The sequence below is a fragment of the Nonomuraea sp. CA-218870 genome, assembly GCF_050936535.1.
Classification (GTDB): domain Bacteria; phylum Actinomycetota; class Actinomycetes; order Streptosporangiales; family Streptosporangiaceae; genus Nonomuraea; species Nonomuraea corallina.
On sequence record NZ_JBNJMN010000001.1, the window covers coordinates 2,399,609 to 2,845,712 of the forward strand.

At 72.4% G+C, this 446,104-nt stretch carries 421 protein-coding genes, 1 tRNA gene and 3 pseudogenes (2 of these 425 cut by a window edge); 215 read left to right on the forward strand and 210 right to left on the reverse strand.

Annotated elements, in window-relative coordinates:
* Positions 1–1,737, forward strand: partial view of an MMPL family transporter gene (locus ACQEUU_RS11820; protein ID WP_433064193.1) — the 3' portion only. It extends 471 nt beyond the left edge of the window; the window shows 1,737 of its 2,208 coding nt (coding positions 472–2,208); its start codon lies off the left edge, out of view; the stop codon is at positions 1,735–1,737.
* A 116-nt stretch (positions 1,738–1,853) separates the two neighbouring features.
* The gene (gdhA, locus tag ACQEUU_RS11825; RefSeq protein WP_433064196.1) at positions 1,854–3,197 is read left to right on the forward strand and encodes an NADP-specific glutamate dehydrogenase; all 1,344 of its coding nucleotides are present in this window, start codon (positions 1,854–1,856) and stop codon (positions 3,195–3,197) included.
* Between the two features lie 34 nt (positions 3,198–3,231).
* On the opposite strand, the gene ACQEUU_RS11830 is transcribed toward gdhA, so the two are convergent.
* From ACQEUU_RS11830 to ACQEUU_RS11840, 3 genes are all read right to left on the reverse strand, one after another.
* Complete coding sequence (locus tag ACQEUU_RS11830) at positions 3,232–3,876, reverse strand: ArsR/SmtB family transcription factor (protein WP_433064199.1); 645 nt, start codon at positions 3,874–3,876, stop codon at positions 3,232–3,234.
* On the reverse strand, positions 3,876–4,373 hold the full coding sequence (locus ACQEUU_RS11835) for a cupin domain-containing protein (RefSeq protein ID WP_433064201.1): 498 nt from the start codon (positions 4,371–4,373) through the stop codon (positions 3,876–3,878). Before ACQEUU_RS11835 ends, ACQEUU_RS11830 begins: the two co-directional genes overlap by 1 nt.
* 200 nt (positions 4,374–4,573) lie before the next feature.
* Positions 4,574–6,445 carry a CHAP domain-containing protein gene (locus ACQEUU_RS11840; RefSeq protein ID WP_433064204.1) on the reverse strand — a complete coding sequence of 624 codons (1,872 nt, stop codon included), beginning with the start codon at positions 6,443–6,445 and terminating at the stop codon, positions 4,574–4,576.
* Between the two features lie 372 nt (positions 6,446–6,817).
* On the opposite strand from ACQEUU_RS11840, the gene ACQEUU_RS11845 reads away from it, so the two are divergent.
* Positions 6,818–7,417, forward strand: coding sequence for a PaaI family thioesterase (locus ACQEUU_RS11845; protein WP_433064207.1), 600 nt, complete (start codon positions 6,818–6,820; stop codon positions 7,415–7,417).
* 1,007 nt (positions 7,418–8,424) lie between these two features.
* Here ACQEUU_RS11845 and ACQEUU_RS11850 read toward each other — a convergent pair.
* A pseudogene (locus ACQEUU_RS11850) lies at positions 8,425–9,192 on the reverse strand (serine/threonine-protein kinase); the annotation flags it as partial.
* Between the two features lie 4 nt (positions 9,193–9,196).
* On the opposite strand from ACQEUU_RS11850, the gene ACQEUU_RS11855 reads away from it, so the two are divergent.
* Genes ACQEUU_RS11855 through ACQEUU_RS11865 form a run of 3 tightly spaced genes read left to right on the forward strand, consistent with a single transcriptional unit; the run spans position 9,197 to position 12,393 of the window.
* Positions 9,197–10,090, forward strand: coding sequence for a hypothetical protein (locus ACQEUU_RS11855; protein WP_433064209.1), 894 nt, complete (start codon positions 9,197–9,199; stop codon positions 10,088–10,090).
* Positions 10,087–11,166, forward strand: a complete 1,080-nt coding sequence (locus ACQEUU_RS11860; protein ID WP_433064211.1) for an NAD(P)/FAD-dependent oxidoreductase — start codon at positions 10,087–10,089, stop codon at positions 11,164–11,166. Before ACQEUU_RS11855 ends, ACQEUU_RS11860 begins: the two co-directional genes overlap by 4 nt.
* Positions 11,167–11,169: 3 nt before the next feature.
* Positions 11,170–12,393, forward strand: a complete 1,224-nt coding sequence (locus ACQEUU_RS11865; RefSeq protein WP_433064214.1) for a cytochrome P450 family protein — start codon at positions 11,170–11,172, stop codon at positions 12,391–12,393.
* A 14-nt stretch (positions 12,394–12,407) separates the two neighbouring features.
* Here the strand turns inward: ACQEUU_RS11865 and ACQEUU_RS11870 are convergent, their stop codons facing one another.
* A complete protein-coding gene (locus ACQEUU_RS11870; RefSeq protein ID WP_433064217.1) occupies positions 12,408–13,541 on the reverse strand; it encodes a M20 family metallopeptidase in 1,134 nt (377 codons plus the stop codon).
* Positions 13,542–13,597: 56 nt separating this feature from the next.
* On the opposite strand from ACQEUU_RS11870, the gene ACQEUU_RS11875 reads away from it, so the two are divergent.
* A complete protein-coding gene (locus ACQEUU_RS11875; protein WP_433064220.1) occupies positions 13,598–14,830 on the forward strand; it encodes an alpha/beta fold hydrolase in 1,233 nt (410 codons plus the stop codon).
* Here the strand turns inward: ACQEUU_RS11875 and ACQEUU_RS11880 are convergent.
* Genes ACQEUU_RS11880 through ACQEUU_RS11895 form a run of 4 tightly spaced genes read right to left on the reverse strand, consistent with a single transcriptional unit; the run spans position 14,802 to position 19,727 of the window.
* The gene (locus ACQEUU_RS11880; protein ID WP_433064222.1) at positions 14,802–16,244 is read right to left on the reverse strand and encodes an ATP-binding protein; all 1,443 of its coding nucleotides are present in this window, start codon (positions 16,242–16,244) and stop codon (positions 14,802–14,804) included. The genes ACQEUU_RS11875 and ACQEUU_RS11880 overlap by 29 nt on opposite strands.
* Positions 16,241–17,908, reverse strand: a complete 1,668-nt coding sequence (locus ACQEUU_RS11885; RefSeq protein WP_433064225.1) for an FAD-dependent oxidoreductase — start codon at positions 17,906–17,908, stop codon at positions 16,241–16,243. Before ACQEUU_RS11885 ends, ACQEUU_RS11880 begins: the two co-directional genes overlap by 4 nt.
* A gap of 40 nt (positions 17,909–17,948) precedes the next feature.
* Complete coding sequence (locus tag ACQEUU_RS11890) at positions 17,949–18,710, reverse strand: SDR family NAD(P)-dependent oxidoreductase (protein WP_433064228.1); 762 nt, start codon at positions 18,708–18,710, stop codon at positions 17,949–17,951.
* A 27-nt stretch (positions 18,711–18,737) separates the two neighbouring features.
* Positions 18,738–19,727, reverse strand: a complete 990-nt coding sequence (locus tag ACQEUU_RS11895; protein ID WP_433064231.1) for an RNA polymerase sigma-70 factor — start codon at positions 19,725–19,727, stop codon at positions 18,738–18,740.
* On the opposite strand from ACQEUU_RS11895, the gene ACQEUU_RS11900 reads away from it, so the two are divergent.
* Entirely contained in the window at positions 19,721–20,395 is a 675-nt protein-coding gene (locus tag ACQEUU_RS11900) for a ThuA domain-containing protein (RefSeq protein WP_433064233.1), read from the forward strand. The two genes, ACQEUU_RS11895 and ACQEUU_RS11900, sit on opposite strands and share 7 nt — an antisense overlap.
* 34 nt (positions 20,396–20,429) lie before the next feature.
* Complete coding sequence (locus ACQEUU_RS11905) at positions 20,430–20,924, forward strand: NUDIX hydrolase (protein WP_433064236.1); 495 nt, start codon at positions 20,430–20,432, stop codon at positions 20,922–20,924.
* Here ACQEUU_RS11905 and ACQEUU_RS11910 read toward each other — a convergent pair.
* The 3 genes from ACQEUU_RS11910 to ACQEUU_RS11920 form a co-directional block, all read right to left on the reverse strand.
* Entirely contained in the window at positions 20,910–21,782 is an 873-nt protein-coding gene (locus ACQEUU_RS11910) for an alpha/beta fold hydrolase (RefSeq protein ID WP_433064239.1), read from the reverse strand. The two genes, ACQEUU_RS11905 and ACQEUU_RS11910, sit on opposite strands and share 15 nt — an antisense overlap.
* A 129-nt stretch (positions 21,783–21,911) precedes the next feature.
* On the reverse strand, positions 21,912–22,565 hold the full coding sequence (locus tag ACQEUU_RS11915) for a MerR family transcriptional regulator (protein WP_433064242.1): 654 nt from the start codon (positions 22,563–22,565) through the stop codon (positions 21,912–21,914).
* 22 nt (positions 22,566–22,587) lie between these two features.
* The gene (locus ACQEUU_RS11920) at positions 22,588–23,436 is read right to left on the reverse strand and encodes a LysR family transcriptional regulator (RefSeq protein ID WP_433064245.1); all 849 of its coding nucleotides are present in this window, start codon (positions 23,434–23,436) and stop codon (positions 22,588–22,590) included.
* A gap of 822 nt (positions 23,437–24,258) precedes the next feature.
* On the opposite strand from ACQEUU_RS11920, the gene ACQEUU_RS11925 reads away from it, so the two are divergent.
* The 3 genes from ACQEUU_RS11925 to ACQEUU_RS11935 all read left to right on the forward strand — a co-directional run bounded on the left by ACQEUU_RS11925 (position 24,259) and on the right by ACQEUU_RS11935 (position 27,586).
* Positions 24,259–25,746: an ATP-binding protein gene (locus tag ACQEUU_RS11925; protein WP_433064248.1), complete on the forward strand. Its 1,488-nt coding sequence runs from the start codon at positions 24,259–24,261 to the stop codon at positions 25,744–25,746.
* Between the two features lie 402 nt (positions 25,747–26,148).
* The gene (locus ACQEUU_RS11930; protein ID WP_433064251.1) at positions 26,149–26,292 is read left to right on the forward strand and encodes a hypothetical protein; all 144 of its coding nucleotides are present in this window, start codon (positions 26,149–26,151) and stop codon (positions 26,290–26,292) included.
* A 436-nt stretch (positions 26,293–26,728) separates the two neighbouring features.
* Positions 26,729–27,586: a hypothetical protein gene (locus tag ACQEUU_RS11935; protein WP_433064254.1), complete on the forward strand. Its 858-nt coding sequence runs from the start codon at positions 26,729–26,731 to the stop codon at positions 27,584–27,586.
* 104 nt (positions 27,587–27,690) lie between these two features.
* On the opposite strand, the gene ACQEUU_RS11940 is transcribed toward ACQEUU_RS11935, so the two are convergent.
* From ACQEUU_RS11940 to ACQEUU_RS11955, 4 genes are all read right to left on the reverse strand, one after another.
* Positions 27,691–28,035, reverse strand: a complete 345-nt coding sequence (locus ACQEUU_RS11940) for a hypothetical protein (protein WP_433064257.1) — start codon at positions 28,033–28,035, stop codon at positions 27,691–27,693.
* 72 nt (positions 28,036–28,107) lie between these two features.
* Complete coding sequence (locus ACQEUU_RS11945; RefSeq protein ID WP_433064260.1) at positions 28,108–28,251, reverse strand: hypothetical protein; 144 nt, start codon at positions 28,249–28,251, stop codon at positions 28,108–28,110.
* Positions 28,252–28,296: 45 nt separating this feature from the next.
* The gene (locus ACQEUU_RS11950; RefSeq protein WP_433064263.1) at positions 28,297–28,650 is read right to left on the reverse strand and encodes a hypothetical protein; all 354 of its coding nucleotides are present in this window, start codon (positions 28,648–28,650) and stop codon (positions 28,297–28,299) included.
* Positions 28,647–29,594: an N-acetylglucosamine kinase gene (locus tag ACQEUU_RS11955; RefSeq protein WP_433064266.1), complete on the reverse strand. Its 948-nt coding sequence runs from the start codon at positions 29,592–29,594 to the stop codon at positions 28,647–28,649. Before ACQEUU_RS11955 ends, ACQEUU_RS11950 begins: the two co-directional genes overlap by 4 nt.
* A 72-nt stretch (positions 29,595–29,666) precedes the next feature.
* Between ACQEUU_RS11955 and ACQEUU_RS11960 the strand changes: the two genes are divergently transcribed.
* From ACQEUU_RS11960 to ACQEUU_RS11985, 6 genes are read left to right on the forward strand one after another with little or no spacing between them, the layout of a single operon-like run.
* Positions 29,667–30,542: a MurR/RpiR family transcriptional regulator gene (locus tag ACQEUU_RS11960; RefSeq protein WP_433064268.1), complete on the forward strand. Its 876-nt coding sequence runs from the start codon at positions 29,667–29,669 to the stop codon at positions 30,540–30,542.
* Positions 30,543–31,271, forward strand: a complete 729-nt coding sequence (locus ACQEUU_RS11965; RefSeq protein ID WP_433064271.1) for a sugar isomerase domain-containing protein — start codon at positions 30,543–30,545, stop codon at positions 31,269–31,271.
* A gap of 26 nt (positions 31,272–31,297) precedes the next feature.
* Entirely contained in the window at positions 31,298–32,707 is a 1,410-nt protein-coding gene (gene ngcE, locus ACQEUU_RS11970; protein ID WP_433064274.1) for an N-acetylglucosamine/diacetylchitobiose ABC transporter substrate-binding protein, read from the forward strand.
* Positions 32,707–33,618 carry a carbohydrate ABC transporter permease gene (locus ACQEUU_RS11975; protein ID WP_433064276.1) on the forward strand — a complete coding sequence of 304 codons (912 nt, stop codon included), beginning with the start codon at positions 32,707–32,709 and terminating at the stop codon, positions 33,616–33,618. The genes ngcE and ACQEUU_RS11975 overlap by 1 nt, the downstream gene beginning before the upstream one ends.
* Positions 33,619–33,623: 5 nt before the next feature.
* Entirely contained in the window at positions 33,624–34,538 is a 915-nt protein-coding gene (locus tag ACQEUU_RS11980; protein ID WP_433064279.1) for a carbohydrate ABC transporter permease, read from the forward strand.
* A 53-nt stretch (positions 34,539–34,591) separates the two neighbouring features.
* A complete protein-coding gene (locus ACQEUU_RS11985) occupies positions 34,592–35,437 on the forward strand; it encodes a phosphotransferase family protein (protein WP_433064281.1) in 846 nt (281 codons plus the stop codon).
* On the opposite strand, the gene metE is transcribed toward ACQEUU_RS11985, so the two are convergent.
* Positions 35,427–37,628: a 5-methyltetrahydropteroyltriglutamate--homocysteine S-methyltransferase gene (metE, locus tag ACQEUU_RS11990; RefSeq protein ID WP_433064283.1), complete on the reverse strand. Its 2,202-nt coding sequence runs from the start codon at positions 37,626–37,628 to the stop codon at positions 35,427–35,429. The two genes, ACQEUU_RS11985 and metE, sit on opposite strands and share 11 nt — an antisense overlap.
* Positions 37,629–37,711: 83 nt before the next feature.
* Between metE and ACQEUU_RS11995 the strand changes: the two genes are divergently transcribed.
* Positions 37,712–38,551, forward strand: a complete 840-nt coding sequence (locus ACQEUU_RS11995) for a LysR family transcriptional regulator (protein ID WP_433071822.1) — start codon at positions 37,712–37,714, stop codon at positions 38,549–38,551.
* Here ACQEUU_RS11995 and ACQEUU_RS12000 read toward each other — a convergent pair whose 3' ends face one another.
* Both ACQEUU_RS12000 and ACQEUU_RS12005 read right to left on the reverse strand, forming a co-directional pair.
* Positions 38,552–39,226: a DNA alkylation repair protein gene (locus ACQEUU_RS12000; RefSeq protein WP_433064285.1), complete on the reverse strand. Its 675-nt coding sequence runs from the start codon at positions 39,224–39,226 to the stop codon at positions 38,552–38,554.
* Positions 39,223–39,900, reverse strand: a complete 678-nt coding sequence (locus tag ACQEUU_RS12005; RefSeq protein WP_433064287.1) for a TetR/AcrR family transcriptional regulator — start codon at positions 39,898–39,900, stop codon at positions 39,223–39,225. The genes ACQEUU_RS12000 and ACQEUU_RS12005 overlap by 4 nt, the downstream gene beginning before the upstream one ends.
* A gap of 236 nt (positions 39,901–40,136) precedes the next feature.
* Here ACQEUU_RS12005 and ACQEUU_RS12010 point away from each other — a divergent pair, with 236 nt between their 5' ends.
* Positions 40,137–41,621: a glycoside hydrolase family 3 protein gene (locus ACQEUU_RS12010; protein ID WP_433064290.1), complete on the forward strand. Its 1,485-nt coding sequence runs from the start codon at positions 40,137–40,139 to the stop codon at positions 41,619–41,621.
* Positions 41,622–41,623: 2 nt separating this feature from the next.
* Here the strand turns inward: ACQEUU_RS12010 and ACQEUU_RS12015 are convergent, their stop codons facing one another.
* The gene (locus ACQEUU_RS12015; protein WP_433064292.1) at positions 41,624–42,304 is read right to left on the reverse strand and encodes an NIPSNAP family protein; all 681 of its coding nucleotides are present in this window, start codon (positions 42,302–42,304) and stop codon (positions 41,624–41,626) included.
* 185 nt (positions 42,305–42,489) lie between these two features.
* Here ACQEUU_RS12015 and ACQEUU_RS12020 point away from each other — a divergent pair, with 185 nt between their 5' ends.
* From ACQEUU_RS12020 to ACQEUU_RS12030, 3 genes are read left to right on the forward strand one after another with little or no spacing between them, the layout of a single operon-like run.
* On the forward strand, positions 42,490–42,744 hold the full coding sequence (locus ACQEUU_RS12020) for a hypothetical protein (protein WP_433064295.1): 255 nt from the start codon (positions 42,490–42,492) through the stop codon (positions 42,742–42,744).
* 21 nt (positions 42,745–42,765) lie between these two features.
* Entirely contained in the window at positions 42,766–43,017 is a 252-nt protein-coding gene (locus ACQEUU_RS12025) for a hypothetical protein (protein ID WP_433064297.1), read from the forward strand.
* A 50-nt stretch (positions 43,018–43,067) separates the two neighbouring features.
* Positions 43,068–43,883, forward strand: a complete 816-nt coding sequence (locus ACQEUU_RS12030) for an ATP-grasp domain-containing protein (RefSeq protein ID WP_433064300.1) — start codon at positions 43,068–43,070, stop codon at positions 43,881–43,883.
* Here ACQEUU_RS12030 and ACQEUU_RS12035 read toward each other — a convergent pair.
* Genes ACQEUU_RS12035 through ACQEUU_RS12050 form a run of 4 tightly spaced genes read right to left on the reverse strand, consistent with a single transcriptional unit; the run spans position 43,880 to position 46,697 of the window.
* Positions 43,880–44,626 (reverse strand): SDR family oxidoreductase, encoded by a 747-nt coding sequence (locus ACQEUU_RS12035; protein ID WP_433064303.1) that lies wholly within the window; start codon positions 44,624–44,626, stop codon positions 43,880–43,882. The two genes, ACQEUU_RS12030 and ACQEUU_RS12035, sit on opposite strands and share 4 nt — an antisense overlap.
* A 55-nt stretch (positions 44,627–44,681) precedes the next feature.
* On the reverse strand, positions 44,682–45,662 hold the full coding sequence (locus ACQEUU_RS12040; RefSeq protein ID WP_433064305.1) for a hypothetical protein: 981 nt from the start codon (positions 45,660–45,662) through the stop codon (positions 44,682–44,684).
* Entirely contained in the window at positions 45,659–46,111 is a 453-nt protein-coding gene (locus ACQEUU_RS12045) for a PadR family transcriptional regulator (RefSeq protein ID WP_433064308.1), read from the reverse strand. The genes ACQEUU_RS12040 and ACQEUU_RS12045 overlap by 4 nt, the downstream gene beginning before the upstream one ends.
* A gap of 22 nt (positions 46,112–46,133) precedes the next feature.
* A complete protein-coding gene (locus ACQEUU_RS12050; RefSeq protein WP_433064311.1) occupies positions 46,134–46,697 on the reverse strand; it encodes a flavin reductase family protein in 564 nt (187 codons plus the stop codon).
* Between the two features lie 822 nt (positions 46,698–47,519).
* Between ACQEUU_RS12050 and ACQEUU_RS12055 the strand changes: the two genes are divergently transcribed.
* The 3 genes from ACQEUU_RS12055 to ACQEUU_RS12065 all read left to right on the forward strand — a co-directional run bounded on the left by ACQEUU_RS12055 (position 47,520) and on the right by ACQEUU_RS12065 (position 49,882).
* On the forward strand, positions 47,520–48,269 hold the full coding sequence (locus ACQEUU_RS12055) for a GntR family transcriptional regulator (protein WP_433064314.1): 750 nt from the start codon (positions 47,520–47,522) through the stop codon (positions 48,267–48,269).
* A 215-nt stretch (positions 48,270–48,484) separates the two neighbouring features.
* Positions 48,485–49,087 (forward strand): GNAT family N-acetyltransferase, encoded by a 603-nt coding sequence (locus tag ACQEUU_RS12060; protein ID WP_433064317.1) that lies wholly within the window; start codon positions 48,485–48,487, stop codon positions 49,085–49,087.
* A gap of 114 nt (positions 49,088–49,201) precedes the next feature.
* Positions 49,202–49,882 (forward strand): copper homeostasis protein CutC, encoded by a 681-nt coding sequence (locus tag ACQEUU_RS12065; RefSeq protein ID WP_433064319.1) that lies wholly within the window; start codon positions 49,202–49,204, stop codon positions 49,880–49,882.
* Between the two features lie 80 nt (positions 49,883–49,962).
* Here ACQEUU_RS12065 and ACQEUU_RS12070 read toward each other — a convergent pair whose 3' ends face one another.
* Both ACQEUU_RS12070 and ACQEUU_RS12075 read right to left on the reverse strand, forming a co-directional pair.
* Entirely contained in the window at positions 49,963–51,117 is a 1,155-nt protein-coding gene (locus tag ACQEUU_RS12070) for a DUF6986 family protein (RefSeq protein ID WP_433064322.1), read from the reverse strand.
* A gap of 61 nt (positions 51,118–51,178) precedes the next feature.
* Positions 51,179–52,480, reverse strand: coding sequence for an FAD-dependent oxidoreductase (locus tag ACQEUU_RS12075; protein WP_433064324.1), 1,302 nt, complete (start codon positions 52,478–52,480; stop codon positions 51,179–51,181).
* Positions 52,481–52,747: 267 nt separating this feature from the next.
* On the opposite strand from ACQEUU_RS12075, the gene ACQEUU_RS12080 reads away from it, so the two are divergent.
* From ACQEUU_RS12080 to ACQEUU_RS12095, 4 genes are all read left to right on the forward strand, one after another.
* Positions 52,748–53,203: a hypothetical protein gene (locus tag ACQEUU_RS12080; protein WP_433064327.1), complete on the forward strand. Its 456-nt coding sequence runs from the start codon at positions 52,748–52,750 to the stop codon at positions 53,201–53,203.
* A gap of 94 nt (positions 53,204–53,297) precedes the next feature.
* Complete coding sequence (locus tag ACQEUU_RS12085; RefSeq protein ID WP_433064330.1) at positions 53,298–53,942, forward strand: hypothetical protein; 645 nt, start codon at positions 53,298–53,300, stop codon at positions 53,940–53,942.
* A 74-nt stretch (positions 53,943–54,016) separates the two neighbouring features.
* Positions 54,017–55,762, forward strand: a complete 1,746-nt coding sequence (locus ACQEUU_RS12090; protein ID WP_433064332.1) for a proline--tRNA ligase — start codon at positions 54,017–54,019, stop codon at positions 55,760–55,762.
* A gap of 62 nt (positions 55,763–55,824) precedes the next feature.
* Positions 55,825–56,616 carry a class I SAM-dependent DNA methyltransferase gene (locus ACQEUU_RS12095; RefSeq protein WP_433064334.1) on the forward strand — a complete coding sequence of 264 codons (792 nt, stop codon included), beginning with the start codon at positions 55,825–55,827 and terminating at the stop codon, positions 56,614–56,616.
* Here the strand turns inward: ACQEUU_RS12095 and ACQEUU_RS12100 are convergent.
* From ACQEUU_RS12100 to ACQEUU_RS12110, 3 genes are all read right to left on the reverse strand, one after another.
* Entirely contained in the window at positions 56,594–57,268 is a 675-nt protein-coding gene (locus ACQEUU_RS12100) for a DUF998 domain-containing protein (protein ID WP_433064337.1), read from the reverse strand. The two genes, ACQEUU_RS12095 and ACQEUU_RS12100, sit on opposite strands and share 23 nt — an antisense overlap.
* A 160-nt stretch (positions 57,269–57,428) precedes the next feature.
* A complete protein-coding gene (locus ACQEUU_RS12105) occupies positions 57,429–58,055 on the reverse strand; it encodes a PadR family transcriptional regulator (RefSeq protein WP_433064340.1) in 627 nt (208 codons plus the stop codon).
* Between the two features lie 98 nt (positions 58,056–58,153).
* Positions 58,154–59,158, reverse strand: coding sequence for a ferritin-like domain-containing protein (locus ACQEUU_RS12110; RefSeq protein WP_433064343.1), 1,005 nt, complete (start codon positions 59,156–59,158; stop codon positions 58,154–58,156).
* Positions 59,159–59,388: 230 nt separating this feature from the next.
* Here ACQEUU_RS12110 and rimP point away from each other — a divergent pair, with 230 nt between their 5' ends.
* The 8 genes from rimP to truB all read left to right on the forward strand — a co-directional run bounded on the left by rimP (position 59,389) and on the right by truB (position 67,198).
* Entirely contained in the window at positions 59,389–59,877 is a 489-nt protein-coding gene (gene rimP / locus ACQEUU_RS12115) for a ribosome maturation factor RimP (protein ID WP_433064346.1), read from the forward strand.
* 11 nt (positions 59,878–59,888) lie between these two features.
* On the forward strand, positions 59,889–60,893 hold the full coding sequence (gene nusA, locus ACQEUU_RS12120; protein ID WP_433064348.1) for a transcription termination factor NusA: 1,005 nt from the start codon (positions 59,889–59,891) through the stop codon (positions 60,891–60,893).
* Positions 60,877–61,176 (forward strand): YlxR family protein, encoded by a 300-nt coding sequence (locus tag ACQEUU_RS12125; protein ID WP_433064351.1) that lies wholly within the window; start codon positions 60,877–60,879, stop codon positions 61,174–61,176. The genes nusA and ACQEUU_RS12125 overlap by 17 nt, the downstream gene beginning before the upstream one ends.
* A gap of 126 nt (positions 61,177–61,302) precedes the next feature.
* Positions 61,303–64,401, forward strand: coding sequence for a translation initiation factor IF-2 (gene infB / locus ACQEUU_RS12130; protein WP_433064354.1), 3,099 nt, complete (start codon positions 61,303–61,305; stop codon positions 64,399–64,401).
* Between the two features lie 117 nt (positions 64,402–64,518).
* A complete protein-coding gene (locus ACQEUU_RS12135; RefSeq protein ID WP_270154672.1) occupies positions 64,519–64,815 on the forward strand; it encodes a DUF503 domain-containing protein in 297 nt (98 codons plus the stop codon).
* A gap of 42 nt (positions 64,816–64,857) precedes the next feature.
* Positions 64,858–65,307, forward strand: coding sequence for a 30S ribosome-binding factor RbfA (gene rbfA / locus ACQEUU_RS12140; RefSeq protein ID WP_270154671.1), 450 nt, complete (start codon positions 64,858–64,860; stop codon positions 65,305–65,307).
* Positions 65,304–66,326: a DHH family phosphoesterase gene (locus ACQEUU_RS12145; RefSeq protein WP_433064358.1), complete on the forward strand. Its 1,023-nt coding sequence runs from the start codon at positions 65,304–65,306 to the stop codon at positions 66,324–66,326. The genes rbfA and ACQEUU_RS12145 overlap by 4 nt, the downstream gene beginning before the upstream one ends.
* Complete coding sequence (gene truB, locus ACQEUU_RS12150) at positions 66,326–67,198, forward strand: tRNA pseudouridine(55) synthase TruB (protein ID WP_433064360.1); 873 nt, start codon at positions 66,326–66,328, stop codon at positions 67,196–67,198. Before ACQEUU_RS12145 ends, truB begins: the two co-directional genes overlap by 1 nt.
* On the opposite strand, the gene ACQEUU_RS12155 is transcribed toward truB, so the two are convergent.
* Positions 67,195–68,214 carry a TRM11 family SAM-dependent methyltransferase gene (locus ACQEUU_RS12155; RefSeq protein ID WP_433064362.1) on the reverse strand — a complete coding sequence of 340 codons (1,020 nt, stop codon included), beginning with the start codon at positions 68,212–68,214 and terminating at the stop codon, positions 67,195–67,197. The two genes, truB and ACQEUU_RS12155, sit on opposite strands and share 4 nt — an antisense overlap.
* A gap of 79 nt (positions 68,215–68,293) precedes the next feature.
* Between ACQEUU_RS12155 and ACQEUU_RS12160 the strand changes: the two genes are divergently transcribed.
* Positions 68,294–69,220, forward strand: coding sequence for a bifunctional riboflavin kinase/FAD synthetase (locus ACQEUU_RS12160; RefSeq protein ID WP_433064364.1), 927 nt, complete (start codon positions 68,294–68,296; stop codon positions 69,218–69,220).
* Here the strand turns inward: ACQEUU_RS12160 and ACQEUU_RS12165 are convergent.
* On the reverse strand, positions 69,210–69,803 hold the full coding sequence (locus ACQEUU_RS12165) for a TetR/AcrR family transcriptional regulator (protein ID WP_433064367.1): 594 nt from the start codon (positions 69,801–69,803) through the stop codon (positions 69,210–69,212). The two genes, ACQEUU_RS12160 and ACQEUU_RS12165, sit on opposite strands and share 11 nt — an antisense overlap.
* A gap of 80 nt (positions 69,804–69,883) precedes the next feature.
* On the opposite strand from ACQEUU_RS12165, the gene ACQEUU_RS12170 reads away from it, so the two are divergent.
* The 6 genes from ACQEUU_RS12170 (at position 69,884) to ACQEUU_RS12195 (ending at position 76,094) form a co-directional block, all read left to right on the forward strand.
* On the forward strand, positions 69,884–70,285 hold the full coding sequence (locus tag ACQEUU_RS12170; protein ID WP_433064370.1) for a VOC family protein: 402 nt from the start codon (positions 69,884–69,886) through the stop codon (positions 70,283–70,285).
* A 168-nt stretch (positions 70,286–70,453) separates the two neighbouring features.
* Positions 70,454–70,723, forward strand: coding sequence for a 30S ribosomal protein S15 (gene rpsO / locus ACQEUU_RS12175; protein ID WP_433064372.1), 270 nt, complete (start codon positions 70,454–70,456; stop codon positions 70,721–70,723).
* Positions 70,724–71,078: 355 nt separating this feature from the next.
* Positions 71,079–73,406, forward strand: a complete 2,328-nt coding sequence (locus tag ACQEUU_RS12180; protein WP_433064375.1) for a polyribonucleotide nucleotidyltransferase — start codon at positions 71,079–71,081, stop codon at positions 73,404–73,406.
* Positions 73,407–73,458: 52 nt separating this feature from the next.
* A complete protein-coding gene (locus ACQEUU_RS12185) occupies positions 73,459–74,769 on the forward strand; it encodes a M16 family metallopeptidase (protein WP_433064378.1) in 1,311 nt (436 codons plus the stop codon).
* A 24-nt stretch (positions 74,770–74,793) separates the two neighbouring features.
* A complete protein-coding gene (dapB, locus tag ACQEUU_RS12190; protein ID WP_433064381.1) occupies positions 74,794–75,531 on the forward strand; it encodes a 4-hydroxy-tetrahydrodipicolinate reductase in 738 nt (245 codons plus the stop codon).
* Positions 75,532–75,611: 80 nt separating this feature from the next.
* A complete protein-coding gene (locus ACQEUU_RS12195) occupies positions 75,612–76,094 on the forward strand; it encodes a GNAT family N-acetyltransferase (RefSeq protein WP_433064384.1) in 483 nt (160 codons plus the stop codon).
* A gap of 34 nt (positions 76,095–76,128) precedes the next feature.
* On the opposite strand, the gene ACQEUU_RS12200 is transcribed toward ACQEUU_RS12195, so the two are convergent.
* The 5 genes from ACQEUU_RS12200 to ACQEUU_RS12220 all read right to left on the reverse strand — a co-directional run bounded on the left by ACQEUU_RS12200 (position 76,129) and on the right by ACQEUU_RS12220 (position 80,509).
* A complete protein-coding gene (locus ACQEUU_RS12200) occupies positions 76,129–76,845 on the reverse strand; it encodes a GAF and ANTAR domain-containing protein (protein ID WP_433064387.1) in 717 nt (238 codons plus the stop codon).
* 150 nt (positions 76,846–76,995) lie between these two features.
* Positions 76,996–77,871, reverse strand: a complete 876-nt coding sequence (locus ACQEUU_RS12205; protein WP_433064390.1) for a 1,4-dihydroxy-2-naphthoate polyprenyltransferase — start codon at positions 77,869–77,871, stop codon at positions 76,996–76,998.
* Between the two features lie 13 nt (positions 77,872–77,884).
* Positions 77,885–78,493, reverse strand: coding sequence for a GNAT family N-acetyltransferase (locus ACQEUU_RS12210; RefSeq protein ID WP_148033600.1), 609 nt, complete (start codon positions 78,491–78,493; stop codon positions 77,885–77,887).
* A 44-nt stretch (positions 78,494–78,537) separates the two neighbouring features.
* Complete coding sequence (locus tag ACQEUU_RS12215) at positions 78,538–79,053, reverse strand: CGNR zinc finger domain-containing protein (protein ID WP_433064394.1); 516 nt, start codon at positions 79,051–79,053, stop codon at positions 78,538–78,540.
* Between the two features lie 67 nt (positions 79,054–79,120).
* The gene (locus tag ACQEUU_RS12220) at positions 79,121–80,509 is read right to left on the reverse strand and encodes a PLP-dependent aminotransferase family protein (protein ID WP_433064396.1); all 1,389 of its coding nucleotides are present in this window, start codon (positions 80,507–80,509) and stop codon (positions 79,121–79,123) included.
* 58 nt (positions 80,510–80,567) lie between these two features.
* On the opposite strand from ACQEUU_RS12220, the gene ACQEUU_RS12225 reads away from it, so the two are divergent.
* Positions 80,568–81,452: a DMT family transporter gene (locus ACQEUU_RS12225; RefSeq protein WP_433064399.1), complete on the forward strand. Its 885-nt coding sequence runs from the start codon at positions 80,568–80,570 to the stop codon at positions 81,450–81,452.
* A 44-nt stretch (positions 81,453–81,496) separates the two neighbouring features.
* Positions 81,497–82,519, forward strand: a complete 1,023-nt coding sequence (locus ACQEUU_RS12230; RefSeq protein WP_433064401.1) for a hypothetical protein — start codon at positions 81,497–81,499, stop codon at positions 82,517–82,519.
* Between the two features lie 182 nt (positions 82,520–82,701).
* On the opposite strand, the gene ACQEUU_RS12235 is transcribed toward ACQEUU_RS12230, so the two are convergent.
* Both ACQEUU_RS12235 and ACQEUU_RS12240 read right to left on the reverse strand, forming a co-directional pair.
* The gene (locus ACQEUU_RS12235) at positions 82,702–83,238 is read right to left on the reverse strand and encodes a GntR family transcriptional regulator (protein WP_433064404.1); all 537 of its coding nucleotides are present in this window, start codon (positions 83,236–83,238) and stop codon (positions 82,702–82,704) included.
* Positions 83,239–83,268: 30 nt separating this feature from the next.
* Positions 83,269–83,751, reverse strand: coding sequence for a GntR family transcriptional regulator (locus ACQEUU_RS12240; RefSeq protein ID WP_433064407.1), 483 nt, complete (start codon positions 83,749–83,751; stop codon positions 83,269–83,271).
* A 107-nt stretch (positions 83,752–83,858) separates the two neighbouring features.
* Between ACQEUU_RS12240 and ACQEUU_RS12245 the strand changes: the two genes are divergently transcribed.
* Positions 83,859–84,149 (forward strand): hypothetical protein, encoded by a 291-nt coding sequence (locus ACQEUU_RS12245; RefSeq protein WP_433064410.1) that lies wholly within the window; start codon positions 83,859–83,861, stop codon positions 84,147–84,149.
* A 784-nt stretch (positions 84,150–84,933) separates the two neighbouring features.
* Here the strand turns inward: ACQEUU_RS12245 and ACQEUU_RS12250 are convergent.
* Together ACQEUU_RS12250 and ACQEUU_RS12255 are read right to left on the reverse strand one after the other, a co-directional pair.
* Positions 84,934–85,590 carry a JAB domain-containing protein gene (locus tag ACQEUU_RS12250; RefSeq protein ID WP_433064413.1) on the reverse strand — a complete coding sequence of 219 codons (657 nt, stop codon included), beginning with the start codon at positions 85,588–85,590 and terminating at the stop codon, positions 84,934–84,936.
* 274 nt (positions 85,591–85,864) lie between these two features.
* The gene (locus ACQEUU_RS12255; protein WP_433064416.1) at positions 85,865–86,581 is read right to left on the reverse strand and encodes a GntR family transcriptional regulator; all 717 of its coding nucleotides are present in this window, start codon (positions 86,579–86,581) and stop codon (positions 85,865–85,867) included.
* A gap of 765 nt (positions 86,582–87,346) precedes the next feature.
* On the opposite strand from ACQEUU_RS12255, the gene dapA reads away from it, so the two are divergent.
* Complete coding sequence (dapA, locus tag ACQEUU_RS12260; protein ID WP_433071824.1) at positions 87,347–88,264, forward strand: 4-hydroxy-tetrahydrodipicolinate synthase; 918 nt, start codon at positions 87,347–87,349, stop codon at positions 88,262–88,264.
* A 54-nt stretch (positions 88,265–88,318) separates the two neighbouring features.
* On the forward strand, positions 88,319–90,004 hold the full coding sequence (locus ACQEUU_RS12265; protein WP_433064418.1) for a ribonuclease J: 1,686 nt from the start codon (positions 88,319–88,321) through the stop codon (positions 90,002–90,004).
* A gap of 130 nt (positions 90,005–90,134) precedes the next feature.
* On the opposite strand, the gene ACQEUU_RS12270 is transcribed toward ACQEUU_RS12265, so the two are convergent.
* Positions 90,135–90,911 carry an ABC transporter permease subunit gene (locus ACQEUU_RS12270; RefSeq protein ID WP_433064421.1) on the reverse strand — a complete coding sequence of 259 codons (777 nt, stop codon included), beginning with the start codon at positions 90,909–90,911 and terminating at the stop codon, positions 90,135–90,137.
* A 64-nt stretch (positions 90,912–90,975) separates the two neighbouring features.
* Positions 90,976–91,728 carry an ABC transporter ATP-binding protein gene (locus tag ACQEUU_RS12275; RefSeq protein ID WP_433064424.1) on the reverse strand — a complete coding sequence of 251 codons (753 nt, stop codon included), beginning with the start codon at positions 91,726–91,728 and terminating at the stop codon, positions 90,976–90,978.
* Between the two features lie 112 nt (positions 91,729–91,840).
* Between ACQEUU_RS12275 and ACQEUU_RS12280 the strand changes: the two genes are divergently transcribed.
* Together ACQEUU_RS12280 and ACQEUU_RS12285 are read left to right on the forward strand one after the other, a co-directional pair.
* Positions 91,841–93,193: a sensor histidine kinase gene (locus tag ACQEUU_RS12280; RefSeq protein ID WP_433064426.1), complete on the forward strand. Its 1,353-nt coding sequence runs from the start codon at positions 91,841–91,843 to the stop codon at positions 93,191–93,193.
* Positions 93,190–93,831: a response regulator gene (locus tag ACQEUU_RS12285; RefSeq protein ID WP_433064428.1), complete on the forward strand. Its 642-nt coding sequence runs from the start codon at positions 93,190–93,192 to the stop codon at positions 93,829–93,831. Before ACQEUU_RS12280 ends, ACQEUU_RS12285 begins: the two co-directional genes overlap by 4 nt.
* Positions 93,832–93,888: 57 nt before the next feature.
* Here ACQEUU_RS12285 and ACQEUU_RS12290 read toward each other — a convergent pair whose 3' ends face one another.
* From ACQEUU_RS12290 to ACQEUU_RS12300, 3 genes are all read right to left on the reverse strand, one after another.
* The gene (locus ACQEUU_RS12290; protein WP_433064431.1) at positions 93,889–94,434 is read right to left on the reverse strand and encodes a DUF402 domain-containing protein; all 546 of its coding nucleotides are present in this window, start codon (positions 94,432–94,434) and stop codon (positions 93,889–93,891) included.
* A 277-nt stretch (positions 94,435–94,711) separates the two neighbouring features.
* Entirely contained in the window at positions 94,712–95,935 is a 1,224-nt protein-coding gene (locus tag ACQEUU_RS12295; RefSeq protein WP_433064434.1) for a hypothetical protein, read from the reverse strand.
* Positions 95,929–97,200, reverse strand: coding sequence for a glucarate dehydratase family protein (locus ACQEUU_RS12300; protein ID WP_433064437.1), 1,272 nt, complete (start codon positions 97,198–97,200; stop codon positions 95,929–95,931). The genes ACQEUU_RS12295 and ACQEUU_RS12300 overlap by 7 nt, the downstream gene beginning before the upstream one ends.
* 89 nt (positions 97,201–97,289) lie before the next feature.
* Here ACQEUU_RS12300 and ACQEUU_RS12305 point away from each other — a divergent pair, with 89 nt between their 5' ends.
* Positions 97,290–98,747, forward strand: coding sequence for an aldehyde dehydrogenase family protein (locus ACQEUU_RS12305; RefSeq protein WP_433064440.1), 1,458 nt, complete (start codon positions 97,290–97,292; stop codon positions 98,745–98,747).
* Positions 98,748–99,172: 425 nt separating this feature from the next.
* Here the strand turns inward: ACQEUU_RS12305 and ACQEUU_RS12310 are convergent, their stop codons facing one another.
* From ACQEUU_RS12310 to ACQEUU_RS12330, 5 genes are all read right to left on the reverse strand, one after another.
* A complete protein-coding gene (locus ACQEUU_RS12310) occupies positions 99,173–100,078 on the reverse strand; it encodes a 5-dehydro-4-deoxyglucarate dehydratase (RefSeq protein ID WP_433064443.1) in 906 nt (301 codons plus the stop codon).
* Positions 100,079–100,090: 12 nt separating this feature from the next.
* Positions 100,091–100,852: an IclR family transcriptional regulator gene (locus ACQEUU_RS12315; protein WP_433064446.1), complete on the reverse strand. Its 762-nt coding sequence runs from the start codon at positions 100,850–100,852 to the stop codon at positions 100,091–100,093.
* Positions 100,853–100,921: 69 nt separating this feature from the next.
* Positions 100,922–101,785 carry a carbohydrate ABC transporter permease gene (locus ACQEUU_RS12320; protein ID WP_433064449.1) on the reverse strand — a complete coding sequence of 288 codons (864 nt, stop codon included), beginning with the start codon at positions 101,783–101,785 and terminating at the stop codon, positions 100,922–100,924.
* A complete protein-coding gene (locus ACQEUU_RS12325) occupies positions 101,782–102,708 on the reverse strand; it encodes a carbohydrate ABC transporter permease (protein WP_433064451.1) in 927 nt (308 codons plus the stop codon). The genes ACQEUU_RS12320 and ACQEUU_RS12325 overlap by 4 nt, the downstream gene beginning before the upstream one ends.
* Complete coding sequence (locus ACQEUU_RS12330) at positions 102,705–104,018, reverse strand: sugar ABC transporter substrate-binding protein (protein ID WP_433064454.1); 1,314 nt, start codon at positions 104,016–104,018, stop codon at positions 102,705–102,707. Before ACQEUU_RS12330 ends, ACQEUU_RS12325 begins: the two co-directional genes overlap by 4 nt.
* Positions 104,019–104,151: 133 nt before the next feature.
* Here ACQEUU_RS12330 and ACQEUU_RS12335 point away from each other — a divergent pair, with 133 nt between their 5' ends.
* From ACQEUU_RS12335 to ACQEUU_RS12360, 6 genes are all read left to right on the forward strand, one after another.
* On the forward strand, positions 104,152–104,946 hold the full coding sequence (locus tag ACQEUU_RS12335; RefSeq protein ID WP_433064457.1) for an NAD-dependent epimerase/dehydratase family protein: 795 nt from the start codon (positions 104,152–104,154) through the stop codon (positions 104,944–104,946).
* Positions 104,947–105,232: 286 nt separating this feature from the next.
* Positions 105,233–106,177: a carbohydrate ABC transporter permease gene (locus tag ACQEUU_RS12340; RefSeq protein ID WP_433064460.1), complete on the forward strand. Its 945-nt coding sequence runs from the start codon at positions 105,233–105,235 to the stop codon at positions 106,175–106,177.
* Positions 106,161–107,030: a carbohydrate ABC transporter permease gene (locus ACQEUU_RS12345; RefSeq protein ID WP_433064463.1), complete on the forward strand. Its 870-nt coding sequence runs from the start codon at positions 106,161–106,163 to the stop codon at positions 107,028–107,030. Before ACQEUU_RS12340 ends, ACQEUU_RS12345 begins: the two co-directional genes overlap by 17 nt.
* Positions 107,031–107,069: 39 nt before the next feature.
* A complete protein-coding gene (locus tag ACQEUU_RS12350) occupies positions 107,070–108,350 on the forward strand; it encodes an ABC transporter substrate-binding protein (protein WP_433064465.1) in 1,281 nt (426 codons plus the stop codon).
* A 64-nt stretch (positions 108,351–108,414) separates the two neighbouring features.
* Positions 108,415–109,695: a Gfo/Idh/MocA family protein gene (locus ACQEUU_RS12355; protein ID WP_433064468.1), complete on the forward strand. Its 1,281-nt coding sequence runs from the start codon at positions 108,415–108,417 to the stop codon at positions 109,693–109,695.
* 10 nt (positions 109,696–109,705) lie between these two features.
* A complete protein-coding gene (locus ACQEUU_RS12360; protein ID WP_433064471.1) occupies positions 109,706–110,788 on the forward strand; it encodes a dienelactone hydrolase family protein in 1,083 nt (360 codons plus the stop codon).
* Between the two features lie 66 nt (positions 110,789–110,854).
* Here the strand turns inward: ACQEUU_RS12360 and ACQEUU_RS12365 are convergent, their stop codons facing one another.
* Genes ACQEUU_RS12365 through ACQEUU_RS12380 form a run of 4 tightly spaced genes read right to left on the reverse strand, consistent with a single transcriptional unit; the run spans position 110,855 to position 115,548 of the window.
* Positions 110,855–112,738 carry a DUF6807 family protein gene (locus ACQEUU_RS12365; protein ID WP_433064474.1) on the reverse strand — a complete coding sequence of 628 codons (1,884 nt, stop codon included), beginning with the start codon at positions 112,736–112,738 and terminating at the stop codon, positions 110,855–110,857.
* Position 112,739: 1 nt separating this feature from the next.
* Positions 112,740–113,786, reverse strand: coding sequence for a mandelate racemase/muconate lactonizing enzyme family protein (locus tag ACQEUU_RS12370; protein WP_433071826.1), 1,047 nt, complete (start codon positions 113,784–113,786; stop codon positions 112,740–112,742).
* The gene (locus ACQEUU_RS12375; RefSeq protein WP_433064477.1) at positions 113,786–114,664 is read right to left on the reverse strand and encodes a 5-dehydro-4-deoxyglucarate dehydratase; all 879 of its coding nucleotides are present in this window, start codon (positions 114,662–114,664) and stop codon (positions 113,786–113,788) included. The genes ACQEUU_RS12370 and ACQEUU_RS12375 overlap by 1 nt, the downstream gene beginning before the upstream one ends.
* Positions 114,664–115,548 (reverse strand): NAD-dependent epimerase/dehydratase family protein, encoded by an 885-nt coding sequence (locus ACQEUU_RS12380; protein ID WP_433064479.1) that lies wholly within the window; start codon positions 115,546–115,548, stop codon positions 114,664–114,666. The genes ACQEUU_RS12375 and ACQEUU_RS12380 overlap by 1 nt, the downstream gene beginning before the upstream one ends.
* Positions 115,549–115,770: 222 nt before the next feature.
* Here ACQEUU_RS12380 and ACQEUU_RS12385 point away from each other — a divergent pair, with 222 nt between their 5' ends.
* On the forward strand, positions 115,771–116,742 hold the full coding sequence (locus ACQEUU_RS12385) for a LacI family DNA-binding transcriptional regulator (RefSeq protein ID WP_433064482.1): 972 nt from the start codon (positions 115,771–115,773) through the stop codon (positions 116,740–116,742).
* Positions 116,739–117,680, forward strand: coding sequence for an aldose epimerase family protein (locus ACQEUU_RS12390; protein ID WP_433064484.1), 942 nt, complete (start codon positions 116,739–116,741; stop codon positions 117,678–117,680). Before ACQEUU_RS12385 ends, ACQEUU_RS12390 begins: the two co-directional genes overlap by 4 nt.
* On the opposite strand, the gene ACQEUU_RS12395 is transcribed toward ACQEUU_RS12390, so the two are convergent.
* On the reverse strand, positions 117,681–120,107 hold the full coding sequence (locus ACQEUU_RS12395) for a SpoIIE family protein phosphatase (protein WP_433064487.1): 2,427 nt from the start codon (positions 120,105–120,107) through the stop codon (positions 117,681–117,683). It lies immediately after the preceding gene.
* A 223-nt stretch (positions 120,108–120,330) separates the two neighbouring features.
* On the opposite strand from ACQEUU_RS12395, the gene ACQEUU_RS12400 reads away from it, so the two are divergent.
* The 6 genes from ACQEUU_RS12400 (at position 120,331) to ACQEUU_RS12425 (ending at position 127,047) form a co-directional block, all read left to right on the forward strand.
* Complete coding sequence (locus tag ACQEUU_RS12400; RefSeq protein WP_433064490.1) at positions 120,331–122,847, forward strand: DNA translocase FtsK; 2,517 nt, start codon at positions 120,331–120,333, stop codon at positions 122,845–122,847.
* A 76-nt stretch (positions 122,848–122,923) separates the two neighbouring features.
* Positions 122,924–123,673, forward strand: coding sequence for a helix-turn-helix domain-containing protein (locus tag ACQEUU_RS12405; RefSeq protein WP_433064493.1), 750 nt, complete (start codon positions 122,924–122,926; stop codon positions 123,671–123,673).
* A 45-nt stretch (positions 123,674–123,718) separates the two neighbouring features.
* Positions 123,719–125,131 (forward strand): 30S ribosomal protein S12 methylthiotransferase RimO, encoded by a 1,413-nt coding sequence (rimO, locus tag ACQEUU_RS12410; RefSeq protein ID WP_433064496.1) that lies wholly within the window; start codon positions 123,719–123,721, stop codon positions 125,129–125,131.
* Complete coding sequence (gene pgsA, locus ACQEUU_RS12415; protein WP_433064498.1) at positions 125,128–125,700, forward strand: CDP-diacylglycerol--glycerol-3-phosphate 3-phosphatidyltransferase; 573 nt, start codon at positions 125,128–125,130, stop codon at positions 125,698–125,700. Before rimO ends, pgsA begins: the two co-directional genes overlap by 4 nt.
* Before the next feature lie 5 nt (positions 125,701–125,705).
* On the forward strand, positions 125,706–126,404 hold the full coding sequence (locus tag ACQEUU_RS12420) for a CinA family protein (protein WP_433064501.1): 699 nt from the start codon (positions 125,706–125,708) through the stop codon (positions 126,402–126,404).
* 286 nt (positions 126,405–126,690) lie between these two features.
* Positions 126,691–127,047, forward strand: a complete 357-nt coding sequence (locus ACQEUU_RS12425) for a helix-turn-helix domain-containing protein (protein WP_148034847.1) — start codon at positions 126,691–126,693, stop codon at positions 127,045–127,047.
* Here ACQEUU_RS12425 and ACQEUU_RS12430 read toward each other — a convergent pair.
* The 3 genes from ACQEUU_RS12430 to ACQEUU_RS12440 are packed head-to-tail and all read right to left on the reverse strand — an operon-like array spanning position 127,044 to position 130,359.
* A complete protein-coding gene (locus ACQEUU_RS12430) occupies positions 127,044–127,823 on the reverse strand; it encodes a DNA-formamidopyrimidine glycosylase family protein (RefSeq protein ID WP_433064504.1) in 780 nt (259 codons plus the stop codon). The genes ACQEUU_RS12425 and ACQEUU_RS12430 overlap by 4 nt on opposite strands.
* 59 nt (positions 127,824–127,882) lie before the next feature.
* Positions 127,883–128,332: an RrF2 family transcriptional regulator gene (locus ACQEUU_RS12435; protein WP_433064507.1), complete on the reverse strand. Its 450-nt coding sequence runs from the start codon at positions 128,330–128,332 to the stop codon at positions 127,883–127,885.
* A gap of 8 nt (positions 128,333–128,340) precedes the next feature.
* Complete coding sequence (locus ACQEUU_RS12440; protein ID WP_433064510.1) at positions 128,341–130,359, reverse strand: endonuclease/exonuclease/phosphatase family protein; 2,019 nt, start codon at positions 130,357–130,359, stop codon at positions 128,341–128,343.
* Between the two features lie 90 nt (positions 130,360–130,449).
* On the opposite strand from ACQEUU_RS12440, the gene ACQEUU_RS12445 reads away from it, so the two are divergent.
* The gene (locus ACQEUU_RS12445; RefSeq protein ID WP_433064513.1) at positions 130,450–131,631 is read left to right on the forward strand and encodes an ROK family transcriptional regulator; all 1,182 of its coding nucleotides are present in this window, start codon (positions 130,450–130,452) and stop codon (positions 131,629–131,631) included.
* A gap of 34 nt (positions 131,632–131,665) precedes the next feature.
* On the opposite strand, the gene ACQEUU_RS12450 is transcribed toward ACQEUU_RS12445, so the two are convergent.
* From ACQEUU_RS12450 to ACQEUU_RS12465, 4 genes are all read right to left on the reverse strand, one after another.
* Complete coding sequence (locus ACQEUU_RS12450; RefSeq protein WP_433064516.1) at positions 131,666–133,126, reverse strand: glycoside hydrolase family 3 protein; 1,461 nt, start codon at positions 133,124–133,126, stop codon at positions 131,666–131,668.
* Positions 133,127–133,189: 63 nt separating this feature from the next.
* Positions 133,190–134,041, reverse strand: coding sequence for a carbohydrate ABC transporter permease (locus ACQEUU_RS12455; protein WP_433064518.1), 852 nt, complete (start codon positions 134,039–134,041; stop codon positions 133,190–133,192).
* Positions 134,041–135,045, reverse strand: a complete 1,005-nt coding sequence (locus ACQEUU_RS12460; RefSeq protein ID WP_433064521.1) for a carbohydrate ABC transporter permease — start codon at positions 135,043–135,045, stop codon at positions 134,041–134,043. Before ACQEUU_RS12460 ends, ACQEUU_RS12455 begins: the two co-directional genes overlap by 1 nt.
* Positions 135,046–135,051: 6 nt before the next feature.
* Positions 135,052–136,377, reverse strand: a complete 1,326-nt coding sequence (locus ACQEUU_RS12465; RefSeq protein WP_433064524.1) for an extracellular solute-binding protein — start codon at positions 136,375–136,377, stop codon at positions 135,052–135,054.
* Positions 136,378–136,515: 138 nt separating this feature from the next.
* On the opposite strand from ACQEUU_RS12465, the gene ACQEUU_RS12470 reads away from it, so the two are divergent.
* From ACQEUU_RS12470 to ACQEUU_RS12480, 3 genes are all read left to right on the forward strand, one after another.
* Positions 136,516–137,661, forward strand: coding sequence for an ROK family protein (locus ACQEUU_RS12470; RefSeq protein WP_433071828.1), 1,146 nt, complete (start codon positions 136,516–136,518; stop codon positions 137,659–137,661).
* A gap of 23 nt (positions 137,662–137,684) precedes the next feature.
* The gene (locus tag ACQEUU_RS12475) at positions 137,685–138,341 is read left to right on the forward strand and encodes a M15 family metallopeptidase (RefSeq protein WP_433064527.1); all 657 of its coding nucleotides are present in this window, start codon (positions 137,685–137,687) and stop codon (positions 138,339–138,341) included.
* Positions 138,342–138,410: 69 nt separating this feature from the next.
* Entirely contained in the window at positions 138,411–139,496 is a 1,086-nt protein-coding gene (locus ACQEUU_RS12480) for a carboxylate-amine ligase (protein WP_433064529.1), read from the forward strand.
* A gap of 60 nt (positions 139,497–139,556) precedes the next feature.
* On the opposite strand, the gene ACQEUU_RS12485 is transcribed toward ACQEUU_RS12480, so the two are convergent.
* From ACQEUU_RS12485 to ACQEUU_RS12495, 3 genes are read right to left on the reverse strand one after another with little or no spacing between them, the layout of a single operon-like run.
* Positions 139,557–141,275, reverse strand: coding sequence for a hypothetical protein (locus ACQEUU_RS12485; protein WP_433064532.1), 1,719 nt, complete (start codon positions 141,273–141,275; stop codon positions 139,557–139,559).
* 17 nt (positions 141,276–141,292) lie between these two features.
* Positions 141,293–142,030 carry an ABC transporter ATP-binding protein gene (locus ACQEUU_RS12490; RefSeq protein ID WP_433064534.1) on the reverse strand — a complete coding sequence of 246 codons (738 nt, stop codon included), beginning with the start codon at positions 142,028–142,030 and terminating at the stop codon, positions 141,293–141,295.
* A 43-nt stretch (positions 142,031–142,073) separates the two neighbouring features.
* Positions 142,074–146,561, reverse strand: a complete 4,488-nt coding sequence (locus tag ACQEUU_RS12495; protein WP_433071829.1) for an ATP-dependent helicase — start codon at positions 146,559–146,561, stop codon at positions 142,074–142,076.
* Between the two features lie 86 nt (positions 146,562–146,647).
* On the opposite strand from ACQEUU_RS12495, the gene ACQEUU_RS12500 reads away from it, so the two are divergent.
* Together ACQEUU_RS12500 and ACQEUU_RS12505 are read left to right on the forward strand one after the other, a co-directional pair.
* Positions 146,648–147,136 carry a VOC family protein gene (locus tag ACQEUU_RS12500; protein WP_270156792.1) on the forward strand — a complete coding sequence of 163 codons (489 nt, stop codon included), beginning with the start codon at positions 146,648–146,650 and terminating at the stop codon, positions 147,134–147,136.
* A 295-nt stretch (positions 147,137–147,431) separates the two neighbouring features.
* Entirely contained in the window at positions 147,432–147,626 is a 195-nt protein-coding gene (locus ACQEUU_RS12505; protein ID WP_433064537.1) for a DUF3046 domain-containing protein, read from the forward strand.
* Here the strand turns inward: ACQEUU_RS12505 and ACQEUU_RS12510 are convergent.
* On the reverse strand, positions 147,618–147,881 hold the full coding sequence (locus ACQEUU_RS12510) for a hypothetical protein (protein ID WP_433064540.1): 264 nt from the start codon (positions 147,879–147,881) through the stop codon (positions 147,618–147,620). The genes ACQEUU_RS12505 and ACQEUU_RS12510 overlap by 9 nt on opposite strands.
* Before the next feature lie 352 nt (positions 147,882–148,233).
* Between ACQEUU_RS12510 and recA the strand changes: the two genes are divergently transcribed.
* The 3 genes from recA to rny all read left to right on the forward strand — a co-directional run bounded on the left by recA (position 148,234) and on the right by rny (position 153,024).
* Positions 148,234–149,358, forward strand: a complete 1,125-nt coding sequence (recA, locus tag ACQEUU_RS12515) for a recombinase RecA (RefSeq protein ID WP_433064542.1) — start codon at positions 148,234–148,236, stop codon at positions 149,356–149,358.
* Positions 149,359–150,341: 983 nt separating this feature from the next.
* The gene (recX, locus tag ACQEUU_RS12520) at positions 150,342–151,010 is read left to right on the forward strand and encodes a recombination regulator RecX (RefSeq protein ID WP_433064545.1); all 669 of its coding nucleotides are present in this window, start codon (positions 150,342–150,344) and stop codon (positions 151,008–151,010) included.
* 397 nt (positions 151,011–151,407) lie between these two features.
* The gene (gene rny / locus ACQEUU_RS12525; protein WP_433064548.1) at positions 151,408–153,024 is read left to right on the forward strand and encodes a ribonuclease Y; all 1,617 of its coding nucleotides are present in this window, start codon (positions 151,408–151,410) and stop codon (positions 153,022–153,024) included.
* Between the two features lie 135 nt (positions 153,025–153,159).
* Here rny and ACQEUU_RS12530 read toward each other — a convergent pair whose 3' ends face one another.
* From ACQEUU_RS12530 to ACQEUU_RS12555, 6 genes are all read right to left on the reverse strand, one after another.
* Complete coding sequence (locus ACQEUU_RS12530; protein WP_433064551.1) at positions 153,160–154,002, reverse strand: alpha/beta fold hydrolase; 843 nt, start codon at positions 154,000–154,002, stop codon at positions 153,160–153,162.
* A 242-nt stretch (positions 154,003–154,244) separates the two neighbouring features.
* Complete coding sequence (locus ACQEUU_RS12535) at positions 154,245–156,314, reverse strand: S9 family peptidase (protein ID WP_433064554.1); 2,070 nt, start codon at positions 156,312–156,314, stop codon at positions 154,245–154,247.
* A 36-nt stretch (positions 156,315–156,350) separates the two neighbouring features.
* Positions 156,351–157,214 (reverse strand): amino acid ABC transporter permease, encoded by an 864-nt coding sequence (locus ACQEUU_RS12540; RefSeq protein WP_433064557.1) that lies wholly within the window; start codon positions 157,212–157,214, stop codon positions 156,351–156,353.
* Positions 157,211–157,879 (reverse strand): amino acid ABC transporter permease, encoded by a 669-nt coding sequence (locus ACQEUU_RS12545; RefSeq protein ID WP_433064560.1) that lies wholly within the window; start codon positions 157,877–157,879, stop codon positions 157,211–157,213. Before ACQEUU_RS12545 ends, ACQEUU_RS12540 begins: the two co-directional genes overlap by 4 nt.
* 58 nt (positions 157,880–157,937) lie before the next feature.
* A complete protein-coding gene (locus ACQEUU_RS12550) occupies positions 157,938–158,822 on the reverse strand; it encodes a glutamate ABC transporter substrate-binding protein (protein ID WP_433064563.1) in 885 nt (294 codons plus the stop codon).
* Between the two features lie 19 nt (positions 158,823–158,841).
* On the reverse strand, positions 158,842–159,597 hold the full coding sequence (locus ACQEUU_RS12555) for an amino acid ABC transporter ATP-binding protein (protein ID WP_433064566.1): 756 nt from the start codon (positions 159,595–159,597) through the stop codon (positions 158,842–158,844).
* 137 nt (positions 159,598–159,734) lie between these two features.
* Here ACQEUU_RS12555 and miaB point away from each other — a divergent pair, with 137 nt between their 5' ends.
* The 3 genes from miaB to ACQEUU_RS12570 all read left to right on the forward strand — a co-directional run bounded on the left by miaB (position 159,735) and on the right by ACQEUU_RS12570 (position 163,806).
* Entirely contained in the window at positions 159,735–161,228 is a 1,494-nt protein-coding gene (miaB, locus tag ACQEUU_RS12560) for a tRNA (N6-isopentenyl adenosine(37)-C2)-methylthiotransferase MiaB (RefSeq protein WP_433064569.1), read from the forward strand.
* A 1,019-nt stretch (positions 161,229–162,247) separates the two neighbouring features.
* A complete protein-coding gene (locus tag ACQEUU_RS12565) occupies positions 162,248–162,856 on the forward strand; it encodes a hypothetical protein (protein ID WP_433064571.1) in 609 nt (202 codons plus the stop codon).
* 167 nt (positions 162,857–163,023) lie between these two features.
* Positions 163,024–163,806, forward strand: a complete 783-nt coding sequence (locus ACQEUU_RS12570; RefSeq protein WP_433064574.1) for an isocitrate lyase/PEP mutase family protein — start codon at positions 163,024–163,026, stop codon at positions 163,804–163,806.
* Between the two features lie 4 nt (positions 163,807–163,810).
* On the opposite strand, the gene ACQEUU_RS12575 is transcribed toward ACQEUU_RS12570, so the two are convergent.
* Complete coding sequence (locus ACQEUU_RS12575) at positions 163,811–164,710, reverse strand: ribonuclease Z (RefSeq protein ID WP_433064577.1); 900 nt, start codon at positions 164,708–164,710, stop codon at positions 163,811–163,813.
* Position 164,711: 1 nt separating this feature from the next.
* Here ACQEUU_RS12575 and ACQEUU_RS12580 point away from each other — a divergent pair, with 1 nt between their 5' ends.
* Genes ACQEUU_RS12580 through ACQEUU_RS12605 form a run of 6 tightly spaced genes read left to right on the forward strand, consistent with a single transcriptional unit; the run spans position 164,712 to position 170,818 of the window.
* Positions 164,712–165,221 (forward strand): methylated-DNA--[protein]-cysteine S-methyltransferase, encoded by a 510-nt coding sequence (locus ACQEUU_RS12580; RefSeq protein WP_433064580.1) that lies wholly within the window; start codon positions 164,712–164,714, stop codon positions 165,219–165,221.
* A 15-nt stretch (positions 165,222–165,236) separates the two neighbouring features.
* Positions 165,237–166,139, forward strand: a complete 903-nt coding sequence (gene miaA, locus ACQEUU_RS12585) for a tRNA (adenosine(37)-N6)-dimethylallyltransferase MiaA (protein ID WP_433064583.1) — start codon at positions 165,237–165,239, stop codon at positions 166,137–166,139.
* A gap of 9 nt (positions 166,140–166,148) precedes the next feature.
* Positions 166,149–166,955, forward strand: a complete 807-nt coding sequence (gene dapF / locus ACQEUU_RS12590; protein WP_433064586.1) for a diaminopimelate epimerase — start codon at positions 166,149–166,151, stop codon at positions 166,953–166,955.
* Positions 166,956–167,005: 50 nt separating this feature from the next.
* Positions 167,006–167,761: an SCO6745 family protein gene (locus ACQEUU_RS12595; protein ID WP_433064589.1), complete on the forward strand. Its 756-nt coding sequence runs from the start codon at positions 167,006–167,008 to the stop codon at positions 167,759–167,761.
* A gap of 19 nt (positions 167,762–167,780) precedes the next feature.
* Positions 167,781–170,057 (forward strand): tetratricopeptide repeat protein, encoded by a 2,277-nt coding sequence (locus tag ACQEUU_RS12600; protein ID WP_433064591.1) that lies wholly within the window; start codon positions 167,781–167,783, stop codon positions 170,055–170,057.
* Positions 170,058–170,059: 2 nt separating this feature from the next.
* The gene (locus ACQEUU_RS12605; protein WP_433064594.1) at positions 170,060–170,818 is read left to right on the forward strand and encodes an SDR family NAD(P)-dependent oxidoreductase; all 759 of its coding nucleotides are present in this window, start codon (positions 170,060–170,062) and stop codon (positions 170,816–170,818) included.
* A gap of 26 nt (positions 170,819–170,844) precedes the next feature.
* On the opposite strand, the gene ACQEUU_RS12610 is transcribed toward ACQEUU_RS12605, so the two are convergent.
* Complete coding sequence (locus tag ACQEUU_RS12610; RefSeq protein WP_433064597.1) at positions 170,845–171,462, reverse strand: TetR/AcrR family transcriptional regulator; 618 nt, start codon at positions 171,460–171,462, stop codon at positions 170,845–170,847.
* Positions 171,463–171,592: 130 nt separating this feature from the next.
* Between ACQEUU_RS12610 and ACQEUU_RS12615 the strand changes: the two genes are divergently transcribed.
* The 5 genes from ACQEUU_RS12615 to ACQEUU_RS12635 all read left to right on the forward strand — a co-directional run bounded on the left by ACQEUU_RS12615 (position 171,593) and on the right by ACQEUU_RS12635 (position 179,539).
* Positions 171,593–174,046 (forward strand): GcvT family protein, encoded by a 2,454-nt coding sequence (locus ACQEUU_RS12615; RefSeq protein WP_433064600.1) that lies wholly within the window; start codon positions 171,593–171,595, stop codon positions 174,044–174,046.
* Positions 174,043–175,245: a sarcosine oxidase subunit beta family protein gene (locus ACQEUU_RS12620; protein WP_433064602.1), complete on the forward strand. Its 1,203-nt coding sequence runs from the start codon at positions 174,043–174,045 to the stop codon at positions 175,243–175,245. Before ACQEUU_RS12615 ends, ACQEUU_RS12620 begins: the two co-directional genes overlap by 4 nt.
* Positions 175,245–175,493 (forward strand): sarcosine oxidase subunit delta, encoded by a 249-nt coding sequence (locus ACQEUU_RS12625; protein WP_433064604.1) that lies wholly within the window; start codon positions 175,245–175,247, stop codon positions 175,491–175,493. Before ACQEUU_RS12620 ends, ACQEUU_RS12625 begins: the two co-directional genes overlap by 1 nt.
* On the forward strand, positions 175,490–178,792 hold the full coding sequence (locus ACQEUU_RS12630; RefSeq protein ID WP_433064607.1) for a 2Fe-2S iron-sulfur cluster-binding protein: 3,303 nt from the start codon (positions 175,490–175,492) through the stop codon (positions 178,790–178,792). Before ACQEUU_RS12625 ends, ACQEUU_RS12630 begins: the two co-directional genes overlap by 4 nt.
* A gap of 78 nt (positions 178,793–178,870) precedes the next feature.
* A complete protein-coding gene (locus tag ACQEUU_RS12635; protein ID WP_433064610.1) occupies positions 178,871–179,539 on the forward strand; it encodes an HNH endonuclease family protein in 669 nt (222 codons plus the stop codon).
* 3 nt (positions 179,540–179,542) lie between these two features.
* Here ACQEUU_RS12635 and ACQEUU_RS12640 read toward each other — a convergent pair whose 3' ends face one another.
* Genes ACQEUU_RS12640 through ACQEUU_RS12650 form a run of 3 tightly spaced genes read right to left on the reverse strand, consistent with a single transcriptional unit; the run spans position 179,543 to position 181,893 of the window.
* Positions 179,543–179,950 carry a PepSY domain-containing protein gene (locus ACQEUU_RS12640; protein WP_433064613.1) on the reverse strand — a complete coding sequence of 136 codons (408 nt, stop codon included), beginning with the start codon at positions 179,948–179,950 and terminating at the stop codon, positions 179,543–179,545.
* 36 nt (positions 179,951–179,986) lie between these two features.
* Positions 179,987–181,219, reverse strand: a complete 1,233-nt coding sequence (locus ACQEUU_RS12645) for an ATP-binding protein (protein WP_433064616.1) — start codon at positions 181,217–181,219, stop codon at positions 179,987–179,989.
* Positions 181,216–181,893 (reverse strand): response regulator transcription factor, encoded by a 678-nt coding sequence (locus ACQEUU_RS12650; protein ID WP_433064619.1) that lies wholly within the window; start codon positions 181,891–181,893, stop codon positions 181,216–181,218. Before ACQEUU_RS12650 ends, ACQEUU_RS12645 begins: the two co-directional genes overlap by 4 nt.
* A gap of 94 nt (positions 181,894–181,987) precedes the next feature.
* Between ACQEUU_RS12650 and ACQEUU_RS12655 the strand changes: the two genes are divergently transcribed.
* Positions 181,988–182,494, forward strand: coding sequence for a hypothetical protein (locus ACQEUU_RS12655; RefSeq protein WP_433064622.1), 507 nt, complete (start codon positions 181,988–181,990; stop codon positions 182,492–182,494).
* On the opposite strand, the gene ACQEUU_RS12660 is transcribed toward ACQEUU_RS12655, so the two are convergent.
* The 8 genes from ACQEUU_RS12660 to aceB are packed head-to-tail and all read right to left on the reverse strand — an operon-like array spanning position 182,478 to position 191,710.
* A complete protein-coding gene (locus ACQEUU_RS12660) occupies positions 182,478–184,418 on the reverse strand; it encodes a hypothetical protein (RefSeq protein WP_433064624.1) in 1,941 nt (646 codons plus the stop codon). The two genes, ACQEUU_RS12655 and ACQEUU_RS12660, sit on opposite strands and share 17 nt — an antisense overlap.
* A gap of 30 nt (positions 184,419–184,448) precedes the next feature.
* Positions 184,449–184,661: a DUF2277 domain-containing protein gene (locus ACQEUU_RS12665; protein ID WP_433064626.1), complete on the reverse strand. Its 213-nt coding sequence runs from the start codon at positions 184,659–184,661 to the stop codon at positions 184,449–184,451.
* A 3-nt stretch (positions 184,662–184,664) separates the two neighbouring features.
* The gene (locus ACQEUU_RS12670) at positions 184,665–185,402 is read right to left on the reverse strand and encodes an IclR family transcriptional regulator (RefSeq protein ID WP_433064629.1); all 738 of its coding nucleotides are present in this window, start codon (positions 185,400–185,402) and stop codon (positions 184,665–184,667) included.
* 41 nt (positions 185,403–185,443) lie between these two features.
* Positions 185,444–186,187 (reverse strand): IclR family transcriptional regulator, encoded by a 744-nt coding sequence (locus tag ACQEUU_RS12675; RefSeq protein WP_433071831.1) that lies wholly within the window; start codon positions 186,185–186,187, stop codon positions 185,444–185,446.
* Between the two features lie 2 nt (positions 186,188–186,189).
* Positions 186,190–187,404 carry a (Fe-S)-binding protein gene (locus ACQEUU_RS12680; protein WP_433064632.1) on the reverse strand — a complete coding sequence of 405 codons (1,215 nt, stop codon included), beginning with the start codon at positions 187,402–187,404 and terminating at the stop codon, positions 186,190–186,192.
* A 1-nt stretch (position 187,405) separates the two neighbouring features.
* Positions 187,406–188,644, reverse strand: a complete 1,239-nt coding sequence (locus ACQEUU_RS12685; RefSeq protein ID WP_433064634.1) for an FAD-binding oxidoreductase — start codon at positions 188,642–188,644, stop codon at positions 187,406–187,408.
* Positions 188,644–190,110, reverse strand: a complete 1,467-nt coding sequence (locus ACQEUU_RS12690; protein ID WP_433064637.1) for an FAD-linked oxidase C-terminal domain-containing protein — start codon at positions 190,108–190,110, stop codon at positions 188,644–188,646. The genes ACQEUU_RS12685 and ACQEUU_RS12690 overlap by 1 nt, the downstream gene beginning before the upstream one ends.
* 22 nt (positions 190,111–190,132) lie before the next feature.
* The gene (gene aceB, locus ACQEUU_RS12695) at positions 190,133–191,710 is read right to left on the reverse strand and encodes a malate synthase A (RefSeq protein WP_433064640.1); all 1,578 of its coding nucleotides are present in this window, start codon (positions 191,708–191,710) and stop codon (positions 190,133–190,135) included.
* A 145-nt stretch (positions 191,711–191,855) separates the two neighbouring features.
* On the opposite strand from aceB, the gene ACQEUU_RS12700 reads away from it, so the two are divergent.
* The 7 genes from ACQEUU_RS12700 (at position 191,856) to holA (ending at position 201,660) form a co-directional block, all read left to right on the forward strand.
* Positions 191,856–192,545 (forward strand): DUF4097 family beta strand repeat-containing protein, encoded by a 690-nt coding sequence (locus tag ACQEUU_RS12700; protein WP_433064643.1) that lies wholly within the window; start codon positions 191,856–191,858, stop codon positions 192,543–192,545.
* Positions 192,546–192,620: 75 nt separating this feature from the next.
* Positions 192,621–194,051, forward strand: coding sequence for a GTPase HflX (gene hflX / locus ACQEUU_RS12705; protein ID WP_433064646.1), 1,431 nt, complete (start codon positions 192,621–192,623; stop codon positions 194,049–194,051).
* 439 nt (positions 194,052–194,490) lie between these two features.
* Positions 194,491–195,699, forward strand: coding sequence for an amidohydrolase family protein (locus ACQEUU_RS12710; RefSeq protein ID WP_433064649.1), 1,209 nt, complete (start codon positions 194,491–194,493; stop codon positions 195,697–195,699).
* Positions 195,700–195,712: 13 nt separating this feature from the next.
* Positions 195,713–196,747: a DegV family protein gene (locus ACQEUU_RS12715; protein ID WP_433064651.1), complete on the forward strand. Its 1,035-nt coding sequence runs from the start codon at positions 195,713–195,715 to the stop codon at positions 196,745–196,747.
* A gap of 373 nt (positions 196,748–197,120) precedes the next feature.
* Entirely contained in the window at positions 197,121–197,846 is a 726-nt protein-coding gene (locus ACQEUU_RS12720; protein WP_433064654.1) for a helix-hairpin-helix domain-containing protein, read from the forward strand.
* Positions 197,847–198,127: 281 nt separating this feature from the next.
* Complete coding sequence (locus ACQEUU_RS12725) at positions 198,128–200,587, forward strand: ComEC/Rec2 family competence protein (protein ID WP_433064657.1); 2,460 nt, start codon at positions 198,128–198,130, stop codon at positions 200,585–200,587.
* An 89-nt stretch (positions 200,588–200,676) separates the two neighbouring features.
* Positions 200,677–201,660, forward strand: coding sequence for a DNA polymerase III subunit delta (holA, locus tag ACQEUU_RS12730; RefSeq protein WP_433064659.1), 984 nt, complete (start codon positions 200,677–200,679; stop codon positions 201,658–201,660).
* Between the two features lie 106 nt (positions 201,661–201,766).
* On the opposite strand, the gene ACQEUU_RS12735 is transcribed toward holA, so the two are convergent.
* The 7 genes from ACQEUU_RS12735 to ACQEUU_RS12765 form a co-directional block, all read right to left on the reverse strand.
* Positions 201,767–202,465 (reverse strand): ABC transporter ATP-binding protein, encoded by a 699-nt coding sequence (locus tag ACQEUU_RS12735; RefSeq protein ID WP_433064662.1) that lies wholly within the window; start codon positions 202,463–202,465, stop codon positions 201,767–201,769.
* On the reverse strand, positions 202,455–203,381 hold the full coding sequence (locus ACQEUU_RS12740) for an ABC transporter ATP-binding protein (protein ID WP_433064664.1): 927 nt from the start codon (positions 203,379–203,381) through the stop codon (positions 202,455–202,457). The genes ACQEUU_RS12735 and ACQEUU_RS12740 overlap by 11 nt, the downstream gene beginning before the upstream one ends.
* Positions 203,378–205,966: an FtsX-like permease family protein gene (locus ACQEUU_RS12745; RefSeq protein WP_433064667.1), complete on the reverse strand. Its 2,589-nt coding sequence runs from the start codon at positions 205,964–205,966 to the stop codon at positions 203,378–203,380. Before ACQEUU_RS12745 ends, ACQEUU_RS12740 begins: the two co-directional genes overlap by 4 nt.
* Positions 205,963–209,049 (reverse strand): FtsX-like permease family protein, encoded by a 3,087-nt coding sequence (locus ACQEUU_RS12750; protein WP_433064670.1) that lies wholly within the window; start codon positions 209,047–209,049, stop codon positions 205,963–205,965. The genes ACQEUU_RS12745 and ACQEUU_RS12750 overlap by 4 nt, the downstream gene beginning before the upstream one ends.
* 206 nt (positions 209,050–209,255) lie before the next feature.
* Positions 209,256–209,528 (reverse strand): 30S ribosomal protein S20, encoded by a 273-nt coding sequence (gene rpsT / locus ACQEUU_RS12755; protein WP_433064673.1) that lies wholly within the window; start codon positions 209,526–209,528, stop codon positions 209,256–209,258.
* 123 nt (positions 209,529–209,651) lie between these two features.
* The gene (locus ACQEUU_RS12760) at positions 209,652–209,885 is read right to left on the reverse strand and encodes a hypothetical protein (protein WP_433064676.1); all 234 of its coding nucleotides are present in this window, start codon (positions 209,883–209,885) and stop codon (positions 209,652–209,654) included.
* Between the two features lie 320 nt (positions 209,886–210,205).
* On the reverse strand, positions 210,206–210,379 hold the full coding sequence (locus tag ACQEUU_RS12765; protein ID WP_433064679.1) for a hypothetical protein: 174 nt from the start codon (positions 210,377–210,379) through the stop codon (positions 210,206–210,208).
* Positions 210,380–210,434: 55 nt separating this feature from the next.
* On the opposite strand from ACQEUU_RS12765, the gene lepA reads away from it, so the two are divergent.
* Positions 210,435–212,264, forward strand: coding sequence for a translation elongation factor 4 (lepA, locus tag ACQEUU_RS12770; protein WP_433064681.1), 1,830 nt, complete (start codon positions 210,435–210,437; stop codon positions 212,262–212,264).
* Positions 212,265–212,267: 3 nt separating this feature from the next.
* On the opposite strand, the gene ACQEUU_RS12775 is transcribed toward lepA, so the two are convergent.
* The 6 genes from ACQEUU_RS12775 to ACQEUU_RS12800 all read right to left on the reverse strand — a co-directional run bounded on the left by ACQEUU_RS12775 (position 212,268) and on the right by ACQEUU_RS12800 (position 216,231).
* A complete protein-coding gene (locus ACQEUU_RS12775) occupies positions 212,268–213,833 on the reverse strand; it encodes a DUF6297 family protein (protein ID WP_433064684.1) in 1,566 nt (521 codons plus the stop codon).
* Positions 213,834–213,948: 115 nt separating this feature from the next.
* Positions 213,949–214,575, reverse strand: a complete 627-nt coding sequence (locus tag ACQEUU_RS12780) for an ABC transporter ATP-binding protein (RefSeq protein ID WP_433064687.1) — start codon at positions 214,573–214,575, stop codon at positions 213,949–213,951.
* A gap of 43 nt (positions 214,576–214,618) precedes the next feature.
* Positions 214,619–214,813 carry a hypothetical protein gene (locus ACQEUU_RS12785; protein WP_433064690.1) on the reverse strand — a complete coding sequence of 65 codons (195 nt, stop codon included), beginning with the start codon at positions 214,811–214,813 and terminating at the stop codon, positions 214,619–214,621.
* A gap of 24 nt (positions 214,814–214,837) precedes the next feature.
* The gene (locus tag ACQEUU_RS12790) at positions 214,838–215,035 is read right to left on the reverse strand and encodes an acyl-CoA thioesterase (RefSeq protein ID WP_433064692.1); all 198 of its coding nucleotides are present in this window, start codon (positions 215,033–215,035) and stop codon (positions 214,838–214,840) included.
* Complete coding sequence (locus tag ACQEUU_RS12795) at positions 215,032–215,325, reverse strand: hypothetical protein (RefSeq protein WP_433064694.1); 294 nt, start codon at positions 215,323–215,325, stop codon at positions 215,032–215,034. The genes ACQEUU_RS12790 and ACQEUU_RS12795 overlap by 4 nt, the downstream gene beginning before the upstream one ends.
* 78 nt (positions 215,326–215,403) lie before the next feature.
* Complete coding sequence (locus ACQEUU_RS12800) at positions 215,404–216,231, reverse strand: hypothetical protein (protein WP_433064697.1); 828 nt, start codon at positions 216,229–216,231, stop codon at positions 215,404–215,406.
* 144 nt (positions 216,232–216,375) lie between these two features.
* On the opposite strand from ACQEUU_RS12800, the gene ACQEUU_RS12805 reads away from it, so the two are divergent.
* Both ACQEUU_RS12805 and ACQEUU_RS12810 read left to right on the forward strand, forming a co-directional pair.
* Positions 216,376–216,675: a hypothetical protein gene (locus ACQEUU_RS12805; RefSeq protein ID WP_433064699.1), complete on the forward strand. Its 300-nt coding sequence runs from the start codon at positions 216,376–216,378 to the stop codon at positions 216,673–216,675.
* Between the two features lie 44 nt (positions 216,676–216,719).
* A complete protein-coding gene (locus tag ACQEUU_RS12810; RefSeq protein WP_433064702.1) occupies positions 216,720–217,352 on the forward strand; it encodes an MOSC domain-containing protein in 633 nt (210 codons plus the stop codon).
* Between the two features lie 156 nt (positions 217,353–217,508).
* Here the strand turns inward: ACQEUU_RS12810 and ACQEUU_RS12815 are convergent, their stop codons facing one another.
* Positions 217,509–218,759 carry a glycoside hydrolase family 18 protein gene (locus tag ACQEUU_RS12815; RefSeq protein WP_433064705.1) on the reverse strand — a complete coding sequence of 417 codons (1,251 nt, stop codon included), beginning with the start codon at positions 218,757–218,759 and terminating at the stop codon, positions 217,509–217,511.
* A 100-nt stretch (positions 218,760–218,859) separates the two neighbouring features.
* Here ACQEUU_RS12815 and hemW point away from each other — a divergent pair, with 100 nt between their 5' ends.
* Entirely contained in the window at positions 218,860–220,080 is a 1,221-nt protein-coding gene (hemW, locus tag ACQEUU_RS12820; protein WP_433064707.1) for a radical SAM family heme chaperone HemW, read from the forward strand.
* On the opposite strand, the gene ACQEUU_RS12825 is transcribed toward hemW, so the two are convergent.
* The 3 genes from ACQEUU_RS12825 to ACQEUU_RS12835 are packed head-to-tail and all read right to left on the reverse strand — an operon-like array spanning position 220,073 to position 222,263.
* Entirely contained in the window at positions 220,073–220,831 is a 759-nt protein-coding gene (locus tag ACQEUU_RS12825) for a DUF4870 domain-containing protein (RefSeq protein WP_433064710.1), read from the reverse strand. The genes hemW and ACQEUU_RS12825 overlap by 8 nt on opposite strands.
* Positions 220,832–220,844: 13 nt before the next feature.
* Positions 220,845–221,654 carry a DUF3097 domain-containing protein gene (locus ACQEUU_RS12830; protein WP_433064713.1) on the reverse strand — a complete coding sequence of 270 codons (810 nt, stop codon included), beginning with the start codon at positions 221,652–221,654 and terminating at the stop codon, positions 220,845–220,847.
* 18 nt (positions 221,655–221,672) lie between these two features.
* Positions 221,673–222,263 (reverse strand): hypothetical protein, encoded by a 591-nt coding sequence (locus ACQEUU_RS12835; RefSeq protein WP_433064716.1) that lies wholly within the window; start codon positions 222,261–222,263, stop codon positions 221,673–221,675.
* A 770-nt stretch (positions 222,264–223,033) separates the two neighbouring features.
* Here ACQEUU_RS12835 and hrcA point away from each other — a divergent pair.
* Positions 223,034–224,053 (forward strand): heat-inducible transcriptional repressor HrcA, encoded by a 1,020-nt coding sequence (hrcA, locus tag ACQEUU_RS12840; protein ID WP_433064719.1) that lies wholly within the window; start codon positions 223,034–223,036, stop codon positions 224,051–224,053.
* A gap of 11 nt (positions 224,054–224,064) precedes the next feature.
* On the forward strand, positions 224,065–225,207 hold the full coding sequence (dnaJ, locus tag ACQEUU_RS12845; RefSeq protein ID WP_433064722.1) for a molecular chaperone DnaJ: 1,143 nt from the start codon (positions 224,065–224,067) through the stop codon (positions 225,205–225,207).
* Between the two features lie 88 nt (positions 225,208–225,295).
* On the opposite strand, the gene ACQEUU_RS12850 is transcribed toward dnaJ, so the two are convergent.
* Entirely contained in the window at positions 225,296–228,013 is a 2,718-nt protein-coding gene (locus ACQEUU_RS12850; RefSeq protein WP_433064725.1) for a nitrate- and nitrite sensing domain-containing protein, read from the reverse strand.
* A 133-nt stretch (positions 228,014–228,146) separates the two neighbouring features.
* On the opposite strand from ACQEUU_RS12850, the gene ACQEUU_RS12855 reads away from it, so the two are divergent.
* Positions 228,147–228,872 carry a 16S rRNA (uracil(1498)-N(3))-methyltransferase gene (locus ACQEUU_RS12855; RefSeq protein WP_433064728.1) on the forward strand — a complete coding sequence of 242 codons (726 nt, stop codon included), beginning with the start codon at positions 228,147–228,149 and terminating at the stop codon, positions 228,870–228,872.
* 9 nt (positions 228,873–228,881) lie between these two features.
* Here the strand turns inward: ACQEUU_RS12855 and ACQEUU_RS12860 are convergent, their stop codons facing one another.
* On the reverse strand, positions 228,882–229,526 hold the full coding sequence (locus ACQEUU_RS12860; RefSeq protein ID WP_433064731.1) for a hypothetical protein: 645 nt from the start codon (positions 229,524–229,526) through the stop codon (positions 228,882–228,884).
* Positions 229,523–230,035: a SigE family RNA polymerase sigma factor gene (locus tag ACQEUU_RS12865; RefSeq protein ID WP_270155523.1), complete on the reverse strand. Its 513-nt coding sequence runs from the start codon at positions 230,033–230,035 to the stop codon at positions 229,523–229,525. Before ACQEUU_RS12865 ends, ACQEUU_RS12860 begins: the two co-directional genes overlap by 4 nt.
* Positions 230,036–230,333: 298 nt before the next feature.
* On the opposite strand from ACQEUU_RS12865, the gene ACQEUU_RS12870 reads away from it, so the two are divergent.
* The 8 genes from ACQEUU_RS12870 (at position 230,334) to era (ending at position 236,231) form a co-directional block, all read left to right on the forward strand.
* A complete protein-coding gene (locus ACQEUU_RS12870; protein ID WP_270155496.1) occupies positions 230,334–230,678 on the forward strand; it encodes a histidine triad nucleotide-binding protein in 345 nt (114 codons plus the stop codon).
* A gap of 92 nt (positions 230,679–230,770) precedes the next feature.
* Positions 230,771–231,802 (forward strand): PhoH family protein, encoded by a 1,032-nt coding sequence (locus tag ACQEUU_RS12875; RefSeq protein ID WP_433064734.1) that lies wholly within the window; start codon positions 230,771–230,773, stop codon positions 231,800–231,802.
* Positions 231,799–232,272, forward strand: a complete 474-nt coding sequence (ybeY, locus tag ACQEUU_RS12880; protein WP_270155499.1) for an rRNA maturation RNase YbeY — start codon at positions 231,799–231,801, stop codon at positions 232,270–232,272. The genes ACQEUU_RS12875 and ybeY overlap by 4 nt, the downstream gene beginning before the upstream one ends.
* Positions 232,245–233,564, forward strand: a complete 1,320-nt coding sequence (locus ACQEUU_RS12885) for a hemolysin family protein (protein ID WP_433064738.1) — start codon at positions 232,245–232,247, stop codon at positions 233,562–233,564. The genes ybeY and ACQEUU_RS12885 overlap by 28 nt, the downstream gene beginning before the upstream one ends.
* 310 nt (positions 233,565–233,874) lie before the next feature.
* Entirely contained in the window at positions 233,875–234,495 is a 621-nt protein-coding gene (locus tag ACQEUU_RS12890) for a hypothetical protein (RefSeq protein WP_433064741.1), read from the forward strand.
* 9 nt (positions 234,496–234,504) lie between these two features.
* On the forward strand, positions 234,505–234,825 hold the full coding sequence (locus tag ACQEUU_RS12895) for a cytidine deaminase (RefSeq protein ID WP_433064744.1): 321 nt from the start codon (positions 234,505–234,507) through the stop codon (positions 234,823–234,825).
* Between the two features lie 2 nt (positions 234,826–234,827).
* A complete protein-coding gene (locus tag ACQEUU_RS12900; protein ID WP_433064747.1) occupies positions 234,828–235,304 on the forward strand; it encodes an NUDIX domain-containing protein in 477 nt (158 codons plus the stop codon).
* An 18-nt stretch (positions 235,305–235,322) separates the two neighbouring features.
* Positions 235,323–236,231: a GTPase Era gene (gene era, locus ACQEUU_RS12905; RefSeq protein ID WP_433064750.1), complete on the forward strand. Its 909-nt coding sequence runs from the start codon at positions 235,323–235,325 to the stop codon at positions 236,229–236,231.
* Here era and ACQEUU_RS12910 read toward each other — a convergent pair.
* From ACQEUU_RS12910 to ACQEUU_RS12920, 3 genes and pseudogenes are all read right to left on the reverse strand, one after another.
* Positions 236,222–237,643: an FAD-dependent oxidoreductase gene (locus tag ACQEUU_RS12910; protein WP_433064753.1), complete on the reverse strand. Its 1,422-nt coding sequence runs from the start codon at positions 237,641–237,643 to the stop codon at positions 236,222–236,224. The genes era and ACQEUU_RS12910 overlap by 10 nt on opposite strands.
* A gap of 18 nt (positions 237,644–237,661) precedes the next feature.
* Positions 237,662–237,919: a hypothetical protein gene (locus tag ACQEUU_RS12915; RefSeq protein ID WP_433064756.1), complete on the reverse strand. Its 258-nt coding sequence runs from the start codon at positions 237,917–237,919 to the stop codon at positions 237,662–237,664.
* 101 nt (positions 237,920–238,020) lie between these two features.
* Positions 238,021–238,200 (reverse strand): annotated as a pseudogene (locus ACQEUU_RS12920) (NADP-dependent oxidoreductase); the annotation flags it as partial.
* A 159-nt stretch (positions 238,201–238,359) separates the two neighbouring features.
* Here ACQEUU_RS12920 and ACQEUU_RS12925 point away from each other — a divergent pair.
* The 14 genes from ACQEUU_RS12925 (at position 238,360) to ACQEUU_RS12990 (ending at position 249,705) form a co-directional block, all read left to right on the forward strand.
* On the forward strand, positions 238,360–239,076 hold the full coding sequence (locus ACQEUU_RS12925) for a FadR/GntR family transcriptional regulator (RefSeq protein ID WP_433064758.1): 717 nt from the start codon (positions 238,360–238,362) through the stop codon (positions 239,074–239,076).
* 99 nt (positions 239,077–239,175) lie between these two features.
* Positions 239,176–239,697 (forward strand): MaoC family dehydratase, encoded by a 522-nt coding sequence (locus tag ACQEUU_RS12930; protein WP_433064761.1) that lies wholly within the window; start codon positions 239,176–239,178, stop codon positions 239,695–239,697.
* Entirely contained in the window at positions 239,698–240,732 is a 1,035-nt protein-coding gene (locus ACQEUU_RS12935; RefSeq protein WP_433064763.1) for an LLM class flavin-dependent oxidoreductase, read from the forward strand.
* Positions 240,729–242,009: a CaiB/BaiF CoA transferase family protein gene (locus ACQEUU_RS12940; RefSeq protein ID WP_433064766.1), complete on the forward strand. Its 1,281-nt coding sequence runs from the start codon at positions 240,729–240,731 to the stop codon at positions 242,007–242,009. Before ACQEUU_RS12935 ends, ACQEUU_RS12940 begins: the two co-directional genes overlap by 4 nt.
* A complete protein-coding gene (locus ACQEUU_RS12945; protein WP_433064769.1) occupies positions 242,006–243,403 on the forward strand; it encodes an MmgE/PrpD family protein in 1,398 nt (465 codons plus the stop codon). Before ACQEUU_RS12940 ends, ACQEUU_RS12945 begins: the two co-directional genes overlap by 4 nt.
* Positions 243,400–244,566, forward strand: coding sequence for a RidA family protein (locus tag ACQEUU_RS12950; RefSeq protein ID WP_433064772.1), 1,167 nt, complete (start codon positions 243,400–243,402; stop codon positions 244,564–244,566). The genes ACQEUU_RS12945 and ACQEUU_RS12950 overlap by 4 nt, the downstream gene beginning before the upstream one ends.
* Entirely contained in the window at positions 244,563–245,063 is a 501-nt protein-coding gene (locus tag ACQEUU_RS12955; protein WP_433064775.1) for a MaoC family dehydratase, read from the forward strand. Before ACQEUU_RS12950 ends, ACQEUU_RS12955 begins: the two co-directional genes overlap by 4 nt.
* Positions 245,060–245,485: a MaoC/PaaZ C-terminal domain-containing protein gene (locus ACQEUU_RS12960; RefSeq protein ID WP_433064778.1), complete on the forward strand. Its 426-nt coding sequence runs from the start codon at positions 245,060–245,062 to the stop codon at positions 245,483–245,485. The genes ACQEUU_RS12955 and ACQEUU_RS12960 overlap by 4 nt, the downstream gene beginning before the upstream one ends.
* Positions 245,482–246,627, forward strand: a complete 1,146-nt coding sequence (locus ACQEUU_RS12965; protein ID WP_433064781.1) for an acetyl-CoA acetyltransferase — start codon at positions 245,482–245,484, stop codon at positions 246,625–246,627. Before ACQEUU_RS12960 ends, ACQEUU_RS12965 begins: the two co-directional genes overlap by 4 nt.
* A complete protein-coding gene (locus ACQEUU_RS12970) occupies positions 246,624–247,013 on the forward strand; it encodes a Zn-ribbon domain-containing OB-fold protein (protein WP_433064784.1) in 390 nt (129 codons plus the stop codon). The genes ACQEUU_RS12965 and ACQEUU_RS12970 overlap by 4 nt, the downstream gene beginning before the upstream one ends.
* A 2-nt stretch (positions 247,014–247,015) precedes the next feature.
* A complete protein-coding gene (locus ACQEUU_RS12975; RefSeq protein WP_433064787.1) occupies positions 247,016–248,176 on the forward strand; it encodes an acyl-CoA dehydrogenase family protein in 1,161 nt (386 codons plus the stop codon).
* Between the two features lie 5 nt (positions 248,177–248,181).
* Positions 248,182–249,006: an HpcH/HpaI aldolase/citrate lyase family protein gene (locus ACQEUU_RS12980; protein WP_433064790.1), complete on the forward strand. Its 825-nt coding sequence runs from the start codon at positions 248,182–248,184 to the stop codon at positions 249,004–249,006.
* A gap of 4 nt (positions 249,007–249,010) precedes the next feature.
* Positions 249,011–249,136 (forward strand): hypothetical protein, encoded by a 126-nt coding sequence (locus ACQEUU_RS12985; RefSeq protein ID WP_433064793.1) that lies wholly within the window; start codon positions 249,011–249,013, stop codon positions 249,134–249,136.
* Positions 249,136–249,705, forward strand: a complete 570-nt coding sequence (locus ACQEUU_RS12990; RefSeq protein ID WP_433064795.1) for a cupin domain-containing protein — start codon at positions 249,136–249,138, stop codon at positions 249,703–249,705. The genes ACQEUU_RS12985 and ACQEUU_RS12990 overlap by 1 nt, the downstream gene beginning before the upstream one ends.
* 274 nt (positions 249,706–249,979) lie before the next feature.
* On the opposite strand, the gene ACQEUU_RS12995 is transcribed toward ACQEUU_RS12990, so the two are convergent.
* The 3 genes from ACQEUU_RS12995 to ACQEUU_RS13005 are packed head-to-tail and all read right to left on the reverse strand — an operon-like array spanning position 249,980 to position 253,472.
* Complete coding sequence (locus ACQEUU_RS12995) at positions 249,980–251,395, reverse strand: MmgE/PrpD family protein (protein ID WP_433064798.1); 1,416 nt, start codon at positions 251,393–251,395, stop codon at positions 249,980–249,982.
* Positions 251,392–252,216 (reverse strand): cyclase family protein, encoded by an 825-nt coding sequence (locus tag ACQEUU_RS13000; protein WP_433064801.1) that lies wholly within the window; start codon positions 252,214–252,216, stop codon positions 251,392–251,394. The genes ACQEUU_RS12995 and ACQEUU_RS13000 overlap by 4 nt, the downstream gene beginning before the upstream one ends.
* Complete coding sequence (locus tag ACQEUU_RS13005; RefSeq protein WP_433064804.1) at positions 252,216–253,472, reverse strand: CaiB/BaiF CoA transferase family protein; 1,257 nt, start codon at positions 253,470–253,472, stop codon at positions 252,216–252,218. Before ACQEUU_RS13005 ends, ACQEUU_RS13000 begins: the two co-directional genes overlap by 1 nt.
* A 303-nt stretch (positions 253,473–253,775) precedes the next feature.
* On the opposite strand from ACQEUU_RS13005, the gene ACQEUU_RS13010 reads away from it, so the two are divergent.
* The 4 genes from ACQEUU_RS13010 to ACQEUU_RS13025 are packed head-to-tail and all read left to right on the forward strand — an operon-like array spanning position 253,776 to position 256,805.
* Complete coding sequence (locus ACQEUU_RS13010; protein WP_433064807.1) at positions 253,776–254,015, forward strand: hypothetical protein; 240 nt, start codon at positions 253,776–253,778, stop codon at positions 254,013–254,015.
* 29 nt (positions 254,016–254,044) lie between these two features.
* A complete protein-coding gene (locus tag ACQEUU_RS13015; RefSeq protein WP_433064810.1) occupies positions 254,045–254,863 on the forward strand; it encodes an IclR family transcriptional regulator in 819 nt (272 codons plus the stop codon).
* A gap of 30 nt (positions 254,864–254,893) precedes the next feature.
* Complete coding sequence (locus ACQEUU_RS13020; protein ID WP_433064813.1) at positions 254,894–256,327, forward strand: dihydroorotase; 1,434 nt, start codon at positions 254,894–254,896, stop codon at positions 256,325–256,327.
* Positions 256,328–256,385: 58 nt separating this feature from the next.
* Complete coding sequence (locus tag ACQEUU_RS13025) at positions 256,386–256,805, forward strand: hypothetical protein (protein WP_433064816.1); 420 nt, start codon at positions 256,386–256,388, stop codon at positions 256,803–256,805.
* 52 nt (positions 256,806–256,857) lie between these two features.
* On the opposite strand, the gene ACQEUU_RS13030 is transcribed toward ACQEUU_RS13025, so the two are convergent.
* From ACQEUU_RS13030 to ACQEUU_RS13050, 5 genes are all read right to left on the reverse strand, one after another.
* Positions 256,858–257,592 carry a hypothetical protein gene (locus ACQEUU_RS13030; protein ID WP_433064819.1) on the reverse strand — a complete coding sequence of 245 codons (735 nt, stop codon included), beginning with the start codon at positions 257,590–257,592 and terminating at the stop codon, positions 256,858–256,860.
* A 78-nt stretch (positions 257,593–257,670) separates the two neighbouring features.
* The gene (locus ACQEUU_RS13035; RefSeq protein WP_433064821.1) at positions 257,671–258,894 is read right to left on the reverse strand and encodes a DUF4437 domain-containing protein; all 1,224 of its coding nucleotides are present in this window, start codon (positions 258,892–258,894) and stop codon (positions 257,671–257,673) included.
* Positions 258,895–259,000: 106 nt separating this feature from the next.
* Complete coding sequence (locus ACQEUU_RS13040; protein WP_433064824.1) at positions 259,001–260,554, reverse strand: class I adenylate-forming enzyme family protein; 1,554 nt, start codon at positions 260,552–260,554, stop codon at positions 259,001–259,003.
* Between the two features lie 152 nt (positions 260,555–260,706).
* Entirely contained in the window at positions 260,707–260,967 is a 261-nt protein-coding gene (locus ACQEUU_RS13045) for a hypothetical protein (protein WP_433064827.1), read from the reverse strand.
* Positions 260,964–261,149 (reverse strand): hypothetical protein, encoded by a 186-nt coding sequence (locus ACQEUU_RS13050; RefSeq protein ID WP_433064830.1) that lies wholly within the window; start codon positions 261,147–261,149, stop codon positions 260,964–260,966. The genes ACQEUU_RS13045 and ACQEUU_RS13050 overlap by 4 nt, the downstream gene beginning before the upstream one ends.
* A 157-nt stretch (positions 261,150–261,306) precedes the next feature.
* Between ACQEUU_RS13050 and ACQEUU_RS13055 the strand changes: the two genes are divergently transcribed.
* Complete coding sequence (locus tag ACQEUU_RS13055; protein WP_433064833.1) at positions 261,307–261,663, forward strand: hypothetical protein; 357 nt, start codon at positions 261,307–261,309, stop codon at positions 261,661–261,663.
* 7 nt (positions 261,664–261,670) lie between these two features.
* On the opposite strand, the gene ACQEUU_RS13060 is transcribed toward ACQEUU_RS13055, so the two are convergent.
* From ACQEUU_RS13060 to ACQEUU_RS13090, 7 genes are read right to left on the reverse strand one after another with little or no spacing between them, the layout of a single operon-like run.
* Positions 261,671–262,138 carry a hypothetical protein gene (locus ACQEUU_RS13060; RefSeq protein ID WP_433064836.1) on the reverse strand — a complete coding sequence of 156 codons (468 nt, stop codon included), beginning with the start codon at positions 262,136–262,138 and terminating at the stop codon, positions 261,671–261,673.
* A gap of 4 nt (positions 262,139–262,142) precedes the next feature.
* The gene (locus ACQEUU_RS13065; RefSeq protein WP_433064839.1) at positions 262,143–262,913 is read right to left on the reverse strand and encodes an urease accessory protein UreD; all 771 of its coding nucleotides are present in this window, start codon (positions 262,911–262,913) and stop codon (positions 262,143–262,145) included.
* Position 262,914: 1 nt separating this feature from the next.
* Positions 262,915–263,577 (reverse strand): urease accessory protein UreG, encoded by a 663-nt coding sequence (gene ureG, locus ACQEUU_RS13070; RefSeq protein ID WP_433064842.1) that lies wholly within the window; start codon positions 263,575–263,577, stop codon positions 262,915–262,917.
* A 16-nt stretch (positions 263,578–263,593) separates the two neighbouring features.
* On the reverse strand, positions 263,594–264,415 hold the full coding sequence (locus tag ACQEUU_RS13075; RefSeq protein ID WP_433064845.1) for an urease accessory protein UreF: 822 nt from the start codon (positions 264,413–264,415) through the stop codon (positions 263,594–263,596).
* Positions 264,415–266,124, reverse strand: coding sequence for an urease subunit alpha (locus ACQEUU_RS13080; protein ID WP_433064848.1), 1,710 nt, complete (start codon positions 266,122–266,124; stop codon positions 264,415–264,417). Before ACQEUU_RS13080 ends, ACQEUU_RS13075 begins: the two co-directional genes overlap by 1 nt.
* Complete coding sequence (locus ACQEUU_RS13085; protein ID WP_433064851.1) at positions 266,117–266,428, reverse strand: urease subunit beta; 312 nt, start codon at positions 266,426–266,428, stop codon at positions 266,117–266,119. The genes ACQEUU_RS13080 and ACQEUU_RS13085 overlap by 8 nt, the downstream gene beginning before the upstream one ends.
* A complete protein-coding gene (locus ACQEUU_RS13090; RefSeq protein WP_433064854.1) occupies positions 266,425–266,727 on the reverse strand; it encodes an urease subunit gamma in 303 nt (100 codons plus the stop codon). The genes ACQEUU_RS13085 and ACQEUU_RS13090 overlap by 4 nt, the downstream gene beginning before the upstream one ends.
* Positions 266,728–266,927: 200 nt before the next feature.
* On the opposite strand from ACQEUU_RS13090, the gene urtA reads away from it, so the two are divergent.
* Genes urtA through urtE form a run of 5 tightly spaced genes read left to right on the forward strand, consistent with a single transcriptional unit; the run spans position 266,928 to position 271,409 of the window.
* Positions 266,928–268,145 carry an urea ABC transporter substrate-binding protein gene (gene urtA, locus ACQEUU_RS13095; RefSeq protein WP_433064856.1) on the forward strand — a complete coding sequence of 406 codons (1,218 nt, stop codon included), beginning with the start codon at positions 266,928–266,930 and terminating at the stop codon, positions 268,143–268,145.
* A complete protein-coding gene (gene urtB, locus ACQEUU_RS13100) occupies positions 268,145–268,993 on the forward strand; it encodes an urea ABC transporter permease subunit UrtB (protein WP_433064859.1) in 849 nt (282 codons plus the stop codon). Before urtA ends, urtB begins: the two co-directional genes overlap by 1 nt.
* The gene (urtC, locus tag ACQEUU_RS13105; protein WP_433064862.1) at positions 268,990–270,009 is read left to right on the forward strand and encodes an urea ABC transporter permease subunit UrtC; all 1,020 of its coding nucleotides are present in this window, start codon (positions 268,990–268,992) and stop codon (positions 270,007–270,009) included. Before urtB ends, urtC begins: the two co-directional genes overlap by 4 nt.
* Entirely contained in the window at positions 269,993–270,736 is a 744-nt protein-coding gene (gene urtD / locus ACQEUU_RS13110) for an urea ABC transporter ATP-binding protein UrtD (RefSeq protein ID WP_433064865.1), read from the forward strand. The genes urtC and urtD overlap by 17 nt, the downstream gene beginning before the upstream one ends.
* Positions 270,720–271,409, forward strand: coding sequence for an urea ABC transporter ATP-binding subunit UrtE (gene urtE / locus ACQEUU_RS13115; RefSeq protein ID WP_433064868.1), 690 nt, complete (start codon positions 270,720–270,722; stop codon positions 271,407–271,409). Before urtD ends, urtE begins: the two co-directional genes overlap by 17 nt.
* 3 nt (positions 271,410–271,412) lie before the next feature.
* Here urtE and ACQEUU_RS13120 read toward each other — a convergent pair whose 3' ends face one another.
* Genes ACQEUU_RS13120 through ACQEUU_RS13130 form a run of 3 tightly spaced genes read right to left on the reverse strand, consistent with a single transcriptional unit; the run spans position 271,413 to position 273,420 of the window.
* Positions 271,413–272,129: a Mut7-C RNAse domain-containing protein gene (locus tag ACQEUU_RS13120; protein WP_433064871.1), complete on the reverse strand. Its 717-nt coding sequence runs from the start codon at positions 272,127–272,129 to the stop codon at positions 271,413–271,415.
* Between the two features lie 35 nt (positions 272,130–272,164).
* Positions 272,165–273,133: a GNAT family N-acetyltransferase gene (locus ACQEUU_RS13125; RefSeq protein ID WP_433064873.1), complete on the reverse strand. Its 969-nt coding sequence runs from the start codon at positions 273,131–273,133 to the stop codon at positions 272,165–272,167.
* A gap of 41 nt (positions 273,134–273,174) precedes the next feature.
* Positions 273,175–273,420, reverse strand: a complete 246-nt coding sequence (locus ACQEUU_RS13130; RefSeq protein WP_433064876.1) for a DUF2630 family protein — start codon at positions 273,418–273,420, stop codon at positions 273,175–273,177.
* Positions 273,421–273,457: 37 nt separating this feature from the next.
* Here ACQEUU_RS13130 and ddaH (ACQEUU_RS13135) point away from each other — a divergent pair, with 37 nt between their 5' ends.
* Positions 273,458–274,225: a dimethylargininase gene (gene ddaH / locus ACQEUU_RS13135; protein ID WP_433064878.1), complete on the forward strand. Its 768-nt coding sequence runs from the start codon at positions 273,458–273,460 to the stop codon at positions 274,223–274,225.
* A gap of 154 nt (positions 274,226–274,379) precedes the next feature.
* Positions 274,380–276,086, forward strand: coding sequence for a 2-isopropylmalate synthase (gene leuA, locus ACQEUU_RS13140; RefSeq protein ID WP_433064880.1), 1,707 nt, complete (start codon positions 274,380–274,382; stop codon positions 276,084–276,086).
* Between the two features lie 124 nt (positions 276,087–276,210).
* On the opposite strand, the gene ACQEUU_RS13145 is transcribed toward leuA, so the two are convergent.
* The 3 genes from ACQEUU_RS13145 to ACQEUU_RS13155 all read right to left on the reverse strand — a co-directional run bounded on the left by ACQEUU_RS13145 (position 276,211) and on the right by ACQEUU_RS13155 (position 279,250).
* Positions 276,211–276,657, reverse strand: coding sequence for a hypothetical protein (locus tag ACQEUU_RS13145; RefSeq protein ID WP_433064883.1), 447 nt, complete (start codon positions 276,655–276,657; stop codon positions 276,211–276,213).
* A gap of 143 nt (positions 276,658–276,800) precedes the next feature.
* Positions 276,801–279,011 (reverse strand): hypothetical protein, encoded by a 2,211-nt coding sequence (locus tag ACQEUU_RS13150; RefSeq protein WP_433064885.1) that lies wholly within the window; start codon positions 279,009–279,011, stop codon positions 276,801–276,803.
* Positions 279,008–279,250 (reverse strand): hypothetical protein, encoded by a 243-nt coding sequence (locus ACQEUU_RS13155; protein ID WP_433064888.1) that lies wholly within the window; start codon positions 279,248–279,250, stop codon positions 279,008–279,010. The genes ACQEUU_RS13150 and ACQEUU_RS13155 overlap by 4 nt, the downstream gene beginning before the upstream one ends.
* Before the next feature lie 504 nt (positions 279,251–279,754).
* Here ACQEUU_RS13155 and ACQEUU_RS13160 point away from each other — a divergent pair.
* The 3 genes from ACQEUU_RS13160 to ACQEUU_RS13170 are packed head-to-tail and all read left to right on the forward strand — an operon-like array spanning position 279,755 to position 284,095.
* Complete coding sequence (locus ACQEUU_RS13160) at positions 279,755–281,134, forward strand: MFS transporter (protein ID WP_433064891.1); 1,380 nt, start codon at positions 279,755–279,757, stop codon at positions 281,132–281,134.
* Positions 281,131–283,497 carry a PEP/pyruvate-binding domain-containing protein gene (locus ACQEUU_RS13165; RefSeq protein WP_433064894.1) on the forward strand — a complete coding sequence of 789 codons (2,367 nt, stop codon included), beginning with the start codon at positions 281,131–281,133 and terminating at the stop codon, positions 283,495–283,497. Before ACQEUU_RS13160 ends, ACQEUU_RS13165 begins: the two co-directional genes overlap by 4 nt.
* Before the next feature lie 10 nt (positions 283,498–283,507).
* Positions 283,508–284,095 carry a TetR/AcrR family transcriptional regulator gene (locus tag ACQEUU_RS13170; protein WP_433064897.1) on the forward strand — a complete coding sequence of 196 codons (588 nt, stop codon included), beginning with the start codon at positions 283,508–283,510 and terminating at the stop codon, positions 284,093–284,095.
* On the opposite strand, the gene ACQEUU_RS13175 is transcribed toward ACQEUU_RS13170, so the two are convergent.
* The gene (locus tag ACQEUU_RS13175; protein ID WP_433064900.1) at positions 284,092–284,787 is read right to left on the reverse strand and encodes a TetR/AcrR family transcriptional regulator; all 696 of its coding nucleotides are present in this window, start codon (positions 284,785–284,787) and stop codon (positions 284,092–284,094) included. The genes ACQEUU_RS13170 and ACQEUU_RS13175 overlap by 4 nt on opposite strands.
* A gap of 139 nt (positions 284,788–284,926) precedes the next feature.
* Here ACQEUU_RS13175 and ACQEUU_RS13180 point away from each other — a divergent pair, with 139 nt between their 5' ends.
* Positions 284,927–285,838 carry an NAD-dependent epimerase/dehydratase family protein gene (locus ACQEUU_RS13180; RefSeq protein WP_433064903.1) on the forward strand — a complete coding sequence of 304 codons (912 nt, stop codon included), beginning with the start codon at positions 284,927–284,929 and terminating at the stop codon, positions 285,836–285,838.
* Positions 285,835–286,728 carry a Gfo/Idh/MocA family protein gene (locus ACQEUU_RS13185; RefSeq protein ID WP_433064906.1) on the forward strand — a complete coding sequence of 298 codons (894 nt, stop codon included), beginning with the start codon at positions 285,835–285,837 and terminating at the stop codon, positions 286,726–286,728. Before ACQEUU_RS13180 ends, ACQEUU_RS13185 begins: the two co-directional genes overlap by 4 nt.
* Here ACQEUU_RS13185 and ACQEUU_RS13190 read toward each other — a convergent pair.
* Both ACQEUU_RS13190 and ACQEUU_RS13195 read right to left on the reverse strand, forming a co-directional pair.
* Positions 286,709–287,530 (reverse strand): trypsin-like serine peptidase, encoded by an 822-nt coding sequence (locus ACQEUU_RS13190; protein ID WP_433064908.1) that lies wholly within the window; start codon positions 287,528–287,530, stop codon positions 286,709–286,711. The genes ACQEUU_RS13185 and ACQEUU_RS13190 overlap by 20 nt on opposite strands.
* Before the next feature lie 146 nt (positions 287,531–287,676).
* Complete coding sequence (locus ACQEUU_RS13195; protein ID WP_433064911.1) at positions 287,677–288,954, reverse strand: Glu/Leu/Phe/Val family dehydrogenase; 1,278 nt, start codon at positions 288,952–288,954, stop codon at positions 287,677–287,679.
* Between the two features lie 214 nt (positions 288,955–289,168).
* On the opposite strand from ACQEUU_RS13195, the gene ACQEUU_RS13200 reads away from it, so the two are divergent.
* Complete coding sequence (locus ACQEUU_RS13200) at positions 289,169–290,722, forward strand: alkaline phosphatase D family protein (RefSeq protein ID WP_433064914.1); 1,554 nt, start codon at positions 289,169–289,171, stop codon at positions 290,720–290,722.
* Between the two features lie 52 nt (positions 290,723–290,774).
* Here the strand turns inward: ACQEUU_RS13200 and rocD are convergent, their stop codons facing one another.
* The 3 genes from rocD to ACQEUU_RS13215 form a co-directional block, all read right to left on the reverse strand.
* Positions 290,775–291,983: an ornithine--oxo-acid transaminase gene (rocD, locus tag ACQEUU_RS13205; protein ID WP_433064917.1), complete on the reverse strand. Its 1,209-nt coding sequence runs from the start codon at positions 291,981–291,983 to the stop codon at positions 290,775–290,777.
* Position 291,984: 1 nt separating this feature from the next.
* Complete coding sequence (gene ddaH, locus ACQEUU_RS13210) at positions 291,985–292,782, reverse strand: dimethylargininase (RefSeq protein WP_433064919.1); 798 nt, start codon at positions 292,780–292,782, stop codon at positions 291,985–291,987.
* Positions 292,783–292,907: 125 nt separating this feature from the next.
* The gene (locus ACQEUU_RS13215; protein ID WP_433064922.1) at positions 292,908–293,393 is read right to left on the reverse strand and encodes an Lrp/AsnC family transcriptional regulator; all 486 of its coding nucleotides are present in this window, start codon (positions 293,391–293,393) and stop codon (positions 292,908–292,910) included.
* A gap of 91 nt (positions 293,394–293,484) precedes the next feature.
* Here ACQEUU_RS13215 and ACQEUU_RS13220 point away from each other — a divergent pair, with 91 nt between their 5' ends.
* On the forward strand, positions 293,485–295,827 hold the full coding sequence (locus tag ACQEUU_RS13220) for a GH1 family beta-glucosidase (RefSeq protein ID WP_433064925.1): 2,343 nt from the start codon (positions 293,485–293,487) through the stop codon (positions 295,825–295,827).
* A 93-nt stretch (positions 295,828–295,920) separates the two neighbouring features.
* On the opposite strand, the gene ACQEUU_RS13225 is transcribed toward ACQEUU_RS13220, so the two are convergent.
* The 3 genes from ACQEUU_RS13225 to ACQEUU_RS13235 all read right to left on the reverse strand — a co-directional run bounded on the left by ACQEUU_RS13225 (position 295,921) and on the right by ACQEUU_RS13235 (position 299,879).
* On the reverse strand, positions 295,921–297,327 hold the full coding sequence (locus ACQEUU_RS13225; protein ID WP_433064928.1) for a glycoside hydrolase family 16 protein: 1,407 nt from the start codon (positions 297,325–297,327) through the stop codon (positions 295,921–295,923).
* 288 nt (positions 297,328–297,615) lie between these two features.
* On the reverse strand, positions 297,616–298,335 hold the full coding sequence (locus ACQEUU_RS13230) for a DUF5941 domain-containing protein (protein ID WP_433064930.1): 720 nt from the start codon (positions 298,333–298,335) through the stop codon (positions 297,616–297,618).
* Positions 298,332–299,879: a CDP-alcohol phosphatidyltransferase family protein gene (locus ACQEUU_RS13235; protein ID WP_433064932.1), complete on the reverse strand. Its 1,548-nt coding sequence runs from the start codon at positions 299,877–299,879 to the stop codon at positions 298,332–298,334. The genes ACQEUU_RS13230 and ACQEUU_RS13235 overlap by 4 nt, the downstream gene beginning before the upstream one ends.
* A gap of 149 nt (positions 299,880–300,028) precedes the next feature.
* Between ACQEUU_RS13235 and recO the strand changes: the two genes are divergently transcribed.
* Genes recO through ACQEUU_RS13250 form a run of 3 tightly spaced genes read left to right on the forward strand, consistent with a single transcriptional unit; the run spans position 300,029 to position 302,049 of the window.
* A complete protein-coding gene (gene recO / locus ACQEUU_RS13240) occupies positions 300,029–300,763 on the forward strand; it encodes a DNA repair protein RecO (protein ID WP_433064935.1) in 735 nt (244 codons plus the stop codon).
* Positions 300,760–301,533 carry an isoprenyl transferase gene (locus ACQEUU_RS13245; RefSeq protein ID WP_433064938.1) on the forward strand — a complete coding sequence of 258 codons (774 nt, stop codon included), beginning with the start codon at positions 300,760–300,762 and terminating at the stop codon, positions 301,531–301,533. The genes recO and ACQEUU_RS13245 overlap by 4 nt, the downstream gene beginning before the upstream one ends.
* A 30-nt stretch (positions 301,534–301,563) precedes the next feature.
* Positions 301,564–302,049, forward strand: coding sequence for a potassium channel family protein (locus ACQEUU_RS13250; RefSeq protein ID WP_433064941.1), 486 nt, complete (start codon positions 301,564–301,566; stop codon positions 302,047–302,049).
* On the opposite strand, the gene ACQEUU_RS13255 is transcribed toward ACQEUU_RS13250, so the two are convergent.
* Positions 302,025–302,573: a CGNR zinc finger domain-containing protein gene (locus ACQEUU_RS13255; RefSeq protein ID WP_270155923.1), complete on the reverse strand. Its 549-nt coding sequence runs from the start codon at positions 302,571–302,573 to the stop codon at positions 302,025–302,027. The genes ACQEUU_RS13250 and ACQEUU_RS13255 overlap by 25 nt on opposite strands.
* Before the next feature lie 92 nt (positions 302,574–302,665).
* Between ACQEUU_RS13255 and ACQEUU_RS13260 the strand changes: the two genes are divergently transcribed.
* Complete coding sequence (locus ACQEUU_RS13260; RefSeq protein ID WP_433064944.1) at positions 302,666–303,562, forward strand: DMT family transporter; 897 nt, start codon at positions 302,666–302,668, stop codon at positions 303,560–303,562.
* Here the strand turns inward: ACQEUU_RS13260 and ACQEUU_RS13265 are convergent.
* The 5 genes from ACQEUU_RS13265 to ACQEUU_RS13285 all read right to left on the reverse strand — a co-directional run bounded on the left by ACQEUU_RS13265 (position 303,502) and on the right by ACQEUU_RS13285 (position 306,932).
* On the reverse strand, positions 303,502–303,891 hold the full coding sequence (locus ACQEUU_RS13265; protein ID WP_433064947.1) for a Fur family transcriptional regulator: 390 nt from the start codon (positions 303,889–303,891) through the stop codon (positions 303,502–303,504). The two genes, ACQEUU_RS13260 and ACQEUU_RS13265, sit on opposite strands and share 61 nt — an antisense overlap.
* Entirely contained in the window at positions 303,888–304,766 is an 879-nt protein-coding gene (locus tag ACQEUU_RS13270; protein WP_433064951.1) for a metal ABC transporter permease, read from the reverse strand. Before ACQEUU_RS13270 ends, ACQEUU_RS13265 begins: the two co-directional genes overlap by 4 nt.
* Positions 304,763–305,539: a metal ABC transporter ATP-binding protein gene (locus tag ACQEUU_RS13275; protein WP_433064954.1), complete on the reverse strand. Its 777-nt coding sequence runs from the start codon at positions 305,537–305,539 to the stop codon at positions 304,763–304,765. Before ACQEUU_RS13275 ends, ACQEUU_RS13270 begins: the two co-directional genes overlap by 4 nt.
* Complete coding sequence (locus tag ACQEUU_RS13280; protein ID WP_433064957.1) at positions 305,532–306,446, reverse strand: metal ABC transporter substrate-binding protein; 915 nt, start codon at positions 306,444–306,446, stop codon at positions 305,532–305,534. The genes ACQEUU_RS13275 and ACQEUU_RS13280 overlap by 8 nt, the downstream gene beginning before the upstream one ends.
* 87 nt (positions 306,447–306,533) lie before the next feature.
* Positions 306,534–306,932 (reverse strand): DUF6703 family protein, encoded by a 399-nt coding sequence (locus tag ACQEUU_RS13285; protein ID WP_433064961.1) that lies wholly within the window; start codon positions 306,930–306,932, stop codon positions 306,534–306,536.
* Between the two features lie 63 nt (positions 306,933–306,995).
* On the opposite strand from ACQEUU_RS13285, the gene ACQEUU_RS13290 reads away from it, so the two are divergent.
* The 3 genes from ACQEUU_RS13290 to ppdK all read left to right on the forward strand — a co-directional run bounded on the left by ACQEUU_RS13290 (position 306,996) and on the right by ppdK (position 311,735).
* Complete coding sequence (locus ACQEUU_RS13290; protein ID WP_270158855.1) at positions 306,996–307,283, forward strand: antibiotic biosynthesis monooxygenase family protein; 288 nt, start codon at positions 306,996–306,998, stop codon at positions 307,281–307,283.
* A 94-nt stretch (positions 307,284–307,377) separates the two neighbouring features.
* On the forward strand, positions 307,378–308,763 hold the full coding sequence (locus ACQEUU_RS13295) for a glycine--tRNA ligase (protein WP_433064964.1): 1,386 nt from the start codon (positions 307,378–307,380) through the stop codon (positions 308,761–308,763).
* A gap of 338 nt (positions 308,764–309,101) precedes the next feature.
* Positions 309,102–311,735: a pyruvate, phosphate dikinase gene (ppdK, locus tag ACQEUU_RS13300; RefSeq protein WP_433064967.1), complete on the forward strand. Its 2,634-nt coding sequence runs from the start codon at positions 309,102–309,104 to the stop codon at positions 311,733–311,735.
* 152 nt (positions 311,736–311,887) lie between these two features.
* Here ppdK and ACQEUU_RS13305 read toward each other — a convergent pair whose 3' ends face one another.
* A complete protein-coding gene (locus tag ACQEUU_RS13305) occupies positions 311,888–313,390 on the reverse strand; it encodes a M48 family metallopeptidase (RefSeq protein WP_433064970.1) in 1,503 nt (500 codons plus the stop codon).
* A gap of 80 nt (positions 313,391–313,470) precedes the next feature.
* Here ACQEUU_RS13305 and ACQEUU_RS13310 point away from each other — a divergent pair, with 80 nt between their 5' ends.
* On the forward strand, positions 313,471–314,691 hold the full coding sequence (locus ACQEUU_RS13310) for a deoxyguanosinetriphosphate triphosphohydrolase (protein ID WP_433064973.1): 1,221 nt from the start codon (positions 313,471–313,473) through the stop codon (positions 314,689–314,691).
* Positions 314,692–314,792: 101 nt separating this feature from the next.
* Here the strand turns inward: ACQEUU_RS13310 and ACQEUU_RS13315 are convergent, their stop codons facing one another.
* Entirely contained in the window at positions 314,793–315,677 is an 885-nt protein-coding gene (locus ACQEUU_RS13315) for a peptidoglycan DD-metalloendopeptidase family protein (RefSeq protein ID WP_433064976.1), read from the reverse strand.
* A 174-nt stretch (positions 315,678–315,851) separates the two neighbouring features.
* On the opposite strand from ACQEUU_RS13315, the gene dnaG reads away from it, so the two are divergent.
* A complete protein-coding gene (dnaG, locus tag ACQEUU_RS13320) occupies positions 315,852–317,693 on the forward strand; it encodes a DNA primase (protein ID WP_433064978.1) in 1,842 nt (613 codons plus the stop codon).
* A gap of 312 nt (positions 317,694–318,005) precedes the next feature.
* Positions 318,006–319,109, forward strand: coding sequence for an RNA polymerase sigma factor RpoD (gene rpoD / locus ACQEUU_RS13325; protein WP_372452512.1), 1,104 nt, complete (start codon positions 318,006–318,008; stop codon positions 319,107–319,109).
* A 48-nt stretch (positions 319,110–319,157) separates the two neighbouring features.
* On the opposite strand, the gene ACQEUU_RS13330 is transcribed toward rpoD, so the two are convergent.
* From ACQEUU_RS13330 to ACQEUU_RS13360, 7 genes are read right to left on the reverse strand one after another with little or no spacing between them, the layout of a single operon-like run.
* Positions 319,158–319,964 (reverse strand): transporter substrate-binding domain-containing protein, encoded by an 807-nt coding sequence (locus ACQEUU_RS13330; protein WP_433064982.1) that lies wholly within the window; start codon positions 319,962–319,964, stop codon positions 319,158–319,160.
* Complete coding sequence (locus ACQEUU_RS13335; protein WP_433064985.1) at positions 319,961–321,340, reverse strand: hypothetical protein; 1,380 nt, start codon at positions 321,338–321,340, stop codon at positions 319,961–319,963. Before ACQEUU_RS13335 ends, ACQEUU_RS13330 begins: the two co-directional genes overlap by 4 nt.
* Positions 321,337–322,095 carry an FHA domain-containing protein gene (locus tag ACQEUU_RS13340; protein ID WP_433064988.1) on the reverse strand — a complete coding sequence of 253 codons (759 nt, stop codon included), beginning with the start codon at positions 322,093–322,095 and terminating at the stop codon, positions 321,337–321,339. The genes ACQEUU_RS13335 and ACQEUU_RS13340 overlap by 4 nt, the downstream gene beginning before the upstream one ends.
* The gene (locus tag ACQEUU_RS13345; protein ID WP_433064990.1) at positions 322,095–323,381 is read right to left on the reverse strand and encodes a VWA domain-containing protein; all 1,287 of its coding nucleotides are present in this window, start codon (positions 323,379–323,381) and stop codon (positions 322,095–322,097) included. Before ACQEUU_RS13345 ends, ACQEUU_RS13340 begins: the two co-directional genes overlap by 1 nt.
* The gene (locus ACQEUU_RS13350; RefSeq protein WP_433064993.1) at positions 323,374–324,462 is read right to left on the reverse strand and encodes a PP2C family serine/threonine-protein phosphatase; all 1,089 of its coding nucleotides are present in this window, start codon (positions 324,460–324,462) and stop codon (positions 323,374–323,376) included. Before ACQEUU_RS13350 ends, ACQEUU_RS13345 begins: the two co-directional genes overlap by 8 nt.
* Positions 324,453–326,624 carry a tetratricopeptide repeat protein gene (locus ACQEUU_RS13355; RefSeq protein WP_433064996.1) on the reverse strand — a complete coding sequence of 724 codons (2,172 nt, stop codon included), beginning with the start codon at positions 326,622–326,624 and terminating at the stop codon, positions 324,453–324,455. The genes ACQEUU_RS13350 and ACQEUU_RS13355 overlap by 10 nt, the downstream gene beginning before the upstream one ends.
* Positions 326,621–327,790: a hypothetical protein gene (locus ACQEUU_RS13360; protein WP_433064998.1), complete on the reverse strand. Its 1,170-nt coding sequence runs from the start codon at positions 327,788–327,790 to the stop codon at positions 326,621–326,623. The genes ACQEUU_RS13355 and ACQEUU_RS13360 overlap by 4 nt, the downstream gene beginning before the upstream one ends.
* Positions 327,791–327,902: 112 nt before the next feature.
* Between ACQEUU_RS13360 and ACQEUU_RS13365 the strand changes: the two genes are divergently transcribed.
* From ACQEUU_RS13365 to ACQEUU_RS13375, 3 genes are read left to right on the forward strand one after another with little or no spacing between them, the layout of a single operon-like run.
* A complete protein-coding gene (locus ACQEUU_RS13365) occupies positions 327,903–328,061 on the forward strand; it encodes a hypothetical protein (protein ID WP_433065001.1) in 159 nt (52 codons plus the stop codon).
* 32 nt (positions 328,062–328,093) lie between these two features.
* Positions 328,094–329,377, forward strand: a complete 1,284-nt coding sequence (locus ACQEUU_RS13370; RefSeq protein ID WP_433065004.1) for an amylo-alpha-1,6-glucosidase — start codon at positions 328,094–328,096, stop codon at positions 329,375–329,377.
* A 34-nt stretch (positions 329,378–329,411) separates the two neighbouring features.
* The gene (locus tag ACQEUU_RS13375) at positions 329,412–329,885 is read left to right on the forward strand and encodes a hypothetical protein (RefSeq protein WP_433065006.1); all 474 of its coding nucleotides are present in this window, start codon (positions 329,412–329,414) and stop codon (positions 329,883–329,885) included.
* Between the two features lie 107 nt (positions 329,886–329,992).
* Here the strand turns inward: ACQEUU_RS13375 and ACQEUU_RS13380 are convergent, their stop codons facing one another.
* Positions 329,993–330,319, reverse strand: a complete 327-nt coding sequence (locus ACQEUU_RS13380; RefSeq protein WP_433065009.1) for a YtxH domain-containing protein — start codon at positions 330,317–330,319, stop codon at positions 329,993–329,995.
* A gap of 124 nt (positions 330,320–330,443) precedes the next feature.
* Here ACQEUU_RS13380 and ACQEUU_RS13385 point away from each other — a divergent pair.
* The 3 genes from ACQEUU_RS13385 to ACQEUU_RS13395 all read left to right on the forward strand — a co-directional run bounded on the left by ACQEUU_RS13385 (position 330,444) and on the right by ACQEUU_RS13395 (position 332,785).
* Positions 330,444–330,515: transfer RNA gene (locus ACQEUU_RS13385), tRNA-Asn, on the forward strand.
* A gap of 318 nt (positions 330,516–330,833) precedes the next feature.
* Positions 330,834–331,970 (forward strand): nitric oxide synthase oxygenase, encoded by a 1,137-nt coding sequence (locus ACQEUU_RS13390; protein ID WP_433065012.1) that lies wholly within the window; start codon positions 330,834–330,836, stop codon positions 331,968–331,970.
* A gap of 41 nt (positions 331,971–332,011) precedes the next feature.
* Positions 332,012–332,785 carry an enoyl-CoA hydratase-related protein gene (locus ACQEUU_RS13395; protein ID WP_433065015.1) on the forward strand — a complete coding sequence of 258 codons (774 nt, stop codon included), beginning with the start codon at positions 332,012–332,014 and terminating at the stop codon, positions 332,783–332,785.
* A gap of 48 nt (positions 332,786–332,833) precedes the next feature.
* On the opposite strand, the gene galK is transcribed toward ACQEUU_RS13395, so the two are convergent.
* Entirely contained in the window at positions 332,834–333,949 is a 1,116-nt protein-coding gene (gene galK / locus ACQEUU_RS13400) for a galactokinase (RefSeq protein ID WP_433065018.1), read from the reverse strand.
* A gap of 73 nt (positions 333,950–334,022) precedes the next feature.
* On the opposite strand from galK, the gene ACQEUU_RS13405 reads away from it, so the two are divergent.
* A complete protein-coding gene (locus ACQEUU_RS13405; protein ID WP_433065020.1) occupies positions 334,023–334,859 on the forward strand; it encodes a 1-aminocyclopropane-1-carboxylate deaminase/D-cysteine desulfhydrase in 837 nt (278 codons plus the stop codon).
* Here ACQEUU_RS13405 and ACQEUU_RS13410 read toward each other — a convergent pair.
* From ACQEUU_RS13410 to ACQEUU_RS13420, 3 genes are all read right to left on the reverse strand, one after another.
* The gene (locus ACQEUU_RS13410; protein ID WP_433065023.1) at positions 334,793–335,464 is read right to left on the reverse strand and encodes a DUF6766 family protein; all 672 of its coding nucleotides are present in this window, start codon (positions 335,462–335,464) and stop codon (positions 334,793–334,795) included. The two genes, ACQEUU_RS13405 and ACQEUU_RS13410, sit on opposite strands and share 67 nt — an antisense overlap.
* A gap of 79 nt (positions 335,465–335,543) precedes the next feature.
* Positions 335,544–335,921, reverse strand: coding sequence for a hypothetical protein (locus ACQEUU_RS13415; protein WP_433065025.1), 378 nt, complete (start codon positions 335,919–335,921; stop codon positions 335,544–335,546).
* Positions 335,922–335,955: 34 nt separating this feature from the next.
* Entirely contained in the window at positions 335,956–336,504 is a 549-nt protein-coding gene (locus tag ACQEUU_RS13420) for a hypothetical protein (RefSeq protein WP_433065028.1), read from the reverse strand.
* A gap of 114 nt (positions 336,505–336,618) precedes the next feature.
* Here ACQEUU_RS13420 and ACQEUU_RS13425 point away from each other — a divergent pair, with 114 nt between their 5' ends.
* On the forward strand, positions 336,619–337,335 hold the full coding sequence (locus tag ACQEUU_RS13425) for a TetR/AcrR family transcriptional regulator (protein WP_433065031.1): 717 nt from the start codon (positions 336,619–336,621) through the stop codon (positions 337,333–337,335).
* Between the two features lie 28 nt (positions 337,336–337,363).
* On the forward strand, positions 337,364–339,850 hold the full coding sequence (locus ACQEUU_RS13430) for a PEP/pyruvate-binding domain-containing protein (RefSeq protein ID WP_433065033.1): 2,487 nt from the start codon (positions 337,364–337,366) through the stop codon (positions 339,848–339,850).
* Positions 339,851–339,913: 63 nt separating this feature from the next.
* Here ACQEUU_RS13430 and ACQEUU_RS13435 read toward each other — a convergent pair whose 3' ends face one another.
* The 4 genes from ACQEUU_RS13435 to ACQEUU_RS13450 form a co-directional block, all read right to left on the reverse strand.
* Positions 339,914–341,326, reverse strand: a complete 1,413-nt coding sequence (locus ACQEUU_RS13435; protein WP_433065036.1) for a GH1 family beta-glucosidase — start codon at positions 341,324–341,326, stop codon at positions 339,914–339,916.
* Between the two features lie 31 nt (positions 341,327–341,357).
* Positions 341,358–342,407 carry a LacI family DNA-binding transcriptional regulator gene (locus tag ACQEUU_RS13440; RefSeq protein WP_433065038.1) on the reverse strand — a complete coding sequence of 350 codons (1,050 nt, stop codon included), beginning with the start codon at positions 342,405–342,407 and terminating at the stop codon, positions 341,358–341,360.
* Positions 342,408–342,505: 98 nt separating this feature from the next.
* Positions 342,506–343,153: a response regulator gene (locus ACQEUU_RS13445; RefSeq protein WP_433065041.1), complete on the reverse strand. Its 648-nt coding sequence runs from the start codon at positions 343,151–343,153 to the stop codon at positions 342,506–342,508.
* A gap of 5 nt (positions 343,154–343,158) precedes the next feature.
* On the reverse strand, positions 343,159–344,148 hold the full coding sequence (locus tag ACQEUU_RS13450) for a HAMP domain-containing sensor histidine kinase (protein ID WP_433065044.1): 990 nt from the start codon (positions 344,146–344,148) through the stop codon (positions 343,159–343,161).
* A 224-nt stretch (positions 344,149–344,372) separates the two neighbouring features.
* On the opposite strand from ACQEUU_RS13450, the gene ACQEUU_RS13455 reads away from it, so the two are divergent.
* The 8 genes from ACQEUU_RS13455 to ACQEUU_RS13490 all read left to right on the forward strand — a co-directional run bounded on the left by ACQEUU_RS13455 (position 344,373) and on the right by ACQEUU_RS13490 (position 352,361).
* Complete coding sequence (locus tag ACQEUU_RS13455) at positions 344,373–345,659, forward strand: SLC13 family permease (RefSeq protein WP_433065047.1); 1,287 nt, start codon at positions 344,373–344,375, stop codon at positions 345,657–345,659.
* Between the two features lie 15 nt (positions 345,660–345,674).
* On the forward strand, positions 345,675–347,324 hold the full coding sequence (locus ACQEUU_RS13460; protein WP_433065049.1) for a potassium/proton antiporter: 1,650 nt from the start codon (positions 345,675–345,677) through the stop codon (positions 347,322–347,324).
* A complete protein-coding gene (locus ACQEUU_RS13465) occupies positions 347,213–347,482 on the forward strand; it encodes a hypothetical protein (protein WP_433065052.1) in 270 nt (89 codons plus the stop codon). Before ACQEUU_RS13460 ends, ACQEUU_RS13465 begins: the two co-directional genes overlap by 112 nt.
* Before the next feature lie 151 nt (positions 347,483–347,633).
* Positions 347,634–348,746 (forward strand): Gfo/Idh/MocA family protein, encoded by a 1,113-nt coding sequence (locus ACQEUU_RS13470; protein WP_433065055.1) that lies wholly within the window; start codon positions 347,634–347,636, stop codon positions 348,744–348,746.
* Positions 348,743–349,744, forward strand: coding sequence for a PmoA family protein (locus ACQEUU_RS13475; RefSeq protein WP_433065058.1), 1,002 nt, complete (start codon positions 348,743–348,745; stop codon positions 349,742–349,744). The genes ACQEUU_RS13470 and ACQEUU_RS13475 overlap by 4 nt, the downstream gene beginning before the upstream one ends.
* The gene (locus ACQEUU_RS13480) at positions 349,741–350,463 is read left to right on the forward strand and encodes a cupin domain-containing protein (RefSeq protein ID WP_433065061.1); all 723 of its coding nucleotides are present in this window, start codon (positions 349,741–349,743) and stop codon (positions 350,461–350,463) included. Before ACQEUU_RS13475 ends, ACQEUU_RS13480 begins: the two co-directional genes overlap by 4 nt.
* Before the next feature lie 130 nt (positions 350,464–350,593).
* A complete protein-coding gene (locus tag ACQEUU_RS13485) occupies positions 350,594–351,670 on the forward strand; it encodes a GNAT family N-acetyltransferase (protein WP_433065064.1) in 1,077 nt (358 codons plus the stop codon).
* Between the two features lie 19 nt (positions 351,671–351,689).
* Entirely contained in the window at positions 351,690–352,361 is a 672-nt protein-coding gene (locus tag ACQEUU_RS13490; protein ID WP_433065067.1) for an adenylate kinase family protein, read from the forward strand.
* 160 nt (positions 352,362–352,521) lie between these two features.
* Here the strand turns inward: ACQEUU_RS13490 and ACQEUU_RS13495 are convergent, their stop codons facing one another.
* The 7 genes from ACQEUU_RS13495 to ACQEUU_RS13525 form a co-directional block, all read right to left on the reverse strand.
* Positions 352,522–352,977 carry a hypothetical protein gene (locus ACQEUU_RS13495; RefSeq protein WP_433065069.1) on the reverse strand — a complete coding sequence of 152 codons (456 nt, stop codon included), beginning with the start codon at positions 352,975–352,977 and terminating at the stop codon, positions 352,522–352,524.
* Positions 352,978–352,994: 17 nt separating this feature from the next.
* A complete protein-coding gene (locus ACQEUU_RS13500; RefSeq protein ID WP_433065072.1) occupies positions 352,995–353,849 on the reverse strand; it encodes a glycerophosphodiester phosphodiesterase in 855 nt (284 codons plus the stop codon).
* Between the two features lie 98 nt (positions 353,850–353,947).
* Positions 353,948–354,625, reverse strand: a complete 678-nt coding sequence (locus ACQEUU_RS13505; RefSeq protein WP_433065075.1) for a hypothetical protein — start codon at positions 354,623–354,625, stop codon at positions 353,948–353,950.
* A complete protein-coding gene (locus ACQEUU_RS13510; protein WP_433065078.1) occupies positions 354,622–355,515 on the reverse strand; it encodes a carbohydrate ABC transporter permease in 894 nt (297 codons plus the stop codon). Before ACQEUU_RS13510 ends, ACQEUU_RS13505 begins: the two co-directional genes overlap by 4 nt.
* A complete protein-coding gene (locus ACQEUU_RS13515) occupies positions 355,515–356,426 on the reverse strand; it encodes a carbohydrate ABC transporter permease (protein WP_270159433.1) in 912 nt (303 codons plus the stop codon). The genes ACQEUU_RS13510 and ACQEUU_RS13515 overlap by 1 nt, the downstream gene beginning before the upstream one ends.
* A gap of 78 nt (positions 356,427–356,504) precedes the next feature.
* Positions 356,505–357,812 (reverse strand): ABC transporter substrate-binding protein, encoded by a 1,308-nt coding sequence (locus tag ACQEUU_RS13520; protein WP_270154310.1) that lies wholly within the window; start codon positions 357,810–357,812, stop codon positions 356,505–356,507.
* Between the two features lie 28 nt (positions 357,813–357,840).
* Positions 357,841–358,857, reverse strand: a complete 1,017-nt coding sequence (locus tag ACQEUU_RS13525; protein ID WP_433065083.1) for a hydroxyacid dehydrogenase — start codon at positions 358,855–358,857, stop codon at positions 357,841–357,843.
* A gap of 243 nt (positions 358,858–359,100) precedes the next feature.
* On the opposite strand from ACQEUU_RS13525, the gene ACQEUU_RS13530 reads away from it, so the two are divergent.
* Positions 359,101–360,966, forward strand: coding sequence for a DUF2264 domain-containing protein (locus tag ACQEUU_RS13530; RefSeq protein WP_433065085.1), 1,866 nt, complete (start codon positions 359,101–359,103; stop codon positions 360,964–360,966).
* Between the two features lie 54 nt (positions 360,967–361,020).
* Here ACQEUU_RS13530 and ACQEUU_RS13535 read toward each other — a convergent pair whose 3' ends face one another.
* Both ACQEUU_RS13535 and ACQEUU_RS13540 read right to left on the reverse strand, forming a co-directional pair.
* A complete protein-coding gene (locus ACQEUU_RS13535) occupies positions 361,021–362,148 on the reverse strand; it encodes a substrate-binding domain-containing protein (RefSeq protein ID WP_433065088.1) in 1,128 nt (375 codons plus the stop codon).
* Positions 362,145–364,058, reverse strand: coding sequence for a hypothetical protein (locus ACQEUU_RS13540; RefSeq protein WP_433065090.1), 1,914 nt, complete (start codon positions 364,056–364,058; stop codon positions 362,145–362,147). The genes ACQEUU_RS13535 and ACQEUU_RS13540 overlap by 4 nt, the downstream gene beginning before the upstream one ends.
* Before the next feature lie 213 nt (positions 364,059–364,271).
* Between ACQEUU_RS13540 and ACQEUU_RS13545 the strand changes: the two genes are divergently transcribed.
* The 4 genes from ACQEUU_RS13545 (at position 364,272) to ACQEUU_RS13560 (ending at position 368,095) form a co-directional block, all read left to right on the forward strand.
* A complete protein-coding gene (locus tag ACQEUU_RS13545) occupies positions 364,272–365,891 on the forward strand; it encodes a RecQ family ATP-dependent DNA helicase (RefSeq protein ID WP_270154316.1) in 1,620 nt (539 codons plus the stop codon).
* 35 nt (positions 365,892–365,926) lie between these two features.
* Positions 365,927–366,760 carry an NAD-dependent protein deacetylase gene (locus tag ACQEUU_RS13550; RefSeq protein ID WP_433065094.1) on the forward strand — a complete coding sequence of 278 codons (834 nt, stop codon included), beginning with the start codon at positions 365,927–365,929 and terminating at the stop codon, positions 366,758–366,760.
* 59 nt (positions 366,761–366,819) lie between these two features.
* Positions 366,820–367,194, forward strand: coding sequence for a YchJ family protein (locus ACQEUU_RS13555; RefSeq protein WP_433065096.1), 375 nt, complete (start codon positions 366,820–366,822; stop codon positions 367,192–367,194).
* Positions 367,195–367,294: 100 nt separating this feature from the next.
* Positions 367,295–368,095, forward strand: a complete 801-nt coding sequence (locus ACQEUU_RS13560; protein ID WP_433065099.1) for an alpha/beta fold hydrolase — start codon at positions 367,295–367,297, stop codon at positions 368,093–368,095.
* Positions 368,096–368,114: 19 nt separating this feature from the next.
* On the opposite strand, the gene ACQEUU_RS13565 is transcribed toward ACQEUU_RS13560, so the two are convergent.
* From ACQEUU_RS13565 to ACQEUU_RS13585, 5 genes are read right to left on the reverse strand one after another with little or no spacing between them, the layout of a single operon-like run.
* Positions 368,115–369,095 carry a branched-chain amino acid ABC transporter permease gene (locus tag ACQEUU_RS13565; protein WP_433065101.1) on the reverse strand — a complete coding sequence of 327 codons (981 nt, stop codon included), beginning with the start codon at positions 369,093–369,095 and terminating at the stop codon, positions 368,115–368,117.
* Positions 369,095–369,955 (reverse strand): branched-chain amino acid ABC transporter permease, encoded by an 861-nt coding sequence (locus tag ACQEUU_RS13570; protein WP_433065104.1) that lies wholly within the window; start codon positions 369,953–369,955, stop codon positions 369,095–369,097. Before ACQEUU_RS13570 ends, ACQEUU_RS13565 begins: the two co-directional genes overlap by 1 nt.
* Positions 369,952–370,611, reverse strand: coding sequence for an ABC transporter ATP-binding protein (locus tag ACQEUU_RS13575; protein ID WP_433065107.1), 660 nt, complete (start codon positions 370,609–370,611; stop codon positions 369,952–369,954). Before ACQEUU_RS13575 ends, ACQEUU_RS13570 begins: the two co-directional genes overlap by 4 nt.
* Positions 370,608–371,363: an ABC transporter ATP-binding protein gene (locus tag ACQEUU_RS13580; RefSeq protein WP_433065110.1), complete on the reverse strand. Its 756-nt coding sequence runs from the start codon at positions 371,361–371,363 to the stop codon at positions 370,608–370,610. Before ACQEUU_RS13580 ends, ACQEUU_RS13575 begins: the two co-directional genes overlap by 4 nt.
* Before the next feature lie 4 nt (positions 371,364–371,367).
* A complete protein-coding gene (locus ACQEUU_RS13585; protein ID WP_433065113.1) occupies positions 371,368–372,582 on the reverse strand; it encodes an ABC transporter substrate-binding protein in 1,215 nt (404 codons plus the stop codon).
* An 86-nt stretch (positions 372,583–372,668) separates the two neighbouring features.
* On the opposite strand from ACQEUU_RS13585, the gene ACQEUU_RS13590 reads away from it, so the two are divergent.
* From ACQEUU_RS13590 to ACQEUU_RS13600, 3 genes are read left to right on the forward strand one after another with little or no spacing between them, the layout of a single operon-like run.
* Complete coding sequence (locus tag ACQEUU_RS13590) at positions 372,669–373,496, forward strand: PaaX family transcriptional regulator (protein WP_433065115.1); 828 nt, start codon at positions 372,669–372,671, stop codon at positions 373,494–373,496.
* A gap of 51 nt (positions 373,497–373,547) precedes the next feature.
* Positions 373,548–375,035: an acyl-CoA synthetase gene (locus tag ACQEUU_RS13595; RefSeq protein ID WP_433065117.1), complete on the forward strand. Its 1,488-nt coding sequence runs from the start codon at positions 373,548–373,550 to the stop codon at positions 375,033–375,035.
* 46 nt (positions 375,036–375,081) lie between these two features.
* Positions 375,082–376,182 carry a 5-methyltetrahydropteroyltriglutamate--homocysteine S-methyltransferase gene (locus ACQEUU_RS13600; protein WP_433065120.1) on the forward strand — a complete coding sequence of 367 codons (1,101 nt, stop codon included), beginning with the start codon at positions 375,082–375,084 and terminating at the stop codon, positions 376,180–376,182.
* Positions 376,183–376,216: 34 nt separating this feature from the next.
* Here the strand turns inward: ACQEUU_RS13600 and ACQEUU_RS13605 are convergent, their stop codons facing one another.
* The 6 genes from ACQEUU_RS13605 to ACQEUU_RS13630 all read right to left on the reverse strand — a co-directional run bounded on the left by ACQEUU_RS13605 (position 376,217) and on the right by ACQEUU_RS13630 (position 381,134).
* Positions 376,217–376,645: a hypothetical protein gene (locus tag ACQEUU_RS13605; protein WP_433065123.1), complete on the reverse strand. Its 429-nt coding sequence runs from the start codon at positions 376,643–376,645 to the stop codon at positions 376,217–376,219.
* Between the two features lie 700 nt (positions 376,646–377,345).
* Positions 377,346–377,804: a hypothetical protein gene (locus ACQEUU_RS13610; RefSeq protein WP_433065125.1), complete on the reverse strand. Its 459-nt coding sequence runs from the start codon at positions 377,802–377,804 to the stop codon at positions 377,346–377,348.
* 141 nt (positions 377,805–377,945) lie between these two features.
* Complete coding sequence (locus ACQEUU_RS13615) at positions 377,946–379,046, reverse strand: cellulose binding domain-containing protein (protein WP_433065128.1); 1,101 nt, start codon at positions 379,044–379,046, stop codon at positions 377,946–377,948.
* A gap of 269 nt (positions 379,047–379,315) precedes the next feature.
* Positions 379,316–379,972 (reverse strand): DUF3618 domain-containing protein, encoded by a 657-nt coding sequence (locus tag ACQEUU_RS13620; RefSeq protein ID WP_433065131.1) that lies wholly within the window; start codon positions 379,970–379,972, stop codon positions 379,316–379,318.
* Positions 379,948–380,343, reverse strand: coding sequence for a phage holin family protein (locus ACQEUU_RS13625; RefSeq protein ID WP_433065134.1), 396 nt, complete (start codon positions 380,341–380,343; stop codon positions 379,948–379,950). The genes ACQEUU_RS13620 and ACQEUU_RS13625 overlap by 25 nt, the downstream gene beginning before the upstream one ends.
* Positions 380,340–381,134: a hypothetical protein gene (locus ACQEUU_RS13630; protein ID WP_433065137.1), complete on the reverse strand. Its 795-nt coding sequence runs from the start codon at positions 381,132–381,134 to the stop codon at positions 380,340–380,342. The genes ACQEUU_RS13625 and ACQEUU_RS13630 overlap by 4 nt, the downstream gene beginning before the upstream one ends.
* A 237-nt stretch (positions 381,135–381,371) precedes the next feature.
* Between ACQEUU_RS13630 and ACQEUU_RS13635 the strand changes: the two genes are divergently transcribed.
* From ACQEUU_RS13635 to ACQEUU_RS13655, 5 genes are all read left to right on the forward strand, one after another.
* On the forward strand, positions 381,372–381,833 hold the full coding sequence (locus tag ACQEUU_RS13635) for a TspO/MBR family protein (protein WP_433065140.1): 462 nt from the start codon (positions 381,372–381,374) through the stop codon (positions 381,831–381,833).
* A gap of 106 nt (positions 381,834–381,939) precedes the next feature.
* The gene (locus ACQEUU_RS13640; protein WP_433065143.1) at positions 381,940–382,179 is read left to right on the forward strand and encodes a hypothetical protein; all 240 of its coding nucleotides are present in this window, start codon (positions 381,940–381,942) and stop codon (positions 382,177–382,179) included.
* 135 nt (positions 382,180–382,314) lie between these two features.
* Entirely contained in the window at positions 382,315–384,183 is a 1,869-nt protein-coding gene (locus ACQEUU_RS13645; protein WP_433065146.1) for a serine/threonine-protein kinase, read from the forward strand.
* 40 nt (positions 384,184–384,223) lie between these two features.
* A complete protein-coding gene (locus tag ACQEUU_RS13650; protein ID WP_433065148.1) occupies positions 384,224–385,114 on the forward strand; it encodes a diacylglycerol/lipid kinase family protein in 891 nt (296 codons plus the stop codon).
* A gap of 67 nt (positions 385,115–385,181) precedes the next feature.
* On the forward strand, positions 385,182–386,375 hold the full coding sequence (locus ACQEUU_RS13655; RefSeq protein ID WP_433065151.1) for a cytochrome P450: 1,194 nt from the start codon (positions 385,182–385,184) through the stop codon (positions 386,373–386,375).
* A 1-nt stretch (position 386,376) separates the two neighbouring features.
* On the opposite strand, the gene ACQEUU_RS13660 is transcribed toward ACQEUU_RS13655, so the two are convergent.
* Positions 386,377–388,617: an LLM class flavin-dependent oxidoreductase gene (locus ACQEUU_RS13660; protein ID WP_433065154.1), complete on the reverse strand. Its 2,241-nt coding sequence runs from the start codon at positions 388,615–388,617 to the stop codon at positions 386,377–386,379.
* Positions 388,618–388,695: 78 nt separating this feature from the next.
* Between ACQEUU_RS13660 and ACQEUU_RS13665 the strand changes: the two genes are divergently transcribed.
* The gene (locus ACQEUU_RS13665) at positions 388,696–389,238 is read left to right on the forward strand and encodes a MarR family winged helix-turn-helix transcriptional regulator (RefSeq protein WP_433065156.1); all 543 of its coding nucleotides are present in this window, start codon (positions 388,696–388,698) and stop codon (positions 389,236–389,238) included.
* Here ACQEUU_RS13665 and ACQEUU_RS13670 read toward each other — a convergent pair.
* Positions 389,227–391,353 (reverse strand): SpoIIE family protein phosphatase, encoded by a 2,127-nt coding sequence (locus tag ACQEUU_RS13670; protein ID WP_433065159.1) that lies wholly within the window; start codon positions 391,351–391,353, stop codon positions 389,227–389,229. The genes ACQEUU_RS13665 and ACQEUU_RS13670 overlap by 12 nt on opposite strands.
* 190 nt (positions 391,354–391,543) lie before the next feature.
* Here ACQEUU_RS13670 and ACQEUU_RS13675 point away from each other — a divergent pair, with 190 nt between their 5' ends.
* On the forward strand, positions 391,544–392,656 hold the full coding sequence (locus ACQEUU_RS13675; protein ID WP_433065161.1) for a PP2C family protein-serine/threonine phosphatase: 1,113 nt from the start codon (positions 391,544–391,546) through the stop codon (positions 392,654–392,656).
* On the opposite strand, the gene ACQEUU_RS13680 is transcribed toward ACQEUU_RS13675, so the two are convergent.
* The gene (locus tag ACQEUU_RS13680) at positions 392,657–392,986 is read right to left on the reverse strand and encodes a helix-turn-helix transcriptional regulator (protein ID WP_433065164.1); all 330 of its coding nucleotides are present in this window, start codon (positions 392,984–392,986) and stop codon (positions 392,657–392,659) included.
* A gap of 113 nt (positions 392,987–393,099) precedes the next feature.
* Here ACQEUU_RS13680 and ACQEUU_RS13685 point away from each other — a divergent pair, with 113 nt between their 5' ends.
* Positions 393,100–393,450 (forward strand): STAS domain-containing protein, encoded by a 351-nt coding sequence (locus ACQEUU_RS13685; protein ID WP_433065167.1) that lies wholly within the window; start codon positions 393,100–393,102, stop codon positions 393,448–393,450.
* A gap of 62 nt (positions 393,451–393,512) precedes the next feature.
* On the opposite strand, the gene ACQEUU_RS13690 is transcribed toward ACQEUU_RS13685, so the two are convergent.
* The gene (locus tag ACQEUU_RS13690; protein WP_433065170.1) at positions 393,513–395,048 is read right to left on the reverse strand and encodes a M28 family metallopeptidase; all 1,536 of its coding nucleotides are present in this window, start codon (positions 395,046–395,048) and stop codon (positions 393,513–393,515) included.
* 202 nt (positions 395,049–395,250) lie between these two features.
* Between ACQEUU_RS13690 and ACQEUU_RS13695 the strand changes: the two genes are divergently transcribed.
* Positions 395,251–395,715 (forward strand): PPOX class F420-dependent oxidoreductase, encoded by a 465-nt coding sequence (locus ACQEUU_RS13695; RefSeq protein ID WP_433065172.1) that lies wholly within the window; start codon positions 395,251–395,253, stop codon positions 395,713–395,715.
* 71 nt (positions 395,716–395,786) lie between these two features.
* On the forward strand, positions 395,787–396,149 hold the full coding sequence (locus ACQEUU_RS13700; protein WP_433065174.1) for a cupin domain-containing protein: 363 nt from the start codon (positions 395,787–395,789) through the stop codon (positions 396,147–396,149).
* A gap of 99 nt (positions 396,150–396,248) precedes the next feature.
* Here ACQEUU_RS13700 and rraA read toward each other — a convergent pair whose 3' ends face one another.
* Together rraA and ACQEUU_RS13710 are read right to left on the reverse strand one after the other, a co-directional pair.
* The gene (gene rraA, locus ACQEUU_RS13705) at positions 396,249–396,722 is read right to left on the reverse strand and encodes a ribonuclease E activity regulator RraA (protein WP_433065177.1); all 474 of its coding nucleotides are present in this window, start codon (positions 396,720–396,722) and stop codon (positions 396,249–396,251) included.
* A gap of 67 nt (positions 396,723–396,789) precedes the next feature.
* Positions 396,790–397,995, reverse strand: coding sequence for a site-2 protease family protein (locus tag ACQEUU_RS13710; RefSeq protein ID WP_433065180.1), 1,206 nt, complete (start codon positions 397,993–397,995; stop codon positions 396,790–396,792).
* A gap of 118 nt (positions 397,996–398,113) precedes the next feature.
* On the opposite strand from ACQEUU_RS13710, the gene ACQEUU_RS13715 reads away from it, so the two are divergent.
* Positions 398,114–399,415, forward strand: coding sequence for a cytochrome P450 (locus ACQEUU_RS13715; RefSeq protein WP_433065183.1), 1,302 nt, complete (start codon positions 398,114–398,116; stop codon positions 399,413–399,415).
* On the opposite strand, the gene ACQEUU_RS13720 is transcribed toward ACQEUU_RS13715, so the two are convergent.
* On the reverse strand, positions 399,385–400,182 hold the full coding sequence (locus tag ACQEUU_RS13720) for an exodeoxyribonuclease III (RefSeq protein WP_433065185.1): 798 nt from the start codon (positions 400,180–400,182) through the stop codon (positions 399,385–399,387). The two genes, ACQEUU_RS13715 and ACQEUU_RS13720, sit on opposite strands and share 31 nt — an antisense overlap.
* A 145-nt stretch (positions 400,183–400,327) precedes the next feature.
* Between ACQEUU_RS13720 and ACQEUU_RS13725 the strand changes: the two genes are divergently transcribed.
* The gene (locus ACQEUU_RS13725) at positions 400,328–401,116 is read left to right on the forward strand and encodes a glycerophosphodiester phosphodiesterase (protein ID WP_433065188.1); all 789 of its coding nucleotides are present in this window, start codon (positions 400,328–400,330) and stop codon (positions 401,114–401,116) included.
* 3 nt (positions 401,117–401,119) lie between these two features.
* Here ACQEUU_RS13725 and ACQEUU_RS13730 read toward each other — a convergent pair whose 3' ends face one another.
* On the reverse strand, positions 401,120–401,890 hold the full coding sequence (locus ACQEUU_RS13730) for a phosphotransferase (protein WP_433065191.1): 771 nt from the start codon (positions 401,888–401,890) through the stop codon (positions 401,120–401,122).
* A gap of 253 nt (positions 401,891–402,143) precedes the next feature.
* Here ACQEUU_RS13730 and ACQEUU_RS13735 point away from each other — a divergent pair, with 253 nt between their 5' ends.
* The 4 genes from ACQEUU_RS13735 to ACQEUU_RS13750 all read left to right on the forward strand — a co-directional run bounded on the left by ACQEUU_RS13735 (position 402,144) and on the right by ACQEUU_RS13750 (position 409,661).
* Positions 402,144–405,056 (forward strand): M36 family metallopeptidase, encoded by a 2,913-nt coding sequence (locus ACQEUU_RS13735; RefSeq protein WP_433065193.1) that lies wholly within the window; start codon positions 402,144–402,146, stop codon positions 405,054–405,056.
* 184 nt (positions 405,057–405,240) lie between these two features.
* A complete protein-coding gene (locus ACQEUU_RS13740; protein WP_433065196.1) occupies positions 405,241–407,847 on the forward strand; it encodes a M14 family zinc carboxypeptidase in 2,607 nt (868 codons plus the stop codon).
* Positions 407,848–408,015: 168 nt separating this feature from the next.
* A complete protein-coding gene (folP, locus tag ACQEUU_RS13745) occupies positions 408,016–408,876 on the forward strand; it encodes a dihydropteroate synthase (RefSeq protein ID WP_433065199.1) in 861 nt (286 codons plus the stop codon).
* Entirely contained in the window at positions 408,873–409,661 is a 789-nt protein-coding gene (locus ACQEUU_RS13750) for a hypothetical protein (RefSeq protein WP_433065202.1), read from the forward strand. The genes folP and ACQEUU_RS13750 overlap by 4 nt, the downstream gene beginning before the upstream one ends.
* Before the next feature lie 81 nt (positions 409,662–409,742).
* Here the strand turns inward: ACQEUU_RS13750 and ACQEUU_RS13755 are convergent, their stop codons facing one another.
* From ACQEUU_RS13755 to ACQEUU_RS13785, 7 genes are all read right to left on the reverse strand, one after another.
* Positions 409,743–411,398, reverse strand: coding sequence for a Coagulation factor 5/8 type domain-containing protein (locus ACQEUU_RS13755; RefSeq protein WP_433065204.1), 1,656 nt, complete (start codon positions 411,396–411,398; stop codon positions 409,743–409,745).
* A gap of 7 nt (positions 411,399–411,405) precedes the next feature.
* Positions 411,406–412,026, reverse strand: coding sequence for a serine hydrolase (locus ACQEUU_RS13760; protein ID WP_433071834.1), 621 nt, complete (start codon positions 412,024–412,026; stop codon positions 411,406–411,408).
* 56 nt (positions 412,027–412,082) lie between these two features.
* Positions 412,083–412,691, reverse strand: a complete 609-nt coding sequence (locus ACQEUU_RS13765; RefSeq protein WP_433065207.1) for a dihydrofolate reductase family protein — start codon at positions 412,689–412,691, stop codon at positions 412,083–412,085.
* 138 nt (positions 412,692–412,829) lie between these two features.
* A complete protein-coding gene (gene fusA / locus ACQEUU_RS13770; protein ID WP_433065209.1) occupies positions 412,830–414,866 on the reverse strand; it encodes an elongation factor G in 2,037 nt (678 codons plus the stop codon).
* Between the two features lie 318 nt (positions 414,867–415,184).
* The gene (locus ACQEUU_RS13775) at positions 415,185–416,357 is read right to left on the reverse strand and encodes a glycosyltransferase family 4 protein (protein WP_433065212.1); all 1,173 of its coding nucleotides are present in this window, start codon (positions 416,355–416,357) and stop codon (positions 415,185–415,187) included.
* A gap of 114 nt (positions 416,358–416,471) precedes the next feature.
* Positions 416,472–417,014, reverse strand: coding sequence for a TetR family transcriptional regulator (locus ACQEUU_RS13780; protein WP_433065215.1), 543 nt, complete (start codon positions 417,012–417,014; stop codon positions 416,472–416,474).
* 98 nt (positions 417,015–417,112) lie between these two features.
* Positions 417,113–417,904, reverse strand: coding sequence for an IclR family transcriptional regulator (locus ACQEUU_RS13785; protein ID WP_433065218.1), 792 nt, complete (start codon positions 417,902–417,904; stop codon positions 417,113–417,115).
* 92 nt (positions 417,905–417,996) lie between these two features.
* Here ACQEUU_RS13785 and ACQEUU_RS13790 point away from each other — a divergent pair, with 92 nt between their 5' ends.
* The 3 genes from ACQEUU_RS13790 to ACQEUU_RS13800 are packed head-to-tail and all read left to right on the forward strand — an operon-like array spanning position 417,997 to position 421,288.
* On the forward strand, positions 417,997–418,872 hold the full coding sequence (locus ACQEUU_RS13790; protein WP_433065220.1) for a dioxygenase: 876 nt from the start codon (positions 417,997–417,999) through the stop codon (positions 418,870–418,872).
* Positions 418,869–419,717 carry a fumarylacetoacetate hydrolase family protein gene (locus tag ACQEUU_RS13795; RefSeq protein WP_433065222.1) on the forward strand — a complete coding sequence of 283 codons (849 nt, stop codon included), beginning with the start codon at positions 418,869–418,871 and terminating at the stop codon, positions 419,715–419,717. The genes ACQEUU_RS13790 and ACQEUU_RS13795 overlap by 4 nt, the downstream gene beginning before the upstream one ends.
* The gene (locus ACQEUU_RS13800; RefSeq protein WP_433065225.1) at positions 419,714–421,288 is read left to right on the forward strand and encodes an FAD-dependent monooxygenase; all 1,575 of its coding nucleotides are present in this window, start codon (positions 419,714–419,716) and stop codon (positions 421,286–421,288) included. Before ACQEUU_RS13795 ends, ACQEUU_RS13800 begins: the two co-directional genes overlap by 4 nt.
* Before the next feature lie 64 nt (positions 421,289–421,352).
* Here ACQEUU_RS13800 and ACQEUU_RS13805 read toward each other — a convergent pair whose 3' ends face one another.
* The 3 genes from ACQEUU_RS13805 to ACQEUU_RS13815 form a co-directional block, all read right to left on the reverse strand.
* The gene (locus tag ACQEUU_RS13805) at positions 421,353–422,480 is read right to left on the reverse strand and encodes a serine hydrolase domain-containing protein (protein WP_433065228.1); all 1,128 of its coding nucleotides are present in this window, start codon (positions 422,478–422,480) and stop codon (positions 421,353–421,355) included.
* Positions 422,481–422,619: 139 nt separating this feature from the next.
* Positions 422,620–423,945 (reverse strand): amidase, encoded by a 1,326-nt coding sequence (locus tag ACQEUU_RS13810; protein WP_433065231.1) that lies wholly within the window; start codon positions 423,943–423,945, stop codon positions 422,620–422,622.
* A 64-nt stretch (positions 423,946–424,009) separates the two neighbouring features.
* On the reverse strand, positions 424,010–424,735 hold the full coding sequence (locus ACQEUU_RS13815; protein ID WP_433065234.1) for a SpoIIE family protein phosphatase: 726 nt from the start codon (positions 424,733–424,735) through the stop codon (positions 424,010–424,012).
* Positions 424,736–424,972: 237 nt separating this feature from the next.
* Here ACQEUU_RS13815 and ACQEUU_RS13820 point away from each other — a divergent pair, with 237 nt between their 5' ends.
* From ACQEUU_RS13820 to ACQEUU_RS13840, 5 genes are all read left to right on the forward strand, one after another.
* Positions 424,973–426,127: a sensor histidine kinase gene (locus tag ACQEUU_RS13820; RefSeq protein ID WP_433065236.1), complete on the forward strand. Its 1,155-nt coding sequence runs from the start codon at positions 424,973–424,975 to the stop codon at positions 426,125–426,127.
* Positions 426,124–427,245, forward strand: coding sequence for a hypothetical protein (locus ACQEUU_RS13825; RefSeq protein ID WP_433065239.1), 1,122 nt, complete (start codon positions 426,124–426,126; stop codon positions 427,243–427,245). The genes ACQEUU_RS13820 and ACQEUU_RS13825 overlap by 4 nt, the downstream gene beginning before the upstream one ends.
* Entirely contained in the window at positions 427,215–427,907 is a 693-nt protein-coding gene (locus ACQEUU_RS13830; protein WP_433065242.1) for a sigma factor-like helix-turn-helix DNA-binding protein, read from the forward strand. The genes ACQEUU_RS13825 and ACQEUU_RS13830 overlap by 31 nt, the downstream gene beginning before the upstream one ends.
* A gap of 129 nt (positions 427,908–428,036) precedes the next feature.
* Entirely contained in the window at positions 428,037–429,332 is a 1,296-nt protein-coding gene (locus ACQEUU_RS13835) for an extracellular catalytic domain type 1 short-chain-length polyhydroxyalkanoate depolymerase (RefSeq protein WP_433065245.1), read from the forward strand.
* Between the two features lie 291 nt (positions 429,333–429,623).
* Positions 429,624–430,580, forward strand: a complete 957-nt coding sequence (locus tag ACQEUU_RS13840) for a DUF72 domain-containing protein (RefSeq protein WP_433065247.1) — start codon at positions 429,624–429,626, stop codon at positions 430,578–430,580.
* Here ACQEUU_RS13840 and ACQEUU_RS13845 read toward each other — a convergent pair.
* The 6 genes from ACQEUU_RS13845 to ACQEUU_RS13870 form a co-directional block, all read right to left on the reverse strand.
* A complete protein-coding gene (locus ACQEUU_RS13845; protein WP_433065250.1) occupies positions 430,513–431,634 on the reverse strand; it encodes a cobalamin-independent methionine synthase II family protein in 1,122 nt (373 codons plus the stop codon). The genes ACQEUU_RS13840 and ACQEUU_RS13845 overlap by 68 nt on opposite strands.
* A gap of 77 nt (positions 431,635–431,711) precedes the next feature.
* Positions 431,712–432,983: a cytochrome P450 gene (locus ACQEUU_RS13850; RefSeq protein WP_433065253.1), complete on the reverse strand. Its 1,272-nt coding sequence runs from the start codon at positions 432,981–432,983 to the stop codon at positions 431,712–431,714.
* Position 432,984: 1 nt separating this feature from the next.
* Positions 432,985–433,185, reverse strand: a complete 201-nt coding sequence (locus ACQEUU_RS13855) for a ferredoxin (RefSeq protein ID WP_270156708.1) — start codon at positions 433,183–433,185, stop codon at positions 432,985–432,987.
* Positions 433,182–433,829 (reverse strand): TetR family transcriptional regulator, encoded by a 648-nt coding sequence (locus ACQEUU_RS13860; protein ID WP_433065256.1) that lies wholly within the window; start codon positions 433,827–433,829, stop codon positions 433,182–433,184. Before ACQEUU_RS13860 ends, ACQEUU_RS13855 begins: the two co-directional genes overlap by 4 nt.
* A gap of 260 nt (positions 433,830–434,089) precedes the next feature.
* Positions 434,090–434,359 (reverse strand): ArsR/SmtB family transcription factor, encoded by a 270-nt coding sequence (locus tag ACQEUU_RS13865; RefSeq protein WP_433065259.1) that lies wholly within the window; start codon positions 434,357–434,359, stop codon positions 434,090–434,092.
* 98 nt (positions 434,360–434,457) lie between these two features.
* Positions 434,458–435,726: a VCBS repeat-containing protein gene (locus ACQEUU_RS13870; RefSeq protein WP_433065261.1), complete on the reverse strand. Its 1,269-nt coding sequence runs from the start codon at positions 435,724–435,726 to the stop codon at positions 434,458–434,460.
* Positions 435,727–435,904: 178 nt separating this feature from the next.
* On the opposite strand from ACQEUU_RS13870, the gene ACQEUU_RS13875 reads away from it, so the two are divergent.
* The 3 genes from ACQEUU_RS13875 (at position 435,905) to ACQEUU_RS13885 (ending at position 438,334) form a co-directional block, all read left to right on the forward strand.
* Positions 435,905–436,978 carry an AAA family ATPase gene (locus tag ACQEUU_RS13875; RefSeq protein ID WP_433065264.1) on the forward strand — a complete coding sequence of 358 codons (1,074 nt, stop codon included), beginning with the start codon at positions 435,905–435,907 and terminating at the stop codon, positions 436,976–436,978.
* Positions 436,979–437,039: 61 nt separating this feature from the next.
* Entirely contained in the window at positions 437,040–437,186 is a 147-nt protein-coding gene (locus ACQEUU_RS13880) for a hypothetical protein (protein WP_433065267.1), read from the forward strand.
* 86 nt (positions 437,187–437,272) lie between these two features.
* Entirely contained in the window at positions 437,273–438,334 is a 1,062-nt protein-coding gene (locus tag ACQEUU_RS13885; RefSeq protein WP_433071836.1) for a tetratricopeptide repeat protein, read from the forward strand.
* On the opposite strand, the pseudogene ACQEUU_RS13890 reads toward ACQEUU_RS13885, so the two are convergent.
* Positions 438,324–438,533, reverse strand: a pseudogene (locus ACQEUU_RS13890) (winged helix-turn-helix transcriptional regulator); the annotation flags it as partial. The gene ACQEUU_RS13885 and the pseudogene ACQEUU_RS13890 overlap by 11 nt on opposite strands.
* A 44-nt stretch (positions 438,534–438,577) precedes the next feature.
* Between ACQEUU_RS13890 and ACQEUU_RS13895 the strand changes: the two are divergent.
* Positions 438,578–438,769, forward strand: a complete 192-nt coding sequence (locus tag ACQEUU_RS13895) for a DUF899 family protein (RefSeq protein ID WP_433065270.1) — start codon at positions 438,578–438,580, stop codon at positions 438,767–438,769.
* 179 nt (positions 438,770–438,948) lie between these two features.
* Here ACQEUU_RS13895 and ACQEUU_RS13900 read toward each other — a convergent pair whose 3' ends face one another.
* Positions 438,949–440,157 carry a sugar efflux transporter gene (locus ACQEUU_RS13900; RefSeq protein WP_433065273.1) on the reverse strand — a complete coding sequence of 403 codons (1,209 nt, stop codon included), beginning with the start codon at positions 440,155–440,157 and terminating at the stop codon, positions 438,949–438,951.
* Positions 440,158–440,415: 258 nt separating this feature from the next.
* Here ACQEUU_RS13900 and ACQEUU_RS13905 point away from each other — a divergent pair, with 258 nt between their 5' ends.
* The gene (locus tag ACQEUU_RS13905; protein WP_433065276.1) at positions 440,416–440,979 is read left to right on the forward strand and encodes a hypothetical protein; all 564 of its coding nucleotides are present in this window, start codon (positions 440,416–440,418) and stop codon (positions 440,977–440,979) included.
* 26 nt (positions 440,980–441,005) lie between these two features.
* Here ACQEUU_RS13905 and ACQEUU_RS13910 read toward each other — a convergent pair whose 3' ends face one another.
* Positions 441,006–441,809, reverse strand: a complete 804-nt coding sequence (locus tag ACQEUU_RS13910; protein ID WP_433065279.1) for a hypothetical protein — start codon at positions 441,807–441,809, stop codon at positions 441,006–441,008.
* A 210-nt stretch (positions 441,810–442,019) separates the two neighbouring features.
* Between ACQEUU_RS13910 and ACQEUU_RS13915 the strand changes: the two genes are divergently transcribed.
* The 5 genes from ACQEUU_RS13915 (at position 442,020) to ACQEUU_RS13935 (ending at position 445,840) form a co-directional block, all read left to right on the forward strand.
* The gene (locus ACQEUU_RS13915; RefSeq protein ID WP_433065281.1) at positions 442,020–443,240 is read left to right on the forward strand and encodes a sensor histidine kinase; all 1,221 of its coding nucleotides are present in this window, start codon (positions 442,020–442,022) and stop codon (positions 443,238–443,240) included.
* Positions 443,237–443,917, forward strand: coding sequence for a response regulator (locus ACQEUU_RS13920; protein ID WP_433065284.1), 681 nt, complete (start codon positions 443,237–443,239; stop codon positions 443,915–443,917). Before ACQEUU_RS13915 ends, ACQEUU_RS13920 begins: the two co-directional genes overlap by 4 nt.
* 174 nt (positions 443,918–444,091) lie before the next feature.
* Complete coding sequence (locus ACQEUU_RS13925) at positions 444,092–444,235, forward strand: hypothetical protein (RefSeq protein WP_433065286.1); 144 nt, start codon at positions 444,092–444,094, stop codon at positions 444,233–444,235.
* The gene (locus ACQEUU_RS13930) at positions 444,232–445,191 is read left to right on the forward strand and encodes a sensor histidine kinase (protein ID WP_433065289.1); all 960 of its coding nucleotides are present in this window, start codon (positions 444,232–444,234) and stop codon (positions 445,189–445,191) included. The genes ACQEUU_RS13925 and ACQEUU_RS13930 overlap by 4 nt, the downstream gene beginning before the upstream one ends.
* Before the next feature lie 4 nt (positions 445,192–445,195).
* Positions 445,196–445,840 carry a response regulator gene (locus ACQEUU_RS13935; protein ID WP_433065292.1) on the forward strand — a complete coding sequence of 215 codons (645 nt, stop codon included), beginning with the start codon at positions 445,196–445,198 and terminating at the stop codon, positions 445,838–445,840.
* Positions 445,841–445,843: 3 nt separating this feature from the next.
* Here the strand turns inward: ACQEUU_RS13935 and ACQEUU_RS13940 are convergent, their stop codons facing one another.
* Positions 445,844–446,104, reverse strand: the 3' portion of a protein-coding gene (locus tag ACQEUU_RS13940; protein WP_433065295.1) for a PPOX class F420-dependent oxidoreductase. 150 nt of this gene lie beyond the right edge of the window; the window shows 261 of its 411 coding nt (coding positions 151–411); its start codon lies beyond the right edge, outside the window; it ends in the stop codon at positions 445,844–445,846.

A 446,104-nucleotide genomic window follows, 5' to 3' on the forward strand; every position in this document is an offset into this window, starting at 1 on the left:
CTGGAGGTCGTGGCGAACGACAGCTCCACCCCGGCGGACAAGGAGATCAAGACCGGGCCGAGCGAGGTCATCGGCGTGATCTGCGCGCTGCTCGTGTTGATCTTCGCCTTCGGCACGCTCACCGCCGCGCTCATCCCGATCTTCACCGCGCTGGTCAGCGTGACGGCGGGGCTGGGTGTGATCGGGCTGCTCGGGCACGTCGTGGACGTGCCGAAACAGGCCGGGATCATGGCCACGATGATCGGCCTCGGCGTGGGCATCGACTACGCGCTGTTCCTGCTGTCGCGGTATCGCCGGCTGCTCGCCTCGGGCCTGCCCGTCCAGCAGGCGGTGCGCGGGGCGGTGTCCAGTTCGGGCGGGGCGGTGGTGTTCGCCGGCGGCACGGTCGTCATCGCGCTCACGGCGCTGATGTTCGCCGGGTTCCCGCTGCTGGCGACGCTGGGCTGGATCACCGGCATCTCCGTCGTGATGGCCGTGCTCACCTCGATCACGCTCGTGCCGGCGCTGCTCGGCCTGCTGGGCCACCGGGTGAACGCGCTCAAGGTGCCGTTCCTGGGCCGCCGGGCGGAGTCGTCCGGCTGGGCCGCGCTCGGCGCCTGGGTGGCACGGCGGCCATGGCGGGTGCTGATCAGCAGTGTGATCGTGCTGGCCGCGCTCGCCGCCCCCGCGCTGTCGCTCAAGCTCGGGCCGATCGACGACGGGTACGGGGCGCAGGGGTCGGAGCCCAGGCGGGCGTACGAGCTGATGACGGTCGGGTTCGGCCCCGGGAGCACCGGGCCGCTGACCGTGGTGGCGGCCTCGCCCCGCACGATCACTGAGGCCGCGGCCGACCGGCTGGCCGACCGGATCGGGGACCTCGACGGCGTCGCGCACGTCGCCGAGCCCAAGCTGAACGACTCCGAGCGGGCGGTCGTGATCCAGGTGATCTCCGACTACCCGCCAGGCGACGCGCGCGCCGCCGACCTCGTACGCGAGATCAGGACGTTCGACGGCGACGGGCTCCAGGTGCACGTGGGCGGGGAGGTCGCCGCCCTCACCGACGCCGCCGACCGGCTGATCGAGCGCACCCCGCTCGTCATCGGCATCGTGGTCCTGCTCAGCGCGCTGCTGTTGCTGCTGGCCTTCCGGGCTCCGGTGGTGGCGCTCAAGGCGGCGCTGATGAACCTCGTCTCGCTCGGCGCCGCGTTCGGCGCGCTGGCCGCGGTGTTCTCCTTCGGCGTCGGCAGCGGGCTGGTGGGCATGGATCCGCCGGTGAGCGCCTCGTTCGTGGACACCCTGTTCTTCTCGGTGCCGATCGAGAGCTACGTGCCGCTGATGCTGTTCGCGGTGCTGTTCGGGCTGTCGATGGACTACGAGGTCTTCCTGCTGACGGCGGTGCGGCAGTCGTACCTGAAGCACGGCGACAACGCGCGCGCCGTGGCCGAAGGGCTGGGGTCGACCGGGCGGGTCATCACCTCGGCCGCGTTGATCATGGTGGCGGTGTTCACCGCGTTCATCGCGTACCCGGACTCGATGGTGAAGACGTTCGGCGTGGGCCTGGCGGTGGCGATCGCCGTGGACGCCACGCTGATCAGGGGATTCCTGGTGCCGTCCACCATGGTGCTGCTGGGACGGGCCAACTGGTGGTGCCCGCGCTGGCTGGACCGGCTGCTGCCGAACCTGTCGGTGGAGGGGCACGACGAGGAGCCCGCGCCGGCCGTCACGGCGGAGCGTCCCAAGGCGCACGTGGGCGCCTGACCTGGGTTCTCCGGCCGCCCACCGGGTACTCGCAGGTCAGAAGCGGGGGTGGGTGGAGCTCACAGCCGGCTTCCTCGTAAGGTGAGGACGCGTATGGCGAACGAGTGGGAGAGTCCGTGTTGCACGAGAAGCTGTCGTCGATCTATGACAACGTCCTGCGCCGCAACCCTGGGGAGATCGAGTTCCACCAGGCGGTGCGGGAGGTGCTGGAGAGCATCGGCCCGGTTCTCGGCAAGCACCCCGAATACGCCGAGTCGAAGATCATCGAACGCATCTGCGAGCCGGAGCGCCAGATCATCTTCCGCGTGCCCTGGGAGGACGACCGCGGCGAGGTCCACATCAACCGCGGCTTCCGGGTCGAGTTCAACAGCGCGCTGGGCCCGTACAAAGGTGGGCTGCGCTTCCACCCGTCGGTCTACCTGGGCATCGTGAAGTTCCTCGGGTTCGAGCAGATCTTCAAGAACAGCCTCACCGGGCTGCCCATCGGCGGCGGCAAGGGCGGCTCCGACTTCGACCCCAAGGGCCGCTCGGACCGTGAGGTGATGCGGTTCTGCCAGAGCTTCATGACGGAGCTCTACCGGCACATCGGCGAGTACACCGACGTGCCGGCCGGCGACATCGGCGTCGGCGGGCGCGAGATCGGCTACCTGTTCGGCCAGTACAAGCGCATCACCAACCGCTACGAGTCCGGCGTGATCACCGGCAAGGGCCTGGTGTACGGCGGAGCGCAGGTGAGGACCGAGGCCACCGGCTACGGGTGCGCGTTCTTCGTGGACGAGATGCTGAAGGCGCGCGGCACCTCGTTCGACGGCAAGCGGGTCGTGGTGTCCGGATCGGGGAACGTCGCCGTCTACACGATCGAGAAGATCGAGCAGCTCGGCGGCACCGTGGTGGCCTGCTCCGACTCCTCCGGGTACGTCGTGGACGAGAAGGGGATCGACCTCGCCCTGCTCAAGCAGGTCAAGCAGGTGGAGCGCGGCCGGATGGACGCGTACGCGGCGCGGCGCGGCCCGCACGCGACGTTCGTGCGGGGCGGCAGCGTGTGGGACGTGCCCTGCGAGGTGGCGATGCCGTCCGCCACGCAGAACGAGATCACCGGCCGCGACGCCGCCACCATGGTCGCGAACGGCTGCGTCGCGGTGGGCGAGGGCGCGAACATGCCGACGACCCCCGAGGGCATCAAGGTGTTCCTGGAGGCGGGTGTCGCCTTCGGGCCCGGCAAGGCGGCCAACGCCGGCGGCGTGGCCACCAGCGCGCTGGAGATGCAGCAGAACGCCAGCCGCGACTCGTGGAGCTTCGAGACCACCGAGCACCGGCTGCAGGAGATCATGGGCGACATCCACGCCCGCTGCCTGCGGACCGCCGACGAGTACGGGATGCCCGGCAACTACGTGGCCGGGGCCAACATCGACGGGTTCCGCCGGGTGGCGGACGCGATGCTCGCGCTGGGCCTGATCTGAGCCGCTGATCCTGGGGGCTGGTCCCCGTCCGGGGCTAAAGTCCCCGGACGGTCCGCCCGGATCGCCGCCACGCGGTCAGCCCGCCCTCCAGCGGCCTGGCCTGGAAGCCGTGCCCGCGCAGCAGCTCGACGGCCCGGGGCGACACCACGCAGTAGGGTCCGCCGCAGTAGGCGATGATCTCCCGGCCGCCGGGCAGCTCGCCCAGGCGGTCCTCCAGCTCGCGCAGTGGCACCGACACCGCGCCCGGCACGTGCCCGGCCGCGAAGGCGTCGGGGGAGCGCACGTCGAGCACGAGCGTCTCCGGATCCGAGAGCCGGGTGGCCAGCTCGTCCGCCGACACGGCCTCGTACGAGCCGAGCAGCTCGGTCATCGCGTCGCGCAGGTCGGCCAGCCGCTCCTGGGCGAACCCCTGGAACGCGCCCAGGAACCGCGACACCCGCTCGTCCGCCAGCCGGTAGTGGACCCGGGTGCCCTCCTTCCTGGCGGTCACCAGCTGGGCCGCGCGCAACTGCTGGAGCTGGGCCGAGGTGTTCTTCAGCGGGACGCCCGCCTCCCGCGCCAGCTCCTCGACGGTGCGCTCGCCCTGGTCCAGCACGTCGAGCAGGCGCAGCCGCACCGGGCTGGCCAGCGCCTTGCCGACCCGGGCGAGCTGCTCGTAGACGGGCTCTTCTGGGAACATCACACCATGTACTGGTCGTGGCGGAGATACAACTCGGTCCACTCCTCCGGGGTGAGCTGCCGCTCGTCGGCGGCGATGGCGGCGAGCTCCTCGAAGTAGCCCTCGCGTGGCGCGCCCGGGGTGAACAGGATCAACAGGGACGCGGGCTCGCCCGACTCGTTCCTGAAGCCGTGGACACCGCCCTCGGGGACGAACAGGAAGTCCCCTGTGGTCCCCTCCACCCACTCCTTGCCGTTGTAGAGCTTCACGGCGCCGGACAGGACGTAGAACGACTCGGTGATCGTGCGGTGGAAGTGCGCGTGCGCGCCGCCCGGCCGGGGGCCCATCTCCCACCGGTACAGGCCGAAGGCGCCGTTCGTGGACGCGCCGGTGCCGAGATAGTGCACCCGCGTCCCGGGGTCCTTGCCGATCACCAGGTCCGGGCCCAGCGTGGCGGGCCTCAGGCGGCCGCTGGCCTCGCCGGACTCGCCCAGATAACGCGCTTCGGGGTACGACATGGGGGGCTCCTCTTCTCTTATTCCAACGTTCTTTAGATTATCGGACTGCAAGGTCGAGCGGAAGAGGCAAAGACCGTGAACCTGCTTGGGCGCAAGGTGGCGAGCCGCCACGGCTCGGCTCCGGCGGCCGGGGACGCGGCATGGCCGGACGGCGGCGGGTGCGGGGAGGCCGTACGGGCGGGGGAGGCCAGTGGTGGGGCTCAGGCGCGGTGGCGGCCTCGGCGGGATCCTCGGCGGCCCGCCGGAGCGGTGTGGGTGTCGCGGGCGGGGGGCGCGTGATCGGCCGTCCGTGACGCGCCGGTCAGGGCCGGTTCGTACGTGCGCGTGGCGGCGGCGTCCGGCCGGTGGGGGAGGTGGCGGCTGCCGTCGTGCGTACGGGCCGCCGGCTCGTACGGGGCGCCGCGGCTCGTGTCGAGGGCGCGGCCGGTCGGGTCGTACGGGGCGCGGGGGTCGTGGATGGTGCGGTGGCGGCGGCCCCGGAGCGGGGCGTCCGGGGTGAACGGCTCCAGGCGCTGCACGTCCACGGACTGACGGTGACGGCGACCGCGGAGGGGGGCGTCCGTCGCGGAGCGTTCCTCCGGGCGGCCGTGGGAGGGGGCGGTCACGAGGTCACGCCCGCGGCCCGGATGGGTGCCGGAGGAGGTCGCGTGCGGGCGGCGCGGCAGGACGGGTTCCTCGCGGATCGGGAACGGGCCGGACGCGCCGCCCAGGAGGTGGAAGCCGCTGTACGGGTCGGGCAGTTCGTACAGCCCCGGCTCGCGCGGGATCTCGATCGGCCCGGTGTCGGTGAGGAGCCGGCGGCTGGCGCCGTCGCCCTCCCAGATGAGGGTGACGGGCCGCACCGGTTCTGGCCGCACCGGTTCCGGCCGCGCCGGGGCCGGGCGGGAGAAGGCGTCGAACGCGCTGGTCGCCTCCGGGATGACGACGGGCTCGAGCGGGAACAGCGCCCGCAACGACCGGAGCGCCGTGACCGGCTCCAGGCCGTCGACCAGCGGCCGGGGCGCCTCCAGCTCCATCGGCTGCTGCAGCGCGCGCGCCGACGGGGTGCGGACTTCCCTGCGGGTCTCCCCGGGGGTCTCCTTGCGTGGCTTGCGGCGGCGGTGGGAGCGCGGCGCGGCATCCTGCGCGGCCGCCGCCCCGGCCAGGGCCGGCCGCAGCCGCAGCGTCCTCGCCTTGGCCACCGCCAGCACCGCGAGGGCGGCCACCAGGGCGGAGGTCAGCAGCGCGGGGGAGTCGACGGTGGTGGACGGGCCGGTGGCGGCGACGTCCGTGATGACCGGGATGGGGCCCGTCGTGACGGCGCTGGTGTCGGCGGTGGTGGGCTTGGCGTGCTTGCCGGACCTCGGCGCCGACGCCTCACCGGCACCGGGGGTGACCGCGGTCTGGGGGGCCGACTCGGACTTCTTCGGGGCGTCGGACCTGCCGGCCTTGGGCGTCTCGCCCTTCTTGTCCCGCTCCTTGCCGGCGCGGGCTCCGGACGAGGCCTTCGCCTGCCCGTCGAGTTCGACGTGCGGGACCAGGGTGGCGAGCCCGTCACCCAGAGGGCTCGTGCCGACGCCGGTCTTGGCCTTCATGGCCGCCGCCTCGTCGGCCGCCTTCTGGGCCGCCTCGGCGTCCAGCCGCTCCTTGATCTTCCACGGGTACCCGTAGCCGACGACCTTGCTGGTGTCACGTTCCTTACGCTTGGCCACGCCGCCGTCGATGTTGCCCTCGATGGTGTGGATGCGGCCGCCCTCGACCTTGGTGACCACGCCGATGTGGTCGATGCGGCTGATGCTGTCGGACCCGCTCCAGTCGAAGAAGACGAACGCGCCGGGCTCGGGCTTGGTGCCCCACGCGTCCTGCTTCTTGAACCACTTGGCGTGCGCCACCGTCCAGGCGAACTGGCCCATCCACTCCTCGTACCCGAGCTTGGTGGCAGCCCAGGCCAGGAACATGTCGCACCAGGGTGCGGAGGTGTAGTCGGCGTCGAACTCGATGGTCTCGCCGTACCAGTTGCCGAACTTGGTGTACGCACCGGCCTTCTCGGAGTAGCCGAGCTGGCTCTCCAGAAGCTCGATGAACTTCCGCATCTCAGGGGTCATGGAAGTCTGGGGGCCAACCCTTCCGAGCAAGACCGATCCCGTCCGCGCAGCCCGGGGTACGAGGGGGAGCCCCCGGGACACGTGTGACGAAACCGGAGACCAGTAGTCCTCCGTGATCCAGGAGGTTACCGTCACGAATCGCCAGGTCAAGCCAGTGCCAATAGCGGGTAGATCATCCTCGCCTTGAAACCGGCAGGTCAGCAGTATTTCGTAAAGAACGTGCCAAAGGGGATTCAATCGCAAAAAATCTTGGAATCGTGGCGTGACTCCTTCGTGACGTCAACGTGACCTCGCGGAATGTGACGAACGTCCCTGGGTCGGTCCCGTCTTCTAGAATGAAATTCGGTCTAAGATCGTCGCATGACGCTCGAGGCCACGTCCGCATCCACCTACACGGCGCTTCTCGCCCTGGTCGCGCAGACCCGTGAGCTGATGGACGCCGTGGTCGCGACCGGCGCCGATGACAAGGAGATCGCCGCCGTCACCGAGGAGCTGCGCGCGCTCACCGAGCGCCTCGACGCCGTCCGGCGGCCCCCGGCGGAGGTCGGCGAGCCCCGTTGGCTCATGGGCAACGCCGTCGTCGGCGCGGCCAACCCGTTCGCGCCCCCGATCGAGATCGAGTACCTGCCGGGCGGCGGCGTCCGCGCCGAGCAGGTCTTCCGCCCGCTGCACGAGGGCCCGCCGGGCCTGGTCCACGGCGGGGTCAGCGCCATGGTCCTGGACCACCTGCTGGGCACGGCCCTCGGCGCCGTCGGGCGCGGCGGCCTGACCGCCTCCCTGACGATGACCTACCGGGCTCCCGTCCCGTTCGGGACGCCCGTCGTGGCGACGGCCGAGTACACCCGTTCGGAGGGCCGCAAGTCCTGGGCCGACGGCCGCATGGCGCTCCCGGACGGCACCGTCCTGGTGGAGGCCACGGGCCTGTTCATCACGCCCAGCTGGTTCCCCGGCGAGCTCTGAGGCGGGCCGTCCGGGGACGGCGTCCCGGGCCGGGAGGGCGAGGCGCAGGCGGGGCCGTCCATCGCCACCTCGCTGATCTGCGGTCCGTTCGCCGCCGCGGGCTCCGTCATCGCCACCAGCGTCAGATGGGCGCGCCTGCCGCACGGCACCTGACCGAGGTCGCGGCCGGCCCGGCTGGTGTACTCGGTGCGGCCGGACAGGGTGCGGCTCTCTCCGGCCAGCTCGCGCGACACGCCGCCGTCCTCGCGCCGCAGGTAGGACAGCCGGAGCCGGACGGCGCCGGTGCCGTCGGCGGTGACCCGGACGGAGCCGGCCGAGCCGTTCCAGGACAGGATGGCGACCCCGGTCACGGCGGCGCGGCCGGGCGCGGGCGATCCGGAGGCGGTGGGGCCTGGTCCGGCGGTCGTCGGGCCGGGGCGCGGCCGGGCCGACGAGGCGGTCGGACCGGTGGGGCGGCTCTCTCCGGGGGATCCGGAAGCGCTGCGGTCCGGGCGTGACTCGGACGGGGACTCGGACGGGGCGGACTCGGACGGGGCCGGGAAGCTCGGGTCGGTGGCCGCCGGGGCGGGACTCCCGGTGTCCTCCGCGGTCCGCGGGGGGATCGGCGCGGTGGCCGGTCCCGTGGACAGCGTCCCTCCGGACGCGAGCAGCGAGATCGCCACCGCCACGACGGTCGCCACCGCCAGCCACAGGTACGGCGGTGGCGCGGGCAGCGGCCGGGCGGCGGAACGCCGGGCGGGCTCCGGCTCGGTCCTGGCCAGCGGGAAGCGGAGCGCGAGCGCGGTCGCCGGCTCGGCGAGATGGCGGCGGCCCCGCTGCTCCCACTCCTGCCCGTAGCCCGCGAGCGCGTCGCGTTCCAGCTCGGCCAGGAACTCCCTGGCCGACGCGTACCGCAGCGCCGGGGCCTTGGCCAGCCCGCGCCGCAGCAGATTGCGCAGCGGGTCCGGCACCACCTCCAGCGGCACCGGCTCCGCCAGGTGCTGCCCGCGCAGGGCCGGGAGGTCCTCGCCGCGGTACGGCACCCGGCCCCGCACGGCCTCGAACAGCAGGCACGCCGCCGCGTACACGTCGGCAGGCGGGCCCGCGGCGCCGCGCGTCCACAGCTCGGGCGCCATGTACGGCGGGCTGCCCGCGGGCACGTCCGGCTCCTCGACGTGCGTCACGATGCCGAAGCCGGTCAGCTTCGCCGTCCCGTCGGCCTGGACGAGCAGCTTCTCCGGCCGCACGTCGCGGTGGGCCACGCCGCGCTCGTGCGCGGCCGCCAGCGCTTCCAGCGCGCTCTTGGCCGCCACGAGCGCCGCCTCCGGGCTGACCCGGACGTGCTCGCGCAGGATCTCCCGCAGCGGCACCCCGTCGACGAGCTCCATCACGACCGCGGCCCGCCGGCGCGTCTCGACGTACTCGTGCACCTTGACCACGTGCGGGTGGTCGATCTCCACCAGCTCCGCCGCGTCCCGCCGGTAGCGGGTCATGAAGCCGTCGTCCCTGCGCAGGGTCGCGTTGAGGTACTTGATGGCGACGTACGCGCCGGTCTCCTGGTACGTGGCCAGGAAGACCCGGCCGGTGCGCCCGCTGCCCAGCTGGCGTACATCACGGTAACCAGGGACCACTCCGAACCCCCGAGACGACAGCCGATCCGGATTCGACCGTCTCACCGGAGGTCCCGGTTTGTCACGCCAGGAAAGGGAGGGCTTGTCACCAATATCACTATATGTAGTGTTAATGTCGCATACTGTGACTAGACGAGTAGAAATCGGCTGGCCTGCACTGGGCACCGCCGTGATCGCCGAACTGGACGAACGGAACGCCGCCCTGGCGCAGAGCGTCTGGGACGCGCTCCCGTACCGAAGTCTGCAGGGGCATGCCCTGGTGGCGGGCCATCACCTCTACCACGTCGCCCCGGTCCACGCGCTGCTGCACCAGAGGGGCACGCACACCGTGGACCGTCGCGAGGCACCCGACGGCACGCTGTTCGCCTCCCGGCTGCAGCACCTCGGCATCAAGTACGGCGAGCTGACCGAGCCCATGCCCGCCGTGCCCATCGGCCAGGTCCTCCCGGAGCATCTGGACACCCTGGTGGAGTCCGGGGCCGCGATCTGGGAGTCGCTCTACCGGAGCAAGAAGCCGATCGTCGCCGAGGTCAGGCGCGCCGGCGAGGCGGGCGGCCACAGCCTGCCCCGGCTCAGCGTGGCCGACCCGCAGATCGACGCCCTGATCGGCGAGGTGCACGCCGAGACCGAGCGGATCTGGCTGAGCCCGCCGGAAGACCTGGCGGACCTGCACGACGGCCGCATCCCGTCAGGCGCGGGCAGCTTCTCGACCGTGCTCACCACGCTGGTCTTCGTCAACGGCGAGACCCGGCCGCTCGGCTACGCCTGCTTCGGCGGGCTGGTCCGGGCCGCGTACGAGGACATGCCGCTGGAGTCGCTGCGCCACATGGCGCGCCTGCTCGCCGCCACACCCGCCGAGTTCCTCGGCTACTGCGGGCTCGGCAAGCTCCACGAGTTCACCCAGAGGGCGCTCGGCGGGCTGGACCGGATCAGCAGCCGCGACGACTTCGCCGCGCTCATGGCGCACCTGGCCCTGTACGTCAACTGCCTGGGCGGCTGGAACCTGCAGCTCTTCCCGTGGCATCTCGGCGACGGCCTGCGGCGCGAGGGAGCGCTCGGATGAGCGGCCGCGTCGTGGTCGTCGGCGGCGGGGTGATCGGCCTGTCCGTCGCCTACCACCTGGCCGAGGCCGGGGTGGACACCGTGCTGCTGGAGCGCGGCACGCTCGGCTGCGGCGCCTCGCGGGCCACGGCCGACGTGCTGCGCGCCTACTTCGCCGGCGACCCGGTCAGCTCCGCGCTGGCCGTGCGCAGCCTGGACGCCTACCGCGACTTCGCCGCCAGGCCCGGCGCCGCCCTGCCGATGCGCCAAGTCGGTTACCTGGTGCTGTTCACCGAGCCGGACCAGGTGGCGGCGTTCGAGGCGGAACTGCCCGCCCAGCGGGCCGCCGGGGTGGAGGCCGAGCTGATCGACGCCCGCCGGGCCAGGCGGCTCAACCCGCTCATCGGCGGCGACCTGCCGCTGCTCGCCGCCGCCTGGTCACCGCAGGCGTACGTGTCCGACACCGCGGCCATCGTCGAGGGCTACGCGGCCGGCGCCAGGCGGGCCGGGGCGCGGCTGCGCACCGGCTGCCCGGCGCTGGACGTCCAGGACGGCCGGGTGGAGACGCCGCACGGCGCGATCACGGCCGACGCCGTCGTGTGCGCCGCCGGCGCCTGGTCGGCTCCGCTGGCCAGGTCGGCGGGGGTGCGGCTGCCGCTGCCCGAGCCGGTCGTGCAGGAGCTGCTGGTCACCGACCCGCTGGAGGCGCTGCCGGAGCTGCCGGTCACCCTGGACGCCTCCAGCCGGCTGCTGGTGCGGCTGCGCGGCGACCGGCTGCTGATCGGCATGGGCTACCCGGACCGCGACAGGGCCGCCTGGCGGGCCGGAGTGGCCGCCCAGCTCGCGGTCACGTACCCGAGCCTGAGCGGGATCCGGCTGCACACGGCGGTCACCGGGGCGCGCGACGCCAGCCCGGACAGGACCGCGTTCATCGGCCACCTGCCGGGGCCGCCCGCGTTCCTGTACGCGGCCGGATTCTCCGGGCACGGCCTGTGCAACGCGCCCGCCGCCGGCGAGTTGGTCCGCGACCTCTACCTGGGGCGCGAGCCGTGGCTCGACGCGGCCACCCTGGCGGCGACGCCGGAACGGGTGGGCTGAGCCGTGGACACCGCCGAGACGGGTGCCGGGGTCAGGTTCGTCCTCGACCCCGCCAGCCCGGACGTGCACGCGGACTGCGCGAAGCTGCGCGAACTGGGGTCGCTGGTCCCGGTGGAGATGGAGGGCGTGCGGGCCTGGGCCGCCACCCGGCACGCGACCGTGGCCGCCGTGCTCGCCCACCCGGACCTGTCCAGGGACATCAGCCACTGGGACCCGGAGGGCCGGGCCGAGGTGCGCGACGGCACCGCGGTGCGCCGGATCACCTTCGACACGTCCATGCTGAACGCCGAGGGCGAGGCCCACCGGCGGCTGCGCGGCCCGCTGGCCCGCGTCTTCAACGCCCGCCGCGTCGAGGAGCTGCGGCCGTGGGTGGCGAGGCTGGCCGCCGAGCGGGTGGACCGGCTGGCCGCGCTCCCGCCAGGGCCGGTGGACCTGCGCGAGCACTTCGCCTACCCGATACCGCGGGACGTCATCACCGAGCTGATGGGCATCCCGCCCGGCATGCGGTCCGAGGTGAACGAGCTGACCGACGTGGCCGCCGGCGTCGGCGACACGCCGGTGGACGTCACCGAGGCGAGAAGGGTCCTGTACGGGCTCCTCACGGAGATCGTCGAGGACCTGCGCGGTGCTCCGGGGCCCGGCCTGATCAGCGCCCTGGTCCAGGAAGGCGAGCTGACCGGACGGGAGCTGCTGGACACCGTCGAGCTGGTGTTCATCGCCGGGCACGTCACGACCGTCAACCTGCTCACCAACGGCGCCCGCGCCCTGCTCCGCGAGCCCGCCCAGCTCGCCCTCGCGCTCGGGGGCGAGCTGCCGTGGAGCGCCGTCGTGGATGAGACCATGCGGTGGGACTCGCCGATCGCCCACTTCCCGATGCGGTACGCGGTCCGCGACCTGGAGATCGACGGGGTACGGGTGCGCAGGGGAGAGGCGGTCGTCGCCTGCTTCGCCTCGGCCGGCCGCGACCCGGAACGCTACGGGGAACGGGCCTGCCGGTTCGACGCGGTGGCGCCGCAGCCGGGCCACCTGTCGTTCGGGCACGGCCGGCACTTCTGCCTCGGAGCGCCGCTGGCCCGGCTGGAGGGCGAGGTGTCGCTGGCCATCCTGTTCGCGGCGTTCCCGGACATGCGGCTCGCCGGCCCGGACGCGGGCACCAGGCCGCTCGGGTCGGTCCTCGGCAACAGCACCCGGAGTCTGCCGGTCCTGCTCGGCGAGCGCCGCGGCTGATCGGCCCGGCCGCCTCAGGCCAGGGCGGAGATCAGCCCGATCGTCAGGGCGGTGCGCTCGGGGATGTGGCCGACCAGCACGTGCTCGTGCCGGGCGTGCGCGCCGTCGCCGACCGCGCCGAAGCCGTCCAGGACCGCCCGGCCCAGCGCGGAGACGAAGTTGCCGTCGCTGGCGCCGCCCACCGCGGCCTCCGCCAGCTCCCAGCCCTGCGCCGCGGCGACCGTGCGCGCCTCCTCGAACAGGTGCCGCGACGGCGCGTTCGGCGTCATCGGGGGCCGGTTCCACCCGCCCGCCACCGACACCGTGACGCGCGGGTCGGCGGCCCGCAGCCCGGCGAACAGCCCGTCGATCCTGGCCATCTCCGCAGGGTCGCCCACCCGCACGTCGACGCCGCACGTCGCCAGGCCGGCGGCCACGTTGCGGCCGGTGCCGCCGCTGATCAGGCCGACGTTCACGGTCGTGCCCCGCTCCGGGGCGCCGGCGGCGGCCAGGCGTGTCACGAGCTCCGCCAGCGCGTGGACGGCGCTCGCCCCGGCCGCCGGGTCCAGCCCGGCGTGCGCCTCCACGCCGGTCACCGTCACGTCGAACTGCCCCACCCCCTTGCGGGAGGTCTTCAGCGCGCCGCGCAGCGACGGCTCGAACACCAAGGTGGCCACGGCGTCCGCGCAGGCCGACTCGATGCGCGGCCGCGACGCCGGGCTGCCGATCTCCTCGTCGCCGCTGAACAGGAACCGCACGCCCGGATGCGGCAGCCCCAGCGCGCGCAGCCCGCGCACCGCCCAGATCGCCTGCACCAGCCCCGTCTTCATGTCGAACACGCCGGGCCCGGTCATCGTGCCGTCCTCGATCGCGAACGGCCACCCGGCCAGGGTGCCCGCCGGCCACACCGTGTCGTAGTGGCCGAGCAGCAGCACCTCGCCCGGCGCGGTGCCCGCGTACCGCAGCTCCAGCGCGTCCCCGTACCGCCCGCCGTCGTGCCGCGTCTCGCCGGCGGGCGGGCCGAGCCGCCCGGCGGCCAGCTCGCGGACGGCGGTCAGCCCGCGCGCGAGCGCCGGCCCGTCGTGGCTGGGGGTCTCCAGCTCGACCAGCGTCCTGATGTCGTCCAGCATCGCGGGCAGCGCCTGCCGGGACCATTCCTCGATCGCCATGGGGTTCCTTCCCGCAGAGGTTCGGACGCCAGTGTCCCGCCCATAGGGTGCTGAACGTGAAAGTCACCATGCCCGGCATCACGGTCGCCGACCACGTCTTCACCGTCCCCCTCGACCACGCCGACCCCGGCGGGCGGACGATCCGGGTGTTCGCCCGCGAGATCCGCGACCCGGCCGTCACCGGTGACCTGCCGTGGGCACTGTTCCTGCAGGGGGGCCCCGGCGGCCAGTCGCCCCGGCCCACCGGCCCCGGCCACTGGCGGCCCCTGCTGGCCACCCACCGGGTGCTCCTGCTCGACCAGCGCGGCACCGGCCGCAGCACCCCCGTCACCGCCGCCGACGCGGCATCGGACGCGGAGCTGGCCGGCTACCTGCGGCACTTCCGCGCCGACGCGATCGTGGCCGACTGCGAGCACATCAGGAAGGCGCTCGGCATCGGCGCGTGGGAGACCTGGGGGCAGAGCTACGGCGGCTTCATCACCCTCACCTACCTGTCCCAGGCGCCGGAAGGGCTCCGGGCATGCCACGTCACCGGCGGCCTGCCGGGCCTCGAAGCCACCGCCGACGACGTCTGCGCGCGCACGTACGAACGGGTCCGCGCCAAGGTGCGCCGCCACTACCTGCGCTACCCGGAGGACGAGGCGGCGGCCCGGCGCGTCGCCGAGCGCCTGGCCGGCGAGAAGGTGCTGCTGCCGGACGGCGACCGGCTCACCGTCGAGCGCTTCCGCACGCTCGGCATGAAGCTCGGCATGGGCGACGGCTCCGAGCGCCTCCACTGGCAGCTCGCCGAGGCCTGGCACGGCGACCGGCTCTCCGACGCGTTCCTGTACGACGTCATGGCGGAGACCGGGTTCGTCGGCAACCCGCTCTACATGGTGCTGCAGGAGCTCATCTACGCCCAGGGCGCCGCCACCCGCTGGGCGGCCGAACGGCTGCTGCCCCCCGACTTCGGCGCGTTCGGCATGTTCACCGGCGAGATGGCCTATCCCTGGATGTTCGACGAGATCCGTGCGCTGCGGCCGTTCAAGGGCGCGGCCGAGCTGCTCGCCGCCGCCGACGACTGGCCGCCGCTGTACGACCCCGACCGGCTGGCCGCCAACGAGGTGCCGGTCGCCGCCGTCGTCTACCACGACGACATGTACGTGGACGCCGGCCTGTCGCTGGAGACCGCCGCGCGGGTCGGCAACCTGCGGGTGTGGGTGACCAACGAGTTCGAGCACGACGGCTTCCGCATGGCCGCCGACCAGATCGTGCCCCGGCTCACGCGGATGGTGACCGATCCCCGTTAGCGGCCTCGCGCAGCGGCAGCCGCACCTCGAACCAGGTCTCGCCGGGCACCGAGCGCACCTTGATCTCGCCGCCGTGCCGCCCCGCCACGATCCGGTACGAGATGTCGAGCCCCAGCCCGGTGCCCTCGCCGACGCTCTTGGTGGTGAAGAACGGTTCGAAGATGCGGTCCTTGATCGCGTCCGGCACGCCGTGGCCGGTGTCGCCGATCTCCACGATCGCCTCGTCCTCGTCGTGCGCGGTGCGGATGGTCAGCGTGCCCTCCTCGCCCATGGCGTCGAGCGCGTTGTGCATCAGGTTGGTCCACACCTGGTTCAGCTCGCCGCCGTAGCAGGGCACCGGCGGGAGGGTGCGGTCGTAGTCGGTGACCACCGTGATGCCCGGCGGCAGCTTGCCGCGGAAGATCGCGACCGTGCTGTCGAGCAGGCGGTGCAGATCGAGCACCTGGAACGGGGCCCGGTCCATCTGGGAGTACTCCTTGGCCGAGCGGATCAGCGTGGTGATCCGCTCGGTGGCCTCGGTGACCTCGTTGAGCATCTGCGAGATCTCCACCGCCTCGGACAGCCAGCGCAGCGCGGCCGGGGTGTGCTCCTCGCCCACCTTGCGCCGCACCTTGTCCAGGTGCTCGGCGCCGAACCCGGCGTTGACCAGGGCGGGCGCCAGGTCCCACGCGTTCTCGACGCCGAGCTCGTCGAGGGCGTCGCCCAGCTCGTCCTCGGCGTCGGAGATCTCCAGCGGGCTGCGCGCGGGCAGCGTGCCGACCGCCTCCATGCACGCCTCCTGCATCTCGATGAGCGCGCGCAGCCGCTCGGGCGGGATGCCGTTCTCGGCGAGCTGGGCCAGCTCCACCCGCGACGACCTGACCAGCGAGCGCAGCTCGCTGACCGCGCGCACCGCCGCGGCCGCCGGGTTGTTCAGCTCGTGGGTGAGCCCGGCCGTGATGGTGCCGAGCGCGGTGAGACGCTGCCGCCGGTCGATCATCTCCCGCTGCATGCGCCCGCCCGACTGCAGCCCGTCGAGCAGGTGCATCGCCATCGGGAACCACTCGGTCACGATGTAGGCGAACTTCCTGGCCGGAAGCACGAACAGCCGCGACGGGGCGGTGGCGCGCAGCGTGTGCTGGTAGGTCTGCGGCGCCCGCTCGCCCAGGTAGGCGGAGGTGGCGCCGCCGTACACGCCGGGCTGCGAGGTGCGGGGCATGGCGACGGTGCCGGCGCTGACGGTCTCGGAGATCATCTGCACCTCGCCCTCCATCAGCACCACGAAGCAGTCGGCGGGCTCGCCCTGGCGCACGACGTCCTCGTCCTGCCCGTAGGTCGCCATCCGGCCGCTGTCGGCGAGCTTGGTGAGCTGCTCGTCGGTCAGCCGCTCGAACAGGAAGAGCTTGCGCAGTTCGTCGATGTCGACCGTACTCATTGCTTCTCCAGGTAGCGGTGTACGAGCGCGACCGCCATCGCGCCCTCCCCGACGGCGGAGGCCACCCGCTTGATCGACTCGGCGCGCACGTCGCCGGCCGCGAACACCCCCGGCACGTTCGTCTCCAGGTAGTAGGGCTGGCGGCGCAGCGTCCAGTTGCGCGGCCGCTGCCCGCCCTGCACCAGGTCGGGCCCGGTGACGACGAACCCCTTGGCGTCCCGCTCGATCGTGTCCTCCAGCCACGAGGTGTACGGCTCCGCGCCGATGAACACGAACAGCCACTGCGCGTCGACCACGCGCTCCCCGCCCCCGGCCGACAGCGTCAGCCGTTGCAGGTGGCCGTCGCCCTCGCCGCCGGCGACCCGCGTCTCCAGGTGGACCTCGATGTTGCCGATCGCCTGGATCTGCTCGATGAGGTAGTGGGACATGGACTTCTCCAGACCGTCACTCCTCACCAACACATGCACGGTCTTGGCGAATCCCGCCAGGTAGACGGCCGCCTGGCCGGCCGAGTTGGCGGCGCCCACGATGTAGACGTCCTGGTCGCGGCAGGAAGGCGCCTCCGTCAGCGCGGCCCCGTAGTAGACGCCCCGGCCCACGAAGTCGTCCAGGCCGGGGGCGTCGAGGCGGCGGTAGCTGACGCCGGTGGCCAGGATGACCGCGTGCGCGGCGATCTCGCCACCGTCCTTGAAGCCGACCACCCGCGCCTGGCCGCGCGGCTCCAGGTGGGTCACCTTGCGCGCGCTCAGCAGCTCGGCGCCGAACTTCAGCGCCTGCCTGCGGGCCCGGTCGGCGAGCTGCTGACCGGACACCCCGTCGGGGAAGCCGAGGTAGTTCTCGATGCGCGAGCTCTGCCCGGCCTGCCCGCCCGAGGCGTGCGCCTCCACCAGGACCGTGCGCAGGCCCTCCGAGGCGCCGTAGACGGCCGCCCCCAGACCGGCCGGGCCGCCGCCGACCACGATCAGGTCGTAGAAGTCGGTGGCCGGCGTGGTCGACAGCCCGACCGTGGAGGCCAGCGTCGACTGGTCGGGCGCCTGCAGCATCGACCCGTCGGCGGTGACCACCAGCGGCAGGTGGCAGTCGTCCCCGGCGGCGGCGACGAGCTGCGCGCCCTCCGGGTCCTCGGCCAGCATCCACTGGTAGGGCACGTGGTTGCGGGCCAGGAAGTCGCGCACCTTGTAGGACGGCCGCGACCAGCGGTCGCCCACCACCCGCAGCTCCGCCACCTCCACCCGGTCGGTGCGCTGCCAGGCGTCGAGCTGGCCGTCGATCACCGGGTAGAACTTCTCCTCCGGCGGGTCCCACGGCTTGAGCAGGTAGTGGTCCAGGTCCACCACGTTGATCGCCTGGATCGCGGCGTCAGTGTCGGCGTAGGCCGTCAGCAGCACCCGGCGGGCGTACGGGTACATGTCCATCGCCGCCTCCAGGAACTGCACCCCGTTCATCTGCGGCATGCGGTAGTCGGCGAGGATGGCGCACACCTCGTCACCGCGCAGCCGCATCTCCCGGACGGCCTCCAGCCCCTGCACGGCCGCCTCGGCGCGGACGATCCTGTAGTGCTGCCCGTAACGACGCCGGAGGTCGCGGGCGACCGCCCGCGACACCCCCGGGTCGTCGTCGACCGTCACGATGACCGGCTTGTCCATGCCCTGCCTTTCCGTCATTCCCCTACCCGCGCGATGCCCTCTTGTCCGCCGGCGGGGGTCACGCGATGACCCGGCTCTCGCCGCCGTCCACCAGGAGCGAGATGCCGTTCACGAACGAGGCCCGCTCGCTGGCCAGGAACGCGACCACGTCGCCGACCTCCGAGGCGTGGCCGACGCGCCCCACCGGCACGCCCGCCGCCCGCTCGGCCAGCCCATCCTCGCCGCCGGACAGATCGCGCAGCCGGTCGGTGTCGATCGGGCCGGGCATGACGTTGTTGACCAGCACGCCGTCGCCGCCCACCTCCCGGGCGAGGGTGCGCACCATGCCGGCCACGGCCGAGCGGGTGGCGTTGGACAGGGCCAGCCCGTCGATGGCCTCCCTGGCCGACCTGCTGGTCACGGTGACGATCCGGCCCCAGCCGCGCGAGCGCATCTCCGGCAGCACCGCGCGCATCAGCCGTACGGTGCCGAGCAGGTTGCGCTGCACCGCCACGTCCCATTCGGCCGCGGTCACGTCGACGAACCTGCCGGCCGGGGGCCCGCCCGCGTTGGCCACCAGGATGTCGATCGGCCCGAGGACGTCGCGCGTCTCGCGCGCGACCCGCTCGGCCGCCTGCGGATCCTCCACGTCGGCGAGGACGGCGTGCACCACCTTGCCGTACTCCTGGAGCTCCACCACCGCGTCGGCGAGCCGTTCGGGGTTGCGCGCGGCCACGCACACGTCGCACCCCTCCCGCGCCAGGCTCTTGGCGGCGGCGAGCCCGATGCCCGCGCTGCCTCCCGTGACGAGTGCGACCTTGCCTGAGATACCGAGATCCATGACTGGACTATAAAGCCGGTCGCGCCCTCACATCGGCGGGCGCACGCGGGTGAGCTTGTCCGGATTGAGCACTCCGTACACGGTCTGGATGCGGCCGTCGCGCACGTCCAGCGCGAGCAGCTGCGGGTGCCGGCCGAGGACGGACCAGAGCACGGGCTGGCCGTTGGCCGAGCCGAGCACCGCGCTCCCGCGCTCGTAGCGCTCCCACACCCCGGCGAAGAAGCGCAGCACCCTGTCGCGGCCGGCGATCGGGCGCAGCGCGGCGCGGACCTTGCCGCCGCCGTCGCTGTAGTACACGACGTCGTCGTGCAGCAGCTCGGTGAGCGCCTCCAGGTCGCCGCCGCCGGCCGCGGCGAGGAACCGGTTGAACAGCTCGGCGTGCTCCTCGGCCGACGGACTGAACCGGCCGTGCCGCCCCTCGGCCAGCCTCCGGGCGGCGCGGTGGTGCAGCTGGCGCGCGTTCGCGACGGACACGCCGATGATCCCGGCGATCCGGTCGTACGGCAGCTCGAACGCCTCCCGCAGCACGAACACCGCCCGCTCCGGCGGCGACAGGCGCTCCATCAGGTGCAGGGTCGCGAACGACACCGTGTCGCGCAGCTCGGCCGTGTCCAGCGGCCCGGCCTCGCCGTCCTGGACCGGCTCCGGCAGCCACGGCCCGACGTAGGCCTCCCGCTTCACCCGGGCCGAGCGCAGCTGGTCCAGCGCCAGCCGCGACACCACGGTGATCAGGAACGCGCGCGGCTCCCTGACGTCCTGCCGGTCCGCCGCCGACCAGCGCAGCCAGGCGTCCTGGACCACGTCCTCGGCGTCCCACATGCTCCCCAGCAGGCGATAGGCCAGCCCGAGCAGCAGCGGGCGCCAGGCCTCGAAGTCGTCGACCCCGGTCATGCCGCGCAGCGTACCCGGCGCGCCCGCCCGCCCCTCGGCCGGATGCGGCGCCCGCCCCTCGGCCGGATGCGGCGCCCGCACCGGTGGAAAAGCGGGGGCGGGCGTGATGAGCTTGGCGGGTGGCACGCAATCTGATCCTGTCAGGAGGCCCGTTCCACGACTTCGACGCCACGTCGGCGGCGCTCGCCGAGGTGCTGGCGGAGGTGGGGATCGAGTCGGAGGTCACCGACGACATCGCCGGCGCGCTGAGCGAGCCGCCGGAGGTCCAGCTCATCACCGTCAACGCGCTGCGCTGGCAGATGGGCCTCGACCGGTTCGCCGACCTGCGCGACCGGTGGCGCTTCGCGCTGCCCGCCCAGGCCCGCACCACCCTGCTCGACCATCTGGAGCGGGGCGGCGGCCTGCTGGGGATGCACGCCGCGGCCATCTGCTTCGACGACTGGCAGGGCTGGCCCCGCGTGCTCGGCGGCTGCTGGTCCTGGCCGAAGTCCCACCACCCGCAGCTCGGCTGGACCGGCGTGCGCGTCCACGGCGGCCACCCGGTCGTGGAAGGGCTGCGCGACTTCGACGTCGTCGACGAGGTCTACAGCGACCTCGACCTGCTCCCGGACGTCCAGCCGCTGGCCTCCTCCCGCGGCCAGCCGCTCATGTGGGCCCGGCCCGTCCGGCGCGGCCGGGTCTTCTACGACGCGCTCGGCCACGACACCCGCGCCTACGCCAACGAGGTCCACCGCGCGCTGCTGCAACGCGCCGCGCTGTGGCTGCTGAAACGCCCGGTCACGGTCAGCGACTGAGCAAAGTGTCACACCCGCCTGCGATGGTGTGCGGGTGGACCAACTCGTGGAAGGCGTCGACGACCAGGACGAGGTGCTCGGCGTGGCCGACCGCGCGGAGGCGGTCAGGCGCGGCTGGCTGCACCGCGTCGCCACCTCCGTCTGCCGTGACGCGGACGGCCGGATCCTCGTTCACCGCCGCTCCGACCGCGCCGCCCGCTTCCCCGGCTACTACGAGGTGACGGTCGGCGGCCCCGTCGCCCCGGGAGAGTCGTACGAGCGGGCGGCGGCCCGCCTGCTGGCCGAGAAGTTCGGGGCGCGGGCGCCGGTGCGGCCGGTGGTCAGGTTCCTGTGCCGGGGCGTGTCCGGCCCCTACTGGCTCGGGGTGCACGAGGCCGTCCTGGCGGGGGAGCCTCGGCCCGACCCCGAGCGGGTGCCGTGGCAGGGGTGGATGAGCGAGGACGAGCTGCGGCTGGCGGTGTGGCGCTGGCCGTTCACCCCGGACGGCCAGGACGCCTTCACCCGCTATCTCGCCTTAGCCCGCCGCTGACTCCTTCAGGAAGCGCCCGAGGGCCGCGGCCAGCTCGGCGGGCGCGTCCTCGGCCAGGTGGTGGCCGCTGTCGACGGGGTGCCCGCGCACGTCGTCCGCCCAGGCGCGCCACACCTCGACCGGGTCGCCGTACAACTCCTCCATGTCGTCGCGGGTCGCCCAGAGCACCAGCACCGGGCAGCCGATCCTGCGGCCCGCCGCCCGGTCGGCCTCGTCGGCGGCGCGGTCCGGGCCGAGCCCCGCCCGGTAGTCCTCGCACATCGCGTGCACGGTCGCGGGGTCGTGGACGGCGCGGCGATAGTCCTCGTACGCCTCCGCGCCCATCTGGTCCGGGTCGCCGCGATACCACGCGTCGGGGTCGGCGTTGATCACCCGTTCGGCGGGCTTGGCCGTCTGGCCGAGGAAGAACCAGTGCCACCAGCGCGCCGCGAACTCCGCGTCGCAGCGGGCCAGGGCCTCGCCGATGGGGACCGCGTCCATGACCACCAGCCGGGTCACCGCGTCCGGGTGGTCGGCGGCCAGCCGGTGCGCCACGTAGGCGCCCCGGTCGTGGCCGGCGACCGCGAACCGGTCGTGGCCCAGCGTGCGCATGAGGGCGACCAGGTCGCGGGCCATGGCGCGCTTGGAGTAGGGCTCGTGGTCGGGGGTGGTCTCCGGTTTGGAGGAGCGGCCGTACCCTCGCAGGTCAGGGCAGACCACGGTGTGGCCGGCGGCGAGCAGGGGAGCCGTCCGGTGCCAGGTGGCGTGCGTTCTGGGATGGCCGTGCAGGAGCAGCAGCGGCGGCCCTTCGCCGCCGTGCCTGACGTAGATCTCCGCCTCACCGGTGTCCACGCGGCTTTCCGCGAATCCGTCGAACATCCGGCCCGCCCTACCCGGCGGCGGGTCCTGGATGCCTCAGGGGCAGGCTTCCAGCCGGGTCGGCACCATCCGCTGCAGCGTGGCGAGTAACCGCTCCCGCTCAGGTCACGTGGTCTGACCGCGTCCTCTTCACCCCCCGGGCCCGGCGCCGGGGTCCCGCTCCTCCCGGGCGGAGGTGAAGCGGCGGGCGGACTCCGACTCCTGGGCGAGACGGCGCAGCGACTCCAGCGCCCGCCCGTACAGGACCGTGCCGAGCACCAGCGCCTGCACGGCGGCGTCGCGGTCGTCGCTCAGCGGGATGGCGTCCAGTTCGACCTCGCGGACCAGCCGTTCAGCCGTCTCCGCGTACGCGCGGATGTCCTTGCCCAGGCCGAGCCGGCGCATCCGCGCCATGGTCTGCGTCAGCTCGTCCCGGGACGGGGCCTCGGGGCTCACCTGCCAGCCGAGGTCGGAGATGAGCGCGTCCACCTCGGCCCTGGCCGCCTCCCATTCGGGCGTCGGCTCCGGCTCGACCTGAGGGGTCAGCGCGTGGTGGGCGGTGCCCAGCATGTTGTGGAAGGGCAGCGACTCGTCCTCGATCGCGGCCACGACCTTCTTCACGGTCGCGATCGGCAGCTTCCCGACCTCCACCAGAGCCCTGATCAGCGACAATCTGCGCAGGTGGGAGTCGTCGTACTCGGCGCGGGTGGCGGCCACCTGCTCGCCCTGGTGGAGCAGGCCCTCGCGCAGGTAGTACTTGATCGTGGGAATGGCGACGCCGGACCTGGCGCTCAACTCGGACATCCGCATCTCTTGGAGAGTAACACTATCCATGCCGTGCCAGGTGGCGGGCAGAGCTGAGCAGATCATGCACGTCGGCCTGCCGGTTCCACAGCAGCACCACCTCGATCGGCGGCACCTCCTCCACGATGGGCACGAACGCCAGCGGCTCCGGCACCGGCGTACCCTCCCGCACGCACAGGGTGTAGCCGGCGCCGTCGGCCACCATCGCGACCACCAGCTCGTGCGTCGCCGCCGACGCGCCCAGCCGGGGGTGCAGCCGGTGTCGCACGAACGCCTCCAGAAAACGCCGCGCCCCCGCCACCGCCTCCGACTCCGGCATGACCAGCGGCTCCGCCGCCAGCTCCGCCAGCAGCAGCCGCTCCCGCCCGGCGAGCCGATGATCACGGGGAAGCAGCGCGCGCACGGGCGAACGGTGCACCAGCATGCGGGCCACCCCACGCGGCAGCGAGCCCGGCGCGTACCCCAGCCCGGCCTGGAGCGTTCCGTCCATCAGCGAGACGATCTGCTCGGCCGTCCCCATCGGCGCCACCCGCAGCCGCGCGTCCGGCAACGGCGACAACAGCCGCGCCACCACATCGCTCAGCCCGTCCGCCACCCCCAGCCGGGTGCACTGCCCCGTGCGGCGGGCGGCGGCTACCGCCCGGTCGAACGCCTCCACCGCCACCGTCGCCTGCGCCAGGAACGCCTCCCCGGCCTCGGTGAGCTGGACCCCGCTGGAGGACCGGGTGAACAGCTCCGCACCGATCTCCTTCTCCAGCGCCCGCAGCTGCTCCGACAGCGTGGGCTGGGCGATGCGCAGCACGGCCGCGGCCCGGCGCAGGCTGCCGGCGCGGGCGATCGTGATCGCATACCTGATGTGCCGTAGGTCCATCGCTCACCTCGGGAAGGTTGATGGCACCTCTGTCTTACAGAATTGGACAAGCCGCGTGAAGTGGGAGAGTCGAATCCCGTGGGCCTGATGCCGTGAATCTTTCATTATCGTGCCGCAACTTTTCGACCCGATACCCTGCCTCTCTGCCCAGGGGGCCTGCCTATGGGCGCCCTGACAGTGCTTTTAGTGCCGGACCGGATAGGCCCTCCATGCGGGCCGTGCTGGACCGTTACTGACGCCACTTCTAATCTCCGAGCACTCGGCACTTCCGAAACGGAGAGGTGTGAATTGACCGTACGCTCGAAAGGACGTCGCCCGCTGGCGTCGATCGCCGCCGCCCTCGCAGCCCTGGCCGTCGCGCTCCGGCGGCTACGGGGCGCTGACCCTGCTGGAAGGCACGGTGGCGTTCGACGACGGGAACACGAGGTACCGCTACGCGCTGCGCCTGTGCTGGCAGCACGCCTACCCCGCGCCCTACTTCCAGATCTACGTCAACGGCGCGAACCAGACATGGCCCGTGGAGAACCGGCACCACGACCGCCCCTGGGTGCCAACGCGTCTTCCTGTACAACGCCGAGGTGGAGTTCGGCAGCACCGTGAGCAACGTCCGCTTCGACGTCCCCGTGCTGAGCGGGGACGCCGCACCAGAAGGAGCCGCAGTCTCTTCTCGGAACACACTCAGCACGGTCACGGCGATGACATTATGTGATTATGCTCGCACTCCAAGTGAGATCCTTCAATACCGCGGGCCCCTGTGATCCCCGGCTCCACTACGTTCTCCCACCCGCTCCTCGGCTTCCCGAGGCGCGAGCGCTGATCGACATGGATCGCCACTTCGTGCTGCACGCGCCCCGGCAGACCGGCAAGACGACCACGCTGGAAGCCCTGGCGTCCGAGCTGAACGCCGAGGGCGACATCGCCGCCCTGATGTTCTCCTGCGAGCGCGCCAAGTCGGCCGGCGACGACTACGCCGCGGCGGAAGAAATCCTGCTGAAGTCACTCCGCCAGGCCGCCGAGTGGGCCGGATGGCCGGAGGAACTGCTGCCGCCGGAGTCCTGGCCGCATACCCCGGCGGGCACCCTGTTCGGTACGGCGCTGACCGAGTGGTGCCGCCGCAGTCCGCGCCGGGTGGTGCTGTTTCTCGACGAGATCGACGCGATACAGGGCAACAGCATGGTCAGCATCCTCAGCCAGCTCCGTGAAGGCCACAACGCACGGCCGCAGGGCCGTCCTTTCCCCGCGTCCGTGGTGTTGTGCGGGTTGCGTGACGTGCGTGACTACAAGGTCGCCTCGGGCGGCGAGCCCGGCCGGTCGAACCCGGCCAGCCCGTTCAACATCATCACCAAGTCGCTGCGTCTGAGTGACTTCACCGCCGACCAGATCGGCGAGCTGTACGGCCAGCACACGGAGGCGACCGGCCAGGAGTTCACCAAGGACGCGGTGGAGCGGGCCTTCGAGCTGACCCAAGGGCAACCGTGGCTGGTCAACGCCCTGGCCCATGAGATCGTCTTCGAGATGGGCGTGACCGGCGCCGTCACCGCCGGGCAGGTGGAAGACGCCAAGGAACGGTTGATCCGGGCGCGCGCCACCCATCTGGACGCCCTCGTGGCGCGGCTGCACGAACCACGGGTGGAACGGGTGATCGAACCGATCGTGGCGGGCACATGGCCCAGCGCGGACACCTCTTTCGACGACGACGTCTCCTACGTGCACGATCTGGGCCTCATCCGGGGGACCAGGGATCTGGAGATCGCCAACCCGATCTACCGAGAGGTTCTGCTCCGGGTTCTGGGCGATCGTACGGAGCGGTTCGTCAAGGCCGATCCGCGCAGCTTCGTGCTGTCCGACGGCCGGTTCGACCTGGAGCGGCTGCTGCGGGAGTTCGTCGTGTTCTGGCGCGAGCACGGCGAGGTGCTCATCCGCCAAGAGGGCTATCACGAGGCGGCCTGTCAGATCATCCTCATGGCATTCCTGCACCGGCTGGTGAACGGCGGCGGCCAGCTCGACCGGGAGTACGCGGCCGGGACCAAGCGTCTGGACGTGCTGGTCCGTTGGCCCTACACCGGGCCGGACGGTGTGCGGCTGGTGCAACGGGAGGCGATGGAGCTGAAGGTCTGGCGGGCGGGTAAGGACGACCCGCTGTCCGAGGGGCTCGCCCAGCTGGATGAGTATCTGGACCGGCTCAGCCTCACCACCGGCGTGCTGGTCATCTTCGACCGGCGGCCCGAGGCTCCGCCGTGGAAGGAACGCGGCTGCTTCGAGCAGGCGGCCACGCCGTACGGCCGCCAGGTCACCGTTCTCCGTGGGTAGTCTCAGTCGATTCTCGCCACTGGTCGCGGCTGTATGACTACGCCTGCAGTTGATACCTGGATGAGGAAATCTGAATTACCGTCGACTCGAAAATCTTGCCCGTTGGGTTTCGCTCGTAACTTCGCAGAAGTTACAGCTTTTAGGTTCATTTTATTTGTGATCTATGTCATGTTGATCATGATGATCTTCCGGCTGATGATCAGGGCCGACAAGCCAATTCACTCCGATTGAGGTCGTCAGTGAACGAGTTAGGCAGAAGACCCCGTACCATCAGCAAACCCAAACGGAGGCTCGCGGCCGCAACGGTGCTCACGGTGGCGGCATCGTTGCTGGTCACCGGGCCCCGTCAGGGAAGCCGTCGCCGACCCTGATCCGCAGAACGCCAAAGCCACGGACCCTGCGGTGACCACGTTCCCGCGGCCCGAGGACCCGGACGCGGCCCTGCGTGCCGCGGTGGAGCAGGCGCGCAAGGACAACAAGCCCGTCGCCGTCGAGGACGCCTACACGAAACCTCCCGCACCTGGGCGTACCCCGACGGGCACCTGACCACCGAGTCCTACTCCGGCCCCACCCAGCTCAGGCAGGGCGACGGCTCGTGGGCGTGGATCGACACGTCCCTGATCGAGCAGAACGGCGTGCTCAGGCCCAATCACACAGAGTACTCCTTCGATTTCACTTACTGGCACGAGAATGCTCAGAGCCGCTATAAAGTGCGTTACCAGACAACCCCGGTCAAGCACGACCTGTGGTGCAAGATAGAAAGAGATTACGGGGGCATGTACCCGATCAACTGGAATGGTCGCAGTTACACACCGGTCGGGTGCTACCACAAGTCCACGCTCAAGAAGCCTCCACTTTCCTGATGAGGTCTCGCCCCGTTCACCATGAAACGGTGAACAACTCGGAGTGAATCGTGTGCTGGTGCCGGCATCTTGACAAGGGGCCGGCACCAGCACACTCAGTAGATTGTGAGGACGGTGTCTTGGCACTCGTCAGCCGACGTCGAATATTTATGATCATATCGACCCTTACCGCCCTGGCCCTGCTGTCTGTTTTCGTTTACCAAGCTTCTGGGCCATGGACTGACTTATCCACGGCGCGGGCGAAGCTCGTCCTGGCGAACGCCTTCGCTGTTTCTCGCCCGGACTACCGTATTCGCGCCGATCCGTCGAAGGAGGCGGACATCGGCCCCTGGGGCGGCACCGTTCCCTTGCTGGTTGATCCCCGTTCCGCCTATCCGCTGAACAAGGGGGACGAGGCAACTCGTCAAGCAGCCGTCGAACTCCTTCCCTCCGGTGACGTCTCGGCACCGCACCTGAGGCCCTGGTACCTGACTTCGGTCATCAGTAGTTCAGGGGAATCGGCGCCGATCGGGCTTACCCCGAAGGATCAGGGCCTTGTCGACCTGCCTGACAAGAACAAGTACCTACGCGCCTTGGTCATGGTCGAACTCTCTGCCTCCACCTCCGCGAAGATTGTCGACGCCTGGCTGCTGAACGGTATCGACGTAGCCATCTTTCGCCTGCAGAACGACTCCAAGGGGTCGGTTTCCTGGGATGACTCGTTCTGCGATGACAAGAGTCTGCCATGTGCGAGTGACCATCCCATGCCCGCGTCCGACGGTTTCAAGTTGTGGGTCTCGACTCTCCGGGACGAGGACGCGCCGCTCCTCGCTCAACTCAATCTGGACCTGGGTGAGCTGCGCAGACTGTCCCGAGCCGGAACGGTCGAGGGATTTATCGCAAGCGTCGAGCTCGAAGAGATCAAGTCGCTGTCGCAGAACAGGCAGGTCGAATCGGTCGAGATAATCTCGGTAAGCCTGGGAGACGGGCGAGACTAAGGTGCCGGCTGATCTAGCGCAGCCGTCGCGCTGATGCTCGTGTTCCTGACCGGCTGTGAGTCCGACGGTCGCGACGTCCATGCGGGCGATGGGCGCGAGCACTTCTATGTCGTCGCGACGTTGGCCGCGCCGACCAGGTGGCAGAGCAGGGCTGCGGTCCAGCCGGTGCCCGTCCCGATCTCCAGCACTTGGGTTCCGGGTTCAGGGTCGAGCAGTTCCAGGAACTGGGCGACGATGCCAGGTGCGGAGCATGACGACGTGGAGTCACCGGGGGCGGTTCCTATGTCGGTGGCGCCGTCATCGAGTTGCGTGATGATGGGGTTGTCGGAGTAAACCGCGTCCCACCAGCCGCGGGGGTCGGCCTCGCGGTCGATGAGCCGCGGGTTCTCGCCACCGAGGCCCGCCAGGGCGACGGGCGGGATGAACAGGTGACGGGGAACCTCGCGCATCGCGTCGGCGATCCGGTGGTCGAGGGGGGGCCAACTCCTGGATGAGCGCCTCCGTGCGGTTGAGTGCGCTGATCACTTCTCCTGCCCGCCCTGTTCGCCGTTCTTGGTGTGCTTGCCCTTCCCTCCGGGCCAGGTGCCATCCGTCGATTTCCCCGGCTGGCCTGTCTTGGTCAGCGGCTCGTCCTTCTTCGGCTTGCCTGCGTGCTTCCCGCTCACGGCGATCTCCCCTCGGGGTCTCGGTGACTCCACGTGAGCGCAAGGTTACGACAGGGCGTGGAAACGGGATTCGGTCGAGAATGATTTTTCCACCGGCACACGGAAGGCGGCGGTGAGCGTCACTATCACCGCGTGAACCTTCTCGGCCGGATCGGGACCGTGCGCCACGAGCTGCCCGGCGCGCTGACGGGCAGGGACGACCAGTGGGCCGACGTCGGCCGGGAGATCCTGCCCGGTGACAGCCTGGAGAAGGTGCTGGGCGTGGTGGCGGGCAACGACCTCCGGCTCCTCCGGGAGACCGCCGGCCAGCTCGACCTGGCCGCGGTGGAGAAGGCGGCGCAGGCCCCGTCGCGGCGGAGTGACGGGATCGCGGCGGCTCGCCTCGGAGGCGGAGTTCACGGCGTGGCGGCGCCGGTGAAGGCGGCGTGCACCGCGGCCGCGCGGTCTTCCGGCAGGTGGTCGCGGGCCGCCAGCCAGGCCGCCGCGCCCGCCGCGTCGCCCGCCGTGCGCACCTGCTCGCCGCCCAGCAGTTCCAGGACGCGGGAGCGTACGGGACCGTCGTTGGTGAGCACGCTGCCCGCGAGGACCACCGGCCCCGAGACGTGGACCCGGCGGACGGTGGCCACCAGGTGGTCGGCGGCCTGGCGGGTGATCGCCAGGGCGGCGGGGTCGCCGTCGGCGGCGGCCCGGCTCACCGGCGAGGCGAGTTCGGCCAGGCGCATGTGGCCGCCCTGGACGAGGCGGACGAACCGGTCGGCGGTGTCGCGTGCGGTGGCTCCGCGCGAGTCGCCGAGGAAGTGGCGCAGCACCAGTTCCGTCAGGTCGTCGGGGGAGGACGTGTCGAGGGCGGCGGCGGTGTGCCGGGCGGCGGCGCGGCCGATCCAGAAGCCGGAGCCCGCGTCGCCCAGCAGCCAGCCGAGCCCGTCGGCGATCCGGTCGAGCCGGTGTGACCTGATGGCAGCCGCCACCGCGCCGGTGCCGGACAGCAGGAGGGAGCCGTCCGGCTCCGGTGAGCCCGCGGCGTAGGCGATCTCGACGTCGCCGGAGAGCCGAGGGCCCGACGGGATGCCCAGGTCGGCCCAGGCCTTGTCCAGGCCGGGGAGCATCCGCTGGACGTGCCCGGCCACCCCCGCGAGCGACCTCACCACCTGGGAGCCGTCGTGGCCGGCGAGGGCCTGGCGCACCGCGCCGGCGATGGCGGCCACGGCCTTGTCGAGGCCGTGCGCGGTGGGGTTGCCTGCGCCGGCGAGCGCGTACCCGACCCGGGTGCCGTCGAGCGTGTGGACCGCCACGCGGGTGGCCGTGGCGCCGGCGTCGACCCCGACCACGAGCGGAATAGTCACGATCAGATTGTGGGTCTTGACGTGACCAGTAAGCAAGAATAATTTTCGCCGAAGGCCGAATGTTCGGAAGGAATGTTCGTGACTCCTGGTGCCCTGGGCCGTATCGAGACCGAGCTTCCCGTTCTGCCCGAAGCGCTGCGCAGGGTGGGCGAGGTGATCCTCGACGACCCGGCGGAGGCCGCGCGGTCGACGATCATCGCACTGGCCGAGCGTTCGGGCAGTTCGCCGGCGACCGTGACGAGGTTCTGCCGGGCGTTCGGCTTCTCCGGCTACGCCGAGCTGCGGGTGGCGCTGGCCACCGAGACCGGCCGGGCGGCGCAGGCCGGGTGGGGCGCGGGCGTGGGTCACGAGATCGGCCCGGACGACCCGATCGACGTGGCCATCGAGGTGATCGCCGCCGCCGACGCCCGGCTCATCCAGGACACGGCCGCCCAGCTCGATCCCGAGGTGGTCTCGAAGGTCGCCGACGCCGTGGTGGCCGCCCGCCGGGTGCTCCTGGTCGGCGTCTCCACCAGCGGCAACGTGGCGACCATGCTGGAGGGCCGGCTGCGCCGCATCGGCATCCCGTGCTGGAGCGCGTACGACGCGCACGTCGCCCTGTCGGAGGCGGCGCTGCTGCGCGACGGCGACGTGGCCATCGGGATCAGCCACCGGGGCCGCACCCGCGAGGTGATGGAGTCACTGGCCGAGGCAGGCGGCCACGGCGCGCTGACCGTGGCGGTCACCTCGTTCGCCCGGTCGCCGCTGGCGGAGCTGGCCGAGCTGGTGCTGACCACCGCGAGCAGGGAGACCACGTTCCGGCTCGGCGGGCTGGCCGCCGTCCACTCCCAGCTCTTCGTGCTGGACACCGTGTACGTGGCGGTCGCGCAGCGGACGTACGAGCGCACGAACGAGGCGTTCGAGCTGACGATCGCCGCCGTGGAGAGTCACCGGGTGGAAAGAGGCTGAATGACGTACGCAACCGTGGCGCTGGAGCTGGCCCGCGAGGTCGCCGAGAGCCAGGCGGAGCCGGTCGGGCGGGCCGCCGCGGCGCTGGTGACGGCGCTTCGCGCGGGCGGTGTGGTAAACGCTTTCGGTTCCGGTCACTCCGAGGCCATCGCCATGGAGATCGCCGGACGCGCGGGCGGGCTGGTGCCGAGCAACCGGCTCTCGCCCAGAGACCTCGTCCTGTACGGGGGAGAGCCGCCCGGCGTGCTCACCCCCGAGCTGGAGCGGGACGCCGAGATCGCGTACCGGATCTACGCGCTGGCGCCGGTGGACCCGCGTGACGCGTTCGTGCTGATCTCCAGCTCCGGCGTCAACGGCGCGGTCGTCGAGCTCGCCTCGCTCGTCAAGGAGCGCGGCCACCCGCTCATCGCGATCACCTCCGTCGAGCACAGCGGACGGATGACCTCACGTCATCCGTCCGGCGGCAAGCTGCTCGACCTCGCGGACGTGGTGCTGGACAACGGCGCCCCGTACGGGGACGCGGTGCTGGAACTGCCCGGCGGGGGGACCTACGGCGCCGTCTCCACCATCACCTCGGCGCTGCTCGCGCAGCTCATGGTCACCGAGACGGTCGAGCGCCTGGTCGCGCTCGGCGAGACGCCGCCGATCTACCTGTCGGCCAACGTGATCGGCGGTGACGAGCACAACAGAGCCCTGGAGAGCCGGTACGCAGGACGCATCCGACGTTGAGTCAGACAAGTCAGGAGTAGGGACCCATGGAGAACACCCCCCAGATCACCCGCCGCGGCCTGCTCCGCGCGGCGGCCCTCGCCCCGGTGGCCGGCGCGCTCGCCGCGTGCGCCACCCCCCAGACCCAGGCCCCCACCTCGTCCGCCGCGCCGGCCGCCACGAGCGCGGCCAACCCCTTCGGCGTGGACGCCAAGAAGCCGCTGGAAGTGTGGATCTTCGACGGCGGCTTCGGCGACGCCTACGCCACCGACATCCACCAGCCGCTGTTCAAGACCAAGTATCCCGACGTCGCGATCAAGCACAGCGCCACCAAGGAGATCACCAAGGTCCTGCAGCCGCGCTTCGCCGGCGGCAACCCGCCCGACGTGATCGACAACTCCGGCGCCAACGCCCTGGACATGGGCGCGCTCGCCCAGGACGGCCAGCTCCAGGACCTCGGCCCGCTGCTGGACGCGCCGAGCTGGGACGACCCGAACGTCAAGGTCAGGGACACCCTGGACCCGGCCGTCGTCGACTTCGGCACCCTCGACGGTAAGTTCCTCAGCGTCGGCTACGTCAACTACATCCACGGCATCTGGTTCTCGCAGAAGGCGTTCCGCGACAACGGCTGGGCGGTGCCCAAGACCTGGGACGAGTTCCTGGCCCTGTGCGAGACGATCAAGAAGTCGGGCAAGATGGCGCCGTTCACGTACGCGGGCAAGCATCCTCAGTACCTGTACGAGCCGCTGCTCACCATGGCCGCCAAGATCGGCGGCAGCGAGGTGCTGGTGAACATCGACAACCTGGAGGACGGCGCCTGGACCGCCGAGCCGGTGCTCCAGTCCGCCGAGGCGTGGGCCGAGGTGGGCGCCAAGTACCTGATGGAGGGCACCGCCGGCCTCGACCACGTGCAGACCCAGACGGCGCAGAACAAGTACCAGGTCGCCATGCTGCCGAGCGGCTCCTGGCTGGAGAACGAGCAGGCGACCACCACGCCGGACGACTTCGAGTACGGCATGTTCCCCATCCCGGACTTCACCGCCTCCGACAAGTTGCCGTACGGCACCCTGCACACCCGGCCCGGCGAGACCTTCATCGTGCCGTCGCGCGGCGCCAACCCGCAGGGCGGCGTGGAGTACCTGCGGGCCATGCTGTCGAAGAAGGCGGCAGGCGACTTCAGCGAGCTGGTCCGTACCGTGTCCGTGGTCAAGGGCGCCGGTGAGGGCCGCGACCTGACGCCGGGCGCCAAGAGCGCCACGGAGGCGCTCGCCGCGGCCGGCGCCAACACCGTCCACTTCCGCTGGCGTCAGTGGTACGCCCAGCTCCACGACGAGGCGGTCGCCGCGACCGGTCGGCTCATGAGCGGCGGCGCCACCGCCAAGGAGTTCGTGGAGCGGCTGCAGAAGAAGGCGGACGAGCTCAAGGCCGACTCCTCGATCAAGAAGTACCGGCGTTGATGTTCGCCAAGTACCGCCGGGGGCTGTTCATCCTGGCCTTCCTGGCGGCGCCCGTCACGCTCTACCTGGTGTACGTGATCTCCCCGTACCTGCAGGCGTTCTACATCGCGATGACCGACTGGCGGGGGGTGAACGCCACGCCCGCCTTCATCGGGTTCGACAACTTCATCCGGTTGTTCGCCGATGGGGTCTTCTGGAAGGCGGTCACCCACAACGCGGCGCTGCTCCTGCTGCTGCCGCTGCTGACGATCGTCATCGCCCTGTTCTTCGCGTTCCTTCTCAACGTGGGGCGCGAAGGGCAGGGCGTGGGAGGCGTGGCCGGGTCGGCGTTCTACCGGGTGGTGTTCTTCTTCCCGCAGGTGCTGGCCGTGACGGTGGTCGCGGTGCTGTTCCAGCAGGTGTTCCGGCCCGACGACAGCGGCATGCTGAACGCGCCGCTGATGGCGCTGGGGATGGGCCCCGTCGGCTTCCTGTCGGACCCGGACGTCGCGTTCTGGTCGGTCCTGGGCGTCATGGTGTGGCAGGCGGTCGGCTTCTACGTGGTGCTGTTCTCGGCCGGGCTGGCGTCGATCCCGCGCGACATGTTCGAGGCCGCGCGGATCGACGGGGCCGGCCGGTTCAGCCTCTTCTTCCGCGTCACGCTGCCGCTGCTCTGGGACACCGTGCAGGTCGCCTGGGTCTATCTCGGCATCCTGGCGCTGGACGTGTTCGCGATCGTGTGGGTGATGACCGACCAGCACGGCGGGCCGGACTTCTCCACCACGGTCATGGCCACCGAGATCTACCGCAACGCGTTCCAGTACTTCCGCTTCGGCTACGCCTCGGCGCTGGGCGTCGTGATGTTCTTCTTCACCATCGGCTTCGCGATCCTGTCGCTGCGCCTGTCCCGCCGCGAACGAATCGAGTACTGACGCTTATGACGACGACATCGTGGACGGCCGCGAACTCACGCAGGCTCGCCCGCCGGGAACGCCGCCGGCGGCTCGGGCCGCTGGACGTCCTCACCCATGTGGCCCTGGTGGTGTGGACGGTGCTGACGGTGGTGCCGATCCTGTGGACGTTCCTCGCCTCGGTGAAGAGCGAGGACGAGATCTTCGGCGACGCCTGGTCGCTCCCCGCCGCCCTGCGGTGGGACAACTTCGCCCGCGCCTGGGAGCAGGCGCACATCGGGCAGTACATGCTCAACAGCGTCATCGTGGTGTCGTTCAGCACGGCCGGCACCATGCTCGTCGGGTCGATGGCCGCCTACGTGCTGGCCCGCTACCCGTTCCGCGGCAACCGGGCCGTCTACCTGCTGTTCGTGTCCGGTCTGGCGTTCCCGGTCTACCTGGCGCTGACGCCGCTGTTCTTCGTGGTGCAGAACATGGGGCACGTCCCGCTGGTCGGCCCGTTCATCGGGCTGAACACGCACGCCGGGCTGGTGCTGGTGTACATCGCGTACTCGATGCCCTTCACCGTGTTCTTCCTGTCGGCGTTCTTCCGCACGCTGCCCACGGCGGTCGCGGAGGCGGCCACCGTCGACGGGGCCTCGCACACCCGGGTGTTCTTCCAGATCATGCTGCCGATGGCCAGGCCGGGGCTGGTGAGCATCACCATCTTCAACGTGCTCGGCCAGTGGAACCAGTACCAGCTTCCGCTGGTGCTGCTGCAGGAGCGGGACAAATGGGTGCTCACCCAGGGCATCGCCGACATCTCCACCGCGGCGGGCTACGACCAGGACTGGGCGGCCCTGTTCGCGGCGCTGACGTTGGCCATCCTGCCGATGCTGGTGGTGTACACGGTCTTCCAGCGGCAGATCCAGACGGGGCTCACGGCGGGGGCGCTCAAATAGGCAATAGTGAATAAGGCTCGCACGTGAGGGGCGGTGGGCCTACGCTTCAGGATGTGATCGGCGACATCCGCGCGTTGCTGGCCCGCCACCTCCCCGGCTACGAGGTGGACACCGTCGTCCCCGCGGGCCAGGGCCTGGACAACACCGTGCATCTCGTCAACGGGGAGCTCATCGTCCGGGCGCGGGTGGCCGACCCCGCCGCCGTCCGGCGCGAGGTCGCCCTCCTGGCCGCGATCAGGGACCTGGTCGAGGTACGGGTTCCCGAGGTGCTGTTCGGCGACGACAAGGAAGGCGTCATCGCCTACTACGCGCTGCCCGGCAAGCCGCTCGACCAGCATCCCGTACGCGACCCGAAGCGGCTGGCCGAGCCGCTCGGCAGGCTGCTGAGCGCGCTGCACGGCGTCCCGCAGGAGCGGGCGCGCGAGCTCACCCCGCTCGACGTCTACCCGGCGCCGACCCTGCTGCACGACGCCCAGTTGGAGTACCGCGACGTCGAGAGGCACGTGCCGCAGGAGCAGCGTCCCCTGGTGGAACGGTTCCTGGCCGCAGAGCCGCCGCCGGAGCCGCGCGAGCTCCGGCTGTGCCACAACGACCTCGGCGCCGAGCACCTCCTGGCCGACCCCGAGACCAGCGCGCTGACCGGCGTCATCGACTGGACCGACGCCGCCGTCACCGACCCGGCCCACGACTTCGCCAAGCTCTACCGCGACCTGGGGCCGGAGGTCTTCGACCTGATCCTGGCCTCCTACGACGGGCCCTTCGGCGCCGAGGACCGGCGGCGGGCGCTGTTCTACGCCCGCTGCGGCCTCATCGAGGACCTCGCCTACGGCCTCAGCACCGGCCCGTCCCGCTATGCCGAGGCGGCCCTGGCCCACCTGGAGTGGACCTTCACGGGCTGAGCTCGGCCCGTAGCGTCGCGGCCGCCGCCACCACGTTCGCCAGCGCCGCCTCCACCTGCTCGTAGGTGCGGGTCTTCAGCCCGCAGTCCGGGTTGACCCAGACCCGCTCGGCGGGCAGCACCGCCAGCGTCCGGCGCAGCAGGTCCTCGACCTCGGCCGCGTCCGGCACCCGCGGCGAGTGGATGTCGTACACGCCCGGCCCCAGGCCGCGCCCGAACGACCCGACGGCGTCCAGGATCCCGGCTCCCGACCGGGCCGACTCGATCGTGGTCACGTCCGCGTCCAGCCCGTCGATCGCGGCCAGGATCTGACCGGCGTCCGAATAGCACAGGTGGGTGTGGATCTGCGTGCCGTCACCGGCCCCGGAGGTCGCCCTGCGGTACGCGGCCACCGCCCACTCCAGGTAGCCGGCCTGCGCGGTGCGGCGCAGGGGCAGCAGCTCGCGCAGCGCCGGCTCGTCCACCTGGATGATCGGCACGCCGGCCGCCTCCAGGTCCCGCACCTCCTCCCGCACCGCGTCCGCCACCTGGCGCACCACCTCGCGCAGCGGCAGGTCGTCCCGGACGAACGACCAGGCCACGATCGTGACCGGACCGGTGAGCATGCCCTTGACCGGCCGGTCCGTGAGCGACCGCGCGTAGGCGGCCCACCCGACGGTGATCGGCTCCGGCCTCGCCACGTCCCCGTGCAGGATGGGCGGCCTCGTGCAGCGCGACCCGTACGACTGGACCCAGCCGTTCCTGGTCACCGCGAAGCCGTCCAGGTGCTCGGCGAAGTACTGCACCATGTCGTTGCGCTCCGGCTCGCCGTGCACCAGCACGTCCAGGCCGAGGCGCTCCTGCAGGCGGACGACCCGTTCGATCTCGGCCCGGACCCGGCTCTCGTACTCCTCGGGGCCGAGCGTCCCCGCCGCCACGGCCGCCCGCGCCGCCCGCAGCTCGCCGGTCTGCGGGAACGACCCGATGGTGGTGACGGGCAACGGCGGCAGCCCGAGGCGCGCCGCCTGCGCCGCCGCCCGCACCCTGTACGGACTCCGCGCCCCGACCGCGCCGTGATCCTCGTCCCCGGTCGCGCGGGCGTGGTGGCCGGCGTCCGGCTCATGCGGCGCGCCCCTGTCGTGCGCCGCCGTCGTGCCCGCGCGGGCGAGGGCCACCACCTCCGCCACCTTCTGCTCGGCGAACGCCAGGCGCTCCCGCAGCGCCGGGACCAGCTCGGGCTCGGCCGCCACGTCGTACGGGACGTGCAGCAGCGAGCACGACGTGCTCACCACGACCTGCCCCGCGAACGTGCGCACCGCCTCCAGCGCACGGGCCGCCCGCTCCGGGGGCGTCCGCCACACGTCCCGGCCCGACACCACGCCGGCCACCACCGTCCTGCCCGCGAGCGCCTCCAGCCCGTCGAGGCCGCCGCGCACCAGGTCCACCCCGACGGCCTCCACCGGCGTCGCCGCCAGCACCGGCAGCGCCTCCCCGAGATGTCCGAAGTACGAGGCCACGAAGAGCCCCGGCCGCGCCGCCGCGTTCCCCAGCCGGTCGTAGGCCACGCGCACCGCCGCCAGCTCCGCCGGCGTCCGGTCCGCCACCAGCGCGGGCTCGTCGAGCTGCACCCACGCCACGCCCTCGGCCGCCAGCGCCCCCAGCAGTTCCTCGTAGCAGGCGAGCACGTCGTCCAGCCGCGCGAGCGCCGCCGCCGGGTCCGCCGACAGCAGCAGGAACGTGACCGGCCCGACCACCACGGGCCGCGTCTCGTACCCCAGCGCCCGCGCCTCGCGCACCTCGCCCAGCGGCTTGGCGGCGTCCAGCTTGAAGGCCGTCTCCGGCCCGACCTCGGGCACGATGTAGTGGTAGTTCGTGTCGAACCACTTCGTCATCCGCAGCGGCGCGAGCCCGTCGGTGCCGCGCGCCATCGCGAAGTACGGGTCCGCGGCCTGGAGATAGCGCTCCGGCACCGCACCCAGCAGCACGGCCGTGTCGAGTACCTGGTCGTAGAGGGAGAACGTGTTCGACGGGAGCCCTTCCAGGCCCAGACCGGCCAGCCCGCGCCAGGTCCGTTCCCGGATCGCGGCGCCCGCCGACTCGAGGTCCGCGCGGGTGGACCGGCCGTCCCAGTACGACTCCAGGGCGCGCTTCAGCTCCCTGTGAGGGCCGATCCTCGGATATCCGAGCACGGTGGACTGCGGGAAGGCGGGCATCGCATCGCTCCTCAGGTGATCGTGAACGTCTGGGCATCGTGCACGGCCCTGCCTGCTTGGTGCATCATCTATTCGTGTCGCTTATGACAAGGGAGACGCAGTGCTTCGTCAGGGTGGCGGCGCGGCTCAGCTTCTCCGGCGCCGCGGCCGACCTGGGCCTGTCCCAGCCCGCCGTCAGCCAGGCCGTCGCCCGCCTCGAACGCGCCACCGGCGTCCGCCTCTTCGAGCGCACCGCCCGCGCGGTGCGGCTGACGGCGGCCGGGGTCGCGCTGCTGCCCTACGCCGAACAGGTGCTGGAGTCGGCCGCCGCCTTCGCGTCCGAGGCGTCGAGGCTGGCCCGTCCGGTCATTCACCTCGCTTATCCACCGCTCGCCGGTCCGCTGGCCGCCCGCATCGCGCGGCGCATGGCCGGACGCACCCCGCCGGTGGCGGTCGAGCTCCACCCGGCGGGCCGGGCCGCCGCCGCGGCCGCCCTCGACGAGGGCCAGGCGTCGGCCGCGATCCTGGCCACGCCGGCGCCGGCCCGCTTCGTCACCGCCGCCCGCTTCCACGTCACGGTCGACCACCTCGCGGTCCCGCCCACCCACGCCCTGGCGTCCCGGGGCGGGGTGTGGCCGGGGGAACTGGCCGGGCTCGTCGTGCTGACGCCCGGCGGGAGACGGTGGGAAGGGCTGCCAGGACATCCGCGTACGGTCCGCGACGACGACTTCGCGGCCGCGCTCGACCTGGTCGCCGCCGGGACGGGAGTGCTGCCGATCCCGCACCTGCTGGTGCGGAGCGTGCGGCGCGACGACGTGGTGTTCGTGCCGCTGGAGGGCGCCGGCCTCCAGCTCACGTACGCGCTGGCCTGGTCCAGGGAGCGGGTCACCAACGAGCTGCTGGCGCTCGTCCAGGCGACGCAGGACGCGCTGTGGACCAGGTGATCAGGTGAGGTTCTTCAGCGCCTCCCGGCGGCTGAGACCCGAGATGCCCTTCGCCCGTACGTAACGGACCACCTCGTCCGGGTTCGTCTTGGCGTACTCGCGCAGCGCCCACCCGATCGCCTTGCGCGCGAAGAAGTCGTTGTCCGACAGGCTCGGCTCGATGCACGCGTACAGCAGAGCGGTGTCCGTACGGGACTTGAACCGGTTCTGGCAGAGGATGGCCGTGCGCCGCTTCCACAGGTCGCCGGCGTGCGCCCACTCCAGCATGAGCGGGCGCATCGCGTCGGGGAAGGCCGCCAGCAGCCCGCCGACGCGGTGCGTGGCCAGCTCGTCCACCAGGTCCCACCAGGCGCCGCTGACGATCATCTCCTCGTACATCGGGACGGTGGAGAGGGTCTGATAGTCGCGGTAGAGGCGGAAACCGGTCAGCTCGATCGCGGCGTAGCGCTCCTCGCGGAACTCGGCCTCGCGCCACAGCCGCAGCACCGCCTGCCGCCACTCGGGCGCGGTGCCCAGAGGATGGTCGGCGAACACCTGCCTGAGCGCCGCCCGCCGCGGCCCGGCCTGGACGCCGAGGAACGGCATCGCCGACTTCATGTAGGCCCGCATGGCGGCCGCCTTGTCCGGCTCGGCCGCCTTCCGCAGGGCCAGCCGCACCTCTTCGGTCAGGCTCATGCCCGGTGCGACGTCCGGTGGCCGGTGGCCAGACCGTCGAACAGGACGGTGACGAAGTGCTCGGCCAGCTCGCCGGTGTCGAGCCGGCCGTCGGGACGGAACCAGCGCACCGCCACCCAGATCGTGTCGCGGATCATGCGGTAGGTCAGCTTGGGGTCGACGTCGTCGCGGAGCTGTCCGGCCGCCTGGCCGGCCCTGATCTGCGACACCCAGATCTGCTCGACCTCCTCCTCGGCCTTGACCAGGTAGTTGAACCGCTCGAACTGGCGCAGGTAGTTCCAGTCGTTCTGCATCACGGTGATCGCGGCGCGGTGCGGCTCCAGCGTGGCGAACCCGATGCGGACCATCTCCGTCAGCACCGTGCGCGGGTCGGAGCCGCCGTCGACGGCGGCGCGGTAGCGGGCCGTGAGATCGTCGAGGAAGGTGGACAGCACCTCGTCGACGATCGCCTCCTTGGAGTCGAAGTGGTGGTAGAGGCTGCCCGAGAGGATGCCCGCCTCCTGGGCGATCTGCCGGACGGTCGTGGCCTGGAACCCCTTGCGCGCGAAGAGCTCCGCGGCGAGTTTGACGAGGTGTTCGCGGCGCTCGGACGCCGCCCCCGAGGAGGCGGTGCCGGAACGTTTCGTCTGGGTGGTGGTGCCGCCGGAGTTCTTTCGCGTTGTCACGGTCACCATTATGCGCCCTCGACCAAGCGCTTGGTGATCGACCGGATCCGCCGACCCCGCCATTATCCTGCGCTCCCGGCGCACGCCGGACCCGGGGCGAACCGGTGCCGGCCCGCGCGTCGTGGCCGCGATCGTCAGCTGACGGGTTCGGGGTCTTGTGTGCGGAGGGTTCGTCCTGCGGAGGACGGGGTGACGTTCGGTAACGCCTCTAGCAAATAAGAAACTTTCCTATTAGATTGCGGTTCATGCCTCTGAGCCGCGATCTCCTCCGCCTGACCGACGCCGTTCTCCTGCCGGGTTTCGCGGGGCACGAGCCGCCCGCCTGGGTGCGCCGCAGGCTCGCCGACGGGCTGGCCGGAGTGGTGCTGTTCTCCCGCAACATCGCCGATCCGGAGCAGGTGGCCCGGCTCACGGCGGTCCTGCACGCCGAGAACCCGCACGCGCTGGTCGGCGTCGACGAGGAGACCGGCGAGGTGACCAGGCTGGAGGCGGCCACCGGGAGCAGCCGTCCCGGCGGGTACGCGCTCGGCGTCGTGGACGACCTCACCCTGACCGAGGAACTCGCCCGCGACCTGGGGCTGGACCTCGCCGCCGCCGGGATCGGCATCGACTTCGCGCCCTCCGCGGACGTGAACTCCAACCCCGACAACCCGGTCATCGGGCTGCGGGCCTTCGGCGCCGACCCCGAAGTGGTCGCCCGTCACACCCGGGCGTTCGTCCGGGGCCTGCAGTCGGCCGGCGTCGCCGCCTGCGCCAAGCACTTCCCCGGCCACGGGGACACCTCGGTCGACTCCCACCACGGCGTGCCCGTCGTCTCGGACGGCGACATCGAGCAGGCGCTGCTGCCCTTTCGCGCCGCCATCGCCGAGGGCGTGCGGGCCGTCATGACGGGGCATCTGCTGGTCCCGTCGTACGATCCGCACCTGCCCGCCACGCTCAGCCCCAAGGTCCTGACCGGCCTGCTGCGCGAGGAGCTCGGGTTCGACGGGGTGATCATCACCGACGGGATCGAGATGACCGCCGTCTCGGGCCCGTACGGGATCGGCGGGGCCGCCGCCCGCGCCATCGCGGCCGGGGCGGACGCCATCTGCGTCGGCGGCGAGAGCTTCGACGAGGCCACGGCGGCCGGGATGCGCGACGCCATCGCCGCCGCGGTGATGGACGGGCTGCTGCCCGAGGAACGACTGGCCGACGCCGCTCGCAGGGTCCGCGAGCTGGCGCTCTGGACCACCTCGGGCAGCACGGCGGACCCAGCGGCGGGGGACGGGGAGGTCGGGCTGGTGGCGGCGCGGCGGGCGCTCCGCGTCACCCGCCGGGCCGACCCGGCGTCGCTGCCGCTGTCCTCCGCCCCGCACGTGGTGGAACTGGCTCCGGAGACGCACCTGGCCATCGACAAGACCACCCCGTGGGGCGTGGCGGCGCCTCTCGCCGGGCTGCTGCCGGGCACCACCGCGACCCGGTTCACCGCCGGTGAGGCGACCGGGCCGGCGATCGAGGACCTGCTCGCCGAGGTCGACGGCCGCCCGCTGGTGATCGTGGTCCGCGACGCCCACCGGCACGCCTGGCAGGCCGAGGCGCTGTTCCACCTGCTCAGTGCCCGCCCGGACGCGGTGGTGGTGGAGATGGGCCTGCCTCACCGCGCGGACCTCGGCGCCGTCCACATCGCCACGTACGGCGCCGCCCGCGTCTGCGGCCAGGCCGCCGCCGAGGTGCTCGCCGGCGGCCTGTGAGGTCACCTCAGCGTGGAGCGCGCGGCGGGGGAGAGGCGCAGCCGGCGCGGAGGCGCCGTCAGGAAGGTGTCGAGGGCGGGCGGGGGGACCTCGTCCTCCGCCCGGGCGAAGCGGGTCAGCCAGACGAACACGTTCTCCCCCTCACGTACGGGCAGCGCCGGGAACGTGTTGGCGGCCGGCTCGGTCTCGAAGCAGGCGATCGGCGGCGCACCGGCCTCGACCAGGGCGGGCGCCACGTGTGAGGCGAAGTGCGCGGCGAACCCGTCCTCGACGTGACAGATCGTGGCGACGTACAGGGACGTGGGGAGCGCGGTGGCGCCGACGGGCGGGCGCGGGGCGTCGGCGGTGAGGGGGCGGGGCCAGGACCAGGCGGGGGCGGCGGGAGCCGAGACGGGCCGGAGCAGGAGGACGTCGTCGGAGTCGAGCATGGTGGCGTTGGCCGCGTCGCGGTTCGCCTTCCAGACGGGACCCGAGTAGAAGGCGGTGAGTGCGGCCTTGCGGGCCTCCATGTCGGCGAAGGCGCGGATCCAGGGGTACTGGTCGGGGTCGTCGGCGTTCCTGAAGTGGCCGACGATCCGCATGCCCGCCGCCTCCTGCGGCTCGACCAACTCCCGTTCGAACAGCTCGATGAGGGTGTCCCGCAGACCAGGGCGCAGCGTGTACTGGCGAAGCTCATAGATCACGCGGTGACGGTAGAGGGCTTCTGTTGACATCCTCTGTCAGCGATAGTCGTAGAACAATCTTCTGATAACTCAATGACACGTCTTGACTACACACAGTTATAGGATCGCTCTGGCTTTGGCCCCCCTCAGGTCAAGGCAGGTCGACGAGGGCGTTCGCCACGCCCTCACCCTACGAAGGAGCTGAAGTGATCAAGAAGTTGTGCGCCACGGGCTTCCTGGTGGCGGCTGTCGGCGTGACGGTGACGGCCGCGCCCGCGCACGCCGACCGCTGGAGCGACAACTGGAGCACCAACACGTCGTCGTGGCAGGCCGGCAACCTCTTCTCCCGCGTCGGCGCGGCCAACTACGGCTGGGGCCGGTCGGTCAACGTCAACAACCTCAACGGCTACGCCATCACGGCGGCCCACGGCAGCACCGCCGTGACCTTCATCTTCTTCTGAACCGGAAAGGACCCGACAGACATGATCAGGAAGCTCGCCCTCATCGGGCTCACGGCCGCCGGTGTCGCCCTCCTGGCCGCCGCCGCTCACGCCGACACCCGGATCGGCAACGGCAGCCGCAACTCCGAGTCGTCCCAGACCGGCAACAACTTCAGCAACATCGGCACCAGCAACCGCGGCGGCGCAGCCGCGGCCAACGTGACCACCATCAACGGCAACGCCGTCGTGCCGACCAACCGCGGCTGGGCCCGCGTCGGCGTCGAGGTCGACTAGCGGATGGAGGCGCCCGCGCCGCCCGGGGGTGCGGGCGCTACCATCGCCGGATGGTTCTGTGTGCGTACGTCACCTTTGACGATCCGGATGGCCACGACGACGAGCGCCAGACCGTCCTGGAGGCCTGGCGCCACACCGGCATCGACGGGCGCGCCGAGCGCTGGGACGACCCGGAGACCGACTGGAGCGCCTACGACGCCGTCGTCGTCCGATCCGTTTGGGACTATCTCGACCGCAGGGACGAGTTCCTGGCCTGGGCCCGCCGCGTGGAGCGGGTCTCCCGGCTGCTGAACCCGGCCGTCGTCCTGGAGTCCAACACCGACAAGACCTACCTGCGCGACCTCGGGGTGCCGATCGTGCCCACCCACTGGTCCTCCCGGGATCTGCCGGATCACGAGGAGTACGTCGTCAAGCCCTCGATCTCGGCGAGCGCCCGCGACACCACCAGGACCGCCGACCGCGCGGAGGCGGCGGCCCGCGCCGCCGCTCTGGAGGCCGCCGGTCGCACCCCCATGGTCCAGCCCTATCTCGACATGGTCGAGTCGGAGGGCGAGACCTCGCTGCTCTACTTCAACCGCCGATTCAGCCACGCCGTCCGGCGCTCGCCCATGCTGGCCCCCGGCATGACGGGCGCGGACAACGTCCGGGCGCAGCCGCGCACACCGGCCCCGGACCAGGTCGAACTCGCCGAGAAGGTGCTCGCCGACATCCCGCAGCCTCTTCTGTACGCCAGGGTCGACCTGGTCCGGCTCCCCGGCGGCGCCCCGGCCCTGATCGAGCTGGAGCTGACCGAGCCGTACCTCTACCTGAATCAGGCCGACGGATCGGCCGCCAGGTTCGCCGCCGCGCTCCGCGAGCTGCTCTAGGCCGTGATGCCGCCGTCCACCGGGATGACCGTCCCGGTGAGGTAGGCGCCGGCCCGCGAGGCCAGGAAGATCGCCGCGCCGGCCATGTCGTCGGCGCGTCCGATGCGGCCGAGCGGCACGGTCGAGGCGATCGAGGCCCGGGTCGAGGGGTCGTTCAGGGCGAAGGCCATCATCTTGGAGTCGAACGGTCCCGGGGCGATCGCGTTCACGGTGATGTGCTCCGGGGCCAGCTGCCTGGCCAGGTGCCGGGTCAGCATGTGCACGGCGGCCTTGGTGGAGGAGTAGGCGTACGTCTCCATCACCGGCACCCTGATCCCGTCGACCGAGCCGACGTTGATCACCCGTGCCGGGTCGTCCTCGCCCGCGGCCTCGCGCAGCCGGGGCAGCAGGCGCTGGACGAGCGTGAACGCCCCCTTGACGTTGATGTTCCAGAGCTTGTCGAAGGCGTGCTCGGGATACTCCTCCAGCGGCGCGCCCCAGGTGGCGCCCGCGTTGTTGACCAGCACGTGCAGCGGCCCGTCGACGGCGGACACCAGCGCGTCCACCCCCTCGGGCGTAGACAGGTCGGCGACCACGGCGGTGCAGCCCAGCTCGGCGGCGGTCTTCTCCACCTCGGCCGCCTTGCGCGCGGAGATGATCACCTTCGCGCCTGCCGTCACGAACCCGGCCGCGATCATGCGCCCGATACCCCGGGAGCCGCCCGTGACGACCGCCGTCTTGCCTTCCACCGAGAACAGATTCATGGTCCGGAGCATGCCATACCGACCGGTTGGTCGCCATCCGGGCAGGCCCGGCCGGCTAGACCGCCGCGGGCAGCGCGCGTCTCCCCGTGACGCCGAGCCCGACCGTCAGGACGGCCAGGAGGGTCACCTGGGTGAGACCCGTGATCAGGAACGGTCCGTACGCGTCGCTCAGGTCCATGAGCCGCACCGCCATGAGGAGCGCCGCCAGCATGGCCAGGGCGAGCCGCCACGGCGCGGACGACCTGCGGACCGCGCAGACCACCGCGCCCGCCGCCAGCGCCGACACGCCCAGCCCGACGGGGTCCGTCCACAGCTGCGGCCACGTCCCGAGGGCGGGGTCGGGCAGGAAGGCCCCCGCGACGCCGCCCGCCGCGAGCGGGGCCGCCGTCCGGTGCCACGGCAGCGTCACCGGCCGGGCGTCGCGATGGTGGCCCAGCAGCAGCGCGATCACCAGGACCGTCGTGAGGGTGAGCCACATGAACGTCTGCGGCCAGGGCGCGGGGACGACCGCGAGGCGGACGGCGGTGGATCCGGCGATGGGGACCAGGGCGAGGACCGCGATCCGGCCGGCCGTCCGGGAGTGGCCGCGCGCCAGCGTCGTGAACGCCACGACCCAGCAGCCCGACTCGACCGCGTCCAGCAGGAAGAGCAGCCGGTCGGCCGAGCGCGGCGCCCCGGTGAGCAGCTCGCCCGCCTGGTGGACCCCGGCGAGCATCGCGCCGCCTTGGTGGACCGCGGTGAGCACCGAGATCGCGGCGAGGAACGCCAGGCCGAGCAGGGCCATCAGACGCACCGCCGCACCCTGGGCGAACGCCCGTGGCGAGGCGTCCGGCCCGCCGAGCCGCAGCCGCACCGCCAGCGCGAGCACGCTGCCCACCTCGTCCCAGCGGGGGCGCGGGTTGTCCGCGTCGGGCGCGTGACCCGCCGCCTCCAGGAACGCCGCCGCCATCTCGTCCTCGCGCTCGCGCCGGTAGCTCTCCGGCAGCAGACGCAGCACGGCGCGGTAGCGCCGCTCCAGCAACTCGTCCTCGTTCATCCGATGCCTCCCGTACGGGCACACGGCGAGAAGGGAACCAGTGCCGCGACCAGCCGGGCGGCCGACCGGCCCTCGGACGCCGGGGCGCCGGCCCGGCGGGCGCGCGGCGGAAGGGAGAACACGGCCGGGGCGCCGGCCTGACGGGCGCGCAGACGGGCGGTCGCGGCCTCGGCGTTGGCGGCCAGCCGGGCGGCCTCGTCCTGGAGCGCGGCGGCGCCTTCGTCGGTCAGCCGGTAGTAGCGCCGCAGCCGCCCCTGCCGGATCTCCTCCCGGTCGAGCGCGACCAGGCCCTGCGCCGCCAGCCGGTCGAGCACCCCGTACAGGCTTCCGATCTTGAGCTGGACGCGGCCGCCGGAGATGCGCTCGACCTCCTGGACGATGCCGTAGCCGTGCTGCGGCTCGCCCGCCAGGGCGGTGAGCGCGAGGAACATGGGCTCGGTGATAGCCATGCCCCCGACTATATCTTGAGTGTCAAGATATAGGGTCGAAGCCGCCATAGGAGCGGTTGTAGAACACCAGCGGGCCGCCGTCGGCGTGGGTGTCGAGCTGCAGCACACGGGCCACCACGATGACGTGGTCACCTGCGGGATGTTCGGCCTCGACCCGGCAGTCGATCCAGGCCAGCGCGCCATCGAGCACCGGGTTTCCGGCGGGCGAATCCCTCCAGGTCAGGCCCGCGAACTTGTCTCCGCCGCGGGTGGCCATCTGGACACAGACGGCCCGCTGGTGTTCGGCCAGCATGTTCACGGTGATCACCTTGGCCGCCCGTAACAGGGGCCAGCTCGTGCTGCTGTACGCCACGCAGAACGCCACGAGCGGGGGGTCGAGCGAGACCGAGGTGAACGAGTTGGCCGCGAGTCCGCAGGGACCTCCGTCGCGGCCACGCGCGGTGAGGGCCACCACGCCGGTGGCGAAGCGGCCGAGGACCGAGCGGAACCTCTCGGGGTCCACGGGGTCGCTCGCGGGCGGGCGCGGCCTGCACAGCAGGGAGGCGAGCCGCCTCTCCTGGGTGAGTGCCTCACGCGTGTAGACCATGGCCGCCTCCTATTACCAAGCGCTTGCTTGGTAAGCTAGGCGGCTCACCCCGCCCCGTCAAGAGGTGATGCGCGGCCGGCCTCGTCCGGTCGTGCCGACGACACCGAACCCTGACCGCGGAGCAGGCGAGAACAACGTCACCCCGCACCGGTGAACCGTCACCGTGCCGCGAGGGCACAAGGCGCTGCCGTGGCGTGACAAGGCGGCTCCTGCCGGTAGAGGAAGCCCAGAAGCAGAGTAAGCCCAGAAAGCAGAGGAAGCCCGGAAAAGAGGACGCGCGCCCTGGCGGGCGTGGGGGACCCGCCAGGACGCGCTTCCTGCCCCGTGTGCGGCGGCCCAGGACTCCGGCGAGGGATGGAGTCCTAGACCGTGATGACGCGCACGGAGTTGGTGGGGGAGTGACCCTCTCGCGAGGACTCCGGGTGTCGGTCCACTGGTGGCGTTGCCGCCCGCCGTGCCGGCCGGGACGCTCCCGGTGCGCTGACGGGGGCGCTCCCCTCATGCCGGATGAGGGGCCCGTCTTGGCGCCGGACGCTCGGCTCGGTTAACACGGAAGGTGTGGAGCTGCCGTGTCGGACGCTCTGGCTGATGTGGTGGAACCCATGGCGAGGCAACCCGCAACGCAGTAAACGTGTTGCTTCGCAGGGGTCCCGCCAGGGCACGTACGGCATACTCGCGGCACCACCGGCCCTCACCCCCTCACCGGCCTTTCGATGGATTTGTACCAACGAATGGATGATGCGGCTGCGGATGCCGTCCGGTCAAGGGGAGATGGCCTGCTAGAACCAGATCGTCTAAATTGTTGGAACAAAAGGGGTGAAAGTGGCAAGGTCGGTGCTGTATCAGCAGGTGGCTTCGGAGCTGAGAAGGGCCATCTACTCCGGCATACTCGGCCCCGGAGCGCAGCTGCCGACCGAGGCGCAGCTCATGGAAGACCATGGGGTGAGCCGCAACACCGTCCGATTGGCCCTCGGTGAACTGGTGAATGAGGGGCTCGTCACGCGTACGCCACGGCGCGGCACGGTGGTCAGGGATCGCAGGCCGCTGCTCATGTACCCGCAGCGCGAGCTGGAGCCGCAGCCCTCCGGAGAGCTGCGTGAGGCCTTCGCCTACGCGGTCACGCAGGAAGGCCGCGCGCCCAGTCAGTACATAGAGGTTCTGACCGTATCTCCGGTGGAGGAGATCGCCAGCAGGCTGGAACTGTCCGACGGGGAACTCGCGGTGGTGCGGCGGCGCCTGCGGTTCGTGGACGGCCAGCCCTACAACACCAACGACTCCTACTTCCCCCGGGAACTGGTGGCCGACTCGGAGATCGCCCGGCCGGGCGACATCGAGCGCGGCGCCAACCGCGTCCTGGAGGAGCTGGGGCACGGGCAGGTCCGCGTGGTGGACGACATCTGGGCGCGGATGCCCAACCAGGAGGAGGCCGAGCGGCTCCAGCTGGAGCTCGGCACACCGGTGATGGTGTACGTCCGGGTCGGCTACGACCGTTCCGACACACCCGTGCGCGTCGCGGTGTCGGTGCTGCCCGCCGACAAACATCTGATCAGATACGAGCTCGATCGCCGCTGACAGAGCTCGGTTGGGGGTGATCCCGCCGGCCGCGGCACAGTGAGCCTGCCGTCTCGCTGGGCGCGGGGAGTGATAGCGCTCCCCATATTGCGATTTATCTGAACATTTCGGGCTATCGGATAAATCGGAACATAGGTCCCATCTCTGGACCGGCGTCCCATCCGTCGATCACGCTCAGTGTCCGCATGCCTGCACACTGCGATGAAAGGTGAATCATGCGCACGAACACCCTCCTGCATCCCCTCACCCTCCGCCGAGCCGAGCCCGGCGACCTGCGCGGAGTCCTCGACCTCCTGGCCGACACGGCGGGCTGGCTGCACTCCCGGGGCGTCCGTCAGTGGCCTCGCGAGGGCTTCGGCCCGGACCGCATCGTCCCGCTGATCGAGCAGCGCGTGCTGTTCCTGCTCCAGGACGAGCTGCGCGCGCTCGATCCCGACGGGCGGGGCGCCCCGGTCGCCACCATAGCCCTCGACCGGCACGCCGATCCGGAGTTCTGGACCGCGGCCGACGACCCCGGCGCCGCCCTGTACGTGCACAAGCTCGCGGTGGCGCGGTCCTGGTCGGGGAGTGGCCTGGGCGACGCGCTGCTCGACTGGGCGGGCGCGACCGCGTACGGGTCGGGGCTGCCGTGGCTGCGGCTCGACTGCGCCAAGCGCAACGAGGTGTTGCAGCGCTACTACCGGCGGCGCGGCTTCCGCCACGTGCGCACGGTCGATCTGCCGCACCGCGCCTCGGGCGCGCTGTTCCAGCGCCGGGCCGCCGACCCGGCGATCACGGCCTTCCGTGACCTCACGGCGGCCGAGTTGATCGTCGCCTGACGCCCGGGGGCGCGGGCTCCGGCCCGCGCCCCCGGCCGGGCGTGGAGGGCCTTGCGCGAACTGTCCACACTCTGTCGGTCAAAAGTGGTCACATTGGCCTATACCCTTCCGTCCATGACGGGATCCCTGCTCGAGGTCATCGCGCTCGGCGTGCGCGACGCCGTGGCCGCCGAACAGGGCGGCGCCGACCGCCTGGAGGTCGTCACCGGGATGGCGGCGGACGGGCTGACCCCGGCCCCCGAGACGGTCGCGGCCATCGCCGCCGAGTGCCCGCTGCCGCAGATGGTGATGCTCCGCTGCGACGACGGGTTCGCCGCGGGCGGCGACGTGCTGGACCGCCTGCGCCGCGACGCCCGCGAGCTGGCGCAGGCCGGCGCCGCCGGGTTCGTCTTCGGCTTCCTCGACGAGGCGGGCGCGGTCGACCTGGCCGCCACCGAGGCGCTCATCCACGCCGTCTCCCCGCTGCCGTGGACGTTCCACCGCGCCGTCGACCACGCGGCCGACGTGCAGGCGTCGTGGCGGGCCGTCCGGCTGCTGCCCAACCTGGCGACGGTGCTCACGTCCGGCTCCCCCCACGGTGTGGGAGACGGGCTGCCCACGCTCAAGGCCCGCGCCGACGCCGGCGACGGCTCCATCATCCTGGCGGGCGGCGGGCTCAGGCCCCGGCACGTGCCCGACCTGCTGGACTACGGCATCCGCGCCTTCCACGTGGGCTCGGCGGTCCGGCGCAGCTGGTCCGACCCGGTGGACGCGCAGCTCGTCCGCCGCTGGCGGTCCCTGATCGAACGCGACTGACCCGCCGCGACTGACCCGCCTCGCCTGACCCTCCATGACCGGCCCGCCGCGACCGGCCCGCCGCGGCCGGCCCGGGGCGTTCAGGGCAGCGCCGCGTCCGCCCGGCGCAGCGCCGCGACCAGCGTCCTGACGGTCGCCGGCTCGTCCATGACGCCGCCTTCCGCCGCACGCCGCTCCTCCCAGGCGCGCACCCGCTCCCGGTACGTGTCGTACCGCGCCAGATGGAAGGCGTAGACGGTGGCGAACCGGCTCACCAGGTGGGACGGATGCATGTCCCACCCCTGGTGGAACCCGTGCGCCAGGGAGTGGCGGACCAGCCCGGCGTGCCGCCGCCACAGCGCGCGCACGTCCGTGGCCGAGCCGGAGGCCGGGGAGGCGGCCAGCGACCCGTCCGACAGCTCCACGCCGGTGCCCGCGAACGCCGTCTGCATCACGTGACGCGCGTGGTCGCAGGCCGGATGGTCGAGCCGCTGCTCGTGCGGGGGCAGCCCGATCGCGGCGGTGTAGTCGAACACCCCGAAGTGCGCCGCCGCCAGCCGCCCGCCCAGCTCCTCGGCCAGCTCGGCGCGGAGGAACCGCACGGTCTGCGGCGCCTCCACCTGGATCTCGAACCGCAGTCCGGAGAGCCCGAGCGCCCCTTCCAACTGTTCCAGGAACGCGGCGAACTGCCCCAGATAGGGCTCCATCAGCACCTTGGGGAACGTCACCACGAATCCCTCGGGCAGTTCGCCGAGCCGTTCGACGAGCCCGGTGACGAACCCGTCGAGCGTCCGCACGGACCGCTCCGGGTCCCCGTCGGCGAACGACTTCACCCGCAGACCCCACCGGCGCGGCAGGGTGCCCGCAGCGCGCATCGCCGCCAGCGCCTCGACTGCCGCCTCGACGTGGCCGTCCTCCTCGCCGGGCCGCACCCCGTACCCGTCCTCGAAGTCGACCCGCAGGTCCTCGACCGGTTCGGTGGCGAGCTTGCGCAGCACCCGCTCGTGCGCGGCGGCCGACACGGGCTCCGGCACCCCGAACACCTCGGCCAGCTCCGCGGGCGTGGACAGGTGCGCCTTGGCCAGAGCGAGCGCCTCGTCGCCCCACGCGGTGACGGTGCCGGAGCCGAACCGGTCGGCGGGCACGTACACGGTGTGCACGGGCTGCCATCCGGGCTCGGCCGCCGGGTAACGGCTCCGCTGCATCCAGTGGACCTCGGGGAATCCGGGGACGGCGGACGGGACGGTGGTGCGCATGGGTTCCTCTCCGCGCCGTTCTCAGGGGCCGGTTCAGGGGCCGGTTCTCAGAGGCCGGTTCTCAGGGGCGGCAGGCCCGCAGCATCGCCTCCAGGCCGACCAGCTTGACCCGCTCGCCCCGGCCCAGCGACTTGGCCAGCTCGGCCTCGGCGGCCTCGATCGCCTGCCATTCGCCGTACGTCACCGGCCGGACCCCGCGCTCGGTCAGCAGCGCGTCGAGCCGCTTCAGGTCGCGCGGCGGCTGCCCGGACAGGTCGGACAGCAGCGTGCGGACGGTCTCGGCGGCGTCGGACTTGTTGGTGCCGATCACGCCGGTGGGGCCGCGCTTGAGCCAGCCGGCGACGTACTCGCGCTCGCGCACCCGCCCCGCCGCGTTAGGCACCGTCATCGTCTTCTCGGAGAACGGCACCCCCGGCAGCGGCACGCTCTGGTAGCCGACCGAGCGCAGCACCATGCCGACCGGCAGCGTCTCGTACTCGCCGGTGCCGACCACGCGGCCCTCCGGCGACAGACGGGTGCGCTCCAGCCTGAGGCCCTCCACCCGCTCGCTGCCCAGGATCTCCACCGGCCGCAGCCAGAAGCGCACGTCCAGGCGGCGCGGCCGGCCCGCAGGGTTCCGCTCCGACCATGAGCGCAGCACCTCGATGTTGCCCTTGATCTGGCGCGGGAAGTCGCCGCCGAGCACGACTGCCTCCTCCGGGCGCACGCACACGTCGGCGTTGGCCAGCTCGCCCAGCTCGCGCAGCTCCTTGAGGGTGAACTTGGCGTGCTCGGGCCCGCGGCGGCCGATCATGTGGATGGCCTTGACCTGGCTGCCGGCCAGCCGCTCCAGCACCTCGTGGGGCACGTCGGTGGCGCTCAGCTCCTCGGCGGTCTTGGCCAGGACGCGCACCACGTCGACGGCCACGTTGCCGACGCCGATCACCGCCACCTCGGAGCTGTCGAGAGTGAACCGCGACGGGTCCACGTCGGGATGCCCGCAGTACCAGTTGACGAAGTCGGTGGCGGCCACGCTGCCCGGCAGGTCCTCGCCGGGGATGCCGAGCCGCCGGTCGACCATCGCGCCGGTGCAGTAGACGACCGCGTCGTAGCAGGCCAGCAGGTCCTCGACGGTCAGGTGCTCGCCGAGGGTGACCCCGCCGAGGAAGCGCACCTCGGGCAGCTCCAGGACCCCGCGCAGGTAGTTGGCGATGGACTTGATCGACGTGTGGTCGGGCGCGACGCCGTATCTGACCAGCCCGTACGGGGTCGGCAGCCGTTCGAGTACGTCCACCTCCAAGGGCTCGCCGGACTGCTTGACCAGGGCCTCCGCCGTGTAGATCCCGGCGGGGCCGGATCCGATGACCGCCACGCGCAACGTCACGCCGCCTCCCTTGTTCCGGCGATTCTCCACCTCGGACGCACGTCCCACCAGAGGCGATCTGCCGGCGTGATCGATGTATCCCCGATCGGTCGTACGCATGAACCCGTCATCCCTGAATACCGCCCAACCATGACGTCTGTCGATATATCCGCTCAAATCGGGCCAAGAGAGCTCACTCCGGGGAGCGTCGCTACCCGGCGGCCCCGAGGGCTCTCGCCCGACGCCGCCCCTTGCGGAAACGCGCCCGTCCCGATCACAGTGTTGCCCGTGAGGCGAAAGCGCGCGCCGCGACGGGCGAAGGACGGCACACCGCTCGTCGCGGGGAACGACCTGCCGTCCGACGGCCCGATGCACTATGAGGCCTTCGGCAGGGTGATGGCCGCGCTGGCGACCGAGGCCGACTTCATCGAGTCCTGCCGCGACCTGACGTGGTGGCGCGGCGCCGACCTGAGCTGGCACGTCGAGTGGCGCGACGGCCCGTTCGCCGCCGAGGCCGCGGCGCTGCTCGCCGACCGCATGCCCGACCTGGTCGCCCCGGGAGCCAGCGGCGGGTCCACCGCCCTGCTCACCGTCATGGGCGTGCGGTTCGAGCTGCGCGCCGTCGACCCGATGGGCCGGGCCGGCGCACGCGCCCGCCCCGGCCTGTGGCGGCTGGCCGAGGCGCTCGACACCACCCGCCGCACCAACACCCGCCATCCGTGGGAGGAACTCCTCGGCGGCTGAGCGTCCCTTACTTCCGGTTAACCGAAATTTGCCTTTCTTGTACGGTCACATAATGTGGAGGTGGCTGTCAGTTGGCCTCTGCCAGGGGAAAGGGATGAAGACCAGCACGATCGACAACGACTACTTCGCCGAATTCGACCGGCGGCAGCGGGGCATCGAGATCCACCTGGTGGTGGCGTTCCTCGCCGGCCTGGCCGTGGGTCTTGCCGGCATGCTCGGCGCCGGCCGGATCCCGGGCTGGCTGAGCCAGATCCACGACCCGTACGCCTACCTCGCGCTGACCGTGGCCGTCGGGGCCACCGCCTCCGGGTTCGGCTGGGCGCTGCTGACCACCTTCCTGGCAGTGGTGGCGACCGTGGTGGCCGTCATGGGCGGCGGCGCGCTGCGCGGCAGCCTCGATCCGGCCCTGCTGGGCGGCACCACCGCCGGGCTCTACTGGACCGTCACGCTGCTGGTCGGGGTCGGGCTGCTCGCCTACGTGACCCGCAGGAGCGACCGGTGGGGCGACCTGGCGGCCGGGGCCATCGGCGCCGTCCTGGTGATCGACCTGGCGGGCCGGGCGACGCAGGGCTTCGCCGGGGCGCACCTCTGGCCGCTGCCCGCCTCGTTCGTGGTCGCGCTGGCGGCGGTCGGCGTGCTCCTGCTGCGGCGGACGGCGCCGGCGCGGGCGCGCACCCTGGCGATCTCCGCCGTGGCGGCCGGGACGTTCATCCTGGGGCTGACGGTCCTGCCGGCGTGATAAGCACGCGCGTACGCCTCGTCGGAATCGATAGCCTGTAACCCTTCACAGCCGGTTTCGAGCAAGGAGTAGTCGTGTTGCTGCGCATGTCGTCGTTGTTTCTTCGCACCCTGCGGGACGACCCGGCAGACGCGGAAGTGCCGAGCCACAAGCTCCTCGTTCGCGCCGGATACGTCCGCCGGGTAGCGCCCGGAATCTACTCCTGGCTGCCCCTGGGCAAGATCGTCCTGGAGAACATCACCCGCGTCGTCCGCGAGGAGATGAACCGGATGGGCGCCCAGGAGGTGCTCTTCCCCGCGCTGCTGCCCCGCGAGTACTACGAGGCCACCGGCCGCTGGACCGAGTACGGTGACACGCTCTTCCGCCTGCACGACCGCAAGGGCGCCGACTACCTGCTCGGCCCCACCCACGAGGAGCTCTTCACCGACATGGTCAAGGGCGAATACTCCTCCTACAAGGACTATCCGGTCACCCTCTATCAGATCCAGACCAAATACCGCGACGAGGCCAGGCCCCGGGCCGGCATCCTGCGTGGCCGCGAGTTCCTCATGAAGGACTCCTACTCCTTCGACCTCGACGACGACGGCCTCAAGCGCTCCTACGAGCAGCACCGCGAGGCCTACATCCGCACCTTCGACCGGCTCGGCATCCGCTACAAGATCGTGTTCGCCACGTCGGGTGCGATGGGCGGCTCGGCCTCGGAGGAGTTCCTGGCGCCGACGCCCACCGGCGAGGACACGTTCGTGGCCTGCCACGCGTGCGGCTACGCCGCCAACGCCGAGGCCGTCACCACCACCGCGCCCGCCGCCCGCCCCCTCGACGGGCTGCCCGCTCAGCGCGTCATGGACACCCCCGGCACCCCGACGATCGAGTCGCTGGTCTCGTACGTCAACGAGCACCACGGGCTGTCGATCACCGCCGCCGACACGCTCAAGAACGTCGTCGTCAAGGTCTCCACGCCCGGCTCCGACGTGGTCGAGACCGTGGTCATCGGCGTGCCCGGCGACCGCGAGGTCGACTTCAAGCGGCTGGAGGCCGCGCTGGCGCCCGGCGAGCCCGCCATCTTCGAGGCCGACGACTTCGCCGCCAACCCCGGCCTGGTCCGCGGCTACATCGGCCCGCAGGTGCTGCGCGAGCTCGGCATCCGCTACCTCGTCGACCCTCGCGTCGTCACCGGCACCGCCTGGGTGACCGGCGCCAACGAGCCCGGCAAGCACGCCGCCGACGTCGTCGCGGGCCGCGACTTCGAGCCCGACGGCACGATCGAGGCGGCCGAGGTGCGGGCCGGCGACCCCTGCCCCCGCTGCGGCTCGGCGCTGTCCATCGACCGCGGCATCGAGATCGGCCACATCTTCCAGCTCGGCCGCAAGTACGCCGACGCCGCCGGGCTCGACGCGCTCGGCCCCGACGGCAAGCCGGTCCGCGTCACCATGGGCTCCTACGGCATCGGCGTCTCCCGCGCGGTCGCGGTGATCGCCGAGCAGGCCCACGACGAGCTGGGCCTGGTCTGGCCCCGCGAGGTCGCGCCCGCCGACGTCCACATCGTCGGCACCGGCAAGGACCGCCAGGTCGAGGCCGCGCTGGAGCTGGCGGCGGAGCTGGAGTCCCGCGGCCTGCGGGTGCTCGTCGACGACCGGCCCCAGGTGTCGCCCGGGGTGAAGTTCAAGGACGCCGAGCTGCTGGGCCTGCCGACGATCGTGGTGATCGGCCGCGGCCTGGCCCAGGGCGTGATCGAGCTGCGCGACCGGGTGACCGGCGAGAAGCGGGAGATCCCGCTCTCGGAGGCCGCCGACCAGATCGTCGCCGCCTGCGAGTCCTGACAAAGGTGGTGAATCACCGCCCCGGTTTGACGGGGCGGTGAGGGGCTGTAACGCTCGGTCCGGTGAAGCCACATGTCGAACTGAAAGACTTCTGGGAGCGGCGCCTCCAGTCCGACTGGACCGAGAGCGGCGTCGGCTACAAGGCCCTCGGCAGGGCGTTCAACATCTGGATGTACCGCGTGCGTGCCGAGGGTTTCCGCCGCGAGGTCACCACCCTCGGTCTCAACCTGCCGAAGTGCCGGATCCTCGACGTCGGCTCCGGCACCGGCTTCTACGTCCGCCAGTGGCGGGCGCTGGGGGCCGGGTCCATCACCGGCAGCGACCTCACCGACGCGGCGGTCGAGCGCCTGCGCGGACGCTTCCCCGACGACACGTTCCTGCGGCTCGACATCGCCGACCCCGGCGACCGCCTGGAGGACGCCGCCTATGACGCGGCGTCGGCGATGGACATGCTCTTCCACATCACCGACGACACGCGCTACCGCGCCGCCCTGCACAACATCGGCAGGGCGGTCAAGCCCGGCGGCGTCCTCATCCTGTCGGAGAACTTCCTGCACCGGCCCGAGCAGCGCTCCGACTACCAGGTCAACCACACCCTCCCGTGGATCACCGCCGCCCTCGACGAGGCCGGGTTCGAGGTGCTGCGCCGCGTCCCCATGCTCGTCCTGATGAACGCGCAGGTGGACGCCCACCCGATCTGGCGCAAACTGTGGGGCGGGTTCCTGCGCGCGGTCACGCTGACCGAGATCACGGGCTGGCTGGCCGGAGCCCTGCTCTATCCGCTCGAACGCCGCCTGGTCCGGGTGCTGCGCGAGAGCCCGACCACCGAGGTCATGATCTGCCGCCGACGCTGACCCGCGCCCGGGCCCGATCCCTGAAGGCCAGCACGCCCATGGCCGCGAACCAGGCGTGCACCTCGACGATCCCCAGGCGCTGCACCAGCCCGGCGACTCCGTCCTCGGCCCCGCCTGGAGTGGGCTCGAACGTCACGAAGAACAGCACGAGCAGCACGAGCGTGAGCGGGCCGCCCGCCAGCAGCCACGTGCCGAACCGTCGCCATCCCGGCAGCCGGCGGAAGTGTCTCCCGGCCACCAGGAAGCCGATCACCGGGGTGCCGATGGCCAGCACGTAGCCGAGGGTGTGCGGCAGCATCCGCTCCAGGGTGAACACCCCGCAGAGCGCCTGGCCCACGCCGCTGAGCCCGAGCAGCGCCGCGCAGGTCCGGCTGCCTGGCCCCGCGGCGACCCTGAAGACGCCGGCCACCCCGATGGCCAGCATCAGGCCGGTGACGACGAACGCGGCGTTCATGTACGGCCCGGTGACGCCGAGGCCGAGCCCGCTGACGGGCTGGCTGACGGGCGAGTAGCCGGCGAACCGGTGGCCGAAGAGCGTGTAGCCGGGGCTGATCAGGCCGAGCGTGAGCCAGGACAGCGTGAACAGCGCGGGCCCGGCGACCGCCCCCAGGGCCAGCCGGCGGGCGGTTAACGAGTAAGCGGGACGGAACATGACAGAACTCCTCCAGTGAGTGACACGTCCCACGGGGAGGAGTCCGGCTACCCTTGCGGTTGCCGACCTCGTGCGCCGGGTTCCGTTCCCGCGGGATCTGATACGAGGCCAGACCCCGGTCGAGGTGTTCCCGCACCTCGACCGGGATCCTCCCGGCCGGTCAGCCCTGCTGACCACCTCCGTCCGGGTCCCACGCGGCGTGCGCCCGCGCCCATGCGCGGCCCCAGCCGGTCTCGGGGTCGGTGACCCGCCGTACGAACCGCTCGACGAAGGCCACCTCGGCCTCCAGCAGCGCGAGGCGGTACTCCTCCTCGACCACGAACAGCTCCGGCAGCCCGGCGGCCACCGTGTCCTCGATCAGGGCGGTGATCTCCGCGCGCTGCTCCGCGAGCCGGTCCAGCCGCCTGCGCAGCAGCTCCACGACCCGGTCGGGCCGCAGCGCCCCGATCAGCGACAGCGCGGCCACGAATCCGGGGTACTCGTGCCTGGGCTGCTCGACCAGCTCGCTCAGCCAGTCGGCCAGCTCCCGCCGCCCCTCGTCCGTGAGCTCGTAGACGGTGCGCTCCGGCAGCTGCCCCTGCCTGCTCGTGCCGACCTCGGCGATGAGCCCGGCGCGGGCCAGCTGCCCGACGACCATGTAGAGGGACCCGTGGGTGTACTTGATGCTGCGGGCGTCGCCGTGCTCGCGCAGGGTCCGGCCCAGCTCGTACGGGTGCATCGGACGCCGGCTCAGGTAGGACAGGACGGCCAGCGCCAGCAGGTTGCCCACTTTGCGCTTCTCCGCCACCCCGGCCTCCCTTGGTCGAAACCAACTATCCGGTGTCGAGTAGTCGATGTCAACTAGTCGCCAGGTGCTCGGGATCCCATCTGCTGCCGGGAGGTGGTTCAGCCGCCCGGGGACGGGGTGGGCGACGGAGAGGCGGGAGCGGGGGCGGGCAGGCCGGGGAAGGCCGTGGCCGGGCCCGGACGGAAGGAGTGGCCCCGGATGACCGCCTCCTGCACGGCCACCGCGGCGTACCGCCGCAGGGCGGTGTCGGTGGCCGCCACCAGCTCCAGATAGGACGCGGTCAGCCCGGTCTCCACGTGCGCCGCCAGCCGGGCGGCCGCGGCCCCGCCGGACGGGATGGACGGCAGCGCGTAGGAGGGCTGGGGCTCGGCGGGCTGCCCGCCGCGGGCGGTGATGAGACGGCGCAGCTCGTCCCTGCGGTCGCGGTGGGCGTCGAAGGCGCGGGTGAGCCGCGCGCGCAGGGAGCCGGAGGTGCGCGCCCCCAGCACCCCGTACGCGAAGACCGCGGCGTGCTCGGCCGCGAGCGCCTTGCGGAGCTTCTCCACGTCGCCCGGGTCGGCCGGGCCGCTCGCGGGCGGTGGTGCGGGCGGTGGTGCGGGCGGCCTGACGGCGGTCGCGGCGTGCAGGACCTCGCAGGCCCCGATGCTCGCCACGAGCTGGGCCAGGGCGGGCGCCACCCCGGCGAGCTGGCCGGGCCGCCGCGCCGCCGCCTGGCGCTCCAGGACCCGCAGCCGCGAGGGCGTCATCGCGGGGGTCGCCGTGGGAGTGGCGGCGGGTGTCGCCGTGGGGGTGCCGGACGAGGCGGCGGACGTCGCGGGGGCGGGGGAGCCGGACGCCCGCAGCCCCGGGTAGCGCCGCCGCAGCTCGGCCAGGTGCGCCTGGTGATGGGCGCGGCGGGCGGCGAGCTGGTCGTCGCCCCCGGCGTCGACCAGCGCGGAGTAGAGCGCGATCGTCCGCTCCTTGTCGGCGATGAGCGTGCGGGCCAGCGCCTGCTCGGGGGTGTCGCGTACCGGCTTGGGATCGGGCGGCGCGCTGCAGCCCGCGAGCGCCGCGGCGGCCCCGGCTGCCAGCAGGGCTCGCCTGGAGAGGTGAGGCTGGCGCACGAGCAGGGACCTTTCACTGTTACGGACCGCAGACAGCATCGTAAGGGCTCGTACCGCCACACGCGGTCAGGCGCGACCGTAGCCGGGCAGGCCGCTCGCCGGCGGGAAGATCCACTCGTGACGGTACGAATCCCCCCGCCTTCAGCCGGGGAGGGAGGCCGAACAGATAGGGTGTCAACAGCCAGTGGCGAGGTCCGCCCGGCTGTGACTCGACAATAGGGGAGGTCGGTATGGGCAGCGCGTCACCCCGCGACCACCTGATGAAGCTCCTGGAGCCCGTGGTCGCCGCGGAGGGCCTCGACCTGGAGGACGTGACGGTCACCCAGGCCGGCAGGCGCCGGCTGCTGCGGGTGGTCGTCGACCGTGACGGCGGCGTGAGCCTCGACCACGTGGCCGACGTGAGCCAGGCCGTCTCGGCGGCGCTCGACGAGGACGACGCGATGGGCGCCGCTCCCTATACGCTCGAGGTGTCATCGCCCGGCGTGGACCGTCCGCTGACCGAGCCGCGCCACTGGAGGCGCGCCGCGAGACGGCTGGTCAAGGCGGAGCTGCGAGACGGCGGCGTGATCGAGGGCAGGGTGCTGTCGGCCGACGACACCGGGGTGGACCTCGACGTCGCCGGAGCCGCCCGCAGGCTCGACTATCAGGACCTGGCCCGTGGGCGGGTGCAGGTGGAGTTCCGCCGCATCGACGACGACGTCGACGGCGACGAGGGCTAAGGGGGAGCCTCGTGGACATCGACATGAGCGTCCTGCGCAGCCTGGAGCGGGAGAAGGACATCTCCTTCGACCTGGTCGTCAAGGCGATCGAGGACGCGCTGCTGATCGCCTACTTCCGCACCGAGGGCGCCGCCGCCAAGGCGCGCGCCGAGCTGGACAAGGCGACCGGCCACGTCACGATCTGGGCGGCCGAGCTCGACGAGGACGGCGAGATCGTGCGCGAGTACGACGACACTCCGGGCAACTTCAGCCGGATCGCGGCCACCACGGCCAAACAGGTGATCCTGCAGCAGTTGCGCGACGCCGAGGACGAGATCAACTTCGGCGAGTACGCCAGCCGCGAGGGCGAGCTGGTCTCCGGCGTGATCCAGCAGGGCAAGGACCCTCGGGTGGTGCTGGTCGACCTGGGCAAGATCGAAGCCGTGCTGCCCGCCCACGAGCAGGTGCCGGGCGAGGAATACACCCACGGCGAGCGCATCCGTGCCTTCGTGGTGCAGGTGAAGAAGGGTCACAAGGGCCCGTCGGTCACCCTCTCGCGCACCCATCCGGGGCTGGTGAAGAAGCTGTTCGCGCTGGAGGTGCCGGAGATCGCCGACGGCACGGTCGAGATCGCCGCGGTGGCGCGCGAGGCCGGCCACCGCACCAAGATCGCCGTACGGTCCCGCAAGGCCGGCGTCAACCCCAAGGGCGCCTGCATCGGCCCGATGGGGTCACGGGTGCGCAACGTGATGGCCGAGCTCCACGGCGAGAAGATCGACATCATCGACTGGTCCGAGGATCCCGGAGAGTTCGTCGGGAATGCCCTGTCGCCCGCGCGTGTTTCCCATGTCGAGGTTCTCGATCTCGAAGGGCGGGCGGCGCGGGTGATCGTTCCTGACTACCAGCTTTCGCTGGCCATCGGTAAGGAAGGGCAGAATGCCCGGCTTGCCAATCGGCTGACAGGCTGGCGGATCGACATCCGTCCTGACACTCAGCCAGAGGATGCCGCCGGTTCCGTAGATGCGTCGACACGGTAATCTGGAATATGGTTGCCACGCGGCCCCACAGCGCACCTGTGTGGGCTGCAGGGTTCGCACGGATAAGTCCGAGCTGCTCCGACTGGTGCTGGTCGAGGACCAGGTGGTCCCCGACCTGCGCGGACGGCTTCCTGGCAGGGGTGCATCGCTGCACCCGTCCATGAGTTGTCTGGAGCTTGCCGAGCGTCGCCGGGCGTTCTCGCGCGCGTTTCGCGTGCCGGGGCCGCTCGACGTCTCGCGCGTGCGGGCGCACCTTGAAGGAGAACCACGAAATGTCATGTAGGACGCCGAGTTGATGGGGCGGAGTCAGATTGCTATGAGCGCCTGATGAGCACGCGGCGATGAAGACGTCAAGGTAGCGACGGTCCGGACGGCACAGCCAGCCTCCCGGGCCGAGTTAGGGAGTGCAGTGGCGAAGGTCCGGGTATACGAGCTCGCTAAGGAGTTCGGCGTAGAGAGCAAGGTCGTCATGGCCAAGCTCCAGGAGATGGGAGAGTTCGTCCGTTCGGCGTCCTCCACCATCGAGGCGCCGGTGGTCCGCAGGCTCACCGAAGCTCTGGGTGTGTCGAAGGGCGCACCCTCGAAGGGCGGCGGTTCGCCGTCCCACAAGCCGCAGCCGCCGAAGGCTGCTCCCCGGCCGGCTGACAGCCAGGCCGGAAACGGCGCCCAGCAGGCGCCGATCCCCTCACCTCCGCGTCCCGGGCCCAAGCCCGGTCCGCGTCCAGGCCCCGCGGGCGGCGGCACGCCGCGTCCGCCGGCGCCGCAGCAGCAACAGCCGCCGCAGCCCCCGCAGCAGCAGCCCGAGGCCGCCCGTGGCGAGACCTCCAGTGCTCCGCAGGCGCGGTTCGAGACCGGTCAGCGGCCGACACCCGGCCCGCGTCCCGGTCCGGCGGCCCGTCCGGGCCCGAAGCCCGGCCCGGCGGCCCCGCGTTCCGGCGGCCAGCCCGGCGGCGGTTCCGCCCAGGCCCCGCGCACCGGCGCGCCGGCCGGCGGCGGCCCGCGGCCCGGACCCAAGCCGGGCCCGCGTGGCCCGCGTCCGGGCAACAACCCGTTCTCGTCCAACGCGAGCGGCATGGGCCAGGCGCGCCCGCGTCCCGGTGGCAACCGCGAGGGCGGGGGCTCCGGCCCGCGCGAGCGCCGCGACGGTCCGCCGCGTGACGGCGCGATCCCGCGTCCGCCGCAGGGCCGCGGCGACCGGCCCACGCCCGGTCCGCGTCCCGGCCCGCCCGGTGCGGCGGGTCCGCGTCCGGGTCCCGGCGCCGGTGGCCCGCGTCCCGGTCCCGGTGCGGGCGGTCCGCGTCCCGGTGGGCCGCGTCCCAACCCGATGATGATGCCGCAGGGCCGTCCGGCCGGTCCCGGTGGCGGCGGTGGCCGTCCCGGTGGTCCCGGCGGCGGTGGCGGTCGTCCTGGCGGCGGCGGCGGTCGCCCCGGTGGCGGTGGCGGTCGTCCCGGCGGTGGCGGCGGCGGTTTCGCCGGTCGTCCCGGCGGCGGTGGCCAGCGCACGGGCACCGGTGGTCCCGGCGGCGGTGGCGGCGGTTTCGCCGGTCGTCCCGGCGGCGGTGGCCGTGGCCGCGGTGGCGGCACGGCGGGCGCCTTCGGTCGTCCCGGCGGCCGTCCGGCCCGTGGCCGCAAGTCCAAGCGTCAGAGGCGCCAGGAGTTCGACAACATGTCGGCGCCGGCGATCGGCGGTGTGCAGGTCGCGCGCGGCAACGGCGCGACGATCCGGCTCCCGCGCGGCGCGTCGCTGTCCGACTTCGCCGACCGCATCGGCGCGCACCCCGCGTCGCTGGTGCAGATCATGCTGCACCTCGGCGAGATGGTGACGGCCACGCAGTCGGTCAACGAGGAGACGCTGCAGCTGCTCGGCGCCGAGCTGGACTACAACATCCAGGTCGTCAGCCCCGAGGAGGAGGACCGCGAGCTTCTCGAGGCCTTCGACATCGAGTTCGGCGAGGACGAGGGCGACGAGGCCGACCTGGCCGCGCGGCCCCCGGTCGTCACCGTCATGGGCCACGTCGACCACGGTAAGACCAAGCTGCTCGACGCGATCCGCAAGACCAACATCGCGGCGCGCGAGGCGGGTGGCATCACCCAGCACATCGGCGCCTACCAGGTCACCACCGAGCACGAGGGCGAAGACCGCAAGGTCACCTTCATCGACACCCCGGGTCACGAGGCGTTCACCGCCATGCGTGCCCGAGGCGCGAAGTCCACGGACATCGCGGTGCTGGTGGTCGCGGCCGACGACGGCGTGAAGCCGCAGACGATCGAGGCGCTCAACCACGCGCAGGCGGCCGACGTGCCGATCGTGGTCGCGGTCAACAAGGTCGACAAGGAGGGCGCCGACCCCAGCAAGGTCAGGGCCCAGCTCACCGAGTACGGCCTGGTGGCCGAGGAGTACGGCGGCTCGACGCTGTTCGTCGACATCTCCGCGCTCAAGGGCCAGGGCATCGACAACCTGCTCGAGGCCATCCTGCTGACCGCGGACGCCGAGCTCGACCTGCGGGCCAACCCGACGATGGACGCGCAGGGCATCGCGATCGAGGCCAACCTCGACAAGGGGCGCGGCCCCGTCGCGACGGTCCTGGTCCAGCGGGGCACGCTCCGCGTCGGCGACTCGATCGTCTGTGGCGAGGCCTACGGCCGCGTCCGGGCGATGCTCGACGACACCGGCGAGCCGGTGGAGGAGGCCACCCCGTCGCGTCCCGTCCTGGTGATGGGTCTGACGGCGGTGCCGAGCGCCGGTGACAACTTCATCGTGGTCGCCGACGACCGGATGGCCCGGCAGATCGCCCAGCAGCGCGCGGCGCGCAAGCGCAGCGCCGACATGGCGAAGTCGAGCCGCAGGCGCACCCTCGAAGAGCTGTTCAGCGACCTGGAGAAGGGTCGCGTCGACGAGCTCAAGCTCATCATCAAGGGTGACGTGTCCGGTTCGGTGGAGGCGCTGGAGGACGCGCTGCTCAAGATCGATGTCGGCGACGAGGTCAGGCTCCGTGTCCTGCACCGCGCCGTCGGTGCGATCACCGAGTACGACGTCAACCTCGCCGTCGCCGACGACAACGCGGTCATCATCGGCTTCAACGTGCGTCCCGAGCCGCGGGCGCGCGACCTGGCCGAGCGCGAGGGCGTCGACATCCGCTACTACTCGGTCATCTACCAGGCGATCGAGGAGATCGAGGCGGCGCTCAAGGGCATGCTCAAGCCCGAGTTCGAAGAGGTCCAGATGGGCACGGCGGAGGTCCGCGAGGTCTTCAAGGTGCCGAAGATCGGCAACGTCGCCGGTTCTCTGGTCCGCTCGGGCGTGATCACCCGCAACAGCAAGGCCAGGCTGATCCGCGACGGCGTCGTCATCGCGGACAACCTGACCGTGTCGTCGCTGCGCCGGTTCAAGGAGGACGCGACCGAGGTCCGCGAGGGCTTCGAGTGCGGCATCGGCGTCGGCTACAACGACATCAGGATCGAGGACGTCATCGAGACGTTCGAGATGCGGGAGAAGCCGCGGGCCTGACCCGTGGCCGGGCGCCCGGCGGGTCATCCGCCGGGCGCCTTACGCGCGCCTGGGCCGGTCCTCCGCCGCACCGGCCCGGCGTGCGCTCGACACCAGTGCAAGCGGCGGCTGCCAACGATGTATGTGGGTGCCCTGACCCTGGACATCCTGCTCGGCGACGTGCGTTCGCTGAAGCAGAAACGATCTGTCGTGCGTCCCCTGGTCGCCGAATTGCGGCGGCGCTTTCCCGCCGTGGCCGTGGCCGAGGTCGGCCATCTCGACCTCCACAGGAGGGCGGAGGTCGGCATCGCGGTGATCTCCGCCTCTGCGGGTAACTGCAAAGAGGTGATGGACTCCTGCGAGCGGCTGGTGGCCTTTCGCCCCGAGATCGAGCTTCTGTCCGCCAGGCAGCGGCTCTACAACGACGAAGACTGAACGACTGCGCGACCGCCGGTCGTGCGTGAAGGGGGAGCGAACATGGTGGATGCAGCACGAGCCCGCAAGCTCGCCGACCGCATCCAGCAGATCGTCGCCGAGATGCTGGAGCGCCGGATCAAGGACCCGCGTCTGGGCTTCGTCACCGTGACGGACACGCGGATCACCGCCGACCTGCGCGAGGCGACGGTCTTCTACACGGTGTTCGGCTCCGAGGCCGAGCGTGCCGACAGCGCGGCCGCCCTGGAGAGCGCCAAAGGGATCATCAGGTCCGAGGTGGGCCGCCAGACCGGCGTGCGCTTCACCCCGACGCTGACGTTCAAGCACGACCCCCTGCCCGACAGCGCCCGCCAGCTCGACGACCTGATCATGGCCGCGCGGGCGCGGGACGCCGAGGTGGCCCGCCGGGCGGAGAGCGCCTCCTACGCCGGCGAGGCCGACCCGTACCGCAAGCCGGAGGACGACGAGCCGGACGGGCCCGCGGCGCCGTGACACCCGACGTACGCGACAGACGGGGCCGCCCGGCCAGGAGCGGTTCCGTCACCGTGTCGGAGGAGGCGTGGGAGCGCAGCGTCAGCCTCATCTCGGAGGCCGACGAGGTCGCGCTCGCCTGCCACATCTCGCCGGACGGCGACGCGCTCGGCTCGATGCTGGCCGTCGGGTTCGTGCTGCGCTCGATGGGCAAGCGGGTGTCCGCCTCGTTCGGCGACCGCGACTTCACCGTGCCGCGCCTGCTGCGGTTCCTGCCGGGGCAGGACATGCTGGTGCCGCCCGACCGCTTCCCCGCCGCCCCCGACCTGATGATCACGTTCGACTCGCCGTCCGTCGCCCGGCTGGGACTGCTGGAGGGCAGCGTCCGCCGGGCCCGCGCGCTCATCGTGGTCGACCACCACCCGTCCAACGACGGCTTCGGCACGGTCGACCTCATCGACGCCCGCGCGGCGGCCACCGCGATGCTGGCCGAGCAGCTCATCTACCGGCTCGGCGGCTCGCTCGACCGCGACATCGCCACCTGCCTGTACGCGGGGCTGGTTACCGACACCGGCTCCTTCCGTCACTCCTCCACCAGCCCGGCCGCGCACCAGATGGCGGCCCGGCTGGTGGCGACCGGGCTCCACACCGACGAGATCGCCAGGGAGCTGTGGGACCGCGCCCCGTTCGGCTATCTCAAGGTGCTGGCCTCCGCGCTGGACCGGGCCGTGCTGGACGACGGCCTGGTGTGGACGTACGTGACCCGGGTCGACCGGGCCGCGTACGGGCTGCCGTACTCGGAGCTCGAAGGCATCATCGACGTGGTGCGGCGCACCGACGACGCCGACGTGGCGGCGGTGCTGAAGGAGGACGACCAGGGCGCCTGGCAGGTGTCGACCCGTTCCAAGGGCCGCGTGGACGTGGCGCACGTGTGCGCCGCGCTGGGCGGCGGCGGCCACCACAACGCGGCCGGTTTCACCTCGTACGACAGCCCCGACGCCACGATGGCGAAGTTCCGGGCACTGCTGAGAGAGGCGTGATGGCCGAAAGCGGCTTGATCATCGTCGACAAACCCGCGGGGTGGACGTCCCACGACGTGGTGGCCAGGCTGCGCCGCCTGGCCGGCACCCGCAGGGTCGGGCACGCCGGCACGCTCGACCCGATGGCGACCGGCGTGCTGGTGGTCGGCGTGGAGAAGGCGACCAGGCTGCTCGGGCACCTGGCGCTGACCGAGAAGGTGTACGAAGCCACGATCCGGCTGGGCGTGACGACCAACACCGACGACGCCGAGGGCCAGGTCACCGCGACCTCCTCGGCCGCGGACGTGGCCGAGGAGCGGATCCGGGAGGGCGTGGCCGCGCTCACCGGCGAGATCATGCAGATCCCGCCCCAGGTGAGCGCGATCAAGGTCAACGGCGAGCGGGCCTACAAGCTGGCCCGCGCCGGTGAGGGGGTCGAGCTGGCCGCGCGGCCGGTGACCGTGTACGAGTTCGCGATCGGCGACCCCCGGCGGCAGGGGGACGCGATCGACGTGGACGCCACCGTGCGCTGCTCGTCCGGCACCTACATCCGCGCCCTGGCCCGCGACCTGGGCGGCGGGCTCGGCGTCGGCGGCCACCTGACGGCGCTGCGCCGCACCCACGTCGGCCCGTACGGGCTCGACCGGGCCAGGACCCTCGACCAGCTCGCGGAGAAGTGCGAGATCCTGCCGATCGGCGAGGCCGTGGCGGCGGCGTTCCCGCGCCGGGACGTGAGCGTGGAGGAGGCCAGGGTGGTCAGGCACGGCGGCCGGCTGCCCGCGGCCGGGCTGGGCAAGGGCCCGATCGGCATGTTCGGTCCCGACGGCGAGCTGCTGGCGCTGGTGGAGGAGCAGGGCCGGCTGTCGAAGCCGCTGGCCGTCTTCGTCTCTTAGCCGGGCTTGCGCGCCACCATGATGTCGCGCACGATCGCCTGGTCGACCCAGTGCTCGAAGTCGGGATAGTCGACCACGTCGAGGCCGGCTCCGGTGAGGATCCGGGCCAGCTCGTCGCGGCCGCCGCCGTAGGTGTTCCAGGAGACGCCCAGCGCGCCGCCGGGCTTCAGCAGCTCGGCCCAGCCCGGCACGGCCCGCTCCAGCAGCTCCAGCGGGCTGCGCGACAGCCCCGCGCCGCCCTTGCTGCCGTGCTGCACCCCGTAGGGGGCGTCGGTGACGACGGCGTGGAACGAGTGCGGCTTGAAGAACTCCCGCGCGCGCACGGTGTCGGCGTTGACCACGGTGACCTTCTGGGTCTCGCCCGCCTTGTAGGCCTCCTTGGTCACGCCGAACACCACGTCCAGCCGCCGCCCCACCAGCGCCCGCTGCCGGCGTACGGGCGCGGTCTCGGCGGTGTGCTTGAGCCGCTTGTTCTTCAGCCAGGTGCGCAGGAACCCGGAGTAGGCCTCGAAGTCCTTGCCGTCGTGGTCGAGCCCGTAGGCGTCGTAGCCGTACATGAGGGCCTGGTTGAGCGTGGTGCCGCGGCCGCACAGCGGGTCGAGGACGGCCAGCCCGCCGCCGAGCGGGAAGCCGGAGGCCAGCACGGTGACGTTGAGCAGCAGCTTGGTGAAGTGCTCGTTGGTCTTGCCGGCGTACTTCTGGATCGTGAGCAGGTCGCTGCTCAGCCGGTCGAGCGGGCTGAGCTCCACCGGCCGCAGCAGCTCGCCCTCCACCTCGAACAGCGCGTAGACCGACGACAGGTTGGACAGCAGCGCCACGTCCGCGCCGGAGAGCGGCGCGGAGGTGGTGAAGGTGACGTACGGCAGCCCGCCGATGCGGGTCTCCTCGATGGCCGGCACGTCGGCCGTCAGCCCGCGCTCGGCGAAGACGGCCAGCTCGGCGCGGGTCAGGCGGGGCGCGCTGTCGGCGTAGACCCGGTTGAAGGCAGGCAGGATCAGCAGCGCGTATCGAGGCATGCAGCGGATCGTACCGCCCTCGGTTGCGGGCCACGGGCCGGCGCATGGCAGTCTTGGAGGGTCGATCCGGGATGAGGGAATGGGGGCGGGCGTGCGGGAATCGGAGCGGTCAGTCGTCACGATCGGCGTGTTCGACGGCGTGCATCGCGGCCACCGGCGGGTGGTGGAGCGGGCCGTGGAGACCGCCGCCGAGCGTGGCCTGCGCACGGTCGCGCTGACCTTCGAGCCGCCTCCCGAGGAGGTCGTGCGGCCCGGTTACCGGCCGCTGCGCCTGGCCACGGCCAAGCGCAGGTCCGGCCTGCTGCGCGAGCTGGGCGTGGACGAGGTGGTCGTGCTGCCCTTCACCTTGGAGGTGGCCAGGCTCGGCCCGGCGGAGTTCGCGCGGACGGTGCTCGCCGAGCGGCTGCGCGCGGCGGCGGTCGTGGTGGGGGCGGACTTCTCGTTCGGCTACGACGCGGCGGGCGACGTCGAGACGCTGCGCGCGCTGGGGGAGAAGTACGATTTCGCGGCCGAGGGGGTGCCGCTGGTCGAGGACGTGTCCTCGACGCTGATCCGCGAGCGGCTGGTCGCGGGCGACGTGGCCGGCGCCGCCGACGGGCTGGGCAGGCCGCACCGGGTGGAGGGCGTGGTGGTGCGCGGCTACCAGCGCGGCCGGCAGCTCGGCTTCCCGACCGCCAACGTCGAGTCGCCGCCGCAGACCGCCATCCCGGCCGACGGGGTCTACGCGGGGTGGCTGGAGTGCGTGCCGGTGGCCAACCTGCCCGCCCTCTACGAGGACGAGCGCTGGCCGGCCGCGATCTCGGTGGGCACCAACCCGACGTTCGAGGGGGTGCCGCGCACGGTCGAGGCGTACGCGCTCGACCGCGACGACCTGGACCTGTACGGGGTGCACGTGGCGGTCGACTTCGCCGCCAGACTGCGGGGCAACACCCGGTTCGACTCGATCGAGGAGCTCGTCGACCAGATCCACGCCGACGTCGACCAGGTCCGCCGCCTCACGTCCTGACCTTCAGCCCGTCCAGCAGCCGTGACAGCGCGGCCAGCGTGTCGTCCAGGTCACCGGGCCGGGCCTGCGGCTGGGCCAGCCACAGCACCGCCTCGTTCATCGCCCCCGACAGCAGGCGGGTGAGCGGGGCGACCGGACGGGGCGGGATCGTGCCCGCCTCGGCGAGCGCCGTGAGCGCCTCGCCCAGGTGGCGGGCGGAGGTGGCCTCGTCGATCGCCCGCCACTCGTTCCAGCCGAGCACGGCCGGGCCGTCGATGAGCATGATCCGCTGTACGTCGGGGGCGGCGGCGGCCCGCACGAACGCGGCGCATCCGGCCTTGAGCTGATCCCACGGGTCGCCCTCCGCGTCGGCCTCGGCCGCCACCCGGGCCGCCACCTCCTGCTGCACCTCCTCCAGCACCGCGCGGAACAGCGCCGCCTTGCCGTCGAAGTGATGGTAGAGCGCGCCCTTGGTCACCCCCGCCTCCCGCACGATCTCCGCCAGGCCCACCGCGGCGTAGCCCCTGGCCGCGAAGAGCCGCCTGCCGACCGCGACCAGCGCGCGCCTGGTCGCCTCGCGCTGCTCGGCCCTGGTTCTCGTCATGGTCACGCCCCTGTTGACATACCGATGGTACGCGAACTAGCGTACCTCCACATACCGACGGTATGTTAACAGGAGGGATCATGGAGCTCACCAGCTTCTACCCAGTGATCTGCACCGACCAGGTGGCCGAGTCGCGCGACTTCTACGTGCGGCTGTTCGGGTTCGAGGTCACCTTCGAAGCCGACTGGTACGTCAGCCTCAGGCGCGACGCGTACGAACTGGCCCTGCTCGACCACACGCACCCGACGCTGCCCGAGGCGTACCGTAAGAAGGCGGCCGGGCTGCTGCTCAACTTCGAGGTCGGCGACGCGGACGCCGAGTGGGAGCGGCTGGTCACGGGCGCGGGGCTCACCCCCGCGCTGCCGCTGCGCAGTGAGGACTTCGGCCAGCGGCACTTCATCGTGGCCGACCCCAACGGGGTCCTCATCGACGTCATCCAGCCCATCGAGCCCACGGGGGAGTACGTGGCGCAGTACGTGTAGGCTGCGTGCCTTCGCGCGGGCATCGGTTCCGTGATGGTAGTCTTACATGTCGGCTCTGTGACGGCGGCGCCGTGCGCTGCCCTGAAGGCCTTCGCCGCGGCGACTGTAGGCACGCACGGTCGTTCGCACTCTCACATCCGCGCGTGCCCGTAGCTCATAAGGAGAGCCGTGTCGCTCGACACCGCTGCCAAGAAGACCATCATCTCCGAATACGCGACGACCGACGGTGACACCGGGTCCCCCGAGGTGCAGATCGCCCTGCTGAGCAAGCGCATCAGCGAGCTGACCGAGCACCTCAAGACCCACAAGCACGACCACCACAGCCGTCGTGGCCTGCTGCTCCTCGTGGGCCGCCGGCGTCGCCTGCTGAAGTACCTGCAGAACGTCGACATCGCGCGTTACCGTTCGCTCATCGAGCGGCTCGGCCTGCGCCGATAACATGGGAAGGGAGCGGCGCGGGACGCCGCTCCCTTCTCCTATAGTCCGGCGAGTCCCGTGGCCGAGGGCCGCGCGCCTGACGTACAACTGAATAACCGAGACACTGAGAGCCCCCGCGTCCGCTCAGCACCATGCGACCCGCGACGCCTGCGGGCCGGTCCTCGGTAGTGGCTTCCGGTATATGACCGGGCGCTTCGATCGAAGACCGGCGCTGCACCTACACATGGGAAGTCCGTACGACGGACTGCCGCCGAAAGTCTCCACCTGTCATGACGGTGGGGCGGCACCATTCCCGTGACGCACGAGGGTGCCGGTGAAAAGGGCGCGGGAGACCGACTGACCAAGGAGGTCCCCCGTGGAGGGTGTCCACACTGCTGAAGCCGTCATCGACAACGGCTCCTTCGGCACACGCACGATCCGGTTCGAGACCGGACGACTCGCGCGCCAGGCGGCCGGCAGCGCCGTCGCCTATCTCGACAACGACACGATGGTGCTGTCCGCCACCACCGCGTCCAAGCAGCCGAGGGAGAACCTCGACTTCTTCCCGCTCACCGTGGACGTCGAGGAGCGCATGTACGCCGCGGGCCGCATCCCCGGCTCGTTCTTCCGCCGTGAGGGCCGGCCGTCCGAGGACGCCGTCCTCACCTGCCGGCTGATCGACCGGCCGCTGCGCCCCTCGTTCGTCAAGGGCCTGCGCAACGAGATCCAGGTGGTCGCCACCATCCTGGCGCTCAACCCCGAGCACCTCTACGACGTGGTGGCGATCAACGCCGCGTCGCTGTCCACCCAGCTCGCCGGGCTGCCGTTCTCCGGCCCGATCGGCGGCGTCCGCGTCGCCCTGATCGAGGGCCAGTGGGTGGCCTTCCCGACCCACCACGAGCTGGAGCGGGCCACGTTCGACATGGTCGTGGCCGGGCGGGTGCTCGCCGACGGCGACGTCGCCATCATGATGGTGGAGGCCGAGTCCACCCGCGACACCCTCAAGCTGGTCGCCGAGGGCGCGGTCGCGCCCACCGAGGAGACGGTGGCCGAGGGACTCGAGGCCGCCAAGCCGTTCATCAAGGTGCTGTGCGAGGCGCAGTCCCGCATCGCGCGGGTCGCCGCCAAGGAGACCGCCGAGTATCCGCTGTTCCTCGACTACCAGGACGACGTCCTGGCCGCCGTGGAGTCCGCGGTGAAGAACGAGCTGGCCGCCGCGCTCACCATCGCCGGCAAGCAGGAGCGCGAGAACGAGCTCGACAGGGTCAAGGCCCTGGCCGGCGAGAAGCTGCTGCCCGAGTTCGAGGGCCGCGAGAAGGAGATCTCCGCCGCCTTCCGTTCGCTGATGAAGAAGCTCATGCGCGAGCGGGTCATCAAGGAGGGTGTGCGCATCGACGGCCGCGGCACCAAGGACATCCGCGCGCTGTCCGCCGAGGTCCACGTGGTGCCCCGGGTGCACGGCTCGGCCCTGTTCGAGCGCGGCGAGACCCAGATCATGGGCATCACCACGCTCAACATGCTGCGCATGGAGCAGGTCATCGACACGCTCAACCCCGAGCGGACCAAGCGCTACATGCACAACTACAACTTCCCGCCCTACTCCACCGGTGAGACCGGCCGGGTGGGCTCGCCCAAGCGGCGCGAGATCGGTCACGGCGCGCTCGCCGAGCGGGCGCTGATCCCGGTCCTGCCGTCGCGCGAGGAGTTCCCGTACGCGATCCGCCAGGTGTCCGAGGCGCTCAGCTCCAACGGCTCGACCTCGATGGGCTCGGTCTGCGCGTCCACGATGTCGCTGCTCGACGCCGGCGTGCCGCTCAAGGAGATGGTCGCGGGCATCGCGATGGGCCTGATCGGCGAGGGCGACACCTACGTCACCCTGACCGACATCCTCGGCGCCGAGGACGCGATGGGCGACATGGACTTCAAGGTCGCCGGCACCAAGGACGTCATCACCGCCCTGCAGCTCGACACCAAGCTCGACGGCATCCCCGCCTCGGTCCTGGCCGGCGCGCTCAAGCAGGCCAAGGGCGCCCGGCTGGCGATCCTGGAGGTGATGCAGGAGGCCATCGACTCCCCGGCGGAGATGAACCCGACGGCACCGCGCATCATCACCATCAAGGTCCCGGTCGACAAGATCGGCGAGGTCATCGGCCCGAAGGGCAAGATGATCAACCAGATCCAGGACGACTCCGGCGCCGAGATCACCATCGAGGACGACGGCACCATCTACATCGGCGCCACCGACGGCCCCTCGGCCGAGGCCGCGCGGTCGGCGATCAACGCGATCGCCAACCCGCACATGCCCGAGGTCGGCGAGCGCTACCTGGGCACGGTCGTGAAGATCGCCGCCTTCGGCGCGTTCGTCTCGCTCATGCCCGGCAAGGACGGCCTGCTGCACGTCTCCCAGATCCGCAAGCTGCACGGCGGCAAGCGCATCGAGAACGTCGAGGACGTCATGAGCGTCGGCGAGAAGGTCCAGGTGGAGATCGCCGAGATCGACCAGCGCGGCAAGCTCTCGCTGGTGCCGGTCGAGGTCATCGAGAAGGAGGCCGCCGAGAAGGAGGCCAGGGGCGAGTCCGGCGACGACGGCGAGCCCGAGGCCCCCGCGGCCGACGGCGGCGACAAGTCCGACCGCCCGCGTCGCACCCGTACCCGCGTCCGCACCCGCGGCGTCGGCTCCGAGGGCGACGACCGCAACTCGTGACGGCGACACACAGACACGGCGCCGTGGTCGCGGGGCCGGCGAAGGAGGCCCCGTGACCACGACCACGCTGCACCCCGGCCGCGACGGCGCGGGGGTGGTCAAGCGCACCACCCTCCCCGGCGGCCTGCGCGTGGTGACCGAGACCATGCCGACCGTGCGCAGCGTCGCGGTCGGCATGTGGGTCGGCATCGGCTCACGCGACGAGGACCCCGAGCACACGGGGGCCACCCACTTCCTGGAACACCTGCTGTTCAAGGGCACGCCCACGAGGGACGCCATGGAGATCTCGGCGTCCGTCGAGGGCATCGGGGGCGAGATCAACGCCTTCACCGCCAAGGAGTACACCTGCTACTACGCGCGGGTGCTCGACGAGGACCTGCCGATCGCGGTCGACGTCCTCGCCGACGTGGTGACCAGCTCGCTCATCGACCGCGACGACGTCGAGTCCGAGCGTGGCGTGATCCTGGAGGAGATCGCCATGCACGACGACGACCCGTCCGACGTGGTGCACGAGCAGTTCGCGGCGGCCCTCTACGGCGACTCGCCGATCGGCCGGCCGATCCTCGGCACCGCCGACTCGATCAACGCGCTCGGCCGCGACCGGATCGCCGAGTACTACGGCCGCTACTACCAGCCGCCGCTCACCGTCGTCTCCGTGGCCGGCAACATCCGCCACGAGGACGTCGTGGAGCTGGTCGCGCGGGCCTACGAGCGGGCGGGCGCCCTCAAGGGCCCCGCCACGTCCGCCCCGCCGCGCACCAGCGGCCCAGGCGCCGAGACCCGGTCCGGCGTGCGCGTCCTCGACCGGCCGACCGAGCAGGCCAACCTGGTGCTCGGCACGACCGGCATGGCCCGCACCGACGACCGGCGCTTCGCGCTCGGCGTGCTCAACGCCGCGCTCGGCGGTGGCATGTCGTCGCGGCTCTTCCAGGAGATCAGGGAGAAGCGCGGCCTGGCCTACTCCGCCTACAGCTACACCTCCGCCTACGCCGACACGGGCCAGTTCGGCATCTACGTCGGCTGCCTCCCCTCCAAGATCGACGATGTGCTCAAGATCTGCCGGGACGAGGTGGCCAGGGTGGTGGCCGAGGGCCTGACCGAGGAGGAGATCGTCCGCGGCAAGGGCCAGATGCGCGGCGGCCTCGTGCTCGGCCTCGAGGACACCGGCTCACGCATGTCCCGCATCGGCAAGAACGAGCTGGTGTACGACGAGCTGCTGTCGGTGGACGAGGTGCTGGCCCGCATCGAGGCGGTCACCGCCGAGGAGATCTCCGCGGTCGCCGGCGACGTGTTCAACCGGCCGCTCACGCTCGCCGTGATCGGCCCGTACGGTGACAAGGACTTCTCCCACGCCATCGCCTGAGACCTCTGGTATAGGGTTGAACCCGTGATCAAGGTAGGTGTGCTCGGCGCCCGCGGCCGCGTGGGCGTCGAGGTGTGCAAGGCGGTCGAGGCGGCCTCCGACCTGGAGCTGGTGGCCGCGATCGACAAGGACGACCCGATCGAGGGCCTCGAAGGCGCCGAAGTGGTGGTCGACTTCACCCACCCCGACGTGGTGATGGGCAACCTGGAGTGGGCGATCGCCCACGGCATCCACCCGGTGGTCGGCACCACCGGCTTCGACGCCGCGCGGCTCGACGCCGTGCGCGACTGGCTGGCGAGCTCGCCCGGCACCAACTGCCTGATCGCCCCCAACTTCGGCATCGCGGCCGTGTTCATGATGCACTTCGCCCAGCAGGCCGCCCGCCACTTCGACTCCGTCGAGATCATCGAGCTACACCACCCCAACAAGGCCGACGCCCCCTCGGGCACCGCCCGGCGCACCGCCGAGCTGGTGGCCGAGGCCCGCGCCAAGGCCGGGGTGGGCCCGATGCCCGACGCCACCAGCGCCGAGCTCGACGGGGCGCGCGGCGCCGACGTCGACGGCGTCCGCGTGCACGCCGTTCGCCTGGCCGGGCTCATCGCCCACCAGGAGGTGCTGCTCGGCGGCGGCGGCGAGACCCTCACCATCCGCCACGACACGATGGACCGCGCCGCGTTCACCCCCGGCGTGCTGCTCGGCGTGCGGCGGGTGGGAGAGCTGCCCGGGCTGACCGTGGGCCTGGAGCGCCTGCTCGACCTCTGACGCCGTCGCCTGTTCCGCAACGAGCGCCGGCCCCGATATCCGGAGGCGGCGAACCACGGACGGCGTGAGATCATGTCGCCATGGTGCGATGGGCTGACGCCGGGGACCTGCCCGGCCTGGCCGCCGTCGAGGTGGCCGCCGACGGACTGTTCGAGCGGGTGGGCATCACCTTCCCGCCCGGCACGACCATGATCGAAGAGGTCCGTGACCCGTCCTCGGTGCTCGTCGAGGGCGACCCGCCGGCCGGCTTCGCGCTCGTCGCCCGCGTCGACGGCAACCTCCACCTGGAGCAGCTCGCCGTCCACCCCGACCGGATGCGGCAGGGCATCGGCGGACGCCTGATCGAGGCGGTGCTGGACCACGCCCGCGCGGCGGGGACCCCCGCGGTGACGCTGACGACGTTCAGGGACGTGCCGTGGAACGCGCCCTGGTACGAGCGCCACGGCTTCGTGGTGTGGCCGGAGTCTTCGTGGGGGCCGGAGCTGCGCGCGCTGGTGACCCGCGAACGCGAGATGGGCATCGAGGTGGCGCCTCGCGTGGTCATGGCGGCGACCCTCGGCTGAACGCTCGCGCTACCGGAATCCTCCACGAGAGCTGTCAGCGGGAGACGGAACGGCGCCCCGGGGTGTCGTGGGCCGGTGGCGGGTCGTGGAAGCGGGACGGCTGCGGTGGCTGGCCGGTGACCGCTTCCACGAGGTCGGCGGCCACCTGGTGCACCTTCACGTTGCGCCGCTGCGATCCGCGTCGCAGCAGGTCGAAGGCCGCCGAGGCGGTGCACTGCCGCCGGGCCATGATGATGCCGAGCGCCTGGTCGATGATCGCCCGCTTGCTGAGCGCCTCGCGGAGCTGGACGATGACCTCGTCCAGCTGGGCGGCTCGCCGCATCGCGTCATACAGCACCGCCGCCTGGCCGGCGGTCACGGAGGACACGGTCAGCGTCTCGGCGGGAAAGCCGCCCGCCCGCTCCCCGTAGAGGTTCAGCGTGCCGTGGACGCGGCCGTCGAAGGTCAGCGGTCGCGCGTGGACGCTCCGGGCCCCCTGCGCGGCCAGCTCATCGGACAGGCCGCCCCAGCGGGTCTCGGCCGCCAGGTCGTCGGACCGGACGGCCTCGCCACTGGCGAGCGCCTCCAGGCACGGGCCCAGGCCGGCGCCTAACTGCAGGGCGTCCAGGACGGCCGCGCCGGGGACGGAGGATGCCACGGTGCGCGGGCCGTCCTCTCCGACCAGGACCAGGCTGGCCAGCGTGTCGCCGGGCATGGCACCGGCCGCGACGGTGAGGATCTCGCCGAGTGACCGCCCGAACGCTGCGTCCACCGTGCGGGGGTTGAGCGGGTTCAACGCCTTGACCTCGCGTGTGAAGCCTCTGGACCGGTCGGCCGGCGGACCAGTCAATCTCTGAACGACAGGACTTTACGTCTACGGTCATGGGCTGCCCAGGACACGGGAGACGTAACGTCCCGAAGGTCAGAGTGAGACGGCCAGGCCGATGGACAGGAGCGCCCCGTACGCCAGCTGCAGTCTGCCCGTCTGCTGCAGGGCCGTGATCAGTGCGGGCCCGGCCGCGCCGGCGAGGACCGTACGGACCGGTGAGATGGCCAGCGGCGCGGCGAGCAGCGCCAGCGCGGCAGCGGGCGCGAGCGGCACCATCGCCACCGCGACCACGAACGGCACCACCAGGCAGGCCGCGTAGAGCGTACGGGTGCGCGGCGGGCCCAGCACCACCGCCAGCGTCCGCTTGCCCGACTCCCCGTCGGTGGCGACATCGCGCAGGTTGTTGACCACCAGCATCGAACAGGACAGCAGCCCGACCGGCACCGACGCCACCAGCGCCGCCCACGACAACTGCTCGGTCTGCACGAACGCGGTCCCGACCACCGGCACCACGCCGAAGAACACGAACACCGACGCCTCGCCCAGCGCCCGGTAACCGTAGGGGCGGCTGCCGCCGGTGTAGAACCAGCCCGCGGCGATCGCCGCCGCGCCCACCAGCAGCACCCACCACGCCCGCGTCACCACCACGAGGACCAGCCCGAGCACCGCCGCGGCGGCGAAGCAGCCCAGCGCCGCCGTCAGCACCTGGCGCGGGGTGGCCGCCCGCGAGCCCACCAGCCGCATCGGGCCGACCCGCTGGTCGTCGGTGCCGCGGATGCCGTCGCTGTAGTCGTTGGCGTAGTTGACGCCGATCTGCAGCAGCAGCGCCACGAGCAGCGCCAGCACCGCCCGCCACCAGCTGAAGCCGCCCTCGCCGATGGCCACGCCCGTGCCCACCATGACCGGCACGATCGCGTTCGGCAGCGTGCGCGGGCGCGCTCCCGCGAGCCATTGAGCAGGGGTTGCCATTGCGCAGAGACCTCTAGCTGATGTCGGTGGTGAGCCTGACCATGCGGATCGGGCGTCCCATGTCGAGCACCCGCTCGGCCATGTCCTCGCCCCAGCCCGCCGACTCCAGGAAGCCGAGGACAGGGTAGTTGTCGGCGAACACCCAGGTGGCGATCTGCCGGTAGCCGTCCTCGCGAAGGTAGTCGACGGTGGCGTTGAGCAGCCGGCTGCCGTGGCCGCGGCGCACGAAGTCGGGGTCGACCAGCAGCGTCAGCATCTCCGCGACCTCGGTCGGGTCGAGGTCGGGGTCCTCGGCGGGGGAGTGGGAGGCCAGGCCCACCACGCGCTCGCCGCCGCGGGGCGTCATCGGCATGTTGGCGCCGCCCACGCCCAGCGCCGGGAAGCCCTCCGTGTCGAGGATGGTCTCCACCGCCACCAGCACGCGGTGCCGGGACGTGGGCGGGGCGGCGATCGCCTCGTCCCACTGGCGCAGCCACATCTTCTCGGCCGCCGGGCCTGTCATCTGCTCGAGGGGACCCTCGGGCAGGAATTCCCGATAGCCGTAGCGCCAGGCGCGCACCTGCACATTCGCCACCTGGAGCACATCCTCGCGCCGGGCCGCCCGGACGCCTACGTCTGCCATCTCGGCCCGCTCCTTCGCCTGCCGTTCGTGCCACAAGGCACGAGTTACACCGTATCGGTGTTTGACCCTGGGCGAGGACGCGAACCCTGCTTCCTCGCCCGGTATGCCCGCGTTTTAGTGCGGTTGCCGCAGACCCGCATCGAGCACCATGATCGAGAACGGTTCCTGGTGACGTCGACGAACGCCCACTGGCACCCGTCCTCGGCACACACCTTCAGCCGGTCCCAGGAGTCGCCGGACGCCGCTGCCGCGATCCTGGCCAGCCCGGCCGGCACTCCGGCCCCGATCGGAGCCAGTTCCGGCCGCCGTCCGACGGTCACCCGCAGCGGCAGCACCGGGAGCTCCGGCTGCCGGCCGTCGCGCCTCAGCGCCGCCCTGAGCCCTTCCCGCAGGGCCACGGCCAGCGCCAGGTCGTCGTCGGTGGCCCGATCGCCGGGGCCGGTGAGCGCCCGTTCGCGCAGCCAGAGGGCGAGCTCGGCGGGGGTTCCCAGGTCGTCGGCGTCGGCCTCGACGCTGTAGGTGTTCACGAAATCGCGCACCAGCTCGGCCGACGCCTCCATGGGGAACACTCTACTCGCTTCATGATCTTTCGGACCTCACGGACATCTCGCCCGCCCCTCGGAGGGGTCAGGGCAGGGACTCCGCGAGCCGGCGGACGCCCTCCGCCAGTTCCGCCACGCCCGCCGCCGCGATGTGGGTCACCCTGAGGTGCGGGCCGGGAGGCTCGGCGGGGTAGTACATGCGGCCCGCGCTCACCAGCACCCCGTTCCGCTTGGCGGCCTCCACCAGCGCCCGCTCGTCGGTCTCCGCCGGCAGCCGCAGCCACAGGTGCATCCCCCCGATCGGCAGCACGTACGGCTCCGCGCGCGGCATCCGCGCGGCCAGGGCCGCGGCGAGCGCGTCGCGGCGGGTGGCGATCTCGGCGTGCACCGTCGCCAGGTGCCGCCGCCACGCCGGCGACCCGACGAACTCCACCGCCGCCTCCTGCAACGGCCGCGCCACGAAGAACGACTCCACCAACTGGGCGGCTCGCAGCCGGTGCGCCGCCGGCCCGCGCGCGACCACCGCCGCCAGCCGCATGCTCGGCGACAGGATCTTGGTGAGCGAGTGGATGTGCACCACGGTCCCGTGACCGTCCATGGACACCAGGGACGGCGGCGCCTGCGGGGTCAGCCAGCGCGCGTAGTCGTCCTCGATCACGAACGCGCCGGCCGCCCTGGCCACCTCCAGCACCTGGCGGCGCCGTTCGAGGGTGAGGGTGACGCCGGTGGGGTTGTGCAGTGTCGGCTGGCACAGGAACACCCGCGCCCCCGTCACCGCGAACGCCTCGGCCAGCAGGTCGGGCCGCACCCCGTCCCGGTCCACCGGCACCGCCGTGGCCCGCAGCCCGGCCGCCTTGGCCGTGGCCAGCGCGCCGGGGTAGGTCGGGGTCTCCACGAGCACTGGGGTGCCCGGAGCGGCCAGCGCGCGGAAGGCGTGGCTCAGCGCCGCCTGGCCGCCGCTGACGATCAGCGCGTCGCCGGCCGTCACGTCACCGCCCGCCTGCAGCGCGAACCATCGGCGCAGCTCGTCCACCCCGCTCAGCGGCGGTGTCGCCCACACGCCCGGCCTGCGCATCGCCCGGACGGCCGCCGCCGCGAGCTGCCGGTCCGGCCGCAGCCCCAGCGGCAGGTAACCGCTGGTCAGCGGCACCACCCCCTCGGGCGGCGGGGCGAGCAGCGCCGCGATGGCCTCGTCGTCGACCACCCGGTCACCGAGCGCCACCGTCTGCCAGGAAAGATCGGCGGCGTCCCGCACCGGCTCCCGGCGCCGGGCGACGAACGCCCCGCTGCCCGGCCTGGTGATCACCCTGCCCTCGGCGGCGAGCTGCCCCAGCGCCCGGGAGACCGTCACGGGGCTCACTCCGTGCCGCCGCATGATCTCCCGGCTGGACGGCAGCCGATCGCCCGGCCGCAGCCGGGAGACCTCGTCCCTCAGCATCGCGGCGATCTGCGCGATACTGCTATCGTTTTCCATGAAAGACAAGAGTAGCGCTACTGCCTCGAAGGGCGTAGCGCTCCCCGCCAAGGAGCCTGTGGGTGAGCGCCGCCGGGCCGCCGAGAGCGGGGGCACCATGCTCGCCTTCCTCGGCGTGCTCGCCTTCTCCGGTTCCCTCCCCGGCACCGTCTACGCCATGGAGGGCTTCGACCCCTGGCTCGTCGCGATCGGCCGCGCCGCCGTCGCCGGGGCCGTCGCGCTCGTGTGCCTCAAGGCCGCCGGGCTCCCGGCGCTGCCGCCGCGTCCGCACTGGCGCGCGTACGGGCTCATCTCCTTCGGCGTGGTCTTCGGCTTCCCCGTCTTCAGCGGCCTGGCCCTGCACCTCGGCGCCAGCACCGCGCACGGCGCCGTCGTCATCGGCCTGCTCCCCGCCGCGACCGCCGTCTGCGCCGTCCTGACGGCCGGGGAGCGGCCCCGGCCGGTGTTCTGGGTGGCGTGCGCCGCGGGCGCGGTCGTCATCACCGCCTTCACCTTCACCCGGACCGAGACCACCGCTGCCTGGCCCGACCTCCTCCTGGCCGGCGCCCTGGTGTCGGCCGCCGTCGGTTACACCGAAGGAGGGAGGCTCGCCCGGCACACCCCCGGCTGGCAGGTGATCTCGTACGCGCTCGTCCTGTCCCTCCCGGTCACGGTCCCCGTCAGCGCCGTCCTGGCCGCCGTCACGCCCATCACGCCCACGCCGCCCGCCCTCGCGGGCTTCGCGTACGTGGCGCTGATCTCGATGTTCCTCGGCTTCTTCCCCTGGTACGCGGGCTTGGCCAGAGGCGGCATCGCCCGCGCGGGCCAGACGCAGCTGACCCAGCCGCTGCTCACGCTGGTGTGGGCGTGGTTCCTGATGGGTGAGAGGTACGGCCCCGCCACCGTGGCGGCGGCACTGGCGGTGCTCGTGTGCGTCGCCGTCACCCAGCGTGCCCGTACTTGAAAGCCGTGACGCCAGACCGCAGGATGGGGGAGGAGGTGTCACACATGGCGGACCTCACGATCCCCGAAGGCGGGTTCTGGCCGGCGCCGGAGATCCCGCAGCCGAACATCTACCCGATGGAATGGCGCGTCGAGACCGAGAAACTCGCCGCGATCTACGAGAAGTCCAAGCGCATGGTCTGGAACCCGGCCGACCTCCCCTGGGACGGCCTCGATCCGGACGACTTCACGCGCGAGCAGCGGCTGGGCATCATGTACTGGTTCGCCGTGCTGGCCAACTTCGACGCCTCCGGCCCGGCGGTGTTCGCCCGGGCCACCATCTCGGCGTTCGAGAAGCACGAGGAGGACCCGGTCAGGAAGTGCTTCTTCTCGATCACCCGTGACGAGATGAACCACGAGGAATGCTGCCAGCGCACCATCGCCCGCCTCTGGCCCGGCGGCCCGCTCGACTGGACCCCGGCCGACGACCTGGAGAAGGCCGCGCACAACAACATCGGCTGGCTCTACCACAACGGCGGCCGCTACTGGACCGGCTACAGCTCCGCGGTGGGCAAGTACTCGCTCCCGGTGCTCTTCACCAGCTTCATGATGGGCGAGATGGCTGCTTCCACGCTGTTCCGCGGCATGGCGTCGGGCACCCAGCACCCCGTTTTCCAGGAGATGTTCCAGCGCATCGGCCGCGACGAGTCCCGCCACCTTCAGATCTGCATGACGATCCTGGAGAACGAATGGCCCGGGCTCACCGACGAGACCCGCACCCTCATCACCCGCCAGCTGCGCGCGGGCTTCGTGTTCCTGTCGATGATCCTCTGGGAGCCGCCGGAAGGCTTCTGGGAACTGCCGCCCTACTTTCTGGCCAACCACCGCGTCCTCATGGACCACGCCCGCGACGCCGGGCTCGGCGTGCTCTCGTACGAGGAACAGGCGGACAACTGGCGGGTGGCCATGGCCAAGATCCGCGCCATCGTCGAACGCTGGGGCATCGCCTTCCCCGCCATCCCCGAACTCGACCTCGAAGGGGTGCCGGTGAACATCATCGACCCCGAGGAGATCATCCCGGTGTTCTGACGGGCTCATGTGGGCCCGCGCGAGCAGGCTGCGCGGGGCCCTCCCGGCGAGATGCGCGCCGCCCTGCCCGACCTGGTCCTGTACGGCGCCAAGCGCGCTACGGCAGGGCTGCCGGAGCTCGATCGCCGGCGCGAGGGCGAGGGCTTCCGGGACGTCGACCATCGGCGCGAGGCGCATCGTGCCTACTGGCGCGCGGGAGCGTGGGAGGTGGCCGACTCGACCACGGTGGTCTGGTTGTCGTTCCGCGTCGTGGGCCAGCGCTCCTCGGCCGCGACGTAGCTGCCCCGCTGCGGCACTGTATAGATCCAGCCTTCTTCGCGGAGCGTGGCCAGGGCGCGCCTTACGGTCTCGCGTGCAACGTCGTAGTGCTGGATCAGAGCGGTCTCGCTGGGCACGGGACGCGTCGGGCGATACCGGCCTTCCAGAATGTGCTGCACCAATTCATCGGCTATCTGGCGGTATTTCGAGCTATTGCCGGGCTTGGCGGGAATGCCGGTATAGGCGCCCACGAAAGTCCCTCTCCCCTGGATGGTGTGGACCAGTCCGGCATCACGGAGAATCCTGATCGCTCGGCGCGCCGTGGTGCGTGCGACGCCGAACTCGTGCTGGATCTGGGCCTCACTCGGCACCGGCGCGCCTGGGGAGGACTGGGCGAGGCGGAGCCGCAGAACCTCGCTGACCTGCTGATAAAGGGGGGAGTCGCCTTCAGGGTCGAACATGGGTACGAAGATAGCGCGAGCCAGAGCGCGCTATACATTCGTCGGCCATTTGTCCCTGTGATTCACATAAGTTCCTCTGTAGGGGACCGTGAACACCCAGCCCAGCTCTCTCAGATGAGCCACCGCCTGGCGGGCCGTGACCTTGGCGACCCCGAACTCCTGCATCATTTGCTTTTCGCCAGGTATCGTGCGGTTCGGCGATATTTCGCCTCTCTCGATGCGCTCGGCGATTTCCTGGGCGATCTGCTGATAGAGCGGAATTTTCCTGGCGGCGCGCGGGGCCGTGGGCGGCCCGACGAACGTGCCCTCGCCCTGGATCGTGTACGCCACGCCTTGGTCGCGCAGCTCTCGGGCGACGCGCCTGGCGGTTGTCCTGGCGATGTCGTAGTCCTGTTCCAGCTTGGCCTCGCTGGGCACGGGGTCGCCCGCCTTGAGATCGCCTCGCTCGATCTGCCGGCGGATGAGCTCGGCGACCTGCTTGTAGATGGGGACGGGTCCTTCGCGGTCAAGCACGCCCAGGATTCTAGACCAATATAGACATGCTTGCACAAAGTAGACACTCAACTGAACCTATGAGTACGAGCTAGACCTATGGATATGGTCAGAGCTAGAATGACGTCATGTTCTGCAAGGCGGAGGAGTTCCATGGTCAGCACATAGCGCCGATGGCCGGCGCGGCGGTGATGATCGAGTGGCGCCCCGCCGTGCCGCGCACGGAGCGGATGAAAGTCCGCGAATACACCTGTGACTGCCGACCGGTGGTCTACGAACTGTGTCAGGCGGGAGGAGTGAGGTTCATCCGCCGGATCAGCAGGCTGGACAGGCGGTCGCTGATCGAGGAGTCGCGGCGTGACGTGGCCGCGGTCATCGATGCCCTCTGGGCCGAGTTGCTGCGCGGTGAGGCCCGCTGACCCCGAACTCCCGGCAGGCGTCATCCCAGCCCTTTGCGCCTGCCGGGCCCAGCTCCCCTCGCAAGTCCTGGATTCGGGCCGGGGCTTGCGAGGGGGCGGCTCTGGCGAACCCGCCCAGTCGCACGGGTTTCGCCAGGGCTGACACTCTCCTTCGTCGGCGTCACCGAAACCCGCCTGCCGCGGCGACTCTGACCGGAGCGTGCGGGAAAGGAACCAAGGGCCCAGCCGTAGAGGCCGCTGGGAGGGCCGGCTCGCCTGGAGGCTGCCGCGATCGTCCGCCTTCATGGGCGACACGTCCGGCCGGGTCGGGACCGATCCGTCCGCCTCCTTCGGGATGAACAGTCCTCGGCGCCGGGCGGCTGCCCGGCGCCGAGAACCAGCGGAGGGGCCGGAGTCCCGCGCGGCCACCGGACAGAGAACCGCGCGGGTTGGTCCTGTCCGGCCGGTCACGCGGGTGACCGGCCGGACAGGGGTGCCTGCTGCCGGGTGACATGCCCGTCCAGCACTCTCGTCCACGATACGGATTGCCTTCGACCGCAGTGAGAATGCCCGGCAGCAGGCGACACGGCCCCACGCCCTCCGGGGGACACGGAACCATGTACGGGTAAAGGCCGATGACGTCCTTGACGGCCTGCCCGCGGGAAAGAGGATGCCATGCCTTTCCCCTGCCAGACTGCGCTTCCGCGCTTTCGTAGGGATCATGCGTTTTGGGGTCGTGGGCGATCGGAATCCGTTGTGTGCGAGTTTTCCGGCAGTAAAGAGACCGGTGATTGCCGGATTGGCGTTATATCTGAACCCGCCGCCATCCGGCATCCGTGACGATGAGATGATCCAGAAAGCGAAGGCCCACCGTCTCGGCGGCCTCCAGGAGACGGTGGGTCACCACCACGTCGTCCTCGCTGGGATCCAGCGACCCGCTCGGATGGTTGTGCGCGATCCCGAACAGCGCGCCCCCGGACGTGAGCACCGCCGCCACGATCTCCCGGACCGGGACCGTCGTGTGGTCCGTGCCGCCCTCGGTCATCACCGTCCGGCGCAGCACCGCTCCCCGGACATCGCACACGACCACCACCAGCCGCTCGTGCGCGTGCCCGCGCAGCATGGGCGCGGCAACCGCCGCCAGGTCCGCCGTGCAGGCGATCCTGGCCCGCTCCGGCTCCGCGTCGGCCCGCCTGATCAGATGGAACGCCGCCGTCACCCGCGCCGCCTTGGCCGGGCCCACCCCCGGCACGGCGAGCAACCGGTGCGGCTCCGATCGAACCAGCCCGTCCAGATCCCCGCAGTGCGCGATCACCCGCGCGGCCAGATCCATCGCGCTGGCTCCCCGGAACCCGGACCCGAGCAGCACCGCCAGCAACTCCCGATCGGCCAGCGCCGCCGCCCCGCTCTCCATGAGCCGCTCCCGAGGCCGCTCACGCCTCGGCAAGTCCTTGACCCGCATGCCCCACCTCCGCAACGGTTGTATCAACGCCCACCGACAACCTCTGACCTGCGCTTCCACGACCGAGCAAGATGTCCGGCACCCCCGCGAAAGCACCTTTCGCGGGTGGGCGAGATGACGATCACTCGCCGCACACGGCGGCTCGCGCTGCCGGACATGGCCGGCGCGGTGATGAAAAGTGACGCATCCCCCGCCTGCCGGGAAGGGTCGGCTCTCGCGCCTGCCGGACTGGGGATGGCGGGGTGATGTGAGGTGATGTACCTAGCGCCTGCTGTCAGAGGGGGATGCTGTAGACCATGCGGAAGCGGTCGCCCGGCACGATGATGTCACTTGTCTCCACCGGCCGGTCGCCGGCCCAGTGGGTGCGCTCGACGTGGAGGACGTGCACGCCGACCGGCAGTTCCAGGGCTTCGGTCTCGCTGGGCTCGGGCTCCCGGGTGTGAAGACTCTCCACGACTTCGGTGATCTTCACGCCGTATGCGCACATCCGTGTGACCAGACTGGTCCCCTCCGCCCCGGCGTGCGGCGCCAACCCCAGCGGTTCGTACGCCGTGGCAAGCTGCAACGGCCGGCCGTCGCCGCGGAACACGTAGCGAGTCCGCGTCACGGTCGCCGATGCGGCGACCCGCAGCCGCCTTGCGAGGTCGGGGCCCGCGGCGGCGGGTTCGCTGTGCCAGTCCCAGGTCACCCGCCTGCCCTGGGACTGCAGATCGGTCGCGAAGGGGATGGGGTGGTCGAGGAACCGCCACCGGTGCGAGGGGGTGAGCTTGGACGCCTCGCGTACGTAGTGGCCCGAACCGATACGGCCGATGATGAGGCCCTCGCTGACCAGCGCCCGGAGCGCGTGACGGGCGGCGGTCTCGCCGATCTGGTACTTGCGGGTCAGCTGTGCCCGCGACGGGATGAGCGCGCCGGGTGGAAGGGTGCCGTCAAGGATCTGCCGCCGGAGGTCTCCGACGACACGCAGGTAGACGGGATCTGAGGTGGCCACTGGTCCATCCCTGAGGGTTCGTGTGAGGCGTTCCCCCATGTTGCCGTATTCGGCAGGTGACCGTCCGTCATCGATGACCGTTGGAGCCTCAACTTCGCGGTAGCGGAAAATTATCGGAGAAACCCTGTAACGCCGGTGTAAGGGGTGCCGATTCTCCGGTAGAGGTCGTCGATGTGTGTACCCCCGAGCACATATCGGCGACCTCTACCTATGTGACCAAGGCTGTCCGTCTTCGATGCGTCGTCCTGAGGTCTTTCTCCTGGCTGGAGCGGTCGTAGACAAGGGCTGACTGTGACCTTTCCGGACGCGCAGCCCGTGTCGGGAGTGTTTCTGCGGAGGATGGGGCTGTTGATCGTCGACTGCTGTCCGGGCGCCCTTGCGCCGGCATCGACCGCTGACTCCGCGGGAACTGTTGATCGCGGGCGGGGGCAGTCGCTCAAGCGCGGGTGACGGGTTCGTCATCCATCGGTCATGACCGTGCCATGCGTGAGCCTCGGGTTCGATGCTCCTCGTTTGCCGGGCGAACCCGTTCCAGGTCCCGCTTTCCTGATCAGTCCACGCTTCCCGGATCATGCCGGGCAGGCGCGGTTTCGGCCGCCTGGCGGCTGGAGACGATGAGGCCTGGGTATGGATGCGGTGGCGCCGAGGCGTGAGATGCCTGATCTGCATGGGATGTCGGAGGACGTGTGACAAAAGGCGGCTGCAGGCAGGCAAAACCGGGTGGCGGCGTCCATGGGATTTCGGAATCCGGGTAGCGTTCGCACTATGGCATCGCCAACAGGAACCACCGACGCCCCCTTCGGCCGCATGCTGACCGCCATGGTCACGCCGTTCACCTCTGACGGCGAGGTCGACTATCAGGCGGCGCGGCGGCTCGCCACCTACCTGGTGGACGAGCAGCACAACGATGGACTGATCGTCAGCGGAACGACCGGCGAATCCCCCACCACCTCCGACGAGGAGAAGGCCCGCCTGCTCAGCACGGTCCTGGAGGCCGTCGGCGACCGGGCGACCGTGGTGGCCGGGGCCGGCACCAATGACACCCGCCACAGCGTCGAGCTCGCACGGCAGGCAGCGCGCGAAGGCGCTCACGGCCTCCTCGTGGTGACTCCGTACTACAGCAAGCCCCCTCAGGAGGGGCTTTACCGGCACTTCACCGCCGTGGCCGACGCCACGGAGCTTCCGGTCATGCTGTACGACATTCCGGGGCGCAGCGGTGTGCCGATCAAGACCGCGACGTTGATCCGGCTGGCACAGCACGATCGCATCGTGGCCGTCAAGGACGCCAAGGGCGACCTCTTCGGCGGCAGCCAGGTGATGACCGCCACCGATCTCGTGTTCTACTCCGGTGACGACCTGCTCAATCTCGCCTGGCTCTCGCTGGGCGCGGCCGGGTTCGTCAGCGTGATCGGCCACGTGGTGGGTGCCAGGCTCGCCCGCATGATCCAGCTCCATCGCAACGGCGACGTCGAGCAGGCCCGCGAGATCCACCGGCAGGTGGCCCCCGTGGTCGAGGGGATCATGATGAGCGCGGGCGGCGCGATCATGGCGAAGGCCGCACTGAGCATGGTGGGTGTGGAGGCCGGGCCCGTGCGGCTGCCTCTGGTGCCCGCGACGGAAAAGCAAATCGCCGAGCTGCGTACTTGCCTGGTGGCCGGCGGGGTGAAGTTGACGGATCACTAGATACGGGGAGGAACTGCGAGTTTTGAGAACGCGATTTGACCATGGGGGTCGGGCATGAGCCATCCGCATCCTGATCTTGGCCCCCCTCCGGCGCTGCCTGAGGGCGGCTTGCGCATCGTTGCGCTGGGCGGACTGGGTGAGATCGGCAGAAACATGGCGGTCTTCGAATACGACGGCCGCCTGCTGATCGTCGACTGCGGGGTGCTCTTCCCCGAGCCGGAACAGCCGGGTGTCGACCTCATCCTGCCCGACTTCGAATACATCAGGAACCGGCTCGACCAAGTCGAGGCGATCGTCCTGACGCACGCCCACGAGGACCACATCGGGGCCGTGCCCTACCTGCTGCGCGAGCGGCGGGACATCCCTCTCATCGGCTCCAGGCTGACGCTGGCGCTGATCGAGGCGAAGCTCACCGAACACCGGATCCAGCCGGTGAAGGACCAGGTGGTGGAGGGTGAGCGGCGCACCTTGGGGCCGTTCGACTGCGAGTTTCTTGCGGTCAACCACTCCATCCCCGACGCTCTGGCGGTCGCGATCAGGACGCCCGCCGGGATAGTGCTCCACACCGGCGACTTCCGTATGGACCAGTTGCCGAGCGACGGCCGGCTCACCGACCTGGGCGGGTTCGCCCGGCTCGGCAGCGAGGGCGTCGACCTGCTGATGTCGGACTCGACGAATGCCGAAGTGCCGGGATTCGTCACGAGTGAGCGGGAGATCGGCCCGGTCATCGACGAGGTCATCCGTACCTCTGAGCAGCGGGTGATCGTGGCGAGCTTCGCCTCGCACGTTCACCGCATCCAGCAGGTCATCGACGCGGCGGCCAGGCACGGCCGCAAGGTCGCGCTCGTCGGCCGCTCGATGGTGCGGAACATGGGGGTGGCCCGCGACCTGGGCTACCTCAAGGTGCCGCCGGACCTCGTCGTCGACTCTCGTGACATCGAGCAGTGGCCGCCGCAGGACGTGGTGCTGATCTGCACCGGCTCGCAGGGCGAGCCGATGGCCGCCCTGTCGAGGATGGCCAACCGCGATCACCCCATCCGCATCACGGAGGGCGACACGGTTCTGCTCGCCTCGTCGCTGGTGCCGGGGAACGAGACCGCGGTCAACAAGGTCATCAACGGACTCTCCCGGTGGGGTGCCCGGGTCGTGCACAAGGGCAACGCCAAGGTGCACGTTTCCGGCCACGCGGCCGCCGGTGAGCTGCTCTACGTGCTGAACCTGACCCGGCCTTCCAACTTCATGCCGGTGCACGGAGAGTGGCGTCACCTGCGGGCGCACGCCAAGCTGGCCGCGCTCACCGGCGTGCCGGAGGACCACATCGTGATCGCCGAGGACGGGGTCGTCGTCGACCTCGTCGACGGCCGTGCCAAAATCGTCGGCGCGGTGCACGCTGGTTACGTGTACGTGGACGGCTCCTCGGTCGGCGAGATCACGGACGTGTCGCTGAAGGACCGCAGGATCCTGGGCGACGAGGGATTCATCTCCGTGGTCATCGTGGTCGACTCGAGCACGGGCAAGCTCACGGCCGGACCGGAGATCCACGCGCGCGGCTCGGGTATCGATCCGGCGCAGTTCGAGCAGTTCATCCCGCAGATCGAGAAGGCGCTCGAGGAGAAGGCCGCCGACGGGGTGGTCGACATGCAGGAGATCCGCCGCGTGGTGCGCCGCACGGTGGGGCGCTGGGTGAGCGACACCTACCGTCGACGCCCGATGATCATCCCTGTGGTGGTCGAGGTCTGACCCCCACACCGGTACGGCAGGCACACCAACCTGCCGTACCGGAGGAACCGAGCGCGAACCGCTCATACGGGGCGAGGTAGTCGGGGATGGATACGCACGGGATGGGCTTGTGCGGGGCTGGAGAGTCATGTCAGGCATCCCTTCGCCGCAGCAGCCACATTCCCGCGAGGACGGGCAGCACCGCGTAACAGGCCAGCAGGCCGGCTGCCACCGGCGGCGGCAGCGAGGTGCCGTAGACACCCGGGGTGGTCAGATCGCCGCTGATCTGGCGGGGAAGGGCGCCGATCATGGCCGAGCCGAGCCACTCGCTCCATGGAGGGGGGAACTTGTCCACGATCATCGGGATCACGTAGAGGAGTCCTATGAGCAGCGCGATGGCGCCCGCCGCCGAGCGCAGGACCGCTCCCATGCCCAGCCCGAGCAGCGCGAACGCCGGCACGGTCAGGCTGAGCGCGACGAGCAGGGGAAGCTTGTCGGCGAACGCGGTCTGGTAGAGCCCTGAGAATCGATCGCCGATGACCCATCGGCACGTGACGTGGGTGCCGAACACGACTACCGGTCCCGTCACCAGCCCGATCATGCCGACCACGGCCGCTTTGCCCGCCAGCACCGGCCAACGTCGGGGGACCAGGGTCAGGCTGGTCCTGATCAGGCCGGTCGTGTACTCGGAGGTCATGGCCAGCACGCCCAGGATGCCGAGACTGAGCTGAGGAACCATCAGCACGACCTCCTCCAGCTCGGCCAGGCTCGCCTTGGCCTGCTGAGCAGGAGACGCGCTCTCATACATCTGGGCCGCCATCTGCGCGAGGCCCAGACCGAGCAGGATCCCGCCGAAGGCCACGGCGATGGCAAGTCGATAGGAACGTACGGAGTGGATCTTGAGCCACTCCGAGCGCAGGACAGTCATCGGTTACTCCAGTGAGGTCCGGGGCGTCGGCCACAGGCGAACAGCGGGGAAGCGCCTTCACCGCTCAGGGGAAACGGGACGTGGGAGATTCATCGGCAGGACCGCCTGCTCCGTATTGGACGCTGTTCGCGGTGAGCGCGAGGTAGGCGTCCTCCAACGAGGGGTAGCGAGCGGTGAGCTCCTCGATCGTGGCCTCCGCGACGAGCTCGCCCCTGCCCACGATGACGATGCTGTCGGCGGTCAGCGCCATCTCGCTCATCAGATGACTGGAGAGCAGGATCGTCCTGCCCTGCGCGGCCAGCGAACGCATCAGGTCGCGGATCCACCGGATGCCGTCGGGATCGAGCCCGTTGACCGGCTCATCGAAGATCAGCACTCCGGGGTCGCCGAGCAGAGCCGCGGCGATACCGAGCCGCTGTTTCATGCCGAGCGAGAAACCGCCCACGTTCTTCCGCGCGACGTCGGACAGGCCGACGTGGTGCAGGACCGCCGTCACGCGGCGAGGCCCGATGCCGTTGGTGCGCGCCAGGCACAGGAGATGGTTGTAGGCGCTGCGGCCGGCATGGACCGCGTTGGCGTCGAGCAGGGCGCCGACCTCGCGCATGGGCCGAGGGAAAGAGGCGTAGCGCCTGCCGTTGACCAGCACCTCACCCGAGGTGGGGGTGGCCAGGCCCAGGATCAGGCGCATGGTGGTCGATTTGCCCGCGCCGTTGGGGCCGAGGAAGCCGGTGACGCGCCCGGGGCGGACCGTGAAGGACAGATCGTCGACGGCGAGCGTGGTGCCGTAGCGTTTCGTGAGGTGCTTGAGCTCGATCACGCGGTCAAGGGTGCGGCACGGCGTGGCCTCGCCACATCGGACCACGGTCCGAACCTTAAAGTCAGACCTCGGGCTGACGTGCGCGCTGAGTTCGAGGGCTACCTTCGTTCACGTGCACGAGTCGCACCGCCTCTTCGTCGGGCCGCTGAGCCGCCCACAGCTGATCGCGCTGGATCTGGCAGCCGCGGTGAGCTTCGCGTTGGTCGCCTTCACGGCGACGGTCAACCTGGCCGCGATCCCACCGTGGGCCCGGCTCGCCATCTCTCTCGGCCTGGGGCTTCCTCTGGCTCTGAGAAGGGTGTGGCCGCTGCCGGTCTTCCTCTTCACGGTGGCACTGGCCGTCGTGGCCGTGCTCAGCGGGGCGCTCAGCATCGTGTACGTATCGCCGGCCTACGCGCTCTACCTGGTGGCGGTGAGGGAGGACCGTGGGAGCTGGCTTCCCACGTCGACGATCGGGGTTCTCGCCCTGCTGACGGTGGTCGGGCTGTTCACCGTGGGCAGCGTGCCCCAAGCGGCTGGGCCCGTGTGGCTGCTCGGCATGGACGAGGCGCTGTTCGGCATCGCCACGCTGGGCGGTGCCTGGACGGTCGGCCGCGCCGTGCGCGAGCGACGGATATACGCGGCGCGCCAGGCCGAGCGCCTGGCCGAGCAGGCGGTGGCAGAGGAGCGGTTACGCATCGCCCGGGAGCTGCACGACGTGGTGGCACACAACGTGGGGCTGATCGCGGTCAAGGCGGGAGTGGCCAATCACGTGCTGGCCACGAACCCGGAGGAGGCCCACGACGCTCTGCGGGTGATAGAGAACGCCAGCAGGGACGCGCTGGTCGAGATGCGCCACCTGCTCGGGGTGCTGCGCCCGTCGGAGACGCCCGCCCGTGGGCCCGCGCCGGGGCTGCGCGGCTTGTCCGGCCTGGCCGAGCAGGCCGGACAAGCGGGGGTGAACGTCGAGCTCGACGTGCGGGTTGGGAGCGAGCGTCCTGTCTCTGGGATGAGAGGTGCCGATCCTCCGTCGAGCGCGCGAGGTGCGGAAGGCCTTCCTGTTCCAGGCAACCGAGCCGCGGAAAGCCGTCTCGCCGGTGACTCAGGAACCGGCGGGCCGGGAGCCGTGCCCGGAGAAGGGCGGTGGGCGGGCGGAGACGGAAGGCAGGAGGTTGCCGGGGAAAGGCTGCCTGAAGGGGTGGAGCTGTCCGTCTATCGGATCGTTCAGGAGGCGCTCACCAATGTGGTCAAGCATGCGGCGCCGGCGCGGTGCCGGGTTTCGGTGATCGACGATGGGCGGGCGGTGCGGATCGAGGTCAGCGATGACGGGCCCGGTCATCGCGCGCTGCCCGACAGAGGGCCAGGTCACGGGCTGATCGGAATGCGGGAGCGGGTCATGATGTACGGCGGGACCTTCGAGGCGGGCCAGGCGGCCGGACCGGGCTTCCGGGTGTCGGCCACTCTTCCCTACAGGAGGGACTCATGATCCGGGTGGTGATCGCGGACGACCAGACCCTGCTCAGGGGCAGCTTCAGGGTTCTCGTGGACTCCGAGGCCGACCTGGAGGTGGTGGGGGAGGCGTCGACCGGGATCGAGGCCGTGGCGGTCGCGGAGCGGGAGCGGCCCGACGTCGTGCTCATGGACGTGCGGATGCCGGACATGGATGGCATCGAGGCGACCAGGCTCATCGGTAAGGACACACGAGTCCTGATCGTGACGATGTTCGACCTGGACGCGTACGTCTACGACGCCCTGCGGGCCGGAGCGAGCGGGTTCCTGCTGAAGGACACACCGCCGGCCGACCTGCTCGCCGCGATCAGGGTGGTGGCGCGAGGTGAGGCGCTGCTGGCTCCGACGGTCACGCGACGGCTGATCGAGGAGTTCGCGCGGATGCCCGCGGCACCGCAGACGCAGGGCCTGAAGGGAGTGACCGGGCGGGAGCGCGAGGTGCTGACCTTGATCGCCCGGGGGCTGTCCAACATGGAGATCGCCGGGCACCTGCAGCTCAGTCTTGCGACGGTCAAGACGCACATCACCCGCTTACTGGCCAAGTTGGATGCCCGGGACCGGGCGCAGCTGGTGATCGCGGCGTACGAGAGCGGGCTGGTCACGGCAGCTCGGTGACGAGGGCGTTCGGTTGAGGGTGAGGCTTGTCCGGGGGCTGCCCGGTGTATGACGGGATTACTGAACAGGACGGGCAGGGCCAGGTGAGGGGGTGTCGGGATGTGGTCGGGAGTCAGCGGTCAGCCACCGGGCGTGTGCGCCGCCGAACGGGTCCTGATGACGGCCTACGGCCTGGAGGAGCCAATGAGCCGTTTCTTCGGCCTGACGGATGATGGAGCTGGGATATCCGAGGGTCAGTTGATGTTCGGCGAACTCGTCCTCGTCATCGAGGAAGAGGCGGCCGTCGCGCATCCTGATGACGTCGAGGTCGAGATCGAGCATGGTGATCTGGGCATCGCGCCATTCCGGGACGGTGGTGACGTCGACGTACACCTCGACCCGGTCGGGTGGCGCGTGGAAGGTGGCGGTCCACCAGGCAGAGCGCGGGAAGAGGATCACGGAGTCGTTCGGCCACGTGATCGTCAGTTCATCGCCCTTCCGGGCGATGGTCCCGCGCGCCACCGCGACCCAGACGCCGTGCTCGTCCTCGCCCAGGAGCGTGCCGGGGTGGTGCCAGTGCAGCTTGCCGCCGTACTTCCTGTAGACGATCTCGATGTCACCCAACGCCTGTGCCTTTCCGCCGGGTCCGGAGGCCTGGGTTTTCCGCTGGGTCCGGAGCTGGTGAGGGGTGCTGGTGGTCGGCTGCCTGCCCTCGGCTGCCTGTCAAAGGGCGGGGGCCGCCGGTGGCTCGAGGGAATGGTCTTCGGATGCTTGCGCCATCCCATGGTGCCAGCTTGCGCTTCGGGCGGACGTGTGGCGGTGCCGTCATGAGGGTGGTGCAAGACGGTGGGGTGGTGCCGACCAGGCGGCGGGTGTGGAGGGGTGGGCGTGCGGGGGTGGGTTATGGCGAGGCCTGTTCGAGGGCTTGTCTCATGGCGGACAGCCGGCGAGGGCCGGCCAGACCGGCGTGGTACAGGTGGAACTCCGAGGCGCCGGCCTTGGCGTAGAGGGCGAGGAGCTCCGCCAGGGCCGCCGGGTCGGCTGGGCGTGGAGGCAGGGCCAGGACGTAGGCGCCGACGCGTTGGCCAGCGGTGCACAGGTCCGCCAGGCGGGTGAGGCGGGCGGCGTCCGTGGCAGGGTCTCCCCAGCAGTTGCCCACCAGGACGTCGGCGCTTGGTTCGCCGGTGGGGAGGGCGGCGAAGGGACCGGTGGCCCAGGGATCGGGGTTCGCGTGCAGGGTGATGGGGATTCCCGGGGCGATCTGGCGGGCTGTGGTGATCAGGCGGCGGCGGAGAGAGGCCGCGAGCTCCACGCGGATGGCCCGTACGTCGTCCGCCAGAGGGCCGAGGGCGACGTCCACCGGGTACGCCGCGGGTCCTGGCCCCGGACCGGAGGAAGGGGTGATGTTCGCGGATGGGTTGGTCTGGCTCGCTGAGGGCTTTGCCTGAGCTGGTTGGGTGTCGGAGGTGAGGGTGTCCGGAGTGGGAGTGTCGAGGGCGGTGCGGACGCGGGTTCGGGTGTCGGCGGGGTAGCGGGGAGCGCAGGAGGCGCAGAAGCAGAGGGACATAAGGTCGGGGTCGTACTCGGCGCCTGCGGTCTTCTCGTGGACGCTCTGGTGGGCGAAGCCCATGGGACCGCAGCCCTCCAGGATGAGGCCGTCCGGCTCACCCGCCACCAGCACCTCGCGCACCAGCCGCTCGCAGTACTCGGCGACGTCGGCGGCTGATGGGCAGAGGGCGTAGGGGTACGGGTCGCCGAACGCGTTGCGGACGACGAGGTCAGGGAAGGCGGCGCCGAGGTGCGCGTTGTGGGTGAGCACGGTCCAGGCGTGCACGCGCAGGCCGGTCGCGCGCAGGGCCGACTGTGCGAGGAGGTACGCGTCGGGGCTGGTCCAGGTGGGGGCGGCGGGGGTGAGCCGGCCCCAGGCTTCGGGTCGTACGGGCAGGTAGAAGGCGGAGTGCGGGACGTCGAGGACGCGATGCGCGGGGTGGAAGGGGGTGGCGGCGCGGGTGGAGTGGTAGGAGGCGGCCAGGGCGACGGTGGTGACGCCGAGCGCGGCGATGCGCTCGGCGGCGGCGGGGTCGCCGACGACGTCCCACGGGTAGACGTAGGCGACGTTCACCATCGCGGCCTCGCCGCGGAGAAGCCGGGCTGGAAGCGGCGCATGTACGTGGTGTCGTCGCGGGCCGTGAGGCCGCAGGTCCTGTACTGCTCGTGCATGACGGCCAGCGCGTCGCGGTCGAGTTCGATGCCCAGGCCGGGGCCGGTGGGCACCGGGACGGCGCCGGCTTCGAAGCGCAGCGTGCCGGGTGCGACCACGTCCTGTCCGTCCTGCCAGGGGGTGTGCGTGTCGCAGGCGTGGGTGAGGTTGGGGGTGGCCGCGGCCAGGTGGGTCATGGCGGCCGAACTGATGCCGAGATGGGAGTTCGAGTGCATGGAAAGCTCAAGTCCGAAGGTCCCGCAGAGCGCGGCGACCTGTGCCGAGCGCTGCAGGCCGCCCCAGTAGTGGTGGTCCAGCAGCAGCACGCCGATGGCGCGGGTGGCGATGGCCTCGGGCAGGTGCTCGGGGGTGACGACGCACATGTTGGTGGCCAGCGGCATGGGCACCTGGGCGGCGACCTGGGCCATGCCCGCGATATCGGGCGTGGGGTCCTCCAGATACTCCAGCACGCCCTCCAGTTCCCGGCCTACCTGGATGGAGGTGTCGACGGTCCAGGCGGCGTTCGGGTCGAGGCGCAACGGCACGCCCGGGAACGCCTCGTGCAGTGCCTTGACGGCCTCGATCTCCTCGGCGGGCGGGAACACGCCGCCCTTGAGCTTGATCGAGGTGAAGCCGTGCTCCTTGATGAACAGCGACGCCTGCTCGACCACCCCGGCCGGGTCGAGCGCCTCGCCGAACCTGTCCGGCTCACCGCCCGGGTGCCCCGCCCACTTGTAGAAGAGGTAGGCGCCGTACGGGACGGCGTCGCGGACCCTGCCGCCGAGCAGGTCGACGACGGGGACGCCGGCGGCCTTGCCGCGGATGTCCAGGCAGGCCACCTCGAACGGGGAGTAGACCCGGTCGACGCTCTTCTCCCTGGTGGCCACGCCGGTCAGGCCGTGCAGGTCGCTGACGGCGTCGCCGACGGTGGCCGCGACGCGCGCGTACATCTGGTTGGTGTGGTGCACGTCCAGGCCGACCAGTGCTTGCGCGCACTCGCGTACCTTGGACAGATGTCCCAGGTCGCCGTAGGTCTCGCCGAGACCGGTCAGGCCCTCGTCCGTGACCACCTCGACGATCGTGCGCAACGCCCAGGGCTCGTGCACTCCGGCGGCGTTCAGCAGAGGCGGATCCTTGAAGGCGACAGGGGTGACGTGGATCTGCCTGATGATCATGTGATCGCCGTCCATGTATGTGAACAAAGGCCAGGTTTGTGGACAGAATGCGGCAACTGTAAGAATCGAGCTGAGAAGGTGTCAAGACTCCGAAGGGCCATTCGATGATCTACGGATACGACCCCAGGACCGGCGAGCCCGTGGGCGCCGGCGTGCCCGAGACCGACCACGCCGGGGTCGACTTGGTCGTCTCCGCCGCCGCGGCCGCGGGCCAGGCATGGCGGGCCACCCCCGCCGACGACCGCGCGGCCGCGCTGGAGGCCGTCGCCGACGCGCTCGACGCGCACGCCGACGAGCTGTGGCGGCTCGCCGACCAGGAGACAGCGCTCGGCGAGGTACGGCTGCGCGGCGAGGTGGGCCGCACCACCGGCCAGTTCAGGTTCTTCGCCCAGGTGATCAGGGACGGAGGTCACCTGGACGCGATCATCGACCACGCCGACCCGCCGCGGCCCGACGTGCGGCGCATGAAGCACCCGCTGCCCGGTGTGGTGGCGGTCTTCGCAGCCAGCAACTTCCCGTTCGCGTTCTCGGTGGCGGGCGGCGACACGGCCTCCGCCCTGGCCGCCGGCTGCCCGGTCGTGGTCAAGGCGCATCCCGGGCATCCCGGCACCTCCGAGCAGGTGGCCAAGCTGGTACGCGGCGCGCTCCCTTACCCGGACCTGCTGGGGCTGGTGCACGGCGTGCAGGCCGGCGCGGACCTCGTGCGTCACCCGGCGGTGGTCGCGGCCGGGTTCACCGGGTCCGTCGCGGGCGGCAAGGCGATCCAGCGGCTCATCGACGAGCGTGAGACGCCGATCCCGTTCTTCGGCGAGCTGGGCAGCGTGAACCCGGTCGTGGTGCTGCCGTCGGCGCCGGCGCAGCAGGTGGCGGCCGGGTTCGCCGCCTCGCTGACCCAGGGCGTGGGACAGTTCTGCACCAACCCGGGGCTGCTGTTCGTGCCCGAGGGAGACGGACTGCGCAAGGCGCTGGCCGAGGCCGTCGAGGGCACCAGCGGCGGGCCGATGCTGGCCGAGCGGATCCGCGACGGTTACCTGGGCGGCCTGGGCCGGCTGGGGCAGCTGCAGCTGCTGGCCGAGGGCAAGCCTGGGGAGGGCGGCTGGTCGGTGACGCCCCAGGTGTTCACCACGGACCTCGACACGTTCGCCGAGAAGCTGCCCGGCATCGGCGAGGAGTGCTTCGGGCCGGCCTCGATCGTGGTCACCTACCGGGAGATCGGCGACCTGCCGCCGGTGCTGGAGCGGCTGGAGGGCTCGCTCACCGCCACCGTGCACGCCGCAGACCCGGGCGAGGCCGAGCCGCTGACCGACGTGCTCGGGCGCAAGGCCGGGCGGCTGATCTGGAACGGCTGGCCGACAGGTGTGGCCGTCACCTGGGCCATGCACCACGGCGGCCCCTGGCCGGCCACGACCACGGCGACCACCTCGGTCGGAGCCACGGCCATCGACCGCTGGCTGGAGCCCACGGCCTACCAGGACTGGCCTGAGGCGCTGCTGCCTGACGAGCTGAAGGACGACAACCCCCTGGGGATCCCGCGCCGCGTGGACGGCGCGCTCGAACGGTGAGTGACGGCCCCGGGCTTGGAGCCCTCCCGTGACCATCGGGAGGACTCCAGACCGGGGGCGACCAGCACGGCAGGTGTGGTCGGCCTCTGACGAGGACGACGGGGCACGGCCGCCGCCGGCCGCGTGCTGTTGTCAGCGCTGGACGGTGGCTGCCACGTACTGAACAGCGGTTCCGCGCCGCTGGTCGGCCTGGTGCGCTACCTGCTCGGCGGTGATGTGCAGCCGAGGTGGGCGGGGCGCCGTCTGGGTCGGATGGTGTGCTCTCTGGTCGGGGTGGCGCCGTCCGGGGTGGCGCCGTCCGGGGTGGCGCCGTCCGGGGTGGCGCCGTCCGGGGTGGCGCCTTCCGGCTGGGGTGGCACTGTCTGGTTGGGTGTGCTGTTCGGCGGATGGTGCGGTGGTTCCGGTGGCGGGTGAGGTGGTACGGGTCAGGGGCCGGCGATGTCGAGGCCGGTGGCGATGATCTTTTCCAGCTCGGCCACGTGCTCCGGCGACGGGTCGACCAGGGGTGGCCGGACGCCGCCCACGTCCAGCCCGCGCAGCCGTACCCCCGCCTTGACCAGTGACACCGCGTACCCCGGCACCTGGTCGCGCAGTTCCACCAGCGGCTTGTAGAAGCCCGTCAGCAGCCGCCGGGTCAGGTCCTCGTCGCCGGAGGTGATCGCCCGGTAGAAGGCCAGCGCGACCTCGGGGGCGAAGGCGAAGGCGGCGCTGGAGTACAGGTTCACTCCCAGCCCTCGGTAGGCGGGCACGGTCAGCTCGGCCGTCGGCAGGCCGTTGAAGAACGTGAAGTCCGGCCCGGCCGACTCGCGCACGGTCAGGATGATGCGCTGGAGCAGGTCCAGGTCGCCCAGCCCGTCCTTGAACCCGATCACCTCCGGCAGCCGGGCCAGTTCGGCGACGGCGGCGGGGGAGAAGCGGGCGTTGTTGCGCTGGTAGATGATGGCCGGCAGGCCGCCCGCCCCGGTGATCTCGCGCACGTAGCGGACCAGGCCGTCCGGTGGGGCGCTGACCAGGTACGGCGGCATGATGAGCAGCCCGTCGGCGCCGTGCGCGGCGGCCGCCTCGGCCTGGGCTCTGGCCTGGGGGAGGGTGCCGCCCGCGCCCGCGAAGACCGGCACCCGCCCGGCCGTGGCGGTCACGGACGCCCGTACGGCGGCGGTGTGGTCGTCGGGGCTCAGGGCGTTGAACTCACCTGTTCCGCACGCGGTGAACACCCCGCCCGCTCCCGCTGTGACCCCGGCGTCGACGTGCCGGCCGAGCACCTGCTCGGCCACGTCGCCGTCGGGACCGTACGGGGTCACCGGGAAGAACAGAACGCCTTGCAGCCGCATCAACGCCTCCTTCTAGCGGATGCCCTCCCGTCGGAGAGTGGCACCCAGCTTGTGGGTGTGGGTGATCACCGCTTCGATGACCCGCTCGATCTGGGCTTGGGGCAGGTCGGCGGGCATCGAGCAGCTGATCGCGTCCGTGGCCGGGATGCGGTAGTCGACCGTGACGGCCACGCAGGCCACGCCGGCGGTGCCCTGCTCGCGCTCGTAGGCCCAGCCCCGGGTGCGGACCCGGTCCAGTTCGCCGGTCAGCCTGCCCAGGTCGGTGATCGTGTGCTCGGTGATGCCGGGCAGCGGGTCCGGGAGCAGGGCCTTGACCTCGTCGTCGGTGAGCTGGGCGAGGAGCACCTGGCCGAGCGCGGTGACGTGGGCGGGCAGCCGCCTGCCGACCCGGGGGATGATGTGGTGCGCGGCGCGTGACTCGCGGGTGGCCAGGTAGAGGACGTGCGCCTCGTCCCTGCGAGCGAAGTGAGCGGTCTGTCCGGTCTCGTCCCGGAGGTCCTCCAGCGTCGCCTGGGCGAACGGCAGGGCAGGGTCCTTGTCCAGGTAGGCGGTCCCGGTCAGCAGCGCGTGCGGGCCGATGCCGAAGGCGGATCTCGCGGCGTCGGTCTCCACCCAGTTGAGCTCCACCAGGGTGCGCATCAGCGCGTGCAGGCTGCTGCGCGGGAATCCGGTGCGCTGCTGCAGCTCCGCCAGGGTCAGGGTGTGCGGGGATGCGGCCAGGGTCTCCAGGATGCGTACGGTCCGCTCGGCGGACTTGACCAACTGCGGCTCCATGCTCGTCCCATCTCGACTGCGGGTTCTGGGCGTCAGCATATGGGATGTCGTCCAGGTATATGGACACCGTCACCCCTTCACCGCCCCGCTCGTGAGGCCGCGCATGAACTGCCGCTGGAACGCGAGGAACGCGATGATCGACGGCAGCAGGGCCAGCAGCGTGGCAGCCAGCAGCACGCCGATGCCCACCTCCTCGTCGGACCGGAGCGAGCGCAGCGCGACGGGCAGCGTCCACATGCCGGCTTCGGGCGCCACGATGAGCGGCAGCAGGTACTGATCCCAGATCATGGTGAAGCCGAACACCCCGATCACGCCGAGCGCGGGCCGGCACAGCGGCAGGATGATGGTGAAGAACGTGCGCAGCTCGCCCGCCCCGTCGATGCGGGCCGCCTCCTCCAGCTCGACCGGCACCTCCTTCATGAACTCGGTCATGACGAGGATGGAGAAGCCCCAGGCGCCGACCGGCAGGATCATGCCCGCGTACGTGCCGATGAGGTTGAGATGGAGCACCGGCAGGTCGGCGAGCACCAGGGAGAGCGGGATCGCGATGATCTCCTCGGGGAGCATCATCGTGGTCAGCATGATGAGCATGACCACGCTCATGCCGCGGAACTTCTTGCGCGCCAGCGAGTAGGCCGCGAAGACGCTCACGATCATCTGCAGCAGCAGCCCGAACCCGACCACCACGAAAGAGTTGAACAGATAGCGGTAGACGTTGCGGTCGGCGGCGTGCACGAAGTTGTCGAAGGTGAACTCGTCCGGCCACCAGGTGAAGGAGGTCGGGTCGAGCGTCTTGTTGAAGGCGCTGATCAGCAGCCCGACCAGCGGCCCGGTGAAGACCACCACCATGCCCGAGTAGAGCAGGATCTTGCCCGCGGTGGCGAACGGCCCGCGCCGCGACTCCAGCCCCAGCGCGCTGTCGAACCTCATCATGCCGACTGCCTCCTGCGCATCAGCTGGACCAGCACGGTCAGCGCGAGCGTCGCCGCGAACAGCACGATCCCGCCGGCGGACGCGATGCCCAGCTCGCCGGTCTGGAAGCCGAGCTTGTAGATGAGCGTCATAAGCACCTCGGACGAGCCGTTCGGCCCGCCGTTGGTGAGCACGTACACCTCGACGAAGACCCGCAGGCCGCGGATGGCCGCGAGCGTGAACAGGATCCAGAACACCGGCCGCAGCGCGGGCAGCGTGATGTGCCGCAGCCGGTGCCAGGTGGACGCGCCGTCCACCGCCGCGGCCTCGTACAGGGTGCGGTCGATGCCGACCAGCCCGGCCAGGAAGATCATCATGTCGTACGGGGTGCCGCGCCAGATGCTCATGATCATGATCGACAGCAGGGAGGAGTCCTCGTCCGCCAGGAACGGCTGCGGGGTGATGCCGGCCCAGCCCAGGATCACGTTGAGCGTGCCGGTGTCGCCCGGGTGGTACATGATCCGCCACACCTCGGCGACCGCGGCCATGGTGACCACGACCGGGAGGAAGGCCGCGGTCCTGACGAACCAGAGATACCGGGCCGGCCCCTCGATGAGCAGCGCGAGACCCAGCCCGAACACCAGCGAGCCGGCCGTGGTGCCCAGCGCCAGCACCAGGCTGTGCCAGATCGCCGAGCGGAAGGCCTCGTCGGTGAGGATGGTCGCGTAGTTGTCCAGCCCGACCCAGGTGCTGTCGATGTAGCGGATCTCCTGGAAGCTCATCATCAGCCCGGTGAACATCGGGATGAACTTGAAGTACAGGAACAGCAGCAGGGCGGGCGCGAGGAAGGCCCAGGCGATCAGCGGCCCCCGCCGGCGCCCCCGGCCGGGCGCCCGGCCGGGGGCCGCCGTCCTCGGCCGCGCCGGGGTCAGCGTCGGGGTCATGATGCCTTTTGGTTCTGCAGTTCCCGGGTCAGCTTGGTGGTGAGCGCGTCCATCTCGGCCTTGACGTCCTGGTCGCAGTCGGCCCACACCGTGTTGATCGCGTCGGCGGAGGTCTGCCGGATCGGCGCCCAGTTCGGCACCGGGTGGGCGTAGACCGCGTCGGCGTAGGCGTCCTGGAACACCTTCCAGCGCGGGTCCTGACGCTCGGCGGCCAGGTCGACCTCGGAGTTGACCGGCAGGCGGACGATCGCGCCGTTGGCGTCCTTGTTCATGCCGATGCGCTGGCCTTCGGCGGAGACGGCGAACTCGGCGAACTTCTTCTGGCCGTCGGTGTTCGGCGAACCGGCCATCAGGTAGACGTTCTCGCCCTCACCCAGCGTGCCGGGGCCGCCCGTCGGGCCCTTGGGCACCGGGTACACCTCGATCTTGTCGGTGCCGACGCTCTCCACGAACCGGGCCAGCACGTACGGGCCGGTCAGGTAGATGCCGCCCTGGCCCTTCTCGAACACCTCGTGGGTGACCGTGGTGTCGTTGCTGACCGCGCCCGGGTTGACGGTCTTGGCGTCGCAGAACTGGTCCTGGAGGAACTGGACCGCCTCGACGGCCTTGGGGTCGTTCGTGACGGCGGTGAACGCTCCGGAGCCGGACGGGGAGACGAAGTCGCCGCCGTTGCCGTAGATGAAGGAGGAGGCGTACCACGAGGCGTAGCCGCGCTTGGTGCCGCCGGGGATGACGAAGCCGGAGGTGTCGTCCTGGCCGTTGCCGTCGGGGTCCTTCTCGGTGAAGGCCTTGGCCAGCGCGGCGAGGTCCTTCCAGGTCTGGGGCACCTCCATGCCGACCTTCTCCCGCCAGTCCTTGCGGGCGATGATGGCGAAGGCCTGGGCGGAGAAGGGCGCCGCCCAGGTCTTGCCGTCACTGGCGGTGGCGGCCTTCCAGGAGAGGTCGGAGAGCTTGTCGCCGCCCGCGAGCGAGGCCCGGTCCACCTCGGTCAGCCAGCCCTGGGTCTGCATGTTGCCGATCTGGGCGGTGTCGTTGATCACGACGTCGGGGAGATCGCGCTGCGCCGCCTGCTGCTGCAGCTTGGTCTCGAAGTCGTCGAAGAGCGCGACCACCTTGGTCGGGATCCCGCTGGCCTTGGTGAACGCCTCGGCCAGGCGCTGCGCCGTCTTGGCCGACTCGGAGTCGGGCGCCTGCCTGATCCAGATCTCCAGCGCGCCGTCCGTGGCCGAGCCCGTTCCCCCGGAGCCGCAGCCTGTCAGCGTAACGGCCAGGGACGCGGCCAGTGCGACCCCGAGCAGACGTCGTGACATGAGACCGCCTCCTGTTCACATATGTGACAAGTGTCGTGGATGTGGGCGAGTCCTGAAAAAAGTAACCAGTGACACACATCACGGTCAATATTCAAGAATGTGAATCTGGACCGGCGTCTTGTACAACGGGGGCATGCGCATACTGATGACCGGCGCCGCAGGGAAAGTCGGCACGCTGCTCCGTCCCCGCCTCGCCCGCGAGGGCCGGACGCTGCGCCTGTCGGACCTGACGCCGCTCGACCCCGGACCCGGCGAGGAACTGGCCGTGGCCGACCTCACCGACGAGCAGGCCATGGCCGCCGCGATGAAGGACGTCGACGCGGTGGTCCACCTCGGCGGCCAGAGCCGCGAGCACCCGTGGGCCGACGTGGTGCGGGCCAACATGGACGGCACCTACGTGCTGATGGAGGCCGCCCGCGCGGCCGAGGTCGGCCACGTGGTGCTGATGAGCAGCCACCACGCCGCCGGCTTCCACACCCGGCCGCCCTCCGGCGGGGAGCTCGCCGACTACGCCTTCCCGCGCCCCGACACGTACTACGGCGTGAGCAAGCTCGTCATGGAAGGTCTCGGCAGCCTCTATCACGACAGGTTCGGCATGCACGTGACCGCCATCAGGCTCGGCACCTGCAACGAGCGCTCCGCCGACACCCGCGGGCTGGCCACCTGGATCTCGCCGGACGACCTGGCCCGGCTGGTCGAGGCCGCGCTCACGGCCACCGGCTTCCACGTCGTGTGGGGGGTCTCCGACAACGCCCGCCGCTGGTGGTCGCTGGAGGAGGCGCGGGCGATCGGGTACGAGTCGCGCGACAGCTCCGAGTCGTACGCCGCCGGGATCATCGCCGAGCAGGGGGAGCCGGACCTGAGCGATCCGGTGCACGACCGGGTGGGCGGGGTCTTCACGCTGAAGGAGCTCGGCGGGGCCTGGTGACGGTTCCTGCTCGATAGCCGCCCCGACCGATCAGGTCAGGGCGGCTGTCGGCATGTCCGGACTCAGTTGACGACCGATGCAACCGGTTGTAGTGAGAATGGCTCAGCGTCAAAATGTTACGAACGCATATCCGCGTTCACCACACATCTGAGCTGCGGAAATGTCGGTAACGATATATCGATAACGGCTTTGTAACACCTGCAAAGGGTTGACGAAACTTTTGGCGTCCTTATAGGAATGCGCTATCCGATCCCGCCGTGCCGGGCTGGGCCTGGAAGAGGGATGTATGTCCGAATCAATCTCTGTCACCCCGGAGCGACGCCGGCGGGCCGGGAACGTGAACGTGCACCGCCGGCGGGAGGCCCGCACCGCCTACGTCTTCCTCGCGCCGTGGTTCATCGGCCTGTTCCTGGTCACCGTCGGGCCGATCCTGGCCTCGCTGTACCTGTCGTTCACCGACTACAGCCTGCTGGAGGAGGCCCGGTGGGTCGGCTGGGACAACTACCGGGAGATGTTCTTCGAGGACACCCGGTTCATCCAGTCGCTCAAGGTCACCACCATCTACGTGGTCGTGTCGGTGCCGCTGCAGCTCGCCTTCGCGCTGGCGCTGGCCCTCGCGCTGGACCGGGGCCTGCGCGGGCTGTCGTTCTACCGCTCGGTCTACTACCTGCCCTCGCTCCTGGGCGGCAGCGTGGCCATCGCCATCCTGTGGCGGAAGATCTTCGGCACCGACGGCCTGGTCAACGCCCTGCTGTCCTTCTTCGGCATCCAGGGGCCCGGCTGGGTCTCCGACCCGGACACCGCGCTCGGCACGCTGATCCTCCTGCACGTGTGGACGTTCGGCGCGCCCATGGTGATCTTCCTGGCGGGGTTGCGGCAGATCCCGCAGAGCTACTACGAGGCGGCCGCGGTCGACGGGGCCACCAAGTTGCGGCAGTTCCGCTCGATCACCCTGCCGCTGCTCACGCCGATCATCTTCTTCAACCTCGTCCTCGAAGTGATCAAGTCCTTCCAGTCGTTCACGCAGTCGTTCATCGTCAGCGGCGGCAGCGGAGGACCGGTCGACTCCACGCTCTTCTACACGCTCTACCTCTACCTGAAGGGCTTCAAGAGCTACGAGATGGGCTACGCGGCCGCCATGGCCTGGGTCCTTCTGCTCATCATCGCCGGGCTCACCGGCGTGAACTTCCTCGCGTCGAAGTATTGGGTCTTCTATGGCGACTCGAAGTAAGCAGGTGCCGCTCCTGTTCCGCCCGGTGCCACGGGGCGGCCGCCTGCTCAAGCACCTGCTGCTGATCGGCTTCGGCCTGGTCATGCTCTACCCGCTGCTGTGGATGATCTCCAGCTCGCTCAAGCCGGAGGACCTCATCTTCCGCGAGCCGGGCCTGTGGCCGAGCGCGGTCACGCTGGACAACTACAGCGAGGGCTGGACGTCGCTGAAGCACACGTTCGGCTACTACCTGTGGAACTCGGCCGTCATCACGGGCCTGTCCGTGCTGGCCAACCTGGTCGCCTGCTCGCTGGCCGCCTACGCGTTCGCCCGGCTGAACTTCCCGCTGAAGAAGCTGTGGTTCGCGATCATGCTGGGTTCGATCATGCTGCCGCACCACGTGACCGTCGTGCCGCAGTACATCGTGTTCGCCAACCTGGAGTGGATCAACACGATCTGGCCGCTGGTGGTGCCCAAGTTCCTGGCCACGGACGCGTTCTTCATCTTCCTGATGGTGCAGTTCATCAGGACGCTGCCGCGGGAGCTGGACGAGGCGGCGGCCATCGACGGCGCGGGCTACTGGCGGATCTTCCTCCAGGTCATCCTGCCGCTGTGCATGCCGGCGCTGGCCACGACCGGCATCTTCACCTTCATCTGGACGTGGAACGACTTCTTCAGCCAGAACCTGTACCTGACCAACTCCGACAACCTCACGGTCGCCGTCGCGCTCCGGCAGTTCCTGGACTCCAGCGGCGAGTCCTCGTGGGGTCCGATGTTCGCGATGTCGATCGTGTCACTGGGGCCGATCTTCGGGTTCTTCCTGGCGGGACAGAAGTACCTGATCCGCGGCGTGGCGACCACCGGCCTGAAGTAGTTCCTCTTCACCCCCTGTAACCCAAGAGGAGGTAGAGCTGTGAACCTCAGCTCTCGCAAGACGATGATGGCCGCCGCGCTTTCGGCGGCCATGCTGACCGCGGCCGCGTGCGGCGGCGGCGACAGCGGCGGCGACGGCGGCGACGGCGGCAAGGTGAAGATCACCTTCGCCTACTGGGGCAGCGACGCGCGGCAGAAGCTGACCGAGCAGGCCATCCAGAAGTTCGAGGAGAAGAACCCGACGATCGACGTCGAGGGCGACTTCTCCAACTGGGACAGCTACTACGAGAAGCTCGCCACCAAGGTCGCCGCCAACGACGCCCCCGACGTGCTGAGCATCGAGATCCGCGGCCTCAGCGAGTACGCCGGCCGCGGCGCGCTGATGGACCTGGGCGGCAAGCTGCCCACCGCCGACCTGGACCAGCAGGTCCTGGCGAGCGGTCAGATCGAGGGCAAGCAGTGGGCCGTCCCGACCGGCGTCAACGCCTTCTCCATGCTGGCCAACCCGGCCGCGCTGGAGAAGGCGAAGAAGGAGCTGCCGGACGACGCCACGTGGACCTGGGACCAGTGGGTCACACTGGCCCAGGAGATCTCGGCCACGGGCGCCGTCACCGGCGCCGAGTACAACTTCAACCCGGCCTGGCTGCAGATCTACGCGGCCCAGCGCGGCGAGAAGTTCTACGACGGCACCAAGATCGGCATGTCGACCGACACGATCAAGTCCTGGTGGGCCATCCACCAGAAGCTCATCGAGACCAAGGGCTCGCCCGACGCCGCCAAGAGCGAGGAGATCGGCGACACCGGTCCCGAGCAGTCGCTGCTCGGCACCAACGCGGGCGCCATGGGCATGTGGTGGAGCAACCAGCTCAACGCCCTGACGAAGTCGTCCGGCCAGGACATGACGCTGCTGCGGATGCCCAAGGCGGAGGGCGCCACCACCAGCGGCATGTTCCTGCAGCCCGCCATGTTCTACGCCGCCTCGGCCAAGACCGAGCGCGCGGCGGAGGCGGGCAAGTTCATCGACTTCCTGGTCAACGACCCCGACGCGGCCGGCATCCTGCTGAGCGACCGCGGCCTGCCCACCAACGCCAAGGTGCTCGCCGCCGTCAAGGACAAGCTCCCGGCCGCCGACCAGAAGACCCTGGACTTCATCGACGAGGTCAAGAGCGAGCTGAGCCCGATCGAGGCCCCGCCGAAGGGCGCCCTGGAGATGGAGGACATCCTGGAGCGCGCCAGCGAGGAGGTCGTGTTCGGCCGGGCGACCCCGGACGAGGCCGCGGCGAAGTTCCTCCAGGAGGCGAACGCCGCCATCGCCGGCTGACCAGCCGGCGACCGGCCGGGGGCGCCCCGCCCCCGGCCGCCACCGCGACCCGGGGAGAGAGCACGTGAGCACCAGGTACGCCTTCGTCGGTCTCGGCCACCGCGCGCAGCTGTACGTCGACGCGCTGCTGGGCGACTGGCGGGACACCGGGACCATCGTCGGCCTGTGCGACGTCAACACCACGCGCATGGCCTACTACGCCGAGCGGATCGGCGGCCCGGTGCCGTGCTTCGCGCCGGACGAGTACGGCAAGATGCTGGAACTGGCCGACGCCGTGGTCGTGTGCACGGTCGACGCCACCCACGCCCGCTACGTCGTCGCCGCCCTCGACGCCGGGCTCGACGTCATCGTGGAGAAGCCGCTCACCGTCGACGCCGAGGGCTGCGCCGCCATCGCCGAGGCGGCCGAGCGCAACCCCGGCAAGCTGGTGGTCACCTTCAACTACCGCTACTCGCCGCGCAACTCGGCCGTGAAGCGACTCCTCGGCGAGGGGGCGATCGGCGAGGTCACGTCCGTGCACTTCGAGTGGGCGCTCGACACCATCCACGGCGCCGACTACTTCCGCCGCTGGCACCGCGAGCGCGCCAACTCCGGCGGGCTGCTCGTGCACAAGTCCACCCACCACTTCGACCTGGTCAACTGGTGGCTCGGCGCGGCCCCGGAGCTCGTCTTCGCCCAGACCGACCTGCGCTTCTACGGCCAGGCGCGGCCGCGGGGCCCGCGACCGCCGCGCGGCCAGGGCGCTCCTGGGCTGGGCAGCGACCCGTACATCCTGGACATCTCCCAGGACGAGCGGCTCAAGCGGCTCTACCTGGACGCCGAGCACGAGGACGGCTACATCCGCGACCAGGACGTCTTCGCGCCCGGGGTGACCATCGACGACACCATGGCGGTGCTGGTCCGCTACGCCGACCGGGCGGTGCTCACCTACTCGCTGACCGCGCACGCGCCGTTCGAGGGGTACCGGGTGGCGTTCAACGGCACGGAGGGGCGGATCGAGCTGGAGGTGTGCGAACGCGCCTGGACCCCGCCGCACGCCGCCGTCGACCCGAGCGCGGCGAGCAAGGAGCGCGCGGCCGGCTCCTGGGAGCGGCTCGTCCTGCACCGCCACTGGCGGGAGCCGGAGGAGGTGCCGATCGACCGGGGCGCGGGCGGCCACGGCGGCGGTGACCGGCTGCTGCTGGACGACGTCTTCCGCGGCCCAGGCGACGACCCGCTCGGCCGCCCTGCGGGTTACCGGGACGGCATCCGCAGCGTGCTGGTCGGCGTCGCGGCCACCCGCTCCGCCGACACCGGCCAGCCCGTCCGCCTCACGGCCGGCGGCACCCGGATCGCCGACGTCTGATCCGTACGAGATGCGACATCTAGGGGAGTTCTCGGGGCTCGCCGACGTGGCCGGGAGGCAGTGGGAGCTGTTCCCGGACGCGTCCGCCGGGCCGGAGCTGCGGACCGTCGCGCGGGAGGCCGTCGGGACGCTCGACCTGACGGCCCGGGACGTACGGGTGGAGCGCACCTGGACGGCGGACGGCCTGGACGGCGAGGAGCTGTCCTGGGACGTCGGCTACGGTCCGCGCACCCGCGCCTACCTGCTCAGGCCGCGCGGCCACCGGGGAACGCTCCCCGGCGTGGTGGCCCTGCACTGCCACGCGGGCATGAAGTGGGCGGGCAAGGAGAAGATCGCCGACGGGCCCGAGCCGCCCACGCCGGAGGTGCGGCGGCTCCGCGGCGAGCTGTACGGCGGCCGGGCGTTCGCCTCCGAGCTGGCCGGGCGCGGCTTCGCGGTGCTGGCGCACGACGTGACCGGCTGGGGGAGCCGCCGGTTCCCGCTCATGGACATGCCGGAACGGGTGACGGCCCTGGCGGCGGACCCGGAGCTGTCGGAGGCCGACCGCTACGACGTGGCCGCCGGTCACCACGAGCACGTGCTGGAGAAGTACTGCAGGCTGCTGGGCACGTCGTTCGCGGGCGTGGTGGCGGGCGAGGACCTGGCCGCGGCGGCGTACCTGCGCGGGCGGCCCGACATCGGCCCGGTCGGCTGCGCCGGCCTGTCGGGCGGCGGGCTGCGGGCGGCGCTGCTGGGCGCGTTCGACCCCGGAATCCGGGCGGTCGTGGTCGCCGCGATGACGTCGTCCTACGCCGACCTGCTCGACGGGTACGTGGCCTCGCACACGTGGATGCTGTTCCCGCCCGGCCTGTCCCGGGTCTGCGACTGGCCCGCGCTGGTCGCGTCCGGAGCACCGCGGCCCCTGCTGGCGCTGTACGCGGGAGACGACCGGCTGTTCCCCGGGCGGGGGATGCGCCGCGCCCACGAGGCCATCGCCCGCCGCTACACCGGCGGCGGATACGAGGGCGTCTTCTTCGACGTCCCGCACCGCTTCGACGTGCCGATGCAGGAGCACGCCTTCACCTGGCTGGCCGCTCGGCTCAATCCGGCTTGAGAGGACGGTCACCGGTCGAGATCGGTGAACCCGGGCCCGGCGTGGCACCGCGCCGGGCCGGGGGCGTCAGCGGCCCGCGGCCAGCTCGGCCGCCTCCTGGCGGGACAGGCGTCCGTCGACCACCACGACGGACACCTTCCGGTCCAGCCGGTCACCGAACGTCAGCGGCGTGTCCCAGGCCAGCGCCGTGCCGACGCCCGGGTACTCGGCCACCCGGACGAACCAGGGGTCGCTGCCCTGGACGAACAGGAGCGTCCACGCCTCCGACGACAGCGCCAGCCACGGCGCCCGCGAGCCGTGCACCCGCTCCTCGCCCTCGGCCGCCGCGGTGAACACGCGTAACCCCGGCGAGCCCGCCGGCGCGCGCCAGAAGAACCCGCCGTAACCGGCGCCCGCCCGCCCCTTGGTGGCCGAGCTGCGCACCGTCAGCGGCGCCCCGGTCAGGTTGTGCAGGGTGAAGCCGAACTCCAGCACCCACCCGCGCGCCGCCGGGCGGGCCCGCACCGTCCGCTCCTCCCGCACCAGCGCCTCCTCCCCGGGCCGCTGCCACAGCAGCGTCTCGATGAAGCCGGCGGGGTGGCGCTCGGTGAAGGCCACGTGCCGCTGGACGCCGTGGTCGTCGAGCCAGGCCGGGCCCCGGTCGCGGACGTAGGTGCGCCCGCCCCAGAAGTTGCGCCCGCCCAGGTCCGTCACCGCCACCCCGGCCCCGAGATGGTGCGGGTGGTCGTCGGGCCGCAGCTCGGTCACCACGGCGCCGCCGAGGGTGCGCACCGGGTGCAGGTAGGGGCGGGGCGCGGCGGTCAGCGGCAGGTCGGGACTGGTCACGTACTCGGCGACGGGCAGGCCGCGCACCACCAGCGGCGTGGCCCAGCCGAGGCCCAGCTCGGAGAAGAGCGCGAGCTTCGCGGCGCACGCGTCGACGGCGGCGGCGATGCCCGGCAGCACCCGGCCCTCGCCGGACAGGTCCTGGTGGTCGTCGGCGATCGGCAGAGGGTCGGGCGCGAGCCTGATCGCCTCCATCACCTCCATGAACCCGCCCGTGCGCCGGATCGGCGCCAGCAGCGGGACGCCAGACCGCACGTGCTCGACCAGGTTGACCAGCAGGTCGGTGCGGCCGTAGCGGCGCGCGGGCCCGTCGTCCACCCGTACCTCGTCCATCGTGTAGACGAACCGGACGCGCCCCCTGTCGCCGTGCACGAGCACGTACGGCTCGTCGCGCTCGGCCGCGCAGAGCGTGACCGCGGCCACCAGCGGGGTGCCGTCGGCGAGGGTGACCCGGACGGCGGAGGTGTCGTCGGACTCGATCCGGTTGGCGTGGAACAGCTCGGTCTCCGCCGACGCGATCGCGCCGCGCTCGTCAGCCCCGGCCACGGCCAGCGCGGTGGCCAGCGCGTGCGCGAACGGGTTCGTCAGCGCGCCGTCGACCACGTCCACCCCGTCGAGCACCCGCCGGCCCGCCCACGGGCTGCGGGTGAAGTACGCGGCCGGGCGCGGCCACGAGCCGCCCACGCCGATGCCGGTGACGCGGCCGATCGCGCCGCTCGCGATCAGCTCGCGCACCGCGGGCACCGCCGCCGAGCCGAGGCTCTGGAAGCCGACCTGGCAGGCCAGCCCCGCCTTGGCGGCGGCCCGCTCCATCCGGTCGAAGTCCGCCAGCGTGGCCGCCGTCGGCTTCTCCACCAGCACGTGCGCGCCCGCCTCCAGCGCGGCCAGCGCCAGCTCGGCGTGGGTCGGGATGGGCGTGGCCAGGATCGCGATCTCGGCGCCGGTCCGTGCGATCAGGCCGGGCAGGTCGGCCGAGATCTCCGGGGAGCCGAGCCCTTCCAGGCTCTCCGGCGGGACCGGTCGCACGTCGCAGACCCCGGCCAGCTCGACCAGCCCGGTCAGCCGGCGCAGCCGGTCGAGATAGTGGGAGCCGAAGCCCTGGGCTCCGGCCAGCACGACACGCATGTCACCTCCAGCGCAGGCCGAGGCCCCGGTGTTCGCCGGCGCGCAGCTCCGCGCCGTCCATCCGGACAGGGTACGGCTCGGCGAGCAGCCCCAGCGCGGCGAACGAGGCGTCCTCGACGTCCTCGGCCATGGACGGCAGCGGCAGCGTCAGCGCCAGCTGCCCCGACAGGTCCGGCAGCAGGTGCGGGTGGACCGGCACGTCGAAGGCGCGCGCCAGCTCCGCGATCCGCAGGAACGGGGTGATGCCGCCGACCCTGACCACGTTCGGCTGCACGACGTCGCAGGCCCCGGCCACCAGCAGGTCGCGGAAGCCGTAGACGGTGTAGACGTTCTCGCCGACCGCGATCGGCACGTCCACCGACCGGCGCAGCTCCACGTGCGCCGCCACGTCGTCGGCCGGCAGCGGCTCCTCCAGCCAGTGCAGACCGTACGGGGCGAGCGCCTCGGCGGCGCGCCGGGCCCGGTGCAGGTCCCAGCGCTGGTTGGCGTCCACCATCAGCAGCGTCTCCGGGCCGATCACCTCACGGACGGCGGCCACCCGGGCCACGTCCTCGCGCAGGTCCGGCCGGCCCACCTTGATCTTGACCCCGGGCAGGCCGGCGGCCTTCCATCGGCCGGCCTGCGCCACCAGCTCGTCCAGCGGGTAGTGCAGGTTGACCCCGCTTCCGTACACCGGGACGGAGTCCCTGCGGCGGCCCAGCACGTCGACCAGGCCGCGCTCGCCGCAGCGCAGGTCCCACAGCGCCAGGTCGACGCCGGCCAGCGCGATCGTGGTGATCCCGCCCGGCCCGGCCTCGCGCAGGTGCCGCCAGAGCCGGTCCCACACGACCTCGGGATGCGGGTCCAGGCCGATCAGCGCGTCGCGGACGTCGTGCTCCAGCAGCGCCCGCACCGCGTGCGCGCCGATCTGCGGCGTCCAGGAGAACCCGGTGCCCACCCGGCCGTCGGCGAGCGCGACCTCGACGACCAGGACGTGGTTGGCGGGCACGTCCGGCCCCCAGGGACGGCGCAGCGCGACCGTGCGCGGCGTGACCGTCAGATCGCGGATCACGGCGTGCCGATCAGTGAACGCCCGTGCTTGATCAACGCTTCGAGCTCGGCCACGTCCTCGGGCGCGGCGTCGACCAGCGGCGGCCGGACCGGCCCCACGTCCAGGCCGCCCAGCCGCACCCCGGCCTTGACCAGCGCGACCGCGTACCCGGGCACCTTCGAGCGCAGCCGCACCAGCGGCTCGTAGAACTCGGTCAGCAGCCGGTGGTCGCCGTTGAGGTACGCGTTCGCGATCTCGGGTGCGAAGGCGAAGACCGCCGATGAGTACAGCTCGACGCCGATTCCCCGGTAGGCGCCCATGGTCAGCTCGGCCGTCGGCAGGCCGTTGAAGAACGTGAAACCGTCGCCCACCTCCCTGCGCACCGCCAGCACCGAGCGCTGGATGAGGTCGATGTCGCCCAGGCCGTCCTTCAGCCCGACCACGCCCGGCACCCGGGCCAGCTCGACGACCTGGTCCGGGTCGAGCACCACCGGGCCGCGCTGGTAGACGATCACCGGCAGGATCGCCGCGATCGCCCGCACGTACGCGACGAACCCCTCGGCCGTGCCCCTGGCCAGGTAGGGCGGCATCAGCAGCAGCCCGTCGGCGCCCGCCTCGCGCGCCGCCCTGGCCTGCGCCAGCGCGGCGCCGAACGGCCCGCCCGCGCCCGCGAACACCGGCGCCCGACCGCGGGCCGTCCGGACCGCGACCCGGACGGCGGCGGCGTGCTCGGCCTCCGACAGGGCGGGGAACTCGCCGGTGCCGCAGGCCGCGAACACCCCGCCGGGGCCGTGGGCGAGCCCGCGCGCGAGGTGCTCGGCCAGGACCCCCTCGGCCAGGTCTCCCGACGGGGTGAAGGGGGTGACGGGGAAGAAGAGGACTCCGGTGAGGTGCATCAGATCTCCAGTTCGGTACGCCAGCTGCGCTTGGCGGTCCAGCCGAGCAGCCGGGCGGCCTTGGCCGAGGTGAAGGCGGGCAGGCTGCCGGTGAGCGCGGCGGCCTGGTCGGTCGTGCCGGGCATCACGGCGGGGAGCAGGTCGGCGAGCGGGCGGCGGGCCAGCGCGTCGGCGGCGCCGGCGAAGAACACCTCGCCGTTGGGCAGGCCGGGCAGCCGTTCGACGAGGGTGGCGATCATGTCGGCGGCGTCCCTGGCGTCGATGTAGTTGAACAGGGAGACGCCGGCGACCTCCGGCCGGTCGAGACGTTCGAGGATGGTGTGGCCCGACTGGGTGGGAGCCCCCGCCCACTCCTCGGGCGCCACCACGAAGCACGGCCGCACGGCCGCGAACCGCGTCTCGCGGGAGCGTGCGAACGACGCCATCGTCTGCTCGGCCACGACCTTGGACAGGCTGTAGGCGTTCCACGGCGCGGTCGGGTGGTCCTCGTCGATCGGCAGATAGCGGGGCGACCAGCCGGACGGCGACCCGTACCCGATCACCGTCGGGCTGCTGGCGACCACGACCCGGCCCACGCCGGAGTTGCTCGCCGCCTCGCACACGTTGAAGGCCAGTTGCGTGTTGGTGCGGAAGATCACGCCCTCGGTGCGGCTGAACGGGGTCGCGATCGCCGCCAGGTGGATCACCACGTCGGGCCGGAAGCGCGCCATCACGTCGTACGTCTCGCCCAGGTCGGTGAGGTCGGCCGGGAGGGAGGCCGCAGCCTCGTCCGGGGTGCCGGCGGTGACGTCGACGCCGATCACTTCGTGACCTGCCTGCGCCAGCCAGGTGACCAGGCTGCGCCCCAGCCTTCCGGCGCTGCCCGTCACCAATGTTCGTGTCATCGCTCGTTCACCCTTCCGCAGGGATCGTGGACCGCAACCGGTTGCAAAAAGTATTGAGGCGTCGCTGGGAGAACGTCAAGCCGCCTCATCCCGGGCTGCGGTATCGACGCTGGCCCCGTGGGCGGTAAGGTGAGTTTCCGGCGCATGGCCCCCGCGACGGGGATCCGTTGACATGGATACAAGCGCTTGCATTAATGTACAGTGCATGCTCGGAGGCCCAGCGTGGCGGTGACGATTCGTGACGTGGCGGAGGCATCAGGCGTGCACGTCTCCACGGTGTCGCGCGCGTTCTCCGCGCCCCATCTGGTCAATCCGGTGACCCGCACCCGCGTGCTCGCCGTCGCCGAGGACCTCGGCTACCGGCCCAACCGGGCCGCCCGCGCGCTCACCACGGGGCGCACCCACAACCTCGGCCTGATCGTGGCCGACATCGCCAACCCCTTCTTCCCGCCCCTCATCAAGGCCGCCCAGGCGCAGGCCAGGCTCCGCGACTACCACGTGTTCGTGGCCGACACCGACGAGGACCCGCAGGTCGAGGAGGAGCTGATCCAGACCCTCACCAAGCAGGTCGACGGCGTGCTGCTGTGCAGCCCCCGGCTCACCAACAAGACGATCGAGCGCCTGCGCGAGGAGGTGCCGTTCGTGGTGGTCAACCGCAGGGTCAAGGGCATGCCCACGGTGCTCATGGACGTCGGGCGCGGGGTCAGGCTCGCCGTCGAGCACCTGGCCGCGCTCGGCCACCGCAGGCTCGCCCTGGTGACCGGGCCCAGCGGGTCGTGGACCAGCAAGGAGATGCAGGCGGCCGCCGCCGCCATGAGCGGGGCCGACGTCACCTTCCTGGGGCCCAACCCGCCCACCGAGCTCGGCGGCCTGGCCGCCGTCACCGACGTCATCGCCTCGGGCGCCACGGGGGTGCTCGCCTACAACGACCTGGTCGCGATCGGCCTGATCGAGGGCCTGGCCGAGCGGGGCGTCGACGTGCCGGGTGACCTCAGCGTGATCGGCGTCGACGACATCGTCCCCGGCCGCCTGAGCCGCCCCAAGCTGACCACCATCGCCATGCCGACCGCCGCCGCCGGCCGCATCGCCGTCGACCTGCTGCTCGGCTCGGTCGACTCCGAGGCCACCAGCGGCGTCACCGTGCTGGAGACCAGCCTGATCGTCCGCGAATCAACGGGAGAGGCACACTCATGATCTTCGGAACGCTGCCCTCGGGGGAAAGCGTCGAGCGCCACGAACTGTCCTCGGGGCGCCTGCGCGCGGCAGTGCTCTCGTACGGCGCGATCCTGCAAACGCTTGAAATCGACGGCGTCAATGTGGTGCTGAGCCTGCCGACCCTGGCCGACTACCTGACCCGCAGCCGCTACTTCGGCACCGTGGTCGGCCGCTACGGCAACCGCATCGCGGGCGGCCGCTTCACCCTCGACGGCGTCGAGTACCACCTGCCACTCAACAACGGCCCCAACAGCCTCCACGGCGGCACCGAGGGCTTCGACAGCAAGGTCTGGGAGGTCCGCGACGTCACAGGCTCGGCCGTCACGCTCGCGCTCACCAGCCCCGACGGCGACCAGGGCTATCCCGGCACGCTGACCGCCACGGTCACCTACACGCTCGACGGCGACGCGCTGCGCATCGACTACACCGTCGAGACCGACGCGCCCACCGTGGTCAACCTGACCAACCACTCCTACTTCAACCTGGCCGGCGGCGGCGACGTGCTCGGCCACGTGGTCCGCATCGACGCGGCCCGCTACCTGCCGGTCGACGACGACAAGATCCCCACCGGCGAGCTCGCCCCGGTGGAGGGCACCGTGTTCGACTTCACCACGCCGCACGCGGTCGGCGAACGGTTCGACGGCGCCTACGACCACTGCTTCGTGCTCGACGGCGACATGACCGTGACCGACCCGGCCGGCGGACGGACCATGGAGGTCACCACCACCGAGCCAGGCGTCCAGTTCTACGCCGGCGGCATGCTCGACGGCGACGCCACCCCGTACGGCCCGCACGCCGGGCTCTGCCTGGAGACGCAGCACTTCCCCGACTCGCCCAACCAGCCGGAGTTCCCCTCGACCGTGCTGCGCCCCGGCGAGCGCCGCACCTCGACGACCACCTACCGCTTCCCCGGCTGATCAGCGCCGGGCCGGCGTCGCCCGCAGAACCAGCAGCGCCACGTCGTCCCTCGACGGGGACGCGGAGAAGGAGGCGACCGCCTGCCTGACCCGTTCGGCGACGGCGGCGGCGTTCAGCCCGCCGCACCCCGACAGCAGCTTGGCCAGCCCGTCGTCGTCGTCGAGCAGCCGCCGGCCGTCGCGCCGCTCGGTCACCCCGTCGGTGACGCACAGCAGCACGTCCCCGGGCGCCAGCTCGAACGACTCCACGCGGAACCGCGCGTCCGCCTCGATGCCGAGCAGCAGCTGCGGCGTGGTGACCGCCTGCTCCACCCGGCCGTCGGCGCGCAGCAGCAGGGGCGGCACGTGCCCGGCCGAGGCGATCGCGCACCGCGCGCCGCCCCGCGGCAGCGGGGTCAGCTCACCGCAGAGCAGGCTCAGGAACCGGTCATCCTCGTCCTCCTCCAGCAGGGTCTGGTTGAGCCGGTCGAGGATGTCGGCCACGGTGTAGTGCTCCTTGGCAAGCAGGCGCACGGCGTGCCTGGCCAGCCCGGTGACGGCGGCCGCCGCGGGCCCGCTGCCGCAGACGTCGCCGAGCGCGAAGTATCCGTGGCCGGCCACGGTGAACAGGTCGTAGAAGTCGCCGCCGACGTCCGCGCCCTCCTCGGCCGGCTCGTACACGACCGCGGACTCCAGCCCCGGGACGGGCGCCATCGGCACCGGCAGCAGGCTGCGCTGCAGCACCTTCGAGGTGGTGGCCTGGCGGGCGTAGAGCATGGCCGTGTGCAGGTTGAGCGCGATCAGGCGGCACAGGTCGGCGAGCAGGGCCGCCAGCTCCAGCGGCAGCGCCGGCTCCCGGCGGCCGATCACCAGCGCGCCGTGCGACCTGCCCTGGGCCTGCAGCGGGAAGGACAGCACGCTCTCCCGGGTGACCGGCCAGACGACCTCGTCCAGCGGCGAGCGGGGGATGGCGGGCAGGCAGGCGCGCAGCTCGGCGTTGTGCCGCTGCTCGCTGTGCCACACGTGCGCCAGCCGGGTCATGCCCGCCAGGTCGGTCAGGTAGACCGCGGCCCAGGTGGCGAGCCTGGGCACCACGAGCTGGGCCGCCAGCGCCGCGATCAGCTCCTCGTCTCGCGCGCCCGCGAGCAGCTCGCCCGCCTCGGTGAGGAACGACAGCCGCCCCCGCTGCGTCCGGTCCCGCTCGGCCAGCCGCCGCCGGTGCAGGGCGCCGGCCACCTGGTCGGCGATGTGCCGCAGGCTCGCGGAAAGATCCTGGTCGAACCGGCCGGGCTCGGCGGCGGTCACCGCCAGGTGGCCGATCACCTCGTCCGCCACCACCAGCGGCGCGCAGGCCAGCGACCTGGCCCGCAGCAGCCCGGCCAGCTCGGCGTCGGCGGCCGGCAGGTCCTCGACGACCGCGGGCGCGCGCCGGTCGGCGGCGAACGCGCCCGCCGCGGCGACGCTCACCGCCCCGGCGGCGGCGCCCGCCCCCGCCGCCACCGTGAACCGGTCGGAGCCCGCGCGCAGCAGCACGTACCCGGCGTCGCCCGCGCCGGCCAGCTGGACGACGCGCGCGATCGTGTCGAGCAGCTCGGGGAGCGGGCCGTCCCGGTCGAGCAGGTCCTCGATGCGCCGGCCCGCCTCCCGCCGGGCGGGCGGCGATGGCGAGGCCAGCACGAACCCGTGGTCGCCGCCCACCACCATCCAGATCGCCCGCCGGTCCCCGGGCGAGCCTCCGGTGCGCAGATGGGAGACGTAGACCGGGACCAGCCGGCCGTCGCGGTGGCGCATCCGCGTCTCGCCGCGCCAGCGGCCGAGCGCGAGCGTGTCGGACAGGGCCGGTGCGTGCGGGCCGTGACCGCGCCAGTCGACCAGTTCCTCCAGCGGCCGGCCGACGGCCTGCCGTCCCGTCCAGCCGAGCAGGGACTCGGCGTCGGCGTTCCAGGAGATCACCCGGCCGCCCGCGTCGGCGACCAGCACCGCCACCCGCAGCGCGTCGACCGGCTCGCGCGGCGACGGCACCGCGGGGGAGGGCGGCTCCTGCGCGCCGTCGACCTCCATCCGCACCCAGACCCGCTTCACCGTCCTGGTGTACGTGACGCCCCAGGCGTCGGCCAGCATGCTCGCCAGCGCCAGGCCGCGCCCGGAGGTGGCCTCCGGCCCGGCGGGGGCGGGCTCGGCCAGGAGACCCCGGCCCGGACGCCGGTCGTCGACCTCGATCTCCAGCCTGGGCGGCACCGCCCCGGCGTCCAGCCGGCAGGTGAGCTCGACGCCGGTGCCGGCGTGCACCACCGCGTTGGTGACGAGTTCGCTGGTCAGCAGCACGGCGTCCTCCGCCAGGTGGCCCAGGCGCCATGCGCCGAGCACCTGGCGGACGAACCGCCGCGCTGCCGCCGGGGCTTGGGGCGTGCCGTCGAAGGCGGTGCTCGACACCTGGGTCGTCTCCACTGCGCGTCCTAGGGCATCACTCGATGTGGCGATCCGGTCACTCTCAGAGTGGCAGACGGGCCGCCCGGGATTCCGCCACTTCGACGAAGGGGGCGGGACTCGCGGCGCGTCCCGGGGGCGGGGGGCGTCTCCGGGTGTCCGCGACGCGGTCTTTCGACATGATCCGGCGATCCCCGGCGCGTCCCGGTGCTTTCGCGGCAGTATCCGACGTACCTTTGGCACCATGGCCACCCGTACGCCGAAAAGCGCATCGAAGGGGCCGGCGAAGCGGTCGCCCTCGTCTCGCTCGACTCCCCCGAAGCGGGGAGCCACGTCCGCGGGGCGGTCCAGGGCGAAGGGGGCGGGGCCGGCGCGCAAGGCTCCCCTGACGCACCAGGACCCGATCAGCTGGGTGTTCACCATGATCGGCAAGCTGGTCGTGGGGCTGTGGATGCTGCTCGCCAACGGCATCGGCAGCACCGCGAGGGCGCTGGGCAAGAACGCCAGAGACCTCGACCCGGTCCACCGGCGCGACGGCGTGGGCCTGGCCGTCCTCGCCGGGGCCGTCGTCCTGGCGGCCATGACCTGGCGCGACACCAGGAGCGGCGTCTCCGACGTGGTCCACACCGTCGTGCACGCCGTGTTCGGCTCGCTGGCGTGGGCGCTGCCGCTGCTGCTCGGCCTGCTGGCCTGGCGCTACCTGCGTCACCCCGACCAGAACGCCGACACCGGCCGGATGGTGATCGGGTGGAGCGCGCTGCTCGTCGGCGTCCTCGGCGTGATCCACGTCGCCAACGGCACCCCCTATCCCGCGGGCGACGCGAACAACACGATGGAGAAGGTGTCGCAGGCGGGCGGCCTGATCGGGTTCATCGTGTCCGCGCCGCCGATGAGCATCCTGCCGCCGTGGATCACGATCCCACTGCTGCTGCTCCTGTCCGGGTTCGGCGTGCTGGTGATCACGGCCACGCCGGTGCACCGCATCCCCGAGCGGCTGGCCGAGCTGCGCCACCTGCTCTTCGAGCGGCAGACGCCGGAGGGCGGGCCCGCGCCGCAGCCGAGGAAGCGCACCCGGCCGAAGAAGCCCGCCGCCGAGGGCGAGGACTCGGTCAAGCCGTACGACACGCCCGTCCTCTCGGAGAAGGAGAAGCGCGAACGGCACTCGCCGGAGATCGTCCCCGGGCTCACGGACGAGGAGGAGCCGCCGTCCCCTGAGCCCGTCGTCAGGCCGCCTGAGCCGCCGCAGCCGACCCCGGCGCCGCGCAAGGTGGAGCAGCTCGTACTCTCCCCGCAGGCCGGCCCGTACCAGCTGCCTGACCTGCAGCACCTCAAGCCGGGCACCGCGCCCAAGCCGCAGACCAAGGCCAACACGGTCGTGGTGAACGCGCTGACCAGCGTGCTGGAGCAGTTCGCCATCGACGCCCAGGTGATCGGCTTCACCCGCGGTCCGACCGTGACCCGCTACGAGATCGAGCTGGGACCCGCGGTGAAGGTGGAGAAGGTCACCGCGCTCACCAAGAACATCGCCTATGCCGTTAAATCGGCCGATGTCCGGATTTTGTCCCCGATCCCCGGCAAGTCAGCGATCGGGGTCGAGATCCCGAACGCCGACAAGGACCTGGTCGCGCTCGGCGACGTGCTCCGCGCCCAGGTCGCCCAGGCCGACCACCACCCGATGATCGTCGGACTGGGCAAGGACGTCGAGGGCCGCACGATCGTGGCCAACCTGGCCAAGATGCCCCACCTGCTCATCGCCGGCGCCACCGGCGCGGGAAAGTCCGTCTGCGTCAACGGCCTGATCACCTCCATCCTCATGCGCGCCACCCCCGACGAGGTGCGCATGGTCCTCGTCGACCCCAAGCGCGTCGAGCTCTCCGTGTACGAGGGCATCCCCCACCTGATCACCCCGATCATCACCAACCCGAAGAAGGCCGCCGAGGCCCTCGAATGGGTGGTGGGCGAGATGGACCGCCGCTACGACGACCTGGCAGCCAGCGGCTTCCGCCACATCGACGAGTTCAACAAGGCGGTACGGGCCGGCAAGCTCACCCCGCCGCCCGGCAGCGAACGCGTCTACCAGCCCTACCCGTACCTGCTGGTGATCGTGGACGAGCTGGCCGACCTCATGATGGTGGCCCCGCGCGACGTCGAGGACTCGATCGTGCGGATCACCCAGCTCGCCCGCGCGGCCGGCATCCACCTGGTCATCGCCACCCAGCGGCCGAGCGTGGACGTGGTCACCGGCCTGATCAAGGCCAACGTGCCGTCCCGGCTGGCGTTCGCGGTCTCCTCGCTGACCGACTCGCGGGTCATCCTCGACCAGCCGGGCGCCGACAAGCTGGTCGGCCAGGGTGACGCGCTGTTCCTGCCGATGGGGGCCAGCAAGCCGATCCGCATCCAGAACGCGTTCGTCTCCGAAAAAGAGATCGCCGAGATCGTCACCCACTGCAAGCAGCAGATGCAGGTGGAGTACCGCCATGACGTGACCGTCGCGGCCGGCGCCAAGAAGGAGATCGACGAGGACATCGGCGACGACCTCGACCTGCTCATCCAGGCCGCCGAGCTGATCGTCACCACCCAGTTCGGCTCGACCTCGATGCTCCAGCGCAAGCTGCGCGTCGGCTTCGCCAAGGCCGGGCGGCTGATGGACCTGCTGGAGAGCCGCGAGGTCGTCGGCCCCAGCGAGGGTTCCAAGGCCCGCGAGGTGCTGGTGAAACCGGATGATCTGCCCGGATTGCTGGCTGACCTGCGTGGCGAATGACCCCAATGCCCACTTCCCCATTGGTAACTGTTTGAATAGGAGCTAATACGCTCCGTCGTGGGGGAAGGCGGTTGCCGTGCAGGAGCAGAGCATCGGAGCAACGTTGGCGGCGGCTCGGCAGTCTTCAGGGCTGACGGTCGAGCAGCTGAGCCAGATCACGCGCATTCGTGAGGCGATCATCAAGGCGGTCGAACGCGACGAGTTCGCCGAGTCGGGGAACGACTTCTACATCAGGGGGCACGTCAAGACCATCGCCAGGGCCGTGGGCCTCGATCCCGAGGCCGTGGTGCACCGCTACGACCAGGAGCACGGCGGGGCGCCCAAGCCGGTCAGGGCCGCGGCGGTGTTCCAGACCGACCGCATGCTCAGGCTGGCCGAGCGGCGCGGGCCCGGCTGGACCACGGCGCTGGCGGTCGCGCTGGCGGTGGTGGTCGTGTTCGGCGTGGTCAAGGTGCTGGGCGGGGCGTCCGACCAGGTGCGCACCGCCCGCGGCGAGCGGCCGGCGGCCAGCGTGCCGCCCAACTCGCCGTTCACGGAGGCGCCGCCGGCCGTCGCCATGGCCAGGAAGAACATGGTCGTGGTCACGGTCGAGGCCACGCGGCGGGCGCGGGTGACCGTCCGCGACGCCAAGGGGCGCGAGCTGTTCGACGGCAGTCTCAAGGCCGGCCGGATCGCCACCTGGCGGGCGCAGAGCCGGATCGACTTCGAGGTGGCCGACGCCGGGACCGTGTTGGTGCAGGTCAACGGGAAGAAGATGAGAGCCGTGGGGGAGCCGGGGCAGAGGGTGCGCCGGTCGTTCGTGCCGAGGAAGCCGCCGGCCCGGTAACCCCTGCATCGGGTGGTGGCCAACTGCCGATACCGTAGTGTCACCATGTCATCCCGCCGAACCGCATCGCTGATCACGCTGGGCTGCGCCCGCAACGAGGTCGACTCCGAAGAGCTGGCCGCGCGACTCGAGGCTGCCGGCTGGCAGCTCGACGACGACGACCCCGAGGTCGTCGTGGTCAACACGTGCGGCTTCATCGAGTCGGCGAAGAAGGACTCGATCGACACCCTGCTGGCCGCCGCCGACTCCGGTGCCAAGGTGGTCGCCGCGGGCTGCATGGCCGAGCGCTACGGCAGAGAGCTGGCCGACGCCCTGCCGGAGGCCGGCGCGGTCATCTCCTTCGACGACTACACCGACATCGGCGGGCGGCTCGACGACGTGGTCGCCGGGCGCCCGCTCACGCCCCACACGCCGCGCGACCGCCGCACGCTGCTGCCGATCTCGCCTGTGGAGCGGACCACCTCCTCCCGCGGCCACATCCCCGGCCACGGCGACCTGCCCGAAGGGGTCGCGCCCGCGAGCGGCCCCCGGGTGCTGCGCAAGCGGCTCGACGAGAGCCCGGTGGCCTCGCTCAAGCTCGCCTCGGGCTGCGACCGGCGCTGCACGTTCTGCGCCATCCCGGCCTTCCGCGGCGCCTACGTGTCCCGCCACCCCGACGAGCTGGTGGCCGAGGCCGACTGGCTGTCCCACCGGGGCGTGCGCGAGCTCGTCCTGGTGAGCGAGAACTCCACGTCCTACGGCAAGGACCTGGGCGACCTGCGGGCGCTGGAGAAGCTGCTGCCGCGGCTGGCGGCGGTCGAGGGCGTCTCGCGGGTGCGGGTCAGCTATCTCCAGCCCGCCGAGCTGCGCCCCGGCCTGATCGACGTGATCGCCGGCACCGACGGCGTGGCACCGTACTTCGACCTGTCCTTCCAGCACGCCAGCGGCGGGGTGCTGCGGCGGATGCGCCGTTTCGGCGACCCCGAGCGCTTCCTCGGCCTGCTGGAGAGCGTGCGGAAGCAGGCTCCTGAGGCGGGGGTGCGCTCCAACTTCATCGTCGGCTTCCCCGGGGAGACCGAGGAGGAGTTCGGCGAGCTCGTCTCCTTCCTGGAGGCGGCCAGGCTCGACGTGATCGGCGTGTTCGGCTACTCCGACGAGGACGGCACCGAAGCCGCCGGGTTCGAGGGCAAGCTCCCTCAGGACGTCGTCGACGAGCGGGTGCGGGTGCTCACCGAGTTGGCCGAGGAGCTGACGGCGCAGCGCGCCGAGGAGCGGATCGGCACGGAGGTCGACGTGCTCATCGACGAGGACCTCGGCGACGGCGGCTACGAGGGCCGGGCCGCCCACCAGGGGCCCGAGGTCGACGGGTCGGTCACCGTGCAGGGCATCGGCCTGGTGCCGGGCCAGCTCGTGCGTGCCATGGTCGTCGACGCCGAGGGGGTCGATCTCATCGCCCGGATCAAGGCCGCCGGTCCATGACGGCAGACGAGCGCCGCGCGGTAAGCCCGTGGAACATCGCCAACGTCCTCACGGTCCTCCGGTTGGCGCTCGTCCCGTTCTTCGTCGTCTGCCTGTTCCTGCCGGGTATGGGCTGGCGGCTGGCCGCGCTGGCGGTGTTCGCGGTGGCGTCGATCACCGATCACCTCGACGGCGAGCTGGCCAGGCGCTACGGCCTGATCACCGACTTCGGCAAGATCGCTGATCCGATCGCCGACAAGGCGCTGACGGGCGCCGCGCTGGTGTGCCTGTCGATGCTGGGCGAGCTGCCGTGGTGGGTGACGATCGTCATCCTCGGCAGGGAGCTGGCCATCACGGTGCTCCGGCTGGTGCTGATCAGGCTGGCGGTCATCCCGGCCAGTTACGGCGGCAAGGTCAAGACCGTCCTGCAGCTCGCCGCGATCGCGCTCTACCTGGTGCCGTGGGTGCCGGACGCGCTGCGCTGGACGGTGATGGCGGCGGCGCTCGTGACCACGCTGGTGACGGGAGTCGACTACGTGATCCGCGCGATCAGGCTGCGCGGGATGGCGAGGCGAGCGCGCGGGGAGTGAGGGGCATGGGGGGCGTGAAGAGCTCGGGACGTACGGAGACGGCGGCGAGCCCGGGTGGCATCCGGACCGGGGCCGGCGCTGTGACGGCGGCGAGCGCGGGCAGTGTGGAGACGGCGGAAGGCGCCGTGATGGCGGGGAGCGCGGGGAGCGACGAGCGCGCGGAGAGCCTGGAGAGCATGGAGGGCGCCGGGGGCACGGCCGGGGCGGGCAGGCCGTCCGGGGCCGTGCAGGTGCTGGAGACGCTGGCGCGCCGGGAGGCCACGCTGGCCGTGGCCGAGTCGCTCACCGGCGGGCTCATCGGGGCGACGATCACGGCGGTGCCCGGCTCGTCCCGGGTGTTCCGGGGCGGGGTGATCTCCTACGCGACCGATCTGAAGCACGGGCTGCTGGGCGTGCCGGACGACCTGCTGCGCCGCGAGGGGGCGGTGCACCCCGAGGTGGCCGCGGCGATGGCGGCCGGGGCGGCGCGGCTGTGCGAGGCCACGTACGGGCTGGCCGTCACGGGCGTGGCGGGGCCGGAGCCGCAGGACGGACAGCCGGTCGGCACCGTCTTCGCCGCGGTGAGCGGGCCCGGCGGGCGGTCCTGGGGGCGCCGATTGAGCCTGCAGGGGTCGCGCGAACGTATCAGGGTAGAGACGGTTGACGAGGCTATTGATCTCCTGGCAAGTGTGCTTATGTCCAGCAAGGGGGAACATTTCGGATGATTACCGTGTTACGTCCCCAGCGAACATGCGAAGCACGGTCTGACGCGCTGTCGGTCGATGCGGGTACGGTGGAGCTGTGAGTGAGGTCCGTGAGCCAACTGCAAGCAGCGAGCGCCCGGCAGGCGGGCCTGATGAGTCACGCGATGCGCCACGAGCGGCGGGCCAGGGGCGGAGACGCCCGGCAATGACGGCGAGGAGTATGTACGAAGCGAAGAAGAACAACGGGCGGCACGACTCGATCGCGCGGGGCGTGGTGAAGCCATCCGCGCCGGGGAGGGAGCGACAGATGATTCTCCTGCGTCAGCTGCTCGGAGACGTGCTGAGGCGGTTGCGCGTGCGGCAGGGACGCACACTCCGAGAGGTGTCCACGCTCGCACGGGTCTCGCTCGGCTATCTGTCCGAGGTCGAACGCGGTCAGAAGGAGGCGTCCTCCGAGCTGCTCGCGTCGATCTGCGGCGCGCTCGGGGTGCCGCTCTCGCAGGTTCTGCGTGAGGTTTCCGACCAGTTCGCGCTGGCGGAGCTCCAGGCCGCGCCGGTGCTCGCCGACGCGCCGGAGCACGAGCGCATCGCGGTTCCCGACTCGGTCCCCGGGTCGATCTCCGACACCGTGTTCCCCGAAGTCAAGGACATGGTGGCTGCCTAGCCCGGCTGACAGCCACCGCACCACATGATCAGTCGCTCCTGTGGGCCCGCGCCCACCTCGCCGCGGCTGATGCGAGTGCCGCAGCGGCGGCACGGCCTGCCCGCCCTGCCGTAGACCCAGGTCTGGTGCGCCGGGCGGCGGTCCCCGGTGGTCACCGTGCCCGCGTGACGCCTGTTGGCCGCCAGCAGCCGCTGAGCCAGCGCGACCAGCCCTTCGAGGTCGGGCACGTCCTCGACCTTCCGCCACGGCCAGACGCCGCGCAGAAACAGCGTCTCGGCGCGATAGATCGTGCCGATCCCGGCCAGGTTGCGCTGGTCGAGCAGCGCCTCGCCGATCGTCGCCCCCGGCGCCCTGAGCAGCCGCCGCACCGCCTCGGCCGGGTCCCAGTCCTCGCCCAGCAGATCGGGGCCCAGGTGCCCCACGACCCGGTCCTCGTCGGCCGTCCTCAGCAGGTCCACCATCCCCAGCTTCACGCCGACCGCCTGCCAGCGCCGGTTGGCCAGGATCAGCCGTACCTGGTCGCCCCGGGCGGCGGGCCGGCCGGCCGGGACGACCCGCCAGCTGCCGTCCATCCGCAGGTGGGTGTGGACGGTCAGCCCGCCCTCGACCCGGGTGAGCAGATGCTTGCCCCGGGACACGGTCTCCAGCACCGCCCGGCCGGTGAGGTCGGCGGTGGCGTGACGGGGGACCCGGAAGTCGGACCGGGTCAGCACCTCCCCGTCGAGCGCTCCCCGCAGCCGCGCGGCGGTGCGGTAGACGGCATCTCCCTCGGGCATGCCTCCAGTCTAGGAACTCCCTGCACGGACGTACCGGGCCTGAGACGGGGTCAGTCCCGTCAGTCCCAGGCGGCGGGGTCGGCGGCGAGCCGGCGGATGTGGTCGGGCAGGTTGCCGGAGGCGACGTGCGCCAGCGTGACCTCTTCGAGGATGCCGCGCTCGGTCGCCCGCAGCGCGATCCAGACCTGCTGGAGCGACTCGGCCGGCCCCCGGTAGCCGACGTGCTCGGGCCGCTCGCCGCGGACGTTGGCCAGCGGGCCGTCGACGGCCCTGATCACGTCGGCGAGGGAGATCTCGGCCGGGGGCCGGGCCAGGACGTAGCCGCCCTCGGGGCCGCGCTGCCCGCGGACCAGCCCGGCGCGGCGCATCTGCAGCAGGATGTTCTCCAGGTATTTGGGCGGCATGTCCTGCTCCTTGGCGAGTTCGCCGACGGTAGTCGGGCCCGCACCGGCCGCGGCTAGTTCGGCGGCGGCCCGGAGTGCGTAGTCGACACGAGCAGAAAGGCGCATGTTGTCGATTATCCCTGTTGGTCAACACTGGTTAGGCGCAAGGTGGCCACCACGGGCAGATGATCCGAGAAGGGCACCCGCGGAGCCTCGGCGGACAAGGCGGTCAGCCCTTCGGTGATCAGGACGTGGTCGATCCTCTCGGCCGGGGCGTCGGCGGGCGAGGTGGGCGGGTCGCCGAGGTCGAGCAGCGGGTCGGACAGCCCGGCCTGCTCCAGCACCCGCATCTCGGGATCGCCCGGCCGGATGTTGAGGTCCCCGGCCAGGACCACCGGCCTGACGACGCCGGTGCGGGGGTGCCGCCCGGCCGGAGTCGCCTCGGCCGCGTCCTTCCCGGCCGCCAGCGCCCCGACCATGGCGGCGACCTCGGCCGCCTGCCCGCCCGGGGCCTGCAGGTGGGTGTTGACGATGCCCAGCTCACCGCCGCCTTCGACATCGAGCACGATGGCCTGGGCCTGCGCCCCTGTCGGGTAGTCGTGCCGGCCCAGCGGATGGGAGTGAACGGCGCGCACGCTCAGGTTGGTCAGCAGGGCGTCGCCCCACACGTTGTCGGCTGCCGGGGCGAAGTGGTAGCGCATGCCCAGGCCGAGGGCGATCCTGGCCAGGTCGTCGTGGCCGCCGTTGAGCAGCCAGCCCCGGTCCACCTCGCTCAGCAGCACCACGTCCGGCTCCTGGGCGGCGATCCAGGCGGCGATGTCGTCCAGCGACAGCCGCCCGTCCAGCCCGAACCCCATCCGGATGTTGTAGACCACCAGCTTGACCGTGGTCCCGGCCGCGGCCCGCTCCACCGGCGGCGGCTGCCAGCTCGTGACCGCCACCAGCGCCGCGAGCGCCGCCGTCGCCGCCACGGACGGCCACGCCCGCCGCCGCACCCGGGGCCCCGGCGGCCGGGCCCGCCCCGGCCGGAGCGCCACGACCGCCGCCAGCACCGCGATCGTGATCGGCCAGACCTGGTTGGGGACGCCCAGGTCCAGGTCGTACGAGGCGTAGTAGGCGAAGGTCGCCACCAGGAACACCACCCCGCCGCCGAGCACCGCGACCCCCTGGCGTCCGCCCGCCCGCCGCCGCGCGGAGGCGGCGAGCACCGGCCCGGCCCACAGCAGCACCATGGCGCCACTCAGCCCCAGCCCCGCCGGCCCGGACGCGGGCAGCAGCAGCAAGCCGGTGAAGCACACCAGCAGCACGCCCGCGATCGTGTCGAAGGCGGAGGAACGCGACGGCCGCGATGCCAGCACCGTCGCCGCGACCAGCGCCGCCACCTGGAGGAAGGCGTCCCAGGCGAGCAGGCCGGGCCCGGCGGCCGCCTTCGCGTAGCCGGTGGCCGCCATCCCGGTCAGCAGCAGCACCGGCCCGAACAGGAACCACGTCCCGGCCGGCGCGAGCTCATCGCGGTCCCGGGAACCGCCGGGCGCGTCGCCACCCGCCCGAGCCGAGGCGTCGTCGTCCGTACGGGGCCGGTCGTCGTGGTTCGCGGGGGCCGAGGCGTCGTCGTCCGTGCGGGCCGGGCTGTCATGGCTCGCGGGTGCCGGGCGGTGGCGGCGCGGGTGGACGGCCAGGGTCAGGAACGCCGCGCACAGGGTCAGCACCGCGGCCCAGACGAGCGGCCCGGACCGCCACACCAGGTCCACCCCGTCGAGCAGCAGGTGTCCGAGGATCGAGCAGGCCAGGCCGCCCATGATCCCCGCGGGCGCCGCCGTCCGGGTGGTGCTCCTGGCGCACCCGTACAGGAAGACCAGGCCGGCGCTCACTCCCGCCGAGGCCACGTACAGCTGTGAGACCTCCCCCTGCAGGAGGACGCGCGCCAGCACGAGCGCGGCGGCCCCGCCCAGCACGGCCCAGCGGGGTCGCAGCAGCAGGGCCAGGAACGGCAGCACGAACCAGGCGGCCGCGTAGAGGCCCATCAGCTCGGGGGCGGTCGAGCCGGCCTGGCCGAACAGGGTGATCAGCGAGGGCAGGAACACCCGCAGCACGTCCAGGAAGAGGACGATGCCGAGCGCCAGGAGGGCGACCTGGTGGCGGACGGGAAGCATGAGCCATCCTCGCGTTCACCTGCATCGATAAGCAAGGGTGGGAGCGCTAAACTTCCAACAACCTTTTCGATTGTGACGGTGGGATTCAGCGTGGAGCGACGCCCTGGTGTGCCCAGACTGCTCAGGGAGATCAACGACCGGGCCGCTCTGGAGCTGCTGCTGGCCTCGGGGCCGATGACCCGCGGCCAGATCGGCGAGCTGACCGGGCTGTCCAAGGTCACCGCGTCGCAGACGCTGGCCCGGCTGGAGGAGCGCGGGCTGGTCGAGGTGGTCGGCGCCCAGGCCGGCGGGCGCGGCCCCAACGCCGCCCTCTACTCCGTCATCGCCTCCAGCGCCTACGTGGCCGGGCTGGAGGTCGGTCCCGGGCTGATCTCCACCGCGGTCGCCGACATCCACGGCCGCACGATCGCCCAGGTCACCGTCGACCCCGACGGCCACGCCGACCCGGTCGCCGCCGTGCACGACGCGATCACCAAGGCGTGCCGCACCGCCAAGGTCGGCCTGAGCCGCCTGCGCGGCGTGGTCATCGGCACGCCCGGCGTGGTCGACCCGCGCAGCGGCGACGTACGCTTCTCCTTCGACCTGCCGGGCTGGCACGAAGGCATCCACGAGGCCCTGGCGGGCGACCTCAAGCGTGAGGTGACGATCGAGAACGACGTCAACCTCGCCGCCATCGCCGAGCGCGCCGACGGGGCCGCGCGGGGGATCGACGACTTCGTGCTGCTCTGGTCCAGCCGCGGCCTGGGCATGGCGGTGATGCTCGGCGGCCGGCTGCACCGAGGCCGGTCCGGCAGCGCGGGTGAGATCGGCTACCTGCCGGTGCCGGGCGTGCCGCTGCCGGAGGACATCCGCACCGCTCCCGGCCGGCTGCCGTCGCTGGCGGGCGGCCTGCAGTCGCTGGTCAGCGCCGAGGCGGTGGCGGAGCTGGCGCGGGGGTACGGGTTCGCGGCCGACAGCGCCGGCCACGGCGTCGAGGTGGCGGTCGCGGCCGGCGCCGAGGGCGAGGCGCTGCTCGACGAGATCGCCCGCAGGCTCGCCCTGGGCGTGGCCGCCGTCTGTGTGATCCTCGACCCCGGCCTGGTGGTGCTGGCGGGCGAGGTCGGCCATGCCGGGGGAGAGGCGCTCACCTCGCGGGTGGAGGAGGCGGTGGCCCGCATCTGCCCGGTCCGCCCGCAGGTGGTCACCACGGCCGTCACCGACCCCGATCCGGTGCTGCGCGGCGCGGTGCTCGCCGCGCTCGACCAGGCCCGCCAGGAGCTCCTCACGTCCTGACCGGGGCCCGGCCGGTCAGGACGCCAGGAGCTCCTCACGTCCTGACCGGGGCCCGGCCGGTCAGGAGCTCGGCCGCGGCCTGCGCGTTCGCCCTGGCCGCGCCGTACGTGGCGAGGTAGACGGCGGCGTCGGGGCGCCAGACCGGCAGTCCCATCTCGACCACCGTCGCGTCCGGCCGGGCCGTCACCAGCGCCGAGACCAGCGCCCGGCTGTCCGGATGGCGGTGCGCGTCCTTGACCACCACCACGAGCGACCGGTCCGCGGCCTTGGCGAGCAGCCCCGGCACGTCGGCGGCGGCGGGGGTGACCCGCAGGATCTCCGCCTCCGGCAGCCACGGCCCCAGCCCCCACGGCACGTCGCCGACGGCGATGGTCGGCGGCGTGTCCACCTCGACCACCAGCGGCTCGGCCAGCGGCGCCGGCTCGCCGGCCAGCCGCACCGCGCGGCGGGCGGCCCGCAGCCCGACCCCGTTGCGCTCGGGCGGGGTCCGTCCGGGGGAGCCGAACCAGGCGCGCAGCGCCGCCACCCGGGCCGCCGCCTCCTCCAGCCGGGCGGACGGCAGCGCGCCCTCCTCCACGGCGGCCACGATCGCGTCGATCACGCCCCGCACGTCGTCGCGGCCGGGCAGCGGACCCAGGCAGAGCAGGTCGGCGCCGGCGGCCAGCGAGCGCACCGCGCCGCCGCCGAGCCCCACGCTCTCGGTGATCGCGTGCATGTCGAGCGCGTCGGAGACCACCACGCCGTCGTAACCGAGCTCGTCGCGCAGGAGCCCGGTGAGCGCGGCCGGCGAGAGGGTGGCGGGCGCCCGGCCGGTGAGCGCCGGCACGGCCACGTGCGCCGTCATGATCGACTTGGTGCCGGCGGCGATGGCCGCCCGGAACGGCACCAGCTCCCGGTCGCGCAGCACCTCCGGCGTGACGTCCACGACCGGGACGGCCAGGTGCGAGTCCACCCGGGTGGCGCCGTGGCCGGGGAAGTGCTTGACGCAGGCCGCGACGCCCGCCGCCTGCAGCCCTTCGACGGCGGCCACCGCGTGCCGGGCGACCAGGTCCGGTTCGTCGCCGAACGCCCGGGTGCCGATCACCGGGTTGTCCGCCTCGGAGTTCACGTCGGCATCCGGGGCCATGTCCAGGTTGACCCCGCACCCGGCCAGCTCGGCGCCGATCGCCAGGTACACCTGCCGGGTCAGGTCAGGGTCGTCCACCGCGCCGAGAGCCGCGTTCCCCGGGTACGGGCTGCCCACGTGGTAGTCCAGGCGGGTGACGTCGCCGCCCTCCTCGTCCAGCGAGATGACCGGCTCGCCGCCCGCCTCCCGCAGCGCCGCGGTGAGCGCGGACAGACGCTCGTGGCCGTCGACGTTGAAGCCGAAGAGCGTGACGCCGCCCAGTCCGGCCTCCAGCTCGCGCAGCACCCAGCCCGGCGGCGTGGTGCCCTGGAAGGCGGCCAGCAACGTACCGGCCGCGAGGCGGCGCAGCCCCCGATCACTTCGACTCATGGCTCCTCATCAGGTGAGAACGGGCAGCCTCGGGTAGAGAGAGGTACCGGAGGCGCGGGTGGGTCAGCCCTTGACGGCGCCGGCCATCAGGCCGGTCACCATGCGGCGCTGCACGATCATGAAGAAGACGACGACCGGGATGGTCATCATCGTGGAGCTGGCCATGATGGCGCCCCAGTCCGTGCCCTTCTGGCCGAAGAAGTACTGCAGGGCCACGGGCATGGTGTAGCCGGACGACTCGCTCATCAGCACCAGCGCGAAGATCAGCTCGTTCCACGCGGTGATGAACGAGAAGATGCTGGTGGCCACGAGGCCGGGCGCCACCAGCGGGAACAGCACCCGCCAGAACGTGACGAACCGGGATGCCCCGTCGATCCAGGCGGCCTCCTCCAGCGATTTGGGCACCGCGGCCACGAACGTGCGCAGCATCCAGATGCCGAAGGGCAGCGTCAGCCCCACGTTGACCAGGATGAGACCGCCGAGGTGGTCGTACAGGCCGAGATCCTTGACCCGCAGGAACAGCGGGATGAGCAGCGCCTCGGCCGGGATCATCTGCGCGAGCAGCAGCAGGAACAGGAAGCCGGTGCGGCCCTTGAACCGGAACCGGGCCACCGCCGTCGCCGCCAGCAGCGAGAAGACCGCCCCGACGAGCACGGTGCCGAGGGCCACGATCGCGCTGTTGCGCATGTAGACCCAGATCGAGTTGCCGGCCACGCCCTCGGTCAGCACCCGGTCCAGGTGCTCGAAGGTGAAGTGGGTGGGGAACGGGATGAACTCGGTGGTGAAGATCTGGTCGTTGGTCTTGAAGGCGGTCGTCACCATCCAGTAGACGGGGAAGACCGCGAACAGGAACACCAGGAGGGCGGTGCCGTTGAGCGCCACCTTGCCCAGACGCCTCCTGGCCAGCGGGCTCATCACAACTCCTCCTGCTTGACCAGTTGCCGGATGTACACGGCGGTGACCACCAGCAGGATCACCGTCAGCACCAGCGCGATCGCCGAGCCCGTGCCCATCTTCTGCGGCGCCTTGAACGCCTCGGTGTAGGAGTACATGGACAGGTTGAACGCCTCACGGTTCGTCGGCCCGCCCATGAGGACGTACAGCTGGCTGAAGACCTTGAAGTCCCAGATGATCGACAGCACGGTGAGCACCGCGAACACCGGCTTGAGCAGCGGGAACGTGATCCGCCAGAACGTGCGCCAGCCGGACGCCCCGTCGACCCGCGCGGCCTCGTACAGGTCGGAGGGGATGCCCTTGAGCCCGGCCAGCACCGACACCGCGATGAACGGGAAGGACGCCCACACCACCGTGATGACCAGCACCAGGTAGACCGACCAGGCGTCGTTGAGCCACGGCTCCCCGGTCCAGTCGGCGCGGCCGAACACCGCGACGGACAGCCAGTCGGGCAGCAGGTTCAGCGCCCAGTTGATCATCCCGGCCTCGGCGTCGAACAGCCACCGCCAGATGATGCCCTGCGCCACCGGCGGCACGGCCCACGCGCACATGATGCCGATCACCAGGAACGTGGACATCTTCCTGCCGAGCTTGCTCAGCAGCACCCCGACCGCGGTGCCCAGCACCAGGGTCAGCGTGACGGCGATGACCGCGAACACGACCGTGTTGCGCAGCGAGTCCCAGAAGATCTCGCTGTCGAAGATCCGGGTGAAGTTGTCGGTGCCGACCCATTCGGCCGGCCTTCTGCCGCTGATCTGCGGCAGGCCCACCTTCTGGAAGGCGATGACCGCGACCTGGATCATCGGGTAGAGCAGCAGCGCCCCGATGACGAGCAGGCCGGGGATCAGCAGGACGTAGGGGATGGACCAGACGGGCAGGCCCTTGCCTCTGGGGCGTCGGGACGGGCCCCGGCCCGGGGCGGAGGCGTGCCTGCCGCCCCGGGCCAGCGTCGACGTGTTGGTCATGGGTCCTCAGGACTGGTTGAGGATGTCTTCGAGTTCGGTGTTGGCCGCCGCGAGCGCCTCGTCGGCGGAGGCCTTGCCCTCGATCACCTGGCGCGCGGCGTTCTGCAGCACGGCCTTGGTCTCGTTGGCCTCGGTCCAGTTCGGGTCCGCGGGGAAGGCCTTGGCCTTGGCGAACGCGGCCGCGAACGGCGCCTGCGCGGGGTCCTCGGCCAGCTTGGCGAGCGCGTCCGGGTAGACCGGCAGCAGGCCGCCGTCGGTGGCGTACCTGACGCCCCACTCCTTGCCGGTGGCCAGCTTCACGAACTCCTTGGCCGCCTCCGGCTCCTTGGCGGTGCCCCACACGGCGATGTCGTTGCCGCCGAGGAACGCCTGCGCCTCGCCGCCGTCCTTGCCCGGCAGCGGGAAGAAGGCGAGCTTGTCGCCCTTGAGCTTGCCCTTGCTCTCCTCCTCGATCGCCGCCAGGTCCCAGGACGCGGTCAGGTACATGCCGACCTTGCCGTTGGAGAAGCGGGTACGGATGTCCGAGCTGTTCTGGGTCAGCCGCGACTTGCTCGACAGGCCGTCCGTCACCAGGGACGTGTACTGCTCGAAACCGGCCTTGAATCCGGGCTCGGCCAGCTTGCCGGCCCACTTGTCGCCTTCCTTGACCGCGTACTCGCCGCCCGCGGTCCAGGCCAGCGAGCCGAGCAGGTGGTTGGCGTCCGAGCCGCCGTTGAAGGCGAAGCCGTCGACGTCCGAGCCCTTCTCCGCCTGCACCTTCTTGGCCGCGGCCACGAGCTCGTCCCAGGTCTTCGGGACCTCGATCTTCAGCTCGTCGAACCAGTCCTTGCGGTAGAGGACCGCGCGGGTGCCGCCGCCCCACGGCACGGCGTACGTCTCGCCGTCGATCGTCTCCAGGCCCATGAGGTTCTTGGGGATCTGGGCCTGGTCGCCGGAGCTGACGATGTCGGTGACCGGGGCGAGCGCCTCCTGGCTCACCCAGAGCGGGACCTGGTCGTTGCCGATCTCGGTGACGTCGGGCCCGGCGCCGCCGGCCGCGGCGGCGGTGAACTTGTCGTTCACCTGCGGCCATGGGATCCACTCGACCTTCACACTGGCGCCGGTCTGCTGCTGGAAGGCGGCGACCAGCTCGTCGGTGTACTTCTGCGCGTCGGGGTTGCTGTCGCCCAGGCGCCAGAGCGTGAGCTCCTTGCCCGCGTGCGCGGGACCGCTCGCCGCGGCGGTGCTCGCCGCGCTCGGCTCCGCGGGCGCCTCGGCGCCGCCACAGGCGGCCACGCCCAGGGCCAGCGCGGCCGTGGTGACCGTAGTGGCTGTGATCTTCGCGATCCTCACAGGGTTCTCCCTTCCCGGGTGCTGGCCTACGGTCCGCACCAGGCTGATCGTCAATGCCGAACGACAGGTGTTAAACTAACAAGAAACTTTCTTAAAAGAAACCGTCCGTTAGCCGATCGTGACGAGAGGGGCATGAAGATGAGCCGGAGCCCGGGGACCCCTCGGCTGCTGCGCAGGCTGAACGACCGCTCCGCGCTCGAACTCCTCCTCGCCGAAGGCCCGCTCACCCGGGCCGAGCTGGGCGAGCGGACCGGACTGTCCAAGGTCACCGCAGGTCAGCTGCTCGCCAGGCTGGAGGACAGGGGCCTGGTGGAGGTGGCGGGGGAACGCGCCGGCGGCAGGGGACCCAATGCCGCACTTTACGGCGTACGACCCTCCAGCGCCTACGTCGCCGGGCTGGAGGTGCTGCCGGAGAGCGTCACCGCCGGGGTGGCCGACATCACCGGGCACACCGTGGCCGAGGTCACGGTCAACCCCTCCGACGGCGACCCGGTCCGTACCGTGCAGGCCGGGGTGGAGCGGGCCTGCGCCGCGGCCGACGTCAGCCTGTCGCGGCTGCGCGCCTTCGTCATCGGCACCAGGGGCATGGTCGACCCGCGCACCGGCGACGTCCGCTTCTCCCTGGACCTGCCCGCCTGGCACGTCGGCGTGCTGGCGGGGCTGCGCCGCACCCTCGGCGCCTCCGTTACCATCGAGAACGACGTCAACCTGGTCGCCCTCGCCGAGCACCGCTACGGCGCCGCCGTCGGCGTCGACGACTTCGTGGTCATGTGGGCCGGCGTCGGCCAGGGCCTCGGCGTCATGCTCGGCGGCCGGCTGCACCGCGGCATCACCGGCGGCGCCGGCGAGATCGGCTGGCTGCCCGTGCCCGGCGAGCCGCTGCCCTCCGAGGTCAGGCAGCCCAACTCCGGCTCCTTCCAGCGCCTGGTCGGCACCACCGCGCTGAGGGGACTGGCGGGCGCGTACGGGGTGCCCGGCGCCGAGGTCTCCGACCAGGTGCGCAGCGGCGGGGACGACTACCTCGACGAACTGGCGGCCCGGCTCGCCGTGGGCGTGGCCGCCGTCGCCGTCGTCCTCGACCCCGGCCTGATCGTGCTCAGCGGCGACATCGGCCGCGCGGGCGGCGACCGGCTGGCCGCCAGGGTTCAGGACGCCGTCGCCCGCATCTGCCCCGCGCCGCCCCGCGTCGTCACCGGCGGCGTCCCCGGCAACCCGGTGCTCCGCGGCGCTCTCGTGGCCGCGCTGGAACAAGCTCGCGAACAGGTGTTCTCCGACACTGTCTGACAGCTATGTGAGAATCACTGCACATGTGGCACCCTCCGAGCGACATCGTGCTCATCTCCGATCCCCGCGTGGCGGCGATCCCGGTGCGTGACAACGGCGAGGCCCTGGCCGACACGCGCGGCCGCCTCCGCGTGGACGACCGGCTCGCCGACGCCGAAGGCGCCTACGCCCACCTGCGCGCCGGACTGCTGGCCAGGCTCGAACGGGCCGAGCGGCATCTGCCCGACGGCTACCACTTACTGATCGTCGAGGGCTACCGGCCCGTCGCTACCCAGCGCCGCTACTTCGAGTCGTACCGCGACCAGCTGCGCGCCGCCTCGCCCGCCCTCACCGAGCAGGAGGCGCACGTCGCCGCCAGCCGCTACGTCTCCCCGGTCGAGGTCGCCCCGCACACCGCCGGCGCCGCCGTCGACCTCACCCTCTGCGACCCCGAGGGCACCGAGTACGACATGGGCACGCAGGTCAACGACAACCCGGAGGACAGCGACGGCGCCTGCTACACCGCCGCCCCGCACGTCTCCGCCGACGCCCGCGCCCACCGCAAGCTCCTGGCCGCCGCGCTGGAGCCGGCCGGACTGGTCAACTACCCCACCGAGTGGTGGCACTGGTCCTACGGCGACCGCTACTGGGCCCTGGCCACCGGCGCCCCGGCCGCATGCTACGGGCCGGTAACGATGTAGCGATTCCGGAAGGCGGCAGGCGGGCACAAACCGTGCGGAGGCTCCCCCGACTTCCTGCGAGGTGTGGGCATGGTTCCGCTGATCGGGATCGAAGAGGAGTACCTCGTCGTCGACCCGTACACCCGCCACGTCACCCCCAGGGCGGCCGACGTCCTGGCCGCCGCCACGGACATGCTCGACGTGGCCCACGAGATCACCCGGTTCCAGGTGGAGGCCCGCACCACGCCCTCCGCCGACCTGGCCGAACTCGGCTCCCAGCTGCGCGCCGCGCGCAAGGAGGTCGCCGGGGCAGCCCGCTCCTGCGGGCTCGCCGTCGTCGCCAGCGGCATCCCGGTGCTCGGCAACGTCATGCCGCCGCCGCTCAGCGACGACGCCCGCTACGAACAGGGCCGCACCCTCTACCGGGCGCTGCAGGACGAGATCAGCATCTGCGCCCTGCACGTCCACGTGGACGTGCCGGACGAGGAGCACGCCGTCTACGTCGGCAACCATCTGCGGCCCTGGCTGCCGACGCTCATCGCGCTCGCCGCGAACTCGCCGTTCTTCGTCGGCCGCGACACCGGCTACGCCTCCTGGCGGGTGATCAGCTGGGGGAGATGGCCCGTGTCCGGCGCGCCGCCGTACTTCCCCACCTTCGGCGACTACGAGCTGGCCCTGCGCGCGCTCGCCGAGTCGGGCGCCCTCATGGACCCCAAGACCGTCTTCTGGGACACCCGGCCCTCGCCGCAGCTCCCCACCGTCGAGATCCGGGTCGCCGACGTGCCGCTCGACGTGAACGACAGCCTCACCATCATCGGGCTGGTCCGCGGCCTCGTCGTCAGGGCGCTGGCCGACGTGGCGCGCGGCGACCGCGGCCTGCCCATCCCGTCGGAGGTCGTGCGGGCCGCCTACTGGCGGGCCGCCCGCGACGGCCTCACCGGCGACAGCCTCGACGTGCGCCACGGCACGCTCGTGCCCGCCCCGGTGATGGCCCGCCGGCTCCTGGCCCACGTCGGCGACGCGCTGGCCGAGGCCGGTGACCTCCCCTACGTCCGGGACGGGCTGGAACGCCTGCTGGACAAGGGCTCCGGCGCCGAACGCCAGCGCCGCGTGCACGCCCGCGAGCAGGACCTCACCGAGGTGGTCGACGACCTGATCGAAGCCACCGTCGCGTAGCGCGGAGCCGCCCGCCGCCGCCGCTGTCCCGCGTACGGGCCCGGCGGACCAGGGGGCGGCTCAGGCGGTGACCTCCTCCTTCTGCCGGTACCGGCGCATCAGCACCCAGCCGGTGCCCAGCAACGCCAGCCCGATCACGATCATGCCGATGGCCGTGGGCCAGCGCAGCCCCGGCGACATGTAGGTGGCCAGGAACCAGCTGTGCTCGTACATGCCGTTGATCAGGAACACGGTCGCCACGATCCCCTGCGGGAACAGCGGGATCATGGCCAGCCCCCAGCACAGGTAGGTGACGGCCTGCGCCCCTCTCGGCATGTCGGGCACCTGGAAGGTGCTCTTGGTCTCCGGGCGCCGCCCGGTGCGCATCATGTGGAGCAGCTCCGGCCCCTGCGCCTCCAGCCGCCGTTCGGCCAGCAGCCCCAGCCCCCAGTAGCACAGCGCGCCGGTCGCCGCCCCGACCGGCACGCCCAGCCAGCCGAACATCCACGCCACCACAACCGCGGGCACCGCCGTGGCCGCCACCAGCATCAGCATGAGGTAGGCCAGCCCGGTGAGGGAGCTGTCGTCCTCGCTGGTGCGCAGCGGGTTGCCGCCGCGCCGCGCGGGGTCGATGCCCGGCACCAGGCCGTACACCGACATCAGCGGCACCAGCCCGGCTCCGCCGCCCAGCAGCGCGAGGGTCACCGCGCAGATCACCGGCCACGGCCCGCCGTTCACGGCGGTCAGCGCGACGGTCACCACCAGCGCCACCGGCGCGACCGCGACCAGCCAGGCGAGCTGCCTGCCGCGCACGTCGGACGCGCCGGGCGTCATGACCGTCAGCCAGAGCGCGGTGCCCTCGTCGCCGTACTGGTTGGCCGTCATGGCCGCGGCCATCACGATGAAGATCGGCCCCGCCCACGGCAGCATCCCCGGCCACCCCAGCACGAGCGGCGCGCTCGCGAAGAACAGCCCGTACGCCAGCGCGAACGTGATCTGATGGGTGCGCACCAGATCGCGGGTCCAGGTGCGCAGCTCCTTGGCCACCACCGCCTCCCGGGCCGAGCGCGCCCGCATGGGCCGGCGGCCGCGGGTCGACGGCCTGGTCGTCCCCGCCCGCCTGGCCAGCAGCGCCGCCCACGCGGCCAGCAGCAGCCCGACCAGCACCGCCAGCGCGACCAGGGCCAGATAGTCGCCCCGCACGGCCAGCAGGCCCCAGCCGGACGGCAGATAACGCACGAACTCCGGAACCCCCGAGCCCTGGCCGAGCGCGACGGCGAACACCCAGCCCTGCCCCAGGAACGCCAGGATCGCCCCGTTGACCAGAGCCGCGCCGACCGCGCCCACCCGGGACCGCAGCGCGATGCCGAGCACCGCCACCGCGACCCGGGACAACAGCACGAACGCGGCCAGTTGCAGCACCATGGCGGGCAACGCCACCAGCGCCCCCACCACGCCCTGCCGCGCTCCTGCCACCACCAGCCCCGACAGGGCGAGCAGGCTGACCGCGGGCGCCACCCCGACGAACGCGGAGGCCAGCAACCCCACCGCCAGCCGGTGTGCCGGCAGCCCCAGCATCGCGAAGAACTCGGGCCGGAGCGTCTCGTCACCGCCGCCGGAGAACACCGGCCCGATGATCCAGCCCAGCATCCACACCGCGTACGCGGCCGTCAGCCAGTCGCCGTCGAGAAACGCGAGAAAGATGGTGCCCGTGGCCAGCACCGCCCCCAGCGAGCCGGCGGAGATGACCATGCTGCCGTGCTGACCCGTGAGACTGTGGCGCAGGACGGCGATCTTCATCCGGGCCATCGTCACCGCTACAACCACGACAACCCCCTGGCCGTGGCCGAGCCGGAGCCGACCAGCTCCACGAACCTGTCTTCGAGCGACCCGGCGCCGCGCACCTCGGCCAGGGGCCCGGCGGCCGCCACCCGCCCGGCGTCGATCACGCCGACGTGGTCGCACAGCTGCTCCACCAGCGCCATCACATGGCTGGACAGGATGATCGAACCGCCGCCGGCCACGAAGCCGCGCAGGATCGCCTTGATCGTCGCGGCCGACACCGGGTCGACCGCCTCGAACGGCTCGTCCAGCACCAGCAACCGGGGCGCGTGGAGCAGCGCGGTGGCCAGGCCGATCTTCTTGCGCATGCCGGTCGAGTACTCGATGACCAGCGTCTTCTCCGCCGCGTCGAGCTCCAGCACCGCCAGCAGCTCCGCGGCCCGCTCGGCGACCACCTGCGGGCTCAGCCCGCGCAGCAGGCCGAGATAGGTGAGCACCTCCCGGCCGGTCAGCCGCTCCGGCATGGCCATCGCGTCCGGCAGCACCCCGACGAGCTGCTTGGCCCGCGGTGCGTCGGCCCACACGTCGATCCCGAAGATCTGCGCCGATCCCCGGTCAGGCCGCAGCAGCCCCACCGCCATGGAGAGCGCGGTGGTCTTGCCGGCGCCGTTCTGTCCGACCAGGCCGTAGAACGAGCCCTGTGGCACGGTCAGCGACACCTCATCGACGGCCTTCTTCTCGCCGAAGGTCTTGGACAGACCGTCGATCTTCAACGCGGCGGTGATAACTGCCTCCTGCGGCTGAAACGGGGATGATCTAGGCACGTAGCCTAAGACCGCGCGGAGTGGGGTGAAAACCGGCTTCTTCCAACGCCGCCCCCAGCGGCGAGTCGACGATCGGCTCACCGTCGGCCCGCTCCACGGTGAGCTTGCCCAGCGCGCCGTCGCGGACGGCCAGCGCCAGCGCGTCGACGGCGGGCCGCAGCCGCTCGTCGTCGGCGAACGACAGCAGCGTCTTCCCGCCACGCTCGACGTAGAGGACCAGGCGCCCGTCCACCAGCACCACCAGCGCCCCCGCCTTCCTGCCCGGCTTGTGGGACGCCTCCCCGGGACGCGCGGGCCAGGGCAGCGCCGCCCCGTAGGGGTTGGCCGGGTCGGCCGCGGCCAGCACCACGGCCCGCCGCTCCTCCCGCGTCTCGCCCGACGCCGACGGCGCCATCGCCCGCATCCGGTCGACCGCGCCCGGCAGCGCGAACTGGGCCCCGCCGAGCCCTTCCACGAAGTAGCCGCGCCGGCACCGCCCGCTCTCCTCGTAGGCGCGCAGCACCTGGTAGATCGGTGAGAACCCGCCCGGCAGCCGCTCGGCGGTGACCGCGCCGCGCGTCACCACGCCGTGCCGCTCCAGCAGCACCTCCGCCTGCGCCTGCGCGCGCAGCGTCGTGTCGGACGCCGCCTCCGGCAGCAGCCACCAGCGCCCGGCCACCGTCGGCGGCCCGCTCCGGCTCGGCAGCACCGCCCGCCGCCGGCGGGTCGCCGGCCGGTGAGCGGGCCGCCCCGAGCCGAGCGCCGCCCGCATCGGGGCCAGGGTGTCACCCGACACCCGCCCCGCCCACACCAGGTCCCACAGCGCGGTCGCCGCCGCCTGGTCGTCGAGCAGCCCCAGCCGGTCGGCGAGCTGGCGGAAGAACAGCGCGCCCCCGCCGCCGAGCTCCTCCAGGATCCGCTCGTGCGCCGGCGTCATCGTGATCTCGGCCGCCTCGGGGAGCAGCAGCGGCGCGGTGTCGGCGAAGTAGACGGCCACCCAGCCGTCACCGCCCGGCAGCGACCCCTGCCCCGCCCACAGCACCTCGCCGGCCGCGGTCAGCTCGTCGAGCAGCGCCGGCTGGTAGCCCGGCACCCGCGACGGCAGCACCAGCGTCTCCAGCGCCGAGGCCGGCACCGCCGCTCCCTGCAGCAGCTCGATGGCGCGGACGAGCGCGTCCATCGCCCGCGCGCTCCCGCCCGCGCCCCGCGCGCCACCCGCGGTGACGCCGTGCCAGGCCGGGGTGAAGACCGCGAGCGTCTCGGGCGAGACCGGCTCGACCTCCTTGCGCAACCGGGCCAGCGACCTGCGGCGCAGCATCCGCAGCACGCCCGCGTCGCACCACTCCTCACCCCGCCCGCCCGGCCGGAACTCGCCGTTGACCACCCGCCCGGACACCGCCAGCCTGCGCAGCGCGTCGGTCACCACGGCCACGCCCAGCCCGAACCGGTCGGCCGCCGTCGAGGCGTGGAACGGGCCGCGGGTGCGGGCGTGCCGCGCCACCAGGTCGGCCAGCGGGTCGGCCACCGGCTCCAGGAACGCGTGCGGCACCCCCACCGGCGGCGGCACGCCCAGCGCGTCACGCAGCCGCGCGGCGTCCTCGACCGCCGCCCACCGCTCCTCGCCCGCGACCCGCACCCTGATCGCGCGCCGCGCCCGCTCCAGCTCCTCCAGCCAGGCCGGGTCGCCGCCGCGCACGCTCACGTCGAGCTCCGGCAGCGGCCCGTGCGAGCGCAACAGGTCGGCCAGGTCCTCCAGGTCACGCAGCGGGCGATCCAGCCTGGCCAGCTCGCGCTCGGTGTCGGAGATCACGTCAGGGTCGAGCAGCTCGCGCAGGTCGGCCTGGCCCAGCAGCTCCGCCAGCAGCGACGTGTCCAGCGCCAGCGCCTGCGCCCGCCGCTCGGCCAGCGGCGCGTCTCCCTCGTACATGAACGCGCCCACGTAGTGGAACAGCAGCGACGCCGCGAACGGCGACGCCTGCGCCGTCTCCACCTCGACCACCCGCACCCGCCGGGCCGCGATGTCGCGCATCAGAGCGACCAGCCCCGGCACGTCGAAGACGTCCTGCAGGCACTCGCGCATCGTCTCCAGCACGATCGGGAACGACGCGTAGCGCGAGGCCACCCCGAGCAGGTGGGCGGCCCGCTGGCGCTGCTGCCACAGCGGGCTGCGCCGGCCCGGCACGCGGCGCGGCAGCAGCAGCGCCCGCCCCGCGCACTCGCGGAACCGCGACGCGAACAGCGCCGACCCGCCCAGCTCCTCGGTCACGATCTGCTCGATCTCGTCGGCGTCGAACGCCGCCACGTCGGACGGCGGCTCCGCCAGCGTGTCGGGGATGCGCAGCACGATGCCGTCGTCGGAGTGGACCGCCTGCACGTCGACGCCGTAGCGCTCGCGCAGCCGCCGGTTGATCGCCAGCGCCCACGGGGCGTGCACCCGCGCGCCGTAGGGGGAGTGGATGACCACCCGCCAGTCGCCCAGCTCGTCGTGGAACCGCTCCACCACCAGCGTCCTGTCGTCGGGCACGTAACCCGTGGCCTCCCGCTGCTCGCGCAGGTAGGACATGAGGTTGGCGGCGGCGTAGGAGTCGAGCCCGGCCGCGCGCAGCCGCTCGGCCGAGTCGTTCCCGGCCTGCTCGCGCAGGAACGAGCCGATGGCCCGGCCCAGCTCGGCCGGGCGGCCCGGGGTGTCGCCGTGCCAGAACGGCAGCTTGCCCGGCTGGCCGGGAGCGGGCGAGACCAGCACCCGGTCGGCGGTGATGTCCTCGATCCGCCACGACGACGCGCCCAGCACGAACACGTCGCCGACCCGCGACTCGTAGACCATCTCCTCGTCGAGCTCGCCCACCCGCGAGGCCCGCTCCCCGACGAGGAACACGCCGAACAGCCCTCGGTCGGGGATCGTGCCGCCGTTGGTCACCGCCAGCCGCTGCGCCCCCGGCCGGCCCCGCAGCGTGCCCGTCACCCGGTCCCACACGACGCGCGGGCGCAGCTCGGCGAACTCCTCGCTCGGATAACGGCCGGCGAGCATGTCGAGCGTCGCCTCCAGCGCGCTCCTGGGCAGGGTCGCGTACGGGGCCGCGCGCCGGACCACGGCCTCCAGCTCGTCGACGGTCCACTCGTCGAGCGCCGTCATCGCCACGATCTGCTGGGCCAGCACGTCGAGCGGGTTGCGCGGGCAGCGCAGCTCCTCGATCAGGCCGCTCTTCATGCGCTCGGCCACCACGGCCGTCTGCACCAGGTCGCCGCGGTACTTGGGAAAGATCACGCCCTTGGACACCGCGCCCACCTGGTGACCGGCCCGGCCGATGCGCTGCAGCCCGCTCGCCACGCTCGGCGGCGCCTCCACACAGGCCACCAGGTCCACCGCGCCCATGTCGATGCCCAGCTCCAGGCTGGAGGTGGCCACCACGGCGGGCAGCCGCCCCGACTTGAGCGCCTCCTCGATCTGGGCCCGCTCCTGCTTGGACACCGAGCCGTGGTGGGCGCGCACGACCTCGGCCACGGCGCCCTTGCCCGCCCCCGCCTGCGCCATCACCTCGGCCGGCGGGCGGTCCCACTGCGACAGGTCGGCCTCGCCGCCGCGCCGGGCCTGCGCCAGCTCGTTGAGCCGGGCGCAGAGCCGCTCGGCCAGCCGCCGCGAGTTGGCGAACACGATCGTCGAGTCATGGGCCTCGATCAGGTCGAACAGCCGGTCCTCGACATGCGGCCAGATCGACCGGCTGCCCGGGTCGGGCGCGAACTCCTCCGCGTCGGCGGGCCCCGGCCCCGACTCGACCTCGGTCATGTCCTCGACCGGGACGACCACCTCGACCTCGATGCGCTTGTCGGCCGGCGGCTGCACCACCGCCGCCGGGCGCGGCCCGCCGAGGAACGCCGCCACCTCGCTCACCGGCCGCACCGTCGCCGACAGGCCGATCCGCTGCGCGGGCCGCTCCAGCAGCGCGTCGAGCCGCTCCAGCGTCAGCGCCAGATGGGCGCCGCGCTTGGTCGACGCCACCGCGTGGACCTCGTCGACGATCACGGTCTCCACCTCGCGCAGCGCCTCCCGCGCCTGGCTGGTGAGCAGCAGGAACAGCGACTCGGGCGTGGTGATGAGGATGTCGGACGGCCTGGCGGCGAACCGCCGGCGGTCCTCCGCGGGCGTGTCGCCCGAACGGATCGCCACCGAGATCTCCGGCACCGGCGCGCCCAGCCGCCGCGCCGTCTGCCGCAACCCGGCCAGCGGGGCGCGCAGGTTGCGCTCCACGTCGACGGCCAGCGCCTTCAGCGGCGACACGTACACCACCCGCGTGCCCCGCGCCGGCGGCTCGGCCGCCAGCCGGTCGAGCGACCACAGGAAGGCCGCCAGCGTCTTGCCGGAACCGGTCGGGGCCACCACCAGCGTGTTGTCACCGCGGGCGATCGACTCCCACGCGCCCTCCTGGGCGGCGGTGGGCGCCGCGAAGGCCCCGGAGAACCAGCTCCTGGTCACCTGGCTGAAGCGGTCGAGCGAGCTCACCAGCACATACTGCCTCGCGCCACCGACAGAAAACGCATTGCCCCGGTGCCGTGCGGTTGAGCGGGGGCCCCGGCGGACATACACCGACCGTGACCATCGACCACGCGGCCGTCGAGGCTCGCCGCGAGGAGATCCGGCGCCGTTACCTCTTAGCGCACCGGCCCTCGTCCAGCGCGCGCGGCCTGCACCACATCGCCCTGCTGTCGTCGGATGTCGAACGCACCATCAAGTTCTACCAGGAGCTGCTGGAGTTCCCGCTGACGGAGATCTTCGAGAACCGCGACTACCCGGGCTCCAACCACTTCTTCTTCGACCTCGGCAACGGCAACCTGCTCGCGTTCTTCGACCTCCCGGGCCTCGACCTCGGCCCCTACCAGGAGGTGCTCGGCGGTCTGCACCACATCGCGATCTCGGTCGACCCCGCCACCTGGGAGCGCCTGCGCGGCAAGCTGGAGATGGCCGGCGTGCCGCACCAGATCGAGAGCGGCGCCTCCATCTACTTCAAGGACCCCGACGGCGCCCGGCTGGAACTGCTCGCCGACCACCTCGGTGAGATGTACGGCGCTCACGTGCTGTGACGGCCGGGACCCGGCGCGCCGTTCCCCCCGCGCGTCGCCTCCCGCCCCCGGGGTGACCTACCGCCTGGACGCCCGCCGCGTGCGCGGGCTGCCCGCCCGCGGCTCCTGCCGGATGCCGGCGTGCCGCTCCGCCCTCTCTGCCTTCTCCTTCCGTACGGTCGAGCGCTGTAAGGACAGCAGGTGACGGCGCTTCGCCCTGTTGGCCTTGGCCTTGGCTGATTTGGGGGGTGAGGATTTCGGGGTCTTTGCCATGTGCGTGTCTTACCCACACCCGGGGGCGCTCCATACTTGGGTGATGCGCCTGACCGAGTTCTGGAGACGGATGCGCGCCCACTTCGGCGACGCCTACGCCGAGTCGTGGGCGCGCGACTACGTCATCGCGCCGCTCGGCGGGCGCACCGTGATGCAGGCGCTGGCCGACGGCGAGAGCGCCAAGTCCGTCTGGCGGGCCGTCTGCCAGGTCGAGGACGTCTCCTCCCGGCTACGCTGAGCCCAGAGCCTCCTTCAGGCCGCGGGCCGTGCGCTCCAGGTCGTTCGCGTCGCCCCTCCCGCCCGGCGCCCACAGGAAGAGCCAGCCCTCGCGTGACGGCGTGGCGAACACCAGCGTCTGCTTGTCCGTGTCCGGGTGCCACACCCGCAGCATCGGGTCGTCCCCGCCCACCATCCGGCTCTCCAGCCCATGGCGGGGGAGCGCCTCGGCGAGATCCTGCAACAGACTGCGCCGTTCCCGGGTGTACGCGCTCACCACGTGCCGCCTCCTGGTCTCTTTCCAGGAGTCTCCCCAGCTCAGGCGCGGGAGAACATATCCGGCCGCCGACCGGGCGCTCAGCCCCGTACCGGGCGGATCTCGAAGCCCGCACCCATGGGCGGCGGGCGGCGACCTCCTCGGCCGGGCCGGCGCACTCGATCACGTACAGGCCCGCCAGATCCTCCCGCTCATGGCGTATCTTCCCGGGGTACGTGTGATCGAACAGTCGTTCGGCTAACATAGTCGCGCGGGGGCCCGCGACTCCACGACCGCCTCCGGGAAAATGTCGGTGGCAGGCCGTAGTTTTCACTCGACTGATTCGGACCACGACCCTCCAGGGGGAGTTCCCATGGCTATCAACGACCGCGAGAAGGCCCTTGAGACTGCCCTCGCCCAGATCGAGCGGCAGTTCGGCAAGGGTTCCGTCATGCGCCTCGGCGATGACGCCCGAGCCCCCATCGAGGTGATCCCGACCGGCTCGATCTCCCTGGACATCGCGCTGGGCATCGGCGGCCTGCCGCGCGGCAGGATCGTCGAGATCTACGGTCCCGAGTCCTCCGGCAAGACCACCGTCGCGCTGCACGCGGTGGCCAACGCGCAGCGGGCGGGCGGCATCGCGGCGTTCATCGACGCCGAGCACGCCCTCGACCCCGAGTACGCCAAGAAGCTCGGCGTCGACACCGACGCCCTGCTGGTCTCCCAGCCCGACACCGGCGAGCAGGCGCTGGAGATCGCCGACATGCTGATCAGGTCCGGAGCGGTCGACCTCATCGTCATCGACTCGGTCGCCGCCCTGGTGCCCAAGGCCGAGATCGAGGGCGAGATGGGCGACAGCCACGTCGGCCTCCAGGCCCGCCTGATGTCCCAGGCCCTGCGCAAGGTCGCCGGCGCGCTCAGCAGCACCGGCACCACCGCCATCTTCATCAACCAGCTCCGCGAGAAGATCGGCGTCATGTTCGGTTCGCCCGAGACCACGACCGGCGGCAAGGCGCTGAAGTTCTACGCCTCCGTCCGCATGGACATCCGCCGCATCGAGACCCTCAAGGACGGCACCGAAGCGGTCGGCAACCGCACCCGCGTCAAGGTGGTCAAGAACAAGATGGCCCCGCCCTTCCGGGTCGCCGACTTCGACATCCTCTACGGCGTGGGCATCTCCCGCGAGGGCGGCCTCATCGACATGGGCGTCGAGCACGGCTTCGTCCGCAAGTCCGGCGCCTGGTACACCTACGAGGGCGACCAGCTCGGCCAGGGCAAGGAGAACGCGCGCAACTTCCTGCGCAACCACCCCGACATGGCCAACGAGATCGAGAAGAAGATCAAGGACAAGCTGGGTGTGGGCCCGCGTCTCGACGACCCCGCCGAGCCCGTCGTGCCTGCCGCTCCCGCCGCTTCGGCCGCTTCGGCCGCTCCCGCCAAGGCGTCGGCCTCGTCCGGCCGCGGCTCCAAGTCCACGCCGAAGCCTGGTGACGTCTGATCGGTCGGCGCATGAGTGACACGGATCCGGCGCCCTCCGAGCGGGGCGCCCCGGCCTCATCCCGCCGCAAGCCACGCCGGTCCGCCGGGGGCGGCGACCGCGCGCCGTCGCCCGCCGGGCGCCACCCCTTCTTCGGCGACCGGCCCCAGGACGAGCAGCGGTCACCCGAGGACTCGTGGTGGACCCGCCCCGCGGCCGAACCCGGGCAGAGCCACCCTTTCTGGGGTGAGCCCTCGGATGACGAGCGCTCGCGGGAGCAGGCTCCTACGGCGCAGGATGACCAGGCCGTGGCCTTCGACGCCTCGTCCGTACGAGAGCGGACGCCTGCCGATCCGTCGCCGTGGGCTCCGGCGGACCGTTTCGAAGGCGGTGCTGGCGAGGGGTTGCGGCCGGGTTCTGGTGACCATCCCGGGGATGCGCCCCAGGTCCGGCCGGGGGAAGGCCGGGCGGCCTCACCGGAGGAGCTCTCCCCGGATGCCGATCCGACGACAGAGGCCGGCGACGACTCCTCCGCTCCACCGCCCGACGGCGGCACGACGAGCGACGATTCTGCCGCGACCACGTCGAATGACGGCCCGGGAGTCAACGACGGCTCGGTGAAGTGGTCCGGTGACGGTGCGGGGGCCGGCGAGGGCCCTGTTGTGGTGACGTCCCATGGTGGTTCTCGGGCACGCGGTTCTTCTGGCCGGAGAGGCAGGGGGACGGCGAGGGAGGCTGCCGTGGCGACGAGCGGTGGCTGGCCTTCGGCCGAAGAGTGGCGGGAGCAGCGCCGCCGTCAACGGGAATCCGCCGCGGAGCTTGAAGGCCCGGCTGGTGATGTCGTTGACGAGCACCCCTTGGAGGACCGCCGGGACGACGCACTCCCTGACCAGAACCACACCACCTCTGCCGGAGGCACCGAGTCCGCTGCCGGGGGTGCCGGATCGGTGTCTCCTGATCTCGGATCCGCGTCTCCTCCTCCCATCTCGGAGTCGCCTGCTCCCGTGGTTGAGGAGAGGCCGGCCGGGGAGGCGGGCTTCTGGGCGACGCCGGGCGTCGACCCGGTTCCCGAGGAGAAGGCGAGGAAGGAACGCAAGGGGAGACGGTCCGGGAGGAAAGCCGGGCGGGGGAGGCTGCCCGATGGGCCGGACGCCGGTTCGGGAGCCGCCGCGGCGCCGCCTGCCGACCCTGAGGCGGTGGCACGGGCCATCTGTCTGCGGCTGCTCACCATGGCACCCAAGACGCGGGCGCAACTGGCCGAGGCCCTGCGCAAACGGGAGGTGCCCGACGAGGTGGCGGAGTCGGTGCTGGACCGGTTCACCGAGCTGGGGTTCATCAACGACGAGGCGTTCGCCGAGGCGTGGGTGGACTCCCGGCATCACGGGCGTGGCCTGGCCAAGCGCGCTCTGGCCAACGAGCTGCGGCATCGCGGGGTCGACCAGGAGACGGTGAAGGAGGCCGTCGAGAGGCTCGATCCCGATCAGGAACTGGAGACGGCCAGACGCCTCGTGGAGCGGAAGCTGCCCGCCACCCGCTCCCTCGACCCCAAGGTCCGCACCCGCCGCCTGGCCGGCATGCTCGCCAGGAAGGGCTACCCGCCGGGGCTGTCGTTCCGGGTCATCCGGGAGGCGCTGGAGCAGGAGGGAGTCGAGGTCGAGGACGAGTATCCGTAGCTCCGGCCCGATGACAGGCGACGTCGCGCACCAGCGCGGGCGCACTTTCCGGTGCCGGTGCGCCTGATCGTCCGCTCCGCTCGGGATCGGCTGATGAGGAAAGCCGACGGTGGCGTATGGGACACCCTTGATAAGGCGTTTGCTTGCTCGTGACCTGTTCGACGCATAACCTCGACGGCAGTGAGGAGTTACTCCGCGCAGTGCGGATTGCCATACCGGTGAACGACGGACGAGTGAGCTTGGTTGATCGAGGCAGGCGAGGCGCCGGCTGCCCCAGTCGGCGTGAGGTCAGCCTGTGCTTGATATCTGTCCCGGGGCTTTCCGTGCCGCGCCCGTGACCCTCCCGTGCGAGGGCCGCGTTTGTGAGTGTTGACGACGCGAGGAGGGCGGGGCGTACATGGGGCCGCTTGTCGTGGTGCTGTCGGTGGCGGTGCTCGCGCTGACCTGCGGGATGATGGCAGCCCTCTTCATCGTCGTCAGGCGGACGTCCGGCGGTGCGCCGAAGACCGCCGAACCCGATCCCGAGCAGTTGGAGGCCGTGCAGGACGAGCTGGAGCAGGCTCGCGCGGAGGCGGGCAGGATCCGCGACAAGGCGGAGATCGACGCCGAGGAGATCCTGCGCAGGTCGGAGGCGGCGGCGGAGAGCGCGACGCAGATGCGGCGGGAGGTCGAGGAGGAGAGCCGCGTCCTGAAGTCGGAGCTCAAGGAGCTCCGCGCCGACCTGGAGCGCAGGGAGCAGCGGCTGGCCGAGCGGGAGCAGCGGCTCGACGAGGAGGCCAGACGGCAGGCCGAACGGGACCGCAAGCTCGCCGAGACGGAGATCGAGCTGGCCGACCGGCGGGCCGAGCTGCTGCGGGTGGAGGACGAGCGGCGGGTCATCCTGGAGCGGGTGGCGGGGCTGACCAGCGAGCAGGCCAAGGCCGAGCTGGTCCGTGAGATCGAGTTCCAGGCCAAGCGTGAGGCCGCGCTGATCGTACGGGAGATCGAAGGGGAGGCGCGCCGCGAGGGCGAGAAGCGCGCCACCAAGATCGTGACGCTGGCGGTGCAGCGGATGGCGACCGAGCAGACGGCCGAGTCCGTCGTCAGCGTGCTCCACCTGCCGGGCGACGAGATGAAGGGCCGGATCATAGGCCGCGAGGGCCGCAACATCCGGGCGTTCGAGTCGACCACGGGCGTCAACCTCATCATCGACGACACCCCGGAAGCCGTGCTGCTGTCCTGTTTCGACCCGGTCCGCCGGGAGACGGCGCGGCTCACGCTGGAGAAGCTGGTGCTCGACGGGCGGATCCACCCGCAGCGGATCGAGGAGGCGCACGACCGCAGCCGCGCGGAGGTGCAGGATCTGTGCGCCCGCGCCGGCGAGGACGCGCTGGTGGAGCTGGGCCTCACCGACATGCACCCGGAGCTGGTGCTCCTGCTCGGCCAGCTCCGCTACCGCACCTCGTACGGGCAGAACGTGCTCAAGCATCTCATCGAGTCCGCCCACATCGCCGGCATCATGGCGGCCGAGCTCAAGCTCGACCGGACGCTGCTAAAGCGCTGCGCGCTGCTGCACGACATCGGCAAGGCGCTCACCCATGAGGTGGAGGGCAGCCACGCGCTGATCGGCGCGGAGATCGCGCGGCGCTACGGCGAGCAGGAGGACGTGGTGCACGCGATCGAGGCACACCACAACGAGGTGGAGGTGCGCACGGTCGAGGCGGTGCTCACCCAGGCGGCCGACGCGATCAGCGGCAGCCGTCCCGGCGCCCGCCGCGAGTCGCTGGAGGCGTACGTGAAGCGGCTGGAGCGGCTGGAGGAGATCGCGCAGTCGTACGACGGCGTGGAGAAGGTCTTCGCCATGCAGGCCGGGCGGGAGATCCGGGTCATGGTCAAGCCGGACGCGATCGACGACATCCAGGCGCAGGTGATCGCCCGCGACGTGGCCAAGCAGGTGGAGGAGGAGCTCACCTACCCGGGGCAGATCCGGATCACGGTGGTACGGGAGTCACGGGCGACCGAGTTCGCGCGCTGATCCTCAAGGGAAGCCGGATCGCGAAAGGCATCCTGGACCTCGGGTTGGAATCGTGCCGATCGCGGGCGCGCGGCCGGGTCGAGCCTCGACGTCCACGCTGCGTGGAGGCCAGACCCGGGCAGCACCCGCCGTCCTCTATCCGAGCGTGAGCATCGCCTCGGCGACCTCGCCGATCGCCGCAGGGGGGATCGCCGAGGCGGCCTCCTCGAGGACGAGCAGCCGTGCCCCCGCAATCTCGCGCGCGATCGCCTCGCCGTTGCCGACAGGGAAGAACCGGTCGCGGCGGCCGTGGACGACGAGCGTGGGAACCTCGATCTCGGGCAGGCGCTCGCGCCAGCGGGGTTTGCAGTCGAGCCTGGAAAACACCATGCCCATCTGGTTGGCCATCTGGACCGGGGGTGCGGTGCCGGGCGTGCGGTCCCAGACGCGCCCAGCGATTGCGCGCGCGGCGGCGGGGTCGTCGCCGAGGATCTCCGCTCCGGCGGCGGCGAACTCCGCAACCGCCTCGCGGTCGGTCCAATCGGGCATCGGACGCGCGAACAGCCGGCTCATTGTCGCCTGGTCATGGTCGGGGAGGTCCTCGTCGGACGGGCCAGGGGCAACCGCGCGGGTGCCGACCAGGGTGAGCGCCGAGAACGCGCCCGGATGGTCGAGCACGGCCACCTGGGCGACCATCCCGCCGACGCCGATCCCCGCGAGGTGCGCAGGCCCTCCGCCGAGCGTGTCAGCGAGGACCGCCGCGTCGGCGGCGAGGCCGCGCAGAGTGTAGGCGGGCGCCTCCGGATCCGTCGTTGTCGACTCCCCGCTATCGCGCAGGTCGTAGCGCACCACACGGCGCCCGCCAGCGGCGAGGCGCTCGCAAAGCGCGTCGGGCCAGGAGAGCATCGTCGTCCCGCCCGCGAGCAGGACGAGTGGCGCGTCGTCGTCACCGAACGACTCGATGCCCAAGGCGATCTCATTGGCGTTGACAGTGGTCATCGGATCACCGGGAGACGTCGTAGGTCATTTGCATCATGCCAGGGCAGACCCTATCCGCCGCCTGAACTCATCGCTCACGCATGAAGCGGGTGGCGGATGCGAACGCGATAACGCGACGCGCGAGGGCGGCACGTCGAACGTACAGCGGACGATCGCCCCCGACCGCACACAACCAGGCCCGAACCACGAACCCCGACTCATCCACTCCCTCAGAAGGAGCCGCACCCGTAAGAGGACCTGCTTCAGAGGAAGACCTGTTGGTAGAAGGCGAACTCGGCGGCGAGCGCGGTGGAGCGGGTCTCGGCGCGGCGGAAGCCGTGGGCCTCGCCGTCGAAGGCCAGGTAGGTGCAGGGGATGCCGCGTTCCGCCAGCGCTTCGGCGAAGGCGGCCGACTGTTCGGGCGGCACCACCGGGTCGTCGAGTCCCTGGAGCAGCAGCATCGGGCAGGAGACGCCGCCGGCCAGGGCGAGCGGTTCGCGCTCGGCGTACAGGCGGAGGTCCTCGGGGCCGACGAGCCACTCCACGTAGCGGGACTCGAAGTCGTGGGTGTGCGCGTTGAGCGGGGCCAGGGCGCTCACCCCGTAGTAGGAGACGCCTCCGGCGAACGCGCCGGACCGGCAGCAGGCCGCCATCACCGTCCAGCCGCCGGCGCTGCCGCCCCGGACGGCGATCCTGCCCGGGTCGGCGTGACCTGCGGTGGCCAGCCAGCGGGCGGCGGCGACGGTGTCGGCCACGTCGGTCAGCCCCCACTGCCCCTTGAGCAGCTCACGGTAGGCGCGGCCGTAACCGGTGGAGCCGGCGTAGTTGACGTCGAGCACGCCGATGCCGCGTGAGGTCAGGAACGCCTTGGTCAGGTCGAGGGCGGTGGTGGCGTGCGAGGTCGGCCCGCCGTGCACGAAGATCACGTACGGGCGCGGGCCGTCCACGGCGTGGTCCGGGTGCGCGGGCGGGTACAGGAAGGCGTGCACCTCCCGGTCTCCGTCACCCGGCAACGTCACCGGCCGTGGCGCCGGCAGGTAGGCCGGGTCGGGCACTCGGTCGTAGTCACCGGCGAGCACCTCGACGCCGCCGCCCCCGCTCCAGCCGCCGCCCTCGGCCCCGGCCGCGACAGCGGCTTCCATCGGGACGGTCCTTCCCGCCGCAGCGGCGGTTTCTCCCGCACCGGTCGTTCCCGCCGCACCGGTCGTTACGGGTTCGTCGGCCGTTCTCGGTGAGTCGTCGGTTCCCGGGCCGGACATTCCCGCTGGGTCGTCGGCCAGGTCGACGGCTCCCGGTGGTCCGGTAGTCCCCGCTGGGCCGGTGGTCGTGGTGTCGACGCGGGTCACGGAGGCCGGGGTGGCGGGGCCGTACCCGATGCCGAGGATGGACGTGCCGTCGGCGGCGAGCGCGGGCTCCCAGCCGGTGTACGGGACGGGCAGGTCGGTGAGGACGCCCGTGCGCGGGTCGAGCACGCCGAGCCGCAGGTCGCCGCGCCCGTGCAGGACGGCGAGCCGGCCGTCGGCGAGGATCGCGTACGGGAGACCGCCCAGATGCCACAGCGGCCAGGCGAACTCCTCCTCCCGGGGGCAGAGCGGCTCGGGCTCGCCACCGCCGGTGTCGGCCGCGTAGAGGTTCCACCAGCCGGAGCGGTCGGAGATCAGGTAGAGGCGGCCGTCGTCGCGCCACCGCGGGGCGAGCACGGACTCCGCGAGGCCGCCCGCCACGGTCCAGGTCTCGCCGTCGGACAGCCGGGTGACGCGTAGCTCGGTGCCGTGCCAGGGCATCCGGGGGTGGTTCCAGCACACGTACGCGAGCAGCAGGCCGTCGGGGGAGAGGGTGGGGGAGGCGTAGAAGTCGTGGCCGGTGACCTGCTCGGCGGCGTCGCCGCCGGCGAGCGGGACGGTCACGATCGCCCGCGAGACCTTGCCGCCGTCGGGGTGGCGTTCGCGCACGCACCACACCCGGCCGTCGCGCACCGCGAGGTCGGCGTAGCGGTCGCCCTCGGGGGTGAGCGCGCGGATCTCGCCCGAGGGGTCGCGCGCGTACAGCCGCTGGTCGGTCAGCTCGGTGAAGACGACGCCGCCGTCCGGGGTGACGGCGTAGGGGCGGCCGCCGTATTCGTGCACGCGGGTGCGGGCGTTCCACGGCGGGGGGAGCAGCTCGGTGCGGGAGCCGTCGGCGGCCAGACGCACGATCGTGGTGCGTCCGCCTTCCTCGGGGCGGTCCTCCGTCCACCAGGCGGCGCCGCCCGAGGCGACGGGCCAGCCGGGGCGCGCCGCCGCGCGGGCGACGTCGGAGGTGGAGATGGGTGAGAGCCACAGAGCGGCGGGCATACCCGCATCCTGCCGGAAATCCCCGCCGCTCGTGCGTCAGTCGGCGCCGTCGATCCCGCCGCCGACCATCACCGGAGCCGCCGCGGTCTTGCGGCTGCGCCTGCTGCGCCGTTCCAGCCAGTTGGCCACGAAGCTGAGGGTCATGTTGAGCCCGACGTAGATCACGCCGATGACGATGGCCGCCGGGATCAGCGAGCCGAAGAACACCGCCGGCATGATCTTGAACCCGGTGTTGAGCAGGTCGACGTAGGCGATGATGTAGCCGAGCGCGGTGTCCTTGAGCAGCACCACGAGCTGGCTGACGATCGCCGGCATCATGGCCGTGACCGCCTGCGGCAGCAGCACCAGCCGCATCACCTGGTTCTTGCGCATGCCGACCGCGTACGCGGCCTCAGACTGGCCCTTGGGCACGGCCTGCACGCCGGCCCTGACGATCTCGGCCAGCACCGACCCGTTGTAGAGGGTCAGGCCGAGCACGACCGCCATGAAGGCGTAGTCGCCGCCGCCCATGAGCGTCGGCGCCAGGTAGAAGATGAAGAAGATCAGCAGCAGCAGCGGGATGGCCCGGAAGACCTCGACCACGAGCCCGGCGGGGATCCGGATCCAGGCGTGGTCGGAGAGCCGGGCCAGGCCGAAGACCGCGCCGAACGCCAGGGCGAGCACGGCGGCCAGGCCGGCGGCCTTGAGCGTGCCGATCAGGCCGGGGACGATCCAGGTCTGCCAGGTGTAGGGGTCGAGGAACGGCTCCCAGATCCTGCCCTCGAACTGCCCCTTGGCGTCGAAGCCGAGAAAGACCCAGTAGCCGATGCCGCCGACGACCAGCACGCTGACCGCGGTGAGCAGGTGGTTGCGCACCCGCCCGCGCGGGCCTGGGGTGTCGAACAGGACTGTCGTGCTCATCGGGCCACCGCCAGACGTCGGGAGAGCCAGCCGGTGAAGTAGCCGATGGGCATGGTGAGGGCCATGAACGCGACGATGAGGCCGATGAAGATCGGGATCGACGCGCCCGTGGTGTCAAAGGTGATCTTCATGACGGCGGCGGCGTCGGCCAGGTAGCCGCCGGCCGTGGCGACCGTGGTGTTCTTGATCATGGCGATCATCACGCTGCCCAGCGGGGCGACGACGGCGCGGAACGCCTGGGGCAGGATGATCAGTCGCAGGGACTGGAAGAACGTCAGCCCGATCGACCGGGCCGCCTCCGCCTGGCCCATCGGCACCGTGTTGATGCCGGCGCGCAGCGCCTCGCACACGAACGACGCGGTGTAGAGCGACAGGCCCATCGCGACGATCCAGAACGAGTTGACGCTCGGCTCCTGCGAGAAGACCAGGCCGAGCTTGTCGCTCAGGCCCAGCGCGGAGAACGCCAGCACCAGCGTCAGCGGGGTGTTGCGCACCACGTTGACGTAGACGGTGGCGGCCGCACGCAGCACCGGCGTCGGCGAGACCCGCATCGCCACCAGGATCACGCCCAGGATGAGCGAGGCGACCCCGGCCACCAGGGAGAGCTTGACGTTCTCCAGGAAGCCTTCCGCGAGCTCGGGCGCGTACTTAATCAGTTCGTCCATCGTGCTCCACCACAGAGAAGGGCGGCGGCCGGGATCCCGGCCGCCGCCTCTGACGTGATCAGGCGCAACCCTCGGCCGGCGGTGCCTCGGTCGACAGCTTCAGACCCTCGATGCCGCCGAACCACTTGTCCAGCAGGCCCTTGATCGTGCCGTTGTCCCACAGCGTCTTGATCGCGGTGTTCACGGCCTCACAGGTCTTGGTGTCGCCCTTCTTCAGGCCCACCCCGTACTTCTCGTCGGTGAAGCCCTGGCCCAGCACCTTGAAGTTGCCGCCGGCCTGCTTGGCGAAGCCAGCCAGGATCAGGTCGTCGGTGGTGACGGCGTCGAGGTTGCTGCCGTCGAGCTTGGCCACGCACTCGGAGTAGTTGGCCGCGTCGACGGTGGTGGCGTCGAGGTCGAGCTCGCCGTCCGGCGGCGGGTCGGTGATGCGCTTGTAGGAGTTGGAGCCCGCGGCCTTGCAGATCCGCTTGCCCTCGAGGTTCTGCGGGGTGGTGATCGAGGTGTCGTCCTTGCGGACCATCACGTCCTGGTGCGCGAGCACGTAGGGGCCGCCGAAGGTGACCTTGCCCTTGCGCTCCTCGGTGATCGAATAGGTGGCGAAGATGATGTCGACCGTGCCGTTCTGCAGGAACGGCTCGCGGTTGGACGAGGCCGACTCCTTCCACTCGACCTTGACGTCGGTGCCGCCGTTCATCTCCTTGAGTACGGCCTTGGCCACGTCGACGTCGAAGCCCTCCGGCTCGGGGCCGGTCTTCAGGCCCAGGCTCGGCTGGTCCCACTTGGTGCCGACCACGATGGTGCCGCCACCCTTGACCTTGTCGATCACGGTGGCGAAGGAACCGCCGCCGCCACCGCCGCCACCGGCGTCATCGCCGCCGCAAGCGGACAACGCCCCCACCATGGCGAACGCGGCGAGCACCGCTCCCATCCGACGCATGTGCATGTGTAACCTGCCTCTTCAGTCAGTGCGTGAGGATCTTCGAAAGGAAGTCACGCGCCCGGTCGGTCCGCGCGTTGGTGAAGAACTCGTCGGGGGTGTTCTCCTCGACGATCTGCCCGTCGGCCATGAACACCACCCGGTTGGCGGCCCTGCGGGCGAAGCCCATCTCGTGGGTCACGACCATCATCGTCATCCCGTCCCGTGCCAGCCCGATCATGACGTCGAGCACCTCCTGCACCATCTCGGGGTCGAGCGCGGAGGTCGGCTCGTCGAACAGGATCATCTTCGGATCCATGGCGAGAGCCCTGGCGATGGCGACGCGCTGCTGCTGGCCACCGGAGAGCTGGGCGGGGTACTTGTCGGCCTGGGCCGCGATGCCGACCCGCTCCAGCAGCTCCATGGCGCGCTTGTCGGCGGCGTCCTTGGCCTTGCGGCGAACCTTGACCGGGCCCAGGGTGACGTTCTCGCGGATCGTCTTGTGGGCGAACAGGTTGAACTGCTGGAACACCATGCCGACGTCGGAGCGCAGCCGGGCGAGGCCCTTGCCCTCCTCCGGCAGCACCTGGCCGTCGAAGACGATCCGGCCCTCGTCGATCGTCTCCAAGCGGTTGATCGTCCGGCAGAGCGTCGACTTGCCGCCTCCTGACGGGCCGATGACGACAAGGACCTCGCCGCGAGAGACGGTCAAGTTGATGTCCTTCAGGACGTGCAAGGCCCCGAAGTGCTTGTTGACATGCTCCATCTGCACGAGTGGAGTGGCGTCCCCGTTCTCCGTCATGGACCCAAACGGTAGAGCCCTCAAGGACGCTGGTCACTAACCAGGCGGTACCGATCCGATCACATCAACTGGTCAAGCTGGCCTTTTGGGGCTGTGCGGCCGGTGCGGGACAGGTAACGACTACCCTGGTTCATGCCATGACTGTGACCCAGGAGAGCCCCCGCACGTACGAGGTCCGCACGTACGGGTGCCAGATGAACGTGCACGACTCCGAGCGGCTGTCCGGCCTGCTGGAGGGCGCCGGCTACGTGCCCGTGCCCGACGGCGGCACCGCCGACGTGGTCGTCTTCAACACCTGCGCCGTCCGCGAGAACGCCGACAACCGCCTCTACGGCAACCTCGGCCACCTGCGCCCGGCCAAGGTCCGCAACCCGCGCATGCAGATCGCGGTCGGCGGCTGCCTCGCCCAGAAGGACCAGGGCGAGATCGTCCGTAAAGCGCCCTGGGTCGACGTGGTGTTCGGCACCCACAACATCGGCTCGCTGCCCGTGCTGCTGGAGCGCGCCCGCATCGAGGGCGAGGCGCAGGTCGAGCTCAAGGAGTCGCTGGAGGTCTTCCCCTCCACGCTGCCGACCCGGCGCGAGTCCGCCTACGCCGCGTGGGTCGCCATCTCCGTCGGCTGCAACAACACCTGCACGTTCTGCATCGTGCCGTCGCTGCGCGGCAAGGAGAAGGACCGCCGCCCCGGCGACGTGCTCGCCGAGGTGCGCACCCTCGTCGAGCAGGGCGTCCTGGAGGTGACCCTGCTCGGCCAGAACGTCAACACCTACGGCGTCGAGTTCGGCGACCGGCTGGCCTTCGGCAAGCTGCTGCGGGCCTGCGGCGACGTCGAGGGCCTGGAGCGGGTCCGGTTCACCTCGCCGCACCCCGCCGCGTTCACCGACGACGTGATCGCCGCCATGGCCGAGACGCCCAACGTCATGCACCAGCTCCACATGCCGCTCCAGTCGGGCTCCGACCAGGTGCTCAAGGCCATGCGCCGCTCCTACCGCGCCGAGCGCTACCTCGGCATCATCGAGCGGGTCCGCGCGGCCATGCCCGACGCGGCCATCTCCACCGACATCATCGTCGGCTTCCCCGGAGAGACGGAGTCGGACTTCCAGGCGACCCTCGACGTCGTACGGGAGAGCCGCTTCGCCAACGCCTTCACCTTCCAGTACTCGATCAGGCCGGGCACCCCCGCCGCGACCATGGCCGACCAGATCCCCAAGGAGGTCGTCCAGGAGCGCTACGAGCGCCTGGTCGCGCTGCAGGAGGAGATCTCCTGGGCGGAGAACAAGAAGCAGGTCGGCCGGACGCTGGAGGTCCTGGTGGCCGAGGGCGAGGGCCGCAAGGACGACGCCACCCGCCGCCTGTCCGGCCGCGCCCCCGACAACCGCCTGGTCCACTTCGCGGCGGGCGAGCAGACGCCCCGCCCTGGCGACATGGTCACGGTCGAGGTCACCTACGCCGCCCCGCACCACCTGGTCGCGGACGGCCCGGTCCGGGAGCTGCGGCGCACCCGCGCGGGCGACGCCTGGCAGGCCCGGCGTGAGGGTCCTCAGGGGGCGCCGGGAGTGATGCTCGGGATGCCCTCCATCGGCCGCCCCGCCCCGGTGGCCGCCCCGGCGTCCGGCTGCTCCGCCCACTGACCGCCGGCCCGCCCACGGGACCGATCAGCGTCCGAGGCCGTCTAGGGCCTCGTAGCAGGCCGGCCGGCGGAAGTCGTGGAAGGTCGCGCAGGGATCGGGCCCGGGGAGCCCTGTGGCCCGCGCCTCCGGCTGGGGAGCCGGAGGGGGCGAGGGGGCCGCGGTACGCGCCGGGCCGTGAGAGGCCCGGCCGCCCGGCCGGTCCCCGGTGCGGCCGGGTGACCTGTCCGTGGTACGCGCCGGGTTGTGCAGGGCGCGGTCGTCCGGCCTGACTGCGGTACGCGACGGGTCGTGGAGGGCGCGGCTGTCCGGCCTGACTGCGGTACGCGACGGGTCGTGGAGGGCGCGGTCGTCCGGCCTGACTGCGGTACGCGACGGGTCGTGGAGGGCGCGGCTGTCCGGCCTGACTGCGGTACGCGACGGGTCCTGCAGGGCGCGGCCGTCCAGCCTGACCGCATCGTCCTGGCCGGAACGTTCCAAGGCGTCGGAACGGCTCGGGCGCGACTGGCCGGGGATCGGCTCGTGATCCGGGCCGTACGCGCCGCGGCCGGTGTGTTCACGGGCGGCGGCCGTGGGTGAGGGGGACGGCGGTTGGAGTGTGCCGCCCGGCGGGGGGAGCGGGTGGAGCCAGGGACCGCCGGCCGCGCCCCCCGGCGTGGCGGAGCGCGGCGCCGGAGTGCGCGGATCGGGTGATGGAACGGACGCCCAACTGGGCTTTTCCGCCGCGCGAGAATGATCGGAAAACGCGCTTTCCTGATCGATTTCCGGTGCCGTTGCGCGGCCGTGCATTCGGTGGCCGGTGAACGCCAGGAGAATGGCGGCACCCGCGATGACCAGGACGGTCGTGACGGCGGCGGAGGGGGCGAGGGCAGGCCGACGACCTGGGCGAATAGGACCTTGGGGGGACAAGTCGTGATTCCTTTGTGATTGTTGCGTGAGCATTCCACTGTTGCGGCTAGTGTGGTCCATCGCCCGCGGAAGCCGGAGAGCTTTCCCGATACGACCGCAGGAGTTGTGGCACCATGCAAGATCCGACCGAGCCGGATCGACTTGAGATCCTCAACGGCCCAGGCGACCGCCGCCGGGCCGCGTCCAACAGGCCGAGCGGCAAGAAGAAGATCACTGTCATCGCGGCGTCCGTGCTCGTGGCGGCGTTGGGGGTGGGTGGCGTGGGCTACGCGCTGACCGCCGGTGCGGCCGGGCCGGGCGCCCCCGCCCAGCAGAGCCGGCAGGCCGGGCCCGACCAGGGTGCCGGTGAGGACGCGGAGCAGGGCGAGGACGAGCCGCTCCGCGACGACGCCGCCGACGAGGCCACCATGGGCGACGCCGACACCGACACCGACCTGCCCGAGGAGGAAGCCGCCGAGATGGGCGACGCCGCCGTCGGCGACACCTCCGGCGACACCTCCGGCGACACCTCCGGCGACACCTCCGGCGACACGGGCGACAGCCGGGACACCGCGCAGGACCCGTCGAAGAAGAAGACCGCGACGGAGGAGTCCGGCGCGAAGAAGGAAGACGGCGGCAAGAAGCCCACGACCGCGGCCAAGCCGCCGCAGTCCGACGGCGACGACCCGGCCGACGGCCCGGCAGGAGCGGTCACCGGCCAGTGCGCCAAGAGCGGCTGCTGACGCACCGGACCACGCGTCACGCGCCCGCTCACCCTCCGGGCGCGTGATTCGCTCGTTCTCTGTCTGGGCGTGCTCGTCCGGGTGCGTCGTGGGGTCGAAGTGGTTTGCCGGTTATCGGGGGCACTGGACCTACAGGGGCGGGGGCCGTCGTCCCTAGGGTGCCGGCCATGACGATGGACGCCACGACCGAATCCGCCGTGACCGACGACGCCGTGACCGACCAGGCGGCGGCGCTGCGCGCCCTGCATGTGCCGGGCGCGCCGCTGATCCTGCCGAACGCCTGGGACGCCGCGTCGGCAAGAGCCGTACGGGAGGCCGGCTTCCCGGCGGTGGCGACCGGGAGCGCTGCGGTGGCCGGCGTGCTGGGCTACGGCGACGGCGAGCTGACGCCGGTCGCCGAGATGCTCGCCGCCGTGGCCAGGGTGGTCCGGGTGGTGGACGTGCCCGTGACGGCCGACATGGAGCGCGGGTACGGGCTGGACCCGGCCGAGCTGGCCGAGCGGCTGCTGGCCACCGGCGCGGTCGGCTGCAACCTGGAGGACTCCGACCCCCGTACGGGAGAGCTGATCGATCTTGAGGAGCAGGCGGCGTTCCTGGCGGCGGTGCGGGCCGCGGCGGGACCGGCGCTCGTCGTCAACGCCAGGATCGACACGTACATCGCCGGGGACGGCGACCGCGCCGGGGCGGTGGCGCGCGCCCGGCGTTACCTGGAGGCGGGCGCCGACTGCGTCTACCCGATCGGCCTGTCGGACGAGGCCGGGATCGGGGCGCTGGTGGAGGAGACGGACGGCCCGGTCAACATCCTGTTCAAGCCGGGCGCGCCGAGCCTGGCCAGGCTGGCGGAGCTGGGCGTGGCCCGGGTCAGCTACGGCCACGGCCTGCACAAGGCGGCCCACGCCTACGCCGTCCGCATGATCCAGGCCGTGAGCGAGGGCCGCAGCCCTTACTGACCGTTCAGCGCCGCCGGCGCGGCACGGGGACCCGCATCAGGTCACGCGCGAGGAACACCTCCCCGTCGAAGCTGCGCCGCACCTCCTCCAGGAACGCGGGCTCCTGGGCGAGGCCGTAGCGCTCGGAGAAGTGCGTGAGCACCAGCCGCCGCACCCCCGCGTCGGCCGCCACCAGCCCGGCCTCGAACGCGGTCAGATGCCCGTACTCCTTGGCCAGCGCCTGCTCGCCCGACAGGAACGTGGCCTCGATGATCAGTAGGTCGGCCCCGTTCGCCAGCTCGAACACCGCGTCGCACAGCCGCGTGTCCATGACGAAGGCGGCGCTCTGGCCGGGCCTCGGCACGCTGCACCGGGCCAGCGTCACGCCGCGCACCGAGCCGGTGCGCTGCAGTTCGCCCACCTCGGGGCCGCGGATGCCGTGGGCGGCCAGCCGCTCCGGCAGCATCCGGATGCCCGGCGGCTCCTGCAGGCGGTACCCGTACGACTCGACCGGGTGGGACAGGCGCCGGGCGGTCAGCGGGCCGACGGAGGCCAGCTCGCCGGAGACCGGATGCTCCTCGATGACGCCGGTGTCGGCGAACACGGCGGCGTGCCGCAGCCGGCGCCAGTATTCCCGGCCCGAGGCGGGGAAGACGGCCCGCACGGGGTGGCGGACCCGGTCACGCGCGATCCGCTGGACGACGCCGGGCACGCCCAGGCAGTGGTCGCCGTGGAAGTGCGTCAGGCAGATCCAGTGCACGTGGCCGGCGCTCACCCCGGCGTGCACCATCTGCCGCTGTGTCCCTTCGCCCGGGTCGAACAGGTAGCCTTGCCCGTCCCAGCGCAGCAGGTAGCCGTTGTGGTTACGGTGTCGGGTGGGGACCGCGCTGGAGGTGCCGAGGATGACGAGTTCACGGGAAGACACGATGACCACCGTCGCGTTCGCCGAGGTGCCGACGCCGGTCGGCCCGTTCGTGCTGGCCGTCACCGAGGACGGGCTGGTCGCGTCGGGCTGGGGAGGCCGCGAGCGGCTGCGCGACCGGCTCGGCCTGCCTGAGGTCCATGACCCGGATCGTACGGCCTCCGTCGTCGGGGAGCTTCTCGCCTATTTCGACGGCGCCGGGCGGCGGTTCGAGACGCCGGTCGACTGGCGGCTGACCTCGGGCGTGCGGCGCACGGTGCTGCGGACGCTGTACGAGGTCCCGTACGGCACGGCGGTGACCTACGGCGAGCTGGCGGCGCGCAGCGGCACCGGCGTGCCCGCGCGCGGCATCGGGTCGATCATGGGGTCCAACCCGCTGCCGATCGTGGTGCCGTGCCACCGGGTGGTCGCGGGCAACGGGCTGGGCGGGTTCAGCGGCGGCGTCGGCGTGGAGACCAAGCGCTGGCTGCTGACCCACGAGGGCTACCTGCAGCCCACGCTGCTCGATCTGTAGCGGACACTGGTAGGCGTGCGTCACCCAGTCATCGCCGTCGTAGGGCCCACCGCGGCCGGTAAGTCCGATCTCGCCGTCGACCTCGCGCTGCGGCTGGGCGGGGAGTGCCTCAACGCCGACTCCATGCAGCTCTACCGCGGCATGGACATCGGCACCGCCAAGCTCACCGAGGCCGAGCGGCGCGGCGTGCCGCACCACCTGCTGGACGTCTGGGACGTGACGGTGACGGCCAGCGTGGCGGAGTACCAGAAGCTGGTCAGGCCGCTGATCGAGGCCATCGACGTGCCGGTTCTGGTGGGCGGGAGCGGCCTGTACGTGCGGGCGGCCATCGACGACCTGGAGTTCCCCGGCACCGACCCGGAGATCAGGGCCCGCCTGGAGGCCGAGCTGGCCGAGCGCGGCGCCGGGCCGCTGTACGCGCGGCTGCGCGAGCTCGACCCGGCCGCGGCCGAGGCGATCCTGCCGAGCAACGGCCGGCGCATCGTGCGCGCGCTGGAGGTGATCGAGCATTCCGGCCGGCCGTTCTCGGCCACCATGCCGTCCTACGAGGCGGTCTACCCGAGCGTTCAGCTCGGGCTGGAGGTGCCCAGGCCGGTGCTGGACGAGCGGATCGAGACCAGGGTCGGGCGGATGTGGGCGGCGGGCCTGGTCGCCGAGGTGCGCGAGCTGCTCGGGCGCGGTCTGGCCGAGGGCCGCACGGCCGGCCGGGCGCTCGGCTACGCCCAGGTGATCCGCTACCTGGAGGGGGAGTGGAGCGAGGAGGAGGCGTTCGCGGAGACGGTGCGGGCGACGCGGCGGTTCGCCCGGCGGCAGGAGTCGTGGTTCCGGCGCGATCCGAGGGTGCGCTGGCTCCCGTACGACGACCCCGACCTGCTCGGCAGATCGCTGGCGCTGATAGCGGGGCGGGAGTCCGGATAAAATCGAGCAATGCGCTTTCTCAAGGGCCACGGCACCGAGAACGACTTCGTCATCCTTCCCGACCCCGATGGCGAGCTCGACCTGACCGCCTCCTTCGTCGCCCGCGTCTGCGACCGCCGGGCCGGCCTCGGGGCCGACGGCGTGCTCCGTGTGGTGCGCGCCAAGCAGGTGCCGGAGGTGGCCGGAGAGCCGGCCGAGTGGTTCATGGACTACCGCAACGCCGACGGCGGCCTGGCCGAGATGTGCGGCAACGGCGCCCGGGTCTTCGCCCGCTACCTGGTCGACGCCGGGCTGGTGCGGGGTGACGAGTTCGACGTCGTGACCCGGGGCGGCGTCCGGCGGGTCCGGATGGAGGCCGACGGCGAGGTGTCCGTCGAGATGGGCAGGCCGGTCGTGCTGGGCTCCAGCGTCACCACCGTGGGCGGCCAGGAGTACGAGGGACTCCACATCAGCATGGGCAACCCGCACCTGGCCTGTTCGATCGGCGACCCGGTGACGCAGCTCGACCTCGGCCACCAGCCGACCTTCGACCCGGCGGTGTTCCCGACGGGGGTCAACATCGAGCTGTTCAACGCGGTCGGCACCAGCCGCGCGGTGATGCGGGTGCACGAGCGCGGCTCCGGCGAGACCCGCTCCTGCGGCACCGGCGCGGTCGCCACGGCGGTCGCGGCGGCCGCGCTGTCCGGCGAGACCACCGGCACCTGGACGATCGAGGTGCCGGGCGGCACGCTCACCGTCGTGCTCGACGAGGAGACCAGCTACCTGCGGGGTCCCGCGGTCATCGTGGCCTCGGGCGAGCTGACGCTTGCAGAATGATGTTCTCCTGAGGGATGCTGGGTCTGCTTATCGAACCGAGAGGGGTGGAGATGGCAGACCCACGCACCACCGCCGTCCAGGTCAAGTCGCCCATCGGGCTGTACGGCGGCGGCTTCATGATCTCCCGCGAGGCCAAGGCGGTGTGCGACGAGCACGGCCTCGGCCCCCGCGAGTTCTACTTCCGGGGCCGCTGCGGCGTGCTCGGCGAGTGCGAGGCCGATGTGGTGACCTCGGTCGCCGTGTTCTTCCCGTCCGAGCATGTCAGGAAAAACTGGGAGAACGGCCGTAAGATGCCCGTCGACCAGGCCGTCGAGCTGTACGCGCGGGCCTGCCAGGAGTGGGGCCGGCGCAAACTAGGCGGGTACGACGGCTGCGCCCGGATCGCCGAGCTGCTGGAGAAGGTCGTCCAGGCGGCCTCGCCGGTCGGGGCGCCGCTGTTCGCCGGATGGCGGGGCGTGCCGCTCGCCGGCGATCCGCCCGCAAGGGCGGCGCAGCTCATGCACGTGGTGCGCGAGCTGCGGGGCGGGCTGCACGCCAACGCGGTGCTCGCGGCCGGGCTGAGCCCGCTGGAGGCGACGCTGACCGCCGACCACGACGGGACCCCGCTGGGTGGCCGGAGCGGGGAGATGGTCGCCAGGTTCTTCGAGTGGCCGGAGCCGTACCCGACCCCGGGACCGGAGGTTCTCGCACGCCGGGCCGCCGTCGAAGAGGTCACCGATGATCTCATGGCACCGGTATTTTCCGTGCTAAATAGCGACGAATCGGACGAGCTCATCGGGCTTCTGCGTTTGGGGCACGGTCATTGACCTGGCAGACTGACTCCCCATGGACGTGGACATCTGGGCGTGGGTCGGCGAAACCCAGCAGCAGCTTTCCGAGGCGGGCAACGTAGGCCTCGCCATGGCTCTGGGAGACCTGCCCGCGCAGGCCTACGAAGGGCGATACCCACAGCTCGACGTGATGGCCCCGGCGATCGCCCAGCAGGCGGAGGCCCTGGAGCTGCCCTGGCTGGAGTTCTACGCCCGTTACTGGCACCTCGTCGGCCGCATCGGCGACCGCGCGCAGGGCGCCGTCGCGGTCGAGGACGCCGAGCAGCTGCTCGCGTTCGCCCGGCGCGAAGACGTCCGCGACTGCCCGGCCACCCCGGCGGCCGTCGAGGCGCTCGCGGTCGCCTGGGCCAACACCGACGGCCCCGGTTACGCCGCCCAGCGGCTGGAGCTGCTGGGCCCGGCCATCGAGCAGGCCGAGCCCGCCGGGCCCGCCTTCTCCGGCCTGGTCGCCCAGTACGTCTCGGCGCTCGTCGACGCGGGCCGGGCCGCGGAGGCCGTCGCCTACGCCGAGTCCGCCGTCGAGCGGCTGCGCTCCGCCGGCCGCGAGGCGAGCTGGGAGCTCGGCGCCGAGAGCGCCCGAGCGCTGTTCGCCGACGGCCGCGCCGAGGGCGCGCTCGACGCCCTGCAGGCGGCCGCCGCCTTCCAGGCCGACGACCCGGTCGCCAAGGAGCACCGCGACGGCGTGCGCCGCGCGCTCATCCTGGCCACGCTCGACCGTCTCTCCGAGGCCGTCGACGCGCTGCCCGACCTCGACGTCGTGGGCGACCACCCCCGGGTGTTCGTGGAGTGGGCGCAGGCGGTCTACAAGCTGTCCGGCTCCTCCCAGATCACCAACACCTGGCAGCTCGGCCGTGTGCTGCGCCAGTGGATCGACTACTTCGGCACGATGGGCGGCTACCGCGCCCGCGTCGAGCTCGCCCTGGTGGCGGGCGACCTGGCCGTCGCCCGGCAGGGCGTCTGGCAGGCCAGGGCGCTGGCCGACCTGGCCCAGTCCGCCGCCGCCGAGCTGCGCGACGACACCGGCGTGGCCGAGCGCGTGGCCGCGCTGCGGGCCGCCGCCGAGACCACCTCCGAGCCGGAGGCGCCCGGCCCCGAGGCCGAGCGCGTCGCCTACTTCGACGCCGCCGACGGCTACAACGCCGACCCCGAGCGGTGGGTCGGCTGGCTGGCCCCGCTGTCCGGCCGCGACCTCGAGGCCACCCGCCGCCACACCACCACGCTCGGCTTCCTGGGCTATCCCGCGACCGGCGCCGACATCTACTGGAAGATGCTCGTCGACACCGGCGACATCGCCACCGCCGACCCCGACGACGTGGCCTACCTCACCACGCTCCTCGTCGAGGCCCGGCAGGACGAGCGGCTGGAGCAGATGGCCGGCATGCTGCCGCACGCCGCCAAGCACCTCACCCTGGCCCGCCTCCACATCGCCCGCGAGCGCTGGGCCGAGGCGCTCGACAACGCCGAGCACGCGGTCGCCGCGGGCGCCGGCATCGAGGCCCGCCGCATCGCGGCGACCGCCGCCCAGCAGCTCGACCAGAACGCCAAGGGCGCCAAGGCGCTGCTGGAGGTCCTCGACGAGCTCGGCGACGAGGACACCTGGCGCATGATCGTCATGGCCACCGCCGCCGAGGACTGGGAGACCGTCCGCAAGGGCGCCGCCAAGATCGGCATGCCGATCAAGTCCACGGAGGGGCCGATCGAGGAGGAGATGGGCCTCATCCGGGTCATCCTCCCCGCGCCCGACGGGGGCCGCCGCCAGGTGCTCTCCATCCGCACCGGCCCCGCCACCGCCCGCCTGGCGCTGCCGCAGCCGCGCGGCATGGAATACAACGCCGGCGACCTCGTGGTGTTCGACCCGCAGCTGCTGGAGCCGCTGCCCGAGGACCCCGAGGAGCAGCAGAACTTCGTGCCGCCCTTCGCGGCGGTGAGCATTCTGCGGCCCGGCGGCTACACGAGCTACTTCTTCGACGGCGCCGCGCCGAGCGAGTCCGACTGGGCCGAGTTCACCGAGGTCATGGCCGAGCGCGGCTGGCCCATGTGGGTCTACAGCGACGAGAACTACATGGTCACCCACCCGACGACCGGCGAGCAGATCCCCGGCGTGTTCGGCTGGGTGGCGGTGCCGCCCGGCGTCTCGCCGGTCGAGGTCGACGCCCTGCTCGACGACGCCACCGAGCGCTGGTCGCACCCGCTGGCCTGGCTCGACCTCGCCCGCGAGGTCGACGTCGAGGTCGAGCGCCACGAGCGCATCGTCAAGGAGTACGGTCTCTGACCATGCTGCGGCGTTTCGGGGTCGACGGGAAGGTCGTCATCGTCACCGGCGCGTCCTCGGGGCTCGGCGTGGCCTTCGCCCGGGGGTTCGCCGAGGCCGGAGCCGACGTCGTCATCGGCGCGCGCCGGGCCGACCGGCTGGGCGACACGCGGCGACTGGTCGAGGAGACCGGTCGCCGGTGCCTGGCCGTGTCCACCGACGTGGCCCGGGTGGACGACTGCCAGGAGCTGGTCGAGGCGGCCGTGGCCGAGTTCGGCGCGGTCGACGTGCTGATCAACAACGCCGGGGTCGGCACCGCCGTGCCCGCCCTGCGTGAGGCGCCGGAGGAGTTCCGGCAGGTGATCGACGTCAACCTGCTCGGCACCTACTGGATGGCTCAGGCGTGCGCGCGGGTGATGCGGCCCGGCTCGTCCATCGTCAACATCGGCAGCGTGCTCGGCGGCACCACCGCCGGGCTGCCGCAGGCCGCCTACAGCGCGTCCAAGGCGGGCGTGGAGGGCCTCACCCGGGATCTCGCGCAGCAGTGGACCGGGCGGCGGGGCATCCGGGTCAACTGCCTGGTGCCGGGGTTCTTCGCCTCGGAGATGACCGAGCAGTACCGTCCCGGCTACCTGGAGCGGGTCCTGGAGCAGCGGGTGCCGATGGGGCGGGCGGGCGACCCGGCCGAGCTGGTCGCGGCCGCGGTCTTCCTGGCGAGCGACGCCGCCTCCTACATCACCGGCGTCGCGCTCCCGGTCGACGGCGGCATGCTCATCACCTGACCGCCCCGGCCGGTGGCGTGGGCCCGTCAGCGGGCGTACAGGCCGCGCAGCGCCGTCTCCACCACGGCGTCGGCGTAGGCGTGGGTGAGCGGGCCCGAGCGCCGCAGCCAGCGGCTGAGCAGCGGGCCCCAGATCAGGTCGACCGCCACGTCCAGGTCGAGGCCGGCGGGCAGCTGCCCGGCCTCCTGGGCGGCGCGCAGGCGGGTCTTCTTCGCCTCCTTCATCGGCCCGTCCAGTCGTTCGGCGTAGTGGGCCGCCAGCGCGGGATCGTGCATGATCTCGATGGTGAGCGCGCGCAGCGGCCGGTCGTAGCGGGGGTCGGCGAACTCGTCGACGGTGGCGCGCAGCACCAGCTTGAGGTCGGCCTCCAGGTCGCCGGTGTCGGGCAGCGCCATGCCCCCGCCGCCGTCGCTCTCGCCGCTGTCGCCCTCGGAGAGGTGCAGGAACGCGTCGAGGAGCACCGCGCCCTTCGACGGCCACCACCGGTAGATAGTCTGCTTGCCGACGCCCGCGCGGGCGGCGATGCCCTCGACGCTGAGCTTGGCGTAGCCGACCTCGCCGGCCAGCTCGAAGGCGGCGGTGAGGATGGCGTGGCGGGAGGCCTCGCTGCGGCGGCCCGCGTCGGGCGTGGTTCTGTGTCGCACGGCCGGATCCTAGCAAGAGACGAGACGGTCCGTCTTCACGTGGTGCGGCTCTTGTCCAGGGGATCGCTGGGGCTTATGTTCGTTGCGTAGTCCGGTCTGTGTTGCGCATTAAGGAACAACCGGAGGGTGCATGGCGAGCCGGCCTCGTTCAGTGATCATCGGAGCCGGCATCGTGGGCTGTGCCCTGGCCGACGAGCTGACCGCACGCGGATGGACGGACGTCACGGTCCTCGACCGGGGACCGCTCCATGCCACCGGCGGCTCCAGCTCCCACGCCCCGGGCCTGGTCTTCCAGACCAACCCGTCCAAGACCATGACCGAGTTCGCCTCGTACACCGTGCGCAAATACACGGACCTGGGCTGTTTCGACCAGGTCGGCGGGCTGGAGGTGGCGACCACCGAGGAACGCCTGCGTGACCTGCACCGCAAGCACGGCTGGGCCGAGTCCTGGGGCGTCGGCAGCAGCCTGGTCGACGCCGCCGGCTGCGCCCGGCTCTGGCCGCTGCTCGACCCCGGCAAGGTGCTCGGCGGCTTCCATGTGCCGACCGACGGGCTGGCCGCCGCCGTGCGCTGCTGCGAGAGACAGGCCGCGAGGGCGACGGAGCGTGGCGCCGTGTTCCTGGCCGGGCACACGGTCGTGGGCGTCGAGCAGCACGGCGGCCGGGTCACCGGCGTGGCGGTCGAGACCGCCGACGGCCACCGGGTCATCGAGGCTGAGGTGGTGGTGTGCGCGGCCGGCTTCTGGGGGCCGTCGATCGGCGAGCTGGCCGGGCTGACCGTGCCGCTCCTCCCGCTGGCCCACCAGTACGCGAAGTCGGGGCCGCTGGCGGGCAGCCCCGGCACCGGCCCCATCCTCCGCCACCAGGACCGCGACCTGTACTTCCGGCACCACGGCGACCGCGTCGGCGTCGGCTCCTACGCGCACCGCCCGATGCCCGTCGCCCAGCACGAGATCGCCGCCAAGGGCACCACGATGCCGTCGGTCCAGGCGTTCACCGAGGCGGACTTCGACCCCGCCTGGCGCGACGCGTGCGAGCTGCTGCCGCCGCTGGCCGCGAGCGCGTACGAGGACGGCATCAACGGGATCTTCTCCTTCACCCCCGACGGCTTCCCGCTGATCGGGGAGGCGCCGCGCCTGGAGGGGTTCTGGCTGGCCGAGGCCGTCTGGGTGACGCACTCGGCCGGGGTCGCCAAGGCGCTCGCCGAGCTGCTGGTGGACGGCGTCACGGCGACCGACCTGCACGAGTGCGAGCTGAGCCGGTTCGAACCCGTCCAGCTCTCCCCGGCCTTCGTCGCCGAGCGCGGCGCCCGGAACTTCGTCGAGGTGTACGACGTCATCCACCCGCTGCAGCCGATGGAGTCGCCGCGCCCGATGCGGACCAGCCCGTTCCACCCGAGGCAGCTTGAGCTGGGCGGCGTCTTCCTGGAGGGGGCGGGCTGGGAGCGTCCGCACTGGTTCGAGGCCAACCGGCCGCTCCTGGACGACCTCGCCCGGAGCGACCTCACCCGGAGTGACCTCACCCGGAGCGACCTCGCCCGGAGTGACGAGGGCGGGACGTTGACCGGCGCGGACCGGCGGGACGCCTGGGCCGGCCGCTACTGGTCGCCGATCGCCGCGGCCGAGTCGCACGCCACCCGCGAGGGCGTGGCGCTCTACGACATGACGCCGCTCAAGCGGATCGAGGTCGGCGGCCCGAAGGCGGCGGCGTTCCTGCAGTGGCTGACCACCAACGACGTGGACAAGAAGCCCGGCTCGGTCACGTACACGCTCCTGCTGGACGCCAGGGGCGGCGTCCGCTCCGACCTGACCGTGGCCAGGATCGAGGAGGACCGGTTCCAGATCGGCGCCAACGGCAACCTGGACCTCGACTGGATCACCCGCCACGCGCCAGGCGGCGTGTACGTGCGCGACATCACGCCCGGCACCTGCTGCGTCGGCGTGTGGGGGCCGCGCGCCAGGGAGCTGGTGCAGCCGCTCACCGACCTGGACCTGTCCCACGACGGCTTCCGCTACTTCACCTGCAGGACCGGCCACGTCGGCCACGTGCCGGTGACCGCGATGCGCGTGTCGTACGTGGGCGAGCTGGGCTGGGAGCTCTACACCACCGCCGATCTCGGGCTCAAGCTGTGGGACACGCTCTGGGCCACCGGCCTGCCGGTCGCCGGCGGCCGGGCCGCCTTCAACAGCCTCCGGCTGGAGAAGGGCTACCGGCTGTGGGGCGTCGACATGACGCCCGAGCACGACCCGTACGAGGCCGGGCTGGGCTTCGCGGTCAAGCCGGGCAAGGACTTCGTCGGCCGCGACGCGCTCTCCCCGGACGTCACCCGTAAGCTGACGCCGCTGCTGACGGCCGAGGTGGTCATGGGCAAGGAGCCGGTCCGGCACGACGGCCGCACCGTCGGGTACGTCACCAGCGCCGCCTACGGCCACACGATCCGCAGGCCCATCGCCTACGCCTGGCTGCCCGCGGAGCTGACCGAGCCCGGCACCCGCGTGGACGTGACGTACTTCGGGCGGCGCGTCCCGGCCGAGGTCGCCGCCGAGCCGCTGTTCGACCCGAAGATGGAGAAGATCCGACGGTGACCCATCCCGACTTCCTCTGGCGCGACCCCGACCCGAAGCCCGCCTACGACGTGGTCGTCGTGGGCGGCGGCGGGCACGGCCTGGCCACCGCCTACTACCTCGCGCGCAACCACGGCATCACCGACGTGGCCGTCCTGGAGAAGGGCTGGCTCGCGGGCGGCAACATGGCCCGCAACACCACGATCATCCGCTCCAACTACCTGTGGGACGAGAGCGCCGCCATCTACGAGCACGCGCTCAAGCTCTGGGAGGGGCTGAGCGACGAACTCGACTACGACCTGCGGTTCAGCCAGCGCGGCGTGCTCAATCTGGCGCACACCCTCGGCGACGTGCGCGAGGGCAGGCGGCGGGTGAACGCCAACCGGCGCAACGGCGTGGACGCCGAATGGCTCGACGCCGACGAGGTGAAGAAGTTCTGCCCGATCGTCGACGTGTCCGGCAGGGCCCGCTATCCCGTCCTGGGCGGCACGCTGCAGCGGCGCGGCGGCATCGCCAAGCACGACCACGTCGCCTGGGCGCTGGCCCGCAAAGCCGACGCGTACGGGATCGACCTGATCCAGGGGTGCGAGGTGACCGGCTTCGAGATCGCGCGCGGCCGGGTGCTGGCCGTCGAGACCACGCGCGGCCGGATCGCCGCGGGGAAGGTCGCGCTCGCCGCCGCCGGGCACACCTCCGTGCTCGCCGCCGAGGCCGGGCTCCGGCTGCCGCTGCAGTCGCACCCGCTGCAGGCGCTGGTGTCGGAGCTGCTGGAGCCGGTGCTCGACTGCGTGGTCATGTCGAACGCGGTGCACGTGTACGTCAGCCAGGCGCACAAGGGGGAGCTGGTGATGGGCGCCGGCATCGACGCCTACAACTCCTACGGGCAGCGCGGTGCCTTCCACGTCGTCGAGGCGCAGATGGCGGCGGCGCTGGAGCTGTTCCCGATCTTCAGCCGGGCGCGGGTGCTGCGCACCTGGGCGGGCATCGTGGACGTGTCACCGGACGCCTCCCCGATCATCGGCCGCACCCCGGTCGACGGCCTGTACGTCAACGCGGGCTGGGGCACCGGCGGCTTCAAGGCCACCCCGGGCTCCGGCTGGGTCTACGCGCACACGATCGCCGAGGACGAGCCCCATCCGCTGGCGGCGCCGTTCTCGCTCGACCGCTTCACCAGCGGGGCGCTCATCGACGAGCACGGCGCGGCGGCGGTGGCCCACTGATGATGCTCCTCGACTGCCCGTTCTGCGGCCCCCGCGACGAGAACGAGTTCCACTACGGCGGACAGGCCGGCGTCGCCTACCCCGAGACGCCCGGCGAGCTGTCCGACAGCGAGTGGGCCGAGTACGTGTTCATGCGCGACAACCCCAGGGGCTGGTTCCGCGAGCGCTGGTTCCACGCGCTCGGCTGCCGCACCTGGTTCACCGTCGAGCGGCACACGGTCACCCACGAGATCCGGAAGGCCCCATGAGCCGTCTGCCGTCCGGCGGTCTGATCGACCGCTCCGTCACGCTGCCCTTCCGCTTCGACGGGCGTCCGCTGCACGGCCATCCAGGCGACACGCTCGCCTCCGCGCTGCTAGCCTGCGGCGTACGGGTGGTCGGGCGGAGCGTCGACCTGGGCCGGCCGCGCGGGATCTTCAGCGCCGGGCCCGAAGAGCCGAACGCGCTGGTCCGGGTGGGCGCCGACCCGATGCTGGCCGCCACCACCGTCGAACTGCACGCGGACCTGGAGGCGTGGAGCCTGCGCGGCAGGGGCCGGCTCGACCCCGACGCGCCCGACGAGCGCCGCTGCGACAAGGGCTACCTGCACTGCGAGGTGCTCGTCGTGGGCGGCGGCCCGGCCGGGCTGGCCGCCGCGCTCGCGGCGGGCGAGTCGGGCGCCCGGGTCATCCTGATGGACGACCAGCCCCGCCTCGGCGGCGACCTGCTGAACAGCCGCGTCCTGCTGGACGGCGCGCCCGCGCCGGACTGGGCGGACGCGGCCGGGTCCCGCCTGGCGGCGCTGCCCGAGGTGCGGGTGCTGACCAGGACCACCGCGATCGGCTACCACGACCACAACTATGTGGTCGCCGTCGAGCGCCGCCCGCGCGGGGAGCGGCTGTGGCACGTCCGGGCGGGCCGCGTCGTGCTGGCCACCGGCGCGCACGAGCGGTCGCTGCCGTTCCCGGGCAACGACCTGCCCGGCGTCATGCTCGCCGCCGCCGCGCGCGCCTACGCCAACCGGTACGGGGTGCGGCCCGGCTCCCGTGCGGTCGTGTACGCGTGCGCCGACTCCGGCTACGAGGCCGCCCGCGACCTGGAGTCGGCCGGGGTGGAGATCGCCGCCATCGTGGACCCCCGCCCGGAAGGGCCGCCGACCGGCCGGGGCGTCCCCGGCACCGTGACCGGCACCGTGACCGGCACCGTGACCGGCACCGTGACCGGCACCGTGACCGGCACCGTGACCGGCACCGTGACCGGCACCGTCATCGGCACGGTCACAGGGACTGTGGCCGGGGACGACGGGACGCTCGCGGCTGTCCTGATCGGCGACCGGCGCGTGGAGGCCGATCTGCTGGCCGTGGCGGGCGGCTGGAACCCGGTCGTGCACCTGTTCAGCCAGTCGCAGGGCAGACTGCGCTTCGACGAGACCCTGCGCGCCTTCGTACCCGGCGAGCCCGCGCAGGCGGTGACCCCCGCGGGCGCCTGCCGCGGGCTGTACGGCACAGCGCAGGCCATCGAGGACGGCTACCGGGCGGGCGCCGATGCCCACGGCCCGGTCGGCTCCGGGTTCCGGGTTCCGGTTCCGGATGAGCCGGCTCTCCGGCCGCCCGCAGCGTACTGGGGAGAGCTGGACCCCGACCCCACGGCCTTCGTGGACCTCCAGCGGGACGTCACCGTCGCCGACGTGGCCAGGGCCACCGGGGCGGGGCTGCGCTCGGTGGAGCACGTCAAGCGGTTCACCACCGCGGGCACCGGAGCGGACCAGGGCAAGACCTCCGGCGCGCTCGTGGCCGGGGTGCTGGCCGAGCTGCTCGGCGCGGCCCCCGGCCAGGTCGGCGCCACCACGTTCCGTCCCCCGTACACGCCCGTGTCGTTCGCCACCCTCGCGGGCCGCGACCGGGGCGTGCTGTCCGACCCGGCCAGGACCACCGCCATGCACGGCGCGCACGTCGCCAGGGGAGCGGTGTTCGAGAACGTCGGCCAGTGGAAGCGGCCCTGGTACTTCCCGCTCGACGGGGAGACCCTCGACGAGGCGGTGCGGCGGGAGTGCGGGGCCGCCCGCACGGCCGTGGCCGCGATGGACGCCTCCACCCTGGGAAAGATCGACATCAGGGGCGCGGACGCGGGCGCGTTCCTGGACCGGATCTACACCAATCTGTACTCCACCCTCGCCGTCGGCGCCTGCCGCTACGGGCTGATGTGCACCGCCGACGGCATGGTGTTCGACGACGGCACCACCTCCCGGCTGGGCGAGCACCACTACCTGATGACCACCACCACCGGCAACGCCGCCGCCGTGCTCGACTGGCTGGAGGAATGGCACCAGACCGAGTGGCCGTCCCTGGACGTCCGCCTCACCTCGGTCACCGACCACTGGGCCACCGTCGTGGTGGCCGGGCCCCTGGCCGCGACGGTGATCGCCGCCGTCGCCCCCGGCGCGCTGGGCCTGGAGTTCATGTGGTGCACCGAGACGTCCGTGCTCGGCGTGCCCGGCCGGGTCTTCAGGATCAGCTTCTCGGGCGAGCTGGCGTACGAGGTGAACGTCCCCTGGCCCTACGGGCGGGCGCTCTGGGAGGCGGTGCTGGAGCTGGGCGCCGTCCCGTACGGGACCGAGACCATGCACGTGCTGCGGGCCGAGAAGGGGTTCGCGATCGTCGGCCAGGAGACGGACGGCACGGTCACCCCGCAGGACCTCGGCATGTCGTGGATCGTGTCCGGGCGCAAGCCGGACTTCGTCGGCAAGCGCTCCCACGCGCGGCCGGACACCTCGCGGCCCGGCCGCAAGAGGCTGGTCGGCCTGCTGACGGAGGACCCGTCGGCGTTCGTCGAGGAGGGCTCCCAGCTCGTCGCCGACGTGGCGGGCGGCCCCATGCTGGGACACGTCACCTCCAGCTACCCGAGCGTCGCGCTCGGGCGCGCCATCAGCCTGGCGCTGGCCGCGGACGTGCGGCCCGGCGACCGGCTGACGGCGGTCTCGGGCGACGCGGCGATCCCCGTGCGGGTGGTGTCCCCGGTGTTCCACGACCCGGACAACCTCCGCCGCGACGGCGCCCCCGCGCCCGGAGGAGCGGCCCCGGGGGAGACGCCGTCGCCGGGCGGTCCGGCGGTGCCAGGAGTCTTCCCGGGCCGGGAGTGGAGGGCGCCGGCGGAGAGCCCCGCCGCGGCCTTCGCCGCGCGGTTCGCCGCGGCGGGGGACGACCGGGTGCGGGTGCGTGAGGTGCCGTTCGTGCCCATGTGGGAGGTACGGGGCGAGGACCCGGGGACGGGGATGCGGCTGGGGCCGGACTGGTGGCTGGTGGCCGGCGAGGCCGAGCCGCGGCCCGGCTGGGTGGACGTCTCCGGTCAGCGCACCGTCATCGAGCTCACCGGACCTGGGGCGCTGGACGTCCTGATCACCGGGTGCCCGGTCGACCTGCATCCCGGGGTGTTCACCGGCCACGCCCAGACGGTCCTCGGCAGGGCGCCGGTGATCCTGGCGCGGCACGGCGACGCCTATCGCGTCCTCGTGCGCTCCTCGTACACCGACTATCTCGCGAAGTGGCTGATAGACGCCTTGGATGGGTAAAGCGGAGGCAAAGAGGAATTGATATACCTAGACGATTGATAGCCGAGTCTGGGAGTCGCAGTGCGTGTTCGGGCGGTCTTGGCGGGTTTGACCGCCGCGGTGGTGCTCACCGGGTGCGGGGAGCTGGAAGCGGAGCTGGACCGGCAGGCGGACAAGGACGGCGGATCCTCCTCTTCCTCCTCCAAGGTCGACGTCAAGGAGGCGCGCGGCAAGCTGGAGAAGCTCGACGTCAAGGGCCGGGCGCCGAAGACCGGCTTCGACCGGGACGAGTTCGGCCCCGCCTGGGCGGACGTCGACCGCAACGGCTGCGACACCCGCAACGACATCCTCAAGCGGGACCTGACCGACGAGACCTTCAAGCCGGGCACCCACGACTGCATCGTGCTCACCGGCGTCCTGGAGGACCCGTACGGCGGCGAGACGATCAAGTTCAAGCGCGGCCAGGACACCAGCAGCGACGTCCAGATCGACCACCTGATCCCGCTCTCCGACGCCTGGCAGAAGGGCGCGCAGCAGTGGTCGGCCACCAAGCGCAAGGAGTTCGCCAACGACCCGCTGAACCTGCTGGCCGTCGACGGCCCGCTCAACAGCCAGAAGAGCGACTCCGACGCGGCGACCTGGTTGCCGCCGCGCCGGGGTTACCGCTGCGCGTACATCGCCCGGCAGATCGACGTGAAGGCCACGTACGAGCTGTGGGTGACGCGGGCGGAGAAGGACGCGATGGAGCGCGTCCTCGACTCCTGCTGACCGTCAGTCGTCGTCGCGGTCGTTGTCGTCGTTGTCGTCGCGGTCGTCGTCGTTGTCGTCGTCGGCGTCGGCCTGCTCGGTCCCCTGCTTCAGCAGCTTGCCGGAGGCGGCGTCGAAGTCGAGCTCGTGCTCCACGTCACCCTTGACGGTCTTGACCTCCCACACGTCGGCCTGCGTGCCGCGCGCGTCGAAGTCGATCTCCGACACCCACGAGCCCGGCACCTGCTTCAGCGCGAGGTCGACGGCCTGCTGGGCGGTCACCTGGGGGGCGCTCTGGACGGGGGCGCTCTGCGAGGCGCTCTCCGAAGGGCTCGGGGAGGGGCTCTGGGAAGCGGCGAAGGCGGCGGAGCCACCGGCCACGAGGGTCATGGCGGCGGCGCTGGCGATGATGATTTTCTTTGCGGTGTCCATGTCATCAAGGAAACCCCGGCTGCCGGTAACGCCGCGTTAAGGACGCCCTAAGGTCACTTCCACCCGCGCGCCGCCGTCGGACGAGACCGTCAGGCCGCCGCCGCTGGACTCGGCGGTGCGCCGGGCGATGTCCAGGCCGAGACCGGTGGAGCCGCCGCCGCTGGTGCCCCTGGCGAGCAGGGCGGGGTCGAAGCCGGGCCCCGTGTCGCTGATCACGAGCACGGCCCCCGACGGGTGCGGCGTGAGCCGTACCGCGAAGGACGCCCCTTCGGGGGTGTGCGCGAACACGTTGCCCAGCAGCGCGTCCACGCACGCCGCCAGCGACTCGGCGCCGGCCGCGACGGGCAGCTCGCCGTCAGGGAGGTCCACCCGCAGCTCGCGGCCCTGGTCCTCGGCCAGCACCGACCAGAAGCGGACCCGTTCGCGCACCACCGCCGCGGCGTCGCACGACTCGCGCCCGGCCGAGCGGCGGCGGGCGTCGGTGATGACCGCGCTGACCGCGCGCTCCAGTGCGTCCACCCGGGCGCCGACGCGCGCCGCCTCCTCGGGGTCCCGCAGCGACTCCGCGTCCAGCCTGAGGCCCGTGAGCGGCGTGCGGAGGCGGTGTGACAGGTCGGCCACCGACTCGCGTTCGGCCGCCAGCAGGTCGCCGATGCGGCCGGCGAGGTGGTTCAGCGCGAGCCCGACCGCCCGCACCTCCGGCGGGCCGCCCGGCACCGCCCGCGCCTCCAGGTCGCCGCCGGCCAGCCGGTGCGACACCCGGGCCAGGCCGTCGATCGGCCTGGTCATGGCCCTGGCCAGCCGGTCGGCGAGCACGATGCCCAGGACGACCAGCGCCAGCCCCAGCCCGGCCAGGGCGGCCCACGCCTCGCGGACGCCGCGCAGCAGCTCGTCGCCGCTCACGTACGACCTGATGACCACGGTGCCCTGCGGCGACTGCACCGCGACCAGCACCTCCCTGCCGTCGCCGCGCTCGGCGGTGACGCTGCGGCCGGTCTGCGCCAGCCGGACGGCGTCGGTGCGCCGGGCCTCCTCGCCGAGCACCCGCCCGTCAGGCAGGAACACCGTCACGGGCGCCTCGACGCGTTCGACCGCCAGCGGCAGGTCCGGGGTGCCGACCGACACGGCCACCGACTCGGCGGCGGCGGTGGCACGGCTCATCGCGCCGTTCTCCGCCACCGAACGGATCAGCAGCGCCATCGGCACGAGCAGCGCGATCAGCACCAGCGACGTCGTGGCCGCCACCAGCAGCGCCAGCCAGCGCCTCACGACGGCTCGACCAGCTTCACCCCGACGCCGCGCACCGTGTGCAGGTAGCGGGGCTCGGCGGCGGTCTCGCCCAGCTTCCTGCGCAGCCACGACAGGTGCACGTCGACGGTCTTGTCGGCGCCGCCGTACGGGAGCTGCCACACCTCGGTCAGCAGCTCGCGCTTGGTGACCACCTCGCCCGCCCGCGCGATCAGGTAGTGCAGCACGTCGAACTCGCGCGGCGTCAGGTCCAGCGCCACGCCGTCCAGCTCGGCCAGCCGGGCGCGCGGGTCCACCCGCAGCGCGCCCACCCGGAGCGGCTCGGGCGCCGTCTCGCCGGCCCGGCGCAGCACCGCCCTGATCCGGGCGTCGAGCTGGGCCGCGCTGTACGGCTTGACCACGTAGTCGTCGGCGCCCGCGTCGAGCACCGGCACCATCTCGGCGTCGCCGTCGCGGGCGGTCGCCACGATCACCGGGATCTTGCTCACCGCGCGCAGCATCCGCAGCAGCTCGGCGCCGTCGAGGTCGGGCAGCCCCAGGTCGAGCACGATCAGGTCGGGATGGTCCTGGACGGCCAGCCGCAGGCCGTCGAGGGCGGTGGGGGAGGAGGCGACGGCATGGCCGAGATCCCGCAGCCCGCGGCTCAGGGCCGTGCGGATCGCCACGTCGTCCTCAATCAGCAGGATGTCAGCCATATGGTGAAACCGTAGACGGTGAATCGGAGTACGGCGCACCCTCTTAGGGCTGTCTTAACCTGGGCTTAGCCGTACGAGGGGGAAGGTGGGGGGTGTGAAGCGACTCCTCCTGGCCTGGGCCGTGACGGCGATCGCCGCGACCGGTGCGGCGGTGGCCGTGCTCGGCCTGCTCGGCGGCGGCCTGACGGGCACGTCCGGCCGCGTGATGACGCAGGAGGAGGCGCGGGCCACGCTGGCCAGGGTGACCACGGCCACCCAGCGCCCGCCCCTGAGCCCGTCCACGAGCCCGTCCACGAGCCCGTCCGAGAAGCCGTCGGCGAGCCCGCCCGTCAGCCCGTCCGTCAGCGCGTCGCCGGGCGTCACTCAGACGCCGGAGAACGAGGTGATCCGCAGCGCCGGCGGCACCGTCATCGCCTCCTGCGCCGGCGGCCAGGTGACGCTGCGCTCGTGGAGCCCCGCGCAGGGCTACTCGGTCGACGGCGTCGACCCCGGCCCCGACACCGAGGCCGGGGTGGAGTTCGAGGCCGACGCCGAGGGCGCCGAGGACGTCGAGATCAAGGTGCGCTGCGAGGCCGGGCGGCCGGTCATGTCTCGAGACTGAGCGCCTGCGAGGTCAGCTCGGCCTGCCTCCTGATCTGGCCCATGATGATGGGGTTGACCCCTTTGGCCTGGAAGGTCGCGACCATCTTGTCCAGGACCGCCCTGGCCTTGGGCAGGTCGCCCTGCCGGGCCTCCGCCCTGGCCCAGCGGCGCATCACCATGTTGAGCGTGATGTTGTCGATCGTGCCCGCCCCGGCGACCTTCGCCAGCTGCTGGACGCCCTGCTTCGGGTCGGGCGGCCGGATCGCCAGCCGCTTGTCCGCGCCGATGGCCTTGAACTCCCGCTCGGCGTTGAGGCCCTTGACCATCCGGGCGTAGACGGCCAGCGGGTGGCCGCCGTACCGGTCGAGCAGCTCGTCCAGCGCCTGGTTGCCCGAGTTCAGCGCCGGAGAGTCGGAGCCGAGCAGCGAGAACAGCTTGCCCTGGTCCTCGCCCAGCATCAGCTCCGCCACCCGGTGGTCGTCGCCGGAGGCCGGGTAGCGGACCCGGACCAGGCAGGGCGGGGAGACCACGCGCGAGCCGTCGGCCGCGATGTACTGGGCGCGCACCTGGTACTCGCCGGGCTGCTGGAAGTAGTGGCCGTCGCGGCCGTGGCCTATGTAGGCGCTGCGGTACATGGCCGGGTTGCCGGAGTCGAGCCTGATCTGCGGCGAACGGTCGACGCAGTGGCGCATCATCGGCCGGTAGAGCACCGTCCGGCCGCTCGGCTGGGTGATCGTGACCTGGGTGAACTCCGTGTCGGGGTGCAGGTGGCCGTGGGTGACGCGCGGCTCGCCCGTACAGGAGAGCTTGAGCTCGACCACCACCGGCTCGCCGAGGGCGAACCACTCCTTGGCCCGCGCCTCCAGCCGCAGCCCCGAGTGGTCCTCGATCGGCTGCTCGAACGGGACCGCCTCGGCGGCGCCGGTGCCGAACGCGTTGGCGCCCATGGCGACGTCCCGGAAGAAGCCGTGGCGCAGGTGGACCAGCTCCGTGTCGGTGAACTGGAACGGGAACGCCGCCCAGTAGCCCTCCTCGCCGCCGGGACGGTAGTTCTGGACGTAGTTCATCCAGGACAGGTCGCCGAAGCCGCCGTGCGGGCCGAGCGGCTGGGGCGGTCTGGCGAGGTTCTTCTGCCAGGAGTGCAGCAGGTTGAAGGCGTGCCCGAGTTCGTGCACGTACGTGCGTAACTGGGCCCGCTGCGCCTCCGGCGAGTCGCCCTTGATCGCGTCGTGGAAGACGGCGGCGCCCTGCCGCTGGTGGGCGTCGTCGTAGTCGAACATGATGCCCCGGTAGCCGCCCACGTGCCTGCTGGCCACGAGCAGCCACACCCGCCAGGCCGGCGCGTCGCCGAACAGGCCGAACTGCTGCGTCATCGCGTGGTGCAGCTCGGCGTCGTCCCACGCCAGGTCGGGGCCGGAGCCGTCCACCGGGATCACGCCGGGCCCGGTCACGGTCAGCCCGACGCCGGCCTCCGCCCACGCCCGAGCCACGTCCAGCTCCCGCGCCGGCGATCCGCCGGCCCCGCCCAGGGCGCCGGTGTGGTACGAGACGAACGGCACGGCGCCGGCCACCGAGTCCTGCTCCAGCGTGACCTCGCGGAAGTGCGGCGAGGCGAAGGCGATCGGGTAGGCCCGCCCGGCGACGTGGGCGGTGCCGCGGCCGTCGCCGATCGTGACGCGCACCTGCCGGTCAGGCGGCGCGAACGTGAACTCTCCCCGCCCCTCGATCCGCGTCCCGTCGCCCTCCGCCGTGACGGCGGGCGCGTGCACCACGAAGGACCCCTCGTAGGTGACGGTCGCGCCCACGGTGGAGAACAGGTCGCCGCTCACCCGGCCCGTCGGCCTGGGTCCGTCGACGTCGACGCGGAGCGCCAGCGTCACCTCGCCGGTCTGGCCCTCGTACCGCCCGCTGATCATGATCGCCCCCCTGGAGTCGTGGCTCACCCCGGACACTTCTCCCGACGGGCGGGCCTGTCAACGGGATCCGCGAACTCGCAGCGAGGCCAGCAGTTCCTCGGAGGCCCGGGTGATCGTCTCCACGGCCCGGTCGAACGCCTCGGCGTTGTGCGGGGCCGGGGACCGGAAGCCGGAGATCTTCCTGACGTACTGCAGCGCCGCCGCCCGCACGTCGTCCTCGGTGACGTCCTCGGTGTACGGGGGGCGCAGGGTCTTGATGCTTCGGCACATAGTTCAACCGTAATAGCCGAGACGGCGGCTTATCTCCCGCGCACCCCCGGCCAGGCGCTCGCCCACCTCGGGCAGCCGCTGCGGGGTCAGCCGATAGGACGGCCCGGACGCGCTCACGGCGGCCACGACCGCGCCGTCGATGTTCCTGATCGGGGCCGCGACCGCGTTCAGCCCCGGCTCCAGCTCCTCCACCGCGGCGGCCCAGCCGCGCCGGACGATCTCCTCCAGCCCGAGCCGCCGCTCGTCGGTGATGGTCAACGGGGTGAACCGGCAGAGCTCGGCGGGCACGGCCAGCGCGCCGAACGCCATCAGCACCTTGCCGCTGGAGGTGGCGTGCGCGGGCGTGCGGGCGCCGACCCAGCTCTGCCCGCTGATCGCGGACGGGCCGCGCACCTGGCTGATGTTGACGGCGTCGCCGTCGCGGGGCACCGCGACGTTGACCGTCTCGCCGATCTCCTCGGCCAGCCGCCGGCACACCGGCCCGCTCTCCCTGGCCAGGTCGAGCTGGTTGGTGGCGGCGCCGGCGAGCCGCACCACGCCGACACCGAGCCGGTAGCGGCCCCTGTCGCCGGTCTGCTCCACGAGCCCGCCCTGCTCCAGCGCGCCCAGCAGGCGGGACGCGGTGGATTTGTGCACCTCCAGCTCCGAGGCCAGGTCCGTCACGCGGGTCGCCCCCTCGCGGGCGAGGATCTCCAGGATGGCGATGGCCCGGTCGACGGATTGCACGGAGCTGTTGCTCATAGCGCAACAGCTTAATCCGTCGAGGCGCGGGCCGGGGGTCCTCAGCCTCCGGCGGCCGGGCTGAGCTCCGCGCCGAACGCGTCGGCGATCTTCAGCATGCCGCGGGCCAGCTCGTCGCGGTCCAGGGCGTCGATCCGGTCGGCCGGGCCCGACACCGACATCGCGGCCACCACCCGTGCGCCGTCGCGCACCGGCACGGCCAGGCAGTGCACGCCCAGCTCCTCCTCGCCCAGGTCGAGCGCGTAGCCGCGGTCGCGCACCAGGCCGAGCTCGTCGAGCATGGCCGGGGCGGCCGTGATCGTGTTGGGCGTGCGCCGCGGCATCCCGGTGCGCTCCAGCAGCGTGACCGCCTCCTCGGCGGCCCGCCACGCCAGCAGCACCTTGCCCACGGCCGTGCTGTGCGGCAGCACCCTCCTGCCGACCTCGGCGAACATCCGCAGCCTGCGCGGCGAGGGCACCTGCGCCACGTAGACGATGAAGTCGCCTTCGAGCACCGCCAGGTTGGCCGTCTCGCCCGACAGCTCCACCATCCGCGTCAAATGGGGCTGCGCCCACACCCCGACCATGCCCTCGGCCACGCCGCCGAGCCGCACCAGCCCGCCGCCCAGCGCGTAGCGCCGATCGGACTCCTGGCGCACGTAGCCGCGCGCCAGCAGGGTCTGCAGCAGCCGGTGGATGGTCCCGTACGGCAGCCCGGTGCGGGCGGCGATCTCCGACAGGCCCGCCTCGCCGCCGTACTCGGCCAGCGCCTCCAGCACGTCGAGCGCCCGCTCGACCGACTGCACGCTCACAGGGCGACCCCGCGCAGCGACGCGTCCAGCACCTCGGCGGTGTGCGCCACCCTGATCTCGGCCCCCCGGCGGCGCATCGCCGCGGCGATCTGCATGGTGCAGCCCGGGTTGGCCGACACCAGCAGCCCGGCCCCGGTGGAGCCGACCGCCTCGGCCTTGCGGTCGCCCAGGTCGCGGGCCGCCTCCGGCTGGAAGATGTTGTAGGTGCCGGCCGAGCCGCAGCAGATCGCGGCGTCGGGCACCTCCCGCAGCTCCAGTCCGGGGATGCCGCGCAGCAGCTCGCGCGGCTGCGCGCGGATGCCCTGGGCGTGCGCCAGGTGACACGCGTCGTGGTAGGCCACGGTCACCGGCAGCGGGTGCCGCTCGGCCACCGGCCCCAGCGCGACCAGGAACTCCGACAGGTCCATCACCCGGAAGCCCGGCTCCTCGCCGAGCAGCTCCCCGTACTCCTTCATGGACGAGCCGCAGCCGGCCGCGTTGACCACCACCGTGTCGACGCCCGCCCGGCGGAAGGCGCGGACGGTGCGCCGGGCCAGCCGCCTGGCCTGGTCCGGCCGGCCGGCGTGCACGCTCAGCGCCCCGCAGCAGCCCTGCCCCGGCGGGATCAGCACGTCGCAGCCCTCCAGCGCGAGCACCCGCGCGGTGGCCGCGTTCACCTGGGGGAAGAACTCGCCCTGCACACACCCGGTGAGCATGCCGACCACGGCCCGCCGCGGGCCCCTGGCCCGCACCAGCCGGGGCAGCCGCTGCCGCCGCCGCACCTCGGGCGCCAGCGCCGCCAGCGCCCCCAGGCTCGGATGGGCCCGCTCCAGGAACGGCGCCAGCCGCCGGACCAGCCCGGTGCCCGGCCGCGCCAGCCGCAGCCTGCGCGGGTAGGGGAACAGGCCGAACACCAGGCCGCGCACCGCCCGGTCCTGGGGGTCGCGCTCGTGCTCGCGCTCCACCACGGCCCTGGTCTGCTCGATCAGCCGGTCGTAGCGGACCCCGGAGGGGCAGGCGGTCACGCACGCCATGCAGCCCAGGCAGGCGTCGAAGTGGCCGGCCATCTCCGGCGTGACCGGAGTGCCCTCCACGCGCTGGCCCATCAGGTGGATGCGGCCACGCGGGGAGTCCATCTCCTCGCCCCACAGCACGTACGTGGGGCAGGTCGGCAGGCAGAAACCGCAGTGCACGCAGTCACCGATCAGCTTCGGATCGGGTTCGGCGGCCATCTCAGATCCCTCCCACGAACCGGCCGGGAGACATCACGCGTCCCGGATCGAAGCGTTCCTTGACCCGCCGCATCAGCGGCAGCGCGCCGACGCGGCCCCACCGCTGGACGCTCTCGTACGGAGTCGCGTGCACGACGAGCCGGGCGCCGCAGCCCTCCAGCCGGTCGCGGAGCGCGGCCACCGCGCCGGTGACCCGCTCCTCGTCCTCCTCGCCGGCCCGGCCCTCCTCGCCCCACAGCTCCAGCCAGAGCCGGCCGGCCACCGCCGACCCGCGCAGCGAGAACCCGGTGTAGTGGACGGCGTCGAGCACCTCGGTCAGCGCCGCGGGCGGGAAGCGAACCTCGGCCAGCAGGCGGTCGTCGACGATCAGCCCCCACTGCGGCGGCGGCTCGTCCCGCACCGCGGTGACCACCTCGCCCATCCGCGCGGCCAGCGTCCGCGCCCGGTCCTCGGCGGCCGCGCCCTCGACCAGCACGGTCATCCAGATCGGCCCCTGGCCGTGCGGCCAGTCGAGCTCGACCGCGCTCGGCTCCTCCTGGGCGGCGGCCAGCATCGCGGCCAGCTCCCGCGCCTGGCACGGCCCGCTCTCCGACACCCGGGGCGGCTCGACCACCGCCACGATCCAGCGCCGGTCGGCGGGCAGCGGGTGGAGCCGGAACGTTGCCTCGGCGATCACGCCCAGGGTGCCGAACGAACCGGTGAACAGTTTGCCCAGGTCATAACCGGCGACGTTCTTGACGACCTTGCCGCCGGAGCGCGCGACGGTGCCGTCGGGCAGCACGACGGTGATGCCGATGAGCAGGTCGCGGGCCGTGCCGTAGCGGAAGGCGCGCGGCCCCGCGACCGCGGCGGCGAGCGTACCACCGATCGTGGTGCCTTCGGTGAACGGAACGTCGAGAGCCAGCTCCTGGCCGGTCTCCGCGAGCGCCGAGGCGAGCGCGTCCATGGTCACCCCGGCCTGCGCGCGCACCACCAGATCGCCCGCCGCGTGCTCGACGATCTCGTTCATGCAGCACAGGTCGAGCAGCACGTCCAGCCGCTCCGGCGGCGGCCCCCAGTGCAGCTTGGTGCCGCCGCCCGCGGGCACGACCGCGAGCCCGCGCTCCGCGCAGGCGCGCAGTACCGACGCGATCTCCTCGACCGTCTCGGGCAGCGCCACCCAGCGCGGCGTCACCCCGCACACGGCGTCCTCCGGCCCAGCCTCCCTGACCGTCGCGCCGGCCGGCTTCTCCGAGAGCATCAGAACTGCTCCGCCTTCCCGGACTCCACCAGCGGGTGCACGCCCTTGCGCACGCCCGGGACCTCGCCGCACAGCCGCGGCGTGGGGAACACCTTGCCGGGGTTCGACAGCCCTCTGGGGTCGAACGCGCACCGTACGAGCTGCATGGTGTCGAGGTCGTCGTCGGTGAACATGCGCGGCATGTAGCGCGCCTTGTCCACGCCCACGCCGTGCTCGCCGGTGATCGAGCCGCCGTGCTCGACGCACAGGTCGAGGATCGCGCCCGACACCGTCTCCGCGCGCTCGCCGGCGCCCGGCTCGGCGTCGTCGAACAGCACCAGCGGGTGCAGGTTGCCGTCGCCGGCGTGGAACACGTTGGCGACCCGGATGCGGTGCTCGGCCGACAGCCGGTCGATCGCGGCCAGCACGCGCGGCAACGCGGTGCGCGGCACCACGCCGTCCTGCACGATGTAGGCCGGGCTGATGCGCCCGACGGCGGCGAACGCCGACTTGCGGCCCTTCCAGATCGCCGCCCGCTCCTCCTGGTCGGCCGCCACGCGCAGCTCGAACGCGCCCGAGCAGATCTCCTTGAGCCGCGCGAACTGGAGCTCGACCTCGGCCGCAGGGCCGTCCAGCTCGACGATCAGCACCGCGCCCGCGCCCCGCGGGTAGTCGCAGGCCACCGCCGCCTCGGCGGCCTCGATGGCCAGCGCGTCCATCATCTCGATCGCCGCCGGCACGATGCCGGAGGCGATGATGGCCGACACCGCCCTGCCGCCCTGCTCGATGTTCTCGAAGGCGGCCAGCACGGTGGTGACCGACTCGGGGACCCGGCTCAGCCGTACCGTGATCTTGGTGGCGATGCCGAGCGTGCCCTCCGAGCCGACGAACGCGCCCAGCAGGTCGTAGCCGGGGTCCATCCGGTCGAGCGTCACCAGGTCGCCGTCGGGGGTGACGATCTCGCAGGCCTCGACGTGGTTGACGGTGAAGCCGTACTTGAGGCAGTGGGCGCCGCCGGAGTTCTCCGCCACGTTGCCGCCGATCGAGCAGATCTGCTGGCTGGAGGGGTCGGGGGCGTAGTAGAAGCCCTGGTCGCGCACCGCCTCGGTGATCGCCAGGTTGGTCACCCCCGGCTCCACCACGGCCCGCCGGTTGGGCAGGTCGACCTCCAGGACGCGGCGCATCCTGGAGGTGACGATCAGCACCCCGTCCTCGCGGGGCAGCGCGCCGCCGGACAGGCCCGTGCCCGAGCCGCGGGCCACGAAGGGCACCGCGAACTCGACGCACAGTCTGACCACGGCCGCCACCTGCTCGGCGGTGGCGGGAAGCACGACCACGCCGGGCGTGGCGCGGTGATAGGTGAGGCCGTCACACTCGTAGGTACGCAGCCGCACCGGGTCAGTGATCACCGAGTCGGCGGACAGCACCTCGCGCAGCGCCGCCGTCAGCGTGTCGAGCATGGCGCCTCCAGCGAGTCGGCCTTCCATCAGTGCCAATATAGGACGGCTTTTACGGCATGCGGGCGTATGCCGGAAGCGTCAGGAACTCGGCGAAGTCGTCGTCCAGCGCGACCTCCTTGAACAGCGCCGTCGCCTGGGCGAACAGCCCCTCGTCGTAGCCCGGCTGGGCGGCGATCTTCTCCAGCTCCTCGCCGATGATCCGCTCGACCAGCTCCTTGGTGACCTGCGCCCCGGTGTCGGCCAGCGTGATGTCGTTGTGGATCCACTGCCAGATCTGGGAGCGGGAGATCTCCGCCGTGGCGGCGTCCTCCATCAGGTTGTGGATCGCCACCGCGCCCTGCCCGCCCATCCACGCGGCCAGGTAGCGCAGCGCCACGTCCACGTTGTTGCGCAGCCCCGCCTCGGTGATCTCGCCCGGCGTCTCGGAGACGGCCAGCAGGTCGGCGGCCGTGACCGTGACGTCCTCGCGCAGCCGGTCGAGCTGGTTGGGCCGGTCGCCGAGCACGCCGTCGAAGACCTCGCGGCAGATCGGCACCAGGTCCGGGTGCGCGACCCAGGAGCCGTCGAAGCCGTCGCCCGACTCACGGGTCTTGTCGCCGCGGACCTTCTCCAGCGCGACCGCGTTGACCTCCGGATCGCGCCGCGACGGGATGAACGCCGCCATGCCGCCGATGGCGTGCGCGCCGCGCTTGTGGCAGCTGCGCACCAGCAGCTCGGTGTACGCGCGCATGAACGGGGCCGTCATCGTCACCGCGTTCCGCTCCGGCAGCAGGAACTCCCGGCCCCGGGTGCGGAACTTCTTGATCACGCTGAACAGGTAGTCCCAGCGGCCCGCGTTGAGCCCCGCCGAGTGCTCGCGCAGTTCGTACAGGATCTCCTCCATCTCGAACGCGGCCGGGTAGGTCTCGATGAGCACGGTCGCCCTGATCGTGCCGTGCGGGATGCCGAGCAGCTCCTGGGCGCGGGTGAACACGTCGTTCCACAGCCGCGCCTCCAGGTGGGACTCCATCTTCGGCAGGTAGAAGTAGGGGCCCTTGCCCTTGTCGAGCTGCCGCTGGGCGCAGTGGAAGAAGTAGAGGCCGAAGTCGAACAGCGACGCCGCCACCGGGTCCCCGTCGACGAGCGCGTGCTTCTCGTCGAGGTGCCAGCCGCGCGGCCGGACCACGATCGTGGCCAGCTCCTCGTCGGGGCGCAGCGCGTAGGACTTGCCGCCGGACTCGAAGTCGATCGTACGGTCGAGCGCGAGGCGCAGGTTGAGCTGGCCGAGCACGCAGTTCTCCCAGAGCGGGGAGTTGGCGTCCTCGAAGTCGGCCAGCCACACCTTGGCGCCGGAGTTGAGCGCGTTGATGGTCATCTTGCGGTCCACCGGCCCGGTGATCTCGACCCGCCGGTCCTCCAGGCCGGGCGCGGGCGGCGCGACCGTCCAGTCGCCCTCCCTGACCGCCTTCGTCTCCGGCAGGAAGTCGAGCGTGCCGCCGGCCGACAGCTCCCGCTGCCTGACCTCGCGGGCCTCCAGCAGCTCCAGCCGCCTGCCGTTGAACTCCCGCTGCAGCGTCGTGAGGAACGCGAGCGCCTCGGGCGTCAGGACCTCGTCGAACCGGTCGAGCATCGGGCCGGTGATCTCCATGGTGCGATCTCTTTCCGCTTCGTGGAAATGTTGTTCTGAATAATGGAAGTGAAGGTACGTCATCCGGGTTCGGGGGGTCAAAGCCGGGGTGCCTTCCGGGGCATCCCCGATGTGCGCACGGGCCACGCGCGCGAGGATCGGAGTCATGAACAGGATTGCGATCGCGGGCGGCCTGCTGGCATCGGCCGCGTTGCTGACGGGGTGCGGGCTGGACAGCCTCGCCGGGCCGAGTGAGCAGGACACGGTCTCGTACGAGGTGACGGAGAAGGTCACCAAGCTGGAGGTGCGCAACGGCTCGGGCGACACCCTGATCACCGAGACCGGGGGCGGCTCGGTGAAGGTCGACGAGACCCTCCGGTGGCGCGGCGAGAAGCCCAGGACCGAGCACACGGTGAACGGCGACACCTTGCTGATCACGTTCGAGTGCCCGCGGACCTGGAGCGACTGCGGCGTCGACTACGAGATCGAGATCCCGAAGGGCCTCCAGGTCAAGGCCGAGACCGGGTCCGGCGACGTGACGCTCAGGTCGCTGTCCGGCCCGCTCGCCTTCAACGCCGGGTCCGGCGCCGTGGACGCCGCCGGCCTGACGAGCAAGACCGTCGCCGGCGAGGTGGGCTCGGGCGACATCGAGCTCGAGTACGCCGCCGCGCCCGACGGCGTCCGGCTGGAGACGGGCTCGGGCGGCATCACCCTGCGCCTGCCCGACGAGGGCTACGACGTGCGGACCGAGGTCGGCAGCGGGGACACCACGGTCTCGGTGCGCGACGACCGCGGCGCCCCGCGCAAGATCGTCATCAGCGCCGGATCCGGTGACGTGAGCGTGCTGCCGCGATAATGGGGTGTTGACCATGGGGATGTCGTGCCACGATCGGGGGAAGACACCGAGGTGTCCAGACGTTCCCTATAAGAGATGACACGTATGCACGAAAATCCCGCGAACCCCGCTTTCGACGAGTACGAGACCGGCGAGATGGACCTTGAGGAGCGCCAGGCACTGCGCCGCGTGGCGGGCCTCTCCACCGAACTCCAGGATGTTTCCGAGGTCGAATACCGCCAGCTGCGACTCGAGCGGGTCGTCCTGGTCGGAGTCTGGACCTCGGGCACGATCGACGACGCCGAGAACTCGCTCCAGGAGCTCAAGCTCCTGGCCGAAACCGCGGGTTCGCAGGTGCTCGAAGGCCTGATCCAGCGGCGCAAGTTCCCCGACCCCGCCACCTACATCGGCTCCGGCAAGGCGCTGGAGCTGCGTGACGTGGTCGAGTCGACCGGCGCCGACACCGTGATCTGCGACGGCGAGCTGAGCCCCGGCCAGCTCCGCCAGCTCGAAGACGTGGTCAAGGTGAAGGTCATCGACCGCACGGCGCTGATCCTCGACATCTTCGCCCAGCACGCCAAGAGCAGGGAGGGCAAGGCCCAGGTCGAGCTCGCCCAGCTCCAGTACCTCCTGCCGCGCCTGCGCGGCTGGGGCGGCAACCTGTCCCGCCAGGTCGGCGGCCGGGCGGCCGGCGGCGTCGGCATCGGCGGCCGCGGCCCCGGTGAGACCAAGATCGAGCTGGACCGGCGCCGCATCCGCGAGCGGATGGCCAAGCTGCGCCGCCAGATCAGGGGCATGTCCACCTCCCGCGAGACCATGCGGCAGAGCCGTCAGCGGCGCGAGGTGCCCGCGGTCGCCATCGCGGGCTACACCAACGCCGGCAAGTCCTCGCTGCTCAACCGGATCACCGGCGCGGGCGTGCTGGTGGAGGACGCGCTCTTCGCCACCCTCGACCCGACCGTGCGCCGCTCCCGCACGCCGGAGGGCAGGCTGTTCACGATCGCCGACACGGTCGGCTTCGTGCGCCACCTGCCGACGCAGCTCGTCGAGGCGTTCCGGTCCACGCTGGAGGAGGTCGCGGACTCCGACCTGATCCTGCACGTGGTCGACGGCTCGCACCCCGACCCCGAGGGCCAGCTCGCCGCCGTGCGTGAGGTCTTCAGGACCATCGAGGGCGCGTCCGACGTGCCCGAGATCGTGGTGATCAACAAGGCCGACGCGGCCGACCAGGAGGTGCTCGACCGCCTGACGCGGCGCGAGCGCGACAGCGTCGTGGTGTCGGCCCGCACCGGTGCCGGCATCGCCGAGCTGCTCGCCCTCGTCGAACGCCGGCTGCCGCGCCTGGACCACGAGGTCACCCTCCTCGTCCCGTACGACCGGGGCGACCTGATCTCGCGGGCCCACAAGGAGGGCGAGGTGCTCTCGGTCGACCACGTCGAGGACGGCACCATCCTGAACGCCCGCGTGCTGCCGAGCCTCTACCAGGAGCTCGTGCGCGTGGGCAAGCCCGTCGAGCGGGTCGCCTAGCGGCTCGTTCCCCGAGGGCCGACGTGACCGTCAGCCAGGGCAGCTCTGGCCGCAAAGTGGTACAGGGCTGCCCAAACGCGTCAGTGGTCCGGCAACGCTGGGATTGCTAGGATTAGCCGAGCCTTTCGACTGATTGACACGGGTTAACGGATGACGGCTGCTGCGCCGACGGAGCACGCAGGGGCCAGAGGTTGAGGGTGTGTCAGGGCGACGGTTGTGAAGAGTGGGCTTTCTTCCGAATAACCCTGTACAGCAAGCCCGCATGTGAAATAACGTAACTGAACTGAAATCGCCAGATCATGCGTCCGGCGATACGGTCACCGCACAGCTTTGCGGATGAGAGCAGGAGACCCCCCATGTCGTCCGGACCCGGAGCGGACTCAGTGGGCGCGGCACAGGCCGTGCGCTGCGCGCTGCTCGCGCGTGGGGCGGTGATGCGGTGACCGTTCGGCTGCTGACCAACATCGGCCGGCTGTGGACCGGCAACGAGGTCCTCAGCAACGCCGCGATCCTCGTGCACAACGACCGCATCGCGTGGGTCGGGCGAGCCCCTGACCTGCCGCAGAGCGTTCCCGGTGTCGTCGACGACATCGTCGACGTCGACCACGTCGAGAACCTGAGCGGCGCCCTCGTCACCCCCGGACTCATCGACGCCCACACCCACCCCGTCTACGCCGGCAACCGCTACGCCGAGCTGGCCATCCGCACCGGCGGCTCGACCTCGGCCTCCATCACCGCCGCGGGCGGCGGCGTCGGCTCCACGGTCACCGTGACCCGGGGCACCGACCCGTGGACGCTCTGCAACGGCGTGCGCGAGCGGCTGCGCGGCTGGCTGCTCAACGGCACCACCACGGTCGAGGCCAAGACCGGCTACCACCTCACCCGCGACGGCGAACTCGCCGACGTGCGGCTCCTGCGCGAGCTGGAGAAGGAGCCGATGATGCCGCGGGTGCACGTCACCTTCCTCGCGGCCAACGTCGTGCCACCCGAATACTTCGGCCGGCAGCGCGAGTACGTCGAGGCCGTGGGCGCCTGGTGCGCCGACGCGGCCGCCGCCGGCGCCGACAGCGTGGACGTCTACTGCGACGAGGGCCACTTCACCACCGAAGAGTCCCGCTGGGTGCTCGCCTCGGGCCGCAACGTCGGCCTCCTGCCGCGCATCCACGCCGGCATCTTCAGCCGCCGCGGCGCCGTCCAGCTCGCCGCCGAGCTCGGCTGCGCCTCCGCCGACGGGCTGCACCACATGTCCGAAGAGGACATCGCGATCATGTCCCGGTACGGCGTGCCCGCCGTCGTCTGCCCCGCCACCGCGCTCCAGCGCGGCCACCTGCCGCCGGTCCGTCAGATGATCAAGCACGGCGTGCAGATCGCGCTCGGCAGCGACCACAACCCCGGCCACTGCGGCATCACCTCGATGTCGCTGGTGATCGCGATGGCGGTGTCGGCGTTCGGCATGAGCGTCAACGACGCGCTGCGCGCGGCCACGCTCGGCGGCGCGACCGTCCTCGGCGCCCCCGACCGCGGAGTGCTGCAGCCGGGACGGCTCGCCGACATCGTCCAGTGGGACGCCGACCACGAGGGCGCCTTCGCCTGGTCCTTCGGCCTCAAGCCGCGCCGCGTCTGGCGGGGTGGGACGCCGGTTCAGTAGCTAAAGTCGGGATATGTCGCCCGCTGTCGCCGTAGTCACGGATTCCACCGCTTATCTGCCTGAGGTGCCGGGCGTCAGCGTCGTCCCCGTACAAGTGATCTCTGGAGATCGTTCCTGGGACGAGCCCGACCTCACACGAGCCCTGACCGGGGCGACCCGTACGCGACGAGACACCTCACCCGGCGGAAGCGGATCCGCGCGGGCGACGCGAGCAGGTCTCCCGTCAGGAGCCCAGCCCGCGCCGCGAGATCTGGCGGAGGCCGGAGGCGATGCCGCGCGGGGAGATCGGGCGGGGACTGGAGGAGACGCCACGCCCGGAGATCCGGCGAGGGCTGGAGGCGGGTGCGCGTCGCTCGCATGGGGGGACCTCGCGACGGCCACCACGTCGAGGCCCGCGCCGGAGCGCTTCGCTTCCTGCTACGCGGCGCTCACCGCGCAGGGGGCGGCGGCCGTGGTCTCCGTCCACCTCTCAGGAGAGCTGTCCGGCACCGTGGAGGCGGCCAGAGCGGCGGCGCGTGAGGCCCCGCTGCCGGTCACGGTCGTCGACAGCCGCTCGATCGGGATGGGCCTGGGCTTCCCCGTCCTGGCGGCGGCCCGCGCCGCCGCCGAGGGAGGCGACCCTGAGGCGGTGGCGCGGGCCGCCGCCCAGTGCGCCGCCCGCACCCGGACGCTCTTCTACGTCGACACGCTCGACCAGCTCCGCCGCGGCGGCCGCATCGGCGCGGCGGCCTCGCTGGTGGGCACCGCCCTCATGATCAAACCTCTGCTCCGGCTCACGGACGGCCGCATCGCCCTGCTGGAGAAGGTCCGCACCGCGTCCCGCGCCCTGGCCCGCCTGGAGGACCTGGTGGTGCAGGACGCGGGCGGCGAACAGGTGGAGATCGCCGTCCAGCACCTGGCCGCTCCCGAACGTGCCGAGACCCTGGCCCGCGACCTGGCCAAGCGGGTGCGGGGAGTGACGGAGGTACGGGTCATGGAGGTGGGCGCGGTGATCGGCGTCCACGTGGGTCCCGGCATGCTCGGCATCACGATCGCCCCGGCGTCCTGACCGCACTCGGGCTGTTCGTCCTGGGCGGGACTTCTCAGTGGGGCGATGTGTCTGTGGCGCTGCTGACTGCGGGGAGCTCTGCAGATCAAGGTCAAGGTCTTTTCGGGGAAACCCCTTGGGCCGGGCGCCGCTACGCGTGCCTTCGGCCCGCTGGACCCGCCGTAGGCGAGGGGACCGCCTGGGCTGGTCGTCGGCGTCCGCTGAGGGTCCGATCGATCGAGTACGCGTCAGGCGCCCGGCCTGAAGCCGGCGATGACCGGCCCGCTGTCCGGTCAGGGCGGACCAGGGCCGAGAATTGTGGATGGGGCGTGGTCATCCACAGAATCCCGTTCTGGATCCATGGGCCGTGCGGGCGGCCCGTACGTTGCTGGCCGTGCGCGCCCAAGATTCGACGTCCGAGCGGACCATCGCCGAGTCCCGGATCCGTTCTCTCACGGGATCCGAGCCTGCCTCCTTCCTCGCCGGGGTGCCGGAGTCATTCCAGGCATTCCGGGCCTCCGCCGGTTCCCTCGACCCGGGCAGGCCGGGGCTCCGGGCCCTGCTCGCGCTCGGAGCCGTCGCCGTCCTGGTGGCGGGGTTCTTCCTCTGGCGCTCCCGGCCCGTCCCCGAGCCTCTGCCCGCCCCCACTCCGGTGCCCAGCTCGATGCCTGGCCCGGGGCCCGGCCCGGCGCAGAGCACCGCCGTGACGACGAAGGTGACCGTCCACGTCGCCGGCAAGGTCCATGATCCGGGCGTCTACCCGTTGCCCACCGGATCCCGCGTGCAGGACGCGATCAGCGCTGCCGGCGGCGTCCGCCGGGGCGCCTCCCTGGACACGCTCAACCTGGCCAGGCGGCTCGTCGACGGCGAGCAGATCATGGTCGGCCGCCCCGCCGTCGCGCCGGGTCCTGCGGAAGCCCCCGACGCCGCCGTCCTGGACCTCAACGCCGCCACGCAGGACCAGCTCGAACAGCTGCCCGGCGTGGGAGAGGTCCTGGCCTCCCGCATCGTCGACTTCCGCACCACCCACGGCGGCTTCACCAGCGTCGACCAGCTTCGCGAGGTCAGCGGCATCGGCACCCGGCGGTTCGAGGAGATCAAACCGAAGGTCCGGGTCTGATGCCCGAGCCCGCCGGCCCGAAGGCGATCCCCGGCCCTTCCACCCGGCCCCGCCTCATCCGGTCCCGCCTCATCCGGTCCCGCCTCATCCGGTCCCGCCTCATCCGGTCCCGCCTCATCCGGTCCCGCCTCATCCGGCTTCGCCCTGAGGGACTCCGTCGCTTGGGCGGCGGGCGGGGTCGTCCCCGGTGTGCCGTCGGTGGGCAGGGCGGCACGGGGCACAGCGGGCGCGAGAGCTGGGCAGTGGCGAGAGGGCGGGTCTGGCCTCTCGCGCTCCCGGCGATGGCAGCCTGGATCGCCGCGGTCGCGCTGCTCGTCTGCTCCGTACCCGTCGTCACGCTCACGGGTCTCGTCTGCGTGGGCGGCTCGCTCGCGGCATGGCGGCTGATCCGGGACCCGGCGCACCGCAACACCACCGTCGCCGTGCTGGTCTGCGTCGCCGCCGTCAGCGGTTCGATCGCGCTCCGGCTCCACGCTGTCACCACGGGTACGGTCGCCGCGCTGGCCGCCGAAGGCGCGACCGTCACCGCTGAGATCACCCTCACCGGCGACCCCAAGGTCAGACACCCCAAGCCGGGACTCTTCCATCGGGACGGCATCGTCGTCGACGCCGCCGTGCGGACCGTCCAAGTCGGTTCCACCCGCCTGGCGGTCCACACCCCGATCGTCGTGTTCGGGAACGGTTCCGCGTGGCGTCCCCTCCTGCCGAGCCAGCGGCTCATGGTCAGGGGCCGGCTCGCCGTGCCGACCTCGCCCGGGCTCGTCGCCGCGTTCCTCCTGGTGCGGGACCCGCCCAAGATCCTCACGCCGCCCTCCTCCGCGCACACGGTCGCGGGCGCCTTCCGCGCGGGGCTGCGCGAGGCCGCCGGGATCCTGCCGCCCGATCAGCGCGGCCTCCTCCCGGCCCTGGTGGTCGGGGACGTCTCGCGGCTCGACCGTCAGGTGGACGCGGACCTGGAGGAGGCGGGCCTGAGCCACCTCAACGCCGTCAGCGGCGCCAACCTGGCGATCGTCGCGGGCGCCGCCCTGGCCCTGTGCCGGTTGGCCGGCCTGCCCCTCGCCCCGAGAGCGGCCTTCGCCGCCCTGGCCATGATCGCCTTCGCGGTGGTGGCCCGGCCTTCGCCCAGCGTCCTGCGGGCTCTGCTGATGGGTCTGGTGGCGGCCCTCGCTCTCGGCACCGGCCGGGCCAAGGACGGTGTCGCCGCCCTGTCCGCGGCGGTCCTGCTCCTCATCCTGTTCGTCCCCGAACTGGCTCATTCCTTCGGCTTCGCTCTCTCCGTGACGGCCACGGCGGGCATCCTCCTGCTGGGCCCCCGCTGGCGCGCCCGCCTCACCGGCGACACCGCGAAGCCCTCAGATACCAGGACGTCAGGCGACCAAGCAGGCGAGCCGACACGGCACGGAGCGCGTCCGGTGCAGGCGGTGCGCCGTGGTGAACCGGTGCCCGTGGCGGGGGAGCGGCGGGGGCGGCACGGGTGGCAGCGGTGGCAGGGGCGGCAAGGGCGGGAGCGGCGGGGGCGGTGGCCTCGGTGGATGGCGGAGGCGGTGGTGGTGCCCACTGCGGCGCAGGTCGCCGTCACCCCCGTGCTGGTGCTCATGTCCGGCGAGATCAGCCTCGTGGCGGTGCCGGCCAACCTGCTGGCGGGGCCGGCCGTAGCGCCCGCGACTCTGCTGGGGTTCGTGGCTGCGCTGGTCGCGCCGTTCTGGCCGGAGGCGGCGCAGGTGCTGGTGGTTCCGGCGGGGTACGCGGTCGGGTGGATCATCATGGTCTCCCGGTGGGCGTCCGGCGTGCCGTTGGCCGGCGTCTCCTGGCCGCAGGGGATCACGGGGATCGGGCTGCTCGCGGTGGTGGCCGTCGTGGCGGTGGTGGTGCTGCGACGGCGGGCCTGGCGGGCCGTCGCCCTGGCGGTCACCGGCGGCGCCCTGGTCGCGGTGCTGGCGATCAAACCCATCACCGCGCCCTGGCCGCCCGCGGGGTGGGTGATGGTCATGTGCGACGTGGGCCAGGGTGACGGGCTGGTCATCGCGGCGGGGCCGGGGCAGGGCGTGGTCGTCGACGCCGGCCCGGACCCGGTCGTCATGGACCGGTGCCTGCGCCGGCTCGGGGTGCGGGACGTGCCTCTGGTGATACTCACCCACCCGCACGCCGACCACATCGACGGCCTGGCGGGCGTGCACCGGGACCGAAGGGTGGGAGCCGTCGTCACCAGCCCGCATCGCCCGTCGGCCCCGCAGAGCGCCCGGCTCAGCGCCGACCTGGCCCGCCGCCGCATTCCCGAGCAGACCGCGCAGCCGGGCACCCGCTGGCGGCTCGGCCCCTCCGAGGTGACCGTCGTCGCCCCCGACGCCACACCAGCGGAGGAAGGGCCGGGGGAGGGCAGCGCCGCCAACAACGCCAGCATCGTGCTGCACGTCCGCTGGCGCTCCGGGTCGGCGCTGCTGAGCGGCGACATCGAGTCCGAGGCCCAGGAGCGGCTCCTCCGCGGGGCTCTGCCGCAGGCCGACGTGTTCAAGGTTCCCCACCACGGGTCGCCCCGACAGGTTCCCGCCTTCTTCGCGGCGGTGCGGGCTCGGGCGGCGCTGGTCAGCGTGGGCGCCGACAACGACTACGGGCACCCTGCCCCTTCGACCCTCGGCCTGCTCCATCGCCTGGGCATGCGGGTCCACCGCACCGACAGGTCGGGCGACGTGGCCGTGATCGCGCAAGAGGGCGGCCTGGCGGTGGTGTCGCGCGGGTCCTGAAGGCGAGCCGGCGGGTGGAGGTGCGGGATGGGGCTCGGAGGAGACTCCGGAGGAAGACGGGCGGTTTGGGGTTGGAGGGTGGGCGTGGGATGCTGCTCGGCATGGCGGGAAGCGTTCCAGCACCTGTGACCTTGGTCATCGGCGATGAGGAGTTGCTGGCGGAGCGGGCCGTGAGCGCGATCGTGGCGGCGGCGCGGGCGCAGGACGCCGGGGCCGAGGTGCACGACCTGGTCGGTTCCAAGGTGACGACGGGGGAGCTGACGCAGCTCACGTCGCCGTCGCTGTTCGGCGACCGGACCGTCGTGGTGGTGCGGTCCGCGCACGACCTGGGGAAGGACGTGATCTCCGAGGTCGTCTCCTATGCCGGGCGGCCGTCCGACGACGTGGTGCTCGTGCTGGCACACCCCGGCGGGGCCAAGGGCAAGGCGCTGGTCGACGGGGTGAAGAAGGCCGGGGCCGCGGTGGTCACCGTCGCCAAGGTGACCAAACCGGCGGAGCGGCTGGAGTTCGTCAGGGCGGAGTTCAAGCGGGCCGGGCGGGGCATCTCGGGGGAGGCCGCCCAGGCGCTGCTGGAGGCGGTGGGCAACGACCTGCGTGAGCTGGCAGCCGCGTGCAACCAGCTGATGTTCGACACCCAGGACAAGACGATCACTCCGGCGGCGGTGGCGCGCTATCACAAGGGCCGGGCCGAGGTGACCGGGTTCAACGTCGCCGACTCGGCCGTGGAGGGGCGGCTCGGCGAGGCGCTGGAGCAGCTGCGGTGGGCGCTGGGCACCGGCGTCGCGCCCGTGCTGCTGGTGAGCGCGCTGGCGGGCGGGCTGCGGTCCATCGCCAAGGTCGCCGGGGCGCCGCGCAACCTGCGGGGCGGTCAGCTGGCGAGCCACCTGGGCATGCCGCCGTGGAAGATCGACCGGGTGAGGAGGCAGGTCAAGGGCTGGGGGCCCGAAGGGCTCGCGCGGGCCATGCAGGCCGTGGCCGACGCCGACGAGCAGGTGAAGGGCGGCGGCGCCGACCCCGCTTACGCCCTGGAGCACACCGTCCAGGTCATCGTGGCCAGCCGCACCGGCCGCTGAGGACACCCACGAGACACGGGGCCGTGGTCGCGACCCGCCGGGGGCGGGATGCGCGCCGGTCGTCAAGGGGTGTTCCGGTCGTCCTCCATGGTGGGCGATCCGCCGGTCAGGACGTCTGGAGCGAGGATTCGCGGAGCGTGCCGTCGCTGATCTCCAGGACCCGGTCGGCCAGGGTGATCAGGCCGGGGTCGTGGGTGGCGACCAGGGCCGTGACGCCCTCGCTGCGGACCAGGGCGCGCAGCAGTTCCATGATCTGCCGCCCGGTCTGCGAGTCGAGCTGGCCGGTCGGCTCGTCGGCCACCAGCAGGCGCGGCCGGTTGGCCAGCGACCGCGCGATGGCCACCCGCTGCCGCTGACCGCCCGACAGCTCGTACGGGCGCTGGTTCGCGTGCTTGTCGAGCCCGACGAGGGCGAGCAGGGTGCGGACGCGTTTCTCGCGCTCCTCGACGGGGGTGCGGACCAGCCGCATCGGCACGCCCACGTTCTCGGCGGCCGACAGCACCGGGATCAGCCCGAACGACTGGAACACGAATCCGATGACGTCCCGGCGCAGCGCCAGCAGCGCGTCCTCGCGCATCGCGGTGACCTCCTGCCCGGCCACCACCACCCGCCCGGAGTCGGGCCGGTCGAGCCCGCCCACCTGGTTGAGCAGCGTCGTCTTGCCGGACCCGGAACGCCCCCGGATGGCGACCAGTTCGCCTGGGTACGCCTCGAACGACACCTCCCGCAGCGCCACGACCTCCTTTGGCCCGGTGCGGTAGACCTTGCGCAGCCCTTCGACGACGACCAACGGTTCACTGCTCATCGGCGGGCTCCTCCCGTACCGGCCACACCCCGATGTGGTCGGTCTCCAGCTCCAGGCGGACACGGCGTTCCATGTCGAGGGCGTTCATGAAGTCGCGGGGCAGCTGCAGCCGGCCGACCCGGTCGAGCACCGCGTACTCCTCGGCGACGACCTGCCCCTCGGCGCCCTCGCGGCGCAGCGTCTCGCTGCTGGTGCGCCCGTCGCGGATGCCGATCGTGCGGTCGACCTGCTCGGAGACGAGCGGGTCGTGGGTCACCACGACCACGGTCACGCCGAGCTCCCTGTTGGCCCTGCGCAGCGACTCGAAGACCTGCTCGGACGTCTCGCTGTCGAGTTCGCCGGTGGGCTCGTCGGCGAGGATGAGCTGCGGCGCGTTGGCGAGCGCGACCGCGATGGCGACCCGCTGCTGCTCGCCGCCGGACATCTCGGGTGTCCTGCGGTCGGCGCAGTGGCTGACGCCGAGCAGGTCCAGCAGTTCGGCCGCCCGGCCGCGGCGCGTCCGGCCGGCCAGCTTCATCGGCAGTTCGACGTTCTCGCGCGCCGACAGGTACGGGAGCAGGTTGCGCGCGGTCTGCTGCCAGATGAACCCGACCACCTCGCGCCGGTAGCGCAGCCGGTCCCTGGCCGTCATCGACAGCAGGTCCATGCCGGCCACCCGGGCGACGCCGGCGGTGGGCACGTCCAGCCCGGACAGCACGTTCAGCAGCGTCGACTTGCCCGAACCGGAGGCGCCGACGACGGCGAGCAGTTCGCCCTTGCCCACCAGCAGGTCGAGGCCTTGCAGGGCGACCACCTCGACGCCCTCGGTCTTGTAGATGCGGACGAGGTTGTCGCAGACGATGTGCGCGTCGCCGCCGAAGGCGGGCTTCTCCCGGCCGGCCTCCGCCTCCAGCTCGGACAACGTCGGGTTCGTCACAGGCCCCCCACTCTCAGGACGGCGCTCACGTCGCGGCGGCGGCTGATGGCCGCGTGCGCGTACGCGCCGAGGACGGCGACCGCCGTGAGCCCGGCGGCCAGCAGTGCTGGGATGGTCAGGTCGAGATCATAGCCGCCGACGGGCAGCCCGCCGGCGTACGCGGACAGGTCGATGCCGGGGCCGAGCGCGGCCGGCAGGCCCAGGCCGAGCCCGAGACCGGCGGGCGCGGCGAGGAGGATCAGCGGCAGGACCTCCAGCACGGTGAGCCGCCGCGCCTGCCGGTCGGACAGGCCCAGGGTGCGCAGCAGCGACAGCGCCCCGGCCCGGTCGGCGGCGCCCATCACGAGCGCGATGAGCACGGCGACCACCGCGTAGCCGCCGAGCGCGACCGTCACCACGAGCAGCGTGGTGCTGACCGCGCCCGTCATCGGGTCGGCCTGGATGGCGGCCAGCGCGGCGGCCTGCGTCTCGACCCGCGCGTCCGGCACGGCGCGCTCCAGCGCGGCCCGGTCGGCCGCGCCGGAGAGCAGCAGCGTGTTCACGACGGGCCGCTGCCCCACGTCGAACGGCAGCACGGCGAACTTGCCCTCGGTGAAGAACCCCGGCACCGCCGGTACGACGCCCGCCGTGGTGATCGTCAGCCGTGACTGCCAGCCGATCTCGAACGTGCCGCGCCCGCTCAGGCCGGGCGACACGAGCACCGGCAGTCCAGGACCCGCGGCGGGCGGCGCGGGCGGGGCCAGCGGCGCGCCCGCCATCAGCTCCCGCCACCGCGCCAGGTCGACGGCCAGCACCCGGGCCCGTTCCGAGGTGCGGCCGACCTGCACGTCGGCGAGCTGCGCCGGCACCACCCGGGTCACGCCGGGCACCTGGCGCACCCGTTCGACCTCCTCGGCGGTGAGCTCCCGATCAGAAGTGATCTTGATCGGGGCGCCGACGGTCTGCCACGCGGCCAGCCGCTGCGTGCTCGACACGCTCCCGGAGATCACCGACGCGAACACCGAAACGCCCAGCGCGGGCAGCAGGATCAGCGCCGGGAGCACGCTGGACGAGCGCGCCCTGGCCGCCCGCGTCAGTCCCAGGAAGGCCACGGCCGGCCGGGACCTGGCGGTGGCCCGTACGAGCAGGCGCAGCGGGTACGGGTAGCAGCGCATGGTGATCAGCGCGGCGGCGAGCGTGAGCGCGAGCGGCACCAGCAGCAGGAACGGGTCCAGGCCCGCGGTGGCGGCGCCGCGGGTGCGCAGCAGGTAGGCGCCGGCCAGGGCGAGGCCGACGATCAGCAGTTCCAGCGTGACCCGGCGGGCGGAGGGCCGGGCGGCCGTCACGTCGTCGCGCCGCTCGCGCAGCGGCGCCCGGTGGGTGAGGGCGATCCGCGCGGCGGCGAACGCCACCGCCGTCACCGCCACGGCGGTGGGCCCGGTGTGCACGAGCGGCGGCACCGGCCCGGGGAAGAGGTAGGAGAGCGCGTACCCGAGGGCGGCGGCCGGCCCGACCACCAGCGCGACCAGTCCGGCGCCGGTCCCGGCGACCTGCGGCAGCGACCCGCCGCGGGCCCGCATGAGCGACAGCGCCTGGTCCATCCGGCCGATCAGGAGTTGCACGGCCAGCAGGATCACCCCGGCCGCCACCACGAGCAGCCCGCCGAGCACCAGGAACATCACGACCTGCGCGGTCGTCAGCGCGGCGCGGAACTCGGCGAGCAGTCCGGGCAGCCCGGTCGAGACGACGGTGCCGGACGACAGGCCGGGCTGCACCTTCAGCACCCGCGTGTACTCGGCGAGTGCCTCGTCCAGCGCGCCCGCCTCCCGGGCCTCGGGCCGGGAAGGGTCCACCGGCAGGACCCACCGGTAGGACAGGTTGCGGCCGCCACCGCCCAGCATGCCCAGCGCGGCGTCGCCGACCAGCGCGGTGGTGTGGAACTCCTCCTGGGTCCCACCCGGCCGCTGGAGCCAGGTGACGTTCAGGATCTCGCCGTTGTGCGACCAGTAGCCGTCGGCGGCGTCCCGCGCGCGGAAGACGCCGACCACGCGCACGGCGGCGAGGTCGCTCTGGCCGATGACCGTCAGGTCGCCGACCTTCAGCCGCATCCTCTCGTGGGCGTCGGCGGAGACGCCCACCTCGTAGAGGGGAAGGTCCTGCCCCTGCCACCGGGTGGTGCCGACGTTCTCGGGGGCCCGGCCCTCGACCCACTCCACCCGCCGTTCGGCGTCGGACAGCCAGCCGAGGTTGACGTATCTGAGGCCGCCCGAGCCGTACACCGGCGTGCCGTGGGTCCTGGCGCCGGCGTGCCCGTCGCCGCTGAGCAGGCTCTTGAGCGGCTCGGGCACCAGCTCCCGGTACCGCTCACCGTGCGCGGCGAACTGGCCCGGCTCGCGCGGCTCGCCCTCCCGCCCGGACGAGGTCAGCGTCGCGGTCACGTCCCGCTGGTAGGCGGGCGCGGCGGCCAGCGACGCCCGCAGCGCGCCGTCGAAGGCGGCCTGCAACGTCCGCGGGAGGCCCGCCACGAGCACGCACGCGCTCAGCGCGAGCAGCCCCAGGACGGCCGCCGCGCCCCGGTGCACCCGGGCGAGCCGCAGCACCCTCACGAGTCCTCCCCGATGCGCAGCGCCCGGCCGAGGCCCTGGCGGCGCAGGTTGCCTGCCAGACCGGCGACGATCCCGAACAGCACGGCCGCCACCCCGGCCAGCAGGCCCGCGGTCGCCCCCCACGGGATGTCGAGCAGCACCTCGGGGGTGACCGCCGACGCCTGCCCCGTCAGCACGATGTGCGGCACCACCAGGCGGCCCACCACCGCGGCCAGCGCCGTGCCGGCCACCAGCGAGAGCACGACCACGAACGCCTGCTCGACCGCCAGCAGCCCGAACACCTGCCGGGAGCTGACGCCGAGCGCGCGCAGGATCGTGAACTCGGCCATCCGCTCGCGGGCGGCCACGGCCGCGTTCACCAGGAAGCCGAGCGCGGCGAACACCAGCGCTGCCACGAAGCCGAGGATGAGCGCGCCCTGCAGCCCGCTGGCCAGCGGGTCGTCGCGCAGGCCGGCGGCCAGTTCGCCCCGGTCGACCACGGTCACGTCCCACGCGGGGTTGCTCCGCAGCGCCAGCGCGGCCGGCCGGGTGTCGCCGCCCTCGACGGCCAGCCACCACTCGGTGGCGGGTCTGGGCGGTCGTCCGTTGGCCAGGTCGTACGCCTGCAGGGTCGCCCAGTCGGCGAGCAGGGCCGGCTGGCCGGGTTCGGCGGTGGGCATCCGTTCGACGACGCCGGCCACGGTGACGTCGATGACCTGGCGGTCCAGGTTGACGCGGCCCGTCTGCCCGGCCGCCAGCTTGTTCGCGGCGGCGAGGTCGGCGGTGAGCACGACCGGCAGCGGGCGTGACGGCGGCGCCGGGGCGAACCCGGCCACGACCGGCCGCTCGTCCGTCACGTCCAGCCGCACCTCGGGCGCGCCGACCGGCTGCCCGTCGGCGCTCAGGCCGGACAGCGTGACGGTCGCCGCGCCCTGCTCCGGCATGGTGGCGGCGAAGCCGCGCACCGACAGCGGGTAGGCGATCTCACCGCTGCGCCCGGCCAGCCCTTTGAGGTCCGCGCTCAGCCGTCCGTCCCCGGCGGCGGTCAGCGGCAGGTCACGCCACACGCCGAGGGAGTCGGAGACGCGCACGCGCAGTGGCAGGCTGCGGTCGGTGCGCGCCTCGACGGAGAGCGCGGCGGGCCGGCCGGGCAGTTCGAGGGCCCCGTCCGCGGGCCGGCCGTCCACCAGCGCGCGGCTCATGCCGGCGAGGGACTGACCGGACAGGTCAGGGCGGAGCCGGAAGAGCGTCTCCAGCTCGGCGGCGTCCAGGGAGAGCAGGACGGCGGCGTCGCCGCCCACCTCCACCTGGCCGCGGAAGGCGGGCGAGGCGGCGGTCACGCCCGGCAGCGCGGCGAACGCGCTGCCGCGCCCGGACGACCCCAGCTCCGGGGAGTCGGGCGGGCCGGACAGCCGCAGGTCCGCGCCGGCCTGGTGGCCCGCCTGGTCGAGCTGGGAGCCGCGCCAGGTGGCGGCGGTGGCCATGGACATGACGCCGATCGCGATCGCCATCGTCAGCAGCAGGGCGGGTCCGGCGTAGCGGAGCGGGCGCCGGCTCACCTGCCAGGCGCCGAGCGCGGGCGCGAGCCCCGGCCGCCGGGCGGTGATCCGCTCCGCCAGCCGGGACACGCGCGGCACCAGCCGCAGGCCGAGCATGCCGCCGGTGAGCAGCGCCAGCGCGGGGCCGGAGACGATGAGCGGGTCGATGCCCAGGCCGCCGCCGGTGGTGCCGGTGACGGGCGAGCCGTAGTGCTGGAGCTGCCAGATCGCCAGCGCCGCCACCGCGAGCAGCGCCACGTCCGCGCCCGCCCGCTCGATCAGGCCGCGTCCCGCGCCGCGCCCGCGCGCGGCCTGCTCCTCGACATAGGTGCGGCGCGCGCCCGCCAGGGCCGGCAGCGTGAGCAGCACGGCCGCCACCAGGGCCACGCCGAACGAGATCAGGAACGTGCCCGCGTCAGCCGACGGCGCCAGGCGCACACCAGTGGCCCGGATCCACGGCAGCGCGTTCACCGCGGCCAGCAGCGGCGGCCCGAGGAACGGCGCCGCCACCGCGCACGGCACCGCCACCAGCAGCGCCTCACCGCCCGCCAGCGCGGCCAGCCGCAGCGTGCCCGCCCCGCGCGAGCGCAGCAGCGCCACCTCCATCCGCCGGTGGTCGGCCAGCAGCCTGGCGGTCAGCATGAGCGCGTACGCGGCGAGCAGCATCAGCTGCAGCACCGGGATCAGCATCGTGGAGCGCGCCACCAGCGACGCGGTGTCGAGCTGGGTCAGCATGCCGGGCAGCCGGGTGGCGGCCGTGCAGTTCGGGCAGCCGTTCTCCTTCAGCGCCTCGTCCAGGCCGGCCACGTCGGCGGCCAGCGGCCGCAGCCGCTCAGGGGTGAGCGTCCGCAGGTCGGGGACGGCGGTCCAGGTCGTGCTGACGGCGGTGGCGAAGCGGGCGAGGAACGTCTCGCGCGGCACCATCAACGGCCCGTACGTGGTGAACTCGCCGATCTCGATCCCGCGGCCGAGCAGTTGCTCGCCCGCCCAGCGGTCGCCGTACGGGTCGTCGAGCTGGAAGACGCCGGTGACGCGGACCGTGACCTGCCGCCCGTCGAGGCGGCCGCGCACGGTGAACTCCCGCCCCTGCTCCAGGCCGGACGCCGATGCCGCGGCCAGCGGGATCGCCGCCTCGACGACGCCGTCGCCCCCGGGGCGCGGCCAGGCGCCGGAGACCAGGCGGGCGTGCTCGTCGAGGCCGTCGTAGCTGCCGAACCTGAGCAGCTCCGGCACCTCGCGGCGCTCCTGGCCGGGCATCGTGTACGAGTCGGAGTGGAAGCTCGTCGAGAACGCGGCGGGCGTGCCGCCGAGCGCCTCGCTCACCCGGGCGCGGACCGCCGCGTCGTAGCGGGGGAACGTCTCGTCCGTCACCGGGGCGGTCACGGTCACCGCCACCTGGCGCAGCGGCGCGGTCTCCATCGTCCGTCGCACGCCCGCCTCGGCGATGGAGGAGGCGTACATGGTCAGCGCGACGAGCGTGGTGGTGGCCAGCAGGATCGAGCCGAACGCGGCGAGCAGCAGGAGCGGCTCGCTGAGCGCGCGCTTGACGACCCACGGCCCCCGCATCCGATCCCTCCATGTCCGCTCTCCAGGAGGATTGGGCAGCGGATCGCTGAGGGCAAGGGCGCCCGATCAACGGTGACGGAGAAGATGCGGCGTGGCGATGCGTACGTGATATTGAAACTGTGACATTGCGCCCTCGCCGGGATGCGGACAGCAGAAAACGCCGCACCTCATGAAGAAGTGCGGCGCTCCCAGGGCTGGACCAGGACCTACTTGCTCTCGGTGAGCGCGGCGGCCCGCTTGGCGATCGCCGACTTGCGGTTGGCGGCCTGGTTCTTGTGGATGACGCCCTTGCTCGCGGCCTTGTCGAGCTGGCGGGCGGCGATGCGCTGCAGCGCCACGGCCTGCTCGAGGTCGCCCTGCTCGGCGGCCTCGCGGAACTTGCGGACGGCCGTCTTGAGCGACGACTTGACCGCCTTGTTGCGCAGGCGAGCCTTCTCGTTCTGCTTGTTGCGCTTGATCTGGGACTTGATGTTCGCCACGAAGAAGCCTCGGTGAAAGTCTGAAGTGGTGGATGAAGCGCGCGGGCTCGTTGAGAGGGCGCGCCACACGCAGTTGCTCAGGCTACCAATAACCCAGCTCGCCGCTCAAATCAACGACCGGGATCAGGATAACCAGTTCTCCTCGTACTCCCGCCAGTCCTCCTCCGTGGCCGCGAAATCCACGTACAGCGCCAGCCCGAACCGCTCGCGCGCGCCGTGCTCCGACAGCGCCGGCTTGGCGCCCTGCCCCGCCATGGCGACGCTCTCCGCCGCGTCGCCCCACGGGATGCCGTGGTCGCGGTAGGCGGGGCGCGCCCTTCCTGGTCTCGTCGAGCAGGACGAGGAAGTCCGTGTCACCGTCGCCCAGAGGCTCGAAGTTGTAGTGGATCCCGTCGAAGCCCGCCTTCATGACGGACGCGACGCCGTCGAGCACGTTCCGGCCGGCGGCGAGGTCGTCCAGGTCGAGGCCGGCGGCCTTGACGGACTGCCCGAGCCCGCACGCCCGGCAGATGCCTCTTCACCCACTGGACGAACCGCGGCGCCTCCGGATGCCTGGCCGGGTCGAGCCGCCCGTCCAGCCCGAACGGGCCGGAGTGGACGTACAGATCCTTGACATCCGTGGTCCGCAGGCGCTCGGCGAGGACGCGCACGTCCTGCTCGTCCCGCCGGCCGTCGACTCACATGTGACCCAGCCAGAGGGCGTCGTTGCCGGTGCTCATCGCCCAGCCCGCCGGAGCCCCGGTAAACTGGAGGCGGAACGCGGCGGCCAAGACGCCGATCAGCGCGACCACGACGACCAAGGCGAGCGCGATCAGGCGCAGGCCGCGGCGCAGGACGGTTCGGAGCATCATCCGGGCATGTCACCATGAAAGACGCTTGACCTCAAACCTGTCGGAACGGACTTCGGTGCGCACTCAGCCTGGCCAGACAGACCCCGCGTTGATCCGCAACTTCTGCATCATCGCGCATATCGACCACGGCAAGTCCACGCTTGCCGACCGGATGCTGCAGATCACGGGGGTGGTCGACGACCGCTCCATGCGCGCTCAGTATCTCGACAGGATGGACATCGAGCGCGAGCGCGGCATCACGATCAAGTCGCAGGCGGTCCGGCTGCCGTGGGACGGGCACGTGCTCAACATGATCGACACGCCTGGTCACGTCGACTTCACCTACGAGGTGTCGCGGTCGCTGCAGGCGTGCGAGGGCGCGGTCCTGCTCGTCGACGCCGCCCAGGGCATCGAGGCGCAGACGCTGGCCAACCTCTACCTGGCGATGAACGCCGACCTCCACATCATCCCGGTGCTCAACAAGATCGACCTGCCGGCGGCGCAGCCGGAGAAGTTCGCCGAGGAGCTGGCCGGTCTGATCGGCTGCGACCCGTCCGACGTGCTGCGCGTCTCGGGCAAGACCGGCGAGGGCGTGCGCGAGCTGCTCGACCACGTCGTCCAGGAGGTGCCGGCCCCGATCGGCCGGGCCGACTCGGCCGCCCGCGCGCTCATCTTCGACTCCGTCTACGACACCTACCGGGGCGTCGTCACGTACGTGCGCGTGTTCGACGGCCATCTGGGCAAGCGCGAGCGCATCCTCATGATGTCGACCGCCGCCACCCACGAGACGCTGGAGATCGGCGTCATCTCGCCCGAGCCGAACCCCGCCGAGCTCGGCCTCGGCGTCGGCGAGGTGGGTTATCTGATCACCGGCGTGAAGGACGTCCGCCAGTCGCGCGTCGGCGACACCGTCACCTCCGCCGTCAAGCCGGCCAAGGAGATGCTCGCCGGCTACGAGCACCCCAAGCCCATGGTGTTCTCCGGTCTCTACCCGATCGACGGCGACGAGTACCCCGAGCTGCGCGAGGCGCTCGACAAGCTGCAGCTCAACGACGCCGCGCTCGTCTACGAGCCGGAGACGTCGGCGGCGCTCGGGTTCGGCTTCCGCGTCGGGTTCCTCGGCCTGCTCCACATGGAGATCGTGCGCGAGCGGCTGGAGCGCGAGTTCGGCCTGTCGCTGATCTCCACCGCGCCCAACGTGATCTACCGCGTGGTCATGGAGGACGGCAGCGAGCTGACCGTCACCAACCCGTCGGAGTTCCCCACCGGCGGCAAGATCGCGCAGGTCTTCGAGCCGGTCACCAAGTCGACGATCCTGGCCCCGTCCGAGTTCATCGGCGCGATCATGGAGATCTGCCAGGGGCGGCGCGGCCAGCTCCTCGGCATGGACTACCTGTCGGAGGACCGCGTCGAGATCCGCTACACGCTCCCGCTTGGCGAGATCATCTTCGACTTCTTCGACCAGCTCAAGTCGCGCACCCGCGGTTACGCCTCGCTCGACTACGAGCCGGCCGGGGAGCAGGAGTCCGACCTGGTCAAGGTCGACATCCTGCTGCAGGGTGAGCCGGTCGACGCCTTCAGCGCCATCGTCCACCGCGACAAGGCCTACGCCTACGGCACCGAGATGGCCAAGAAGCTGCGCGAGCTGATCCCCAGGCAGCAGTTCGAGGTGCCGATCCAGGCCGCGATCGGCGCCCGCGTCATCGCCCGCGAGAACATCCGCGCCATCCGCAAGGACGTCCTGGCCAAGTGCTACGGCGGCGACATCTCCCGTAAGCGCAAGCTGCTGGAGAAGCAGAAGGAAGGCAAGAAGCGGATGAAGATGGTCGGCCGGGTCGAGGTGCCGCAGGAGGCGTTCGTGGCCGCCCTGTCGACCGACTCCGGCTCCGACAAGACCAAGAAGTAGGCCCTACCGCCGCTGCCGGTACGCGTACGCGAGGAGCGCGGCCAGCCCGGCGACCGCCTGGGCGGCCAGATGGCCCGACAGGTCCGCCGGCCGGCTGACCAGCGCGGCCAGCGCCGGCAGGCAGCCGAGCAGCGCCAGGTCCGGGCCGGTGGCCGCCCACAGCGCCGGACCCATGGGGACGGCGCCCATGGGCGTGTCGAACAGCGGCAGCGAGTGGTCCACCGGCGGCCTGCGCGCCATCCGGAGCGCGCCCGCCGCCAGCGCGGGCGCGACCAGCGGCCCGAACGCCCACCAGGGGCCCTGCCATGCCCCGGCCGCCGCGAGCCAGCCCAGCGCGGCGGCCGTCCAGGCGCCCGCCAGCAGGGCGGGCAGCAGGGCGCGGGCCAGCAGCGCGGCGCGCGGGTCCACGGCGGCCAGCCGGGCCAGCGCCGGATTGCCGGCATCCCGGCGGGCCCCGGCCACCGCGCTCGCCGCGACGGCCAGCGCCCCCGCCAGCAGCGCCGCAGCCGGTCCCAGCGTGCTCACGAGTCCGGCGACGTCCTCGGCCCCCGGGCCCGCGAGTGTCTCCTCGCTGAGCGCGCCCGCGGGAACGCCGGCCGCGGAGGCGGAGCCGACGGCCTGGGCGAGAAGGGCCGGGAGGGCGGTGGTGGCCGCCGTCAGCGCCAGGCGGCCGGGGCGGCGCGCCACGCGACGCCAGTCCTGCCAGGCCAGCGCGAGCGGGGCGGGCAGTGAGGGCCAGCGCCGGGAGCGCAGGCGCCTGGCCCGCCAGTGGTTGTCCTCGGCCGCCCAGGTGAGCGCCCCGGGGTCCAGCCGCACCGCCGCCGTGGTCAGGTGGCGTGCCCGCGTCGCCGCGCCCATCAAGGTGCCGGCCGGTATCCGGTCGAGTGATGTCCACGCGTGACGTACCAGAAGGGCGGCGGACACCAGCGCGCCCGCCGCGGCGGCGCCGAGGGCCTGGGCCGGCGCGGCGGCGACCGCGGCGAGCGGCCCGCGCGCCGCGCCGGCGGCCGCCGCCACGGCCAGCACGAGCAGCGCCGCCAGCGCGACCGTCATCCAGGTCTGCGACGCCTGCGACCCCTGGCCGAGCACCGCCAGCGCCATCCCGCCGGCGCTCGCCGACATCCCCAGCACCACCGCGGCGAGCAGCCGCCAGACGAGCTGGTCGGGAGCGCCCAGCGCGGTCAGCAGCGCCAGCCCGAGCAGCGCCCCGGCGGCCAGGGTGACCACGGCGAGAATCCTGACGGGCCGCCCGAGCAGCCCCCGGCGGCCGACGCGCGACAGCAGCAGCCAGGAGGCGTCGGTGGCCGGCAGCACCACGGGGCCCGCCGCCCGGCCCACCGCCAGGAACCCGGCCAGCGCCAGCATCACCAGCGCCACCCCCGGCCCCGTCCGTCCGGCCTCCACCTGCCCGGCCAGCCCCGCCACGGCCGTCGTCACCGGGTTGCCGAAGACGGCCACGGCGATGGCCAGCATGAAGACGGAGACGTACCGGTCGAGCAGGGTGACCGGCCGGCGCCGCCGCGACCGGACGAACGCGCGTACGAGCCGGGCGTCGGTGACGTCGTTCATGCGGGGTTTCCCATCGGAGATCAGATCGGCCTGCCGGGCGTCCGCGCGGCGGGGTGGCGAAAAGGAGCGGGCCCCGTCCGTCGACGGTCGGGTGGGGCTTGGTGCGGAGTCCGCGTCAGGTGGTCGGTTGGTTGCCCGGGAAGACCTGGTGGGCGCCGGTGGCGAGAGCGGCGTCGTGGGTGGCCGTCACGACGGTGCCGCCGACGGCGGCGTAGCCGGTCAGCAGCGCGCCGAGCCGCTCGCGGAAGGCGGCGTCGAGGCCGCGCTCGGGCTCGTCGAGCAGGAGGAGCTCGCTGGGTCTGAGCAGCGCGGCGGCCAGGGCGAGGCGCTGGCGCTGGCCGGTGGACAGGTTGAGCGGGGGAGCGTCGGCCCGTTCCACCAGCCCGAACACCTCCAGGGCCGCCTCGACCTCCAGCCGGGGCTCGCCGTGGACGGCCCGCATCAGCTCCAGGTGCTCACGGGCGGTGAGCCCCGGATACCAGGCCGGCTCGTCGGCCGCCCACGCCACCCGGCGCCAGAAGGCGGGCCCGTCGACCGGAGGCGCGCCGAACACCTCGACCGACCCGGCGGACACCGGCACCAGCCCGCCCAGGCAGCGCAGCAGGGTCGACTTCCCCGACCCGTTGGGGCCGACGACGGCCACCACCTCGCCGCGCTCGACCATCAGGCTCAGGTCTCGCAGCACGGGAACGCCTTCGAGTTCGACCGTGGCGCCGCGAACCTCGATGATCTTGTCATCCACATCCCGAGCCTAGCCAGCGTCGCGCGGGTGCGGGCGCCGGCCGTCAGAGGCCCAGCAGCTCGGGTGAGGCCGCCAGCTCCCGCCAGCGGGCCTTCGGGTCGTGGACCAGCCGCCGCGCGCGCAGGTCGAGCAGCCCGCCGACGCCCGTCAGCTCGGCGACCGGCTCTCCGCCGGGGCGCAGGAACTCCTGCCGCACCCGGAACGTCTTGCCCTCACCCCACTCGAACGCGCACGTCACGTCCACCTCGCCGCCCGCGCGGAGCTAGCGGAGGTAGCGGATGGTGTTCTCCAGCGTGACCGGGCCGACGCCGCTCCTGCGCAGGTCGTCCGCCCCGATCCCGGCCGCGCGTAGCAACTCCCAGCGGGCGTGGTCGCCGTACTGGTGGTAGACGACGTTGTTGAGGTGGCCCTGCACGTCGATCTCGTAGCCGCGTACGGTGACGCGGACGGAGAAGCTCATCGCCGTTCCTCCAGCCAGCGGTGCGACTTGCCGGTGAGGTAGCGCAGCCCGTCGTCGCCGATCTCGGCCCAGTCGCCGCGCGCCCAGCCGCCGGTGGTCTGGGGGGCGAACCCGTGGCGCTGGAACAGCTCCGAGGCCTCCTGGGTGAGCCCGCGGCGCCCCCATTCCTGGATGACCCGGGCCGTCCGCTCGTCCTCGCTCGCCGGGTCGTGCTCGCCGAGCGCCGCCGCGACCTCTTCCAGGCCGCGTGCGACCAGGCGCAGCCCGGACTGCAGCCTCTGTGTGTCCATGCTCTCCATCGCCCATCGATCGGTAGCGATTGCCTGGCGATCGCATCCGGTGCCGCTTTCGCAGTCGACGGGGTTCGCTCACTCGTGGGGGAGCAGGTAGCGCCACGACAGCGCGAGATGCCCGCCGGTCGGCAGGCGGTAGACGTGCCATGACCCGTCGCCCGGTACCAGCCGGGTGATGGCGGTCGCCTTGTGGCCCTTGTAGTCCTTGCGCGCCGAGGTCGCCTGCGTTTCGGGCGGCAGGGGCACACCCTCCGGCAGGGGCTCGGCGGTCGTCTCGGAGGAGGCGAGCCGTTCGGCGGACAGGCGTACGCGATCGGTGGAGTAGGTCCGGCCCCGCGCGGTGACGCGGGCCGCCAGGTGGGAGAGACGGTCGCGGGCGGTGAGGAGCGCGGCGTCGTAGCGGCTCGCGGCGTGCTCCAGGTACGGCACGTGCACCTCCCGCATCCCGCCCCCGCCGTCCACGCCGAGGATCGTCATGGGCGCGTCATGGAACGTCGGCGAGCCGGGCCGGGGCGAGGCGGTGGCGGGTTGCCCGGCCAGATCCTGATCCAGGGCCTTGACCAGGGCTTCCACCTCGGCAGGCGGCAGGCGGAGTTCGTGGGCCGCGCCGGCGATGGCCCGGCCGTCGGCGTAGACCACCAGCGTCGGAGGGCGGACGGCGCCGAGGCCGGGTGCGGCCAGCCCGCCCACCCGCAGCCACTGGGCGACAGGACGGCCGGGAGCGGCCGGTTCAGCGGCGGGCCGGTCGTCCGAGGCCGTGGCCACGGTGGCTGGGATGTCCCTGGTGGCCGGGGTGGTTCCCGTGGCCGCGGTCGTCGGCGTGGTCTCGGCCGCTTGGTGAACCCCCGTGCCGCCGCATGCGGAGAGCGCCAGCGCCGCAGCGGCGGCCCAACTTCTTCTCATGCCCCTGCTTCTCATGCCCCTGAGACGATCACCACCGGCGCGCGGTTCAGGAGCGAGCTCGCGACGCGGGACCCGCCTCCCGGCGTTTTGTCAGTGGTTCCCGTTAGCTTGGTCGTCCGAACACCAGTGCGACTGGAGGGTGAGATGATGACGGTCGAGCGGATGGAGCGTGCCGCGTTGCTGGGGGTCGCCGTGGCGGAGGAGACGCGGCGGTTGCTCCGGCTCCACCTGAGGCCGGCGGTGCTGGGCGATGACGGCAAGGTGGCGGTCGACGTGCCCTATCCCGACGCCGTGGTGGTGACGGCGCTGCTCGACATGGCGGCCGAGTGTTTCGGGGAGCGGGGGGCGTCCACGGAGGAGGCGCGCCAGGTCGCGCTGGAGGCCCTGTTAGAGCTGGCCGACGACGGGTCCGGCGAGGCCGAGGAGGTCGCTCGTCCGGCCTGATATTCCGATCGCTCCGGACGAGGAGGCTCCGCTAGCGTCACCCCATGCGTGTCATCTCCGTAAATGTCGGGCACACCGTCGAGGCCGAGTGGGCCGGAAAGCTGAAGCGCACGGCCATCGACAAGAGGCCGGTGCCGCACCGCGTGGCGGTCCTGGCCGACGGGCTGGCCGGCGACGAGCGGGCCGACAAGCCCAGCCACGGCTCTCCCGGCCAGGCCGTCTACGCCTACGCCAGGGAGGACTACGACTGGTGGGAGCGGGAGCTGGGCCGCGAGCTGCGCGACGGCCGGTTCGGCGAGAACCTCACGACCTCGGGGCTCGACGTCAACGGCGCGCTGCTCGGGGAACGCTGGCGGATCGGCACCGCTCTTCTGGAGGTCACCGGCCCGCGCGTCCCGTGCGTGGTCTTCCGCAACTGGCTGGACGAGCCCCGCTGGGTCAGGCGCTTCACCGAGGCCCGCCGTCCCGGCGCCTACCTCAAGGTGCTGGAGCCGGGGGAGCTGGGAGCAGGGGACGAGGTGAAGGTGCTCCACCGCCCGGCGGTGGGCGTGACGGTGGCGGAGTCCTCCCTGGCCTACCACGGTGATGAGGAGCTCCTGCGCCGCGTGCTGGCCCTCCCTGAGCGGGACGAGCGGTGGGACCGGGTCGCCGCGCGCGTCCTCGGCGTGCCTTCGTAGCGCGGCCCAAGCACGGACGGCGACGAACGGGTCGGGCGGGTCGGGCGGGTCGGGACGGTGCCGGGCGGGTGGGCGGTCTGCGGGGACGACGGTTGATCGCGGCTGAGGGTCCTCCCGCGTGGGCGCACCCACGCGGGAGGGTTCAACGTGCGGGCGTCACTTCAGGACCGTGTGCAGGGCCGTGGTCAGCGAGGCGCGGGAGTCGTCCTGGTCGATGGACCACATCATGGCGCCGCCCAGCCCTTTGAGCCGGATGTACGCCGCCTTCTGCAACATCATCGCCGGGTCGTCGTACGACCAGAACTCGTTGCCGTCGTACAGCCAGAGCGCGCCGGTGGCCAGATCGCGGTAGCGCCTGCCGGGCTTGGCCACGAGGTCCTTGTAGTCCTCGACGCCGGCGGCCCACTTGCCGGGGGCGGGGCCGGTGGCCGGCTGGTAGAGCCCCTTGCCGCCGCCGGTGACGCCGGTCCAGCCCTGGCCGTACGCGGGGACGCCGATCACGAGCTTGCGGGCAGGGGCGCCGCGGCGCACGTAGTCGCGGACCGTCTGGTCGACGCTGTAGCGGACCTCGTTCGGGTCGCGCCTGTCGGTGAGCAGGTTGGCCTGGTGCCCGGTCCGCGACTCCCACGTGCCGCGCAGGTCATACCCCTGGACGGTGGCGAAGTCGAGCAGGTCGAACACCCGCCGCACCTCGAACCCAGCGTCGATCTTGGCCGCGGCCGCCGGGAGGAACGCGGTGAGCTCGGCGTCGCGGGAGTACGCGTCGAGCTGGGCGCGGAGCTCCTCCAGGAACAGGGTGAAGTTCCGCTTGTCCTCCGGCCGGATGACGTTGCCCTCGGCGCCGGACGAGCCGGGCCACTCCCAGTCGAGGTCGATGCCGTCGAACACGCCCGCGGCCGTGCCGGGCGGCAGGCCCGGCAGGTTGCCGCGCAGCCACAGGTCGATGCAGGAACTCGCCAGCCTGGCGCGGGACTCGGGGGTGAGCACGGCGTCGGAGAAGTGCTTGGAGCCGGTCCAGCCGCCCAGCGAGATGAGCGTCTTCAGCCGGGGGTGCTTGGCCTTGAGCTTGCGGAGCTGGTTGAGGTTGCCGTTCAGGGCCTGACCGGGCTCGTCGGCGACGCCGTCCACGCTCTGCTCGGCGGGCACCGGCCGCTGCCAGTCGGCCCACGGGTCGGGGGAGTAGCAGGCGCCCTCGGCGTCGACGAAGCCGAAGGCGTAGTTGATGTGGGTGAGCTTCGCGGCGGCTCCACTGGTGTCGACGTCCTTGACGTGGTAGTCGCGTCCGTAGACGCCCCACTGGATGAAGTACGCGACGCGCTTGAAGCGGTCTCCCCTGGCCTCGGCCGGCAGGGCGACCGCGGTCAGGGACAGCAGGACGGAGAGGGCGAGGAGAATGCTCTTCTTCACGGGGGTGCGCCTCCTGACTTATAGGAAACTTTCCTATAAGTTGCCCCGGATCGTAGAACTCCTGGATCGGGCAGTCAATGGGAACGGGCAGACTGGAGACGTGCCATCCACGCTGCCTGACGGAGATCCCGCGCCCGCCTCCGGCGAACTGCCCGAGAGCGCGCTGCGCGGCCTCGGCGATCGGCCGTTCGGCTTCTACGTGCACGTCCCGTTCTGCGTGACGCGCTGCGGCTACTGCGACTTCAACACCTACACCGCCGCCGAGCTCGGGCCGGGCGCCTCACACCGCGACTACGCCGACACCGCCATAGCGGAGGTACGGCTCGCGCGGCGGGTGCTCGGGGAGGCCGAGCTGCCGGTCCGGACGGTGTTCTTCGGCGGCGGCACCCCCACCCTGCTGCCCGCCCGCGACCTGGGCAGGATCCTGGCGGCCGTCGACGCCGAGTTCGGCCTCGCGGCCGGCGCCGAGGTGACGACCGAGGCCAACCCCGAGTCCGTCGACCCGCGCTCCCTCGAAGAGCTGCGCGAGCGCGGCTTCAACAGGATCAGCTTCGGCATGCAGAGCGCCCGTGAGCACGTGCTGCGGGTGCTCGACCGGCAGCACACCCCGGGCCGCGCCGGGCAGGCCGTCCTGGAGGCCAGGAAAGCCGGGTTCGCCCACGTCAACCTCGACCTGATCTACAGCACCCCGGGCGAGACCGACGACGACTGGCGCGCCTCCCTGGCCGCGGCCATCGAGGCCGAGCCCGACCACGTCTCGGCCTACTCGCTCATCGTCGAGGACGGCACCCGCCTGGCCGCCCGGATCCGGCGCGGCGAGCTGCCGATGCCCGACGACGACGTGGCCGCCGACCGCTACCTGATCGCCGACGAGATGCTGGGCGGGGCCGGGTACGGCTGGTACGAAGTGTCCAACTGGGCCACCACCGACGCCGCCCGCTGCCGCCACAACCTGCTCTACTGGACCGGCGGCGACTGGTGGGCGGTCGGCCCCGGCGCCCACAGCCACGTAGGCGGCACCCGCTGGTGGAACGTCAAGCACCCCGCCGCCTACGCCCAGCGCCTGACCGCCGGGCTGTCTCCCGCCCACGCCCGCGAGGAGCTCACCGCCGAGGACCGCGACACCGAGCGGCTCATGCTGGAGCTGAGGCTCGACTCCGGCTACCCGCTGGCCGCCGTGGCGCCGCGGGCCCGTCCGAAGGTGGCGGCGGCGCTGGCCGACGGGCTGCTGGAGCCGGAGGCGTTCAAGACCGGGCGCATGGTCCTCACGCTGCGCGGCCGGCTCCTGGCCGACGCGCTCGTCCGCGACCTGCTCACGTGATGAGGCGGATGTTGATCGGATAGCGGTAGTTCTCGCCCCGCTGCGCCGCGATGGCGGCCTGGATCTGGAAGATCAGGGCCACGATCCACACGATCGGCAGCAACAGGATGCCGATCAGGACGATCGTCAGCAGCGCGGAGACCATGTAGCCGATGAACATGGTGATCTGGAAGTTCAGCGCCTCGGCCGACTGGTCCCTGACGTACGGGGACTCGTCCCTCCTCATCAGATAGATGATCAACGGGCCGACCCAGGAGATCAGCAGGCCCAGCAGGTGGGAGAGCATGGCCATGCTGGTGTCGTCCGTGCCGGGGCGCGGGCCGTAAGCGCCGGGGACATGCTGGGGCCGCTGGTGGGGAGCGGCGTGGCCGTACGGGGGCGGCGGATAACCGGGCGACGGCTGTTGCCCGTACCCATAGCCCGGCTGAGGCCCTGGCCGGCCGTAGTCCGGCGGTGATCCGGGCTGGGACCAGGGCTGTTGCCCGTACCCGTAGCCGGGCTCGGACCCCGGCTGCTGTCCATAGCCGTAGCCGGGCTCGGACCCGGGCTGCTGTCCATAGCCGTAGCCGGGCTCGGACCCGGGCTGTTGCCCGTAGCCGTAGGGCTCGGACCCCGGCTGCTGTCCGTAGCCGGGCTGGGCTCCCGGCTGTTGACCATGACCGGGCTGCGGCCCGTACCCCTGACCCGGCCGGCCCGGGGGGAAGCGGCGGGTCGCGTCGTCGTCGGGCGGCTGGTTCGTGTCCTGGGTCATTTCGTGTCCTGGGTCATGAGGTCTCCGTAACGAAGTCGATCAGTTCTTCGACCCGGCCGAGCAGCTCCGGCTCCAGGTCGGTGTAGGTCGAGACGGCGCCCAGAATGCGCCGCCACGCCTCGGGCGGCTCCATCCGCCAGCCCAGGGCGGCGATCACACCCTCCTTCCACGGCACCCCGCGCGGCACCTGCGGCCACGCCCGGATGCCCACCGCGGAGGGCTTGACCGCCTGCCAGATGTCCACGTACGGGTGACCCACCACGAGCACGTCCGGAGACGTCACCTGGGCCGCGATGCGGCTCTCCTTGGAACCCGGCACGAGGTGGTCGACCAGGACCCCGAGCCTGCGTCCCGGCTCGGGGCCGAACTCCTCGACGATCGCGGGCAGGTCGTCGACGCCCTCCAGATATTCCACGACCACGCCTTCGACCCGCAGGTCGTGACCCCAGATCTTCTCCACCAGCGCCGCGTCGTGGACGCCTTCGACGTAGATGCGGCTCTCCCTGGCGACCCGGGCGCGCAGGCCCTCGACCGCGATCGACCCCGACGCGCTGCGCCGGAGGGCCGGCGACGCGGCGGCCCGCGGCCGCACCAGCGTCACGACCCGTCCTTCCAGCAGGAACGCGGCCGGCGCCAGCGGGAACAGCCGCCGCTTGCCGAAGCGGTCCTCCAGCGTCACCGCCTCCTTGTCACAGGCCACCACCGCGCCGCAGAACCCGCTCTCGGCGTCCTCCACGACCAGGTCGGGCTCGGCGGGCACCTGAGGGATCTTGCCCTTGCCCGGACGCCGCCAGTTTCCCGCGAGAACATCTCCGTCGTACACACCGGGGACCGTAGCAAATCACCCGACGGCCGCGAGGCGTCTGCGATGGCTCCTCCGCCGTACCAGCACCACCACTGTCACGATGATCGCGCTGAGCACGCCGATGCCGGGGATGAGCAGCAGCGCGGCCACTCCGCCGACGAGCCCGCCCGCGACCGAGAGCGCGTCCCTGCCCACGCCGAACTGCACCTCCTGACCCGCATCCTGACCTGCATCCTGACCTGCTTCGCCCTGGACGGCGCAGGTGAGCTGGTAGTCGCCCGCGGTGGGCGCGTTGACCAGCAGGATCTGCTCCCACGTCCGGCCGCCGTCGGTGACGGTCTGCCGGCCCGGCGTGTTGACCAGCCGCGCCTGGCCGGGGCCGCCGGAGATCTCGCAGGTGAACGCCGCCCGGCCCTGGGCGGCGATGTAGACGGCCGGCCGCTCCTCGGGGTCGAGCGACACCGAGACCTGCTCGCCGGCGGCGAAGGTCGTGGTCGGGGCCATGTCGGTGACCGTGTTCGCCACACCGTTGACGAACACGAACACGCCCGCCACCACGCACACGACCGCGACGCCCCAGGCGGCGGCGATCCACCACAGGCGCGGGCGCACCTCCTTCGCGTCCACGGGCGCCCCGGCCTGCCCGAACGGCGGCTGACCGTACTGCTGCGGCCCGCCGTACCCGGGACCGGCCTGCCCGTACGGGCTCCCGCCGTAAGGCCCGGCCCCGGGTGGCGCTCCGAAGGAACCCGGCTGGGGCGGGCCGCCGTACGGTCCTGACTGCGGTGGCGGGCCGTACGCTCCGGACTGGGGGTGGGGCCCGTACTGACCGGCCTGCGACTGGAATCCGTACGGCCCCGACTGAGGCTGGGGTCCGTACGCGCCGCCCTGGGGCTGGGCTCCGTACGGCCCGGTCTGGGGCTGAGGCCCGTAGGGGCCCGACTGCGGCTGCTCGTACGGGCCGGACTGAGGAGGCCCGTAAGGTCCGGAAGGCGGCGGAGATCCGAAAGGGTCGGACTGCGGAGGAGTCCCGAAGGCGCCCGGCTGGGGCTGGGGCCCGGGGGGACCGGCCTGCGACTGCGGATCGTCCGGGCCGTAATCGGGGATTGGTCCGTACGGGTTTGTGCCGGATTGGTGCTGTGGCGGTGCGTACGGGGAAGGCTCATCCTGAGAAGACTGGCCGAAAGGGGAACCCTGACCGGAGGGTGGATCGACTGGATTCTCTGGTGTTTTGTCGGTCATGTCGGCAAGTGTGAGGCTTGTCCTTGACGCACGCCAGCAGCAGCGAGGACAACCGAGTTATCGCACCCTGTGGGCGAGAGCCGTACACTTGGCACTCGGGAACACAGAGTGCTAGGCCTGGCGTTTCCCTGAAAGTCGCGGTAGGAGGTGCGCACGTGCTCGACGATCGTAAACTCGCGGTGCTACGCGCCATTGTCGAAGACTACGTGTCAACCAACGAGCCAGTGGGTTCCAAGGCGCTCGCGGAGCGTCACAATCTGAAGGTCTCACCGGCGACGGTCAGAAACGACATGGCCGCGCTGGAGGAGCAGGGCTACATCACCCAGCCCCACACCAGCGCCGGCCGTGTGCCGACGGACAAGGGCTACCGCCTGTTCGTCGACAGGCTCTCCCAGGTCAAGCCGCTGTCGGCCGCCGAACGCCGGGCCATCGAGACGTTCCTCGCCGGAGCGGTCGATCTCGACGACGTGGTCATGCGCACGGTCCGGCTGCTCGCGCAGCTCACCCGGCAGGTCGCCGTCGTGCAGTACCCGACGCTCAACCGCTCGACCGTGCGCCACGTCGAGCTGGTGCCGCTGCACGACCGCCGGGTCATGCTGGTGCTGATCACCAACATGGGCCGCGTCGAGCAGCGCGTGGTCGAGCTGCCCGAAGTGGTGGAGGACCACCGCATCGCCCACATGCGCGGGGTGCTCAACGACTGCCTCGACGGCTGCGGCCTCAGCAGTGTGCCGGAGCTGGTCGCCGACCTGCCCCAGCGGCTGCCGATCGAGGAACGGCCGGCGATGGCCACGATCCTGTCCGTCCTGCTGGAGACGCTCGTCGAACGGCACGACGAGAAGATCGTGTTCGCCGGAGCGGCCAACCTCGCCGGCGCCGACTTCAGCGTCGGCCTGCGCGACGTGCTGGAAGCGCTGGAAGAGCAGGTGGTGCTCATGCGCCTGCTCGGCGAGACTTCCTCCGACACACCTTCCGCCCTCACCGTGCGCATCGGATCGGAGAACGCCTACACAGGTTTGCGGGGCACGTCCATCGTCGCGACGGGATACGGTCAAGGCGACAATCAACTGGCCCGGCTCGGCGTGCTGGGCCCGACCAGGATGGACTACCCCGTGACGATGGGCGCCGTGCGCGCGGTGGCACGCTACGTCAGCCAGATTCTGGCTGCATCTTAAGAGGTCGATAAGTGGCAAACAGCGACTATTACGCCGCCCTCGGGGTGCGCCGTGACGCCAGTCAGGACGAGATCAAGAAGGCCTATCGCAGGCTGGCTCGTGAGCTGCACCCTGACGTGAACCCTGACCCCGCCACTCAGGAGCGGTTCAAGGAGATCACGCAGGCCTACGAGGTGCTGTCGGATCCGAACAAGCGCCAGATGTACGACCTGGGCGGCGACCCGTTCGGCGGCGCCGGGGCCGGCGCGCCGGGAGGCGGCTTCGGGGCCGGCTTCCCCTTCAGCGACATCATGGACGCGTTCTTCGGCACCGCCACGGGCGGCGCCCGCGGCCCCCGCTCGCGCGCCCGCCGAGGCCGCAACGCGACCATCAGGGTCGAGCTCGACCTGCGTGAGACCGCGTTCGGCACCACCCGCGAGCTGGCGGTCGACACGGCGGTGCTGTGCGAGGTGTGCACGGGCTCCGGCGCGGCCCCCGGCACCCACCCCGACACCTGCGACATGTGCAACGGCCGCGGCGAGATCTCCCAGGTCACCCGGTCCTTCCTGGGCCAGGTCATGACCACGCGCCCGTGCCCGCAGTGCGGCGGCTTCGGCAGCATCATCCGCCACCCGTGCCAGGAGTGCTCGGGCGACGGGCGGGTCCGCACCCGCCGCACGATCAAGGTGCGCATCCCGGCGGGCGTCGAGGACGGCACCCACATCCAGCTCGCCGGCGAGGGTGAGATCGGCCCCGGCGGCGGCCCGCCCGGCGACCTCTTCCTGGAGATCGTCGAACGGCCCCACGAGATCTACGAACGGCGCGGCGACGACCTCCACTGCACCGTCCAGATCCCGATGACGGCCGCCGCGCTCGGCACCGTGCTCACGGTCGAGACCCTCGACGGCGCCGAGGAGATCGACGTCCGGCCCGGCACACAGTCGGGGCAGGTCATCACCATGTTCCAGCGCGGCGTGCAGCGACTCAACGAGACCGGCCGCGGCGACCTGCTCATCCACGTGAACGTGGAGACCCCGTCCAGGCTCGACCCCGCCCAGGAGGAGCTGCTGCGCGAGCTGGCCAAGCTGCGCGGCGAGGAGCGCCCGCCGGGCAAGTTCGCGCCCGGGCAGCAGGGCTTCTTCTCCCGGCTCCGCGACGCCTTCAACGGCCGCTGACGACCTCCCGACCCGCGCCCACCAGGACCGACCCGGGCGCGGGTCCGTCCATCCGGCACCGCCCCGTGCGCCGTCCGGGCCGGGGCGCTCAGCGGGAGCCCTTGACGAGCTGCGCGGGCCGTACGGCCAGGAGTTCCTCCGGCAGGGTCACCAGCGCGGTGACGCCGCCGCCGGGTGACTTGTGCAGCGACACCCGCACGCCCAGCCGCTCCGCCAGCCTGCCGACCACGTGGTGTCCCAGACAGCGGGTCGGCGTCACCAGGAAGCTCTGTTCGCCGCGCAGCCGGGCGTTGGCCGTGGCGAGCTCCGCGGCCGTCATCCCCACCCCCTGGTCGGAGATCATGATGCGGCACTCACTCTCCAAGGCCCGCGACACCACGTTCACCTCCGCATCGGACGCGGAGTAGCCGAGCGCGTTGTCCAGCAGCTCCGCCAGCATGTGGGCCACCTCCGCCACCACCGGCCCCCGCACGTCCGCCCGGCCCACCACCCGCAGCGCCACCCGCTGATGGTCCTCGACCTCGGCCAGCACGGCCCGCAGCACCTCGTCCACCGGCACCGGCTCCGACGAACGCCGCCGCCCCCGCGTTCCGGTCAGGACCAGCAGGCTCTCCGAGTTCCTGCGCAGGCGGCTGGTCAGGCGGTCCAGCTCGCACAACCGCGCCAGCACCGCCGGGTCCGACTCGTTGCGCTGCAGCACGCTGATGAACGTCAGCTGCCGGTGCACCAGATCCCGATGCCGCATCCCCAGCCCTCCCAGCGACGCGGCCGCGTCCTGGCGGATCGCCGCCCGCGAGGCGGCGATCCGCACCGCCGCCTCGTGCAGGTCCATCAGCGCCCCGGCCAACTGCCCGAACTCGCCCCGGCGGGCCCCGCCGTCCGCACGCGCCGGGACGGGTCCAGCCGCGCTGTCACGGCCAGGGAACTCCCCCCGTACGGCGACCTCGCCCGAGCCCTCCTCACCCGGGACAGAGGTCTCGCGTCCCGCGTCGGGACCGTTCTGGGGACGGGGACCTTCGTGTGCTGTACCGGGACCGCCGGGGAGTGCGGCGTCCGGGGTCTCATGTCTATCGAGACCGTCCGGGCGATGCGCGAGCTGGTTCGGCGGGTGCGGGGCACGGGACGGGGGGATGGGGCCCTCGTCCGAAGGGCTCGTGGGAGGCGAGTCCGTCGGCGCGCCGAGCACGTCCTGGGGCCGGCGCTCCCTGTCGCGGCGGTGGGCGCGGGGGACCAGGTGGCCGCGTGCCTGGAGGCGTACGGCCTCGTGGCCCAGGCCGTCCCTCTCGCGCCGGCCCCGGAAGGGAGCGGCGGCGGGCGGGAAGGAGGCGTTGTAGGCGTGCCACAGGTGGGCGGGGTGAGCGCCTCCAGGTTCGACGGAGCCGGCCGGGTGGTGCGGCTCGGCCTCCAGGATGGCGATGTGGCGGGCCAGTGCCGTCGCCTCGCCGGTGAGCCTGCGGAGAGGACGCAGGATGGAGCGGGCGAGAAGCGTGCCCAGTGCGGCCATGACCAGCAGGATCGCCGCCCCCGCGCCGGTCAGGAACCTCAGGTGCCGGGTGTGGCGTTCACGGACCGCCACGGCGCGGGCGAGCAGCTCCTGCCCCGCCGAGCGCTGCACGGAGTGCAGGGCGTTGACGTAGGCGCCGCTGGCGACGAGCCAGGTACGCGGGCGAACCGCCAAGCGGGTGCCCGGCGGGGCGGCGAGGGCGCGTCGTTCCAGCCGCGCCGTCCTGGTCGCCTGCGGGCTCCGCTGGGCCCGGGCCAGCTCGGCCGCTCCGGCGGGGCCGGCCTCCCGCCGGTAAGCGGCCAGGGCGTCCGCCATGGAGGCCCTGGCCTCCAGGAACGCGACGTACTCGGACGGGCGGAACCCGCCTGTCACGTAGGCCGCCGTGACCACCGCCCGCTCCCGCGAGGCCGCCTCCTTGGCCCGGCTGATGGTCTCCAGCGCTCGCGCGGGCCTCGTCAGCGCCGGGTCGCCCAGACCGGCCGTCTCCGCGAACGACCCCGGCACCGGCGTGCCTGTGAAAACGCCGTCCGGCCACAGGAAGCCGGCCGACCATCCATCCGGTACGGGGGAGCTCGCGAAGGAGGCGTCCGTCAGTTCCGTGATGGCGTCGGTGAACGCCTGGAAGACCTCCCGGCGCGCCACCGGCCCACGATCGGTCGCCGGCCCCCCACCCGTCGCCCCTTTGTCGTCGGCCCCCGGCCACGCCTCCTGACGGCCGGCCGCGTCGGCTTCCACCGTTTCCGAGCCGGCGCTCGCCGAGGCCGAGGGCCGGCCCGGCGCGGGTGCGGGGGTGATCGGCGCGCCGAAAGGGCCGATCATGGGCGTTTCCGGTCCGTACGCGGACCGCTGGGCGCGGGGCGGACCGCCGGGAACCGCGGGCGTTTCGGGCGCCAGAGGCAGGGCCGGGGTCGCGGTACGGGCGCGATCGAGGGTGGGGAGCCGGGCCAGAGCCTGACGCACGGAGACGTACGGCGTGCCCGCGGCGTCCGGAGCGGCTCCGGCGGGTGGGGCGGCGGCGAGCAGCTGGGAGAGGGCGGCGCGGGAGCGGCCGGTGGCCAGGCGGGCGGTCGTGAGGTCGCCCCTGACGCGGCTGTCGCCGGCGTGCAGCGCCGTCAGGAGGGTGCGCTCACGCTGGAGGGCGTGCACGAGATTCTGCACCGTGAGCACCAGCGCGGCCTGCCGGGCCGTCTCGGCGGCGGCGGTACGGGCGCGCAGGTGGGAGGCGGCCTGCGCGGTCATCCCGGAGATCAGCAGCAGCGTGGGCACGGCCAGGACGAGGAGGAGGCGCGTTCTGATGCGCACGGGACGGCGACGCCGGCGTGCGGGAGAGACGGTCATCGACCCCTCGTAAAGTGATCTCAGGAAGGCTGCACGCGACACGATATTGCGCTGCGTGTCCGCGCTGCTGCGTAACGTAGAGAATCCGAGGTGCCTGGTGACGGTTCCGGTGTTCCTGTCGGACGAGCTTGATGGGCCCGAGCTGGTGCTCGGCGGTCCCGAGGGGCGTCACGCGGCCACCGTCAGACGGCTGCGCGCGGGGGAGCGGGTGGATCTCACCGACGGCGCGGGGGCGGTGGCCGAGTGCGTGGTGCGTGAGGTGCTCAAGGACTCGCTGCGGGTCGAGGTGCTCGCCAGGTACGAGGTCGCGCCGTCCGGTCCGAGGCTGGTCGTCGTCCAAGGGCTGCCGAAGGGGGACCGGGGCGAGCTGGCGGTCGAGATGATGACCGAGGCGGGCGTCGACGTGATCGTGCCCTGGCAGGCGTCGCGGAGCATCACCCAGTGGAAGGGCGACAAGGCGGCCAAGGCGCTGCGGCGCTGGCAGTCGACCGCCCGGGAGGCGGGCAAACAGGCCAGGCGGTTCCATCTGCCCGAGGTGACCGAGCCGGTCACGACGGGCGGGGCGGTGAGGCTGCTGGCGGGGGCCGCGCTGGGGCTGGTGCTGCACGAGGAGGCCGCGGAGCCGCTGTCCCAGGTGACGCTCCCGGCCGACGGCGACATCGTCGTGGTGGTGGGGCCCGAGGGCGGGGTGTCGGAGCGGGAGGTGGAGGAGTTCCGGGCGGCGGGGGCGGCGACGGTGCGGCTGGGGTCCACGGTGCTGCGGACCTCGACGGCCGGGCTGGCCGCGGCGGCCGTCCTGCTCACCCGTACGGGGCGCTGGTGACGTGGGAGGTCAGGGGGTGTGGGCGCTCATCATGGGGCTGGGCATGTCGGAAGGGTTCGGGGCCGGGGTCAGCGGCGAGCACTCCTCCTCCGGGCACGGCGTCGCCGTGGGCGAGGTCTCCGTCTCCGTGGGTGACGGCGCCGGCGGGTCGCCGGCTTCCGGGCAGTCGGCCGGGGGCTCGGCCTGGCCGTCGGCCGGTGAGGGGCAGGGGGTCGGGGTGGGGGAGGGCGTCGGCTTGGCGGTGGACCTGGCCGTCTCCGACGGGCGCGCCGGCTGCTCGGGCGGCGGCTCCGAGGAGGGCACCGGCGGCACGACCACCGGCTCGCTCTGGCGCACCGTCGACTTGGGCGCGGCGGGCCGGCTGGTGGAGGACTTGGCCGGGTGGGTGACGCTGGAGGTGCTGCGCACCTCCTGGATCGGCGCCTCGATGACGCGGTGGCGCAGCTCCGGCACGACCATCACGATCGTGGCCGCGACCAGCACCGCGCTGGCCGCGGCGGCGCCGGTCCGCCACCAGAAGAGGTTGCGCGCGCCGCGCCGTTCGATCTTCGTACGGATGACGTCGAGCCCGTCCGGAGAGGGCACGACCGCGTCCGCCTCCGCACGGAGGGCACGGCGCAGCAGCTCGCCGTACTCGTCGGGGGGCTGGGTCATGACATCTTCTCCAGGACGGAACGCAGGGCGGCCATGCCACGTGCCGTGTGGCTCTTCACCGCCCCCTTGCTGATGCCCATGGCGTGGGCGATCTCGGCTTCGGACAGATCACCGTAATAGCGAAGGACCAGTGCCTCCCTCTGGCGTGACGGTAGCGCCCGCAGGGCTTCGATGACCGCGGACCGCTCGAACTCGCCGATGGCGCCGTGCTCGGCGCTCGGCGCGTCGGGCATCCCCTTCGGGGCGTACTTCTCCACGACCGCCCGGTGCCGCAGCACGGACCTGGACCGGTTGACGACGGACTGCCGAAGGTAGGCGAGTGCTTTGTCGGGGTCGCGCAACCGGCGCCAGGCGCCGTGGATGGCGACGAACGCATCCTGCACGACTTCCTCCGCGGTTGCCATGTCGCGCACCAGCAACACGGCGAGACGTACCAATGACCGAAAATGCGCGCTGTAAAGCGCGGTCACGGCCATGTCGGCGTCCCACCCGACCGGCACCGCCCCCATGGATCTGTCGACCAGGAGGGTTTCGGTGGTCACATCAGTGGGACGCGCGGCCTTCCCTGACGGTTTACGCTCTTCCGGATTTGGGGGCATGACCCAGTTGTGTCCTCGCCAGGTGGTCTCGCCCGTGGCTGAAATCGTCGCTCTGGTAGTGCACACACACCCTAACCGTTGGATCTTCGGCCACCACGGCTGATCCGGTCACCGATTCGCAACGCTGATCATCGGATCCGCGGCGTGGCAGGTCAAGACCACCCGGCCTTACGTAGGGGAGAGTCACCCCTATCGGTAAGGTGATCGGGTGACCGACTGCCTGTTCTGCAAGATCGTGGCCAAGGAGATCCCGGCCGAGGTCGTCCTCGAGACCGACAGAGCGCTCGCGTTCCGCGACATCAACCCGCAGGCGCCCACCCACGTGCTCGTCATCCCCAAGGAGCACCACGCCGACGCCGCCGCGCTGGCCGAGGCCGACCGGGGGCTGGCCGACGAGGTGCTCAAGGCCGCGCACGCGGTCGCCGTCCAGGAGGGCGCGGCCGAGGGCGGCTACCGGATCGTCTTCAACACCGGCGCGGGCGCGGGGCAGACCGTGTTCCACGTGCACGCGCACGTTCTGGGCGGTCGCGACCTGACGTGGCCGCCGGGCTGAAATTGCCGCGAGGAAACGCTCCGGCCCCGGATACGATGGGTAAAGAAGAACAGACATCGAGACCCGGAGGCATCAGGCCCGCTGGCCTGCCCATGTCCGAACTACACGAATCCCGACGCACGGCACCTCCATCGCGCACTCAAGCCAAGGTGCTGATTCCGGACGAATACCCGATGGTCAGCCTCCTGGGCTCCCGTGACGAGCTGCTCCGCGTCATCGAGGGCGCCTTCAAGGCCGACATCCACGTGCGCGGCAACGAGATCACCGTCACCGGCAGCCCCGACGAGAGCGGCACGGTCGTGCGGCTCTTCGAGGAGCTCGTCGAGGTGCTGCGCAGCGGGGGTGACCTCACCCCCGACGCCGTCGAGCGGAGCATCGCGATGCTCCGCATGACCTCCGAGCGGCCGGCCGAGGTGCTGTCGCTCGACATCCTGTCCTCGCGCGGGCGCACGATCCGCCCGAAGACGGCCAACCAGAAGCGCTACGTCGACGCCATCGACGAGCACACGGTCGTGTTCGGCATCGGCCCCGCCGGCACCGGCAAGACCTACCTGGCGATGGCCAAGGCGGTGCGGGCGCTGCAGGAGAAGCGGGTCAACCGGATCATCCTCACCCGCCCCGCGGTCGAGGCCGGCGAGCGGCTGGGCTTCCTGCCCGGCACGCTCTACGAGAAGATCGACCCCTACCTGCGGCCGCTGTACGACGCGCTGCACGACATGGTCGACCCCGACTCCATCCCCAAGCTCATGGCCGCGGGCACGATCGAGGTCGCCCCCCTCGCCTACATGCGCGGACGCACGCTCAACGACGCCTTCATCATCCTCGACGAGGCCCAGAACTCCTCGGCCGAGCAGATGAAGATGTTCCTGACCAGGCTCGGCTTCAACAGCAAGATCGTGGTGACCGGCGACGTCACGCAGGTCGACCTGCCGGCCGGCACGGTCAGCGGCCTGCGGGTGGTCCAGGAGATCCTGGACGGCATCGACGACATCCACTTCTCCAGGCTGACGAGCGCCGACGTGGTGCGTCACAAGCTGGTGAGCGAGATCGTCGACGCCTACGGCCGCTACGACGCGCTGCGGGAGCCTCCATCGATCCAGCAGCAACGGGGTAAGCGGCGATGAGCATCGAGATCAACAACGAGTCCGGGGTGGGCGTCGACGAGGAACGCCTCGTCGCGCTGTCCACCCACGTGCTGGCCGAGATGGGCATCAACCCGCTGGCCGAGCTGTCGCTCGTGGTCGTCGACGAGGACGTCATGGCGGAGCTGCACGAGAAGTGGATGGGTGAGCCGGGCCCGACCGACGTGCTCGCCTTCCCGATGGACGAGCTGCGGCCCGGCGGCGCGAGGGGCGAGTCCGAAGGGCCCGCCGACCCGGCGCTGCTGGGTGACGTGGTGCTCTGTCCGCAGGTCGCCGCCCGGCAGGCGGAGGAGGCCGGTCACAGCGCTCAGGACGAGATCGAGCTGCTGTGCACCCACGGCATCCTCCATCTGCTCGGTTACGATCACGCCGAGCCGGAGGAGCACAAGGAGATGTTCGGCCTGCAGGCGCGGTTGCTCGAAGCATGGCGGGAGGTGCGCAGCTCGCGGTGAACGCCTGGTTGCCGTTGGCCATCGTCCTCGTCGTGGTCGGTGGCCTGATCGCCAGCGTGGAGACGGCGCTGACGCGGATCTCGCGGGTGCGCGCAGAGGAGGCCGTGCGCGATGGCAAGCGCGGCGCCGAGCGGCTGCACGCCATCGTCACCGACGCCCCGCGTTACCTCAACCTGCTGCTGCTGCTCCGGCTGAGCTGTGAGCTGGTGGCGACGGTGATCGCGACGCTGCTGTTCATCGACCTGATGGACGACCAGGGCTGGGCCTACTTCGCGGCGGCGGCGGTGATGATCCTGGTGAGCTACGTGATCGTGGGCGTGATGCCGCGCACGCTCGGCCGCCAGCACGCCGAGCCGGTCGCGCTGGCCAGCGCGCCGATGGTGTACGGGCTGACGAAGATCTTCGGCCCGCTGCCCAAGCTGCTCATCCTGCTGGGCAACGCGCTCACGCCGGGCAAGGGGTTCCGCGACGGCCCGTTCACGTCGGAGGCCGAGCTGCGCGACCTCGTCGACCTGGCTGAGGAGCGCCGGGTGATCGAGCCCGACGAGCGGGAGATGATCCATTCGGTCTTCGAGCTGGGTGACACGCTGGTGCGCGAGGTGATGGTGCCGCGCACCGACATGGTCTACATCGAGCGCGGCAAGACGCTCAGGCAGGCGCTGTCGCTGGCGTTGCGCAGCGGTTTCTCGCGGGTCCCCGTGGTCGGCGAGAACGAGGACGACGTGATCGGCATCGCCTACCTGAAGGACATCACCAGACGGGTGCACGAGTCGGGCGGCGACAGCGATACGGAGACGGTCGAGTCGATCATGCGGCCGGCGACGTACGTGCCGGAGAGCAAGCCGATCGACGAGCTGCTGCGCGAGATGCAGGCCAGGCAGATCCACCTGGCGATCGTGATCGACGAGTACGGCGGCACCGCCGGTCTGGTCACCATCGAGGACGTCCTGGAGGAGATCGTCGGCGAGATCACCGACGAGTACGACCAGGAGGCTCCCCGGGTCGAGCCGATGCCCGACGGCGCGGTGCGGGTGACGGCGCGGATGCCGGTCGACGAGTTGGGCGAGCTGTTCGACACCGAGATCGAGGTCGACGACGTGGAGACCGTTGGCGGGCTGCTGGCGCACGCGCTCGGCCGGGTGCCGATCGCCGGCTCGCAGGCGGAGGTGGCCGGGCTGGAGCTGACCGCCGAGAGCCTGGCGGGGCGGCGCAACCGGATCAGCACGGTGGTGGTGCGCCGGGTCCGGGCCGGTCAGGACGAGGTCGTGACGGCGGCGACCGAGCAGGAGTGAGTCGCCCCGGGCCGCGGCAAGCCGCCGGCAAGTGAGTTGCAAGCGGGGTGCGCCAGCCTGTTTCCCGGCACCCGGTGCGGTGGGTGCCGAGAAGAGGGACGCGCCCGGCCGTCGCAGGGGTTCGGCGGCGGGGCGCTCCTGGGGGGACGACGACGGCCCGGCCTGCTAGCCGGTCGGACGTCGTTCGGCGTAAAGGGTGTTCTCGTCCGGATAACCGGGCGAGGGCACCCTTTTAGCGTTTGATCGTTTATTGGTAACTCCGGTGGATTGCCGTTTTCGCTGGTCGGGGAGGCTGGGCACGGGGGGAATCATGAAACGCGGAACGCGGATCATCGCCTGCGGGCTCCTTGCCGGTGCCCTGGCAGGCTGTGGAGGTGCCGAAGGGCTCGACACGGAGGCCCTGGCCCAGATGAAGGAGATCCTCAGCAAGGAGCCCCGGCTGCCCGACGGCTTCTCGCCGCGCTCGGAGCAGCCGTGGCGGGCGCCGTTCACGCCGGCCGACCGTAACTGCCGGGCCGTGCTGGACGCGGCCGCCGGCCGGGCGCCCGAGCGGGGCCTGACCGCCCAGGCCGCGGCGAGCTACCAGGGTGACGAACTGGGCGAGCAGGTCGGGGTGGGCCTGGCCCGCTACGACGGGGCGGCGGGGGAGCACATGAGCGCGCTGGCCGCCGCGCTCAGGGCCTGCCGGGAGGTGCGCGCCGGGGGCGGCACCCACCTGCGCACGGCGCTCGTCCCGGTGGCGGACGTGGCCGACGAGGCGGTGGCGGGCGAGCTGCGCGGCCGGCTGAACGGCTACCCGTACGCGCTGGACGTGGTGCTGGCCCGGTCGGGCGACATGCTGGTGTCGATGGTGCACACGAGCATGGCCGAGGTCGAGCCGCAGCGCACCCGCCAGCTCCTCGACGCGGTGATGCGGATGGCCAGCCCGTAACCTGTCCTCGTGACACTCGACCCGGAAGACAACAAGCTCATCACCCTGGCGCGGGCGTCGCGCGCCCGTAACGGTTCCGCGCAGGGCGCGGCCGTGCGCGACGAGACCGGCCGCACCTACGCGGCCACCGATGTCGCGCTGTCCGCGCTGCGGCTGTCGGCCGTGCAGGTGGCGGTGGCGACGGCGGTCTCCAGCGGCGCCCGCGCGCTGGAGGCGGTGGCGCTCGTCACCGCCGGCGACGGGCCGTCCCCGGACGACGGGGAGGTGGCGGCGGAGCTGGGCGTGCCGGCCATCCTGGTGGCCGGTCCCGACGGCGCGCTGCGGGGCTGACCATGCCGATGTCGCCCTACCTGGCCGGGGTGCGCGCCAAGCTGGGGCCAGACCTGCTGATGATGCCGTCGGTCTGCGGCTGCGTGTTCGACGACGAGGGCCGGCTGCTGGTGGCCCGCCACGGCGACGTCGGGCTGTGGGCGGCGCCGGGCGGGGCCCTCGACCCCGACGAGCGGCCGGAGGAGGCGGTGCGGCGCGAGCTGCGCGAGGAGCTCGGCATCGAGGTGCGGGTGCGTGGCCTGATCGGCGTCCACGGCGGGCCCGAGTTCCGAGTCCACTACCCGAACGGCCACGAGTGCGCCTACATGATCGCCGTGTACGGGTGCGTGATCGAGTCCGGCACGCCCACCCCCGACGGCGACGAGATCAGGGAGGCCCGCTGGGTCCGGGAGGACGAGCTGGACGGGCTGGCGATGACCCCGTGGTCGCCGCGGGTGCTGCCCGGCGTGTTCGCCTGGTGGCGTGCGCAGGTCTGCTGATAGGCGAGAATGCACAGTGTGACCTCGCCAGACAGCCATCGTGCCGGATTCGCCTGCTTCGTGGGGAGGCCGAACGTCGGCAAGTCCACGCTCATGAACGCCCTCGTCGGCACCAAAGTGGCGATCACCTCGTCCAAGCCGCAGACGACGAGGCGGGCGATCCGCGGCATCGTGCACCGGCCCGACGCCCAGCTCGTCATCGTCGACACCCCGGGCCTCCACCGGCCGCGCACGCTCCTCGGCGAGCGGCTCGACAGCCTTGTCCTGTCGACGCTGACCGAGGTCGACGTGATCGGGTTCTGCGTGCCCGCCAACGAGCCGATCGGCAAGGGCGACCGGTTCATCGCGGGCAAGCTGGCCGCGGTCAAGAAGACGCCGGTGATCGCCGTGGTCACCAAGTGCGACCTGGCGAGCAGGGAGCAGATCGCCGAGCAGCTGCTGGCGGTGTCGGAGATCGCGGAGTTCGCCGACGTGGTGCCGGTGTCGGCGCAGGCGGGCGACCAGCTCGACGTGCTGGCCGACGTGCTCGTGCGCCACCTGCCGGAGTCGCCGCCGCTCTACGAGGGCGGTCAGCTCACCGACGAGCCGGAGCAGGTGCTGGTCGGCGAGCTGATCAGGGAGGCGGCGCTGGAGGGCGTCCGCGACGAGCTGCCCCACTCGATCGCGGTCGTGGTCGACGAGATGCTGCCCAGGGAGGACCGCGACGACCTGCTCGACATCTACGCCCACCTGTTCGTCGAGCGGCCGTCGCAGAAGGCCATCGTCATCGGTCACAAGGGCGAGCGGCTGCGCGAGGTCGGCACGAAGGCCCGCCACCAGATCGAGGCGCTGCTGGGCACGCGCGTCTACCTCGACCTGCGCATCAGCGTGCTCAAGGACTGGCAGCGCGACCCCAAGCAGCTGCGCAGGCTCGGCTTCTACGACTGAGCCAGGCGGCGGCCCAGCAGCCGGCCGAAGGTGATGGCCGGGGTGACCAGCATGCCGGAGCAGAAGCTCTGCCCGCAGGTGGCGGCCGCCCCGATGACCTCGCCGACGGCGTACAGGCCCGCGATGGGCTCGCCGTCGGCGCGGCGCACCCGCAGGCTCTCGTCGACGTCCAGCCCGGCGAACGTCACCAGCGAGATGGCGTGGTTGCGGATCGCGTAGAAGGGCGGCGTGGCCAGGGGCAGCGGCAGGTGGACGCGGCCGAAGTCGGGGTCCGACCCGGCGGCGACGGCCGCGTTGTACCGGGCCGCGGTCGCGACCAGCCCGCCGGCGTCGATGCCGGTCTGCCCGGCCAGCTCCTCCAGCGTGGCGGCGGCGTGCACGCCCACGCGCACCCCCGCCTGGGCGCGCAGGTCCTCGGGCGTCCAGCCGACCACGAGCGGGCGGCCGGACCGGGTCGACTCCAGCATGGCGTCGTCGAACACGGTCCAGAACGTCATGTCCGGGATGCGGGTGAGCGCGCGTTCCTTGGTGTCGATGGACGGCTCGTCCTCGGCCACCCAGCGGTGGCCCGTCCTGTCCACGTAGATCTCGACGGGCGGGCGCTCGGCGGCGACGAGCAGCTGCCGGTCCGACCAGCTGGCCTTGCCCGGGGTGGTGGGGTGCGGCAGGCCGCCGAAGCTCGGCAGGAACGAGCCGGCGCCCTGGATGCCCGCGTCGAGCTCCCTGGCCAGCAGGATGCCGTCGCCGGTGGAGGTCGGGTGGGCGGCTGACACCAGCGGCGCGCCCTCCAGCTCCAGGAACAGCTCGGGCTCCGCGGCGAAGCCGCCGGTGGCCAGCACCACGTGGCGGGCGCGCACCCGTACGTCCTGGCCGTCGCGCAGGACCGTGACGCCGGTGACGCGGCCGCCGGCGGTCAGCAGTTCGATCACCGGCGCGTTCTTCCACAGGTCCAGGCGGCCGGTGGCGGTGGCGTCGGCGAGCACCCGCTCGTACACCTCCAGGATCGACGCCGCCTCGTCCACGCCGTAGTAGGTGCGGGCGGTCGTGTAGGGCTCGTGCCCGTAGATGATCCGCGGCGTCTCGGGCGCGAACCGGAAGCCGAGACCGTCGAGCCAGTCGACGGTCTCGGCGGCGTTCCGCACCACGGCGCTGGCGAGGTCCTCGCGGACGGTGCCGCCGCTGATGCGCAGGATGTCGGCCAGGTGCGCCTCGACGGAGTCGGCGATGCCGCGCTCGGCCTGCCGGCGCGTCCCCGCGGCGGCCATGTGCCCGCCGGAGATGTGCAGCGTGCCGCCGACGCGGTGGTCCTTCTCCACCAGCAGCACCCGGGCGCCGCCGTGCGCGGCCTCCGCCGCGCACGGGATGCCCGCGGTGCCGGCGCCCACCACCACGAGGTCGTAGTCGAGTTCCACCAGTGATCCTCCTGTGAGTCAGGCGCCGACCGGAACGTACCAGCGTTCGGGCTCGGCTCCGGGGACGCGGCGCTCCTCGATGACGGTGAGCCGGCTGAGCCTGCCGTCCTCGAAGTGCTGCCACAGGCGGGTGCGGTAGCCGGCGGTGGGCATCGACATCTCGACGATGCGCTCCTGCGGGCGGTCGTTCCAGCCGAACGTGAACACGATGGCCTGGTCGCCGGCCCGGCTGGTGGTGCCCCACATCTCGGCGTCGACGAACGGCCTCGTCCTCATCGTCGAACGGCATGATCGGGATGATCGGGCCGAACGTCTCCTCGCGCATCACCCGCATGGAGCGGTCGACGCCGGTCAGCACGGTGGGCCACCAGGTCGCCGGGGTGGATCGGCGGGTGGCCCAGGTCGCGGCCCGTCATGGCGCCGCGGACCCACGGGTCGAGCGACAGGTGGACGGCCCGCACCAGCGTCTCGCCGGGGCCCGGCGGCGTCACCGGCACGGTCTCCAGCCGGAAGTCCTCCTCCACGGGCACTCCCTCGGGGCGGCGGGCCAGGACGATCCCTGCGCAGGCTCGGCGGCGCCGCTCCGGGGGACGGGTCGTTGCTGGTCATGTCGGTGCTCCCTTCTCGCGGAGCATCAGGGTGGCATGATGAAACACCGTTTCGCTAGAGGGAACCTCAGGTCGAAACGATCACTCGCGCGGGTTACGCTGGACACCGTGCCGACCGATCGCGCCGCTGCTCCGGCGTACCAGGACCTGGCGAGCCGGCTGAGAGAGCAGATACTCGCCGGCCAGGTGAAGCCGGGAGACAGGCTCCCGGTGGAGCCGGAGTTGTGCGCCATGTACGGCGTGAGCCGCAGCACCGTGCGCGAGGCGCTGCGCGTCCTGTCGAGCGAGGGCCTGCTGGTCACCCGCAGGGGAGTGGCCGGGGGCAGCTTCGTGGTGCACCCCGATCCTGACCACATCAGGCGCTATCTGCTGTCGAGCTTCGCGCTGTTCACCGACTCCGGCTCGGTGGCCAACCTGCTGGAGGTCAGGGTCCTGCTGGAGGTGCCCGCCGCCGGGCTGGCGGCGGAGCGCCGGACCCCCGAGCAACTGGAGGCGCTGCGGCGCTCGCTGGCCGAGCCGCGCCGCGACCGGGGACGCGGGTTCCTCGCCAACCGGGGCTTCCACGAGCTGCTGCTCTCGGCGGCGGGCAATCCGCTGCTGACCGCCGTGACCGCTCCCGTGTTCGGTGTGCTGGAGGGCAGGTTCGCCCGCGACCGGGCGGCGCCCGAGTTCTTCGAGCGGGTCGAGGGCGACCATCGGGAGATCTTCGAGGCCGTCGAGTCCGGTGACCGTGAGGCCGCCGAACGGGCGCAGCGCGAGCATCTGGAGCACCTGCGGGAGACGTACACGCGCATCGACAGGGAGCGACGGGAAAGCGGCGACTAGACGAAACGTTGTTACGTTGAGTGGAACAACGCCTTGACCCTCGAATGGTCTGATGTTTAGGCTCTGGCTGTCGGCGTGAGACCTGAGCAAGGGAACGTCATGAGTGTCAAACCGGGCTGGCAGGGTCGGTTCTTCGAGGACTTCGAAGTCGGCGACGTGTATCAGCATCCACTCGGCAGGACCGTGTCCGAGGCGGACAACACCTGGTTCACGCTCCTGACGATGAACACCAACCAGATGCACTTCAACGCGCAGTACGCCGCGCGCTCGGAGTTCGGCAGGCCGCTGGTGGTCTCCACCTTCACGGTGGCCATCGCCGTCGGCCAGAGCGTCACCGACCTCACCCAGAACGCCTTCGCCAACCTGGGCTGGACCGACATCCGGATGACCCACCCGGTGTTCGCCGGCGACACGTTGTGGAGCGAGTCGATCGTGCTGGAGAAGCGCGGGTCGGGCAGCCGCCCGCACGCGGGCATCGTCACGGTGAAGACCAGGACGCTCAACCAGGACGGCAAGGAGGTCTGCTCGTTCAACCGGACCTTCTACGTGTACAAGCGCGGCGCCGAGCAGGTCGAGGGCCTGTTCCCCACCGCGGAACAGCCGCTCTCCCTGGAGGACTGAGTGCGCATCACCTACGGCCCGTGGGGCGAGACCCTGGCCGAGCAGGCCGCCGCCGCCCGCGCGGCCGAGGAGGCGGGCGCCGAGGTCGTCTGGGTGCCCGAGCTGCACCGCAGCGCGACCGTGTCAGCCGCCGCGCTCGCCCAGGCCACCACCGGCGCCCGGGTGGGCACCGCCATAGCGCTCGCCTTCACCCGCAGCCCGATGGTGACCGCGCTCGAGGCGCTGGACCTGGACGAGCTGTCCGGCGGCCGGTTCGTGCTCGGGCTCGGCAGCGGGGTCAAACGGCTCAACGAGGACTGGCACAACGCCCGCTGGGGCAAGCCGGTCGGCCACCTGCGCGAGACCGTCCGCTACCTGCGCCACTTCTGGGAACACTGCGGCACGGGCGAGCCCATGGTCCTGGAAGGCGAGCACGAGCCGATGCGGATCATCGGCTACCAGCGTCCCTTCCCGCCCCTCCGCACCCGGATCCCGATCTACCTGGCCGCGGTCGGCCCGGCCATGACCAGGCTCGCCGCCGAGGTCGGCGACGGCTGGATCTCCCACGAACTGTGCTCACCCGCCTACCTGGCCGACCGCATCCTGCCGGAGATCGAGGCCGGGCTGGGCAAGGCACCCGGCAAGCGGCGCGACGACCTCGACCTCGTCGTCTCCGCCGCCTGCTCGGTCGACGACGACCCGAAGGTGGCCCGCCGCCGCGCGGCCGGCCTGGTCGGCTTCTACGCCAGCGTGCGCAGCTACGCCGAGTTCTTCGCCTTCCACGACCTGGCCGCCGACCAGGAGGCCGTGGTCGAGGCCTTCCGCGGCGGGCGCGGCGCCGACCACCTCGGCGACGTGGTGACCGACCGCATGGTGGACGCGCTCACCCTGACCGGCACCCGCGACGAGGTGCGCGAACGGATCGCGGCCTACGAGGGCCTGGCCGACTCCGTCAAGCTGACCCCGCCGACCCACGGCCTGTCCGCGGCCGAGACCAGGGCCGCGCAGCAGGCCATCATCCACCTCATCGCCGACATCACGGGAGGGCGAGCGTGAGACCGCTGGAAGACGTCCGGATCATCGCCGTCGAGCAGTACGGCGCCGGCCCGTTCGGCAGCGTGCACCTGGCCGACCTGGGCGCCGAGGTCATCAAGATCGAGGACCCGAGGGCCGGCGGCGACGTCGGCCGCTACGTGCCCCCGTACGCCGAGGGCGAGGACTCGCTGTTCTTCGAGACCTTCAACCGCAACAAGCGCAGCCTGTCCCTGGACCTGTCCAGCACGCGGGGCCGCGCGGTCTTCGAGGACCTCGTCAAGGTCAGCGACGCCGTCTACAGCAACCTGCGCGGCGACGTACCGGCCAAGATCCGCATCACCTACGACGACCTCAAGCACCTGAACCCGGCCATCGTGTGCTGCTCCCTGACCGGCTTCGGCATGACCGGGCCGCGCAGCAAGGAGCCCGGCTACGACTACGTCCTGCAGGGCCTGGCCGGCTGGATGGACCTCACCGGCGACCCGGACGGGCCGCCGACCAAGTCCGGCCTGTCGCTGGTCGACTACTCCGGCGGCTTCGTGGCGGCCATCGCGCTGCTCGCCGGGCTGCACGCGGCCCGCAGGGACGGCGTCGGCATGGACTGCGACGTCAGCCTGTACGACACCGCGATCGGGCTGCTGACCTACCCGGCGGTCTGGCACCTCAACGCCGGGTTCGTCCCCGAGCGCACCCGCCACTCGGCGCACCCGTCGCTGGTGCCGTTCCAGGCGTTCCAGGCGGCCGACGGCTGGCTGGTGGTCGGCTGCGCCAAGGAGAAGTTCTGGCAGCGGCTCACCCAGGTCATCGGCCACCCCGAATGGGCCGACGACCCGCGCTTCGCCACCTTCGCCGACCGGCGCCGCAACCAGGACGTGCTGCTGCCCCTGCTGGAGGACCTCTTCCGGCGGCGCACGGTCGAGGAGTGGCTCGCGCCGCTGTACGCCGCCGCCATCCCGTGCGGCCCGATCAACGACGTCGCCGCCGTCATGCGGGAGGAGCACACCGCCGCCCGCGACCTGCTGGTGGAGACCGAGCACCCGCACTGGGGCACCGTCCGCCAGGTGGCCTCCCCGGTCCGCGTCGGCACGGAGCGGCCCGCCTACCGGCGCGCGCCGCGCCGCAACGAGGACTTCGGCCACGTCGTCCGCGACCTGCTCGGGTACGACGACGACCGGGTGCGCGAGCTGTCCGAGTCCGGCGCCTTCGGCCCGGTGGAGAGCCCGGCGGAGAGCCCGGTGGAGAGTCCGGCGGGGAGTCCGGCGGGGAGTCCGGCGGGGAGTCCGGGGGCGGTGCGGTGACCGTAGCGCGGACCCTCGCCGCCTGGGCTCTCGGGCCCGGCCCGGCGGACGCGCCCGAGGAGGTGCGCCGGGCCGCCTGCCGGCACCTGCTCGACGGGTTCGGCACCGCCGTCGCGGCGGGCCGCGCCGGAGCGGCGGCGCCCGCGGTGGCCGTCGCCCGGGGACTCGGCGGCCCGCCCGAGTCGTCGCTGCCCGGCACCGGCGCGCGCGGCTCGGCCGTGGCCGCCGCCCTGGCCACCGGCACGCTCGTGCACGCGCTCGACTTCGACGACACCCACGCGGGCGGGCTGGTGCACGCGACCGCCGCCGTGCTGCCCGCCGCGCTCGCCGTGGGCGAGCAGACCGGCGCGACCGGCGCGGAGGTGCTCGCCGCCGCCATCGCCGGCTACGAGACCGTGTGCCGGCTCGGCGCCGCCGCCCCGCACGCCTTCCACGCCCGGGGACTGCACGCCACCATGGCGTGCGGCGTGCTGGCCGCCGCCGTCGTGGCGGCCCGGCTGATGCGGCTCGGCCCCGGCACCGCCGTGGACGCGCTCGGCATCGCCGGGAGCCAGGCGGGCGGCCTGCTGGAGTTCCTGTCGACCGGGGCGTCCACCAAGCAGCTGCACCCCGGGCTGGCCTCGGCGTCGGGCATCCTGGCCGCCCGGCTCGCGGCGGCCGGGGCCAGCGGCCCCGACACCGTGATCGAGGGGCCGCACGGCCTGTACGCGGCCCTGGCCGGACGCCCCGCCGACACCGCCCGCATCACCGACGGCCTGAGCGCGACGTGGGAGACCACCCGCATCACGATCAAGCCGTACCCGGCCTGCCAGCTCATGCACGCCACCCTCGACGCCGCCGCCGAAGCGCTACGCGCAGCCGGAGAGAGCCGCACGGCGGCGCGGGGGGAGATCGCCGAGGTCGTCGCGTACGTGCATCCCGACAGCGCCGCCATCGTGTGCGAGCCCGCCGGCCGCAAGCTCGCCCCGCGCACCCCGTACGACGCGAAGTTCTCGCTGCCGTGGAGCGTGGCGGCGCTGCTGCTGGACGGCGAGGTCACGCTCGGCACGTACGCGCCCGCCTCGCTGCGCCGCCACGACGTCGCCGCCCTGGCCGCCCGCGTCCGCACCGAGGTCACCCCGTTCCCCGGCGTCGCCGCCGACGCGCCCGGCCACGTGCGGCTGCGGCCGGCCGGAGGGCGGGAGGTCGAGGGGCGGGTGACCAGGAGCGCCGGCGGCCCCGGCAACCCGCTGAGCGAGGCCGCGCTGGTGGCCAAGTTCACCGCGGGCGCGGGCGGGCCGTCGCCGGACGCGGACGAGCTGGCCCGCCGGATCCGCGCGCTGGCCGACGAGCCCGACCTGACCGCCATCGCCGCGCTCGCCGACCGGCTCGCGGCACCGGAGGAGAACGCATGACACTCAACGCCATCCGTCCCGCCCACTTCCCCTGGTTCGGCTATGAGGGGTACTCCTTCTCGCTCGGCCTCACGCACGGCGCCGACGCCTGGCTGTCCGGCCATTCCGCCAGCGAGCACGACCCGGAGAGCGGCCGCATGGTGGTCCGGGGCGGCATGACCGACCAGGCCAGGACCGCGTACCGGAAGATCGAGGCGATCCTGGAGGCGGCCGGGCTGACCTTCGCCGACGTCACCAAGATCACCGAGAACGTCACCGTCCACGGCCTCGACCACTACCCGGAGGCCGAGGCCGTCCGGCAGGAGATCTTCGGCGAGCACCGGCCCGCCGTCACCACGGTGATCGTCGAGCGGCTGCTCCGCCCGGCGGCGTTCATCGAGATCGAGGTGCACGCCGGCCCCGGCGGACCCAGGGCCGTCACCGGCGACGGCGTGGCCGAGACGGCCGACGGCGCCGTGTTCCTGCCGACCGTGCTGCCCGTCGACGAGCGCGGCGAGGTGGTGAGCGAGGGCGACCTGATCGGCCAGTACGCCTACTGCCTGGACAAGGCCGACCGGCTGCTGCGCGGCGCCGGGCTGTCCCTCGACGCCGCCGTGACCACGTACGACTACACCACCCCCGCCACCCGCGACGTCTACCGGCGCACCCACCGGGCGCGCAAGGAACGGCTCGGCGGCGCGGGCGTCTACCCCGGCGCGGGCGGCATCCTGATGAGCAGGCTGCACCGGCCGGGCGTGCTCGTCGCGCTCGACGTCACCGCCTCCCGCCACCCGCTGGAGGCCGTCAACCCCGGCTGGTCCCGCTACGACACCCTCACCTACACGCCCGGCGTCAAGGCCGGCGGCATGCTGTGGATGAGCGGCTTCGCCGCGCTCGACATGGAGACGCAGGAGGCGCTGCACCCGGGAGACGTGGTCGCCCAGGCCGAGGTCACCTACGACGCGATCGGGCAGGTCCTGGCCGCCGCCGGAGCCGGGCCGGAGCACCTGATCTCCACGATCGAGTTCGTCTGCCCGGACGGGCTGGCCGACTACCGGGGCGTGGCCGAGGTGCGCAAGCGGCTGCTGCGCGAGCCGTGGCCGGCCTCCACCGGCGCGCTCTGCGCCGGGCTGCTGCGGCCGGAGTTCCTGCTGGAGGTCTTCCCCGCGGCGGTGCTGCCGTGAGCCTGCTGACCGACGAGCTGCGCGCCAGGATCGGCACGGAAGTCTCCTACACCGCGCCGGAGGAGCTGGGCCGCGCCGCGATCCGCTACTTCGCCAGGGCGGTCGGCGACGACAACCCGCTCTACACCGACGACGCCTACGCCCGCGAGCACGGCTACCCCGGCGTCGTCGCGCCGCCGACGCTGATCTGCGAGACCAACCAGTACGCCGACGTGCCGCCCGACCCCGACGGGTACGCGGGCCACGACTGGCACCTCGACATCCCCGGCAGCAGGAAGGTGCGCGGCGGCAACACCTACACCTTCCACCGGCACGTCCGCCCCGACGACGTGATCACCGCCACCTGGCGGCTGGCCGGCGCCACCGAGCGCAGCACGTCCGGCGGGCAGGACATGCTCATCGTCTCCTCGGTCGCCACCTACACCAACCAGCACGGCGACCTGCTGTGCACCAACGAGGAGACCATCATCTACGTCGCGCGGAAGGAGGAACGGTGACAGCACCGCTGGTCACGCCCGGCGCGGAGGTGCCGCCGCTGGAACGGACCATCGACCTGCGCGCCATGGTCGCCTACGCCGGCGCCACCTGGGACTGGCACCGGCTCCACTACGACCCCGACTACCTGGCCTCGCGCGGGCTGCCCGCGCCGGTCGTGGACGGGCAGGTGTTCGGCGCGCTGCTGGCCGAGCAGCTGCAGGACTGGCTCGGGCCGGGCGCGTTCGTGCGCCGCCTGCATTTCCGGTTCAAGAACCTCGTCTTCGCCGGCGAGACCGTCCGCTGCGTCGGCCGGGTGAGCGCCGTCGAGGGCGACGTCGTACACGTCGAGCAGCGCGTGCTGGTCGTCGGCGGGGACCAGGCAGAGCGGGTGGCGGTCGAGCCGGCCGGGGCCGAGGTCGTGCTGCGCGGGGAGGCGCCATGACCGGCGTCGCCATCGCCGGCGCCGCCGAGAGCGACCTCGGCGTCACCGGCAGGTCCATCCTGGGGCTGCAGGCCCAGGCGGTCACCAGGGCGCTGGCCGACGCCGGGCTCACCCTCGCCGACGTCGACGGCGTGGCCACCACCGGGGTGTCCCGGTTCTCGGCCACCCAGCTCGCCGACTATCTCGGGCTGCGGCCGTCGTGGACCGACTCCACCTTCGCGGGCGGGTCGGCGTTCGAGATGTACGTGGCGCGCGCCGTCCAGGCCATCGAGGCGGGGCAGTGCTCGACCGTCGTGGTGTCGTTCGCGTCCAACCAGCGCTCGGCGCGCTCCAGGTCGCTCGGCGGCGTCGTGGAGACGCACACGCCGGAGGCGCAGTTCGAGACGCCTTACGGGCCGCTCTACCCGATCTCGTACTACGCCATGGCCGCCCAGCACTACCTGCACCGCTACGGCGGCACCCGCGAGCAGCTCGCCGAGGTCGCGGTCGCCGCCCGCGAGTGGGCGCTGCTCAACCCGGCCGCCTACCGCTACGGGGCCGGGCCGCTCACCGCCGCCGACGTGCTCGCCGCGCCCCTGGTGTCCACGCCGCTCACCTCCGCCGACTGCTGCCTGGTCACCGACGGCGGCGGCGCGATCGTGCTCACCTCGCTGGAGCGGGCCCGCGACCTGCGCAGGCCGCCGGTCCGCGTGCTCGGCTACGGCGAGCGCACCACGAACACGTCGATGACCACCGTCGACGACCTGACCGTGACCGGCGCCGTCGAGGCCGGCCGGGACGCGTTCGCCCGCGCCGGGCTCACCCCCGCCGACGTGGACGTGGCCGAGCTGTACGACTCGTTCACCATCACGGTCGTGCTCACGCTGGAGGCGCTCGGGTTCTGCGGCCGGGGCGAGGCGCTCGACTGGATCGCCGGCGGCCGCATCCGCCCCGGCGGCGGCTTCCCGCTCGACACCTCCGGCGGCGGCCTGTCCTACTGTCACCCCGGCCAGTACGGGGTGCTGCTGCTCGTCGAGGCTGCCCGCCAGCTGCGCGGCGAGTGCGGCGAACGGCAGGTGCCCGGCGCGGAGGTCGCGCTCGCCCACGGCACCGGCGGCATCCTGTCCACGCACGCGACCGTCCTGCTGGGGGTGGACCGGTGAACGTGCCCGAGCCCGACGAGGTCACGCTGCCCTGGTGGGAGGCCACCCGCGAGCGGCGGCTGCTGGTGCAGCGCTGCTCCTGCGGCCACGCCCAGCACCCGCCCCGGGCGCTCTGCACGGCCTGCGGCGCCACCGAGGGCCTGGGCTGGCTCGACGCCTCCGGCGAGGCCGCGGTCGACGCCTGCACCGTGGTCCACCGGGCGATGCCCGGCTTCACGCCCCCGTACGTCGTGGCCAGGGTGCGGCTCGCCGAAGGCGTGCTGCTGCTGTCCAACGTGGTCACCGGCGAGCCCGGCGCGGTCGGCGTCGGCGACCCGCTGCGGCTGGACTGGCGCCCGCTGCCTGACGGCCGCGCCCTGCCCGTGTTCGTCCCGATCGAGAGGTAGTTATGGACTTCGAGCTGAACGAGGAGCAGCGGGACTTCCGGGTGCTGCTGCGCGCGTTCGTCGACAAGGAGATCGTGCCCGTCGCGCGCGACTGGGAGCACGCGGGCCGCTACCCGACGGAGATCGTCGACGGCTTCAAGGAGATGGGCCTGTTCGGCATCACCATCCCCGAGGAGTACGGCGGCCTCGACCTGGACCCGGTGTCGTTCGCGCTGGTCTTCGAGGAGATCTCGCGCGGCTGGATGGGCGTGGCCGGCATCCTCGGCAGCCACTCCCTGGCCTGCCGCATGATCGCCATGCACGGCACCGACGACCAGAAGCGGCGCTACCTGCCCGAGCTGGCCACCGGCGAGCGCCGCACCGGCATCGGCCTGACCGAGCCGGACGCCGGCACCGACCTCCAGGGAATCCGCACCACCGCGAGGCTCGACGGCGACCACTACGTGGTCAACGGCACCAAGACGTGGATCACCAACGCCCGCCACGCCGACCCGCTGCCGGTCCTGGTCAAGACCGACCCCGCCACCACGCCCGCGCACAAGGGGATGAGCATCCTGCTCGTCGAGGCGGACACCCCCGGCTACCAGGTCACCAAGGACATCCCGAAGCTCGGCTACAAGGGCACCGAGTCGTGCGAGATCGTGCTCGACAACGTGCGCGTCCCCGCCGCGAACCTGCTCGGCGGCGTCGAGGGACGCGGCATGCAGCAGGCGCTGTCCGCCCTGGAGTGGGGCCGGGTCAACATCGCCGCCCGCTCGGTCGGCATCGCCCAGCGCGCCTACGACGAGGCGCTCGCCTACTCGCGCCAGCGCAAGGCGTTCGGGCAGCCGATCGGCGACTTCCAGGCCGTGCAGATCCAGCTCGCCTCCCTGGCCACCACGCTGCAGGCGGCGAGGCTCATGGCGTACTGGGCCGCCGACCAGGTCAGGAAGGGCCGCGCCGACGCGCAGACCGGCATGGCGAAGATCTTCTGCTCGGAGGTCGCGCTGGAGTCCGCGATCGGCTCGCTCAAGGTGCACGGCGGCTACGGCTACTCCACCGAGTACGAGGTCGAGCGGCTCTACCGCGACTCGGTGCTGATGAGCATCGGCGAGGGCACCAACGACGTGCTGCGCACGGTGGTGGCCAGGTCCCTGTCGCGCGGCGACGTGAAGGTGGGGTGAGCCGGATGGCGCGGTCCCATCTGTACGTGCCCGGCGACGCCCCGGACAAGCTGGGCAAGGCGCTCGGGCGGGGCGCCGACGCGCTCATCGTCGACCTGGAGGACGCCGTCCCACCGGCGGGCAAGGACGCGGCCAGACAGGCGGTGGCGGGCTGGCTGCGCGAGACCGATCCAGGCCCGGTGGAGCTGTGGGTCCGGGTGAACCCTGGCGAACTGCGCGAACCGGACGTCCGGGCGGTGGCCGCCGCGCCGTCGCTGGCCGGGCTGGTCGTGGCCAAGGTCGAGAGCGCCGCCGAGCTGGTGGAGCTGGACGCGCTGCTCACCTCGCTCGGCGCGGACGGGCTGCCGGTGGTGCCGCTGCTGGAGTCGGCCGCGTCGATCTTCCAGGCTCTGGAGATCGCGCGCGCCCCCCGGGTGGCCAGGCTGCAGGTGGGCGAGGCCGACCTGCGCGCCGACACCGGCGTCAGCCCCGGCCCGGACGAACGGGAGCTGCTGTGGGCCCGCTCGCAGGTCGTGTTCGCCTCGGCCGCCGCCGGCATCTCCCCGCCGGTCGGGCCCGTCTCCACCGACTTCCGCGACCTCGACGCGCTGCGGGCGTCGACCGAGGCGATCGCCCGGCTCGGGTACGCGGGCCGCGCCTGCATCCACCCGGCCCAGATCGCGGTCGTCAACGAGGTGTTCACCCCGTCGGCGGAGCGGGTCGCGTGGGCCAGGGACCTGATCGAGCGGTTCGAGGCGAGCGGGTCGGGCGTGCTGCTGGACTCGGCCGGCCGGATGGTCGACGAGGCCGTGGTGCGCCAGGCGCGCCGCGTCCTCGGGATGGCCGGGTGAACGCGTGCGGCTCGACGGCGTGACCATGCTCGACGGGGTGACCATGCTCGACTGCGTGACCATGCTCGACTGCGTGACCATGACGGAAGCGGGCCTGAGGCCCGCGGCTACGGCGGAGGTGGGGCACTGATGGCCCAGGTGGTGGATCTCGACGGACCCGGTCTGGAGTGGCGCGAGGTCGTCATGCCCGCCAGCTCGGGCCCCGTCCGGCTGGTGCGGCTGCACGCCGCCGGTGCGGCGTCGGTGTCGCTGGTGCGCTTCCCCGCCGGGTGGAGCAGGCAGGCCACCGGTCACTACCCGTGCGCGGAGGAGTTCGTGGTGCTGGACGGGCTGATCTCGGTCAGCGGCACGGACTTCCCCGCCGGGACCTACGCCTACCTCCCGCCGGGCACGCCCCGTACGGCGAGTGCCGCCGGCCCGGACGGCTGCCTGGCCGTGGCCTGGTTCTCCGGCCCCCCGGCCTGGCAGGACGGCCTGCCCGACGGCGACGCCCCACGGGCGCTCCGCCTGCCCGTCACCGAGGCGCTGCGCACGGAGGACGGTGGCACGCGGGCCGCGGGTTATGCGTCCGCCTCCGACGTCCCGGCCCCCGAGTGCGAGGTCGAGGTGCTCTCGCTCCCGGCCAGGACCTGGGCGTACGGCCCGGCCGTCCCCGATCTGCCGGGCCCGCTCTTCGTCCGCTCCTGGCCCGCTTCCTGACCTGGGGTGCGGCGGTGCCAGGACGGTGATCGCGCCCGCCATGAGCCGGCGCAGCGACCCGCCCTGCGCCAGCCGCCCGGTGAGCCGGCCGCCGAACGGCATGCCGACGGTCGCCACCAGGATGATCAGCCCGGTCTCCACCGCCCCGAACCCGCGCACGTCCTGCGGCAGCAGCGACACCAGGAAGGCGCCGCCCGTCGTGGTGGCGTTGTACAGCGGGCAGCTCACCGGCCGGGGGCCGCTCACCGAGCGGCCCCCGGCGTCGCGGAGGCCGTCATCCCGCCGCGATCAGCGCCGGCGCGAGCAGCCCGGTGACGTCGTCGCGGGCGGCGAGCCCGCGGACCTCCTTGGCCAGCGCCGCGACCGCCTCGGGGGCCAGCACGCGCGCGGCGTTGAGCGCGTACTTCCGCTCCAGCTCGTCGATGCTGAGCGGATGCTCGGGCCCGCCGCGCGAGCTGTGCACGCGGTGCTCCAGCCGCCGCCCGTCGCGGGTGCGCACCCGCAGCACGGCCGAGAAGGCCCGGGGGAACTCCTGCGAGCACTGCTCGTCGGCCACCACCCGCACCCGCGCGGCCAGCGCCAGCCGCCGCTCGTCGCGGAAGGCGGCCTCGGTGAAGTCGTCCAGGTGCAGGCCCAGCCCGCCGCCGCCGACCAGCGCGCTGGCCACGGTGTAGGGGCCGGAGAACTTCGCGTGGTACGGGGTCCGGGGACGCACCTTCTCCTCGTACGGCTCGCCGATCGTGCGCAGCGGGGCCGCGGCCACGCCCAGCTCGATCTCGTCCACGTCCTCAGGGCGCAGGCCCTCGGCGCGCAGCGTCAGGGCGGCGTCGATGCCGGGGTGGGTGAAGTGGTTGGACGGGTACGGCTTGTAGACCGTGCGCAGCAGCTCCCAGTCCTCGCCCAGCCCGGCGGTGATCGCGGAGGCGTCGTAGCGGCCGTCGAGGAACGCCTGGAAGAAGCCGAAGCGGCCTTCGAAGACGGTCGGCGGCCCGGTCACGCCCTCCGCGGCCATGCCCGCGGCCACCACGCCGGAGTGCGCCGCCCAGCCGCAGTGGATCCGTTTGACGGTGCCGCCGGTGCGGTTGGCCTCGATGACCCCGGCGCCCATGCTGGCGGCGATGCCCATGGCGTCCGCGATGCCGGCCGCGTCCAGCCCCATGAGCAGGGCCGAGGCGGCGGCGGCGCCGACCGTGCCGCAGATGGAGGTGGCGTGCCAGCCCTTCTCGAAGAACACCGAGTTGCGCAGCTCGGGCAGGTAGGACGCCATGCCGAGGCGGTTGGTGATCTCGTCGCCGACCGCGATGGCCTGGCACAGCGCGGCGCCGCTCGCCCGTACCGGCTCCGCGACCGCCAGGGCGGCGGGCACCACGGAGGCGGACGGGTGGAGCACCGACGGCAGGTGGGTGTCGTCGAAGTCGAGCGCGTGCGCGAGCGTGCCGTTGACCAGGGCGGCCGAGGGGGCGGGCAGCGCGAGCGCGCGGCCGAGCACCGAGCACTCGCCGGCGCCTCCCCACCGCCCGGTCAGCCGCCGCACCGCCTCGTGCGGCTCGTGCGGGCCGGTCAGCTCCTGGGCGGCCAGGCAGTTGCCGAACGTGTCGAGCACCCGGCCCGTCACGTCGGCCATGACGCGCTCGGGCAGCCCGTCACGGGAGGCCGCGGCGAACTCGGCGAGAGCGGAGACGATCGTCATGACGCCAGCACCGCGAGCGGCCGGACCGGGGCGCCGGTGGCGCCCACGACGGGCAGCGGGTTGAGCACCAGCAGGAACTCGGGCACGCCCAGCTCCCGCAGCTCGGTGAGCCGCATGGTCTCCACGATGTTCACCCCGGACTCGACCAGGAGGATGCGGTGCACGGGCAGCACGCCGTGGCCGCGGCCCGCCTGGATCTGCTCGAAGGCGACGGTCTCGCCGCCCACCACCCGCGCGCCCTGCTCGACCAGCCAGCGGGCCGCGTCGGGGCCGGGGCCGGGCACGCCGCCCTCCTCGCCGATGAACCGCCCCGGCCGGTCCCACTCGTGCGACCAGCCGGTGCCGATGAGGACCGCGTCGCCGGGCCGGATCGGCACGCCGGCCCGGTCCCGCGCGTTCTCCAGGTCGGCCGGGGTCACCTCGTAGCCGGGCGGGAGCACGTCGACGCCGTGCAGGGCGGCCACGTCCAGGAGCACGCCGCGTCCCACGTACGGGGGGAAGGCGTCGATGCCCAGCTCGGACAGGCCCTGGTGGGACTGGACCCCGGCGGCCTCGACGCCGCCGTGCAGGTAGCCGTCCTGGGAGACGTGGCCGAGCGCGTCGACGTGGGTGCCCACGTGGCCGCCGGTCAGGATCACCTCGTTGGCCGCCGAACCGCCGTCCTCGCGCACCATGTCGCCGTGCCGGCGTTCGATGACCATCCGGAACCGCGGATGGCTGGGCGACTGCGGCATGCCGGTCCGCATGGGCTGGGCGAGGTCGACGATCCTGGCGCCGTCCAGCCGTTCCCAGAGAGGCGTCCGCATGATCGTCCCGGTCATTACACGATCCCCTTGTCTCGCAGGGCTGCCAGGTCCTCGGTGCTCAGGCCGAGCCCGCCCCACACGTCGTCGTTGTCGGCGCCTCTGGCGCGGCCGGTCCAGCGGATGGAGCCGGGCGTCGCCGAGAGCCGGAAGAGCATGTTCTGCATGCGCAGCGGCCCGAGGTCCTCGTCGTCGACCGTGGTGATCGTGTCGAGGGCCTGGTACTGCGGGTCCTCGAACACGTCGCGGACGTCGTAGATGGGCGCCACCGCCGCCTGGGCGGCCTCGAACTCCCGCACGACCTCGTCCAGGTCGCGTTCGGCGATCCAGCCGCCCACGTACCCGTCGAGCAGGTCGGCGTGCTCGGCGCGTTCGGCGCCGGAGGCGAACCACGGCTCGTCGATCACCTCGGGGTGGCCGACGAGGCGCATGACCCGCTCGGCGATGGAGTTGGCGGAGGTGGAGATCGCCACCCACCGCCCGTCCCTGGTCCGGTACGTGTTGCGCGGCGCGTTGTTGACCGAGCGGTTGCCGGTGCGCGGCTGGACCCTGCCGAGCTGGTCCCACACCATCGGCTGCGGGCCGAGCAGGGTGACCAGGGGCTCGATGATGGCCAGGTCGACGACCTGGCCGCGGCCGGTGCCGCCGGGCCTGTCGCGGTGGTGCAGGGCCATGGTGACGGCGCTGACGCAGGTCAGCGCGGCCACGCCGTCGGCCAGGCCGAACGGCGGCAGTGTCGGCGGCCCGTCCGGCTCGCCGGTGACCGCGGCGAAGCCGCTCATCGACTCGGCGAGGGTGCCGAACCCGGGCCGGCCGGAGTAGGGGCCGAACTGCCCGAAGCCGGTCACCCGGGCGATCACCAGCCGGGGGTTCAGCTCCAGCAGCGTGTCGGGGGACAGGCCCCAGCGCTCCAGGGTGCCGGGACGGAAGTTCTCGATCAGCACGTCCGCCCGGGCGAGCAGCCGCTTGAGCAGCTCGGCGCCTTCGGGGCGGCCCAGGTTGGCGGTCACGGTCCGCTTGTTGCGGCCGAGCATCTTCCACCACAGGCCGATCCCGTCCTTGCTCGCGCCGTGCGTGCGGGAGGGGTCGCCGCGGTCGGGGTGCTCGACCTTGATGACGTCCGCGCCGTAGTCGCCCAGGATCGTCGCGGCCAGGGGGCCCGCGAACAGGGTGGCCACGTCGACCACCACCAGGCCGGCCAGGGGCCCGGTGACGGGGGGCGGCTGCTCGTCGACCGCTGATCGGTCCCCCGGGACGATCTGCTCTGCCTCCACGGAATCGGCCTCCTCAGATGGCTGGAAGTGCGTCAGGTCGGTCGTTGCCCCACGTCGACGCACGGTGCGGCGGGGAACCCCGGTGCCGGGATCACCGCAGGACAGCGTCCGGCGCCAGGGCTTCCCAATATATTGAAACAGCGTTACTGTGTGCGGAACAAGCTCGCTTGAGTGCCAACCTGGAGCCCGTCGCCATGATCTACCTCGTCCACCGGATGAAACTGCGGTCCCGGGCGCGGCAGGACATGAAGGGCTTCTGGCAGTGGCTGGAGGACCGGGAGACGGTTCTACCGGGATCTGCCGATGGTCCGCGAGGTCCGCTGGTACTACAGCGCCGTGGGCGACGTCTACACGCTGGAGAACTGGGCCGCGTTCGACGACGAGGCGGCCTGGGGCGAATACCGCAGGGCGCTGTCCACCCTCAAGGCGGACGACGGCTGGGAGAGCCAGCGGGTCAGCCAGGACGAGTGGTGGGAGTTCCTCGACACGCGGATTGTCACCGATCTTCCTGCGCGCGTCGGGTTTCACCGCCAAGGTAGGTAGCCGATTCTGACTGTTTCCTTGGAGGAACGATGCCGACCAAGAACGCCGACGGGCGGGCACCCGCCCGGGAGAGCTCCGGACAGGCCATCGCCACCGTCGAACGGGCCGCGGACGTTCTCATGCACTTCGCCGAGACCCCGTCGAACACGCTCGGCGTGACCGAGATCGCCGACGCGCTCGGCATGTCGAAGGCCGCGGTGCACCGGATCCTGGCCTCGCTGCGCGTGCGCGGGCTGATCGAGCTGGACCAGTCGACCCGGCGCTACTCGCTCGGCGTCGGCGCGATGCGGCTCGGTCTGGCCTACCTCGACCGGATCGACGTGCGGCGGATCGCCGCGCCCGAACTGGTGACGCTGTCCCAGCGCACCGACGAGACGGCCACCCTGTCGATCCGCACCGGCAACTACCGCATCTACGTCGACCAGGTGACCCCCGCCCGCGAGGTCATCATGAGCGTCAACCTGGGCGTGGCCCACCCGCTGCACGCGGGCGCCTCGTCCAAGGCCTTCCTCGCCTACCTCGCCGAGGAGGAGATCGAGAACTACCTGTCGCTCGGCGCCCTGGAGCCGTTGACCGGCAACACCATCGTGGACAAGGCCAAGCTCCGCCGTGAGCTGACGTCGATCCGCGACAGCGGCTTCGCCCAGTCCTTCTCCGAGCGCATGTCCGGCGCGGCCTCCGTGGCCTCGCCCATCCTCGACCATCACGGCAGGCCGGTCGCCGTCGTGAGCGTCTGCGGCCCGGTCGAGCGCTTCCGCGCCGAGGTCGAGGAGTGCGTGGCCAGGCTTCTCGAATCAACCGCACGTCTGTCCGCCCAGATGGGCTGGAACGCATCCGAAAGGGGGTGACGGCCGGAACCCCCGGGCCCGGCCATCTCCATGTCCCGATACGACCTTCTCGTCAAGGGTGGCACCGTCGTCCTGCCGTACCACGGCGAATTCCGCGCCGACCTGGCGGTCTCCAACGGCAAGGTCGCGGCCCTGGCCGAGGACATCCCCGCCGCCGAAGCCGATGAGGTGGTCGACGCCCGCGGCAAGGTGGTGCTCCCCGGCGCCGTGGACGCCCACTTCCACCTCGGCATCTACCGGGACCTGGCGCTCGACGCCTTAGAGGAGACCCGCTCCTCGCTGGTCGGCGGCGCCACCACGGTGCTGTCGTACTTCCGCACCGGCTCCCACTACCTCGACCGTACGGGACCGTACAAGGAGATCTTCCCCGAGGTGCTGAACGCGGTCTCCGGGCGCACCTGGACCGACTACGCCTTCCATCTCGCGCCGATGACGGTGGACCAGATCGCCGAGATCCCGATGCTGGTGGAGGAGCACGGGGTCACGTCGTTCAAGTACTACATGTTCTACAAGGGGTTCGACCTGGCGGCCAACAGCCGCGACGCGCGCTCCTTCACCATGGGCGACGAGTACGACCTGGGCCACCTCTACCTGCTGATGGAGCAGATCACCGCGGTCCAGAAGGCCAACCCGGACAAACGGCTCTCGGTGTCGCTGCACTGCGAGCAGTCCGAGCTCATGCGCGTGTTCATCGACCGCGTCCGGGCCAACGGCGACCCGCAGACGCTGCGCGCCTACCACGAGGGCCGGCCGCCGCTGACCGAGCGGGTCGCCATCGGCGAGGCCACCACGCTGGCCTCGCACACCGGCACCAACCTCAACCTGCTCCACCTGTCGAGCGCGGAGGCCGTGGACGCGGTCGCGCTGGCCCGCCGCTCGTTCGGCGGCGACCTGCGCGCCGAGACGACCCTGCACCACCTGTGCCTGGACCACGACACGCTGGACGCGGCCGGCGGCCTCGGCGGCAAGGTCAACCCGCCGATCCGCACCAAGGCCGACAACGAGGCCCTGTGGCGGCACGTGGCCGAGGGCGCCATCGACTGGGTGGCCTCCGACCACGCCTGCTGCATGGAGGCCGAGAAGGGCGACCAGCTCTGGCCGGCCCGCCCCGGCTTCGGCGGCACCGCCCTGCTCTACCCGGTGCTGTTCTCCGAGGGGCACCGCAAGCGTGGTCTGCCGCTGTCCAGGATCGCCGAGCTGGCCTCGGCCAACCCGGCCCGCGCCTACAACCTGTGGGGCCGCAAGGGCAGCCTGATGGTGGGCTTCGACGCCGACCTGACCGTGGTCGACCCCGAGCTGGCGCAGGCCGTCACCAACGAGGTGTGCCTGTCCGGTCAGGATCACACCCCGTTCGAGGGGGTCGAGCTGACCGGCTGGCCGGTCGTCACCGCCGTGGGCGGGCAGGTGCGCTTCCGCGACGGCGAGACCGTCGGAGAGCCCTCGGGCCGCTACGCGCGTCACTGACCTGCGCCGACTGAGGGGTCGCTCCGGCCAGAAGCGCCTGCTGGAGGTCGTCCGCGCGGTGGCCAGCCGGCCCAAGGTGCTCATCCTGGACGAGCCCGCCACCGGCCTGACGACCAACGAGCTCGACGCCCTGGCCCGGCTCTGCCGGGCGCTGCGCGAGCGCGGGCTGGCCGTCGCGCTGATAGAGCACAACGTGGACTTCGTGATGAACCTCTGCGACGAGACCACCGTGCTGGAGAGCGGCAAGGTGATCGAGCGGGGCAGCCCCGAACGGGTGCGCAACTTGCTCGCGGTCGCCCGCGCCCTGATGGGCGACCCGCGTCTGCTCATGCTCGACGAGCCGTCGCTGGGCCTGGCGCCGCTGAAGGTCATCAAGCCGGGTGCGGCTGGAGGGCAGCGCGGCCGAGCTGCGCGACGACCCCCGCGTCCAGGCCGCCTACCTGGGGCAGCTCCGCGAGAGCGCCTGACACCCACCTGAACGAACGTCCGGCACGGGCCACGCGAGGCCCGTGCCGGACGTTCGTCTCCGGTCAGCCGAAGGCGGTGGTGCCGGGCTTGACGACGCCGAGGAAGGCCGCCAGGAGCACCAGGAACCAGATCGCGTACACGTACGGCAGGCACGAGCGCACCGAAGAGCGGATGCGGGACTCGACCTCCGGCGTGGAGCCCTCGGTGACCAGCTTGCCGAACGCCGGCCCGAACGGCTTGAGCCGCCAGCGGATCATCACCCCGCACAGGATGCAGAGCCCGTAGGCGGCCAGCTTGGCGCCCAGCCACTTCGGGTTCGTCCGCACCCCGAACGGCTCCGCCGCCACCATCATGTACGCGCCCACGCCGACCAGCACGACCACCAGGCCGTACCGGACGGCGAGGTCGAGCCGCTGCACGACGCGGCCGAGCGCGGTGGCGCCGCGCGTGTAGTCGTAGACGACCAGCGCCAGCCAGACCAGCGCGGCCACCCAGACCAGCGCCACGAACCACCAGGGGAAGTAGTCCTCGGCGAACGGGCCGAGCGCCATCAGGCTCACGCCGCTCGGCAGGAACAGCACCAGGCAGATGCGCGGCGCCATGTCGACCACGTGCATGATCTTGGCGGCGACCGAGCGGGCCGGGGTGGGCAGGTCGGACTGGAGGATGAAGCGGCTGGAGTAGAAGACGCCGATGTCGCTGCCCAGCCAGTAGGCGAACAGGACGATGTGCAGGAAGATCGCCAGGCTGTAGGCGTTGAGCCCGTGCACCGGCTCGATCGGCGCGGCGAGAATCATCGAAGGGGACTCCGTACATGTGATGTGGCCGGGCCCCTGAGGACCCGGCCACTGCGGTTCTTGAGGTGCCGGGAGCGCTTACATGCCGTCGCCGTCCCAGCGGCCGCGGGAGCGGCTGCGTACGGGCAGGCTGGAGAGGATCGGCGCGGGGATGGGGTCGCCCTGCTTCCAGACGCGGCCCGCGCCCCAGTTGTACGCGTGCTCGTCGGTGCGCTGGTCGGGGTGCTCCAGCGCGGACGGCTCGGCGCCCCAGTCGGCGGCCGGGACCCCGTGGTCGTGCTCGTGGTCGTGGTCGTGCTCGCCGTGGCCGCCCTGGAGGCGGGCGGTGTCGAGGGCCTTGGCGATGGCGATCATGCTGGCGTCGGTGCCCAGGCCGTGTTCCACGTAGGCGCCTTCCTCGGCGCCCTGGCTCCGCGCGTACTCCAGCGACACCCGCAGCATCTCCATGTCCTTCTCGCTGCGCCGGGAGACGCCGCCGAGCTCGTGGGAGGACTGCGACCAGCGCATGGCGCCGCCGCCGGGGCCGTAGTTGATGGCCTCGCCGCCCCAGCGCACCCACTCGTTCTGGGTGTACCAGTTGAACAGCTCGCCGTCGGAGCGCAGCAGCCACGTCGCGCCGCCCTCCATCGAGGTGAAGTGGCCGTGCTTGACCCGGGCCGGGCGGAAGAAGTAGGTGCCGAGGTCCAGGGTGCCGAAGTTGTACTCCATGTGACCCTGGGTGGTGTACGCCTCCTCGTAGCAGGGGTGGTGGGCCAGGCGGTGGTCGGCCCAGCCCTCCTGGGCGTGCACCAGCCGGGTGTAGAACCCCGTCACCGGGTCGACGTGCAGGTACTTGATGAACAGGCCGGGCATCGGGCCGGGGTTCGGCACCGCGTCCCACTGCATGGCGTCGCTGTCGATGACGATGACGTCCTCGCGGGCGTCCGCCCAGCGCGGGGCGGCGAGGGAGTCGACCGCGTCGAAGCCGGCGTCGCCGTACTCGCGGTAGTGCAGGATGCGGGTGCCCTCGGCGAACGTGATCGCGTCGGCCGGCACGCCCTTGGGCGCGTACACGTACCCGCCCTTGCCGATCCGGCGGCCGCCGTACGTCATCGAGCCTTCGAGCACGTAGTACTCGGTGTTGGCGTGGTGGATGCCCGGCCCGCGGCCCCAGTCGGTGTGGAAGTCGACCCGCAGCGACGAGGAGCCGTCCTCCTCGTCGACGGACAGGCGGCGCTCGCTCGCCCGTCCTTCGCCGCCGACCAGCTCGGCGCCGTGCCAGACGTAGTCATCTTCTTGGATCAGCTCGACATGGGGACGCACCAGGTTGTCCTTCCACTCACCGGCCTGACGCCCGGTTGTTCCGTTATATGAAACGTCGTTTCTCCACGAGAGAGCGTAATTGTCTGATGTATTTCCGGTCAAGGGCCTAGGAGGCGCCGGCCTGCGCCTTCAGGTCGCGCTTGAGGATCTTGCCGCCGGCGTTCCTGGGCAGCTCGGGGATGACCTGCCACCGCCTGGGCACCTTGTAGCCGGCCAGCCCCGCCCGGCAGTGCGCCTCCAGCTCCGGGAAGAGGCTCTCGGCCGCGGCCTCGGCGCCGCGCCGCAGCACGACGTAGGCCATGACCTCCTCGCCCCACTGCTCGGACGGGGTGCCGACGACCGCCGCCTCGGCGACCGCCCCGTGCTCGGACAGGACGTCCTCGATCTCACGCGGGTAGATGTTCAGCCCGCCCGAGATGATCATGTCCTTCTTGCGGTCCACGACGTGCACGAAGCCCTCCTCGTCCCGGACGACGATGTCGCCGCAGGTCAGGAAGCCGTCCTCGGTCGTGCACTCCGCCGTGGCCGCCGGGTCGTCGTGGTAGCCGTTCATGAGGAACGGCGAGCGGCTGAACAGCTCGCCGGGCTCGCCCGGGCCGACCGGCCGGCCCGTCGCGTCGACCACCCGCAGCTCCGTCATGTACCAGGCGTGGCCCACCGACCCAGGCTTGCGGCGCTGGTCCACGGGGCGGAGGTTGGTCACGATGCCGGCCTCGGTGGACCCGTACAGCTCGTGCACGCCGCAGGCCGGGAACGCCTCCATCACCCACTGCTTCAGCGTCCAGGGCAGCGCCGCGGCGTTGAAGTAGAGGGTGTCCAGGCTGCTCAGGTCGTGGCCCGCGAGCTTGCCCTCGTCCAGCGCCCGGAGCATCTGCGCGTGCGTCGGCACCAGGAACACCGACCGCGCCCGGTCCCGCTCCACCACGCGCAGCAGCGCCTCCGGGTCCCACTTGCGCAGCATGGTGACGGTGCCGCCGGTGTAGACCGGGGCGTACCCGAAGGCGAACCCGGCGCCGTGGTACATCGGCGCCACCGCGACCGACACCCGGCCCGCGCCCAGCCCCCACTCCAGCGCCGAGCAGTAGAACGTGAGCGACCGGCTGCGGTGGCTGATCACCACGCCCTTGGGCCGCCCGGTCGTGCCGGAGGTGTAGGTGACGCAGAACGGGTCGAGCTCGTCCACCCGCACCTCGGGATCGGCCACGCGGGCCGCGGCCAGCTCCTCCTCGTACGGGCGCCCGGTCTGCGCGCCGTCGATGGACAGCGCCGTCAGCCGCAGCTCCTCGACGGCGTCCCCGGCCACGGCGGCGCAGGCGTCGTCCAGGACGATCGCGCGGCTGCCCGAGTGCTCCAGGATGTAGCGGGCCTCGCCCGCCGTCAGCCTCGGGTTCAGCGGCACCATCACCAGGCCCGCCTTGGCGATGCCCGCGGCGATCTCGGGATACTCCAGCCGGTTGCCGAGCAGCACCGCCACCCGGTCACCGGTGGTCAGGCCCCGGGCCAGCAGCGCGCACGCCAGGCGGTTGGCGCGCTCGTCGAGCGCGGCGTAGGTGAGGGTGCGTTCACCGTCGATCACCGCGATCGCCGAGGGGGTGGCGCGGGCGAACTCGCGCACCCCGCCCGCGATCGACAGGGGGGCGCCTCCACGTAGGACGGGCATGCTCTGTTCCTTACGTCGGACCGGGTCGGGGGATTCGAGGGGGGGTCAGCCGCGGGGCTGCCAGAGGGTGACGGCGATGCCGTTCGGGGTGTCGGCGGCGGCCACCAGGGCGCGCCCGTGCAGCGGGTCGTCGGTCTCCAGCGGGGAGGCGGTCACGGCGCCGCCCGTCGCGCGCACGCGTTCCAGGGCGGCCTCCAGGTCGCGGGTCCGCGCCGACCAGCCGCTGTGGCGGTCCAGACGCGGCCGGAGGCGCTGAAGCCGGCGTGCGCGGCCTCGATGTCGCGCGCGTACAGGTCGATGCCGACCAGGCCGACGTCGAGGTTGTGCGGCGGCTCCGCCGGTGCCACCGGCTCCGGCACCCGGACCAGGTGGATGCGCCCGGTGCCCGCCCCGGCCGCGGCCAGCGCCTTCACCTCGACGTCCGCGGAGCCGGAGCCCCACAGCGGACCGGCGACCGCCGCCGGGACACGCCCTCCCCGGCCACCTCGTACCCCAGCTCGTCGCGGAAGAGGTCGAGGTGCGGGCCGAAGTCGGTGACACCCACGATCGCGGCGGTGATCCCCTCGACCAGCGGCTGTCGGTCGTTCTCGGTCACATGTCCTCCGGGGAGCGAGGATGTTCCTGTTTGCGGAACAGTGTTCCATTTTAATTGATTGTCACGCTAAGCTCGCCGCCATCAACCTGTCAACCACCGCTCCATCACCCTGTGACCAGGAGGAATCATTCGCGCGGCAGTTCCCGGAATTCCGATCATGGACAAGCGACTCGGCGAGTGGCGTGGGGAGTACATCCACATCGACGGGGCGTACAGCTTCATCCAGACCAACACCTACACCTGGGACGACGGCCGCCAGCAGGTGTTCGACTTCGGCGGGCGGATCGAGGACGGGATCGGCTACTTCGACACCGAGCGCATCAAGGGTGAGATGAGCCAGGTGGACGACCAGACGATCGTGCTGACGTGGTCGTACAAGGACGACCCCGACAACTACCGGTACGAGCTCATCCAGCTGTCCCGCGACGGCCGGCACAAGTGCCGCACCTGGCACTGGATGAACGGCGACCGCCTGGTCAAACGGACCATCACCTCCGAGACGAAGGTCGCCTGACCTGGCCTCACCCGCGGCGGACCAGCGCCAGGACGGCCATCAGGACCACCGCGAACGCGGCCGCCAGCGCCGCGTACCAGCCATAGCGGATCACCGGCTCGACCGAGAGCAACTCGCCCAGATCGAGCGAGACCCGGTCGGCCGGTCCCCGCGGATCCGACACGAACATCACCAGCACCAGCATCGCCAGCCCTCCGGGCACCGCCGCCAGGGCGGCGAGCCTCGGCCGGGCCAGCAGGCCCGCGAGGCCGCACCCGAGCGCCGCCAGGCCGGCGAGCAGGGCGTAGACGCCGAGCATGTCGTCGATGCCGCGCGTGTCGCTGGAGATCGTGCCGCCGATGACGGAGCTGCTGGCCCGCACCCCCGACCACGGCAGCACCGCGCACAGCACCAGCGCCGCCCCGGCCAGCGCGATCACCGCCGCGTATCCCCGGCTGCCCGCCCTGATGGGAGACGGTGAGAGGTCTTCGGCCACACGATCACGATAAGCCGCGGCGGTCCCGCGCGCCATCCACCGACACCCACTCCTCACCGGCGGGCCGCAGGACGGCCGACTCGCCGCGGCGCAGCCTGGCGCGGAGCTCGACCGCGTCCGCCGCCAGCGCGGAGACCAGCGTGCCAGGACCCGCCAGGGGCAGCACGGCCACGCCGTCCGTCACCAGCGCCTCCGGTGGCCCGTCCGGCCCGGCGATGAGCGTCGTGCCCACGCACGCGGCGTCGCCGAACACGGCGGGGGAGGAGTCCAGCGACTCCTCGCCCACGGTGAACTCCTGCCTCAGCAGCGGCCGGCCGCCGACCGTCGCGTCGAAGCGGGTGCGGCAGCGGCCCGGCCGCTCCCCGTACCGCCCGAAGACGATCTCCTCCCGCCACAGCACCCGCGCACCCGGCGCGAGCGCGAGCCGTACGGACACGCGATGGAGACATCCGGCGGCCAGCACGGTCGGCTCCGGCGTGAACCGGAGCGTCGCGCCCTCGCCCACCACGGCGGTGATCAGCATCGACGACTCGCCCCGTCCCGGCAGGACCAGCGTGGCGGCCACCGAGCCCACCTCCAGCGTGGTCCCGGCGGTGACGCTCAGATCGAGCGCCAGGTCGTCCCCGCCGAGCGGACCGGCCGCCGTGGACACCAGGTGCACGGCCGCGGGACCGGTCTGACGCAGCGTCAGCGGAGGGTCGGAGCGCAGCAGCGCGATCACGGTCCCGTCTGGGCGCGGCCCGGCGGCGGTGGCCACGGCGGCTCTGGCGCGCATGTCAGGCGTGCTCGTGCAGCCAGGACTTGACCTGGTCCGTCACCCAGGCGGCGACCTCGGCGACGGCCGGCTCCTGCCTGATCGAGGTGAACAGCACCGGCCTGCCGCCCCGCACCGCCTCCGCGTCCCTGGCCATGACGTCCAGGTCCGCGCCCACCATCGGGGCCAGGTCCGTCTTGTTGACCACCAGCAGGTCGGCCGTGGTGACCCCGGGGCCGCCCTTGCGGGGGACCTTGTCGCCGCCGGACACGTCCAGCACGAAGATCTGCCGGTCGGCCAGGCCCCGGCTGAACGTCGCCGTCAGGTTGTCGCCGCCGCTCTCCACGATGACCAGGTCGAGCGGGCCGAACCGGTGTTCCAGCGTCTCCACGGCGTCCAGGTTGGCGGCGATGTCGTCGCGGATCGCGGTGTGCGGGCAGCAGCCGGTCTCGACGGCCGCGATGCGCTCCTCGTCGAGCACCCCGGCCCGGCGCAGGAAGTCGGCGTCCTCGGTCGTGTAGATGTCGTTGGTCACCACACCGAGCTGGAGCGAGGGGCCGAGGGCTCGGCAGAGAGCGGCCACCAGGGCCGTCTTGCCGCTGCCGACGGGTCCGCCCACCCCGAGCCGCAGTGCTCTGCCGTGGCCGTCGGGGGTGCGGTGGTGGTCGTCATGGTTGGCGCCCATGTCGCGGGATTCCTCCTCAGGAGACGAAAAGCCTGACCGTCGCGCGTGCGTGCCGCTCGGCCAGCAGGTCGAGTGCGGGTGCGGACGGCGCTCCGAGCGCCCCCCAGTCGTACCTCTCCAGCGCGCCCCCGCCCTGCTCGGCGCGACCGGAGAGTGGGACGTCGAGATCGGCCGGCTCGGCGCGGCCGGAGAGTGGGACGTCGAGGTCCGCCTGCTCGATACGGCCGGCGGGCCGGGCGTCAGTAACGGCCTGCTCGGCGAGCCGGGCCAGCTCGGGGGTCAGGCCGGCGAGTAGGCCGTGCACCGCCACCGGGTCCAGGCCGAGCAGGCGCACCGCCGCCGTGGCCGGACCCGTGACCGCGTGATAGGCCGCCGCGAGCGCGGCGTCCCCGGGCGTCGCGCCGGCCGCGTGCGCCGCCGCGCCGAGCGCGACCGGGTGATGCGGGCTCGGCACCTCCCCGGCCAGCGCGTCGAGTACCGGCGACGGCCACAGCCTCCTCGCCACCCGCAGCAGCAGCCGCCCCTGCGTCCGCGCGGCCTCCCGCTGCGCGGGCGACGCCGTCCTGGCGTCGGCCTCGGCGTCCAGCAGCTCCCATGAGCGCCGCCCGTCCCCGGACGGCGGGACCCCGCCGGGGACGCGGGCGGCCAGGAGGCAGGCGGCGGCGGCGAGTGCCGCCGCGAGGGCGCCCGCGGTGTGCAGGCGCCCCCGCAGGAACGACGACAGGGACGGCAGGTCGTGGACGAGCCCGAGGGCCACGGCCTGTTCGGCCCCGCCCGAGTGGGCGTGCCCGCCCGCCGGGAGCCGGGAGTCGGTGAGCAGGAGGATCGCCGGGTGCATCAGAAGAGGAAGTAACGCTGGGCCAGCGGCAGGGACGGGGCGGGCGCGGGTTCCACGGGTTCGCCGTCGACGCGTACCTCGAACGTGTCCGGCGCCACCTCGATGCGCGGCAGGGCGTCGTTGAGCGGCATCGTGTCCTTGCCGCGCCGCCGCACGTCGGCCACCGGGACGAGCCGGCGGCGCACCGCGAGCCGGTCGGCGAGCCCGGACTCCAGCGCGAGCGGCGCCACGAAGTGCAGTGACGTGGCGGCGGCCGTCACCGGCGCGGCGCCGAACATGGGCCGCGGCAGCACCGGCTGCGGCGTCGGGATCGAGGCGTTCGCGTCGCCCATCTGGGCCCAGGCGACCACGCCGCCCTTGAGCACCAGAGTGGGCTTGACCGCGAAGAACGCCGGGTCCCACAGCACCAGGTCGGCCAGCTTGCCCGGCTCCACCGAGCCCAGCTCCGCGTCCAGCCCGTGCGCGACGGCCGGGCAGATCGTGTACTTGGCGACGTACCGGCGGGCCCGCAGGTTGTCGGCGGGGCCGTCGCCGAGCCGCCCCCGGCGGGCCTTCATCACGTGCGCCGTCTGCCAGGTGCGGATGACGGTCTCGCCGACGCGGCCCATCGCCTGCGAGTCGGAGCCGATGATGGAGATCGCGCCGAGGTCGTGCAGGAGGTCCTCGGCCGCCATCGTGGTCGGCCTGATCCTCGACTCGGCGAACGCCAGGTCCTCGGGGATCGACGGGTTGAGATGGTGGCACACCATCAGCATGTCGAGGTGTTCGTCGAGGGTGTTGACGGTGTGCGGCCGGGTCGGGTTGGTCGACGACGGCAGCACGTTGCCGTACGAGGCGACGCGGATGATGTCCGGCGCGTGCCCGCCGCCCGCCCCCTCGGTGTGGTAGGCGTGGATCGCCCGGCCGCCGATCGCCGCCAGCGTCGACTCCACGAAGCCGGCCTCGTTCAGCGTGTCGGTGTGGATCGTGACCTGCACGCCGGTCGCGTCGGCGACGGACAGGCAGGCGTCGATGGCGGCGGGCGTGGTCCCCCAGTCCTCGTGCAGCTTGAAGCCGGACGCGCCCGCCCTGAGCTGCTCCAGCAGCCCTTCCTCGCTGACCGTGTTGCCCTTGCCGAGCAGCGCGAAGTTGAGCGGGTAGGAGTCGAGCGACTCCAGCATCCGCTCCAGGTACCAGGTCGGGGTGACGGTGGTGGCCTTGGTGCCCTCGACCGGGCCGGTGCCGCCGCCGACGATCGTGGTGACGCCTGAGCCGATGGCCTCGTCCAGGATCTGCGGGCAGATGAGGTGTACGTGCGAGTCGACCGCGCCGGCCGTGAGGATCTTGCCGTTGCCGGCCAGGATCTCGGTGGACGGGCCGATGACGATGTCCACCCCGTCCATGGTGTCGGGGTTGCCCGCCTTGCCGATGGCGGTGATGCGGCCGTCGACGACGCCGACGTCGGCCTTGACCACGCCCCAGTGGTCGAGGATCACGGCGCCGGTGATGACCAGGTCGGCGGCGCCCTCGGCGCGGGTCGCCCTCGACTGGCCCATCGACTCGCGGATGACCTTGCCGCCGCCGAACACGGCCTCGTCGCCCGCCCCCGCGGGGCCCATCGAGCGGTCCTCGGTGACCTCGATGAACAGGTCGGTGTCGGCCAGCCGGACGCGGTCGCCGGTGGTGGGGCCGTAGAGCGCGGCGTAGCGGGCCCGGGAGATCTCAGTCATCGAGCGCTCCCGCCTGCTCGGGCCGCAGCCCCGGCACGATCCGGCGGCCGGCCAGCGGCACCAGCGTGACCTCGCGCGCCACGCCGGGCTCGAACCTGACGGCGGTGCCCGCCGGCACGTCCAGCCGCATCCCCCAGGCAGCCTCCCGGTCGAAGTCCAGCCCCGGGTTGGCGGCGGCGAAGTGGTAGTGGGAGCCGACCTGCACGGGCCGGTCCGCCGTGTTCACGACCCGCACCGTCACCCGCGGCCGGCCGGGGTTCAGCGGGATGGCGTCCTCGGGGTGCGCGTACTCGCCCGGGATCACGGGATCGGCCTGTGCACGGTGACGAGCTTGGTGCCGTCGCGGAACGTGGCCTCGATCTGCACGCTGTCCAGCATCTCGGGCACGCCTTCCATGACGTCGTCCCGGCGCAGCACCGAACGTCCCGACTCCATCAGCTCGGCCACCGTCCGGCCGTCCCGCGCCCCTTCCATCAGGAACGACGCGATGACCGCGGTGGCCTCCGGGTGATTGAGCCTCAGGCCGCGGGCCCGGCGCTCATGGGCCACGCCGGCGGCGACGTGGATGAGCAGTCGTTCCTGCTCGTGTGGGGTAAGCCGCATGGCCCGGACGATAGGAAGCCTCCGTTTCCCCGATGTTGCCGCGCCATGTCGTGCCGGTTTCCGCCGCTGAGCGGCCCAGATGACGAACACCCGCGTTCCGATGAGGGCGTGGCAATCGGCAATTAACACGCGGGATCTATCCGTGACACGCGAGGGAGTCACCTTTCTTCCAATGGCAGGTCGGCAGGAAGGAACTGCTGGTGCGAACCCCCCGCGTCCTCGTCTCCGCACTTCTCCTCAGCACCCTGGCGGCCTGCGGGTCGCCGCCGTCCGGGTCCGTCTCCTCCGCCGACGCCGAGGACGAGATCAAGGTCGGCGTCCTCCACTCACTCAGCGGCACCATGGCCATCAGCGAGGTCACCGTACGGGACGCCGAGCTGCTCGCCATCGAGGAGATCAACCAGGCGGGCGGAGTCCTCGGCAAGAAGCTGGTCCCGGTCGTCGAGGACGGCGCGTCCGACTGGCCGACCTTCGCCGAGAAGGCGACCAAGCTGATCAGGCAGGACAAGGTGGCCACCGTGTTCGGCGGCTGGACGTCGGCCAGCCGCAAGGCCATGCTGCCGGTCTTCGAACGCCACAAGTCGCTGCTCTGGTATCCGGTGCAGTACGAGGGCCTGGAGAGCTCCCCGAACATCTTCTACACCGGCGCCACCACCAACCAGCAGATCATTCCCGGCCTCGACTACCTGAAGGAGCAGGGCAAGAAGAAGATCTTCCTGGTCGGCAGCGACTACGTCTTCCCGCGCACCGCCAACAAGATCATCAAAGCGTACGCGGCCGCGAACGGGATGCAGGTGCTCGGCGAGGAGTACACCCCGCTCGGCCACACCGAGTACTCCACCCTCGTCAACAAGGTCGTCCAGGCCAGGCCCGACGCCGTGTTCAACACGCTCAACGGCGACTCCAACGTCGCCTTCTTCAAGCAGCTCAAGAGCGCCGGCGTGAGCGCCGAGGCGATGCCGGTGCTGTCGGTGAGCGTCGCTGAGGAGGAGGTCAAGGGGATCGGCGTGGACAACATCGCCGGCCACCCGGTCGCCTGGAACTACTACCAGACCACCGACACCCCGGCCAACCAGGCGTTCGTCAAGGCGTTCAAGGCCGCGTACGGCGAGGACAAGGTCACCAGCGACCCGATGCAGGCCGGCTACAACGCCGTCCACCTGTGGGCCGAGGCGGTCAAGAAGGCCGGCACGACCGAGGTCGAGGCCGTCAAGAAGGCGGCCGGCGGGATCGCCCTGGAACGCCCCGAGGGCCTGGTCACCATCGACGGCGAGAACCAGCACCTGTACAAGACCGCCCGCATCGGCGTCATCCGGCCCGACGGCCTGATCGAGCAGGTGTGGGACTCCGGCGAGCCGATCAAGCCCGACCCGTACCTCAAGGGGTACTCCTGGGCCGGCGGACTGGCGGAGGAGTGATGACGGCCGTCGTCAACCAGCTCCCCATCGGGCTGTCCATCGCGGCCGTGCTGCTCCTGGTGGCGCTCGGGCTGACGGTCACGTTCGGCCAGATGGGCGTGATCAACATGGCGCACGGCGAGTTCATCATGGCGGGCGCGTACACCGCCTTCCTGCTCCAGGACCTGCTGCTCGCACTGCCCGCGGCGTTCCTGGTCGCCGGGCTCATGGGCCTGGCGCTGGAGCGCGGCGCCATCCGCCACTTCTACGGCAGGCCGCTCGACACGCTGCTGCTCACCTGGGGCGTCAGCCTGGTGCTGCAGCAGCTCGCCCGCGACCTGTTCGGCGCCCCGAACGTGCAGGTGCCCGCGCCGTCGTGGCTGTCCGGCGGCGTCGGCATCCTCCCGTACAACCGCCTGTTCATCATGGCGCTCGCCGTCGCGGGCGTGGCCGGCATCTGGCTGTACCTCACCCGTACCAGGCTGGGGCGGCGCACGCAGGCGGTCGTGCAGAACCGGCGGCTGGCCGCCACCAGCGGCATCGACCCCGGCCGGGTGGACATGCTGACCTTCTTCATCGGCTCCGGGCTGGCCGGGCTCGCCGGGGTGGCGCTCACCCTCATCGGCCCCGTCGGCCCCGCGCTCGGCACCTACTACATCGTCGACGCCTTCCTGGTGGTGGTCGCGGGCGGGCTCGGGCAGCTGCGCGGGGCCGTGCTCGCCGCCGTCGGGCTGGGGCTGATCAACTCGTACGCCGAGTTCTGGTCCGACGCGAGCCTGGCCAAGGTGCTCGTGCTGGTGGCCGTCATCGGCTTCCTGCAGGTGCGGCCACAGGGGCTGGTCGCCCTGAGATCGAGGGCGCTGACATGATCAGAAGGAACCTGCCGTTCGCCGCCATCGCGGTGATCGCCCTGGTCGCCGCCCCGCTGCTACTGGAGCCGTTCCGGCTGAGCCTGCTCGCCAAGTACCTCTGCTACGCGATCGTGGCGCTCGGCATCGGGCTGGCCTGGGGGCAGGGCGGCATGCTCACCCTCGGCCAGGGCGTCTTCTTCGGCCTCGGCGGCTACTCGATGGCCATGTACCTCAAGCTCAGCGAGAGCGGCGGCGGCCTGCCCGACTTCATGGTGTGGAGCGGCGTGGAGGAGCTGCCCGCGCTCTGGGCGCCGTTCGCCGATCCGGTGTTCGCGCTGACCATGGCGGTGGCCGGGCCGGTGCTGCTCGCGGTCGTGCTCGGCACGCTGGTCTTCAGGCAGCGGGTACGGGGCGCGTACTTCGCGATCCTCACCCAGGCGCTGGCCGCCGCCATGGTCATCCTGCTCGTCGGGCAGCAGGGGCTGACCGGCGGCACCAACGGCATGACGAACTTCTTCGAGCTGTTCGGCGCCGACCTGGCCGACGACTCCACGCAGCGGGTGCTGTACCTGGTGGTCGCGGGCGTGCTCGGGATGCTCTACCTGGCCACCCGGCAGCTCGTGAACAGCAGGTTCGGCAGGCTGCTGGTCGCCGTGCGCGACGGAGAGGACCGGGTGCGCTTCCTCGGGTACGACCCGGCCCTGGTCAAGACCGTCACCTTCGCCGTCTCCGCCGGTCTGGCCGGGCTCGCCGGAGCCCTGTTCGTCCCGGTCGTCGGCATCATCTCGCCCGCCCTGCTCGGCGTCGTCCCGTCCCTGGAGCTGGTCGTCGCGGTCGCCGTCGGCGGCCGGCAGGTGCTCGCCGGGGCGGTGCTCGGCGCGGTCGTCATGGGCTACGCCCAGACCACGTTCAGCGAGCAGTTCGCCAACGGCTGGCTCTACCTCCAGGGCGCGCTGTTCATCCTGGTCATGACGCTGGCGCCGAAGGGCATCGCCGGCCTTCTGGGGAGGTTACGCCGTGCTCGAACTGCGTGACGTGCGGGTGGTCTTCGACGGCTTCCACGCCCTCGACGGCGTGGACCTCACCGTCGCCGACGGCGAGCTGCGCTTCCTCATCGGCCCCAACGGCGCCGGCAAGACCACGCTCATCGACGTGATCACCGGCCTGACGAAGCCCACGGCCGGGCGGGTCAGGTTCGGCGGGTACGACCTGGTCGGCCGGAAGGAGCACCAGATCGTCCGGCTCGGCGTCGGCCGCACCTTCCAGACCTCGGTCGTCTTCGAGGAGCTCACCGTCCTGGAGAACCTCGACCTGGCCGCCTGCTTCAGGAAACCGCTGTGGTCGCTGGCCGCGCGGCGGCGAGGCGTGTCGGACGCCGTCGCGGAGGCGCTCGCCAGGACCGGACTCGAACCGCTCGCCGGCCGTTCAGCCGGTGTTCTCTCCCACGGCCAGCGCCAGTGGCTGGAGATAGGCATGCTGCTGGCACAGCGGCCCCGCCTGCTCCTCCTGGACGAGCCCGTCGCCGGCATGTCCAAGGACGAACGGGAGCGTACGGGGCAGCTGCTCACCGAGATCGCCGACGACCACACGGTGATCGTGGTGGAGCACGACATGGAGTTCCTGCGCCGGCACGCCTCGGCCGTGACGGTGCTGCACGAGGGCAGGGTGCTCGTCGAAGGGTCGGTGGAGCAGGTCAGCGCCGACCCGCGGGTACAGGAGGTCTACCTGGGGAGGAGGCCCAGCGATGCTGTCGGCAAGTGAGCTCGAATCCGGCTACGGCAGGGCCCGGGTGCTGTTCGGCGTCTCGCTCGACGTCGGCCCCGGGCAGCTCGTCTGCGTCATGGGACGCAACGGCGTCGGCAAGACGACGCTGCTCAACACCATCATGGGCGTGCTGCCCGCGACCTCCGGCGCCGTCACCTTCGACGGCCGCGACGTCACCCGGCTGCCCACCCACGAGCGGGCGCGGCTCGGCATGGGGTACGTGCCGCAGGGCCACCAGTGCTTCCCGCAGCTGTCCGTGCTGGGCAACCTGCTGGTGACCATGGAGGCCGCCAGGACCGGCAAGGAGTCCGTCGACTCGGCGCTGGACCTCTTCCCCGGGCTCAAGCCGCTGCTCAAACGCCGGGCCGGGCACCTGTCCGGTGGCCAGCAGCAGCAGCTCGCCATCGCCCGCGTGCTCGTCACCCGGCCCCGGCTGCTCATCCTGGACGAGCCCACCGAGGGCATCCAGCCGTCGATCATCCTGGAGATCGAGGAGGCCATCGAACGCCTGCACGCCTCCGGGCTCGCCGTGCTCCTCGTCGAGCAGTATCTCGACATCGCCGTCCGGCTGGCCGACCGGTTCGTCATCCTCGACGCCGGCCAGGTGGTGCGCACCGGCGACGCCGAGGACCTGCACGGCGAGGACGTCCACCGGCTCCTCGCGGTGTGACCGTCACCCCGTCGCCCACCGCCGGGCGGACTCGACGATCTCGTCCAGCCGCCCGCCGTGGGCGCCGTGCCAGTAGACCTGGCCGCACTCCCGGCACTGCCCGTACGCGTCGTAGCTGCGCCTGGTCCCCGCCTGCAGCAGTGCCGCGACCTCGCCCTTGGACGCGGCCACCAGCTCGCCGTTGCACGCCGTGCAGCGCGTCCACGGCCGCAGCGGCGGCGCGAACCGCTCCAGCAGGTCGCGCAGCTGGTCGTCCGGCCGCGACCCGCGCACGTACGCGCCCAGCCACAGCGCCCGGCGGCGCAGCAGACCGCGATCCTGTGTCAGCAGCACCCGCCGCTCCGCGTTGGCCTGCACCACCAGCGCCGGGTCGTCCATGTCGTTGTGGTAGGCGGTGTCGAGACCGAGCAGCCGCAGCCGCCGGGCCAGCGTCCCCAGGTGCACGTCCAGCAGGAAACGCGCCTCCGGCAGCGGCTGCGGCCGCGGCACGGCCGCGACGTCCACCACGTCTCCCGGCCTCGGCACGTACGCCGGCGACACCCCGCGGTCGCCGGCCGTCATCGGGCCCACCTCGGTCAGCGGGACCCCGGCGGACTCCACGTGGTGGCCGAGCGTCGACGACCTGTCGGTGACGACCGGCCGCTCCGGCTCCCTCCGGCTCGCGGGAAGGAACAGCAGCAGCTCCGGAGCGAGGCGAAGAAGCGCCGTCCTTTCCGTCACATCACCCATTGTGCCGCGCCCGCGCGAAGGCCCGGTCACAGCGGCAGCCGCCACTGCAGCCACTCGTCGAGCGGCCGGAAGCCCATGGCCTCGTTGATCGCCCGCATGTGCCGGTTCCCGGCGGCGTTGTAGGTGACGACCCGGTCGATCCGTGGCTCGTTCTCGCGCAGGCGGAACAGGTTGGAAAGCTTGAGCAGCAGGCCGAGCCGGTGACCGCGGTGCTCCTTGAGCACGGCCGTGTCGCCCTGGTGGCCCCAGCGGTCGGCGCGGCCGGCGTCCAGGTAGAGCCGGGTGATCCCGGCGGGCGCGCCGTCGCAGGCGCGGCGGGCGAGCACGCTGTAGCAGTCCTCGCCGTCCCGCCGCATCCGCTCCTCGGTGGCGCGCACCAGGTCGACCGCGTGCCGCCTGGCCTCGACGCCCGCGTCGCGCGGCGCGTCGTTCATGCCGTCGAGCACCGCCGCCAGCGCCGGCAGCAGATCGTCACCGGCCGGTCCGGTCCAGCGCTCCAGCAGGTAACCGCCGGGTTCGGGCATCAGGCGGGCGAGCCCGTCCAGGTGGGCCGTAGCCAGGTCGAGCACGCTGCGCGTCTCGTGGAGGGCCACCGCGCAGCCGCGGGCGGCAGCGAAGGCGGACCCCGGGCCGCCGGCGCGCGTGACGTCGGTGATCAGCAGCTCGCGGCCGTCCGCCCGCGCCCGCCCGACCGCGTGATCCAGCAGCGCGGTGCCCACCCCCCGGCGCTGCAGCTCCGGCCGGACCGTCAGCGTGAACAGGGTGGCCAGGTGCGGGTTGTCGTGGCGGGGGAAGCCCAGCGCGTAGCCCGCGACGACCCGGCCGTCCTCGGCCACCGCCCACGCCTCGACCCGGGACCTCGGCGACCCCTCCAGGAGGTGGGCGCAGAACCGCTTGCGCGACCACAGCGGCCGCGGAACCTCCGCCGTGCTCGCCGCGTACGTCTCGTACAGCCCGGCGGCCTGCTCGCCCGTCTCGATCCGCTGGATCAGCATGGGACCAGACAAGCGCACCCGCGCCCGCCCAGGCGAACGATTTACTGGCGGTAGTTCTCCACCTGGCTCGCCGGACGGGCCGACGCGCCGTCGGGGTCCTCTCCCGCGCCGCGCCGGGCGCGCCGCTGCCGCAGCAGGTCCCAGCACTGGTCCAGCGCCGCCTCCAGCTCCTTGACCCGGGCGTTCTCCTCGTCCGTGGCCAGTTCGCCCGCAAGCAGCCTGTCGCGCAGGCCGTGCTCCTCGTCGACCAGAGCCTTGATCCTGCTCAGAATCTCGTCGTCCCGCATACGGGGACTCTAACCCGCGCGTGATACAACACGCCCTATGCCTGGACTCGCCGTGGTAAGGAAGCCCGGCCCCCGCATCGCCGAGGGCATCGTCACCAACATCGCGCGCGAGCCCGTCGCCCCCGCTCTCGCCGCCGAGCAGCACGCCGCCTACGTCGCCGCGCTCGCCGCCGCCGGCTGGCGCCCCGTGCACGCCGCCCCCGCCGACGACCTGCCCGACGCCCCGTTCGTGGAGGACACGGTGGTCGTGTCCGGCCGGCTCGCCGTCCTGACCCGGCCGGGCGCGCCGGAGCGGCGGCCCGAGGTCGAGTCCGTCGAGCAGACCGTACGGGACCTCGGGCTGAACGCGGTACGGATCACGAGGCCGGGCACGCTCGACGGCGGCGACGTCCTGCAGGTCGGCGAGACCGTCTACGTCGGCAGGTCGGCGCGGACCAACGACGACGGCATCGCCCAGCTCGCCGCCCTGCTGCCCGAACGCCGGGTGGTCCCCGTCGAACTGTCCGGAGTGCTCCACCTGAAGTCGGCCGTGACCGCGCTGCCCGACGGCACCCTCATCGGCGACCCCGCGCACGCCCGGCTGCCCGGCCTGCTGGTGCCGCCGGAGGAAGCGGGCGCGCACGTCGTGCCGCTCAGCGGCGACACCGTCCTGATGGCGGCCTCCGCGCCCCGCACCGCCGAACTGCTGGACCAGCGCGGTCTCACCGTGGTGGCGGTCGACATCTCGGAATTCGAGAAGCTGGAAGGCTGCGTCACCTGCCTGAGCGTGCTCGTACCCGAAGACTCTCAGCATGTGAGAAGGTGACCGGTCCACGCCGAGACGTCTGATACCGTGAGTCGCATGCTGCGCGGGCTCCTTCTTAGCTGCCGCGGCGGGGGCCTCTAAAGGCCGGCTCCCTCGCCGCGGAGCCAGTCATGCGCGTCGGCCGCTCTCTCGACCGACATCCAGGAGCGATCCGATGACAGCTCAGCAGCCCAGCCGCATGCCGTTCCAGCGCTATCAACCCTTCGAGCCGATCCGGCTGACCGACCGCACCTGGCCCGACCAGGTCATCACCAAGGCCCCGCGCTGGTGCGCCGTCGACCTGCGCGACGGCAACCAGGCGCTGATCGACCCGATGGACGCCCACCGCAAGCTCCAGATGTTCGAGCTGCTGGTCCGGATGGGCTACAAGGAGATCGAAGTAGGCTTCCCCGCCGCCTCCCAGACCGACTTCGACTTCGTACGCCAGATCATCGAAGAGGGCCGGATCCCCGACGACGTGGTGATCCAGGTGCTGACCCAGGCCAGGCCCGAGCTGATCGAGCGCACCTTCGAGTCGCTGCGCGGCGCCAAGCAGGCCATCGTCCACCTCTACAACTCCACCTCCACGCTGCAGCGCCGCGTGGTCTTCGGCATGGACAGGGAAGGCATCACCGCCATCGCCGTCGAAGGCGCCAAACTTGTCAGGAAACTGGCCGAGGCCACCGACGTCGACGTCTTCTACCAGTACTCGCCCGAGTCGTTCACCGGCACCGAGCTGGAGTACGCCATCGAGGTCTGCGACGCGGTCAACGAGGTGTGGCAGCCCACCCCCGACCGCAAGGTGATCATCAACCTGCCGGCCACGGTCGAGATGGCCACCCCCAACGTCTACGCCGACCAGATCGAGTGGATGCACCGCAACCTGCGGCACCGCGACTCGATCATCCTGTCGCTCCACCCGCACAACGACCGCGGCAGCGCCGTCGCCGCCGCCGAACTGGGCTACATGGCCGGCGCCGACCGCATCGAAGGCTGCCTGTTCGGCAACGGCGAACGCACCGGCAACGTGTGCCTGGTCACCCTCGGGATGAACCTGTTCTCCCAGGGCGTCGACCCCGAGATCGACTTCAGCGACATCGACGAGATCCGCCGCGTCGTCGAATACTGCAACCAGCTGCCCGTCCACCCCCGCCACCCGTGGGGCGGCGAACTGGTCTACACCGCCTTCTCCGGCTCCCACCAGGACGCCATCAAGAAAGGCTTCGAACACCTGGAAGCCGACGCCGCGGCCGCGGGCATCCCGGTCGACGACCAGACCTGGGCCGTCCCGTACCTGCCCATCGACCCCAAGGACATCGGCCGCACCTACGAGGCCGTCATCCGGGTCAACAGCCAGTCCGGCAAGGGCGGCGTCGCCTACATCATGAAGGCCGACCACCAGCTGGACCTGCCGCGACGGCTGCAGATCGAGTTCTCCAAGGTGGTGCAGGCGCGCACCGACGCCGAGGGCGGCGAGATCACCCCCGCCCAGATGTACGCCATCTTCCAGGACGAATACCTGCCCACGCCCGGCAACCGCTGGGGCCGCCTCGGCCTCATGGCCCACCGCCACGACTCCACCGTCGACGAGAAGGTCCGCATCAACGCCGACGTCCGCGTCGAAGGCGAGATCCGCGAACTCGAAGGCATCGGCAACGGCCCCATCTCCGCCTTCATCGACGCCATCTCCGCCGCGGGCATCAAGGTACGCGTGCTGGACTACGTCGAACACGCCCTGAGCGCCGGCACCGACGCCAAGGCGGCCTCCTACCTGGAGTGCGACGTCAACGGCACAGTGCTGTGGGGGGTCGGCATCGACGCCAACACGACCACCGCCTCACTCAAGGCCATCATCTCCGCGGTCAACCGCGCATCCCGCTGACCGCTTCCCCACCGGCCCCGCACGACCTGCGGGGCCCCGGTGACCGGCGCACCGCCCACAAGGCCCGACGCCGCACCATTCCTCGACCGCGCCCCGCTGACCATGGGGGTGCGGTCGAGGTGTTTCACCGGGGGTTGAGGGCGCAGGCGTGGATGTGGCTGTAGCGCTTCTGGGCGATGCGCATGAGATCGGTCAGATCCTTCATGGCATCCCGGCCTTTGGCGACCTGCGTCAGATAAATATCGATCATGCGCTCTGTACCGCCGCAACGGAATTTCGCACTTACTTGGTACGGCTGCTCGGCCAATAGGCCTTCGGTCAGATAAGCGGCCATACCATCACCCAGATCGGCGGGAAGATCTACTCCTCCATGTCTTTTATAGATGGTAAGCCTGCCGTTGATCAGAGAATCGAGATGTCCTTTAGGCGTCCCAATGCCTTCCTGCATCCACCACACTTCCAGGAAGCGGGCATTGGTGTCGGTAGTCCGACAGTCACCATTTCTTTCATTGCCATCTGTTCTCTCATTCAGAGGCTCAGTAGAACCACTGACAAGCCGCAAAGCTTGCACCGGGATAAGCTTGCAGATGTATGGTGCAGAATCTTCGGCCGGTTGAGGAGTCGGGGCAGGTGTGGATAGGGCGAGGGGTTTGTTGGCGCAGGCCAGGGTGAGAACTGTCAGACCAGTCAGAAGAATGTATAGACGGACGTGTATCACTCATCACCGCCGGACGGGGAGCCGCTATCGTTGTCGAGACTCAGGTAGTCGTGCACCTTACCGACCCTTCGGAAAGCTTCTTCGAAGGTGCTGATGATTTCGCTGCTTCCGCCTGCCGTGCGAGCCCAAGCAAGATACTGGCCGTATTCTTGAGCAGACATCTCGGGAAATGGTTTGATCCGTGGCGGGTCGTTTATGGCGAAGGACGCACCTCCGAGATCCAGTCCATCGAGTGCCCCTTTACTCAGCAGAGCCGTGGCGATCATTTGCTCTGCCAGCCTCTCTGTTCCCAGCCGGTTGTCCGCCAACGTTCGGTACGTCTCGTCCAGTTCTCGGTGACTGGTGGACATCCGGAGGGCGACCTGCTCGGCGATCTGGTCGTATCCAATCCCGGCAAGCTGTTCGTACCCCCTGCCGATGATTTCCCCGAAGACTCCACCCGCCAAAATGCCTGCCTGTCTTGCGCCTGGCACCGGAATCAAGCCGATGGCATTCGCCACCATTCCCTTCAGCGCCTCATCGGCCTTCTTGTCGTCAAGTCCTTGAGCGATGAGCACCTGACGGCGGGACTCTACGATGTGATTGAAGAGGCTTGCCTGCTCCGTGGTCCGGTCCTTCAAGAACTGGATCGTGTCGGTTCTGTCGATCCGGCCGTTTCCGTTGAGATCGAACCTCCTCACGTCAGCTGCGGTGAAGCCGAACTCCTGTGCGCTGGAGATACTGAGCCCTACTGGAGGAACGGTGTCGAGTGCGGCGCGCATCTGTTCGGTCTGTGCTCTCGCCAGCGCCTCGAAGCCCTTGTCGTCGGAACCGGCCAGCACCAACGCGTACGACATGTCCTCAGGAGAAACGGCGTCCCAAACTGCGTGGTTCAGGTAGAGCCTGGACAGCTGGTCGATGTTGGCTGAGATGGCGCGGGCCAGCGGATAGCTCAAGGGAGCATATCGATCGAAGATCTCCCTATCTCTCATCTCCAGGTTGTCGCCGCCCCGCTGAAACGCCTCGCGGATCTCGTCCGAGGTGGTTTTGATCAGCTGGGCGGCCAGTTTCTTGCTGATCGAGTCCTGGCCGGTGGTCGCCGTGATGAGCATGCCGGAGATCGGTTCGTAGTCGTCCAGGTACCGGGACGCGCCCCACCGGGTCGTCAGCAGATAATCCAGCACGGATTCGTTCCACCCGGCCGGAGTATGGTCGAGCAGAGCGTGGGAAGCCTCCCGGCTGGACTTCGCGGCGTGGAACAGGTCCTCCACCATCGACGAGCTCTTCGTGACCAGCCCTCTTGTCGGGGCTCCCGGCCTCATCAGGGTGCCGAGGCCCAGCGAGCCGGCCAGGTCGACGATGGGAATCTGGGCGGTTCCGAAGGCGCGGCCCAGCGGGTCCTGGCTCGCCGCCCATGTGTCCTGGCGTTGTTCGCGCTCGTACACGATCACGTCGCGCCCGACGACCTCCATGAACTTCTTCGAGTACGGCGGCGTCCCGTCGTGCGCTCGCCAGATGAGCGCCTGGGCCTGGTATCCCAGGTACGTCCCGCCGTCGTCCGTCGCGTGCTGGGCCCGTCCTTCCCGCACCAGGTCGTCCAGGAATTCGTCACCCAGGTACGCGGGATTGTCCGGGTCGGTGCCCTTGGCGAGCGAGATGCTCAGCATGCTGAGGACGTTCCTGCTCGAGACGGCGAGCCGGGTTTTACGCTCGGAGTCGTCGCGGTTCATGGCGTCACGCAGCATCGTCGTGACCGAGCCGACCATCCGCGTGACCCCCCGGGCGCCGATCGCGGCGAGAAACGCGTTCACGAATTCCGGGTCGCCTGCTCTCGATACATATTTCTCCAGTTCTGCCAGTGCCTGCTCGTCACCCTCGGCGGCCCGCAGTGCGGCCCTACCGGCCACCGTGCCGTCCAGCAGGTCCTTGGCGTCCTCGAGCCGGTCGGGCATCTCTATGAAGCTTCCGGCGGAGGTGCTCCTGCCGAAGGCGGCCTTCTGGCGCTGCAACTCATGGACGAGCTGCTGCCGCCGCCTCAGGTCTTCGGCCTGGGTGGTGATCCGCCGGGCGAGTTCGCGCAGTCGCGCCGCCGGGGCGGTGTCGAGTCCGGCCCCACGCAGTTCGCGGTGCAGCGTGCGGGCCAGTTCTTCCAGCCGGCCCGCCGCTTCGGCGTGCTTGCTGGTCATCGTGTCGAACTCGGCCTGTTTGACCCCGCTGAATCCGCTCATGGCGTGTCCGGGGTCGAGGCCAGCTTCGCGTTGGCGCTGTGGACGGCCTGCTTGAGCATCGCCTGGAGTTCTCGCTGGTCGGCGTGGACCTGCGTGTCGAACCGGGCGCCGGTCGGTCCCACCCACGTGTCGCTCTCCATGAGGCGGCAGGAAGGCGTCAGCGCCCACCAGTGCTCGTCCGACAACCGCTGGATCCGCTCCGCAGCGGCCCGCATCGCGTCGCGATCGAGGTCAGCCACGATGTTCCCCTCGTACGGCTCGCTCCACCAGAACCCAGATCAGGAGGCGGCGTCCCCCATGTCGTTCAGACGGTAATCACCGTCACCTCATCAAAACAAGCGAAAGGACGCTGAAAGTATGAGAGCACCTAGGATTTATTCACAAATGTACGATTGCTCTGACTATCTCCATGGTCCGTGGAAGTGAACAGAGAGCGCCCATGTCAAAAAGCAAATCTGCCTCAAATGTTGAAGAACCCCGACCATATTCGTCGAATGCCACGAAAAGAGCTGAGCGATCGGATCGTGGACGCGGCCTCTCGTCGAACGCGCCATCGACGAACCGCGGACTCGGCCTGCGCGATGGCGGTCCCCGGCGAGCCCGGAGGAGCGGCGGCCGGGGGAGTCGCTCTGCCCGGGACTCGACCGCCTGATCAGTGCGACGACCAAATAGTGAACGTTGCGTTTCCTAAGAATCAGGCTTACCCTCCTTAGAGAACGAGCCGTTCTCTAAGGAGGAGTGACATGATCGTCGTGCTGACCGGGCTGATGCTCGCCATGCTGCTCGGCGCGCTCGATCAGACGATCATGACGCCCGCCCTGCCGTCCGTGGCCGGTGACCTCGGCGGGCTCGACCAGATGCCGACCGTGATCACCGCCTACCTGGTGGCCGCGACCGTCGTGATGCCGGTGTACGGCAAGCTCGGCGACCGGTTCGGCCGCAAGCCGCTGATGCAGATCGCCATCGTGGTCTTCGTGGCCGGAGCCGTGCTCTGCGCGACGGCGGCGACGATGCCGCAGTTCGTGGCGTTCCGCGCGGTGCAGGGGGTCGGTGGGGGCGGTCTGATGATCGGCGCCCAGGCCATCATCGGCGAGGTCGTCAGCCCTCGCGAGCGCGGCCGCTATCTCGGGCTGATCGGGGCCGCCTACGTGGTGGCCGCCGTCGGGGGACCGCTGGTCGGCGGGTTCCTCGTCGACACGGCGGGCTGGCGGTGGATCTTCGCCGTCTACCCGCCGCTGGGGCTGCTGGCCTTCGTGGTGCTCACCGTCACGCTGAAGCTGCCCAGACCCCGCTCGCGCGCCCCGGTCGACGTCGCCGGAGCGGTCACGCTCGGCCTGGCCGTCGTCGGCGTGGTCATGCTGGGCCAGACCCGCGAGCCCGCCTTCCTCGCGCTGACCGCTCTCGCCGTGGCGGCCTGGCTGGTCACCGCCCGCCGCGCCGCCGACCCGATCCTGCCGCTCCGGCTGTTCAGGGACCGGGCGTTCGCCGTGCCGGTGGCGGTCAGCCTGCTCATCGGGTTCGCGCTCTTCGGCACCGTCTCGTACATCCCCGCCTATGTGCGGATCGCGCACGGCGCCTCGGCCACCGGCGCCGGGCTGCTGGTCACCGCGCTCATGGCGGGGATGCTCACCACCACCGTCGTCTCCGGCAGGCTGATCACCAGGACCGGCAGGTACAAGGGCTACCCCGTGGCGGGCACCGCGCTCGCCGCGGCCGGGCTGGCCGCGCTGCCGCTGGCGGCCCCGGACCCGGCCGCGCTGGCCGGCGCGCTGCTGCTGATCGGGCTCGGGGTCGGGCTCGTCATGCAGGTCATGGTGCTGGCCGCGCAGAACGCGGTCGGCCACGCCGATCTGGGCGCGGCCACGTCGTCGGTGACGTTCCTGCGCCAGATCGGCGCCTCCGCCGGCGTCGCACTCGTCGGCGCGCTCATCACCTCGCGCCTCGCCGGCGGCCTGCCCGGCGCCGGCGACCGGCTGGACGCCGGCGCGCGCGCCGCCTTCGCCGAGGCCGTCCCACCGGTGCTCGCGGCCATGTCGCCGCTGCTCGGCGTGGCCTTCCTGCTCGCGCTGGCGCTGCCGGCGCGTCCTCTTCGCACCACCGCTCACGCCCAGGAGACCTCATGACACTCGTCGCCCCCCTGCGTTCGTTCGGCCGTGGCGACCTCGCCCTCGCGGGCGGGAAGGGAGCCAACCTCGGCGAGCTGATCGCGGGCGGTTTCCCCGTCCCCGGCGGGTTCGTCGTCACGACCGCCGCCTATGACCTGGTGGCCGCCGGAAACGTCACGCGCGCGTACTTCGACGACCTGGAGATGCCGGACGCCCTGCGCCGGGAGATCCTGACCGCCTACCGCGAGCTCGGCGCCGGGCCGGTGGCGGTGCGTTCGAGCGCCACCGCCGAGGACCTGCCCGGCGCCGCGTTCGCCGGGCAGCAGGACACCTATCTCAACGTGGTGGGCGAGGACGCGCTGATCGACGCGGTCCGCCGCTGCTGGGGCTCGCTCTGGTCCGAGCGCGCCGTCGCCTACCGCGACCGGCTCGGCATCGACCCGGCCGAGGTGCGCATCGCCGTCGTGGTGCAGCGCATGGTGGAGGCGGAGGCGGCGGGCGTGATGTTCACCGCCGACCCCGTCACCGGCGACCGCGGCAGGCTCGTCGTCGACGCCGGAACCGGCCTCGGGGAGGCGGTCGTCTCCGGCCTCGTCACGCCCGACCACTACGTGCTCACCCCTGAGGGGGAGATCGCCGAGTTCGCGCCCGGCCGGCGCGAGGTCGTGATCCGCGCCCTGGCGGGCGGCGGGGTCAGCCACGAGAGCGGCGCCGGCGCGCCCGGCACGCGCCTGCCCGGCAGTGTGCTGCGCGAGCTGGCCCGGCTCGGCACCGAGGCGGCCCGCCGCTTCGGCCGCCCCCAGGACATCGAGTGGACGTACGCGGACGGCGAGGTCAGCCTGGTGCAGGCCCGGCCGATGACCGCGCTGCCGCCGCCCCCGCTCGGCAGGCTCAACCCGCTCCGGCGCAGGCTCGCCACCATCCTGATGGAGTACGTGCCGGTCCGTCCCTATCCGATTGACATGTCCACCTGGCTGCCGCACGGGCCCGCCGGGCTCATGGGCACGGTGACGGGCCACTTCGGCCTGCGCGGCGCGTTCGAGGGGTTCCTCGAAGAGGAGGACGGGGTCGTCTACCGGCTGGTGCCGCCCCGCCCGCGCCCCGGGCCGAAGGCGCTCGTCGCGCCGTTCCTGATCGCCGCCAAGGCCCGCCGGTACGATCCCGCCCGGTGGACCGACGACCCGCGCTTCCCGCGCTATCTCGACGGCGTGCGCGCGCTCATGGCGCTCGACCTGGCCGCGCTGCCCTGGCCGGAGCTCGTCGGGACGCCGCGCCGGGTGCTGGCCGCCGTGCGGCCGGTGGCCGCGCTGCGCATCGACTACCTGCCCCGCAGCGGGCTGTCGCTGCTGCGGCTGCTCGTCGCGCTCAAGCTGCTCGGCCGGGCCGACCTGTTCGGCGACCTGATCGCCGGCGCCCGCACCCGCACCGGCGACGCGAACCTGGCCCTGGAGGAGCTGGCCGAGGAGGCCGCACGCACCGGCGCGCTCGACCGGGACCCGCTGCCCGAGGCGTTCGAGGTCAGGTTCCGGGAGTTCCTCGCCGAGTACGGCCACAGGGAGGGCGCCAGCCCGTTGCTCGTCACCCCGCCGACCTGGGCTGACGCGCCGGAGACCGTGCTCGGCCTGGTCCGGGTGCTGGCCGCGGGGCCGCCCCGGCCCGCGGGGGGCGACGACGTGCTGGACCGGCTGCTCGCCCACCCGCGGCTGCGAGGCGGTCGCGGACGGGACAGGATGGTGCGCAAGGTGCAGGCCGCCCGGGCCGGCGTCGCCTTCCGCGAGGACAGCCACTTCGTCTTCACGCTGCCGCTGCCCGTGCTGCGCCGGTCCATCGTGGAGATCGGCCGCAGGCTGCGCGACGCGGGCGTGCTCGACACCCCCGAGGACGTCTTCCATCTCAGGCTGGAGGAGCTGGAGGAGATCGGGGACGTGGCCGCGCTGGGCGACGCGCACGCCCGGCGGCTGCGGGCCGCCGTGACCGCGCGGACCGCCCGGCGTGAGGAGCTCGCCGGGGTGCGGCTCATCGACCCGAGGGCCGTCTTCCCCGCCCGCGAGACCGCCGACGCGCTCGTCGCCGGAACCCCCGCGAGCGCCGGCACCGCCACCGGGCCGGTCACCGTCGTCCGCGACCCGTCGGAGTTCGGCAAGCTCCGCGGCGGCGACGTGCTGGTCTGCCCCTACACGAATCCGTCGTGGACGCCGCTGTTCCAGCGCGCCGCCGCGGTGGTCGTCGACACCGGCGGCCTCGCCTCCCACGCCGCGATCGTGGCCAGGGAGTACGGCATCCCCGCCGTCATGGGCACCGGCGACGGCACCGCGGCGCTGGCCGACGGGCAGCGGGTCACCGTGGACGGCGACGCGGGCGTCGTCACGGCGGCTGGATAGGATGACGGAGATGGTCACCGACCACCGCAAACTGCCGCGCCGCCGGGGCGAGGAGCTCGCCTCCGCGATCTACCGGGCGACGCTCGACGAGCTGGCCGAGAGCGGCTACGCCAAGCTGACCATGGAGCGCGTGGCCGAGCGGGCCAGGGCGAGCAAGGCGTCGCTCTACCGCCGCTGGCCCACCCGCGTCGCCCTGGTCATGGACTCGGTCTATCATTCGCTGCCGGACGTGTCGGAGGTCCCCGACACCGGCAGCCTCCGCGGCGACCTGCTGGCCCTGCTGCGCGGTATGGCCGACATCCTGGCCGGCCCGGCGGGCGAGGCGATGCGCGGCCTGCTCGCCGAGGCGCTGGGCGACGAGGCGGGGGGCCGCGCCTTCAGGGAGAACTCCCAGGGCGCGGGCCGGAAGATGATGGCCGAGATCGCCCGGCGCGCCGTCGAGCGCGGCGAAATCTCCCGGGAGGCGGCCCTGCCGCTCCGCCTCGACACCGGTCAGGCCCTGCTGCGGCAGCACTTCCTCTTCCAGGGGCCGCCCATCCCCGACCGGCTGGTGGTCGACATCGTGGACGAGGTCATGGTCCCGCTGCTGACCCGCTAGTGCAGGCCCATGACGGCGGCCATGGTGCGCATCGAGTGGTCGAAGGCCGTGTGCCGGTCCTCGACGGCGTTGTTCAGCTGGCCGAACAGTTCGAGGCTGAGCCAGCCGTACATCGCGCTCCATGATGTGAGCGCCCGGAGAACCAGCGCGTCCGGCACGCCGGCCATGATGACGCGCATGTTCTCCCCGTCGGCCACGAGCGTGGCGGGCGGTGGCGGGCCGAGCGGCGGCGGGTCGGCGGCGCCCGCCTCGACGGCGTCCCGCAGGATGGTGGAGAGCACCGTCACGTCGCGCAGCCGGGCCGGGACGGTGTCCCGCGGCGCTTCGTAGCCGGGCACCGGTGAGCCGTAGAGGAGCGCGTACTCGTGCGGGTGGGCCAGCGCCCAGTCACGCGCGCCGTGGCAGGCCGCCAGCCAGCGGCCGAGGAAGTCGTCGCGCGGGCGGGCGGCCTCGGCGCGCTCCACGGCCTCGCCGAGCGCGTTGTAGCCGTCGATGATCAGCGTGGTGAGCAGGTCGTCCCGGCTCGGGAAGTAGCGGTAGATCGCCGACGAGACCATGCCCATCTCGCGGGCGACCGCGCGCAGTGACAGCCCGCCCGCCCCCTCGGTGGCCAGCCGGCGGCGGGCGATGTCGGCGATCTCCCTGGTGAGCTCGGCTCTGACGCGCTCTCGCGCCGTTCGGCTCGCTGTCATGCGCGGCACGTTACCAGAGCAAGCGCCAAAAATGAGAGCACTGCTCTTGACGATCGGTGCTCTCCTGAGAGAGCATCGCTCTCATACGAGAACGGCAATCACAGCGCCGTCCTCCACATCGTCCGGAAGCAGGCTGATCATGAGCAGACACGTCGTCGTGGGTTCCGGCCAGGTCGGTACGCACCTGGCACGCAAGCTCCTCGACCGGGGTCACGAGGTCACCGTCGTGACCCGCTCCGGCAGCGGCCCCGAGGGAGCCCACAAGATCGCGGCCGACGTCGCCGACCGGCGCCGCCTCGCCGAGATCACCAAGGGCGCGGACGTCCTCTACAACTGCGTCAACCCGCGCTACCACCGCTGGCTCACCGACTGGCCGCCGATGGCCGCGTCGTTCCTGGAAGCGGCCGAGACCTCGGGGGCGGTGCTGACGATCCTCGGCCCTCTCTACTCCTACGGCCCGGTCACCGGCCCGATGACCGAGGACCTGCCGCTCGCCTCCGCCGACCCCAAGTCCCGGGTACGGGCCCGCATGTGGGAGGACGCGCTGGCCGCGCACCGGGCCGGCCGGATCCGGGTGACCGAGGTGCGCGGCTCCGACTACTTCGGCCCCGGCGCCACCGACCAGTCCCACCTGGGCACGCGGTTCGTGTCCCCGCTCAAGGCCGGCAGGACCATCCCGGTGGTGTGGCCGCTCGACGTCCCGCACAGCTGGACGTACCTGCCCGACGTGGCTGAGGCGCTGGCCGTCGCGGGCGGCGACGAGCGGGCATGGGGGCGGCCGTGGCACGTGCCGACCGCGGAGCCGATGACGTTCCGCCAGGTGGGGGAGCGGATGGCCCGGCTGCTCGGCCGGCCGGCGCCGAGGATGGTGCACGTCCCGTGGCCGCTGGTGCGGGCGGCGGGGCTGGTCCAGCCGATGATCGGGGAGCTGCGGCACGTCCGCTACCAGTTCACCGCGCCGTACGTGCTCGACTCCTCGGCCTTCCAGCGGACCTTCGGCGTCTCGCCCACCCCCGTCGACGAGGCGTTCAAGGCTACGCTCGACGCGTGAGAACTGCCATGATCGGCCTCGGCGACATCGCGGAGAAGGCCTACCTGCCGGTGCTGGCCGCCCACCCCGGGATCGAGCTGCACCTGTGCACCCGCGACCAGGCCAGGCTGCGCCGCCTCGGCGACGCCTACCGGATCGACCGGCGCTCCGCGACGGTGGACGAGGTCGTCAAGGCAGGGGTGGACGCGGCGTTCGTGCACGCGGCGACCCCCGCCCACCCCGAGATCGTGGAGACGCTGCTGACGGCGGGGGTGCACGTGTACGTGGACAAGCCGCTGGCCGACAACCTGGCCGACTGCGAGCGGCTGGCCGAGCTGGCCCGCGCCGAGGGGCGGTCGCTGATGGTGGGCTTCAACCGCCGGCGCGCGCCCGGCTATACCGCGCTGGCCGGGCTGCCCCGCCACCTGGTGCTGATGGAGAAGAACAGGGAGCGCCAGCCAGGCGTCCCGCGCCAGGTGGTCTTCGACGACTTCGTCCACGTCGTCGACACGCTGAGGTTCCTGGCGCCGGGCGAGGTCACCGGCTCCCGGTTCCGCACCCGGGTGAACGGCGACGGGCTGCTGGAGCACGTCGTGCTGGAGCTGTCCGGCGACGGCTTCACCGCCATCGGCGTGATGAACCGGGTGAGCGGGGCCGCGGAGGAGAGCTGCGAGGTGATGGGGGACGGCGTCAAGCGCCGCGTGGTCAACCTCGGCGACGTGATCGACTACGCGGGAGGCGAGACGCTGCGGCGGCGGCCCGACTGGGTGCCGGTCGCCCGCCAGCGCGGCATCGAGGCGATCTGCCGGGAGTTCCTCGCCGCCGTCGCCGAAGGCCGCCTGATCACGGCCGACGACGCCCTCGTCACCCACGCCCTCTGCGAGGAGATCGTCAGCTCGATCGGCTCATGACGCGGTCCGCCTGCTCGTACATCCGGGTGAACGGCGTGCCGCCGAGCCGGCTGAGCACGGTGAAGCCCTTGGCGTCGTGCAGCGGGCTGGAGGAGGAGACGACGCCGGCCACCGCGCCCTCGTACAGGGCGGGGCCGCCGCTGCCGCCGGACGCCGCGTGGCAGTTGCGCGTCACCAGCACGCCCGGCCCGTCCTCGGCGCCCTCCACCGCGTCGCCGACGCAGTGGTACATGCGGTCGCCCGGATACCGCCTGCCGCCGGGGTAGCCGAGGAGTTCGAGCCCGCGCAGCGAGGTGCCCCTGCCGGTCGCCAGGGTGCGCAGCCCGCGCCCGGTCACGTCCTCCAGCCGGCCGCGCCGCTTGGCGGCCACCCCGACCAGTCCGACGTCGTACGGCAGCAGGTCGGGCCCGAACGAGCGGCCCCGCCAGCGGGACGGCACCCACGTCCGCACCACCGGCCACACGCCGTGCAGCGGCCGGCCCTCGTCGTAGCCGGGCAGGAAGACCAGCTGCTCCAGCGTCCGGCCGCGGTCGCGCAGGCAGTGCGCGGCCGTCAGCACCAGGCTGCGGCTGCGCGAGCGCAGCACGGTGCCGCCGCACATCACGCGTTCGCCCGTCGCGCGGTCGCGGCCGACCAGCACCCCGGTGAGCCGGTGCGCGCCGGTGAGCGGGCGCGGCACCGGGGCGTAACCGAGCCGGTCGCCGTGCGGCGTGAGCACCTTGCGCGCCGGGATGTTCCGCTGCGGAGCCTCGGCGGCGCCGGAGGGTTCGAGCAGGGCCAGACAGAGCACCAACCTCAACACCCACCTACTTCTAGCAGGAAACGATCAGCGCTCTGATCTGCGACATCATTGTTTACCCAACCTGGGTACTGTTCATTCGCCCGGCAGGCCGGCGGCCACCTCCACCGGTGGTGCGAGGAGGTGGCCGCGGGCCCCCTACGCCTGCTCTACGGGTAGAGGCCGCGCATGCGGTGGGCCTCGGCGACGCGGCCGACGCCGATGACGTGCGCCGCTTCGCGCAGGGTGAGGTCGCGTTCGGCGGCCACGGACTTGACCTCGCCGAACGCGCTCTCCATCAGGTCGCGCAGCTTGCGCTCGATCTGGCTCTCGGTCCAGGAGCAGGCCTGGATGTTCTGCACCCACTCCAGGTACGACACGATCACGCCGCCGGCGTTGGCCAGGATGTCGGGCACCACCAGTGTGCCGTTCGCGCCCAGGATGCGGTCGGCCTCCGGCGTGGTGGGGCCGTTGGCCCCCTCCACGATCATCCGGGCGCGCACCCGCGGCGCGTTCGCCTCGGTGATGGCGCCCTCCAGGGCGGCCGGGACCAGCAGGTCGACGTCCAGCTCCAGCAGCTCGTCCAGGCCGAGCGCGTCGGCGTGGCGGTAACCGCGCACCTGGCCGGTCTCGGCGACGTGGGCCCGCAGCGCGGGGACGTCGAGCCCGCCCGGCGCGTACACGGCCCCGGTCACGTCGGAGACCGCGACGACCTTGCAGCCGGCGTCGGCGAGGTACTGCGCGGCTCCGGCGCCCACCTTGCCGAAGCCCTGCACGGCGGCCGTGACGCCCTCCGGCGAGCGGCCGAGCGCGCACAGGGCGGCGATCTGCACGCCGCGCGAGGTGGCGCCGGCCCGGCCGAGCGAGCCGCCGAGCGGCATCGGCTTGCCGGTGACCACGCCGGGCACCGCGTATCCGGCGTTCACGCTGTAGGTGTCCATGATCCAGGCCATGGTCTGCTCGTCGGTGCCGACGTCGGGGGCCGGGATGTCCTTCTCCGGGCCGATCAGCGGCAGGATCTCGTTGACGTAGCGGCGGGTGAGCCGTTCCAGCTCGTTGGTGGTGTAGCGGGCCGGGTCCACGGCCACGCCGCCCTTGGCGCCGCCGTACGGGATGCCGACCAGCGCGCACTTCCACGTCATCCACATGGCGAGCGCGGTGACCTCGTGGATGTCGATGGCCGGATGGAAGCGGATGCCGCCCTTGGCGGGACCGCGCGAGACATTGTGCTGGACCCGGTAGCCTTGAACGACGTCCATGCCGCCGTCCTCGCGGCGGACGGGCACCGCGACGGTCAGCGACCGGCGCGGCGTGGCGAGCATGGTGCGGAGCCCGTCGTCGAGCCCCAGCCGCTCGGCCGCGCCGTCAAGCTGGAAGAGAGCGGATGCGAGGGCCTCGCGGCCCGCGGTGATCTGTGCCGGCGTCGTTGACGGCACCATGACACTCATGGAGAGCTTCCTCCTGTTACGTACGCCATATATGGGGTAAAGGCGCCGTTGCCTTTAACCGTTTTGGGCGTTCTTGTACGGATTATCATAGGGTGAGGGAATAGATAATGTGTGATCCCCGTAAGATCCAAGCTGCTGATCCAGATGCCTGGAAGGTGCCACTCTGGCAGGCTTGTGGCCCGGAGTGTGCCGAACTGTCGAAGCGGAGGGTGTAATGCCCGCACTGGTGGTCGGGCCGATGTTGCGTTACGTCGATTCTGCCAGCGCCTCGATCTTCGTGGAGACCGATGAGCCGTGCACGGTCGCCGTCGAGGCATCCGGCAGGTCTTTCGAGTCGGCGACCTTCACGGTGCACGGCCATCATTACGCGATCGTCGACATGACAGAGCTTTCCCAGAATGTCGACTCCTATGCCGTCACCCTCGACGGCGCGCGGGTCTGGCCGCTGGAAGGCCGTCCGCCCAGCCGGATCCGGCTCATCCCGCCCGAGGGCCCCTCGCGCCTGCTGTTCGGCTCCTGCCGCACGACCGCGCCGCACGAGACCGCGAGCGTCCTCATCCACGGCTACGACGTGCTGCGCTCCTACGGCTGCCATCTGGCCGAGGCCGGCGAGGAGGAGTGGCCGGACCTGCTGCTGCTCCTCGGCGACCAGGTCTACGCCGACAGCCCTTCGGCCGAGATGTTGCAGTTCATCCGCGAGCGCCGCGACACCGAGCCGAAGAACGAGATCGCCGACTTCGAGGAGTACGCCGAGCTCTACCGCAGGGCCTGGACCGACCCGGACATCCAGTGGCTGCTGTCCACCGTCTCCAGCGCGATGATCTTCGACGACCACGATCTGCGCGACGACTGGAACACCTCGCAGACCTGGCGCCGGCAGATGGCGGAGACCGGCTGGTGGAGCCGCAGGGTGATCGCCGGGCTCGGCGCCTACTGGATCTACCAGCACCTGGGCAACCTGTCCCCGCAGGAGCGGGCCGCCGACCCCCTCCTGAGCAAGCTGGTCGACGGCGGCGACGGCGCGGCCGAGCTCGACGCCTTCGCCGCGCAGGCCGACGCCGAGCCGAGCAGCAACCGGTGGAGCTACTCCCGCGACCTCGGCCATGCCCGGCTCATCATGATCGACACCAGGTGTGCCAGGCAGCTGACGCCGGGCGACCGGCGCATGCTCGACCCCCTCGAATGGGCCTGGCTGGAGGAGGAGGTCGCCAAGCCCGCCGAGCGCCTGATCATCGGCTCGTCGATCCCGTTCCTGCTCCCCGAGGGCGTGCACGGCGTGCAGAACTGGAACGAGGCCCTGTGCGACGGCGCCTGGGGCCCGACCGTGGCCCGCATGTCCGAGACCTTCCGCCAGGCCGTCGACCTGGAGCACTGGGCGGCCTTCCGGCGCTCGTTCGAGGACCTGTCCAAGCTGCTCGCCGAGCTGGACAAGCCGGTGCTGATCCTCTCCGGCGACGTCCACTACTCCTACGTCGCCAAGGCCCGCACCAGCCCGATCTACCAGATCGTCTGCTCGCCCATCCGCAACCCGCTCAGCCGCCTGCTGCGCTGGGCCAACGTGTTCACCCAGTTCGGCATCGCCACGCTGATCGGCGGCCTGCTGGCCCGCTCGGCCAGGCTGCCCAGGCCGCCCTTCCGCTGGAAGATCATCAAGGGTCCGTGGTTCCAGAACGCGATGGCCGCCCTCACCTTCCCCGGCGCCGAGGCCACCTGGTACGAGTCCACGGGCGACGACGTGAGGAAGGTCGACACCGTACGGCTCCAATGACAGCGGGCGCGGCGTCCCCGGCTCACCGGCCGGGCACGCCGGCGCCCACGGGTCAGCGCAGGGAGCCGATCGTCTCGGCGAGCCGGTCGAGGGCCCAGTGGAGGTCCTCCTCGGAGATGACGATCGGCGGCGCCAGCCGGATCGTCGACCCGTGCGTGTCCTTGGCCAGCACGCCCCGCGCCATCAGCGCCTCCGACACCTGCCGGCCGCCGGCCAGCGACGGGTCGACGTCGACACCGGCCCACAGGCCGCGTCCGCGCACCGTCACCACGCCGTGGCCGACCAGCTCGCGCAGCCGCGCGTGCATGATCACGCCCAGCTCGGCGGCCCTGGCCTGGAACTCGCCGGTCCTGAGGATCTCCACGACCGCGTTGCCGACCGCGCAGGCGAGCGGGTTGCCGCCGAACGTGGACCCGTGCTGTCCCGGCCTGACCACTCCCAGCACGTCCCGGTTGGCCGCGACCGCCGACACCGGCACCACGCCGCCGCCGAGCGCCTTGCCCAGCACGTACATGTCGGGCACCACGCCCTCGTGGTCGCAGGCGAACGTCTCGCCGGTGCGGCCCAGCCCCGACTGGATCTCGTCGGCGATCATCAGCACGTTCTGCTCGGTGCAGATCTCGCGCACCTGGGTGAGGTAGCCGTCCGGCGGCACCAGCACCCCGGCCTCGCCCTGGATGGGCTCGACCAGCACCGCGACCGTGTTGTCGTCGATGGCCGAGCGGACCGCGTCGGCGGAGCCGTACTTCACCACGGTGAAGCCCGGGGTGTAGGGGCCGTAGTCGGCGCGGGCGTCGGGGTCGGTGGAGAAGCTGATGATCGTGGTGGTGCGGCCGTGGAAGTTGTCCTCCATCACCACGATGTTGGCCTTGTCGCGTTCGACGCCCTTGACCAGGTAGCCCCACTTGCGGGCGACCTTGATGGCGGTCTCCACGGCCTCGGCGCCGGTGTTCATCGGCAGGATCATGTCCTTGCCGGTCAGGTCGCCCAGTCCTGCACAGAACCGGGCGAACTGGTCATGGTAGAAGGCCCGGCTGGTCAGCGTCAGCTGCCTCAGCTGCTCCTGCGCCGCCGCGAGGATCTTCTCGTTGCCGTGGCCGAAGTTGAGCGAGGAGTAGCCGGACAGGAAGTCCAGGTAGCGCCTGCCCTCGACGTCGGTGACCCAGGCGCCGTGCGCCTCGTGGAGCACCACGGGCAGCGGATGGTAGTTGTGGGCGCTGCGGAGTTCGCTTGTCTCGATCAGCTCTGCGCTGGTGGTCATGTCAGTTCTCCCCCCTGATCTCGAGTGTGCAGCACTTGGGGCCGCCACCCGCCTTGCGCAGTTCCGACAGGTCGACCGGAACCACCTCGTACCCTCGCCTCTTGAGCTCAAGCTGAAGGTCGCCCGCCTCGGCGTTGATCACCACGTTGACGCCGTCGCTGACCGCGTTGAGCCCGAGCACCGCGGCGTCGTCCCCGGTGGCGAGCACCGCGTCGGGGAACAGCCGCCCCAGCACCTCGCGGCTGCCCGCCGAGAACGCGTCGGGGTAGTAGGCGACGTTGCGTCCGTCGAGCGGGAACAGCGCGGTGTCGAGGTGGTAGAAGCGCGGGTCCACCAGCCGCAGCGAGACCACCGGGCGGCCCAGGAACTCCTGTGCCTCGTGATGGGCCCCCACCCGGGTACGGAAGCCGGTGCCGGCCAGGATCAGCTCGTCCATGGCGAGGAAGTCGCCCTCACCCTCGTTGACGTGCTCGGGCGCCAGCGTGGGGTAGCCGCGCTCGGCGAACCAGCGCAGGTAGGCCGGCCCCTCCGCGGCCCGCTGCGGGAACGCGAAGCGGGCGCCGTACACGCGGCCGCCCACGACCAGCGCGCCGTTGGCCGCGAACACCATGTCGGGCAGGCCCACGACCGGCTCGATCAGGCTCACCTCGTGGCCGAGGCTCTCGTACGCCGCTTTGAGGCTCTCCCACTGCCGCATCGCCACGGCGCGGTCGGCGCCCGCCGCGGGATCCATCCACGGATTGATCGCGTACTCGACCGCGAAGTGCTCCGGCGGGCACATGAGAAAGCGTTTGGGCATGCACGACTCCGTCGTCTTCGAGCAGGGGATTTCCCCATGTCAGGGGACGAGGCACAGCCTAGGAACGCCCTGCGCGCAGCCGGAAGGGGGTGGGGTTGCGTGGACGCGCGGATTCGTTGCGAGTATCAGCCCGGGACAGGCGATCCGTTGCGCGGCTCCGGCAGATTGGCGCCGGGCGGGCTGTCGACCAGTCTCGACAGCACGATCGCGCTCTTCGTCCGCACCACGAACGGCTCCGCGGCGATGCGCTCGATCACCCGCTCCACGTGCCGCACGTCGGTCGCCCTGATGTGCAGCAGCGCGTCCGCCTCGCCGGTGATCGTCGCCGCTCCCACCACCTCCGGATGGCGGGCCACGGCCAGCGCGATGTCGGACGGCTTCGTCTTGCCCTGGCAGAACAGCTCGACGTACGCCTCGGTCGTCCAGCCCAGCGCGGCCGGCGCGACCATGGCGCTGAACCCGGTGATCGCGCCGCTCTCGCGCAGCCGGTCGACCCGGCGCTTCACCGCCGACGCGCTCAGGCCGACGTCATGCCCGATCTCGGCGTAGGTCGCCCGGGCGTCGTCGACGAGCGCGGCGATGATGTCACGATCCAGCCGGTCCAGTTCCACGGGCTCTGTATACCGCCTGGGCCGTGTGGCGCGCGACGATCTATCGGGGCAGACTGGCCACTTCAGCCAGGCACGGGGAGTTGGACGAGTGATGAGCAGAGGGACGTTCCCTGACGGGTTCGTGTGGGGTGTGTCGACGTCCGCGTACCAGATCGAGGGCGCGCACGCGGAGGACGGCCGGGGGCCGTCCATCTGGGACGCCTTCTCCGACGCGCAGGACGCCTGCGACCACTACCACCGCTACCCCGGCGACGTGCGCCTGATGAAGGACCTCGGCGTGAGCGCCTACCGGTTCTCGGTCAGCTGGCCGCGGGTGCTGCCCACGGGCTCCGGCCAGGTCAACGCGGCCGGGCTCGACTTCTACGAGCGGCTGGTCGACGAGCTGCTCGCGGCCGGCATCACCCCGTACGCGACCCTCTACCACTGGGACCTGCCGCAGGCGCTGGAGGACGAGGGCGGCTGGCCGGAGCGCGACACCGCGCTCCGCTTCGCCGACTACGCCAGGACCGTGCACGGGAGGCTGGGAGACCGGGTGCACACCTGGTTCACGCTGAACGAGCCGTGGGTGGCCGCGTTCCTCGGCTACGGCTCCGGGGTGCACGCGCCCGGCCGGCGGTCGCCCGCCGACGCCTTCCGCGCCGCCCACCACATGCTGCTCGGGCACGGCCTGGCCGCCTCGGCGCTGCGCTCGGCCGGCGCGGCCAGGGTCGGCGCCGTGCTCAACTTCGCGCCCGTGATGACCCCCGGCCAGGTCACCGACCCGGGCCGGCAGCTGTCGCAGGAGGACGCCGACGCGGTCGCCAGGATCGACGACCTGGTCCACGGGCAGTTCCTGGAGCCCATGCTGCGCGGCCGCTACCCCGAGCGGCTGCTCAAGGTCGTGGAGTCCGCCGCCGGGCTCGGCCACGTCCGCGACGGCGACCTGGCCGCCATCGCCCAGCCGCTCGACCTGCTCGGCGTCAACTACTACGCGCCCAGCGTGGTGCGCGCCCAGCCGGGCCAGCTCGCCGACCCGGCCTACCCGGGCAGCGACGGCGTGCTGTTCTGCACCGTGCCGACCGCGGTGACCGCGATGGGCTGGCCCATCGTGCCCGGCGCGCTCACCGTGCTGCTGCGCCGCCTGGCCCGCGAGTACCCGGACCAGGAGCTGATGATCACCGAGAACGGGGCCGACTTCGTCGACACCGTGACCGGCGACGGCATCCACGACGTGGACCGCGTCAGCTTCCTCGAAGAGCACCTGCGGGCCCTGCTCGCGGGCCTCGGCGAGGGCGCCAAGGTCCGCGGCTACCTGCTGTGGTCGCTGCTCGACTGCCACGAGTGGGCCGACGGCTACCAGCGCAAGTTCGGCATCGTGCACGTCGACTTCGCCACCCAGCGGCGGCGGCTGAAGGACAGCGCGCTGTGGTACCGCGACGTGGCGCGCCGCAACGGCCTGGCCGACAGCCGGCCCAGGCGGCCCACGCTGGAGACGGTCGCCGCCCGGGCCAAGGTCTCCCGCGCCACCGTGTCCCGCGTCGTCAACGGCGACGCCGCGGTCAGCCCCGAGGTCCGCGAGAGCGTCCTGCGCGCCGTCAAGGAGCTCGGCTACGTGCCCAACGCGGCCGCCCGCAGCCTCGCCACCCGCCGCACCGACACGGTCGCGCTCGTCCTGTCCATCCCGCGCCGGGACGACGCGCTCACCGCCGCCGTCGTCCAGTACGTCACCAGCGTCCTGGAAGGGGCCGGCAAGCAGATCACGCTCATGCTCGCCGACACCCCCGAGAGCCACCGCCGCATCGCCGGGCACGTCGAGGCCCGGCTGGCCGACGGGGTGGTGCTGCTCCCGACGGACGGGGCCGACCCGCTCGCCGAGCGGCTCGCCCGCACCGACGTGCCGCTCGTCCTGCTCGGCCGCCCCGCGATCAGCTCGCTCGTGCCGTACGTGGACGCCGACAACGCCGGCGGCGCCGCCGCGGCCACCGAGCACCTGCTGCGGCAGGGGAGGCGGCGCATCGGCCTCATCTGCGGCCCCACCCACCTGGTCGCCGTCCAGGACCGCCTGGCCGGGCACCGTGACGCGCTGCGGCGGGCCGGGTTACTGCCGCACGTCGCGCTGGCGGACGACACCGCCGGGTCCGGCGTGGCGGCCCTGGCCCGGCTGCTCGCCGACGAGCGCCGGCTGGACGCCGTCCTCGCGACCTCCGACCACCTGGCGATCGACGCGCTCAGGGGCGCGGCCGAGGCCGGGCGTCGGGTGCCGGACGACCTGGCGGTCGTGGGCTTCGGCGACATCGAGGCGGCCGCGTACACCACGCCCGCGCTGACCACCGTGCGGACGTCCCCGACCGAGCAGGCCATGGCGCTGGCCCGGCTGCTGCTGTCGCGGCTGGAAGGCCGGCACACCACGGCTGTGGTGCTGCCGGCCAGGCTGGTGACGCGCTCCAGCGCCTGACCGGCATCGGCGGCATCGCCGGCATCGGCGGCATGGCGCGGCCGGGCAGGCGCGAGGCCCGTCCTGCGGCAGGACGGGCCTCGGCGGGGGGTTCTAGTTCGTGGAGAAGGTGAACCAGTTGACGTTCACGAAGTCGGCCGGCTGGCCGCTGCTGAACGTCAGGTAGACGGTGTGCTTGCCGGTCGTCGGCGTGATGTTGGCCGGGACCGTCCGCCAGCTCTGCCAGCCGCCGGTGTTCGCCAGCGCGAAGTCGCCGATCGGCGTCGCGGTCGGGCTGCCGAGCCGCACCTGGACGAGCCCGCTCACGCCGGCCGCCGCCCCGGACGCGACCCTGGCCTTGAACTGCCCTGCGGGCGTGGAGCCGAAGTCGACGTTGTCGAAGCGGAGCCAGTCGCCGTTGCCGATGCTGCCGACGTTCTGCCCGCCGCCGGTGTCGGTGGTGGTCTCGGTGATGGTGCCGGACTGGGCGCTGCGGCGCTCGGCCTGGATGGTGGAGCGCGCGTCGAACCCGTCACCGGGCGGGTCGGTCGGCGGGTCGGTCGGCTGGGTGCCGGTGCCGCTCTGCCACACCGCCACGTAGTCGACCAGCATCGGCCGGCCGGGCACGGTGGCGGCGGTCGGCGTGCCGAAACCCGCCACGCCGTTCGGGAAGGCGCCGCCCATGGCCACGTTCAGCAGCAGGAAGTATCCGGCGTGGCCGGTCATGTTGTTCCACGTGGTGGCGTCGAACTGCGACTGGCTCAGGCTGAAGAACTGCTGGCCGTCGACGTACCAGCGCAGCTGGTTGGGGGTGACGCTGCGGTCCCACTCGAAGCGGTAGGTGTGGAAGGAGGACTGGCAGGTCGAGCCGGGGCAGGCGCGGCTGGCGCCCAGGCCCTGGGTCTCGTTGCACGGGCCGCCGGGGTTGACGCCGCAGTGGAGCACGGCCCAGACGCTGTTGAGGCCGTTGACGTTCTCCATGATGTCGAACTCGCCGATGGCCGGCCAGTTCCAGTAGTTGCCCCGGTAGGGGGAGCCGAGCGCCCAGAACGCCGGCCAGTAGCCGAGGGCGGCGTCGCCGGTGACGTTCGGCATCTGGATGCGGCCTTCGATGCGCAGGATGCGCCCGTCGGCGGGCTTGAAGTCGGAGCGCCGGGTCTCGACACGGGCGGAGGTCCACTCGCCGTTGGAGGCGCGCAGCGGGGTGATGCGCAGGTTGCCGGTGCCGTCGAGGCTCAGGTTGGCCGGGTTGGACGTGTAGTTCTGGATCTCACCGGTGCCCCAGTTGGCGGGGCCGCCCGGATAGCCGTGGCCGGTGTCGATGATCCAGTTGTTGGACGAGGGGAGCGAGCCCGACGAGCCGTTGAAGTCGTCGGCCCAGACCAGCGACCAGCCGGCGGGGGTGGCGGGGACGGAGGCGGCGGCGGTGGTGGCGGTCTGGACCAGCAGGCCGCCGAGGACGGCCAGCGCGGCGGCGACCGCCGCGACCCGGCGGCGCGTCCGGGACGGTGGTGAAGTCATCACTGCTCCTGGGGGGAAGGGAGACCGATGGAGAGAGCGCTCTCACGCCGAACGAAAACACACTCCATTACCCGTTGTCAACAATCCGCACCACGAGCGGCACGCGATGGTGAGCGGCCACCGGCCGGAAAGAGAGAGCGCTCTCCGCATCGGAGAAGACGGGCGCCGCCGCGCCTCGGCGATCCGCTCGCGGGCGCGGGCCCGTACGTCAGGAAGGCTTCCCTGGAAGAAGCCAGGGGAACACGAAAGGCGGGGCCAAGGACGGCCCCGCCTTCCACGCGGAAGAAGTCAGGCTTTCTCGGCCTCGCCGGTGGCTTGCTCCAGCGCGTCCTCCGGCGACTGCTCCAGGTCCTGCTCGGCGTCGGCGGCGGACTGCGCCGACGCCTTGTCCAGCCGGACCCAGCTCGTCACGCTCTCGACGGCGAACAGCACGAACAGGTAGGCCGTCAGCACCGCCAGCACCGGCGTGATCAGCCCCAGCGCGGCGCCCGCGCCGATGATGAGCAGCCGCAGCTCCCAGCCGAGCCCGGCGTAGAACACCCAGGCCGGCGGCCAGATGCTCTGGCGGGTGCGGTAGACGGTGTCGTAGGTGTGGTAGCCGACCACGTACACCAGCACGAACAGCAGCCACTTCGGCGCGTCCGCGGCGAGACCGACCACGATCACCGTGAGGAACTCGGCGGCGCGCAGCAGCGGCGGGGTGAGCCAGTCGAAGCGGCCCAGGTGGTCGCGCGGCGCGGTCGGCAGCACCAGGAGCAGCAGGATCAGCGACGGCACCAGCATCGTGAAGCCCGGCCGGATGAGGCCGGTCGCCGAGACGGCGATGACGGCGAGCAGCGCGGCCAGGGTGGCGGGAACCGGCGGCAGCCCCTTGCCGAGCCGGGCGGCCAGCACGTGGACGAGGGGACCGTCGTCGCGGTAGGCGAGCAGGCGGGCGGTCTGGATGCGCCGGCGCTCCTCGTCGGGGTCCGGCGTGGGGGTGGCGGCGGCCTGCGGCTGAGTGATCATGCGAGCGACCTCATGAGGCGTCCGGTGAGTGTGTAAACGGCGGCGACGGTGCCCCAGATCACCAGCGTGAGGAAGGTAATGCGGGCGTCGAAGAGCGCAGCGGTGATCGCGATCGCCGCGAACCGCTCGCCGATGGGAAACACGATCATTTTACGCGCCCAGTGGACCGCGCGGTACTTGCCGGCCTTGCCCCACATCTTGAGCAGGCGGCGGACGCCCCGGCTGGTCTCGACCTTGCGGCGCTCCAGGGCCAGGCGCAGGTCGCGGTCGTCAGGGGCGTCGAGCGGCAGCGTCGGCAGCTTGGCGGGCGGCTTGCGCCGGGTGGAGATGCCGAAGGAGAAGTCGAGCAGGTGACGCACCGACTGCAGGCCGAGGGCCGCCAGCGCGAAGATCCAGATGTCGTCGCCGCCGTTGCCCGCGACGACCCAGCCCACGGCCAGGCCGGCGAAGACCACGTACTCCTTGAACCGGTCGAACGTGGCGTCGAGCCACGCCCCCAGCACCCCGAACTTGCGGGCGTAGCGGGCCACCTGGCCGTCGACGCAGTCGAACACGAAGGCGAAGTAGATGAGCAGCCCGCCGGCGACCATCCAGGGCCGCTGCCCGGTGGCGAAGCAGACGGCGGCGGCCACCCCGAGCGCGATCGAGATGAGGGTCACCTGGTTGGGCGTCAGCCCCCGCCGGGCCGCCCAGCGGGCGATGAACCGGGAGTAGGTGGAGACGAAGTAGGTGGTGAAGAAGCCGTCGGCGCCCTTGACCGCGTTGTTGAGCCGGGCCCGGTCCTCGTCGAAGCCGGACATCTCCACGGCGGCCTCGCGGGCCGCCTCCTGGGAGCCGACGCGGCGGTAGAACAGGTCGCGGCGGCCCCGGATGCCGACCGACACGCCCTTGCGCACCAGGCCGAAGACGACGATCTGGACCAGGTCGTCGTCCGGGCCGAAGGAGGAGGCCATCTCGGCCAGCTCGCGGCAGGTCTCGGCGAGGACCGGAGCGTTGCGCGCGCTCAGGTAGACAGGGCCGAGCAGCGCCGCGTTGGGCCTGGTCACGGCATGGGTGGCGGTGCCGACCGAGATGACCCTGGTCTTGCCGATGCGGGCGCGGACGGGCAGGCCCTCCAGGCGGTTGAGCCCGATCTCGGGCTCGGCCTCCGCGATGGGCACGTATCCGTTGAGCTGCTCGTCCGGCGCGTCGGAGCCCTCGTCCGCCTCCTCGCCCTCCTCGGTCACCGGGCGCGGCTCCTTGGCGACGAGGACCAGCGCGCCGCGCTTGGTCTTGGTGATCTGATAGATCAGCTCGTCGTGGACGACCGAGTTCTCCGGGATGATGAGCAGGGGTTCGGTCGCGGACTCCGCGACCTCCGCAAGGGAGCGCAGGGCGGCGGCCACGTCGCCGGAATCGATCGTGGCGGGCCTCGGATCCATGGACAGGACCTGGCTGCGCAGCCGCTCCGCGACGGTGGGATTGCCGGGGAGTGCGGCGAGCCTCAAGCCGGTCGGAGCGGTGTCGGGGCCGGGCGAGGAGCCCAGCAGGACCACGCGGGTCATGACTACCTTTCGAGGCGGTGACGGGGGTTGGAACAACGGCCAATCTGGATCAGGCGTCAAAGTCTAGTGACGGTTGCGGAAAGTCGCGTCACACCACCTTGAGTGGAAGACGAAGTGTCGTCATCTTGATACGGCCATAGGATGGCCGGGTGAGTCTCTACCGTGACGAGGGCGTGGTGTTGCGCACGCAGAAGCTCGGCGAGGCCGATCGCATCGTCACGGTCCTGGCCAGGCGCACCGGCAAGGTCCGGGCGGTCGCCAAGGGCGTGCGCCGCACGACCTCGCGCTTCGGCGCCAGGCTGGAGCCGTTCACCCACGTGGACCTGCAGCTCCACACCGGCCGCACGCTCGACGTGGTCACCCAGGCGGAGACGATCAGGCCGTACGGGGAGGCGCTGGCGAGCGACTACCCGCGCTACACCGCGGGCTCGGCGATGCTGGAGACCGCCGACCGGCTGACCCACGGCGAGAAGGAGCCGGCGCTGCGGCAGTTCCTGCTGCTGGTGGGCGGGCTGCGCACGCTCGCCGAGGGCGGACACGAGCCCCGCCTGGTGCTCGACGCCTACTTCCTGCGCTCCCTGGCCGTCGCCGGCTACGCGCCCGCGCTGGAGGCGTGCGCCAAGTGCCGCGCGCCCGCGATCCGGGCGTTCGCCATCGTGGCGGGCGGCGTGGTGTGCGGGGCGTGCCGGCCCGCCGGCGCGGCGGTGCCCGCGGGGGAGACGATCGGCCTGATGACGGCGCTGCTGCGCGGCGACTGGGCGACGGCCGACGCCTCGGAGTCCCGCCACCGCAGCGAGTGCAGCGGCCTGGTCGCCGCCTATCTGCAATGGCACCTCGAACACGGGATACGCTCGCTGCGCCACGTAGAAAGGGAGCCCGTGTGAACGTCCGTCCGCCGACCCCTCACCCGTCAGGCGCGACCCCGCCGCCGATCCCGGGCGAGCTGGTGCCCCGCCACGTGGCCATCGTCATGGACGGCAACGGCCGGTGGGCCAAGGCCCGCGGGCTGCCCCGCACCGAAGGCCACAAGGCGGGCGAGTCCTCGCTGTTCGACGTCATCGAGGGCGCTCTGGAGCTGGGCATCCCCTACCTGAGCGCCTACGCGTTCTCGACGGAGAACTGGAAGCGCTCGCCCGACGAGGTGCGCTTCCTCATGGGCTTCAACCGCGACGTGATCCGCCGCAGGCGCGACGAGCTGCACGCGATGGGGGTGCGGGTGCGCTGGGCGGGCCGGCCGGGCCGGCTGTGGAAGAGCGTCATCGACGAGCTGCGCTCCGCCGAGGAGATGACCCGCGCCAACGGCAGGCTGACGTTGCAGTTCTGCGTCAACTACGGCGGCCAGGCCGAGATCGTCGACGCCGCGCTCAAGCTGGCCGAGGACCTCCGGACGGGCCGGGTCAAGGCGTCGAAGGTCAACGAGAAGGTCTTCGCCCGCTATCTCGACGAGCCCGACATCCCGCCGGTCGACCTGTTCGTGCGCTCGTCGGGCGAGCAGCGCTTCTCCAACTTCCTGTTGTGGCAGTCGGCCTACGCCGAGATGGTGTTCCTCGACCGGCTCTGGCCCGACTTCGACCGCAGGGATCTGTGGGACGCGTGCGAGATCTACGCCAAGCGCGACAGGCGCTACGGCGGAGCCCTGCCCAACCCGGTCTAACCCGCCCCTGAGCTGGGCACTCTTTCCCGCATGCGGCGACTGGCCTGGCAGACCGTCCTGATCCTCGGGGCCTACTACGCGGTGCCCGTGCAACCCGACCCGCGCCTGTGGGTGCAGGTGCTGCGGACGGTCGCGGTGCTCGCCGGGATCGCGCTGGTGGGGTGGAGCGTGGTCAGGGAGGTCAGGCGCGAGTCGGCGGGCGACCAGGGCGGGATCACCACGGCCCGCCTGGCGCTGGTCACCGTGCTGGGCGTGGTGCTGTTCGCGCTGGCCGACTACTGGGTGGCCATCTGGCGGGAGGACGAGTTCGTCGGCCTGGGGACCAGGACCGACGCGCTCTACTTCGCGGTCTCCACGCTGGTGACGGTCGGCTTCGGCGACGTGCACGCGCAGGGGCAGGTGGCCAGGGTGCTGGTGCTGGTGCAGATGGTGTTCAACGTGATCGTGGTGGCCACCGCCGCGACCCTGCTGGCGGGCAGGTTCAAGGGTGGTCAGGCCCGGCGGCGGGCGCGGTAGGCGGCCACGTGCATGCGGTTGCCGCAGGTGCGGCTGTCGCAGTAGACGCGGCTGCGGTTGCGCGACTCGTCGACGAACACGTGGTCGCAGTCGGGGGCCGCGCAGGTGCGCAGCCGCTCCCACTCGCCCTCCACCAGCAGGTGGGCCAGGGCCACGCCGCAGTCGGCGGCCAGGTGCTCGGCGAGCGTGGCGTCGGGGGCGAAGTAGTGGACGTGCAGGGGGTGGCCGTCGTGCTCGGTCAGCCGTGGCGTTATGCGCGTCTCGGAGAGCAGCCCGTTGAGGAGGCGCACCGCCGTCGGCTGGTCGGCCGCGGTGAAGACGCGGTAGAACGCCTCCCGCACCATCCGCACCTGGCCGAGGTCGCGTGCCGTGAGCCCGCCCAGACCGCTGACTTCCCGTGCCTCGACGAAGGATTGCAGCTCGGGCAGACTGGAGAGCCGGTCTTCACCGCCGGTGGAGGGGGAGGTGTTGACGAGGTCGACAACGGTGCCCAGGGAATGCTGCATGTCATGGCCAAACGGCATGTTGACTCCTGTCGGGGCCGGTTCTAGCGTGGTCGCAGCGTATCTCTCCCACGGGGGGCCTGGGTTTCTCGATGAGTTCACATCGCCGTATCGTGCTGATCGCGATCGCCGGCGCCTTGATCATTTCCACCTCCGCGCCGCTCGTGCGGCTCGCCGACGTGGAGCCGGCCACCTCGGCGATCTTCCGGTGCGCGTACGCGATCCCGCCTATGATCATGCTGGCCTGGCTGGAACGCCGCAGGCGCGGGCCCTTCCGGGGCAGGCCGCGGCTCCTGGCCTGGCTCGCCGGCCTGCTCTTCGCGCTCGACCTGCTGTTCTGGCACCACTCCATCGCCTACGTCGGGGCGGGCCTGGCCACCGTGCTGGGCAACCTCCAGGTGTTCATCGTGGCCTTCGCCGCCTGGGCGCTCTTCCGTGAACGGCCGTCGCGCGCGCTGATGCTGGCCACCCCCGTGGTGTTCGGCGGGGTCGTGCTCATCTCCGGCGTGTTCGACCAGGCCGCGTACGGCGCGAACCCCGTGCTCGGCGTGGTCACCGGCATCGCGACCTCGCTCTCGTACGCGGCCTTCCTGCTGATCATGAAGAGCGCCTCCGACCGCTCGGCGGCGCCGCTCGCGCACGCCACCGTGGTGGCCACGCTCGCCATGGTGGCGCTCAGCCCGCTCTTCGGCGGCGCCGACCTCACCCCGAGCTGGCCCCAACACGGCTGGCTGCTGGTGCTCGCGCTCGGCCCGCAGGTGCTCGGCTGGTCGCTCATCACCTACTCGCTGCCCCGGCAGCCCGCCGCGCTGACCGCGCTGCTGCTGCTCATCCAGCCGATGACCACGGTCGGGCTGTCGGCGGTCCTGCTCGGCGAACGGCCGTCGGCGCTGCAGCTCGCCGGCTGCGCGGTGGTCGTGCTCGGCGTGCTGTGGGGGTCGCGCGGGGGTCAGCCCGCCCCCACGGGCACGGAGCAGGACGAGCAGGTGCCGAAGACCTCGACGGTGTGAGTGACCTCGGTGAAGCCGTGCTCGGCGCCGACGGTCTCGGCCCAGCGCTCCACGTCGGGGCCGGCCACCTCGACGGTGTGGCCGCAGCGGCGGCAGACCAGATGGTGGTGGTGCTCGCCGGTGGCGCACGCGCGGTAGACCGACTCGCCGTCGTCGTTGCGCAGCACGTCGACCTGGCCGTGGTCGGCCAGCGCCTGCAGCGCGCGGTAGACCGTGGTCAGCCCGATCTTCGCGCCGGTCTGGCGCATCTCGGCGTAGACGTCCTGAGCGCTGCGGAACCCCTCGCTCTGCCGGAGGGTGTCGTGGACGGCGTCGCGCCGGGAGCTCATAGGACCTCCTCGACCCGCACGTTGCCTGCCTGGCTCACTCTCGACTCCTGGGATCGGCCTCGGCGTACGAATCTACCGACAACCAGGGCCAGGGCGAAGCCGGCCAGGGCGAGCAGGACGATGGCCGCGCCGGGCGGCACCCGGGTGGAGGCGGTCGAGGCCAGCAGCCCGCCCAGGGAGGCCACCACGCCGAAGAGCATGGCCAGCAGCATCGTCGAGCGGAACCCCCTGGTGAGCTGCTGGCTGGTCGCCACCGGGATGACCATGAGCGCGCTCACCAGCAGCAGGCCGACCACCCGCATGGCGATGACCACGGTCAGCGCGGCGGTGACCGCGACCAGCATGCTGAGGAAGCGCACCGGCAGCCCTGAGGCCCTGGCCATCTCCTCGTCCTGGCAGAGCACGAACAGCTCCCTGCCGAAGACGGCGACCACTCCCAGCACCAGCACGGCCAGCCCGCCGATGACCCAGATGTCCTCGGCGGTGACGCTGGCGATGGCGCCGAACAGGTAGGAGTTGAGCTTGGCGTTGCTGCCGCCGGGCGCGATGCCCATGAGCATGACGCCGCCCGCGATGCCGCCGTAGAACAGCAGCGCCAGCGCCACGTCGCCGCTCGTGCGGCCGCGCGCCCTGACCAGCTCGATGGCGAGGGCGCCGGCGATCGCCACCGCGACGGCCGTCAGCACCGGCGCGGTGCCGGTCAGGAAGCCGAGCGCGACACCGGTCAGCGCCACGTGGCCGATGCCGTCGCCGAGCAGCGCCAGCCGCCGCTGCACGATGAAGGTGCCCACGGCGGGGGCGCAGAGCCCCACCAGCAGCGCCGCGATCAGCGCGAGCTGGAAGAACTGCTTGTCGAGCAGGCTCAGGTCGATCATGCCTCTCCCTGCCAGCCGCGCAGCGGGCCCGCCACGGCTTCGGGGGCGTGCGGATGGACGTGTTCGTGCCCCGGCTTGGCGCACTCGCCCTCCGGCTGCGGCGGCGGCCCGTCGTGGGCGACGCGGCCCTCGCGGATCACCACGCCACGGGTGATGAGCGGCTCCAGCGGGCCCAGCTCGTGGGCCACCAGGACGACGGTCTTGCCGCCGGCCACCAGCCGGGTGAGCGTCTCGGCGAGCAGCCGCTGCGTCTCGGCGTCGACGCCGGCGGTCGGCTCGTCCATCACGTAGGCGTCGGGCTCGCCGGCCAGCGCGCGGGCGATGAGCACCCGCTGCTGCTGGCCGCCGGAGAGCGCCTGCGCCGGGTCGCCGGCCCGGTCGGACAGCCCCACCGCCTCCAGGGCGCGGGCCACCGCCTCCCGGTCGGCGGCGCCGGTGCGGCGCAGCCGGCGCCGGCGCGCGATCCGGCCGGAGGTGACGACCTCGCGGACCGTGGCGGGCACGCCGCCGCCGACCGCCAGGCGCTGCGGCACGTAGCCGACGCGCCACCACTGGCGGAAGCGCGCGGGCGGGACGCCGTAGAGCAGGGTCGAGCCGCCGGACAGCGGCGTGAGCCCGAGCAGCGCGCGCACCAGCGTCGACTTGCCCGAGCCGTTGGCGCCCATGACGGCCACGACGTCGCCCTCGCGGATGGTCAGGTCGACGCCCGCCAGCACGGGCCGCCCGTCGAGCGTGACCCGCCCGCCGGTCATCGCGAAAGCGGTCTCACCCATGCGTGCACCCCAGCGCCGTCTGCAACGTCTTCAGATTGTCGCGCATCGCGGACACGTAATCCCCGGAAGGCGCGCTCTCCAGCGGGTCGAGCACCGCGGTCCTGGCGCCCACCTCGCCTGCCAGCACCTCGGCCACCTTGGGGCTGACCAGCTTCTCGGTGAAGATCGTGGTCACCTTCTCGCGCTTGGCCAGCTCGGCGACCTCGGCGAGCCGGGCGGGGGAGGGCTCGGACTCGGGGTCGAGCGTGATGCCCACCTGCTTCAGCTTGTAGCGGTCGGCGAGGTAGCCGAACGCGCCGTGCGCGGTGACCACGGCGCGCGTCGAGCATGTGGTCAGGCCCTGGCCGAACTCCTGGTCCAGCGCGGTGAGCGAGGCGGCGGTGGCGGCGGCGCGCTCCTTGTACGCCTGCGCGTGCGCGGGGTCCGCGGCGGCCAGCCGCTCGCCCAGCCGGGTGGCGACGGTGGCGAACCTGGACGGGTCGAGCCACAGGTGGGGGTCGTAGGAGACCTCGTGGCCGTGGTCCTCCTCGCCTTCCTCGTGGGCGTGCTCGCCGTGCCCGCCCACCGGGATGGTGGTGACGGCGGTGGCGGCGTCGAACGCCGTGTCGGGCGAGACGGCCTCGTCCACGGCGGGCTGGACGCCCTTGATGTAGACGGTGAGCGCCGCGTCCTCCAGCTGGGCCATCTGGTGGGCGCCCAGCTCCAGGTCGTGCGGCTCGACACCGGGAGTGGTCAGGCTCGTCACCTCGACGTCGGGGCCGCCGACCCGCTCGGTGAGCCACTGCAGCGGGTAGAAGGCGGCGACCACGCGCGGGGTCCCGTCAGGGGCCGCGCCGGTCCCGGCGTCGGCGCCGCACGCGGTCGTGGCCAGCAGCAACGCGCCTGCGAGTGTCCCGGCGAGACTCATGCGGCAATGTCCTGACATCATGTGAGTCAGTATGCCGGGGAATGAAAATGGTTGTCAAAATCGTTCGGCGGGCGACGCCGCAGGCCCTCAGATCAGCCCGAACCTGGTCGCGGCCAGCAGCACCAGGAACGTCAGCATCGCCACCCGCAACAGCTTGCCGCCCACCCCGAGCGACGGCCACGACAGGTAGCCCAGCCAGCCGACGAACACCACCACCGGCAGCACGGCCAGTCCGCCCAGCCAGCTCTGCACCGCGAACCCGGCCAGCAGCAGCACCACCATCACGGCGGGCGCGATCCAGCGCGGCACCTGCGTGAACAGGAACGCCATCGGCGCCGCGCTGCGCCGCTCGACGGCCGCGCGCAACCCCGTCGCCCCTGGCGTGAAGAACTGCTCGCCCGGCGGCAGCGGGCGCTTGGGCTTGCCCTTCGGCTCCCCGCGGGGCTGCGCCAGCGGATGCCTGCGGCGGTCGTCGTCAGTGGCCACGGCCCGAGCCTAGCGCCGTCCGAAACGCCCCGGCGGTCGCGGAAGGTCTGACATGCTGGGGGCGTGCTCGCCGTGATCCGTTACACCGTTCCAGACGCCCAGTCGCAGGAGTTCGCCAAGCAGGCCGAGGTCGTCCTCGACACGCTCGCCGCGCAGCCCGGCTACCTGCGCGGCCGGCTCGCCAGGTCCGTCGACGAGCCCAACCTGTGGGCCCTGGTCAGCGAGTGGGAGGGCGCCGGGTTCTACCGCAGGGCGCTGTCCACCGCCCGCATGGAGCTCTATCCCCTGATGACCCTCATGGTCAACGAACCCTCCGCGTTCGAGGACGTTCTCGTCCAGGACGGGGCGTAGCGCCACTCGGGCGCGGAGCCGTCCGCCCTTCCCCTAAGCTGGGATCTCACATCCATTCCCTCGCCGACCTCCAGCCGGAAAGAGTCCGATCAACATGGCACGACGCACCGACGTCATGGACACCATCGTCAGCCTCGCCAAGCGCCGCGGGCTCGTATACCCGTCGAGCGAGATCTACGGCGGACTGCGCGCGTCATGGGACTACGGGCCGCTGGGCATCGAGCTGAAGAACAACGTCAAGCGGCAGTGGTGGCTGTCGACGGTCCAGGCGCGCGACGACGTGGTGGGCCTCGACTCCTGCGTCATCCTGGCCCCCGAGGTGTGGGCGGCCAGCGGCCACGTCGAGACCTTCACCGACCCGCTCACCGAGTGCCAGTCCTGCCACAAGCGCTTCCGCGCCGACCACCTGCTCGAGGCGTACGAGGAGAAGAACGGCAAGGCCCCCGAGTCCGGCCTGGCCGACATCACCTGCCCCAACTGCGGCAACAAGGGCGCCTTCACCGAGCCGCGCCAGTTCAGCGGCCTGCTCAAGACCTTCCTCGGCCCGGTCGAGGACGAGTCGGGCCTGGCCTACCTCCGCCCCGAGACCGCGCAGGGCATCTTCATCAACTACCTCAACGTGCAGCAGTCGGCACGCAGGAAGATCCCGTTCGGCATCGGCCAGATCGGCAAGTCCTTCCGCAACGAGATCACCCCGGGCAACTTCATCTTCCGCACCCGCGAGTTCGAGCAGATGGAGATGGAGTTCTTCGTCAAGCCCGGCACCGACGAGGAGTGGCATCAGTACTGGATCGACGAGCGCTTCCGGTGGTACACGGACCTGGGCATCAACAAGGACAACCTGCGCCTGTACGAGCACCCGCAGGAGAAGCTGTCCCACTACTCCAAGCGCACGGTCGACATCGAGTACCGCTTCAACTTCACCGGCGCCGAGTGGGGTGAGCTGGAGGGCATCGCCAACCGCACCGACTTCGACCTGACCGCCCACTCCAAGGCGTCCGGCACCGACCTGAGCTTCTTCGAGCAGGAGACCGGCGAGCGTTACGTGCCCTACGTCGTCGAGCCGGCGGCCGGCGTCGACCGGGCGACGCTGACCTTCCTCCTCGACGCCTACACCGAGGACGAGGCGCCCAACGCCAAGGGCGTCATGGAGAAGCGCACGGTCATGCGGCTCGACCACCGGCTCGCCCCGGTCAAGGCCGCGGTGCTGCCGCTGTCGCGCAACGCCGACCTGTCGCCCAAGGCCCGCGACCTGGCCGCGCAGCTGCGGCGCAGGTGGAACGTCGAGTTCGACGACGCCGGCGCGATCGGCCGCCGCTACCGCCGGCAGGACGAGATCGGCACGCCGTTCTGCATCACGGTCGACTTCGACACCCTCGACGACCAGGCCGTGACCATCCGCGAGCGCGACTCGATGCGCCAGGAGCGGATCGCGATCGACCAGGTGCAGGGCTACCTGCGCCAGCACCTCAACGACTGACGCGCGCCGTCACCCGGGGGCCTCTCTGCGGAGGGGCCCCCTTTTTTCGCCTCCAGAGCCGCGCGGAGGGGCGCGGTCCGGCCGGTCCTTCTCTCGCCGGGGTGCCGCACATGGCTTGTGGTGGGCTGGATCACATTCACCCATCCACCGCTCGGACATAGTCCAAAAATTGGTTTGAACCATTGGTATAAACCACTTCCAGAAGAAGGTCAATTTATCAATGGATTAGACCTCTGTAGGGGGTTTGAGCTGGGAAAACAGTGACTTAACCGTAGGGTGCAGTTTCGTCATCAATTCCGCCGGTAGAGTCCGGGTAGAAGCCGTTGATTGGAGCTGTGGTGGCCAAGTACGTTTACGACTTCACCGAAGGCAACAGGAATCTCAAAGATCTCCTGGGCGGAAAGGGCGCCAACCTCGCTGAGATGACCAATCTCGGCCTGCCCGTCCCTCCGGGATTCACGATCACCACTGAGGCCTGCCGCCACTACCTGTCCGAAGGCGCCACCCCCGGCGGCCTCGACCAGGAGGTCGAGGAGCACCTGCGCGCGCTCGAGGAGACGATGGGCAAGCGGCTCGGCCAGGCCGACGACCCGTTGCTCGTCAGCGTGCGCTCCGGAGCCAAGTTCTCCATGCCCGGCATGATGGAGACGGTGCTCAACATCGGGCTCAACGACGACTCCGTCCACGGCCTGGCCAAGCAGGCGGGCGGCAACGAGCGCTTCGCCTGGGACTCCTACCGCCGGCTCATCCAGATGTTCGGCAAGACCGTGCTGGGCATCGAGGGCGACCTGTTCGAGGACGCGCTCGACGCGCTCAAGGACGGCCGCGAGGACACCGACCTCGACGCGGGTGAGCTCCAGCACCTGGTCGAGTCGTACAAGCGCATCGTCCGCGAGCAGACCGGCAGCGACTTCCCCAGCGACCCGCGCGAGCAGATGCGGATGGCCGTCATGGCCGTCTTCGACTCCTGGAACGCGCCGCGCGCCGTCCTCTATCGACGCCAGGAGCGCATCCCCGCCGATCTCGGCACCGCGGTCAACGTGTGCTCCATGGTCTTCGGCAACTGCGGCGGCGACTCCGGCACCGGCGTCGCCTTCACCCGCGACCCCGGCAGCGGCCGCCAGGGCATCTACGGCGACTACCTGCAGAACGCACAGGGCGAGGACGTCGTCGCCGGCATCCGCAACACCATGCCGCTGCAGGAGCTGGAGCGGATCGACAAGCGCTCCTACGACGAACTGCTGTCGATCATGGAGACGCTGGAGAACCACTACCGCGACCTGTGCGACATCGAGTTCACCATCGAGCGCGGCAAGCTCTGGATGCTCCAGACCCGCGTCGGCAAGCGCACCGCCGGCGCCGCTTTCCGGATCGCCACCCAGCTCGTCGACCAGGGCCTCATCGCCATGGACGAGGCCGTCACCCGGGTCACCGGCGACCAGCTCGCCCGCCTCATGTTCCCCCGCTTCGACGGCGACGCCGGCAAGCGGCGCATCGCCAAGGGCATGAACGCCTCGCCGGGCGCGGCCGTGGGCAAGGCCGTCTTCTCCTCCGAGCGGGCCACCGAGCTGGCCGCCGCGGGCGAGGACGTCATCCTGGTCCGCCGCGAGACCAACCCGGACGACCTGGCCGGCATGATCGCCGCCCGCGGCATCCTCACCAGCCGCGGCGGCAAGACCTCGCACGCCGCCGTGGTCGCCCGCGGCATGGGCAAGACCTGCGTGTGCGGCGCCGAGGAACTGGACGTCGACGTCGCCGGGCGCACGTTCACCGCTCCCGGCGACGTGGTCGTCAACGAGGGCGACGTCATCTCCATCGACGGCACCAGCGGCGAGATCTACCTCGGCGAGGTGCCGGTCGTCGCCTCCGCCGTGGTCGAGTACTTCGAGGGCGCCGAGCCCGAGGACGAGCTGGTCCGGGCCGTCGACCGCATCATGCGCCACGCCGACGCCACGCGCCGGCTCGGCGTGCGGGCCAACGCCGACACCCCCGAGGACGCGGCCAGGGCGGTCCGCTTCGGCGCCGAGGGCATCGGGCTGTGCCGGACCGAGCACATGTTCCTCGGCGACCGCCGTCAGCTCGTCGAGGACCTGGTGCTCGCCGGTACCGCCGAGGAGCGGCAGGCCGCGCTGGACGCGCTCGAACCGCTGCAGAAGTCCGACTTCATCGGCATCTTCCAGGCGATGGACGGCCGTCCGGTGACCATCCGGCTCATCGACCCGCCGCTGCACGAGTTCCTGCCCGACATCGTCGAGCTGTCCGTCAAGGCCGCCACCGGCGAGGCCACCGACAAGGACCGCGCCCTGCTGGCCGCCGTCAAGAGACTGCACGAGCAGAACCCCATGCTGGGCCTGCGCGGCGTACGGCTCGGCCTGGTCATCCCCGGCCTGTTCGCCATGCAGGTACGCGCCATCGCCCAGGCCGCCAAGGAGGTCCCCGGCGCCAAGCCGGAGATCATGATCCCGCTCATCGCCGCCGTGCAGGAGCTGGAGTACGTCCGCGAGGAGGCCGTCGCCATCCTGGCCGAGACGGGCGTCGACGCCCTGGTCGGCACCATGGTCGAGACGCCGCGGGCCGCGCTGACCGCCGGGCAGATCGCCGAGGCCGCCGAGTTCTTCTCCTTCGGCACCAACGACCTCACCCAGATGGCGTGGGGCTTCTCCCGCGACGACGTCGAGGCCGCGTTCTTCTCCCGCTACCTGGAACTGGGCGTCTTCGGCGTCTCCCCGTTCGAGACCCTCGACCGCGAGGGCGTCGGCCGGCTGGTCGCGATCGCCACCGAGGAGGGCCGGGCCACCAGGCCCGACCTCAAGATCGGCATCTGCGGCGAGCACGGCGGCGACCCGGACTCCGTCCACTTCTGCCACGACACCGGCCTGGACTACGTGTCCTGCTCGCCGTTCCGCATCCCGGTGGCGCGCCTGGAAGCGGGCCGCGCCGCCCTCAGCGACACCGACTCCGACACCCGCTGACCCCGGCCCTCACGGGTTCTCGCGCCCCGCCGGACCCGGCGCGGCGGGGGAGAACTCCCGGACTGGAAGGCGACCTGGCCGGGGGTTCCGCGCGTTGGGGTGAGGGCTCCGTACGGTGACGGTCCGTCCGGTGGGGTCCGGTGCGTGTCGCGTCAGGCGGCCCGGGTCGCCGCCTGTTCGGCGTCGGCCGGAATGTAGTCGTGGCGCACCCCCAGGTCGCCGAGCCACGCCCGCAGCCCGGCCACGGCGGCGGGGTCGGCGGCCACCTGGGCGGCGTACTCGGACAACGCCACCTCCTCGCCGTCGTCGTACAGCAGCCGCGCGGGCCCCGACCAGGACAGCGCCCAGCGGGCCTGGCCGTGCTGGATCAGCAGTCCCTCCAGGGCCGCGCCCAGCACCCGCGCCAGCAGCCCGTCGCCGGCCGCCCAGCCCTGTTCGCGCAGCCGCTCCTCCAGCTCCGCCTGCCGCCCTCTGGCGATGGCCTCGAAGGCGGCGTCCAGGTACGGCCTGGAGGCCCCCACCACCCGGGCGCCCGCCACCGCCAGGTCGACCAGCGCCTCGGCGTTGCGGCCCTCGTACATGCCGCGCGAGACCAGCTCGTCCCAGGACACCGGGCGCAGCGCGGCCAGCGCCTGCGGCGTCCACATCGACTGCTCCACCGCGTCGGCGGCCACGTCGGCGTCGCGCAGCAAGGTCAGCGCCGAGCGCGGGTCGGGCACGTGCCCCGGCTCGGGCAGCCGCTCCACCGCCGCCAGCCGTTCGGCCAGGGTCGGGTGCGAGTCGTACGGGGACGTCTCCTCGGGCCGCTCGGCCAGCTCCGCCAGCTCGGCCTGCCGGGACGCGTCGTTCAGCAGCGACTGGAAGCCGCCGAACACGGCCGCGGGCCGGCAGCCGCCCGCCCCCGCCATCGACAGGTACGCGCCCGTGTAGAGCTCCCAGGCCGCCGCCGTGTAGTGGATCTTGCGGAGCGCGTCCGCCATCGCCTGGCGTCCGCCGATCTCCACCGCGAACACGTCGGCCTCCAGTTCCTGCCTGCGCGACACGGCCTGCGACACCCGCAGGTAGAGCCGGGCGTACCAGGTGAAGATCCGCTGGATGAACGGGTGGCGGTGCAGGCCGCGTACGGTCGCGATCAGCGACACCCGGCCACGGTAGACCGGCGAGCCCAGACGGGTGTGCGCGCCGCTGTAGTGGCCGAGTTCGTGCCCGAGCACCGCGCGCATCTCGTCGACCGTCAGCGTCTGCATCAGCGGCAGCCCGATGTACATGCGGCGCTTGGTCGCCACCAGGCCGAGGAAACGGGTGTCCTCGGCGACCGCCGCGTTGACGTCCGGCACCAGCCGGATCTCGTCGGGCGGCGCGGTGCGGACCAGGCGGGCCAGGTCCTCCACGGTCTGCCAGAGCACCGGCTCGTGCTCCCTGGTGACGGCCACGCCCGGCTGCTCGCCGCCCTGCCGGCGGCTCACCATGATCAGGGCCCGTACGAGCGCCGCGGCGGCGAGCGTCAGCACGACGGCGAACTTCACCAGACCGGCGCGGAACTCGATGATCAGCAGCACGTCCAGTACGACCGCCGCCGCCACGAACCCGCCGACGAGCACGTAGAAGCCGGCGAGCAGGCTGAAGGCGAGGACGGCCCGGAACGCTGTCGTCATGGGTGAGGGCTCCCGGGGAAGGAGGGCTGGCGTAGATCGACCCTAGCGAAAACCGGAAACCGGATAAAATCACTGCACTTATGACCGTCTACGACGAGCACGACACGGAGCGCTGGGTTCCGGAACCCCCGGGCAACCCCGAGCGCAGTCCTTTCGAGCGAGACCGCGCCCGCGTGCTCCACAGCGCCGCGCTGCGCAGGCTGGCCGCGAAGACGCAGGTGGTAGGCCCGGCCGAGGCGTTCGGCGCGGGCCAGCACATCCCGCGCACCCGGCTCACCCACTCGCTGGAGTGCGCCCAGGTCGGCCGCGAGATGGGCGCCACCCTCGGCGTCGACCCCGACCTGGTGGAGACCGCCTGCCTCGCGCACGACCTGGGCCACCCGCCGTTCGGGCACAACGGGGAGGTGGCCCTGGCCGAGCTGGCCGAGCCGTGCGGCGGCTTCGAGGGCAACGCGCAGAGCCTGCGGCTGCTCACCCGGCTGGAGGCCAAGGTCATCGGCGAGAACGGCGGCAGCGCCGGGCTCAACCTCACCAGAGCGGTGCTGGACGCCTCCGTCAAGTACCCGTGGACCCGAGGCGACTCGCCCAAGTTCGGCGTCTACGACGACGATCTGCCCGTGTTCCGGTGGATCAGGGACGGCGCGCCCGACGGCCGGGTCAGCTTCGAGGCGCAGATCATGGACTGGGCCGACGACGTCGCCTACTCGGTGCACGACCTGGAGGACGCGCTGCACTCCGGCCACGTCGTCCCCGAGGCGCTGCGCTCGCCCGCCGAGCGCGCCGCCGTCTGCGTGACGGCCCGCACGTGGTACGCGCCCGGCGCCGACCTCGCGGAGCTGGAGGAGCTCTTCGCCCGGCTCGTCGCCCTGCCGCCGTGGCCCCGCCGCTTCGCGGCCACCCTGCCGGACCTGGCCGGGCTCAAGGCGCTCACCAGCGGGCTCATCGGCCGCTTCTGCCGCGCCGCCCAGACGGCCACCCTGGAGTCGTACGGCCCGCGCCACCGGACCAGCCTCGTCGTGCCGGAGGCGACCCGCCTGGAGTGCGCGCTGCTCAAGGGGATCACCGCCCATTACGTGATGGCCACCGAGGACCACCACGCCAACCAGGCCAGGCAGCGCGAGCTCATCACGGAGCTGGCCTCGCTGGTCATCGCCGGCGCCCCCGGGACGCTGGAGCCGGCCTTCAGGGCGGACTTCGAGGCCGCGCCCGACGACACGGCCCGCCTGCGGGTGGTCATCGACCAACTCGCCTCGCTGACCGACACCTCCGCCGTCGCCTGGCACCGGTGGCTGTCACGCTGACCGGACGGGACACCTGGCGCCGGCGGTCACGCTGCTCGCCCCACCGGAGACCACCTGGCCCCGGGGACGCCTGAGGGCGCCTCAGGGCCTCAGGGGACGCCTCAGGGGGCGCCGCCGAGGACGCCCACCGACTCGGTCGGCGACAGCGTGATCGCGAAGTCCGGTGTGGGGGTCGCGCGGGTCCGCTTCCGCTTCCGCGTCGGGGCCGGGGTCGGGGTCTCGGACGGCGCGGACGACTGCTGCCTCGCCCCGCACAGCACCCGGCACGGCGGCGTCTCACCCAGCTTGCGGCGCAGCGCCAGCGTCTCCTTGCGGGGCGAGAGCGTGCGGTTGCCGGTCTTCCAGGCGTCGAGATAGTCCCACGGCTCCACCATGCCGCGCCGTACCCACCACAGCGACGGGTCGGTCTTCCAGGAGATCGCGAAGTAGAGGTTGGACCCGGTGTCGCGGGCGTTGCCCGAGGTGCCGACCCGGCCCAGCACCCGGCCGCCCTTCACCCGTACGCCTGGCTTGACGCCCTCGGCCACGCTGTCGAGGTGCCCGCCCAGGTAGAGCACCCCGTCGTCGCCGACGATCGTCACGAACCTGCCCTCGCGGTGGGCGCCCACGTCGGTGGACGGCAGCCACCGGTTGGCGGTGTTGACCTCGTGGACCACGCCGTCGACCGGCGCGACGAACGCGCACCCGCGCCGCGCCCAGATCGTCGTCTTCGGCAGCACCAGCAGCTTGCGCTGGTAGCTCACCTCACAGTCCTCGACGGGGAAGGTGTAGGTGTGGTCGGACAGCTTCGGCGGCGGCACCCGCACCGGCTCGCCGCCGTCGGGCGCCTCGGCCGGGCCCTGCGAGGCCGGCGCGGGCGTCGGCGAGCTCGGACCGGGGGTGGCCGCCGTGCGCACCCCCGCGATCCCGGCCGGCTGACTGCAGCCGCCCACCAGCAGCACGACGCCGGTCGACGCCGCCACCAGGCCGATTCGCCCCGCTCGCATGATCTCCACCGTATCTGAGTGCAACCTTTACCTTTGTAGCCGACAGGGAGCGGTCCCATAACGTCTTCCGGCCAACGGGCGCCACCTGTTCCACCTCGATGATCGCCCCGCGTCCCGCAGGTCACATCGCTCTCAATGAGGGAAGTGTCGGGGGAGCCGAATAGACTCACCGGCGTGGCCGGCCGGATTCGTGATGTCGACATCGCGCTCGTACGCGAGCGCTCCCCGATCGCCGACGTGATCGGCGAGCACATCCAGTTGCGCAACGCGGGCGGCGGCAACCTCAAGGGGTTGTGCCCGTTCCACGACGAGAAGACCCCCTCCTTCAACGTCACCCCCGAGCGGGGGATGTTCTACTGTTTCGGCTGCTCCGAAGGCGGTGATGTGATCACCTTCGTCGAGAAGGTCGAGCACCTGACCTTCGGCGAGGCGGTCGAGCGGCTGGCGCAGCGGGCCGGCATCCAGCTGCAGTACGAGCAGGGCGGCTACGTCCCGCGCCGCGACCACGGGGAGCGGGCGCGGCTGATCGAGGCCCACCGGCTGGCCGCGGAGTTCTACGCCGGCAAGCTGTTCGGGCCCGACGCGGGTGCGGGGCGGCGGTTCCTGTCGGAGCGGGGGTTCGAGCGGGCCGACGCGGAGCAGTTCCAGGTCGGTTACGCGCCGGCCGAGTGGGAGGCGCTGACCCGCCACCTGCTGTCGTGTGGGTTCAGCGCCGAGGAGCTGGTCAAGGGCGGGCTGGCCAAGCAGGGGCGGCGCGGGCCGATCGACCGGTTCAGGGGGCGGCTGATCTGGCCGATCAAGGACGCGACGGGCGACGTGATCGGGTTCGGCGCGCGCAAGCTGCTCGACTCCGACGACGGCCCCAAATACCTCAACACGCCCGACTCGCCGCTCTACAAGAAGAGCCAGGTGCTCTACGGCATCGACCAGGCCAAGCGGGAGATCTCCAAGCGCGCCCAGGCGGTGATCGTCGAGGGCTACACCGACGTGATGGCCTGCCACCTGGCGGGCGTGCCGACGGCGGTGGCCACCTGCGGCACCGCGTTCGGCGAGGAGCACATCAAGATCCTGCGCCGGTTCCTGCTCGACCAGGCCGAGTTCCGGGGCGAGGTGATCTTCACCTTCGACGGCGACGCCGCCGGGCAGAAGGCGGCGCTGCGGGCGTTCGCCGACGAGCAGAAGTTCGTCACGCAGACCTACGTCGCCATCCAGGCCGACGGGCTCGACCCGTGCGACCTGCGGGTCAAGCAGGGCGACGCGGCGGTGCGCGACCTGGTCGCCAGCCGCGAGCCGCTGTTCCAGTTCGCCATCCGCAGCACGATCGACCGCTACGACCTGCGCAGCAACGAAGGCAAGATCGCGGCGCTCGACGCGGCGGCGCCGATCGTGGCCGGCATCAAGGACGCCGGGCTGCGCAAGCGCTACGCCGTCGACCTCGACCGGTGGCTGGGCTTCATGGACGAGCGGTTCGTCATGGACCGCATCGCCGAGGTGGGCCGGGCGCAGGCCGGCCGCCCGCGGCGCGTCTCCCGGCCGGCGCCGGTGGACCCGCACGTCCGGGTGGAGGCCGAGCTGCTCAAGCTGGCCGTGCAGCGACCGGCGCTGCTCGGGCCGCGCTTCGACGCGCTCGACGCCCAGGCGTTCACCGCGCCCGACCATGTGACCCTCCACCGGCTGATCGCGGCGGCGGGCGGGCTGGCGGCTGCGGGCCACGGCGGCCGCCCGTGGGTCGACCGGCTGCTGGAGCACGCCCACGAGGAGGGCGCGGCGGCGCTGGTGACCCGGTTCGCGGTGGAGCCGATCCAGGCCGACTCCCATGCCGAGGAGCGCTACGCGGGGGCGATGCTGGCGGCCATCGAGGCCATCGCGGTCGACCGGGCCATCGCTCAGGTCAAGTCCCGCATCCAGCGCCTCAACCCGGTCGAGGAGCAGCAGGAATACAACAAGCTGTTCGGCGAGCTGGTGGCGCTGGAGCAGCAGCGCCGGGTGCTGCGCGACCGGGCCGCGGGCAGTTAACGGCGGACGTACCCGTCCGCCGTGCGGACTGCCGGTGGCAGACGCCCGTAATGCCCCTGCAAACCGGCATCCCGGCAGCCTGTCCCACGTCGCCGGCTCCGCGTGGAGCCGGCCACACCAATCCTGAACACGTAATTGACTTTACTTTCCTGATCAAACTCTGGCTAAACCTAAATAGGATCTCAATTCGGTAAGGGCGATGGTCTTACCTTCGGTGACAAAAATGGGTCTGCCATTTTATGGAACCAATACTGCAGACTGTCTCCCGTGGGTGCATCGGTGCTGTCAAGTGGACCGCCATCCGTAGATCAGGTGGCGGACCTCGTCGCGAAAGGAAGGGAGCGCGGAAGCGTAACCGTCGATGACGTCGCAGCCGCGCTCGACCGATCCGAGCTTCCCTCCGACGCGCTCGAACGCGTCGTGCGGATGCTCGCCGAGAACGGTGTGGAGGTCCTCGAGCCCCAGGGCGACGAGGAGACCACCCGCGCCGATGAGGAAGACGTAGGCAAGCGGGCGCCGACCAGTGATCTGGTCCGTATCTACCTTCGGGAGATCGGCCGTGTGCCACTGCTGACGGCGGAAGAGGAGGTGGAGCTCGCCAAGTCGATCGAAGCCGGCCTGTTCGCGGAGGACAAGCTCGGCAACGGGGTCTCGCGTCTGGCCTTCCCTGAGTTCAGGGAGCTCGTCTGGCAGGGCACGCGGGCCAAGCAGCGCCTCATCGAGGCCAACCTGCGGCTCGTGGTGTCGATCGCGAAGCGGTACGTCGGCCGCGGGATGCTGTTCCTGGACCTGATCCAGGAGGGCAACCTCGGGCTGATCCGGGCCGTGGAGAAGTTCGACTACACCAAGGGCTACAAGTTCTCGACCTACGCCACCTGGTGGATCCGTCAGGCGATCACCCGGGCGATCGCCGACCAGGCGCGGACCATCCGCATCCCCGTGCACATGGTGGAGACGATCAACAAGCTCGTCAGGGTGCAGCGGCAGCTCCACCAGGACCTCGGCCGCGAGCCGATCCCTGAGGAGATCGCCAAGGAGATGGACCTCCCCGTCGACCGGGTGGTGGAGATCCAGCGCATCGCGCAGGAACCGGTGTCGCTGCAGTCTCCGATCGGTGAGGAGGACTCCGACCTCGGTGACTTCATCGAGGACGCCGACGCGGTCGTGCCCATGGAGGCGGCGGCGTTCATCATGCTGCAGGACCAGCTCGACGACATCCTGGCGACCTTGTCCGACCGCGAGCAGCGCATCATCCAGCTCCGCTTCGGCCTGGCCGACGGCCATCCGCGCACGCTGGAGGAGGTGGGCAGGGAGTTCGGCGTGACGCGCGAGCGCATCCGGCAGATCGAGTCGAAGACCCTGGCCAAGCTCCGCCACCCGACGAGGGCGCAGATGCTGCGCGACTATCTGGACTGAGTGCGGTCCCGACGGCGGGCCGGGGAGCCTCCCCGGCCCGCCGTCGTGTCACGAGCAGCCCTCGAACTGCGGCACCGCGACCGTGTCGAAGTCCAGGCCGGTGCCGCCGAACCACTCGCGCAGCAGCTTGGCGGCGGTCCCGTCCTGGTACATGTCGGTGATCGCCCGGTTGACCTCCTCGCACCCGGCCACGTCTCCACGGCGCAGGCCGATGCCGGTCCGCTGCTCGTTGAACTGGGCGTTGGCCAGGCGCAGCCCGCCGCCGTCCTGCTTGGCCAGCCCGGCCAGGATGACGTCGTTGGTGGTGATGGCGTCGACCTGGTCCTGCTTCAGCGCCAGCATGCACGCCTGGTAGTCGGGGTACGGCTTGACCTCCGCCGCCACCCCGCGCTCCTCGACCACCCGCTGGGCCGCGTTCGAGCCCTCCACCTCACAGATGCGCCGGCCCCGAAGGTCGCGCACGTCCTTGATCCGGTTCTCGTCCGGGCGGATCAGGATGTCCTGGTAGGAGATGTGGTACGGGCCCGCGAACAGCACCTTCTGCTTACGGTCCTCACTGATCGTGTACGTGGCCACCACCAGGTCGGCCTCTCCGGAGAGCACGGCGTCCTCGCGGTCGGCGGCCAGCACCGGGATCAGCCGGTGTTTCTTGCCGAGCCGCTCGGCGACGTAGGCGGCCACGTCGACGTCGAAGCCCTCGAACCCGCCGCCCTTGCGGAATCCCACCGACGGCAGGTCGGGCCGGACGCCGATGACGATCTCGTCCTTGTCGAGCAGGGACTCCGGCGTCCCGGCGCCGCATCCGGCGGCCACCAGAGCGACCGCCGCGAGCATCACGATCATCAGCCGCTTCAACGGTACTCCCTCAGTCGTGGCCACACGCCCAGGGCGAGCAGCACGCCGATGCCGCCGGCGGCGAACGGCAGCACGGCCCACAGCTCGTCCAGCGCCCGCTCGCCGCGGCCGACCGCCGAGGCGAAGACGCTCTGCTTGCGGTCGGCGATCTTCACCAGTTCGGCGTCGTACTTCTTGAACGCCTGCCGCACCTCGCCGAGCCTGATCGCGACCGCCTCGCCGGTGCGGCCGGCGGCCGCCCGGGTGCGCATCAGGGTGTCGGCCTCCTGGTAGCGGAGGTAGGCGTCGAGCGCGGGCTCGGCGGTCGCGCCGGTGAGCTCGGGGCCCAGCATGCCCCGGAAGTCCCCGGCCTTCCGCACCGCGGTCTGGTACTTCACCAGGCTCCCCGCCTCCACGTACATCAGCCGCTGCGACGCGTCCAGGAACCGGTGCTCGTAGGTGTCGGCCCGCTCCTCGTCCAGCAGGAAGCGGCTCTGGTCGCCCTGCATGCTGTTGCCGATGGCGCGGGCCCTGGCCAGGTGCACCATCGAGTCGAAGCCTTCGAGCTTGGCGGTCCGCAGGTGGTCGAGGTCCCGCTGGATCACGTTCAGCCCGGCCACGGTCACGCCCACGGTCACCAGGGTGGCGCCGACGAGCGCGAGCCCGAACACCCGGCGGAACCGCCGGGCCAGATACACCTGGAGATACACCAGGCACCCGAGCGCGAGCAGCCCGGCCACGATCACCGCGGCCATCAGCAGCGGCAGCGTCCCTGCGGTGTCGTCGTAGGTGCGGCGCACGATGGTGCCGCTCTCCAGCGTCAGGTTGTAGGCCTGCGGCAGCAGCTCCTGGCGCATGAGGTCGGTGGCGTCCCGGTAGACGCCCAAGGCCGAGGCGGGCGGCTCCCCGGGGGCGTGGCTGGACTGGCTGTCGAGCAGCAGCGCCCGCGCGACCAGTTGCTCGTAGCGGCCCAGCCCGTCCAGCACGGACTGGATGGTACGACGCTCGGCCTGGTCGTCGCCGGCCAGCTGGAACGCCTCCAGCAGCGCCAGGTTGGCGGCCGAACGTTGTCGCTCGTACCGCGCGAGGGCCTGCGGCTTCTGGGTCTGGTCGCCGGTGCCCAGCGCGAGCACGTCGGCGATCAGCGCGTCCATGTCGCTCAGCCCGAAGTACAGGCCGGAGGTGGCGACCACCTGAGGGCCGGCGTCACGGCCGATGAGGCGCAGGCCGTCGCCCGCCGTGGCGGCCCCGGCGACGACGGCGGCGAACAGCAGCGCGAGCGCCGCGACCGACGTCGCGGTGAGCGCCCGGATCCTACCGGGCACGCCGCGCCGGGACGGCGGCGCGGCGGCGGCGCTCGGGACGGGCGGCGCGGGCGGGATCGGAGTGACCGTCAAGGGGTGCCCTCCCTGATCGTGATCACGGTCCACGCGCCGAGATGGATGCGGTCGCCCGCGCCCACCGGGACCGGCACGTTCACCGTGACGGGCTTGCCGTTGACCTGGGTGCCGTTCGCCGAGCCCGGGTCGATCAGCGTCCAGGACCCGCCGGGCGTGGGGAGCAGCACCGCGTGCAGGCCCGACACGCCCGGGTCGGTCGGCGGCCCGGCGAGATCGATCTCGGGCACCAGGTCACGTCCCCTGCGGCTGCGCCCGATGCGCACCTGCTCGCCGACGAGCGGGAAGGAGCGTTCCGGGCAGTACGGGGGGAAGGCCATGGCCGCGGCGTCCGGGCCTCCCTGGGCGATGACCCGGTCGTAGTAGGCGCGGTCCGCTGCGGCCACCGCCTCCCACCGGGCGCCGGTCACCGGCGTCCGCGCGCCCGGCGCGCCGCCCGTGAAGGAGCCGCCCGCGATGGAGCCGCCCGCGATGGAGCCGCCCGCGGAGGAGGAGGCCGCGAAAGAGTGGCCGCACAGCTCGCAGAACGGGCCGACGCGCGGGGTCGCGCAGACCGGGCAGCTCTCCGCCGCCTCCGACGTCCCCTGCGACGCCCCTTGGGACGCCGTCTGCGACGTCCCGTGCGGCGCCGCCGGTCCGGACGGCTGATGCGCGGGCCCCGGCTGGGCGGCGGGCGAGGGCGCGGCGATCAGCGCCCCGCACACGTCGCAGTAGTCGTCGCTGCCCGACGCGTGGCCCTGCGGGCAGATCGCCATCAGCTGCCCTCCTGCGTCCCGCGGAGCCTGCTGGTGCGGACCGAGCCGGTGTCCAGCTCGATCTCGTCGGCCTTGTCGACGTTCCTGACCAGCCGGGCGGTGCCCTGGACAGGGTCGATCTCGACCACCTTGTCCAGCAGCCGCGCGGTGTCCTCCCGGCCCGAGTCGGCGGCGATCTTCCTGGCCTGGGCCAGCCGGGCGGTGGCGCCCGCCACGTCCCCGGCCGCGCGGGCGCTCAGCCCGGCCTGGATCAGCTCGTGCAGCTCCGCCTGGCCGGCGTAGTGGGCCACCTTGGGGTTGATGCGGGTGGACTGGGCGAGGTCGTCGGTCCACTGGGCGAGCACGTTCCCGGAGGCGAGCACCTCCTGCGTGTCGGGTCGCACCAGCTTCACCCACCCGGCCCTGATCTCCTGCCCGACCTGGCCCGGCGGGACCTCGACGCACAGGTGGTACTCGCGGTCCTCCCGCCCCCACGCGCCGGTCGGGTAGTCGCCGGTCAGCGGGTTGACGTCGGTGCGCTTGCCGGTCAGGTCGAGCAGCGTGGGCGACACCTGCTTGACGAACGTGAGCCTGGCGGCCTGCGGCACCCATATGCGCAGCGACAGGTCGGGCACGGTCTTGCCCATCGTGGTCTGGGTGATCCGGCGGAAGAACTCGGCCAGCTCGTGCTGGTTCCTGACGAACTCGAACGTGCCGAGCAGCGCCTCGGACACCATGCGGAGCTGGGCGGGCACCCAGTCGGCGCCGACGCCGAGGCTGTCGCAGACGAACTTGCCGCTCCAGGCGGCCAGTACGCTCGCGAAGACCTCCTCGCGCTCGTTGTTCTGGCCGTCGGTCATGAGGAGGGCGTGCCGGACCGCGTTCGGGTGTGCCGACAGCAGGTGGCCGGCCAGCTTGAGCCACTCACCGATCGCGGTGCCGCCCCTGGCGCCCAGCTGGGCGATGGCCCGCTGCGCCTCGGCCCGCGTCGCCGGGTTGGCGCGGGCCAGCCCGACGCCGCCGGGGTAGATCACCTTGGCCGTGGAGGTGCCGGAGATCACCGCGAAGTACGCGCCGTCGCGCAGCGTCTCGACGGCCGTGGCCGCGGCCGTACGGGCATCACGGATCTTGCTGCCGCTCATCGACCCCGACGTGTCCACGATGATCACTTCGGCGGTCTCGGTGGCGGTCTGGGCCGCGGCCTCGCCGGAGGAGCCGATCGTGAGGACGGCGTGCACCTGCCGGCCGTCCGTCGGCAGGTACTTGTTCTGGTCGATATGCAAGGTGAAGGTGGGCTGGTCACCCATGCGGGCCTCCTGGAGGGATCAGGGCGATGGTCACGTTGTCGTGGCCGCCGGAGTCCAGCGCGTGCCGCAGCAGCCGGCGGACCTGGTCCAGCGGGGTTCCCTCGGCGGGGAAGCGGTAGCCGTCGAGATAGCGCCACAGCCCGTCGCTGCACACCAGCAGCAGACCGGGTCCCGGCGGGGCGAACGCGCGCACGCGGGGACGGACGTCGGGAAAGTCGGCCCCGAGCCAGGCGGTGATCTCCCCGGTGGGCACGGCGTCGTCGTCGGTGAGCAGCGTGCCCTCCCCGCGTCCGTCGGCGGCGAGCCAGTAGGCGCGCGTGTCACCGGCCCAGCAGAGCGTGATCTCGCCCGGTCGTACCACGGCGGCCACGTAGGTACAGGCGGGGGCGTCGTCCGGCGAGGCGGCGAGCTTGCCGACCGCCGCGCCCGCCAGCGCGAACGCCTCCTCGTGCGAGCGGCCGTCCGCCAGCGCGGCGGCCGCGGCGGTCACCGCGACGGCGGCGGCCTCGTCGGCCCGGGGCGAACTCCCCACCCCGTCGCAGACCACGGCGACCGTCCCGGCCGTGACCGTTCCCACCGCGCCGGACCCCGCGCCCGGCGGAGCCGCCGCCCCGGCCGGAACCGTCGGCCCCTCCACCCCGGGGTCCGTCAAGACCCCCGCGTCCGCCGGCGCCGTCCGCGCGTCCGGAGCGGAACCGGGCCGGGCCGGACCGGTCTCCGGCGAGGTGGTCCGTGGGCTCGGAACGGTGTCCGGCGGGGGGGTCACCGGCATCGGCTGGGTCGAGGCGGCGGCTCGCGGCAGCGGCGCCCTGCGCAGAGGCAGGAGCGCGACCGCGTCCTCGTTGCGGGCCCGGCGCAGGCCGCGGTCCGTCACGGCCGCGGCGCCGTTGTCGAGCACCGTCTCCGCGTGGTCCCTGTCGGTGGTCTGGCGCAACCCGCACCGCTCGCAGTAGCCCTCCGCGTCCACGGCGGCGGCCCCGCAGGACTCGCAGGCGGGGGAGGTGAGCGGGTGGCCGCAGGACTCGCAGAAGGAGTCGCCCGGGGCCACGGACGACTCGCACAGCGGGCACGTCACAGCCACGTCCTGGGCCGTACGGAGTTGGCCAGGTCGACCAGCTCGTGCCGCTCCCGCCGCGTGCGCGCCGCGCCCGCCAGCTCGCGGTAGAGCGACTCCAGCCGTCCGCGCACGCCCCGCTCGGTGAGAGGGGTGTCCGCCACCTTCGCGCCCGGCCGCGCCTGGTTGGCGTCCAGCCAGGCGAGCGCGGCGCGCAGGAGCTCGGCCGTCAGCTGCTTGTGACGGCGCGGGTCGAGGTCGGCCAGCCTGCCGAGGCGCTCCCCGGCGGCGGTCAGCTCGGCGGGGTCCAGCAGCCGCCCGTCCTTGCGGGCGGCGGCGGCGACCAGCGCGAGCTGCGCGGCGACCCGGTGACTGGAGGAGGCGGGCACCTCGTCGAGCACCGCCGTCCACCCCGCCCTGGCCAGCCCGAATGCGGCGCTGACGTAGGCGTGGTCGGTCCGCCACACGCTCTCGTACCAGGGAACGGGATCGCGGCCGGCCAGCTCCAGCGTGAACCCGAGCGCGAGCTTGGGCGCCCGCTCGCCCGGCAGCGCCGACACGCACCGGTCGAACGACTCCACCGCAGCGCGGAGGTCACCGGCGGCGAGTCCCGCCACGCCGCGGTACCAGGTGACGCGCCAGTCGCCGGGCAGCGTCCGGTCCAGCTCGTCGAGCACGCGCCGGGCGTCCGCGTGGCCGTCCTCGGCCAGCAGCCTGGCCAGCGTCAGCCGCGTCTCCGGCGTCTCCGGCATCGCCCGCACCTGGGCGGCCAGCTCGTGCGGGTGGCTGCCGGCCAGCCCGGCCAGCGCCCCGGCCGCCGGGTCGGCCGGGTCGGCGAGCGGCACGGGCAGCGAGTTCACGGCCTCCACCGGGTCCAGCGCGCCGAGCACCCGCTGCGGGTCCTCGGTCAGCGCCGTGCCCGCCGCGTCCCGCGCGGGCCCGAACAGCGCGGACTGCGCCGGGTACGGCACGCCGTCCTCCAGCGCGCAGACCTCGCGCAGCACGCCGACGAGCTGCTCCTCCATCTCCTGGGCGGAAGCGAACCTGGCGGCCGGGTCCGGGTCGGTGGCGCGGCGCAGCAGCCGCGTGAACGACTCGTGGCCGCAGTCGGCCGGCAGCGGCTCGGCCACGCCGCCCCGGGTGGGGCTGAAGCCGGGAACGGCCAGCACGGCCAGCGTCCTGGCCACGGTGTAGAGGTCGGAGGCGACGGACGACGGCTGGGTGTCCAGCTCCGGCGCGTGGTAGCCGGTCGTCACCCAGGAGGAGCCCGGCGGTGAGCCGATACGCTGCACGGCGCCCAGGTCGATGAGCTTGAGCCGCCTGCCGACCCGGATCACGTTGGCCGGCTTGAGGTCGCAGTAGACCAGTCCGTTCTCGTGCAGGTAGGCCAGCGCGCGCAGGATCTCCCGCCCGTACATGAGCGTCTCCCGCAGCGGCAGCGGGCCCTGGCGGCGCAGCTCGTGCAGCGACTGGCCGCCGACGTACTCCATGACGATGTAGCCGAGGCCGCCGGAGCGCTGGAAGTTGAAGATCTTCACGATGTTCGGGTGGTCGACCATCGTCAGGAAGCGCCGCTCGGCCTCCGCCGCCGCGAGCGCCTCGGCGTCGGCGGTGTTGAGCAGGCCCTTGAGCACCATCCAGCGGCCGTCCAGGTTCTCGTCGGAGGCCAGGTAGATCCAGCCGAGGCCGCCGTGCGCCAGACACCCGAGGACCCGGTACTGGCCGCCCACCAGGTCGCCCTTGGCCAGCTTGGGGGTGAACGAGTAGGGGGTACGGCAGTGCGGGCAGAAGCCCTCGGTACGGCCCGGCCGCCCCTGCGCCGACCGGCCGACCGGCTTGCCGCAATCGAGCTTGGCGCAGAACCGCTTCTCCTCCTGCACCTGCGGGTCGGCCAGCACCGCGCTCGTGGGGTCGCGGTACGGCACGGACGGCAGGTCGGCGAGCTCCGCCAGCACCCCGGCCCGCGACCGCCCGCTGCTCGACGGCCCCGTCCTGCCGGAGCGGCCGGTCGAGCGCACCGGCCGGGTGGCTGACGAGGGCTGCGTCATGCCGGAGCCCCCGGTCCACACCCCGGCAGATCCGCCCGCCGGGGCGGCCGCCGGGGCCGGTGGGGCGGCGGCGCTGCCGCACAGGTCGCAGTACCCCTCGTCGATCGTGCCCGTGCAGCCCGGCTGCGCGCACGACGTCATCGTCCACCTCCGTGGATCGCCCGCTTGTACTGGTCGACGGCCGCGGCCGCCTTCGTCAGGTCGCACGGCGCGCTCCACAGCAGCAGCCGGGCCCGCTCATACAGCCGCATCACGTCCGGGTCCTCGACCAGGCCGGTGCGGGCCGCCTTGGCCTGGCAGGCTCCGAGCAGGCCGCGTAACTCCTCGCGCCTGCCCAGCAGCCCGTGCAGCGCCCGTGCCGCCGCCGTCGCCCTGGCCGTGGACTCCTCGGCCCGCCGTTCCAGCGCCGCCAGCCGCCGGCTCCGCTCCAGCCAGGAACCGGCCGCGACGTCCAGCTCCGCCAGCTCCGCCTCCAGCTCCGGAACGACGCTCCTGGGCTGCGCCTGCGGCGGCAGGGCGATCTTGACGACGACGGCGCCGTGCGCCAGCCGCGCCTGGCTCTCCGCCGCCCGTACGCCGTCGAGCGCGGCCTGCAGGTTCTCCCTGCGCGCGCCGTACTCGTCCTTGACCGCCAGCGCCTGCTCCAGGTCGGCGTGGACGCGCTCCAGCCCGCGGACCAGCGCGTCCAGCTCCTGCTTGACGTGGCCGGCCCCGAGCGGGTCGGCCAGCACGGCCTCCCGCAGCCGGGCCAGCTCGGCGTCCTGGCGGGCCAGGTCGACCGGCTCGCCCAGCCGGCCGCTCAGCTCGCGCGCGCCGGCCAGCGCGGCGGCGGCCGAGTCGACCCGGGGGAGCAGCGCCGACCAGACGGCGTCGATCTCGGTGAGCGCGTCGGTGGCGTGCTGGAAGGCGGCGTCCATGCGCAGCACCGTCTCGTCGAGCGTGAGCCGCTCCTCCACCGGGGGCAGCAGCGAGCGCTGCTCGACCGGCCTGGCGGGCGCCTTCAGCAGCACCGAGCGGCCCGACAGCAGCGAGGTGAGCGCCTCCAGCTGCTCGCCGCCGAGCCGGGACCGCTCGGCCCTGATCTTCTCCGCGTCGCGCAGCACCCCCCGGTACGCGTCGTACAGGGACCAGAGCGTGGCCAGCGCGCCCTGCGCGTCATCCCAGCGCCGCCGGGTCGCGTCGCGTAAGGAGGCGCTCCTGAGCACCTGGTAGGTCGTGTGCGACTCCAGATCGAGCAGGTCGCCCGAGATGCGGTCGCGCTCGGCGGCCCGGGCGCGCAGCGCGTGATCGGCGCCTTCCCTGCTCATGGGTGGTCCCTGGCTCATCACGCTCCCGTGCGGTAGGGGGGACCCTGACTTGTCCCTGATTGAACCCTGCCATGCCTGCAATCCGCTTAAAGGATCTCGTACGGTCGAGGACATGGGACGCATCTTTTTGGCGATCGCAGCCGTAATCGCCGCATTCATCCTGCTCGGGCCGCTCGTCGGTTTCCTCTTCGACCTGGTGAAGTGGGGTCTCATCATCGGCGCCGTGGCGTTCGGTGTCATGTTGCTGGCGAAGCGAGGCAGCAGAACGTAGCGCCCACGGGTCAACCGGCGCATAGTGGGTGGATGGAGGCGCGGCCCGCGGTCGACGACGCCGCGCTCGGGCGCGAAGCACTGTCCGTGCTCGACGCGAACTGGACGGGAAGTGCCACCGTGCCCGCGCCCGGCCTCTACCCGCACCAATGGAGCTGGGACTCCGCGTTCGTCACCATCGGCCTGGCCAGGCACCGCCCCGACCGGGCCCGCGCCGAGCTGCTCAGCCTGCTGGACGGACAGTGGGAGACCGGGATGCTCCCGCACATCGTCTTCCACACGCCCGAGGCGTACTTCCCCGGCCCGGCCGTGTGGCGCTCGCAGGACCACCCGGCGGCGCCGCGGGTGCTCACCTCAGGGCTGACCGCCCCGCCGCTGCACGGACTCGCGCTGTGGTGGCTCTACCGGCACACCGGCGACGCGGCCTTCGTCAGGAGGGCCTTCCCGGCCCTGGCCGCCCAGCACGCCTACCTCGGCGGCGCCCGCGACCTCGGCGGCGTGGGACTGGCCGCCATCGTGCACCCGTGGGAGTCGGGCATGGACGACAGCCCGGCATGGGACGACGCGCTCGCCGCGCTGCCCGAGATCCGCTACGGGTACCGCAACGTCGGCCTCGACGAACGGCACCCCGACAGCGACCACGACCGCTACGTGTGGCTGGCCCTGCGCTACCGCAACGCCGGCTACCGCCCCGAGTACCTGAGGGACGAGCACCCGTTCGCCATCGAGGACCCGCTGTTCAACGGGATCTGGCTCGCCTCCTGCCAGGCGCTGGCCGACCTGGCCCCCGTCGCAGGAGCCGACCCCGCGCCGCACGCCGAACAGGCCGAGCGCATCAGGCACGCCCTGCTCGACCGGCTCTGGGACGGCGGCTGCTTCTACGCCCGCGACCTGCGCGGCGACCGGCTCGTCCGGATCTGCACCGTCGGCGGGTTCGGGCCGCTGCTCGACCCCGGTCTGCCCGCCCAGCACGTGGCCACGGCCGTCGAGGTGCTGGAGTCGGCCCGGTTCATGGGCGCCACCGGCTACCCGGTGCCGAGCTGCGAGATCCGCGCCATCCAGTTCGACCGCACCCGCTACTGGCGCGGCCCGTCCTGGGTGAACACCAACTGGCTGCTGCGCCACGCCGCCGCCGTGCACGGCCTGGACTCGCTCGGCCAGCAGCTCACCAACGGCACCCTCCGCCTCGTCAGGCAGGCCGGGTTCCGCGAGTGCTTCGACCCGTTCGACGGCAGCGGGCGCGGCTGCCGCGACTTCTCCTGGAGCGCGGCCCTCACCCTCGACCTGCTTGCGGACGCGGGAGAGACGAACCCCTGATCCGCCCGCCGGCACGCGCGGATACGGTGAAGAGGTGAACGTCTTCCGCCGCCTGCCCATCGATGTCCGCGCCTCCTTGACCACCGAGCCGGGGGAGCGGGTGCTCGCCTTCACCTCTTCGGACGACGGTCATCTGGTGGCCACCACGCTGGCCCTGTTCCTCCCCGACGGCACGAAAGTCCCGTACGAGACCGTCGACAAGGCGTCGTGGGACGAGTACGGGCTGCGGCTGATCACCACCGGCGGAGACCGCCACGAGGTGCGGGTGCCCGAACCCCGGCTGCTGCCCGAGACCCTGCGCGAGCGCGTCAACGCCACGATCGTGGTCAACAAGCACGTGCAGCTGCCCGGCCGCGGCGGCGTCCGCCTGGTCGCCAGGCGCAGGCCGGGCGGCGAGGTCATCGGCTGGAACCTCGTGTTCGACGAGGGCCTCGACCCCGAGGACCCGGGCCTGCGGGCCCAGGCCGAGCAGGCGCTCGAAGGCATGCGACGCAGCATGGGCGTCTGACAGGGGACGGCGGACCGCCTTGACGGCGATCCGCCGGTCCCTCATCAGTCGATCCACCCCGGCCCGAGGGCCGGGACGCCATCATCGGAAACCCCGGTGAGTCTCCGTCAGTACGGGATGCCCGTACGGTCGGACGCGGTCGTCTCGCTGACCTTCTCATCCGGCCAGCCGGTGCCCTGGTCGGCACCCGTCCCGGTCCGGTCCTTCTTGCCGAACGGCATCTTGTCCTGCAACGGCCCGCTCATTTTCGACCGGGCCATCTCGCCGACCTTCGACGCCTTGGCCCCCATCACCCCCGCGGCCTCCTGGACCCGGGGGTTGTCGGCCACGCGCTGGGCCGTCCGCTTGATCTGCTCGTACCGTTCACGTCCTGCTCGGCTGCCGAGCACGTACCCAACAGCCAGCCCCATGACGAATGGCATTCGATACCGCATGTTGCACCTCCGCTCCCACGGCTACCCCGTTGACGATGCGACACGCACTCCAGGAGTGCGCTAATCTATTCGTGCGCCCGACGGAGCGGCCTAAACCGCCCTCCGATCAGCGCGGATCACCCGATCCCGCGTAGCTCAACGGCAGAGCAGCCGGCTGTTAACCGGCAGGTTAGAGGTTCGAGTCCTCTCGCGGGAGCTGACAAGCTGCGCACTGTGGGCCCCCTTCCTTGATCGAGGACAGGGGGCCTGAGTCGTTCCGGGGGCCACTCCCCGGCTTGGTCGCCGTTCCCGGCATGGACGCGGCGGATGGCCGACCGTGGTGAGGACTCACCGCTCGTAGCGGGAACGTCACACAGTTTCCCATTTTGCCGGACAGGAGCGGTCTCGACCGGCCAGTATGGGAGCTGCCGCGGACAAGCCGTCACGGCGGTGTGGAGAGGGCGCCGCCACCAGGACGTGCTGCCGGCCCGGAACCGGCGGGACGATCCGTGACCGGAAAAGTGCTGGTTGCTGCGTGCCTACCTGGATCAGATCGCTACGAACCCTCGATGCCCTGCCCCTGCCGAACAACCTCATCGAGCGCACCACCGACTACCACGAGGCCGAGCGCTTCGTCAGGCTCTTCCACACCGAGCACCCGAAGGCCGGCGGGCTGTCCGCGCGGCTGCGCGACGTGGCCAGGGAGATCGCCCGGCGCGGCTCGTACACGCACACGTACGAGGAGCTGGAGTTCGGCGCCCGGGTGGCCTGGCGCAACAGCAACCGTTGCATCGGCCGCCTGTACTGGAAGTCGCTGAAGGTGCGTGACCGCCGCCGGACGACGAGTGCCGAGGGGGTGGCCCTGGAGTGCGTGGAGCACCTGCGGGAGGCCACCAACGGCGGCAAGGTCAGGCCGGTGATCACGGTGTTCCCGCCCGACGTGCCCGCGCGTCCCGCGCCCCGGGTGCTGAACGAGCAGCTCATCCGTTATGCCGGATACCGTCAGCCCGACGGGTCCGTGGTCGGCGATCCCCGCCACGTCGAGCTGACCGAGCTGGTCCGTTCGCTGGGCTGGCGGGGCGAAGGGGGCAGGTTCGACGTGCTGCCGCTGGTGATCCGGCCGGGACGGGGGGAGCCGCTGCTCTGCAACCTGCCGGGCGACGTGGTGCTGGAGGTGCCGATCGAGCACCCCGAGTTCCCCTGGTTCGCCGAGCTGGGGCTGCGCTGGCACGCGGTGCCCGCGATCTCCGGCATGTGCCTGGAGATCGGCGGCATCTGTTACCCGTGCGCCCCGTTCAACGGCTGGTACATGGGGGCCGAGATCGGCGCCCGCAACCTGGCCGACACCGACCGCTACGACCAGCTCCCCGTGGTGGCCGAGCGGCTCGGGCTGGACCTCTCGACCGACCGGTCGCTCTGGCGCGACCACGCGCTGGTGGAGCTGAACGTGGCCGTGCTCCACTCGTTCGACAAGGCGGGGGTGACGATGACCGACCACCACACCGAGTCCCGCCGGTTCCTCACCCACCTGCGGAAGGAGGAGAAGGCGGGGCGGGCCTGCCCGGCCGACTGGTCCTGGATCGTGCCGCCCATCTCGGGCGGTGCGACTCCCGTCTTCCACCGCTACTACGACGACGCGGTGCTCAAGCCCAACTTCGTGGCGCGCCACTGAGAGGCGTTGCACCCCGATCTAGAAGATGGTTCGGTTGGCCCATGGCTGAACTCGTTCTCTCCTCGCTCGACCGGGGCGTGCTCACGCTCACCTTCAACCGCCCGGACCGGCTCAACGCCTGGACGGACGCCCTCGGCCGCCGGTACTTCGACCTGCTGGCCGAGGCGGAGAAGGATCCGGGGGTACGGGCGGTCGTCGTCACGGGAGCCGGCAGGGGCTTCTGCGCCGGGGCCGACTTCGAGGCGCTGGCCTCCATCCAGCAGGGCACGTACGAGGGGGAGCCGGACCCGCGGCCCAACACCTTTCCCATCACCATTGCCAAGCCGGTGATCGCGGCGGTCAACGGCGCCTGCGCCGGGCTGGGGATGGTGCACGCGCTCATGTGCGACCTGGTGTTCACCGCCGAGGACGCCAAGTGGACCACCGCCTTCTCGCGCCGCGGCCTGGTCGCCGAGTACGGACTGGGGTGGGTGCTGCCGCGCGTCATGGGGCAGCAGCGGGCCATGGACGTGTTGCTGTCGGGGCGGACGTTCAGCGGGCGGGAGGCGTGCGAGATGGGGCTGGCCCTGCGGGCGGTGCCCGGGGACCGGTTGCTGGACGAGGCGCGGGCGTACGCGGAGGAGCTGGCCGCGCTCAGCTCCCCGGCGTCCATGGCGGTGATCAAGCGTCAGGTCTGGGGTGACGGGATGGGGACGCTCGACGAGTCGTACCAGCGGGCGAGGGAGGAGATGCTGGCGTCGTTCGGCCGGCCGGACTTCGCCGAGGGCGTCGCCAGCTTCGTGGAGCGCCGCGCCCCGCGGTTCCCGCCTCTGTGAGGCGAGGGCTCTGTGAGGCGAGGGCTCTGTGAGGCGGGGCCGGAGAGGTCAGGTGAGCGGGTGGGCGCCGGGGGACGGCGTCGCCGGGAGGAAGCGGGGAGGCTCCCAGGAGCGCTCCGCGTAGGCCGACGTCACGGCCTGGCGGACCGCGTCCAGCCGGTCCTCGGCCACCAGGGCGATGGCCGAGCCGCCGAAGCCGCCGCCCGTCATGCGCGCCCCTCGCGCCCCGCCGCGGACGGCCGCCTCCACCGCCACGTCCAGCTCCGGCGACGAGACCTCGTACTTGTCCCGCAGCGACAGGTGGGAGGCGTTGAGCAGGGCGCCGATGTCGAGGGGCCGGCCGGCGCGCAGCAGGCCGACGACGGCCTCGACCCGGTGGCTCTCGGTCACCACGTGCTCGACCCGCCTGCGCTCGTCGCCCCGCAGCCGGGCCAGGGCCGCGCCCAGGTCGGTCACGTCGCGCAGCGCGGGCACGCCGAGGGTGCGCGCCGCCGACTCGCACTCGGCCCGCCGCTTGGCGTACTCGCCGCCGGCGTGCTCGTGGTGGACGCCGGTGTCGATGATGAGGACGCGCAGGCCGTGGGCGGCCAGGTCGAGCGGCACGTTGCGGGAGCCGAGGGTGCGGCAGTCGAGGAACAGCGCGTGTCCCTCCCGGCACAGCGCCGAGGCGGCCTGGTCCATGATGCCGCAGGGCATGCCGACGAACTCGTTCTCGGCCCGCCGGCCGAGCAGCGCCACCTCCATCGGGCTCAGGCCGAGCCCGTACAGCTCGTTCAGCGCGCACGCGACCGACACCTCCAGCGCGGCGCTGGAGCTGAGCCCGGCGCCCTGCGGGACGTCCCCGTCGACGGCGATGTCGGCCCCGCGCACCCGGTCGCCGAGCACGGCGAGGACGCCGACCACGTAGCGGGTCCAGCCCTCGGCCCGCTCGGGGCCCGCGAGGACCACCGGCTCGGGCGAGGGCGCCTGGAGCGACAGCAGGCGGATCGTCCGGTCGTCGCGCGGGCTGACCGCCGCGGTCACGCCCCACGGGACGGCGAACGGCAGCACGAAGCCGTCGTTGTAGTCGGTGTGCTCGCCGATCAGGTTGACCCGGCCGGGCGCCCGCCAGACGGTGGCCGGGTCCGCGCCGAAAGCGGCCCGGAAAGCTTCAACAACCCGCATAATCCAACACCCTTCAACAGGACCCCGACCGTAGACTAGCGGCACGGACGGTTCGATCGGCACCAGGAGGAGCGTGGAGGAGCTCAGGCATCCCGCGCTCGGCTCGGTGCGGGTCTTCCTCATGCACGACGACAACAAGGCGCGCAAGCTCCGCCACAACCTCGGCCACCCGCGCGTTCTCACCTTCGGCGGCGCCTACTCCAACCACATCAGGGCCGTGGCCGCCGCCGGGCGCCGCCACGGGTTCGAGACCATCGGCGTCATCCGGGGCGAGGAGCGGCTCCCGCTCAACCCGTCGCTGGCCTACGCCGCCGCCTGCGGGATGCGGCTCGACTATCTCGATCGCGCCTCGTACCGGCGCAAGCACACGCCCGAGGTGACGGCGCGGCTCCGCGAGCGCTGGGGCGACGTGGAGATCCTGCCCGAGGGCGGCAGCAACGCCGCCGCCGTCCGGGGCTGCGCCGAACTGCCCGCCGACATCCCGATCCCGTACGACGTCGTCTGCTGCCCGGTGGGCACCGGCGGCACGCTCGCGGGCATCTCGGCCGGGCTGCCGCCGGGCAAGCGGGCGCTCGGGTTCGCGGTGCTCAAGGGGGCCGGGTTCCTCGCGGGGGAGGTGGCCAGGCTGCAGCGCGAGGCGTGCGGGCGGGTCCTGGACAACTGGTCGATCGACCTCGACCACCATTTCGGCGGCTACGCCCACACCACGCCGGAGCTGGACGCGTTCGCCGCCGAGTACGGGGTGGAGCGGGTGTACGTGGCCAAGATGCTGCTCGGCGTCGTCGGACTGGCCGGCCGCGGCGCCTTCCCCGAGGGCGCCCGCGTCGTGGCCGTGGTGACCGGTCAGCCCTCGATCCCGGTGGCCGAGTGGGGCGCGCCGACCGGCTTGGACTCGGGCGAGCCGCGCTGACGCAGGTAGATCGAGAGCACCACCATCGACAGCACGGCGAGCAGCTCCGACTGCCAGTTCTGCAGGCTGCGGTTCCAGAAGTCGGGGGAGGTCACGTACGATCCCCAGCCGACCGGGTCGCGCAGGTCGGCGAGCCGCTCGGCGTTGTACGCCGCCTGCCCCGCCACAGACTGCGCCCCCCACGACAGCAGGAAGATCGCGCCCATGGTCAGGCCGAGCGAGTTGCTGTAGAGCCGCAGGCGCGCCCCTCCCGCCCTGGCCCAGGCGGGTGAGCCGGGCCGGGCGTGCGCGCCGACGAGCTGCTCCTGGTCGGACTCGGCTCCCTCCTTGCCGGGCTCCTTCGACTCCGGGGAGCCACGCTGCACCAGCCAGACGGTGACCATGATGAACAGGAAGAACTGGAGGTACTCCGACTGCCAGTTCTCCGCCACGTCCACCGCGTAGTCGGAGGAGAACGCGTACTGGAGCAAGGAGACCGGCTCGCCGCCGTTCACCAGCTGGCGCTCGTTGTAGTCCAGCCTGCCGGCCACGGCCTGCCCCGCCAGGCAGGCCAGGAACAGCACGAGGAAGGCGATGGACAGCGCGTTGTCCTTGAGCCGCCTCACAGGTGGGACCAGCCGATCGCGTAGACGAAGGCCAGCCCGGACACGATGACCAGGAGCGTCAGCGCGAACATCACCTTCATCAGCTCTCCACCCCGCACTCGTACGGCAGGTCGGGGACCGGCGCGCAGCCCGCGGCCACGACCCGCCAGCCGTCGCCGAAGTGGTGCAGGAACAGGGTGTCGCCCTCCAGCCGGACCTGCGCCTCGTCGTCCCAGACGCTCACCTCGGTGGGCCGGCCTCCGGGCCCGAGCCGCTGTTCGCGCAGCGCGTCCGCGCAGGTCTGGCCGGGGGCGGGCAGCTTCTCGGCCGTCTTGCGGGCCAGGAGCGCGCAGGCGGCCTCGAACCGTCCGGAGGCGAGGGCGGCGTGGAAGTGCTCCGCGGCCCGTGCCGGCCCTGCCGTGTCGGCCGCGCAGCCCGCGGCGAGCGCCGCGAGCAACGCTCCCACGACGAGTCTCATGGGCCCCTGATACCCGGGAGATCGTCCGGCATGCTCAGGGGCCGAGCTGCTCCAGGACGGGCGCGAGCAACGCGTTCAGCTCGCGGGTCAGCACCGTGACGGCCCGCACGGCGCTCTGCTCCACCTCGTCGTGCGGGCCCTCGGGCTCCGGCGGCAGGTCGTCGAGCGGCACCGGCGCCTCCACCAGCAGGCAGGCGCGCAGGAACGGGTGGCGGGCCAGGTCCTGCTGCGACGGCTCGACGTACTGGCCGAACGTCTCCTGCCAGTCGAGCCAGCCGCGGTCGCGCCACCAGGCGCGCGAACTGGTCAGCTGGGCCGGCAGCGGCGAGACGAGCCGGACGCGCGCGTTGAGCGAGCCGTCCCAGGTGTTGCGCACGCAGGTCGCCTCCAGCACCCGCCGGTCCCAGCGCACGTAGCCGGGCGACAGCGAGGGCGGCGTCGCCAGCTCCCAGGCCGCGCACGCGAACCGGACCGGCGCGATGTCGCCCCAGTCGAACGCGTCGAGGTTCTTGCGCACGTGCACGGCATAGCGCCCGTCACGGTCCCTGTCGAAGTCCTGGTCGACCCAGAACGCTCTGCCCATGAGCACTACCGTACGGCCCCGCCGGGGCGGGGTGGTCACCTTGTCGGCAGCTGGCGACTGATTAAATGACCGTATAAGCTGATCTGGTCACAATATTTTTGGGGTGAGCAGACGATGGCCAGACCAGGACGGCCGCCGCAGGACCCGGCCCGCCACCTGGAGCGGGCGCACCGCATCCTCGACGCCGCCGCCGAGCTGATCCTGCGCTGGGGCTACGACAAGACGACGATCGAGGACGTGGCCCGCGCGGCCGACGTCGCCAAGGGCACGATCTACCTGCACTGGAGGACCCGGGACGCGCTCTTCGGCGCGCTGCTCCGCCGCGACCGGGTCCGCATGGTGCGCCAGGTTCGCGAGGCCGGGCCGCGGACGCTCCCCGGCCTGATCGGCGCGCTGGCCGCCGCGCTGCAGGACCGGCCGCTGACCTGGGCGGCCATGGTCGGCGACTCGCAGGTGCTCGGCCGGCTCACCCGGCAGAAGTTCGAGGCCGAGGGCCCCACCGAGTTCGCCGCCGCCTTCGGCCGCTACCTGGACGAGCTGACCGATCTCGGCGCGGTCCGCGCCGACCTCGGCGCCGAGGAACGGGCCGCCGTCGTCATGGCGCTGCTCTACGGGTTCCTGGTCCCGCAGGCCATGCGGCCGGAAGGCCGGCGGCTGCCGGACGACCGCGTCACCGAACTGATCGCCGACGCGGCCGGCCGGGTTCTCGGCACCGGCGCGCCGCCCGGCCCCGAGGTCACCGAGGCCACCGGGGCCTTCCTCGCCGACCTGGAGGAGATCGCCTGCCGCCGGCTGGCCGGCTCCCTGGGCCCCGACGGGCGTGCCCTCTGATGTCCCTCCCTCGTACCAAGGAGACGCGATGAAGGCCGTACTCCCGCTCGACGCCGCCGGAGACCTCGCCACGGCGGGCGGCAAGGGCGCTTCCCTGGCGCGGCTGGCGACGGCGGGTCTGCCGGTGCCCGCAGGCTTCGTCGTCACCACCGACGCCTACCGGGCGTTCACCGGCGCGTTCCGGGACGAGATCCTCCAGGCCGCCGCCGCCGGGGACGCCGCCCGCGTCGCCGGGCTGTTCGCCGGGCGCGAGCTGCCGGACGACCTGGCCGCCGCCGTCCTGGCCGCCTACGCGGAGCTGGGCGACGGGGTGCCGGTGGCCGTGCGCTCGTCGGCCACCGCCGAGGACCTGCCGGACCTGTCGTTCGCCGGCCAGCAGGACACGTACCTGAACGTCCGGGGCGACACGCTCCTCGACGCGGTCAGGCGCTGCTGGGCCTCGCTCTGGAACGCCCGCGCCATCGCCTACCGCGACCGCCACGGCGTGCCGCACGCCGACGTGGCGCTCGCCGTGGTCGTGCAGGAGCTGGTGGACGCCGACGCGGCGGGCGTCCTGTTCACCGCGGACCCGGTCACCGGCGCCCGCGACGAGGCCGTGATCAACGCCGCCTGGGGGCTCGGCGAGTCCGTCGTCGGCGGCCACGTCACCCCCGACACCGTCGTGGTGTCGCGCGGGCGGGTCACGCGCTCCCGTACCGGGGACAAGGCCGTCATGACCGTGCGCACCGAGGACGGCACCCGCGACCGGCCGGTCCCCGACGAGCTGCGGCGCGCGCCCGTGCTGGACGAGCGGGAGGCGCTCGAGCTCGCCGCGCTCGGCACGCGGGTCGAGGAGCTGTACGGGACCCCGATGGACGTCGAGTGGGCCCGGCGCGACGGCGCGTTCGCCATCCTCCAGGCGCGCCCGATCACCGCGCTGGGCGAGCGGCACGAGGAGTGGAACGACTCGCTCAAGGGCGACCACCTGTGGACCGCGGGCAACCTGGGCGAGGCCATCCCCGACGTGATGACGCCCGCCACCTGGTCGTTCGTGCGGCTGTTCATCGGCGAGGCCATGCACGCCTCCACGCTGCCCGGCTTCGACCTGGTGGGCAACATCGGCGGCCGGTTCTACATGAACCTCAGCATCGCGCACTCCGTGGCGCGGGCGTTCGGGCTCAGGTCCGCGGTGAGCGCGCTGGAGCAGGTGTTCGGCAAGGTGCCGGCCGGGCTGGACGTGCCGTTGCTGGAGGCGTCCCGCTGGGAGCTGCTCAGGCGGGTCCTGCCGATGACGGTGAAGCTGCGGGTGCGGGTGCGCCGCAACCTGCGGGGGATGCGCGCGTTCCTGGCCGCCTCCCCGGAGCTCGCCGGCGACCTGCGCGCCCGGATCGCCGCCGCCGGCTCGGCCGCCGAACTGGCCCGGCTGGAGGAACGGGAGATCACGCCGTACCTGGTCACCGCCTCCCGGATGCTGGAGGCCGCGGGGCGGCAGGGCGGCGCGGCGCTGGTGCTCACCCGCGACCGGCTGCGCAAGCTCGCGGGCGAGCCGGACGCCGAGGCCATGCTCACCGGCGTGAACGCCGACGGCGAGCTGGCCAGCCTCGGCCTGCTCACCGGGCTCGGCAAGGTGGCCAGGGGAGAGATCACCCGCGAGGAGTTCGCCCGCCGTTACGGTCACCGGGGCCCGCACGAGTTCGAGATCTCGATGCCGCGGCCCGGCGAGGACCCGGCCTGGCTCGACGCCCAGCTGGCCGCGCTGGGCGACCTGCGCCAGGACACCGAGACGCTGCTGGAGCGCCAGCGCGAGGCGGCCGCCGCGGCCTGGGACCGGTTCGCCCGGCGGTACCCGCGCAAGGTCGCCGGGATGCGTGAGCGGGTCCGGCGCTGGAACACGATGGTGCGCGACCGCGAGACCGCCCGCTCGGAGGTGGTCCGCGCCTTCTGGATGCTGCGCGCGTACGTGCTGCGCGCGGGGGAGCTGACCGGGCACGGCGACGCGCTGTTCTTCCTGGACCGCGAGGAGATCGCCGCGGTGCTGCGCGGCGACACCGCCCCGCTGGCCGAGGTGCCCGTCCGGCGCGCCACCTACGAGCGCTACGCCGCGCTGCCCGCCTACCCGGCGCTGATCGCCGGCCGGTTCGACCCGGTGCGCTGGGCGGCCGACCCCGGCCGCCGCGCCGACCTGTACGACGCGCGCGGCGGGGTGCCGCCCCAGGACACCGTCACCGGCTTCCCCGGCGCCCCCGGGGTGGTGGAGGGCGTCGCCCGGCTGATCGGCGGGCCGGAGGAGGGCGACCGGCTCCAGCCGGGCGAGATCCTCGTGACGACGCTGACCAACGTGGGCTGGACCCCGCTGTTCCCCCGGGCGGCCGCCGTGGTGACCGACATGGGCGCGCCGCTGTCGCACGCCTCGATCGTGGCCCGCGAGCTGGGCATCCCGGCCGTGGTGGGCACGGGCAACGCCACCATGCGGCTGCGCGACGGCGACCGCGTCCGCGTCGACGGCGAGCGCGGCACCGTGGAGATCCTGACCTGACGATCAACGACCCGCTTCGCGGGAGCGCTCCCGCGAAGCGGCCGCCTGTTCGGGGGTGGGTTTTCAGGACGAGGGGGTGACCGCCTCGGCGGGCAGGGCGTTGGCCGCCACCACGTCGCGGTACCAGTGGGCGCTGTCCTTCCAGGTGCGCTCCATGGTGTCGCGGTCCACGCGGATGATGCCGAAGCGCTTGGCGTACCCGTGGGCCCACTCGAAGTTGTCCATCAGCGACCAGAGGAAGTAGCCGCGCACGTCCGCGCCGCCCTCGATCGCCTCGGCCACCGCCGTCAGATGGCGGCGCAGGTAGTCGATCCGGTCGTCGTCGCGGACCCGGCCGTCGGCGGAGACCTCGTCGGGGAAGGCCGCCCCGTTCTCGGTGATCATGAGGGGCAGCGACGGGTAGTCGCGGCGCAGCCGCAGCAGCAGCTCCGTCAGACCGGTCTCGTCGATGTTCCAGCCCATCTCGGTGTACGGTCCCGGCTGACGGACGAACTCGACCTCCTCGCAGTTGATCCAGGGCGAGGCGGAGCCGTCCGCGTGCCCGTCGGCCGTGTCGCGGGGGCTGCTCCCGTCCCACCGCCGCACCAGGACCGGGTTGTAGTAGTTGACGCCCAGCAGGTCGATCGGCGCGGCGGCCGTCGCCTCGTCGCCGTCCTGGACGAACGACCAGTCGGTGACCGAGGCGGTGTCGTCGAGGAGGTCGCGCGGGTAGGCGCCGTCCAGCATCGGGCCGAGGAAGGCCCGGTTGGCCAGCGCGTCCACCCGCCGGACGGCGTCGGCGTCCCGCTCGGAGACGCCGCGCGCGTGGTGCAGGTTGAGGGTGACCGACACCTCGGCCGCCGGGTCGATCACCTCGCGCAGCGCGCGGGCGGCCAGCCCGTGGCCGAGGTTCAGGTGGTGCACCGCGGCCAGCGCCGCCGCCGGGTCGGTGCGGCCGGGGGCGTGCACGCCGGAGCCGTAGCCGAGGTAGGCCGAGCACCACGGCTCGTTGAGCGTGATCCAGGTCCGCACGCCGTCGCCGAGCGCCTCGCCCATCCGCCGCGCGTACTCGCCGAACCGGAACGCCGTGTCGCGGTTCGGCCAGCCGCCCGCGTCCTCCAGCTCCTGCGGCAGGTCCCAGTGGTACAGGGTGGCCACCGGGGCGATGTCCCTGGCCCGCAGGCCGTCGACCAGCCGCCGGTAGAAGTCCAGCCCCGCCTGGTTGATCCGGTCGCCGCCGCCGGGCAGCACGCGCGGCCAGGAGATGGAGAACCGGTAGGCGCCGACGCCCAGCCCGGCCAGGAGGTCCAGGTCCTCCTCCAGCCGGTGGTAGTGGTCGCACGCCAGGTCGCCGGTGTCGCCTCCGGTCACCAGGCCGGGCGTGTGGGAGAAGGTGTCCCAGATCGACGGCCCGCGGCCGTCCTCGTTCCAGGCGCCCTCGACCTGGTAGGCGGCCGTGGCCGTGCCCCACAGGAAGTTCTCGGGGAAGGTCGGCATGGGGGGTCACTCCTCAGGGTTCGGTCTCGCTTCATGCTTCGGTCTGCAGGGCCCCTCGCGAGGCCGTCGTGCGCGGCGGCGCCGAGCTGTCGCCGACCACGAGCCGGCACGGCACCAGGCGGTGCGCTGGCGGCGAGCCGGGGGACTCCAGCCGGTCGATGAGCATGCGCGCGCCCAGCCTGCCCAGCTCGGCCCCCGGCGGCTCCAGCGTGGTCAGCCGGGGGCGGAACATCTCCGCGACCCGGGCCGAGGCGCTGGCCAGCACCAGCGACAGGTCGCCGGGGACGGTCCAGCCGCGCTCCTCGACCGCCTGGAGCACGCCCACCGCGGCCCGGTCGCTCATCACCGCGACGGCCGTCACCTCGGGGTGCTCGGCCATCAGCCGGTCGAAGGCCCGCCGTCCCTCGTCCGCCGTGTCGGCGCGCACGTCTCCCGCGTAGCCCAGGCCGGCCTCGCGCGCGGCGGCCGCGAACTCCGCCCCGGCCCGGACCGACGGCCCGTACTCGGGGGAGTAGGCGCTGGTGGAGTGGTTGAAGAAGGCGATGGCCCGGTGGCCCAGCCCGGCCAGGTGCGCGACGGCCTCTGTGGCGGTGCGGGCGAAGTCGATGTCGGCGTGGTCGACGGTGCCGGGGTCCCGGGTACGGCCGATCATGGCGAACGGCACCCCGGACTCCAGCAGGAAGTCGGTCCGCTCGTCGGTCAGCCGCACCTCCATCAGCAGGACCCCGTCCACCAGGCCCATCCCGGTGAGGTAGCGCAGCTCCTCGACCGGGTCGGCGCTCTCCGGCGAGAGCAGCATGTGGTAGCCCAGCTCGGCGGCGGCCTCGGCGGCGGCGGTCGCGAACTGCATCTCGGTCAGCCCGAACCCGCTGCCGGGCGGCGGGAACAGCAGGGCCAGGATCCGGGTCCGCTTGCTCACCAGGCCGCGGGCCAGCAGGTTGGGGCGGTAACCGAGCTCGGCCGCCGCCTGTTCGATGCGGCGCTTGGTCTCGGCCTTGACCGGGCGGGTCCCGTTCAGCGCGGCGGAGACCGTGCTGACGGCCACCTGGGCCCGCTCGGCCACGTCGCGCAGCGAGGTCATGCCCCTCCGGTTCCTGGGTGAACGCCTTTCGAAACGTTTCGCACAGAACGTATGAGGCAATTTGTGAGGATGTCAACGGTATGACCGGATGGCGAACCTCAGGGCTCGATGAGGCCCGCCCTGATCGCGTACCGGGTGAGCTCCAGACGGTCGCGCATGCCCAGCTTGGCCAGCACGTTCGCGCGGTGCCGGTCCACGGTCTTGATGCTGATCACCAGCAGGTCGGCGATCTCCTTGGACGAGTGGCCCTCCGCGACCAGCTTGACGATCTCCTCCTCGCGCGGCGTGAGCAGGCTCGTGGGCAGTTCCTCGCCCTGCTGGTCGCGCTGCAGGAAGTCGCGGATGAGCGCGGTCACCGCACCCGGGTAGAGGAACGGCTCGCCGCGCATCGCCGCCCGGCACGCCTCCAGCAGGTCGCGGTCGGCCACGGACTTGAGCACGTAACCCGACGCCCCCGCCTTGAGCGACTCGAACAGGTACTGCTCGTTGTCGTACATGGACAGCATGAGCAGGCGCACCTCAGGCGAGCGGCGGGAGATCTCGCGCGCCGCCTGGATGCCCGTCATACGCGGCATGGCGATGTCCAGGATGGCCAGGTCGACGCCCTCGCCGGCCAGCTCGACGGCCTCCGCGCCGTTGCCGGCCTCGGCCACGACGACGAGGTCGGGCTCGGCGTCCAGGATCAGCCGCAGCCCGCGGCGCACCAGCGCGTGGTCGTCGGCGAGCAGGATGCGGGTCCGTTCCAACCTGATCAGTTCCTTTCCGGCCGGACCGGTATGGTCAGCTGCACGGTGATTCCGCCTCCCGGCGGGCTGGTGATGGACAGGCGGGCGCCGATCAGCAGCGCGCGCTCGCGCATGCCGCGCACGCCGGCGCCCTCGGTGATCTGTCCGCCGCGGCCGTCGTCGGCGATCCTCAGCACCACGCCGTCGGGCTGCCGGCAGAGCGAGAGCTCGACCTTGGACGCCCTGGCGTGCCTGGCCACGTTCGTCAGGCTCTCCTGCGCGATGCGGTAGACCACCAGCTCGGCGTCCGGGCCCAGCTCCGGCAGGTGCGACTCCAGCCGGCGGGTCACCTGCGCGTCGGACATCCCGGCGAAGTCGGCGGCCAGCGCGTTGAGCGAGGCGATCAGGCCCAGGTCCTCCAGCATGCCGGGGCGCAGCCGCCTGGCGACCTGACGCACCTCGTCCAGGCTGCTGCGGACCGTCTCCTGGATGGCGTGCAGTTCCTCGCACAGCTCCTTCGGCGCCCGGTCGACGGCGCGCTTCAGGCCCAGCAGCACCACCGTCAGGCTCTGGCCGATCTCGTCGTGCAGCTCGCGGGCGATGCGCTGACGCTCGCCCTCCTGCGCGGCCAGCGCGTGCGCCGCCGCCGTGCTGCGCTCGGCCTCCAGCCGGTCGAGCATCGCGTTGAACGTGGCCACCACGTCGGTCAGGTCGCCGTTGCCGTTCTCCTGGAGCCTGTCGCTGGAGCGCAGCAGGTCGACCCGCTGCATGAGCGCGGTCAGCGCGCCCAGCGGCGCCAGGCTCCTGCGCAGCAGGACCGCGTTCGCCGTGAGCATCAGCGCCAGCCCCACGGTCAGCACCGGGATCTCGGTCAGCAGGACCGGCGCGGAGACGGTCGCCGGCGAGACCGCCAGGATCAGCGTGCCCAGGGTGAACACCAGCCCGTTGATCAAGACGAGCCGCCGGAACAGCGCCTGCGCGGGTGACCTCGCGGACACCGGACGTCGCTCGTTCATATCACCAGCGTCGCCGCCGGGCCGCATGCCTGTCCATCGGTGCCAGCACCCAATTACCTGGGGGTTTCTACATGGTGGACCCCACCGGAGATGGGTGTCAGCCCTGATGGCGCACTTACCAGTCCGTTACCGAAACTGTAAGCCATGAGACATCTTGACACATCACCACCGTATCTGGTGCCCTTGCCGCGACCGGCCCGCACTGGACCGCCGGGGCACGCACGATGAGCGGTGTCATCGCCCTGACCGTCTTCGTGGTGGCCTATTTCTTCATCGCCACCGAGAAGGTGAACAAGGTCAAGGTGGTGCTCGTCGCCGCCGGTGTCATGGCGGTGTTCGGGCTGATCCCCGGCGCTGAGGTCTTCTTCTCCGAGCACGAGGGCATTGACTGGAACGTCATCTTCCTCCTGCTCGGCATGATGATCATCGTGGGGATCGTCAAGCAGACTGGACTCTTCGACTTCCTTGCCATCTGGGCCGCCAAGAAATCCCAAGGGCGGCCGTACCGGCTGATGGTGATGCTGATGGGCATCACCGCGATCGCCTCGCCCTTCCTGGACAACGTCACCACGATCATGCTGGTCGTGCCCGTGACGCTGATGGTGTGCGAGCGGCTCGACATCCCCGCCCAGCCCTACATCATCGCCGAGGTGCTGGCCTCGAACATCGGTGGCGCCGCCACCCTCATCGGCGACCCGCCGAACATCATCATCGGCAGCCGCGCGGGCCTGACCTTCAACGACTTCCTGGTCCACATGGCGCCCATCGTCGTGGTGGTCCTGGCGGCCTTCCTGCTGCTGGCGTGGTTCATGTTCCGCGGCTCGTTCCAGTACAACCCCGACCGGGTGGCCGAGGTGATGGCGCTGCAGGAGAAGCGGGCCATCACCGACCCGAAGCTCCTCGTCCGCTGCATGGTCGTGCTCGGCCTGGTCATCGTCGGCTTCGGGCTGCACGCCATCGTGCACGTCGATCCGTCGATCGTGGCGCTGATCGGCGCCGGCGTGATGATGCTCGTCGCGCGCGCCGACACCTCCGAGGTGATGGCCGAGGTCGAGTGGCCGACGCTGGTGTTCTTCATGGGCCTGTTCATCATGGTCGGCGGGCTGGTGCACACCGGGGTCATCAAGGCCATCGGCGACTGGGCGATCGGCGCGGTGGGCGACAACTTCTTCGGCGCGGCGACCGCGCTGGTCTGGGGTTCGGCCGTCCTCGGCGCGTTCTTCGACAACATCCCGTACGTGGCCACCATGGCGCCTATCGTGGAAGGGCTGGTCGCGCAGGCTCCCGATCCTGACACCGGGCAGGCGTTGTGGTGGGCGTTCGCGCTGGGCGCGGACTTCGGCGGCAACGGCACCGCGGTGGCGGCCAGCGCGAACGTGGTCGCCATCGGCCTGGCCGCACGGTCCGGTCACAAGATCACGTTCTGGCAGTTCACCAAGTACGGCCTTCTCACCACGGCGGTCAGCACAGCGATGGCCTGGCTCTATGTCTGGCTGCGCTACTTCATGTGAGAAGGAGGGGCGACGATGACGTTGCCGCAGCTGTATGTCGTGCTGCTGGCGGGCGGCCTGGTGCTGCTCGTCAGCATCGCCGCGGCGCGCACCGCCTCCCGCCTGGGGCTGCCCAGCCTCCTGCTGTTCCTCGGGCTCGGCGTGCTGCTCGGCGAGGACGTGCTGGGCGTCCCCTTCGACGACGCCCAGCTCGCCCAGACGCTCGGCGCGACCGCGCTGGCCGTCATCCTGGTCGAGGGCGGGCTGAGCACCCGATGGGCGGACGTGCGCCGGCTGCTCGCCCCCTCCGCCCTGCTGGCCACCGCCGGCGTGGTCATCAGCGTCCTGCTGACCGCCGCGGGCGCGCACTACCTGCTCGGCATGGACTGGCGGCTGGCGCTGCTGCTCGGCGCCATCGTGTCGTCCACCGACGCGGCGGCGGTCTTCGCCGTCATGCGGTCCCTGCCGCTGCCGCGCAAGCTGGCCGGCATGGTCGAGGCCGAGTCCGGCTTCAACGACGCGCCGACCGTGATCCTGGTGCTGGTCTTCAGCGCCTCCGGCGGCCTGCCCGACCCGCTGACCATCGGCGGGCAGATGATCTACCAGATCGCCGCGGGCGCGGTCATCGGGCTGGCCGTGGCCATGGCGGGAGTGGTGACGCTGCGGTACGTGGCGCTGCCCTCCACCGGCCTGTACCCGCTGGCCTCCTTCGGGTTCGGCATCGTCGCCTTCGCCGCGGCGGGCGGGGCCAACGCCTCCGGGATCATCGCCGCCTACCTGTCCGGGATCGTGCTCGGCAACGCCATGCTGCCGCACCGGGCCGCCACCCGCTCCTTCGCCGAAGGCGCCGGCTGGCTGGCGCAGATCGGGCTGTTCGTCATGCTGGGCCTGCTGGTCGACCCGGGCGAACTGCTCGACGCGCTGCTGCCCGCGCTCGTCATCGGGGCCTTCCTGCTGCTGGTGGCCCGGCCGATCTCGGTGCTCGCGTGCCTGGTCCCGTTCCGGATCCCCTGGCGCGAACAGGCGTTCATCTCGTGGGCGGGGCTGCGCGGGGCGGTGCCGATCGTGCTGACCACCTTCCCGATCGTGGCCCAGGTGCCCGGCGCCCTCGACCTGCTGCACATCGTCTTCGTCCTGGTCGTCGTGTTCACCCTGATCCAGGGGCCCACCCTGCCCGCCGTCACCCGCCTGCTCGGGCTGGTCAGACCGGAAGAGGCCAGGGAGGTGGACATCGAGTCGGCGCCGCTCGACGTGCTCGACGCCGAGCTGCTCACGGTCACGGTGCCTGAAGGGTCGCGGCTGCACGGGGTGGAGGTCTCGGAGCTGCGACTGCCCCGACCGGCGGCCATCAGCCTGGTCGTCCGCGACCGGTCCTCGCTCGTGCCCGCTCCCGACTCCCGGCTGTACGAGGGTGACCAGCTTTTGATCGTCGCCACCTCCCGCACCCGCGAGGAGGTCGAGCGGCGGCTGCGGGCCGTGGGCCGCCGCGGCCGGCTGGCCCGCTGGTACGGCGAGCGCGGTGACCAGGACCCGCAGCCCGAACGACCACCCCACGAGAACGGAGACAGAGGGAGATGGAGATCATTCCGGCGACGGTCCCCGGAACCGGCACCATTCACCAGATCACGACCAGAAGGGGAGACCGGCTCGCGCTCGTCGATTTCCGCGACGGCCGACGCGGGCTGACCATCTATCGGAACGGCGATCCCGAGGACGAGGGACACGTCGTCGAGCTGGAGCCGGGAGAGGCCGACCAGATCGCCGAGCTGCTGCACAGCCGGTCGCTCGACGACCGGCTGGCCGCGATCGAGCAACGGCTGGCCGAGCTCTCCGCCCGCAGGTGACCCCAGCCGCCGGATGACCGGCGCCGCGCCTCCGCAACGACCGGAGGCGCGGCACGGCCCTCCCGGCCGCACCCTTGACGGTGCCCGGGCGGGGAGGCAGACTTCGGAATGCGTTTTCCCGGTGTGTGCCCCCCACCCCCGTGAAGGTCACATGTCTCGACCCAGCTACCGGTCCGCGATCGTCGGCACCGGTGGGATCGCCGCCGTCCACGCACAGGCCGTCGCCGCGTCCGGCGGCCGGGCCCGCCTCGTCGCGGCCGTGGACGTCGACCTCGACCGCGCCACCGCTTTCGCCACCGCCTTCGCCACCGCCTGGCAGGCACCCCGCGTCTTCGCCTCCCTGACCGAGCTGCTGCGCGAGGAACAGGTCGACCTCGTCCACCTCTGCACCCCGCCGCTGCTGCACGCCCCGCTCGCCCTCGAATGCCTCGAAGCGGGCGTCACGGTGCTCGTCGAGAAGCCGCCGACGCTCTCCCTGGCCGAGCTCGACACGCTTGCCGAGGCCGAAAGCCGCTCGGCCGCGCATGTGGCCACCGTCTTCCAGCACCGGTTCGGCCCCGGAGCCGACCGGCTGCGCCGGATGCTGGCCGCGGGCGATCTGGGCCGCCCGCTGGTGGCGACCTGCCTCACCCAGTGGTACCGCGACGACGCCTACTTCGAGGTCCCCTGGCGCGGCACCTGGGCCTCGGAGGGCGGCGGCCCCACCATGGGCCACGGCATCCACCAGTTCGACCTGCTGTTCTCGGTGCTCGGCCGATGGCGCGAGGTCACCGGCCTGGCCGCCCGCCAGGCGCGCGGCACCGAGACCGAGGACGTGTCGATGGCCATGGTCACGTTCGATAGCGGCGCCGTCGCCTCCGTGGTCAACTCGGTGCTGTCGCCGCGCGAGACGTCCGCGCTCCGCTTCGACTTCGAGCGCGCCACCGTCGAGCTGGAGCACCTGTACGGCTACACCGACGCCGACTGGACCGTCACGCCGGCGCCCGGCTGCGAGGACGTGCTCAAACGGTGGTCCGCCGAACCCCGCGTCACCGGGTCCAGCGGTCACCACGGCCAGCTCGCCGCGGTGCTCGACGCGCTCGACCGGGGCGAGGCGCCGCCGGTCACCACGGCGGACGCCCGGCTCACGATGGAGTTCGTGGCCGCCCTGTACGCCTCCGCCTTCACCGGCGAGCGGGTGACGCGGGGTCAGATCACCGCCGGCAGCCCGTTCGCCCGCCGCATGGACGGCACCGGCGCTCCCTGGGAAGGAACCGACAGGTGACCACCCTCCAAGCCGTCCACACGCTCGGCCGCTCCGTCGCCGTCCTGGCCGGGGGCGTCGAGCTGTTCAGCTACGTCTACCTCCCCGGCACGCCCGTCATGGAGTCGCCCAAGCCCTACCTGCACCCGGTGCGCACCCTGGGCGGCGACGTCGTCTCCCTCTACCGGCCGCACGACCACGTCTGGCACAAGGGCATCGCCTGGTCACTGCCGCACGTCGGCGAGCACAACTTCTGGGGCGGTCCCACGTACGAGCGCGAGCGCGGCTACGTCCAGCTGGAGAACAACGGCAGCGCCGAGCACCGCGAGATGACCGCGCTCGCCGCGGACGGCGGGCGCGTCCGGTTCGCACACCGGCTCGGCTGGACTTCTCAGGCGGGACGCCCCGTCATCGACGAACGGCGCGCGCTCACAGCCACCCTGGTGGACGAGACGACCTGGGCGCTGGTGTTCGCCACGGCCATGACGAACGTGTCCGGCGGCCCGCTGGACTTCGGCTCCCCGACCACCAAAGGGCGCGAGAACGCCGGCTACGGCGGGCTGTTCTGGCGCGGCCCGCGCTCGTTCACCGGCGGGATCGTCCAGTCGCCCGCCGGGGCCGGCGGCGACGAACTGCGCGGGACGCGGTCCGAGTGGCTCGGCTTCCGCGGCCGGCACGACGAGACCGGCGGCTGGTCCACCATCGTCATGGTCGACGACGCGGCCAACCCCCGGCACCCGCCGCAGTGGTTCGCCCGCAGCGAGATGTTCGCCTGCCTGTGCCCGGCGCCCTTCTTCAGCGAGGAGCTGCGGGTCGAGGACGGCGGGACGCTCCGGTTCCGGTACGCGGTCGTGATCGCCGACGGAGACCGCGGCGAGGAGGGCAGCGCGCTGCTGGCCGAGCGGGGCCGCGCCACGCTGGCGACCACACCGCGCGACATCCCGGGCGACATCCCGGGCGACATCCCGGGCGACGTGCCGGGCGGTGGGTTCGCGGCGGCCGGGGACGGCACGGCATGACCGCGTTCCCCGGCGGCACCTCCGTCTCGCGGCTGTCGGTCTACACCGGCGCGTGCGCCGACGGCCTCGAAGGCGGAACCCCGCACCTGCACACCGCCTCCACCGAGGCGTACGTCGTCACCGGCGGGCGCGGCGCGCTGCACACGCTCGACCTGAACGGCCTGCGCGAGACCGAGCTGACCCCCGGCACCACCGTGTGGTTCACGCCGGGAACCATCCACCGGGCCGTCAACCGGGGCGGCCTGGAAGTGGTCGTCGTCATGCAGAACGCCGGGCTGCCCGAGGCGGGCGACGCCGTGATGACGTTCCCGCCGGAGGTGGTGTCCGACCCGGCCGCCTACCAGGAGGCGGCGACCCTGCCCGAGGGGGAGGAGGAGGCCGCCGTGGCGCGGCGGCGCGACCTCGCCGTCGAGGGCTATCTGCGGCTCGCCGCGAGCGTCCGGGCCGGTGACCCCGGGCCGCTGCTGCGCTTCTACGACAGCGCCGTCGCCCTGGTCAGGCCCAGGGTCGCCGGCTGGCGGCGCATCTGGGAGAGCACGGTCGCCGCCGAGACCCGCGGCACCGACGAGACGCTCGCCGCGCTCGGCCGCGGCGACGGCGGCCACCTGCGGCGCGCCGCACTCCTGGAGGCGCCCGCGCAGGAGCGCTGGGGCATGTGCGGCCACCTGCGCGCCCACGACGTCACCCGCCCCGTCATCCCCCCGCCCGCACACCCCTGAGGCTCCCGCGCACCCCTCAGGCTTCCCCCGATTTGCACCCTTGACCAGGTTCCTCCCGCGTGTCAGCGTCCTAGACGTGCTCCCCTTCACCGATCCCCTGAGCGGTGTGCCGGCGTTCGCGTGGGATTCCATGGCCGCCGGAAAGTTCTACTCCTCCCGCCGCTGGCTCGCTTTCTGCGCCGACATGGCCGACATGCCCACCGGGTCGATCACCGCCGACCTGCCCGGCGGCGGCCTGGCCGCGCTTCCGGTGTCCGTGACCGGGGGCACCACCCACCCGTTCTACGACTGCCCGGCACTGCTGGAGGCCCGCGGCCTGCCCGCGCCGCCCCCGTTCGGGCTGCTGGCCGGGCCGCGCTTCGGCTACCAGGCGGACCTGCTCGTCACGCCGGGCGCGGACCGGGCGGAGGCGGCGGCGCGGCTGCGGGCGGCCGTGGAGGAGGCGGGGCTGCCGACGCTCGCCCCGTACCTGGGCACGCGGGACGTCATGGACCTGCGCGCCGGCGGCGTGACGGCGCCGCCGGTGCTGCTCACGGCGGACGCCTGGCTGCGCGTGCCCGCGGGCGGCTGGGAGGAGTACCTGAGCACGCTCAGCGGCCGCCGAGCGGAGAACATCAGGAAGGAGCGCGCCGCGTTCGCCGCGGCGGGTTACGACGTCGTCGAGGCGCCGCTCGGGGAGTGGGCCGAGCACGCGGCGCGGCTGCTGGCCGTCACCGAGGCCAAGCACGGCCACCACGCCGATCTCTCCGTCTACCTGCGGATGCTCACCCTCCAGGCCAAGCACCTGGGGGATTCGGCGCGGGTCATCCTGTGCGGGCCGCCGGGGGAGCCGCCGGTCGGGCACGTGCTCTACTACATCCACGACGACACGCTCCGCCTGCGTTCCGCCGGGTTCGACTACGCGCGGCTGCGCGGCGCCGCCGAGTACTTCAACGTCGTCGTCTACCTGCTGTTCGAGCGGGCCGTCGAGGCCGGGGCGCGCTGGTTCCACGCCGGGATCGCCTCCACCGAGGCCAAGGCGCTGCGCGGCTTCGAGCTGAGGCCGCTGTGGCTGCTGGACCTGACGGCGGGCGGGCCGCTCGACGGGCTGGACGCCGACGTGCGCGCCGCCAACGCCCGCACCTTCGCCTCGATCTCCGCCACGCCTTTCCTGACCCGATCCTGGAAACTGGGTGAGGACGACGAGCGGTGGCTCGCGTCGGCGTGACGGGGGCAGGAAGGCGGACATGCGCAAATACGTGATCATGGGGGTGCAGGGCAGCGGGAAGGGCACCCAGGCCGCGCTGCTCTGCGACGACCTCGACCTGGTCCACATCAGCGTCGGCGCCATCTTCCGCTGGCACGTCAAGAACCACACCAAGCTCGGCGCCCAGGTCCGCCGCCTCGTCGCGGCCGGCGAACTGGTCGGCGACGACCTGGTGGAGGACGTCGTGCGCGAGCGGCTCCAGCAGCACGACTGGAACTTCGGCTTCGTCGTCGACGGGTTCCCGCGCAACCGGCCGCAGGCCGAGTTCTTCCTGGAGAGCTACGACATCGACGGCGTCATCCTGCTCGACCTGCCGGACGAGGAGGTGCGCCGCCGGGTGCTGGCCCGCCGCCTGTGCTCGCGCTGCGGCATGGACTACAACCTCATCGCGCACCGCCCCGAGATCGAGGGCCGGTGCGACGTGTGCGGCGGCGAGCTGGTCACCCGCGCCGACGACACACCGGAGGCGCTGGCCAGGCGGCTGCGCGACTACCACGGCAAGACCGACCCGGTGATCGACCTGTTCCGCCGCAAGGAGTACGTGGTGGTGGTCGACGCGCGCGACGACCAGGCGACGGTCCAGCAGGCGATCCGCGACCGGCTCGGACTGCCCGCCTACCGCGCCGGATCACCGGCCCGCCTGAACGCCTGACGGCCGCGCCCCGGGCCGAAAGTCCCCGGTGGGCGGGACCTTGGTCTCTTCGCTGTCCGCCGGCCGGGGAGCAGCATGGTGGTGCGGTCCGCGACCGGCTCGACGGGCCGTCCGTGTTCGTCCCCCTGGCCCTGGTGGGGTGCCAGGGGGACGGCACGCCTCACCCGGCCGAGCCCGGCCCGCGCTCGTGCCCGCGAACGCCGGGGGTGCGGCGCCGGGCCTTCATCTCGGCCTCGTACACGTGGGTGCGCCCGCCCACCAGCTGGTCACGGGCCTCCGCCTCCAGCCGCTGGAACGCCGCGTAGTAGCCCGCGTCGTACTCCTCGACGACCTGGAACGTCCACCGGCCCTCCAGCACGTTCAGCCCGATGAGTTCCCGTTCGATCCGCCCGGCCAGCTCCTCGTGCCCCGCGCCGCGCAGCAGCTCCGCCACCCGGTCGAGGGCCGCGTCGGCGCCGCCGGTGAGCTGGTGGAAGGCGTAGAGGTGGCCGCGCGCCCGGTGGATCTTCTCCAGGGCCTCGCTGAACAGGCCGAGAGCCTCCACGACCTCGTCGCCGACGCCCGGCGGCCGCCGGTGCGCCTCGTCGAGGTCCCTGCCGACGTGTTGATCTCCCATGTCCCCGTCGTTACCCGTCAGAGCCGCGCGAGCACGTGCGGGCGGTTGGTGAGGATGCCGTCCACCCGGTACGAGCCGAGCCGCCGCATCACGCCCGGGTCGTCGGTCGTCCAGGTGAACACCCGCATGCCGAGCGACTGGACCGCCCGTACGTAGTCGCGGGTGAGATCCCGGTACGGCGGGTTGATCTGGCCGGCGAACGCGGCGAGCCCGCGCAGCTCGCCGGGCGAGGGGGTGCCGAGCAGCCCGACCGGCACGTCGGGCATCAGCCGGTGGAAGGCGCGCATCGCGTCCCAGTCGAAGGACTGCACCACCAGCGGGCCGTGCCACGAGCGGCGCAGTTCCACGGCGGCGCGCCGCTCGATGCCGGGGTGGAGGCGGGGCGTCTTGATCTCCACCAGCAGCCCGAGCCGGGTGCGGCTCATGGCCCGCAGCGCCTCCCTGAGGGTCGGCACCCGCGTGCCCCGGAACGAGGACCCGAACCACGAGCCGGCGTCCAGCTCCCGGATCTCGGCCAGGGTGAAGTCGGCCACCCGCCACGGCGCCCGGCCGGGGAAGACGGACTCCACGTCGGTGGTACGGGCCAGGGTGGTGTCGTGCATGAGGATCAGCGCGTGGTCCCTGGTCTCCCGCACGTCGAACTCGACCATGTCGGCCCCCTGCCGGGCGGCCAGGAGCAGCGCCTCGATCGTGTTCTCCGGGGCGTGGCCGGAGGCCCCGCGATGGGCGACGTTGACGACTCCGGCAGGTGTCCCGGCGGTGGCCGGGACCGTGGGAGCCGCGACCGCCAGGGCCGTGACGACGGCTGTGAGGCCGGTGGTGAGGCCGGTGGTGAGGATGGTGGTGAGGATGGTGCGCGCGCTTCGGAACATGGGTTCCCTCGTAGCGGTGAGCGGCCGGGGAACCGAATGTGACGGACCATGATGGCCGACTGTTGCACCGGGCGTGACCGTACGATGAACCCGGCCGGTCAGGTCTCCGTCACGAGCGGCAGCACCACGTACCTGGTCGTGGCCCAGACCGCGTACAGCAGCGGCGCGAGCGCCAGCAGCAGCCCGAGCACCGGCTTGAGCAGCACCGCCGCGGCCGCCAGCGCGAGCACCGCGAGCGTCGGCGCGGTCAGGTACCAGCGGCGGGTGACCAGATACAGGCACGGCCGCACGAGGTCGCGCACCCGGCGCGGCGACTCCGCCACCACGACCAGCACCGCCACCGTCACGGCGACGGCCAGCGCCGCCCCGGTGGCGAAGAACGGCACCAGTGCCGGACCCCAGGGCGTGCCCGCGACCACGGCGGCGTCCACCGCGAGCACGCTCACCGCCGCCGCGCCCGCCAGCCACGCCCCCGCCGCCCGCGTCCCGGCCCGCCGGTAGCCCGTCCAGAAGGCGGGGAACACCGCCGTCGAGCCCTCGCCCAGCAGGGCGAAGCAGCGGAACGCGCCCGCCAGCGCCGGGGCGCACACCGTGGACAGCGCCGCGAAGAACGGCCACGACGCCGGCGGGTCGCGCACCACCGCCAGCGCCGCGAGCAGCGGCGCGCACGAGAGCGCCAGCAGCACGTTCGTCATCAGCCCGACGTAGACGGCGCCGAAGACCTTCTCGTACGTCTCCTGCCGGGCGGGGCGCAGCAGGCCGCGCGCGGCGCTCACCCCTTCAGCCCGCTCGTCGCGATGCCCTGGATGAAGTAGCGCTGCCCGAACAGGAAGATGACCACCACCGGCAGCACCGACAGCACGGCCCCAGTCATGATCATGGCGTAGTCGGCCTGGTACTGGCCGACGAACGAGCGCAGGCCGAGCTGCACGGTCCACAGGTCGTTGCTCGTCAGGTAGATGAACGGCCCCATGTAGTCGTTCCAGGTGTTGACGAACGTGAGCAGCGCCAGGCTCGCCAGCGCCGGCTTCGACAGCGGCAGGATGATCCGCCGGTAGATGCCGTACTCGCTGAGCCCGTCGATCCGCGCGGCCTCGCACAGGTCGTCCGGGATCGACAGGTAGTACTGCCGCATGAGGAACACGCCGAACGCGCCGAACGCCTGCAGCAGGATGATCGACAGGTGCGTGTCGATCAGCTCGGCCCGCTGCATCAGGATGTACTGCGGCACCATGTAGGCCTGCCAGGGCACCGCGATCGTGGCGATGTAGGCCAGGAACAACCCGTCGCGGCCGGGGAAGCGCACCTTGGCGAAGCCGTAGGCGGCGAAGCTGCCGGTGAGCACCTGGAGGAACGTGATGACGATCGCGAGGAAGGCCGAGTTGCCCAGATAGGTCGCCAGCGGGATCTGCTCCCAGATCTCCACGTAGTTCGACCAGCGGAACTCCTTCGGGATCCACTCGATCGGGGTCGTGAAGACCTCGTTGTCCCGCTTCAGCGACGAGGAGATCATCCACCCGAGCGGCAGCAGCACCAGCAGCGTCACCGCGAGCAGCGACACGTACGCCAGCGTCCTGCGGACCGGCCCCCGCCCGCGCGGCGGCCGGCCGGCGGGGCCCGCGCCGGGCGTGGTGGCGGCCGGGGGAGCGGTGCGCACGGTGGTCATCAGGAGCTCCTCCGTTCGTTGATGCGGAACTGGACGACGGTCACCGTGAACACGATGAGGAACAGCACCAGCGCGATCGCCGACGAGTAGCCGAACTGGCCCTCCCTGATGCCCTCGCGGTAGACGAGCTGGGCCAGCACCAGCGTGCTGCGCCCCGGCCCGCCGTCGGTCATGACGACGATCAGGTCGAGCACCTTGAAGCTCTGGATGGTCAGCATGACCAGGACGAAGAACGTGGTGGGCCGGAGCGACGGGAGCGTGATGTTCCAGAACCGCTGCCAGGCGCCGGCCCCGTCGACCCTGGCCGCCTCGTAGTACTCGCGGGGGATCGTCTGCAGTCCGGCCAGGTAGAGCACCATGTAGTAGCCCATGTCGCGCCAGACGCTGGTGAGGATGACCGCGGGCATCGCCCAGTCGGTGCTGGCGACCCAGCGCGGCGGGTCCTGGACGCCGATCCACTCCAGGAACAGGTTGACCGGCCCGGCGGTGGGATTGAACAGCATGTTCCACACCAGGGCCACCGCGACCAGCGAGGTGACGTACGGGAAGAACGCGGCGGTACGGAAGAGTTCGACGCCGCGCAGCTTCCGGTCCAGCGCCAGCGCCAGCCCGAGCGCGGCGACGAGCGTCAGCGGGATGTGGCCGCCCGCGTAGTAGAGGGTGTTACGGAGCGCGACGTGGAAGTTCTCGTCGTTCCACAGCCGCTGGAAGTTCTCCAGCCCCACCCAGGAAGGGCTGCCGTAGGAGTCCCAGTCCATGAAGGCCAGCGCGAACGCGGCGAGCACCGGCACGAGCGTGAACAGGGCGAAGCCCAGGAAGTTGGGGAGGATGAAGCTCCACCCGATGAGAATGTCGCGCCAGGGCGGGCGCCGGCGGGGCGTCTGTGGCGTGCCCTGCGCCGGCTGCGTCATGACGTGGGCCATAGTCCCTTGTGACTCCTTCGCGAACAGGGGAGCGGCGGGCGCCCCCCGGCGCCCGCCCCGGCGTCCCTAGTTGAGGACCTGGCTCTTGACGCGGTCGTTCATCGACTTGATCCCTTCGGCGACCGACTTCTCGCCGACCATGATCAGCTGGTGCTCCTCGTTGAGGATCGTGTCCACGTCGGAGGTCTTGTCGCTGACCGGCATCTCCAGCAGGACCTTGTCCGGCTCGAAGGCCTTCTTCGACAGCTCGTCGGCCGGCATGCCCTTGAGCTTGAAGTACGCCTCGGTGATCGCCGGGTCCTGCAGCGCCGGGACCACGCCCACCTGGGCGATCGCCGAGGCGCCCTCCTTGCCCGCGGCGAACTGGACGAACTTCTTGGCCAGGTCGGCGTTCTCGCTCCGCTTGTTCACCGCGAACGCCGTCGGCGAGCCGAACGTGACGACCTCGCCGGAGCCCTGCCGTTGCGGCATCGGGGCCAGCGCCCAGTCGACCTGGCTCTCACCCTTCTCCTTGGCTTCGAGGATGCCGGAGATGTACCAGGTGCCCATGGGCATCATGGCCGTCGCGCCGGTCTCGAACATCGTCCGGTAGTCGGCCTGCTGCGCCGTCGCGGTGCCGAAGTCCAGCGCGTTGCCGCCCTTCTGCAGGCCCAGCGCCATGTTGTACTGGTCGGTGAAGAAGGCGTAGTCGCCGCCGAGCTGGTCGCCGCCCGTCTGGGCCGCCGAGACCGCCTGGACCACCGACCGCCAGGTGTGGTGGTAGGTGCCGTAGACCTTCTGGCCGCCGTCGCCCTGGGTGAGCCGCTGGGCGTGCCTGGCGTAGTCGTCCCAGGTCATGGCGCCGTCGAGGGTGATGTTCGCCTTGTCGAACAGGGTCTTGTTGTAGTAGAGCAGCCAGAAGTCCTGACGGTACGGGACCGCGAAGTAGGTGTTGTTCACGTTGAACGCGTCCAGGCCCGCGAGCTTGGCGCTGTCGGTCGACTTGACCAGGTCCGTGACGTCGAGGAGCTGCCCGCGGCTGGAGTAGCGCGAGTAGTCCGTCACGTTCTTCATGGTGATCACGTCGGTCTTGTCGCCACCGGCCAGCATCGTGGTGACCTTCTCGGGATAGTCGTCCGCGAGGATGTCCACGGGCTTCACCTCGACGCCGGGGTTCGCCTTCTCGAAGGCGTCGAACAGGGCGGTGAACTCCGGGGTCTTGGCGAGGTTCCACACCGTCACCGTGAGGGTGGCGCCTCCGCCCTCACCGGCTGGCTCACCGGAGCCGCCGCCACCGCAGGCGGCGACCGCGAGGGCGAGCGCGGCGGCCACCCCGGCGGTCCTCACCCAGGGGCGGCGCACTCTGACCTTGACGGGCGGATTCGAAGCGAACATCGATCCGGTCTCCTTCCATGAAGCGGGCTCAGGCGCTCACGGCGATCTCGTCCGCGGTCACCGGCGCGCGGGGCGGCAGGCCGGACACGTAGCGTTCGAGCTCGTCGAGGGCGCTGTCACTCATCCGCCGGGTCTCCGATCCCAGAGACCCGGCGATGTGGGGGGTGATCATGACGTTGGGCAGGTCGTACAGCGGCGAGTCAGCGGGCAGCGGCTCCGGATCGGTGACGTCGAGGATCGCGTCGAGCCGCCCCGGCACGCACTCCCTTTCCAGGGCGGCGGTGTCGAGGACGGACCCGCGCGCGGTGTTGATGACGGTCGCACCGTCCCTGAGCAGGGCGAGCTCCGCCGCCCCGATGAGGTGACGGGTGGCTGGCAGCGCCGGCACGTGCAGGGTGAGCACGTCGCAGCGCGCCAGCAGATCGGGCAGCCCGACCAGCCTGCCGCCCGCCGCGCGCACCCCGGCCGGGTCGGCGTACGGGTCCGCCACCAGGATGTCGACCTCCAGGGCGCGCAGCCGTTCGGTGACCCGGCGGCCCACCCGTGAGAAGCCGACGACGCCGATGGTGCGTCCGCGGTTGGACAGCTCGCCGCGCCCCGCCGCGTAGGACCAGTCGTCGCGATGTTTGCGCGCGTCCTGGGCCAGGAAGGGGGCCTTCTTGCCGGCGAAGATGATCGCGGCGAGAGTGTACTCGGCGACCGGTATCGCGTTCTCGTCGGCGGCGTTGGTCACGAGGATCCCGCGCCGCCAGACCTCGTCGGTGACGAAGGGGCGCACCGTGCCCGCGCAGTGGAAGACGGCCCGGAGCTCCGGGGCGCCGTCCAGCAGGTCCTTCGTCAGCGGCGGGCAGCCCCACGAGGTCACGAGCACCTCGACCTCACGCAGCCGGCGACGGACGAGCGGGTCGTCGAGGTTCATGGCCGAGATAGGATCGGCGAGTTCGACGAGATCGTGCAACCGGCGTAGCTGCGGCTCCTGAAACTGCACCCCGATGTGTGCGGGATCCATGACCAGCAGGGCCTGTGGCCGTCGACGGTCTCTCACGCGGGTCCTTTCGGCGCAGCAAGCGCTTGCCAGTGCCGCTGATCATGTCCATTCATGTCAATCACGTCAAGACCTCGTAACAGGGCTATGCGATCGTTATTGATCGGGATGGTCAGCCGTAACGGCGTATTTCGGTCCGATTGCTGATCGAAGTGAGCGCTTTTGATCAGAGCGTGCTTGACGTGTTCGCTCGGTGCTGCCAGCATCCTGAACCCACGCAGGAGATCGCTGACTGGAGGCCCGATGCGCTGGCTGCGGGAGCTGGACGACCGGACACTGTCGCCCCACACCGGCTGGACCCGCGATCACTGGGCGGCGCTGGCCGACCATCTCCTGCTGACGGCACGGCGGCACGCCTCCCCCTCCCACGCGCGGATCTCCTTCCCCGGCGAGCCGGGCGGCTACGGGCCGGACGTGGACGCGCTGGAGGGCTTCGCCCGCACCTTCCTGGCCGCCGGGTTCCGGGTGGCGGGGGAGTCCGGCCGCGACCCGCACGGCCATCTCGAGTGGTACGCGCGCGGCCTGGCCGCCGGCACCGACCCGCGCTCCCCCGAGCGGTGGGTGCGGCTGGACGAGCACGACCAGGCCAAGGTCGAGGCCGCCTCCATCGCCCTGGTGCTCCACCTGACCCGGCCGTGGCTGTGGGACCGGCTCGACGACGGCGTGCGCGAGCGGGTGATCGACTATCTCGCCCCGGCGATCGGGGCCGCCTACCCGCCGATCAACTGGGTCTGGTTCCAGCTCGTGGTCGAGCAGTTCCTCGCCTCCGTCGGCGGGCCCTACTCGCGCGCCGACCTCGAGGCCGGGCTCGCCCTCACCGACGGGTTCGTCCGAGAGGAGGGCTGGTACGCCGACGGCGACCGGCGCGCCTACGACCACTACGTCGGCTGGGCGCTGCACTTCTACCCGCTGCTGTGGACCGAGATGGCCGCCGGCGACCCGGCCGCCGACGCCCGCCGCCCCGCCTACCTGTCCAGGCTGGAGCGCTTCCTGCACGACGCCGTGCACCTCGTCGGGGCCGGCGGGTCCCCGCTGATCCAGGGGCGCAGCCTCACCTACCGGTTCGCCGCCGCCGCCCCGTTCTGGGCCGGCGCGCGGGCCGGCCTCACCACCCCCGCGCCCGGCCTGTTGCGCCGCGCCGCCTCCGGGATCGCCCGCCACTTCGCCGAGCGCGGCGCCCCCGGCGACGACGGCCTGCTCACGCTCGGCTGGCACGCCCCCTGGCGGCCGATCGCCCAGTCCTACTCCGGCACCGGCTCGCCGTACTGGGCGGCCAAGGGCCTGTACGGTCTCGCGCTGCCCGCCGACCACCCGGTGTGGACCGCCGTCGAGGAGCCGCTGCCGGTGGAGGAGGGCGACTTCCAGCGCGTGATCCGGTCACCGGGCTGGCTGGTCTCCGGCACCCGCGCCGACGGCCTCGTCCGGGTCGTCAACCACGGTACCGACCACGCGCTGCCCGGCGACCACCGCACCGACTCCCCGCTCTACGCCCGCCTCGGCTACTCCACCGCCACCTCACCCGTCCTGGCCGGGCCGCACGCCGCCGACCCCCTGGACCAGTCGGTGACCCTGCTGGACCCGTCCGGCCGGCCCAGCCACCGCACCGGCTTCGACACCCTCCTGGCCGACCGCCTCCCCACCGGCACCGTCGTCGGCGCCTCGCGCTGGCAGGCCCACTGGGTGGACCCCGACCCCGGCGCGCCCGACCACGGCTACGGCCGCGCCGGCGCCGTCACCACGGGCCCCGGGCTCACGGTCGTGTCCGCCCTGCGCGGCCCCTGGGAGGTGCGCCTGGTCCGGGTGTCCGCCCCGTGCCCGTTCCCGCTGCGCGTCGGCGGCTGGCCCGCCCCCGCCCCGCTGCCCTCCCGGGTCGTCCCCGGCCCCGGCCTCGACCTGGCGGACGTGACCTCCGCCCCGGACGCCACCCCGCTGTCGTCCGAGACGCTCATCCCCTGGTGCGGCACCAGGGCAGCCGCCGAGCCTGACCGCTGGTACTCCGCCCTCCTCCACCTGGGCGCGGCCACCCCGCCGCCCGACCTCGCCCTGGGCTCCACGACCGCCCGCGTCACCTGGCCCGACGGCGCCGTCGACACCCTCCGCCTTCCCTGAGGGTCGCCTTCCCTGAGGGCCGTCTTCCCTGAGGGTCGCCTTCCCTGAGGATCGTCAGGCCGAGGACGAGCGGACGATCAACCGGGGCTCGACGACCACGCGGTGCGCCGGGCGATGCGGGTCCTGGTCCGCCAGACGGGCCGACAGCAGCGCGAACGCCGCCCGCCCGATCGCCGCCTTCGGCGGCCGGACCGCCGACAGGGGCGGGTCGCACAACTCGGCGACCTCGTCGTCGTACGTGACGACGCCCAGGTCGCCCGGCACCCGGATGCCGCGCTCCTGGCAGCGCTCGACCAGGCTGATCGCCTCCGGGTCGGAGTGCACCAGCAGCGCGCTGGTGCCCGTCGCCAGGCAGGCGTCGAGGATGCCGTCCAGGGCCGCCGCCCAGCCGGGGTCACGCCGGTCCACGGTGGTCACGTCCGGGACGCCGTCGAGGTCCAGTCCGAGCTCCTGGCACGCCTGCCGCCACCCGTGCCGCACGTGCGGCGCCGTCGGGCTCCGCACGGTGGTGATGACGCCGACCCGGCGGTGCCCCAGCGCGGCCAGGTGCCGCACCGCCATGGCGGCCCCGAGCACATGGTCGCTGACGACGGACTCCATGGCCTCCCGGTAGGGCCCGACGGTGGCGGCGCGTTCGACGAGCACCACCGGGACGGGCGACTGCCCCAGCCACCGCACCAGCTCCTCGCCGTCGTCGCCGGTGGTGGTGGGCGCGACCAGCAGCCCGTCCACGCCCACGAACTCCACCAGCCACGACAGCTGCCGCCGCTCGTCGGCCGCCTGGTAGGAGGCGCCGCGCAGCACGAGCCTGGCCCCGGCCGCGGCGGCGGCCTCGCGCACGCCGCGGATCACGTCGGGCCAGTAGTAGTCGAGCGAGGGCACGACCATCCCGACCGTGAGCCGGCGCGTGTCGCCGCCGTTCTCCTCGGGGGCGGGCTGCGGCGGCGCCGGCCTGTCGGGCTCGCCGACCAGCGCGCCGCCGTGCAGCACGGCCCCGCCGCGCACCCTCCGGATCACCCCCTGCGAGGCCAGCAGCGCGATGTCACGGCGGATGGTGATGGCCGAGACGTCCAGCTCCTCGGCCAGGTCGGTGACGCGCACGACGCCGCGCTGCCGCAGCAGCTCGACCACCTGGGCGCGGCGCTCGTCGGGCAGCGGCGCCGGCGACTCGGGCCCGGTCATCCGCGCACCCCCACCCGCACCAGCACGGACCCGGCGGCGGTGCCGGGCACCGCCAGCTCCAGCCGGGTCAGCCGCTCGCCCCACACCGCGGCGAGCATCGGATCGTCCAGCTCGCGCACCGTCAGCGAACCCGCCGCCAGCCCGGGGTCCCAGGTCAGCACGGCGGCCCGCCCGCCTCCGGGCGGCCGCACCTCCACCTCGCCGGGACGGTCCCGCCGCACCTCGCCGGCCAGCAGGTAGCGCAGCACGCTGGGCTCGCCCGCGCCGGTGAAGCGCCAGGCGTCCTCGATCGTCACCTCGCCGGACGACCGGTCGAGCCGGGCCGTCCGCCACCACCGTTCCAGGCCGTCCACGGGGTAGGCGGGCGCGAGGTCGAGCCGTACCAGGAAGCCGTCCGGCCCGTCGGCCGCCTCGACGTCGCGGGCGTGGAAGGACGCGCCGGCCCGCTGCGGCGTGCCGCGGATCTCGGGCACGTTGTGCCAGTCGCCGCGCATCGTCCAGATCGCGTACCGGTCGGGCCCGAAGGTCCCGGCCGTGTACGTGGGCCGCCCCGCGTCGACCACGGCCGGCACCCCGTCCACGGCCACCACGACCGAGCCGACGTCGTTGTGGTTGTGGTTCTCCCCGTTGTGCCCGCCCTTCACCACGAGCGCCGGTCCGCGGGCGGTGCCCGCCGCCGTGCGGGCGACCCCCACCTGGACGCCGGGCAGCCACGCGGAGGCGACCAGCGGCGGGTCGGCGGCCTCGGCCGCCGGCCAGTCCGGGTCGGCCAGCTCGCTCATGGCCCGCCCCAGCTCGGCGTCGGGAGAGACGGCGGCGGAGCGCCGCGAGGCCGCGTGACGGACCCCGAGCGGATCGCCGGCCCGCCGCGCCCACCGGTGCGCCACGTGCCAGGGCCGCTCACCGGGCGGCCGCGCGCGGCTGTCGGCGACGTTCACGTACCACTCGCCGCCCAGATGCATCAGGTACGGGAAGCGCGCGGTCGCGCGGGCCACCGGCACGGCGGAGGCGTCCAGCGCCCCGGCGGTGGCGTGCTCCAGCACGTCGAGCGCCTCCAGCGCGCGGCAGGCGCCCTGCCACCAGTATTCGTAGCCCTCGTCCACCGACCCGTCGGCGGGCAGCGCCCCGAGGTAGCGGTCGACGCCCTCGACGGCCAGCGCGACCTGCAGCGCCCGCTCCTCGCCCGGCTCCGCCAGGCGCAGCGCGGCGACGAGCACGTTGCCGCAGATCCACGGGCACCAGTTGTGCACGTGGCCGTCGAGCCCGAGCCAGTGCCAGTCGCGCCGCCGGGTGAACGGCTCCAGCACCCGCGTCCGCACCTCGGCGCGCACCCGCTCCCGCAGCCCGGGGAAGCGCCGGTCGAGCGGCTCGCCGAGCGCCTGGTCGGCCCAGGCGAGCTGGGCGGCCACGTCTCCGGCGCCGAGGTCGAGGCAGGGGGCGGCCGGGTCGGGCAGCACGGCGCCGCGCGGCCGGCAGGACTCCTCGTGGGCGGGCCAGCACCACGAGGTCTGCTCGCACAGCAGCGCGATGCCGTCGGCGGCCTCGGCCAGCCACCCGTCGTCGCCGGTGGACGCCGCCATGAGCACGGCCCGGGTGAGCCGCTGCTGGCGGCCGAACACGGCGTCCTCGTAGGCGGTGCGGTCGCCGTCCTGGAAGTAGCGCGCGTACTGGGAGGCGAGCGGCTGCGGCCAGGGCGTGCCGCGCTCGGCCTCGGCCCGCTCGCGCATCAGCGTCAGCGCCCTGCGGGCCGGTTCGCCGCGCAGGTCGGGCGCGGGCAGCGCGCGGCCGGGGTCCAGCAGGACGCCGGCCAGCGCGTCCGGGGAGGCGGCCGGGCCCCAGAGGCCGAGCAGGGGGCCGGGCCGCCCGCTCGCCGTGGCCTTGACGGCGGAGCCGGTGGCCGTAGTCGTCATGTTCCTCCTCCGAGCCCCCACAGCGTATCGATCGAACCTGATCGAAGATGATTCCTCGCGAACCTCCATGGTGCAAGTGATCGAACTTCGCCCGTCCGGCGACCTGCCGTTCCGGGCGCCGACCGGCGGGGGAGCCGCCGTGCCGGCCTGCCAGGAGTGAAGGCCGGGTCCATGGGCAAAGGGAGGCACCCTTTGCGAAGACGGGAGATTCGGATGGCGACGAGCGCCGGACGGCGTGCGGAACGGGTGGCCAGGGAGACGCTCGGGCTGGAGGAGCTGCGGCCCGGCCAGCTCGAGGCCATGACGGCGCTCGCGGAAGGCCGGGACACGCTGGTGGTCATGCCGACGGGAGGCGGCAAGTCGGCCGTCTACCAGGTGCCCGCGCTGCTGCTGGACGGGCCGACGCTGGTGGTGTCGCCGCTGATCGCCCTCCAGCGCGACCAGGTCGCCGGGCTGCGCCGGCGCGACGAGCGGGCGGTCAGGCTGGACGCCGCCACCTCGAAGAAGGAGCGGGACTCCTCCTTCCAGTCGCTGCGCGCGGGCGAGACGGAGTTCCTGTTCTGCGCGCCCGAGCAGCTCACCAAGCCCGACGTGGTGCGCGAGCTGGCCGCCGCGAAGCCGTCCCTGCTGGTGGTGGACGAGGCGCACTGCGTGTCCGCCTGGGGCCACGACTTCCGGCCCGACTACCTGCGGCTCGGCGCGGTCGCCGAGGCCCTCGGCCGGCCGGTCGTCGCCGCGCTGACCGCGACGGCCGCGCCCCCGGTACGGACCGAGATCATCGAACGGCTGCGCATGCGCGACCCGGTGGAGATCGTGTGCGGGTTCGACCGGCCCAACATCCACCTGCGGGTACGGAGGACGTCCGGCGACGGCGAGGACGTGGTCGAAGCCGTCGAGGAGCTGGCCAAGCCCGGTCTCGTCTACACCGCCACCCGCAAGCAGACCGGTGAGCTGGCCGGCCGCCTGCGCGAACGCGGGGTGCGGGCGGCCGCCTACCACGCCGGGATGCGGCGGGCCGACCGCGACGCCGTCCAGGAGTCGTTCATGACCGGCGAGCTCGACGTGGTGGTGGCCACCAACGCGTTCGGGATGGGCATCGACAAGCCGGACGTGCGGTTCGTCGTGCACGCCCAGGTGCCCGGCTCGCTCGACGCGTACTACCAGGAGATCGGCAGGGCGGGCCGGGACGGCGAGCCCGCCGCGGCCGTGCTGTTCTACCGGCCGGAGGACCTGGGGATGCGGCGGTTCTTCACCGGCGGGCTGCCGGACGAGGACGCGCTGGCCGTGATCGCCCGCGCCATCCGCGAGGCGGGCGGGCGCACCGACCGCAAGCACCTGCGCGAGCTGCTCGGGCTCAGCGTCCGCGGCGTCACGTCGCTGCTCAACCTGCTGGAGAAGGCGGGCGCGGTCCGGCTCGGCACCCGCTCGGTCAGCGCCACCGAGGACGCGCCCCCGCCCGAGGAGGCGGCGCGGGCCGCCCGGGAGGTCGCCGAGCGGCACCGGGAGGTGGAGCGCACCCGGCTGGAGATGACGCGCCGCTACGCCGAGATCCGCGACTGCCGGCGCGTCTTCCTGCTCGGCTACTTCGGCGAACGGCTGCCCGGCCCGTGCGGCGCCTGCGACACCTGCACGGCCGGCACCGTCTCGGAGCCGGAGCCGGTGAGCGGCGGCCCGTTCCCCGTGCACGCCCGCGTCGAACACGTCGAGTGGGGGCCCGGCGAGGTCATCCGCCGCGACGAGGACCGGCTGACCGTGCTGTTCCACGAGAACGGCTACCGCGAGCTGCTCCTGGAGGCCGTCGTGCGGGAAGGGCTGCTGCGCGAGGCCGGGTGACCCGGGCACCCCTCCCGGTCGTGCACCATGGAAGCGTGACCGTCGCAGCAGACACCGCGCTCGACCGGCTGGCCGGCCTGATCGAGGCCGGCGGGGTGCTGGTGCTCAGCGGGGCGGGGCTGTCCACCGAGTCGGGCATCCCCGACTACCGCGGCCCGACCGGCCGGTCCCGCAACGCCGAGCCGATGACCTACCAGCGGTTCGTCGGCAGCGAGCAGGCCCGCCGGCGCTACTGGGCGCGCAGCCATGTCGGCTGGCGGCAGATCGGCGAGGCCCGCCCCAACACCGGGCACCTGGCGGTGGCCGCGCTGGAGACGCGCGGCCTCCTGGCCGGCATCGTCACCCAGAACGTCGACGGCCTCCACCAGGCGGCCGGGGCGCGGCAGGTGATCGAGCTGCACGGCGGCCTCGACCGGGTGGTCTGCCTGACCTGCCGCGAACGCACCCCACGGGCCGACCTCGACCTGCGGCTGCGCGCGGCCAACCCCGGCTGGGCGGCCGAGGCCGGACAGATCAACCCCGACGGCGACGCGGTGCTCACCGACGCGCAGGTCGAGGGGTTCCGGCTGGTCGGCTGCCGCTCGTGCGACGGGGTGCTCAAGCCCGACGTGGTCTTCTTCGGCGAGAACGTGCCGCGCCCGCGGGTCGAGCAGTGCTTCGCGCTCGTCGGGTCGGCGCGGGCGCTGCTCGTCCTGGGCTCGTCGCTGGCCATCCGCTCCGGCCTGCGCTTCGTGGACCGGGCCGCCGCGCTCGGCCTGCCCATCGCGATCGTCAACCAGGGGGCCACGGGCGGCGACCACCACGCCACCCTCACCGTCGACGCCCCGCTCGGCGCCACCCTCACCACCCTCGCCGCCGCCCTCCCGTAGGACGGGTGTCGCAGGACGGCTGACGCGGGACCGGTGCGAGAGGGCGGCACAATAGGTGCATGCCCGCCACCTGCCACTGCGGCCTGCCCGCCGCCTACGCCGACTGCTGCGGCCGGCTGCACCGCGGCGAGAGCGCCGCCACGACGGCCGAGCAGCTCATGCGCTCGCGCTACTCCGCGTTCGGCGTCGGCGACGCCGCCTACCTGATGCGCACCTGGCACCCGTCGACCCGCCCGCCCGGCCTGGACCTCGAAAGGAAGACCCGCTGGGTGCGGCTGGAGATCCTGGAGACCAGCGGCGGCAGCGTCGTCCACACCGAGGGCACGGTCCGCTTCCGCGCCCACTACGTGCACCGCGGCAAGCCGGGCACGCTGGAGGAGCACAGCCGGTTCGTCCGCCACGAGGGCCGCTGGCTCTACACCGGTGCGCTCTAGAGGGAGCCGGGGGCGGAAGCCGTCGCCGAGCCTGCTCTGGACTTCTCCTTTTTCAGGAGTAACGTCTTCTCAAACAGGAGTTCGACTGCGAGGAGACGCCATGGCGCGGGTGAGGTCACGGGACGGCACGACGATCGTCTATGAGCGGACCGGCAGCGGTCCGGTCGTCGTCCTGGTGGGCGGCGGGCTCGACGACGGGACGGAGAACGGGCCGCTGGCCCAGGAACTGGCCGGAGACTTCACCGCCGTCAACTACGCTCGCCGCGGCCGCGCCGGGAGCGGCGACGTGCGGCCGTACGCGCTGGAGCGTGAGATCGAGGATCTCGCGGCGCTGATCGACGAGGTCGGCGGGCCGGCGCACCTGTTCGGCGCCTCCTCCGGCGGGGCGCTCGCCCTGGAAGCGGCGGCGGCCGGGCTGCCCATCGGCAGGCTCGCGGTGTTCGAGGTGCCCTACGCGATCGGCGACACCGCGGTCCAGGCCTGGCAGGACTACGTCAGGCAGCTGCGCGCCGTGCTGGCCGACGGGCGACGCGGCGAGGCGGTGAAGCTGTTCATGCGGCTGGCGGGCGTCTCAGAGGAGGACATCGCCGGAGCGGAGAGCTCGCCGATGTGGTCCCCGCTGCTGGAGCTCGCTCACACGCTGGCCTACGACGCCGCATGCCTGGGTGACGGGCCTCCGCCCGCCGCCCGGCTCGCGACGATCACCCAGCCGACGCTGGCGGCCACGGGATCGGGCGTCGACCCGCACATGGCGGGGCTGCGGAGCGACTTCTTCGGCCAGGCCGCCGACGCGATCGCCGCGTGCGTCGCCCGCGCTGAGCGCCGCGTCGTCGACGTGCGCGAGCACACCGTCAACGCCAAGGCCCTCGCTCCCGTGCTCACCGACTTCTTCCGGTCCTAGCGGAGCGGACGGGCGACGGTCAGGCGGCCCGCCCCGTCTTCGGCGGCCGGTCCCGCCGGGTGAGCGCCGGCACCAGTCCTTGCGGCAGGAACAGCACGACCACGATCAGCACCAGCGCGTACACCGCGTACGACAGCACGCTCGGCGCGTAGCTCGGCATCCCCGGCAGCGCGGCGAGCCGGTCGAGCCCCTGGACGAGCAGGGTGATCGCGCCGGCTCCCGCCACCGCGCCCCACACCGTGCCGAGCCCGCCCACCACGGCCATGACGATGTACTGGATGGAGATCAGCACCGGGAACGACCCCGGCGCGACGTACCCGGTGTAGAAGCAGTAGATGCCGCCCGCCAGCCCCGCGAACGCGGCCGACAGCGCGAACACGACCAGCTTGTAGCGGCCCACCGGGATGCCCGAGGAGGCGGCGGCCGTCTCGCTCGTGGCCAGGGCGCGCAGCGCCCGGCCGGGCCGTGAGGTGATGACGTGGTGCGTGACCAGCATGACCAGCGCCAGCGCCCCCCAGGTGAGCCAGGCGTACGCGGCCGCGCCGTCCATCTCCCAGGACCCGACGCCGAACTGCGGGATGCCCTGCAGCCCGATGTCGCCGCCGGTGAACTCCAGCTGCCCGGCCAGCGACAGCAGGATGAGCTGGACCGCGAGCGTCGCGAACGCCAGGTGGTGGCCGCGCAGCCGCAGCAGCGGCATCCCGATCACCGCCGCGAACAGGGCGGCCACCAGCGGCGCGGCCACGAGCCCGAGCAGCGGGGGGAATCCGTTCAGCGTGAGCAGCGCCGCCGTGTACGCGCCGACGCCGTAGAAGGCGCCCTGCCCGAGCGAGACCTGCCCGGCGAACCCCATCAGCAGCGACACCCCGACCGTCACGATCGCGGCCAGCCCCAGCAGGACGTAGACGGCCAGCGCGCTGTCGTCGAGCACCAGCGGCAGCGCCAGCGCGACGGCCAGGACCGCGGCCCCGGCGGCGGTCCGTACAGCGGCGACCTTCATCACACCGCCTCCTCGTGGATGGCCGACCGGCGGCTCGCCTGCACGATCATCACCACCAGCATCAGCCCGAGCGCCACCTCCAGCTGGTGCGAGCCGTACCCGTACCCGGCGGCCATGGTCTCGGCCACCCCCAGCAGCAGCGCCCCGCCGAGCGCGACGACCGGGCGGGTGAGCGCGCCGAACACGGCGGCGGCGAAGGCGTTCACGATCAAGGTCACGTCCGTGTCGAAGGAGATCGGCCGCAGCGGCGTGATCAGCACCCCGGCGAGCCCGCCGAGCAGCCCGCCGAGCGCGAACGCCAGCAGGCCCATCCGCCGGGGGTCGATGCCGACCACGCGGGCCGCGTACGGGTTGGACGCGCACGCCGTCAGCGCCTTGCCCAGGTAGGTGCGCCCGAAGAAGAGCGCGAGCAGGACGAACGTGACGGCGGTGACGGCGATGACCAGCAGGTGCTGGGTCTGGATGCGGGCGCCGGCGATCGTCACCGACCCGGCCAGGCCGGGGGCCGAGCGCGGCTGGTCGCCCCAGAGCACGATCTCGACCGCGTACGCGAGCACCCCGATGCCGAGCGTGACGATCAGCGACGACAGCGGCGTGGTGCCGGGCCTGCCGATCGCGGCCAGCCCGGTCAGCAGCCCGGCCAGGCCGGCCAGCAGGACCGCCGCCGCCTCGCTCACCCCGTGCGGCATCCCGAGCCCGAGCAGCGAGGACGTGCACAGCCCCGCGACGACGGCGAACGTGCCCTGCGCGAAGTTGACCACCCCGGTCACCCGGTGGATGGCGACCAGCCCGCTGGCGATGAGCGCGATCGCGCAGCCCACGGCCAGCCCGTTGAGCAGGTACGTCAGGAAGGCGCTCATGTGATCGCCCCGCCCAGGTAGGCGCTGGCCACGCGCGGGTCGTCGGCCAGCTCCGCGCACGGGCCTTCGGCCCGCACCTGACCGGATTCGAGCACGTACGCGCGCGAGCACAGCTCGAACGCCAGCCGCGCGTTCTGCTCGATCAGCAGCACCGCCAGCCCTTGCTCCCGGTTCAGCCGGGTCAGGTGGGCGGCCAGGTCGGCGGTGATGTTCGGGGCGAGGCCGAGCGACAGCTCGTCCACCACGAGCACCTGCGGGCGGGACATCAGCGCCCGGCCGACGGCCACCATCTGCTGCTCGCCGCCGGACAGCACACCGGCCCGCCGCCCGGCCAGCTCGGCCAGGCGCGGCAGCAGCTCGTAGACGGGGGCGGGGTCACGCTGCCCGGAACGCCAGCCGCCCAGCGCCAGGTTGTCGGCGACCGACATGTCAGGGAAGAGCTGGCGGCCCTCGGGGACCAGGGCCAGCCTGCCGCCGATCCGGACCGTGCCCGACGCCGGAGCGAGCAGCCCGGCCAGCGTGTTGGCCAGCGTCGACTTGCCGGCCCCGTTCGGCCCGAGCAGCGCCACCATCTCGCCCTTGTCCACCGCGAGCGTGACGCGGTCGAGCGCGGTGGCCGTGCCGTACGAGACGACCAGGTCCGCTACGTCGATCATGACGCCGGCCCGAGGTAGGCGGCGAGCACCAGCGGGTCCTCCCGGATCTCGGCCGGCGGGCCCTCGGCGATGACCCGACCCAGGTCGAGGACCACGACGCGGTCGGCGAGCCGGGTCACGAAGCCCACGTCGTGCTCGATCAGCAGGATCGTCAGCCCGTCCGCGCGCAGCTCCTCCACCAGCGCGGCCAGCCGCTCCCGCTCGTGCCCGCGCAGCCCGGAGGCCGGTTCGTCGAGCAGCAGCAGCCGGGGCCGCGCGCACAGGGCGCGGGCCAGTTGCAGCGCCCGCTGCTGGCCGATCGGCAGCCGGTCGGCGGCACGGCCGGACCACTCGGCCAGCCCCACCCGCGCCAGCGCGGCGTCCGCCTCGCGGCCGATCTCCCGCTCCTCGCGGCGGTGCCGGGGCAGCCGCAGCGCCGCCGACACGAACCCCGACCGGGTACGGCCGTGCATGCCGACCATGACGTTCTCCCGGACCGTCATGCCGCGGAACACCCGCGCCCCCTGGAAGACGATCGACATGCCGAGCCGGGCCCGCCGGTGCGGGGCCAGCCGGTCCACCCGCTGCCCCAGGAAGGCGATCTCCCCGTGGTCGGCGGCCAGGTGGCCGGTGACGAGGTTGAACAGCGTGGACTTGCCCGCCCCGTTCGGCCCGATGACGGCGCACACCTCGCCCTCGCCGACGTCGATCGAGACGTCGCGCACCGCGTAGACGCCGCCGAAGGAGCGCGACACCCCGGTGACAGCCAGCACCCGCTCACCCCAGCCCGGCGACGGTCTTGGCCAGCTGTTCCCGCGCCCACTCGGTCGGCACGAACGCGCCGTCCTTGACCGTGTTGACCGAGATGTACTCGGGCGAGAGTCCGGAGTGGTCGGTGGGGGAGTAGCGGAAGCGGCCGTTCGGGGTGATCAGGTCCATCGTCTCCAGCGCCTGCTGGACCTTCTCCTTGTCGGTGCTGCCCGCCTTCCTGATCGCCTCGAACAGCAGCAGGCTCGCGCTGTAGCCGTCCTGGGCGAACTGCGGCGGCGGGTAGCCGTGCTTCTCCTGGTAGGGCTTGGCCATCTGCTCGATGACCTGCTTCTGCTTGCCGTCGGGCAGGTGCTCGCCCACCACGCCGATCGCGCTCTGCACGGTCATGCCCTCGGCGGCTTCGCCCATCGGCTCCAGCCACAGCTTGCTGGCCTGCGACGCGGTCAGGAACAGCGGCGTCTTCAGCCCGGAGGCCGCGTACTGCTTGGCCGCGGTCACGCCCGGCGCGCCCGAGCCCCAGAACACCAGCGCCTCCGCCTCCGAGTCGCGCACGTGCTGGAACAGCGGGCTGAAGTCGGAGGTGCCGGTCTCGTACGCCTCGTCCACCGCGATCGTGACGCCGTACTTCGGCGCCAGCTCCACCATCGACTCGTGCCCGGAGACCGAGTAGGCGCTCTTGGAGTCCCAGGCCACCGCGATCGTCTTGATGCCCTGCGCCTGGATGTACTGCAGGTAGCGCTCGGCGTACATGCTGGACAGCGCGGGCGTGACGAAGATGTACGACTTGATCGGCTCGACCTGCTCCACGGCGGGGGCCAGCGACAGGTAGGGCATCTTCTCGCGCTGCGCGAGGGGCTCGATGGCCAGCGCCGAGTTGGAGAACACCGGGCCGATCAGCGCGTCGATCTGGCCCTTGATCTGGTTGTAGGCCACGATGCCCTGGTCGGGGGCCGTCTTGTCGTCGCGTACGACCAGCTCCACCTGGCGTCCGAGCAGCCCGCCCTGGGCGTTGACCTGCTCGACGGCCAGCTCGACCGCCTTCTTGTCCTCGCTGCCCAGGGGCGTGTAGTTGCCGGTGAGCGAGACGATGAGCCCGACCCGGATGGGGTCCTGCCCGCCGGATCCGTCAGCACCGCCGTCAGCACCGCCGTCACCTCCGCCGCCGCCGCAGGCGGCCAGGGCCACCGCGAGACTTGCCAGGAACGGGAGCAGCTTGCGCATCGGGGCCTCCTGGGGAAGTGGCCCCGAATGTAGGCAGGTACATTACGGCTGTCAATAGAATGCCTAACATTGCGGCGGAGCGGGCTGTGGCGGAACGGGACGGCGGCGTGCGGCCGCAATCGGTGATCCTGACCTTCCTCGGCGATCACGTGTACGGCCGGTCCGCCTGCGTGTTCTCCGGCAGCTTCATCGACGCGTTCGCCCGGGTCGGCATCTCCGAGGAGGCGACCCGCTCGGCCCTCACCCGGATGGTCCGTCGCGGGCTGCTGCGCCGCCAGCGCGCGGGGCGGCGCATGTACTTCGGCCTCACCGCCACCAGCGCGGAGGTGCTCAAGGACGGCGCGCGGCGGATCTGGCACACCGGCGTGGTCAACGACGCCGACCACGACCGGTGGACCCTGGTCGGCTTCTCGCTGCCGGAGTCGTGGCAGCGGCAGCGCCACGAGCTGCGCTCGCGGCTCGTCTGGGCCGGCTTCGGGCCGCTGCAGAACGGACTGTGGATCGCTCCGGGGGAGGTGGACGCCACCGGCCTGATCGAGGATCTGGGCTGCGGGGTGAAGGTGTTCTCCGCCGAGCCGCGGCAGCCCACCGACATGCAGGCGCTGGTCGCCGACGCCTACGACCTGGCGGGGCTGGGCCGGCGCTACGAGGCGTTCCTGCGCCGCTGGGACCGGCAGGACCCGGTGCCGGCCGCGCCGGACGACCTGGCCCGCTCGCTGCTGCTGCTCACCGAGTGGCTGCAGATCATCAGGACCGACCCCCGCCTGCCGCTGCGTCACCTGCCGCGCGACTGGCCGGCCGAGAAGGCCCAGAGGGTCTGCCACCGGCTGCACAAGCGGTTCAGGCCGGAGGCGGACGCCATCGTCGAAGGGCTCCTCGACACCGTTCCCGATCTATGTTGGGCACAACCGTGACAGCCGTCGCATAGTGGCCTAACTTGAGGGCGGAGAACCTCAAGGAGGCCGATGCGGAATCAGGGGCTGGGCTCGTGGCCGGCACGCAGGACCCGGATGACGCCCGAACGGGTGGCTCTCACGTACGGGGAGGACCACCGCACCTACCGCGAGCTGTCCACGCGCGTGGACCGGCTCGCGTCGGCGCTGCGCGGGCTCGGCGCGCGGGCCGGCGACCGGATCGCCTACCTGGGCCCCAACCACCCGGCGCTGGTCGAGACCTTCTTCGCCGCCGGGGCGCTGGGCGCGGTGTTCGTGCCGCTCAACACCCGCCTGGCCGCCCCCGAACTGGACCACATCCTGCGGGACGCGGGCGCGGAGATCCTGCTGCTCGGCGCCGGGCACGACGGGGCCGGCCTGCCGGGGCGGCACGTCCGGGCAGACGCGTACGAGGACCTGGTCGCCTCCGGCGACCCCGCGCCGCTCGACGAGCCCGTGGCCCTGGACGACCACTGTCTGATCATGTACACCTCGGGCACCACCGGGCGGCCCAAGGGCGCCGTGCTCACGCACGCCAACCTCGTCTGGAACACCTTCAACCTGCTCGTGGACGTGCCCTTGAGGCACGACGAGGTGACGCTGATCAGCGCCCCGCTGTTCCACATCGCCGCGCTCGCCCAGACCCTCGTCCCCACGGTGCTCAAGGGCGGCCGGGCCGTCCTGGAGCCGTCCTTCGACGTGGACCGCACCTTCGACCTGGTCGAGACCGAGCGGGTCACGGTCATGTTCGGCGTGCCCGCCATGTTCCTCTTCCTCGCCCAGTCACCCCGCTGGCCCGGCGCCGACCTGACGAGCCTGCGCCACCTGTTATGCGGCGGCGCCCCGGTGCCCGAGCCGCTCATCCGCCTCTACCAGGACCGCGGCCTGACGTTCCTGCAGGGCTACGGCATGACCGAGACCGCGCCCGGCGCGCTGTTCCTGGCCGCCGAGCAGTCGATCGCCAAGGCCGGATCGGCCGGCGTCCCGTGCTTCTTCTCCGACGTCAAGCTGGTCGCCGCCGACGGCTCGCCCGCCCCTCCCGGCCGGCCGGGCGAGGTGTACGTGCAGGGCCCGAACGTCACGCCCGGCTACTGGAGGCGTCCCGAGGAGACCGCCGAGGTCCTCTCCGCCGACGGCTGGTTCCGCTCCGGCGACGTGGGCATCGCCGACGAGGACGGGTACGTACGCATCTCCGACCGGATCGGCGACATGTACATCTCCGGCGGCGAGAACGTCTACCCGGCCGAGGTCGAGAGCGCGCTCTACAGCCATCCGGCGGTGGCGGAGGTCGCCGTGATCGGCGTGCCCGACCACAAGTGGGGCGAGGTCGGCAAGGCCCTGGTCGTGCTCCGCCCCGGCGTCGCGGCCGAACCCGCCGAACTGATCGCCCACCTGTACGGCAGGCTGGCCCGCTACAAGATCCCGAAACACGTGGAGTTCGTGCCCGAGCTGCCGAGGAACGCGGCCGGCAAGCTGCTCAAGGCCCGGATCCGCGACCGCCACGGCCAGGGCGGCCATTGATCGGCCCGCCCCCGCCGCGCCCACCCGCGACCCGAGGGGATGACCCATGCGCACCTCACCGCCGTTCCGCGCCGACCACGTCGGCAGCCTGCTGCGGCCCCAACGGCTCCTCCAGGCCAGGCAGACCCTGTCCGGGGAGGAGCTGCGCGAGGCCGAGGACCAGGCCGTCCGCGAGGTGGTGCGCAGACAGGAGGCGATCGGCCTGCAGTCGGCCACCGACGGCGAGTTCCGGCGCGCCTCCTGGCACATGGACTTCATCTACCGGCTCGGCGGCATCGGCCAGGCCACCGACGAGCACATCACCGTCCGCTTCCACAACGAGCGGGGCGACATCGAGTTCACCCCGGCCGCGCTGCGGGTGCACGACAGGATCCGGCTCACCGACCCCATCTTCGCCGACGACTTCACGTTCCTGCGCGACACCGTCACCACGGCGGTGCCCAAGCTCACCATCCCGTCGCCCAGCATGGTCCACTACCGAGGCGGCCCCGCCGCCATCGACCAGGACGTCTACCCGGACGTGGAGGAGTTCTGGTCCGACCTCAGCGCCGCCTACGCCCAGCAGGTGCGCCGCATCGGCGAGCTCGGCTGCACCTACCTGCAGTTCGACGACACCAGCCTGGCCTACCTGAACGACCCCGCCCAGCGCGCCGAGCTGGCCGAACGCGGCGACGACGCCGACCACATGCACCTGCGCTACATCAAGCAGATCAACGCCGCGATCGACGGCAAGCCCGACGGCATGACCATCACCACCCACATGTGCCGCGGCAACTTCCGCTCCTCGTGGGCCGCCGCCGGCGGCTACGACTTCGTCGCCGAGGCGCTCTTCTCCGAACTGGCCGTCGACGGGTTCTTCCTGGAGTTCGACGACGAGCGCTCGGGCGGGTTCGAGCCGCTGCGGTTCGTGCCGCCCGGCAAGATGGTGGTGCTCGGGCTGGTCACCACCAAGCGCGGCGAACTGGAGTCGAAGGACACGCTCAAGCGCCGCATCGACGAGGCCGCCAAGTTCGTCGACCTCGACCAGATCTGCCTCTCGCCGCAGTGCGGCTTCTCCTCGACGGTGGAGGGCAACGTGCTCACCGCCGACCAGCAGTTCGCCAAGCTGGCGCTGATCGTGGAGACCGCCCGGGAGGTGTGGGGCTGACGGTCAGGGGATGAGGTCGCCGATGCGGGCTCGGTCAGGCGGTCGAGCAGCGGCCCCAGCCGCGACGGCACGCCGGCGTCAGGTAGACGGCGATCCGGTAGGCGACCGCGACGGCCGGCGTGGCCACCGGGATCACGAGCGCGTCGGCGACCGGGCCGGCCGGGCCGACGCGGGGATAGGAGGCCGGCGACCCGTGCCGCACCCGGTCGGCCGTCAGCAGGGTGAACGGAAGCAGGAAGGTCAGCCGGCTGAGCAGGGCGATCGGCGCCCACCAGAGACCCACGGCGAAGACCGCGGTGATCAGCGCGTCGCGGACCACGAGCATGGTCCGCGCGCGGCGGCAGCGGTGGACGATCGGGACGAGTTCGCACCCGCCGTACGAGGGCGCCACCGCGCGGTAGCGGTCCCTGAACCAGTCGTCGAGATAGGCGCCGGCGCACAGATATCGTGTCACGTTGCTCATGTGAGGTTTATTCATTTCCGCCGGGGTGGAGGCGGTGTGCGTTGTTTCCGTGTCCATGCGCACCCTTCGTCATAGCGAGCGTACGACCGGAGAAGTGGCTGGGGGCGCGCCGTTATCGAATATCTCCATGAACGGAGAAGCGATTCGAGGGATTCTATTTCTGTATATTTCGCAACCGGGGCGTCCGACGACCCGGCGTCCGGCGTGTCCCTCGACCCCGAAGCCGCACGTCAGGCGTCGGCCATGGACGGCCTCCTGCCGGCGAGCCACCGCTCGTGGGGCGACATTCAGGGGGCCGTCGACGGCGCCCGCGGGTGCGGGAGCGGCGGGGTGCGCGCGCTGAAGGAGATCACCGAGGCCCGCGCCGCCCAGTTGGCCGCCGCCAGGGAACTGAGCGTGGACGCACTGCCCGGCGGCGACCCGGCTATGAACGCGGCATGGACCGGTCGGTCGACGCCCAGACGGCCAAGCGCCGCTTCGCCGAGCTGTGGCGGCCGGTGGCGGACACCTTCCATCTCCCGTACTGGGAAGCTGACGGCATCTGACCAGGGAGAAGGCGGGCGGCGGTCATCGCCCCGGCGACGACCGGGTCCGGTTCCGGCGCGTACACCCTGATCGAACGGCGGAGAGCGCCCTTCCCTGGCCGGGCCCCGCCGGGGCCCGGCCGATCCGCTCCCTGAACAGTCCGGGGGCGCGCTCGTCAGGGGTGGGCGCGGCATCCCGGGCGGCCGAACACGACCACCACCAGGGAGTCGTTCCTCCGGGGGCACGGAGCCGCCGAGCCGGACGTGTGGGGGTCGGCCAGGCGCGGGCAACCCGGAGAGCCGGGCTGCGGCTCGCACGAAGGACGGACGGGCAGCCCGAGTGCGGCGGCCAGGGCGTGGGCGCCGGTCGTGGTGAGGCTGATCGGAGGTCCTGCCATGGCCTCCGGCCGCCCGCCGGGGACGTCCTTCCCGGCGCGGCCCGGCGGCGGCTCGCCCCGGGCCCTGAACAGACCGAGGGCGGTCAGGATCAGGGCGAAACCGCCGATGATGCCGGCGGCCTCGTCGGCGGCGCTCGTGCCGCCGACGACGATGGTGACGCCCAGATACACCAGCCCGACCGAGGCCAGAACGGTGGTGAAAAGCTTTCTCGCTCTGTTCTTGCGATTCTTCGACATGGAACTGCGTCTCGGCTTTCCGTAAGCGGTGGTTTTCACGTGATCTGACGCAGGTCAGCCGGGGTTCGCCGAGGAGGAGCCGTCACGATTCCGCAACGTTGAAAGTTGTACGAAGCAAGCCGGGCAACATTGAGGTAAATGTCAGAGAATTGAGCATGAAAGGGTAGGTGCGGTATTCGTACCATTCCATGACGCGAGAAAGCCGAAACTCGTGGACGCTCCCGGAGTCAGCAGGGCGTTCCACCCGAGATGCGTCACGGTCACGTGGGCGCCGTCGGCGGTCAGGGTGCCGTTCCAGAGCTGACTGACGCGCTGCCCGTCGGCGAACGTCCACGACACCCGCCACCCGCTCGTCGCGGTGGTGCCCGTGTTGGTCACCGTCACCTCGCCCTGGAACCCGTCCTGCCACTGACCGGCGTTGCGGTAGGCGGCCGTGCACCCGCCCGCCGGAGTCACCGTGGGCGTCACGGTGGGCGTCACGGTGGGCGTCACGGTGGGCGTCACGGTGGGGGTGACGGTGGGGGTGACGGTCGGGTGCGGGCCGGAAAGGGCGTCGACCAGCGCCGGGTACCACCGGTCGGCGATCTTCCGGTCACCGGACGCGTTCGGGTGCACCCCGTCGTAGGTGTCCGCGGCGGTGCTGAACCCCGTCCACTGGTCGACCACCACCACCGGCGACCGCGCGGTGGAGATGCCCGCGGCCCAGGCCGGGATGGCGTCGTTCAAGGCCACCACCCGCTGGGCGCACGCGCCGCAGGTGGCCGGGGTCATCGGGATGATCTGCGCGACCAGGACGCGCATCGCCGGGTTGCTCGCCCGCATCTGGCCCACCAGCGTGGTGTACGCGTCCAGGATGGCGGCGGGCGGGACGTCGCTCCACACGTCGTTGGTGCCGAAGTGCATCAGCACGACGTCCGGCCGGGTGGCCGCCAGCCAGCCGGGGAGCTGGTTCTGGCGGGCCACGGTGGTGACGAGCGCGCCGCCGTGCCCCTCGTTGTCCCCGTCGTACGCGACCGAGCAGCCCTGGGGCGGGAGGGTGCCGACGAAGTCCACGCCGGTGTGGCCGGCGTCCAGCAGCCGGTTCCAGAGCAGGGCCCGCCAGCAGCCGGGGGAGCCGGTGATGGAGTCGCCGAGCGGCATGACTCGGGTGGAGGCGGCGCCCGCGGCGGTGCCGTTCGCGGCGACCAGCGTCCCCGCCACGAGAGCCAGCACCGCCATCAGGATGACCCGTACCCTCGCCATCGCCCGCTCCCGTCGTCGTCTCCGCAGATCGTAGGAACGGGCCGGGAACCCGCAAAGACGGCCGCCTCCCCGAAAGACCGTGACCTGCGCGGACGGCAGGAAAAGCGATGCAACTTTCAGCCCCGCGCCCACCGGGATCCGTTCCGGCGGCGGGATGGGAAGGGAGGCTCGTGGATGTCCGGTCGGGAAGGCTTCGCCGGGATCTGTTCCCGTTCCCGGGGGACGGGTGTGAGAGCGGAGGGCTCCCGACAGGGAGCCCTCCGCTGGGGTCAGTGACGGTCGCTCACGTGCCGGACCTGGTCGCCGGCGTGATCCGTGGTCGTCCTGGCCGCGTCCGAGGCCGACTCGCGCACCTGCCGGGCCGCCTGCCCGGCGGCGTCCTTGACGTCCTGGCCGAGGCTCGCGGCCGACTCGCGCACGCTCTCCTTGACCGGCTCCACCAGGTCTCCGGCCTGCTCCTTGAGCTGCTCGCCGGCTCGCTGCTCCGCCTCGGTGCGGGGGATGAGCGCGGCCGCCAGCAGCCCGACGCCGAACGCGATCAGACCGGCGGCCAGCGGGTTGCCCTGCGTGCCGCGCATCGCCTGCTCGGGAGCCGCCCGCACGGCGCCCGCCGCGTGCTCGGCGCCCTGGCGTACCGCGACCGCGGCCTGCTCCGCGCCCTCCCTGACGGCCTCGCCCGCCTGGTGCGCGCCGTGCGAGACGGTGCCCGCCGTCTGCGCCGCGCCGTGGCGGATCTGGTCGGTGGTGCGGGACGAGGTTCCCATGATGCGCTCCCATGTCGTACGGGCTGCGTCGCGCGCGCGGTCGGTCCGGCGTCGCACGATCCGCTTCGGGCTGGTACGGTCCGCCAGCCGGTCGACGTCGGCGGCGAGCTCGGCCCGGGTGACGGCGATCTGGCTTCTCACTTCCTCAGGTCGCGTGCCCATGCCGCGTCCTCCTTGAGGGTTTCGATGGTCTGCTCCGGCTTCGGGTTCACCCGGCGCAGGCGGGCACGTCCGGACACGAACAGCGCCGCTCCGGCCGCCGCCCAGATCGCCGCGACGATCAGCGCCGCCCAGCCCAGGTCCATGACGTTGCCCAGGCCGAACATCACGGCCAGCGTCAGCAGCAGGGCCACCATGTAGCCGGCGAACCCGGCGCCGCCGAGCATCCCCGCCGCCTTGCCGGCCTTGACCGCCTCCTGGCGGATCTCAGCCTTGGCCAGCTCCACTTCCTGGCGGAACAGTTTGGAGACGTCCTCGCCTATTTCGGCGACGAGCTGGCCGAGCGACTGCTGTTCCTGGTCGGGGGTGGTCATGGCAGGTCACCGGCCCGGCCGGGCGGTGGCGGGGTCGCGGAGCCGGGAGGGGTCACCGGCCGGGTCGGATCCCCGCTGCCCTCCGGGTCAGGCCCGCCGTACGACCCGGTTCCGGGAGCGCCCGGCTCGGTGTAGGGCACGGATCCCGCGGAGCCCGGCGCGGTGTACGGCGCTGAGCCGGGCTCGGCGTAGGTCGTCGGACCCGGCTCGGTATAGGTCGTGGAGCCGGGCTCGGCGTACGGGGTGGGACCCGCGGGGTACGTGCCGCCGGTGAACGCGTTCGGCGCCGGGTCAGGAGAGCGCCGCTCGTCGTGCTGCGGGCCGCTGGTGGCCTTGGCGATCCGGCCCACCAGGAACCCGGCGGCCAGCGCCCCGGCCAGGAACACCGCCGGCTTGCGACGGGCGAAGTCCTGCACCTCGCTCACCACTCCGGCGAGGCCGTTCTGCTCCAGGTAGTCGGCCGCTCGCCGTCCACCGTCGGCGACCTGCCGCACCACCCCGGCCACCTGCGAGTCCGGCTTGGCGCCGTCGTTCATCGCGGCCAGCTCGTCCGCCCACTGGCGGATGCCCTGCGCGGCCCGCTCGCTCTGGTGCCTGGCCTGCGCCCTGGCCTGTTCACGGATCTGCTCGACGGCCTGGCGGGTCTGCTCGCGGGCCTCTCCAGCGACAACCCCCGTCTGCTCCCGTGCCGTCGCGGCCACCTCGCGGGCCGCCTCCTTGCCTTGCTGGAACGTTCCCTCCTGCTGTCCGCGGGGCGGTTGGGGGGAGGTTCCGGCTGGATACTCGGTCATCGATGCCCTCCAAAGGGCTTGTGTCGTCCAGAGCGCCTGCCGCTACCCTGCGTCCCGAGCTCTATTCAAAGCCGTGCAAACTACGCCAAAAGACAACGGGCTTTCGCCGGAGCGCGTCGCGCGCCGGGTGATCGGCGGTCGCGTCGCGCTCCTGGTCCGGCCCTCGCGGACGGGACCGCCCCCGTTGGCGTGTCACGCCGGGGGTGAGCGGCCGCGCGGAGAGGGCAGGGCAGAGGCATGAAGAAGACCCTGCTGGCCACGACGCTCGGGACCGCCGCGGCGGCCGCTCTGGGCGCCGCCGCCACCCGATCCGGGATGCCCTGGTTCCAGAAGCTCGACAAGCCCCCGTGGCAGCCGCCGCCGGTCGCCTTCCCTCTGGTGTGGAACCCGCTGTACGCGCTCATCGCCTACGGCAGCGCCCGCGCGCTGGACCGGGCGGGTGACGGGCGCGGCGGGCTCGGCCGCACGCTGGCGGCCAACCTGACGCTGAACGCCGCCTGGCCGGCGCTCTTCTTCGGCCGCCGCTCGCCGCGGCTGGCGCTCGCCGAGATCGTCGCGCTCAACGCCGCCAACCTGCTGCTCGTGCGCAAGGCCCTGCGCGCCGACCGCACCGCGGGGCTGCTCCTGGTCCCGTACGCGTCGTGGACGGCCTTCGCCACGGTGCTGAACGCGGAGATCGTCCGCAGGAACCCCGAGTAAAGGTCAACGGGTCCAACCATTACGTAGTCGATCCCTCGCGCAGGGTAGTGATCGGATCGGATGATCAGATCACCGTTCGCAGGGGGGATCCATGCACAAGCGCGCCATGATCGCAGTCATCACCGCCGCCGCCGGAGTGCTGCTGGCAGGCGGCCCGGCGACCGCCGAGGACGAGCGCTGCGTCAAGCGCCACGTCGGCCCTGGCTGGTCGCCGAACTGGCCGATGCTCGACGAGCTGGGCATCAGGAGACTCGTCGAGCGGTCCTCCGGCACCGCCTCGGTGTGCGTCGGCGGCCGGTCCGCCACCCCGGAGCGGCGACCCAGCACCACGGCCGTCGAGCCGTAACCCGCCCGCCGGAGCCCGGCCGCCATGACGGGACGGCCGGGACGGCTCCTGACACCCGCCGGCCAGGACGTCAGAGCGGCAAGTCACGTGCCGGGTGCGCGGTGCCGCGCCCGCCGAGGCCCTACGCTGCTGCGCATGGCGAACCGGGTGATCGACGGCCGCTTCGAGCTCGTGGCGCGGCTCGGCGGCGGCGGCATGGGGCTGGTGTGGCGGGCCTGGGACCAGGCGCTGCACCGGGAGGTCGCGCTCAAGGAGGTGCGGCCGCCCGATCCCGCCCTGGGGGAGCACGACCCGGCCCAGGCCCGTGAGCTGCGCGCCAGGGTGCTGCGCGAGGCGCGGGCACTGGCCCGGCTCAACCACCCGCACGTCGTCACCATCCACCACATCGTCGACACCGGCCAGGACGCCTTCCCCTGGCTGGTCATGGAGCTGGTGACCGGGGGGACCCTCCAGGACCGGCTGTCCGACGGGCCGCTGTCCCCGGCCGAGGCGGCCCGGCTGGGGCGGGAGGTGCTGTCCGCGTTACGCGCCGCGCACGCTGTCGGCATCCTGCACCGTGACGTCAAGCCCGGCAACGTCCTGCTCCGCCCGGACGGTCGCTGGGTGCTCACCGACTTCGGCATCGCCGCCGTGCAGGAGTCGCCGGGGCTGACCGCGACCGGCTCGTTCATCGGCTCGCCCGAGTACATGGCGCCCGAGCGCATCAACGGCCACGAGGGCGACCCGGCCTCCGACCTGTGGTCGCTCGGCATGCTCCTGTACGTGGCAGTGGAGGGCCGTCACCCGCTGCGGCGGGCCACGCCGCTGGCCACCCTGGCCGCGGTGCTCAACCAGGAGGTGCCGCCGCCGGAGCGGGCGGGCGCGCTGGCGCCGGTGCTGTTCGCGCTGCTCAACCGCGACCCGGCGGCCAGACCGGACCCCGGCACGCTGGACCGCATGCTCGCCGCCGCGGCCCACGACCCGGGACCGGCACCCCACTCCGGCCCCCACCCGCCCCATCCCGGCCCCCCGCTCCACGGTCCGTCTCATTCCGGTCCGTCTCATTCCGGTCCGTCTCATTCCGGTCCGTCTCATTCCGGTCCGTCTCATGCGGGCCCGTCCCATGCGGGCTCGTCCCACGCCGGCACGCCGCTCCACGGTCCGTTCCCGGGTCCGCCTGGTCTGCCGGGGCAAGGCCCGCCGTCCGGGCCGTACCCGGGCTCCCAGGGCGGGCCCGGGTACGCCGGTTCTCCCGCGTACGGTCCCGGCGGCGGGCATCCTTCGGGCCCGCAGGTGGCGTCCTGGAACACCGCGCCGCCGCACGGCCGCCGGTCGGGCCGCCGCAGGGGAGTGACGACGCCGATCGTCCTCGGCGTGGCGGCGGTCTCGGTGGCGGCGGCCGTGGTGTGGGCGCTGCCGGCGTTCCAGCGCGGCGTCACCGCGGCCCCGTCCACGAACGACCGGACGAGCGCGCCGCCCGTCTCCGGGAGGACCCCGGAGACGACCCCGGAGACCACCCCGGAGACCACCTCGGAGAAGACCCGGGAGGCGGCCCCGGAGGAGACTCAGGAGCCGGCGGAGGAGCCCGCCGACCTGCTCACCCCGGCGGGGATGCGCCGCCTGGTCGCCGACCTGCGGCCGGTCATGGGCGGCACCGAGGTCGTCGACCTGGTCGTCTATCCGACGTACGCGATCGCCGGCGCCCCGGTCAAGGGCCGCAAGGCGGTCTACGACCGTTACACCTACCGGGGCGGCGTGGCCACCAAGGACGGCCCCGGCGGCACCGTCACCAAGCCCACCGTGAACCTGCGGGCCTACAACTGGAACGCGCTCCCCGGCCTGATCCGCAGGGCCGACAGGGAGCTCGGCATCAAGAAGCCCACGACCCGCTACGTCATCATCGACGCCGCCTTCTACGAGAGCGGCTCGATCCGGGTCTACGTCTCCGACGAGTACCACGCGACGGGCTACCTGGCCGCCGATCCGACGGGCAAGGTGCTCGCGAAGTACCCAGCCGGAGGCTAGGAACGGTTAGATCCCGGCGTACCCGGGCACCTCATCGGCCATGGCGGAGCACGGGTTCCTGGTGATCGGCAACGCGGCGGCCGGCGGGGTCGACGAGACGGCGCGCGCGACGGTGCTGGAGGAGTTGTCGGGGGACGTGGTGACCTTCGACGTCGAGCGGCCGGGCGACATGGAACGCGCCCTGGCCGACCATCCCGCGCGCGTCCCGGTCGTGCTGGGCGGCGACGGGACCGTTCACGCCGTGGTGGCGGCGCTGCTGGCCAGAGGAGAGCTGGCCGAGCGCCCGATCGGGCTGGTGCCGCTGGGCACCGGCAACGACCTGGCCCGCGCCCTGGGTATCCCGCTCGATCCGCGGGAGGCGGCCCGCGCCCTGGCCGGCGGCCGGGAGCGGACGCTGGACCTGCTGGTGGACGACGAGGGCGGCATCGTGGTGAACGCCGTGCACGTCGGCGTCGGCGCGCACGCCTCCGAGCACGCGGTCGTGCTCAAGCCGCTGCTGCGCCGGGCCGCGTACGCGGTGGGCGCGCTGGTGGCGGGGGTGCGCAGCAAGGGGTGGCGGCTGCGGGTGAAGGTGGACGGCGAGCCGGTCACCGACGGGCGGCGGCGGGTGCTCATGGTGGGGATCGGCAACGGCGTCTCGATCGGCGGCGGCACCCCGCTCGCGCCGCACGCCCGCCCCGACGACGGCCTGGCCGACGTGGTGATCTCGTACGCGGTCTCGCCGCTGGCCCGGCTGTCCTTCGGCGTCCTGCTGCGTCGCGGCAGGCATCCGGAGCGCGCCGACGTGGTCACGGTCAGGGGCCGGGGCGTCACCGTGGAGGGCGAGCCGGTCCCGGCCAACGCCGACGGCGAGCTCTTCCCGCCGGCGACGCACCGCGCCTGGACGGTCCGCCGAGCCGCCTGGCGGGTGATCGTCCCGCAGGACGCCTGAGCCCCTGGCGGGTCGGCACGGCATCGCTCACAGTGGAGACCTGACGGTTCTCACCTCAGGGGGTCGAGTGAGCGAGTCGCCGCAGTTGCCGATGTGGATGCGCAGGAACGGTTTCGGCCCGGCGCCCGAGCTGTCCGCCCTGCGCGCGGAGCGGGTCAGCCGGGTCGCCACCCCGTTCGGCGTCGACGCCTGGATGGTCACCCGCCACGCCGACATCCGCGAGGTGCTGGGAGACGCCGAGCGCTTCCCGATCGCCATGCGCGGCCTGGCGCAGCTGCCGGGCGCGCCGGAGCTGACCGAGGAGCAGCTCGCCGTCCTGCGCGCCGGCAACCTGCTCCAGCTGAACCCGCCCGACCACACCCGGGTGCGCCGCGCCCTGGCGGCCGAGTTCACCGTCCGCCGGATGCGCCGCCTGGAGCCGCGCGTCGCCCGCATCGTCGGCGAGCACCTGGACGCCATGGAGGCGGCCGGCCCGCCCGCCGACCTGGTGAGCGCGTTCGCGCTGCCGGTCCCGTCGCTGGTCATCTGCGAGCTGCTCGGGGTCCCGTACGAGGACCGGGAGGACTTCCAGCGGCGCACCGGGCGCATGCTCGACATGCGCACCCCGCCCGACGAGGCGGTCCGGCTCCAGCTGGAGTCGCGCGCGTACATGGCCGAGCTGGTCGCCCGTCAGCAGGCCGATCCCGGCGAGGAGCTGATCGGCACCCTGGTGCGCGAGCACGGCGACGACCTGTCCGCCGACGAGCTGACCGGCATCGGCGGGCTGCTGCTGCTCGCGGGGCACGAGACCACCTCCAACATGCTCGCGCTGGGCACTCTCGCCCTGCTGCGCCACCCCGGCCAGCTCGCCCTGCTGCGCGAGGAGCCGGGCCTGGTGGAGGCCGCGGTCGAGGAGCTGCTGCGCTGGCTGAGCATCGTCCACTCCGGCACGTTCAAGGTGACCGGCGCCGAGGTGGAGATCGCCGGGCAGCGGATCGGGCCGGGCGAGCTGGTGGTGTGCGCCCTGCCCGCCGGCAACCACGACCCGCACCTGGTGGACGATCCCGGCCGCCTGGACCTGTCGAGGGGCGAGCCCGGCCATCTGGCCTTCGGGCACGGCGTCCATCACTGCCTGGGCGCGCCGCTGGCCCGGATGGAGCTGCGCATCGCGCTCCCGGCGCTGCTGGGGCGCTTCCCCGCGCTCAGGGAGGCGGAGCCGGCCCCGGCCTTCCGCAGTCAGCACATCGTCTACGGGCTGACCTCCCTGCACGTCGCCTGGTAGCTCAGGCGGGGGTGATCGGGAAGTTGTGCCGGAAGACGTTGCCCGGGTCGTAGGCCGCCTTGACCCGCCGCAGCCGCTCCAGCGTCGGCGGCGGGAACGCCCTGGTCAGCAGCTTGTCGTCGAAGTGCGGCTCGAAGCTGAGGTAGGCGGCCGTCACGCCCAGCCCGTCCCACTCCCGCTCCGCGCGCTCCGCCACGTCCGGGGGGATCATGCCGGTGATCGAGAAGTTCTGGGTGCGGTGGGCGTAGGCGGTGGCGGCGGGGTCGACGTCGTTGACCGCGCCGCCGACCGAGCGCACCTGGAGCATGACGAGCAGCCCGTCGCCGAACATCTCCGCGAGCCGTCCTGCGGTGTCCGCGTCGAGGTGGTCCACCAGCGCGGAATGGCCGTGCAGGTGGCCGGCCTGCCCGGTGTGCCGGTTGCGGTGCGGCGCGACGATCGCCGCGTACGGGGCGAGCTGCGCCTCCTGCCGCACCACCGGCGCCACCCCCAGGAACGGCTCCAGCGCCGCCACCGCCTCGTCCGTGTCGTCGCCGGCCCACACGGCGAGCGTCTGGGCGACCGGGCCCTGACCCGGGCCGCCCGGGAAGATCGTGGTGAACGGGGTCAGCCTGCGCGGGCTCGCCTCCACCGCGCGCCCCCAGCTCTCCAGGTACGCGGCCGTGTCGGAGGCGTCGTGCACGAAGACGGCGAACACCACGTCGGTCAGCTCGGCCGCCTCGATGTCGAACGAGGTGACGACGCCCAGGCTGCCGCCGGCGCCGCGCAGCCCCCAGAACAGGTCCGGGTGGTGCTCGGCGTCCGCCCGCACGATCCGGCCGTCGGCCAGCACCACGTCGGCGGCCACCACGTGGTCGAGCGTGAGCCCGTAGGAGCGGGCCAGGAACCCCTGCCCGCCGGCCGTGGCCAGCCCGCCCACGCCGACGTCGCCGTAGTCGCCCGAGCTGATCGCCAGCCCGTGCGGGGTGAGGGCCTGCGCCACGTCGCCCCAGCGGGCGCCGGCGCCGACGCGCACCAGCCCGCGCCCGCGGTCGAGCACCTCGACCGCGTCGAGCGCGCCGACGTCGACGACGATCCCGCCGTCGTTGGTGGACCGCCCGCTGATGCCGTGGCCGCCGCTGCGCACGGCCAGCGGCACGTCCTGGCCGCGCGCGTACACGACCGCCTCGGCCACCTGCGCGGCCGTGGCGGGGCGGAGCACCAGGCCGGGGGAGCCGGGCCACACGTAGCTGGAGCGCACGCGCTCGTACTCGCGGTCGCCGGGCTCGACGGCGCGGTCCGCCAGCGAGGCGGGCAGCGCGTCGTAGTCGATGCCGGGACGGCGCAGTGAGAGCGCTCGGGGCGGCCGCGCGGGGCCGGTGGCGGCGCGGCGCGCGGCGCGTTCTGCGGCGACGGCCTCGCGCAGCGCGGGCGCCAGCTCCCGGCCGAGCCGCTCGACGGCCGCGGGGTCGTCCCCGGCGAGGATGAACGTGCTGATCCCGTCCTCGACGACCAACGGCAGTAACCGCTCCACCCACTCCCCGGTGGGGCCGCCGGCGAACTCGTCCATGAGGTTGAGCAGGCGGCGGATCTCCCGGGGGTCGCGGCCCGCCCTGGCCGCCGCCTCATCGATGATCTTGTTGCCCGCGGTGATGTCCTCCGGCGTGGCGTAGCCGAGGCTGGGCAACCAGCCGTCCGCCTTCTCGCCGATCAGCCGCAGCATCCTCGGCTTGTACGCGCCGAGCCAGATCGGCACGTCGTGGGCCGGCGCGGGCCCCCGCTTGGCGCCGTCGACCCGGTGGTAGGCGCCGCCGGCCTTGAGCGGGCGGCGCTCGCCGGCGTCCCACACGCCGCGGATCACGTCGATGGCCTCGCTGAGCGCGTCCACCGCCTGCCCGGGGGTCAGTCGCCGGCCGCCCATCGCCTCCACCGCGTCCCAGAACGCGCCCGCGCCCAGGCCCAGCTCCACCCGGCCGCCCGACAGCAGGTCCAGGCTCGCCACCGATCGGGCCAGCACGGCGGGCGGGCGCAGCGGCAGGTTGAGCACGTTGCCCGACAGGTGGATCCGCTCCGTGCGCGCCGCCACCCAGGTCAGCAGCGTCCAGGTGTCCAGGAAGGCCGGCTGGTACGGGTGGTCCTGGAACGTCACCAGGTCGAGGCCGGCCTCCTCGCTCAGCCGCGCCAGCTCGACGGCGAGCTCGGGCCGGGCGGCCTGCGGGGTGATGAACGACCCGAAACGCAGGTCGTGGCCGTAGTCGGGCATCGCATCCTCCAATAGGTAGATATGTCAACCTTAATGAGCTTAGATGACATGTCAACCTCGGTGGCATAGGCTGGCGGCATGACAGCCACGACCGCCTCCGAGCTGGCCGCGTGGCGGGCCTACAGCACCGCGCACGACCAGCTGGCCGCCCACCTGTCCCGCGAGCTGACCCGGGCCACCGGGCTGTCCGAGGCCGACTACCGGATCCTCGACGCGCTGCTCGCCGCCCCCGGCGGGCGGATGCGGGCCCTGGAGCTGCGCTGGGTGCTGCAGTGGGAGAAGAGCCGGCTGTCCCACCAGGTGGGCCGGATGGCCAGGCGCGGCCTGCTCGGGCGCGAGTCGTGCGCCGAGGACGCCCGGGGCTGGGACATCACGCTCACCCCCGAGGGGCGCGAGGCCGGCGAGCGGGCCCGGCTGGTGCGAGAGCACTCCGTCCGCCGCACCGTGCTCGAAGCGCTCGGACCCGACCGGCTGGCCCAGCTGGCGGAGACGGCGGCCCTGCTGTCGGCCCGGCTGGAACGGGTCGCGGAAGAGGACCCGTCCTGCCGCGCCGCCCGCGCCGAGGCCTTCCCCGAGGCATTCCCCGAGGCGTCCGCGAACCCCGGGCCGTCACCCGGCTGAGCGCAGCAGCAGCAGGGCGATGTCGTCGTCGCGCTCGCCGGCGGTCTGGGCCTGCTCCAGCAGGGCGTCCGCGATCTCCTGCAGCGGCCGCCGGGCGAAGCGGCCCAGCCGCCGGCGCAGGTCGTCGATGCCGTCGTCGAGCGTCACGCCTGGCGCCTCGACCAGCCCGTCGGTGTAGAGCACGAGCATGCCGCCGGGGGGCAGCGCCATCCGCGCCGCCTCGTACGCGGCGTGCGGGTCGATCCCCAGCAGGAGCCCCGGCGCCGGCTCGATCAGACGGACGTCCCCGTCGTGGTGCAGCAGCGCGGGCAGGTGACCGGCGCTGGCCACGTCCAGCAGCTCCCGGCTCAGGTCGAGGTTGATGTAGAGACAGCTGGTGAACCGGTTCGGCGTCAGGTCGATGAGCAGCCGGTTGGCGTGCGTGAGCACCTGGCCGGGGGCGGCCCCCGAGGCGGCGTAGGCGTGGATCGCGGTGCGCACCTGCCCCATCAGCGCCGCCGCCGTCGGGTCGTGGCCCTGCACGTCGCCGATGACCGCGGCCGCGCAGCTGTCACCGAGCCGGATCAGGTCGTAGAAGTCGCCGCCGATGTCCATGCCGCGGGTGGCGGTCACGTAGCGGGACGCCATCTCCAGCCCGTCGACCCGTGGCAGGCGGTGGGGGAGCAGGCCGGCCTGGAGGCTCTGCGCGAGCTGGTGCTTGGTGTCGTAGAGCGTGGCCCGTTCCAGCGCCTGCGCGACCAGCCCGGCGAGCGAGGTGAGGGTGGCGCGCTCGTCGGCGGTGAAGTGGTGCGGGCGCTCGTAGCCGATCACGAGCGTGCCGAGCGTCCGCACCGGCGTGTTGAGCGGCAGCACCGCGCAGGCCGCGATGTTGTCGTCGGCCGACGGGGGATAGATCTCGCGCAGTTCTCTGGGCGTGGCGTAGAACACGGGCTCGGCCGGGGCGCCGGGGGCGCTGGGGGCGTCGGGCTCGGACATCGACCACTCGTTGAACTTCTCGATGCTCGCCTGGACCGTGCCGTGGCTGCCGAGCAGGATCATACGGCCGCTCTCCATGGTCACGATGGACAGGGACTGCGCGTTGAAGAAGGGCAGCACGTGGTCGGCCACCTGGTCGACGACCTCCTGCACGGTGGCCGCCTGGCTGAGCGTGGTGGCCAGCTGCAGCATGCCGTACAGGGTGGTGGCGTCCGCCGTCCCGCCGCCGGGCGGCATCGGGTCCGGCATGAGGTGACCGGGGTCGCGCGCCATGGTGCTGGGCGTGATCCGGACGCTGAGGCCGAGCGGAGCGGGATAGAGCTGGAAGGCCAGCCACTGCTGCCCGCCGGGACGCCGGGCGGTGAAGGAGGCGGGCTCCTGGCTGATCACCGCCGCCCGGTAGCGGTCCTCGTACTGGGGGGTTTTCAGCCACGGCAGCACCTCCCAGGGGCGCTCGCCGAGCAGGCGGGACGGCGACTCGCCGAGCAGCTCGGCGGCCGGTGCGGTGAGGAAGGTGATCCGGCCCTCCAGGTCCAGCGCCAGATAGCCTTCGGGCAGCCCGTTGAGGCAGTCCAGGGCGGCCAGGCCGGCGTCGGGGTCGAGGTGCCGCCCATGAGCGCGGGAGACGACGCGCGGCCGGGCGTGCGCCTTCACCGGCTGCCCGATCAGCGCGGCCTCGCGCAGCACCGTGCCCATCTCGCGGCACGTCTCCCCGATCACCCGCCGCTGCTCCTCGGTGAGCTCCGCCTGGCCCGACGGCCACGCCAGCAGCAGGCCGCCCCAGTCGGCGTCGCCGGTGTGGACGGGCGCCGCCGCCAGCGCGAAGTGGTACGGCAGCGCCAGCGCGGCGCCGGGGAAGCTGCGGGCCAGGTCCTCCTGGTCGGCCAGCCAGACCAGGCGTCGTTCGCGCACCGCCACCGCGACCGGGACCGGCCCGCTGAGGCGGACCCTGGACCAGGCTCGGGCGATCGCGGCGGGGAATCCGTGCTCGGCTTCCATGAACAGCACCTGGCCGTCCTCGCCGAGCAGGTAGAGGGCGCCGATGTGCGCCCCGCTCGCGTCGACGGCGTCCAGCAGGAGGCCATGGAGGTACCGCGCGTCCCGGCCGGGGCCCGCGGCGGCCTGGGGCTCTCGCCGCACGTCGCTAGCCCGCCCGCCCGGCCCCGGTAGCTACAAATCCTCCGAAATCCCCCATACAGGCAGGATGCACCTATATATCCTCGGTCAAACCTGGAATTTCATGACAACGACAACCGTGGTCGTCACGCGATGCTTCCGTGACCGGACGAGGGGTAAGGGACCGGTGAGCGCTAGGGGCATCGGGGGAGGCGTGAGACGTTCGCTGCGGCCGCGGCGCGAGAGTAACCACCTGACGCAGTGGATGTTCTCGGCCATGCTGATCGTCGTCACCGTGGCGGTGCTCGGGCTCGGCCTGCTGCTCGGGGCCGTCGACCGGCTGGCGCCGCTGCTCATCTTCCTGCCCGCGATCATCTCCGGGGTCGGCGGCGTCGCGCAGACCACCGTCGCGTCGGTGTGGGTGGTGGTGGTGATGGGCGCGGCGCTGTCCCCCGAGGGCGAGGGCGCCGGCCTCGACGCGGGCGCGATGGTCTTCGCCGCCCTGTTCGGCGTGTGGAGCGTGCTCGGCTGCCGCTACCGGATCACCCGCGACCAGGAGGTCCACCGGCTGCGCTCGGCCGGGGCGGCGCTGCAGCGGCAGCTCGTCCGCCCGCTGCCGCTGCGCACCCCCCACGTGGTGGTCGACGGGGCCTACGAGCCGGTGGAGGAGGACTCCACGGTCGGCGGCGACATGTACGAGGTCGCCGACACCGATCACGGGACCCGGGTGATGATCGCCGATGTGCAGGGCAAGGGCCTGCACGCGATCGGGGCGGCCATCGCGCTGCTGGGCGCGTTCCGGGAGGCGGCCCATCGCGAGGAGAGCCTGATCGGCGTGGTGGAGGCGCTGGAGACCGCGGTGGCCAGGTACAACGAGGGCGAGCGGCGCGCCGGCGAGCCCGAGCGGTTCGTCACCGCTCTCGTCCTCCACATCGACGACGGGCCGGAGGCGGAGGCGGTCAACTGCGGGCACATCCCGCCGTACCTCATCGCCGACTCCCGGGTGTGGCAGGTCGACCTCGGCGAGCCGGAGCTCCCGCTCGGGCTGGGCAGACTGGACAGACTGGGGAGCATGCCGCGCGCGTCGGCGCGTTTCCTGTTCCCCCGGAAGGCCAAGATGCTGCTCTGCACGGACGGCGTCACCGAGGCGCGCGCCCCCGACGGCGCCTTCTACCCGCTGGAGGCCCGGCTGCGGGCCTGGGCCAGGCATCCTCCGCAGGGCCTGGCCGACGCGCTGCTGTCGGACCTGCACGCGTTCACCCGCGCCGACTTCGGCGACGACCTGGCCGTCCTCACGCTGCGCCGCAGCGGCTCGGGGCGGCGCTGATCAGCCGGGGTCGCCTGCCCGGCCGGCGCCCAGGTCGCGGTGCCGGAACATGTCGATCAGCGCCTGGACCGGGATGCCGGCCTCGGTGTGGTGGCGCAGCTCGGCGCTCGGGTCGATCTGGTAGCGGTTGCGGCGCCCGATCCTGATCCGCTCCAGATAGCCGGCTTCCTCCAGGTCGGAGACGATCCCCTGGGTGGCTCGTTCGGTGATGCCGATCGTCGCGGCGATGTCGCGGAGCCGCGTCTGCGGATCGGCGGCCACGGCGATCAGCACGCGCGCGTGATTGGTCAGGAACGTCCAACCGGATCTCCGGTCGACGACATCGCTCATCCCCTCGCCACCCTCCCCGGCTCATCTTTACTCACTGGAACATTTTATACCGAAAACTTCTTCCGGTATGGTGTGAGGCGGAGGTCGCGTCGCGGGGAGTCACGATGGTGATGATGAACGTCCGGCATACCCAGGTGCCGTTGTCCGGAGAGTCGCTTGCCGAAGAGCCGCTGTACACCGACGGCCTGCTCCGCGTCACCCGCACCGTGACGCCGGGGTGCGCCCTGGTCCGGCTGGAGGGCGACGTCGACGTCACCAACCGCGCGCAGGTGCTGTCGGCGCTGAGACGGGCGCGGCTCCTCGACGACCCCCTGGTCGTGGACGTCGGCGGCGTGGGCTTCATCGACGTCGCGGGGCTGCGCGCGCTGCTCGCCTTCACCGAGGGCGCCGCCGCCGTCCTCCGCGACGTCCCGGCCCAGATGCGCCGCCTGATGGACCTGCTCGACCTGCCCCCGCTCGACTGAGCGGACAGCCGGACGCCCGCCCCCCGGAGGGAGCGGGCGCCGCGGAAGGGGCGTGGGATCGCCTAGTTCAGCGAGTCCGCGGGGCCGTGCCGGTGCGCGGCCTGACCGCGCGCCTGGCTCGCCGCCGTCCCCGCGCCGTCGATCCCGCCGGTGTCGAAGGCGTACGTGGCCGCCAGGGTGGCGATCGCGTCCGCGTTCACGTCCAGCGCCTTGTCACTGATGTTCTTGATCGTGTCGCAGGCCTGGTGATAGCACGGGTCGAGCGGGACGCCCGCCGTGCCGCCGAAGATCGCGGCCTCCTCGGGGGTCTTGAGCACCTCGGCGCCGGTGAACAGGCCACCGGACGGGATGCCGACCTCGATGAACGGCCCGTAGTCCGACCGGCCGGTGAAGGCCGTCGCGGTGAACGGCTCGCCGCGGTCGGCGAAGTACTTCTCGAAGTCCGCCTCGATCTGGTCGGATCCGGGAGGCCCGGCGGTGCCGAAGGCGTCGCCGTCACCGTCGTAGATGCCGAAGGTGTAGTTCGTCGAGGCGATCATGTCGAAGTTCAGGTAGAGAGCGATCTTGGCCCGCTCCTCCTCGGAGAGGCCGGCCACGTAGTGCGCCGAGCCGAGCAGACCGAACTCCTCGGCCCCCCAGAACGCGAACCGCATCTTGTTCTTCGGCTTCAGCTTGGCCATCTGGAGCGCGACCTCCAGGACGCCGGCGCTGCCCGAGCCGTTGTCGTTGATGCCGGGGCCCTCCTGGACGCTGTCCAGGTGCGCGCCGAGCATGACGACGTTGCCCGGGTCACCCTTCCGGCTCTCCGCGATCACGTTGTACGTGGTCCGCGTCTCGGAGATCGGGTCCCAGTTCATCGTGACGGACGTGCCGGCGGCCGCGAGCTCCTCGCCGACGGCGAAGCTGGTGAAGAACGAGGGGATGGTGATGCCGGGACCGCCGAGTACCGGGTTCAGGTCGATCTCGGTGCGGCCCTCCTGGCCCTCGTTGAACACGATGGCGCCGGACGCGCCCGCGGCGATCGCGTTCTCCACCTTGACCCGGAAGTTGCACGTGCCGCGCTGCATGAGCGCGATGCCGCCGGGGGTGAAGCCCGCGAAGTCGCTCGCCTCGCAGCCCGAGGTGGAGCTGTTGGGCGCGCCGGGCGGCAGCGTCAGGTCGACCGGCTGGATCGGTCCGCTGACCGAGCCGGCCGGGGAGTCGCCCATGGCGATGTAGTCGCTGAAGAACCCGTAGCTGTAGGTCTCCTCCTGCGGCGCGGTGCGCTTGAGGAGGGGCGGCGTCCGGTAGCCCTCGAAGAGGAACTCGAACGGCTGGACCGTGACCTTGTACCCGGCCAGGCGCAGCAGCAGGGACACGTAGTCGCGCGAGGCGTCGTAGCCTCTGGTGCCCGACACGCGGGTGCCGTCGAAGCGGTCGGCGATCGCCTGGAACACCCTGAGGTGGTTCTTGACGTTCTTGCCTGAGACAGCCTTGACGATCTTACGAACGTTGTCGTTGCGAGGGTGGGCTTGGGCCGGTCCGGCGGCGGCGACCGTGGAGAGCGCCACTGCGGCGGCGACCGCGCCGGCCACGCACGTACGCAGGCGGGAACGCATGATTGCTCCTTGGAACAAGGGGGATGACCCGGGTCAAAAATCGCGCGTTCCCCGAATTTATTGATAATTTAGGCCGTCATGGAAGAGATGGAGAAGCATCTGTTCCATCACGGAGTCAGAACGGACCGGCGGGATTTCCCGTTCGCCGCCCGTGCCGCCCACGGTGTCCGGCGGTCCCGTGCCTCGTCATAAAGTGTTCGGCATGGCTCCGAAGATCGCGACGGCGCGCCGCGTCGAACGTCCCGAACTGCTCGACTTCCTCCGTCCCCGGCACCACGGACTGCTCTCCACGACACGGGCCGACGGACGCCCCCAGCTGTCACCCGTCGCCTGCGGCGTCGACGGTGACGGCCGGATCGTGATCTCCACGTACCCGGAGCGGGCCAAGACGCGCAACGCCCGCCGCGACGACCGGGTGTCCGTGTGCGTGCTGTCCGACGACTGGGACGGCCCGTACGTCCAGGTGGACGGGCGCGCCGAGGTGCTCGACATGCCCGAGGCCCTGGAAGGGCTGGTCGAGTACTTCCGGTGCATCTCTGGCGAGCACCCTGACTGGGACGAGTACCGCACGGCCATGCACCGCCAGGGCAAGTCGCTCATCCGCGTCCGCATCGAGCGCTGGGGCCCGATCTCGACCGGCGGATTCCCGCCCCGGCTCGCCGGCTGACCAGGGCGTCCGCCCCTTGTGGCGACCCGGCGACGAGGCGGAGACTGGAAGGCGACGGAGGGGGGACCGTCATGATCGAGGTCAAGAGTCTCGACAAGCCGGACGAGCGCCGCGACTTCCCTATGGGACATCTGGAGGTGCTCGAGATGAGCGGCCTCAGCTTCGGCGTGGCCACGTTCGAGCCGGGATGGCGCTGGTCGGAGTCGGTCAAGCCGATCGCCGGCACCGAGTCCTGCCAGGTGCACCACAACGGGCTCGTGGTCCACGGCCGGCTGGCCATCAAGATGGACGAGGGCATGGAGACGGAGGTCGGCCCGGGAGAGCTCTTCGTCTGCCCGCCCGGACACGACGCCTGGGTCGTCGGTGACGAGCAGGTGCTCGTCTACGACTTCGCGGGCGGCGCCGCCGACTACGCCAAGGCGAAGGGGGACTGAAAACACGGGGGTTACGCGGGGCCCGCGGGGCCCGCGGGCCCCGCGTCGGGCCCCGCTGGACGGGGCGCACGAGCCGCTGTCGTCCGCGCCGCGGGGGCGTCACGGCAGCCGGGTGACCAGGATCCCGTCGTCGTCGCTCCACAGCTCGGCGCCCGGGTGGAAGGTGACGCCGCCGAACGACACCGGCACGTCACGCTCGCCCGCGCCGTCCTTGGCGCTCTTGCGCGGGTTGGAGCCCAGCGCCTTGACGCCCAGGTCCAGCTCGCGCAGCGCCGCCACGTCGCGCACCGCGCCGTTGATCACCACCCCGGCCCAGCCTCCGGCCACCGCGGACCCCGCGATCACGTCGCCCATCAACGCCGTGCGCACCGACCCGCCGCCGTCCACCACCAGCACCCGCCCCTCGCCGGGCTCCGCCAGGGCCGCCTTGACCAGGGCGTTGTCCTGGTGGCACCGCACCGTCGCGATCCGGCCGTGAAAGGCGCGGCGTCCTCCGTACTGGCGCAGTTGCAGGTCGCACGAGTCGAGCTCGTCGCCGCGCTCGTCGTACAGGTCGGCGGTGCTGACGGTCATGGTGGCCCCTTCGGCGGCCCGGGACGGCGCGTCCGGCCCGGCGTGGTCGAACCACGCTACAACCAGGTCAGGCGGCGTCCCGACCCCGGTGGTCGCGCGGCGGCACGGCCAGGTCGGCGCCGCCCGGCGCGTGGTACGGATCCGCGACGGAGTGCAGGCCGGCGGTCTGGATCACGCGGCTGACGTCGGTCGGCGTCAGCAGGCCCACCAGCCGGCCGCCGGGGTCCAGCACCACGGCCCGCCCGTCGGCGCAGCCCGCCATCCGGGGCAGCAGGTCCATCAGCGGCTCCTCCGGCGTGGCCGCGGGCACCTCGCCGGGCGGGCAGGCGATCTCGGCCAGGCGGGTGGCCGCCCGCGCCCGCGGCGGCACCTGCCTGACGCGGTTGAGCGTGACCAGCCCCGCGAAGCCGCCGTCCCGATCCACCAGCGGGTACGTGGACAGGCGGCGGCTGAGCACCACCTCCTCGATCAGCCCGGCCACGGTCTCGTCCGGACGCGACACGACCGGGTCGGCGGACATCACGTCGCTCACCCGCACCCCGCGCAGCGCGGACCCGAGCCGCGCCTGCTGCTCCTCGGCGCTGGCGGCGTTGACCAGGAACAGGCCGATCAGGGCCAGCCAGAGGCCGTTGAAGCCGGCGCCGAACACGATCTGCGTGAAGCCGATCGCGATCAGCGCGTACCCGAACACCCGCCCGGCGCGGGCGGCGGCGACGGCGGCCCGGCCGCGGTCGCCCCACCGCCACCACAGCGCGGCGCGCAGCACCCGGCCGCCGTCCAGCGGCGCGGCCGGGATCAGGTTGAAGACGGCCAGCAGCACGTTCACGGCGGCCAGGTAGACGAACAGGCCCACGACGAGCGGCGGCCCTCCGAACACCTGGACCAGCGCCGCCACCGCCCCGAACACCAGACCGGCCGCCACGCTCGTCAGCGGCCCCACCACCGCGATCTGCAGGTCGGCGCGCGGGCTCCGGGGCTCGCCGCGCAGCTCCGCCAGCCCGCCGAGCAGCCACAGCGTGATCCGTGCCACCTCGATGCCGTGCCGCCTGGCCATCAGCGCGTGCGCCACCTCGTGCGCCAGCAGGGAGGCCATGAACAGCAGCGCGGCCACCACCCCGGCCGCCAGGTAGGCGGCGACCGGCAGGTCGGGGAAGGCGAGCGGGAACCGGCCGAAGGCCAGCCCGAACACCAGGATCGCGACGATGACCAGCACGCTGATGTTCATCCCGACCTGGATCCCGTAGATCCGGCCGAGCGGGATCGTCGAGCGCATCTTCCCTCCCCAGGGAGTCGTCCCGTCCCGCTACCCACGCAGCCGCGGGCGACGCCCGAGGTCGCGGGCCTCCTCGCCGGGCCGGTTTCGGCCGGGTGGCCCCGGGCAGTGCGCCCGGGTGACAAGACGACGCTTCTCCCTAAGTGGCTTCTCCCTAGGTGGCTTCTCCCTACGTGACAGCACGCCCGCCCTGCTCGCCCGAGGCTACGCCTGGCTGCCGGACCTGCGGCGGCAGGCCGGGGGCGACGTGGTGACCCGGGTGCTGGGCAGCCGGGCCACCGGTCTGCGCGGGCCGGAGGCGGTGCGGTTCTTCTACGACGAGCGCCACGTGCGGCGGGACGGCGCGCTCCCCGAGCCGATCAAGGGCACCCTGGTCGGCAAGGACAGCGTCCACTCCCTCGACGGCCCCGACCACCGGGCCCGCAAGGGCCTGTTCCTGACCGTGCTGGCCGATCCCGACTCCATCGGCCGTCTGGTCCGGCACGTCGGCGACGCCTGGGACGAGACGGTGGCGACCTGGCCGGGACGCTCGCCCGTGGTCCTCTTCGACGAGGCCGCCGAGATCATCGCCAGGGGCGTGTGCCGCTGGGCGGGCGTGCCCGTGGCCGAGGCCGGCGTGAAGGCGGTCGCGGCGGACATGGTGGCCATGGTCGACGGCTTCGCCACGCTCGGGCCGCGCCACTGGCGGGCCAGGCGTGCCAGGGGCCGCCGTGAACGGTGGCTCACCCGGCTGATCGAGGACGCCCGCGCGGGCTCCGTCAGCCTGCCCGCCGGATCACCGGCGGACCTGGTCGAGCGGCACCGCGACGCAGGCGGGCAGCCGCTGCCGCCGCGGGTCGCCGCGGTCGAGCTGCTCAACTTCATCCGCCCGACCGTCGCCGTCGCCTGGTTCGTCGCCTTCGCCGGTCACGCGCTGCACCGGTGGCCGGAGACCAGGCAGGCGCTGCGCGGCGGCGACCACGCCTACGCCGAGGCGTTCGCGCAGGAGGTCAGGCGCTTCTACCCGTTCGCCCCGTTCGTCGGCGGGCGGGCCGTGACCGACCTGACGTGGCGCGGCACCGTCATCCCGGAAGGCTCGCTCGTCCTGCTCGACCTGTACGGCCAGAACCACGACGCGAAACTGTGGCAGGACCCCTACAGCTTCGACCCCGGCCGGTTCGCCGGCGCCACCGTCGGCCGCGACGACCTGGTGCCGCAGGGCGGCGGCGACCCGCACACCGGCCACCGCTGCCCCGGCGAGGCGGTCGCCGTCGCGCTGCTGCAGGACCTGTCGGCGCGGCTGGCGGCCCTGGAGTACACGGTGCCGCCGCAGGACCTGACGATCTCGCTGCGGCGCGTCCCCGCCCGGCCGCGCAGCGGCGTCGTCCTCGAAAGCGTGCGGGTGCCCGCTCAGGCCAGATCCACCACGACGGGCGCGTGATCCGACGGCCCCTTGCCCTTGCGGGCCTCGCGGTCCACGTAGGCCGACCGCACCCGATCGGCGACGCCGGGGGCGGCGTACACCAGGTCGATGCGCATCCCCATGTCCTTGTGGAACATGCCCGCCCGGTAGTCCCAGTACGTGAACGGGTGCGGCCCCTTCATCGGCGTGGGCACCACGTCCCTGAGTCCGAGCGCGCGCAGCCCGGCCAGCGCCTTCCGCTCGGCCGGCGTCACGTGGGTGGACCCGGCGAACACGGCCGGGTCCCACACGTCCGCGTCCGTCGGCGCGACGTTGAAGTCGCCGCACGCCACCACCGCCCGCCCGGCCCGCAGTTCGGCCCGCACCGCCTCGCCGAACGCGGCGAACCAGGCCAGCTTGTAGGCGTAGTGGGGGGAGCCGAGGGCCCGCCCGTTGGGCGCGTAGATCGACCACATCCGCAGCCCGCCGCAGGTCGCGCCCACGGCCCGGGGTTCAGGCGTGGCCGTGACCGTGCCCCGCGCCGAGTCGAACCCCGGCTCGCCGGGGAACCCGGCCGACACCTCCTCCAGCCCCACCCGGGACAGCAGCGCCACCCCGTTCCACCGGCCGTCGCCGTGGGCGGCCGTCGCGTACCCGAGCGCGGCCACCTCCTCGGCGGGGAAGGCGTCCGCCGGGCACTTCGTCTCCTGCAGGCAGACGACGTCCGGCTCCTTCTCGGCCAGCCAGCCGAGCAGCCGCGGCAGCCGGGCCTTCACCGAGTTCACGTTCCACGTCGCCAGGCGCATGGCCCCAGCTTGTCAGAGCATCACCGGCGCTTCGCCTGATTGTGGCACCTCGCCACGCCGTGTCCGGCGGTGCCTTGATCGTGCGAATGCGCACCTCGTAGCCTCTTTCCGCGGGGGGCGCACGTGTTCGGCCGGGGGGGCCTTCATGACATGGATGCACAGCGGGGTGGCGGTGACGGTGGTGGCCGTCCTGGCCGCGTCCGCCTCGACGGTCCCGGCGGCGGCGGCGCCACGGTGGCGCTGTCCGCTGATCTTCGGCCACGGCGGCTATCCCAAGGACCCGGGCGCCACCCGCAAGGACCGCATCCGCCAGGCCAACAACCCCAGCGCCGTCAGAGACCTGCGGCGCGCGGGCTCCGACGGCGTCGAGGCCGACGTCCAGCTCACCAGGAACGGCACCAAGGCCGTCATGTGGCACAACACCACGACCAACGGCCTGACCGGCCGCCCGCGTGCGATCACCGACCTGTGGTGGAGCAACGGCCCCGGCAACCTCAAGAGCCGGCGGATCGCGCGCGGCCCGTACCGGGGCGAGCGGGTCTACACGCTGGGCGAGTGGCTGGCGTACGCGGCGTCGACGCGGACGGTCGCGTTGCTGGAGATCAAGGCGGAGGCCCGGCGCATCCTGGCCGGCAGGCACGCCGCGGCCGGATGGCGGGAGATCTCCGGCCCGATCCTGAAGCGGCAGAAAGCCCAGCCGATCATGGTCTACTCGCGGGACGCGTGGATCCAGCGTGAGCTGGCCCGGCGACACCCGTCGCTGCTCAAGGGTTCGCACGCGCGCTGGACCGACAGCGTCGCGTGGGACGAGCCGCCGCCCGGCTGGAAGGGCAACGTGACCAGCTGGCAGAGCATACTCAAGCTCCGCCCGCTCAGCGTCATGACCAACTATCCGGGGCAGTACCGCCGCTGGATGGCCGGCCGCTGCGCCTGACGGTTACCGGACCGGGCTGAAGTCCTTCAGTTCGCGCACGGCGCGGTCCATGTCGTCGGCGGTGCCGAGGTTCAGCAGCTTGGTGTAGAGGATGTCGCCCGCGGCGGCGCCGCGGCGGATGGCCAGCGCGCGGGCGGTCATCCGCGCCTGGATCTCCTTGACGATCACCTGCGGGTCGCCGCGCCAGCCGTACTCGGACAGGAACAGCCGCAGCCGCCTGGGCCTGGCGTCGAACGCGGTGAAGCCCTCCGCGGCGGCCACGTGCCGCGAGTGCAGCGGCACCCAGCTCAGCGCCATCCACGCCACGTCCGACTCGACCGGGACCGGGCCGGCGAAGTCCCAGTCGAAGAACCCGGTCAGCCGGCCGTCGTGCCAGGCGGCGTTGAACGCGCTGGCGTCGTTGTGCGCGATGATCAGGCCGGGCCGCCAGCGGCCGCCGCCGCGCCAGACGGCGTCGGCGGGGGGCCGGAAGCCGGCCACGGCCTCGTGGTAGTCGCGCAGCCACCGGGCCACCTGCCGCAGCGCGTCCTCGGTGCGGGTCCACTCCGGCCAGACCTGGGACGTGCCCAGCGTCTCGCCTTCGAGGAAGGTGAGGACCTCGCGCCCCCGGTCGTCGACGCCGAGCACGCGCGGCGCGCCGTCGAAGCCGGCGCGCTCCAGGTGTCTCAGCAGCTCGTGGACGGCCGGGGTCCACGCTCTGACGGCTCTCCGTACCGTCGCGCCGATGCGGACCGCGCCCCCGTCGTTGCCTCCCTCGAGGCGAGTTTCCGCCACTCACCCACCTGCCTCTGGGATTGCGGGAACGACTCAACCCAGGCTCTCAACAGCCCCGGCATTCTCCAAGACGAAGAACTGCCAACAAAGGACTCGTGTCCACATGTGGACACGAGAAAAGACCAGATAGGGAGTGCATCAGCTTATACGCCCTTTAATTGCTCTTTACAAGATCTTGTCAGGCTATCCGGCCGGTGCTACCTCTTGCGGATGCGGGTGAAACCGCGCGTCCCGGGCACCACAGGAGGCAACCGTGCCGACCACATCCTGGTTACGCACCACCGTGATCGCAGCCGCCACCGCGGCGTTAGTCCTGCCCCTCGCCACGCCGGCCATGAGCGAGCAGACCGCGTCCGCCGGCAACGACCCCGTCGTCCACGACTTCCAGGCCGAGCAACACGGCAAGCCCGACGTCGACAACCGGCAGGGAACGGTCCCGCCGCCCGTCGGGGCCAACGCGCGGACCGCCGCGCCCGAGGCCACCGTCCGATGGAACGCTCTCGGCACCCCGGCCGTCGTCACCGCCGCCCAGCCGCTCGCCGAGGGCCTCGGCGCCGACCCCGAGCAGGCCGCGCGCGCGTACCTCAAGAGCAACGAGCGGCTGTTCGGCCTGTCCGCCGAGGCGGTCGACGCGCTGGAGAAGGTCGCCGTGAACCCGATCGGCGACGGCCACGCCGTGCTGCTGCGCCAGCGGTTCGGCGACCTGCCCGCCGGGGTGGACGGCATGGTCGCCGTCGGCGTGCGCGACGGTGCCGTACGGCACGTCACCTCGACGCTGTCGCGCGAGACCGCCGCGCCGCCGGCCGCCGCGATCGACGAGCAGCGGGCGCTGGAGATCGCCGCCAGGGACGGCGGCGTCGACCTGGTCACCGCCGTCACCAAGCGGGTCACCAAGGTCGCGGTGCCGGCCCCCGACGGCGTGCACAGCGCCTACGAGGTGGTCCTGATCGGCGGCGGCGACGGCGAGGCGGCCGCGTACACCACGCACGTGGACGCGGTCAGCGGCCAGGTCCTGGTCCGCGAGAACCTCGTCGACCACCACCAGGACCCGGACAACCCGAAGTGGGACGTGTTCCCGGCCAATCCGCCGGGGGACTACTCCACCCGCGACACCCGCGAGACCTGGTGCCACCAGGGCGAGCGCGGCTGCGACTACGTCCCCGGCGGCGACCCGGCGACGGGCCGGGCCTGGGACGTGGACCACACCACCGGCCAGCCCACCGGAACCAGCATCGGCAACGCCGCGCGCACGTACGAGAACCGCGCCAGCGGCGACCCGTTCACGGTCGGCACCCGCAGCAACGTGCTCACGCCGAGCCGGAACTACCAGTACCCGTGGCGCAACACCTGGTTCGAGGCCCGGTGCAACCCGGCCGTGTTCGACCAGCCGGGTGAGGCCGACCTGGAGGCCGCCATCGCCAACCTGCACGTGCAGCACAACCGCATGCACGACTGGTCCTACCGGCTCGGCTTCACCGAGACCGCGTGGAACATGCAGCAGGACAACGGCGACCGCGGCGGGCTCGGCGGCGACCCCGAGCTGGGCAACGCCCAGGCCGGCGCCCGCGACCTGACCGTGCGCGACAACGCCAACCAGATCACCGGCCCCGACGGGGTCGCGCCGATCACCAACATGTACCTGTGGCAGCCGATCGCGGGCGCGTTCTACGCGCCGTGCGTCGACGGCGACTACGACATGTCGGTCATCGGGCACGAGTACAGCCACGCGATCTCCGGCCGCATGATCGGCGGCCCCAACGCCGGCTGGAGCGGCGCCCAGGCGGGCGCCATGAACGAGAGCACCTCCGACCTGTTCGCCATGGAGTACCTGTTCGAGTACGGCTTCCGCCCCGCGGGCGACACCCGGTACGTGACCGGCGGGTACGTCACCGGCGACAAGGAACGCGGCATCCGCAACTACGACATGTCCAAGTCGCCGCTGAACTACAGCGACATCGCCTACGACCTGGTGGGCCAGCAGGTGCACGCCGACGGCGAGATCTGGACGGCCACCCAGTTCGACGTGCGCGCGGCGTTCGTCAAGCGGTACGGCGACGGCACCGCGAAGCAGCAGCGGGAGTGCGCCGACGGCAAGCGGCCGGTGGACAGGTGCCCGGGCAACCGGCGCTGGGCGCAGCTCTCGTTCGACGCGCTGCTGCTCATGGCCTCCGGCGCGGTCAGCTACGTCGACCACCGCGACGCGCTGCTCGCCGCGGACGCCATCCGCTTCGGCGGCAGGAACCAGGACATCATGTGGCGCGCGTTCGCCGAGCACGGCCTGGGCGAGGGGGCGGCCAGCACCGGCCCCAACGACCCCGACCCGACGCCGAGCTTCGCCGACCCGGAGGGCCGCAACGGCTCGCTGAGGATGAAGCCGCTGGGCGAGGCCAGGGACGCGGCGCTGCGGCTGTACGTGGGCGACTACGAGGGCCGCGTGGTGCCGGTCGCCGACACCGACCCGGCCACCGAACTGGGCGACACCGTCGAGATGACGCCCGGCGTGTACGACTTCGTGGTCACCGGCAACGGCTTCGGGCACACCAGGCTCAAGGGCGTGGTGGCGCCGGGGGTCACCCTGCCGCTCCCGCTGCCCCTGACCCGCAACCACGCCTCCGCCACGGCGGGCGCCACGGCCGCGGGTGACGGCGTCAACCACGCCAGGCTCATCGACGAGACCGAGGCCACGAACTGGGCCTCGCTCACCGGCGCCCCGGCCGGCAAGTCGGTGACCGTGGACCTGGCGGGCGACCGGCCCGTCAAGGTCCGCCGGGTCCAGGTGAGCGCCATGCTCAGGCCCAACGTCAACGACCCGGCCGATCCCGGCGGGCAGAACCGCTTCTCGGCGCTGCGCTCGTTCGAGGTGCTGGCGTGCTCCGGGGACTGCGCGGACCCGGCCCGGTTCAGGAAGATCTACACCAGCCGGTCCGACGCCTTCGACACGGCGCTGCCCCGGCCCCGCGGAGCCGACCTGCTCATCAAGTCGTTCCGCGTGCCCGCGACCGACGCCACCCACCTGATGTTCCGCGCGCTGACCACCCAGTGCACGGGCAACCCGCTGTACGCGGGCGAGCAGGACGAGGATCCCAACTCGGCGACCGACTGCGGCACGGCCAGCGCGGCCCGTGATCAGGTCAGGGCCGCCGAGTTCCAGGCGTTCTCGCACTGACCGCCGGTCCCCGCGGTCCGCGTCCTGCGCGGGCCGCGGGGACCACCCACGTGCGCCCTCTTGGGCGACTTGGGCGATCGATGACGGTTTGGCATGGATTGTGCGTCGCTATGGTCACGTCTCTTGTGGCGAGGGGAGATCTGATCGTTATCTACGCGAGTCGCACTACATCCGTGGAGGCCCCGTGCGCTTACTCGTCTCCCTGGCGGCCGTCGCCGTATCCGCCGCGCTCCTGACCCCAGGAGTGGCCGTCGCCGAACCCGTCCAGCAGCCCGCGCCGCCGTCCCGCGACTTCGGCAACGGGCCGGAGCGCAACGAGGAGGCCGCAGGAGCCGGCGAGCGGGTCACCGCGCTGCGCGCCGCGCCCGAAGAGTCCGCCGAATCCGCCCGCCACGCTCCCGGCCACGCTCCCGGCCGCGCTCCCGGCCACGATCGTGGCTACCCGCGGCGGAACACGCTGCCGGTGCCCGCGCAGAACCCCGCCGACGCCGCCATCAAGCTCGGCCTCGTCCCGTACCACGAGATCGCCCCCAGGCTGAACGACCTGCAACGGCGCAGTGACCGGGTGAGCGCGGAGATCACCGGCCGCAGCCACAACGGCCACGACCTGTACCTGGTGACCGTCACCGCGCCCGAGAGCCGCGCCGAGGCGCGCGAGCAGGACCGGATCCGCGAACGCATCCTGGACGACCCGGCCGGGGCGGCCCGCGACCGGTCGCTCCCCAGGAAGTACAAGGCGCCGATCTTCATCAACGGCAACATCCACGGCAACGAGTGGGAGGGCACCGACGCCGCGCTGCGGGTCATCGAGGAGCTCGCCACCAGCACCGACCCCGCCGTCGCCGCCCTGCTCAAGCGGACCCGCCTGTACTTCAACGTGACGGCCAACCCCGACGGCCGGATCGCCGGCACCCGGCAGAACGGCGCCGGGTTCGACCTGAACCGCGACTTCGTCACCGCCTCCCAGCCGGAGACGAGGGCGATGCGCCAGATCATGATCGACAAGCAGCCGGTGGCCATGCTCGACCTGCACGGGTACGTCAACGGCACGCTCGTCGAGCCCACCACGCCGCCGCACGGCGCGAACTACGAGTACGACCTGTTCATCACCAACACCTACGCCAACGGCCTGGGCATCGAGGCGGCCATCCTGGCGCTCGGCTACACGCCGGAGAAGGACGGGGTGTTCCCGCCGCAGATCCCGTTCCGGGACTCGGCCGAGGGCTGGGACGACTGGCCGCCGATCTTCACCCCGCAGTACGCGCCGTTCCAGGGCGCGGTCGCCACGCACACGATCGAGTTCCCGATGCGGGTGAACGGCGCCGACTACACCAACCAGCCCGTCGAGGAGCTGCGCCGCCGCTCGGCCATCAACGTCGACATCGCCGCCGCGGCCGTCAGGGCCACCTACGGCTTCGTCGACTCCCGGCACGACCGGATCATCGCCGACCAGATCGAGGTGTTCAGGCGCGGCGCGGCGGGCGAACCGGCCAAGGAGGTGCCGCTGGGCATCGTGCCCGGGTTCGGGCCCGAGGACGTCTACACCACCACCTACCCGCACGCGTACGTCATCCCCGAAGGCGACGGGCAGCGCTCGGCCACCGCGGCGGCCCGCCTGGTGGACCACCTGGTCGCCAACGACGTCCGGGTGGTGCGGGCGAAGCTGCCCTTCCGGGCCGGCGGGAAGCTCTACCCGGCCGGCTCGTACGTGGTCGACATGCGCCAGCCCAAGCGGGGCCTGGCCAACGTGATGCTGGAGCCGGGGCACGACATCTCCCCGCGGGTGGATGCCATGTACGACATCTCCGGCTGGAGCCTCGCCCTGCTCTGGGGCGCCACCGTGGACACCGTCACCTCCGGCCGGCCGCGGGTCATCGGCACGCCGGTCGTGGCGGCCGCGCCCACCGGGTCCGTGCCGAAGGGCCGCGGGCCGCTGGCGCTGGCCGTGCGCGACGCCAAGGAGGTGCGCGCGGTCAACGACCTGCTCGACCGGGGCGTGAAGCTGACCTGGGCGGACGGCTCGGTGATCGTCCCGGACGGCGCCCGCGACGCCGCCGCGGCCGTGGCCGGACGGTACGGCGTGGCCTTCACCAAGGCCCGCTCGGCCGGCGGCGCCCCGCTGGCGCCCGTCCGCGTCGCCGCCGCGGTCTCCGCCGACGAGCTGTTCACGCTGCGCGAGCTGGGCTTCGCCGTCACCCCGGTCTCCACCGCGGTGCTCAACGCCGGCTTCGACTGGAGCGGCACCGACGTGCTGGCCGTCTCCAGCGGGCTCAGCTACACCGCGCTCGACCCGGAGGCCAGGGCCGCGCTCGACGCGTTCCTGACCACGGGCGGCGTGGTCACCCGCGGCGCCACCGGCGCGGCCTTCAACGCCGCCGCCGGGCTGCTCACCGCCACCGCCGTGGCCGGCCGGAGCGACGCCAACGGCGTCGTCCGGGTCATTGACAACGGCGACGGGCAGGTGGCCGGCGGCGCCCCGGACCACGCGTTCGTGTACTCGCCGCGCTGGTTCACCGGCCTCGGGCCCGAGGTCACGGTCGAGCAGTCGTACGCGGCCGACGGCCCGCTCGTGTCCGGCCACTGGCGTCCCAACGCGAACGGCACCGGCGGACCGGACGCGGCCAGGGGCCAGGCCGCCGTGGTGAGCGGGCGGGACGAGCGGGGCGCGGCGGTGGTGCTCTTCGGCACCGAGCCGCTGTTCCGCAACCACCCGAAGGGCCTGTTCCCGCAGGTCGCCCGGGCGCTCTACTGGTCCGCAGCGGTCACCGGCAGCCCGGTGACCACCCCGTAGCCGGCGTGGCCGGCGGTCCCCGCGCGGGGCCGCCGGCCCTGCCCGCGACGCCCGCCTGAGCGGGTACGCGCGTTGATCGTCCCCGCCCAGGCCGGTTCCCGAGGGGCTGGCGTAGAATGGAGCGATGTTCTGTTGCGTCAGGGACGGCGTCGCGCCGGAGAGAGACGGATGAGGCTCACGCTCGGCTCCAGGACGTTCGGCGAGGCGCCGCTGCTGATGGCGATCGTCAACCGCACCCCCGACTCCTTCTACGACCGCGGCGCCACCTTCGCCCGCGAGGAGGCGCTGCGCCGGGTCGACCAGGTCGTGGCCGAAGGGGCCGACATCGTCGACATCGGCGGGGTGAAGGCCGCGCCCGGCGTCGACGTGGACGTGCGTGAGGAGATCGAGCGCACCGCCCCGTTCGTGGCCGAGGTGCGCGAACGCCACCCCGACCTGATCATCAGCGTCGACACCTGGCGGCACGAGGTGGGCCGCGAGGTCTGCCTCGCCGGGGCCGACCTGCTCAACGACGCCTGGGGCGGGGCCGACCCCAAACTGGCCGAGGTGGCCGCCGAGTTCGGGGCGGGACTCGTGTGCGCCCACACCGGCGGCGTCGAACCGCGCACGCGCCCCCACCGGGTGGAGTACGCCGACGTGGTGGCCGACGTGATCGAGCGGACCGTGGCGCTGGCCGAACGGGCCGTCGCCGCCGGGGTGCCGCGCGAGCGCGTGCTCATCGACCCGGCTCACGACTTCGGCAAGAACACCTGGCACTCCCTGGAGGTGACCCGGCGCGTCGACGAGCTGGTGGCCACCGGCTGGCCCGTGCTGGTGTCGCTGTCCAACAAGGACTTCGTCGGCGAGGCGCTCGACCTGCCCGTGGGCGAGCGGCTGATGGGCACGCTCGCGGTGACGGCGCTCTGCGCCTGGCAGGGGGCGCTGGTGTTCCGGGCGCACAACGTGCCCGAGACGCGGCAGGTGCTCGACATGGTCGCGGTGACCCGGGGCGTCCGCCCGCCCGCGCGCACCGTGCGGGGGCTCGCGTGATCGTCGCGGCGGCGACCGTCCCCGGCGCGCCGCTGCTGCTGCCCGGCGTCACCGGCGGTCCCGTACGGGAGGCCGAGGGGGCGCGCGAGGCGATGGCCGCGGCCGTCACCGCGCTGCTCGGCCAGGGGGCCGGCGAGATCGTCGTCGTGGGCGGCGCGACCGCCACCCGGCCGTTCCCCGCCGACGCCCCCGGCCCCGAGTCCCGGATCGCGCCCGCCCGGCCTCGGGGACCCGGGGGGCGCGCCGTGCCGGGGTCCCGGCCGGCCGACGAGGCCCGTGCGGCGGCGCCGGGGTCGCGGGTGGCCGAAGAGGCGCGTGTCGCGCCGGGGTCGCGAAGGGCCGGTGCGGACGACGTCCTCCCGGTCTCGCTGGCCGTCGGGCGGTCCCTGCTGGCGGGACGCCCGGTGCCGTGGACGCTCCAGGGCGTCGGCGGCGACGAGCCCCGCGACCGCTGCCGCGCCCTCGGCCGCGAACTGGGCGCGGGCGGGCGGCCGGTGGGGCTGCTCGTGGTCGCCGACGGCAGCGCCCGGCGCAGCGAGAAGGCGCCCGGCTACGTCGACCCGTACGCGATCGACCTCGACGCCCGGATCGGCGCCGCCCTCGCGGCGGCCGACCCCGGCGCGCTGCTGACGCTGGACCCGGCCGGCTGCGCGCGCGCCATGGTCGCCGGGCGCGCAGCCTGGCAGGTCATGGCCGCCGCCTGCGAAGGCGGGACGTGGCGGTCCAGGGTCCTGTACGAGGAGGACCCGTTCGGCGTCGCCTACTGGGTCGTCACCTGGACCTGACCACGCCCCGGCTCGCGGCGGCGGCCGGGTCGTCACGTGGACCTTGACCACGTGACGACCCCGCGGCGGCCGCCGAGGCGGTCAGCGGGTGGCCGCGTGCTGGGCCGCCGACTCCCAGGTGCGCAGGTACGACTCCGCCCCGGCCGCCATGTCCTCGACGATCTCCGGGCCGGCGATGATCCGCATGTCCTCGATCCAGTCGGGCACCAGGCCGTAGTTCGCGACGCCGTCCACGTTGACGTCCCACACCCGCTGGCCGGTCTGCTGGCGGTCCAGGGTGACGCCGTTGAGTGACGTGAACGGGTACGTCACCGGGTTCCCCGCGTTGCCGGACCGGGGCCCGGGCAACTGGCCGATGCCGTTGGCGTCCAGCCCGTACCCGTAACCCGGCACCTGGTGGGCGTCGCGGAGCGGCTCGGTGCGCCGCCACTCGTCCACGAAGTGCTCGGCGTCGTGGCCGTACTGCGCGACCATGCCGCCGAGCGCGTAGATGCGCTCCAGGTAGCGCGGGTCGGTCCAGCTGTGGGAGGAGATGACGCCCGGGTAGCCGGCGGCTTCGAGCAGGTCGAGCGTGCGGTCGGCGGCCTTGACGCTCATGTGGTCGACCTCGATCATCATGCCGCGCCGCATCATGCCCTCGACCATGTGCTGGCCGAGCGCGGTCAGGCCGCGGGTGTTGCAGTGCGGGGCCGGGGGATAGGCGGGCAGCGAGACGCCGGGCGGCAGCAGGCGGGCGATCTGGTCGGGCAGCACGCCCGCCGGGTCGATGGTGTTGTCGTGCTCGGCCGTCGTGCAGGTGCGGGCCTGCCAGAAGGAGCCGGTGCCGAGCAGGTTCCCGACGTTCACGATCACGCCCTGGGTGCCGGAGTCGAACCGCACCCCGCACAGCGCGTTGTCGTACTTGTGGCAGACGAACATGCTCCGCACGCCCAGCGCGTACATCTCGTCCAGGCCGCGGTCGATCTGGGCCCGGGTGCAGCGGGAGATGCCGAGGATCTGGCGGCAGCCGAACGGCTCGGACGTCTCCACGCCGAGCACCACGGCCAGCTTGCCCGCCTCGATCACCTGCCGCGCCTGCGCGGTGTCCTCGACGATCCGGAACCAGCCCCGGCCGGGGCCTCCGTGCTCGGCGTCGATGTGGTCCTGCAGCTGGCGGGCGCGCTGGGCCTGCAGCCTGATCGAGTCCATCTCGTCGCAGCCGTGGCGGCGCAGCGGGTAGATGGCGCACAGCTGGCGGTTGGCCACCAAGTGGTTGACCAGCACCCGCAGTCCGCCGCGCCAGGCCCGCTCCACCCAGGTGTAGTAGGCCTGCTGGTGGGTCAGCGAGTCGTGCGCCGGCCAGTCGGGGAACGTCGGCCAGCCGGTCGGGTCGTGGGTGCCGGTGGGCGAGCCGGTCCGGGTGAAGTTCTCGAACCAGGCCAGCTCGCCGTTGGGGTAGTGGTCGGGGCAGTCGCGCAGCGCGGCGGCGATGCCGTCGGGGTCGAACGGCTTGCCGCAGATGAGCATGCCGCCGAACGCCTCATACGAGAACAGGTGGCTGTGGGCGTCGACGAATCCGCGCGCCTCGGCGGCCGTAGCGGCGGCACTCGTGGCGGCACTCGTGGCGGTGGTCGCGGTGGCCGTCGCAGCGGCGGTCACGGTCTTCGCGGTGGCGGGCGCCGCGCTCTGCGCGACCAGGGAGCCGGCCAGGAGGGCGAGAGCCGAGGCGGCGCGGGCGAGGGATCTGAGGCTCTTCACGGACACCTCACTTGTCGGGGGTGTCCTCAGCATCCGACGTCCTGCCGGACCCGGCAAGGCCCAAACGTGAGCTGCTCTCATCACCCCGGGTGCAGCGCGGGGCCGGCGTGATCGTCTCCCGCCGGACCGCCACCGGCGGCGAAGTAGGTGACCTGGGCCCAGGTGACGGTCCGCTCAGCCCCGCCGACAGCAGCGCGATCGCGGCCGGGACCAGTTCGGACGTCACCCGGTCACCGCCGGGAACCTCCGGCGTCCGTCCCTCGCTCATGGCCGCGAGGCCCATCGCGACCGCGTACGTCTCGTCCGTGAGCCCGGCGCTGTCCGTCATGACCGCGAACCCGTACCCCGTCCCGGGCGAGATCGCCTGGACGGCGTTGTAGGTGGACAGGTTGCCCGAGTGCACGAGCAGCCCGGACTCGCCGTCGGCGCTCCAGCCCATCCCGTACGGGTGGATCGGGCCGGGGGCGTGCATGGTCTCCAGGCCGCCCCGCGTCACCAGCGGCCGGCCGTCGCCGGTGTGGAACCCCAGCCATCGGCCCAGGTCGGCGGCGGTGGTGATGACGCCGCCGCTGCCGCTGTCGTCCAGGAACTCGTCCGGTTCGGGGCGGGCGACCCGGCGCCTCTCCAGATCGGCCGGACGTCGGGCACCACCCCTGACGAAAGTAAGGAATCACCCGGCGTGCGCTACTCCACGGAGCCGTACGCCGGCGCGCCCGTCCAGGCGTAGGTCAGGTAGACCACCCCGGCCTCGGTGGCGGTGGACCCGGTGAGCTTCAGCCCGGCCGGCATCGTGCCCTCGGCGAACAGCCGCTTGCCCTCGCCCAGCACGACGGGGAAGACCAGCAGGCGGTACTCGTCGACCAGTTCGGCCCGCTGCAGGGCGCGGATGAGGTCGGTGCTGCCCTGGGTCATGATCTCGCCGTCGGTGCGCCGCTTGAGCTCGGCGACCGTCTGGGCCGCCTCGCCCGTCAGCACCTCGGTGTTGTTCCACGTGGCCGTCATCGGCGACCTGGTGGCGACGTACTTCGGCATGCCGTTGATCCGCTCGCCGCCGTCCTCGTCCGACACGTGCGGCCAGTACGCGGAGAGGATGTCGTACGACCTGCGGCCCAGCAGCATGCCGCTCGCCTGGTCGAGCTGGGCGCCCATGATCTGGCCGAACGCCTCGTCCACGTGCGGCGCCAGCCACCCCCCTTGCTTGAAGCCGTTGTCGTCGTCCTCACCCGGCCCGCCGGGCGCCTGCATGACTCCGTCCAGCGACACGAAAGCGGAAACCACCAGCTTGCCGGCCATCTCGTACTCCTTCTCGACGGGCGGCGGGCCGGGAGCGGCCCGCCGTGTTCGTGTTCCCCATCATGCGGGCGCCCGCTTACGGGACGCTTCACGTTTCCTTCAGGGCCGGCCCCAAGGCGCGGGGCCGGCCCTCGCGGATCACGGGGACGCCACCGTGCCGGGAGCCCGCGCGTAACCGGCGGCGCGGGCGCTGAAGGTGCCCCGCCCCCGCGTGCGGCCGCGCAGGTGGGTGGCGTAGCCGAACACCTCGGCCAGCGGCACCGTGGCCGTGATCTCCACCGTGCCCGCCTCCGCCGCCGTACCGGTGATCTTGCCCCGCCGGGCGGCCAGGTCGCCCAGCACGCCGCCCGCGGCCTCCTCCGGCGCCGAGACCGTGACCTCGACCACCGGCTCCAGCAGCGCCATCACGCAGGCCCGCAGCGCCTCGCGCAGGCCGAACCGGCCCGCCGCGCGGAAGGCGTGCTCCGAGGAGTCCTTCACGTGCGTGGCGCCGTCGGTCAGCGTGACGCGCAGCCCGGTCACCGGGTGGCCGCCGAGCGGGCCCTCGGCCAGGGCGTCGCGGCAGCCCTCCGCCACCGCGCGCACGTACTCGCGCGGCACCCGGCCACCGGTCACCGTCGACGCGAACGCGAACCCGGAGCCCGGCTCCACGTCGAGCACCACGTGCGCGAACTGCCCGGCCCCGCCGTCCTGCTTGACGTGCCGGTACACGATCCCGGACACGCCGCGCACGACCGTCTCGCGCAGCGCCACCCGCGGCCGGCCGACGGAGAGCGCCAGCCCGTGTTCGCGGCGGACCTTCTCCACCGCCACCTCCAGGTGCAGCTCGCCCAGCCCGGACAGCAGCGTCTGCCCGGTCTCGGCGTCGGTCCTCACGGACAGCGACGGGTCCTCGCCGGCCAGCCGCGCCAGCGCCGAGGCCAGCCGCTCCGCGTCGGCGCCCCGGCGCGGCTCGACGGCCACGGACACCACCGGCTCGGCCGTCGACGGTGGTTCGAGCAGCAGCGGGGCCTCCGGCGCGCACAGCGTCGCGCCGGGACGCACCGCCTTCGGCCCCGCCACGGCGACGATGTCCCCGGCCACCGCCGCGTCCACCTCGGTGTGCCGGTCGGCCTGGACCCGCAGGATGCGGGCGACCCGCTCGGTCCGCTCCGCGCCCGGGTCCAGCACGGTGTCGCCCTTGCGCAGCGTGCCCGCGTACAGGCGCAGGAACGTCAGCCGGCCGGTCGCGGTGGACGTCACCTTGAACGCCAGCGCCGCGAGCGGCGCCGCCGGGTCGGCGGCGCGCTCCCGTTCCACGCCGGCGTGCGTGCCGCGCACCGGCGGCACGTCCAGCGGCGAGGGCAGGTACGCGACGACGGCGTCCAGCAGCGGCTCCACGCCCAGGTTCCGGTACGCGGACCCGCACAGCACCACGACGCCCGCACCGGAACGGGTGAGGTCGCGCAGCGCCGCCGTGAGCGTGCCGGCGGAGATCTCCGGCCCGGCGCAGAACTCCTCCAGCGCGTCCGGGTGCAGTTCGGCCACCGCCTCCTCCAGCAGCCTGCGCCGCCGCCGCGCCTCGGACCGCAGGCCGTCCGGCACCGGGTCCTCGCGCAGGACGTCGCCGTCCCAGGTCAGCGCCCGCATGCGCGGCAGGTCGACGACGCCGGCGAAGGCGTTCTCGCGCCCGATCGGCAACTGGGTGACCAGCGGCGTCACCCGCAGCCGGTCGCGGATGGAGGCGACGGCCGTGTCCAGGTCGGCGCCGGCCCGGTCCAGCTTGTTGACGAACGCGATGCGCGGCACCCCGTGCCGGTCGGCCCGGCGCCACACCGACTCGCTCTGCGGCTCGACGCCCGCGACCCCGTCGAACACGGCGACGGCGCCGTCGAGCACCCGCAGCGAGCGCTCCACCTCGTCGGAGAAGTCGACGTGGCCGGGGGTGTCGATGAGGTTGATCCGGTGTCCGGCCCAGGCGCAGCTCACGGCCGCGGCGAAGATCGTGATGCCGCGGTCGCGCTCCTGGGCGTCGAAGTCGGTGACGGTCGTCCCGCGGTGCACCTCGCCGCGCTTGTAGGTGGCGCCGGTGACGTACAGGACGCGTTCGGTGAGAGTGGTCTTGCCGGCGTCGACATGGGCGAGGATGCCCAGGTTGCGGACGACGGCCGGCGTGTTGGTGGTGGGACGGCGCACGGTCCATGACCCTTCATGAGGTACAGGCAGGACAGCGCGATCGGCCGGACGAGAGTAACCGGGGCAGGGCGGAGCCCACCCGGCGGATCAGGGGTTCGTCACGGCGTCCGGTGACGGCCGCGCAGCCGGCACCGGGCCGCCGGAGACACCAGGATCACCTCGTACCGCGACGGAGGGACGGCGGCGGCGGTGCTGTGGTGGCGCACGGCCGGCTCCCCTCGGACGTCGGAGCGCGCCACTGCGGCGCGCGGTACGCCGGCGAGTGTAGTGAAGGCGCCGACGATCGAGGAAGCGGTTTTCCGCCGGGGCGGGCCGGCGTCAGGTCCAGGGCGGGCCGTCGAGCCGCTCGCCGTTGGCCAGCGCGGTGAACAGCCGCTCCCACAGCGGCATCACCACCTCCGGCGAGAAGCTCCTGGCGGTCTCCGCCGCGGCGGAGCCCAGCCGCCGCCGGGTCTCGATGTCGCCCATCAGCCGCGACAGCTCCGCGCCCAGCGCCGCCGGGTCGCGCGGCGGCACCAGCACGCCGTCCACGCCGTTCGTCAGGACGTCCGCCGGCCCCGTCGGGCAGTCGAAGGCCACCACGGGCAGAGCGTGGCCCATCGCCTCGATCATCGCCATCGGCAGGCCCTCGATGCGGGAGCTGAGCGCGTAGATCGACGCCGCGGCCATCTCCTCGTGGATCTTCTCGGTGCGGCCCATCAGCCGGAACCGGCCGGTCAGGCCCGCCTCCTCGATGCGCTCGCGCAGCTTGTCCTCGGACGGGCCGGTGCCGAAGACCCGCACCTCCCAGTCCGGGTGCTCGCCCGCGACCGAGGCGAACGCCTGGATGAGGTAGTCGAAGCCCTTCTGCCGCACCAGCCGGCCGACGGCGATCACGACCGGGGCCGTGTGGTCGGAGGGCTCGCGCCCGGCCATCGGGATCCCGTTCGGGATGCGGATGACGGGGGTGCCGGGAAGCGCGGTGACGTACTCGGCCCGGCTGGTCTCGGTCAGCACCACCACCGCGTCGAAGCGGCTGTAGTGGCGGGCGATCTGCTCGCGTACCGGCTTGCGGTACGAGCCCAGGTTCATGTGGTCCTGCGCCACCCGGATCACGCCGGACGTGGCGCGGCGGGCGGCGATGAGGTTCAGCGCCGGGCGGGTGGTCACCAGGATGCCGTCGCTCAGCGGGGAGACGTACTCGATGACCGCGCGCTCGACGCGCTCGGTGAAATAGCCGGCGGCGAACTCGCCCGCGGGCACGATCTTGCCCCGCGCGCGGCGCCACACCTTGCGGACCAGCGAGTCCTCCTCGACCGCCGTCCGCTGGTCCACCAGCGCCCACACCTTCACCCGCGGGTCGATGGCGAACTGGGGCTTGGTCCGGCGGCGGACCACACTGACGATCTCCACGTCGTGACCCGCCGCCGCCATCGCGTTCGCCTGGTTGACGACGGTGCGGATGGTCCCGCCCATGCCGTAGGCGTGCAACAGCATGTACCGGATCTTCATGTCTTTCGTCTCCGAGCCATGTCAGCCGGGTGGCGTCCCGGGCCATCCCCTTATGCGGACAGAGGCTAATGCCTCAGGCTGGGAGTTCACTGGCAACTCCGGCAAGGCCGGGGGTCAGATCGAGCGGCGCAGCAGGGTCCAGGCCCGCGCGGCCACGGCCGACAGGTCGGCCGCCGGGGTCCGCTTCAGCACCCCGGCCAGCATGCCGACGACGAGCAGGAGATCGCCGGTCGTGACGTCGGCGCGTACGGCGCCGTCCCGCCTGGCCTGGTCGAGTTTCGCCGCCAGCAGCTCGGTCACCCGGTGCCGCACGGCCGCCATGCGCTCGTCGGCCGAGGTCACCACGTCGAGGAACGCGACGGAGGCGACGGTCTGCTCGATGATCCGCGCGAACAGGTCGTCGAGCGTGGTCGCCGGCTCGGCGGCGAGCGACTCCAGCTCGGCGACGTTCCCCTCGAACACGGCCAGCGCCAGACTCGCCCGGTCGGGGAAGTGACGGTAGAGGCTGCCCTGCCCGACGCCGGCCCGTCGCGCGACCGCGCTGAGCGGGGCGTCGAACCCGGTGGTCGCGAACAGCTCGCGGGCCGCCGTGACGAGCGCCGCCCGGTTGGCTGCCGCCGCGCTGGGTCCTCTGTTGGCTTTCCGTACGTACGCCACGCGTCAACGGTAGCCAGCGGACAGTGATGTCCGAGGTCGTGCGCGCGGAACTGTCCCCTGAAGGACACCCGGACGCGCGGGCGCCGGCGTGGGAGGGGTCAGGGGGAGCGCGAGGAGGAGCGGGGAGCGCCGAGGGCGCGGGAGAGGGCGCGGGCCGTGGCGCGCAGTGCGGGGGCGAGCACGCGCGGCTCCGCGCCCGCGGCGGGCACCACCACCGACAGCGCCGCCACCACGCGGTCGCCGCCGTCCCGGACGGGCGCGGCGACGCTGACGAGCGGCCCCGGCTCCGACCGCTCGATCACCGCCAGCCCCGTCCCGCGCACCCGCGCCAGCGTCCGCCGCAGCGCCGCCGGCGAGACGGGCAGCCCTTCGGGCTCGTGCACCAGCGACCCGGCCAGCACCCGGTCCTGGAACTCGGGCTCGGCGTGGGCCAGCAGCACCAGGCCGACCCCGGTCGAGTGGAGCGGCAGCCGCCCGCCCACCCGGTAGAGCACGTCCACGGCGTCCCTCGCCGACAGCCGCTCCACCAGCAGGGCCTCCGTCCCGTCGCGCACCGCCAGCAGCACGTGCTGGTGCGTGGCCTCGTACAGGTCCTCCAGATACGGCAGCGCGGCCTCGCGCAGCCCGTGCCCGCGCGGCGCGAGGGAGGCCAGCTCCCACAGCCGCAGCCCGATCACGTACCGGCCGGCGCCGTCGCGTTCCAGCGCGCCCCAGTGCAGCAGGCGGCGGGCCAGCCGCAGCGCCGTGCTGGGCGGCGTGCCGGTGGCGCGGCTCAGCTCGGCCAGCGTCATCGCCCTGCGGGTCGCGGAGAACGCGCCGAGCAGCGCGAAGGCCCGGTCGATCACGGGGGCGCCGTGCGGCGGCCGGCGGCCACGGGGAGCGTCCGTCACCCGTGCAGTGTGCCATTGAATGAAATCCTCCCTGGTGCGCGCCCTGGCCCACACCCTAGGGTTTGCCGATCAAGAGAGAGGTGGAGGCGACGATGACCCCGGAACCCGGCCCCGACCGGCTCGACGCCCTGCTCGCCCAGGTCCTCGGCTCCGTCGCGGGGGAGGACGCGCGGCTGCGCGAGCTGGTCGGCGGCGTCGTCACCCATCTGCACGCGTTCGTCCGTGAGACCAGGCCCACCGAGGCCGAGTGGCTGCGCGCCGTCGACTTCCTGGTGCGCGTCGGGCACACCTGCACCGAGACCCGCAACGAGTTCATCCTGCTGTCCGACATGCTGGGCGTCACCTCCGCCGTCGACGAGGTGAACCACACCGGCCCGCCCACCATGACCCCCAGCTCGGTCGAGGGCCCCTTCCACTCGCCCGCGCCGCCCCGCCCCCTGGGCGCCTGGATCGCCGAAGGACCCGAACGGCGGCGCGGCGAGCCCACGGTCGTGCACGGCCGCGTCACCGACTGCGACGGCGTCCCCGTCGCGGGCGCGGTGCTCGACGTCTGGCAGGCCGACGACGCCGGCCACTACGACAGCCAGGACCCCGAGCAGCCCGACGGCAACCTGCGCGCCCTGCTCACCACCGGCCCCGACGGCGCCTACTGGTTCCGCACGGTGCTGCCGAGCAGCTACCCGGTGCCGACCGACGGCCCGGTCGGCGAGCTGCTGCGGGCGATCGGCCGCCACCCGATGCGGCCCGCCCACATCCACGTCAAGGTCCGGGCCGCCGGGCACCGGCCCCTCACCACCCACGTGTTCGTGGCCGGCGACCCCTACCTCGGCTCCGACGCCGCGTTCGCGGTCAAGGACGCGCTCGTCGCCGCCTTCCGGCCGTCCGCCGGCCCGCGCTTCGGGATGGACGGGCCGTTCCTGGCGGCCGAGTTCGACATCAGGCTGGTCAAGGAAGGAGACCCGCGGTGAAGCTGGTCGGGATGGCCGCGCGCGACGGCGGGCGGCACGTGACCGTCGGCGTCGTGACGGACGGCACGGTCACGCCTCTGGCGGAGGTGACCGACTTCTACGACGACGTCCCGTACTGGCTGGACCGGGCGCGTCAGGCGGGGCCCGGCGGGGTGCCGCTGGCCGAGGTGGAGCTCGCGCCGCCCGTGCCGCCGTCGGCGCGGGTGCTGTGCGTCGGGCTCAACTACCGGGCGCACGCGGCGGAGGGCGGCTTCGAGCCGCCCGCGCACCCGACGGTGTTCGGCCGGTGGACGGCCTCGCTGTCGGTCACCGGCGTCGCCGTCCCGGTGCCGGCCGGGGAGCCGGGGCTGGACTGGGAGGGCGAGGTCGCCGCCGTGGTCGGCGCGCGGCTGGCCGACGCGGACGAGAGCGAGGCCGAGGCCGGCGTCCTCGGGTACGCCGCGTTCAACGACCTCACCGCCCGCACCGCGCAGAAGCTCACCAGCCAGTGGACGCTCGGCAAGAACGCCGACCGCAGCGGCCCGATCGGCCCGATCGTCACCGCCGACGAGACCGGCGGCCTCGCCGACGGGCTGCGCGTGGTCACCCGGGTCAACGGCGAGGTGATGCAGGACGGCGACACCCGAGACATGATCTTCACCGTGCCCCGGCTCCTGTCCCACATCAGCGCCACGCTGACGCTCCACCCCGGCGACGTCGTCGCCACCGGCACCCCGGAGGGCGTCGGCTACGTCCGGACGCCGCCCCGGCTGCTGACGCCGGGCGACGTGGTGGAGGTGGAGGTCGAACGGCTCGGCGTGATCCGCACGCCGGTCACCGGCCCGTCCGGCAGGAGCGGCGCGTGAGCCGGGTCCTCGTCGCGGGCGGCGGCCCCGCCGGGCTCGCCGCCGCCGTCGAGCTGGGCAGGCGCGGCGTCCCCACCACCGTGGTGGAGCCGCGCGTCACGATCGACCAGGACCGGCCGCGCGCCAAGACCACCAGCATGCGCACCATGGAGCACCTGCGCCGGTGGGGGCTCGCCGACCGGCTGCGCGAGGCCGCGCCGCTGCCCGTCTCCTGGTCGCAGGACGTGCTGTTCTGCACCAACCTGCTCGGCGTCGAGCTCACCCGGTTCCCCAACGCCTTCGGCCTGCACCCCGAGCGCGACGAGCGGTGGGCCGAGCCGGGCCAGCAGGTGCCGCAGCCGGTCGTGGAGCGGCTGCTGCGCGAGGCGGTGGCCGAACTGCCCGCCGTCACGCTCCTGACCGGCCGCGCCGTCACCGCGATCGAGCAGGACGGCGACCGGGTCCGCGCCGCGCTGTCCGACGGCTCCGCGATCGAGGGCGACTACCTGCTCGGCTGCGACGGCGCCGCCGGGGTCAGCCGCGAGGCGATCGGCGCGTCGTACGAGGGCTCGTCCGGTGAGCGGCCCAACCTCAGCGTGGTGTTCCACGCGCCCGGCCTGGCGGCGAAGGTCCCGCTCGGCCCGGCCGTGCAGTACTGGGTGATCCATCCGGAGGTGTCCGGCCTGATGGGCCGGATGGACCTCGACGACAAGTGGTGGGCGATCATGGTGGGGGTCGACGTGCGCACCTCCGCGCCGGACCCGGAGCGGCTGGTGCGCGTCCTGATCGGCGCCGACCTGCCGATCAGCGTCGTCAGCACCGACCCGTGGGTGGCCAGGATGCTGCTCGCCGACCGCTACCGGGCCGGGCGGGTCTTCCTCGTCGGCGACGCCGCCCACCTCAACCCGCCGTGGGGCGGCCACGGCTTCAACACCTGCGTCGGCGACGCCGTCAACGTCGCCTGGAAGCTCGCCGCCGTGCTCCAGGGCTGGGGCGGGCCCGCGCTGCTCGGCAGCTACGAGGCCGAACGCCGCCCGGTCGCCGCGCAGACGATCGCCGACAGCTCCGCCCAGGAGAAGCTGCTCGCGCCCGCCTTCGCCGACCGCCCGCTCACCGGCGCCGGCCCCGACGCCGAGCGCGCCCGCGCCGAGACGGCCGCCGCGCTGCGGGTCAAGGCGGGCGAGTTCTACAGCGAAGGGCTCGTGCTCGGCTACCACTACGCGGGCTCGCCGGTCGTGGCCGACGACGGCTCGCCCGTCCCGCCGCACACCCCGCAGGTCTACCACGGCTCCGCCCGGCCGGGCGCGCGGCTGCCGCACGCCTGGCTGCCCGATGGCCGCTCCCTGTACGACGCGCTGGGGGAAGGGCTCACCCTGCTGCGCCTGGCCCCGGGATCCGCCTCCGCCTTCGAGGAGGCGGCGCGGGCTCTCGGGGCGCCGTTCACGGTGGTCGACCTGACGCGGGAGGGCCTGCTCGACCGGTACGGGGCGCCGCTCGTCCTGGTCCGGCCCGACCAGCACGTCGCCTGGCGAGGTGACGGCGGCGACCCGGCGGCGATCCTGCGGACGGTGCTCGGCTTCGGCGGGCCGTGACCGGAGGCCGGACACCGCGCGGTCCTGGCGGGCCGTGACCGCTCCGGGCGCCCCCGCGCGCCGGTCAGGCGCACAGAGCGGTGTCCAGGGCGGCTTCCAGGTTCTTGACGGCGGGCAGCTCGTTCGGCAGGGCGGTGACCGCGACGGTGGCGGCGCGGCCGTCCCGCGTCACCCCGTTGCCGGTGGCGTAGCCGGGCGCGGTGCCGCCGTGGGACCAGGCGAAGCCGCCGCAGCTCAGCTTGAAGGTGGCGACGCCGAGCCCGTACCGGGCGCCGCCCACCATGTCGAACTGGGGCGCGGCCACGGTCGTCGTCATCTCCTTGAACTGCGCGGGCTTGAGCAGCTTGCCGCCCACCAGCGCGGTCATGAACGTGTTGAGATCCTTCGGGGTGGCCACCAGCGCGCCGGCGGCCCACGCCATCGACGGGTCCATGGCGGTGACGTCCCGGTACGGGTCACCCGGCTTGAGCGCGAGATAGCCCTTGGGGTGCGGGCCGCGGATGGCCCGCTCGCCGACGCCGGGCCAGTACGTGTCGCGCAGCTCCAGCGGCTTGATCACCCGCCGGGTGATCTCCTCGCCGACGGGCCGGCCGGAGACCTTCTGGATGATGAGCCCGGCCAGGACGTAGTTGGTGTTGCTGTAGCTCCAGCCCTTGGCGGGGGAGTCGCGGTGCGCCAGCGCGGCGTCGACCAGGTCGCGCGGCTCGACGTGGCGCTCCAGCATGGTGGTGAAGTCGCCGGCGAGGAGGTCGTCGTAGTCGCGCAGGCCGCTGGTGTGCCGGAGCAGCTGACGGGTGGTGATCTTCCGCCCGTCGACGCCCTTGCCCCGGACGACCTTGGGCAGGTACTTCTCGATCGGCGCGTCCAGGTCCAGCTTGCCCTCACCGGCCAGCTGGAGCGCGACCACGGCGGTGAACATCTTGGTGTTGCTGGCGATCCGCACCCGGCCGTTCTCCGGCATCTTCGCCCTGGTCTTCAGATCGGCCACTCCGGCCGTGTAGGTCCGGCTCCGCCCGTCGCGCCCGACCACCGCCGCCAGCGCGCCGGGGAAGGCGGACTCGCCGACCAGCGCGTCCAGGCGCTGCTGCACGGGATCGGCGGGGGCGGCGTGCGCGATCGGCGCGGTCAGGCTCAGCCCTGCCAGCGCGGCGAGCGCCGAGACCGCCAGGATGCGGGCGGGGTGCTGCGACATGGGTGTCTCCGTTTGTTCGGATGGCTCGTTCTCGGACGTGACCAAGCCTGTCGGCCCGCCGCCTCAAGATCGATCCAGCGCTCTGGAGACCGGTGGTACAGCCTGCACTACGGTCAGGCCGCGGGATGCCCGGAGTCGCTCACGACCCCGTTCCCCGCGCCGCCGCGGCGAGCAGGTCCTCGTCGCCGGGACGGCAGACGAGCTGGAGCCCGACCGGCAGCCCGGCCACCGTCCCGGCCGGCACGCTCAGGGCGGGGAACCCGAGCACGTTCCACGGGCTCGTGAGGGCCAGCAGCGCGGCGCGCACGGCGACGGGCCGCCCGCCCAGCTCCGTCTCCCGCAGGCCGAGCGGCGGGGCGGTGAACGGCACCGTCGGCAGCGCGAGCACGTCGTGCTCCTCGAACAGCGCCTCGGCCGCCTCGGCGAGCCGGGGCAGCCGCGCCACCGCGCGCACGTACCTCCAGGCCGGAACCTCCATCGCCCCCTTGAGCCGGTCGAGCACCTCGGGCTGGAACAGCTCGGGCGCCCGGCTCACCCGCTCGGCGTGCACGTCGGCGGCCTCGGCGCTCTGGATCGTGACGTACACCTCGCGCAGCGCGTCGGCGACCTGCTGAGGCAGCGCGAGCTTCCCCACCACCCCCCTCGCCCCGGCCGCCTCCGCCGCGATCCGCGTCACCTCGGGGTCGCAGGCGTGCAGCGGGGCGGGGTCGAGCCAGGCCACGCGCGGCGGGCGGCGGGAGGGTCCGGTCTCCCGGCCGCCGAGGAGCCGATAGGCGAGGAGGCAGTCGCCGGCGGTGCGGGCGAGCACCCCCACGTGGTCGAAGCTGCGCGCCAGCGGGAAGACGCCGTCGGCCGGGATGACGCCGTACGCGGGCTTGAAACCGGCCACCCCGCACAGCGCCGCGGGGATGCGCACCGACCCGCCGGTGTCGGTGCCGATCGCCAGCGGCACCAGACCGGCGGCCACGGCGGCGGCGCTGCCGCCGCTGGAGCCGCCCGACATGCGCCCGGGGTCCCACGGGTTGCGGGAGGGTCCGTTGGCCGAGCAGTCGCCGGTCGGCCCGTACGCGAACTCGTGGGTCGTGGTCTTGCCCACGATCACCGCCCCGGCCTCGCGCAGCCGCGTCACGCACGCCGCGTCGGAGGCGGGGACGTAGCCCGTGAAGTGCCGCGACCCCATGGTGGCGGGCAGGCCGGCCACCTCGACCAGGTCCTTGACCCCCACGGGGATCCCGTGCAGCGGGCCCCGGTCGGCGCCGCCGGCCAGTTCGCGGTCCGCCTCCCTGGCCGCCGCGAGCGCGCCCCCGGCATCCACGCCGACGAAGGAGTTGAGCGCGGGGTCGAGCCGGGCGACGGCGTCGAGCGACTCCCGCGCCAGCTCCTCGGCCGTCGTGCGGCCCGCGCGCAGCTCGCGGCCGAGCTCGCCGATGGTCCGGCCGGCGAAGGGTCCGAGAGGGATCGTCATCGACCGTCCTTCCACATCCTGGCCGCCCGGCTCGTGTCCGGCCTCTACCAGGATAGGGAGCGCGTCACGCGCTGACGAAGTCGGCGACGAGCATGGTGGCGTCCTCGTCCGGCTCCAGCACCGACAGCTCGTCGTACAGCTGATCCAGGCAGGCCGTCGGCGACCGGCCGTCGGCGAACAGCTCCAGCAGCCGTTCCAGGCCCAGCGCCCTGACCACCCCGTCGGTGACCACGACGACCCGGTCGCCCTGGCGGAGCGGCACGCTGCCGATCTCCGGCGCGGCGGTCCCGCTCTGTCCGGTCCCGGCCGCCGTCAGCCGCCGCGGCCTGCCGCCCTTCGCGCAGTGCCAGATCGCGCCGCCGCCGACGTGGGCGTAGCGCAGGCGAGGATGCTCGCCCACGTCCAGCACGATCAGGTCCAGGCCGGTGGCCTCCTCCGCCAGGGCGGGCTCCGCGCGCAGCGCCGCCCGCCACGCCGTGCGCGCGCAGCTTCCCAGCTCCTCCGCCCGCGTCCCGGCCATCTGCGGCCGGGCCGCGACCACCGCGCCCAGGGCCAGCGCGGCCGCCGTGTGACCGGGCCGGCCCCGCCCCCCTCCGTCGGCCACCGCGATCAGCCGTTCCTGGATCACGTACTCGTCGGAGGGGCGGCCGTGCGAACCCTCGAACGTGCCGCCCGCTGCCGACAGCCGCGGCCGTGCCACCGGGAGTCCCGGTGGCCACGGCCCCCGCCTGCCACGGACCGCCATCACCGACAGGCAGGAGATCAGGATCGAGATCGAGATGAGCGTCATGGAGGTCCCCCCTCAGTCGCGGTGATCGCGACAGGGCCAGTACACGCGCACCGGCCGGGGATGGCATGACGGTCGATCAGCCGTCATGCCGCCGGGGGCGCGGACGGTAGAGAGTGCGGGGGTGGGAGCAGGACCGAGGAAGACAGCCAGGCGATCCCTGTCGGCGAATCCGGCCGGCACGGATCAGGTGCGTTATCGTGTGTGCCGACTTGTGATCGCGTCGCGGGCGGACGGGCGATGGCTCATCTCGGTTCCACACGCTACGACTCGGCGGCCAGGCAACTGGAGCGCACCGCCGGGCGCACCGTTGCCGGCGCGCGCGGCGCCATGGGCGTGGTCGTGGCCGTCGCGGGCGCCCTCGGCGCCGTCCCGCCCGTCTCCGCGGCCTGGCTGGGCCCGGCTCTGGCGGTCGAGCTCGGGTGGACCGCGCTGTTCCTGTTGCGGTGGTGGCGCGGGCTGCCGTTGCCGGCCTGGCTCGTCGCCGGCGACGTGGCGATCACCGTCGCGCTCTGTCTCGCGCAGCGTCACCTGGTGGCAGGGGAGGCGCTGGCGGGCGGCGCGAGCTGGGTGGCGGTGCTGGTGACCATGACGATCATCGTGCCGGCCGTCGCCTGGCGGCCCGCGGCGGCCGTGCCCACCGGTGTGGGGGTCGCGGTGGCGTACCTGGCCGGGGTGCGGCTCGCCGCCCCCGGCCAGGACGTCACCGTCTCCCTCGGCATCCACCTCGGCCAGGTGCTGGCGATCGCGGTGCTGATGACGCTGCTGCGCCGCTCCGCCGCCTCCGCCGACGGGTTCCTCAGGGAGAGCGCCCGCGCCGACGTCGCGCTCATGGTGGAGCGGCTGCGCCGCGAGGACGAGCTGAAACAGGTCGGCAGCGTGCACGAGACGTCTCTGCACACCCTCACCATGGTCGGCCTGGGAACCTACGACGGGCCCTCGGCCACCCTGCGCGAGCAGGCGGTCGCCGACCTGTCGGCGCTCGACCGGCTGCGCGCCACCCCCGGCGACGAGCGCGCGCCCATCGCCCTGGACGCGCTGCTCGACGAGGTGGCCGGGCGGGCCGCCGGGCTGCGCGTGCGCCGGCGGCTCACCCGGGAGACCGTGCCGGGCGAGGTCGCCGAGAGCTTCGCCCGCGCCGTCACCGAGGCCCTGTCGAACGTGGCGCGGCACGCCGGCGTCCGCGAGGCCGAGCTGGTCTCCAGCAGGCGCGGCGACGAGATCAGGGTGGAGGTCGCCGACCACGGCCGCGGCTTCGACCGCGACCGGCTGCCGCCCGACCGGTTCGGCGTGCGCGGCTCCATCCTTGACACCATGCGCGCCCTGCCCAACGGCGGCGCCGACATCTCCTCGGGCGGCCACGGCACCCGGGTCACGCTGTGGTGGCGGGCATGACCGGCGACATCGAGCAGGTGGCGCGGCGCTACGCCCGCTACACGGCGCTCGGCGCGGTGGTGATCGCCGGCCTGTGGCACGTCGGCTACGACCTGACCGTCACGGTCACCGGGTGGGAGGACTTCCGCCTGCCGGTGCTGGCGGCCGTCGCCTGGGTCGTCTACACCGTGGTCGGGGTCGTCGCCGCCGTCCACCTGTTACGCGACAGGACGGTGCCGGCGGCGGGCACGGGCCTGCTCGTGGCGGTGACGCTGGCCGTGGACGTCGCCGTCATCCTCGCCTGCCACCCGCGCGACCTGCTGGGCACCATCGACTGGGGGTGGGGGTCGGTCGGCTGGGTCGGCGTCATGCTGCTGTGGAACCGGCCGCGCTGGCGGGCCGAGCTGATCGCGTTCCTGGCGGCCAACGCCGGGCTCATGCTGGCCGCGATGGTCGTCACCGGCGCGTTCGACCGGGTCTCGGTCGCCAAGTACCTGGTCGTGGTGGCCGGCGCCATCACCCTGCAGCTCGGTTACAGCGTCGGCGGCCACGCGCTGCGCGCCAGCGCCGAGGACGCCGCCCTGCTGGCCCGGCGGCTGGCCGCCGACGAGGCCTGGCGGATGTCCGCGCAGCGCATCCACGCCGACCGGCTGCGCCGCTACGGTGCCATCCGCGACGTGGCCGAGGACCTGCTGGAGCGGCTCGCCGACGGCGCCGACCCCGGTGACGAGCGGGTGCGCCAGGAGTGCACGGCCGGCGCCCTGCGGCTGCGCCGGCTCATCACCGAGCGCGAGGACGTGCCCGACGCGCTGGTGACCGCGCTGCGCGAGCGCATCGACGCCGCCGAACGGCGCAGGGTGCTGGTGACGGCGCCGCCGTTCGGCGGCACCCTGCCCGACCTGGCCGACAGCGTACGCGCGGACCTGCTGCGGGTGCCGCTGCTGGCGCTGGACGGGGCGAGGTCGTGGGCCAGGGTCACGGTGTCGGCCATGTCGACCATGGTGAGCGTGGCCGTCGTGGCCGACAATGACGACCTGGCGGTCAGCTCCGACCCGGTGCGTAAGGCGAGCGGGGTCGTCGTCACCTATCAGCGTCAGGGAGGTGAGGTATGGGTCAACAGCATGTGGCAGGCCACGTGACGGTCGCCCTGGTCGAGGACCACCAGGTGGTGGTGGACGGGGTGCGGTCCTGGTTCGGTCCGCCCAGCCCGGTCATGCTCGTCGCCCAGGGGCCGACCATCGAGTCCGTCCGGGGCACGCCCGCGGACGTGCTGCTGCTCGATCTCAACCTCAACGGCACCATGATCGTGGACCGGGTGGGCGAGCTGTGCGCGGGCGGTCAGCGGGTCGTCGTCTTCTCCGAGCACGAGGAGCCGGAGACGGTCCGGGCCGTGCTCGACGCGGGCGCGTCGGCGTTCATCGGCAAGGGCCGGGCCACCCGCGAGTCGTGCGTGGAGACGATCCTGGCGGTGGCCGCCGACCGGCCCAGCGTGACCCCGCCGATGGCGCAGGCGATCGCCACCGACGAGAGCCCGCACCGGCCGCAGCTGTCGGAGAAGGAGCGGCTGGCGCTGCTGTACTGGTTCCAGTCCATGTCCAAGGCGTCCGTGGCGGCCCGGATGGGCGTCAAGGAGCGGACCGTGCGCCAGTACATCGACCGGGCCAGGGTCAAGTACGCCGCGGCCGGCCGGCCCGCCCCCACCAAGGAGAAGCTGCTCATCTGCGCCATCCAGGACGGCCTGATCAGCCCCGGCGAGGTGGACGTCTACACCTCACTGGCCGCCCGGCCGGGCGAGTCGTGAAACTTTCTTCTCGCTGGTAGAGGTCCGCGCACGTCAGAAGGCCGGTCGGCCGACGGGGCACGCCTCCGTGGTTGCCCGACCAAAAGTTTCGGGACATCATCGAAATGTTTCGAGCGACGGGAGGCGCGGATGAGAGCACGTCACCGTACGACCGCGGCCGCGGTCACCACCGCCCTGCTGACGGTCCTCGGCCTGGTGGTCCTGGCCGCCCCGGCCTCCTCGGCCCAGCTGGTCGAGGTCACCGGGTTCGGGACCAACCCCACCAACCTGCGGATGCACCTGTACGTGCCCGACGGCGTCGGGTCACGGCCGCCGGTGCTGCTGGCCGTGCACTACTGCACCGGCTCCGGGCCCGCGCTGCACTCCGGCACCGAGTTCGCCTCGCTCGCCGACCGCCACAAGTTCATCGTCGTCTACCCCTCGGCGACGAGGAGCGGGGCCTGCTTCGACGTCTCCTCGCCGCAGGCGCTGCGGCGCGACGGCGGCAGCGACCCCGTCGGCCTCATGTCCATGGTCAGGTACGTCCACCAGCGCCACGGCGGCGACCCGGACCGCACCTTCGTCACCGGCGTCTCCTCCGGCGCGATGATGACCAACGTCATGCTGGGCGTCTACCCCGACGTGTTCCAGGCCGGCGCCGCCTACATGGGCGTGCCGTTCGGCTGCTTCGCCACCACCGACGGGTCGAGCTGGAACAGCCAGTGCGCCAACGGCCAGATCGTCAGGACGCCGCAGCAGTGGGGCGACCTCGTACGCGCCGCCTACCCCGGCTACACCGGGCCGCGGCCGCGCATGCAGATCTGGCACGGCACCGAGGACGGCACGCTGCGCTATCCCAACTTCCAGGAGCAGATCAAGCAGTGGACGAACGTGCACGGCCTGAGCCAGACGCCGTCCCTCACCGACACCCCGCAGGCGGGCCAGACCCGCACCCGGTACGGCGGCACCGGCGGGACCGCGCCGGTCGAGGCGATCAGCCTCCAGGGCGCCGGGCACGACCTGCCCAGAGGCGGGATGGCCGCGGAGACCATCCGCTTCTTCGGCCTGGACTCCGGCGGCGGCCCCGGCCCCACCGTCGCGCCCACCGTCACGCCCACCGTCTCCGGACCCTGCGAGGTCGGCTACACGACGAACGCCTGGAACACCGGCTTCACCGCCGCCGTCTCCATCACCAACAGGAGCGCCACGCCCATCACCGGCTGGTCGCTGGCCTTCACCCTGCCGCCCGGCCAGACGGTCACCTCCGCCTGGAACACCGCGGTCACGCCCAGGAGCGGCCAGATCACGGCCACGAACGCGCCCTACAACGCCACCATCGCGCCCGACGCCTCGGTCAGCTTCGGCTTCCAGGCCACCCACACCGGCAACACCGCCGAACCGTCCTCCTTCACCCTCAACGGCGCCGCGTGCACGGTGATCCCGTGAACCGCCCGCGCGCCGGGTGAACCCCCTGAACGGCGCCCGCACGCTCTTCCGGTGAGCGGGCGCTTCCCCGGGACGCCAGGAGGATGACCGCCCGGCGGACCACGGGTCACCACCGGGGGTGGCCCGCGGCTCCCGCCGGGCGGCAGGCGGATCTCCGGGGTGGCCGGGCCCCCGCACGCCGGTGCAGCGGGCGTGCGGGGGCCCGGCGCCTGAACCGGCCCAGGCCGCCGCGACGGCGGCGCGCCCGCGCGGGCGGGTGAGAGCCCGCCCCGTCCGGGTACGAGGCGCGGCATGGGCAAGATCCTGGTCGGGACCGCGTCATGGACGGACAAGTCGCTGCTCGCCTCCGGCTGGTACCCGCCGGGGGTCTCCACCCCGGAGGCCAGGCTCGCTCACTACGCGAGCCGGTTCCCCCTGGTGGAGGTGGACGCCACCTACTACCATCCGCCCGCCCGGCGCACCGCCGAGCTGTGGCGTGACCGAACACCGGACGGCTTCACCCTGAACGTCAAGGCGTTCTCCCTGCTCACCGGCCATCCGACCCGCCCGTCGGCGCTCTACAAGGACTTACGCGAGGCGCTCGGCGAGCCCCGGCGGACCCTCTACCGGCGGGACCTGCCGCCCGAGGTCGTCGAGCAGGTGTGGGACCGGTTCCTGAGCGCGCTGCGGCCGCTGCACGACGCGGGCAGGCTGGGGGCGCTGCTGTTCCAGTTCCCGCCCTGGTTCCCGCCGGGCGAGCCGAGCCGCCGCTACCTGCTGCGATGCCGCGACCGGTGCCGGCCGATGCGGATCTGCGTCGAGTTCCGCAACGCCGCCTGGATGGACGACGCCCACCGCGAGGACACGCTCGCCTTCCTCGCCGCGCACGACCTGCCGTACGTGGGCGTGGACATGCCGCAGGGGCACCCGTCGTCCGTCCCGCCGGTGCTGGCCGCCACCGCGGACCTGGCCGTGGTCCGCCTGCACGGGCACTCGGCGCGATGGACGAGCCGGGTGATCGAGGAGAAGTACGGCTACCTGTACGCCGAGGACGAGCTGCGCACGTGGGCTGCCAGGATCCACCGGCTGTCGGAGGAGGCCGAGGTCACCCACGTGCTCACCAACAACTGCTGCGGCGACAACTCCCAGCGCAACGCGGCCCGGCTCGCCGAGCTGCTGGCCGGGCGGGGCGCCGGCGTCGTCAGCCCCACACCAGCGCGGCCGTCCGCGCCACCAGCTCCAGCTTCCGCCGCTGGTCGTCGACCGTGAGGAGGTTGCCCCTGGCCGTGGAGGCGAACCCGCACTGCGGGCTGATCGCCAGGTTCTCCATCGGCACGTACGCGGCCGCCTCGTCGACGCGGCGGCGCAGCTCGTCCACCGGCTCCAGGCCCGCCACCTTGGAGGAGACCAGCCCGAGCACGACCGTGGTGCCCTCGGGGACGAACCGGAGCGGCTCGAAGCCGCCGGCCCGCTCGGTGTCGTACTCCAGCAGGAACCGGTCGACCGGGACCTCGCCGAACAGCCGCTCGGCGACCGGCTCGTAACCGCCGCTGGACATCCAGGCGCTGCGGTTGTTGCCGCGGCAGATGTGCATGCCGACCGTGACGTCCGGGTCGATCGCCTTGGTGGCGCGGACCAGCTCGGCGTCCACCGAGACGATGAGGTCCAGCAGCACGTCCGGGGGAGGGGCGGCGTCGCCGAACATCCGGGTCCGGAAGCCGGGGTCGATCACGAAGTTGTAGCCCAGCGAGTCGAGCTGGATCCAGCGCACGCCGAGCCCGATCAGCTGCCTGATCTCCTCGACGCGCAGCGCCACGAGGTCGCGCATCATCGCGCCCGGGTCGGGGTAGGCCGCCGAGCTGACCTCCGGCCGCCACAGCAGGTTGCCCATGGACGTGCTCATCATCGTGATCTTGAAGGGGCCGGGGGCGTGCCGGAGGAGGAAGGCCGCCTCGACGGCGGTGAGCTGCTTCTTCTGGGTGAGCCGGGCGTTCGCGGCCACCATGTCGAAGGAGGTCTCCTCGGGCGGCACCGGCTGCCCGTCCCCCCGGTACCAGGACGAGTTCGTCACGTCGACGGGGACCACCCCGCCGAGCGACTCCAGCAGGCCGGCCATCCAGGTCGCCCGCCGCATCTCGCCGTCGGTGAAGACCTCGATCCCGGCCTCGCGCTGCAGGGCGATCGCGCCGAGCGCCGCCTCGTCCGCCAGCTTCGCGAGCGTCTCGTCGCTCAGCTCGCCGCGCCGGTGCGCCTCGCGGGCCTGGAGCAGCTCGGGCGGCCGCAGGAGGCTGCCGACGTGCTCGGCGTGGTGGGTGGTGGGCATGCTTCCTCCCGGGTCGTCAGGTGGAGCGTCCGCCCTTCACTCTGCGCCCGGGGGCCGGGATCGTCCACCCCCGGTCGTCAGCCGATGCGCACCGGCAGGGTGCGCGGGCCGCGCACCTGGCCGGTGGCCCACCGGACCGCCTCCGGGTCGGCCAGCGAGAAGGACGGCACCCGTTCCAGCCACACCTCCAGGGCCACCCGCAGCTCCATCCGCGCCAGGTGGGAGCCCACGCAGCGGTGGATGCCGAGCCCGAACGCGGCGTGCCGGTTCACCTCGCGGTCGATGACCACCTCGCCCGCCCGGTCGAACTGCTCGGGGTCGCGGTTCGCCGACGGGAAGGACAGCAGGATCCAGTCGTCCGCCTTCATGTCCGCCCCGTGCCAGGTCATGTCCTCCTTGACCAGCCGCGCCATCGTGACCGGCGCGTACGCCCGCAGGAACTCCTCCATGGCGGTCGGCAGCAGCTCCGGCTCGGCCACCAGCCGCTCCCGGTCGGCCGGGGTCTTCGCCAGGTGCCACAGCGACGCGCCGATCGCGCTCCACGTCGTGTCGATGCCGGCGATGAGCAGCAGCGCCATCGTGCCGGACACGTGTTCGGGCTGCAGCTTCTGCCCGTACAGCTCGGCGTCGATCAGGTACGTCGTCAGGTCGTCGCGCGGGTTGGCCAGATGATCGTGGATCTGCACGTACAGGTAGTCGAAGAGTTCCTGGAAGTTGGCCATGCGCTCTTCCGGCGGCAGGTTGACGCCTTCGAGCACGTTCTCGATGAACACCCGGAACCGCGGCCCGTCCTCCGGCGGGAAGCCCAGCATGTCGGAGATGACCCTGATGGGGATGTGCTGGGCGTACTCGCCGGCGGCGTCCACCACGTCCCGGCCCTCGAACGCGTCGATGAGCGAATGACAGTACGCCCGCGCGGCCGCCTCCCGCCGCGACACCGCGGTCTTGGTGAACGCCGGCAGCAGCAGCTTGCGCGCGTCGTGGTGGAACGGCGGGTCGGAGGAGATCGGCGGGGTGCCGCCCACCGGCGCGAGCTCGCGCGGCGGCCGGAAGTTGCTCATGACGATCGACCGTGACGAGAACCGCTCGGTGTCGTACGCGATCGCCGCCACGTCCTCGTAGCGGGTCGGCAGCCACCCGCCGCCGAACCGGTCCGTGTGCGCGATCGGGCAGCGCTGCCGCAGGTCGTCCTGGATCGGGTACGGGTCCGCGGCCCACTCCGGCTCCAGGTGCGAGAAGTCCGTCGCCCAATCACCCACGGGACCGGTGATGATCTCGCTGCGGGTGCCGACAGGCTCCTCGGGGTCCGGCTCGCGAACGCTCCGGGTGAAGCGGTCGTCCACGCTCATGTCAGGCCTCCTCGGCGAGGGTGATTGCGCTTTCCGGGCAGTTGGAGACCGCCAGCCGGGCCGTGCGCCGCTCGTCCGGCGGCACCGCGCCGTCGCCGAGGACCGTCCCGTAGCCCTCGGCGTCCTCCCCGAACAGGCCGGGCGCGATGTCGTAGCAGCGGCCGTGACCCTGGCAGCGCTCCGGGTTGATCTGAACTCTCACGGTGTCGATTCCCTTGGTGCGGAGTTCTGGGGGGGAGCGGTCTCCGGCGGAGAGCTCTCCGCGGGCGCGAGGCCGGTGACGACGCGGCCGAGCAGAGCGGCCCACTCGGCCTCGGCCACGGTGTGCATGTCCGGGGGGACGAGCGCGCTGCCGAGGGCGAGCAGGAGACAGAAGTGGGCGACCGCCTCCGGCGACAGCGCCGGGTCCAGCTCGCCGTCGCCCTGCGCGACCCGGGCCAGCCCGGCGATCCAGTCGGCGCGCTCGCCGACGTAGTCGCGCGTCGGCCCCGCCACGTCCGTGTCGCGCCGCGCGGTGACCAGCGCCTCCACCAGCAGGTAACCGCGGGCGTCGCGGCGCTGGGGCAACTGACGCCCGATGGCCAGCAGCAGCCCGGTCGCGGACCGGTCCGGATCGTCGGCGAACAGGTCGGCCAGCAGCCGCCGCGCGTACGCCCGCAACGCGGCCACCAGCAACTCCGCCTTGGAACCGAAATGGGCGTAGAGCGCGCCGTTGCTCACCCCGGCGGCGGCGGCGATGTCGGCCACCCGCGTCCCGTCGTACCCGCGCTCGGCGAACACGTCCGCGGCGGCCCGGAGCAGCCGATCCCGGGTCTCGGCGGCGGTGACACCGGCTATGCGCCCCATGCACGAATTAAAAGACCGTTCATTTGATTCGTCAACGGGCACCGCGTTGTCACATCGGTGTCTGACGGCCTTGCAGGATCCCCGCCCGGGATGATCGCCGAGGTGTTAGGGCTGGTCCGTGGGATGCACCTGGAGTCGTTCGACGGCTCGGCCGTGGACCTGGCAGGCGTCCGCGTGGGTGACAAGGAGCCAGTCCGCCGGGTAGAGACCCGTGAGTGGGCGCGGGGTGGGTCGAGGAGTTCGGCGATTCCCGCCCCTTCCTACTCGTGATCGCTCGGTGTGGGACTCGCGTCGCCGGCGAGTAGCGTCTCGGCGACGGCCGTACGGGCATAGAGCACATATCTCCCCGTGCGGTGCGCGCTGGCCAATCCGGCCCTGTGGAGAGCGGTGAGGTGCTGGTTCGCGCCTGGTTCCGACAGGTCGAGGCGGGCGGCCAGTTCCTTGGTCGAGGCGGGCTGGTCGAGTTCGGCCAGCAGCCGGGTGCGGGTCCGGCCGAGCACGGCGGCCAGCGCCTGTGGCGCGTCGCTCACCCCAGGCCGCCGCTACGCCCGCGTGGTACGCGACCTCGGCCTCACCTGGAACGACGGCGGAGGCAGTTCCGACCCCACCCCAGGTGGTCTGCGGAAGGTCATCGGCAGCCTCGGGCCATGCCGCCGCAGGAGAAGCTGGTCAGAATCCTCCTGCCATCGGTCACCCAGATCTTGACACCGTTCGCGGGGACACCGCCGGACAGGGGAGCGGCGAGGAGCAGTTCGTCGTCCCCGTCCCCGTCGTAGTCTCCCGCCGCCAGCGGCGCTGCGTCCATCCCGCCGATGGCCTCACTCGTCCGCAGTCCTCCCGCTCCGCCCCAGAAGATCCGGGACGGAGCGGGAGGCTGCCACCCGTAGCTCCTCCCGCCGAAGGCGAGGTCGTCACGGCCGTCTCCGTCGAAGTCTCCGGTGACCGCCGCGCCGGCGCCTTCGAACATCCCACGACGGCCGTTGCCGTAGTGGACGGTCAGCCGGTTGCCGTCCTGGGGTGCCTCGAAGCCGACCGCGAGATCTCTGCGACCGTCACCGTCGAAGTCACCGAACGCTGCCACAGTCCCCCCTTGAAGTACACGCCCCTGTTTCGCCAGGCCGTCCCGGTCTGCGCTGAAAAGCTGTGTGGTGGTCTCTTCGACATGTCCTGCGACCAGCGCTGTGGAACGGCGCCCGTCGATCTCGTCGGCGGTGAAGCTCTGGAAATCGACGGACGTCGGCTGGCTGGTGTGGCGGGCCGGGAGCCCGGTGCGGCTGAACGGGCCGTACAGCACCATCAGGCTCCCTTTCCCCTCACCCCATGCGCCCGCTCCGTCATAGGGGGCCAGCGCCACATCGCCGACGCCGTCCCCGTCGAAGTCACCGGCGACCATGGCCTCCACCGCTTTGTCCTTCGGCAGAGGTACTCGGGTCGGGGTAGGGGTCCTGAGGCCGCGCGGACCGCCCCAGGAGATGAGCGGCCGGTCCTGGCACGATGGAACGGGGCTACACCCTTTGAGCAGGATGTCGCCGAAGCCGTCGCCGTCGAAGTCCGCCCTGTTGCCCGTATGAGGCAACTCGAACGCGTTCACGGCGGGTGCGGACAAGCCCTGCTCGTCGCGTACTGGCAGGACCGTCCGAGATTCGGGGTCGAGCCCTCGGGACGAGCCGTAGACGACGCCCAACGCGCCGGAATCTAGGAACAGATCCGCGTAACCGTCACCGTTGACATCGTCGGCACGTCGGCTGCCGAGACTTGTGGATGGCGCGGACGCGGTGATCGGCGTGGGCGGTGACGCACTGTGACCAGCCGCCGTAGGCAGACCCTTGATGTAGGGCGCGCCGCATCCTGGCAGAGCCAGTATCAGGACCAGCCAGGCACTCAGTCTTCGCCGCATGAGGCCACAGCCTACGACCGGCCTGCTGCGGAGCGGCGCGTAGTGGGCGGCCGTCCGTACCGGATACCAGCGGGTTTTCCCCGCGCGCCCAGGTGATGATCAAGGTAGGCTGCCGTCTCCCGGGTGCCGTCGCCCGGCCGTGTTCCGATTCACACCAGTGCAGAGAACGGTGTTCCCCATGGATGCTCACGACCAGCTGGTGGCGAGCCTGCGCGCCGCCCTGAGCGTTCGCCCTGAGGATGTCACTCTCAGGCTGCATCTCGCGCGGGTTCTCTTGGACGCCGGTGACCTCCCGGGTGCGATGGGCGAAGCCGCCGCGGCACTGCAGCACGACCCGGGCTGTGACGAAGCCAGGGACTTCATGATCGACGCCCTCGGAGGCAGGCCTCCTGACGTCTCCTCCCAGGTCGCGCCGCACTCGATGGAGGCAGGGGGCGCGATGCCGCCGCGGCCGTCCGCGGCCGAGGCCCCGCCGGACACCTCACCGGCGAAGGGCTTCGACTGGACGGCGGCGGAGGACGACGTGGCCGGCTTGGTCGGCCCACGCTTCGTCCACAGCTCCGACGAAGTCGACCTGGACTCCTACGAGACCGAGCCCCCAAGGGTGCGGCTGGCCGACATCAGCGGTATGGAGGAGGTGAAGGAACGGCTTGAGGCCGCGTTTCTGGCTCCGATGCGCAACCCCCAGTTACGCGCCCTCTACGGCACCAGCCTGCGCGGTGGCCTGCTGCTGTACGGGCCACCTGGCTGCGGTAAGACCTTTCTCGCCCGGGCAGTGGCCGGAGAACTCGGCGCCTCGTTCGTCGCGGTCGGTATCTCCGACATCCTGGACGTCTATTTCGGCCAATCCGAGCGGAACCTGCGCGAGCTGTTCACGCAGGCCAGGAGAAAGGCGCCCTGCGTCCTGTTCCTGGACGAGGTGGACGCTCTCGGCCAGAAGCGCAGCCAGTCCCGTGGCAGCGGGATGCGCACCGTCGTCAATCAATTGCTGGAAGAGATGGACGGGGTGGCAGCCGACAACGAGGGCCTGTTCATTCTCGGAGCGACGAACCAGCCGTGGGATGTCGATACCGCCCTTCGCCGGCCGGGCCGGTTCGACCGGACGATCCTCGTCCTTCCGCCGGATCGGTCCGCGCGGCGGGCGATCTTGGAGTTCCACCTGAGGGGCCGCCCGGTGGAGAACATCGACGTGGTCTCCCTCGCCTCCAGCACAGACGGGTTTCTCCGGTGCCGACCTCGCACATCTGTGTGACACCGCGGCCGAACGGGCACTCATCGCGTCGTCGCGCAGCGGCATCGTCCGGATGATCGGCATGTCCGACTTCGAGACGGCCCTGAGGCAGGTGCGTCCCTCGACCGGCCCATGGTTCGACGCCGCGAAGAGCGTCGTCATGTTCGCCAACGAGGGCGGCGCCTACGATGATCTGCTTGCTTACCTCAAACAGCAGCGGATGCTCTGAGACCGGCACTCGCCGACGCCCCACAGTCCCTGTTTCGCTCGTCTGGCCTACACGAATGGGCGATGCCTGGAATGAACCGCAGCGAAATGGCACTGGTTGCCGCACAGAATCTCATCGACCTGGGCCGTTGGCAGGACGCGCTAGACGCACTGGGTCCGGCGATCACCTACGACGACACGGCCGCCGCGGCACATTGCGTGGCCGCTCACTGCCTGCTCGCCCTGGGGCAGACGAAGAGGGCGCGCGAAGCGGCGTCGTCCGCTCTCCACATCGATCCAGGCGATCCGTTCGCGCACTACGCCATGGCACGGGTGCTGCATCGTGACGGCCGGAGGGGTGCCGCCCTCAGGGCGGCCACCGAGGCCGTCAGGCTGGCACCGGACAGGGCTCCGTTCCTGTACATTCTGGCGCTTTGCCAGCTGGACGTCCTCGAGTATGACGCGGCTCGTCGAACGGCCGCGATGGCTCTCGAGAGCTGCCCGCACGATCCACTGGCCCATCTCGCCATGGGCACGGTGGCGCTGCGCGAACTTCCTCCGAGCGGCCACGAGACGAATCCTGAAGCCTGGGACGAGGCGGAACAGGCCTATCGGAACGGCCTCGCGCTCCATCCGTACGACGAGGACCTCACTGTCGGTCTTGCTGAGCTCTTATGCCGTCGCGGCAGCTATCTTGAGGCGACCAAGATCTATTTGGCGCTGGTCCGGGACAACGAACGGGCTCTGGAGGCGATCTCCACCATGGGGGTGATCTTCCAGCAACTGCACGGGGACTGGCAGTCAATGGTGCCTGCCAGCTCCTCCTTCCGCCGCGACATCACGCGCATCGGCGTGCCGTCCGTCGAGGCGCTCATGGCCGACTTCATCGGAGTCGTAGCCGAGTCGCAGGACAAGGTTCGCGACTCGTTGCGCCGGGCTGTGAACCTGATGACCACGGTGAGCCGGTCTCTCGGCGGTCCGGCAGCATGTCGACGTCCGTCGCGCGCATCGGCTGCCCGCAGGCCGAGCAACGCAGTTCCACATGGCTGGTCCGGCCGCAGGCGTGGTGACGGTACAGCGTGGGCGGACCTGAGTCTCCGGACGTCCAGCGGTCGCCCCAGCGCGCCAACACCAGCAGCAGGTCGCACAGCTCCCGGCCCTTCTCGGTGAGGGTGTACTCGTGCCGGACGGGACGCTGTGAGTACTCCCGGCGTTCCAGCACACCGCTTTCGACCAGCCACTTCAGCCGGCCGCTCAGCACTATGCTGGAGATGCCGAGGTCGCGCTGTAGATCGTCGAAGCGCTCGATGCCGACGTAGACGTCGCGCAGCGCCCGGGACGCCCTGCTGGTCAAGGAGAAACACCTCACCCGCGCGCAGGACGCCCTGGCCGCCGAACGGCTCCGGCTGCGCGATGTTCACCGACAACGTCGGCCACCTGGCGCACTTGCACGCCCGCGACGTCTCCATGGCGCTGGTCTCCACCGGGCCGCTGGCCGAGATCATGCCGTCCAAGCGGCGCATGGGCTGGGACCATCCAGTGGTACGCGGCGCCGGACGGCGCCTTCAACCGGGACATGGGACGCGGGCGACGGGTTCGCGGTGAACGTCTTCCTGCGCGACGGCGCGGACGTCTATCGCACGTACGTCACCACCGGACGAGTCGTCGAACGACCGGGCTGACCCAGCGCGAGGGCGAGGTGCTGGAGCTGATCGCCGAGGGCTGCTCCAACGCTGCGGCCGCGGCCCGCACCCGGTCCAAGAGGTGGTCGCGCTGGTCCTCGCTCAGCGCGGCGCCACCGGCTCGGTGACGGATTCGTCCGGCTCCACTCGTACGCGCCGCTGGGCGAGGAGGAACAGCAGCCAGGCCACGACGCTGAGCGCGGCGCAGACGAGCAGGGCCGCGCGATAGCCGAGGGCGTGGGAGAGGCCGCCGGCGGCGATGCCCGACACGAGCGAGCCGGCCGTCGCCGAGTTGGCGAACAACGTGGTGGCCCGTCCGGGAGCGGTCGGCAGCAGGTCCTGCATGTAGCCGATGCCGAGCGCGCCCACGACCGCGATGGCGACGCCCCGGGCGACGTGGACGAGCACCAGAGCCACGATCCCGGTGAACGCCGCCACGAGCGCCAAGTAGACGACCATGAGTCCCATGCCGATCAGGATCACACGCGGCCTCCAGCGGTCCGGCACCAGCAGCAGGGCGAGCGCCGCGGGGATCTCGGCCACGGCGCAGACGCTGAACATCCAGCCCACGCTTCCCGGCGAGCCGTCCAGCACCTCGGTCACGTACAGCGGCAGCACCACCGCGCCCGAGAACATCGCGACGTGGAACAGGGTGAAGCCGGCGAGCGGCAGCGCGACGGCTCGCGAGCTGAGGGGAAGCCCTCGGCTCGTCTCGGCGGGCCGGGCCGTCACCGGCCGGCGCGCGTCCAGCCGGAGCACGGCCACGACCACCAGGCAGAACCCGCAGGCGGTCGCCGCGAGGACTCCGGAGTAGCCGGGACCGGCCAGCAGCGCGCCGCCCGCCAGCGGGCCGATCGCCCAGGCGAGCGACCACGCCGAGCGCAGGACGGGCGTGTCCCTGCCCGCCCCCGCCTTCGTGCCGTCCGCGTGGCTCCTGGCGAGGGCGAAGAGCTGCGGGAACACGGCGCTGCCGGCGCCGAGGAACACCACGCCGATGACGAGCAGCAGCGGGTACGACGGCCTCACCAGGAGCAGCAGGTACCCCGTCCCCGCCAGCGACGCGGCCAGCACGGCCGGCCACCGGCCGGGGCGGCGATCGTAGCGGCGGGCGAGCCAGACGCTGGCGGCCATGCCGCTGACCGCTGTCAGAGAGACGAAGACGCCGATCTCCAGCGCGGACAACCGCAGCCGTTCGGCGCCGAACAGGACGAGGTAAGGCCCGATCATGGACTCGGTGATGCCGAGCAGCAGAACGGTGATCAGGAGCGTGCTGAGCCGGCGTCCCGGCCTCGATGTCGTAGGTAACCCCATTCGGGGCCCGCTACCCCGCCTGCCCTGTCGATATGTGTGAATCCGGATCATCGCCGGTAGGGCTCCCCGCGCGAGATGTCCGGCAAAGGCCCGGCTGCTGTCCTGGCGGCGCGATCCGGGGCGATGGAGGGTGAGAGGTGCGGCAGCTCGCCACCGCCCACCGGCCCCGGGCCCGGTCCGCCGACGCGGACGGAGGCCCTCACGCGGGCCGTCCGCCGCCCCTTCGACGGGGGCGTCCCCCACCAACAGGAGACTGACATGCGTACTCGCCCGAAATCGCCGACGATCGCCACGGTCCGCAGGCACAGCCGTTCCATCGCCGCGCTCGCCCTGGTGGCCTGCGGCGTCGCCGCCGCCCCGGCGGCGGCGTCCACGAACACCGCCCCCGCCCGCTCCTGCTCCGTCCTGCTGGAGCCGATCCAACCGGGGGAGAAGTTCTCCCGAGTGGTCAAGGAGGTGTGCGCGGACACCATCGAGAAGGCGGACCTGGCCGCGCTCGGCGGGACGCGGACCGCCGCGGAGGCGACGCTGCTCCTGGAGGCCGCCGACAACATCAACCAGGGCCTGCCGAGATACCGCTGGTGGGGCTACGCCGGCCCCTGCGACACCGCCGGGTACGGCATCCGCGACCTCGGTGTCTCGTGGAACGACAGGATCTCCTCCTGGCGGCAGGGCCACTCCCGCTGCAACTACCTCAATGTGTGGGAGAACAACTCGTACCAGGGCGCGAAGACGTACTGGCACAACTGGACCAAGGTGGACTACGTCGGCGCCGCCTGGAACGACCGCATCTCCTCGATGCACATCCACTACGAGCCGTAGGGCGGGCGGACCGCCGGGACCGCCCGTCATCCTCTCGGCCCGAAAGCCGTCATGAGGACGTGTACGGCGACGAGGACGACGATCCAGACCACAGCGCGCCTGCTCGGCGGGGGACCGTCGCGCAGCAGCGAGACGCCCAGGGGGATGAACGCCAGGCACAGGCCGCCCACGGCGATGAACGACTGCGGCTCGGTGCCCTTGAGCGTGCCGAGCGCGAGCGCCGACATCAGGCCGAGGGCGATCGAGCGGCCCAGCCCCAGGGCACCGGAACGGTAGGCGCCGACGGCCAGCACGACCCAGCCGAAGAAGGCCGGGCCCGACATGGCCCTGAACGGATGCCAGACCGTGTCCCGCCAGGCCAGGTAGTAGCCGTCGACGCCGTCGAGCATGACACGCAGGCCGAGGACGTCGGTCAGGTGGAAGGCCAGATGATCCGTGCCGAACTGGAACGTACGGGTGAACAGTCCGACGATCACCAGGCAGCCGCCCCACATCCCCCACAGCGGGTGGGTGACGGCGATTCTGTGCGCCAGCGTCATGACGGCCGGCCACAGCAGCACGAACCCGACGGCGAAGCAGGCGTAGGCGGCGGTGATGAGGGTGGGGTGCTGGGTGTAGGCGACGAGTTGATAAGGGACGAAATAGTAGAACGGTGAACGCAGCAGAATCCCGATCATGATCAGGACCGGGCCGCCGATGAGCGAGGCGGCGCTCACCCATCGCCCGGGGAACGGCGGCCGGCGGCCCAGGTTGGCCCGGGCGTTGGCGGCCCGCCGGTCCGCGTCGGCCCGCCGCCGCCGGTTGACGCGCCCGCGAAGATCGAGGTCCATGTGTCCCCGCCCGTCCTCTCTGTGTCGGCGCGCCCCGGCCCGGGTGCCGGGGGCGCACCAGCATGGTGAAGGGCGCGGCGATGGCGGCGCGTCGGGCTGGGGTCGGAATTTGTACGGCAGGGAGGAGCCGGTCCTACGACCCAGGGCGGACGGCGAATGTCTGCCCGTGGGCTGATGCCGCGCGGATCCGGCAGCGGATACGTTCTCCGCATGGAGTGGGCACGGAGGATCGGCAGGAAGGGCGTCGCCGACGCGGCGGTGGCGGTCGCCCTGGCGCTGGTCATTGCTTACGCCATCGTCGACCCGCCCGGGCCGTCGTCGCCGTGGCCCGCCTGGTCGGCGTGGCCGGTGGCGGCGGTCGTGAGCCTCCCCGCCGCCGTCCGGCGGCTCCGCCCCAGGGCCGTGCTCGTCCTCGCGTGCGCCACGGCGGTCCTGGCGACGGTCACCGGCGCCGTCGCGGCGGGCATGATCTGGCTGACCTTCGTCCCGGCCGTGCTGGTGCTCTACCAGGTGGCCGCCACCGTCACGGTCGCCTGGTCGGTGACGGGCCTGGTGACCTGCGCGTTCGCTGCGGCGGCCGCCGTCCTGATCTTCTACGACCAGGTGCTCCCCGGCCTCCCGTCACCTGTGTCGCCCAGCGAGCTGCCGCCCTACTGGCCGGTGGAGATCGGCGCGGTCTGCGTGTTCCTGGTGGCCGGTTGGGCCATGGGCACGGTCGTCCGCTGGAAGCGCGACACGACCGCCCGTCTCGTCCGTCACCTATCCGAGGCCGCGGTGGCGGACGAGCGCAGACGCATCGCCCGCGAGCTGCACGACGTGATCGGCCACAGCATGAGCCTGATCGCCGTCAAGGCCACCGTGGCCAACCACGTCGCCGACGCACGTCCGCAGGAGGCGCGCGCCGCCCTGGCCGTCATCGAGCGGACCAGCCGGGACACGCTCGCCGAGATCCACCGCGTGCTCGGTCTCCTGCGGTCCGACGGCGACCTCGCGGAGGGCCCCGTGCCCGTTCCCGGCATAGCGGATCTGCCCGAGCTGGCCGCCCACGCCCGCGCCGCCGGGGTCGAGGTCGACCTGACCGTCCGCGAGGAGGCCCGGCTCCCACCCGCGCTCGCCGTGTCGGTCTACCGGATCGTGCAACAGGCGCTGACCAACGTCATCACCCACGCCGGGCCCACGCGCTGCTCGGTGACCGTGGACATCGACGAGCGGGCGGCCGCCATCGAGATCGTCGACGACGGCCCCATCCACGGTCCCGCCCCCGGTCCCGCCCACGGCCGTCCGCCACGCGCCGAGGGTGGCGGGCACGGCCTGATCGGCATGCGCGAACGGGTCAAGCTGTACGGAGGCTCGTTCAGCGCCGGATTCCGTCCGGACCGCGGCTTTCGCGTCACGGCTCACCTGCCCTGCGAGAACGGCACGATGACGTGAGCGACGACGCCGCCGCCCCGCCGATCCGCGTCCTGCTCGCCGAGGACCAGCTCCTCGTACGCGACAGCCTCAAGGTCCTCATCGACGTCACACCGGGGCTGACCACGGTGGGCGAGGCCGGCACCGGGGCCGAAGCCGTGCGCCTGGCCCGGCTGCGGCGACCGGACGTCGTCCTCATGGACGTCAGGATGCCGGACCTGGACGGCATCGAGGCGACGAGGCGCATCTGCGCCGACCCGGCCGGCGCCGGGATCCGCGTGCTGATCCTCACCACGTTCGATCAGGACGAGTACGTGTACGCGTCGCTCAGAGCCGGCGCCAGCGGATTCCTCCTGAAGAGCGCCTCGGCGACTGACCTCCTGGCCGCCATCAGGGTCGTCGCCTCCGGCGAGGCGTTGCTCGCGCCCACCGTGACCCGCCGGCTCATCGCCGCGTTCGTGCGCGACTCCCACCCCGCCCCGGTCACGAGAGACCTCGGCGACCTCACCCGGCGCGAGCGCGAGGTCCTCACCCTCGTCGGCAGGGGGATGTCCAACTCCGACATCGCCGGGCACCTTCACCTCACGGTCGGCACGGTCAAGACCCACATCGGCCGCCTCCTGGCCAAACTGCAGGCCCGCGACCGCGCCCAGCTCGTCGTCGCCGCCTACGAGAGCGGGCTCGTCACCCGCGGATGACCGCCCGGCCCCCATCAACCGATCGGTGGATGTCGGCGGCGGCGCCCGGCGGCGACGCTCGAAGCATGACAGCGATCATCGAGATCACGCTGGGACCGGGTCCAGACCGCGCTGCCGTACCTGCTGGTCCTGCTGCCCGCGCTCTTCGCCCTGCTGCGGGAGTGGCGGCTGGAGGTGCTGGTCCTGGCGCTGTTCGCGGTGGCCTGGCACTGGCTGTTGGTGACCTCCCATCCGGGCTGGATCCCCCGCCCGGTGGTGCTGATCGCCTACTTCGCCGTCCTGCTCGCCGTCACCGGGTCGACAGCTTGTTCACGGTGACAGGGCTGGGAGCTTTCGTCCAGTGTTTCGCGCTGCTGCCCGGGTTGTGGGCGTACGGCGGGGTGGCCGTGACGGTCGGCGTGCTGATCGCCGTCCGCCCGCAGCTCGGGCGCACCCCGGTCGAACTGCTCGGCTCCTTCGTCGTCGGGGTGCTGGCCGCCTCCACCGTCGGCCTGGTCATCAAGACCGTCTCCGACCAGAACGACCAGCGCAAGGTGATGATCGCGGAGTTACGGGAGACGAGCGCCAAGCTGGTCGCGCTCGCCGGCGACAACGCGAACCTCCAGGCCCAGCTGCTGACCCGGGCCCGCGAAGCCAGCGTGCTGGAGGAACGGCAGCGCATGGCCAGGGAGATCCACGACACCATCGCGCAGGGCCTGACCGCCATCCTCACCCAGCTGGAGGCCGTCGAGGACGTGCCGCCTCCGGCCCGGGCCCGCCTGGACACGGTCGCGGCCATGGCCAGGGAGAGCCTGACCGAGGCCCGTCGCTCGGTGCAGGCGCTGCGCCCGGCGTCGCTGCAGCACGAGGCCGGGCTGGCGGCCGTTCTGGAGGACCTCGCGGCGACCTGGTCGCGGAACACCGGGGTGCCCGCCACCGTGTCGATCACCGGCGATCCCCGGCCGCTGCACGCGGAGGTGGAGACGTGCCTGCTGCGGGTGGCGCAGGAGGCGCTGGCCAACGTGGCCAAGCACGCCTCGGCCGGGCGCGTCGGACTTACGCTCTCGTACATGGACGACGTGGTGGCGCTGGACGTACGTGACGACGGCGCCGGCTTCGCCCCGGCCGGCGCGTCCCACGGCGAGGGCTTCGGGCTGGTCGCGATGCGCCAGCGCGTCACCCGCCTGGCCGGAAGCTTCGAGATCGAGTCCGCCCCCGGCCAGGGCGCCGGCGTCTCCGCCACCGTCCCGGCCATCCCCGCCGACCCCGACCCCGACCCCGACCCGGGACCGTGAGCCGATGCCGCCGATCCGATTGGTCATCGTGGACGACCACCCGATCGTCCGCGACGGCCTGCGCGGCATCTTCGCCGGCGACCCCGGTTTCGAGGTCGTCGGCGAGGCGGCCGACGGGCACGAGGCCCTCGCCGTGGCCCTGCGCACCGGCCCCGACGTCGTGCTCCTGGACCTGCGCATGCCGAGGATGAGCGGCGTGGAGGTCATCCGACGGCTCCGCGAGCAGCCGCCCGGCGTCCACGTGCTGGTTCTGACCACGTTCGGCGACGACGCCGACGTCCTGCCGGCGATCGAGCAGGGCGCCACCGGCTACCTCCTCAAGGACACGCCCCGCGCCGACCTGCGCCGTGCCGTGCAGGCGGCCTCCCGTGGCGAGACCGTGCTGTCTCCGACGGTGGCCGGCGTGCTGACGGCGAAGGCCCGCGCACCGGAGGCGCCGCGCACGCTGAGCCGCCGCGAACTCGAGGTGCTCAAGATGATCGCCCGGGGCGCGACGAACCGTGACATCGCCGGGAAGCTCTTCATCACCGAGGCGACGGTCAAGACGCATCTGCTCCACGTCTTCGCCAAGCTCCACGTGAAGGACCGGGCGGCGGCGGTGGCGGCGGCGTACGAGATCGGCCTGCTCAGACCGGCCGCCGACGGCTGATCCTCACCCCGCCGCGTTCCCCGCCACCTGTTGCGGGGTGATGCGGATCGTCACGCGCACCAGTTCCGGGGGCAGCCGGAGGTACTCCTCGCCGGCTCCCTCACCCGCGTACTCCTCCGCCAGCCTCACCGCCAGCCGCCTTCCCTCGTCCTCGGTGATCGTCGCGATCCCCCGGACCTCGACGTACCTGTCGGGCTCCGAAAGGTCGAACACGCTGAGACTGGCCCGTGGGTCCCGCTCCAGGTTCCGCACCTTGCGTCTTCC

What these genes read in the sequence shown, in the direction of transcription:
- ACQEUU_RS12685 (WP_433064634.1), bottom strand. Translation starts at nt 188,644, where the DNA reads ATGCTCTCGGAGAAGCCGGCCGGCGCGACGGTCAGGGAGGCTGGGCCG.
- miaB (WP_433064569.1), top strand. Translation starts at nt 159,735, where the DNA reads ATGACTGTGACCCAGGAGAGCCCCCGCACGTACGAGGTCCGCACGTAC.
- ACQEUU_RS13605 (WP_433065123.1), bottom strand. Translation starts at nt 376,645, where the DNA reads ATGAGCAACGTGACACGATATCTGTGCGCCGGCGCCTATCTCGACGAC.
- ACQEUU_RS12550 (WP_433064563.1), bottom strand. Translation starts at nt 158,822, where the DNA reads ATGCACATGCGTCGGATGGGAGCGGTGCTCGCCGCGTTCGCCATGGTG.
- rimP (WP_433064346.1), top strand. Translation starts at nt 59,389, where the DNA reads ATGGGCAGCGCGTCACCCCGCGACCACCTGATGAAGCTCCTGGAGCCC.
- ACQEUU_RS13575 (WP_433065107.1), bottom strand. Translation starts at nt 370,611, where the DNA reads ATGATCGACGTAGCGGACCTGGTCGTCTCGTACGGCACGGCCACCGCG.
- ACQEUU_RS12065 (WP_433064319.1), top strand. Translation starts at nt 49,202, where the DNA reads ATGACGGGATCCCTGCTCGAGGTCATCGCGCTCGGCGTGCGCGACGCC.
- ACQEUU_RS12765 (WP_433064679.1), bottom strand. Translation starts at nt 210,379, where the DNA reads ATGATGCTCCGAACCGTCCTGCGCCGCGGCCTGCGCCTGATCGCGCTC.
- ddaH (WP_433064878.1), top strand. Translation starts at nt 273,458, where the DNA reads ATGCCTGGACTCGCCGTGGTAAGGAAGCCCGGCCCCCGCATCGCCGAG.
- ACQEUU_RS13640 (WP_433065143.1), top strand. Translation starts at nt 381,940, where the DNA reads ATGATCGCAGTCATCACCGCCGCCGCCGGAGTGCTGCTGGCAGGCGGC.
- aceB (WP_433064640.1), bottom strand. Translation starts at nt 191,710, where the DNA reads ATGGAGATCACCGGCCCGATGCTCGACCGGTTCGACGAGGTCCTGACG.
- ACQEUU_RS12630 (WP_433064607.1), top strand. Translation starts at nt 175,490, where the DNA reads ATGAGCCGTCTGCCGTCCGGCGGTCTGATCGACCGCTCCGTCACGCTG.
- ACQEUU_RS12100 (WP_433064337.1), bottom strand. Translation starts at nt 57,268, where the DNA reads ATGTTCCGTCCCGCTTACTCGTTAACCGCCCGCCGGCTGGCCCTGGGG.
- dapA (WP_433071824.1), top strand. Translation starts at nt 87,347, where the DNA reads ATGGCATCGCCAACAGGAACCACCGACGCCCCCTTCGGCCGCATGCTG.
- ACQEUU_RS13345 (WP_433064990.1), bottom strand. Translation starts at nt 323,381, where the DNA reads ATGGGTGACCAGCCCACCTTCACCTTGCATATCGACCAGAACAAGTAC.
- ACQEUU_RS13860 (WP_433065256.1), bottom strand. Translation starts at nt 433,829, where the DNA reads ATGGGGCGCATAGCCGGTGTCACCGCCGCCGAGACCCGGGATCGGCTG.
- ACQEUU_RS13250 (WP_433064941.1), top strand. Translation starts at nt 301,564, where the DNA reads ATGCGGCGACTGGCCTGGCAGACCGTCCTGATCCTCGGGGCCTACTAC.
- ACQEUU_RS12220 (WP_433064396.1), bottom strand. Translation starts at nt 80,509, where the DNA reads ATGGAAAACGATAGCAGTATCGCGCAGATCGCCGCGATGCTGAGGGAC.
- ACQEUU_RS13460 (WP_433065049.1), top strand. Translation starts at nt 345,675, where the DNA reads ATGACGTTGCCGCAGCTGTATGTCGTGCTGCTGGCGGGCGGCCTGGTG.
- ACQEUU_RS12865 (WP_270155523.1), bottom strand. Translation starts at nt 230,035, where the DNA reads ATGGGGGCGGTGCCGGTCGGGTGGGACGCCGACATGGCCGTGACCGCG.
- ACQEUU_RS13895 (WP_433065270.1), top strand. Translation starts at nt 438,578, where the DNA reads ATGTTCACCGACAACGTCGGCCACCTGGCGCACTTGCACGCCCGCGAC.
- dapF (WP_433064586.1), top strand. Translation starts at nt 166,149, where the DNA reads ATGCGCTTTCTCAAGGGCCACGGCACCGAGAACGACTTCGTCATCCTT.
- ACQEUU_RS11885 (WP_433064225.1), bottom strand. Translation starts at nt 17,908, where the DNA reads ATGACGGAAAGGCAGGGCATGGACAAGCCGGTCATCGTGACGGTCGAC.
- ACQEUU_RS13625 (WP_433065134.1), bottom strand. Translation starts at nt 380,343, where the DNA reads ATGACCACCCCCGACCAGGAACAGCAGTCGCTCGGCCAGCTCGTCGCC.
- ACQEUU_RS12950 (WP_433064772.1), top strand. Translation starts at nt 243,400, where the DNA reads ATGACACTCAACGCCATCCGTCCCGCCCACTTCCCCTGGTTCGGCTAT.
- ACQEUU_RS13630 (WP_433065137.1), bottom strand. Translation starts at nt 381,134, where the DNA reads ATGACCGAGTATCCAGCCGGAACCTCCCCCCAACCGCCCCGCGGACAG.
- ACQEUU_RS12390 (WP_433064484.1), top strand. Translation starts at nt 116,739, where the DNA reads ATGATCTTCGGAACGCTGCCCTCGGGGGAAAGCGTCGAGCGCCACGAA.
- ACQEUU_RS12245 (WP_433064410.1), top strand. Translation starts at nt 83,859, where the DNA reads ATGTTCTGCAAGGCGGAGGAGTTCCATGGTCAGCACATAGCGCCGATG.
- ACQEUU_RS13900 (WP_433065273.1), bottom strand. Translation starts at nt 440,157, where the DNA reads ATGGGGTTACCTACGACATCGAGGCCGGGACGCCGGCTCAGCACGCTC.
- ACQEUU_RS12545 (WP_433064560.1), bottom strand. Translation starts at nt 157,879, where the DNA reads ATGGACGAACTGATTAAGTACGCGCCCGAGCTCGCGGAAGGCTTCCTG.
- ACQEUU_RS13560 (WP_433065099.1), top strand. Translation starts at nt 367,295, where the DNA reads ATGGCGCGGGTGAGGTCACGGGACGGCACGACGATCGTCTATGAGCGG.
- metE (WP_433064283.1), bottom strand. Translation starts at nt 37,628, where the DNA reads ATGCCCGCCTTCCCGCAGTCCACCGTGCTCGGATATCCGAGGATCGGC.
- ACQEUU_RS11845 (WP_433064207.1), top strand. Translation starts at nt 6,818, where the DNA reads ATGACGCTCGAGGCCACGTCCGCATCCACCTACACGGCGCTTCTCGCC.
- ACQEUU_RS13870 (WP_433065261.1), bottom strand. Translation starts at nt 435,726, where the DNA reads ATGCGGCGAAGACTGAGTGCCTGGCTGGTCCTGATACTGGCTCTGCCA.
- ACQEUU_RS13885 (WP_433071836.1), top strand. Translation starts at nt 437,273, where the DNA reads ATGGCACTGGTTGCCGCACAGAATCTCATCGACCTGGGCCGTTGGCAG.
- ACQEUU_RS13700 (WP_433065174.1), top strand. Translation starts at nt 395,787, where the DNA reads ATGATCGAGGTCAAGAGTCTCGACAAGCCGGACGAGCGCCGCGACTTC.
- ACQEUU_RS13195 (WP_433064911.1), bottom strand. Translation starts at nt 288,954, where the DNA reads ATGAGTGTCATGGTGCCGTCAACGACGCCGGCACAGATCACCGCGGGC.
- ACQEUU_RS13360 (WP_433064998.1), bottom strand. Translation starts at nt 327,790, where the DNA reads ATGAGCAGGGAAGGCGCCGATCACGCGCTGCGCGCCCGGGCCGCCGAG.
- ACQEUU_RS12455 (WP_433064518.1), bottom strand. Translation starts at nt 134,041, where the DNA reads ATGAGCCCGCTGGCCAGGAGGCGTCTGGGCAAGGTGGCGCTCAACGGC.
- ACQEUU_RS11880 (WP_433064222.1), bottom strand. Translation starts at nt 16,244, where the DNA reads ATGAGTACGGTCGACATCGACGAACTGCGCAAGCTCTTCCTGTTCGAG.
- hflX (WP_433064646.1), top strand. Translation starts at nt 192,621, where the DNA reads ATGACACGTATGCACGAAAATCCCGCGAACCCCGCTTTCGACGAGTAC.
- ACQEUU_RS13825 (WP_433065239.1), top strand. Translation starts at nt 426,124, where the DNA reads ATGACCGGCGACATCGAGCAGGTGGCGCGGCGCTACGCCCGCTACACG.
- ACQEUU_RS13490 (WP_433065067.1), top strand. Translation starts at nt 351,690, where the DNA reads ATGCGCAAATACGTGATCATGGGGGTGCAGGGCAGCGGGAAGGGCACC.
- ACQEUU_RS13690 (WP_433065170.1), bottom strand. Translation starts at nt 395,048, where the DNA reads ATGCGTTCCCGCCTGCGTACGTGCGTGGCCGGCGCGGTCGCCGCCGCA.
- ACQEUU_RS12250 (WP_433064413.1), bottom strand. Translation starts at nt 85,590, where the DNA reads ATGCGGGTCAAGGACTTGCCGAGGCGTGAGCGGCCTCGGGAGCGGCTC.
- ACQEUU_RS13455 (WP_433065047.1), top strand. Translation starts at nt 344,373, where the DNA reads ATGAGCGGTGTCATCGCCCTGACCGTCTTCGTGGTGGCCTATTTCTTC.
- ACQEUU_RS13880 (WP_433065267.1), top strand. Translation starts at nt 437,040, where the DNA reads ATGTCCGACTTCGAGACGGCCCTGAGGCAGGTGCGTCCCTCGACCGGC.
- galK (WP_433065018.1), bottom strand. Translation starts at nt 333,949, where the DNA reads ATGCGGGTTGTTGAAGCTTTCCGGGCCGCTTTCGGCGCGGACCCGGCC.
- ACQEUU_RS13645 (WP_433065146.1), top strand. Translation starts at nt 382,315, where the DNA reads ATGGCGAACCGGGTGATCGACGGCCGCTTCGAGCTCGTGGCGCGGCTC.
- ACQEUU_RS12965 (WP_433064781.1), top strand. Translation starts at nt 245,482, where the DNA reads ATGACCGGCGTCGCCATCGCCGGCGCCGCCGAGAGCGACCTCGGCGTC.
- ACQEUU_RS11940 (WP_433064257.1), bottom strand. Translation starts at nt 28,035, where the DNA reads ATGCGCGAGGTTCCCCGTCACCTGTTCATCCCGCCCGTCGCCCTGGCG.
- ACQEUU_RS12365 (WP_433064474.1), bottom strand. Translation starts at nt 112,738, where the DNA reads ATGCGTGTCGTGCTGGCCGGAGCCCAGGGCTTCGGCTCCCACTATCTC.
- ACQEUU_RS13165 (WP_433064894.1), top strand. Translation starts at nt 281,131, where the DNA reads ATGACACTCGTCGCCCCCCTGCGTTCGTTCGGCCGTGGCGACCTCGCC.
- ACQEUU_RS12505 (WP_433064537.1), top strand. Translation starts at nt 147,432, where the DNA reads ATGCGCCTGACCGAGTTCTGGAGACGGATGCGCGCCCACTTCGGCGAC.
- ACQEUU_RS13470 (WP_433065055.1), top strand. Translation starts at nt 347,634, where the DNA reads ATGTCTCGACCCAGCTACCGGTCCGCGATCGTCGGCACCGGTGGGATC.
- ACQEUU_RS13635 (WP_433065140.1), top strand. Translation starts at nt 381,372, where the DNA reads ATGAAGAAGACCCTGCTGGCCACGACGCTCGGGACCGCCGCGGCGGCC.
- ACQEUU_RS13295 (WP_433064964.1), top strand. Translation starts at nt 307,378, where the DNA reads ATGGCACGACGCACCGACGTCATGGACACCATCGTCAGCCTCGCCAAG.
- ACQEUU_RS12625 (WP_433064604.1), top strand. Translation starts at nt 175,245, where the DNA reads ATGATGCTCCTCGACTGCCCGTTCTGCGGCCCCCGCGACGAGAACGAG.
- ACQEUU_RS11965 (WP_433064271.1), top strand. Translation starts at nt 30,543, where the DNA reads ATGACGTACGCAACCGTGGCGCTGGAGCTGGCCCGCGAGGTCGCCGAG.
- ACQEUU_RS13650 (WP_433065148.1), top strand. Translation starts at nt 384,224, where the DNA reads ATGGCGGAGCACGGGTTCCTGGTGATCGGCAACGCGGCGGCCGGCGGG.
- ACQEUU_RS12085 (WP_433064330.1), top strand. Translation starts at nt 53,298, where the DNA reads ATGAAGACCAGCACGATCGACAACGACTACTTCGCCGAATTCGACCGG.
- ACQEUU_RS11830 (WP_433064199.1), bottom strand. Translation starts at nt 3,876, where the DNA reads ATGTTCCCAGAAGAGCCCGTCTACGAGCAGCTCGCCCGGGTCGGCAAG.
- ACQEUU_RS13545 (WP_270154316.1), top strand. Translation starts at nt 364,272, where the DNA reads ATGGCGACGAGCGCCGGACGGCGTGCGGAACGGGTGGCCAGGGAGACG.
- ACQEUU_RS13150 (WP_433064885.1), bottom strand. Translation starts at nt 279,011, where the DNA reads ATGAGCGGATTCAGCGGGGTCAAACAGGCCGAGTTCGACACGATGACC.
- ACQEUU_RS12930 (WP_433064761.1), top strand. Translation starts at nt 239,176, where the DNA reads ATGAGTGTCAAACCGGGCTGGCAGGGTCGGTTCTTCGAGGACTTCGAA.
- ACQEUU_RS13910 (WP_433065279.1), bottom strand. Translation starts at nt 441,809, where the DNA reads ATGGACCTCGATCTTCGCGGGCGCGTCAACCGGCGGCGGCGGGCCGAC.
- ACQEUU_RS12380 (WP_433064479.1), bottom strand. Translation starts at nt 115,548, where the DNA reads ATGACACGAACATTGGTGACGGGCAGCGCCGGAAGGCTGGGGCGCAGC.
- ACQEUU_RS12160 (WP_433064364.1), top strand. Translation starts at nt 68,294, where the DNA reads ATGGGGGCGGGCGTGCGGGAATCGGAGCGGTCAGTCGTCACGATCGGC.
- ACQEUU_RS13600 (WP_433065120.1), top strand. Translation starts at nt 375,082, where the DNA reads ATGCGCACCTCACCGCCGTTCCGCGCCGACCACGTCGGCAGCCTGCTG.
- ACQEUU_RS13365 (WP_433065001.1), top strand. Translation starts at nt 327,903, where the DNA reads ATGGGACGCATCTTTTTGGCGATCGCAGCCGTAATCGCCGCATTCATC.
- ACQEUU_RS13010 (WP_433064807.1), top strand. Translation starts at nt 253,776, where the DNA reads ATGGTCCGCGAGGTCCGCTGGTACTACAGCGCCGTGGGCGACGTCTAC.
- ACQEUU_RS12825 (WP_433064710.1), bottom strand. Translation starts at nt 220,831, where the DNA reads ATGACCCAGGACACGAACCAGCCGCCCGACGACGACGCGACCCGCCGC.
- ACQEUU_RS12000 (WP_433064285.1), bottom strand. Translation starts at nt 39,226, where the DNA reads ATGAGCCTGACCGAAGAGGTGCGGCTGGCCCTGCGGAAGGCGGCCGAG.
- ACQEUU_RS12470 (WP_433071828.1), top strand. Translation starts at nt 136,516, where the DNA reads ATGAGCCGGAGCCCGGGGACCCCTCGGCTGCTGCGCAGGCTGAACGAC.
- ACQEUU_RS12615 (WP_433064600.1), top strand. Translation starts at nt 171,593, where the DNA reads ATGGCGAGCCGGCCTCGTTCAGTGATCATCGGAGCCGGCATCGTGGGC.
- urtE (WP_433064868.1), top strand. Translation starts at nt 270,720, where the DNA reads ATGCTGTCGGCAAGTGAGCTCGAATCCGGCTACGGCAGGGCCCGGGTG.
- ACQEUU_RS12540 (WP_433064557.1), bottom strand. Translation starts at nt 157,214, where the DNA reads ATGAGCACGACAGTCCTGTTCGACACCCCAGGCCCGCGCGGGCGGGTG.
- ACQEUU_RS13495 (WP_433065069.1), bottom strand. Translation starts at nt 352,977, where the DNA reads ATGGGAGATCAACACGTCGGCAGGGACCTCGACGAGGCGCACCGGCGG.
- ACQEUU_RS12485 (WP_433064532.1), bottom strand. Translation starts at nt 141,275, where the DNA reads ATGAAGATCGCCGTCCTGCGCCACAGTCTCACGGGTCAGCACGGCAGC.
- ACQEUU_RS13310 (WP_433064973.1), top strand. Translation starts at nt 313,471, where the DNA reads ATGACCGTCTACGACGAGCACGACACGGAGCGCTGGGTTCCGGAACCC.
- ACQEUU_RS13935 (WP_433065292.1), top strand. Translation starts at nt 445,196, where the DNA reads ATGCCGCCGATCCGATTGGTCATCGTGGACGACCACCCGATCGTCCGC.
- ACQEUU_RS12320 (WP_433064449.1), bottom strand. Translation starts at nt 101,785, where the DNA reads ATGATGAGGTTCGACAGCGCGCTGGGGCTGGAGTCGCGGCGCGGGCCG.
- ACQEUU_RS12300 (WP_433064437.1), bottom strand. Translation starts at nt 97,200, where the DNA reads ATGGACGGCGATCACATGATCATCAGGCAGATCCACGTCACCCCTGTC.
- ACQEUU_RS12595 (WP_433064589.1), top strand. Translation starts at nt 167,006, where the DNA reads ATGGCAGACCCACGCACCACCGCCGTCCAGGTCAAGTCGCCCATCGGG.
- ACQEUU_RS12875 (WP_433064734.1), top strand. Translation starts at nt 230,771, where the DNA reads ATGTCCGAACTACACGAATCCCGACGCACGGCACCTCCATCGCGCACT.
- ACQEUU_RS13225 (WP_433064928.1), bottom strand. Translation starts at nt 297,327, where the DNA reads ATGACTTCACCACCGTCCCGGACGCGCCGCCGGGTCGCGGCGGTCGCC.
- ACQEUU_RS12205 (WP_433064390.1), bottom strand. Translation starts at nt 77,871, where the DNA reads ATGGCAACCCCTGCTCAATGGCTCGCGGGAGCGCGCCCGCGCACGCTG.
- ACQEUU_RS13395 (WP_433065015.1), top strand. Translation starts at nt 332,012, where the DNA reads ATGGCTGAACTCGTTCTCTCCTCGCTCGACCGGGGCGTGCTCACGCTC.
- ACQEUU_RS12340 (WP_433064460.1), top strand. Translation starts at nt 105,233, where the DNA reads ATGTCCGAATCAATCTCTGTCACCCCGGAGCGACGCCGGCGGGCCGGG.
- ACQEUU_RS13875 (WP_433065264.1), top strand. Translation starts at nt 435,905, where the DNA reads ATGGATGCTCACGACCAGCTGGTGGCGAGCCTGCGCGCCGCCCTGAGC.
- ACQEUU_RS12050 (WP_433064311.1), bottom strand. Translation starts at nt 46,697, where the DNA reads ATGGTCTACACGCGTGAGGCACTCACCCAGGAGAGGCGGCTCGCCTCC.
- ACQEUU_RS12530 (WP_433064551.1), bottom strand. Translation starts at nt 154,002, where the DNA reads ATGACCACTGTCAACGCCAATGAGATCGCCTTGGGCATCGAGTCGTTC.
- ACQEUU_RS12810 (WP_433064702.1), top strand. Translation starts at nt 216,720, where the DNA reads ATGCGTGTCATCTCCGTAAATGTCGGGCACACCGTCGAGGCCGAGTGG.
- ACQEUU_RS13020 (WP_433064813.1), top strand. Translation starts at nt 254,894, where the DNA reads ATGTCCCGATACGACCTTCTCGTCAAGGGTGGCACCGTCGTCCTGCCG.
- ACQEUU_RS12125 (WP_433064351.1), top strand. Translation starts at nt 60,877, where the DNA reads ATGCGTCGACACGGTAATCTGGAATATGGTTGCCACGCGGCCCCACAG.
- ACQEUU_RS11925 (WP_433064248.1), top strand. Translation starts at nt 24,259, where the DNA reads ATGGATCGCCACTTCGTGCTGCACGCGCCCCGGCAGACCGGCAAGACG.
- ACQEUU_RS12460 (WP_433064521.1), bottom strand. Translation starts at nt 135,045, where the DNA reads ATGACCAACACGTCGACGCTGGCCCGGGGCGGCAGGCACGCCTCCGCC.
- ACQEUU_RS13695 (WP_433065172.1), top strand. Translation starts at nt 395,251, where the DNA reads ATGGCTCCGAAGATCGCGACGGCGCGCCGCGTCGAACGTCCCGAACTG.
- rbfA (WP_270154671.1), top strand. Translation starts at nt 64,858, where the DNA reads ATGGTGGATGCAGCACGAGCCCGCAAGCTCGCCGACCGCATCCAGCAG.
- ACQEUU_RS13200 (WP_433064914.1), top strand. Translation starts at nt 289,169, where the DNA reads ATGCCCGCACTGGTGGTCGGGCCGATGTTGCGTTACGTCGATTCTGCC.
- ACQEUU_RS13595 (WP_433065117.1), top strand. Translation starts at nt 373,548, where the DNA reads ATGCGGAATCAGGGGCTGGGCTCGTGGCCGGCACGCAGGACCCGGATG.
- ACQEUU_RS13685 (WP_433065167.1), top strand. Translation starts at nt 393,100, where the DNA reads ATGAACGTCCGGCATACCCAGGTGCCGTTGTCCGGAGAGTCGCTTGCC.
- ACQEUU_RS12600 (WP_433064591.1), top strand. Translation starts at nt 167,781, where the DNA reads ATGGACGTGGACATCTGGGCGTGGGTCGGCGAAACCCAGCAGCAGCTT.
- ACQEUU_RS13435 (WP_433065036.1), bottom strand. Translation starts at nt 341,326, where the DNA reads ATGCCGACCTTCCCCGAGAACTTCCTGTGGGGCACGGCCACGGCCGCC.
- holA (WP_433064659.1), top strand. Translation starts at nt 200,677, where the DNA reads ATGCTGCTCGGCATGGCGGGAAGCGTTCCAGCACCTGTGACCTTGGTC.
- ACQEUU_RS13425 (WP_433065031.1), top strand. Translation starts at nt 336,619, where the DNA reads ATGGCCAGACCAGGACGGCCGCCGCAGGACCCGGCCCGCCACCTGGAG.
- ACQEUU_RS12700 (WP_433064643.1), top strand. Translation starts at nt 191,856, where the DNA reads ATGAACAGGATTGCGATCGCGGGCGGCCTGCTGGCATCGGCCGCGTTG.
- ACQEUU_RS13130 (WP_433064876.1), bottom strand. Translation starts at nt 273,420, where the DNA reads ATGCGGGACGACGAGATTCTGAGCAGGATCAAGGCTCTGGTCGACGAG.
- ACQEUU_RS11920 (WP_433064245.1), bottom strand. Translation starts at nt 23,436, where the DNA reads ATGGACCTACGGCACATCAGGTATGCGATCACGATCGCCCGCGCCGGC.
- ACQEUU_RS12335 (WP_433064457.1), top strand. Translation starts at nt 104,152, where the DNA reads ATGCGCATACTGATGACCGGCGCCGCAGGGAAAGTCGGCACGCTGCTC.
- rocD (WP_433064917.1), bottom strand. Translation starts at nt 291,983, where the DNA reads ATGACCACCAGCGCAGAGCTGATCGAGACAAGCGAACTCCGCAGCGCC.
- ACQEUU_RS13810 (WP_433065231.1), bottom strand. Translation starts at nt 423,945, where the DNA reads ATGACGATCCCTCTCGGACCCTTCGCCGGCCGGACCATCGGCGAGCTC.
- recA (WP_433064542.1), top strand. Translation starts at nt 148,234, where the DNA reads ATGGCTATCAACGACCGCGAGAAGGCCCTTGAGACTGCCCTCGCCCAG.
- ACQEUU_RS13015 (WP_433064810.1), top strand. Translation starts at nt 254,045, where the DNA reads ATGCCGACCAAGAACGCCGACGGGCGGGCACCCGCCCGGGAGAGCTCC.
- ACQEUU_RS13850 (WP_433065253.1), bottom strand. Translation starts at nt 432,983, where the DNA reads ATGAGCGTGGACGACCGCTTCACCCGGAGCGTTCGCGAGCCGGACCCC.
- ACQEUU_RS13570 (WP_433065104.1), bottom strand. Translation starts at nt 369,955, where the DNA reads ATGAGCGCCTTCCTGACGTACCTGCTCAACGGGCTGGCCGTGGGCTGC.
- ACQEUU_RS13720 (WP_433065185.1), bottom strand. Translation starts at nt 400,182, where the DNA reads ATGCGCCTGGCGACGTGGAACGTGAACTCGGTGAAGGCCCGGCTGCCG.
- ACQEUU_RS12580 (WP_433064580.1), top strand. Translation starts at nt 164,712, where the DNA reads ATGACCACCGTCGCGTTCGCCGAGGTGCCGACGCCGGTCGGCCCGTTC.
- ACQEUU_RS13230 (WP_433064930.1), bottom strand. Translation starts at nt 298,335, where the DNA reads ATGATCACTCAGCCGCAGGCCGCCGCCACCCCCACGCCGGACCCCGAC.
- ACQEUU_RS13480 (WP_433065061.1), top strand. Translation starts at nt 349,741, where the DNA reads ATGACCGCGTTCCCCGGCGGCACCTCCGTCTCGCGGCTGTCGGTCTAC.
- ACQEUU_RS12980 (WP_433064790.1), top strand. Translation starts at nt 248,182, where the DNA reads ATGGCGCGGTCCCATCTGTACGTGCCCGGCGACGCCCCGGACAAGCTG.
- ACQEUU_RS11870 (WP_433064217.1), bottom strand. Translation starts at nt 13,541, where the DNA reads ATGGCGATCGAGGAATGGTCCCGGCAGGCGCTGCCCGCGATGCTGGAC.
- ACQEUU_RS12345 (WP_433064463.1), top strand. Translation starts at nt 106,161, where the DNA reads ATGGCGACTCGAAGTAAGCAGGTGCCGCTCCTGTTCCGCCCGGTGCCA.
- ACQEUU_RS12990 (WP_433064795.1), top strand. Translation starts at nt 249,136, where the DNA reads ATGGCCCAGGTGGTGGATCTCGACGGACCCGGTCTGGAGTGGCGCGAG.
- ACQEUU_RS13055 (WP_433064833.1), top strand. Translation starts at nt 261,307, where the DNA reads ATGGACAAGCGACTCGGCGAGTGGCGTGGGGAGTACATCCACATCGAC.
- ACQEUU_RS12750 (WP_433064670.1), bottom strand. Translation starts at nt 209,049, where the DNA reads ATGCGGGGGCCGTGGGTCGTCAAGCGCGCGCTCAGCGAGCCGCTCCTG.
- ACQEUU_RS13160 (WP_433064891.1), top strand. Translation starts at nt 279,755, where the DNA reads ATGATCGTCGTGCTGACCGGGCTGATGCTCGCCATGCTGCTCGGCGCG.
- ACQEUU_RS13315 (WP_433064976.1), bottom strand. Translation starts at nt 315,677, where the DNA reads ATGCGAGCGGGGCGAATCGGCCTGGTGGCGGCGTCGACCGGCGTCGTG.
- ACQEUU_RS11910 (WP_433064239.1), bottom strand. Translation starts at nt 21,782, where the DNA reads ATGTTCGACGGATTCGCGGAAAGCCGCGTGGACACCGGTGAGGCGGAG.
- ACQEUU_RS12795 (WP_433064694.1), bottom strand. Translation starts at nt 215,325, where the DNA reads ATGGACACACAGAGGCTGCAGTCCGGGCTGCGCCTGGTCGCACGCGGC.
- ACQEUU_RS13905 (WP_433065276.1), top strand. Translation starts at nt 440,416, where the DNA reads ATGCGTACTCGCCCGAAATCGCCGACGATCGCCACGGTCCGCAGGCAC.
- ACQEUU_RS12430 (WP_433064504.1), bottom strand. Translation starts at nt 127,823, where the DNA reads ATGCCCGAGGGAGATGCCGTCTACCGCACCGCCGCGCGGCTGCGGGGA.
- ACQEUU_RS11860 (WP_433064211.1), top strand. Translation starts at nt 10,087, where the DNA reads ATGAGCGGCCGCGTCGTGGTCGTCGGCGGCGGGGTGATCGGCCTGTCC.
- ACQEUU_RS13430 (WP_433065033.1), top strand. Translation starts at nt 337,364, where the DNA reads ATGAAGGCCGTACTCCCGCTCGACGCCGCCGGAGACCTCGCCACGGCG.
- ACQEUU_RS12860 (WP_433064731.1), bottom strand. Translation starts at nt 229,526, where the DNA reads ATGACCCAGCCCCCCGACGAGTACGGCGAGCTGCTGCGCCGTGCCCTC.
- ACQEUU_RS13125 (WP_433064873.1), bottom strand. Translation starts at nt 273,133, where the DNA reads ATGCTGATCCAGCGGATCGAGACGGGCGAGCAGGCCGCCGGGCTGTAC.
- ACQEUU_RS11915 (WP_433064242.1), bottom strand. Translation starts at nt 22,565, where the DNA reads ATGTCCGAGTTGAGCGCCAGGTCCGGCGTCGCCATTCCCACGATCAAG.
- ACQEUU_RS11890 (WP_433064228.1), bottom strand. Translation starts at nt 18,710, where the DNA reads ATGGATCTCGGTATCTCAGGCAAGGTCGCACTCGTCACGGGAGGCAGC.
- ACQEUU_RS13420 (WP_433065028.1), bottom strand. Translation starts at nt 336,504, where the DNA reads ATGGGCAGAGCGTTCTGGGTCGACCAGGACTTCGACAGGGACCGTGAC.
- ACQEUU_RS13080 (WP_433064848.1), bottom strand. Translation starts at nt 266,124, where the DNA reads ATGACTGAGATCTCCCGGGCCCGCTACGCCGCGCTCTACGGCCCCACC.
- ACQEUU_RS12890 (WP_433064741.1), top strand. Translation starts at nt 233,875, where the DNA reads ATGAAACGCGGAACGCGGATCATCGCCTGCGGGCTCCTTGCCGGTGCC.
- ACQEUU_RS12135 (WP_270154672.1), top strand. Translation starts at nt 64,519, where the DNA reads ATGTATGTGGGTGCCCTGACCCTGGACATCCTGCTCGGCGACGTGCGT.
- ACQEUU_RS12045 (WP_433064308.1), bottom strand. Translation starts at nt 46,111, where the DNA reads ATGGCTATCACCGAGCCCATGTTCCTCGCGCTCACCGCCCTGGCGGGC.
- ACQEUU_RS13270 (WP_433064951.1), bottom strand. Translation starts at nt 304,766, where the DNA reads ATGATCGACCTGAGCCTGCTCGACAAGCAGTTCTTCCAGCTCGCGCTG.
- ACQEUU_RS13510 (WP_433065078.1), bottom strand. Translation starts at nt 355,515, where the DNA reads ATGACCACCGTGCGCACCGCTCCCCCGGCCGCCACCACGCCCGGCGCG.
- ACQEUU_RS13370 (WP_433065004.1), top strand. Translation starts at nt 328,094, where the DNA reads ATGGAGGCGCGGCCCGCGGTCGACGACGCCGCGCTCGGGCGCGAAGCA.
- ngcE (WP_433064274.1), top strand. Translation starts at nt 31,298, where the DNA reads ATGGAGAACACCCCCCAGATCACCCGCCGCGGCCTGCTCCGCGCGGCG.
- folP (WP_433065199.1), top strand. Translation starts at nt 408,016, where the DNA reads ATGAGGCTCACGCTCGGCTCCAGGACGTTCGGCGAGGCGCCGCTGCTG.
- ACQEUU_RS12900 (WP_433064747.1), top strand. Translation starts at nt 234,828, where the DNA reads ATGCCGATGTCGCCCTACCTGGCCGGGGTGCGCGCCAAGCTGGGGCCA.
- ACQEUU_RS12725 (WP_433064657.1), top strand. Translation starts at nt 198,128, where the DNA reads ATGGCAGCCTGGATCGCCGCGGTCGCGCTGCTCGTCTGCTCCGTACCC.
- ACQEUU_RS12995 (WP_433064798.1), bottom strand. Translation starts at nt 251,395, where the DNA reads ATGACGATCGTCTCCGCTCTCGCCGAGTTCGCCGCGGCCTCCCGTGAC.
- ACQEUU_RS13585 (WP_433065113.1), bottom strand. Translation starts at nt 372,582, where the DNA reads ATGCGCAAGCTGCTCCCGTTCCTGGCAAGTCTCGCGGTGGCCCTGGCC.
- ACQEUU_RS12670 (WP_433064629.1), bottom strand. Translation starts at nt 185,402, where the DNA reads ATGAGCAACAGCTCCGTGCAATCCGTCGACCGGGCCATCGCCATCCTG.
- ACQEUU_RS12735 (WP_433064662.1), bottom strand. Translation starts at nt 202,465, where the DNA reads ATGAGCAGTGAACCGTTGGTCGTCGTCGAAGGGCTGCGCAAGGTCTAC.
- rny (WP_433064548.1), top strand. Translation starts at nt 151,408, where the DNA reads ATGGGGCCGCTTGTCGTGGTGCTGTCGGTGGCGGTGCTCGCGCTGACC.
- ACQEUU_RS13515 (WP_270159433.1), bottom strand. Translation starts at nt 356,426, where the DNA reads ATGACGCAGCCGGCGCAGGGCACGCCACAGACGCCCCGCCGGCGCCCG.
- ACQEUU_RS12325 (WP_433064451.1), bottom strand. Translation starts at nt 102,708, where the DNA reads ATGACCCCGACGCTGACCCCGGCGCGGCCGAGGACGGCGGCCCCCGGC.
- ACQEUU_RS12975 (WP_433064787.1), top strand. Translation starts at nt 247,016, where the DNA reads ATGGACTTCGAGCTGAACGAGGAGCAGCGGGACTTCCGGGTGCTGCTG.
- ACQEUU_RS12170 (WP_433064370.1), top strand. Translation starts at nt 69,884, where the DNA reads ATGGAGCTCACCAGCTTCTACCCAGTGATCTGCACCGACCAGGTGGCC.
- ACQEUU_RS13615 (WP_433065128.1), bottom strand. Translation starts at nt 379,046, where the DNA reads ATGGCGAGGGTACGGGTCATCCTGATGGCGGTGCTGGCTCTCGTGGCG.
- ACQEUU_RS12450 (WP_433064516.1), bottom strand. Translation starts at nt 133,126, where the DNA reads ATGAGTCGAAGTGATCGGGGGCTGCGCCGCCTCGCGGCCGGTACGTTG.
- ACQEUU_RS13555 (WP_433065096.1), top strand. Translation starts at nt 366,820, where the DNA reads ATGCCCGCCACCTGCCACTGCGGCCTGCCCGCCGCCTACGCCGACTGC.
- rimO (WP_433064496.1), top strand. Translation starts at nt 123,719, where the DNA reads ATGTCATCCCGCCGAACCGCATCGCTGATCACGCTGGGCTGCGCCCGC.
- ACQEUU_RS12270 (WP_433064421.1), bottom strand. Translation starts at nt 90,911, where the DNA reads ATGACTGTCCTGCGCTCGGAGTGGCTCAAGATCCACTCCGTACGTTCC.
- ACQEUU_RS13265 (WP_433064947.1), bottom strand. Translation starts at nt 303,891, where the DNA reads ATGAGCTCCCGGCGCGACGCCGTCCACGACACCCTCCGGCAGAGCGAG.
- ACQEUU_RS13835 (WP_433065245.1), top strand. Translation starts at nt 428,037, where the DNA reads ATGAGAGCACGTCACCGTACGACCGCGGCCGCGGTCACCACCGCCCTG.
- ACQEUU_RS13915 (WP_433065281.1), top strand. Translation starts at nt 442,020, where the DNA reads ATGGAGTGGGCACGGAGGATCGGCAGGAAGGGCGTCGCCGACGCGGCG.
- pgsA (WP_433064498.1), top strand. Translation starts at nt 125,128, where the DNA reads ATGACGGCAGACGAGCGCCGCGCGGTAAGCCCGTGGAACATCGCCAAC.
- ACQEUU_RS12195 (WP_433064384.1), top strand. Translation starts at nt 75,612, where the DNA reads ATGGTGCGATGGGCTGACGCCGGGGACCTGCCCGGCCTGGCCGCCGTC.
- ACQEUU_RS13565 (WP_433065101.1), bottom strand. Translation starts at nt 369,095, where the DNA reads ATGAAGGTCGCCGCTGTACGGACCGCCGCCGGGGCCGCGGTCCTGGCC.
- ACQEUU_RS12330 (WP_433064454.1), bottom strand. Translation starts at nt 104,018, where the DNA reads ATGTCACGACGTCTGCTCGGGGTCGCACTGGCCGCGTCCCTGGCCGTT.
- ACQEUU_RS13820 (WP_433065236.1), top strand. Translation starts at nt 424,973, where the DNA reads ATGGCTCATCTCGGTTCCACACGCTACGACTCGGCGGCCAGGCAACTG.
- ACQEUU_RS12230 (WP_433064401.1), top strand. Translation starts at nt 81,497, where the DNA reads ATGGCGGACCTCACGATCCCCGAAGGCGGGTTCTGGCCGGCGCCGGAG.
- ACQEUU_RS12885 (WP_433064738.1), top strand. Translation starts at nt 232,245, where the DNA reads ATGGCGGGAGGTGCGCAGCTCGCGGTGAACGCCTGGTTGCCGTTGGCC.
- ACQEUU_RS12775 (WP_433064684.1), bottom strand. Translation starts at nt 213,833, where the DNA reads ATGAACGACGTCACCGACGCCCGGCTCGTACGCGCGTTCGTCCGGTCG.
- ACQEUU_RS12650 (WP_433064619.1), bottom strand. Translation starts at nt 181,893, where the DNA reads ATGGCTGACATCCTGCTGATTGAGGACGACGTGGCGATCCGCACGGCC.
- ACQEUU_RS12680 (WP_433064632.1), bottom strand. Translation starts at nt 187,404, where the DNA reads ATGGCCGCCGAACCCGATCCGAAGCTGATCGGTGACTGCGTGCACTGC.
- ureG (WP_433064842.1), bottom strand. Translation starts at nt 263,577, where the DNA reads ATGGGCGCCAACCATGACGACCACCACCGCACCCCCGACGGCCACGGC.
- ACQEUU_RS13075 (WP_433064845.1), bottom strand. Translation starts at nt 264,415, where the DNA reads ATGCACCCGGCGATCCTCCTGCTCACCGACTCCCGGCTCCCGGCGGGC.
- ACQEUU_RS13220 (WP_433064925.1), top strand. Translation starts at nt 293,485, where the DNA reads ATGAGCAGAGGGACGTTCCCTGACGGGTTCGTGTGGGGTGTGTCGACG.
- ACQEUU_RS11840 (WP_433064204.1), bottom strand. Translation starts at nt 6,445, where the DNA reads ATGCGGAAGTTCATCGAGCTTCTGGAGAGCCAGCTCGGCTACTCCGAG.
- ACQEUU_RS12070 (WP_433064322.1), bottom strand. Translation starts at nt 51,117, where the DNA reads ATGCGCACCACCGTCCCGTCCGCCGTCCCCGGATTCCCCGAGGTCCAC.
- ACQEUU_RS12915 (WP_433064756.1), bottom strand. Translation starts at nt 237,919, where the DNA reads ATGAGGACGAGGCCGTTCGTCGACGCCGAGATGTGGGGCACCACCAGC.
- ACQEUU_RS12800 (WP_433064697.1), bottom strand. Translation starts at nt 216,231, where the DNA reads ATGAGAAGAAGTTGGGCCGCCGCTGCGGCGCTGGCGCTCTCCGCATGC.
- ACQEUU_RS12285 (WP_433064428.1), top strand. Translation starts at nt 93,190, where the DNA reads ATGATCCGGGTGGTGATCGCGGACGACCAGACCCTGCTCAGGGGCAGC.
- truB (WP_433064360.1), top strand. Translation starts at nt 66,326, where the DNA reads ATGGCCGAAAGCGGCTTGATCATCGTCGACAAACCCGCGGGGTGGACG.
- ACQEUU_RS11975 (WP_433064276.1), top strand. Translation starts at nt 32,707, where the DNA reads ATGTTCGCCAAGTACCGCCGGGGGCTGTTCATCCTGGCCTTCCTGGCG.
- ACQEUU_RS12640 (WP_433064613.1), bottom strand. Translation starts at nt 179,950, where the DNA reads ATGGACACCGCAAAGAAAATCATCATCGCCAGCGCCGCCGCCATGACC.
- ACQEUU_RS13305 (WP_433064970.1), bottom strand. Translation starts at nt 313,390, where the DNA reads ATGACGACAGCGTTCCGGGCCGTCCTCGCCTTCAGCCTGCTCGCCGGC.
- ACQEUU_RS12440 (WP_433064510.1), bottom strand. Translation starts at nt 130,359, where the DNA reads ATGCTTCCCGTCCGCCACCAGGTCGCCCTCCTGGCGCTCGGCATCGTC.
- ddaH (WP_433064919.1), bottom strand. Translation starts at nt 292,782, where the DNA reads ATGCCCAAACGCTTTCTCATGTGCCCGCCGGAGCACTTCGCGGTCGAG.
- ybeY (WP_270155499.1), top strand. Translation starts at nt 231,799, where the DNA reads ATGAGCATCGAGATCAACAACGAGTCCGGGGTGGGCGTCGACGAGGAA.
- ACQEUU_RS12035 (WP_433064303.1), bottom strand. Translation starts at nt 44,626, where the DNA reads ATGAATCTGTTCTCGGTGGAAGGCAAGACGGCGGTCGTCACGGGCGGC.
- ACQEUU_RS13255 (WP_270155923.1), bottom strand. Translation starts at nt 302,573, where the DNA reads ATGCCGTTTGGCCATGACATGCAGCATTCCCTGGGCACCGTTGTCGAC.
- ACQEUU_RS12315 (WP_433064446.1), bottom strand. Translation starts at nt 100,852, where the DNA reads ATGGAGCCGCAGTTGGTCAAGTCCGCCGAGCGGACCGTACGCATCCTG.
- ACQEUU_RS13465 (WP_433065052.1), top strand. Translation starts at nt 347,213, where the DNA reads ATGGAGATCATTCCGGCGACGGTCCCCGGAACCGGCACCATTCACCAG.
- ACQEUU_RS13380 (WP_433065009.1), bottom strand. Translation starts at nt 330,319, where the DNA reads ATGCGGTATCGAATGCCATTCGTCATGGGGCTGGCTGTTGGGTACGTG.
- ACQEUU_RS11960 (WP_433064268.1), top strand. Translation starts at nt 29,667, where the DNA reads ATGTTCGTGACTCCTGGTGCCCTGGGCCGTATCGAGACCGAGCTTCCC.
- ACQEUU_RS12030 (WP_433064300.1), top strand. Translation starts at nt 43,068, where the DNA reads ATGGTTCTGTGTGCGTACGTCACCTTTGACGATCCGGATGGCCACGAC.
- ACQEUU_RS13040 (WP_433064824.1), bottom strand. Translation starts at nt 260,554, where the DNA reads ATGCCCGTCCTACGTGGAGGCGCCCCCCTGTCGATCGCGGGCGGGGTG.
- ACQEUU_RS13450 (WP_433065044.1), bottom strand. Translation starts at nt 344,148, where the DNA reads ATGAACGAGCGACGTCCGGTGTCCGCGAGGTCACCCGCGCAGGCGCTG.
- ACQEUU_RS13235 (WP_433064932.1), bottom strand. Translation starts at nt 299,879, where the DNA reads ATGACCCGCGTGGTCCTGCTGGGCTCCTCGCCCGGCCCCGACACCGCT.
- ACQEUU_RS13000 (WP_433064801.1), bottom strand. Translation starts at nt 252,216, where the DNA reads ATGACCGGGACGATCATGCGGACGCCTCTCTGGGAACGGCTGGACGGC.
- ACQEUU_RS13485 (WP_433065064.1), top strand. Translation starts at nt 350,594, where the DNA reads ATGGCCGCCGGAAAGTTCTACTCCTCCCGCCGCTGGCTCGCTTTCTGC.
- ACQEUU_RS13665 (WP_433065156.1), top strand. Translation starts at nt 388,696, where the DNA reads ATGACAGCCACGACCGCCTCCGAGCTGGCCGCGTGGCGGGCCTACAGC.
- ACQEUU_RS13540 (WP_433065090.1), bottom strand. Translation starts at nt 364,058, where the DNA reads ATGACGACTACGGCCACCGGCTCCGCCGTCAAGGCCACGGCGAGCGGG.
- ACQEUU_RS13030 (WP_433064819.1), bottom strand. Translation starts at nt 257,592, where the DNA reads ATGATTCTCGCCGCGCCGATCGAGCCGGTGCACGGGCTCAACGCCTAC.
- ACQEUU_RS12060 (WP_433064317.1), top strand. Translation starts at nt 48,485, where the DNA reads ATGCGCACGAACACCCTCCTGCATCCCCTCACCCTCCGCCGAGCCGAG.
- ACQEUU_RS12040 (WP_433064305.1), bottom strand. Translation starts at nt 45,662, where the DNA reads ATGAACGAGGACGAGTTGCTGGAGCGGCGCTACCGCGCCGTGCTGCGT.
- ACQEUU_RS13610 (WP_433065125.1), bottom strand. Translation starts at nt 377,804, where the DNA reads ATGTCGAAGAATCGCAAGAACAGAGCGAGAAAGCTTTTCACCACCGTT.
- ACQEUU_RS12010 (WP_433064290.1), top strand. Translation starts at nt 40,137, where the DNA reads ATGCCTCTGAGCCGCGATCTCCTCCGCCTGACCGACGCCGTTCTCCTG.
- ACQEUU_RS13535 (WP_433065088.1), bottom strand. Translation starts at nt 362,148, where the DNA reads ATGACCGGGCCCGAGTCGCCGGCGCCGCTGCCCGACGAGCGCCGCGCC.
- ACQEUU_RS12435 (WP_433064507.1), bottom strand. Translation starts at nt 128,332, where the DNA reads ATGCGCCTTTCTGCTCGTGTCGACTACGCACTCCGGGCCGCCGCCGAA.
- ACQEUU_RS13845 (WP_433065250.1), bottom strand. Translation starts at nt 431,634, where the DNA reads ATGCCCACCACCCACCACGCCGAGCACGTCGGCAGCCTCCTGCGGCCG.
- ACQEUU_RS13790 (WP_433065220.1), top strand. Translation starts at nt 417,997, where the DNA reads ATGACCCCGGAACCCGGCCCCGACCGGCTCGACGCCCTGCTCGCCCAG.
- ACQEUU_RS13500 (WP_433065072.1), bottom strand. Translation starts at nt 353,849, where the DNA reads ATGTTCCGAAGCGCGCGCACCATCCTCACCACCATCCTCACCACCGGC.
- ACQEUU_RS13065 (WP_433064839.1), bottom strand. Translation starts at nt 262,913, where the DNA reads ATGCGCGCCAGAGCCGCCGTGGCCACCGCCGCCGGGCCGCGCCCAGAC.
- ACQEUU_RS13415 (WP_433065025.1), bottom strand. Translation starts at nt 335,921, where the DNA reads ATGAGACTCGTCGTGGGAGCGTTGCTCGCGGCGCTCGCCGCGGGCTGC.
- ACQEUU_RS12400 (WP_433064490.1), top strand. Translation starts at nt 120,331, where the DNA reads ATGGCCACCCGTACGCCGAAAAGCGCATCGAAGGGGCCGGCGAAGCGG.
- ACQEUU_RS13275 (WP_433064954.1), bottom strand. Translation starts at nt 305,539, where the DNA reads ATGGGTGAGACCGCTTTCGCGATGACCGGCGGGCGGGTCACGCTCGAC.
- ACQEUU_RS13620 (WP_433065131.1), bottom strand. Translation starts at nt 379,972, where the DNA reads ATGGGCACGCGACCTGAGGAAGTGAGAAGCCAGATCGCCGTCACCCGG.
- ACQEUU_RS12005 (WP_433064287.1), bottom strand. Translation starts at nt 39,900, where the DNA reads ATGGTGACCGTGACAACGCGAAAGAACTCCGGCGGCACCACCACCCAG.
- ACQEUU_RS12215 (WP_433064394.1), bottom strand. Translation starts at nt 79,053, where the DNA reads ATGGAGGCGTCGGCCGAGCTGGTGCGCGATTTCGTGAACACCTACAGC.
- ACQEUU_RS12790 (WP_433064692.1), bottom strand. Translation starts at nt 215,035, where the DNA reads ATGAGCTTCTCCGTCCGCGTCACCGTACGCGGCTACGAGATCGACGTG.
- ACQEUU_RS12570 (WP_433064574.1), top strand. Translation starts at nt 163,024, where the DNA reads ATGACGATGGACGCCACGACCGAATCCGCCGTGACCGACGACGCCGTG.
- ACQEUU_RS12305 (WP_433064440.1), top strand. Translation starts at nt 97,290, where the DNA reads ATGATCTACGGATACGACCCCAGGACCGGCGAGCCCGTGGGCGCCGGC.
- ACQEUU_RS12690 (WP_433064637.1), bottom strand. Translation starts at nt 190,110, where the DNA reads ATGGAAGGCCGACTCGCTGGAGGCGCCATGCTCGACACGCTGACGGCG.
- ACQEUU_RS12360 (WP_433064471.1), top strand. Translation starts at nt 109,706, where the DNA reads ATGCGACATCTAGGGGAGTTCTCGGGGCTCGCCGACGTGGCCGGGAGG.
- ACQEUU_RS13170 (WP_433064897.1), top strand. Translation starts at nt 283,508, where the DNA reads ATGGTCACCGACCACCGCAAACTGCCGCGCCGCCGGGGCGAGGAGCTC.
- ACQEUU_RS13090 (WP_433064854.1), bottom strand. Translation starts at nt 266,727, where the DNA reads ATGCGGCTTACCCCACACGAGCAGGAACGACTGCTCATCCACGTCGCC.
- ACQEUU_RS11980 (WP_433064279.1), top strand. Translation starts at nt 33,624, where the DNA reads ATGACGACGACATCGTGGACGGCCGCGAACTCACGCAGGCTCGCCCGC.
- ACQEUU_RS12310 (WP_433064443.1), bottom strand. Translation starts at nt 100,078, where the DNA reads ATGCGGCTGCAAGGCGTTCTGTTCTTCCCGGTGACCCCGTACGGTCCC.
- ACQEUU_RS12025 (WP_433064297.1), top strand. Translation starts at nt 42,766, where the DNA reads ATGATCAGGAAGCTCGCCCTCATCGGGCTCACGGCCGCCGGTGTCGCC.
- ACQEUU_RS12295 (WP_433064434.1), bottom strand. Translation starts at nt 95,935, where the DNA reads ATGGTGAACGTCGCCTACGTCTACCCGTGGGACGTCGTCGGCGACCCC.
- ACQEUU_RS13660 (WP_433065154.1), bottom strand. Translation starts at nt 388,617, where the DNA reads ATGCCCGACTACGGCCACGACCTGCGTTTCGGGTCGTTCATCACCCCG.
- ACQEUU_RS13180 (WP_433064903.1), top strand. Translation starts at nt 284,927, where the DNA reads ATGAGCAGACACGTCGTCGTGGGTTCCGGCCAGGTCGGTACGCACCTG.
- ACQEUU_RS12375 (WP_433064477.1), bottom strand. Translation starts at nt 114,664, where the DNA reads ATGCACCTCACCGGAGTCCTCTTCTTCCCCGTCACCCCCTTCACCCCG.
- ACQEUU_RS12665 (WP_433064626.1), bottom strand. Translation starts at nt 184,661, where the DNA reads ATGTGCCGAAGCATCAAGACCCTGCGCCCCCCGTACACCGAGGACGTC.
- leuA (WP_433064880.1), top strand. Translation starts at nt 274,380, where the DNA reads ATGACAGCTCAGCAGCCCAGCCGCATGCCGTTCCAGCGCTATCAACCC.
- ACQEUU_RS13775 (WP_433065212.1), bottom strand. Translation starts at nt 416,357, where the DNA reads ATGAAGATCCGGTACATGCTGTTGCACGCCTACGGCATGGGCGGGACC.
- ACQEUU_RS12425 (WP_148034847.1), top strand. Translation starts at nt 126,691, where the DNA reads ATGATTCTCCTGCGTCAGCTGCTCGGAGACGTGCTGAGGCGGTTGCGC.
- ACQEUU_RS13280 (WP_433064957.1), bottom strand. Translation starts at nt 306,446, where the DNA reads ATGAGTCTCGCCGGGACACTCGCAGGCGCGTTGCTGCTGGCCACGACC.
- ACQEUU_RS13815 (WP_433065234.1), bottom strand. Translation starts at nt 424,735, where the DNA reads ATGACGCTCATCTCGATCTCGATCCTGATCTCCTGCCTGTCGGTGATG.
- ACQEUU_RS12210 (WP_148033600.1), bottom strand. Translation starts at nt 78,493, where the DNA reads ATGGCAGACGTAGGCGTCCGGGCGGCCCGGCGCGAGGATGTGCTCCAG.
- ACQEUU_RS12480 (WP_433064529.1), top strand. Translation starts at nt 138,411, where the DNA reads ATGGTTCCGCTGATCGGGATCGAAGAGGAGTACCTCGTCGTCGACCCG.
- ACQEUU_RS13340 (WP_433064988.1), bottom strand. Translation starts at nt 322,095, where the DNA reads ATGGCGATCTGCCCGCAGGGCCACGCGTCGGGCAGCGACGACTACTGC.
- ACQEUU_RS11995 (WP_433071822.1), top strand. Translation starts at nt 37,712, where the DNA reads ATGACAAGGGAGACGCAGTGCTTCGTCAGGGTGGCGGCGCGGCTCAGC.
- ACQEUU_RS12605 (WP_433064594.1), top strand. Translation starts at nt 170,060, where the DNA reads ATGCTGCGGCGTTTCGGGGTCGACGGGAAGGTCGTCATCGTCACCGGC.
- ACQEUU_RS12475 (WP_433064527.1), top strand. Translation starts at nt 137,685, where the DNA reads ATGTGGCACCCTCCGAGCGACATCGTGCTCATCTCCGATCCCCGCGTG.
- ACQEUU_RS13175 (WP_433064900.1), bottom strand. Translation starts at nt 284,787, where the DNA reads ATGACAGCGAGCCGAACGGCGCGAGAGCGCGTCAGAGCCGAGCTCACC.
- ACQEUU_RS13805 (WP_433065228.1), bottom strand. Translation starts at nt 422,480, where the DNA reads ATGTCGCAGCACCCCGCCCGCATCCTGGCGGTCTCGGCGCTCGCCGCG.
- ACQEUU_RS13840 (WP_433065247.1), top strand. Translation starts at nt 429,624, where the DNA reads ATGGGCAAGATCCTGGTCGGGACCGCGTCATGGACGGACAAGTCGCTG.
- ACQEUU_RS13725 (WP_433065188.1), top strand. Translation starts at nt 400,328, where the DNA reads ATGACATGGATGCACAGCGGGGTGGCGGTGACGGTGGTGGCCGTCCTG.
- ACQEUU_RS13710 (WP_433065180.1), bottom strand. Translation starts at nt 397,995, where the DNA reads ATGCGCTCGACGATCCCGCTCGGCCGGATCTACGGGATCCAGGTCGGG.
- ACQEUU_RS13520 (WP_270154310.1), bottom strand. Translation starts at nt 357,812, where the DNA reads ATGTTCGCTTCGAATCCGCCCGTCAAGGTCAGAGTGCGCCGCCCCTGG.
- rraA (WP_433065177.1), bottom strand. Translation starts at nt 396,722, where the DNA reads ATGACCGTCAGCACCGCCGACCTGTACGACGAGCGCGGCGACGAGCTC.
- ACQEUU_RS13440 (WP_433065038.1), bottom strand. Translation starts at nt 342,407, where the DNA reads ATGACCTCGCTGCGCGACGTGGCCGAGCGGGCCCAGGTGGCCGTCAGC.
- urtB (WP_433064859.1), top strand. Translation starts at nt 268,145, where the DNA reads ATGACGGCCGTCGTCAACCAGCTCCCCATCGGGCTGTCCATCGCGGCC.
- ACQEUU_RS12155 (WP_433064362.1), bottom strand. Translation starts at nt 68,214, where the DNA reads ATGCCTCGATACGCGCTGCTGATCCTGCCTGCCTTCAACCGGGTCTAC.
- ACQEUU_RS13830 (WP_433065242.1), top strand. Translation starts at nt 427,215, where the DNA reads ATGGGTCAACAGCATGTGGCAGGCCACGTGACGGTCGCCCTGGTCGAG.
- ACQEUU_RS12535 (WP_433064554.1), bottom strand. Translation starts at nt 156,314, where the DNA reads ATGCCCGCCGCTCTGTGGCTCTCACCCATCTCCACCTCCGACGTCGCC.
- ACQEUU_RS12165 (WP_433064367.1), bottom strand. Translation starts at nt 69,803, where the DNA reads ATGACGAGAACCAGGGCCGAGCAGCGCGAGGCGACCAGGCGCGCGCTG.
- ACQEUU_RS12805 (WP_433064699.1), top strand. Translation starts at nt 216,376, where the DNA reads ATGATGACGGTCGAGCGGATGGAGCGTGCCGCGTTGCTGGGGGTCGCC.
- ACQEUU_RS13765 (WP_433065207.1), bottom strand. Translation starts at nt 412,691, where the DNA reads ATGGCCGGCAAGCTGGTGGTTTCCGCTTTCGTGTCGCTGGACGGAGTC.
- ACQEUU_RS11835 (WP_433064201.1), bottom strand. Translation starts at nt 4,373, where the DNA reads ATGTCGTACCCCGAAGCGCGTTATCTGGGCGAGTCCGGCGAGGCCAGC.
- ACQEUU_RS12715 (WP_433064651.1), top strand. Translation starts at nt 195,713, where the DNA reads ATGTCGCCCGCTGTCGCCGTAGTCACGGATTCCACCGCTTATCTGCCT.
- ACQEUU_RS12555 (WP_433064566.1), bottom strand. Translation starts at nt 159,597, where the DNA reads ATGACGGAGAACGGGGACGCCACTCCACTCGTGCAGATGGAGCATGTC.
- ACQEUU_RS12265 (WP_433064418.1), top strand. Translation starts at nt 88,319, where the DNA reads ATGAGCCATCCGCATCCTGATCTTGGCCCCCCTCCGGCGCTGCCTGAG.
- ACQEUU_RS13355 (WP_433064996.1), bottom strand. Translation starts at nt 326,624, where the DNA reads ATGACGTCGTGCGCGCAGCCGGGCTGCACGGGCACGATCGACGAGGGG.
- ACQEUU_RS13680 (WP_433065164.1), bottom strand. Translation starts at nt 392,986, where the DNA reads ATGAGCGATGTCGTCGACCGGAGATCCGGTTGGACGTTCCTGACCAAT.
- ACQEUU_RS12420 (WP_433064501.1), top strand. Translation starts at nt 125,706, where the DNA reads ATGGGGGGCGTGAAGAGCTCGGGACGTACGGAGACGGCGGCGAGCCCG.
- ACQEUU_RS12565 (WP_433064571.1), top strand. Translation starts at nt 162,248, where the DNA reads ATGCAAGATCCGACCGAGCCGGATCGACTTGAGATCCTCAACGGCCCA.
- urtC (WP_433064862.1), top strand. Translation starts at nt 268,990, where the DNA reads ATGATCAGAAGGAACCTGCCGTTCGCCGCCATCGCGGTGATCGCCCTG.
- ACQEUU_RS12235 (WP_433064404.1), bottom strand. Translation starts at nt 83,238, where the DNA reads ATGTTCGACCCTGAAGGCGACTCCCCCCTTTATCAGCAGGTCAGCGAG.
- ACQEUU_RS13530 (WP_433065085.1), top strand. Translation starts at nt 359,101, where the DNA reads ATGCGCTGGCTGCGGGAGCTGGACGACCGGACACTGTCGCCCCACACC.